A 428,274-nucleotide genomic window follows, 5' to 3' on the forward strand; every position below is an offset into this window, starting at 1 on the left:
CCGGTTGTAGTCGCTTCTACCATCCTGTTTGAGTTGATCGGGCCCTTACTGGTACGACGGGTACTACGTTGAGTGGAGGCCTAGAATTAAAAGAAGCCATCCACCAACTGGACACCAGCAACAATCATTTCGCCAGGCTTTTTGACACCAGCTTGTAGGCCACAGCAGGCGTTTTTATCGGCATCCTAATCAGCCGAAAGTGCTCTCAAAAAAGCTACCAGATCGTCGCGTTCTGCGCTCGTCAGGCGCAGCGGTCGGATATCAGTATCTGCCATCGGATCGCCGAATCCACCGTCGTTATAGGCAGAGACCACTGCCTCCAATGAACCCAGGCTGCCATTGTGCATATAGGGCGCGGTCGAGACCAGCTCTCGCAAAGAGGGCACTTTGAACAGTTGGAAATCCCTATCCCGCCCGCTGACTTCGGCGCGACCCGGATCGCTGTCCGTGGTCAGGCCGTTATGGCGGAAGGTTTCATCGGTGAAATTGTCACCTGCGTGACAGCCAGCGCAACGTGCCTTGTTCTGGAACAGATCCAGGCCACGCTTCTCAGCGGGATTAAGAGCCGAGGCATTACCGGCCAGGAACGAATCGACCCGGGTTCGAGGCGCAAACTGAACCGCCTGGAAGCTAGCCAAAGCCTGGGCAATGGTATCGGCGGACGGTGCCTGGCCAAACACCTGCTGAAAGCGACTGTTGTAGCTGCTGTTTGCGCGTAGGCGCTGCACCGCTTCGGTCATCGGCAGATTCATCTCATGCGAGGCCTGAATCGGTGTCAAGGCCTGTACATCCAGCGTTTCATCCAGGCCGCTCCAGCCCTGCATCGATGAGAACAAGCGGTTCAGAAGCATCGGGGTATTGCGCACACCGGCATCGGTGGGCTCATTGCCTTGCGCTATTGGTAAACCGTCGGTAAAGGCTTGCGTCGGATTATGACAGGTGGCACAGGAGGTCGTGCGCTGCCTGGAGAGGATGACATCGTTGAACAGTTCTTCACCCAGGTCGGCTGCCGCTGAGCTGAAGTTATCTACGCCGGTGACATTGAAGCGCAGGTCGGACAGGTGCGAGGGGATGCTATTCATCAACGCGCTGTTTGCCGCCTTGTTGGTTCGAACATTCGCATAGTGCCCGATTTCATAAGCCGTTCGGGCGACATTGGAGACCTTCACTTCGTCCAGGATCAACAGGGCATTCGAGCTCTCAGGTCCGACTCGGAGCGATCCGCTGGTTCTCACCGAGCCGAAATTGGATGTACTGCGGCTGGCGACCATGCGGCCATCGACATACAGTTGCATCTGGCTGGAAGCCGAGTCCACCGTCAAGGCGACATGCGTCCAGCTATTCGTGGCGATGCTGCTACCGTTCAGCGACAGACGGGTATTCGCGGTATCGGTAACCGTCGCCGACAAGGTGCTGCCATTGAGCAGGGATATCTCAATACCACCGTTCAGGTTGAATAAGCGAACGGTACCGGAACCGTTCATCTTTCTGACCCAGAAATCGACGGTAAAGCCCTTGTCCAGCGTGTCCCAGCCTCTATTTTTAGCCACCTCGACATACTGACCGTTGCCGAAGTAGATCGCTTGCCCAAAGCGTCCTACAATTTCATCCCGATTGTTGTATTCCAGCGGGAATTTTGCACCGACCAGGGTTCCATTATTGAAATTGCCGGAGGTGTCGGGGGTACGCGTTCTCTGATAGCCGCCATCCCGGTCAATCTGTTCGTTCATGCCAAAATACAGCACGAAGTTGCCATCCAGATAGTCATCGAAACCTACTTCAGTGTAATCCCGGGAATTGGAGCCAAAAACGGGATAGCTGGGCCCTCTGACCGAGTAAGGTATTTTCAGATCATCGACATCTTTGTACGGTGTCCACATGGTGGTGAAGGCACCCGGGGATGAGACGAACAAACGGTTCCGGACGTGACGATAAGGATTGATCGGCCCGTCAATGTGCCGGAAGACCCCGCCAGTCCAGCGCCCAACGACCGTGGTGGCGGTGCGCCGTGCGTTCACGCCTTCCCTGGAGGCCTGATAGAACAACTCAGAACCATCATGACTGATCCAGGGGTAAGCACCCTTAACCAGGTCATTGCGCCTGTATTCGTTGCCGGCTGCATCGAGCAATGGGCTTTCTGCGATAGGGAAGCGTGTGCGGAATGGCATGCCGCCGACTGTCTGGTTACGGTCATCCCAGTACATGTTCGCGATGGAGTTCGGGGTTCGCCAGCTAGCTGTCGCGTTAGCTACCGGGTTCCAGCTATAGACCAGGTTATCGATTCGACCTGGATCTTCCGGATGCCCCTGACAGACTATCAACATGCCATCCAGTGTGACTGAAGGCTCGATGCACATGAACTGGGCACCACTTTGCAGTCTGAGACTTCTGAAAGAACTCGTGAGTTCGGCGCTGCTCACCTGGGCATCTCGCGTATTGGCATTGCTGACGATGAATGTAGCTGTGCGGTAGCCCATGTTGCGAGAATGGCCATCCCGCTGAATGGTGTGGTAGACGATCGCCTTATAGGTACTGTAACTGCCTGATGTCGAAAAACGGCCTGCTGCGTCTGAGGGATATGGGTTTTCTCCGCTGACGGCACTGTCGGGCACGATGGCGAGCCAGTTAAGGTTTCCGCCAGGCGCATCGCTTTCGAGCTCGAGCGTGACTCTGTTACCAAAGGCATTTTGCCGCGTAAAATCTATCGAGCCATCACTGTTACGCTCAATCCGTTCCGGACGAAAGGCCTGGGCGTACCAACCACCAGTTCGCTTGGCGACAAAGACACGGCCATCCCATGTTTCTGAATGACCATTACCTTCAAACGGGGTGTTGATGACTCTTGGAAATGCACGACTGCGTGAATCGTTCAGCGAATATAAGGCTGCATTGGGCGAAGAAAATTTACCGGTGCTCTGCGCCTCATTGACCGGGTTCGGATTGTCGTTACCGTCATCGTCAGAAGGCGACACCGTAATCGCCCTGCTGGCCGTGGCCGCTGCGTTACCGGCTCATCAGACACGTTATAACGTAATGTGTAAGTACCGGGTGTTCCTGTATTGACGGAACCGGAGACAGCTATTCGGCTGCTGATATCGCCATCGACATCATCGGTCGCCGTCGCGCCGGGATCGCGATAAGCCATGCCCTGGCTGACCATTTCATTACTGGCGCCATTCAGCCTGATCACTGGGCGCGTAGTATCCTGACCTACTGTTTCAATCGCCTGCCAAACCACCGAGCCTGTTGAAGTCAACAGGACTACATTGCCTTCGTTCAATACCTCCAACCTGACCGCTCCGGAATCATTGGTGCCACTCGACCAGACCGACGAACCGGCGCTGTTGCGCAACACCAGGTTACCATCGCCCTGCATACGGGCACGGATGGCACCTGAACCGTTGGTGCTTGTCGCCCAGAGGGCCCGACCGGAATCGGTATAAAGCACCAGGTTACCATCCCCCTGCATCGCCAGATAATGACTGCCGTCCGCTGAGGTCAGACGATCGTTAGTTCTCAGCTCCCGATCCGATTCCAGCGTACCACTGGCTCGCGCTATGACTTGTACCGTTCTTGAAACAGTAGCCGCCGCATTACCGGCTGCATCCTGCACGTTGTATTGCAGGGCGTAATTGCCCGCTACAGATGTATTGACCGAACCGCTCACCACAATGCTGGTACTGATGTTGCCATCAACATTATCTGAAGCGCTGGCACCGGGATCGGTAAACGTGCCGCCCTGGTTGAGGCTGATCGTGGCATCGCCGTTCAGCGTAATCACCGGCCTGATCGTATCAGTTGGCGGTGCTTGCACAGTCCCAGTGGACCAGACTGATGCACCACGACTATTGCGCATGACCAGGTTGCCGTCACCTTGCATGACGAGACGGACCCCGCCCGAGCTGGCGGTACTACTGGACCACACCGCCCGACCACGTCGGTCACGCATGACCAGATTGCCATCCGGCTGCATTCTTACCCGAACGCCACCCTTGCCATTGCTGCCAGATGACCACAGTGAATTTCGCGTCGACCAATCCCTCAACACCAGGTTCCCGTCACCTTGCAGATACAAACGATAGATCCCGTTATCGGATTCCAGGTATTGGTCCAGCGTCAATTCCTGATTCACGGTCAGGGTGCTGGCAGCCTGCAGCCACTGACTTGACAGCAGCATCAGAAAAGCACAGAGCCACAATGGCAGGCGAGGTCGGTTTTTCATGAGGATGGTCCTAAGGTATTTCTAATTTTTGTAGAGATAGGTTGCTATTGCCAGCCACCAACCCTCTTGGTCATAGGCACGCAGGCCTCCCCACCTTGGCTTAGAAAGAGGCCTCATCGCATGAACTTTTTGATAATCATCTTTGAGACAGGAACCAGTTCACGTTACTGTTTCTGTCTGTATCACAGCGTGGGGAAATAGCGGCGACAATCCGTAGCCTGGCGAAGTCCGGCCCAGCTCAACTCTGTCGATAGAATTGCTTGATGGCCGCCAGCAACTGATCTACGGCCGCACGGTCCACATCGAGATGCGTCACGAAGCGTATCGGGTCGCCTGCAGTGATCAAGATGCCTTGCGCTGCCAGCGCCTTTTTAAGCTCAGCCGCCCGACCGCTTCGACAGCGGGCATAGACAATATTGGTCTGGGTAAGAGAGGGGTCGATCTCCAGTGCTGGAACTTCGGCGAGGCCAGCGGCCAGATAGGCTGCATTGGCATGATCCTCATGGAGGCGAAACGGACCCTGCTCCAGTGCGATACGTGCCGCTGCTGCCAGCACGCCTGCCTGGCGCATGGCGCCGCCCAGCATCTTCCGGAGCCGGATGGCCCGGCCGATAAATGCTGCATCACCTAGCAGTAAGGATCCGACCGGCGCCCCGAGGCCTTTGGAAAGGCACACGCTGACAGAGTCGTAACAGCCGGTGATGGCAGTGACGTCACAACCGGAGGCCACGGCAGCGTTGAAAATGCGTGCACCATCGAGATGCAGGCGCAACTGATAATCGTCACAAAATGCTCGCGCCCGATTCTGATAGTCCAAGGACAGCACCTTGCCGCCTATCGTGTTCTCCAGCGACAGCAGACGAGTCATCGCAAAGTGAAAGTCATCCGCCTTGATCGCTTTCCTGGCCTTCTCCAGGTCGATCGAGCCGTCCGCCTCGTTTTCGATCGGCTGCGGCTGAACGCTCCCCAGCACAGCAGCGCCACCACCCTCATAGCGATAATTATGGGCTGACTGACCACAGAGATATTCTTCGCCCCGGCCGCAATGGCTCATGATGGCGAGGAGGTTGGCTTGCGTGCCGGTAGGCGTGAACAGTGCGGCCTCAAAGCCCAGACGATCAGCCGCGTAGGCCTGCAGACTATTGACCGTGGGATCATCGCCATACACATCATCGCCGACCTCGGCATTGGCCATGGCCTTTCGCATTTCGGGAGAGGGGCGGGTGACGGTATCACTGCGGAAGTCCAGCATCAGCCCTTGAACCCCTTGGCTACGAGATAGACTTCACGGGATCTCGATCGTGAGGAGTCAGGCTTGCGTATGACCACCTTCTCGAAGAGGCCACGTACGGCCTTGATATAGTCATCGTAACCCTCGCCATGAAACACCTTGGCTACGAAGCTGCCCTTGGGCTTGAGCACCTGGCTGGCCATATCCAGCGCCAGCTCCAGCAGATACATCGACGCTGCCTGGTCTGCCACGGCCACGCCACTGATGTTGGGTGACATATCGGAGATGACCACGTCCGCGAGGTTGCCATTCAGGGTGGCCATGATCTGGTCGAACACCATCTGCTCGGTGAAATCTCCCTGAATGAACTCCACGCCAGCGATGGCGTCCATAGGCAGGATGTCTGACGCCACCACGCGTCCGTTATGGCCGACCAGTTTGGCGGATACCTGCGACCATCCTCCAGGCGCCGAGCCCAGATCGAGCACCAATGCGTTGGGGTGGATCAGGCGGTCCTTGTCGTTGATCTCCAGCAGTTTATAGCTGGCACGGGAGCGGTAGCCGTCCAGCTGCGCCTGTTTCACAAAGGGATCGTTGACGTGCTCATCGAGCCAGCGTTTGCTGCTTTTGGAACGGGCCATGGGTTTATCATCTGTTCACTGCGGAAAACGCTGCATTGTACGCGGCTGCCAGCCTTGCCGCAAAAGCAGTTGCGCCGTCTGCGCCTGACAAGTTCCCGCCACGACAGTACAATGGGCGCACTTTCGAACAGCAAGCTGCCAGGCCTTTGCCGGGCAGCCAGGACATATCATGATTCGTGTTACCGAACTGGCCTTACCCCTCGATCATCCCGATGAAGCGCTGCGCGCCGCAATTCTGCAGCGCTTGCACCTGCGCGAGTCTGAACTGCGGGATTTCACCGTCTTCAAGAGAAGCTACGACGCCCGCAAGAAAAACAGTGAGATCAAGTTCGTTTACATCATTGATCTGGCGGTCCATGACGAAGCGGCGGTATTGGCGCGGTTTGCTGATGACGGCCATGTTCGGCCTGCACCAGACACGGCCTACTACCCCGTTGCGGAAGCGCCTGCTGGTTTGTCAGAGCGTCCGATAGTCGTCGGCTTGGGCCCTTGCGGTCTGTTTGCAGCGCTGCTGCTGGCTCAGATGGGTTTCCGGCCGATTGTGCTTGAACGAGGCAAGGATGTGCGACGCCGCACCAAGGACACCTGGGCGCTGTGGCGTCATAAACAGCTGTCGCCGGAATCCAATGTGCAGTTTGGTGAAGGCGGTGCCGGCCTGTTTTCGGATGGCAAACTGTACAGCCAGATCAAGGACCCGAAGTTCTACGGTCGCAAGGTCATGGCCGAATTCGTGAAGGCTGGCGCGCCTGAAGAAATTCTGTTCGTCAGCAAGCCCCACATCGGTACGTTTCGCCTGACTGGCGTGGTGTCCCGTTTGCGGGAAGAGATTATCAGTCTCGGTGGCGAAATTCGCTTTGAGCACAAGGTGACCAATCTGCTGCGGGAAGAAGGGCAGGTCCGGGGCGTGGAACTGGCCAGTGGCGAACAGTTGATGAGCCGCCATGTGGTCATGGCCCTGGGTCACAGCGCTCGGGACAGCTTCCGAATGTTGCATCGGCGGGGCGTTTTTCTTGAAGCCAAACCCTTTGCTATCGGCTTCAGGATCGAGCATCCACAAGGCCTTATCGACCACGCCCGACTTGGCAAGTATGCGGGCCATCCTGCGCTGGGTGCAGCGGATTACAAGTTGGTGCATCACGCCAGAAACGGTCGCGCTGTGTACAGCTTCTGCATGTGCCCGGGTGGGACGGTGGTAGCCGCAACTTCAGAGCCGGGGCGGGTGGTCACTAACGGTATGAGTCAGTATTCGCGCAACGAACGGAACGCCAATTCTGGCATTGTGGTCAACATCGAGCCTGAGCAGGACTTCCCGGGCGATGCACTGGCAGGCGTGGAGCTGCAGGAAGCCCTGGAAGCCAGGGCTTACGTGCTGGGAGGCAGCGACTATTGTGCGCCCGCCCAGCTAGTGGGGGACTTTATCGCGAGAAGGCCATCCACAAGACTTGGCGAGGTGGAGCCGTCCTACCAGCCAGGCGTTCTCCTCGGCGATCTTGCGCCTTCGCTGCCGGATTACGCGATCGAAGCCATTCGTGAGGCACTGCCAGCTTTTGGACGGCAGATTCGGGGCTTCGACCGGGCCGATGCGCTGCTGACAGGCGTTGAAACCCGCACATCTTCGCCAGTCCGTATCACCCGTGATCGCGAAAGCCTGCAAAGCCTGAATACTCGAGGGCTGTATCCTGCCGGTGAAGGCGCAGGGTACGCCGGCGGCATCCTCTCAGCCGGCGTGGATGGCATCAAGGTGGCCGAAGCTGTGGCGAAAGCGATGCTGGCGGACCTTGAGACGGCCCCAGAGGTCAGACCCAATGTCCAGGCCGGAACCAGACTGTGAAACTGGACGACGTCAGGAAGCTTCACCAGAAGAAATATCGCCAGTCCCTCGGGCACTTCCTGGTGGAAGGTGAGCACCTGGTGCTGGAGCTGGAAAAGGCTGCAGTAGCTAGCACTCACTGGCAGCAGGCTGAACTGTTCGTCACCAGTGCGTATCAGGATTGGCCCAGCCCCTGGCCTCGGCACCTGATCAGCGACAAACAGATGGCTCAACTGGCGGATACCAAATCGCCGCAAGGTATACTTGCGGTCGCGCCTTTACCATCTGCCGCTAACAGACAAACACGAGTGAGGGAGAAGGCCATTTACCTGCACGAAGTGCAGGACCCCGGCAACCTGGGCACCATCCTGCGAACCTTGGCCTGGTTCGGCGGCCTTCGCTGCCTGCTCAGCCCAGGCAGTGTCGACCCATACAATCCGAAAGTAGTGCGCTCGAGCATGGGTGCCATTTTTCATGTGCCATTGGAAACGGATGTCACGCTGGAAACGCTGGGCAGTCGCTACCCCCAAGTGGCCTGTCTGGATATTGGCGGTGATGCCATCACCAGCGTGGCGTTCCAGAATCATGATTGCTATCTGTTCGGCAACGAAGCCCGGGGGGTCCCTTCCGAGGCGCTGGCCAGACTCAGTGCCCAGCGATACACAATTCCCGGTGCCGCTGCGGTGGAGTCCTTGAACCTGGCGTCTGCGGTCAACATGGCGGTGTATGAGTTGAATCGCAGTGTGGCTCAGTAAGACTGGACGCTCATTCGCAATCTTCAAGCCAGGGCTTCGGGTTCATGCTACCAATATCGTTGCATTGGTTCATCATCATGATGGCAAGACCACTTAGGACGACCGCGGCACCAACCGCAGCCTTTTCCTCCCAATTCGCGCTCCGCTCCAGCCGGCGCCGAAGTTGTTCTTTTGCGCGCATTTGCATATTGGCCAGACGCCGTCCCGTCTCGTCGTCACGGGTCAGTAACTGAATTCCGTCATCGAGAAAGAGCAGGGACGCCGTCATGATCGACTCCTTGTTCCTGACGGCGACGAGCTTCATCGACGCCGGCAGGTTTGAGCACTGCGTCATTCGAACGCCCATGATGCCGCGAATAAGGGACGCCAACCTGTCCCCCTTGTCGGCCCGTTGACTCAAGGCGGCATAGCTGAGCGGTGACTCAGCTGACAGCTTGGGGTCATAAAACTCGTCCAGTTCGATCATGACACCGAGGGCAACAGGACGGGTGGGACCGATGTCAAAGCGGATCTCTGGTTCCTGCGTGCACATGCGGCCGATCAGACGAGGGGAGGTAGTGTTGAAGACGACCGGATATTCATTTTCTACCGGCGGTTCCGAAAAGCGGCCACAGCTTCTGTTGTGATCGACATAGGTCGGTGGTTCTATCACCACGCCATACATTTTCCTATCGATGTGGGGTGTTGCTTCCAGGGCCGCTCGCATTCGGCCTATCATCGTCTCAGCGTTTTCGGCGCCGCGCATTTCGGCAATTTCGAAGGTTCGCATCAACTCACGATAGTCTCCGACGACGACTTCGTTGTGCTGATAATAGGTTTGCCCGATGCCTCTCTTATGCTTGCCAACGACGCAGACATCGGATTCCGCAGGCTCGGCCAAAACCGGTGCCGAAGCAGTCGTGATGGTCATCAATGCGAGATATGCGATTACGCGGGGGCGCCCAGAGAACGATATCATCGCGAAGTCTCCTGTATCGTATACATCGAAGAGGTACATGGTCGAAAGACAGACTCCTCAATTTGCACCCCATCTGCAAGCTTCATTTTACAGATGATGCGACACCAACCGAGATATTGCTGCCATGCTTGATCAGGCTCACATCGTTGTATTTTTAGTGACTGTGATCACCACGGTACTGACGGTGATGTTGCACTACGAAGCTTTCATTCTGTTTGGTCGCATAGTCGGACAATCCAAGCTTTCACATCGACGCCGCATGCTGTTACTAATATTCGGCCTGCTCCTGGTTCACATTGTCGCCATCTGGGGCTTCGGAATCAGCGCCTGGTGGCTCGTAGAGATCAACCATGCCGGCGAGCTCACCGGCTACGATGGACTCTCATTTCTCGATTTCATATTCATGTCGGCGGTGACCTACACGACACTTGGCTACGGCGATATGATTCCGCTGGGGCCCATTCGTTTCCTCTATGGCACACAAGCACTGGTTGGTCTCGTTCTCATCACCTGGTCGGCGTCGTACGCATTCCTTGAAATGCAGAGAAACTGGAATAAGCGTGGTTGATGAGCTTGAAAACACCGGCCTCGGGCTCCCTCCATTTTGTGACACGTTTCTCCATCCCGCCCCTGCGGAGCACTGATCGCACCCAAGGCATTGACACTTTCTGACAGATCGGTAATGTAGAAGTACGCATTCAATCTGAGCCTGTGAAAGGCTTGCCCATGTTGTACCGGGTTACCCGTGCCAGGCTTGGCCAAGGGAGAGTACAATGAGTGACCCACGGTATCGAAATCTTCTGGTTGGTGTGATGGGCACCATCCTCGTTGGATGTGGAGGCGGTTCATCGTCATCTGGCTCATCGAGTGAGGATAGTAACGCCTCACAGGCTACCCTGTCTGGACGCGCCGCTGTGGGAGCGCCAATTGTCGCGGCTTCGGTAGTGGCCCGGTGTGCTGACGGGAGCGGCTTCACCAATGACGTGGGTACTGACGGCAGTGGGCGCTTCGAAGGGCAGGTCGCGAGTGCGGCCTTACCTTGTGCGCTTCGCGTGAATGGCAGCACTGCTGAGACGACACTCCATAGTTATGCTGTAGTCGGCGGTAACGTCAACATCACCCCTCTGACCGATCTCATCATTGCCGTCGCGACCTCAGCCAGTCCATCAACATGGTACGACCAGAGTGGTCAACTGCCGGATGCAGCAACGCTTGCGTCGGCCCAAGCCAGTTTCCTGAATGCGCTCCGCTCCGAAGGGTACGGCTTGCCCGGTGAAGATTTCGATCCTTTTCGAACGCCATTCTCGATAGGGGACAATGCTGACCAGCTGCTGGACAATCTGATGGCCGCTGTCAGCATCATGGCGAACGTCGAGAACTACGCCGCATTCGTCGACCTCTTGAGCAGCGGTAACCTGGCCTCGATTCCACAGGCCCCGGGTGCGTCTGCTGATGCCGGTACTGATGACGGTGATACCGGCGACGGTGGAGGTAACGGAAACGTCGACCAAACCGGGAACGCAACTGCGTCGGCCTGTATGGGCAGCCTCCTTGACCAGGAAGGCAATATCCTCGAATTGCAGCAGCGCCAGTATGATCCAGTCAGCGGAAACCAGATTGGCAACGTGATTGATCGCCAGGAAGTCGGCGGACTGGTTGATTTCAGAGGGGACACTGCGCGCGTCCTCGTCACTGAAACGAGGTCGGACTACCTTGGTGGTCAGCCGCTTACCCTGTACGGACGCCGATATTTGAGGCTTGATCAAACTGCAGCGCTCGTAAGCGTATATGGTACGGAGTCGTTAGATAGCTTTAATGGAGCCTCCACCGACACTTTTTGGTATGAGCCTTCCACTGTCAGTCGTTTCGACCTGGCGCAAGGTGAAAGCTACCAGCAGCTGTATACCAGCTATGTGGCTTCCGGTGGTGGCCAGCCCGTCGTTCAAAGCGACAATGATCTAACGACAACCTACGCCGGCAGAGAGACGGTTACCGTGCCTGCTGGCACCTTCGACACCTGCAAGTTCTACTATGAGGACAGCGGCAGTCACGGTGGTTGGGCGGCGATTGCGTGGGTGAGCGTCGGTAACGGCATTCCGGTCCAGGGTGGCGGAGTAGGCAGCGATGGTGCTGAATTTATTACCGAAAGACTGCAATCGTTCAGCCTCAACGGCGTGCAGCAGGCGCCCTGAGCTGACGCCAGAGTATCTGGTGGCCTGGTGTTGGCCTTGATACCTTCATTTGTCGTGACTCAGCGCGAGGCTTCATGATCCAATATCTTCGATTTGGCCGATCCGCCCGCCTTGCAACAGCATTGCTGATGTTATGCACTGTCAATCAGCAAGCCGCTGCGCAGGTTGGCGAAGACGGCTGGATCATGTTTGCCGCCCCAGCGCCATATCGCGCTCAAGTCTCATATATCGAAGATGGTGAAACACTGTACGCGTTTACCTGCAAAGTTGGCGCCCAGCGTGAGGTGCAACATTGGCTTGGAGGCAATGAAAGGGAGATACAGACCGGAGTCTATTTTACCGGGCAAAACAGCAAGCTCACATTCAGTTCGATAGACCACTCGCTCAGCCCAAAAATCAATTTCCGTATGTTCCGGGACGACGATATGGTAGAGGTCATATCAGGCCAGGGCGAGATCAAAGTCTCACCGTTCACCATGTCGGAATTCACGACTGCCTATCTGGGTTTTTACAAAAGTTGCCAACGAGGGTATTCCAGCGGAGCAGCTCCGGCCTACAATTGCAGGGTATTCCTGAACCGGGAAGAACGCACCGTTTGCAAGTCTGCCGATCTCGGCAGAGTTCAACGCGCCACAATCGAACGTTACGAACTTGTTTCCCGAGGGCTGCCTTCGATCGAGGAAAAAGTCGAGGTCTGGCAGCGTTATGCGGCGCATATGGACGACCTGGCCGCCTGCAGTAATGATCGAACCGGAAAATGTTATGCCGCCAGCTATCAGAAGTTTCTGGCGGAACTGAATAAATACGAAGTCGACACGGCAGGTCCTGCAGCAGGGCTCGAAGCCTCGCTTCCGGATGCTGAACTGGAAGCAGAATTATCGCGTCACGGATTTTCATCTGCTCGGGGACAAGGAAGGATAGATGAGTTGCACTTCGTTGAGGCGGCAATCGGCGATCGGGAATTTTTCGTTGTGCTTCACGACGTGCCAGTCGATCAAGACATCAATCCGGTCGATGAGAGATTGCTGCGGGCGGCTGCAATCCTTGCCGATGAACTGACGCCACCCCCTCATGTCACGCTCTACCACATTGTGAAGAATCACCCGGTTCCCGCGACTATAACGAACAGACCGGATGAGCCGGGGATTGCCCTGAGTAAATTGATCGTTGCTTGGAAAAAGCCAGACGTCGACACAATCGTCACCGACTTCGCCTTCGCATTTCCGCCAACGTCGGTCCAGGCCGTCTTGACAGCGGCCGGAGTGCGGGCCGTGGAAGTTCAGGACTACGAGACGAGGGTGAATGAGGCGCTTGCTCAGGTCGATCAGACGCTTGAGGCTTCGGTAATCGCCGAGGAGCGGGAAAAAGCGATGCTTGCAAGCAGGCAAGGGCTGGTTTATCGAAACCGGGCTTTCTGGTCCGACATTGCTCAGGCTCAAGCACGTAAGGTATTCGAGGGGGAGCAGGTGCCTCCAATTGTAGGCTTGCGGTTCCTCGCGGGCTGGCTGGCGGCGAACGCGGCATCCTGTTCGGCTTCAGGAGAGACTGCAAGCGAAGTGGACTGGCCGGATGGTCCAGCGCTTCATCAGCTGCTTGCGGGGCAGCCCGAAGCTAAGCTGTTTCCAGAAAAGCCAGTTCTGCTCGTCAGTGAACATTACGTCGATCTATTTTCGGCGGCGGCTGAACCCGCGTTGTTGAACAATGACATCCTGGCTCGGTCGAAGCAGTCCCCAGCGCTCATAGAGCGGATGGCTGGGCCGGAAAAAGCTGCTGCGCGGCTTATGCGGCGGGCAGGGTGTGATAGTGCTACGAGCAGACAATTCGAAATGAATCTGGTTCGTCTGTTACGGGGTGATCCGAGCCTGCAAAGCAGCGGGACGCGCATCGAGCAGGCAGAGAGGGAAAGCGATGCACCACCACACTAGAGTCGTCGATCTGCATCGGTTGATCTGCGGTATATTTGCCGCCTGTGCCATATTCTTTGCCGCCAGCACTGGTGCACAGGAATGGCCAGCACCACCACCGGTCAACGGAACCTTCGATGCCGGTCACATGGCGAAAGCGAAGTCTCTGGAAACCGCTCTGTCCTGCCATCGTGACAATATTTATTGCTCGGATGCGCTGGTTCAGGACTTTAAACAGAGGCTTCTTGAATCGGCAGCGGCAGCGCTCAACCGAATGCCAGACGTCGAAGGGCGACGTGACATCGCGCCGAGCAGTCTCAACCTCTTTCATCAGAATCTTCTTGCATGTAACAGGGAGGCGGTCGTCGAATGCTCGAGCCGAGCGGACAAGGTTCAGGACAAGTACGATGTTTTGACGACTTTTCCTGCTGGAAGCGTCCAGGGCGACTCGTGTCAACCGGCCGTGGAAAAAGCCTGCACAATTAGTTTGTTAACTGAGCGTATCGAAGCGTGGAATAAGCGCAATACCGAAGAAGATAGCAATCCGGTCCTGGCAAGCAATGATCCTGGTTTTGACTGCAAGCGGAGACTGTCGGCTGCCATGCAGACCGTTTGCCGCGATGCCGAACTCAGCGCACTTCATCGCGAGATGCTCGAGCGATTGAATTCGCTGCCAAAGAAGTTTGATCGTAACAAGCTTTCGCGTGAACGAGCAGAAGTGCTCACAGATCACTACTGGCATACCGCGAGCTACCGTTGTCAGGACGACAAGACCTGCATTCGCGCGAAAATTGAAGAGCGTATTCAGGATATTGCGAACATCGCGTCCGAGATGGGTGTTATCACTGAGAAGATAGTCGCCCACGAAGGCGAGCTTGAGACTGAACGCCGGCTTGAGGCGCTCGCGTCCCACAGGGCGCAGCTGTCCGAGTTTATGGGAGGGATTGTCGCAGATGCAACGATGCCATCGGGTTCATCCCTCCGTACCCACGAGAATGTTCGCGAGTTTGAGCGCGCGATCAGGATAGCTGACATCGAGCAGGGCCTCAGTGAACTTGCCTCGCGAGAAGGGCGTGTATACCGCGGCTTGTGGTTCTGGAGCCAATTTCGCAATCCGAGCGCGATGCGATCGGTGTTCCGTGGCAATCGCAGCGTTCCGTTTACTGCCGAGGAAGGCGCAATCTACTTCCACAATTCATATGCACTCGAGCGCGGCAATGTTGATCAGATGGGCATGCTGACAGCCTGGGTCCGGGTTTACGCTTCAATGTGCAGCCATCTTCTGCCAACGCCCCCGGATGAGCTTCGGATCCAGACTTTCACAACTTCGGGGCCCCTAATCAACCGTACAACAAACCTCACAAGCACGGATGTCCTCAAGTTTCAGGCCGGTCTGATGCGGCCCTACAGCGAATCTCGCAAAGCGCTGGAGGCGAAACAGCTGGCAGCTGCTCAGAACAATCTCTGGGGCAGAGCCTTCGAAATCATGTCAGGCGGGCTTGGCGCAGTGTCTGCCGAAGCTCGCTCGCAGCTTGGGCCATATATTTATGCGCAGGACGATTTCATTCGTTTTCTGGATGCCGTCGGCTGTGACAGCCCCACAGCACGACAGATGTCACAGGGCATTTCTATGCTCGCACGTGGTGGATCGCTCCCGTCTGAAACCACTGAAGCCGCTATTGCGGGCGCGGAGTGGGTGAGCGATGTGCCGCAGGCCGCTGGAGAATTTCGCCACCATAGTGAAATCTGCTGGGACTACGAGATAGGGGGCCACAATGCTTGTGGTTGTCTTGTGGACGTTGCCGGTGAACGGCTCGGGGAAAAGGATGGTCTGTCTGCAAGTGTTGCCTATCCCGATGTCCATAAGGCATTCATGACAGCTCCGGAGGCCAGTCAGAAAATATGTCGAGATCCAATTGGTGCCATTAGTGGTGGCCTGTTATCAACACATCGTTAGGCGAAGTGCTGCATCTTGACCTCTCCATCAAGGGCGACTGATTGGATCAACAATGAAGCGAGCCTTACTTACCCTGTTGCTGGTCTTCTCTGTTTCGGCTGGTGCAGCAGAAACATGTTTCTATCCGAGCAAGCAGGATGACGGGAGCTATGACCATTTTGACGCTTGTGGCCTGATCGAGGGTGATCAGATAAAGCTGGCAAAGGCTCATGCCGAGAATGTTCTTTTTAACGAGCATGGGCTGGCCTGCGTGATCATGTCACCTGCAGATACTTTTTACATCCACGACAGCGGACGCTCTCAGCGAGTGTATTTTTACGACAATGGTTGTGACTATTTCAAGGAGGGGCTGGCGCGAGGCCTTGTCGACGGAGAGATGGTGTTTATTAATCCTGCACTGGACACTGTGTTGGCCCCAGGTTTTGAACTGATTTCACATTTCAACTACGGGCACTCTGTCGTCTGTAATGGCCCATTTGAAGAGGAAAAACACGGCGAGCATACTTTTCTCACAGGGGGAAAATGTGGCCTCATTGATAAACAGGGTGATCTGGTAGTTGAAGCCCGATACAAGATAGAAGATCGAGATGTGTTTCAGACCTACCTCAATACCCATAATCATTGCCCGCCGCCTCCGGTGACCTCAGAGAATTCGGCGCTGTGTCATGCGAAGCGCCATGTCTCGAACATGGACTACCAGACGGGCGAATGGAAGCGACATACCATTTCTGACCAGGGCGAAATCTGGATAATCACGTTCGTCGAAGTGGATGAGCCCGATGAAGAGCTCACCTTGATCTTGCAGTCGGCCAGTGCTCAGTGGGACTCCCTGATCAAGGAGTCACATGATGAAGCGCTGCAGCGCACAAAATATTAATCAGCTATATATCTGCCACCAGGGCAATGACATGAAATTCAGATATCAAATAGGTAAAATCCTCTCGCGGAACGAACCGTATTTCATCGATCGTTAACACTCAAGTTTTCTGATGGATCTACTTTCAACTGACAAGAAGTCGCTACTATGAACCCACTTCAAAATACTCTCCTGACAATCGGAATACTGCTGTCCTCAACCGTGGCATCCGCAGTCGAATTAGCGAAATATCCCAAAGCCTATACTGCCAATCCTGGCATTACGGTCATCGTTGCGCCGACACAGGATGGACAACAGGCCCTGGTGCAGATGTCTGGGCTGAACAGCGAAAGAGACGACGTCATGTTTCTGACTGACATAGAATCAATTGGAAACAGTAGTGAGGGGTACAGGACAGAGTTTGATGGTCGCCGGATCAATCTGATCATAAAGAATCAGGGGTGGGGCGGTGAGTACCTTGCTATTTTTCCTGGTGGCGAGAAGACCATTCTGTACTTCGATGAAGACAAGACCGAGCCACTGAAGCCCGAGCATCTTCTGGCTATCTACAATCAACAGAAAGCGGATGGTGTTCAGGAAAAACTAGCCAAATTTGATCGTGAAAAGCATGTGAATCTCGCGGTCGAGGGCCTGAAAGAGGCCGATGCCGAAGCGGCGGCAGCATGTGACAGCAACATTCAGACGAATGTCATCTGGGATAGCGTCAGTGACGATCTTTTGAAGAGTGTGAGTATAAACGGCTACTGCAGAACGGTCGTTTCGGAGCTCTCCAGTTTGTGCGCTGAGTCGAGTGACATCAAAGCATTGGCGGCCCAGTTGGAAACGGTAAACTGCCGCTTCGGTGATAGTCTGAAAATCGACCACGACAAGAGTGAGGTGGATTTTGTGACGGCGAAGGATGAGCCTAATCAGCAGGAATTCGTGAAATCCTATTTCCGCAACCTGTAGGTCAGCAAGGCATTCTTTCTGGTGGCGCTTCCCTGATAGTCCGCAGCCCGCCCGGTCGTCCTTCAAAACCACGCTAGCCCGTGTATTTATCTCGCAATGACGTCTTTCGCAAAGATTACATTATGGTCGTTGTTCTTGTAATCGAAGCTGCGCGGGCTCGCTTCAGGATTGAATCGACTTCAAGCGACCCAGCGCTACCGTTGGGCTCAGGCCCAGGTTTGATGGTGGCGCGGTCATTGCATTATCTCACTACTCCTGACGGCCCAAAAAAGCCGCGACTGCCATCAGCAGTTGTCGGCGTTATGGAGGTATTCAATGAAGATTCTAAGAACAGTCGCTATCGCAAGCTTTGCAGGCATCATGCTGGCAGCAGCGGGTTGTGCTGAAGAGAGTGATAACGAGGTAGACATTGTGACGCCGGAGCAGGCGGAGCCATTGGAGGAACGTACTTCGCCTGATCCGAGACTCAATACTCAGGAACTGGACGATGCGAAGAAGCGTGACAGTGTTGTCGAACCGGATCCCGATGAGGATTCAGATGCAGTCGAAATTCCTCAGCCAGCCATCGAGTACGAAGAGTACGATGAAAACCAGTAAGACCGGCGGCAACCAGGTAGAAGCCGAAGCGTAGAGGATCCGCTTCGCTTATCTCTGGTTCAGCACGAATGGCTTAGCTTGTCCTACTTGGCGAACAGCTGGCTCATATCCGCGAAGGCCTTGAACTCCAGTGCATTGCCACAAGGATCCAGCAGGAACATCGTCGCCTGCTCCCCCGGTTCGCCCTTGAAGCGGATATAGGGCTCGATCACGAACTGCGTGTCGCGTATCCGCAGACGATCTGCCAGCGCTTCCCATTCGCCCCATTCCAGTACGATGCCGAAATGTGGTACGGGTACGTCATGACCATCCACCGCGTTAGTACGCGCGTTCTCCTGAGACGGGGTCTTCGGGTGTTCATGGATGACGAGCTGGTGGCCATAGAAGTCGAAATCGACCCAGTGATCGCTGGAACGACCCTCGGCCAGGCCGAAGGTCTCACCGTAGAATTGCCGTGCTGCCGCCAGGTCGTGCACCGGAATGGCGAGATGGAAGGGGGAAAGCGCCATGACTCTATCTCCTGAGGATCGGTCGATAACTGAAGTTTATTCACGAAGACTGTAGCTGGGCTCTCACTGAAAAGGAATCATTTGGGGCCGCCCAGCAATAAGGTCGATAGTAGCTTAACGATCGTAAGATCAAAGAACGATGTCGTATCACCAAGAGGCTACACGCAATATGTTCGTTGATGAACCAACGCTGGATCTATTTCTAAGGGGAGTTTTGCTGACCGTCCTCACGCTGTGCTGGGTGGTCTTGCTGGTGCGGATCAACGGGCTCAGGTCGTTCTCGAAGATGACGAATTTCGATTTCGTGATGACCATCGCTGTTGGCTCTCTGCTTGCGGGTGCAGCCCAATCGACGAGTTGGGGCGGCTATGCTCAGGCGGTGGCCGCCATGGCTGCGCTGTTTGCGACACAATATTCAGTCGCTCGCCTGCGTCAACGATTCGATCCCTTCGAAACCCTTGTGCAGAACACACCTGTACTGCTCATGAGAGATGGCAAGATCATCGACAAGGCTCTGATGGAGACGCGCGTGGCCAAAAGTGATCTGATTGCCAAGCTTCGGGAAGCGAATGTTCTCGATATGTCAAAGGTCCGAGCGGTGGTGCTTGAAACTACAGGAGATATATCGGTACTCCACGGTGATGAATTGTCGGAGTCTCTCCTGCAAGGCACAAGGACTGTGACACGTTCTTGACATCGGCAAAATGACTAGATGCGTGCAGCTAGCCATCGCGATACTGCGATGGCGTCACCCCGAACCGCTTTCGGAATGCCCGACTGAAATGGCTGTGATCACCAAACCCACACAGTAGCGCAATCACTGTAATTTTCTGTCCGGACTGACGCAGCAAATCACGTGCGCGTATGAGTCGCTGCTCGAGCACATATTGATAGGGTGCACAGCCAATACTTGCCCTGAACAGGCGAGCAAAGTGAAAAGGGCTCATATTCACCCAGTCTGCCATCCGTTCAAGCGTCAGATTTTCAGGCAAGGCAGCATCGATATGCGCCTGCAACAATCGAACTTGCTGTCGGCTCAGCTTACCGCTGACATCCGGAGCAGGCATATTGACAGCAGAATGGCGACTGACCATCTGTACCATCAGCCAATGTGTCAAATGGTCGGCTGCCATGCTGTCTTCGGCGGTATCCCACCCACTTATGTCGAGCAGACGACCGCTCTGGGCGATCAGCTGGTCTTCAAACTGATAACGTTCGTTCAATTGAACACTGTTGGGCTCGCGATCCCAGACCTTCGCCCTGCACCGTTGCAGGTCCAGATCAGTGAAGTACAGGTGCACGAACTCGAAATCTTCCTGAATTCGCCACTGTGATTGACTGCCGGCTGGAAACAGGCAGATCGCTCCGGGGAAGCCATGGCTCACCGCCTGCCCTTTGACCTGTCGAGACGTGCGTTCGCCGCCGCGCGTATAAATGCTCATCGCGTGGTGTCGGGGCCGTTCGTACTGCGCCTCGCCCTGATGATTCTGCCAGTGCACCAGTGCCCGCCCACATTGCAGTTCGAGCGATCGCCGTGGTGCCGCGCCGGCAGCCTTGAGTGCATCGATGATGTCTCGGGCCTGAGTTGGCGTCTGAGCGGATGAATCTGAAGAGCTGAGTTCGGTCATGCGTATCTCCGGAGCATGGCAAGAATCATCCATGCTTCCGCAGGATCTGACAAGTCCCAGCAAGCGCAGCACACTATGCTGAGCCTTCCATCAACAATTGCGACCGGAATGTACGCTATGCCAATTGGAATACACTACTGCCTGACTGTGTTGATCTGGGGCCTGACCTGGACGGCGATTCGTCTGCAGGTGGAATCTGCGCCCGTAGACCTGTCGGTGCTCTATCGGTTCGTCATGGCTTCGTTGGTAGCGCTCGGCGGGCTTGCGTTACTGCGCCGTTTGCCAAGGATGTCATGGCGCCAGCATCGCCTGTTGATCCTTCAGGGAATGACGCTCTACAGTGTCAACTTCCTGCTGATTTACCGAGCAGCTGAAACCATGACAACGGGCCTGCTGGCGGTCGTGTTTTCCCTCGCAGCCCTGTTCAACGCCTTCAATGGCTGGTGGATCATGGGCCAGCGGCCCAGCCTGCGCATTTATCCAGCTGTGGCACTCGGCGTCACGGGGGTGGCTTTGCTGTTCTGGCACGACCTGACGCTCGGTAATGCCACTGTTGCCGCTATTCTCTTCGCTGCAGGCGGCACCTTCTGGTTTTCGCTCGGAAACCTCATCAGCCTGAAGGTGCGTAATGCCGATATCCCGCTGTTCGCTGGCAATGCCTGGGCCATGGCCTATGGCGCTGTCGCACTCGGCATCTGGTGCCTGATTCAGGGTGTGCCCTGGCATCCGCCTCAGTCAGAAGTGTTCTGGGGTGCCACAGTATTCCTGGCGATTCCGGGATCGATCATTGGGTTTTACAGCTACATCACCGTGATCAGGACTCTTGGCGCAGACAAGGCCGGATATGCGACCGTGCTGTTTCCAATCGTCGCACTGTCGGTCTCGACCTGGCTGGAGGGTTTCGAGTGGACGATCACAGCTGTGATCGGTGCGCTGCTGGCACTGCTTGGCAATTATGTGCTGTTTCGCAAAGCCGCAGTACCCGTGGCGCCGAAGCCCCTGTATGGTAGCGACTGACCGCAAAGCAGAGACCACGATAGTGAGGCCAGGTGGGTACTTTTAAAAATTGGAGAACAACTTCGTTGCTCGCTGGCGCGATGATGGTCGGACCGCTGTTGGCCAGCGCCAATGACACCTGCCTTGACGCAGCCAGGACTGAATTGGAAAGGGCTTACTGCAGAGTCGTGAAAGGTGGAGAAGGCGCGGGCCTGCCATCCTTCGAAGATTTCCGGCGCAACGATGTCCTGGTGCAGGCCCTGTTGTTGAAACGCCCTGCAGAGCGTCTTGGGCTGACCTTACCCGGCCGCAGCAGCACGCCGTCTGTGCCGCCCGGATCAGTCACGGCACCACCGCCGATGCCGGCTCTGCCAAAACCACCGCCCCTGGCCCCTGCGTCCGCGAGCATGTCATCGACCAGCCGAGCGACCAGTCCAGCGACCAGCCCTGCCGCCAATGCCGGGATGGATGAATGCCGCCTCACCGGGCAAGGTGACGTCATCACCTGTGCGAACAGCCGCTACGTACTCGCAGCCAACAAGCAGAACAGCGCCCTGGTTCGAGGCGTGCTCGAAGATGCCAATCGGCTCGACCTGCCATCCTACCGTGGCCCCCGCAGCGACAACGACGCGGTCATTCGTTATCTCAGCGACGTCTATGCCATCTACGTCCAGAAGATGCTAGGCATCGGACTCGGCGCGGCTACCCTGAGCTTCACCGAGTTCCACCACGCCTTCCATACGACAGAGTCTGCTGGTGTTGATTTCGCCAGGCGCTCTGAGGAAACCTTTCAGCTTCTCAAGGCGGACCGCAAGACCATGGCGGTGCAAACGCGCCTGCATGACAAACTTCCTGACAGTATCGACGCCTGCATGGATATCAGCAGCGAGATCATCGTGTGTGACGACGTCGGCACGAACTGGGTTTTTATACGTTCACCTAACGAGATTCGGTAGGGCCCGCCCTGTCGACTTCGCCCTCGCAGGATGCCCTCTGGTCCGCCGCCTGTTTTATGCGTAGGATGGCGGCCTCCAACGCATTGTTTCAAGGAAAGAAATATGCATCTGCTCGCGAAAAAGCGTGTAAAAATCAATCGCCCCACTTCCGTTGTTTTTGACTACGTAACCGACATGGAGCAGTTCCCCGAATGGTTTCCCGAGATCAGGGAAGTCAGATCCGGTAATGAGCTCGCTCATGGACAGATTGGCAAGACTTATTTCGAAACCGTCAAGATGCCGTTTGGCAACACCCGCGAGATCCGCTTGATTGTGCGGGATTCAATAGCTGATCGTCTGTTCGTGACGGAGGCCCACTTTCCTCCCATCCTCCCACGTATGGAAGTCATCTTTCATGAGCTCAGTGAAGAGCAGTGCGCTATCGACTGGCAAATGTTCAGTAGAAGCAGGTCATTTGTCATTTGGCTATGCCTGCTGCCGTTGTTGCGGCGAGTGATGACTCGGCGTGCCGCTAGAGCCATGGTGCAGCTCAAGGCAGCATTGGAAGCCGAACGGCCACATTTGCAGATTTTTGACGAAACAGGCTGAACGCTCCAGCAGTGTGGTTGGGCATTTACAAAGCCGGCATCGCGGCCCATATTGAGGACAGGCTGGTGCTTTCGTTGCCAGCCATGGCTTCCAAGGTGTCATTGGCTTCATGTCTACTCGATTGTGTTGTTGCCTGATCTTTTGCCTGGTGCTGCCGACCAAGGGCTGGCAGAGGAGCCACTCGTACTTCAGGCTGCTTATGTCGAGTTTCCTCCGCTGACGTTTACCGACAATGATCCGGCCACCACGGTCTACGCGGCACCGGGTCATCATGAAGGTCTTCGAATGTTGACGATGGGGCGGGGCAGTTATCTTCTCGATTATGAAGAGCCCATGGCCGAAACCCTCAAACTTTTCCCTGACCTGACAGTTGAATCCTCGCCATTGATGAAATCCCGTCTCACCTACGTGGTGTCCCGCAAGACGCCTCAGGCAGCCGAAGTCATTCGCCGCCTGGATTCAGCCTATGCCAAAAAACTTGATGCAGGCTTTGTGCTTGACCCGCCACAGTGAATAGGCTGAACTGATGCTTTCCTGGTGGCCACGGGTTTCGTACGATCCAGGTATGCTGAAAAGACAAGGAACGATGAGATGTATATATCCATGAGCCGGGGGTTTCCTCTCTTCGCCGCAGTACTGGTGATTGGCGCCTGCACGGTCACATCGGAGCAACCGACCGCTGAAGCCGAAATGATAGAGGGCTTTCTCGCCGGCTCAGCAGTTCGTTATGCCGTACAGGACTATGCCATCGAACACGGTAGCCTCCCTGCCTCTAACGCGGATCTTGGCCTGCCTGAGCCTGAGGCGTATGCCCGCGGTGCCCTCGCCGCGGTCGCGGTGGGCGATCGTGGCCGTATCACACTGACGTTCAACGATAGGTCAGGCGTCGATGGTGGCACCATCCAGCTGGTGCCCATTGCCAGCGATGCCCTGTACGGCATGCAGTGGGATTGCCGAACGGCCAGCTACGAGGGCATACAGTCGTGGGCGCCAGCGTGTCGATATGCGCCTGCTGAGCAATGATGACGGAAGAGAACAGCATAAAAAAGCCCGGCAACAGTTCGAGACCATTCACCGGGCAAAGCCTCCGCTAGAAGGAGAAGTCACGAGAGGCGCTAGCGCGTGGCCGGTCGGAGAACCCCCGCCTCGCACTCGTCAGTAAAACCAGCTTCCCAGCTGGCGTGCAGAACCTCGTTGATATAGGGATTGGTGGCAGTTCGGTTCTTCGAACCCGTGATGCGACCATTCTGGTAAGCCTGTTCGACATCATCATTTTCCGAAGCCTCCGGAATGCGTGTTTGTATGCGGTGTACGAACAACCTGGCATCCTCACCGATGAGATAGAGGCAGGGCACGATCAGCAGTGTAATCACAGTGGCAAACAGCACGCCGAATGCCAGTGAGATGGCCATCGGGATCAGGAAACGTGCCTGTGAACTATTTTCCAGTATCAATGGAGCAACGCCGATAAACGTGGTCAGCGAGGTCAGTACGATCGACCGAAATCGACTGCAAACGGCCTTGATGATTGTGTCCCTGATGCGCTCACCGGCCTTCGCAAGGTCGTTGACGGCGCTGATCAACACCAGATTGTCATTTACCACGACCCCACTGACGGCGATGATGCCGACGATCGACCACAGGGTCAGTTCATAGCCGAGTGCGGCATGGCCGAGGAAAGCGCCCACCAGACCAAATGGAATGGCCAGGAGGATGAGGATCGGCTGCCAGTAGGTACCGAAGGCGATGGTGAGTAGACAGAACATGCCTATCAGCGCAAGCAGGTAGCTCAGCCCCAGGTAGTCGATGAACTCGGCTATGGCCTTGGGTTTGCCAGCGACCGCCCAGCTGGCGCCGGGGTATTGCTGTGTCAGATCACCGAGCCAATTCGCCTGCAGATGCGCCATGACCTGGCCGGGTGAGGTGAGGTTGTCATCCACGAGCGCAGTGAGGGTAGCTGTGCGCCGCCGATCGTAGTGGCTGATCAGCGCAGGCGTCTGCACTTCCTTCAGGGTGGCCAGAGCAGACAGGGGTGCTGTGCTCCCATCCGACAGGGTGATCGGCAGTTGCTCCAGATGCCAGAGACTGTTGCTCTCTGCTCCAGGCAGGCGAAGAATCACAGGCACTTCATGCTCATCTTCCGGCAGGCGGTCCACAATAACACCACGAAAGGCGGCAGCCACTTGCTGGCCGAGCGTTTGTTCGGTCAGTCCATAGTGTCTCGCTGCGGGCGTTGCGCTGACCTGAATCTGGGTGAAGCGCGCATTCATGCTGTTACCAATCTCGTGCAGGCCGTCGAGTTGTTCAAGCTGTGTTTGCAGCTCGCGTCCCATGATCTCCAGGATATCAAGGTCAGGGTGATAGAGGTTGATATAGATATCCGGCTTGATCTCGGTGAGGCTGGCGTGAAAGCGCACTGACAGTGCGTCTGGAATACCTTGATGCAACGAGCGCCAGCGGTAGGCGACTTCGTCGGCCGTAATGGGCCGTTCGCCCGGAGCCAGCGCGAGGCTGACACGAGCCCTGCGGTGGGCATCAGGATCACTGGCGGTAGAGACCTTGCGGCGGTGGCCCTGTTCCGCCAGGACGTCGACGATGAGTGGCTCGTCGAACTTGATCATCATCTGCTCTGCGAGCGTTTGCCCGGAGTGCTGCAAGGCCTGCACAGTGTCGGCTACGCGCTGGGTACTGGTACCCTCCGGGAAGACGACGTCAGCCATGACACGATCACCCTCGACACGGGAGAACATGACCAGGGTCAGCCAGCCGCTGTGCACCAGGGCAAGGCTGAGCAGAATGAGGCCCGCTGCCGCGGCTACCAGCGTATAGCGCCAGTGCAGGGTGAACTCGAGAACGGGCACGAAGAAGCGCGTCATGAGTCGGTCGAAGCGCGCATTCATCCGCTCGCTGAGACGGTCGAGCCGGCCCGGGGTCTTCGCTTCACTATTGTTCAGATGGGCCGGCAGTATCCACAACGATTCGATCAGCGACAACATCAAAATGCCGATGGCTACGATGGGAATAACGCGCATCAGCTCACCTTCGGGGCCGGGTAAGAACAGCAAGGGCGTGAAGGCGAGCGCTGTGGTGAGCACAGCGAAGACAACCGGCTTGGCCACCTTTTTCGTTCCGCGTGCAATGGCCTGGCTGCTATGGCCAGTTCTAGTGATCTCATCATGCACACTTTCACCCACGACGATGGCGTCGTCGACCACAATGCCCAGCACGAGAATGAAGGCAAAGAGCGATATCGTGTTGAACGACTCACCCAGCACAGGCAACAGGATGCAGGCCCCGAGCATCGAGACGGGTATACCCACTGCGACCCAGATCGACATTCGCAGCCCGAGAAACAGGGTCAGAATCAGTACCAGTACCAGCAGGGCCTGTGCGGCGTTGCGCCAAAGTAGCTCAGAGCGGCCGCGATATTCTTCGGCGTCGTCCTGCCACAGCATGAGCCGCATGCCGTGCGGAAGCGGCGTTTCAGCCATGAACGCCCGGACAGCATCCGCCACGTCCAGAACGTTCTGATTGCCGATGCGATACACATCCAGTGCTGCCGCAGGCTGCCCGTTCAGCCAGGCGCCCATGGTGTTCTGGGAAAAGCCATCGGAGATGGTAGCTACTTCTTCGAGTCGCAAGGCGTCACCAGCGCCACCCTGGCGCACCAGAACCTGACGGTAGTCATCGGCCATTGCGGGCTCTTCGCCAGCCTGTATCAATGCGTCGGACTGTGGCGTTCGGAGCAGGCCGCCGGTTACGCGCTCTACATCATTGCTGATGGTGGTGGCCAACTCGTTGAACGACAGGCCATAGCGGTAGAGATCCGATCTCGAGACTTCGACCGCCACTTCGCGCGCCGGCAGACCTTCAATTTCGACCTGTGAAATTTCGGGGTAGTCGAGCATGCGACGGCGCATTTCCCGAGCAGCGGTATACAGGTCGCGCGGTGAGAGATCACCCGTGAGCAACACCTGTGAAACACGATTGCGAAAAATCAGTTCCTCGACCAGCGGTGTGCTGGCATCTTCCGGAAGATCATTCAGGGCAGCGACACGCGAAGCGATCTGGTCCCGGACATCCCGGGTCACATAACCTTCGAGCACGTCAACGGTAATGGCGCAACGGCCTTCCCGCGCATCGCTCATCAGGTCAGTGATGCCATCGATACCATAAATGACGTTTTCTATGGGCGTACACAGCAGTTGCTCTACCGTCTGCGGTGAAGCGCCCGGCAGCAATGAGACAACGCCGATCCGTTCAAGCGGAACGTTAGGCAGGGTTTCCTGTCGCGTTTGTGGAATAGCGAGCAATCCGCCCAGGACCAACATCAGTGCCAGCAGGTTGGAGACACGAGGATTGTTGATGAACCAGTCGATACTGTCTTTCACAGCGAGGCTTCCGCGCGGGCCGTGAGCGCATCGTCAGCTTCAACAAGGGCTTCTTCTGGCACCGAGCGTGCAGGTGTGCCGTCGAGGAGATGGCTGTGGCCTCTTCTAACGACCTGTTCACCGACATTCAGTCCCTTGGTAACATAGACGTGCTGTTCGTCACGGTGCAGCCATTCTACCGCTCTTCGCGTCAATACCTGCTCACTGCCGATCACCCAGACATGGCTGTCGCCGACCAGCGCCGACCGCGGCAGCGCGACCAGATCCTCGATATGACGGCCACTGATCAGCACATCGACGTAGACACCTGGCTCAAGCGGTGCATCGTCGCCATCCAGCTTCACTTCAGCAATCAGCCAGGTCATGCGGTTTGCGTTCAGTCCACCTTCACGGCGAGTGATCGTGCCGTCCCAGGTCAGTTGACGACCGCCGAAGCTGCCACTCAGTCGCACAGGAATCTTCAGGGGAACAGCCTGCAGTTGCAGTGGAAGTGAGAGCAGTTGTAGGCCCTCGTCCTGAATGGGCAAGCGCACGACCATTTCGTCGGCGCTGAACAGAGTACCGAGGGCTTCGCCCGCTCGCAGGTACTGTCCTTGTGCCAGCGATATATCAGCGAGGCGTCCCGAGAAAGGTGCTGTCAGCGTTGCCTGTTCGAGGCGCCGTTCGGCGATGCGCAGCGCCGAGCGTGCAGAGCGCACCCGACTTTCGGCCTCGGCGAGCTGCGGCTTGCGCAGGGCGAAATCGTTGGCTTTGCTGGCGGCGAGACGTCTGGCTACGACCGCGGTGGCACGCACTTCTTCGAGATGCAGCTTTGCGGCATCAAGCTGGTGTTTCTGTTGCGCGATCTCCAGCGAGAAAGGTTCCGGGTCCAGCTGTAACAGTGGCGTGCCTGCTTCGACCCAGCGGCCACTTTCAAACTCCGCTGCGACGGATATGACGCGTCCGCCAGTTTCGACGGAGAGCGAAACCTGTCGACTGGCTGCAGCGATGCCCTGGCTATGCAGGTCGAGCCGCAAGTCTTGCGGTTCGACAACGACGGTACTGAATTCCGGCACCTGTTTGAGCAGAGGCTGTTCGTCTGCCTCTGGCGAATATCGATACAGAACGGTCAATATCATGGTCACGATCAATACGACCGGGATCCAGCCACGAGCAGGTGAGAGGTACTTCATCATGAACTCACTTGGTCTCAGAGCCTTGCGGCATCAACATAGGGCGTTAATCGACCGTTCAGGCCGAGCCTCGGGTCACCACTGTGCGCCAGTATGAAGTGCTGGCTACGGATAGTTTCCCGGCGGAACTTTTCAAGTACGGGCCTCAAGGCATCCTGTTCGAAAAGACCACAGACCAGGGCGTCGTAGTGACGTCCCATACTGGCGTGGATGGTGTCCAAGAGCGCTTTAAAAATGGTTGGATCGTTGTCTTTTACAAGCATGCTGTGCAGGGTCAGATAGACCAGTTGGCCGCCGGGCTGCGGCAGGCGTGGGCCTCCGCGAAGCTGGTTTTGCAGGTTGTACAGATGGCGCAGGGTCTGCAGGCCATGGGTATAGGCAAGAACCAGGGTCTGCTTGAAGGCTTTTTGATCCCAGGTGCCGATGATGCCGACCAGCGACTCTCCATCGAAGGCCAGCCAGTAGTCCTGTGGTCGAAGCGCGCGAAAGTAGGGTTCAGACCTGGCCAGCTGTTCGAATTGATAGCACGGGAAGAATTGCTTTTTCGGACCCTCGTCATCCCAGAAGGCCTGCATGACTCCCAGGTCCTCTACCTTGGCCTGGCGGATGTTGAGGCCGGTGTTGGGTTTTCGCGCCAGCCTCGAGCCGAATAGCAGGCTGGTTTCAATCATGCCATAAGGTAAAAAGCGCGGAAGCCCAGGACGATGTTTCGCGACAGCTTTCAGGTAGGGTTCGTTATCTGCCAGTATGACCGCCTGCAGCCAGCCGTTCTGGTAATCTGACTCAGGAATCTGTCGATAAAGATCGAACAGTACGTGGCCGCCGCGGTAGGTAGGCTCTACCCTGAGATCATGGGCATAACGAACGTAGCGAGGGCGGCCGTTGACATGGAGTCTGCGTTGTCCAATATTGCCAACCCCGACTATACGCCCGCTATCATGCTCTTCGGCCACGAATACGTCAGGCTGCTCACAGCTCACATGAGCGCTATGAAAGTAGCAAGGGCTACGCTCGAAGTTCAGCGTGATCTTGCCGGCTTGCGGTGTACGCCGAAACAGTTCAAGAATGGCCTGGCTATCCTCCAGCTGGGCCGATCTCACCTGATAGCTCATGATATGGCGCTCAACGCAGGGCTCGCGACAGCGACGGGCGGATCCAATGGTAGTCGGCCGGTCCAGTGTCGTAAAGCCTCAACCTTGATATTGCCCTCTATCATGCCACGCCGGCTGCAGGCTTCGAGAAAATGGCGGCGCGCCTCGGGGTGACAGATGCAGCGGACAGGGCCGAGCTGATTCAGATTTCTCGCCACCAGATAATGAAAGTGCTCAAGCAGACCGGCTTCGAGTTGTTGACCGAGTGACTTTTCATGGCGTTTGCGCCAGTAGCTGCTGATCGCCACATCGGCTTCAACCATTAGCACATAGGCCGGTCGCCCGGATTTGCAGCCCTCATCAGCAGCCAACAGGGCAACCGGCTGCAGTCCGGATGGCCAGTCGAGCCCGTCCAGCAGCCTCTGGGCCAGAATCGTACTGATTTTTTCGCCGGCTATATCGGCGCCATCGTTGCGACCGAGGAAGCGCAAGGCTGGCAGCTGCCCCTGATGCCCGGTCACTTTCAGCACATCGTTCATGCGGTAGCGCAACAGTCCACTGCCGGTCGACAGAATGGGGGTGACTTCCTGGCCAGCTTCTAGCGCCCAGGGTGGGAGCACCTGCTTGCTGGCGATATCTTCGAATTCATACACATGGGAGCCAGCAGCCAGAACGAAATCATCCTTGTATGGAATGGTGACCACGCCCTCTGTCGACCAGAGACCCTTGCCCTGAAAATCGGCTTGTGGCAGCAGCGTCTGTAATCGCTGTGCCCAGGGGGCGGAGGCTGCCGTGTCCCACGCGCTGATCAGCGAAAGACGTGGCCACAGATTGACGAAGAAGGCTGCGGATAGTTCGCCATCCCAGTTGAGTAGAAGATCGGCTGCGGCCTCTGATTCAGGGCAGGGTAGGTAGCCGAGACTGCCCTGATGTGAGCACCAGTGACCGTAGACCAGAACGGCTGCGACCTCCTTGCGCCAGAGTGACAGCTTTTCCAGCAAGCCCAATGCGAATGTCGGGCTCCAGATCGACATGGCTGTCAGGTCACTTCTCGCTGCCAGATAGGTCACTGTTGCGAAGAGAGAGTCATCAGAGCTTGGCGCCAGCGAGATCGCATCCGGAACGGCCTGAGTACTGCTGACTAACCAGCGCTTGCCAAAAGACAACAGTTTCATGTCATCGTTGATATGACCCGTCGTATGGGCCCGCATCTCGGTCGGCACCCAGGACAGCGACCAATAGTGGGCGCCTGTGCGTATGCCGGGATATCGATGATACATGTCACTGATCCAGGGACAGATGGCGGCATCGAGCTCCTTCAGGAACCTGCGTGTATACGGAATCCACTTGACTGCCGAAGTCGATCCACTTGTCGGCTGGTAGCGTGCCACTGGTGAGTCGATGAGTCTGTTTTCAGGCTGTTCCCGCTGAGCTGCGATGGGCTCAGCCCAGTCACTGTAATTCGTCATCGGTACATTATTGGCGAAATCCTCCCACGAAGTTCGAGCGGATAAGCCATGCTGTCTCGCGAAGGCAGTCCCGTCGATCGCCCCCATGAGAGAAGCCAGTTTTTCCCGCTGCAAGGACTGCAGGCTCGCACTGCTGCGATCGTATGCAAATCTGCCAGGCTGAACGCTGGCACGAATAAGCCCATGTGCAAGGCCAGACAGACGTCTCATTGCAGCGCGCCTGCCGAGCCCGGGTTGTTGTTAGTCACACCGGCTATATTGCGGGTCCTGCCCGATGGGAGCTTCGTCCCCTCCGATTTCGCTGCGGCGCTGGTGAGAGGTTTGCGAAACGCCTTGAGTGCAAACGAGCTGAGCGTTCTGGCACAGACGACCCCAACGCAGGGCAGCTCAGTACCGACGCTCCACGTCGGGTTGCGGGTCTCGAAATAACGAATCTTCGGAAACTGCTTGCGCAGGTCATCGGATATGCCAGCGACTTCGTCACGCAGACGCTGAGCACTGTCGCCGAACTGTAACAGCCCTAGCGGATCGCGACTGCCGGGAAAGAGTTGCTCGCAATAGAGCTGCACCACCTGATCCAGTTCATTGTGCCGATTGTCCGGATTCGGATAGTAGCGCTTGAAGTTATTCGCCAGCAGCAGGTAAGTCTTGTATCCCTTGGAAATCAGTAGCCAGAAAACGGGGCGGCGAGGTGAGCGTAATTTTTCCCACAGCAAATAACGCGCGAAACAGGTTTGAAGTGCACGGCTGCCCCAATACTCGCGTTCGATGATCGTGTCGCCACTGAAGATACCCTTACCCTGAAGTCCGCCGACGGTCATCTCCATACTGACAATTGTGGAAAAACCGACGACTCTATCATCATCTCTTGATCGGACCAGAATGGCGCCACTCTTTCGACTGATATCTTTCAGGAAAGTGTCCAGATCAGTGTTGTCATAATAGCGTCGAAAAACGCCATACATCTGCTGAATGTCAGCGATGCTGATTTTTTTCAGAGCATGGTAGCGAGCGTAAATTCCCGTTGAACTGGCGTTGTTCATAAGAAGTTCCCTTGATCAGTTCAGTCATTTTTATAGGTTTGGTCCTCTGACGATGATCGCCAGGACGCACTCAAAAATTGACCTGTTCACTTTGCGTGCTGATCGGGAGTATATGGATAAGGCGGGCCCAATCTATAATCAATGTGTACAACTGTGCACTAGATCTCCTATTTTCCTTTTCGGAAAAAAATTTCTTTGTCAAAATAGGCAAATCCTTGAAAGTGGTAGGGTTAGAGGCCGTTTTAGTTGCTGAAAGCCCGCGCAAGCCTCTGAAAAAAAGCTCAAACGATCAGTTCTTTCAAGTTTTCATACGCTTCTGGGCGATAATGACAACAGCATTCTGGCCCGAATAATTTATCTTATAGGGGTAATATTTGATCTGATTAGGCCGAAGGTTGAACGCCGTTTGCACTGAATCAATGTGCACATATGTACACTGAAAATAAGAAAAGGAGTATGCGACGTGGGAATCAGCCAGTCTTTCGCCACGGCCAGGGACTATCCATCACGTTCACTGGGGTATGGGGAGCAACTCTGGCTGAAGTTCAGTGAGCTCACCTCAAACAACTTTGTGATGGTCGCTCAGTTAGATGGATCGATGGACGTGCAGCGATTGTGTTCCGCGATGGAGCGCGTCGTTTTGACTTTCCCGATATTGCGGGCCCGGGTGTCGACGAATGCTAACGCGCCGCAACTGATCTTCAGTCGTGTTCCGCGGGTCCCCTTGTCCATTGTGCCAGGCAGCGCCGATACTGACTGGGCCAGGCTTGCAGAACGGGAACTCAATAATAGAATCCCATTTGACGCAGATCTGTTGTGGCGGGCGACCCTTTTGCAGGACGCTCGAAAGACCGTACTGATACTGACATTCAATCATGCGGTCAGCGACGGGCACTCGGCGTATGTCATCATCAGGGAATTGCTGCAGTGCTATGTCGACCCCTCAGCCGCAGGGTCCGCAATGCCGCCTCCAGCAGCCTATGACGATCTGTTGCCGCCAGGCCAGACCTGGCGAATGCTTACCCGGTGTATGCCAGAGTTCATAACGACTGTTCTGCGGCCGGGATCACCTGCACTTGGCGCACCACGCAACGTCTTCGCTCAGGCCGATGCATCTGTTAGCTCGCGTTTTATCGAGCTGTCGCTTGATCCACACACGAGCGCAGGTGTCGTCCGTCGTTGCAAGCATGAGGGAGTTGGGATGCATGCCCTGCTGAGCAGCGCACTGCTGCAGGCGACCCACTGTGCATTGGGAGGCGAAGGTACAAAGGAGATTGTCCTGAGCGCCGCCGTCAATGTTCGTCCTCGACTTCAACAGGTCTCACCACGTGATGTCGGCTATTTCGCTACTGGTATCGAGGGTCGATACAGCCTCACGGGTAACGATGATATCTGGCGGCTGGCCGAGCGGGTAGCTGAGGATGTGAACGCGCAGTTCACCACCGAAAGGATAGCGTTCAGCCTGCAGTTACGCCGCCTTATCCTCGCCTGGAAAAAGGATCCGCAGGCACTGGTGGATGCACTTGCAAAGCGATCCCGAGCGAGTATTCACCTGACCAACCTCGGACGGCCAGCGCTACCGCAGCACTACGGCGATCTCAATCTGCGAGCCTGTTTTCCCATACCGAGTGTGCATTTCCTCAATAAGCCTGTCCTGTGTCTGGCGAGCGTCTTCTACGCCGACCGTCTCAGACTCGTGTTCAGTTATGTCGACCCGTTGACCGATCCCGGTTTCGTCGACTGCGTCATGTCTCAACTCAGGCTGCGTCTCTGTGAGATCGCAGAATAATCAGAAGATGGAGTGTATCCAGGAGGCCAAAGTGTCAACAGTAATTAACAGTCTCGACCAGCTCGACATCGATGAGCGGCATGACTTCATAACGATCTTTAGACCTAGGCAAGCCTGTGACATGGCTAGCTTGCTGACAATCCTTCAGGAGAACCGTGAGCTGCTGCGGGACAAGATCGCGAGACGTGGCGTCTTGCTATTCCGGGGGTTCGCACCGGCTCACACAGATGACCTGTATGATTTGGTCACGAAGGGCATGGCACTTGACCCATGGAACGCCTTCAATCTCAAGAATACACCTGGCTTCGCTACCAGTTGGCTACGAAAGTATATGGAAGGTTTACTGGGCGGAGGTGACTATCGTCGCTATCTGGACAAGGATGCGGTCCAGCTGGGGCCGGTCGAATCTGCCGTACAGGGCCCTCATGTCGAAGGCGGTATTCGCTCTCAGCGATCACGCTATATCGCCCTGTGTTGTTTCGAGCCTTCGCCGAGCCGTGCTGAAACAGGCATGGTGGATCTGCATCAGGTGTATACGAATCTGCCACTGGCCGTACAGAAAAAGTATAGCGGCGCCTGGAATCGTTTTTACTACATTTCCCGCCGAAAGGTACATGCGCTGGATCGGGTCTTGCTCAAGCAAAGCCCTTTCGAACTGATTGAACGCGTCGATGGTAGAGCCCATCTCGCCTTGCCCCCATGTCCGGCCGTCTGTGCTGTGCCGGAAACCGGCGCGCTTTGCATCCAGCCCTGGGCTTTTGCCCGCAACACCAATGGCGCTGTTCATGCGGCGGCGGTCGCTGCATTCCCAGGGCGCGGTGATATCCGTCCGGACTCAACAGCCGAAGGCATGGATTTGACCTGGGAGCTCTGCGATGAGCGCGGCAATTCGATAGAGTGGACGCCTGAAGAGCAGACTCGACTATTTCACGACATCTTTGCCCGTGCTCATCTGATGGCCTGGCAAAAGGGCGATATCGCCTTCGTCGACAATATCCGTATAGGGCACTGGCGCATGAACGGAGAGCAGGGAGAGCGTAAGCTGGTGCAGATACAGGCCACCGCCTTTGATGCCGACCTGCATCACCCGGCCTATCTCAAGCGGACTGGTGTGCTCGCCCGGGTCTGACGCCCGAAAGCGGACCACAAATTCGTCAGGTAACGTACAATGAGGCCTTGGTGAGCATCAGGGCGAGACAGCAATGGCGATTCAATGGTATCCGGGGCATATGCACAAGGCCCAGAAAGAGATGAAGCAGATCCTGCCACAGGTAGATCTGCTCATCGAAATACTGGATGCGCGCATTCCGTTCTCCAGTGAAAATCCAGCCATTGCAAGACTCCGCGGCGACAAACCCTGCATCAAGGTGCTGAGCAAGTCGGACCTCGCCGACCCTGCTGCTACTGAGGCCTGGCAGGCTTCTCTCGAGCAGGCGCGTGGCGTGAAGACTTCTGCGACCACTACTGAAGAGCCGGGTCGTATCAAGGGGCTGACCGATCTCTGTAAACGAATGGTGCCCGAGAAGGCCGCAGGCGTACAGAATATTACCGCCATGGTCGTCGGCATTCCCAATGTCGGCAAGTCTACCATCATCAATACGCTGGCAGGTCGCACGGTAGCCAAGACCGGGAATGAGCCTGCGGTGACCAAAGGGCAGCAGCGCATTAACCTGGGCAATGGCGTCATGCTGCTGGATACGCCTGGCATACTGTGGCCCAAGATCGACAATCCGAACAGCAGCTATCGCCTGGCGGCCACCGGCGCCATCAAGAATACGGCGATGGAGTATGATGATGTAGCCTTCTTCGTGGCGGAGTACCTGATAAAAGCCTATCCCGAGCTGATCCGCGAACGCTTTCAGCTCGAGACAATGCCGACGTCCGACGTCGAATTCCTGGAGATGGCGGCTGCGCGCCGGGGCGCCTTACGCACCGGTGGCCGGGTCGATTTCCACAAGATTTCCGAAGTGCTCATCAATGAGTTGCGAGCCGGGAAACTTGGCCGTATCACGCTGGAGACGCCGGCTATGATAGCAGCCGAAGATGTCATCATTGCAGACACCCTGGCGCAGAAAGCTGCGGACAATGCGGAGCGCAAACGCCGCTTCAAGCAGGGCAGTCGCGATGCACCGTCGTGATCACCCTCGCATATTTGTGGTCTGAGCCTTACACTTGGTCTCTGATGACCGCTTCCTGTCAGCGCCGTTCTGAAGTTGACTCGCACCTGTACGGCCAGTTCCAATGATGAAGCCCGACGATTACCGCCTGTTATTTGATTCGACACCTTATCCCTATCTGGTCATGGCGCCGGATCTGACGGTGATCGGTGCCAATGCTGCCTATCTCAAATCAGTGGGGCGAACAAAAGCGGATATTGTCGGTCGCTATGTCTTCGATGCCTTTCCAGTCAATCCAAACGATCCCGAGTCGACCAACGTTCAGGAGGTGAAATCGTCGCTCGAAATGGCGATTGCCACCAAGCGTCCACATTCCACGCCTTGTCTGCGCTATGCGGTATCCACTGACACCCCTGCAGGGCCAGGTTTCGTAGAGCGTTTCTGGAGAGCAGTACACACCCCGTCGGTTGATGAAAAGGGCGAAGTCGTCTTCGTGACCCAGAGCTCGATCGATGTGACCGATCTCTATACCCGAGACGGTCTGGCGCGTGACCCTTCTGACATGCCAGGGCCACGCCCGGAGGATGAAAGCGAAGTCTTCAGCCGCGCGCAAATGCATGAAGCGCTGGCCAGCATTCTCAAGGACGAGCGAGGACACTTGCGGAACCTGTTCAACCAGGCGCCTGGCTTCGTGGCGGTACTCACCGGCCCGGACCATGTCTTCAACATGGTCAACGAAGCCTATTACCAGCTTGTCGGGCACCGGGACATTATCGGCAAGCCGCTCAGGAAGGCGCTGCCGGAAGTGCTTGGTCAAGGCTATGAAGAGCTGCTGAATCAGGTGTACCAGACCGGGGAGCAATGGCAGGGGCGCGGCATGCGCGTCAATCTTCAGCGTGAGGTGGATGGTCCGATCGTCGAATGCTTCATCGATCTGTCGTACCAGCCCTACCATGGCGTTGATGGCAGCATCATTGGCATATTTGCGCAGGGCTACGACGTCACCGATGCCTTTGAAGCACAGGCCGCACGGCGGGAAAGTGAAGAACGGCTCAAAGACGGCATGCTGGCGGCGAAGATGGTGGTCTGGGATTGGGATATTGAATCCAGGAAAATGGTCTTTTCAGACAATGTAGAAGAGGTGCTGGGTCGCACGGCAGATTCGCTCGATGACCTCTACAGTTCGGTCCACCCGGACGACCGCGCGAAGATGAGGCTGGTGCATGAGCGAGCCTTTGCCGAACGGTCGGGTTACCGTGAAGTGATCAGGTTTACCCGCCCTGATAGTGCCCGACAGATCTGGATCGATGTTCGTGGCAAAGTACGATGTGACGAGTCAGGCAAACCTTTCGCAGTCCGTGGCGTGACCCTGGATATTACAGAGCGCGTGAATGCCGAAGAGGAGTTGCGCGAAGCAGATCGACGCAAGGATGAGTTTCTGGCCATGCTAGCCCACGAATTACGCAATCCGCTCGCGCCTATCAGCTCTGCCGCGCAGCTCATGAAGATGGTCAAGCTCGATGAGACCCGTCTGCAACAGACCAGCGACATCATTACCCGTCAGATCGGGCATATGACCGGCCTGGTTGATGACCTGATTGACGTGTCCCGGGTGACCCGTGGTCTGGTCACGACTGAAAAGCAGGCGCTGGACATGAAGCGCATCATTTCCGATGCTGTCGAGCAGATCAGCCCCATGATCGAAAGCAAGCAGCATCACCTGATATTGGACCTGGCGGCAAAGCCGGCCCGCGTGCTGGGCGATCAGAAGCGGCTCGTTCAAGTCATCACCAATATCCTTAGCAATGCTGCGAAATACACGCCCACAGGTGGAAACATTACCCTGCAGATGGAGGTTGAGTCAGAGCATGTGGCTGTGATCATCACGGATGATGGTATCGGTATCAGGCCAGACCTGCTGCCGCGGGTTTTCGAGCTGTTTACTCAGGCTGAGCGGACTTCCGATCGCTCGCTGGGTGGACTGGGTGTCGGCCTGGCGCTCGTACGTAGCCTGGTGGATCTGCATGGTGGCCGGGTCCTGGCCAGTAGTGATGGTTATGGAAAGGGCAGCAAGTTCGTGGTGTGTCTGCCCCGTCTGGACAAGGAAAATCCTGCATGTGATTTACCGCCCCTCGGCGAGACCGAAGACAGTGCGGGACGGTCGCTGAGGGTAATGGTCGTAGACGATAACGCCGATGCGGCAGAAATGCTGGCGATGTTTCTCGAGGCTTCAGGCCACGAAGTGCATACCGAGCATAGTGCGCGAGCGGTGTTGAACAGCATCGACCGGCAGGTGCCTGATGTGTTCCTGCTGGATATCGGCCTGCCAGAGATGGACGGGAACGAACTCGCACGCCAGCTGAGGCAGCGCCAGGACACGGCAAAGGCCGTTCTCATTGCCGTCACTGGTTATGGCCAGGCACAGGACAGGGAAAAAACCAGAGCAGCTGGCTTTGACTATCACTTCGTCAAACCGGTCAACACGCTGGAGCTTCTGGAAGTCCTCGCTACGATTCCTACCTGCTAGACAGAGGGGACCCTGGCGGCTGGTCTACGGCGATCAACTGCCGCTCGTTCCTGCCGAAAGTCGTTCCAGTTCGCAGGCGATAGGCTGTGCCTACACCAGCACACACCGTTGCGATTCCAGAATAGTCTGGTGCCTGCTCCGTCAGCTTCACACAGTCATCGAGCCTGACCGTCCCATTGGTGTACTCGGTGCGCCCCAGTACCGTATACGCCACCTTGATGGCGCTGTTGACTACAGGCTGTTGCGAATCGGCCTTGCCGCAGGGACGTTCGTGGGCAAAATCCGTGACGCTGGCAATGCGTTGCAGCTGATCACCCTTGTGCGCCACTTCAGGAAATACCGAAAGCCATTGATAACGTGTTTTGTGTCTGGAGACACACTCACCCAAGGCGTCATACCTGGTGACTTCCTCCAGCGTGATATGGCCGCTGTCTGATTCGAGTGTTTCATAGCTGGTGACTGCACCATTCGACTGAATTTCCCGGGTCAGGGAGGGCTCGCTGGTATCAATGATCGTGATGGCATCCCCGGTGTCGGCAATATACTGATGTTTCAACACGAAGCCTTCGCTGGCATATATGTCGAAGCGTGAAAAGTCGATAGGGTCGGGGTCAGCATCTCTACTGCTGCCGACGTCGGTCGAGTCCTTTGCGAGAACCACTGGTCCATGAGTGCTGAGTGTGAGCAAAGCCGCGATCACGATCACGCTGACTATTCGGCCGGGTTGATGAAGAACACTTGAAACAGCTTGCATCGAGGGCACCATCTTATTCATCGCGCGCGGAAGACACTTCAAGCATGGCATCACTGCGCGCGAGCGCGATAAGTGTGAGGCCACAGGCCTGTGCCCGATCGACAGCCAGCGACGTCGCTGTCGATACCGTGACCAGCAAGGAACAACCGGCTATGACGGTCTTTTCGACCAGCTCATAGCTGCAGCGTGAAGTGAGCAGGAAGAACCCTTCCGCTGGCGATTGTCCGGCACTTGCCAGTGCCCCGATCAACTTGTCGAGCGCATTATGTCGGCCCACATCCTCCCGTAATAGCTGTATATGCCCATCCCGGTCGTAGAAAGCGGCGGCATGGGTGCCGCCTGTTGCGGCGTTAAGTGGCTGATGCTTGCGCAGGCTCGCCAAAGCAGAGAACAGAGCTGTGTCGCTGACCGACGGCGCTTTCTGCACTCGGGGTAGTGGCCGGTGAACCTGAGCCAGGCTCTGCAGCCCACAAAGCCCGCAGCTGCCTTCCGCCGTTCGCAGTCGTATACGCCTGATAACGCTAGCAGCGCATTTCTCTTCCAGCCAGAGCTTCACGAGCCAGCCATGTTCGGTTTCTCTGAGGTTGAGTTCGAGGATGTCACTCGACGTATGCACGAGTTGTTCAGACAGCACAAACCCTAGCGCAAAATCTGCCAGATCGACGGGTGATCCCATCATGACGGCGTAGCTACGGCCATTGATCTCGAAGGCGATGGCGGCTTCTTCCGGAAGGGCACGGTGTGCAGCCGTACGTTCATCCAGGCCAATCCTGACGACTTCGGTGACAAGAGACCCGCCGAGTGCTTTGGCTGGAATAGCTTCGGCAGGCTGGTCGTTGCTGGCAGGCACTGATGTCATGGTGTGATTCTGCTCCTGAAATCATTTTCAGACTGATGAGGACTATACGCCGACGTCATGGTGGCTGCTTACTCGCCAGTCAATCCTGACCTGACGACCTGCGTCGGAGTCTCCGACGGTACTCGCCAGGCGTACTACCAGTCCAGCCCCTGAAGGCCCGATTGAACGCGCTTTGTTCAGAATAGCCCAACAGCAACGCAATCTCTGCTGACGCCAGACGCGAGTCAGCCAGGTACAGGCGTGCAAGCCTGAGCCGTACATCTGCCAGTACATTTCGATACCTGAGCCCATGTCTGGCGAGCTCGCGGTAGAAGGATCGCAGTGAATAATCCATCTGGTCTGCAAGCCTGGCAGCATTTGGCTCGCCTTCATGCAGTGCGTCTGCGACTAACTGCTGCAGCCGACTCAGAAAAGCATCCGGTTTTGGCTGCTGCACGAGCATCGCCGCCGCCTGCTGGTCCAGCAGATCTCGCAAATGTGGGTCACTGCTTGCAATCCTCATGGCAAGCAGGCTCGACGGAGTTTCCAGTCCGATGGCGGCCGCATCGAAGCGAACAGGGCAGCCGAGCAACACTTCATATACGGCGGCCTGTGCCGGTGCAGGGTGTGGAAACTCGACGAGCGTCGGTGGAATGGTCTGGCCGATCAGCGCCTGGTAAAGGTTGAGGAAGACCGCAACACCGAACTCGGTCGCGAGTGCCGTCAACGGCGTCTGCTCATATCCCCATTGAAAATGTATCCGTTCACCTTGCTGCTGGACCTGTATTCGCAGGTCCGTGGCCAGCAGGCTCTGAAATCGCCGGTAGCGCATCAGGGCCTGGCCAAGACTGCTACAGGAGCTTGCCAGATAGCCGACGACACCAAAGTGCTCAGGTTCGGCGCATCGGCCAATCCGGAGCCCGAGGGCCGGTACGGGGTGCAGGTGCTGTATTCGTTCGAGCTGTTGCGTGAACAGATCTGCAGGCATGCGCTGACTGATGGAAAATGAATCGAGGACTTCGAGTACATCCGCAGCGTCGAGGTGGTTCCTGTAGATGTACCTGCGCAATACATCAGCCAGCGCGCACGATACCAGGGCTTGTTCAATCATGGTCGATCTCGTCTTATCCTGGCACAAAATGTCAAACACAGGTGGCTGTTGTCAAGCTTCCTCAGAGGGTGAGCGCTAAGCTGCGGGCTCTTTCCGGTCCGGAGTCATCACATGACCTATGTCGTCACGCAGTCCTGCTCAGACAGTCAACTCACCAACTGTGTGGATGTCTGTCCGGTCGATGCCTTTCGTGAAGGACCGGAAATGCTGTACATCGATCCCGATGTCTGTATCGATTGCAATGCCTGCCTCAGCGAATGCCCCGTGCGCGCGATCTATCCCGAGCAGGCTGTACCCGAGGCGATGCTGGATGATATTCAGCTCAATGCCATTGAGTCCAAACGCTATCCGGTCATCAGAGAAAGTCGAGAACCCGAGCCGGGCGTACGCGTATCAGATCCCGTCGTGGCGAGCAGCGTCGAGGCTGCTCCTGGCACTGGGCAGTCCAGCGGCAAGAGACGCTTTGCCGTTGTCGGCGCAGGGCCTTCCGGTTTTTATGCCACTGAGGAAATCCTGAACAGATCGCGGATGCCGAAGTCGACATTTTCGATCGACTGCCCACGCCATTCGGGCTGGTGCGCTACGGGGTGGCCCCGGATCACCCGAAGATCAAATCCATCGCCAATAACTTCGACAGCATTGCACGATCTGCTAGGGTTCGTTTTTTCGGTAATGTCGAGGTAGGCCGTGATATCAGCCGCAGTGACCTGCTCGATCATTATGACAGTGTGCTTTACGCGACAGGCGGATCCGTCAGCCGCAAGCTTGCTCTGCCCGGGTCCGATCTGAGCAATATTTTCGGCGCCTCCGAATTTGTCGGCTGGTATAACGGCCACCCTGATGACAGGCAGCTGCAGGTTGATCTCTCCGGCACCACGGCTGTCGTCGTGGGCGTTGGTAACGTCGCGCTCGATGTCGCACGTATCCTCACCATGCCCATCGAGGAGCTCGAACGAACTGATATTGCTGATAACGCCCTCGAGGCATTGCGCAGCAGCCAGATTCGTGAAGTCTGTCTGGTGGCACGCCGCGGTCCTGTGCAGGCTGCATTTACTCCAAAGGAGCTGCGTCAGCTGCTCGGGCTGAGTAATGTCCGCATCGAGGTCGACCCGGCAGATCTCGAACTCGATGCAGCCAGTGAGGCGGAACTGGCAAAGCCGCTCAACACTGAAACCCGTGAAAATCTGAGCCTCTTGAGAGAAGTTCAGACGAAGCCTCAGATCGGCGACCGCAGCATTCGATTCATCTTCAGCCACTCTCCAACTGCCTTTGCGGGTAGCGCCAATGTCAGCACCATGACGGCCGTAGTGAATAAGCTTGCCACCAACGACAGCGGTGCCATTAGCGCTCAGGCCACGGACGAATGGCGTGAGATTCCTGCCAGTCTGGTCATCAATGCCACAGGCTACCAAGGCCTGCCGGTCGATGGGTTGGGCTTCGATGAGCAGCGCAGCGTCATTGCCAATGCCGAAGGGCGAGTCATCTCCAGCGAAGGTCAGCCAGTGGCTCGCGAATACGTGGCTGGCTGGATCAAGCGTGGCGCCAGCGGCGTGGTTGGCAGCAATCGGCAATGCGCCGTTGAGTCGGTGAAGCATCTTGTCGCCGATCTCGGCCCGGCACCCCTGCGCGCTGACGATGATATTCTCGCTCAACTGAACAGCCGCAAAGTGAAATTTGTCAGCTATGACGACTGGCTGCTGCTGGATCAGCATGAGATCGAGCAGGGCGGGCGCGAGGGACGGCCTCGACGAAAGGAAACCGAGGTGTCTGCGATGCTCGAAATCATTCGAAGCAGGAAGGCAGATGCCAGCCCTACCACAGGCTCACCAATGGTGTCGTCGAACGAGGCAAGGCAAGGCGCAGTGGTAAACACCTCCGCTGCTCGAACAGACGTTAAAACCCATTTCAGAACCTGCTCGTTGTGCGAAGCCATGTGCGGCATCAAAATCGAGTATGAAGGCGAGAAAATACTGTCGATCGCCGGCGACCCTGAAGATCCTCACAGTCAAGGTCACATCTGTCCTAAAGGCTATGCCCTGCAGGATCTGCACACCGACCCTGATCGCCTGAAAACCCCGATGAAGCGCATTGGGCATCAGTGGATCCCGATACCCTGGGACGAAGCCCTCGACGAGGTCGCTGAACGTCTCGTCGGCATTCAGGCTGAACACGGTAATGACGCCGTCGCCGCCTACTGGGGTAACCCAACCGCCCACAATCTGGGCATCATGCTCACCCTCGAGAAATTCAGAGCTACCTTGCGATCGCGAAATCTGTTTTCGGCCTCAAGTCTTGACCAGATACCGCACCAGCTGGTGTCCTACTTCATGTACGGCCACAGCCAGCTGTTCACCATTCCTGATATCGATCGAACCGATTATATGCTGATGCTTGGGGCTAACCCTGCCGCATCGAACGGTAGCCTGATGTCCGCCGGGGATGTGCTCGGTCGACTTCAGGGCATTACCGAGCGCGGCGGCAAGATCGTGTTGATCGACCCACGCCGCACCGAAACAGCCATGTATACCAGCGAGCATCAGTTTATCCAGCCGGGCTCTGATGCGCTATTCCTGCTGGGTCTGATTCAGGTGATCCTGGCCAAGGGGCTGAGCAAGCCCGGCAGGCTGATTGACCTGGTCAAGGGCTGGGATGAGCTGACGGTGCTCATGGATCGGATTCCGCTCGACCGCATCGCCAGCGAAACCGGTATCCCTGCAGACGTGATCGAGCGCATTGCGACTGAATTCGCAGCAGCTGAACGTGCCGTCTGCTACGGCCGGATGGGTGTGTCGACACAGGCCTTTGGCGCCATGAACCACTGGCTTATCCAGCTTCTGAACATACTGACCGGGAATGTCGACCGTGAGGGCGGCATGATGTTCACCACCCCCGCCTTCGATCTGGCAAAGATGTCCGGACGCGGTGGTTTTGACCGCTATCAGAGCCGTGTACGCGGTCGTGCGGAGTTTGGCCGCGAGTTTCCAACCGCGATTCTGGCAGAAGAAATGCTGACGCCGGGAAGTGGGCAAGTCCGGGCCTTCGTCAGCATCGCCGGGAATCCGGTCCTTTCTTCCCCCAATGGTCGACAGCTCGAGGAGGCTTTGTCTGGGCTCGACTACATGGTAGCGGTCGATTTCTATCTGAATGAAACCACGCGCCACGCAGATATCATTCTGCCACCAACTGGCCCGCTCGAGCACGAGCAATACGATATTGTTTTCAACCTGCTTGCGGTCCGTAACGTGGCGAAATACTCAGAGGCGCTGTTTCCACACAAGCCAGGTACACGATCAGATCTGGACATATTCACGGGACTGATCAAGCGCATGCAAGCGTTGAAAATGAAGCGTAAATCACTCGTCAAGCGTCTGAAGCATATGGCTACCGAGCAGGTGACTGATCTTCTGACCCCGCAGCGTGTATTGGATCTGGCGCTGCGTACAGGTCCCTATGGCAAGGGGCTCAGTCCGCTGCGTCAGCTTAATCCCTTCAGCAAAGGGCTCGATCTGGCGACCTTGAAGAAGCATCCGCACGGCCTCGATCTGGGGCCGCTTCAACAGTGCCTGCCCCAGCGACTGTTTACTGCGGACAAGCGCATACAGTTGATGCCGCCGCGTCTGGTGACGGATCTGGACCGCTTGTGCGAGCGCTACAGTGAAAAGCGTCCGAACGCAGGGCTTCTGTTGATTGGCCGACGTGATCTGCGAACCAACAATTCATGGATGCACAACAGTTATCGGCTGGTGAAAGGCAAGGATCGTTGTGCGCTATTCATGCATCCCGAGGATGCCCGTGCCCAGCAGCTGGAGGATCGCGATCAGGTGAGGGTGATGTCATCGCGTGGCGAGCTGATTGCAATTGTGCGGACCACAGAGGATATCAAGCCTGGCGTGGTCAGCCTGCCTCACGGATGGGGCCACCATCGGGAAGGCATACGTCTGAGGACAGCCCAGGCGCACCCCGGCGTGAGTATCAACGATATCACTGATGAGCGCGTGCTGGATGAGCTCTCAGGCAACGCCGTGCTGAACGGCGTCCCCGTTCAGCTCGAACGCCTGGCTGCTGTATGAATCGTGTTTCATGCCAGCAAGGCCAGGCCTCCGAGCGTACCAGGCCACCATCGCTCTAATCCTCTGCACCGTGCAGCCAGCCTACAATCCTGCCGTGCTCATCGCGTTCAAATTTTCTTGAGCGATACGCCGGCGTCCGTACCAGTTTTCTCATGCCGATGACACTTCTTGTGGGGATGTCTTCGAGTAGCTGATTGATCAACCATACCGGAATGTCGCCAGACGGATCGAAATGCTGCTCGGAACGGAACAGCGTACTGGCGTCGGACAGTGGCTCCAGATGGTAAAAGCCATGAGCGGCAGTTACCCGGATATTGTTCGTCGAGGGCCACTCGCTGGCCTGATTGACCAGCCTTATCATGAAACCGCCAGATTTCGTCTCTTCTATCCTGAATGTCAGCACCAGGTCCCGGTCCGTGACCGGCCAGGGCATGTTGCTGATCTGGTAGGCGGTAAAATCATAGAACCCTGCCGAGTCGACGAGTTCGGCCCAGGTACAGTTGTAAATCCATTTTGGGTACTGCTCAACATCGGCAAATACCGCCATCACAGCAGTGATTGGCGCATCGATAATGGCTTCGATACGCACCGCCTTGATGGCAGAGTCCGGATAGTCGAAGGTCTCTACAAGAATGTCTTCACCGGGTTCTGATGCGCCTAGCGCGATGACACCTGCGCCCATCATCCCGAGCGCAAGTGCGGCTTTTCGCAAGTTGGAAGTGGAATTGCGGTAACTCGTCATTGGCGGCCATCCGGATTGGCGTATGCATTAATGTCTGCGTGGAGTATGGCGAAGGCTCGTTCGATCGATATTGATTGATATCAAGAGGCACCGCGTGCTGATCCGCAAAATCTGCTTTGATGTTCTACACTTGGGTGAAATTGTCATGTCTCTCAGCCAGGGGCGTGGCGCCTCTGCTTATTCCAGCATGCTCCAGGGAGTTGATCTGTGAGAGACATAACAATAAGAAACTGCATCCTGATAAGCTTCACGGCAACCCAGTTACTGATGGTGACCATGGGGCGGTCGAGCTGAGTAAGCTTCAAGCTCAAAGTGAGCAGACACTGATCCCTGCTGATCTGGAAATGCAAAGCCTGAGCAACATCGACGGCCTGACCGGCGTGAATGAGCGGGCCTGCCTTTCAATATTGATGGTACATATCTATGAGTTCAACCCGTTCAATGATTCCTAAGGTCATCTCAAGAGTGACCGAGGGCTGTGTGCGGTGACGGAGACTACTCGCCAGGTCCGCCAGCGACCCGCTGATCTAGCGGCGGGCATCGCTGGTGCAAAACGAAACGGCAGAAATAGCGTGGCCGAGGCTCAGTAATGGTCAAGGCTTTTCTCAAGTCACCCCTGGGGCGTCTCGCCATACTCTTCTTGCTGCTGACTACACTAGCGCTAGTCATTGCCAGCCATTACAAATGGCAGCACCTGCAGCAGGATCTTCGCAAGGAACTTGCGAACGTTCACAAGATGATGGAGAGCTCAGCCGCTGACCGGTTTCATCAACAGGAGGCCATGTTCGAAATAGTCGGGCAGCGCCTGTTGGATATGGACGCCGTCAACAATGTGCCGGCTGCCCTAACGCTGATGAACGGGGTGATCGAGAACAATCCGGTCTTCGTGGCGTACAAGCTCATTCGGCCTGACGGACGGGTGATCGGGACTTCGGAGAACCTCGCCAGTGTGCAGCATTCGAATCTGCTGAAGACGCCCCATGCAGCGGAGACCTTTCGTACCGCACTCGACTCAAACCGGCTCACGCTAGGGAGGACCTGGTTCAGTGAAGCGCTGGATCTATGGGTGTTTCCAGTGCGCTATGCTGTTCGTGATAGCCAGGGGACCGTCAAAATGGTCATCTCCGCAGCGATAGCCCTCGACGGCGAATACAATCCCTGGACGGTCAAGACCTTGAGGCTTGGTATCGACGTATTCGTCACGATACGTGAACCTTCGAGTCAGCGTTTCTATCCGCTTTACTACGAACCGTTTTCCTCGTTCGGCGCCAGCAAGCAGCAGGCCTATGCCAATCCGCTCCCCAAATCCTTCGTTCAGACTGTCATTTCGAAGGTGGAAGAGGCCACGGGCCAACCATTCAGCGAATTGCTCCAACGTGATTTCTCGGCCAGTTTTCTGAGCGATGCTCCGAATCTTGCGCCAGCAATGGCTGTGAGTGGCTACGATAAGGATCATCAGTACTTTCTTGGCATAAGGGAGACCATACCGAATCTCAGGAAGGATTTTGGTGACTGGCTGTTTCTGGTTCTGATCGTTTATCTGTTCGTCAACGCGCTGGTCGCGGTCACGTTCTATCGCATGTTTCTCGTCGAGGAGCGGCATAAGGCGAAGCTGCGTCACCAGGCTATGCATGACTCACTGACTGACCTGCCAAACCGTTATTATCTCAAGACGCACTATTCCAGCTGGGTTGAAAGTACCGGTGGCGACTATGCCTTGTTTTTTCTTGACCTCGATAACTTCAAGTTCATCAACGATCATTTCGGCCACTCCGTGGGCGATCTGGTGCTGCTCGAAGTCGCACAGCGACTCAAAGTGTTCTGCACGCCGGGCATGCTGCTGATCCGCCAGGGCGGCGATGAGTTTCTGCTGCTGATGCCGTGTAGGGACAAGGCGGGCTGCATGCTGACCGTCGATCAACTGACTCACCGCCTCAATGAAGTCATGGTGGTCGATAATCTCAAGATTTCTGTTACCGGTAGTATCGGCATCACCTTTTGCAGCCAGGCTGGGGAGGCGCTCGATGCACTGATGGTCAAGGCAGACATTGCCATGTACCAGGCCAAGAAACTTCGAAACAGTCATGCTGTCTTTTCAGAGGATCTGCAGAAAAAAAGCGACGAACGGGCGGTGATGGAGTCCGAGCTTCGGGGCGCCATCGACAATGGCGAACTGTACATGGTGTATCAGCCCCAGGTGGAGGCTGTTACCGGCAAGGTTAGTGGTGTAGAAGCGCTTCTGCGCTGGAACAACCCTCTGCTGGGTCTGGTCCCGCCAGACCGTTTCATTCCGGTAGCTGAGGACTGCGGGCTCATCAACCCCATAGGGAACCTTGTAGTCGATACGGCACTGAAGGAGATTGCGGGGATTCACGGCGACTACGAAAGGCTCCGGCTTTCGATCAATGTCTCGGTGCAGCAGCTGGTGCATGGCGGTTTCCGCGACTACATCAAGCAGAAGTGCGCCGACTATGACCTGCCCAACTCACTGATCAAGATCGAGATTACAGAGAGCCTGTTCATCGAAGATTTCTGGCAGATCGAAAATCTGCTCAAGCTCCTCAGCGGCGACGGGTTCAGCATCTCTCTGGATGACTTCGGCACAGGCTATTCGTCACTCAGCGTGCTCAGGAAGCTGCCGATCAATGAGGTCAAGATAGACAAGAGTTTCGTTCAGGACATCCTGAGTGATCCGCATGATCGGGCGCTCATCAAGAGCATCATCAGCATCGGCCAGAGTCTCGAGATTCCGACACTGGCGGAAGGCGTGGAGGATATCGATCAGGCGCTGCTCCTGCGGCAATACGGCTGCAACCTGTTTCAGGGCTATCTCTTCGCCAAACCAATGAAGCTGGAGGACCTGAAGATTTATCTCCAGGGCTTCGAGCCTTACCCCTTCGATGCAGTCAGGTGAAGCGCTTGCTGCTAGCAGTCTGCAGCTTCACCCGATTGCCGGGCAGAAGCTCGATCAGTCTCATCCAGGCGGTCTGACTCAGCGCCCCGGACTGCTGCGCACTCTCAGTCCGGGGTATACCGCGAAGTTATCGAAGCGGGAATACACTGTTCTCGGTGGTGCCCACGACCAGTCATTGCCGCCGAAGAAAGTGCTGAGCAGGAAATTGGTGATCTCCGTCCGGCTACCGCCAACCTCACGCAATTGCACATTCTGATGAGAGGCTGCCTTGCGACCATCGATGTACAGATCGATCAGACCGTTGGCCTGCCATGGATCATTCACTTTTACGTGCAGGGAGATCGCATGGTAGCGCCCGGTCTCGAACTGGCGCGATGAATAGTAGTCATCGCCACAGGGGTTGGCGCGGTTCTGGTGGTAGGAGTAGATGACAGGCTCGCCATCCCTGCGCCACATCACCCGCGCACTCCAGCCATTGTCCACGATAGGCTTGCAGCCTGAGGTCGGGTTGTCCGGTCCCAGGCCCGGCAGCTTGCCGCCCTTGACGAAGCCAAAGCCGCTTTCGAACATCACATCGTAGTTGAGGGTGTACTCCCGTGCCGGGGGCAGGCTTTGCCTGCCTACGATGCGGGGGCTGCCAGCACTCGATCTGACGTAGGTCATGCGCACGCACTTGCTGCCATCGACACCGCAGCCGTTGCGAACTTCAGTATAGGGTTCATTGAGCCAACGGCTACCGGCGGATAGGCCATCAAAGTTTTCGTTCCAGACTGGCTTCGCCGCAGCGGTAGTCCGTGTCGAGCGAAAGGCGAAGCGCTGGCTGTCGCCACCCCACCATGTCCACTGCTTTACGTTGCCACCGTCAGCGGTGGAGCTCGCACCTACCTCGACGACTTTTCCGCTATGCATGGGGCGGATGCGATAGTATCCATCGCTCTGCCGTTCAATGTGGAAACGCTGGTTGGCGCCGCTGCTGCAGCTCCACTGCTGCATCATCGCTCCGTTTGCCTTTGATACGCCGGTGACGTCGAGACACTTGCCAGAATGTATCGCTTGGACCCGATAGCCGCCATCCATTGCCGTTACGCGCCATTTCTGGTTGTCGCCAGCGTGGCATCGCCATTGATGGACCTTTGCGCCGTTGCTGCCGGACACGCCAGCGACGTCCACGCACTTGTTACTGTGCTTCGCCGCAATCTGATAGGTGCCGTTGGCAATGGCATGGGCGGCCAATGGCAGGGAAGTGCCCAGGAGAAGGGCGCATACGCTGAGTAAACGATTGGACAAGGTCATAGGTGGGCCTGTGCGGTATGGTTTGGCGCCATCCTAGTGTCGGGCCAGTCCTAAAACATCGGCTATCAGGCTCATATTTAAAGTGAATTCACCGGAGTGTGATTCAGGTCGGGTTCACAATGCCAACAACATGAGAAAAGCGCTGTGCCACTGGCGCAGTGTGTCCGTCCCTCTACTACATCGGCCGCACTGTCCCGGGCGCCGGCCCAATCAAGGAGTGATTATGTTGTCCCTATACCACCGAACGATATCTTTTCTGGCCCTTCTGATGCTGTCAGCAGGCCTTCACGCTGACGAAGTCCTGCCCATCAACTGGAATGACGAGCAGCTCGACTGGCACAGTTACGAAGCCGGCGTAGACGAAATCCGCCGCACTGGCAGCGTCGGGATGCTGGTGCTATACGCTGACTGGTGTCCGACCTGCAAGGCCTATGGCAAATTATTCGGTGAAGAAGCGGTAGTCAACAGCCTGGTAGGGGTGGTACTTATCCGGGCAAATGTCGATACCGAAATCGGCTTGAGCAGTCGTTACGATATCGATGGCGACTATGTTCCCCGAACCTTCGCGCTGGATAGCAAGGCGAGGATCATCGAGGCGCTTGACCCGAGTACTGAACAGTTTTGGTACTTCCTCCCGGTATCGAAACCGGACTATGTGGTGAGCTTTGCGGAAAAGCTGAAAGGCCTCAAAGGCGACCCGTCAAGTGTGGAACTGACTGCGCTCGAGTAAGGGCGCAAGCTAAACGGGATGACTGGCCTGATGGTCAGAAGCTGAACGGTCATGCTATGTTTGGCTGAACAAAAGCAAGATGCAAGCCGACAGGCGGAGGTCTCATCCGTGCAGCCATTTCAGTTCAGCACCACACCGACCATTATCAGCGAGCCTGGCGCAGCCGGGCGGCTGGCTGCCTTATGCAGTGACTATCAGGCTTCGTCGGTTTTTCTGGTCACCGATGCAGGTATCCTCAAGGCAGGTCTGCTCTCACAGGTTCAGCCAGGCTTCGACGAAGCGACCTTGAAGCTCACCGTCTTTAGCGAGGTGGAGGCCGATCCTTCAGAGCAGACTGTGCTGGCCGCTATCGATCAGGCCCGTAGCGCTGGCGCTGATGTCGTCATAGGTTTCGGCGGTGGCAGCTCGATGGACGTGGCCAAGCTGGTGGCTTTACTGGCCTCGCCGGATTGTCAGCAGTCGCTGCCGGATACGTATGGCGTAGGCCAGGCAAAAGGCAAACGCCTGCCCCTTATACAGGTGCCCACCACTGCAGGCACCGGATCGGAAGTGACGCCGATCGCCATCGTCACGACTGGTGAGACCACCAAATCCGGAATCGTCTCGCCACTGTTGCTGCCCGATGTGGCCGTGCTCGATGCTCAACTCACACTTGGTCTGCCCGCGCACGTCACGGCAGCCACCGGCGTCGATGCGATGGTCCACGCCATCGAAGCCTATACCAGCAAGATCAGAAAGAATCCGCTCTCCGACATGCTCGCGAAAGAGGCTCTGCGCCTGCTGGCGGGGAGTATCAGAACAGCGGTCAGCGATGGTGGAAATATCGAGGCCAGGCAACGCATGCTGCTTGGTGCGACCCTGGCAGGCCAGGCCTTTGCCAATGCGCCCGTCGCGGCGGTACATGCGCTGGCCTATCCGCTCGGAGGACATTTTCATATTCCACATGGGCTGAGCAATTCGCTCGTCTTGCCGCACGTACTGCGATACAACAGCGATTTCGCTGAAGCCCATTATGGTGAGCTCGCGCCAATCGTTCTTCAGCGCCAGCTGGAAGGCCATGGTAGCGATTTGGCTGAACAGCTGGTCACTGGGCTCGAGCAACTTATTCGCGAGCTCGGGCTGCCTACTACACTGAGGGAGCTCGATATCCCTGAAGATTTCCTTCCGCGACTCGCTGCTGATGCGATGCTGCAGCAGCGCCTACTGGTCAACAATCCACGGGAAATGACCGAGGCCGATGCGCTGACCATTTACCAGAGTGCCTATTGAGCCATGACGGACCGTCCCCTTAGCCGAAGCGACTATGTCGAGTTTCACAGCATCACGACCCGCTGGATGGACAACGACATCTACGGCCACGTCAATAACGTGACTTACTATTCCTATTTCGACACAGCAGTGAATCATTACCTGATCAAGACTGGTGGCTTGAACATAAAGACTGGATCGGTGATCGCCTACGTCGTCGATTCGAGATGCAGTTACCTCAAGAGCATTGCCTATCCTGACGAGCTTGAAGTCGGCCTGCGGGTCAATCGTCTGGGCAACAGCTCGGTCGAGTATGGACTGGCCATCTTTCGCAGGGGCGAGACTGAAGCCTGCGCGTCCGGGAGTTTTGTCCATGTCTTCGTAAACCGGGCTGAAGAAAAGTCGGTGCCCATACCGGAAGGAATACGAGTAGCCTTGCAGCGTCTGAAAAGTGACTGACTGAATGCGGCACTGATTGACAGTGATGCCTGACTCGCCCTATCATTTCGGAATACAGCGAAATGAGGTGTTATGCCGCTCTCTCCAGCGTTATACAGATTCTTGCAGGCTCTGGCAAACGAAAACCGACAGCGCATCATGCTGCTGTTTACCGAGCAGCCTGTACTGACGGTCGGCGAGGTTGCCGATCGCACCGGTCTTGGCATGTCCACCGTGTCGGAGCATCTCAAGCAACTCAGGGAAGCCGGTCTGCTGGTATCGACCAAGTTGGGCAAGGAGGTCCAGTATCGGACTGATGTGAGCCGAATTCAGGCGACACTCAAAGATCTCAATAGCTTCCTGGGGAAGTGCTGTTAGATATTTTTTTGATAATACATTTCGTAAATTCGCGAAATAACGGAGTATAAGCATGCTGGATGTCATTGTCATTGGTGCTGGCCAGGCTGGACTGGCCACCGCATATGCGCTCAGGTCGGCTGGCCTGAGTTTTGAGATGCTGGAAGCTGCCGCTGAGCCCGGTGGTGCCTGGTCCAATTATTATGACAGCCTGAAGCTGTTCTCTCCGGCCCGATATTCATCGCTACCGGGTATGCAGTTTCCGGGGGACCCAGCGCGTTATCCTGCTCGCGATGAGGTCGTTGAGTATCTGCGCACTTATGCGCGTCATTTCTCTTTTCCTGTGGTCTGTAACGTTCGCGTGAAGGCTGTCGAGGCTATTGAGGGTGGGTTTCAGCTTATGGATGAGCAAGATCGGCGATGGCTGTGCCGGGCTCTGGTGGTGGCGACCGGTAGTTTCGCCCAACCGCATCGGCCCTGGTTCGAAGGCAACGAGAACTTCGCCGGCCAGGTATTACACGCCGCTGACTATCGCAAGACCTCTGATGTGCAAGGCAGGCGAATCGCTGTCGTCGGGGCGGGAAATTCGGCTGTTCAGATCGCTTAAGAACTGGCAGCTCATCGAGAAGTCATTCTGGTATCACGTAAGCCACCCGTCTTCCTGCAGCAGAGACCAATGGGGATGGATCTTCACTTCTGGCTACGTTTTTCTGGTGTTGACCGCGCACCTCTCGGTGCCTGGTTCGGCTGGAAGTTCAGTGAAGCAGTCCTGGATCAGGGGCAATATCAGGCTGCGATCAGGGATGGACGAATTGGCTGGAGACCCATGTTTGATCGGCTCAGCGAAGACGGTATGCATTGGGGCGAGGCCAGGGAGGCCGTCGACGCCCTGGTACTGGCGACAGGCTATCGGCAGGCGCCAGCCTTTCTCGCTTCGCTGGAGCGCGATGGTCGCTCCGCAGTGGCTTCGCAGAGAGGCGGTATCTCTCGAAGCTTTCCGGGGCTGTATTTCGTCGGAGTGCCGTGGCAGCGTTCTCACGCCTCAGCGACGCTTCGCGGGGTCGGGGCAGACGCAGCCCATGTCGTCAGCCGGATAAGGCGACACTTGTCATGAGCGATGCCGTCATGATCTGGCCCGCCATGAACACAGTGCTCATCATGTTCGCGATGGGACTGGCCCGTTCTGATACTTCAGGCAGCGTTGCCGTGTTGAGCTGGCCCATGGCGCGGGTGGTGCTTGGCTATAACGTGGTCATTCCATGGGGTGTACTGCTAGTGGTGGCTGCGCGCGACCTGTTTTCGCGTTCAGTAGTTGCCGGCATGGCGCTCTGTATTGTATCCGCGGGGGGCAGCTCTACCGGTGCCTCCGTGCTTGCGGCCAGGGCGCCAGCGTCTTCTGCAGCGAAGCTTATCCTGGTGCTTGGCATCGTCAGTCTTTTGATGATCCTCGCCTTGTCCCTGGCGCGAATCGAGTATGCCGAAGCCCCATCAACCGCATTCGTGAGCCTGTATCTACTGTTGCTCATGGCGATGCCACTGGCGGCGGGGCGGTATATTCGGCAGCGCTATCCTCAGACTAGCGGGTCCCTCTCCAGCGTAAGCGGGCGTCTGGCGAGTGTTTCGATAATTGCTTTGATCGTGATGCTCGCTATTGATCATGGCAGGCTCATTATTCTGGGACCGGTTGAGCCGCTGATGGCAGCTGCAGTGCTGGTTCTCAGTTTCACTGTCCCGGCAGGGTTCGAGCAGCAAGGCGCATGGCGACGCGTCGCACTGCTGGTGACCCTGACGCGGAATCTCGCCTTGGCCTTGTCGCTGGCTGCTCTGCTACCAGACCGGGCTGAGATTCTGCCTACGGTGTTGGCCTTCGGCCTGATGATGTATATCGCAACCGGCGTCATGCTCCTGTATTGGCGCAGCTCAGGCAGTTCAAGAGTTCGCCTTGGGGCAGCTTACAAATTATGCTGCTATCCTCGGGAGTAGACAATGGAGGAGGTTGTTGCCAGGTCTCACGACGTGACAGCAGCCGTTGAAAGAACGGCTTCCGATGCGTCCGCGATGGCAGAGATTGCCCAGGATCTCGAAACTGCGGTGGCTCGCTTTCAGCTTTGAATCGATCTAGGCCGGGTTGGTATCACCCGATCTCCTGCCAGGTCACCACCCGGTTGCGTCCTTGATCCTTGGCCTCATACAGAGCCTGATCGGCGTTGGCAAAGAATTTGGAACTCTCGCTGGGGCTCGTTGGCGTCATGGTATGAACCCCAACGCTGACAGTGACGTGCAGTGTTTTTGAAGACACGCGGAAGTCGGATTGTGAAATCTGCTCCCTGATCTTCTCGGCGACTTTCACTGCGCCATCGAGCGGCGTGTCTGGTAGTAACACCACAAACTCCTCACCACCATATCGTGCGGCAAGATCCTGCGGCCTGGTTACGATTTCCCTGAGACAGGCCGCCATCATCTTTATGCAGTCATCGCCGACCAGATGGCCGTGATCGTCGTTGAAATGTTTGAAGTGATCGATATCGATGATCAGCAGCGACAGTGGTCTACCGTAGCGGAAGGCTTCAACGAAGCTGGTTCTGAATGCGCGATCGAAGTAGCCACGATTCTTCAACAGCGTCAGGGTATCTGTTGCGCTGATTTCGAGCAGACGCTGGTTCAGTTCTGCGAGCTGGCTGGTGCGTTCCTGCACACGGGTTTCGAGCAGGTTGTTGGCTTCGACCTGAATATCGAAGGCCTGTTTTTGCGCGCGAAACAGGGCGTGTTTATCCTTGTTCAGCCGATCGGCGAGCGCTATGGAGAACAGAATGATGGCGAAAGCGGAGCCGACCTGGGTGGCGTTTTCGGTGAACAGATTCTGAGGCAGTACGGTGAACTTGCTCAAGGCCAGAATGATACCGCTGAAGAGCATGAAGGCCCAGGCTGCCGTATATAGCCTGGCGGAGGGATCACCTGCCCACCAGCGGATTACGCCAGTACCGAACAGTATCACGCAGCAAATGAAGGCCAGCACGATGGTGGGGGCGACAAGCACGCGATAGGGCACAATCACGGACAGACAGACCAGCAGGGTCGACAGCACGATCATCACCACGGCAGCTCGATAGGCGATTGGATGGCGCTGTTGAGTTATAGACAGGAAATTCAGGGTGAAGAGGCATCCAAAGGCGAGGGTACCATTCAGAAAGAATATGATGGACTGGTCATTCCACCAGGTGCCGCCAGGCCAGAGGTACTGGAACGCGAGGCCGTGAAGACTCGCCAGAAACAAGGGCATGCAGGCGATATAGCCGATATAGTATAAAAATCTTCGTTCAGAAACAGCAAGATACACGAATAAGTTATAGAGAAACATCACGAGTGCAATGCCGTAATACATACCCTCGAACAACAGGCGCGATTGATCCGCTACGTCGAAGGCCGTCTGTGACCAGAGCGTGAGTGGCACCTGCAGGGCGCTCGTGGACTGCACGCGCAAATAGATGTCGTGTTGGCTATGGGGGCCAAGCCTGACTGGGAACAGGAAATTTCGGTGATGAAGCGGACGCTCGACGAAATGCAGCTTGTCGCCGGTGCGGTAGTCAGCGACCAGTTCACCGTCGCTGATCTGATAGAGCTCCACATGGTCGAGCACTGGATAGCTGAGCTCGAGCAGCATGTCACGGCTGACGTCGTCCGGGTTTCGAATCGATGTGCGTATCCAATAGGGCGTTTCGACATAGCCAAAGCTGAGACCGCTCTGACCGTTGAAGGTCCACTGCTCAGGCGCCAGCTTCAGCACGTCTTCAATTGTCGCTGTGTCTGTGTCTGCTTTCCAGAAATAGGTGTGATGGCCAAGCTGCAGCCGCTGTACCGAAGGCTCGAGTAGAACCTCACTGGCCAACGCGCTGGACATGGTCTGGAAAAGAAGCAGGAATGTTATCAGTGCTCGATATTTCACTCGGACTACCAGAGGACATACCCTGAAAGTATGGGTGAATTCCGGCAGGTCGCAAGTCGGCAGACCTGGCCGCTGGTAAAGGGGCCACGACGTGTTCACCCGAACCGGATTGCAGTGACGCCGGCTCGGATTTAGCAACCGCCTGATGCGGATCATAGTCTGAAGGGCTTGACGACATGCGCTCGAAGGGTTTCTTGCCTGTGGTAATGCAAGCTACTGGGCGATAGCATACCAATCCTCATCATTGACCGACCGTATGGGCGGAGATGAGGACTTAATCTAATATTTCCAATGCTGATGCAAGGACAACCCTATGCAATGGACCGTTTACCTTTCAGGCGAGATCCATACGGACTGGCGACAACAACTCATGAATGGCTGTGAAGCCCGAAATCTTCCGGTGAGTTTTACGTCGGCGGTGACGGATCATGAGGCCAGTGATAGCGCCGGCGATGTGCTCGGCAAGGCCGAGAATCAGTTTTGGCGCGACCACCGCTCTGCCAAAGTAAATGCGATCAGAATCCGGACCTTGATATCCAACTGCGACCTTGCCGTCGTGCGTTTTGGAGAGCAGTACAAGCAGTGGAACGCTGCCTTCGATGCTGGCTTCTGCGCCGCACTCGACGTCCCTTACATCACCCTCCATGACGAGAGCATCGTGCACCCACTGAAAGAAGTCGATGCTGCCGCGATGGCCTGGGCGACTACGCCCGAGCAGGTTGTCGAGATCCTCGAATACGTAACCAGTCAGCAGTGAGCTTCATGCGATCGTCAAGGGTGGATGCTTCCGCAGGGTCAGAGGCCCTCGGTACTGAGTGGTGTTTATTGCAGAACCAGTTCGATAGCTACGAGAAGTATTCGCTGCTGCTGAAGATGGGCAATATTGCCCTAGTCGCTCTGGCACTGATGGTTGGCGCGCCGGGCCTCTTTTTGCTGGCGCTCGTCATCATTGTCTGGCTGCAGGATGCTATCTGGAAAACCTTCCAGGCCAGAATCGAAGTTCGACTCTTGCAGATTGAAGTCAGTGCGGCAGACAGAGCGGCGGAACCAGCGGCCGACAGCCCCGGCAGAGTGCCCTTCCAGTTCAATAGCGAATACAACAGGACACGGGGAGATACGGCCAGCCTCATGGCGGAGTATGCTCGTCAGGCACTTCGGCCCACGGTAGCCTTTCCTCACGTCGTATTGGCAGTGCTGTATTGTCTCTATCTTTTTTCAAGCCTTATCTGAAGTATCACCTGCGAGCTGTAAATGTTGACTCTCGATGAATTGACCACCTTCTTCAACGCGGAATTCCCCCACGTTACCTGCACTGTAGAATCTGTCGGCAATATGGGGGCAGTCATCCGGCAGCGGGTCACCCCGACCGAGCTGAGACCAGGCGGGACTGTCGCCGGGCCTGTGTTGATGAGCATGGCGGACATTGCCCTGTACGCGGCCATTCTTGGTGAAATTGGTCTGGTGCCGCTTGCCGTGACCACAAGCCTGAACATCAATTTTCTACGCCGCCCGTCACCAGACGCCGATGTCATTGCCGAGTGCCGCCTCATTAAGCTGGGGAAAACGCTGGCCGTTGGCGAGGTGAGCCTTTATTCGGAAGGCATTGATGCACCGGTGGCTCATGCCGTTGGTACCTATTCAATACCACCACGCTAGTCGTTATCTTTTAGAAGGGAATTGGCTTGTGAGACTTGCCATGATTCATGAAGGCAGGGTATATCCTGCTTCTTGACAGTTCGCACGACTGGCAGCAGGCAGTGCTGCCTGACCATGACTAAGGAGGGTTTTATGCATTACATGATGTTTTACAATCTCGCACCTGACTACCTCGAGCGAAGAGACGAATTCCGTCAGGCTCACCTGGCCCATGCCTGGGCGGCTCAGGCTCGCGGGGAGCTTATACTGGCTGGTGCGCTGGCGGATCCGGCTGACGCAGCCATGCTGCTGTTCAAGTGCGACACCCCTGAAGTGCCGAAGCAGTTTGCGCTGGCTGATCCTTATCTCGAGCATGGCTTGGTGACTGGTTTTGAAGTGCGATTGTGGGCCACAGTCGTGGGTGAAGGGGCTACAACGCCCTTGAAGACTTCATAGTAAATAGCTGAATTGCCGTAGTTTATTGCAATGCTACCGAGCTGGACTATCGTAGGTGGGCAAAATCTGAAATCCATCGGAGCCCCCGGAGTCTTGTATAGTGCGTCAGTCGGTGAGTGCATTGGTATTTCTGTTCGGACTCGCCCTTTGGAAGGGCGGCTTCGTTCAGCCCACGTATGCAGACATTCTAGAGTCGGAAGCCTCTCAACATCGAGTTCAACTGTTCATCGAGTTATCGAGGCTTGGCTAGTTAGCCAGATACCTGGCTATTCAGGACAGGGGAGGGGATCACCATGATAATCGCCGAAACGGACCGTTTGCTCATCAGGGAATTCGTTTTTGACGATGCAGAGCGGCTGGCACCCATATTGGGTGACCCTGCGGTGATGGAGTACTCGATCAACGGGCCTTTGAGCGCCGAAGCGACCACGAGGTTCATCAATGCCTGCACGGAGTCTTACAGCCAGCACGGATTCGGCCAGTGGGCTCTGGTCGATCTCGACACCCAGGCCCTGATCGGCTTCTGTGGCCTGAGTTGCGTGACCATCAATCAGCGCCAGGACGTGGAAATCGGCTATCGCCTGGCGCGATCGGTGTGGGGCAGAGGACTGGCATCGGAAGCTGCCTCTGAAGTGCTGACCTATGGTTTTGGGAAGAAGGCGCTGTCATCCATCATCGCCATCATTGCGCCAGCCCATACGGCCTCCATCCGCGTGGCAGAGAAGGCAGGCTTCTCGGACTTTGAGACGACACGATACCGTGGTTGGGATGTGCGGATGTACCGGCAGCGGCGCTGATTGTTTTGGATTGAAACTACTATACCAGACCCGACGGGCCCTGTCTGGCTCGTAGCGTCGGCAGCTACCGCGATCCAGATAGACAATCAAAGCCGGCCAAGTCCTTCCACGCTCTATCGCTATCTCACTACTATACCAGACCGGTTAAGCTTCTCAGATCAGACGTAATGCCAACACCTTCGTGCCGCCACTTCCAATGCGCAAAACGGTTATAAAACCACGAGGCAGATCTCAAGTTCTCTAACGATATGATGGGCGCTTTATGTGAACCAGTTCCACTTTATGTGCCAAATCGTGAAAGTAGCAGGGGCGGGGGTCTGTTAGCTTTGATGCTGATCGTCGATGTACCAAAAACCAACTACAACTACGACAGGTTACTCTCATGATGAATACCGTTATGGACCGTTTTACGGTCGCCGCAAGTGCGCTTCTTTTTTCGGCCAGCGCCTGGAGTTTTACGCCGACCCCAGACCCCGATCCAGATCCCAACCCGAATCCCGAACCCTGCCAGGTGGACTGCGATTTCACGCGTGGCCCTGATCCGACCTCAAGCTATCTCGAAGCGAGTAGTGGGCCGTACAGTGTTCGCACTATCGATGTATCACGATCGGTGAACGGCTTCGGTGGTGGCACGATCCACTACCCAAGCAATACCACCGGAAAGATGGGCGCCATTGCCATCGTGCCTGGTTTTGCGGCTCCTGAATCATCCATCGCCTGGTGGGGGCCGCGTCTTGCCTCACACGGCTTCGTCGTGATCACCATTGCCACCAATTCCAGCTTTGATCAGCCGGCAAGTCGCGCTACCCAGTTGGGCAGTGCGCTCGATTATGTGATCAGTCAGAGCAACAGTAGCACTAGCGCCATCTCGGGCATGGTTGATAGCACCCGAGTCGGTGCGATGGGCTGGTCAATGGGTGGGGGCGGAGCACTGCGGCTGGCGTCAGGCGCCAGACTCAGCGCTGCCATTCCGCTCGCGCCCTGGCACTCGGGCAGTAATCCCTTTGATCAGATCGAAACACCGACCATGATCATTGCCTGTGAAAATGATTCGACGGCGCCAGTCGGCTCCCATGCCTCACCGTTCTACAACAGGATTCCAGCCAGCACTGATAAGGCCTTTCTCGAGATCAACAACGGCAGTCACTCCTGTGCTAATGGTGGTGGCAGCAATGGCGGCTTGCTAGGTAAGTATGGTGTATCATGGATGAAGCGATTCATCGACAAGGATACCCGTTATCAGCAGTTCCTTTGTGGCCCCAACCACGCAGGCAACAGTGCAATTTCCGAGTATCGTGATACCTGTACCTACTAAGCGGATGCCTTAGAGCAAGACATGGATTCAAGCCCGGGAAGTGCCAAGCTGTATATCTGGAGTAATCAGCTTCTCTTCCTTGGGGCTACCTGCATTGCCTATCGCTCGCATTCGGTAGTGTCTGACAAACTGCTCGTCAGTCTCGAAGGCGACATGATCATCACCCAGGTAAATGGCCAGAACCTGCTAACCCGCAGTGTGCTGCTGAGAGCCGGGACAAGCTTTGCGAGTCTCAATCTCGACACCAGTGCCGCAGTGGTGGCCATCTACTATCTTCCAGCGCTGAGTCAGGACCATGCCGCTCTCGAAAGCGTCATGACTCGTGTTTCAGACTGCCTGCATTACGGTCATCCCCAGGAAGCGGAGCTGATCAAGCGGCTATTGCACATCCGCGAGGCAGGACTTCCACCAGGTGAAGCTCAACTCATGCTTCGTGAATACCTTATGCCGCCAGAACTTGAAGGCATTATATTCCGTGAATATGATCCGCGAATCGTTTCGGTTATACAGAGAATCAGGGAAACGGTTTCCGAAAACCTGAGCGTGCAGATGTTTGCTGCTGAAGTGCATCTGTCAGCTTCCCGTCTCGAAAAACTGTTCAAGGAACAGATCGGCGTTCCAATAACACGTTATCGGCTTCGTTACCGGGTTTTCGTGGGTGTCATTCACCTGGCGCTCGGTGAGTCGATCACCAGTGCCGCGCTCGCAGCAGGATTCGCGAGCTCAGCGCATTTTTCCAAATCGTATAGTGCCATTCATGGTATTGCGCCGTCCGCCCGATTTCTGAAGCCTCCCATGCTGGAGGTATTGTTGGCTGATGAGATATTCGGCGCAGGCGTGCCTGTCGTGAATGAATCCGCGCCCGCACGCGCCGTTTGAGGATGGTCTCATGCCAGCAAAACAGACAAGCCCGCTACTGATTTCTCTTCTCCTGATCGGTGCAGCTTTGATAGCGGTTGCCGCGGTGGTATATCTTGATGCCGATTCAGGCTCGAATGAAGGCTCAGCTACATCAGTGGCAGACACGGTCGGCTCGCAGAAAGTCGATCAGGATCAACCGCAAACCGATACCATAGCCGCTGTGTGGCGATGGGAGTCGGACCAGCGCAAGGAGACTTCGGGCATGTCGTCCGAGCGCAAGACGCCGTCAACCGCGATGCCGTTCACACCCGAATCCGTCTTTGAGGCACTTCAGGCTGTAAAGCTCGACGACAATGGTGATGTCATTACTGATCATGATGCGCTTCTGGCGCTGGAAGCGACGCTGCGCGATGGCGACGTGAGCCTGACCGCCAGTCAGATTGATGCCTTGCAGGGGCTTATTCGGGAGCGTCTGCCTGGAAAGGCCGGAGAGCAGACTGCCCGTATCGTGGGAGATTACGCCGAGCTTCTCAAGGCCGAAGCCGAATTCAACGAGCTGTATGGGAGTGAGAATGGCGCCTACGTCGTCGATGCCGAAGCTCAGAGTGTAGATGACCATGAGATGCAGTATCAGGAGCTGCAGGCCCTGCGCGAGCTCTATCTCGGCAGCGAAGTCGCTGAGTCGCTGTTTGCCACGACTGATGCCAATGCCCGCTACATGTTCGACAGTCAGCGTATCGAGCAGGATCCGGCTCTTTCAACCGAGGAAAAGCTGCAAAGGGCGGCCGAGCTCGAGCGTCAGCATCTCGAGCAGACTACAGGGATCCGGGATTGGAACGAGCGCTACAACAGCTTCATGGCAGACAAGCAGCGGGTGGTCAGCGCCGCACTGAGCGAAGATGAAAAGCGCAGGCAGATTGCTGCGTTGATGCGGCAGCATTTCGACAGCCGTGAACTCGAGAAAGTGAGTCATCTGCCACTTGGCGATGTCTCTGATATCAACTAGGGGCTGGCCTGCTTGATATTGACGCCACCAAGGCGAGGACTTGCTGCGCTCGCCATTGTCTTCACGCTCGCCGTGCTGGCGCTCTATCTGGCGCAAACAGGTCGGCAGGATCAACTGAGATATGACCTCAACTGGCAACAGCCTGAGCCAACACCGGGAAAGCGCCCGATCTCGCCAAATAGCTGGTCTTTCGACTTCAGACCGCTTGGCGATATTCTGCAAACAGCCAGGCTGGATGGTGAAGGTCGGTTGATTGTTGATGCTGATCTGGCCGATCTGCTCGAAACAGCCACCAATACACTGCCTGATCACCTCGATAGCGACAATCTCGAGCGTGCGGGGCTACTTGTCCGGAAAAACTTCCCCGGCAAGTCGGGTGAACGACTTTCGCACCTCGTAGAGGGTTATTACCGGTATGGACACATGTCGAGAGAAGGGCGGCAGCGCTTCGAAGCCCTGAGTGCCAGAGCTGCGCTCGCAGAGCAGACGGCGTTACAGCATCAACACTTCGATGAGAGTGATGTCCGGGCGCTGTTTGGCAGGAAGATGCTGTTGCAATCCTATCTCCTGAGTCGGCGGGACATTAACGAAGATGCTGCCCTGAGCACACAGGAAAAACAGGCCCGCCTGGCTGAGCTCAACGCCAGCTTCAGCCAGATATTGCCGGACAGGCAGTGAGCGAGCTGCTGACTCGTCCACCGTCACTGCCCGCGGGTGTACTTGCCCTGTCGTCGGGTATCCTGCTGGCGCTACCGCTGCTGTATCCCACGCTATTCTTCCTTATGTGGTTCGCATTCGTTCCGCTACTGCTGGTTATCGGACGCTCGACCCTGCTGCAGTGCTACGTCTTTGGCATGCTGGCCGGCCTTGTATTCAGCATGGGCGTGTCCTATTGGATCATCGATTTTATCATGCTGTCGAAAGGGTATGGTGTCTTCCAAAGCCTCGCCTGGGCCTGTCTGTTCTGGCTGTATGGCGCACAGCTACCAGCGTTCATCATGCTGTTGTTTGGCTGGTTGAGGCAGCGCACGCGGCTGCATGATCTCCTGCTGTTTCCTGTGGTTGCCGCTACACTGTGTGCAGTGTTCCCCATGCTGTTTCCTGTCCGCCTTGGCGAAAGTCAGAGTGGCTTCATCATCGCATTGCAGGCCACAGCGCTGGTCGGCGTCAGCGGGCTCGACTTCATTATTGCCATCGTCAACTGCATGCTGTTTCGATGCCTGATTCGCGAACACCGGTCCTGGCTCATGCTGCCAGCTGCTGCGCTAGTGCTGCTGTGGTTCGCTTACGGCTGGCACGCAATGCTGAAGTGGGATGATGTGCTGGCCCAGCAGCAGACGGTCCGTTTCGGGCTGGTACAGCCGAATGAAAAGCCGACATTGGAGGCTCCGCCAATCTATGCTGGCTATAGTCGAGCCTTTCCCCCCGAGCTCGAAATGACTCAGCGCCTTGCGGCTGCAGGTGCCGACATCGTGGTGTGGCCCGAAGCACGTCACAAGGGCTATTTCGATATGGCAGCTGTTCAGGCTGCATTTGCTGACACCGTCGATGAGCTGGACGTCAAGCTGGTATTTCAGGATATCGAGACTCGCCCAAGCGTTGATGAGCAGGCAGTTTCTGTGCAATTCAATACTGCGGTCATGATTGATGCCCAGGGCGAAGAAGTTGGGCGATACCGGAAAGTGATGCGAATTCCCTTCGGTGAATATGTACCACTGGTCAGCAATGTGCCGTTTGTGAAAGCACAGGCCGAGCAGTTTCTGGGCGCCTTTCTCAATGAGATAGCGGCAGGGGATGCCCATGAGGTGTTCACAGATGACGAGGTGCAGTTAGTCCCCTTGATCTGTTATGAAACGGTCTTCCCGGCTTTCGCTGCCAAAGCCGTAGCTACAGCCGGGGAAGGGCCAGGGGGGCTCCTGCTTGCGCTGTCGAGTAATGGCTGGTTCGGAGCCACACATCAGCCTTATCAACATGTTCATAGTGCCATTTTGCGTGCGGTCGAAAACAGGCTGCCTATGGTGCATGTCGTCAATAACGGGCCTTCAGTCGTGGTGCTGCCAAACGGGCGTGTACTGTTCAAGTCGCCATCACAGCAAGCTGGCGGCTGGCTGGTCGATGTGCCCATAGCCGAACAATTCGAGCCAGCACCATTTACTCTTTATCCTAACGTCTTTACTGGCGGCCTGCTGACTTGTCTGTTCCTGTTCATGCTGGTCGCCACCTTCTTGCCCCTACTTTCGGACAGGTTTGCGGGCAGGCAGGCAGAAATTCGTTACAGGCAGTGAGATTCATCACTATCGTGACGAATTGTTAATGGTACACTCGCGCCGTTATTCGATATGGCTGGAAGGATCCTATGAAAAAATTGTGCTTTTTGGTTCTGGCGATAGTGGTCTATCAGCACTGGGATACCGTTCAGGAACTGCTGCGGCCACCTCCGGCCATGGCAGCCGATCCCGGTGAAGTCATTCTGTACGCGACATCCTGGTGTAGCTATTGCGCCCAAACCCGACATCTGCTGGATCGGGAAGGTGTCGAGTATCTCGAGTACGACATCGAAACTTCGGCCGAAGGTCTTGAAAAATTCAAAGCGCTCGGCGGACGTGGCGTGCCTGTACTGCAGGTTGATAATAGCGTCGTGTATGGCTATAGCGAACGCAAGATGAAGGCTCTGCTGTTCCAGTAGTCTGCCATGCGCTGTGGTCAGCGTTCTCGGCTGACGGGGCGTTCAGATCGTCGAGTATTTCTCGGCGCCATAGCAGACGATATCGGTTGGGGTGAGCCAGTGCGAAGCTGATGACCGTCTCGGCGAATACCATTATGCGCTCACCATGGTCGTGATGGAGGCTCTATGAACAACACCCTTGTGCTTGGGGGTATCCGGTCGGGCAAAACAGCGCTCGCCGAACGTCTCGCCGCTGACAGTGGTCAGGCCGTCGTGTATGTGGCCACTGCCAGTGCAGGTGATGCGGAAATGTCAGCCCGTATCGCGCAACATCGCGCCGAGCGGCCGGAGGCCTGGGGCCTGAGTGAAACGCCGATTACCTTGTCTCGCACGATTGGCGAGCAGGCAGGCTTGGTCGAGCCGCCGTGCCTCCTCATTGACTGCATGAGTCTCTGGCTCAGCAACCTGATGTTCGCTGGCGATGAGGTGTTCCGCGCTGAGCGGGCCGGTTTTCTTGAAGCCCTGCAAGACTATCCTTCGAATATCATCATCGTGAGTAACGAAGTTGGTCTGGGCACTATCGGGATGGAGCCGCTGACCCGACGTTTCTGCGATGAGCTTGGATGGCTCAATCAGGCGCTGGCCAGTCAGTGCGATCACGTGCTGATGTCCATTGCAGGCTTGCCACTCAAGCTGAAATAGCAAACCTACGGAGTGCCCTGGGCTGGCTTCCTCGCCCGAAATCGCTATCATGCGCAGACTCTGGGGGCCAGGTGGCGACAATGTTGAGCGGTTTCATTATTTCAGTACTGGTGTGTCTGACAGCGGTAGCGCTGGACCACTGGCTGGGCGAGCCGCGCCGTTTCCATCCGCTTGTCGGCTTTGGCAGCGCGGCGAACTGGCTCGAACGGCGCCTCAACCCGGCATCGCACGCTGAGCCGAAGGCCTTACGCCAGCCGCTGCTGATGGGCGTCCTTGCCGTGGCTACCCTGCTTGCGCCGCTCATGCTGGTGGCCGTGTTGGCCGTACTTTTGTTACCCGCTCACATTCTCGTTATGACTGACGTTATCGTGCTCTGGCTGACATTGTCTTTGCGTGGTCTCCGCGAACATGCCATGGCGGTTGCCGAACCGCTTGAGGCAGGCAATCTACCTGTTGCGCGTCAGCAACTCGCTCGCATCGTCAGTCGACAGACCGATAGTCTTGACGAGTCAGCCGTTGCGAGTGCGGCGACCGAATCAGTACTTGAAAACGGGGCAGACGCCGTATTCGCGAGCCTGTTCTGGTTTCTCGTGGCGGGCATTCCAGGTGTCGTGCTGCACCGGGCAGTCAATACGCTCGATGCCATGTGGGGCTATCGCAACGAACGCTTCCTCCTCTATGGCCGCTGTGCTGCTCGTCTGGACGACGGCCTGAACTGGATACCAGCGCGACTGACGGCGCTGACTTATGCTGTTCTCGGCAACACAGCGACTGCGCTCACCGCCTGGCGTGAGCAGGCGCCAGCCTGGGACAGTCTTAATGCCGGACCAGTCATGGCGGCTGGCGCAGGTGCCCTGGGCGTGTCGCTCGGCGGTCCAGCACCATACGCCACTGGGCTGAAGCAGCGTCCGGTGCTCGGCAAAGGACCGCGGCCCGATGCCGGAACTGTGCTCGCCGCGATCAGATTGCTTGAACGAGGTGTCGCGCTGTGGCTAATCACGCTGGCAGTCGCTGCGCTCATGGCTTACCTGCAATCAGGTGGCGCCTGAATGAGTGAACGACCAGTTCACGGTGGACGGCTCAACACCGCCGCACGGCAGTGGGGTATTCCGCTCGACGAGTGGCTGGATCTGTCGACCGGCATCAATCCGGTGAGCTGGCCGGTGCCACCTCTACCGCTCGCATTATGGCAGCGCCTACCAGAGGATGATGACGGCTTGCGTGATGTGATTCGACGCTGGGCGTCTCTGCCAGATGACGCCGATAGTCTGCCGGTAGCAGGCAGTCAGGCGGCCATTCAGGCCTTGCCTCGCTTGCGAAGGCCTTGCAGGGTCGGTATCCCGGTACCCGGCTATGAGGAGCATGCGCATTGCTGGGCTGCGGTCGGGCATGAAGTCGTGCCCTTTACCACCAATACACTAGAGCAACAGCTGGACCAGCTGGATGTCGTCATCTGGATACAACCGAACAATCCAACTGGAGAGGTGGTACCGCCGCAGCGTCTGCTGCATTGGCATAAACATCTTGCAGAACTCGGTGGCTGGCTCATAGTTGATGAAGCTTTTGTGAGTAGTCATGCGTCCCAATCGCTGGCTGCTCATACCCATTTGCCAGGTCTGATCATCCTCCGCTCGCTCGGGAAATTTTTTGGTCTGGCTGGAGTTCGGGCTGGCGCTGTGCTTGCTCGGCCGGAACTCTGCCAGCAGCTCGATCAGCTGCTGGGGCCCTGGTGCCTGAGCGGGCCCACCCGCTACATCATGGCGCGCGCCCTGGAAGACGAGCGCTGGCAGGTGCAGACGGATCAGGCATTGCAGCTCGCCAGCGCCCGCTTGCACGACTTGCTTGGCAGCCATGGATTGCCGCCAGCTGGTGGCACTTCACTTTTCCGATATATTCGTCACGAGCAGGCTGCGCCCATCGCAAATGCCTTGGCTCGCCTGGGCATACTCGTGCGTCTGTTCGAAGCGCCGCTGGCACTGCGCTTCGGCCTGCCTGCCACCGAGTCGCAGTGGCAGCGGCTTGCGATGGGACTTATACACCCTGAGGTGCGCAAACTCAGCCAGGTTTTTCAGCGTCAAACTTGACGCATACACGGTTTGCGCAGGCGCGCTGGTGTACTGTAGCCGCTGCATCAATTCAGCAGTTTTCACAGGGAGCGCGCATGAATATCATCATCGCTGATGATCACGGACTGTTTCGCACCGGTTTGATGGCAGCCCTCGAGGATGTCTATCCTCAGGCGCGATTATATGAGGCCGCGAGCGGGCAGCAGGTCTGGCAGCAGCTGGAACATGAACCGGAAATCGATCTGCTGCTGCTGGATCTTCAGCTACCCGATGTTGCAGGTCTCGATCTTCTGGGCCAGTTGCAGCAGCGCTATCCACTAGTGCCGGTCGCCATCCTCTCTGGGGATGACCGGCCCGAGACGATGCGACGTGCCTTGGCTCATGAGATTCAGGGGTACATCTGCAAGGCAGGGCCAACCGTCGTCGTCATTCGTGCCATTCAGCTCATTCTCGCTGGCGGCAGCTATTTTCCTCACAGTCTCCTGGCGGCCCGTGGCGACGCCGATTCTACGATACCAATCGGCACCGCCGGTCCAGCAGCCAGCTTGAGTCGTCGACAGGTCGAGGTGTTGAGACTGTTGGCGGAGGGGCTACGGAACAAGGAAATCTGCAGCCGGCTCAGTCTCTCGATGGGCACTATCAAGACGCACTGCAACAGCATTTATCGCGACCTGAACGTTCGCAACCGCACTGAAGCGGCCCGTGTGGCGCAGGATATGAGCCTGGTTTAAACCGGAACAGAAGTCCGCTGCTTGAGCACGTAATTGCAGGCAGCCCTGAGGCGTGGAGGCGATACCGGCTTGTGCAATACGACGAGACCGCTGGAGGCGAATCGCTTGAGCAGGTCTGGCCGGGTATCACCGGTAATGAGGATGGCGGGAATGTCCTGGCCATGACCTTGCTGAATCGTCTTGATGAGTCCAATACCAGCGCCATGACCGTGGAGGTGGTAATCACAGATGATGAGGTCGACGCCGCCAGCGCTGATCTCCTGGGCTTGTCTGGCGCCCGAGGCCAATAGCACCACGTTGCTCCAGCTTTCGAGTAATGCACCAAGTCCGCGCAGGATCTGCGGGTCGTCATCGACCACGAGCACCCTCATATCAGAGATTCGCTGTCCATTGAGTCGGGGCAGGGGCGGGGGCTCGCTACGCGCAGCTGCCGCAGGCACTTCTATCGAAAAGCAGCTCCCCCGACCGCAGTTGGATCGCAACCGAATCGGATGTTCCAGCAACTGGCAGACGCGTTTGACGATCGACAGTCCGATGCCGGTCCCGGGCTCGCTGCCAAAGCTTCTGAATTCCTCGAAGATCTCTTCTCCCATTTCGGCTTCAAAGCCTACGCCAGTGTCGAACACCTGAAGTTGCAACCTCGAGCCCTGTTTGCGTGCAGCCAGGAGTACACCACCGTCCACAGTATTCTTGATGGCATTCGTCACGAGGTTGAGCAGGACGCGCTGCAATAATTTTGCATCTGAATCTACCCAGTAGCCCCCTGATCTCACTCGAATCTCCAGCCCTCGTTCAGCCGCCTGAGTCTGGCAGACGCTGGCTACGGATCGCATCAGTAGGCCGATATCGACAGGCTGACGATCGACCTTCAGTACGCCAGCCTCGAGCTGGGAGATATCCAGCAAGGTATTCATCCACTCCTGCAGACTGTTGGCGGAGACCAGAGTGTTGCAATAGAGCTTCTGACCTTCAGGCCCATGCACATGCTTTTTCATTGCGCCAAGCAGAAACTGAAGTGCCTGCAATGGCTGTCTGAGGTCATGGCTTGCGGCAGCAATGAATCGGGATTTTTCTGCGTTCGCCTGATGCGCGGCCCGCCAGGCCAGTCGCGAGTCATCCGCGCGTTTCTGCGCCAGCTCGCACTGTCGTGCGAGGCGAATGTTGACGTCCTCGAGCTCGGTGGTGCGCGCTGCGACGCGCGCTTCCAGTGCTTCCTGATGCAGGCGCAACTGTTGTTCGGCTGCCTTGCGCTGTCTCAGACTCGTGGCGAAGCCGGCCAGGAGCCGGTTCAATGCATAGCTCAGCAGGCCAAGCTCGTTTCTGCGATTCACCCCTTTGCCGACACCCTCGATGGTCTCTGGTGCATCGGTGCTGACGGCGCCAACCTGCTGCGCGAGTGCTACTATAGGGCGTGCTAGCGTGAGATAGAACAAGAGCCAGAGCACCAGTGCCAGCAGACAGTTACGCAGGAAGCCCGCGGTGAGTGTGACTACAGCACGCGACACGAAATTTTGCGCCAGCACGGTGCTATCCATGACAACGTTGAGTTCACCGATGGGCGCTTCGTCAGGATAATATCTGAGTGGTACGCGATATTCCTCCATATCACCGAACAGCCAGCGCGCAATGGTGCCGTCGCCACGAGGCTGCGAGGCACGCTCCTTGGAGAGTAGCATCACACCGAAGGCATCCCTCAGCTCGACACTGAATACCGGCTGATATTCAAGCAATCCTTCGACGACATTTACCGCCAGATCCGCGTCTATATCGAAGATTGCCCGAGCAGCTTGCCGCTGCATGATCGCCACCGCCTGGACCACGGTGGTTTCGACCTGTGTGCGCTCGCGATAATAGTCAGTCAGCAGTTGAGCGCCACTCATCAGTGCACCGAGACCAAAGGCCACGAACATGGCATAGCGTGCCTGCTGCCAGGCCAGGCGATCGCGGGCCGCCAGTCTGAGCCAATGCTTCACTGAACGCTGGCCTCAGGTAGTTCGAGGATATTGTCGATGCTGAAATCGTATCTGCGCAGCTGACGGTTCCTGACCTTTGACAGACGCCGAATGTCGACTGAATGAAGATCGGCATCCATGCGTTGCTGCAGAATCGAGGCGCTGCTGCGATCGGCGATAGCCATTGGTGTGAGATAGCGTGAACCAGGGTCGCGGTTGAAATCGAGTCCATTGAAATGATCGTGCAGCAGCACCATGGCAATGAGGCTTTCGAGCAGATGACCGCCGACTGACAGTGTGAGCTGTCCGTTAGCGACCGCTTCGAGGGCTTCATCGGTCCAGTCGATGCCACCGATGATGTCTGCCACGTTCGCCCCGCCAATCGCCCGTGCCGCATCCCTTGCACCGAGGGCCAGGCTATCAGATGCTGCCCAGACCACCTTCGTTCCCGGATGTCTGCGAAGTAGAACCAGCGCCTTCCCTCTGCCATCCTCCCTCAACCAGGTTCTGGAGTTCACCAGGGCCTTGAGCCTGGCGTGCTCATATTCACCTAGCGCCAGGGACAAACCCTGGGCTCTCAGCTCGGCAGCGGTTCCGTTTATGGAGCCGTTGATACCGACGACTTCCACTGCGCTCTGAGGATCTTACCGCTGCGCCACATCAAGCAGTCCGTCAGCCAACAGATAGCCGGCCTGGCGGTCGTCGGAGACTAGATGACCAATCCAGTGGCGGAATTTCTCTCGCGGCTCACCGAATAGCCGTCGCTCATCCTCATGAATATCGCTCAGAATGATCATGCTTTTGACGCCGGCCTTTTCGGCCTGTTTCAATATGCGGTGCCCCGTATCCCGCATATTGAGGAAAACGAGATAGTCTGGCCGTTCGCTGCCCTCCAGGACCTGAGTCGCCGCGTTCACGTAGGAAAATCGACTGGTGATATCTTCCTGGCTCTGATAAGACACCACAAGCTTCATGCCCAGCTGGTCGGCACCATGGCGCATGAGGCGGGTGACTTTTTTCCAGAAGATGTTGTCGGGAGTGGCCGGATTGAGAAAGGCGATGGTGGCCTGCGGCGTCTCTGCCAGCGCTGCCGATCCGCCAGCGAGCATCAAGCTGAGCGCCATGACGACATACATGAGGCTTTGATCGTAAGACCGAAGCCGAAGATCGACAATTGGAGCGCTGAGCTCCCTGATCATATGCAATCCGAACAAGGCAATGCCTCCCTGCCACTTGTCGAATGGGTCGAGCAAGCGCTTGTTGTTTGGGCGCATTGTATGGCTGATGGACGAGCAGTACCGTGACCTCTTCCATGAGGTGAAAAAAAGGAAGCGCTGGAAGCGCCCCCTGCGACGTGGCAATACCAAGGTGTGAGCAGGCGACCTGAGGCGAACTACTGAGTGAGACCCTGCCGCATGGGTGTACCGAGATAAGGAGAAGTCTATGGCAGGGGGATAGTCCGGACTATCAGGCAGGGGGTTGAAAATTCGGCCTTGGTTCATCCCTTTGGCCGATATGAGCGCGCGATGATCAGCTGAACGCTCATATTTGGATTGACCCCACATGAACTCGTTGTTAGCCTTGCCGCACTTTCAGGTGTCCTCATGCAATGCGTATGAGGGTGAAACGGGAAGCTGGTGCCTCTGTCGATTCGACAGATTAGTCCAGCGCTGCCCCCGCAACGGTAATTGAGTTAACCCTGATCAAATGCACCACTGTACCGCAGGTATGGGAAGGTGATCAGTGGAGGACGTTCGCGTCTGCTCAAGAGCCCGGAGACCGGCCTGTCAGCAAGGCATCCTGCTGTCTACCCAAAGGGAAGACTCAGCGATGTCATCACCATGCGTTGCGGTGGGCAATGGTCTGGTGGGTGCAATCGAGCCCGCTGCTCAGTTCGCAACAAGCCCGCCATACTTGCCACCGTAGCTTTAGACACCATCGTGCGGGCGTGCACGATTTAGCTGGGTAAGTATTGTCCATGTCGAAGTTTTCCAGATTTCCTGTCCTCGCCTTTTCAGGCATTTCTTTCTGTTCCCTCTCTGCAACAGCCACTGCCGAATCTTCCCCTGCGCAAGGCACTGAAGGGCTGAGACTCGAGCCTATGGTGGTCACCGCCAATCTATCAAACCAGACGGTGGGCGAAAGTCTGTCGTCAGTGACCGTTATCGATGAAGATGAAATAGCGCGTCAGCAGCCTCTCGGTTTCTCCGGTCTGCTGCGTGGTCAGCCAGGGGTCGATGTGGCAGGCAATGGCAGTTTCGGAAAGTCGACCAGTGTCTTCACTCGTGGCACTGGCAGCGAATCTACCGTGCTTCTGCTCGATGGTGTTCGCGTACGCTCAGCAACCGCTGGAGGCGCGCCCTGGGCGTTCATCCCACCTGAAATGCTTGAACGGGTCGAAATCGTTCGCGGCTCTCGCAGTACGCTCTATGGTGCCGATGCGGTTGGCGGGGTGGTGCAGGCCTTCACTCATTCAGCGAGCGGAGCACCGGAAGGTTGGGTGAATCTCGGCGCTGGGGACTATGACACGACGAAACTCGGCGCGGGCTTGGCGGGGGAATACGGGCGTACACACTTCAGCCTGGCCGCCAATCAGTTCCGGACTGACGGTGTGGCACTCGCAGAAGGCGGGGATCACAAAGGTTATGAGAATAACTCCGGTATCGCAAGACTGGGGCATGTTCTGGAGAACGGTTACGGTGCCAACCTTCTGCTATTTAGAGCAGAAGGCGAGTCGGCATTCGATGGCGGGGAAACGGAATTTGCCGTTCAGACGGCTGCGCTCACACTGGATGCGCCACTCACCGATACCTGGCTCAGTCGACTTCAGCTGGCGCAGTCGCTCGACGACAGCGATAACCAGCTTGATGATGAAGCACCGACGACCTTCGATACCGAGACGAAGAGCGCGCGCTGGGAGAATCATATCGATGTCGGCGCTCATCAGATGATCGTCGGCGGCGAGTTCCTCGTGGATGAGGTCGAGAGTACGACAGACTACGCAGAAAGCAGTCGCGATAACGCTGCAATATTCGGCATGGTACTGCTGGACTTCGGTGCACCAGAGATCCAGCTCAGTTTGAGAACAGACGATAACGAGGCGTACGGCCGCCACAATACTGGTGCGCTGGCGCTCGGTTATGCGCTCGATGAGGCTCACCGTTTACGAGCAAGCTATCGCACCTCATTCAGGGCTCCAACCTTCAATGATCTGTATTTTCCGGATTTCGGCAATGCCATGCTCGAGCCCGAAACCGCTGATGCTTATGAAGTTGGCGCCAGTGGCCATTACGACTCCTGGTTCTGGGACGTCGCAGTGTATCAAAACGACGTCGAGAACCTGATTGCCTTCGTGTCACAGGGCGGCGTGTTCGCACCCTACAATGTCGACGAAGCACGGATACGTGGCCTGGAACTCAGCGCCGGCGCTGAGCTCGGTGACTGGACCGTAAAGGCGGCCGCCTCGTTCATGGATCCACGTAATCTCGCCACCGATAACCGCATTCGGCGCCGAAGCGGCAAACAGTTGCGGCTCGATGTCGATCGTGACATCGCCGCCGCCTATGTCGGCGCGACTGTGAAAGCCCAGGGCTATCGCTATGACGACGCGGACAATGAAGACCGCATACCGGGCTTTGCCACACTGGATCTCAGAGCCGGCTGGGCCTTCACCCAGGATTGGACTGCACGTGTCACCGTCGAAAACGTGCTGGACAAGACGTACGCTACGGCAAGACGCTTTGGCGGTCTCGATTACATCAATGCGGGGCGTATGGCGCTGCTGACGGTACAATACGATTTCCACTAAGGCGAACGCTGGTGACCACCTGGTCGCCGTCCCTCTTAAACCCCGGAGCCTGGTTATGTCGACATCTTTCAGCTTGGCTCTGGCAGGACTTGTCGGGCTTCTGCCGACCTTGGCGGTGCCGTCGGTGCTGGCAGCAGAGCGCTGCGCCGTCGACGATATGGACCGCAAGGTCTGTATCGAAGCGCCTGCGGCTCGCATTGCGACGCTGTCGCCTGGCGCTACCGAGCTGGTCTATGCCGCCGGTGCGGGGGAAAAGGTGGTCGCGGTGGTCTCGCATAGTGACTATCCGCCTGCTGCGAAGCAGGTTCAGTCAGTGGGGAGTCATACCAGGCTCGATCTCGAGGCACTCGTCGCCTTGAAGCCGGACCTGCTGATTGGCTGGACTACGGGCAACCCGAGTGAGCAGGTGGACAAGCTTGAAGCACTTGGGCTAACCCTGTTCTTCATCGAGCCCAGAGATTTCGAAGGCGTAGCCACGGCTATAGAACGTCTCGCACTGCTCTTTGGTACGGCGTCCGAGGGAGACGCAGTAGCCGCACATTTCCGCGAGGGAATTGCTGAGCTGGCCAGGCGTTACAAGGATGTTGCGCCCGTCGAGGTGTTTTACCAGGTGTGGGATGAGCCGCTGATGACCGTGAATGATGAGCACCTGATCGGCAAAGTACTGACGCTCTGTGGTGGCCGGAATGTGTTCGGCGGTCTCGATCGGCTCGTACCCAGGATCGATATCGAAGCGGTACTCGCCAGCAATCCCGAAGTGATTATCGCCGGTGGCATGGGCGAGGAAAATCCTCAATGGCTGACGCCCTGGGGGACCTACGAACATCTGAAAGCCGTGAAACAGGACAACCTGTTCTTCGTACCACCATCGCTCATCCAGCGGCCGACCCCGAGACTGCTTGAGGGCAGTCAGGTGGTCTGTGAAAAGTTGGAGCAAGCGCGTGCCCGTCGTTGAGCCATGCCCATGCGCAGGATGATTCTCCCGCTGGCTATCCTGGCGATATTGTCGGTACTCGCACTGCTGTTATCGGTATTGGTAGGCAGCTCGTCATTGCCGCTAGCGGATATTCAGGCTGCGATATTTGAAGACGGGGATGCACTGGCGAAAACGCTGGTGCTGGAGTTACGCCTGCCCCGATCGCTCGCTGCCTTTGCGACAGGTGGATTACTGGCGGTAGCCGGCGCATTGATGCAGGTGCTACTACGAAATCCATTGGCCGACCCCTATGTGCTGGGTATATCCGGGGGAGCTGCAGTTGGTGCGCTTCTCGCCATGATCGGTGGTATGGGGGGCTTCATCGTGTCCGGATCCGCCTTTGCCGGCGCACTGTTGTCGACGATGCTGGTCTTCGGATTGGCTCACGGTAGCGGCAGCTGGACGCCATCGCGCCTTTTACTGACAGGCGTGGTCGTGGCCGCAGGCTGGGGGGCTGTGATCACGCTGATGCTGGCGCTGAGCCCCGCGAGCCGACTCCCGGGCATGTTGTACTGGCTGATGGGCGATCTCTCGTACGCCAGAACACCCTGGTATGCGCTTGCAATCCTGCTAGCCACCTGTGTTTGCGTTATTCCCCTCGGCCGCAGCCTCAATGTCCTGGCGCGAGGCCCCTTGCAGGCAGCGGCGCTTGGCGTAGCTGTCAGGCCAATGGAGTGGGGCATCTATGTGGCCGCGAGTCTGCTCACTGCGGTGGCCGTCACGACAGCAGGCAGCATCGGATTTGTCGGTCTGGTCGTGCCACATATGCTTCGGTTGATGCTGGGCAATGATCAGCGTCTGATTCTTCCTGCCTGCGCGTTGGCCGGCGGCATCCTTCTGACGCTGGCAGACACACTCGCACGCACAGTCATTGCGCCAGAGCAGTTGCCGGTTGGCGTGATTACAGCGCTGCTCGGCGTACCTGCCTTTCTGATCCTCCTGCACAGGAGCCGATGATGAGTCGCCTGTCAGTCGAAAATCTGATCATTGATATTCCGGGCCGCTCCGATGGCAGGGCCTTGAGCTTCGAGGTCGAGTCCGGACAGATCTGGGGCGTCCTTGGTCCCAATGGTGCTGGGAAAACCACGCTTCTGCACACCTTGGCCGGACTGAGAACCCCGCGTTCGGGCCAGGTGCTATTGGGTAAAGAGCCACTGGCAGCCCTTGGCCGTCGTGCTGTCGCCCGCAAGCTCGGACTGGTGTTTCAGGAGCGTCATGACGATTTTCCGGCCACTGTGCTGGAGACTGCGCTCATTGGTCGGCATCCCTATCTGTCGCCCTGGCAGATGGAGCAGGCGGAGGATGTTCGTCTGGCGGCCGCAGCGCTGACTCGGCTCGATGTGGATCATCTGCAGCATCGTCTGCTACACACCCTGTCTGGCGGCGAGCGTCAACGAGTAGCTATCGCGACCGTGCTGACGCAGGCACCGGGTATCTGGCTGGCCGACGAGCCAACCAACCATCTCGACCTGCATCACCAGACTGAAACCATGGCCCTGCTGGCCGAAGAGGCGGAGTGTGGCCGAGCGATCGTGCTGTGCCTGCACGACCTGAATCTGGCTGCTCGCTGGTGCGATCATATTCTGTTGCTGTACCCGGACGGAGAAGCCTGCTGGGGCCCGGCCGACAGTATTCTGGTGACGGGGGCGCTCGAACGTCTCTATGGTCAGCGTCTGGCCAGTGCCGAAATCAATGGGTCACAGGTCTTCATGCCGGTGAGTGACCGTCCTGAGAGGAAAAGATCTTGAGCGATGAGCGTACAGGCACGTCAAACAATATAGCCGGCGAGGCTGCGGCAGCACTGATCACCGCGCCGGGCTCGGGTCAAGGCAAGTCAATGATCACCGCGGCACTTGCCCGGCTGCATCGCAATGCGGGCCGAAAGGTGAGGGTATTCAAACATGGGCCTGACTACCTCGACCCCATGGTGCTGGCGCTGGCCTCCGGACAGCCAGTCTACCAGTTGCACCCCTGGATGACAGGGGAGGCAGAGTGTCGCTGGCGTCTGGCAGAAGCGGCACGCGATGCCGATATCATCCTGGTCGAAGGGTCCATGGGGCTCTTTGATGGCGATCCATCGAGTGCCGATCTGGCGGTACTGGCAGGCATTCCCGCGATTCCAGTCATAGATGCCCGAGGCATGGCCCAAACCTTTGGTGCCGTCGCACTTGGACTCGCCAGCTTTCGTAGTGATGTTCCGGTTCATGAAGTCATCGCCAATCGTGTCGGCAGTGCTCGCCATGCTGCCATGCTCGAAGAGAGCCTGTCTCAAGGCATCAGTCTGCTGGGCGCAGTGCCGCGAAGTGACGCGATGTCGATACCCGATCGGCATCTCGGACTGGTGCAGGCGAGTGAGCTGGCCGACCTTGATGCGAAGCTCGATGCCGCAGCTGCGGTGCTGGCTGAAGCTGGACTCGACCGCTTGCCGGCTCAGGTGAGTCTGACAGCGGAAGCACCCGCAGTGGCACCCCGACTTTTGGAAGGTGTCCGCATTGCCATAGCCCGCGACGCAGCTTTTGCCTTTATATATCCAGCCAACCTGGATTTGTTGAGGGCAATGGGCGCCGAACTGCACTTTTTTTCGCCACTGATCGACCGGGTACTGCCGATAGTTGATGCCCTTTGGCTGCCAGGCGGTTATCCAGAGCTACACGGGACGACGCTGGCTGCTAACAAGGACATGCTGGCGGCCATCAGGACATTTCATTCAGACGGCAGAGCCATCCTCGCTGAATGCGGCGGATTGATGTATTGCACGCAGGTCCTGGTAGACAAGAGCAGTCGTCGGCACGAACTACTGGGATTGATGCCAGGTGAAGCACGAATGGCCGACAAACTGACGGCCCTCGGGCTCCAGAGCGTGAAGCTCAACGGCCATGAACTCCGTGGCCACACCTATCATCATTCCGTACTAGACACGCCCAGCCAGCCGCTGGCGCATGCCTGCAAGCTGGCTGGTGCCGAAGCAGAGCCGGTATTCCGGATAGGCGGGCTCACAGCCAGTTATTTCCACGGCTACTTTCCCTCAGCACCAGAACTGGTGGCCGCTATCTTTCGCGGTCAGCCGCTCAACACTCAAACAGGAGAAACAGGACATGCGTGAAGACGCCAAAACCCCGGAACGCCATGCGCGTCGCATGGCTGCCAAACAGAAAATCATGCAGGCGCGCATCGATAATGCGCAGAAAGAGCAGGGTGTCCTGCTCGTGCTGACTGGGCCAGGCAAGGGCAAGAGTAGCTCTGGCTTCGGAATGGTGGCGCGAGCCCTTGGGCACGGCATGAAGGTCGGCGTCGTTCAGTTCATCAAAGGTGCCTTCAGCACAGGAGAGCAGGCCTTCTTCAAGAATCTTCCCAATGTGGACTATCACGTCATGGGTCAGGGCTACACCTGGGATACCCAGGATCGCGAAAAAGACGTCAAGGCCGCGACCGAAGCGTGGGCCATCGTGGCGAAAATGCTCGCTGACGACAGCTACGACATGATACTGCTCGATGAACTGAATATCGCGCTGCGCTACGAATATCTGGATCTCGATTCGGTGCTCGATGACCTCCAGGCCAGGCCATCGAAGCAGCACGTCATTGTCACTGGTCGCAACGCGCCGCAACAGTTGATCGACCTCGCCGACACCGTGACCGAGATGAAGGTGGTCAAACACGCCTTCAAGGACCAGGGCATCAAGGCCCAGAAAGGCCTGGAGCTCTAGCGCCGCGAACATGACGACATTGATGATACAGGGCACCACCTCGGATGCCGGCAAGACCACAGTGGTCGCTGCACTATGCCGGTGGCTGGCACGACAGGGCGTCGCCGTAGCACCATTCAAGCCGCAAAACATGGCGTTAAATAGTGCAGTGACCGTGGATGGTGGAGAGATCGGTCGGTCCACCGCGCTGCAGGCACTGGCTTGCGGCATCGAGCCACACAGCGACATGAATCCTGTCCTGCTGAAACCGCAGAGCGATTGCGGCGCCCAGGTCATACTGCGCGGCAAGGTCTACGGCAATATGGATGCGATCGATTATCATGCCTACAAAGCCGAGGCCATGCAGTCTGTGATCGAGGCCTGGCAGGCCTTGAGCAGTCGGTACGATGTCATTATCGCTGAAGGCGCAGGCAGTCCTGCAGAAATCAATCTGCGTGCCAACGACATTGCCAATATGGGCTTTGCAGAAGCCGTCGACTGCCCCGTATTGCTGGTGGGCGATATCGACCGCGGTGGGGTGTTCGCGCAGCTCGTCGGCACGCTCGAGCTCTTGTCCGAAACGGAAAGGCTGCGAACGAAGGGGTTCATCATCAACCGTTTCCGCGGTGATATCTCGCTACTCGAACCTGGCCTCGACTGGCTCACCGAACGAACCGCCAAGCCAGTATTCGGCGTGCTGCCATACCTGCACGGACTGATCATCGATGCCGAGGATAGCGTCGGTACCAGTGGTAGCAGTGAGCGGGGTGCGCTGAAAGTTGTTGTGCCGGTGCTGCCACGCATCAGCAACCACAACGATTTCGATCCTTTGCGGCTGCACCCGGGCGTTGATCTCATCTTCGTGGGTCCTGACCAGCCCATCCCGTCGGCAGACGTGATTGTACTGCCTGGCAGCAAGAGCACCTGCCACGATCTGGTCTGGCTGAAGCAGCAAGGCTGGCCGAAAGTCATTGCACGACATTTGCGATACGGCGGCCGGGTGTTCGGCATTTGCGGTGGGTTCCAGATGCTCGGCACGTCTGTCGAGGATCCAGACGGGCTCGAGGGTGAAGCAGGTCTGGTCGAGGGCCTGGGTCTGCTGGCCATGGCCACACGAATGGTGGCGGGAAAGCAGCTGAGAACGGTTCAGGGCACTCTGCGGCTTGGCGGTAGCGAAACAGCTGTCAGCGGCTATGAAATGCATAACGGTGTGTCCAGCGGCGTAGCGCTCGAATGCCCCTTCGCCATGATCAGCAATGGTCCGGATGGCGCCATTAGCCAGGATGCACAGGTCATGGGGACTTACATGCACGGCGTGTTCGATGAACCCGAAGCGTGCGCCGCGATCCTTCAGGCGCTTGGGCTCGGCAGTCAACAGGTCTCGGTCGATTATCATACTCATCGGCAGCGCCAGCTTGATCGTCTTGCCGATGCGGTTGAAGCCAGCCTCGACGTCAATCAATTACGGAGCTTACTGAATCTTGTCTGAATTCAAACGACTCACCATGCGGGCCTGTCGAGGCCTGATGCTCATGCTCGGCTTGTTGATGTCCGGTATTGCCACAGCACAAACGCTGTTCGGCATCGTGTCCGAGCGGTCGGCGCCCTCACTGGCTTCAGGTGCGGATGAATTCGCCAAGGCGCATCCGGGCCATCGACTCATCTTGCGCACAACGAGCCAGTTGGCTGAGCTGACCGATACAGAGCTGGGTGAGCTCATGGACAAAGCAGACGCAATCTTGCTGGCGGCTGTATTTGGCGAGGATATTGTCCCAAGGCTGTCGCGCCTCCTCGATGCGCGCGACAACCATAAAATGCTGCTCGCCGTTCACTCGGACCGTCGTCTCGTCGAGCGTTCGATTATCGATGGTGTGACTGTCTTTTCAGGGCTCGATCCAGATGATATCGAGTTGCTGCATGGCGGGCCAGGGCCTGAGAACGATCCTGTGGACCACAGAGCCGGACTGTCCAGCAAGTTTCCCCGGCAGGCTCGATGGCTTGAAGGGCAGGCCTACTGGGAGGGCCGGGGCAGCGATAACCTGGCGGCACTGCTAGGCTGGCTGCTGACACTCGAATCACCAGATCCCCGTCCCCTGGCGCAATTGCGGATCTATCAACACGGCAATATAGTAAATACGCCGGTGCTCGCAGATGAAAAACCTCTGATCGCTGTACTCGATCTGGACTCTGGCGATGAAGCCGGGAACAGGGCACTGCACGACCAGTTGTGTAAGGCCATCGAGCAGCGGGGTCTGCAGTGTATGGGGCTGCTGGCTCGCTGGGGTGTTGCCAGCCGCGACGCGCTGGAGAGCCTGTCAGCTTTTCCGCAGCTGGCGGGTATCGTCAGCCTGCAGGACTTTGTCATCGGTGGCGGTGGGGAGCGCGAGGCAGCCATTGCCGCGCTTGAAGCGCTGGACGTCCCGCTGTACAAGGGCATCCGCCTGGCCGAGCGAACGGTTGACCAATGGCGGATCTCGGAAGATGGTATGCCCTGGGAATCCGTCAACTACCAACTGGCCATGCCTGAGCTGCAAGGCGCGTCCCAGCCCCTATTGCTATCCGCCGCAGGTCAGCCACAACTCCATCAGGCAAGCGGCCTGCGGCTCCAGATCAGTGAGCCGATCGCTGAGCAGATTACACATCTGGCCGAGCGGGTCGAGCGTTGGCGTCGGCTGCAAAAGTTGCCGAACTCGGAAAAGCGTCTGGCGGTGATCTATTACAATCATCCGCCCGGCCGACACAATATCGGCGCAGACAATCTGGATGTACCCGCGTCGCTTTGGGATCTCCTCCATAGCCTGAAAAATGAAGGGTATGACACTGGCAGTCTGCCTGAATCCCCTGAGGCACTGCTATCGCTGATACAGGCACGCGGCATCAATCTACCCGAAAACCGTCAGGCCATGAAGGCGCTGTCGGGAAAGGTCGAAAGCCTCGATATCGACGCCTACAGGCAGTATTTCAATACGCTCCCGCCTGCGGTGCAGCACGAAATGACACACGGCCCCCTCGGCTATCTTCAGGTCCAACTGCGGAGGGCTGAACAGATGGGTGAAGTCGAACTAGGCCGTCGCTTGATGGATCGTACACTCGGTGATCTTCATCATCTGCTCGAGGGCACCGATCATTCGGCAAGACCCAGAGCACTTGATCTGCTCGATCAACTGAAGGTGCTTGACGCCGCCTTGCTGGAAGGCAAATCCAGCGACTGGTCTGCGGCGCGGGAGCTCGTGGAAGCTCTCTCAGCGCTGGGCATCGAAGGTATCAGGGGCTGGGGTGAACCACCGGGCAGGAGCATGACGATAGAGGACCGTATGCTCTTCCCAGGCCTGCGCTTCGGCAAGATCTTCATAGGTCCGCAACCGCCACGTGGCTGGGAGCTGAATGAGGAACTGTTACATGCCAATACCACCATCCCGCCAACCCACCAATATCTTGGTTTCTACCATTGGCTGCGTAACGAGTTCAGCGCCGATGCGATCGTGCATCTCGGCCGACATTCGACGTTTGAGTTCTTACCACGGCGACGCGCGGCCATGGGCGCAGACGATTACCCGACACTCATCGCAGGCGATGTGCCCGGCATCTATCCCTATATCGTCGACGGCGTAGGTGAGGGTATTCAGGCCAAGCGTCGTGGCCTGGCGGTGATGGTAGATCATCTCACGCCGCCGTTGAAGACAACGCCGCTCTACGACGAGTTGCTTGAACTGAGGCAGCTGGTGGAAAGCTGGGAGTCTGCGACAGCGGGGAGTAGTTCCACCCTGGCCACTCGTGCCATGTCTCGAATACGTCAAACGGTGGAAGCACTCGAGTTGCAGGATGAACTCATCGGCACCATCGCAGAAGAACATGGCATCGACGGACTCACCTACGACAACGTCGATGAGGCGATGCTGGTGCACGAAATAGGCCATTACCTGACCGATCTGCAGGAGGCGTTCATGCCGCATGGCCTGCACGTCTTTGGACGGGACTGGTCAGCGGCATCTATAGACCTGATGCTTGAATCGATGGGCGACAGTGCTGCTCGCGAGGCCCTGACCACGTCGCCGAAAGCCGAGCGCACAGCGCTATTGTCGGCGCTGAATGGTCGCTTCGTGAAGCCGGGCAAGGGCAACGATCCCATTCGCTCGCCTGAATCGCTTCCGACAGGCCGCAACTTCCATGCCCTCGATGGCGGCGTTATGCCGACCAGACTCGCCTATGGCCTGGGCCTTGAGCTGGCAGTCACTGCTCGTGCTGACGACAGCTCGGATGGCCGATCTGCAGTGGTACTCTGGGCGTCGGATACCGTTCGCGACGAGGGTGCCATGGTGGCTTTCGGGATGGGTTTGCTTGGTATCAGGCCAGTCTGGAACAGCCGTGGGATCGTGTCCGGTCTGGAACGAGTCGATGTCGATCATGACAACCCACGGCGCGACGTGCTTTTTACCACCTCAGGCTTGTTTCGTGATCTATACCCGAACCTGCTCGTCTGGCTCGACCGTGCCGTGCTGCTCGCGCTCGACGGGGCCAGTCAGACCATCCGCTCCGAGCATCCTGACCTGGCGGAAGCTCTGGAAGGTGCGCTCGCGCCACTAGGCGAATTCCGCAAACCAGGCCTGGAGTCCCTCGCTGCTAACGAGGTCGCCAGGAATTGGGTCTCGGAGGCGCGCCAGTCGTTAGAGGCCGACTTGAGCCCCAAGGCCGCGGGACGCGCTGCCAGCCTGCGCCTGTTTGGCGATGCACCAGGTGCCTATGGCGCGGGCGTCAACCGCCTGGTCGAACGGTCCGGGGCGTGGTCCGAACGCAGCGAAGTCGCCGCCGCCTACCTGCAGCGAATGGGACATGCCTACGGTATCGATCAATCTGGAACAGCCCAGCATGCCAGCTTCCGCCAGAGCCTCAGCAAGGTTCGCCAGACCTACCTCGGCCGCGCCAGCAACCTGTATGGTCTGATGGATAATAACGACGCTTTCGATTATCTCGGCGGGCTCAGTCTCGCAGTGGAAACGATCAGTGGGACAGCGCCAGACGGCAGGGTCATTGAACATGCCGACGCCGATAACGCGTCTATTGAACGCCTCGATGTCGCACTCTTGCAGGAACTTCGCGGGCGCTATCTCAATCCGGCCTGGATAAAACCACTCATGACACATGATTATGCCGGTGCGCGCACGATGGGCAGCGAGTTCCTGGAGTATCTCTGGGGGTGGCAGGTGACCAATCCCGACATCATCGAGAGCTGGGTCTGGGATGAGGTCAAGGCTGTCTACCTCGATGATTCGCATCAGTTGGGTCTCGATGACTTTCTTGAGCAAGGACACAATGTTCACGTCAAGGCCAATATGGAGGCGCTCATGCTGGTGGCGGCGCACAAGGGCTTCTGGCAGGCCGACGATGGCACGCTCGATCAACTTGCTGAACAGTTCGCACAACACGTTGTCGCCAACGGGCTGCCAGGCAGCGGGCATACCCGACCGGACCATCCAATGCTCGACTGGATAGAGCCAAGGCTCGACGAAACCTTGAAACAGCAACTGCGCGAGGTGAGGGCGGCAGCCAGACAGCCCCAACCCGTTTCAGAACGACAGCCTGTGAGCATTACCGAAATCAAGGTCGCCGATTCGCCGTCAGACGCTGCCGAAGCAAAAGACCAGTCTTCAGGCGAGGAGCCTGCCGATTTGCCAGCGCCAACTGAGCCTCTCAGAGTCTGGATACTGGCCATCATGCTGTTGCTTCTGTTGATGGGCGGCATTTACCACGGTACGCGCGTTCGCGCTACTGGAGCCATCACGCAGCGGAGTAGACATGAGCATTGATATCCTGAGCCAGATCACTCATCTGTTCGTCGCCTGGCTGCTGGCGCCAGTGCTATTACTATTGATTGCCGCAGTGGCGCTAGCCATCTGGGAAGCAGGCATCGGACTTGGTGAGCGCTGGTGGACACTGCCGCGCCTGCAACGGGTAGGCAGTGCTGAAGCCGTCGCCGCGCTCGGCCGGCGCAGAATCGAGCGCGCCGATCTGCTCGCCCGTGTTGGCCCAATGCTGGGCCTGATGGGCACGCTCATTCCCCTCGGGCCTGGGCTCGCCGCGCTGGGACGTGGTGAGCTGGAAGTGTTGGCAGAAGCGGTCACCGTCGCCTTCGATACCACAGTCATGGGCCTGCTCATCGGTATCGTTGGTTTCATACTCGCCCGGCTTCGCAGACGCTGGTACGACCAGGCGCTCGATATCCTTGAAATGAACGATCGAGCGGTGACATGACGGGGCGCCAGCGCAATCTGCTCAGAAGCCGCTTCGATGGCGAAAGCGAAGAGCCGCTCGGCCCCCTGGCCAATCTCGTCGACATCATGCTGGTGTTTGCCTGCGGGCTGATCGCCGCGCTTTTTGCCAGCAGCGATCAATTGCAGGCCCATCTCGAACAGCGTACCCAGATCGTCCAGCAAGGTCGCGAATTGCCAACGCTACCTGAAAGCCTGGGCGAAGCCGGAAGGGGTTTCGAACCCATGGGGCAGGTGTATCGGGACCCAAAGACAGGCAAACTCATTCTGATCGGCGAAGAGGCCACAGCACCATGACCCAGGACGTCAATACACCCTTCGACGAAGCTGAAATGCGAGGGCTCTATCGTGCGATTCGCGAGCGCCGCGACGTGCGCTCACAATTCCTGCCAGACCCGATACCGGCCGAGGTGCTGGCGCGCCTGCTACTGGCCGCGCATCATGCCCCCTCCGTCGGCTTCATGCAGCCCTGGGATTTTATCGTCATTGACAGTTTGACCACTCGCCGTTCGGTACTGGACATTTTCGATCGTGAGAATGAGAAGGCTGCGCAGAATTACAGTGATGCGCGCGCTACGAAATATCGTTCTCTGAAACTTCAGGGCATTCTCGAGAGCCCCATCAATCTCTGCATCACCTGCGACCGTAGTCGTGGCGGTACACATGTGCTGGGTCGACATTCGATCGTCGACACTGATCTCTTCAGCACCTGTCTCGCCGTGCAGAACCTGTGGCTGGCGGCCCGGGCCGAAGGAATTGGTGTTGGCTGGGTCAGTATCCTCGACCAACAGCAATTGTCCGATACACTCAAGCTACCGCCTGAAGTGTATCCACTGGCGTATCTCTGCGTCGGCTATGTCAGCGAGTTTCTCGACCAGCCAGAATTGCAGGCGAAAGGTTGGCGAGAACGTCTGCCGCTCGATCGCCTGGTCCACGCCAACACCTGGGGCGCGTCGATCGAAGATGAATCACTGAATACCGCTATCAGAAACTGCTCAGCCGAGGTCAAAGCTTGATCTGCGTGATTTAACCGTTTTCCTGGTAGATGTTAACATCGAAAGCCGTACACGTTTTCTCAGGCGTCTCATAGACCATGCCAACACACGCAATCGCTCCAGTGTATGAAATTCAACGCATCAGCGCCGTGCCGACCATCCTCGAGGCTGTGGCCGGTATGACCGGTCTGCGCTTCGTCTGCGTGGCTCATGTGACCAGTGATGCGTGGACAGCCTGCGCAGTACTGGACCGGCTTGATTTCGGTGTGAAAGTTGGTGAGGGGCTCGACGTGACGACCACACTGTGTCGCGAGGTGCGCAATACACAGCAGCCAGTCGTGATCGATCGCGTCGCAGACGACGATGTCTATTGCCAGCATCACACGCCAAAAATCTACGGCTTTCAAAGCTACATCTCGATTCCGATATTTCGTCCAAACGGTGACTATTTCGGAACGCTCTGTGGGCTGGATCCGCTGCCTGCAAAACTCTCCAGCACAGAAGTCGTGGCCGGCATGCAGGCCTTCGCGAGGCTGATTTCGATGCAGCTGGCGAACGAAAGCTCGATGATGGAAACAGAAATGGCATTGCTCGATGAGCGCGAAACGTCTGAATTGCGTGAACAGTTTATCGCAGTTCTGGGGCATGATCTGCGTACTCCGCTCAGCTCGATCCTGACTGGCCTCGAAATACTGACACTCAGGAACGCCGACGCCGCTACGGTGCCCCTGTTACAGCGTATTGAACGCAGCGCACGCCGGATCTCGACGCTGATTGATGACGTCGTCGACTTCACACGCGGCCGCATGGGCGGAGGTATTGCCTTGCAGATGCGCTGCGACCCGGCGCTGGATCAGACGCTGGAGCAGGTGATTTCAGAGCTGCGGGGTATGTATCCAGAGCGTGAAATCAGGGTTGAACTCGATAGGGATATCAATCTTCAATGCGATTCAGCACGCCTTGGTCAGCTGCTGTCAAACCTGCTCAAGAACGCACTTGTCCATGGCGATCCTGCGCTGCCGGTATCTGTCGTAGCCAGGAAAGTTGGGGGAGATTTCAGCATCCAGGTGTGTAACGGTGGTGAGCCTGTTCCCGAAGCAGTGCTGGAAAAGCTGTTCAAGCCGTTCTGGCGACCAGAGATCAAGCGTGAAGGCCTCGGTCTGGGACTCTTCATTGTGGCCGAGATCGCCCGCTCCCATGGTGGCGGTATCAAAGTCGATTCCACTGATGACAACACCTGCTTTACATTTTCAATGAGGGATCCAGGTTTTTCCGGGGAACCTGTGGGTGAGGTCAGTTTTGGGGGCGGCCATGCTTAGCGCAGTTGACTGTCCTTGCTGCCGCGCCGGTTGAAGCTGCTGCTTCCACCGTTCTTGCCATCATCGGCCGTCTGACAAGCCACGCATTTGCGCACGCCTGGCAGTGCCTTGCGGCGGGCTTCAGCAATCGCCTCTCCGCATTCTTCACAATGACTCAGGCTGTCGCCCCGCGTCAGTCTGCTCCGTGCCTGTTCCACCGCGTCCTCGACGCTCGCATCGATTTGATCCTGTACCGCGCCATCTCGCGCCCAACCCCCAGCCATGTCCGAATTCCTCGCAAGAATGATGTGCCATACAACTTGATACGAGCGAACCATGTGCATGGGGCAGACGATGTTATGACGCTGCTGTTCAATGCTATTATGACCACACCAGCAGTGCTACAGACAGGTGAACCATGGCCAGTACGACACCAGGCAAGAACAATACGGACCGCGTCCTCGAAGAGCAACGCAGGTACATCGCCCAGCGGGAAAAAGGCTATCGTGAGCAGGCACTCAAGCTGTATCCATGGGTATGTGGCCGCTGTACCCGCGAATTTTCCGGCAAAAACCTGCGCGAGTTGACTGTGCATCACGTCAACCACAACCACGATGACAACCCCACCGACGGCAGTAACTGGGAACTGCTCTGCCTGTACTGTCATGATGAAGAGCACAGCAAGTTCGAAGCGTTCGTGCGCTACGGCGGCAGTTCCGAAAACAAGCACGAAGCGGCGACTTTCAACCCTTTTGCAGGGTTGAAAGAGGCGATGGACAAGAAAAAGTAGTCAAGCTGACAGGGCCCAGGCACTCAGACCATATTCATACGACAGGCATAGGCGGTCGCTGTTGCACGATTGTTCACCTCGAGCTTGCGGTAAATGTTCTGAACGTGTGTCCGCACTGTCGTAATGGAAAGATTAAGCCGATCGGCAATACTTTGATTTTTCAAACCCTCTGCCAGTAGACAGAGCACCTGTTTTTCCCGTGATGTGAGCCCTTCCGCCAGATCGCCGCTATCGCGCGCGAAGCTTTCAGCCTCCTCGCCGCCATTGCGCCATGCCAGAAGTCTGTTGAGCTTACTTCGAAGCGTTAATGGCAATGAATCGCGCAATAGTGGGCGCCATAACAGAAAGGGATCCGCCAGCACGCCCAGCAAGGACTCTGCCTCGAGATGTCTTGCCACCCGAGCGAACAATGTCTGACTTTCAGTATCACGATGACTGCGATGCAGACATACGGCTCGTAGCACATCTACCTCGAGCGACCTCAGCCACTGCCCGGTTCGCATGAGATGTGACTGAAACTGATCGAGATATGGGAAAACAGTGGCTTGTTTGCACTGGTGGAGATGGCTTTTAATTCGCCAGAGCAGGGCGGTTTGGGCCTGCAGCCCCAGATGCGCCAGATTCAGTTGATTAGCCGGTGGCAACGTGATCTGCGCAGCGTCCGTGCTGCCTTGCAACAGTGCCAGCGCTTCATGCATGGTCGCTGCTGAAGCAAACCAGTACGAGCGCGGTGTCGCACTGCTTTGCACAGTAGCGAGCTCATGCAGTCCCTGCTGCGCGAGATAGCTGTCGCCCTGCATCATTAGCAGGTCGGCGCGTATGGTCACCAGTAGATTGTTCTTCAGTACGTCCTGTCTGACGCGCGGTTGTTTCTGCAGGTCTTCGATGCGAGCCTGCACCGAAGGCATATGGCCTTTCATGCGCTCGAGCAACAGTGTCAACATGTCGAGCCAGTCATAGGCGCTGGCTAGCGTGACCTTGTTGGCGATCAGCCTTGCCCTGAGTTCCTCCAGGAAGGCCTCAGCTTGCCGGCACCGGCACGACAGCATGAGCATCCAGAAATTGAAGATGGAAAATGTCAGGTGCAGGGCCCACGACTTCAGGCCAGCGCTCTGGTCGAGACCGCTGACTACGATCGGCATGAGCTTTGCCATTTCACCCGCCTGGGCAAGCCCAAAAGCTTCCTGGAGGAGGGCTACTGGACTGGTCTGTATGGCCTGGCCAGCCTGGCTTGCCCACTCCCTGCACAGCATGACACCCTGTTGCGTCAACTCCGAATAGAGCTGGATTTCAGCGATGAAACGACTCCAGCGCTCCTCGCTCATGCTGGCCATCAGCACCTCAGGGCGCTCATGCCGAAGCAGATCGACGACGCGTTGGAAATAGCGTTTGATCTCGAGATCGCTGCCTTGATAAATCGCACACCGTATGGCGCAGATCAATATGATGGGGTGACGGATTTCCTGGGCTTCGTCCAGTTGGCTGATCCAGCGACGCAGGTCATAGACGTGCAGACGTGCAGTCAGCCCATCAGCATTCGCCAGCAACAGAGACTCAAGTGTCGTCCAGTCCTTTAAGTGGAGATAGGCTTCGATGGCGATGGACTGACAATCATTGTCCAGCAGCCATTCAGCGCAGAGATGCACGATATCGCTCGCGGGTGAAAAGGCCTCCGCGTCAAGTATAAGCACTGCGGGCGACTCTGGATTAAGCACGAGGAAATCGCTGTCGACCCGGCTGACCAGGCCTGCAGTCTGAAGTTCAGCAAGCACATGGACTAGACCGAGTCCTTCTTTTGTAAACAGCTCGAGAGGCAGGGCTCCGAGAGCAGACAGGAGCCATAAGACCGTTTTTCTGTCCTCACTGAGTCGCTGACCGGCTAGATCGAGCCAGCGCGCCACAAACTTCCGCAAGCGCTCTTCGCTATGTGGTGCCGTTGATGCCGGCTCGACAGGCGACGCCAGCAAGTCAGTAACGAGCGCAGGCCAGCCAGCCGATAGGGTATACAACTGTTCGCTGGTATTACCCAGGCGACAGGCCTCAGGTAACAGCTCGAAAAGGTCTGAAATTTCCTCGACCGAGAATGCGAGATCATTGAATCCATAGTGATAATGGAAAGCAGGACCAAGACGCTCTGCTGCAGAATCCTGAAAAAGTGTAGTCAACACGATCAACTTCTGGGCTGGACCCGCACACTGAGGTCGCCTCTGCCAGGCGTCTGCGAGCGCTCGCCAGGCGGCCTCAGTCTGTTGCTGTCTTCCCAGATCGATGATCAGACAGTGAGTGTCCAGGCCCTTTAAAACTGGCTTTTCCCCAGCCTTCTGCCATGTCGACAACAGATAATCATGACCACGCGAACGAAGCCATTGTAAGACCGCACGGCGTTTACCACAGCCTGGCGGTGCATGAAGTACCACCGCGGCCTGGGCGTCCAGCATTTTGAACAGGGCGTCATACCGCCTGATCAGACTGAAGTGGGGGTAGGCAGGTTGGCGTCCCCCGTTATTGTTCGAAGCATCCTTCATACAGTGTGTTCTGTGAACATTGCGAATTATTTCATGCCGCTACTTTTAAGCTGAAGCGCCGAAAAAAGGTACAGGTGTATACAGCAATTGTGAGTCGTGCCCCGGAAAAAATGTGAGGCGAGTCTCGCTTTGGCCTTGAATCACAAAGGCTTCTGCAAAAAGTCATCCGTTCATAGGATGTGACCACATTCGCGCTCGCTCTAGTGTGTCGCATCACTCGTTTGGGTGATGTCGAAGGATGTCGCGCAAAATCGATGTGAAACAGGATGCCCGCTCTCAAAGACAGGACCATAACAATGAAAGAGATTTTCAAACGCCGGCTGATGCAGGCCGCCGTCGCCAGTACGATCATGATAGCGCCCTATGCCACCCAGGCCTCGCTCTGGGAAAAGGATGCCGCAGAAGAGCCGACTGATACGCCAATCGTCCGCTGGTGGGACGATGGCCTTGCAGGCACCTTGTACCTGCTTCAAAGCGTCATTCACCTGAACGAGAACAACATTATCGATAGCAATGGTACCTACCCGGATAACGTTGCTTGTGACGCGGACACAGCCGGCGCACGCACAACCGAGGGTCACTGTAACGACCTGAATCAAACCCGCATGGGCAGTCAAGGCGTTCGCTTTGGTCGAAACGTGCCGCTTGAAGCAGCCTATGCGGATGAAGCGATGCTGATGGAGCCTAATCCGCGAACGATCAGCCGCGAACTGATGACGCGAGACGGCATCAAGGAGGTCGACTTCCTCAGCTACTGGGCCGCCGCCTGGATTCAATTCATGACGCATGACTGGTTCTCGCACAAGGACGCCGCCGGTGCGCCTCATGAGCTGCCTCTGGATGCCGATGATCCACTCGCCGGTGAACTCGGCTCGAGTATGGCTATCGCAAAAACTGAAGTAGATCCGACCTGGACCCCCTATGAAAACACGCCAAAAGCCTATACAAACCGGCTGACGCACTGGTGGGATGGTTCGCAGCTCTATGGCAGCGATCAGGCCGTCCAGGACAGCCTGAGAACCTTCGAAGGTGGCAGGCTCATCATCGAAGACAGCGGTCGTCTCGCAGTCAATCCCGACACAGGCCTGCCCGTTACCGGCTTCAATGACAACTGGTGGCTCGGTCTGCAGATGTTCCACGAGCTCTTCGTAAAGGAGCACAACGCCATTGCCGACATGCTGGCAGCGAAATACCCCTCATGGACCGATCAGCAGCTGTTTAACAAGGCCCGCCTGATCAACGCAGCCGTCATGGCAAAAATACATACAGTCGACTGGACGCCAGCCATTCTCAACACGACCAACACCAAACTTGCCCTCAATCTCGACTGGGCCGTTGCAGTCGGTGGTGACAAGAACCTTCGAGATACACCCTATAGCTTAACGGAAGAATTCGTGGCGGTGTATCGTATGCATCCGCTTATTCGCGATTCGGTTGAGATGGTCGACTATCAGTCCGGTACTGTCATCAAGGAGATCAGTACAACTGATCAGGCTTTCCAGAAAGCCCCTGGCGTTCTCGACGCCCTGGGTAACGAGAATGTCTATTACTCATTCGGCATGACCCATCCCGGCCAGCTGACACCACATAACTATCCAAAATTCCTGCAGGAATTGCGCATGCCGGACGGCCGTGTGATGGACATGGCAGCACTGGATATTTTGCGTGACCGTGAGCGTGGTGTGCCACGATACAACGAGTTCAGACGACAGCTGGATATGCCACCCATCAATGATTTTACCGACCTCACGCCGGACAAGGCGCTGGCCGAGAAGATGCGGGCGGTCTACAACAACGATGTCGAGCTGATCGATACTGTCGTGGGACAGTTGGCCGAAGGATATCGTCCTGAGGGCTTTGGCTTCAGTGACACGACTTTCAGGATCTTCACCGTCATGGCACCCAGACGCTTTCAGGCAGACCGCTTTTACACCACCGACTTCAACTCACGGGTGTACACGAGGGAAGGGATGGCCTGGATAAAGGACGCCAACTTCAAGAGCGTCATCCTTCGCCACGAGCCTGAGCTCGAGAAGAAGATGACACTGGTCGGTAACCCCTTCTTTCCCTGGGACACCGACAGCTGTGACTGGCGCCTGCAGGACAAGCTGAAATGTGACTATCAAAGGCTGAAACTGAGATTCGGACGCAACTGATCTGACTCGCGGACACTGGCACAGGAGTCACCCCGAGCCAGTGTCCGGCTTACCGCATGCCCGCCTGAGCAAGACTGCTGCATTTACTGGATTTTTATTTCGCCACGATGCTGTTTGTACAAATCGCGCACCCATTGCAGTGCTGTACTGTCGCGCCAGGCTTCAATCGCATCACCCATGGTCGACTTGTATTGCGGCTCTCGATATACCGGGTGCTCATCAGGGCAGGCCAGCGGCGCCAATAGTGAGGCGGCTGTAATATCCGCGACGGTAAAGCGGTCGCCAGCCAGGAAGGCATGTCCCTCATCCAGTCGCTGTTCCAGCCATGTTATTTCGTCCCCAATTCGTTTGCGCGCTCGCGCAATACCCGCCTCGTTGATCTTGAGCTGTCGTTTGAACGACCATTTAATGGCCGGATATGTATGGCGAATCACAAAGGCCTGTGCCTTGCTGGCATGGTCTGTCCAGAGCTTGATGATGTAGTCATCGCCCTCACCGAAACCGGCGGCGTAGAGAAACCGGGCGACATCACGTCCTATCTTGTTGAAGCGCGCTTCGACCGCCTGGACTTCATCGTGTATGTCAGGCGGAATGAGGTCCAGTGGTCCATGATGTTCTTCAAGCCAGCCAAGAATGCGGGCGCTGTCCTGTATGGAGGCTTCCGGCGTCACCAGAATGGGTACAGTCGTCTGTTTACGACCGCCCATTTTGAGGGCGGGCACGATATGGAACAGCGGCGTCATGCAGACTTCACGATAGGGCAGTGTCAGGTGGTCCAGGCTCCAGCGAATCTTTTCACTGTAATGGGACATGGCGAAGGTATAGAGGGTGTAATCTGCTTCTGGCATTGCATTCATCTCTGGAGGTTGTCAGCAGAGATTAACGCCTGAAGGGTCCTTAGCGCCATCCGTGGCGCCACTATCAATCAATCAATTAGCCAGTGAATCAGCCAGTAAATCAGCTATTGGCGTCTTTCTTCTGCTTCTTGGCGACTTTCTTTTCCTTGGCGGTCATAGCAGGCTTCTTTTTGGTTTCCTTGACGCTTTTCTGCTCTTTACTCATTCCGATACCCTCTTATTAGCAACCCACAGGCAACAGCGCCTCTTCTTCTTAGTGTAGCTGACATCAGTCTACGCCAGTTGTGTTTCATGCAGGCATTTTTCGCTCAGGCAGCCATCGCTGTGAAAGCGCATGGGACGGAAGCCGAACTGCAGGTCGATTTGCGGGAGTTCTCTGATGCGCACATCGAGCGCGAGGTCTACCTTGTTGTCAGTCTTGACCTTGCTATCGGTATTCAACCGACTATCGGAACTGATGGCACTGTTTGTCTCAAGCCGGATGAGCGGCAGTTCGTCTACCGATAGATTGAAATTGAGATCAGGCAGTTCCGTCACGCCGACGCTGATGGCAGGCAGATTGGTAATGGCGATGCTGAGAGGCGGGATCCCGAAATTGACACCGCCGCCCAAGGTGATGGTATCGATTTCCTTTATTCTTATATTATCAAGGGGGACGTCAACGCTCATGGCGGACTCCACATCATCAGTCAGAATCAGTTACGATCAGCTGATACAGCAGAACTCCGTAGTGGGCGACGGCTGATGAGCCTGAGGCGGAGTTTTCAGTGTCGGCGTACAGGCAAACACCGCAGATGGGGACAACAAGCAGTCATCTCTTGCCTGCAATAATCTTGCGCTCCTTCGATGGGGGTATCAAGGTGATTTTTAAGCATTTTGCAGCAGTATTATTACCAGAACCTGGGAAAACCGGACATCATGACCAAAGAGCAGCCTAACAATCCGCTTCATGGCATCACGCTAGAGCACATCGTGACCCAGCTGGCTGGCCATTTCGGCTGGCCTGGTCTGGCCGAGCGAATCAACATCAACTGCTTCAAATCCGACCCTTCAGTAAAGTCGAGCCTGAAATTTCTGCGCCGCACGCCGTGGGCAAGAGAAAAGGTCGAGCAGCTGTATGTGAGCACCTTCTCGAAGATTTGACAATCTTTGACAGTTCAATTATTGAACAGGCGTTACAGTCCGTTTACATTGGATTACAATTCGTAAAGGTAGTCGCCTTTGTGAACATGTAGCCAACCCGAGGGACTGTTTTATGACAAGCGCTTGCCGGATATTCTCCGTCGCTGTAGGCATTCTCAGTGTCATCTCCCTGCCGAGCCAGGCGGCTCTGGTCGATATTCAGAGGGAAGGTGGCGTCGCCTACTTCACCTATACGGCTCCGGACAAAGTCGTTCGTTACGACATGGCCGCTGAAGCCTTCCTGCCGGACATCGAACTATCAGGCATTCCCCGGGCGATTGCGGTCGAAAAACAGCGTCTGGTCATCGGCTATCACGACAACGCCGATACCATAGACCTCGACACACTCAAGAGTAGCTTCCTCACCCAGACCGACGGCGAGCTCCGCGAAATCGAAATCGTGAATGGCGTGGCGTATTTCAATCTGGGCGAAAAGGGTTTGCTCAGCGTCGGACTGGATCCTAATACCGCTGCTACTGGTGCGCTGCTGTCTGCAAAGGGTAGCGCCATCATCGGATCGGACCTGCAGTCCGCCGTCTTCATGCGAGCCACTGGCGGCAGCCCTTCAGACATCGGCAAGATCCGTGTGACCGATGCCGGTACTGTCATCAGTTCCATAGAGAGCTTCTATCAGCAAGAACTGCCGGAAGCGACTTCGCTCTTCCTCTTCCCAGAGCAGGACAGGCTTATCGACAGTTCCGGTGTGCTGTATTACACGCACGACCTGAGCTTTGCCGGCCAGATCAGCGGTACGGCGGATGACGTTGTCTTCGTCGACAAGGACCTGATCGTTCTGCGGGCAGACCAGCTTGTTCGCTACGACAGCGCCCTGCAGGAAGTCAGCAGTCTCGAGCTGGAAGATGCCCCGGCTTCGATAGGGCATGCTGCGAATTCAGTGTTCGCCTTCTATGATGAGGCCGATACGATTCGTGTTGAAAAGCTGGCACTGTCTTCGTTGGCAGATGCGAAGACAGCCGCACTGAAACAGGTACCGGATTTCGAACCTGAACTCGTGGAATTCGATGAGACGACAGGCATTGTCTATCTGATCGACCAGGAGAGTCAGGGCCTCTATCTCTGGTCGGCGGACTCCGAGTCCTATACCGCCATTCACACACTCGACACCATGCCGACATGGGCAACGTTTTCAGCAGCGCACCAGCGTCTGTACCTCGGTTACGACACTGGCAGTATCAGCTTCGTAGACCTGCGCAGCGCGCACTTCGATGAGCAGGCCTTTGCCCACTTGCCGTCGGCAGTGCTTGGCCTCAAGGCAGCGGGCGATTTCGTCTTCGCTGCAGATCGCTCCGGGTCCTGGAACCGTCATTACAGCTTCTCCGACCGCGGTAGGCTGATCGACTCACAGGATTGGCAGGACGTCGGCCATCAATATGTCTGGAATCCGGTCACCGAGCGTATCTATCACCTTGGCAGCTATTCGGACGAACTCAAGTGGATAGCGCTGTCCCAGCAGACCGGCAAATTTGGCTCGAGCAGCAGAACCTTCCAGTATTCCGACGCCCCGGCATTGCCCCTGCGACTCGACCCCGCTGGCCAGGCGCTGATTGCGGGCGATGGCAGGATCTATGACCTGTCATCGGCCGAAGTGTCGGCTTCGGTGAGCACGCCGATTTCTGATGCGGTCTGGATGGGGAAGACACTGTTTACGCTCAGTGTCAGCAGCGAAGGGTCGAGCATTCATAGCCTGAACGCCGACTTCACGCCCGTCCATAGACATGCATTGGCAGGCAAGGCATCCAGGCTTTTTGGCTATGCCGGCAAGCTCCTTGTGTTGCTGCATTCGGACAATGGCGCGACCTTCGTCAGTGTTGAAGACAGCGCTTCAGAAGACGCTACGGTCAAGACGGCAAGCGAGCGCACCCCAGCGCTGTATTCGGCGGGGCATTCTCTGGTAATCTGACCGGCTCACCACATATCAAAGAGGTCGCGTCAGCACATGAAGAATCCAGATCGAACACTGAAACAGAACTCGGGCCAGGGGCGCGAGCAGACTGCATCAGTCACTTCAGACTGGACGCCTTCGAGCTGGCGCGACAAGCCAGTCCTGCAGCACCCGACCTACAATGACCCTGAAGCACTGAAAACAGCGGAAGCGGCCTTGCGCAAGCAGCCGCCGCTTGTGTTTGCGCAGGAGATCAGGGATCTCAAGGCCCAGCTGGCGAACGTCGCTGAAGGCAGGGCTTTCCTGCTTCAGGGCGGTGACTGCGCCGAAAGCTTCAGGGATTTCACCACCCAGGGCATCCGCGATACCTTCAAGGTGTTCCTGCAGATGGCCATCGTGCTGACCTATGCAGGCAAATTGCCAGTCGTGAAAGTGGGGCGCCTTGCCGGCCAGTTTGCCAAGCCGCGTTCCGCCGATATGGAAGATATCGACGGGCAGAGCCTGCCGAGCTACCGCGGCGACATTATCAATGCAGCCGAGTTCACTGCCGAGGCCAGGATTCCAGAGCCGATGCGCATGCTCGACGCCTATCATCAGTCCACAGCCACGCTGAACCTCCTGCGCGCCTTCGCGAACGGCGGCTTTGCCGATCTGCATGAAGTCAGTCGCTGGAATCTAACCTTTCTTGAAAACAATCCGCTGCGTGAACGCTACGAGCAGGTCGCCCACAATATCCGTGATGCACTGGCTTTCATGGAAGTGGTAGGGATCAACAGCCAGAATACGCCCTCACTGCACCGCACCGACTTCTATACCTCTCATGAAGCACTGTTGCTGCATTATGAAGAGGCGCTGACGCGACAGGATTCGCTCACCGGGCGTATGTATGACTGCTCTGCGCACATGGTATGGATCGGTGAACGCACTCGTCAGCTGGACCATGCGCATGTCGAGTTTTTCAGAGGTATTGAGAACCCGATTGGCGTGAAGATTGGGCCCAGCATTACCCCGGATGAACTGCTGGCGCTGATCGAAGCGCTGAACTCCGCCAATGAGGCCGGACGGCTGACGCTGATCAGTCGAATGGGGGCAGACAAGGTTCGTGAGCGTTTGCCTGCCCTGGTCGAAGCGGTTCAGGCAGCTGGCTACAAGGTGGTCTGGTCCTGCGATCCCATGCATGGCAATACCGAGAAGACGGGCAATGGTTTCAAGACCCGCTCCTTCGACAATATTCTCAGCGAGATCCGTAGTTTCTTCACCGTAGTGACGGAAGCTGGCGCATGGCCGGGCGGTATTCACCTGGAGATGACCGGACTGCACGTGACGGAGTGCGTTGGTGGTGCCTATGCCTTGTCAGAGACTGACCTGCAGCAACGCTACATGACGCAGTGCGATCCGAGGCTCAATGCGGATCAGGTGCTCGAGCTGGCCTTCTGCGTAGCCGGATTTTTTGCAGAAGATGCCCTGCCAGTCTGAACCCTGACGATGCCTTTGGCGTAACTAGACTGGGATTGGTGCATATGGATATGTGCGCCGCTCGTCAGTCGTTTATACCCGAGGCATCTTCGTTATGGAAAACCTGGCTCTCAGCAGTCTGGACGCATTACTGCTCGCCAGAATTCAGTTCGGCTTTACCATCGCTTTCCACATCATCTTTCCTGCCTTCTCCATAGGGCTTGCCAGCTATCTGGCGGTACTCAACGGGCTCTATCTCAAGACCGGCAAGCGCATTTATATTCAGACTTTCCGCTTCTGGCTGAAGATCTTTGCGGTCGTATTCGGTATGGGTGTCGTCTCCGGCATCGTCATGAGCTATCAGTTCGGCACCAATTGGAGCGTCTTTTCCGACAAGACCGGACCAGTGCTGGGCCCGCTGATGGGTTATGAAGTGCTGACCGCGTTCTTCCTGGAAGCAGGCTTTCTTGGCGTCATGCTGTTCGGCGAGAAGCGGGTGGGGCCAAGGCTGCATTTCGCCGCCACGCTCATCGTCGCGATCGGCACCCTGATTTCTGCATTCTGGATACTGTCTGTAAACAGCTGGATGCACACGCCGACCGGCTACGGCATGAACGAGCAGGGGCAGTTCATCCCGGAAGACTGGCTGGCCATCGTGTTCAATCCCAGCTTCCCCTATCGCTTCGTCCATACCGTAACGGCAGCCTATCTGACCACAGCCTTCGTCGTCGGTGGTGTCGCTGCCTGGCACTTGCTGAAGGACAAGCGCAACAGACCTGCGCGGCTGATGTTTTCGATGGCCATGTGGATGGCCTTGCTGGTGGCGCCAGCTCAGTTGATCATCGGTGACCTGCACGGGCTCAATACCTTGGAGCACCAGCCAGCCAAAGTCGCGGCGATGGAAGGCACCTTCGAAAAGTATGAAAATGGGGCCCCGCTGCTGCTGTTCGGTATACCGGACATGGAGGCAGAGACCACACATTACGCTATTGGCATTCCCTATCTGGGCAGCCTCATTCTCACCCATAGCCTCACTGGAGAAGTGCCCAGCCTGCTCGACTTTCCGAAAGACGAGCGACCCAATGCCAGCGTCATTTTCTGGACCTTCAGGGTCATGGTCGGTATCGGCATGCTGATGATTGCTGTCGGTCTGGCGGCCTTCGTTCTACGCCTGCGAAAGCAGCTATTTGACCATCGCTGGTTGCTGAGGCTGTCGGTGTGGATCGCACCGACGGGTTTCATCGCAGTCATCGCCGGGTGGATCACTACGGAAGTGGGCCGTCAGCCATATACGGTCTATGGGCTACTGAAAACCGCTGATTCGGTCTCACCGATCGATGCGCCGGGCGTGGCCGCTTCACTGCTGGCTTTTATCATCGTCTACTTCGCGGTCTTCGGGGCTGGGACGTTCTACATCATCAGGAAGATGAAGCATCGTCCGAGCCTGCATGAAAAGGGTGTCGATCGAGGCTCGCCGGACAGGGCCGCAGGCGTTACACCAGCCGCGAGCATGAGGCCGGAGACGGTCATTGACAAGGCAAGCGACAAGCGTAAGCCAAGGGAGTAGAGAGCAATGGACCTGGCATTGATATGGGCCGGTATTCTGGCCTTTGCGGTCGGAATGTATGTCATTCTGGATGGCTTCGATCTCGGCGTCGGCATCCTGTTTCCGTTTGCATCAGCAGACGAAAAGGATGTGATGATCAACACCATCGCGCCGGTATGGGACGGTAACGAAACCTGGCTGGTGCTTGGCGGTGGCGGGCTGTTTGCTGTCTTTCCTCTGGCCTACGCGATCATCATGCCTGCGCTGTATATGCCGCTGATCATCATGTTGCTGGCGCTGGTATTTCGCGGTGTTGCCTTCGAGTTCCGCTTCAAGACCAAACGGGGGCGCTTCGTCTGGGACTGGAGTTTTTTTGCGGGCTCACTGGTGGCCGCACTCATGCAGGGGCTGATGCTTGGTGCCGTTTTGCAGGGCATCAAAGTCGACGGCAGGGCTTACGCCGGTGGCTGGTTCGACTGGCTCACGCCCTTCAGTATTTTCTGCGCCTTTGCCCTTGCCGTTGGCTATGTCGCGCTCGGCTCAACCTGGCTGATACTCAAGACCTCGGGGCCGCTACAGGACTGGCAGTACCGAGTGGCACGCATATCAGTGTTTCTGCTGCTGGCCTGCATCGGTTTCGTGAGTGTGTACCTGCCATGGGCTTTTGAATCCATACAGCTGCGATGGTTCAGCTTTCCGAACACCATCGTGTTCATACTGCTGCCGATATTCGCGGCCTATACCGCCTGGCGGCTGCTCAAGGCACTGACGCTGCGCTCGGAGCGACTGCCGTACTTCGCGACCATCGCACTATTCATATTGTCCGGCATCGGCTTCGGGATCAGCATCTTTCCATATATGGTGCCGCAGAGCGTGACCATCTGGCAGGCTGCCGCACCCGATGACAGCCTGTTGTTTCTGCTGGTGGGCAGCGCCGTACTGATTCCGATGATTCTGGCCTACACCGCCTATTCATACTGGGTTTTCAGAGGCAAGATGGACAAGGCCAACCTGTATCATGCCGATCATGTTTGAGCGCCGGGGAAGACTATTCTGGTTCGTCGTGCTCTGGGGTGGCGGGGTCGTCACCCTGCTGGGCATCAGCTGGCTGATTCGGCTCGGGATGGGCCTGTAAGCATTCGCACACTGTCCGCTTCGGCCTCTGCAGTCTCCTCGATCACCTTGATCGGACGCCATTGAGTGATGAGCAGGAAGGCCTGCGGTACGAAGAAGAACGAGATGATGGTGGACAGGATGACGCCACCAGCAATCACTGTGGCGAAGGGTGGCCAGAAGCCACCATCCGACAGCAGCAGCGGCAGAAAGCCTCCGAAGGTCGTGATGGTGGTCGAGCTGATGTGCCGCGTGGTTTCCATCACGCCGCGGGCGACTGCGGCTCGATCGCCATGGCAGGCTGAGCGATCCAGACGCAGGGTGGAAATGATGATGATCGCTGCATTGATCGCCACCCCGACAGTACCAATAATCGCGATGATGGTGATGAAACCGAAGGGGTAGCCGGCCAGCGTAAGGCTTAGCATACCCAGCCCTGCAGCCTGCACGGCCACGATGACCACGACAAGCGACAGCCTGAAGCTCGAAAACGTCAGCACGATAGTGGCGAGCATGAGCACGGACAATGGCAGCACCTTGGCCATCAGGTCGCCGACACTATCGCTTCTCGCCTCGGCATCGCCGCCCCATTCCAGAGCATAGCCTGGCGGAATATCCAGACCCTGTGCATCGACCAGTGCATCGAAGTGTTTTACGGCTGTCGATGGCAGTGTACCAGCCTGGACATAGCCCTTGATCGAGTTCACGCGCTCGCCGTTAAAGCGTTCGATGCGGCTGGCCGATGGTTCTAGCGTGAGGTCACCAAGCGCCGACACCGGCGTTGCCCGGAAGGTCGGGTCCGACTGCCGGGCATTGGTCTGGGACTGCGCAGGATTGAGCGATGGCAGGATGCTCAGGGACGACAGCTCTTCGAAATCGGCGCGGGCCCCATTGTTCAGCTGCACCCGAATGGGCAGTTGTTCAGCGCCTTCCACGATGCTGCCGCCTGAAACGCCGCTTAATTCATCGTTAAGCGTGGCAGCAATATCGGTCAGGGATAGTTGAGCCTGCCGGGCAGCGTCTTCGTCTGCATTCAACCAGAGCTTTGGTTCACCACCGCTGAGACTGGCGAAGGTATGGGTAATCTCTGGCACCTGCGAAAACAGGCGACGCGCGTCTTCGCCAATAGCCTGCAACGTTTGCATGTCGGGGCCTAGCACGCGAAGTTCAATAGGCGCCTGAGTCGGCGGGCCCTGCAATATTTGTCTGACGATTACCTGTGCGTTCGGCAGTGCTCGGCCAAGATCATGTTGTATCCGCTGCATCTGCGCTTCGACGCCCGCGAGTGATGTGGTTTCGATCATGGCTTCAGCGAAATTGGACTGACCATCCTGATTCTGCAGAAGATTGTAATAGAAGGCCGGTACCGAGCTGCCCGCAAACCAGTCGACACTGACGATATCCTGCTGTTCGAGCAGATAGTCGTTGGCCTGTTCGATGGCGTCGACGGTCTGGTTGATCGGTGATTGGGGTGCGAGACGCATCTGGATGTGGAACTGGTTGCGATCGGCATTGGGAAAGAATTGTTGCGGCAGGGTCTGGATGCAGATGATGCCGATCAAGGGCAGGACCATTGACCCAATGATCGACACCACCGGTGCCCGAAGGCTGGCATCGAGCAGGCGACTGAAGGCCGCGCCCAGCCCGGGCAGACTCACACCTGTCACCAGAAAGGGGGCTTCGTGTTCCCGGCCAATGTAGGGCTGAACCTTCGACGGCAGGAAGAATCCGCTGAGCGCTGCACCGATGGAAATGGCCAGCAGATACGAGACGATGAGCGCTATGATCACGGACCAGGCGAGGGGACCAACAAATTCGCCAGCGCCGCCGGGCATGGACGCAATGGGCATGAAAGCGATGATGGTGGTGAGTGTCGAGCTGAGCAGCGGTATCCACAGCCGTCGTATGGAAATACGCACTGCAGCCAGCGGCGTCAGTCCGTCGAGTAGTCGTCGCCGGATCGCATCGGTCATGACGATAGCCGCGTCAACCAGGAGTCCCAACGCCACGATGAGTCCGGTAATCGACATCTGATGAATCGGGATACCGAAAATATTGAGGACGAAGAGCGCGCTCAATGCCGTGAGGGGAATGGCTGCTGTGACGATGAGTGAACTGCGCCAGCCCAGGGTGAAGAACAGCACTGAACACACCAGCACGATGCCGAGCAGGATGTTGTCAGTCAGTATGCCGAAGCGTTCACTGGCGTAGGCGTTCTGATCGAAAATGACCTGTAGCTCGATGCCGGCGGGCAGATCCCGGCGAAACTCGTCCAGCGCAGTTCGCGTACGCTCAGTCCAATCGCCGATTCGGGCAGGTGTCATCATGCGTGAGGCCACCACCACGCCGGGCTCGCCCCTCACGATGGCCAGACTGTCTGGTGGCTGCTTCAGCTGGCGGCGTACGGTGGCGATGTCAGCGACTCGAACAATCGCGCCGCTGCTGTCCTCATGCACTGGCACTTCTGCCAGGCGGGACAATGTATCCAGCTCACCACGCACCTCGAGCAGGTATTCACTATCGCTGCCGCGAAAGACGCCGGCGGCAATCTTGGCGTCAGAGGCCGCGATGGTGCGCGCGATATCGCGCTTGTTGAGGCCCATCGATTCGGTGACCGCCGCGTTGGCTTCGACAACGACTTCTTCTTCGGGCGCGCCATACAGTTCGACCAGTTCGGTGCCCGAGACCTTGCGCAGACGGTCCTGCAACTCCTGTGCAAGGCGCTTGACGATCAGCAGGTTTGGCTCGCTGGCGGCATCCCAGGTGAGGGCGGCCATGAGCGTATAAGCATACCCTCTATCGTCATTGAACAGTGGCGCTGAGGCCCCAGCGGGGAGAAAGGGCGTGACCTCATCCAGGGCGTCGCGAATATCAGCAAAAGGTGGACCGTTGTCGGTGACGGCATCCAACAGCTGAACTGACACACTCGACAGGCCGGCGCTGGAAACAGACCGGATCTTGTCGACCTGGGCGATCTCGCGCAGCTTGTTCTCGATCTTTTCCGTGACCAGGCGCTCGACACGCTCCGCGCTCGCCCCGGGATAGCTCGTCAGCACCAGGACGTTACGCTTGAGAACCTTCGGGTCTTCTTCCTGCGGCATGGTCATCACCGCACTCAGACCCGACACCAGGATGAGGATGATGGTCAGTATCAGCAGCCGGGTATTGGTAAAGAACGCTGTCACTGCACACGCTCTTCGGGCTGCGCTGCTTCAGGCAGGGTCGTATTGCTCACGACACTCACCAGCTGCCCGGGTACAAAGCGCATTGTCGAATCGGCCACTACCAGATCACCGTCTTCAAGCGTACCTCGCACGTAGATCTGTCGAGACTGCACGGCCAGAATCTCGACATCCTTTCGCACCAGTTCATGTACCTGCGGCATCGACTCGTCGGTGGTCTGTTCGCCAGCCGGGACGGCCACATAGACCGACCATAAGCCGCGCAAGCCTTCATTGAGGGCATGGGCTGGCACCCAGATGCCGGTCTGTCGCTGAATTTCGTCAAGCTCGAGTCGCACCAGATCGCTCGGCACGAAGCCAGGGTCATTTTCGATCTGCAGTATTGCGGTGAGCGTTCGGGTGCCGGTGTTGACGTCTGACACCAGCGCTGTAACGACGCCTTCAGCTTCCAGGCCGCCAGCGGTCAGCTTGAAACGCTCGCCTTCACTCACGCGTTTGCGGGCATTCACGGGGACGCCGATGCGGGCTTCGAGGGCGCCACTCTGGTTGAGCCGCAGCACTGGCTGGCCCGCCTGAACGACTGAGCCCTGATCGACGAAGCGCTGCAGAATCTGTCCGGCGAAAGGTGCATAAAGGGTGCTGTCTTCGAGATCCCGCTCGGCCACGCGAATGTTCGACTCTATGGCCACGATTCGGGAACGAAGGCCATCCCGCTGGGCCTTGCGGTCATCGAGGTCCTGCTGATTGGCAAAGCCCTTGCCTATAAGGTCCTGCACCCGCCGAAGACTGGACTCGGCCTGTTGCAAGGCTGAATCTGCCTCGTTGCGCTGAGCTTTCAGCTGCGTCAGGTTTTCCTCGGCACGCGCGGTATCCAGCCGTGCCAGTGCTGCCCCAGCCTTGACCTGGCTGCCTTCGTTCACCAGAAGTTCCACAAGCTCGCCGGAGAGCTGGAAGCCAAGGTCTGAGACCTGCCCGGTAGCGATGCGTCCGGCATATTTATGTGTGGCGACGAAACTGTCCTGTTCATGAACCCGAACGACATTGACTGGCAGTGGCTTGGGCGACTGCCGCACCTCTTCTGAGCGTACAGCGTAAAGTGAGCCGCCAAAAAAAACGCCGGCCGCTAACATCATCAGCAGGACCAGCGTTCTGGATCCATAACGGTCCAGCGCCGATGGCTTTTGCACTTCAGGGAACTTGTCCATGCTCGATCCTTAAATGTATCAGCAGCTGTCTGGCGTCTCTAGCTTGAGATAGCGGATGCTCGCACACATTTGCTGAATCCCACAACGGATAAATTGTTCGATGTCGCAGGGTTTGTGGCCGAGATCATGAAACATGTGAACTGAGCGGTCGATCATCAGCATGGTCAGCCCATGCGACATCGACCAGGCGTACACAGCCTGACGTTCTACGCTTTCAGGCTCAATATAGCCGCGCTCGGCACAGCGCTGCATGGTATCGGCGAGCACGCTCCAGCCGGCATGCCTGGCCTTCTCGAAACACGCCGTGGTCTCGGCGACCAGCGTAGGGCCGAACATGAGGCGATACAGGGCAGGGTTGGCGTAGCCAAATTGTACATAGGCCACACCGCCATTTTCGAGCTGTTGCAGCGGGTCGTCGCCTGCGCTGCGAACGGCCGTCTGTGTAGCCTGCTGGAGCCGGTAGAAGCCTCGGCCTGCTACGGCCTGCAGTAGATTGATCTTGTTATCGAAGTGACAGTAGGCCGCCATCGGGCTTGCGCCGACGTGCGCAGCCAGTCCACGCATCGAGAACTCGAAATCGCCTTGGCACTCTATGAGTTTCTCTGCCGCGATGATGAGCCGCTCGGCTAGACTGCCGCGCTCCGGAACCGAGTTTTCATCAATGGATCGACTCATGCGGAGGGTTCTGGCCTGACGGATTCATCGAGAGTGCTGTCTTCTGCGACAGCGAGCCCCATGCGTTTTGCGCGCGCTTCCCAGTTCCGTCTTGCGAGCAGCTGAAGATCGGCCACGTCATCACTTTCATCCATGATCTCGAGGCCGAGCAGTGTCTCGATGATGTCTTCCATGGTCACTATTCCACTGACCGAACCATAACTGTCAACCACCAGCGCGATATGGCTGCGTTCGCCAACCAGTTTCTGAAAAAGGTCCGGCAGCGGGGTGTCACGTGTCGTCACGAAGATGTCACGTTTGAGCGACTCAAGCGGTCTGTCGCCCCCTTCGTTCACGATGGTTTCCAGCACCTCATCTTTCAACACCATGCCAGTGATGTTCTCGAGGTCATTCTTGTAAATTGGCACGCGGGAGAATCGCAGGCCAGGGTTCGCATCATGAAATTCGCCGACTGCCTGGTCTGCATTGGCTACTTTCATAACTGCTCGGGGCGTCATGATGTCCTTCGTCAGTATTTCGGAGAAGCGCAGCAGATTGTGAATGACCGTGCTTTCATTTTTCTCGAACACGCCATGGCGGTCAGCCATTTCAGTCATGGCGCTGAAGTCGTCCCGGGAGATGACACTGACATGAGCATCCTTGCCAATGAGCCGTGTTGTGAGGCGGAGAAACCAGAGGATGCCGGTCCACTTCAACGGGAAGATGAAGGCCTGAAGTACTCTGGTCGCTGGTCCAGCCAATGGTTTCCAGTAAGTGGCGCCTATCGTCTTGGGAATGATCTCCGAGACGATGAGAATGAGCGCCGTCATCACCGCCGATACGATACCCACGACATTGTCGCCGCTTCCGAAGGCTGCCTCGGCGCTTGCGCCCACGCCGATGGCGCCAACGGTATGAGCCACCGTGTTCAGTGTGAGAATCGCAATGAGTGGCGTATCGATGTTGGTCTTGAACGATTCCAGAGTCTCGGCCCAGGCGCGTTTTTCCTTCTTCTTCATATCGACGAAGGTGGGCGTGGCACTGAGCAGCACAGACTCGAGGATCGAGCACAGGAATGAGACAACGATAGACAATATGGCGAATAGCAGCAGTTGGACCATGGGGAAGAGCATTCCTTGGAAGATGCACTCAGTGTAACGAAGAAAGCAGGGCGCGTCATTGCAACTGGCTGGTGAGCGCACTGCTGGCAGAAAGCGGTGGCGCTCTGCTATCTTACGCGGTCTGCTGAAACGGTTCTTTCACCTCGGGAATTCTTAAATGACATCATCTGTGCTGGCCTGGCTTCTCGTGTTCTTCGTGGTCAATTTTGGCCTCGCGTTTCTGCTCGCCATGAACGTTTCTCGTATCCGTATTCGAAAGAATATCTCCAACGGTCATGGCAATGATCTCGAACTCAAGAAGGCTATACGTGCGCATGCCAATGCGCTTGAACATACCGTACCCTTCGGTCTCCTCCTGCTGGTAGCCGCGCTGAGTGGTAGCGGCAGCGCGACGATCGCCGTGTTGACCATCGCGTTTTCTCTGGCTCGCTTCAGCCATGCCTATGGCATGCTGACAGTAGGCTTTCAGGCGCGACGAATAGGGGCAGCCGTCACCTATCTGTTCGAGATCGCGGTATTACTGGTGCTGTGTGTCAACGCCGCCAGTCTCTAGACCTCATTGCCATCAATCTGATTTCGAGCGCCAATGTTTGCCTTTTTTGAACGACTGATTCCGGCTTTCCCACCCGACGAGCCCACCCAGCCACCTGGCACGCTCTTCGCCTTCTGCAGGCACTACACGCGTGGTGCAGAGAAATACCTGCTACTGATGTCGCTGCTGACGGCCATGATCGCTGTGCTCGAGGCCACGTTGTTTGCCGCGCTTGGCCAGCTGGTGGACTGGCTGATCAATCGCAATCCGGAAACGCTGCTGCAGGAGGAAGGCCCGAAGCTCTTCCTTTTCGGTTTCCTGTTGCTGGTGGTGATGCCCGTCCTTCTGCTGCTGCATTCCACGGTGATTCACCAGACCCTCCTCGGCAACTATCCGATGGCGATTCGCTGGAATGCGCACCGCTATCTCCTGCGTCAGAGCATGAGCTTCTACCAGGACGATTTTGCTGGCCGTATTGCGACCAAGGTGATGCAGACCTCACTAGCCATTCGCGAAACGGTGATGAAGCTGCTCGATGTCATGGTGTATGTGACGGTGTATTTCATCAGTATGACCGTGGTGATCGCCCAGGCCGACCTCGTCCTCGCCTTACCCCTCATCATCTGGCTGGCGGTCTACATTGGGCTGCAGGCCTATTTCCTGCCGAAACTGCGACGAGTGAGCACCGAACAGGCTGAGGCGCGTTCGATGATGACGGGGCGGCTGGTCGACAGCTATACCAATATCGCGACCGTGAAACTGTTTTCCCATACGCAGCGGGAAAGTGATTACGCTCGCGAAAGCATGGGCAGCTTTCTTGATACCGTTCATCGGCAGATGCGCCTGGCGACGGGCATCAGCGTCAGCATTCAGGCCAGCAATTACGTACTGGCCTTCGCGATTTCGGCGCTCTCCATTGCGCTGTGGATGTCTGCCACCGTTACCGTGGGCGCCATCGCGGTCGCCATCAGTCTGGTTCTGCGCCTCAACGGCATGTCGCAGTGGATCATGTGGGAGGTCAGTGCCCTGTTCGAAAATATCGGCACCGCGACCGACGGCATGGATACGCTGGCCGTGCCCCAGAGCATCCAGGACGACCCTGATGCTTCGATCCTGCAGGTGAGCAAAGGCGCCATCAGCTTTGATCAGGTGAGCTTCCATTATGGGCAGGCGAGCGGCGTGATCGACCACTTCGATCTCGAGATCAGCGCTGGTGAAAAGGTTGGTCTGGTGGGGCGCTCAGGCGCTGGCAAGTCCACCTTGGTCAATCTGCTGATGCGCTTTTACGACATACAGTCCGGTGTCATTCGTATCGATGGCCAGGATATTCGGAGCGTGACCCAGGAGAGTCTACGCGCGCATATCGGCATGGTGACGCAGGATACTTCGTTGCTGCATCGGTCTATTCGCGAAAACCTGATGTATGGTCGTCCGGGAGCTACCGAAGCAGAAATGTTCGAGGCGGCCAGGAAAGCTGAAGCGCACGATTTCATCTGTGATCTCACAGACAACGAAGGTCGCACGGGCTATGACGCCGTTGTCGGTGAGCGTGGGGTGAAGCTGTCTGGCGGTCAGCGCCAGCGTATCGCCATCGCGAGAGTTCTGTTGAAGGATGCGCCACTATTGATCCTCGATGAAGCGACCTCTGCGCTCGACTCTGAAATTGAAGCGGCCATCCAGAGCAGTCTTGCGACCTTGATGGCCGACAAGACAGTGATTGCCATAGCTCACAGACTGTCGACCATCGCCGCGATGGACAGGCTGGTAGTTATCGACAATGGTCGCATCGTCGAGACGGGGCGACATGACGAACTCATCGGGACAGGGGGAATCTATGCCCAGCTGTGGGCGCATCAGACCGGTGGCTTCATTGGCTGTGCGACAGAGCCCGAGGTGGCCCTGCAAGGCACGACCGCCACGTCACGGTAGTGTCAGATGAAAGCGCCGGAGCATTGCGAGTTGTGCAATCGGGTGGTGGATCTGACCTTCCATCATCTGATTCCTCGCAAGGTACACCGCCGCGCCCACTTTCAGAAACGCTACGACCGTGAGCAGCTCAATAGTGGGATCTGGGTCTGTCGACTGTGTCATCGGGGCTTGCATCGCCTGTACGATGAGATGACACTGGCACGCGAGTTCAGTACGCTGGAGCGCATTCGTGCCGATGAGGCCATTGCTCGACATATCGCATGGTGCGCCAAACAGAAGGCGCGTCGACATTGATCTGGGGCCAGGCCGGTTTCGGACACCCATGAAAGAGTCAGTACCATCAAGTCATTCCACCCGATGATTCGCCTGCTAGCACTGGCTCTTCTCTGCCTGCAGACATTTACCGTGATTGCCGGCGGCCGCGTCACGCTGGCCCTGTCGACTGAGCCGCCTTCACTGAACAGCATGGCGGCACAGGATGAGTACGCTTCCTTCCTGCTACGGCATCTGAAGGAGGGCCTGACCACCTATGGGGTCGATGGCGAGCTGGCACCGGGCGTTGCCGAGCGTTGGGAGCTCGAGCCCACCCGAGCTGTATTTCACCTCCGCCGCGACGCCCGCTGGCATGATGGTCAGATCGTCACGGCGCATGACTTCGTCTATGCCTGGCGTCGGATCGTCGACCCGGCCGTTCCTTCACCCTACGCTTATTTGCTCTATCCGATCCTCAACGCTGAAGCCATCGTCAATGGTGAGCAGGCAGCCGAGACGCTCGGTGTCAGAGCGCTCGATGATTTCACCATTGAAGTGATTCTGGAACGTCCTTGCGCCTACTTTCTCGCGCTCACCGCCTATATGACCTATCTGCCGGTACGCGAAGACTATGTGAAGCGCTTTGGCGACGCCTACGCAGCCGATGCCGACAAGCAGGCCTACAACGGTCCATTTACGCTCGCCAGCTGGGTTCACGGTGCCCGCCTGCAGCTACTTCGTAACCCTGCTTACTGGAACAAGGAAGCGGTCGAGCTCGACGCGATCGACATAGATCACATCACCTCTGACCCGCTGGCCGTGATGAATCTGTTTGCTGACGGCGGTATCGCTCTCGCCAACATTGGCGTCGACAACCTCGATCTTGCCCCGCTGAAGCAGTTCAAGGTGGGGAGCCTGTTCTTCCTGCGCTTCAATTTCGCTCCCGGTCGTATGACCTCGGATCCGGATCTGCGCAAGGCCATTTCACTGGTCTACAGCCCCCGAACGCTGGTCGACAAGATCATTGCCATTCCTGGTTTTGAAACCGCGGGCAGCATCTTCCCTGAGTTTGTCAGTAGCCTCGGTATTCGGATCCAGGAACGCTATCCGCAGCCGCCCGTGAGCATGGATATCGAGAAGGCGAGGGCGCATCTGGCGAGATTCATGCAGCGGCATGGCCTTGAAGAACCGCCAGCCATCCACTTGCTCACCTCAGACAGCCCTGGCGCGGCCAAGCAGGCAGAGTTCCTGCAGAATCGATTGCAGCTCGCGCTCGGACTCGATGTCAGAATCGACAAGCAGATTTTCAAGCAGCGTATTGCTCGTGAAGCGCAGGGTCTGTTCGACATTACCATGGCGGGCTGGGGGCCTGACTATGATGATGCGATGACCTTTGCCGATCTCTTCGCTTCTTGGAATCCCAACAATCGAGGCGGTTTTTCGAGTGCTGAATATGATGCGCTGGTGGCCAAGGCTCAGACTACACTCGATCCTGACGAGCGGGCTGCACTGTTCAACGACATGCAGATCCTGCTACGTGAAGAGACGGCCTTGCTGCCGCTCTACGAAAATGCGCTGGTGTATCTGCAGGATCCAGCGCTGACCGGTGTCGTTCGTCTGCGCTTCGGTGGCGACCCCTTGCTCACCTATGCGCGCAAGCTCTCGGTCGCCGAGCAGGCCAGGGCCCTGCCATGATGCGCTATCTGCTCAACCGCATCCTGTACGCGATCGTCACAATCTGGTTCGTCGCCACGGCCACCTTCTTCGCCATGCACTTCGTGCCGGGTGATCCCCTCAGCAATGAAAAGGTCATTCCGGAAAAGATCTACGCGACGCTGCAAGCCTATTATGGCCTCGACAAGCCGCTGGGTGAGCAGTATCTGATTTATATGCAGCGGCTGCTGCAAGGTGATTTCGGCGTCTCCTTTACCCAGCAGAACCGGTCGGTGAATGACATCATCGCCGAGCACTTCAGCGTGTCCGCGATACTCGGCCTGCTGGCGCTCATTTTCGCCTTGTTCGGCGCACTGATTTTTGGCTCCGTAGCCAGCATCTGGCGGCGCCGCTGGCCTGATACCGCCACTGTTCTCGGCGTTATGGTGGCAGTGTCGGTGCCAAGCTTCGTGTTTGCCGCACTCGCGCAGCTCTTCATCGTCGAGATGAATCAGTTCACCGGTTGGCAGGTGCTACCAGTCGCTGGCTGGGGGTCGATTTCGCATATCTGGGCACCTGCGCTCATGCTTGGCCTGGGCACCATGGCCTTCCTGACCCGCCTCCTGAGGGGCAGCCTGATCGACACGGCGGACCAGCCCTACGTGCTCGCTGCGCAGGCGAGGGGGCTGCCACCCTGGCGCTGCTTTCTGCGATACCAGCTTCGCAATGCGCTACTCCCCACGCTCAGTGTGATGGGGCCGACCATCGCCGGCATTACCACTGGCGGCTTCGTAGTCGAGCAGGTCTTCGCCATTCCCGGGCTCGGCCGCTACTTCGTTCAAGCCGTCGCACAGCTGGATTACACCGTGATCATGGGGACCACCGTGTTCTACGGCGCCTTCCTGGTCATCGTCGTGCTGGCCTTCGATCTCCTTTATGCCTGGGCTGACCCGCGCATTCGAATCAGCCGGGACATGACCTGATGGCCAACGCAGCAGATCATCGTTACTGGGCTACGGTCTGGCGCCGGCTCAAAGCCGACCGCAAGGCGATTGCCTGCCTGGTCATGCTTGTCGGCCTCATACTGGCTGTCGTAGCTGGCCCGTCGCTGTGGTCGATCAATCCTGAAGCGCAATTTCTCAACCAGATCGCCTCTTCACCTATTGGCAGCCGCACAGCGATCGTTGTTGACGCCAATGAACTGTGGACAGGGCCGGACAAAACACCTGAGGCGGGCGCATCGACAGCCAGATTGAGCGTGATCGAGGCGAACACTGAGTTTGTCCGGCTCAGCTGGCGGCAGGATACCAGCGCCAAGGGCTATCAGCTCTACCGATGGTCCGAAGGCATGAATGCAGCCTCACTCGGCATGCCGGTGGCGGTGCTCGAAGCCGGCGACAGCTGGTATGAGGATCGGCTGAATCTCAGGCCAGAGCGTTATGAATACACATTGCTGGCAGTGGACGAGCTTGGCACCGAGCGCTATCGCCAGCAGATCCGGGTCACACCTGTGCTGGCGATGAGCGAATTCGATGCCGAGCTGGCCAGTATTGCAGAGGGCGAGACGACCATCGAACTGCCCGCCCACCCCCTTGGTACCGATCATCTTGGACGGGACATGCTGGCCCGCCTACTGGAAGGTGGGCAGGTGTCGCTGTTCATCGGCATCTTCGCGCCTTTGATGTATATGCTGTTTGGTCTGGCTTACGGTGCCACCTCGGCCCTCATCGGTGGCCGGGTCGATGCTATCATGATGAGTATCGTGGATTTCGTGATTGCGCTGCCCTTTCTGCTGTTCATGATTCTGTTTCGCGTTGCCCTGGGCACCGAGCCGGGCGAAAGTGGCATTGCTGCGCTCGTTATCGCCCTGATCGCGCTCGGCTGGCCTTCGCCAGCCAGACTCGTTCGCGGTGAGATCCTGCGCCTGCGGGAGATGCCCTATATCGAAGCGGCCCGCCTGATGGGCGCAGGGCAGCGCTACCTCATCCTCCGCCACCTCATTCCCAACGTCATGGGCAGCGTACTGGTCAGCTTTACCTTCGCCATTCCATCGGCCATTTTTACCGAAGCTTTCCTCTCCTTCATCGGCATGGGCGTCGTGCCGCCTGCGCCAAGCTGGGGCTCGATGTGCAACGATGGTATCTCACGCCTCCTGACCAATCCGCACATGATGCTGTTTCCCGCGCTGGCCATCAGTATCACCGTCCTCCTGTTCAATCTGCTTGGGGACGCCTTACGAGACGCCATGGCCATTCGCAGGGGAGCTGATTAATGGCGGCATTACTCGATGTTCGTGATCTCAGAGTCGCCATTCAGGCTGAGCGTGGTGCCGTGTATCCGGTGCAGGGCGCCAGCTTCAGTGTCGATCGTGAAGAGACGCTGTGTATCGTCGGCGAATCCGGCTGTGGCAAGTCCGTATCGATGCTGGCGGTGCTTGGCCTGCTTGGCCGTGCGCAGGTGGACGCCGAGCAGCTCAGTTTTGCGCCGACGAAGGAGGCCGTCATTGATCTGGGCAGCTGCAGCCAGCGAGAACTGAGGCGTTTACGCGGACGTCAGATCGGACTGATTTTTCAGGACGCAGCCGCGGCCTTCAATCCCGTGCTGCCGGTGGGCGATCAGCTCGCAGAACCGCTGCGCGTGCACCTTGGCATGAGCCGGCGCGATGCCAGACGGCGCGCAGTACAGTGGCTGGAGCGCGTCGGCATCATCGAGCCGGAAAAGCGTGCGAAACAGTATCCACATGAGTTTTCCGGCGGCATGCTGCAGCGGGCAATGATCGCCATGGCGCTGATCTGCGAGCCCTCGCTGGTCATCGCCGACGAGCCAACGACTGCGCTCGATGTGAGTGTGCAGGCTGAAATCCTGGATCTGCTGAACGATCTGAAACGCACGCAGCACATAGGGCTGATCATGATCACCCACGACCTGGGTGTGGTGGCTGAAATCGCTGACTCCGTGACTGTGATGTATGCCGGTCAAAGCATCGAACGCGCCAGCAAGCAGAGCTTCTTCCAGAATCTCAAGCACCCATACAGTCAGGCCTTGCTGGCCTGCACGCCGAACTGGAAGCAGGGGCGGGCGAGTATCGAGCCCATTCCCGGGGCGCCGCCAGCGCTCGACCATATCCAGACAGGCTGCCCATTCAGGTTTCGCTGTCCACATGCCTGGCAGCGTTGCGAGCAGTTGCCACCAGCCTTTGATGACGGCGGGCACATGGCCAGATGCTGGTTATTGGATAGCGACGTCGATGGGCCAGAACACAGGAGTAGGCCTCTATGAGCGACCAGCGGCCCACACTGATTGAAGTCAGGCATCTGCGAAAAATATTCGGCAAGACGCTGGCCGTCGATGACGTGAGTTTCGACATCTACCCGGCGGAAATTCTGGCGTTGGTAGGTGAGAGTGGCTCCGGCAAGACGACAGTAGGTCGCATGATCAGCGGCCTCGAAGACAAAAGTGGCGGAACGGTGAGCCTTCGCGGGTCAGCCAGTTCGTCCACCGAGAATGCGCCAACGGCCATGGAAAGACTGCCAGATCGCTACCGCAAGCAGGATTTCAGACGTTACGGACAGCGCATCCAGATGATCTTCCAGGATCCGCTGAGCTCTCTGAATCCCTTTTTCAACGCTGGAGAAGTGATCAGTGAAGCGCTGCGCTTCGCCGGACAGAAGCCCACCCTCGAGACGCAGCTCCACTGGCTCAACGAAGCTGGTCTGCAGCCGGATCACCTCCACCGCCTGCCTCACGAACTCTCGGGCGGCCAACGCCAGCGGCTCTGTATCGCGCGTGCCCTGTGCATGCGGCCGGAAGTCATCGTCAGTGACGAATCGGTATCAGCCCTCGACGTGTCGGTGCAGGCGCAGATCCTGGCACTGCTGCTGCGATTGCAGGATACGCATGCCCTCACACTCATCTTCATTACCCATGACCTCAATGTCGTTCGACAGATTGCCTCGCGTGTTCTGGTCATGAGGCGCGGTCAGATCGTTGAAAGTGGTCAGGCCGATCAGGTCTTCGACGCCCCCCAGCACGAGTATACCAAAGCGCTCCTCGCCGCCTGTCCAATTCCACAGATCTGATAGCGAAGGGCTAACACCGCTCCGAGGGGGTATTGAACTCGGCCGCCAGAGCGGGCAGACTGCTGGTTACTACGTAGTCAAAAAAGACAGTCAACAATAATTACAACAAACTGAAGCCTCATACGGGCAGGGTATAACATGACCTCGACTGAAGACGATGTGACAAGACCCCGGCCGCGAATCGACCGCACGGTTTGCATGCGTCGAACCACTATTATCTGCACGCTGATCTTCTCAGGCTTGCTGCTGACGAACCTGGTGGGTTGCTCTGACGATGATGACGACGACTCGCGTGCGAATCAGGCACAGCTATTTCCACAGGATGGCTTGTTGAAGGCCAGCATTCGCAGGACCACGAACGGTGTTCCACATATCAGGGCTGACAATCTGGCCTCAGCGGCCTTCGGCTCTGGCTATGCTCAGGCGCAGGACAATGTCTGTCTGCTGGCTGAGAATTTCGTCAAGGCTCGTAGCGAGCGAGCGCTCTATTTCGGTCCCGGCCCTGACAACGCCAATATCATTTCAGACTTTAGCTATAAGGCTCAGGACATCAGATCCGGCGCTGAAGCAGAGTTCGAACAGCTAACGCCTGAGAGCAGGGCGCTGACTGAAGGCTTCACTGCTGGCTACAACCGCTATGTGCGGGAGACGGACCCGTCCACGCTGCCGGAGGCCTGCCGTAACCAGCCCTGGGTCAAGCCAATAACACCGATCGATCTGTATGCGCATTATCGTATCGTCGGGCAGTATGCCAGTGGCGCAGTATTTGCGACGGGCGCTGTGTTTGTTGCCACACCACCAGGCGTGTCCGCGGAGCCACGTATCATAGCCGATACTTCGACACCGGGTTCGAGCACGGCAGTGAGACTGATGCCAGCTTACGAAGTGGCGCCGGCCGCCGCCAGAGCCGTTCGTGAACAGGGCGCCGATCTTGACACCGGTCTGGCCAGTAACGCCTGGGGAATCGGTAGCGAGATGAGCGAGCAGGGCAAAGGCGCCTTGCTGGCCAATCCCCATTTCCCTTATACCGGTTCGCGCAGGTTGTATCAGGTCCATATGACCGTGCCGGGCTATCTCGATATGAATGGTGCTGGCCTGATGGGCACGGCTATTCCTCTCATCAACTTCAATCAGAATCTTGCCTGGTCACACACGGTGACTACCAGCAGTCAGTTCACACTCTATACGCTCAGCCTCAAACCTGGTGATCCAATGACCTACATCAAGGATGGCCAGGAAAAACCGATCACCAGTAAAACTTTCCGGATACAGGTCAACAACGGCACGGCCGTACCGACCGAACTCGAACACACCATGTATTTTTCCGAATACGGGCCGATGGTGGCCGCCGACCTGGTGACCGATGGCGGGCTGCCCGCCTGGGGCTCGTCCAATCTCGCCTATACCTATCGCGACGCCAATGCCCAAACGACCAAGCTGCTCGACAGTTGGCTACAGATGAGTCAGGCCAGCGACCTGGATTCGTTCAAGGCTGTATTTCGCGAATGCGGATCAACGTTCTGGACCAACACGATTTACGCTGATGACCAGGGCAATGCCTTCTACATCGACAGCAGTTCCACGCCGAACCTTTCAGCAGCGGCCAAAGATGCGCTGAATGCGAAGCGGGCTGCGAGCCCGATCTTTGCCAGCCTCTTCAATAACGGCCTGATCCTGCTGGATGGTAGCAATTCGCGCGATGACTGGGTCGAAGGCCAGTGCAGGGGACTGGTTCCATTCGAGGACAAGCCCATGCTGCAGCGCCAGGATTTCGTGCAGAACTCCAATGACAGCTATTGGGCGACCAATCCCGCGCAGTTTCTGACCGGCTACTCACCACTGTTTGGGCCGGAGCAGGTGCCACTGAACGCACGTACACGCATCGGTCTCAAGATGCTGCAGAACCCGCTCGATCCAGGCTTCGCAGCAGCCCCACCAGCTGGCCAGGACGGCAAGTTCAGTAGTACCGACCTGATTGAGGTCATCTATAATAATCGCTCCTTTTATGCGGAGCTGTTACTCCCGGAATTACTGGAACGTTGTGCGCTCATCGGCAGCATGCCGGTCGATACGTCCACTGAAGAAACACCTGGGACAAGCCGGGCTGTCGATAGCGCCTGTGCGGTGCTGGCTGGCTGGGACGGTGTCTATGATAGCGCCAGCGTCGGGGCGCACGTCTTCAGGGTGTTCATCGGTCAATACAGAAATGCCCTGCCTGCTGACTTTACAACGGCTTTCAATACGGCTGATCCCGTGGGTACGCCTGCCGATCCGTCGGCAGAGGCCAGGGGTACGTCAGATGATCTGATGCTGATATCACTGGCCAGAGGTCTTGATTCATTGGACTCGGCCAGCATCGCTTACAACGTTCCCCTGGGCAGCGTGCAGTACTATCAGCCCAGTGGCGGCGTGCCGCCAGGGGGCACAGCGCAGGACCTCCTGCAGTCGTTCCCCTGGCACGGTGGCGATGGTGGTGTCGATGGCGTCTTCAACGCTATCGGTGTTGTCGATTCAGCAGTGGCGGAAGACACCCGCTTCCCAAGAGTCTCTCCCCCGGTCATCGACGACACTGCAGGGCTGGCGAAAAGCCCTGGCGTCGGCTGGCGCATCGCGCGCGGCACCAGCTGGCATTTCGGTCTCGAATTCACCGATACCGGGCCGGAGGCCTACGGTCTGCTGAGCTATGCCCAGTCGACCGACCCAGCCTCACCCTGGTTCAACGATCAGTCGCTGCGATATTCCGAGAAAGACTATCGCAAGCTGCTGTTCACCGAGGCAGACATCCAGGCCAACCTGATTCCGGAAGCCTCTGTTGAACTGACCGAGCCGCTCAATCGCTTATGAAGCAGGCGGTCTCGGTCGTTGAGGCCGATCTTGTGAAGGCCTACAAATCGGAGGTGGCCGGGGTTCAGCTATTCAAAGGCTTATTGTGGCTGCAGAGCACAGAGCACCAGCAGCTCTGCTCTCTGCTCATCCTGCTCGAACAACAGACTCAGGCTGGTCTGCTCGATTTGCTGCAGCGGCGGCAAATCAGGGCAGGATCGCTGTTGTTCAGCAAGGTCGGCGGCTTCAGCTATGGCTTCGCACTGGCCTGCCTACCCTGGAAGCTCAGCCTTCGGGTGTTGATGCATAGCGCTGACCCTTATCTTCATCTGTTTCGCCGATTACAGGCTCAGTCGGCCCCCGAGGATCATGAATTTCTGACGTATCTCGTCGCCCATGAAGAGGCGCTGCTCTCCTTCCTGCAACAGGAAATCAACGGCGATAGTGAGCCTGCAGTGCGGCAGATTCGCGGCATGATGCGAAAATCAGTTGACCCCCAGCCCGCAAAAATATCGTAGTATTACTGATTCAAGCGGTATCCTTTCCCGGATTCGCCTCAAAAGCCCACTGACTCACAGAGATATCATATGAGCTATCTGATTGTTCTCATTCTGGCTGTGGCCGGTTTACTTATTGTCATGCGCAAGGAAGCGGGTGCAAAGGCTGCCATCGGCGTTCTGCTCGCCACTGGCATCATTGGACTTCTTCTTGATACCGAGATTCTCGGCGCCTTGCTCCTGCTGGCTGCAGCTGGCACGGCCTTCGCCGGACTGCCCGGCCTGCGTCAGCAATGGCTGACCCCAAAGCTGTTCGACTATTTCAAGAAAGTGTCTCCCAAGGTGTCCGAGACTGAACGTACAGCGCTCGATGCTGGCACTGTCGGCTGGGACGGCGCGCTGTTTTCCGGTAACCCTGATTGGAATCAGTTGCTGAAAAACCGTAGCGAGGCCATCCCGGCTGAAGAACAGGCCTTCATCGATCATCAGTGTTCAGTGGCGGTCAGCATGTGCAATAGCTGGGATGTCGCTGTGGAGCGCGCCGATCTTCCAGCCGATCTTTGGGAATACCTGAAGAAGGAAAAGTTCTTTGGCATGATCATCCCCAAGGAGTATGGCGGCCTGGGACTCTCCACCAAGGCACAGTCGCTCGTACTGCAGAAGCTTGCCGTGAACGAAATGCTCATGACCACCGTCGGCGTGCCGAACTCGCTCGGCCCAGGCGAGCTACTGCTGAAATACGGCTCTGACGAACAGAAACAGCATTATCTGCCCCGCCTGGCCGATGGCCGGGAAATTCCATGCTTTGGTCTGACTGGGCCTCGGGCCGGCTCTGACGCCACTTCGCTGCCGGATACCGGTGTTGTCTGCATGGGTGAGTTTGAAGGCAAGGAAGTGCTCGGCCTGAAACTCAATTTCGAGAAGCGCTGGATCACCCTGGCTCCGATCGCCACGGTGGTCGGCCTGGCCTTCAGACTGTTCGATCCGGACCACCTGCTGGGTGAAGAGGAAGATCGCGGTATTACCTGCGCCCTCGTACCCCGGGGTACCAAAGGCATGGATATTGGCCGACGTCACTGGCCAGTTGGCAGTCCGTTCCTGAACGGCCCAATCTTCGGCAAGGACGTGTTCATTCCGATGGACTGGATCATCGGCGGTACCGACATGATCGGGCAGGGCTGGCGCATGCTGGTCGAATGCCTGTCGGTCGGCCGTTGTGTCACGCTGCCTTCGGGCGCGAGTGGCGCTGGACGCTACATGCTCGGCACGGCAGGTGGTTTCACCCGCATCCGTAGACAGTTCAATGTGCCGGTTGCCGAGATGGAAGGTGTGCAGGCACCCCTGGCCCGCATTGCCAGCAAGGCCTATATCGCTCAGGCGAGCGTGCTGCAGACGGCCAATATGGTCGACAACGGCGAGAAGCCATCAGTGCCGTCGGCCATTCTCAAATATCACCTGACCGAGTATCAGCGTCAGATGGCCCATGATGCCATGGACGTGCATGGTGGAAAGGCGGTAACCAAGGGGCCACGAAACTACCTCGCCATCCCCGCAGATGCCACAGCAGTATCGATTACCGTTGAAGGTGCGAACATCCTGACCCGCAGCCTGATGATCTTTGGCCAGGGCGCGATTCGCTGCCATCCTTACGTGTTGGACGAGCTCGCTGCCCGCGATGCAAATGACTCGGAAGCCTTCGACAAGGCCTTCTTCGGTCATGCCGGTCTGATTTTTGGTAACTTCGCCCGCTCGCTGACCAAGGGTGTGGGCATCGCCAGCAAGGACACACCCTTCGATGAAGCTGCTGCGCCTTACGCGATGGCGGTCAGTCGAATCAGTGCCGGCTTCGGCCTCTGCGCCGATGCAGCCATGGCGAGCCTGGGATCCGACCTGAAAAAGCGCGAGCTGATCTCGGCGCGTCTGGGTGATGTGTTGTCTTCATTGTATCTGACGTCGATGGTGCTGAAGAACTGGCATGAGGGCACTGCTGTCGAGGGCGAAAGAGCGCTGCTCGACTTCAGCTGTCAGACTCTGCTGTTCAACGCTGAAGAAGCGCTCGATGGCTTCTTCGCCAACCTGCCTTCCCGGGCACTGGCCGCTGTGTTGCGGCTGGTCGTGTTCCCGGCTGGCCGTCGCTTCAAGCTGCCCTCGGATCAGCTGACGCACAGCATCGCCCGTGCTATCAGTACCGATACAGCCCTGCGCGCGAAACTGACTACCAATACCTGGAATACCTGGGAGGAAGGTCAGCAAGACAACCCGCTGTATCGCTACAACGAGCTGCTGAAGAACTACAAGCGCGCCGAGGGCATCTACCACACCGTGAACAAGGCCTATGCCAAGGGTGAATTGCCAGCCTCTGCGCTGCACCCTGAGCAGCGGGTCGAAGCGGCGGTGGAGCGTCAGTTGATCTCGGGTGAGGATGCCGAGTTCATGCGTGACTATGAAGCTGAAGTGCTCGATATGCTGACCGTCGATGACTTTGCCTTTGACGCCCTTGCATTCGACAAGTCGACCGTGATCTATCATCGTGACGACCTCAAATCGGCTGACAATATTGCGAGTGCACCAGGCAAGAAAGGCAGCAAGACCAAGAGGACGGGTTCGAACAAGACATTGCCCGTTGAAGATACGGCAGAGTCCGACACCGGCGGAGAGCATGACAACCCCAAGAGTGAGCAGTCGGAAGAAGATCAGCGCTCGGAGCCTGCCCTGAAATGAGTCGGCGCTCGGCAGGCGCCGCTGCGGTGATGGTCATGCAGGTGCAGCTGTAAATGCAGTGGGTTCTCTTCTGGTTCGGTGTGGCGCTGCTTGTCGTGTTGGCGGCACGCTACTGGCTGCTGCGCAAGGAGAGCAAGCCACGTGCCAGCGAGGCCTTCGATGGCGTCGTCTACCAGGTGGGTGCGGCGGCCATCGTCGAGCGGCACTGTGAGGCGCCGGCCGCCACGGTGATCTGCATGCATGGCTTTGTCGAGAACCTCACCTACTTCACTGGCTTCTATGACCAGCCGGATGTTCAGCTGATTGCAGTAAACAGCTGTGCCTATCATCTCCCCATCGAAAAGCCGCATTTCGTGCAGGCGGCCTGGATTGACACGCCGATGGCGCCAGAGGGCAGCATCGAATACGATGCCGAGGTGCTGAACCTGGCACTGGAGCATTTGCCGAAGTCTCAAAGAGTCCGAGTGCATGGGCATTCCAGAGGTGGGGCTGTGGTACTCGAGGCAGCCCGGCAGCGACCGGACCTGTTCCATTCGGTAGAAGTGATACTGGAAGCGCCGGTACTGCCTCAGGCCAGGCCGGTGTCTGCCATATCACCTGCAGCCATGTGGTTTATGGGTTTCCTGGTGCCGCTCTGGCGGCGCAAGCCCATCTCCCGGCACAACCGGGGTGCCTGGGGCCCACTCGACGATGAACGCAAGCGCGCCTTTATCGAAGGACTGCCATTCAATTCCCGTCGCACCGATGTCATGGTAGCCAATCTGCGCTCCATGCTGCTGTGGATGGAACAGAATGACGCGGAAATCTTTGGCTGTCTTACCCATGGCATCATCATTGTGCCAGGCAAGGATCGAGTGCTCGATGTCGAGTCGATGACCGAGAGTGCACAATCGGCTGCCAGGTATGGCGTGTCCATTATCGAGGTTGACCAGTGCAGCCACTTTGTCCTGCTCGACCGTCCCGATGTCTTTCCTGCCTTTTCCGCCAAGGCGAGTGCCTGATCGTTTCAGGCTCATATCCGTATTTATGTATTTTCACACTGATATTCATACTACAATTGCTCCTAAAACATAATAATAAGGAGCAGTGTCAATGTCGTCCTGGGCGGAGTATTTCGGTGTCAACTTCATGCCTCACGGCCACTGCTACCTGTGGCGAGACGACCTGCTGCTCCTGCATACCATCTCTGATAGTCTGATTGTTATTTCCTACTACAGTATTCCCATAGCACTATGGGTGCTGGTCAAGAAGCGCAAGGATCTCGCCTTCGACTGGATGTTCATCCTCTTCGCCACATTTATCCTGGCCTGTGGCACGACCCACCTCATCGAGATCTGGAATACCTGGAATGGCAACTACTATCTGGAGGGGCTTGCCAAGGCAGTCACCGCTGCAGCCTCCGTCATTACCGCGGTATTGCTCTGGCCGCTGATTCCGAAACTGCTGGAGCTGCCAAGTCCAGCCGCACTGCGAACTTCGAACGATCTGCTCAGGCAGGAAATCAACCGCCGCGAGGACACCGAACTGGCGCTGCGCCGTTCAGGCGAAGAGCTCGAGGCCCGGGTGGCCGAACGTACCCGCCAACTGGAAATAGCCAAACAGGCACTGGAGGAAGAAGTTCGGGAGCGCCGCGCCGCAGAGGAACGCTTTCGTGGCCTGTTCCAGGCCAGCCCCAATGGCGTCATGCTGATCGATGAACATGACACCATACAGCTGGCCAACCTCCAGGCCGGCACGATTTTCGGTTACCACACCGAGGACCTCAAAGGCATGCGCATGCAGCAGCTCATTCCCTCAGGTTACGATGGCGTGCACGCCCTCGTGCTGCAGGAACGGCTCACCAACGCAGATGCCAATGGCGCGGTCGTGAAAACGCTTGGCGTGGAAGAAGGTCTGATCGGTATCCGCCAGGACGCGAAGCGCGTGCCGCTCGAGATCGATCTCAGTCCCTTGGACACGGATGTCGAAGTCAGTGTGATCGCGTCCGTGGTGGATATCACCGGTCGACAGCGGCTGGAAGAAAGCGTCCGCCAGCGTAATCATGATCTGCAGAACATGAACTATGAGCTGCAGCACTTTGCCTTTATTGCCTCTCACGACCTCCGCGAACCCCTGCGGAAGGTGCTCTCCTTTGGGCGGCTGCTGGTTACCGGTCGTTATGGCAGCCTTGATGAGAAAGGCCAGGAGTTTACAGGCTACATGCTCGAGGCTGCTGAACGCATGCAGGCCTTGCTTGACAGCCTCCTGACCTATAGCCGGGTGACCTCGAAGGCCAGACCGTTCGAAGAGGTGGAACTCAACGAAGTCATCGCTGATGTGCGTGACGATCTGCAACTGGCGATCGTTGAATCACGCGCCGACATACAATGTTCTATACTCACTTCGATAGATGGCGATCAGACCCAGCTTCGTCAGCTGTTTCAGAATCTGATCAGTAACAGCCTCAAGTATCGCAGGCCTGATGTGGCGCCGGTCATCAAGATTGAAGGCGCGGTGGATCGGGAACATTACCTTATCAGAGTCTCTGATAATGGCATTGGCATCGACGCTGTCTACCGAGAGCAGATTTTTGATGTCTTCAAACGACTGCACAACCGGGATGAGTATGAAGGTACCGGCATGGGGCTGGCCATCTGTCGAAAGATCGTCGAACGGCACCGCGGGGAAATACATGTTATCGATCAGGTAGAGCAGGGCACCTGCTTTGAAGTACGACTGCCAGTGGAACAGCGGAGTGATTCAGTGTGAGGCGAATAGACAGTAGCGGACCGGTCAGTATCCTGCTGGCCGACGACGATGCGCAGGATCGAATACTCACTGAGGAAGCCCTCAGGTTAAGCGGCTTCCCCAATCCGATGCATCATGTCGAGAATGGCGAGCAGTTGATGCGTTATCTCCGGCGTGAAGGCGAGTACGCCGATGTCGAGCAGTTTCCCTGGCCCGGCATCATCCTCCTGGACCTCAACATGCCGCGCAAGGATGGCATCAGCTGCCTGCGCGAAATCCGTCGAGATCCTGCGCTCAGCACCATACCGATCGTGATTCTCAGCACCTCGAGCCAGGCTGAGGAAATAGAGCGTAGCTATGATCTTGGCGCCAACTCCTATATCTGTAAACCTGCTGACTTCGAAGTGCTGGTCGACCGAATCAGGCATTTCGCGGGATACTGGTTCGATACGGTAAATCTTCCTCTTGGCCGCTGACAGCATCAGCGTGCTCGTCGTTGACGACGACTTTCAGGATTTCATTCTGGTGAATGAAGCCCTGCACGCGTCGAACAACTCGAATTTCAGGGTCGAACATTCCAGCTCGTTCGAAGCGGCCCGCGAGCTGATTCTTCAGGATCTGTTCGACGTCTACCTCGTCGACTACGTGCTAGACAAGGGCGACGGAGCAGAGCTGATCAATGCAGCCGTCGAAGCCAGAATCGACAAGCCCATGATCGTGCTGACCGGTGCCAATACCCTGGAGATGGACCAGCGCATGATCGGCATAGGCGCCGCCGATTTCCTGCCCAAAAGCGAGCTGACACCAACTCTGCTCGAGCGCATTATTCGCCATGCCATAGACCGGAAGCGCAGCCAGCTCGAGATGGCCCGCCTGGCCATCCAGGATCCGCTTACCGGACTGGGTAATCGGGCGATGCTGGAAGATAATCTCGACCGCGCGATGGCCAGAGCCGAGCGCAATAAGACCGGTCTCGCCGTGCTCTTCCTGGATCTGAATCGATTCAAGGACATCAATGACAGCCTGGGCCACCATGTGGGCGACAAGTTGCTGCAGACCATTGCGCGGCGTCTCGACAAGCTTACCCGTGATGGCGACGTCGTCGCCAGGATGGGCGGCGATGAGTTCGTCGTTCTACTCGAACACCTGGGCGCACCGGAAGATGCCGCCGTTGTGGCCGTGGTGCTGCTCGACGCGATCAGCGTACCGATCAAGGCAGCTGGCACATCGCTGGTCGTATCCGCCAGCATCGGCATTGCCACATACCCGGAAAATGCCTCATCCCGAATCGAGCTGATGCAACACGCAGATATGGCCTTGTATGAGGCTAAAAAAGCTGGCGGTGAGAGCAGTTTCCAGTTCTTCTCTCAGGCCATTCAAAGTCGCTTGCAGGAAAGCGTCGATATCGAGCATCAACTGCGTCGAGGCATGGCCGCGCAGCGCATGCGCCTGCTCTACCAGCCTCAGTTCAGGTTCAGTGATCGCAAGATCGTTGGTGCCGAAGCTCTGCTGCGGCTGGAGCTCGACGATGGCAGCCTGCTCGGCCCCGACAAGTTCATTCCAGTGGCGGAAAAGACCGGGCTCATCATTGAACTGGGTCAATGGGTCCTGCAGACCGCCTGTACACAAATCAAGGCCTGGAGCTGTCCGACCATGTCGGCGCTGTCCGTCGCCGTGAATATCTCACCTCGCCAATTGAAAGTGGCGAACTTTCTGGATGATCTCGAGCGTCGTCTGGAGTTAAGCGAGATCGACCCCAAGCGGCTCGAACTCGAACTCACCGAAGCCAATTTCATCGATACCGGCGGCGAGAGCATTGCCTTGCTGAACGCCATCACACAGCTTGGACTTCATATCGCCATCGATGACTTCGGCACTGGATATTCGTCGCTGAGGTATCTCAAGCATTTACCTGTCCAGCAACTGAAGATAGACAAGAGTTTCGTCTGTGGGGCTGGAAACCAGGTAGCGGACCCTGTCATTGTCAGAGCCATTATCACGATGGCGCACTCGCTCGGGCTCGAGGTAGTGGCTGAAGGGGTCGAGACCGTTGAACAGTTCGAGTTTCTGCGTGCCCTGGGCTGCGATTACGGACAGGGCTTTCTGATTGGCAGGCCCATGTCAGCAGAGGCCCTGTTCGAAGCCGTCCGCGAAAGCCTGCCCGTCTTGTAAGCTTATGATCACTCTGGTCGCGGCAGGGTAAACACTTCAGCAAGCGAAGCATATTGTCCGCCGCCAAGACGGCACAAAGGATCGGCCTTCAGGGCATCGATCAGCGGGCGACCCTTGGCATCCTCAGTCATGACGGCATCATCCACAAACATCCGTTTCACTTCGCAGAGCACCAGCATCTGAGGGCTCGTGCCCACCTCGATCGTCTGTAGATATTCACAGGCGAAGGCGATTGGAGATCCCTTCACCCTCGGCAGATGAAAACCATCGAAATCAGTCAGTTCCAGGCCTGCCCGGCCTAGCTCAGACTCACCATAAGGTAGGGTGCGAGACGTTTCAGTGACCGCCGCCATCTGCGCGACGGACGCAATATTGATCACGCAACTCCTGCGTTCGCTGACGTTGACGTAGCTGTCCTTGAAAGCCTCTTCGCTTTTTCGGCCCGCCGAGAAGATGACAGTGGGCGGGGCGCTGGATACCGCCGTGAAGTAGGAAAAAGGTGCCAGGTTGAAGGGGTCCTGAGCATCTTTAGCGTTCACCGAGAGCACCCAGGCGATTGGGCGCGGAATCACGCTCTGAGTCATCCATTGATAGACGCGGGCACTGCTGAGATCAGAAAAATCGACAATCATGTGGTCAGGTCCAGATATGGAGGGAACACGAAATACGTTGGCGCTTACGGAGTCAGTCTACAGCGGCAGGGCGCGTTCGATAAAGGTCGATAAGGGCAGCGGCTTCGAGCCACTCATCTGACGAAACTGCACCATGGCCAGTTCGGCGGTGCTGAGCGCATCATGCAGCGCGTTGTGCGCAGGATAGACTGGCAGACCATAGCGTTGGCGACATTCGCTCAATAGGAGGGCATCATGGTGTAATGGCTGGCCAGTCCGTTCCAGACGGCGCTGCTCGAGCTTCATAGTGTCGATGTGGGGGGTGTCCAGCGGTAGCAGGCCAGTGCGCTCCAGTGCTGCCGCGAGGAAGCGAAGGTCCAGGAAGGCGTGATGAAACAGCAGTACTCGGTCACTGGCTGCGGCCTGTAGTTCGACCAGTGCTGTCGCGAGCGTGGCGCCGCCAGTCCGCTCAGTGTCTGTGATGCCGTGGATGGTTGCGCTATTGCCCACGCCATGGCTCGACTCTATGAGCCAGTGTTTCGCAGTCGACAGGCAGACTTCGCCATCTTCAATGCCCACCGCACCAATACTCATGATAGCCCCGACCTCAGGATCGAGTGAATTCATCTCCAGATCGACGGCCAATAGAGAGTACTCGGTCCATGGCCGGCCAAAGCTCGAGTGGGGGCCACCGAACAGACGCTTCAGTAAACCCATCGCTATACCAGCCCTCGGGTGAAGCGTTGCTCCAGGCCGCGCTGTGCCCGATCAACCAGGCGGAAGACAGCCTTGAGGTGGTTACGCTGCAGGCTGCTGAGCTTTTCCGGATCCAGTAGGTTGTCGGGCTGCTGTCCGGTCTCGAGTTGCTCCAGCTGATTGCGAAGGCGCAGGTGCGAGATGAACTCGAAGGCATCCAGTAAATTGTTGGCATCATCCTGGTTGAGCACACCAGCGGCCGCACAGGCTCGCAGACGACTCGTCGTGGATGTTTCAGGCAGGGCAGCACTCAAGGCGTAGACACGGGCCATATCGGTGATCAGGCACAGCCCAAGGTGCTTGAGGTCGAGTGTGGCCTCATTCTTGCCACTTCGAGTGACCGCGAACTGCTTGAAGAAGCCCAGCGGCGTCTTGCGTGACAGGGCGTTTTTCGTCATCAGTGCCAGGAAGATATCGCGCTGTTTCGCCATCGACAGCACCTGGGACTGCAGTCGTGTGGCGAGGTGGGTATCACCGGCAATGCCGCGAATGTCGAAGAAAATACTGCTGTGCATCAGCGCTTTCGAGCTTGGCTGGTCAATCCAGCCCTCAAAGGCCTGCACCCACTCATCGAAGTTCAGACACCACTTCGGATTCTTCGCCATGATATCGCCGAGGCAGAGCGGGAAGCCGCAGCTATCGAGCCCTTCACAAACGAAGGTCGCCAGCTTGAGAAAGTAAGCCTTGGTCGCGGCAGCATCCTCTTCTTCAGGAAGCAGGTAGATGATCGCATTGTCCTGGTCAGACCCCGCATGCTGCTCCAGGCGGGCCTGTGAGCCGAAGCTGAGCCAGCAGAAGTCCGTAGGGGCATCCCCCAGGTCGTGCTGCGCCAGCGTGATCAGGCGACGCGTGAGGGCGTCGTTGATGCCGGTAAAGATCTGGGCGATGTTCTCAGCCGTCAGATCGGCGCGGATAAGCTCGAACAACATGCGCTGGGTCTGCGAGGCATGGGCTACGAGTTCCTTCACCGTTGCGCTCTTGGCGATCTTGCTCACCAGGTACAGCGGGTCGGTATTTCGAACCCGTAACAGATCCGAGGCACTCATCACGCCAACCGGCCGCTCACCATCAAGCACTGGCAAATGGTGAACGTTGTGCTGCAGCATCAGCAAACCAGCCTCATGCACGAACATGTCCTGAGTGGCCGCGACTGGCTGGCAGGTCATGATGCTGCTGATGGGCTCGGCTGCATCGCCTGAAACAGCCAGTACGCGGGCCCTCAGGTCGCGATCGGTCACGATACCGACCAGACGCTCGCCCTCAGTCACCAGCACGGACGACACCCGGTGCTCCGTCATGAGAATCGCCGCATCCTTGATGGCCGCGTGCGCTTCGATGGCGACCAGGCGGCGGGTCATCACCTCGGAGATGCGCTGCACTGCTCTATAGGCGCTGTCGTCATGGCGAAGCCGGAAGCGTGCGGCCAGCGCCTGCGTGAAGTAACGTTCGAAGGCCGGATGCCGGTGGCGCAGGGCATGAAAAGTGCTCGCTGGCACCGCATACACGAGGATGTCTTCGGTGGCGATAATCTGGTTGCCGGAGATCTCGCCGGTCAGGAGGTAGGGAAATCCGAAGCTTGCGCCAGGCCCCAGTCGGTCGATAAGCTTGCCGTCGCTGGATGTCAGCTCGATAGCGCCCTTGCGAATGACATAGAGCCGCGGCTTGTCCGGATCCAGAAAGTCGCCATGGTCACCTGAGGTGCGGTAGAGAATCTGCACCGCATGCGCCAGCTCCCTGATTGATTCTGGCGGTAATTCGGAAAACGGATGATGTGAAGCGATAAAGGCTTCTATGGGACCAAGATCTATAGTCATCCCGCATTTTTGACTGCTTTACGGTTTAACGTTAGTAGACAAAGGTCGAATGGCTGATGGCAATGCCGATGGCAGCGACCGCCCAGCCAAGCAAAGCGCCGACAATGACGTCGGTGGGGTAGTGGAGGCCGAGCACGACACGCGACAGCGCGATCAGCACCGTGAAGGGCACCACGACCAGGGCGAAGATCGGACAGAAATGAATGACCATCACGCTGAAGCATACCGCGTGCATGGTATGACCAGACGGGAAGCTATAGCGGTCGAGCGGGGCCGTGCCGCAGAGGATATCTGGCGAATTGAGAAAGGGGCGGGTTCTGATGAGCGAGCTTTTCAGGGTTTTGTAGATGAGGGTGCAGACGAGGCCGGTGAGGGCCATGGAAGCGCTGACTTGAAGTCCTGTGACGCCGTAGAAGACCGGTAGGAGCAGCAGGAGGGTGAACCAGGCCGCGCCGTCGCCGAGGCGGCTGATGACGGAGAAGAACTGCCGCGGTAGGAGTTTGTGACAGTAGCCGTTTAGGCGGAGGCAGGTGGTGAGTTCTAGTTGGTCGAATTTCTGAAAGAGGAGGGCGTTTTTGCGGATGTCCATTAGCTGGATGCCTGTAATGCTATACGGCGGCAATAGGACGGAGACAACTGGCGAATATGGCGTCTCTCGTAGATCCTCAGTGTATCGACTAGCATTATGCTGCTGCGCTCCAACTTTTATATCTTTGTACTTACAGGATGCAGCAGCCAGATGACGTTTTTGTTGCACTTGCATTAAGCTTCGTTGAAACAGCTTTCTGCAACCACGACAACGATTATTGTGATACCCTTGCGCGCCTCAAAAAGAGGTGAAATGTTAAACGGTGAGACCTCCCGCAGCGTCCGGAGAAGCCCCACATAACTTGGATTGGGCTTTTCCACCACGTGAGCTTTTTGGCAAATCATGCCATTCCCATCCTATGAGCAAACGGTAGCGATCACTGCGACAGCAAGTGGAGACTGTTCCCTTTAGCTTGGGTCGGAAGGCTACTGACGAGAGAGCCATGGCCTATTATCAATCGGCTCTGGTTTCGATTCCAAATGATTTTAGAGACACTTAAGGCAAATTTATGGCAGATGTATCTATTCTTCCGGTTCTCCTGGCAGGCGGCAGCGGCACGCGCCTTTGGCCGTTATCCCGGACTCTGATGCCAAAACAGTATATTCGTCTTACAGGCTCTCAAACCATGCTGCAGCAAACTTTGCAGCGTACCACTGGGCTGAATGCCAGAGCCCCGGTCGTGGTGTGCAATGAAGAACATCGCTTCATTGTGGCCGAACAGGCGCGGCAGGGAAATATTGACCTGGACAGGATCATGCTGGAGCCATTCGGCCGGAATACGGCACCAGCGATCGCCTTGGTGGCAATGCAGCAGCGCGCCCGTGGAGAAGACCCCCTACTGCTGGTTTTGCCGTCTGACCATCTCATCGCAGATGAAGAGCGCTTTGTGACTTTGATTCGGCAAGGCGCCGAAGTTGCTGCAGAAGGCCAACTCGTGACCTTCGGCATCGTTCCAACCTCGCCAGAGACCGGTTTTGGTTATATCGATGCCGGGGAGTCTCTAGGTGCCGATAAGTACGCCTTCCACGTGAGCCGGTTTGTGGAGAAACCTGACCAAACAACCGCCGAAAAGTTCCTGGCTGCTGGTAATTTTTACTGGAATAGTGGCATGTTTATCTTTCGGGCGTCGGTATACCTTGAAGAGCTCCAAAATGCGCGCCCTGACATTTACGAAGCCTGCGAGAACGCCGCTCAGGCCATTGAAGCGGATGCCTATTTCGATAGGGTGCCTGCCGATGTTTTCCAGGCTTGCCCAGATGAATCCATCGACTACGCGGTAATGGAGAAAACTGATAAAGCTGTCGTTGTGCCATTTGATGCCGGATGGAATGATTTAGGCTCCTGGTCAGCCTTGTGGGAGGTGGAAGACAAAGACAGCGACGAGAACGTGTGCATAGGCGACGTGATCACCTCCTCGTCCAGCAATTCGTACATTCGTGGTGAAAGCCGAATGGTTGCAGCCATCGGCATTGATAACATGGTGGTTGTGGAAACCAAAGATGCCGTTCTGGTGGCTCACAAGGACTGCGTTCAAGACGTGAAGAAAATTGTTCAGGAAATCAAAGCCAGTAATCGCTCCGAGCACCATACTCACGCGAAAGTGTATCGCCCTTGGGGCGATTATGAATCCATCGATGAGGGACACCGGTTCCAGGTGAAGCGCATCACCGTCAAGCCAGGCGAAAAGCTTTCACTACAGATGCACTATCACCGCGCTGAACACTGGATTGTGGTCAAAGGGACTGCCATTGTGGAGCGCAACGGTGAAGAAGAACTGCTCACTGAAAACCAGTCTACCTACATCCCCATTGGCGTGACTCACCGTTTAACCAATCCAGGCAAAATGCCGCTCGAGTTGGTTGAGGTGCAATCCGGTGCCTATGTGGGGGAAGACGACATCGTTCGCTTTGAGGATACCTATGGGCGCGCTTAACGCACTCTGGGCTTACCGGGGGTTTATTCTCGGTAGCGTCAAGAGAGAGTTCCAGACGAAATACCTGAATTCTCTGTTGGGCGTGGCTTGGACCGTTATTCAGCCTCTCTCGATGATTCTGGTTTATACACTCATTTTTTCCCAGATCATGCAGGCGAAGTTGCCTGGGGTTGAGAGCAGTTTCGGCTACAGCATCTACCTCTGTTCGGGGATTTTAACATGGGGGCTTTTTATTGAGATAGCCGGGCGAAGTCAGAACGTATTCCTCGAGCATGGAAACTTGCTGAAAAAACTCAGCTTCCCGCGATTATGCTTGCCAGTAACTGTGGTGGCCACCGCGCTACTGAACTTCAGCATTATCTTCGGTTTGTTCACATTATTCCTGGTTTTTACGGGCACCTTTCCTGGTTTAGTCTATTTGGCAATCCTACCGGTGCTTGTGGTTCAGCTCATTTTCGCTATTGGTTTGGGAATTACAGTAGGCGTTCTAAACGTTTTCTTTCGAGATATCGGCCAAGCCTTCAGCGTGATTCTTCAGTTCTGGTTCTGGTTAACCCCCATCGTCTATCCAGCCACAATCCTCCCTGTTAAGGCTCAGGAGCTCTTTGTCTATAATCCGATGACAGGATTGATGAGCGCCTACCAGACTATTCTCGTCCGTGGAGAACTGCCAGATTGGCAGGCTCTAATACCCATTCTGGCGTTGGGTATATTCTTCTGCCTTGCAGGCATGCGCCTGTTTCGCAAGCACGCCGGTGAAATGGTGGATGAACTCTGATGGGGCAAATTACTGTTAAAGATCTCGGAAAAGCCTACAAGAGATATCCCAGTCGCTGGTCCCGGTTGGCAGAGTGGGTGCTGCCAGGAGATAAAACTAGGCATGAGCTGACTTGGGTGCTTCAGAACATTAACTTTACCGTCAGCCCTGGTGAGGCGTTAGGTATCGTGGGGATGAATGGAGCCGGGAAGAGCACGCTGCTTAAAATGATAACCGGCACCACTATGCCAACCACTGGGTCCGTGGAAATGTCCGGACGAGTGGCTGCGCTCTTAGAGCTAGGCATGGGATTTCATCCGGATTTCACGGGGCGCCAAAATGTTTATATGGCCGGGCAGCTTCTTGGGCTTACCCTCGAAAATATCGCCAGCTTGATGCCTGAAATAGAGGCTTTCGCAGAAATTGGCGATTATATTGATCAGCCGGCGCGCATGTACTCAAGCGGCATGCAGATGCGCTTGGCCTTCAGTGTAGCCACTGCAAGGCGGCCAGATATTCTCATCGTGGATGAAGCACTTTCGGTGGGGGATGCCTATTTCCAGCACAAGAGTTTTGATCGGATTCGAAAATACCGAGAGCAAGGCACGACCCTTTTGTTGGTCTCGCATGACAAGGGCGCTATTCAGGCAATTTGTGATCGTGCAATCCTTCTCAACTCAGGAAAGCTGGCTATGGAAGGGAGTCCCGAGTCGGTTATGGATTTTTATAACGCGATGTTGGCTGATAAAGAAAATCACAAGGTCGAGCAGAAGGTTCAAGAAGACGGTAGGGTCCAAACAGTCTCTGGTTCAGGGGAGGCTACATTGGTTTCTGTAAACCTTTTGAATCGCGATGGGCAACCCCTTGAAGTAGGTTCAGTAGGCCAAACTGTGCGGTTACGCTTAGCAATTCGTTGTGTAAAACCGATCAATGAGCTTGTGGTCGGTTACTTGGTTAAAGACCGCTTGGGCCAGTCAGTCTTTGGTACTAATACTTTTCATCATAAACACGTACTCCAAAACCTCTCGGAAGGACAAGATATAACGATCGAGTTTTCGTTCGATCTAAATTTAGGGGAAGGTAGTTACTCGGTATCGATTGCGTTACATGGGGACGATACCCATGTGGCTCGCAATTATGAATGGCGAGACCATGCCCTGGTATTTTCAGTGCTCAACTCGTCGGTCAATACCTTTGTCGGTGTTGCGTGGCTTCCCCCTCAAATTCGGTGGTGGTAATGACGGAAGACTTTTATCGCGCTTTCGAGGAAAAACACAGAGGCTCAAGAGACCTGATCAAAAGTCGTTTAACGGTTTATCAACCATTTGTTGAGCCTCTATTGAAAATAGCGTCGGAAGCAAAAGCCGTAGATCTTGGGTGTGGAAGGGGGGAATGGCTTGAGTATGTCTCCTCATTAGGCTTTTCCGCTACCGGCGTCGATCTTGATGAGGGCATGCTTTCTGCTTGTCAGGAACTGGGACTGGAGGCCATGAAAGGGGACCTTCTCCAGTATATAGAGTCTTTGGAGAGCGAGTCTGCGATGTTGCTTTCTGCTTTTCACGTAGTAGAGCATATTGCTTTTGATGATTTACGGTTGTTGGTGAGAGAGGCCTTACGGGTGCTGAGGCCTGGCGGACTCCTGATTATTGAAACGCCAAACACAGAAAACATCATTGTAGGTACCAGTTCGTTTTACTTGGACCCTACGCATCGCAATCCTATTCCTTCGCAGTTACTTTCTTTTGTCGCTGAGCACACTGGGTTTCATCGTGTCAAAACGCTTCTACTGCAAGAGCAGAAAGGGCTACCGCCGAGAACAGATGTAGGTTTGCTGGACGTTTTGTCCGGGGTCAGCCCCGATTACGCTGTCGTCGCGCAGAAATCTGGAGATGTAGCCGAACTGGCGTCATTTGATGAAGTTTTTGAAAGAGCTTATGGTGTCGGCCTGAATCAACTCGCTACTCGGTTTGATGAGCGGCTTGCCTTCACATCGCATCAAATTGGACTAATGCAGAAGGAACTAAATCAGACTAAAGATGAAGCGTTTCAGGCGCAGAGCGAGGCTAGAGCATCGGCAGAATCGATGAATGTTGAGTTGCGAGCATCTTTAAAAACCTTAGAAATTCAGATAAAAAAAGAAACAGATGAGAATTTTCGAACCAGGGAAAAAGATCTGGAAGCTCGTTTAATAGATCAAATGATTGCGGTAAACGCGTTGAAAGCGAGCACATCATGGAAAGTTACCGCGCCCCTCCGTGCTGCTGGTAGAGTGAGGAAAAAACTTCAAGGCTTGAACACCGGAGGGAGGCTTGATCTCTTAATTAGGCATTCTGCTTTGTACGTCTCGCGGAGGCCCGTATTGAAGCGTATTGTTCTGTCCATTCTCACTCGGCTACCTTTCCTGAAAAGACGTCTCACATTACTGAGGCAGCAACGAGCGTCCTCCAACTTTGTTCTTGATCGCAATACACCGAACGAAATAGCAAATCTAAATCCCCATGCGCGAAGAGTCTACTTGGATTTGAAAAGTGCGCTCGAAAAAGTCCAAGGGGAGAATCAGTAATGCGAATTGTAATCGACATGCAAGGCGCTCAGACGGAGAGCCGGTATCGCGGCATTGGTCGATACACGATGGCTTTCGCGCATGCTGTAGTACGGCACAGTTCCAACCACGAGATATTTCTCGCGTTAAACGGTCTTTTTCCAGAGACCATAGAGCCCATTCGAGCATCTTTCGAGGGATTGTTACCTCAGAAGAATGTTCGTGTTTGGGACGCTCCGGGACCCGTTAATGAGGAAAGCCCAGACAATGCCGCTCGTCGGGAGGTAACAGAGCTGCTACGAGAGGCTTTTCTAGCAAGTCTGAGGCCGGACATTGTCCACATCACAAGTCTTTTTGAAGGATTCGTAGACGATGCCGTCACAAGTTTAGGGCGATTTGATAAGTCCACGCCAGTTAGCGTCTCACTTTATGACTTAATTCCTTTCCTAAATCCAGATCAATACCTTCTTCCAAATCAGATTTACGGTAAGTTCTACTCTAGGAAAATCGATTACTTGAAACAGGCAGACCTTTGCTTGGCAATCTCGGAGTTTGCTTGCAATGAGGCTGCTATAGCGCTCCCTGAAGTGGCAGGTAAGTCGCGAAATGTGTCAACTGCGGTAACCAACGAATTTGCTGAAAAAGTTATATGCGAAGACGCAATCAATGCTGTTCTCAATAAATTCTGCCTGAACCACGAGTTCATACTTTACACAGGCGGGGCTGATGAGCGGAAGAATTTGGTTCGTCTTATTATGGCGTACTCACAGTTGTCCGTATTTCAGCGTAAGAATCACCAACTTGTTTTCGCTGGCCGCATAGCACAATGTGACATTGATAACTTGAAGTTAGTTGCAAAAAAGGCAGGCGTACCAAAAACCTCCCTAATATTTACAGGCTATATTACGGATGAAGAGCTGGTGATCCTGTATAAAACTTGCGCACTTTTCGTTTTTCCTTCGTGGCACGAAGGTTTTGGCTTGCCAGCATTGGAAGCAATGGCATGTGGTGCCCCCGTAATTGCCGCTAACACCTCAAGCCTTCCCGAAGTTGTCGGCTTGCCCGAAGCTCTGTTCGATCCGTTCGATGCTCTCGCAATTGCTAGCAAGATGTCTGAGGTGCTCGACGGTGGCGCATTTCGAACACGGTTGATTAAACATGGGTTGAAGCAGGCTCAACAGTTTTCCTGGGATACGACGGCGAAACTTGCGTTAAATGCTTGGGAAGAGCTAATTATTAAAAACGCAATGCTTAGGAAAGACTGCGTCGTGAAGGGCAAGCCCAAACTAGCATTTGTCTCACCTTTACCGCCGGAACGAACCGGTATTGCTGACTATAGCGCTGCTTTGATTCCAGAATTGTCGCGGTACTATGATCTTACTCTGGTTGTTGATCAAGTCGAGGTCGATCCTCTACTTTGTCAGTATGGTGAAGTCAAGGATCTCGATTGGTTTCGTCGGCATGGGGCCGAGTATGACTATGTGATTTATCAGTTCGGCAACTCTCCTTTTCATAAACATATGTTATCTACGATGGTTGAAATTCCCGGCGTCGTAGTTCTTCATGACTTCTTTCTGAGCGGGCTGATGGCATGGTGCGAGGAGGTCAACTTCGCAAGTTACGCTTGGAGAAAAGAATTAATTAACAGCCACGGTTTATACGCAGCTGCCGAGAGCTTCAAAAGTCGAGATGATGCCAAGCTTCGTTGGCCAGTAAATGGCCATGTGCTCCAGCATGCACTTGGCGTCATCGTCCATTCAGACTTTTCAATCAAGTTGGCTGCTCAGTTTTATAACAGTGATCTAAGTGATAGTTGGTTGAAAATTCCACTTGTGAGAGGGCTCACTTCTTACGACCCGACATTTAACAGGCCGGTCGACGAATTAGGTTACACCGAACATGATTTTTTGATCTGCAGTTTTGGATTCCTCGATACAGCCAAACTTAATGATTTGCTCATCAAAGCGTTTGTTGAATCTGAATTATCCAAAAAGGATACGTGTCACCTTGTTTTCGTTGGCGAGAACCACGGAGGTGATTATGGTGATTCTATTCTGCGTCTCATAAAGAAAAGCGGGTTGGGTGAACGTATAAAGATAACTGGTTATGTGTCCTCTGACGTGTTTAATCAGTATTTAAGCCGCGCAGACGTCGCCGTTCAATTGAGAACTAATAGCCGAGGCGAATCCTCGGCAGCCGTTTTGGACTGCATGAACCATGGTATTCCGATTATCGTGAACGCGAATGGTTCTTTAGCAGAATTAGACTCAGCGGCCGTCTGCATGCTAGATGACGAATTCGAAAATGAAGACTTGGTATCAGCTCTGGAAATGTTGTGGAAGCAACCAGAGAAACGCCGAACCTTGGGCGCGCTCGCCAGAGAAATAATCGTCACTGAACATAGTCCTTCGGCTTGTGCGGGGCGCTATGTTAAAGCTATTGAAGGTTTATCCAGAAATAGAGGGCCCACTTCGCAGGCAGTAGTGAACTTGATAGCCAGAGTGATAGAGCCTCATTCCTTAGAGGCTGAGCTGATCCCGCTGGCTAACGCGATAGCTCAAAATCATCCGCTACCAAAATTGAACGACAGAATCTTCCTGGACGTCACGGCGACTTGTTTGCAGGATCTGAAATCGGGTATCGAGCGAGTCGCACGCGCGTTGATGGTATCTTTACTAACCTCAGTAACAAGGCACCAAATTGTTCCAGTTTATCTATCCTGCGACTATGGTCGATGGTCATATCGAACAGCGTGCCGATATACGATGGAATTGCTACAGTGTCCATCAGATGGTTTTGATGATGAAGTCTGCGATCCCGGGTCAGGCGACATAGTCCTTACGCTTGATATTTCTGGTAGTAAACTCGTCGATGCTGCTTGCCAAGGCTTTTTCAGAAGTCTGCAAAATCGGGGGGTGTCGGTTCGCGCGGTAGTATTTGATTTATTGCCAATATCAATGCCGACGGTATTTCCCCCCGGCGCTGATATCCAGCATAGAGTCTGGCTAGAAGCGCTTATGGATTTCAATGGGGCGATTTGTATATCTCAAACGGTGGCCGGCGAACTGCGAGATTGGGCTGGACAAAATTATTCGGAAACTCAAGCTAGACGCCAATTTTCAGTGGATTCATTCCATCTTGGGGCGGATGTTTTAAGCTCAGCACCTACAAAAGGCTTACCGGCCAAGTCCAAGACCGTGCTTAACGATATTTCCTCCAAGCACAGCTTTCTCCTCGTTGGAACGATCGAGCCTCGGAAAGGCTACGCCGAAACACTCATGGCCTTTGACAAGCTTTGGGAGCAAGGGCATCAAGTCAATCTCGTTATTGTTGGCAAGGAAGGCTGGTGTGGGCTGCCGGATGATCAGCGCCGAGACATCCCTGAAACTGTTAGAAGATTAAGCACTCATCCCGAGCTAGATAAGCGACTTTTTTGGTTGAGTGGCATTAGTGATGAATACCTGGAAAAGGTCTACGCAGCTAGTACTGCACTGATAGCAGCTTCCTATGGAGAAGGGTTCGGTCTTCCCCTAGTTGAAGCGGCTCAACATAAAATGCCAATCATCGCCCGGGATATTCCAGTCTTCCGCGAGGTGGCCGGTAAGCATGCATTCTATTTCGGCGGCGATAAAGGACTGACAACGCTGTCCGAAGCTATCAAGGAGTGGTTAAAATTATATACTGCAGGTGAGCACCCCACTTCAGTGGACATGCCCTGGACGACTTGGAAAGAATCAGCTCAGCAAATTTTAGATCTCGTGACATCTGACGGTAATTCTGCAAGATCAATTAAGAAGGAAACGTTGTGAAAAAAGCAATTATCACCGGCATCACTGGCCAAGATGGCGCCTATCTCGCCGAACTTCTGCTGGAGAAAGGCTATATCGTTTACGGCGCATTTCGCCGGACCGCCTCCGTAAACTTCTGGCGGATTGAGGAGCTTGGCATTCATGAGCACTCGAACCTTCATCTTGTTGAATACGACTTGACTGATCTCTCATCGAACATCCGCCTACTCCAACAAACCGAAGCGACAGAAGTTTATAACTTGGCGGCTCAAAGTTTTGTTGGCGTGTCGTTTGATCAGCCAATTACCACGGGTGAGATTACCGGGATGGGGCCAGTCAATCTACTCGAAGCCATTCGTATCGTAAACCCGAAGATCCGTTTCTATCAGGCCTCTACATCAGAAATGTTCGGTAAGGTCCAGGCCATACCTCAGAAAGAAGATACGCCTTTCTACCCGCGTAGTCCCTACGGAGTCGCCAAACTGTACGCGCACTGGATGACGATTAACTACCGCGAATCGTACGACATTTTTGGTGCCAGCGGCATTCTGTTTAACCATGAATCGCCGCTACGTGGGCAGGAATTTGTCACTCGAAAAATCACCAATTCCATCGCGCGAATCAAATTAGGTAAGCAGAGTATTCTTGAGCTGGGCAACATGGACGCGAAACGCGACTGGGGCTATGCCAAAGATTATGTTAAGGGTATGTGGCGAATGCTACAGGTAGATGAGCCGGACACCTATGTACTTGCTACCAACCGTACTGAAACAGTTCGGGATTTTGTCACTCTGGCCTGTAAAGCTGCTGAAATTCAGGTTGAATGGCAAGGCGAGGGCGAGGCGGAGAAAGCTGTCGATACCTCCACCGGCAGAACACTAGTAGCAGTGAACCCACGTTTTTATCGCCCGGCTGAGGTGGAGCTATTGATTGGTGACCCAGCAAAGGCGCGTGAGAAGCTAGGCTGGGAGCCAAAAACCACTTTGGAAGAGCTCTGTCAGATGATGGTGGAGGCAGATCTTCGCCGAAATAAGATTGGGTTTTCGTTTTGATGAACAAGCGTGTATTGATAACAGGAAGTGAGGGTTTTACTGGTCACTACCTGGTGAAGGAGCTGGAGTCTGCTGGCTATGAGGTGATCGGCCTCGGCAGCCATGCTTCAACCTCGCCTGGTCATGTCCAGGCAGACCTTATTGACTCCGCTTCCCTTAAAGCTGCGCTTGCGAAGATTCAGCCTGATGTAGTGGTTCACTTGGCCGCATTAGCATTCGTGGGGCACGGCGACCCAAACCAATTCTACCAGGTAAACCTGATTGGCACCCGGAACCTGCTTGAAGCTGTGTCGGCTTCCGGTAAGATCCCTGAAAGCGTTCTACTCGCCAGCAGTGCGAACGTTTACGGCAATCAGGCGGAAGGTATACTGAATGAGGGTACGCCACCTGCACCGGCTAACGATTATGCCGTCAGCAAACTTGCCATGGAATACATGGCGCGGACTTGGCTGTCAAAGTTACCAATTATCTTTGCTCGACCGTTCAATTACACAGGCGTGGGGCAGACTGAAAATTTTCTTTTGCCCAAAATCGTTTCTCACTTCAAGCGTAAGGCTGGCTCGATTGAACTCGGCAACCTTGACGTATCGCGGGATTTTAGCGATGTGCGTGCGGTTGTTCAGGCCTATCGAAAGCTCATCGAGAAGCAGCCAATCGGTGAAACCTTCAATGTAGCCTCAGGTAAAACTCACTCTCTTAGGGAGGTATTGCTGCTGTGCCAGGACGTCACGGGGCATGAAATCGATGTTCAAGTGAACCCTGCTTTCGTGAGAGCAAACGAAGTCAAAACTCTTTGTGGCGACACCACAAAGCTTCGGCACTGTATCGGTGACTGGGATACACCGGAGCTGGAAGAGACCCTTCGCTGGATGCTGAATTAATGGTCAATAGTTGAACCGATCCGGCTTGGGTAGTAGGAGTATCTTTATAGCTTCTCAATTAATAAATCAGCTGCATGCGGTAAGCTTCATTCTGCCGAACTAGCGTATGCACTTCACACCTAGCTTTACTGCGGATGTTATAGCGTCGTTCAACATGAGAAATAGCAGTAGTCAAACGCCCTGCTAAGGGTACTCACATGGCTGGTACTGCAAGGATGGAATCGATAGCTCGCGAAGTTCCTTGGGCGAGGCGTCTGTCCCGGATAAATGAACAGGACACCCGAGGCTTAAAAGGAAGATTGCTCTGTTTGATGAGATTCAAGCGCAAAGGGTATAAGTCAATTTAATTTTTTTAGCGGCAAGCGGAAAATAAACTAGATTAGTGCCAGGATGCTGATTTTGATATCAGCATTGTAATTGCAAGAGATAATCTTGGCAGATGGGATAGATGGGATAGATGGGAAGCTTCAGATGTACAACCATAGAATAACACGCAACATAAGTTTTATATTGTTTATATTTTTTGCGTTTACTCTTTGCTCTTTTGGATATTACTCAGCTCGTACATTAGACGGCAATGCTGATAATCACATTCTTGCGGGTGAAATGTTTGGAACGCCCGCTGAGTTGAAAGAGAGAGGCGTGGAATCGCTCTACAAAGGCCCTGGCCAGACTGGCTGGGATGGCCAGTTCTATTACTATATGGCGAATGATATCTTTGCGTTGAAGGATACGGCCGAGCATATTGATGCGCCATCATATCGGTATCAACGCATAGGGATGTCGTTATATGCGGCGGCGTTTGCTAAATTGATTGGTATGGACTGGGTTTCACCTAAAATATATTTGCTTAGCTATTTCCTGTTGGTTATAGCCGCCACATTGGCTGGAGCCTACGTGTTTATTAACGTGGGAGTACATCCAACGCTTATACTGCTATGGTCTTTAAGCGTAGGAACTCAAATTACGCTATTTAATGCATTGCCGGATGCTGCTGCTGATGCCTTTCTAATACTGGCCCTTGCGGCTTTGGTCAAAAAACGCTACGTCCTTTCAGCAATCCCGTTTGCATTTTCGGCACTGTCACGCGAGGTTTATGTTCTCTTTCCATCATTTATACTACTCTTTCTTTTATTGGACTTATTTAAGGAGAGGCAAAGCGCGGAAAAGAGGTCTCTTTACTATTTTGTTGGACAGTTAGCAGCTTGGCGGAGCTGGTATTTCCTCGCGCTACCCGGTTTAGTGGCAATTAGCTGGCATATTTATGTGGTGCGACATTTTGAGATCTCGCCATCAGATCAGGCGCATGGGATTCTAGGCACTCCCCTGGCAGCATGGTTTGATTACCTTTCGTCTGGCCTAGATGGCGCTCATAAACTAGTAGGAGCCGGTCTTCATTCTCACGCTGAAGTAGCGTCACTGCTTTTATTTTTGCTTGTGCTAGCCACGGCGTTTTGGGTGGCCATTTCTGTATTTCGGAGCAAGAAAGGAGCGTCACCGCCAGCAATCCGCGGTGTGGCAATGACGGTCATCTGTTTTGTGCTTTTATATGCGAGCTTTGGCCCTACGGTAATGATGCATTATACAGGTTACTTCAAAGCTATTGCCGTTCTTTTCTTTGCGGTTCCACTTCTTATGGCTTACGGCAACATAAAGTTTCGCATCAGGATTGGCATTTTTGTTCTGTTGTTTTTAGCCCTGAGCATAACCACAGTATATAATATGCATGCGAGGATTCTCCCGTTCTCGTCGTTCCTCGATAAATACACCCGTCTTTCGCAAGTGGTAGAAGACCGACGCGTCGAGTGTTTTGAAAACTACATTTCTGAAGTGAGTGTCAAACAGGTCAGGATTAAACTGGCTGGTCTGCTTGATCGTTTCTTTGGTGTTGACGATTTGATCCTTGTCGAGCTCGAAGTCACCAACACGGGCGAGAACACCTATCTCTCAAGTAAAAATTTTGGAAGCGTACATGTCAGCTACCATTGGGTCGACGCCGATGGCAAGGTGGTGGCTGATGGTGCTCGCTCGGCGATACTCGAAGAAGTCCTCCCAGGGCAAAAATTTTCCAGCACTATAGTTGCGCCCGTCCCAGAGGATGTCGTTGATATCTTTCTCATGCCAAGCTTGGTGCAGGAGGGATGTAGCTGGTTTTATCTAGCCAATCCAGATTCGCGGACAAGTCCAATTATTGCCATAACGCCTTGATCCTTGCTCAATCGATCACATCGAGAAAATATTGCTAATGATCCCTAGACTCGGATTTACGTCCACTGTGAAAGAAGTAATTTCTTCTGTTGGCCCTCTCGTCTTTTTCATTATTCTCCTTGTGAAGCTATTGCTTCTTGGTTTCTTTTCGTCTGGCTATCAGGATGCGCTTTTTACACCCTTCGTCAATTGGTTTATCCACGAAGAGACCAGTCCATGGGAGGCTGTTCATAACGGATGGTTGGCTGCAGAGTTCCCGTATCCTCCATTGATGCTATATATATTGGCCCCTTTCTACAGTATTAATCAGCTGCTCGGCATTGAAAGTGTATTTTGGTCCAATCTGGTTCGGGGGCTGCCGCTCATTATCGCTGATCTGGCGATACTGCTAGCCCTTACAAAACTAGCGCAAGTAAATACTCGGCGACTTTCATTTTTCTATCTCTGCTCCCCAATCATATTATTCTCAACCTTCGTTCACCATCAGTTAGACGTTATACCGATCGCACTCGTTTTACTTTCGCTCTGCTTTTTTGTGCGGCACCATCTCATTTTTGCAGGTGTTATTTTTGGCTTGGCGCTTGCCACTAAACATCACGTCGTTGCGTTACTACCCCTCTTGGCTATTTATATGTACCAGCGTAGGTTGTATGCCTTCATTCCAAAATTCGTCGGCGTTACTCTGTCTATCTTTGCTCTCTTGCTTATGCCGCATATTTTTGATGAAAGCTTTCGCTTGATAGTTTTTATGAATGATAAACAGAAGTCGCTTTTTGATACCGTCTATGCCATTGGAGGAGTGAATATATATCTACCAGTTTTCATTGCTCTCATTACTTATGTGGTTTTTTTATCCTATCGCAAGGTGAATCAGGATCTATTACTTTCTTTCTCCGTTCTCTTATTTACGTCAATGATATTTTTTATCTCGCCGTCCCCTGGATGGTATGTCTGGATTGCGCCGCTGCTATATCTTTTGGTAGTAAAGTCAAACCAGAAGGTAGGAGAAGGCATTCTTCTCGCATTGAATATCGTTTATCTTCTATATTTTGTTTTGGCCCATGAGTTTGAATATGCTCCAGTTAAGCTCCTAGGAGAAGAGCTTGCTCTTCCACTGAGCGAAGGCGAATTGGTGGGCGGGCTATTCTTCACTGGACTAGAAGCTATGCTTCTATGTTGTGCGTTTTTCGTCTACAGGGTATCGATTCGAACCAACTCGATCTACAAGAAGAATAAGCCATTCCTTATCGGTGTGGGCGGGGATAGTAGTGCCGGCAAGACAACGTGCAAAATGCTTATGTATAAGTTGTTGAGGGAAAATATACTGCAGATCGAAGGTGATGGGGACCATAAGTGGGAGCGCGGCCACTCCAGCTGGCAGACCTATACTCACCTGAATCCAAAAGCCAATTTTTTACATCGCCAAGCCGAGAACTTGTATGCGCTAAAAAATTGGGAGGCGATCAGTCGTGTTGATTACGATCACAGCAACGGTAGTTTCACAAACCAGTTTCTACATAAGCCTAAAGATTTCATTCTGATTTCTGGGTTGCATACTTTCTATCTCCCAATTTCGCGCGCTATTGTTGATTTGAAGATTTATCTTGAGCCTGACGAGGGTCTTCGGAGGCACTGGAAGGTTAGCCGGGACACCGTAAAGAGAGGCTACTCTGTCGAAAAGGTGATAGAACAGATTGAGCATAGGATGCACGATGCGCGGAAATTTATTCATCCACAAAAGCAATATGCGGACCTCGTCTTCTCCTTCTTTCCTCTCCGCGACATTCAAGGTTTAGAGCCAGGCGCAGCTGTTGAGCAGGGCTTGAGAATTTACCTGGAGGCAAGCGTTTATATCGAAAATCTGTTTGATGCTTTAAAGGTAGATGTTGAGTGGGATTACTCCGAGGATATGCAGTCGCAAATCCTGGTCGTCAGAGAAGAGCCGCTCCACGTCGATTTCCAGTCATTGGCTGTTCAAATGGTATCGAGCCTCGATGAGCTAGTTTACGAGCCTGAATTTGAGTCGGGGTATAATGGGCTGATTCAGATTGTAATGTTATTGTGTATCAGTCAAAAGATGAAGAGCGAAAGATAACTTATGCCTATCAAAGGAATATTGCTGGATCTCGATGATACGCTTTACGAGTATGAGCCTACTCATCGCCAAGCCTTAGATGTTGTTTTTGATGACATAGAAAAAGATATTAATGAAAGCCGCTCTTCTATAAATGCTGCATTCGATCTCGCCAAAGGCCGTGTAAAATCCATCCTGCCAGCAGTAGCATCTGGGCATAGTAGAATCCTCTACTTTCAATTGATGTTTGAAAAAATGGGCTTTGATGCTATACCTCGTGCTCTAAATGCAAATGATAAATACTGGTCGGCCTTCCTTGAAAATATACGGTTGACGGAAGACGCTGAACGCTTTTTCAAGCGTATTCAAGGCATTCCAATTTGTTTATTGACTGACCTTACGGCCGAAATCCAGTACAGGAAGATCCTGAGGCTTAGGCTGGAGCCCAATATTTCATTTATAGTCTCCAGTGAGGAAACAGGGGTAGAGAAGCCGCATCCGTTCATGTTCCAGACAGGTCTGGTGAAGTTAGGCTTGGCCCGCGACGAAGTCATAATGATCGGAGACAGTCTCAAAAAGGATATTCTGGGGGCCTCATTTCTTGGCATCAGAAGCTACTGGCTTAATCGAGGCGCATCTGTCGCGCTAAAGCTTCCAGCATACAGTCAAGAAATTCGTTCATTAGACGAGGTGGTGCTTTAATGGAACAGTTTGTCTGGGCCTCTCGGTATCTCGGGAGCCGCTTCGATTTGGTTCAGGCCGGAGGAGGTAATACCTCGGTGAAGAGCGAAGCCACTCTAGTAGTTAAGGCTTCGGGGCTGAGTATTGGCGATATCAGCCATGATACAGGCTACGCGACGCTGTCTCTGGAGGTCTTGCGTCAGAAACTGTTTGCGCTGTTGGCAAGCAACTGGAGAGGAAAGACAAAACAGGAGCTTGAAGCGATAGGTAAAGACCTTCTAGAAGAGGCTTCTCGTGGGGAAGGCCGACCCTCTATAGAGACGTTCCTACACGCCGTGTTCAAAAAATATACGCTGCATACTCACCCAGTTGCGGTGAATAGTTTTGTTGGTAGCGAATCCGGTTTTCAGCGGCTTAAGGAATTATATCCATCAGCCTATTTTGCAGATTATGCAACACCGGGCGTCGAGTTGCTGTTGACGATGGGTGAGGTTGTCAGGAAAACAGAGACGACCGAAGGTCCGGTGGTCGTGTTTTTAAAAAATCATGGGTTGTTAGTGTCTTCAAATAACGCTTCAGAAGCTGTCGCGCTAACAGACAGTATTTCTTCTGATCTGGCGTCTTTAGCAGGCCTGTCATTTGCTGAGTTTCGAAAGGCAGGAGATCTGTTCAGCTTGCTATACCAACACTTCGGCATTTTAGATCCTACCTGCGCGGTGATGGATCCTCAGTTGAATGAAGCTATCCTGGCCCATGCTGCTCGTCCGCTCGTGCATTTCTGTCCAGATGTTTTTATCTACATGGGCTACGCCGTTTTTCCCTTGGATCAAGGAGTGGACGGCTTAATAGAATACCAGAGAACTTTTGGTGCTCTTCCCTCGATTTTCGTGAGTGACGGTCTTACGCTTATTCGAGCAAAGAGTTACAAGAAGCTCAAAGAAACTGAGGACATGCTGCGCTTTTACGTAATGGTCAACAGCGCTCAGCTCCAGCACCAGGTAAGTGGCTTGGATCGCGATGAAATTGCCTATCTCGGAAACTGGGATGCGGAAAAGTTTCGGCAAGGTGTGTAGTCCACACTCTGCACATGTTTTATGAATAGGTAGTCGGACGGCCATCTGATGCTAGCGGTTATGACCAATGTCGACAATTCGTCCGCCGATGAGAGATCCTGTGAATGCCGTCAAGGTGACTTAATTCGCTGCACTCATACATTGAACTGAAAACAAAATCCATGTTGATGTCGGGATGGCTTGTACTGTGAAAATGCCACTCAACTCACACCTCGACTACTTTTATAAATTATAAAACCTAAGGAAATAGGATGCAGATAATAGTTCCCATGTCAGGTGTGGGTCAGCGCTTCGTTGACGCTGGTTATCAACAGCCAAAGCCATTAATTGTTATCGATGGTATGCCGATAATAGAACACGTTATAAATCTTTTTCCTGGGGAAGATGATTTTCTATTTATTTGCAATGAAGAGCATATCGCAAACACGAACATGCGAGAAGTCCTTGCTCGGATAGCACCGAAGGGGAAAGTCATCACTATACCCAAGCACAAGCTAGGTCCTGTCTATGCGGTTCAGCAAGCATTTGATCATATTGATGACGGCGAAGTAATAGTTAACTACTGCGACTTTGGTACATATTGGGATTACTCGGATTTCCTTAAGCATACGAGAGACCGCAATGCTGATGGAGCAGTACCGTCCTACAAGGGCTTTCATCCTCACATGCTCGGCAGCACTAACTATGCTTTCATACGCGATGAAAATCAATGGATGTTGGAAATCCAGGAAAAAAAGCCTTTTACGAACAACAGGATGCAGGAATACGCGTCCAATGGTACCTATTATTTTAAGTCTGGCTCCATCATGAAAAGGTTTTTTGACGAGACCTTAAATTCTGGCGACGACCTGAATGGTGAGTTTTACGTATCGGTTGTCTTCAATCACCTGCTTAAAGCAGGGCTTAAAGTTTCAATATATGAAATTCAGCATATGTTGCAATGGGGCACCCCGAAAGACGTGGAAGAGTTTTTAAGTTGGTCTAGTTACTTCAGAACTAATCAGGAGTTCTTGGCTCGCCCACTTGAACCAAAGGTGGATACCCTCATTCTGCCAATGGCGGGCCTTGGAAGTCGTTTTGTTAATGAGGGTTATGAGCTCCCAAAACCGCTGATTGAGGTTAACGGAAAGCCTATGGTCTTTAACGCGATCCAGTCAGCGCCTGGAGCTAGAGAGCAGTTTGCAGCGATTCTACAGAAGCATGAAGACGAGTTTGCCTTGGTTGGCACCTTGCAGAATGAATTTCCTGATCTTAAACCGTTACTTATAGAGAATTTGACTGATGGACAGGCGTCCACATGCAAGCTCTTGGTTGAGGCTACTGAAGATGGAAAATCGATTTTTATAGGCGCCTGTGACAATGGTATGATCTGGGACGAAAGTCAATTTGATGCCGAGTTGGAACAGGGTACAGATGTTTTGGTGTGGGCATTTCGAAATCACCCTCATGCTAACGAACACCCAGCCCACTATGGCTGGATTGATGCGGAGCAGAATAGAGTAAAAGGTGTCAGCGTCAAGGCGGCGATTTCTGATACTCCGTCCGACGATTACGGTGTTGTTGGCGCCTTTTATTTTGCAGATGTATCCGTGTTTCGTGAAGCGTACGACAGGATGTCTGCTGCTGACGATCGAGTGAACGGCGAGCTCTACGTTGATACGCTAATAAACTATGTAGACACGGAGCGCTACACTGTGAAGATAATGCCTGTCAGCCATTTTGTTTGCTGGGGAACCCCGAGCGACTACGAAACCTTCAGATATTGGCAAAGCTATTTTCATAAGTCGGTGTCGCATCCATACAGTATAACTAACGACCCCACAATTCCTTACGCTAAAAAGAAAGGGCTGATTCTTGAATACTCCCAGTTTCGCCAAGAAAATAGATAGCGCCGAGAATAGGGAACTCGCTCGTTTCCTGATCGTCGGAGGTGCTTCTGTTGCAACCGACTTGCTCGGGTACTTTCTGCTGTCTCTTTACATTGACTACAATGTTGCAAAAGGCATCTCTTTTTGCTTGGGAAGTATAGTGGCTTACGTCCTAAACAATATTTGGACGTTCAAGGTTACTAAATTTACCCATGTCAATGTCATGAAGTTTTCTCTTCTTTACATTACAACCTTCCTTTTCAACGTTGCTATTAACGCTCTCGTATTTCTTGCCTTCGAGATAAAGTTTCTGGCTTTCCTTTTCGCGACTGGCGTCAGTGCCGTCCTAAACTACGTCGGACTAAAGTATTGGGTATTCAAGAAATGAAGAAATTGTCTATCGTGGTCCCTTGCTATAATGAATCCAGGAATATTCCTCTCATCCTAGAAAGGTTTGAAAAAGTTGTTGCTGACGACAGCGTCGAGGTCCTGCTTGTTAATAACGGATCTACTGATGGAAGTGCCGAGGTGATGAATGAGCTTCTTCCAAATTATCCCTTCGCTCGCGTGGTCTCTGTCGAGGTTAACCAAGGCTATGGATACGGAATATTGCAAGGCCTGGCTGCAGCTAACGGTGAGAGCTTAGCTTGGACACATGCTGATATGCAGACAGACCCTTTTGACGTCATCAAGGCGTGGAAAATAATGCAATCTGAGCCTGATACTTCAAAGACTTACGTGAAAGGGGTAAGGCGAGGAAGAGCCTTTTTTGATGAATTTTTTACTATAGGCATGAGTGGGTTTGAAAGTATCCTTTTACGGGCAAGGCTGTGGGACATCAATGCGCAGCCTAATGTGTTCCACCGGACGTTCTATGAGACTTGGCAGGACCCCCCTTCGGATTTTTCGCTAGATTTGTTCGTTTATTATGAAGCAGTGCGGCGCGGCCTGACCATACGGAGGTTTGAAGTTTTCTTCCCTGGCAGAATTCATGGTGAGTCTAGCTGGAACACTGGTCTTAGGTCCAAGTGGAAGTTTATTAGGCGCACAATAGATTTCTCTCTTGCCATGAGAAAGAATTTAAATCATAGAGGGTGATGAAGTGGTTGAGTTTATTGCACATCGCATTAATCAGCGTGCTGAGTTAGCTAATGTGAGCAAGAATTTCGGAGTTGAACTTGACCTCCGTGATTGCGAAAAGATGCTCCATTTGTCGCATGATCCCTTTACTATCGGTGAGTCGTTTGACGAGTATGCTAGGGCCTATGATCATGGCACGATGATTCTGAATATCAAGAGTGAACGCATAGAGCTTAGAGCGATTGAGTTGATCAAACGCCACAAAATTCAAAAGTACTTTTTCCTGGACAGTTCTTTCCCGATGCTAAAGTTGCTAAGTGATCTAGGGGAAAATAATCTCGCAGTCCGCTTCTCCGAATACGAGGGTATGGACACTTTACGGGCAATGCGAGGCCGAGCTAGATGGGTGTGGGTTGACTGTTTTTCCAGACTTCCGCTTACGGACATTATTTATCAGGAGCTTAAAGACTTGAACTACAATATCTGTATCGTCTCTCCTGAGCTTCAGGGCCAGGATGAAAAACTGGAAGACTATGCCGCGTACATGAGGCAGGAAAAAATTGTTCCTGACGCTATCTGCTCGAAAGTATATAACTTCGAGCGCTGGAAAAAGTTTTTCGAGTTTCCAGCGTTCGGTTAACAGCCAATCTTTCGCCGCTTTTGCATTGTAAGCCTTGATGCCCGCTTTTCTCTGACGCTCTGCCCTGAAACCTAACCCAGTGAAACTGTCTTGTTTGATGTAGTAGGTCGACTTCCGTAAAGAGTTTTGAGAAAGTTGGTGGCTTCCTCCAGGTCGGGATCTGCCCACTCGTCAGACTCAGCTGCTGTCGAATAAACCGGATCACCCGCCACTGGCACTAGCCGATAGCTGACGCCATGAAACTGTGGGTGGTCCTTAAAATCGTCAGCTCCACTGTATTTCGTTGCGACAACCGGCTTTCCTAAGGCAAGCGCCTCCGCGATAACAAGCCCATACCCTTCAGAGCGGTGCAGCGAAATGAATACATCTGAACTGCTGAGCAGTTTGAACTGATCTTTAGGCGTAAGCGACTCATTGATATGAATCAATCTTGGATCCTGAGCGCAGAGGCGTGAGAATTCCTCCAATTCAGTTCGTTCCAGATTTCTTGTCTTCACGAGCAAACTTACGTCGTCAATGTCGGGGAATGCTCGTTGAAAAACCTCGACTGCACCAAAAGGATTTTTCCTGCTCAGTGAAGATCTTCCGTCAGCAGTAGTGAGGAAGACATAGCTATCTAGCGGAATGTCGAATTGAGGTCGATCCAGAGTGACAGATTGGCAGGGAGGGTAATCCACTTTATGCGGGACTACTCTGACTGGAATGGAGCTGTCTTGCTCCAGAGCATTAGCAACGAAGGTGCTCGGCACCCATACTTCAGATAGCCAACGCTGCTCATAAAACCAGGAGCTCGGAGCTCTGGCGAGTTCATAATGCCAGAATCCTACGACGCTCCATTTTCTGTTTATAAATAGCCCTAAGTGCCAGAGAGCCCTGCGTGTTTCTGGGGCATTCACGTGCACAATCAGGGTGCCAGTCTTGGTGGTTGGCATTTGCTGCAATGGGTGAGGTGACTCGATGTCGATCTGGTTGAACGCTGCGCTAAGGTCCACACAAATAGGCTTATATCCATCTCTCACTAAAGCAGCCGCATGCAGCTGGGCCGATCGGCCTATACCGCTTGCTGTGCGGAAAAAACCAGCCACTACTAGAGGTCCGTCACTCAAATTGACGGGAGGAGCTGCCGGCTTGGCCAATAGAAGGCCGGTAAGCAGATCGAATAATTTGAATTTCAGAGATCTCAACATGCAAAAGCGTTCCGGAGGGCCAAAGTTAGCGAAAAGGATGTTTTACAAATTCTGAGAGGCATCAGCACACGAAGATAGTAGCCACCCGCCGTGCGAAACCATGCTTTCGATATCGTCCAGAAGAGAATGCCAGTTTTCGTTTCATTGCGGACCCAGTGCGGAGGGAAGCATACGAAGCAACTAACTGAAATGCTTCGGTGGCCGGGTTAAGGGTTGCCGCCAATGCATCTGCCTGAGTAAAGGTCCGAAACAGATCTGCTTTCATCTTCTGAAAATCCTTGGCCTTAGAGAACCAATGTCCAACACTAAATTCTTTGGCGCCAATTTGATTTTCAGAATGCTGCCTGTATTGAACAAGCGGTGCAGATATAGTTTTGACTCTTCCATGTGCGATCGCGACCAAAGCCAACCACCAGTCATGCACAACAGCATCCTGAGGACATGGAAACGCTTTTTTCAAAAGCGGCCAATTGAAGAGAGTTGTGCATCCCGTTACGAAGTTTTGGGTAAGCGCTACATTTAGCGCCTTCATTGCAGCTGGTTCGATGCGTTGAAACGACCAGAAAGATGCGCTGATCTCGAGGAGGTTCTGATCAACCACTTGCAGGTCTGAATGCACCAGTACTGGCACTCCCTCTCCTGCCACATCTTCTTCCAGGCGCAATTCCTGAAGCGAGTGCTCAAGCCTTGCAGGCAACCAGACATCATCCTGGTCGCACAGAGCTACGTAGTTTGCCGTAGCATGCTGTGCCATCACATTGAGACTCTTTTTGACGCCCAGGCGTCCTTCAGCATCTCGAACGAGGAAAACTTTCTCGGGATGGGTGACGGCGAACGATTCCAGTATTGCTGGCGTGCAATCTGTTGAGCAGTCGTCACGAATAATAAGCCTCCAGTCGCGAAAGCTTTGAGCGAGCAGACTTTCCAGTAAGCACTCGAGATAGCGCTCGCCGTTGTAGGTAGGAAGCAGAATGTCGATCTGAGGCTTCAGCTCACGGGTCATTTTCATGGTATCCGTATGGCTCATAAAGCTAATCCAAAAGTTTCTGCTGTGGGCATAAGGGCTGAAGGTTTACGCGCTGTATCAACCGGTTCGAATCCTATCATTCGTGCCCCGTGGGCGGGCGAGGCGCGATAGCTGAACACTGGCAGATCTGTTCCGCCTAGAAGCTCCTGGGGCTTTGTGAAAGCGGTAGCTATAGGCGATTTGCGGCAGTATATAGCAAGGGGAGCTCATCCTGAAGGCAGTGTCAGCAGGAGCGAGCGTCTGCGACTTCAATATGGATACGCAGAGCTGGAGGTCACTAAAGCCACAATGAGTTTCAAACCAAAACAACCCCCCAAGCCACCCCAATCATCACCAACCCCACAAACTGCGCCGCACTCCCCATATCCTTCGCATTTTTCGCCAACACATGAATATCGAGCGATGTCCGATCCACCGCATTCTCAATCGCAGTATTCAGCAACTCGATCGCCAGCGACAACAGGGGCACCAGCATCAATATAGCCCGCTCAGCCTTCGACACATCCAGACTCAGTGCGATCGGCTGCAGCACCAGGTTGATATACACCAACTGACGAAACGCGGCTTCGGTCAGGAAGGCAGTCTTCAAGCCCATCATTGAGTAGCGTGTGGAGTTCAGGATTCGTGCGAGTCCTTTTCCACCTTTCAAGGCAGCGGCATTCTTGGCTTCTTCATACTTCATGGTTGAGGCGGACCACCGAACTGCGGGACAAGCCGCGCATATTAGCAGCATCGGAAGACCAGAGCAGCTCCCGGAAGTCCTGAAGGCCAGGAAGAAGCAACCAATCAGCGCCTGAGCACTACGAAACCAGGCTACTCCTGCTTTGCCTTGCCCATCACACGCTTCCCAACAGCGGACGTCATCCCATGCACGAATATCGATAGAATCACCGCAACGATGCAAATCCGCCAGATCGACTCGATGTTGTCGAAGTCGCTCTGACTCTGCGCGTAGGCCACGTAAAAGAACGTCCCGAAGCCCCGTATCCCCATCATCGCAATCAAGCCACGGTCGATGCGGCTCCCCTGAGTCGGCAGCAGGCAAATATAGGCGAGCACCGGCCTGACCACAAATATCAGCAGCAGCGCGACACCCAGCTCGGCCATCGACAGACTATTCAGCATTCCCGAAACAGCGACGGAACCGAGCCACAGCAGCAAAAGCGCCAGCAACACCTTCTCGATCTGGTCTGAAAACCAGTGCGGCATGGCCGCATAACTTTCATGCTTGGTGCCTCGAACAAAGGCGCGCGCGGCCCTCGCGGATACGAATACCGCCAGAAAGCCGTAGCCGCCGATGAGCTCAGTCAGGCCGTAGGTGAGAAAGGTGGAGGCCATCAGCACGAGGCCCTGGTTCTCTCCTCCAGCTGCGGCATCGCCAAATCGGCTGAACACGAACCTGGACACGAGGTGCCCGAGCGCCCAGCCGGCAGCGATACCCATGAGCACGCGGTAAAGCAGGTCGAGCCAGACCCAGGTCCAGAGTTCCTCAGTCTTGATATCGGCGTAGCTGGCGAGCGACATCCCGGCCAGCACCACGGCAAGGTGGACGAAGGGGAAGGCGAGGCCATCATTGAGCCCGGCCTCGGTAGTCAATGACAGCCGCACGTCGTCTTCTTCGCCTTTCAACGGACCTGAGACCTGCACCGCGCGCGCGAGCACCGGATCAGTCGGGGCCAGCGCGGCTGCGAGCAGTACGGAGCCGGCAATCGACAGGCCGACCATGGACTGCCCCAGATAAGCGATCACGATGATACTCAGCGGCATGACCAGAACGAGCAGGACCCAGGTATGCTGCCATTCGCGCTTGCCGGCCTCGCGATCAACGGCAAGACCGGCGCCGGCGAGGGCGATAATCACGATGAGTTCAGTCAGATACTCGATAGTGTCGCGGTAGAGCACGGATTCGAGCGGATCGATAACGGGTAGAGCTACCGGCGACAGCGCGAGCAGGGCACCCGCAATCAGGAACAGTATCGGGGCAGTCACGAACATCGACTTACCGTACAGCGGCACGAAGGTAAAGCCGGCGAACACCAGACCGGTGACAATATAGAATACATCGTGCAGTTCAATCGTCATCGGTCACCGCTGCGGTTGGCTTTAGTTCAGGCGTTCCCCTTATACGCGCAATCGCAGCGGCGCTATCACGCCTATATTACAGTTCATATGAGCGCCTTCAGATCACTGCCAGTTCAGCCGGTGGCGTGAAACGAACTGCGCGGCGTCCCGGCCAAAATTACCACGATATCCCTCTTCCACACGAATGCGCTCTCCGATGCCATACAGACGGTACTGCGCTTCCATGGCCAGTCCGTAATTTGGCAGATGCACCAGGTCAACTGCTCGGCTGAGATACTCCGACAGCGTGACCCTGTGGTCGATGAAGCGCCCGACATACAGCAACTCCATAAAGGGCGAACTGCTGTTGACACCGGTCGGCGCGTGTCCGTAGATAAGACGCTGCTCGTCATTGAGCAGGCTGCGCTGATAACGATCGGCAACCGCCGGCTCCAGGAAGTTGCTGGCAAACCAGTCCGGCGAAAAAGAGGTTTGCGCATCGCGGGTGATGACCCCCCGAATGCTGGATGAATGTCGTCTCACGGGAGACATATCCGACGGGCTGGCGATTTCGCGGACGGCGGCATGGACCGCAACGCCGGCACCGAGGGAAGTGGCCACTATGAAGATGTCGTCAGGATCGATGTTGAGTAGGCCAGCATGATGGCGAGCAAACTGCACGGCGTAACTGAGGTCAGCCACCGAGGTGGGTGTTCGATCGCTTTTGAGCTGTTTCAATGGGTGCCTGAAATCAAGCGCTGCTACCACGACGCCTGAGCCAGACTCGGCCACGCCCAGAAGATTTTTGAGCAGCGACTGACTGCGCGTCCGGAGAGACTCCTTGTTCGATCCGGCTGAATGCGCGTAAATAACGAGCGTGCTGGCGGCTGCCGCGGGATCGACCCGACCATCAGCATTGGAATAATAAAGATCCATCCTCAGCCCATCCGCCTCGCCATCACCACGTTCTGGCACCCAACTGACATCGGGGTCACCATAGTAGATATTCGAGTAGACCCCGCAGACCGGACTGCAGTCTGCGATGGCCTGGTAATGATCATCCAGGTCGCCGGCCGCAAAGGGCTCGGGCACATCGACGCCCGCTGGCGGCTGGCCGCCTGTCACCTCTGCAAAGCCACAGGCTGCAGACGCTGTATTCTCATCGACGCAGAAGCGCAGCAAGCGTTGTTCGCCGTCGGCAAGACCGCCAGGATAGGTGATTTTCAGGGGGCCGGATTGCGGGCTCGACGTCGTCCGCCTTCCACGCAGCTTGTTATCGATGTAGAACAGCTGATCTGACATCGTCGGGGTAAGAATGGCGTAATTAACGTCGAAAGGGGTCTGAACGGGCAGGTGATTGGCAACGCCAATCGGACCAATCTCGAGTGCCTGCTGGGGCATCAGGGGAGAGGCCTGGACAAGCAGACTGAAGCTGAACGAGCTGAGCAGCAAGCCACTCATTGCAGTACGACAGGCAGAACGAACGGACAAAGCAGGGGCAGGCATAGGACACTCCCTCCAAGGCAAAAGGGACTTCTCTACAGCTGCATTGATAGTAAGTGATTGACAGAGAATCGGCTAGCAGATTTCGCTCATCACCTCTGCAGCGCGGCCGTAAGGCATGCTTCTCCCTACACCCGCACTGCAGCGGTGCTATGACAAGGCTGGGCTTACTTGAGGTTCATGCAGTTCGCATAGTAAGTCACAGTGGCCGGCCAGTCGCTGAAGATACCGATGACGCCGACATCCTTGGCGAGTACATGGATGAGATCCATAACATCACCATCGTTGTTGATGGCCTCAGCGATGCTGGCAAAGTAGAAGCCACCGCCATTCGCCAATGGGCCCGAGCGCTCCAGTGACCAGGTAATGATGTCCAGACCGGCTGCACGGGCCTGACGCGCATATTCAGACGGCACGATGTGACCCTCGGCATCCAGCGTGACCAGAATCGGCGTGGGCGGTGCCACGATGCGCACACCAGAGGCTCTGAGTTCAGACATCGTCGGTGACCAGGTGCTCGCATCCATGGGATTGAAGGCGGGATCTGAATATCGACCGTCCAGATAAACGCCCTGCTGGCCGAAGGCGGGATAGTTCTCGACCCAGAACAGCACATCATCCAGATCGAATGACTGTGGCCATACCTTGTTCGGGTCGATACCAGCAGCCTTGTAGTCTTCGATCATCTGGCTGGCGTAGTCGGCCTGGGTATAGTCACCTTCGTACGGCATCTCCACTTCCGGTGCCTTGAGCTCAGGCGTGAACTTGACCTTGAGCGACTTCATCAGCTCGATGCTTTCGCGATGCGTCAACAGGGTGCCGTTCTGGTCGTAGAGATCGGTCTGATAATCCGGCGTGCCGGCCATGTAGCCTTCGACCGTAGTGGCCTGACGATTGGCCCCATCCATCTTGCCTTTCAGCGTTCGAAACTCGGCGAGCGTGATGTCGCTGGTGCAGCACTTTGCAGTGGCGGGTGTGCCAGCGACCGGGTCAGCAGGCGAAAAGGGCGTGCTGCACTTGGCCGCCAGTTCTGGCTTGGCCAGGATGTCCGTTGTGGTGTGGAGGTCACACTGAGAGTGACGACAGACGAGCTCACGATCCTTGGTGAAGGTGACATCACACTCGACGATGCCAGCGCCCATGACGGCGGCGGCTTCATATGACTCCTTGGTGTGCTCGGGGAATTGCAAGGGCGCGCCGCGGTGACCGATAGAGAAATCAGTGCTGTAGAATGGGCCATCGGAACACTGTTGCAGGCGCTGTTTCAGCCGGCTCTCATCCATGTCTTCAACGAGGTAGAACGGTCGGGGCCCCAGATGCGCCTCGTTTCTGTTCCTGCCTCTGTTGTCGCGATACTTTTCAAGCAGTGAGCCAAGCTTCTCTCTGAGCTTGTCTTTGATTTCCTCACTGCCGCGCGCATCGGGTTCGAGATCGGCGTCCGATGCCGCGTGAGTATTATTCCCGGCCAGCAGCCCAATGGCCACGATGCCAAGAACCGCAAAATTTTGACGAGTTATCATATGAAGGTCCTGCGATATAGTTATTAGGCGGCGGCTACTGCCCATACGCTGCCACGGCAGGTCTACGCTAGCTGAGTCATGTTTCAGTTTAGCTGCAGAAACGGGTCAATTTTATCATAGTCGTCATCATCTGGCCTTTGCAGGCAGCGCAGGCGTAACATGGGCATTATCGACCACAAAGGGGAGATCAGGATGCTTGAACAGGAAAAGATCGTGGCCTGTATCGATGGCGCCACCCTGAGCGAAGCAGTCTGCGACTATGCTGCGTGGATAGCACGCACGGTCAATGCACCGCTCAAGCTGCTGCACAGTGTCGAGCATCGCACCATTCCTGCGGTAGCGGATATCACCGGCGCGCTGGGGCTTGGAGCCTCTGAAGATCTGCTGGCAGAACTGACAGAGGTTGAAGAAAACCGCAGCCGCTTGCTGATCCAGAAAGGCCAGCTGATGCTCGATGCGGCGAAAGCCCGGGCGAGCGAGGCTGGGGTAGAGCATGTGGATATTCTGCAACGGCACGGCAGTCTGGCGGAGTCGCTGGTGGATCTCGAGGCTGAAATCCGTGTGCTGGTCATCGGCATTCGCGGTGAGGATCATGAGTCGCCCCCAGGGCCAGGTAGCGCAGGCCCCATCCGACGGAATGCTTCGGGTACGGGCACACAGCTGGAGTCACTGGTGCGTGCGCTGCATAAGCCCATCCTGGTCGTCAACCGTGGCTTCAGTGTGCCGAAGAAGATCATGCTCGCCTATGACGGCAGCGAGGCTGCCATAAAGGGCCTGCACATGGTCGCGGGCAGCCCTCTGTTCAAACAGATTCCGTGCCATCTGGTGCATGTGGTCGACAGCGGCTCAGGAACAGATGAGTTGCTCGAATCAGCAGCGCGCGAACTCAGCGAAGCCGGCATCGAGGTGACTCGTGCACAACTGACCGGCCCGATCGAAGATGCGCTGTCGACCTATCAGGCGAAAGAGGATATCGACCTCACGGTCATGGGCGCGTTCAGCCATGGTCGCCTGCGCAAATTCCTGCTCGGCAGCTTTACCTCCAATATGCTCGAGCGTACGCAACGACCGCTTCTGCTCTTGCGCTGATCTGCGGTCCTGAGTGCGCCAAAACCCGTTCCACTAGCGAACGATCGCGACCGATTTGATTTGCGCCCAAACCAGTTGGCTCTTTTCCAGGCCCAGTTGCTGCGCCGATCGGCGGGTAATTCTGGCAAGGAGATGCGAAGCGCCCAGCTCCAGTTTAACCAGGCAGAGCGCTGCCTGACTGGAATCGGGAGTAATGGCGCTCACCCGAGCCTGCAGGCTATTCAGAATGCTGCTGTCACGCTGCGGCGTCAGGGCGATGCTGACGTCCCCGGCATGCACATGCAGTCTCACCATCGCCCCAAGCTCATCGCCACTATCCCTGATCCACAGCATGCCGCCGTCGAAAATGACTCGTGTCAGATGCCATTCGCTGTCACGTTCGGCCACCCGACCTTCCAGTACCACCCCCCGTTGGTCACCTGGCGTCAGTGGCAGATCGATACGGCTGAATGATTCGACGAGAGGGCCATTGGCGACCACACGACCAGCGTCAAGCATCAGCAGATGATCAGCCAGTCGCGCCACTTCATCACGCGAGTGACTGACATAGAGCATGGGAACGGCCAGCTCGTGCCGCAGCCGCTCCAGGTAGGGCAGGATCTCCTGCTTTCTCGCCTCATCCAGAGAGGCGAGCGGCTCATCCATCAACAGCAGCCTTGGCCGGATCAACAAGGCCCGCGCGATCGCCACTCGCTGTCGCTCGCCACCAGATAGTTGCGCTGGTCGCTGCTTCAGCAGGGGCGAGAGGCCAAGCAGGCTGACGGCTTCGGCCAGATCGATACCGCTCACGCCAGAATCCGCGCGCTTGATCGCGTAGGCGAGGTTACCTTCGACACTGAGGTGGGTAAACAGGCTGGCCTCCTGAAATACATAGCCCAGTGGACGGCGATGGGTCGGCCAGTATCGTTCGCCGTTCTGCCAGACCTGGTCGTTCACACTCACTCGACCATTGCTCACGCGCTGAAGGCCGGCTATGCAACGCAAGAGTGTCGTCTTGCCAGATCCAGAAGCTCCGAAGATGGCACTGATGCCCCTGCCAGGCAAAGCTGCCTCTACATCGAGTGAGAAGCTGGTGCCGGGCAGGGCCAGGCTGAAGCTGAATTTGATTGAGTCCTCGGCCATACCCTAACGCCCGTACCGCATGGCGCCAGCCTGGCGACCAGCACGCGTGCCATAGACCAGCAGCAACACCACGAAGGAAAACAGCATCATGCCGCCAGCCAGCCAGTGTGCCCGTGCATAGTCCATGGCTTCGACGTGATCATAGATCTGTACTGACATTACCCTGGTCTCACCAGGAATATTGCCACCGATCATCAGCACCACACCAAACTCGCCTATGGTATGGGCGAAGCCGAGTACGGCCGCCGTGACAAAGCCTGGGGCGGCCAATGGCAGCACGACAGTCATGAATCGGTCGACCGGGCCTGCCCGCAGTGTCGCAGCGGCTTCGAGCGGTCGGTCGCCAATCGCTTCAATGGCGTTCTGGATTGGCTGCACCACGAAGGGCATTGAATAGAGCAGGGAGGCGATGACCAGTCCTTCGAAGGTGAAGGCCAGGGTGCCCAGGCCAAGGGCGCCCGTGACCTGTCCCAGGGGGCCGCTGGGCGCCATGGCCAGCAGTAGATAGAACCCGAGTACCGTCGGGGGTAGTACCAGCGGCAGGGCGACTATGGCCGCGACTGGACCGCGCAGCCACGATCGACTTCTGGCCAGCCACCAGGCGATGGGTGTGCCGAGCAACAGCAAGAGTACGGTGACGACGGTCGCCAGCTTGAGTGTGAGCCAGAGGGTCTGAAGATCATCGCTGGTCAGGGGCATGCTCAGTGTGTGGCCTTGTGAAGGGCTGTCTGCTGTACGTAGCCATAAGACCTGATAATCTTTAGAGCGGCCGGTGTCCTGATGAAATCGAGCAGGGCTCTGGCAGCAGGATTATCAGCGCCGTTCCTGAGCAGGAGGGCGTCCTGTCGAATCGGCGTGTACAGATGTTGAGGCACCAGCCAGGCGGAGCCGCCACTCAGTTGGCCGTTTCGCATCACCTGAGCGGCAGCGACGAAGCCGAGCTCAGCATTGGCTGTACTGACGAAGTGATAGGTCTGCGCGATGTTTTCGCCCATGATCAGCCTGGGCTTTAGCGCATCGAAGCGGCCAAGCGCCTGCAACACTTCGACGGCGGCCGCGCCGTAGGGGGCGAGGCGAGGGTTGGCGATGGCCAGTTTCTCGAAGCCCCTGCTCTTCAGGATGTCGCCGGCATCATCGACGACGCTGTCAGTCGGAGACCACAACACCAGCTGCCCGACAGCATAGGTGAAGCGGGTGCCGGGCACGCCGAGGCCTCCCTGTTCGAGCTGTTTCGGCACACGCTGATCAGCCGACAACAGTACTTCGAATGGCGCCCCATGACTGATTTGAGCATACAGCTTGCCGGACGAACCGAGCGAGAGCTGCACCTCATGGCCGCTGTCAGCTTCGAAAGCCTCGATGATGTGCGCCATAGGTCCGGCAAAATTGGAAGCCACCGCGAGGGAAACGGTTTCGGCTGCTATAGTTTGGGGCAGTATGAGCAGTCCGACGACGGCCGCGCTTGCGCAGAGGGTTTTCAGCAGTTTCAATACGGGCACCTGACCTGTGGTAGCGCCTCATACTCCGTCATAAGACGAAAGCTGGCAAGCCCGTGAAGGCCGCTGGCTTGCCGGAAATAACTCATTTCATTCAGCCTGAAAAGGAGTTCTGATGTTCATCTTGCGTAGTCTCGTGCTGTTCGGTTTGCTGCTGCTGAGCTGGCCAGCGCTGGCCATGGCGGAAGGCGCCCCGCCGAGCCTGTATGCCACCACCGAGTTCAAGGCCATTCTCTGCCTGGTGATCTTCGTGATTGCCTATCTCTTCGTCATGGCTGAAGAGTTCATGCACATGCGCAAGTCCAAGCCGGTCATTCTGGCCGCTGGCCTCATCTGGGTGCTCGTAGCCAGTGTTGCCCAGGACTATGGCGTCAGCAGTGATCAGATGCGGCTCATGGTATTCCATAACCTGTCGGAGTATGCCGCGCTGTTTCTCTTCCTGCTGGTGGCCATGACCTATATCAACGCCATGGAAGAACGCGACGTCTTTGATTTTCTTCGTGCCTACCTCACCAGGAAGGGTTTGTCTTATCGGCAGCTATTCTGGGTCACTGGTGGGCTCGCCTTTTGCATTTCACCCTTTGCCGACAACCTCACCACGGCGCTTCTCATGGGGGCCGTCATCATGGCCGTGGGTAACAAGCAGCCGCGTTTCGTGGCGATTGCCATGGTCAACGTGGTCATCGCGGCGAATGCGGGCGGCGCATTCAGCCCCTTTGGTGACATCACCACCTTGATGGTGTGGCAGGCGGACAAACTCGAGTTCGTGGAATTCTTCGCACTGTTTCTACCCTCGGCGGTCAACTTCCTGGTGCCCGCGATCATCATGAATTTCTTCCTCCCGCATGGCACCCCAGAGGGACATGCCGCTGAAGTACCCATGAAACGGGGTGGCAAGCGAATCTGCGTCCTCTTTCTAGGCACTATTGCCTTGGCTGTAAGCTTCGAGCAGTTTTTTCACCTGCCACCATTTATGGGCATGATGACCGGTCTTTCGATACTCATGATTTTCGCTTACTACCTGAGAACGACCGGACCCAAGCGTCGTGATGACGTGCACTTCGATATTTTCGGCCCGATTGCACGCTCAGAATGGGACACGCTGCTTTTTTTCTTTGGTGTCATTTTCTGCGTCGGCGGCCTGGCTTATCTGGGGTACCTGGAGCTGATGTCACAGGCGATGTACGAGAACTGGGGCCCAACGACCGCCAATATCGTCGCTGGTACCATTTCGGCAGTCATCGACAATATTCCGGTGATGTTCGCGATTATCAGTATGAACCCGACAATGGGCGATTCGCAGTGGCTCCTGATCACGCTGACAGCGGGGGTCGGCGGAAGCTTATTATCAATCGGCTCGGCCGCCGGCGTGGCCTTGATGGGACAGTCGAAAGGCAAGTATACCTTCCTCAGTCACCTTCGCTGGACCTGGGCCATTGCACTCGGCTATGTCGCGTCAATCGCCACCCACTTGTGGGTCAACGGGGTATAGCGGCTACTCGCGGTCGAGCGCCAGCTTGCCGCCAGCGACCACTTGCCTGAGCGACAGTGGATTTCCATCCAGTGCCGACATCATGAGGAAGTCCGCATCGTAGCCCACCTCGATGCGGGCGGTGCGATTGCCGAGACCTACTGCTGCCGCTGGATACTCGCTCACCAGTTTCCAGGCTTTATCCAGCGGCAGAAGCCCCATGCGAGCTATCAGGAACGGTGCATGGAAAAGGCTGGCATAGTGATAGTCGCTGCACAGGGCATCGATCTGGCCATGGCGCAGTGCTTCCTCGACATCCAGACCGCCGACATGTGAGCCTCCTCTCACCAGGTTCGGGGCACCCAACAATACCTTGATGCCTTCGCTGCGCAGGCGACTGGCCAGCGTGAGCGACATCGGAAATTCAGCAATACTGACGCCACGCGCCAGGGCTTGTTCGAGGTCCCGGTCATCACGGTCATCATGGCTAGCCAGACGAATGCCGTGCTCGACCGCACAGGCGCTCAGCTCGCTGACTTGTGCCAGGCCTGTCTCACGCTCTGCCTGAAGCGCTGCTATGAAGTCACGGCTTTCGCTGTCGCTCATGCTGACCCTGCGCGCCAGTCCCTGCAGATAGCGCTGAATCTTGGCCTCGTTGTCTGCCGGTGGCAGGTGGTCGTTCAGTGAGAGCAGATCGATACGACCCTCGATGAGCCAGCCCATCAATTCTTCATGCAGGGCTGTGTTGACCAGTTCGTGGCGAATATGAATATAGCCGTGGCAGCGCATGCGCGGTCGCAATGATTCGACGGCTTCGATGAGCGTCCGAACCGTGTCACGTGAACGTGGTCCAGGCTCGAAGCCATCAGTAATGCTGTAGAAAAAGCTCGTGATACCAGCGCCGATAAGGCCGTGATCATTGGCGCCCAGCGCCAGTTCAAGCGGAAACTGTGTGCCCGCCCGAGGGGTGATGTGTCGCTCGAAGGCGTCGCCGTGGATATCGACGATACCCGGCATCAGGTATTCCAGCCCCTCAGGCGAATCGGACAGTTGCATCGGCCCAGGCTCAAGATCAAGTTTGGTGATCCGCCCGTCGGCGTAGTCCAGCTGTCGGCACAGGCGCCAGCCGTCTGGTGCCAACACCAGGCAATGCCTGAGCGTGCCTGCGCATTCGCTGGAAGAGTGTTCGTGGCTCGTGGTCATCGAGGTATCAGACATTCTGTTTCCTTAACATTCGTAAGCCGTTGCGCGCCGCGTTGCTGAGTTTTTCGACAGCGATGACGAGCACGAAGATCATGAGAATAATGGTGGCCGCCTGGTCATAGCGGAACATCTCCATCGACACGGCGAGTTCAGCACCGATGCCACCCGCCCCGACGAGACCGAGCACCACGGATGACCGCACCGCTTTTTCCAGCGCAAACAGCCCCGAGGCCGTCATGCCAGGTAGGGCGTCTGGTAGCGTGGCCACCACGATTCTGTCGATGGGATGGACACCAATAGCGGCGAGGGCATCACTTGGCCCAGGATCTGTTTCTTCGATGGCCTCAGCGAAAAAACGTCCGCAGAAGCCTATGGTGTCGATCATTAACGTCAGTGTTCCGGCAAAAGGTCCAAGGCCGACCGAAGCGACGAAGAACAGCGCCCAGGCGAGATCCGGCACAGTACGGAAAAAACTGATCATCCCTTTTACCGAACTGGCAATGAGGGGGTGAGGGGAGGTGTTATGGGCAGCCAGCAGTGCTAGCGGGAAGCTGATGAGGACGCCTATCACCGTACCGACAAAAGCCATCTGGAAGGTCACCAGAATGGAGTCGAGCATTGGGAGCATGCGGTCGGTGGCCGGCGGCACCATTTCGCCCGCGATCACCGCCATATTTGGCAGGCCTTCCCAGAGTTCAGTAAACGAGAAGCCAGCCCGAATCAGCGACCAGGAGAAGAAGCCCAATGCCAGCAGAAAAGCCACAGCCGAGATGATGCCCGAGCTTCCGTAGCGGTTATCAACAGCCAGCGGATCAGCTCGCGACACGATATTTCTCCAGCGTGAAGAAATCCTGAAGCTCGTTCAGACACAGCGAGGACGAAGCCCGGTCGAGCTGCAGGGTGCCACCACTGAGGCCGAGCACACGGTCGGCGTAGTCAGTCGCATGACGCAGCTCATGAGAGACGAACAACAGCGTGATGCCGGACTTGGTGCTCAAGTCCCTGAGCAGGCCCATGAGGGCCTCGGAAGCCTGCGGATCAAGGCTCGCGGTCGGTTCATCAGCAATCAGCAGCGCAGGGGACTGCATCAGCGCCCGGGCGATGGCCACGCGCTGGGACTGGCCACCAGACAGCCGGCCGACAGGTCGCTGGGCTACTTCACTGAGCCCGACCAGTTCGAGGCAGTGCATGGCCTGTTCGCAGGTCTGTCGGCCTGCGAGGTGCCTGGTCCAGCCGCGCGGGCCCGGACGGCCTGCCAGGCTGCCATGCAGCACATTCGATAAGGCCGACAGGCCGGAGATGAGCTGGTGTTTCTGGAACACGAAACCAATCCGGCTGCGAAAGCGGCGCAGGTCCCGGGCGGTCATCGTGGTCAGGCATTGGTCGTTGAAGAAAACACTGCCGGAATCAGGGTCCAGCAGCCGTACGCAGCATTTCAGCAATGTGCTCTTGCCAGCGCCATTTGGACCGATGATCGCGACGGACTCACCAGTGCCGATGCTGAATGAGACATCGCTGAAGATATTGGGAGTATTAGTATCGTAGCGCTTGCACAGCGCCTCGACCTTGACAGCCGCGCTGGTGCGCGACTGTCTCGAACTGCTGCAGAACGCGTCTGCAGGCAGCGTCCGGGTAAGCGGTAACATTATTCGCCTATGAACTCTGAATACTCAGGGTAACCAGCGGTCTTGTACATGGCGCGAACATAGTTGTAATCGCTGTCTTTTACGGCGGTGAGAAACTGCATGCCCTTGTATTTCTGATTGTCTTCACCGGCCAGCATGGCCTTCACGAGTTCCTCCGAATGGTCGATAAAGACCGAGCGGATCTTGTCGATCACGGACTGCTCGACGTGCGAGCCGGCCATCAGGACATCATTGGGTAGATCAGGACCTCTGGCAATGACACGAAAAGCACCGGGCTGCAGCCCACCTTTTTCAAGCTCATCGTCTCTGAAGGAGAGGAAGTTGATGTGGTTCATGCCGACCGCCGCGACATCGCCTTTCTTGAGCGCTTCCCAGGCCACGTTCATGTTGGTGTGGATGATCTCGACATCCTTGGCAGGATCAAGACCGTTGTCGGCAATGGCCTGAACTGGCCCAAGGTGCTTGGAAGTCGATCCGACGCTACCAAAGGCCACTTTCCTGTCCTTGAGATCCATGACAGAGCGCGTATCGCCATCAGTCCTGGTGATGATGACTGCGAAATAGTCTGGTCTGGAAAAGCCTACCACCAGTTTCGCATCGGTCCGCTTCTGCATGACGACATATTCGGCCGGGCCGGTCAGCACGAAGTCGACTTTCTTGAAGCGCAGGGCTTCGACAGCCGCAGTACGATTGGTGACCGGGAGGAATTCGATGTCATAGCCTGACCGGTCGCCAAGCACCTCGACGAATTTACCAAATTCGCGTTGAAGTTCTTCCAGGCCAACGAGATCGGTCACGGCGATCTGTATGGTCTTGGCCATCGTGAAGGTACTCATGAAACAGAGCGCGACGAACGCGCAGATTGTTCCAAACTGCTTGTGGAGTGTCATGATGAGAGCTGCCTGTTCTTGGTGTGTGTGAGAAGAGCCGGCTCACTGTAAGGCAGCTATGTGACGGTGGGGTTGCACCCATGTGACAGGGGGATGAACAGGAGATGACAGCCCGCTCCGGGCCGTCCTTTATTGACTGTTGCTGGCGACCGGCGCTGGGAGATAACGATCGAAGGCTGTCGTGACGACCGAGACCGGAATCGCCAGGCCGAAACCTTCGGCCACTGCAGTTTGAGCAAACTTGAGTGTATTGACGCCAATGACTTCACCAGCCTGATTGAGCAGAGGACCCCCACTATTGCCCGGTAGAATTCTCGCATCGGTCACCAGATAGTCTTTTTGCCTTCGGGTGATGATGCCGGAGGTGACCGAGTCGCGCATGCCCAAGGGGCTGCCGACTGCGAACACCGGGTTGCCTTGCTGAGCGGCTGCGTCGTTTCCAGTGGGCAGCGATGGCGTGCGATAGCCGTCCACTTTCAACAAGGCCAGGTCGTGCTCGCTGCTGACAAGGATGAGATTGGCCTGAAGCTGCGTATCGTCCTTGAGATAGATCTTGAAGCGCTTCGCTGCCCCAGCCAGGCTGCTGTTGAAGTTGTAATCCGCCATCTCACGACGGTGCTGCTCGGCCACTTCATCGTAACTGGACTGGTAGCTGTCAAGTTGACGACGCCTGGCGTCGTACTGCCGTTGGTGGGCTAGATAGTCATCGAGTGCGAGTTGCTTCGATGAGCTTTCGCTACGTCTGTCGATGTCAGACTTGTAATCGCGGATTTTCTTCTCGTAGATGCGCAGTTCGGCACGTTCAGCTTCGAGTTCGCGCCTGCGTTCGGCCAGGATCTTTTCATTTTCTACCTGCGCCGCCCTGATCTTTTCGCTATTGCCGTCAGCTTCGGGTCGAACTACGTGACGATTGGTAATGATATAGCCGGTGTCGGACACGAAAAAGCCACTGCCCTGGCCAAGCACACTTTCCACACCCACTACTGCCAGCGTGACTTTTTCGATCGTGGTGGAAGGCTTGTAACGCGCAGTCAATTTTGCCTGCAGGTCATGGTCCTCATCGACCGACGCCGGCTCTGCTGATTCTGCCCTGGGGTCCTGACTGCCGCCTACCGTTGTGACGGGCGCCTTGGTGTCCGGCGCCTTGTCACTGAACTGCCAGCGTCCGGAAGCATCTTTCCACTTATAGATTTCGGCCTGCACGAGGCTAATTGATAATGCGCAGCTGATACAGCCGATCACACCCAGCTTGCAGTACTCTTTCAATCGTCTCATGACCGTACTCGTCCCATTCGATTAGCCGCAATGATTCGAGTATAGACAAGTCTGCCGAGCCTGCCGGGCGTGGCTCGCGCTCAGTTTACGAGTGGGAGCAGACCATCGAACATCGAGCTCGAGGGATAGTCTTCGAACAGTTCGGTAATGGCTTCATCGACCTGCGCCTGCGAGAGCTCTTCGATATCCACCCCGGTAATGTCACTGACAGAAGAGGCTTTCCAGATGATATCGCCGCTGGCGCGATCCAAGATATTGACAAGTATCGACCCTTCATTGATCGGTTCCATGAGTGGGCGGGTGATTACCCCGTCTCCAGTTGGAATCTGCTCGAGCCTCGGCCCCTGTGTACGCTCTACGGCGGTGGTATAGCGAACGAGCAGGTCCGCCGACTCTTGAGCAGCCGGTGTCAGCCCCTTGGCCATCAACTCCTGCTGGATTGCGCTGTCGATCAGGGAGGTAAGACCGAGAATCTGGTGCTGCTGACGAACGAATTCGACATGGAAGCTCTCATAGCTCGCGAAGTCCACGCGTTCGTCGTAGCTCATCTGCACGTTGCGGCGGGATGCGCTCTGGCAGGCCGCCAGTGTGAAGGTCAACAGGGCGATAGTGACGATAAAGACTGATCTGTGCAGGGGCATCGGCATTCGCTCCAGATAATTCGTCAGGGGACGAAGGTGAGGTTGGGCGACATTTTGAGAACAGCTTCCGTCCGGTTGGACACCCCGAGTTTACTGTAGATATTCTTCAGGTGCCATTTGGTCGTGGTGAGACTCGTGCCTGTTTGGCGACTGATGTCCGCGTTGGCGAGGCCGCGTAGCAGACAATTGAATATTTCGAGCTCCCGATTCGTCAGTAGCGACCTGGGGTCGGTGGGCGTAGGTGCTGACGCTTGCGCCTGTTCAATGATGCTCTGGAAGCGCTCGAGATAAGCTTCAGGCGGTCTGAGTAAACCGCTCTGGCAGGCGTCCCGGAACAATTCGGATAGCCCCGGTGCTTCATCGAAGATACCGCGGGAAACGCTGTATAGGTCAAAGCGGCTCAGCAGGGCCTTCAGTGCTTTCATCCTGTCAGCACCTGACTGGTCTCTGGCCTTCAGCACCAGCAGATTCGCCTCGCTCACAAGCGCTCTGTTGCGGATGCCCGCGCGGTTGAGCTCACTGATCAACGAATCGAGAAGAGCCCCAGCCTCGGCGAATTGTCCTTGATGAGTAAGCCAGTAAACGGCGGCGAGCCCATAGCGCTCACGGCATTCGCTATAGTCAGGTACCTTGTCCGCGGCCTGCCGAACCACCTCCGCAAGATTAAACTGTTCGGCCAGGGCGGCAATGCGGGGCTCATCACAGAGGTCGACAGCCTGACGCATCGACTCATGCGCGACCTGACTGACGAAGCGTTCGTAATTGCCAAGCTTGAGAATATTCGAGAGCTTGTCGAGCAGGCGCCTGGCGCTGACAAACTCGCCAAAATGATGCTGCAGTCTCGAGAGCGTGAGATAGACCGTTGCAATGACTTCAGTAGCCGAAGCGGCGTTCACCAGCGGCAGCAGCTCTTCACACAGTAGTCGCGCTTCATCCAGGCGGTTCTGCTCATATAGGATGACCAGCTTGCCGGTCGCCCATAAGGTCCAGCTCGGGGTTAGCCGGGGCGTATCTTCAAAGGGTGCCTCGACGCATTGCATGGCTTCGAGCAGGCAGTTGTTCTGCCGGTGTGAGAGGGCAATGATGAGCCCGGCGTAGCTGGCCAGAAAGTGGTGGCCAAGTTTCTGCAATACCGTACGCGCCTGCGTGGCCAGCTGCAGCGCGAGGTCGAGCCGCGCGTGCTGCAGGTGGTAGTAGGCAATCATGGCCAGCGAGAATGCGCGAATATCACGGTGGCCGCTGCTCTGCAGCAAAAGCTCGAGATCGGCATCCTGGAAGAAGTCAGTATCATGCTGGAACAGCTGCAGATGCAGCTCGAGGAAGGTGCAGGTGTAGGCATCGGCATAACGTCCGGAAGTGGGTGGCTCCAGATTCAGCTTCAACTCATCGAGGTAGTATCGCGCGTGGTGGAAACGACGCGAGAGCGTCAGCCCGCAGATGAGTGGTGCCGCCAGGTCGTAATTGCCGTGAATGAGTTCCTCCGGCAGCTGATCAGACCATTTGAGTATTCTGCCGAAATGACCGTAGCGGATCCACTCGTCAAAGCAGCGTTCGAGGGTGCTGGTGAACAAGGCCTGGTCCCCACTGCGCTCCGCATGTCGTAAGGCCTGGTCCTCATCCTCGTGGGCGAGAAAATACCGCGCGGCTCGGCGGTGCAGGTCTTCGATGAGATCTGGCTGCTCGATCTTCAAGCGGTTCTGGAGAAAGTCGTGCAGCAGCGCATGATAGCGAAACCACCCCGGCCGACCTTCCACAGGCAGCATGAACAGCTCCCGGGCGGCGACGTCCTCGAGCAGGAGCGCTGAGCCGCTTCGCTGCAGGACTTCATCGCAAATGGCGCCATCGAAGTATTCAAAGATCGAGCTCTGCAGAAACAACTGCCGGAGACTGTCCGGCAGGCCCTTGAGCACAACATGCCCGAAGTATTCGACCACTTCAGCCTGGTTGCCTGAAAACCCCTGGAGCGCCTGCTGTCCGGACTCCAGAGCAGCCAGGAGCGCGATCTTCACGCCCGTGAGCCAGCCCTCCGTCATGGCCAGCACGTGATCGGCATTCTCGGCAGAGAGCGCTTGACCACCGAGACCAATATTCAGGTGATGAACCTCTTCGATGGTCACCTTGAGATCGTGACTGTCAATAACGAGCAATTTATCGGCTAGTTTGATGCGCGTCAGCGGGAAGGTGGGGTAGTTTCGCGTCGCCAGCACCACATGTAACCTGGCTGGAGGGTGTTCGAGCATGGTGGTGAACACCTCGATGATACTGGGCGCTGCAATGTGCTGAAAATCGTCCAGCACCAGATGCAGTCCGCCATCAATACGATCAAAGGCGTCTGCCATCGACTCGGCGATGCTGCTGCCTGAGGGCCTGAACTCCTTCAGGAAGGGGTCATACCAGGTGATGTCGAAACCGGGCATGACCCCCCGCAGGGCTTCGGCCAGTCGGCGAAAGAATCTCGGAGGATCGTTATCCCGTTCGTCCAGCGCCAGCCTGACGATGCGCCGAGTGGGATACAGTGCCTCCCAGTGATGCAGCAAGGTCGACTTGCCAGAACCGGCTGGTGCTATCAGTAAAGTCAATGGAAACTGTTCGCTATGGTCGAGCAGTGTAATCAGTGGCTGGCGCAGGATGCGCGCCACCCCATACCCCCGTTCAATGCTACTCACTGAATGCTGTGTCCTTTCATGAAGATACCTCTCGTGGCCAGGCTCTGACGTTAGCCCGTTCGACTGAATGCAGCTTACTCAGGAGGCGCCACAGGCGATTGTGACAGAGTTATCAGTTCCACAGCTTACCCTACCCAAGTAGGGGATTGCTTTTCCTGTTTCACTGCTAGAGTCGCCAGCGCTGTACCTCACAGGACACACATAGCAATGGAGAACAAGAAATGGCGATAACACCCTGGGTCACCTGGCCGGCCCTCACCAGTTTTGGCAGTATTGGCGTCATGGGCGCGCTGCTTGTCCTCAGCTCGGAGAGGACTGATCTGCTCGAGAACAACATGTTCGACATGGAGCAGTGGGCGAAGCACAACGCAAACCTGGTCTGCGACGACAGGAGCCTGATGGCTCGAACCGTCGACGGTACCTGTAACATTCTGGAAAATCCGGCAGAGGGCTCGGTGTACCGGCGGTTCGGTCGCAACGTGGATCCGGCTTCGGTCTGGGCTGAAAACAACGCCGATACCTTGCTGACGCCCAACCCGCGAGAAGTCAGTAATGTGCTGATGGCGAGGGGCGATGAATTCAAACCGGCCACATCGCTCAACTTCATTGCTGCGGCCTGGATCCAGTTCATGGTGCATGACTGGTTCGACCACGGTCCGCAAAGTGATGCAGATCCAATGCGCATTCCATTACCAGCGGGCGACAGTCTCGGGACGGGTGAGATGGTGGTCAAGCGCACGATGCCAGACCCGACCCGCACCGGGGACGACGCTGATCTGCCACCTACCTTCCAGAACGTCAATACCCACTGGTGGGATGGATCACAACTTTACGGCAGCGACCAGGCGACCAATGACAGTGTTCGCGCTTTCGAAGGCGGCCGTCTCAAAGTGACCGATGAACAAACCCTGCCGACCGAATTCATGAGTGGCAAGCCGGTGACCGGTTTCAACGAGAACTGGTGGGTGGGTCTATCGATGCTGCATCGCCTGTTCACCCTTGAGCATAACGCGATCGCCGACCGTCTCGCGGAAGCCTACCCGGATGCCAGCGATGAGTGGCTGTACGATCGCGCCCGCTTGGTCAACGCAGCGCTGATGGCCAAGATTCATACCGTCGAATGGACGCCGGCAATCCTCGCCAACCCTGTACTGGAAAGGGCGATGTATGCCAATTGGTGGGGGCTTGGTGGCGACCGCGACAAGCGTGACAAGTATCAGAACGATCTCGACAACCTGAACCAGAACTTCAACCAGCTGGGCAACCTGTTCAGACTGATTGGCCTCAATTCTAATCTGGGGCAGGGCGATGCCGGCTTCCTCGACCATGCCCTTGGCGGTCTCGTGGGCTCGCGGACACCGAGCGACTATGACGTGCCGTATACCCTGACCGAAGAGTTTGTGGCCGTGTACCGCATGCACCCATTGCTGCGTGATAGCATCGATGTCTACGATATCGGCTCCAATATTGTCGACCAGAAGATCCCCCTGCCTGAGACCCGCGATGGCGATGCTGAAGACCTGCTCGACGACGTAGGCGCCGACCGTATGTGGTACTCCTTTGGTATCACCAACCCGGGTTCGCTGACACTGAAGAATTATCCTGATTTCATGCGGAATCTCGACGTGCCTGTGCGCGGCAGGCTGGACATGGCTACCATCGATATACTTCGTGATCGTGAGCGCGGTGTTCCCCGATATAACGAGTTCCGTCGCCAGATCGGCCTCAAGCCCATCACAAAATTTGAGGATCTGACTGATGATCCGGAAACGCTGGCCGAACTCAAGCAGCTCTACAACAACGATATCGAGCAGATCGATACCCTGGTTGGTCAACTGGCCGAAGAAACCCGGCCGGATGGCTTTGGCTTTGGTGAAACCGCGTTCCAGATCTTCATCCTCAACGCCTCGCGTCGTCTAATGACGGACCGCTTCTTTACCAGCGACTATCGAGCCGAAGTGTATACCCAGGAAGGTATCGACTGGGTCGAGGAAAACACCATGGTCGACATCATCAAGCGTCACTACCCGAACCTGTCTGGCAGCCTTGTCGGCATGGACAACGCGTTCAAGCCCTGGGGCCTCAACATGCCTGCCGAGTATGAGTCGTGGGATGCCGATGCCAAGGCGCAGCATCTCTGGACCAATGGCGTCATGCGCACCGCCTACGATGCAAACGAGTTACCTGAGATTCCGCCAGTCAATATCGGTGGACTGATCGATTCCATCCTCTGGACCAAGGTCAATCGCGTAGGCGACGTCGCGCCAGCGGGCTATGAGAAGCCACTTCACCCACGCGCTGCTGTGGCACGAGTGAAGTTCGTACCTGAAGCTGGCAGTCAGTATACCGGGCTGTTCGAAGGTGCCGATGAAGGCCTGCTGAGACTGTCGCTGACTGGTGATCCTGCGGATCGCGGCTATGCGCCGGGCCTGGCTCTGAAGCTGTTCGCTGATGGCAAACCTTCAGAAAACATTTCTGCGCTGTACACGCTGTCCGGGCAGGGCGACAACTACGACTTCTTTGCAAACGAGATGTCGAATTATGTGTCACCTGAAGCCAATGAGTCACTTGGCTCCACGATCCTGTTTTCCCTCGTGAGCACCAAGCCGACGCTGCTGATGGCCAACGCAATGGCTGAAACCCGTCAGGATGGTAGTCCCGTTGCTGCACCCAAGTCACCAACGCAACTCTACTTCGTGCCCGGTCAGGAGCTCAACGGGATGTTCTCATCAGAGCCACACGATTTCCGTGAGGATCTGATGGCACTGCCTGAGGGTGTAAAGGTCTACGACGTCTATGCCACCACCAAGTCGATCAGAAGCTCGATCTTCCCGTCACTGAACCGTCGCTATGCCAGGGAGCGTCGTGAGAGTGCGACCAAGATTGGGGAGCTGGTCATGAACTCCGCATTCGTAGCATCGGCCTTCGGTGATTCTGGCATCTTCTTCAAGCACCAGCGTTACGAAGACCGATAGGAGGGGACTTCCCGACGACCTGGGGCGACACCGGACGCCCTCGGCCTTTCTTTCCGATGCAGTCCAGGGGCTGCATCGGCTTTTTTTTGCCCAGAATACACTCGACCGAATATTGGTTCTCACGTTCTGGAAGATTGAAGATTGGACAGGAAATGATCAACCTATTGGCGAAAATGCCGGTTCACAGCTACGGTTGTAAGATGTTTTCCAGATATCTTTAACCATGTTTGCTTGTTCGGTCGTTGCTGTCCAGCGGCGCCTCATGGCTTGTCTGTGGCTCCTTCTTTTGCTGGCGCCCCAAATACTGGCTAGCGATGCCCTCATACCGGACCTGGTAGATGGAAGCGCGGAGCATACTCCGACGCTCTATTATATCGAGGATGAAGGTGGACGGCTGTCGTTCGACAGCCTCACCAGCGGAGAGGGGGCCTGGCAGGAGACGGGAATAGGCACTGCGAACTTTGGCTATTCCAGCGCCGTATTCTGGTTTCGGGTCGACTTTGTCAACACCACCAATAAGCCGCTGGACAAGCTGCTTGATGTCCATGCACCCTTTATAGACCATATCGAGTATCAACTTCTTCGGAATGGCGAGCCGGTGCAGTCTGGCGTCACAGGTGATCTATATCCGTTCTCCCAACGAATAGTTGCGCATCCGAATTTTCTGTTTCCAGTGACGCTCGAGCCTGCCGAAATCTATACCTATATGTTTCGGGTAAAGGAATCGGGTCCTATGGAGTTCCCGATCACGCTCTGGAACGAGCGGGCCTTCCACCTGCATGATGTCATCGCCGCACAGCTGAACTCGATTTACTACGGCATTCTCATTTTCCTGATCCTGTTCAACTCGATGATCTATTACGCCCTGCGGGAAAAGACCTACCTGTATTATGTGCTCTTCGTGGCCACCTTGTTGCTGTTGCAGTCCACCTTGCATGGTCGGACCTTTGAGTACTTCTGGCCGGATTCGCCGGCAATGCAGTACTGGCTCATACAGATCAACATTCCGGCATCAGTTTTGTTCGGCTGCCTCTTCGCGCAGAATTTCCTGCGTGTCGACAAGCACAGTCCGCTGTTGAATCTCGGATACCGCCTCGCCATCGCTGCCAGCATCCTATGCCTGGCCATGTTGCCCTTTTTGAGGCCTGAGACATCGCTGATGACCTCAGCCTACCTCACTATTCCAGTATCTGTGATGCTGCTGTTGACCGGCCCTGTGCTGTGGTGGCGCGGTGTGCGGGAGGCCAGATTCTTCACCTTTGCCTGGGTGGGCCTGTCGATCGGCATTCTCTCGACCATGCTTTACAAGATTGGCTTTCTGAGCGAGTCGTTTCTGACGACCTACGGCGTACAGATTGGTTCGGCGCTGGAAGCCATGCTGCTGTCGATCGCCATTGTCGATCGCATCTATCGCGAACGGAACGATAGGGTGGCTGCTCACCGAAGAAGTATCAGGGATGCTGAAGAGCGTCTCAGCGCTGAACATCAGCTGGTACTGCAGGCCACCCATAACGTGGTTACGGGCCTGCCAAATCGCGTATTGTTCGAAAAGAGGATTCGCGAGCTGATTACGGCAGACGCCTCGCAGCCCTTCATGGTTTGTCTGATACATCTCAGCCGCTTCCACGAGATAGACAAGACCCTTGGTCACGATAATGCTGACCGGCTGTTGTGCCAGATAGCGACAAGACTCAGCACTTTCTGTGTTTCGCTTCAGGACAGCATTACCCTCGAGTCTCGCCAGGGGTCGCAGGTTTGCCTTGCCAGTACCGAAGGCGTCACCATGGGGCTGCTGCTAAAAAACATTGCGGTAACCGAGGATGGGGCGCTGGATGCCAGGCTGCTGCAGCTGGATGCCGAAGTCCGTCAGAGCGTGCAATTCGATCACCTGACGCTGGATCCCGGCGCCAAGATCGGTATCGTGCGCTTCCCTGCAGATGCCAAGGAACTAGAGGATGTGATGCGCAAGGCCCATATCGCGCTCGATATGGCAGGGCAGGCGCAGGACAATCTCGCCTTCTACGACGAAAGCTTCGATGTATATAACGAACGTCGTCTGACACTCATGGCTGAGCTCGACAAGGCGATCAGTCACGACGGCCTCGACCTGCACTTCCAACCGCAGCTGGACTTGAAACGGAACCGGATTATCGGGGTCGAGACGCTGGTGCGCTGGAAGCATCCTGAATATGGCTTCATACCGCCGGACGAATTTGTAACGCTGGCAGAGCGCACCGGCATCATCACACCACTGACGCGATGGGTCATTCGCAACACGCTAAAAGCGCACTCGGAGCTGACTGCGGGCGGCTTTCCCCTGCAGTTCTCGATCAATATTTCTGCGGTGAACCTGAAGGAGCCCGACTTCGCCCAGCAGGTGGCATTCATGCTCGAAGAGTTTGGCGTCCGACCGCAGGACATCATGCTGGAATTGACTGAAACGGCGATGATGGACAATCCGATACGGGCCAGTGAGGAGCTTTTCCGTTTGAAGAAGATCGGCGTGCTGTTGTCCATCGATGACTTCGGGACCGGGTATTCTTCACTGTCCTACATCAAGAAGCTGCCTATCGATGAGATCAAGATCGACAAATCGCTCGTGTTCGATCTGACCAGCAGCACCGATGATCAGGTCATCGTCAAGACGACCCTCGAGATGGCACAGAACCTCGGCTACAGGGTCGTTGCCGAGGGCGTGGAGAACCAGGAAATGCTGGATATCCTCATCGATCTGGACTGCGACCTCATCCAGGGGTATTTCCTGGCCAGGCCAATGCCATTACCGGCGCTGCTGGACTGGCTGTCCGAGCGAGGGCTGCAGGGCTCGTTGCCTGGCGCGGATCGCACGGCAAGGTCTATATCACCCTGGAATAACGCTTGATGAGCTGGTCGGCCTGCAGGTATTGATCGAAGACCATGCAGATGTTGCGGATGAGGAGACGGCCTTTTGGTGTCACCACCAGCCATTCATCGTCGAGCGTCAACAGGCCTTCACGTTCGTACTCGCGCAGAACGGGCAGCTCGCGCGCAAAATAGTGGTGAAAGTCCACCAGGTAGGCAATCTGCAAGGCCTCGAGTGAGACTTCGAACTGACACATCAGATTCTGAATGAGCGAACGCCGCAGCAGATCGTCGGCGCTGAGCTGAATCCCCCTCAGGACCGGCAATTCGTCGCGATCGAGCCGATCATAATACTCGGCCAGGTCCTTGACGTTCTGACTATAGCAGGGGCCGACCTTGCCAATAGCTGAAATGCCCATGGCCACGAGATCGCAGTCAGCGTGGGTCGAATAGCCCTGAAAGTTGCGCTGCAAACGACCCTGCTGCTGGGCGATGGTCAGTTCGTCATCCGCCTTGGCAAAGTGGTCCATACCGATATAGACGTAGCCAGCCCTGGTCAGCATCGAAATGGCGAGTTTCAGCAAGGCCAGCCGGGTCTCCCTGCTCGGCAGATCGTCTTCCTGAATCCGTCGCTGTGGTTTGAACATTGCGGGCATATGCGCATAGTTGTAGATCGACAGGCGGTCGGGGCTCAGTTCAATGACCTGATTCAGCGTTTTAGTGAAGCCTTCGAGGGTCTGATGGGGCAAGCCGTAGATGAGATCGATATTGACTGATCTGGCGCCATGCTCCCGTGCCGATTCGATGACCAACCGCGTCTGTTCCAGCGACTGGATGCGATTGACGGCCTTTTGTACCTTTGAATTGAAATCCTGAATACCCACACTGATACGGTTGAAACCAATACGCCCCAGTACAGCCATCGTTCCGGCATCGACCTTGCGTGGGTCGATCTCGATACTGATTTCCGCGTCCTCCAACAGGCGGAACTGCGACCTTGTGGCCGCCATCAATCGCTCCATCTGATCGGCAGGCAGGAAGGTTGGCGTACCGCCGCCCCAGTGCAGCTGGCTGACGGCCGGATGCTCGCCAAACAGTGCCCGTTGCAGCGCCATTTCCCTGATGAGATAGTCGACGTACTTCACCGACAGCGAGCGGTCTTTGGTGACGATCTTGTTGCAGGCGCAGAAATAGCACAGCGTGTTGCAGAATGGCAGATGGAAATAGAGCGATAATGGACGAACGCGACCGGCCAGACTGCTTTGTTCAGCCCAGGCCGCATAGGTCCCGGCATCGAAGGCTTCGACAAAGCGATCGGCTGTGGGATATGAGGTATAACGCGGCCCATTGCGGTCGAGCCGTCCAATGAGGTCGGTGTCGACCTCGATATTCAGGTCGCTCTGCGGTCTGTTCATCATGGGGGCTCACCAGGGTGTATAGTGGCTACTCTAGCGGAGCAGCGCGCCTCCAGATTTGATGTGGATCAAATGCAACTTAATCTATGATAATCTCTTCCCCCCAGACACTTAACAGTCAGATCAACAGGCACAGAGGTCTCATGTCTGAAGCAGTCGTCAAGGATAATCAAAAGCCCGTTCTTCATGCGCTCAAGCTGGCCTGTTCCAATTGCAGTCTGGCAGAACTTTGCCTGCCCTTTGGATTGCCCGATGCCGACCTCAGCCAGCTGGACCTGTTGATCGATCAGCGTCGCAGCGTCAGGCGAGGCGAGCATCTCTATCAGGCTGGCACCCATTTCGAGTCCCTTTACGCCATTCGTCGCGGTTTCTTCAAGACTCACGCGCTGACGGAAGACGGTCGTGAACAGGTGACGGGGTTTCACATGACCGGCGAAATCATGGGCGTCGACGCCATCAGTACCGATATTCATGCCTGTCATGCCACGGCCCTGGAAGACAGTGAGGTGTGTGAAATTCCTTTCACTCGTCTAGAAAACCTGATACGCGAGATTCCTGCGCTACAGCGACAGTTCCACCGCATCATGAGCCGCGAAATCGTTCGTGATCAGAGTGTGATGATGCTGTTGGGCAATATGCGTGCTGAAGAACGTGTAGCAGCCTTCCTGCTGAATCTGTCGCAACGGAATGCTGCGCGCGGCTATTCAGCCTCCGGCTTTCATTTGCGGATGACTCGTGAGGAGATAGGCAGTTTCATGGGGCTCAAGCTGGAGACGGTCAGCCGTACTTTTTCAAAGCTGCAGGACGAAGGCTATATCACAGTCGACAAGAAACGTGTCGATATCATCGATATGGAAAGGTTGAAAGCACTGCTGTCGCATTGTTCTCCGCGTAACGTGCTCTGAGTCCAGAACGACTTCCATCTAAAACATGTATTCCATTTGACTCATATCAAGAAAGCCGCAGCCGATTGACGCTATCTTCTGCTCATGAGTTCTGTCCAGGTCGGCAGAGCCGGGATTCTTCCCTGATCAGAGGTAGACGTTATGAAAAAGAACATTCTTCGCTCAGCCATTGCCGTCATCCTTCTCGGTGCCGTGATCGGCAACCCTGTCATGGCAGCCGACACCTCAGGCGCACATAACGGTCACGGCCAGGCGGTCACCTATCGTCCAGATGTGAAGTTTACCCTTCGCACGGACATTGCAGACGGCAGACTGGTCTTCATCGGTGTCGGCGGCAATATTGACGGCCAGATCAACCCCGACCTGACAGTGGCAGAAGGTGCAGTCGTCCAGATCAACCTGGTCAACGGCGATGGCGCTACTCACGATATTGCACTGCCTGACTTCAAAGTCGATTCAGACAATATTTCAGCCAAGGGCTCGAGCACAGCGGTAGTGTTCCGTGCCGACAAGAACGGCGAATTCAAGTACATCTGCACGCTGCCGGGTCACGTCCAGGCCGGCATGATCGGCAAGATCATCGTCGGCGGCGCCAAGGCTGCGAAGCAGGAGCCGAAAGGCATCGATGTATCCATGGATCCAACACAGGTTGGCAAGCCTGTGGGCAAGCGTGGACCGCAGTCTGTGACTGTCGACCTCGAGACCACCGAAGTGCTCGGCCAGCTGGATGACGGCACCACTTATCGTTACTGGACCTTTAACGACAAGGTCCCAGGCCCTTTCATTCGGGTGCGGGTTGGCGATACAGTGACCGTCAACATGGCGAACAAGGCCGACAGCAGCCATATCCACTCCGTCGACTTCCACGCAACGACTGGCCCTGGCGGTGGGGCAGCAGTCACCCAGGCGGCTCCTGGACAAACCAAGAGCTTCGACTTCAAGGCGCTCAACCCCGGGCTTTACGTCTACCATTGTGCCACGCCGATGGTGGCACAACATATTTCAAACGGCATGTACGGCATGATATTGGTCGAGCCTGAAGGTGGCCTGCACCCGGTCGATCGCGAGTTTTATGTGATGCAGGGTGAGCTCTACACTGCTCAGAAACATGGCACACAGGGTGAGCATGAGTTTTCACTCGAGAAGCTGCTGGATGAGCGCCCTGAGCACCTGACCTTCAACGGCACTATGGGCGCACTGTCCAAGACTCACAGAATGGAGGCCAAGGTTGGTGAAAAGGTTCGCATTTACTTTGGCGTAGGTGGTCCGAATCTGACCTCGAGCTTCCACGTGATCGGTGAGATTTTCGACAGCGTCTACAACCAGGGCGACCTGACTTCTCCGCCGCTGAAAAACATTCAGACCACTACAGTCGCACCGGGTGGCGCCACAATGGTCGAGTTCGGGACAGAGGTGCCAGGCAAGTACATCCTGGTTGACCACGCGCTGTCCAGACTCGAGAAAGGGCTTGTAGGCATACTCCATGTGGTTGGCGAGGAGAACCATGAGATCTTCAAGGCGCACGGGGACATTGACCCAAACTCTGGTCACTGATACCAACGTCTGATCACGCTTTCCAGCCCGCGTAATGCGGGTTTTTTTATGCGCTATGCCAAGTGTACGGACCGTCCTGAAACGGAACGGTTTGGATCAGGCGGCATTGGTGAATCAGACTGTCTGCTCAAACTGGGCGTAAACAACTCTCATGCCGACCAGGCGCCTAGCCGACGGTCGTGGTGATATAAACAATGTATCGAAGCAAGAGGCTTGAAAATGCAGATGTCGCTGGAGCAAACACTCGATAGTGTGCGTGAGAAAGATCCCCATCAGCCTGAATTTCATCAGGCTGTCGAGGAAGTCCTGTCAACGCTGTGGCCCTTCATCGAGAAGTGCAAGGACTATCAGAAGCAGGGGCTGATCGAGCGCTTCGTCGAACCAGAACGCATCATTCAATTCCGTGTGCCGTGGGTGGATGACGCTGGCAAGGTTCACGTCAACCGCGGCTATCGGGTGCAGATGAACAGTGCCATCGGCCCGTATAAGGGTGGCTTGAGATTTCATCCTTCGGTCAATCTCAGTGTTTTGAAATTTCTCGCGTTCGAGCAGGTTCTGAAAAACTCACTGACAACGCTGCCACTTGGCGGCGGGAAGGGTGGGGCGGACTTCGATCCGAAGGGCAAGAGCGACAATGAGGTGATGCGCTTCTGTCAGGCCTTCATGACCGAGCTCTACCGGCATATAGGGCCGGAAACAGATGTTCCAGCTGGTGACATTGGTGTGGGCGGCAGGGAAGTGGGATACATGTACGGCATGTACCGAAAACTGCGGAACGAAGTCACTGGCACTTTCACCGGCAAAGGACTGAGCTATGGCGGCAGCATCCTCCGACCGGAAGCTACTGGCTACGGTCTGATCTATTTTGTCGAGGCTATGCTGAAAACGAAAAACAAGGAAATAGCTGGCCAGAAACTCGCCATTTCAGGGTCCGGAAACGTCGCCCAGTTCACCGCTCACAAAGCTATCGAACTTGACGCGCTGGTGGTGACCATGTCCGACTCAGATGGCGTCGTTCACAACCCGGATGGCTTCACCATGGAACAATGGCAGTATCTGATGGAGCTGAAGAACGAGCGGCGTGGTCGCATCAGTGAGCTGGCGAAAAAGTTCAATCTCAAGTTCGAAGAAGGTGCGAAGCCCTGGCAATATCGCTGCGATATTGCCTTGCCTTGCGCCACCCAGAACGAGCTCGATGTAGACGACGCAAAAACGCTGCTCGATAACGGCTGTTTCTGCATCAGTGAAGGGGCCAATATGCCATTGACGCTGGAGGCCATCCATACGGTGCAGGAAGCGCGGATTCTTTACGCACCTGGCAAGGCCTCCAACGCTGGTGGCGTAGCAGTCAGCGGCCTCGAGATGGCGCAGAATTCGATGCGACAGCACTGGTCGGAAGCTGAAGTAGACAACAGGCTGCACACCATCATGTCCTGTATCCACAAGGCTTGCGTGTCCTATGGCAAGGAGGACGAAGGCGAGTATACCGACTACGTGACTGGTGCCAATATCGCTGGCTTCGTCAAGGTTGCGGATGCCATGCTGGCGCAGGGCGTCGTTTGAGACGTATAAGATTCAATGGAGACTGAACGCGATAGCTCAGGGCGCAAAATAAGTCCGGCCGCTGAGCTGAATGCAGTTGTAGCATGGTCAGCTGTGTATTAAATTGAAAACATAGATTTGAGATGAATTATAAAGTCAAAGTAGGAGTACAGTAATGCGAAGATCATTCAGCACTGTAGTTGTGGCAGGTTTTACCGTTCTAGCAGGTCTGGCTTCCGTATCCGCACAGGCTGCCGATGCAGAGGCTGGAAAGGCCAAGGCAGCGGTGTGTGCCGCCTGTCATGGTCAGGACGGCATCGCTACCATTCCGATGTATCCCAACCTTGCAGGACAGAACGCCGCCTATATCATCAGTGCCCTGACTGCTTACAAGAACAAGACCCGCACCGGTGGTCAGGCCGTCGTCATGCACGGTCAGGCCGCTGGCCTGAGCGAGGCCGACATGGCCAATCTTGCAGCCTATTACGCCAGCCTCAAACCAGGTGGCAAGTAAACCACGCTCCGTGATCAGATCAATGTCGACAGCATCAGGACAATGATGCTTCCCATAGTCAGGTAGGCATGGAGACTTCACCTGGCAGCCACATGTACGGTGGCCGCCAGGCACATGCTTTCCAACATCCAGGCTGAAAGCAACAGAGACGTATTTCTCGTCAGCGACCAGATCCACGCGTCGTGCTAGAGTTCAGTTTTGATTCTGGATGTCCCGAATGACCCCGACCAACACACCCGCTGACGAAATCCATCGTCTGGCAATTCTCGATAGTTATGGAATTCTCGACACACCCGTGGAGAAGTCATTCGATGATGTGGTCAGGTTATTGAGTCAGTTGCTCAATGTGCCAATTGCCGCAGTCAACCTCATCGCGGAGGGGCGGCAGTGGTTCAAGTCTGAGCTTGGACTGGGCACCCGCGAGATGCCACTCGACGATTCGATATGCAAATTTGCCATACTTCAACCTGGGCAAATGATCATTCCGGATACCAAGAGCGACGTGCGTTTCGAGTGCAACCCTCTTGTGGTGGGCGACCCCGGCCTACGATTCTATGCTGGCGCCCGGCTGGAGACGTCTGAGGGTGTCGCGCTGGGCACGCTCTGTGCGCTTGATGTGAAGCCCAGGCCGGCAGGGCTTACAGAGCAGGAACAGTTCATTCTCGACACGCTGGCGCAACAGATCATGAGTCAGATCGAGCTCAGAAAAGCCGTCATGGAGCAGCAACTGCTTTTTGGTCGGCAAATGGAGATTCAGCAGGAGCTTCAGGTCGAGCGCGACCAGAGTCGCCGGCTTCTGGAAGGCATGGACGAAGGCTTCGTCTTACTCGATAACGAATTTCGAATACGTCAGATCAATGCAGGCGCTTTAAGATTCGAGGCATTTACTGCAGAGGACATCCTGGGAAAGACGCACTGGGAAGCATGGCCAGGATCCGAAGCACTGCCGCTGGCGGAACATTATCGGCGCGCCATGAAAGACCGGCTGGCTGAAAGCTTTGAACAGCATCATGCCTTCGCTGACGGACGAAGTTGCTGGCTTGATGTGCGCGCTTATCCAGCTATCGATGGGCTTGCGATCTTTTATAGGGATATCACGCAGCGGAAAGAGGCCGAAAGCCGATGGCGCCAGACAGCGGATCGGCTGGAGTTTACCCTTAAAGCTGCCGAAATTGGTGATTGGGATCTCGATCTTGTCAATGACACTTCGTATCGTTCCTCGCGTCACGATCAGTGTTTTGGGTATTCGACGCCCATAGAACACTGGAGCATGAAGTCTTTTATCGAGCATGTTCACCCTGATGATCGAAACGAGGTGCTCAGCCGGTTTCAGTCATCGTTGGCGACGCAGACAGATTGGCAATTCGAATGTCGCGTGATATGGCCGGACGACAGTCTTCATTGGATTGCTGTTCACGGGAGTGTATATGGCTCCAATATCAAGCCCGAACGTATGAGTGGTATCGTTATCGACGTCACTGAGCAGAAGCGAACCGAGGAGGACCTGCGCCAGGCAGATCAGAAGAAGGATGAGTTTCTGGCTATGCTCGCCCATGAGCTCCGTAACCCGCTTGCACCAATCACTTCGGCTGCGGCCGTTCTGTCTGGAGCGAATATCGATACGCTGACGGTGCGGCGAACCAGTGCCATCATCGCACGTCAGGCGAAACACATGACGAGCCTCATCGATGATTTGCTGGATGTCTCACGGGTGACTCGTGGCAACGTCGAGATCGAGAAAACGGAGACTGATCTAAAGGACGTCATTACTGACGCTCTGGAGCAGGTACGCCCCTTGATCGAAAAGCATCGACATCAATTAAGCGTTCAGCTGGCACCGGCCACTGCGACAGTGATCGGAGATCGCAAGCGCCTCGTCCAGATTACGACAAACCTGCTTAACAATGCTGCGAAATACACGCCAGATGGTGGCGAGATCAGGCTGGTACTGGCCACCACCGCAGAGACTGTCGAGCTGTCAGTTATCGACAATGGCATTGGCATGAGTGCAGAACTCATCTGCAGTGCGTTCGAACTGTTTTCGCAAGGGCATAGAGGACTTGATCGTAGTCAGGGTGGGTTGGGTATTGGCCTTGCGCTCGTTCGTAGCTTGTTGGCGCTGCACGGCGGGTCCATTGTCGGGTCCAGTGACGGCCCCGGGCAAGGCAGCACATTCAAAGTCGAATTGCCACGAGCTTGCCAGACAGGTACATCGGACCGGCAAATGGCTCATCATGACATGCGGCAGAGCCAGTCTTTGCGTATTGCCATCGTTGACGACAATGAGGATGCTGCTACAACGCTGGCACTCTTGCTGGAAACCCTCGGACATCAGGTGCTGACGACTTACACTGCTCGCGAAGCACTCGATAGCCTGGACGCTTTTTTACCTGATGTCTGTTTACTGGATATCGGCCTGCCCGATATGGATGGTTACAGTCTCGCTCGCTCGCTGCGTGTCGCACCCGCCACCACTAGCGCTGTGTTGATCGCGGTGACGGGCTACGCTCAGCAGAAGGATCGTCAGGAAGCATTTGCGGCAGGGTTTGACGATCTTTTCGCAAAGCCAGTGGATCTGCCTGCACTCAATCTATATCTGGCGCAGATTGCAAACCACAGGCTCCGCACTCTGTAACGCTTCAGACCCGTCTGTTCTTGCCGGTAGCAGCCCGCTCCTTCATGTCAGACTGTATGTACACCCGATCGGTCGTGCCCATGCTGGCATGACCGAGATCATCGGCCATGTGCTTGAGCGGGCGGGTAGCAATATCCTGTGATGCACCTGTATGGCGAAGCCAGTGGGTTGTGGCATGGCGCAATTCCTTGGCATCGTTCTTGAAGCCATCGCTGACCATCTTGGCATAAGCGATATCGAAAGCATCCTGCACGAGTCTTGAAATTTGTCGACTGGTCAGGCCACCGCCGTTACGTGAGTTGAGCAGCGGCTCCTTGTCACCGGGGGCAGGGGGTTCTGGCATGTTGCGATACTCCCGGTAGCGCTGGATATAGGTCCACATCGCTTCCGAGACTGAAATGTCGCGTATCTTTCGGCCCTTGCCGAAGGCCTTGAACCACCAGTTGCCCTCATGGTCACGCCAGATATGTTCCCAGACAGGCACCCACTGCGTACGGTCTGATAGCTCAGAGATTCTTAGGTAGAGTGACTTCAGGCAGGCGATGATGAAGATCGTGCGCTCGAGCTCAGGCTGCTCCACCGCCGCTGCGCAGGTCGTTTCCAACACATAATCCCATTGCAGCGCCGACAAACGCTTGACCTGCTTCATCTGTGCATCCTTGATCAGATAGGGCGATGCCTTGCGAATGCCAGGTATCGGGTTTCCCAGGATCATGTCTTCCTGCACCATGTGATCGTAGAACACACTGATGGCGGAATAGGCGAGGGCGCTGCCACTATGGCTTGGCTTGTAACCCTTCTTCTCTTCAGCTGTAGTCTCGCGCGCAACGAAGGGCCGCCAGGCCGGGTTCACCGTATATTGATCAAGGTTGCTGTCGTAAATGAAGCGCTTCATTGTTGCAGTACCAATCCAGTGAAGCGGCGGCGAATGCAAAAAATCGAAGTAGTTTTCGATGTCCGAACGCTTGAGGTTCGACACTGGCCGTTCAGCGACGAGCCAGCTCCACAACAGAAAACGCTCAACTTCATTTCTGAAACTGGTGAAGGTTTTCTCGCTCTTGCGCGAGTAACTCTTGAGGAAACGCTGCGCTCCGATAAAGTCGTCCTTCACCCCCGGCATGGCTTCGATGAGCTTTTTGAGCATGGTCAGGCTGCCAGGATATTGCTCGAGCATGGTCAATCCCATCGGCAACTTGACGAATACGCGATGCGTATCGAACAGCGGCTTGGCGGTAAAGCTCGGTTCTGACATTCGGTCTCACTGTAATTGGATGGCTGCGGAGGGGGCAGGCAGACTCATTGTAGACGAATGCAGCACCCATGTGGCACTGCCGCGAACGATCCAACGGAGGCGCACTTGTACCACGCCAGGCTTCTGCGAAATATCTGGCCCCTGACAATGAGCATCTACGGCAACAACCTCAGTAATACGCTGCCAGGCGATCCGCGACAGAAAAGACTACAGTTCGTGTATAACTAACAATCAAAGACTGGCTCGAGGGACTTTTCGATGCCTCCCCCTGTAGCCGTGGTCGGTCTTGCTGATTAACCCGGGTCGTTAGCCTCTAGCAGCACAATCGCTTCAGTGACCAACAGCTCAGATGAAAAGGAGAGGGCATTTGCAGCTTCACGAGTTTATTACGAAGTCTATGGAAGCTATTTTGGTGGAGTGGGAGCAGTTTACCAAAACACTACCCCCTGGCCGACATATGAGCGTTATTGAGTTGCGTGATCACGCCGAGGAGATACTAGAGGCTATCGCACAGGACATGTCCGAGCATCAAAGTGATGAGGATCAGGAGAGCAAGTCGAAAGGCTCGGAAAAAAACGCCGCTTTTGAACCCTCTGCTCAAAAGCACGTCAGTACACGACTCGTGGAAGGTTTCGATTTTGATCAGATCGTCGCTGAATACCGGGCGCTGCGCGCCAGCGTCATCCGCCTATGGACGGATCAAATGCAAAGCGCGAGTATGGAAACACTGTATCAGCTCACTCGATTCAACGAAGCTTTGGACCAGTCGCTGACTTATGTCATCAAAGCCTATTCAGAGCAGACTGAAGAATCCCGCCAGGCTTTCGTCAAAGAGTTGCGCGAAAGCGATGAGCGCCATCGTTCCCTGGCAGACCTCTCTCCGGACGCGCTGTTTGTCAGTCTCGAAGGGCGCTATGTGTATGCAAACCCTGCCGCGGCTCATCTCCTTGGCGCCGAAGAGCCGCGAGATATCGTGGGACTGTCGCCTTTCGAACAGCTTGACCAGGATGACCGTCCGCTGCTGCAAGTACAGATGCAAAAAGTCCAGCAGGACAGTAGCGCCAGTGACCGGGTGCAATATTGCTGGAAGCGGCTCGATGACACACCGGTCGCAGTGGAGGTATCCGCGGGCCCCGTGAACTGGGGTGGGCAAGCCGCAGTACAGCTCATCGCGCGCGATATTGGACAGCGAAAACGGGATGAAAAAGCGCTTCAGGATGTGGCGAAGCACAAGGATGAGTTTCTGGCCACACTGGCCCACGAACTGCGCAACCCTCTGGCGCCTATACAGAGCGGCATAGACGCGCTCCGGCTGGCGAGCGATGGGCAGTCCACAGCTAGAACCCTGGACATCATGCAGCGACAAATGGGGCATATTATTCGCCTGGTTGATGATTTGCTGAATGTATCCCGGCTCAACCAGGGCAAGGTGAATCTGTGCCTGAAGGAAATGGACCTGGCTACAGCCGTACACAATGCCCTGGAAGCCAATCACTCTATCCTCTATGCAGAGAACAGGCAGGTATCTGTCAGTCTATCGACAGAGCCTTTGATCGTGATGGCCGACCCTGTTCGACTTACCCAGATCATTGGCAACCTCTTGAGCAACGCGAGCAAATTTACCCTCGCAGATGGTCGCATTCAGATTTCAACATTCAGAACCGGGCAGCAGGCAAGAATCTGCGTGCGCGATAACGGTGTCGGAATTGCGCCCGACAATATCAATAAAGTCTTCCAGATGTTCATGCAGATCGATGAAGCTCGCATCGGCGGCATGGGGATTGGTTTGGCATTAGTACGCAACCTGGTGAATCTGCACGGTGGCACGGTTGAAGCGCACAGCAAGGGACTGGGGGAGGGGAGCGAGTTCATCGTTTCCCTCCCACTACTCCAAGGTCAGGCGGAAAACATACCACTGGACAGTGAAAGCCCTTCAAAGCCCACTGACCATAAGCGCGTATTCATCGTAGACGACAACAAGGATGCCGCGGCCACGCTCGCAGAACTTATGACATTTCTGGGCGTCCAGGTGCGAACGACTTCGGATGGCAAAAGCGCGCTAGAGCTCATGGATCAATTCCAGCCAGACCTGATACTGCTGGACATCGGCATGCCCGAAATGGATGGTTGTGAAGTGGCGAGGCGGATTCGGGCCAGGGAATATGGGTGGACTATACGCATAGTCGCTGTAACCGGTTGGGGCCGAGAAGCAGATCGCCAACGTACACTCGAGGCAGGGTTCAATGATCACCTGGTGAAGCCCGTCTCCCTGAAAGATCTTGAGAAGATGATGGCAGCCTTGTGAGATGCTGACATACTCAGCTGCCTGCACCGATCCGTCGGACTCTGTTTGGCTCGCTTGCGAGCTTGCCGCACCCTCAGGCCGGGAAACGGTCCCGCGTGCCATTGGCAAAGCGAACTAACATCAACATGAGTGGCACTTCGACCAGCACGCCAACCACTGTGGCCAGCGCTGCTCCGGATTGCAGGCCGAACAGGGCAATTGCTGCGGCTACGGCCAGTTCGAAAAAGTTGCTGGCCCCGATCATGGCACCGGGCGCAGCGATACAGTGGCGAACGTTCCATAATCTGGCCCAGCCATAGGCGATACAGAAAATCAGCACGGTCTGGATGATCAGAGGCACCGCAATCAGGGCAATATGCAGCGGGTTAGCCAGAATGACCTCCCCCTGAAAAGCGAAGAGCAGCACCAGGGTCACAATCAGCGCCGCTGGCGTGACCGGTCGCAGACGCTTCATGAACACGCCGTCAAACCATACCTTTCCAAGTCGGGCGATCAGTGTGCGCCTGGTCAGATAGCCAGCTGCCAGGGGGATCACGATATACAGCACTACGGACAGAATCACCGTATCCCATGGCACCTGAATATCGGAAATGCCGAGCAGAAACACCACGATCGGCGCAAAGGCAAACAGCATGATCAAGTCGTTTACCGATACCTGAACCAGTGTATAAGCGGCATCGCCCCTGGTGAGGTAGCTCCAGACAAACACCATGGCGGTACAGGGCGCAGCCCCCAGCAGAATGGCACCAGCCAGATATTCGCTGGCGAGTTGCGGCGGAATCAGCGACTCGAACACTACCATGAAAAAGAACCAGGCGATGGCGAACATGGTGAAGGGCTTGATCAGCCAGTTCACGATAGTGGTGATCGCCAGGCCTTTCGGTTCCTTTCGGACATCGAGTACGGCACCGAAGTCGATCTGCGCCATCATGGGAAAGATCATCGCCCAGATCAGAATCGCGATGGGGATCGACACCTGGGCGTATTCGAAGCGTGACAGGGCTTCGGGCACAGCGGGCGCCAGTTGACCCAGCGCAACGCCGATAACGATGGCCATTGCCACCCAGACTGACAGGTAGCGCTCGAACAGGCCCATGCCGCCGGAGGCATCCTCCACGGGGTTGTAGTCGGTCTTGGTGGTCATCTGTGTCCTCTCAGATTGATCGTTGGTTTCTGCGTTGATCCAGGTCAATGCATGAGATGTCATGATGGTCTAGAACAGACCAGGCTCCGGTCATGGGAAAGTACAGTATGAAATACATTATTGTCATTTCGCTCATATTAATTCTTGGACTGCTGGCGTTAGGGCTACTGACAGTGCTGGATCGAAGCGCTGATCGTGCTGAATGGAAGCGGCTGACGGTCGCTACGCAGCCGAGGCCGTAGTCTGGTCGCCAGCGGCCCTGTTGCCTGGACCAGGTATCACATGGGCAGCCGTGGACGACGACACCGCCCACGTGACCATCCGCCACGGCGACCTCAGCCAGGCGGTAGACGTTAGGGTCGATAAAGAGGGCAAACCTGTCGCTGCATCGTTCCAGCGCTGGAGCAACGCAAACCCCGACAAGGTCCATCGCTTGCAGCCTTTTGGCGCCGTCATGTCAGACTTCCGCGAAGTCGCTGGCTATCGCTTGCCGTTTCATGTGGAGGCGGGCAACATGTTTGGCACCGATGACTATTTCCCTTTCTTCATAGCCAATGTGACGGCGATCCGCTTTCCAAAGACAGGAGGAACTGGCCCGTGAAGCAACATGCTGACTGAAATTCCATCCTGGGGAGAGATGCTTCGTGTGCTGGTCGAACTGGCAGGCACGCTGGCTTTTGCCTTGTCAGGCCTCCTGAAAGCGGCCCGCAAACGACTGGATCCTGTTGGCGTCTGCGTTGTGTCGTTTCTCGCTGCGTTCGGCGGCGGCACCTTGCGGGATCTTCTGCTGGATCGCCGTCCGTTTTTCTGGGTCGAGCACGTCGAGCTTCTGTGGGCCATGTTGGCACTGTGCGTCCTGGCCATGCTCTTCATGCGTCAGCACCATCTGGAGGTGACCGAAAAGGCCATCCAGTGGCCCGATGCGCTGGGGCTGGGCCTGTTCGCGGCCACGGGTGTTCACCTCGCGCTCAATGACCAGATGCCGATGCTGGTCGCGGTCCTGATGGGTATAGCCACGGGCGTATTCGGGGGCGTGCTACGCGACATGGTCTGCAATGAGACACCAACCGCCTTCAGTGACCATCAACCCTACGCTGTCTGCGCTTTCGCCGGCGGCTGGCTATATGTCGGCCTCTGGTGGCTGGGCGCTCCGGACTGGACTGCGCTGCTGGCCTGCGTCGTCGTGACGGCGGGCCTGCGCATTCTGGCCATATGGCGTAAATGGAGCCTACCTGCCTGGCGAGTCTGATTCCGATCTGCTGCCAGCTTATTTAAACGCATATAATATAACAGTATATGCTTATCTCTTTAAAATATATTAGCAAAGACTTATATTGAGAGGAAGCCTTTACAGGAGTTTCAGTATGCCAGTGCCATCGATCAAGACCTTCTTCGACGAACCGACCAACACCTTCAGCTATGTCGTGAGCGACCCTTCGACCAAAGCCTGTGCCATTCTCGATTCAGTGCTCGATTTCGATTATGCCGGCGGACGGACCGACACACGCTCAGCAGAGGCCATCATCGCCTGGATTCAGCTGGAAAAGCTCAAGGTCGAGTGGATTCTGGAAACCCATGTTCATGCAGACCACCTTTCCGCGGCGCCGTATCTCCAGGAGCGCCTCGGCGGCAAAACAGCGATTGGCGAAAATATCACTGTCGTGCAGGGGATCTTCGGCGAGGCTTTCAACGCCGGTACCGAATTTCAGCGTGATGGCAGCCAGTTCGATCATCTGTTCCATGATGGCGATCGCTTTCAGATCGGCGAGCTGCAGGGCTCGGTTCTCCATACACCAGGGCATACGCCAGCCTGCCTGACCTATCTCATTGGCGATGCAGCCTTCGTAGGCGACACCCTGTTCATGCCGGACTATGGCACTGCTCGATGTGATTTTCCTGGCGGTGATGCCCGCACGCTCTACCACTCTGTCAGGCGCGTGCTGTCGCTCCCGCCAGAGACCCGCCTGTTCATGTGCCATGACTACAAGGCGCCCGGGCGGGATCATTATCTGAACGAGACGAGCGTTGCCGAAGAGCGCGCCAACAATGTTCACGTACATGACGGCGTGAGCGAAGAGGATTTTGTCAGGATGCGAAGTGAGCGTGACGCTACGCTCGACATGCCGCGGCTGATACTGCCGTCCGTGCAGATCAATATGCGGGCCGGTCATATGCCACCGCCCGAGGAGAACGGAACTAGCTATCTCAAGGTTCCACTCAATCTGCTCTGATCGACAAATCCGGGAGAGCGTGTTGGTTATTCGCAGCAAAGTAGGGCGGGGCAGTCGATTGATGCAAGCCATGAAGAAGTACTTGCCGATCCTGTCTTGGGCGCCTCAGTACAACAAGGGCATGCTGGCCAGCGACCTGACGGCAGCTGTCATCGTGACCATCATGCTCATCCCGCAGTCTCTGGCCTATGCATTGCTGGCGGGTCTGCCAGCAGAGGTGGGTCTTTATGCCAGCATACTGCCGCTCATCGCCTATGCAGTCTTCGGCACGAGCCGGACCCTGGCTGTAGGCCCCGTTGCAGTTGTTTCGCTGATGACAGCTGCAGCGGCGGGGGCGGTCGCTACCCAGGGCACCGAGCTCTACCTGAGCGCAGCCATCACGCTGGCCTTTCTGTCTGGCTTGATGCTGACACTGATGGGCATCTTGAAGCTTGGTTTTCTGGCAAACTTTCTCAGCCACCCCGTTATTTCAGGGTTTATCAGTGCTTCCGGTTTGATCATTGCTGCCAGCCAGGTCGGCCAGGTGCTCGGCATCCCAATGTCCGGCCATAACCTGCTTGAGCTGGGGCGCAGCTTTATCGATCAGATCTCAAAGATTCACTGGATCACCGTCGCCATCGGCTGCAGTGCATTGCTGTTCCTGCACTGGGTGCGACGTGACCTGAAGGCCATGCTGATCAGGCTCGGTCTATCCACAGGCACCGCTGACCTGGTGGCGAAAGCAGGCCCCGTCTTTGCGGTAATCGCGACGACGGTGGTGACCTGGGGCTTCGATTTGCAACAGCAGGGGGTCAGCGTCGTGGGCGCACTGCCTGGCGGTCTGCCGTCGCTGATGCTCCCCGAGTTCGACCTCGGACTGTGGCAACAACTCTGGGTGCCAGCGCTATTGATTAGCATTGTCGGATTCGTCGAATCGGTATCCGTAGCGCAGACGCTCGCAGCCAAACGCCGGCAGCGCATTACGCCTAATCAGGAACTCATTGGCCTCGGCACCGCCAATCTGGGCTCGACATTCTCAGGCGGCTTTCCGGTAACAGGTGGATTCTCCCGCTCCGTGGTCAACTTTGATGCCGGCGCGGAAACTCCTGCGGCAGGGGCCTACACGGCTGTCGGCATCGCGCTGGTCACGCTTTTTCTGACGCCGCTCATCATGTACCTACCAAAGGCGACCCTTGCAGCGACCATCATCGTAGCCGTGCTGTCACTGGTTGATCTGGGTGCACTGAAGCGCACCTGGCACTATTCGCGCAGTGACTTCTATGCTTTGCTGGCAACGCTGATCACCACGCTGGCCAGCGGTGTCGAGCTTGGCATTCTTGTTGGGGTAGGGCTGTCACTCGCACTCTTCATTTATGACACCAGCCGGCCTCACAGTGCCCTTGTCGGCCTGGTACCCGGTACCGAGCACTTCCGTAATATTCAGCGTTTCAAGGTGGTCACAGACCCACGCGTCGCGGTCTTGCGCATCGACGAAAGCCTCTACTTTGCAAATGCCCGCTTCCTCGAGGACACTATATATGATCTCGTCGCCGAGGCTCCCCAATTGACCGACCTCATCCTGATGTGTCCAGCTGTCAACCATATCGACGCATCAGCACTGGAGAGCCTTGAAGCTATCAATGCTCGTCTGTTCGACGCCGGGGTCACGCTGCATTTAGCAGAAGTGAAGGGACCAGTGATGGACCAGCTTGGAAGAAGTCAGTTTCCAGCTCAGCTGTCAGGCAGGGTTTTTCTGACCACTTTTGCTGCCTGGCATGAACTGACAAGCCACAGTTTGCACCAATGAAAATGTCCGGGATATCCATTGAGCAGATGCGCACGAATGCGGGGGCTGCCGAAGCGTTATTGAAATCGCTGGCCAACGCCAATCGGCTGATGATCCTCTGCAACCTGGTGGACACAGAGCGCAGCGTGGGTGACCTCGAACAACTTGTCGGGCTGTCTCAGTCTTCGCTGTCGCAACACCTTGCCAAGTTGAAACAGCAAGGAATTCTGACCAACCGAAAGTGTGGTACCACCGTCTATTATTCATTGAAAAACAAGGAAGCCATAAAAGTACTGGAGCTTCTGTATTCGATTTACTGCAGTTGAGCAATGCTTGATGTTTACGGACTGAGGGCCGCAAGAAAATTCGTGTTTGCGGCCTCCTTCTCGTGGAGGCCGGGCGTCGTTCAGGCAAGGGCGGGCTCCCGATCGTCCAGGGATGCCGAAATACAGTGCTGTCTGCCCGTATACTGGTGTTCCTGGATTTTTTTGAACAGCGGTGGGAGGGTATCTAGTGGTCCTGTGCGGTGTTGTATTGTGTTAGGGCGGGTGTTGAAGACGTTGATAAGCGCTTAAAAGGTATTGCAGCAGCCATTCGAGACAAATCAAACCAGGAACTCATTCAGATATCCAGCGACTTCTTCGGGCTTTTCTTCCTGCAGAAAATGGCCTGCGACCACTTTTTCTACTCGAATATCTTCGAAGCATTCCTCGATATGGTTCAGGTATTCCGGGATGATCACCTTGTCCTCTTTGCCATAGATATACAGGGCTGGCATGGTCCAGCGGTGCGCAGATAATGTGGCCCAGCGTTTGGAATCGTCAGAAAATGTTCGATAATAATTTGCACCTGTACCCGGTGTTCCGGGAATGCGGTATGCACGCACGTATTCGGCGATGGCGTCCTCAGGGATCGATGTCTCCACGCCTTTGACAAAAGTGCGAATCCACACGTCCTCCTTGTCTGGAATCATGGCTTCAGCCAATCCTGGTATTTGCTGGAAGTGCTGATACCAGTAGGCCTCGCTGCTACCGGATCGGACCTTTTCGATCACTTCCTTGTTCCCCTTCAGATTGTTGATGATGGCGATGTTCATGATCACCATCTTCTGCACACGCCTGGGAGCCGCCAAAGCAATTTCCTGCGCCACGATACCACCCCAGTCATGACCCAATAGCTGGAACTCGCTGATGTCGAGCTTGTCCAGCATGCTGGTGACATCCTGAGCGAGCGCCTGCTTGAGATAATGACGTTGACCGTCGGTGCGTTCGCTGTCTCCCAGCCCTCTCAAATCGGGCGCTATGACGCGCAGACCAGCCTTCAGATGCCTGCCGACATACTCCCAGCAATATGAGCTTTCTGGCCAGCCATGGAGCATCACTACGGGCGCACCATCCGGTTGTCCGCCTTCCCGATAGCTGAAGGTACCGCGTGGCGTGAACAAGGTTTTAGGTTCGCTGAGAAACATGACAGGACTCCTGACTGATATCGGTTATTAGGCTGCAGTGGTATCTCGTGAAGCTGAGATACGTGAGATCGTCGGGTATGTGTCACGTCGCTATTTCCAGCTCAAGGTGATACGGCTTTGTTGTGCGGAACAACTGGCTAAAAGGAATGCAGGCTGAGTCGCGAACGTCTTCGTACCCACGACACCACGCATTTCCCTGTGGTGAGACAGCGGTAATATCTGAATGTGTCAAGGAGGCCGAATATGGCAGTGACCATCTGCCATATACCGTCGCATTTGCACATTTGACTTCAAAGGCGACCTCACGCAAGCACAGTTTTCTCCCGCAGTTCTATTGAAGCATATCTATGACAGTGCCACGGATTTCGCCATTTTTACGGTAGATGTCGATGGGATAGTCAGCAGCTGGAACAGTGGCGCTGAGACTATTTTCGGCTTTTCTGAGTTGGAAATGATAGGCGCAGATTCATGTGTGATATTCACGCCAGAGGACAGGGCTAACGGAGAACTGGCGTTCGAAATGAATACCGCTGCAGCCACCGGAAGAGCGGCCGATTACCGCTGGCATTTGCGTAAGAACGGCGAGAGGTTTTGGGCTGACGGCGTTCTGACGCCAATCCGCGACGATGTCAATGAAGTTATTGGCTACCTGAAAATACTCAGGGACATCACGGACAAAAAGCTGGCGCAGGAAGAACTCAAACGATTAAGTGCCACCGATGCGTTGAGTGGATTGTACAACCGTGCCTCGTTTGACGTCAGGACTCAAGAGATGATTTCGCTCTGCGAGCGTGGTGGGCATACGCTACACCTGTTGCTCATTGATCTTGATCGTTTCAAGGAGGTCAACGACACACTTGGGCACCAGGCGGGCGACGAACTGCTTCTGGAGGTCGCCTCCCGGCTGAAGAACGCAAGCCGCGAAAGCGACTTTATTGCACGCCTGGGCGGCGACGAATTTGGGATTTTGCAGCTGGGTATACGTGATCCATCCTTGGGCGGCTCCCTGGCGGCGAAAATCGTACATGCACTGGCGCAACCGTTCGGTATCGGCGAAACGGTCGTTGAAATCAGCGCGAGCATCGGCATAGCATCAAGCCCAGACGATAGCGCAGAGGCCAGCGGTCTAATGAGAAAGGCTGATATCGCTCTCTATAAAGCAAAATCTGCTGGTCGTAATGGCTACCAACATTTTACAGATGAGTTGGATCGCATAGCGCACAAACGGAATCAGGACAGCAATGCGTTGCGGGCGGCTGTCGCCGCTAAACAGCTCTCGCTAGTCTACCAGCCGATAATTAGCTGTTACACCGGGCAAGCCACGGCCATGGAGGCGTTGGTCCGATTTCCAGGTCGCCACCTGTCCGACTACTCCGTAGATTACATGATTGATCTGGCGCAAGAGCTCGGTTTGATATTCGATATCGGAGTATGGGTATTCGCGGAGGCTAGCAAGCAATTGATGCGATGGAAAAGTCTGGGCATCTCTGACTTGAAAATATGCATCAACACTTGCGCAAAGGAACTACTCCATAATCAGTATTTGACGTCCATTAGTGACGCCCTGGTTGTCAGCGGGATCGAGGCGGGGGACATCGACATCGAATTGACGGAGCGAGATGCGATTGATCTGGAAGGCAATGGGGTGCTGGAGGCGTTGGTCACCGCTGGCTTTCGTTTATCGCTCGATGATTTTGGCGTCGGCTTTTCCTCGCTGAGCTATTTAAGAACGCTTCCGGTGACGACACTCAAGCTCGACAAAAGTTTTCTGGACGGCGTGCCGTTACAAGTAAGCGCCAATGCGGTGGCCAAATCAGTGATCACACTGGCCAAGGAACTGAATCTGCTCGTGATCGCCGAGGGCGTCGAGGATAAAGTTCAAGCACAATTTTTAAATGCTCTACGCTGCGATGCCTTTCAAGGTTTTTTGTTCTCGCCAGGTATGCCAGAGTCGCTCGCAACAGAGTGGCTAATGGCAAATCGCAACAGCCATCCAAGTCATGAAGCGGTTTCACCTGCCCAGTAATATCGTTTGGCATACGCCAGAGAAAATCAATCAGGAGCTGGGAGCTGGTGCCGCAGACGGTATAGCCTGTAAGCTCGAAGACTTGCGTGGTGTAAAGCCAAATGTGGCTGGACAGCAGGAGACGCCAGGAACGGGACGATAACTTACACGCTGCTTGAGGGACATCCGAAAACACATGGTAGTACGGCAGATGGGGTGCGGCATACGGATTCTCAATGTCCACTAATGTTAATTAGTGGACACGGAATATATACCTTTAATGAGGCGGGTTTCAGTGCCGAAATCGTCAACGCGATTCGTGCGACCATATCGCCAAGCGCCCGGACGCGTTCAGATGCGCCAGAAACGTCTTGCCCAGCGCCACCATGATTTCGCGCGAATCCTCAGCGACTGGAATGAACCTCATTGGAGATATCAGACCCAACCGTGGATGACGCCAGCAAAGCAGCGCTTCAACACCTAACAGCCGGTGATCGCTCTTGAGGTCCATCTGCGGCTGGAGGTACAGCGCGAACTAATGGCTCGTCAGTGCGCGGCGCAGATCCATTTGCAGATTGCGGCGCTCCAGTGCTCTGTCATTCATTTCAGAGGTCAAAAATTGCACAGCAGTGCGGCCACTGGGCCTAAGGTCAGCCTGCGCACTGAGGCTTCGAAGTGGCGACCAAAAATCTTCAATGTATACTGAATGTTACTCAAGCACATAGGCACCGTACACTTGATCCCAGCAGTAAAACCGGCAGGAGGGGTGACATTCTGGCGCTGCCGTCTATGCTCTACTAAACCAGTTTAAAGGTCCACGTCGTCGGGTACGTCATGTCAGGAATCATGATTCGGTATTGCTGCCTCCTGCTGCTTCTAGTGACACACTTTGCGGCGGCCAACACCGTGATACTCGAAGACGGGCAAAAGATCCAGCTCGGCCAGCAGATTGAGTATCTTAAAGACGCTGATGGAATGCTCAGCATCGACCAGGTCAGAGCCCTGGATGATGCTCAGTGGCAAACCTCCGAACAGGACATTCTCAACTTCGGCTACACGAGCGCGACGTACTGGCTTCGCTTCAGCTTGAGCCACGCCGGCAGTGCAGCCGAACGCCACCTGTTGGAAATTGCCTATCCGGTTCTCGACCAGATCGATACCTTCATTTATCGCGATGGCGTCCTGCAGAATCATTTTGAGATGGGCGACCGCCTGCCCTTTCACGCTCGACCGATAGAGCATCCCCACTTCGTCATTCCTCTGGCTCTGCCACCGCACCAGGACACCGAGATCTACCTCAGGGTGCAAAGCAGCTCCTCGGTGCAGGTTCCCATGGCAATCTGGCACGGCGATGCGCTATTGGAGCACAGCTACGTAGAAGCCCTTGGACGCGCCCTCTTCTATGGCGCCATGCTGGTCATGGCGATCTACAACCTGCTTATTTTCGTTAGCGTGAGGGAAACCAGCTATCTCTGGTATGTGTTGCATGTTACCGCCACGCTTTTCTTGCTGGCCAGCATGCAGGGCGTGACGTTCCAGCTGCTCTGGCCTGAATCGACGGTCTGGAACGATAGGGTGCTGCTCGTTGCGCTCAGCGGCATGCTGAGCTTCCCATGCATGTTCGTCCGCAGCTTTCTGAAAATCCCCCAATCGCGTCCGAAGCTGGCCAGAGTGCTGCTAGTGCTGGGGGGGCTTGGCCTGGTAACGACCGCAGGGGCCTTTGTGCTGCCATACAGAATCATGATCGTAGGCATGCTGCTTTGCATAATCGTCGTCATCATGTGCTGTTTATGGGCTGGTATCGTGCGCTGGCGGGACGGCTTCCACGCAGCGAAATTCTATCTCTCTGCATGGATCTTCCTGCTCATGGGCGGCATTCTGGTGATCTCTAACAAGATGGGCATGCTACCAAGAAACTGGCTTACCGAAAATGCGGCGCAACTTGGTGCCGGGGCGGAAATCGTCCTGCTGTCATTCGCGCTGGCCTATCGCATGAATCATGAGCGACAGATGCGAAACCAGGCGCAGAAGGAATCCGCTGATGCGCAACGACGCCTGCTCGAACATCAGATGCAGGCGAACGAAGAACTGGACCGTATCGTACGCGAGCGGACAGAAGCGCTTGAACAGGCCAATGCCCAGCTGACGAAGATCAGTTCCACCGATGCGCTCACCGGTGTAATGAACCGACGAGCGCTGGATAGCCTGTTCGAACTCGAGTACAAGCGAGCCTATCGTGACAAGAGTCCGATCGCCATCATCATGATCGACCTCGATCACTTCAAGCAGATCAATGATACACATGGCCATCATGTCGGTGATCTGTGCCTGGCCCGGGCTGCCGAGATCATTCGAAGCTGTATCAGGCGGCCGCCTGACAATTGTGCGCGTTGGGGCGGCGAAGAGTTCGTGGTCCTGTTACCGAACACCGACCTCGATGGCGCCGTGACTGTGGCTGAAACGATCATCGCCAAATTCGCAGAATCCCGGGTCTGCCACGATGAACTCAGTCTGAAGATGGCGGCCAGCATGGGTGCCGCCAGCCACGTTCCCCAAGACGCTGCCGGACGGGAAGATCTGCTCAAGCAGGCAGACGAACTGCTTTACGTCGCAAAAGCCAATGGGCGTAATCGAGTCGAGTTCGACAACCCGCGCAAACGCACCGCAAATAACTAGAAGCCGAATTGCGCTACACACTCTCCGAGGTTTTAAGAATTTCGTCCTGACGGTGGTCAGGGATGATCGAAGCAGCGTAATGATGAATGCCGCTATGAGCTGCCGGTCATTTTGCTCGTGACAGTCGCTCTCCGGCATAGCTGCTTGGCATTGGCAGATAGGTGACGCGGTCGGAGAACGGAATTGACGAATACCAATGAGCAGACAGATCGATCCGCCCCCAGGCAATCAGGAAGACTGCCGGTCTGGATCGGCGTGGGCAGAGCCTCCGCCGGGGCAATCATCTTCAGTCTACCGATGATGATGACGATGGAAATGTGGTGGATTGGCTTTCACATCGAACCCTTCAGACTCATCGCACTCATCCTGTTATCACTCCCGCTCTACGTCGGCATTTCGTCGATGATCGGCTTCAGGGAAGAGAAGCACCTCTGGGATAATATCATCGATGTGCTTGTGGCCTATGCGCTTGCGTTCTGTGCCTCGGCCCTGGTGCTGCTGGCTTTTAGAGTCATCACCTCCGAAACTGCACCCGATGAAGTGTTCTCGATGATTCTGCTGCAGGCGGTGCCTGGCAGCCTGGGTGCCCTGCTCGCGAGAAGCCAGTTGAGTACTGGTCAGAAGGACCAGGACAGCCAGGAAGAAAAGTACACGGGTGAGTTGATCATTCTGATTACCGGCGCCCTATTCCTGGCTTTCAATGTGGCCCCCACGGAAGAGATGGTGCTGATTTCGTACCTCATGACGCCCTGGCATTCGATCGCGCTGGTCATATTTACAGTGCTGGTCATGCATATGTTCACAGTCGGCAGTGAGAGCCTGGCAAAGTCAGGCTCTGGAGCCTGGTCTGCCCATCGCAGACTATTCATTCGTTTCACAGCTATTGGCTATGTGCTCGCCTTTGCGGTCAGCGTTTTCATGCTCTGGGTGTTCGGCCGCTCGGAAAATGACAGCCTGCAGCATTTCATCAGTACAGCGGTTGTCCTGAGCTTTCCAGCTGGCGTAGGCGCAGCTGCTTCCCGCCTGATCATCTGAGACCATCCGATGGAGTTACAAACGCAATCGCATCAACCTTCCCCTACGCCAACCTGGGAAAAAATTGTGGGGCTGGCGGGGCTCGCTGTGCTCTGCGCGGGCCTCGCTTACCTGGTATGGGACGCCTTCACCGAGAAAACATCTCCCCCACAGATTGCTTTCAGCATACAGGACATCCAGGCTCTGGACTCGAGCCATCTTGTTCGTATCGAAGTCGCCAATACGGGCCACGACAGTGTTGCTGCACTGCAGATCGAGGGGGAACTGGAGACGGCAAGCGGTGAACCTGAGACCAGTACTGCGGAGGTCGATTACGTGCCCTCGCAGTCGAAGCGATATGTCGGCCTGTTCTTTCAGAACCCGCCGCAACGCGAAGCCTTGAGCATTCGAGCGCTCGGCTATCAGGAGCCTTAGCCAGGCAGCGCCTTACGCTGCAGCGAACGGAGGAACTGGAGCTTGCCAATGAGCAGTTGAAGAAACTCAGCCATACCGATGGCCTTACGGGCCTGTGGAACCGGCAGCGTGTAATGTTTCAGCGCAATTTGCGAGCCGCCATTGATACGGACCGCTGCTTCCTGAATAGGCATGCCAGGGCACGCAATGTTGCCGCGAGCTAAGGAAACGCTCGTGCCGTTTGCTGCAGCCTTTGAATGATCTGGTTCGATCGCTCGACTACCTGATCATTGACGTCATCGGGATAGGCGCAGCCACAGCCAGCATCTCCTCGGGAATGGATAGTTCGAATTCGACATTGCCGGTTGGGACTCCGGACGATAACGATAGATGTAGCCGCGCGCTTCAACCTCGCGACCTAGCGAACCGTATGGCTGCCTTGATAGCTCAGACAACGACCGAAGTTCTCCCAGCTTGGCTCATGGTTTGGGCTCAGCAGGAATGAGTCCCCCGACGACACATTGCGCGGACTGTCCCAGCCAAGGCAGTTCGCTGACTGATCTACTGCCACCTGATAACCGAAGCGGTTATCGCTGAACACATTGTCGATAAATCGATTATCCCTGCTGATACTGCCTTCCCAGCACTGCACCGCTTCGTGATCCTGAATTGAGCAGGTCAGAAAGATGCCGGCAAGATGATTATCCTCGATCTCGTTGTCACGTATCTCGTTGTGTTCGGCATCGGCCAGGTACACGCCGTGGGAACCATTTCCGGCAATGATATTGTTGCGAAAGACCGAGGCGGTCATGTATTCGACAGTGATCCCGGCGGCGACATTATCCCGGATGGTGTTGCCCACCAGGCTGGTCGGCCCGGCCCTGTTGAGTGAGATGCCGTCCCACTGCGCATCGCTGATATGACTGTTGGCGAGCAGAATGTCACTGCTGTTGTATTCTGTCAGCACACAGGCGCTGCGACAGTGTCTGACATCGAGATCCTGCAATGTGATGTTCGCACCGCGCCGTACGATGAGTGCACTGTTGCTGAGATATGGCAACGACGGGAAGAATTCGGTGGTGGACTCCCGGCTGCCGCGAATGGCGAGCGCTTCGATTCGAACGTTGCTGATGGTCCGGTCAGGCTCTTGATGGTGCGCATCGCCGATCACGAGCACTGGGCTTGATACACCCGCCTTCATTCGCAGGAAAGTCTTCTCCTTGCCCTCGCCTCGCAGCGTCACCTGGCTTCGGCGGATTTCAACCATCCCGTCGAGGTGATAATCGCCAGCTCCGAGACACAGCGTCTGATGATCGCCCTGCTCGGGCAAATTCCTGAACACTGCTGCGAGATCATCGTCCGGGGTGAGCTGACGTGTACAGGGAGGCGTGGCGGCGGCTGAAGCGAATTGAGAGAACATCAGCAACCCATTGATCAACCCGCTGAACAGCGCCAACTGCATACCTGACATCCTGAACTCCTTGCCCTATTCCGGAAATGACAAAGGCGTACAGTACCGGCCTGGCTTGACGGAAGCATCTGACATCTGGTCTATAGGGTGAAGGACATTGGCCACCCCAAAAACAGAAAAGCCCAGACATTGTCCGGGCTTTCTGCATTCAGCAGTAGTTTTGCAAACAGCTACTGACAGTCGACAGCGCTGATCGAAGCCGCGCACATCGCCAGCCGCGTTAGTGAGCAGCTTGCCGAAGTCGTTGGCGGCCATGGCTTGCGTGTAGGTCTTGTAGCCTGAACCGTGATCGTTGAAGTTGATGTTCTGCTCGACGCGGCAGCTGTTCGCTGCGCTGGCCGGCATCGACAGCGCCGTGAGCAGGCCGCAGCCGACCGACACCAGTACGGTCTTCCTGATAAAGGGCATCATTGTTGTTAATCCTCGATGTCGTTGAAGGTGGTCGACCCGGGCATGTGAAGCCACGGTCGCCATCGGGCCATGACATTGGTCCCAGAGCGTCACGATTGTATGAGCTGAACACATGGGGAGTACCTCGCACTTTTGGGCGAGGTAGGCATATTTGGCGGCAGCTTGTGAGGGAGTTGGCATACCGGAACAGTTGGCATTGGGTCGCATCACTGGCAACATCAGTCGATGAAAAATCAGAAACAGGCGCTACTCTTCGGCGCAGCGACCGTCATGCTGTGGTCAACCGTCGCTACAGCCTTCAAGCTTTCGCTCGGTGAATTAAGTCCTCTGCAGCTCATGCTGATTGCCTGCACCACCTCGGTGGTCGTGCTCGCCTGCATACTCACTCTACAGCGGCGTTGGGCGGCAGTGTTCAACCTCTCTGCCAGGCAATATCTGGTGTCGGTGCTCATGGGCCTGCTCAACCCGGTGCTGTACTACCTGGTGCTCTTTGAAGCATTCGACCGCTTGCCAGCCCAGGAAGCACAGCCGCTCAATTACACCTGGGCCCTGACGCTCACCTACCTCTCAGTGCCTCTGCTCGGGCAGAAGCTCAGCCGAAGCGATCTGCTGGCAGGTCTTGTCTGCTATAGCGGCGTTGTGGTCATCGCGACACGCGGGGATGTGCTCGGACTGAAGTTCTCTGATCCTGTCGGCGTAGCTATGGCGCTGGCCAGCACGATCATCTGGGCAATGTACTGGATCATCAGCACGCGTGATACCCGAGACCCGCTGGCGGGACTGTTCCTCAACTTCCTGTTCGGCCTGCCCTTCATCGCCGTACTCTGTTTCACAACTTCAGGCCTGCCAGATACTATAGGCACCGGCGTGCTGGCAGCGGTCTACATCGGCGTATTTGAGATGGGCATCGCCTTCGTGCTTTGGAGTCAGGCCATGAAACGTGCCGAGAACACCTCTCAAGTCAGCAATCTCATCTTCATCTCACCCTTTCTGTCGCTGGTGTTTATCCATTTCATTTTGGGAGAAATCATCCTGCCTTCGACCTATGTCGGCCTGGTGCTGATTATCGTCGGACTGTGGTGGCAGCAGCATGCCCAGTTCCGCTTTTACCGGCGATAATGTGACTGATTTCCCAGTTCGGCTTGTCCGGCGCTATACCCTGTTTGGGTGACACAACACCACGTGCGTGATGCACGATCCAGACAAGAAGAAGGAAAAGCCCAATGTTTTCAATACCTCAAAAATCGGAGAAGCGAAACTTTTGTCGAGTGCTCACGCTGTCGGCAAGCCTGCTCTTCAGCACTGTCGCCTTCCAGGTAGCAGTAGCTGCGGATACGCGTCCGGTCATCTTCGTTGGCAATAACTGGGAAGGTACCATCGACGTCATCGATACCGAGACCTATACCCCAATAGGCAGGATCAATGCCGTACCAGACAAGCGCAAGCGCCTGACCGAACTCTTTTTCAACCCGATCCGTCTGATCGGGTTCCAGACAGTGCGCAATCTGATCGGCGAAGGTAATGACCAGCTGGTGGATGACATGTACAGCAGCCTGGATGGTCGTCTGCTCGTCGTTTCCCGGCCCAGTTTTGCTGACGTCGTCGCTATCGACACTGCCACTGGCAAGATCGCCTGGCGCTTCCAGGTCGAAGGCTTCCGCTCCGATCACATGGCCCTATCACCGGATGGAACGGAGGTCGCGGTGTCAGCCTCAACCGGAAAAGTCGTCCACATTCTTGATGTCGAGACCGGCACTGAAAGAGGTCGCTTTCCGTCTGGCAACTCTCCACATGAAAACGTCTACTCGAAGGATGGCAAACTGATTTACCACGCCAGTATTGGCAACGTGTTCACGCCGCTGGACTCAAGCTTCTGGGATTCCACCAAGGGTGACCGCGTATTCCAGATCGTGGATGCGAATACACTTGAAATCGTCAAGAAGTTCGACATGGCCGAAAAACTGGCCGCGGCGGGCTATCCGGGCTTGAGCCCTGCCGTGCGGCCAATGGCCCATACCGATGACGAGCGTTATTTCTATTTCCAGCTGTCGTTCCTGCACGGCTTCGTTGAATACGACATGGTCGAGGATCGAATTACCAGGCTGGCTGAGCTGCCCAACCTCATTCCGGATGTGCCACGTCGCGATTACGTCAATGACTCAGCGCATCACGGTATCGCATTGAGTGGCGATGACAGCACCCTGTGTGTAGCCGGCACGATGAGTGATTATGTCGCGATCGTCTCACGGGAGACCTTCGAGCATAAGCTGCTGACCGATCTGGGTGAAAAGCCATATTGGGTGACTACCGATGCCTCCGGCGAACACTGCTATATCTCATGGAGCGGCACCGATCAGATGTCAGTGATTTCTTATGCGACTGGCGAGGAAGTGGCCCGCGTGGATGTCGGCGATCATCCACAGCGGATCCGTGAAGGCTATGTCCCAGTAAACTGGGCACAGTAGAGGGTCTAGCCGAAGGCGAAGTGCGCCTTGTCCATGCCCAGCACCGAGCTCGTCGGTGCTGTGGCGCTGATATAGTGCGCGCCGGCGCGTGGCAGAAGCCGCTCGAAATAGAACTCCGCAGTCTGAATTTTCGCCCTGTAGAACTCGTCTGATTCTCGCCCTTTGCCCGTTCGCAGCAGTTCACTGGCCTTGTCTGCCTGCAGCGCCCAGAAGTAAGCCATCATGACGAAGCCCGAGTACATGAGATAGTCGACCGAAGCTGAACCCACGGCTTCACGATCCTTTGTCGCGCGCAGCATGATACGGGTGGTGAGCACGTTCCACTGCACGCTGCGCTTGAGCAGCGCTCTGGCCATCATGCCGATCGCATCACGACGCAGCGCCCTGCCCTTTGAAAAGTTCACCATAGTCAGAGTGAAATCACGCACACACTTGCCTTTGGACGCCAACAACACCTTGCGGCCAAGCAGGTCCAGGGCCTGAATACCAGTGGTCCCTTCATACAGTGTGGAGATTCTGGCATCACGGGCAATCTGCTCCATACCATGCTCGTGAATATAGCCATGACCGCCATACACCTGCATACCAAGATTGGCGGCTTCGAGCCCCATTTCCGTCAGGAAACCCTTGAGAATTGGGGTATAAAAGCCCAGACAGCTATCCTGCTCTTTCTGTTTGCGCTCATCGCCGTCCAGCACGGCATTGACGAGGAAGTCAGCGATTTTGGCGACGCTATAAATCATGGCCCGGCCGCCTTCAGCAATCGCCTTTTGCGTCAACAACATCCGGCGAACATCCGGATGCCAGATCAGGGCATCGGCCTTGAAATCCGGATCCTTCTTGCCCGACAGTGCCCGCATGGATCGTCGCTCACTGGCATACTGAAGTGCGCGCTGGAAAGAAGCCTCTGCGTGGCAGACGCCCTGAATGGCTGTGCCGATTCGGGCGGTGTTCATGAAAGTGAACATGGCTTCGAGGCCCTTATTCTCGGCGCCAATCATGAAGGCAGTGGCACCATCGAAGTTGAGCACCGCTGTAGCAGAGGCACGAATACCCATCTTACGTTCAATAGAGCCGCACGTTACAGCGTTACGTTTTCCAGGTGCGCCATCGGATGACACCAGATACTTGGGCACGATGAAGAGCGAAATACCTCGCGTACCAGACGGGGCCCCAGCTACTCGCGCGAGCACAACGTGAATGATGTTGTCGGTCAGGTCATGCTCGCCTGCAGATATGAAAATCTTGGTGCCGGTGATGCGGTAGGTGCCATCACTGTCCACCTCAGCCTTCGACTGAATCTGACCGAGATCGGTGCCGCACTGAGGTTCAGTCAGGCACATCGTCCCCGTCCATTCGCCAGAGACCAGCGATGGCAGGTACATGGCTTTCTGTTCTACACTCCCGAACTGCACGATGGTATTGATACAGCCCACACTGAGGCCTGGATACATGGCAAACGACCAATTGGCCGTTCCCATCATCTCGGATTTGAACGCACTGATGGAGGCCGGCAGGCCCTGGCCACCGTAGGCCTCTGGAAACGACAGACCCTGCCAGCCACCTTCGACGAACTGCTGGTAGGCAGCCTTGAAGCCGGAGGGCGTAGTCACTTCACCATTTTCGAAGCGGCAGCCTTCGCGGTCTCCCGACAGATTCAGTGGTGCAAGGACCTGCTCACAGAGCACGGCTGCGCCTTCGAGTATGGCTTCAACTGTATCCGGCGTAGCTTCAGCGCCGTTTGGGAGAGCAGCATAATGCGCGGGGTAGTCGAGCACTTCGTTGATGAGAAAGCGCATGTCTCGCAAGGGTGCCTTATAATCCATCATCTATTCAATCCTGCTGTTCGTGAATGCAGCGCAGACAGACCTAACGAGGATTATGATGGCCAGCAGTGCTGCGTACACGAATGGTTGGGGGAGCTATCACATCTGGCTGATAGCCGGTCTGAATATTGATGATTGGCGTCGGAGGGTCAATGTCATAATTGCCGGATTGTCTGGCAGTTCCTTGTCATTTTTGCCCGGGAGGCTTCCCTGATGTTCTTAATTCTTCGATTAGTGAACCAGTTCCTGCTGAGTCTTTCCGCACGACGGCAAACACCCCATGGGCTTCAAGGATGATGGCTTCCACCAGATCGAGTGATCCTACCCCCTCACGAAGGGCTACGGCGTGAAGCTCTGTTTCCGTAAGGCGCTGCTTATTCATTTCGTCCTCCAGGAAGCGCCCCTGGTAGAACAGCAATGACGGCGGCGCGGTGACATAATTCGAAAAGCGCGTCGAGCGTCGCTGTAGCATGGTGATGGCGTACTGAAGAAAAATCAGCAGCGCAAAGGTAGTAATGGCTTCAGTGAGCACGACTTGCCGCGCAGTGAGAATGCGCCCGAAGGAGGCACCGATCGCCACCGTGATAATAAAATCAAAAGTATTCAGCTGCGCCAGGGTGCGTTTTGCAGAGACACGCAGCAACACTATCAGGGACACATAGGCCAGCGATCCGACCACCACGATTCGGATGATTGGCTCTACGCCATTATAAAAAAACGCTGCATCACTCATAGGCACCCTCCATCCAGCGCCAGCCGTCGTTGCGAACAAGGCCAAGCAGTTTTTTTCGCCGCTCGGCATCTGCGTTCAGCTTCGTCAAAAATGTGTCCCGATTGCCCACGGGGATGCCTCGCGACCTGAGCTTATCGAGATCCGGTGGCACAGGGGGACTGTCGGCCGTTTTGATGAAGGCTGAAGGGAGTGTCGTCATAAAGCTGTCGATGGCGGACTGGGCGCTACGAAGAAGGACTATATTCGGACGTTGTTCCGGCGCAATGCCATGCTGAAAGATCAACAGCGCTTCATCCAGCACCGCTATTGCCAACGGCGGTGATTTCTGTGCGTGCGCTGCATGGTAGTACTGCAGTACCGGATACGCGCGATATTGCTCCCCCAGCGCAGACAGTTGGGAGGCGAGCGAATTGAGCACAAGATCGAGATCACGAAAATCATGTCCATTCCAGCAGTTCTGCACGAATTCTGCGGGTGTTCGTCCCAGACCCAGCACCTGAGTGGCGAAGGCACGCTTCTGTACCGCCGCGGACACGACGTTCAGCAGATAGGTTACCGACAGCGTAACCAGAAGCATGCCACTTGCCGTACATAGGCCCGTTATGACCTGCCATTTATCAGCTGCAGGAATGATGTCACCATTACCCATGGTGAACATGGAATAGGCCACAAAATAAATGCGATCGGTCCAATCTGAATAGATGCTGTCATTCTTGTTCCAGAGCGCCTGATCATCTGCGGAGAACACAAGCACCCATCCCATCCAGATCATCAATACCCAGAGAACAACTGCCGTGGTAACAATCACAGGGCCAAAGAGGCTCAAGGTGTGGTGCTTGTCCCTGCCCGTGGTCTTCAGGCAGAAGCGCCAAATGAGGGTAGTCACTCTTGCAGTAACAGGGCCACCGCTACCGTCGATCCACAGTGTTGTCCAGAGCGCATCAACTACTGCCACAACCAGCAGCGTCAGACCGATGATGAGATAAATCCATTCCATTTGCATAGCTGTCCCGAATCCAGAGTCCTGACTTTAGGAAATTGAAAGCTGCTGGCAGGGGTACGAGCATTCCGCGGACTTGGTTGACCCAGCCACAGCATCGCGGATAAATGGAATAGTTCGTCGCAGACATCCGCCCGAAACTCTGAGCCGTACGGTCTAATGCAATGCAAGCACCAAGGCATGAACAGGAGCGGCACAATGACAGGACTCACGTGGCAAAAAATTATGCCTGTACTGATAACAGTATTGATGGTGACCAGTACTGTTGTTGTCGGTGGGTGTAGCAGTATCGATGTTACCCGCGCCCATGACCCTGACGCCCAATTTCGCGCCATGTCCTCCTGGACCTGGCTATCCTCGAATACCCAGAAGGCTGACCAGCGCACTGAAAACGAAGATCGTTTCGACGATACCCACGTTCGCGACGCCATCAGATCTGAACTGATCTCCAAGGGCTATCCGCAGACGCAGCAGACGCCGGATTTCCATGTCACCTATCATGAGGGGCTCGATTTCGATGTGGGAGTCACGACCTTTCGCGAGCAATACGGTTATGGTTATCGAGCGTGGTGGAGTGGCTTTGGACGATCGGGTGCCATGACTGAAAAGACATCGTTCATGACCCGTACGCTGGAACGGGTACTCACCATCGACCTTCTGACACCGGGGCCCGACAAGGAACTGATGTGGCGCGGCATAGCTCGTTTTGAATATGAAGCAGAAGCCGATGCCACTGCGCGTGCTCACAGGATACGCAGTGCTGTGGCGAAGATTCTCGAGACTTTTCCGCCTGAAAACCATGATTGATACCGTTGCGCCCAGTCAGGACCATAATGTATGAAGGATACAGAGATGAAGGAGCCCGCTAACGAGGTCAGTACCGATCCTTTTATATACCGGACCTGGAAGGCAGCCTTCATTTTCGCTGCAACGATCATTATCCTCGCCGTTCTCTGGTACGGCTACGAAGTGTTGCTCATCCTGTTCGCAGGTTTGCTGCTGTCGCTCTTCTATCTGATTCCGACAAAGTGGCTGAGCAGACATACACCGCTTGGGCATCGCTCGGCACTGGCGGTGGTGATCGTCGTCCTCCTGGGTCTGTTCGCGGCATTCGGATTTTCCTTCGCCTCAAGCGTCACGCAGCAGTTCGAGCAGCTATCTGAGATCGTACCGAGCAGTATTGCCGAGTTGAGGCAACAGCTCTCGGATTTACCGCTGGCCGACCAGGTGATCAATGAGGTGCAGGAACAGCAGGACAACGCTTCGAGCAGTCAGATAGGTGAATGGTTTTCACGAATTTCTGGAGTGTTTTCAACCACATTCGGGTCGCTCATTAACTTTGTCATTATCTTCTTCATAGGGCTTTTCGTCGCTTTCGAACCTCAGACCTACCGACGCATGCTGATCAGGCTGTTTCCCAAACGTCGTCGAGACTACATCGCTGATGTCCTCAATGCACTGGTCGACAAACTAAGCTGGTGGATGCTGGGACGAATCGCTTCGATGGCACTGGTCGGCCTGCTCATCGGGCTAGGTCTCTGGGCCCTGGGCATGCCGATGGCACTCTCTCTGGGACTGCTAGCTGCCTTGCTCGAATTCATTCCAAACTTCGGCCCCATGTTAGCGGCCATCCCTGCCCTACTGGTGGCTTACACCCAAGGTGAGCCTCAACTCGTGCTCCATGTAGCCATCCTCTATTTTGTCATTCAGGGCATGGAAGGTTACGTCATCACACCCCTGATACAGAGACAGGCTATCGAGATACCGCCCGCCGTTCTGGTCGCGATTCAGGTCAGCCTCGGCCTGTATGCGGGCGTATTGGGCCTTCTCCTGGCGGCACCCATGGCGGCCGTGCTCCTCGTATTGGTGAACAAGGTATACGTGAGCGACTACCTGGGCGATAGTAGTGGCGAGCGAAAGCTCAGCGGCAAATCCGACGAGGAAGATGGCGCCTCGAATACCTGAACACTCAGGATCGCGTTGTCTCCTGAATGGTCAGTAGTCCTCTCAGGTGGGTAACCTGGCTGCCGTCAGCACGTACTTCGAACCTCGAGCTGCGGTCGTCACGAGTCGCCCATAGTGCCGCCTTTGCCGGCAAAAACAGGGGCGACTTGAATTCCACACTTGCCCGAACCTCATCGGTTGGGCCAGAAGGCAACAGTTCAGCGAGTGCCCTGGCCTTGGTCCACATGCCATGCGCGATCGCGCGTTTGAAGCCAAACAGTTTTGCTGAAACGGCACTGAGGTGGATAGGATTGAGATCGCCAGAGACCAGGCCATAGCGGCGACCTGTGTTTCCTGGCGCCTTGAAGGTACTGAGCATGGCCAAAGGATCATCTGGAGCATTCAGATGCGTGTAAGGCTTCCCCTGTGGCTCGGCCACCCCAATCCGAAGCAGGCTCTGGGTAGACGACCAGACCTCTTCAGTGCCACGCAATATGCGCGACTCGAGCGTGAACACCTGCCCTTTTCTATGAGCTAGCAATTCACCGGTACGGAGTTCGACAGTGACCGTATCGCCAGCGTGGAGCGCGCGGCGCTGTCTGATATCACTGGCCAGATGCACGGTGCCCAAACCGGACCACGGCGACGCTTCAGACGCCATGTATTCAAGCGCCAGGGGAAAGGTCAACAGCTGAGGATAGGTCAGGGGAACGCCCTGATCTGCGCTGAACCCGCAAAGGTCTGCATACCGGGTAAGATGATCGCCGTCTATCGTTACTTCACGATCGACATAGCTGGCCGATGGGAGTGTCTGCACCTTGCCGGGTTTCTTGCGAATCGTACCCAGCACGCGGGCGTAGCGACCCAATGACTCGAGATCAACTGTATTCATGGTGCATCCTTTCCTGAGCGTCTTCTTGTTGGTCGGAATGGTCAACTTTCTCACAAGGCATCGTCGCTTGCCAGTAGACCTTAGCCGAGCAGTATTCAGCAGAGTTTTACGAAACTTTTACGCAGCATCTGCTTTCGTCACTAGTACGTTTACAGGGTCTGCCTCTACGCTGTGTCACAGCAGATCTTGACGGAATAACGAATGGGTACGCATCTGGAATCAGGGTTCAGGTCGAACCGGCCTCATAGCTGGTACAATTACTTCGCCGCAACGGCCATCATGACAGTCGCCATGCTGGCAGCGCTGACCATCGACCAGCTGCTGCCCCGGACGAATGTGTTGCCTGTACTGCTTGTCGGCGTCCTCATAGCTGCCGTTCGAACGAGTTTTGGTGCCTCCCTCTGGAGCTCGCTGCTCGGGCTGTTAATCTACAACTATTTCTTCACCGAGCCCTACCACACCTTCGTCATTGCACACCGAGATGATCTGGTGACGGTCGCATTCTTCGTTCTGCTGTCGAGCGTTACCGGCAATCTCGCTACCCGCTTGCGCCTGCAGATGCTGGCACTGCGTGAAAGCAAGGCACGGATCGAAGACCTGCTGGGTCTGAGCCGTGACATCGCTGGCGCGGCGGGTGAACTGGACATCATGCAGGCTGCTGCCAGATTTTTGCATCCTCGAATGAACGCGATGATTTACTGCCTGCAGTCAAACGAAGCGGGCCACCTCCATCAGGCGCTGACTTACCCTCAGCAAGCGCCCCCACTTGATGAGCAGACCCTGCGACGAGCCAATGCAGTCTCGACAGCGAGCAAGCTGGATGCCAGCACTCAACAAGAGGCTGTGCCCGGCTTGCAGCTCTATCGACTAGCCAGTGCCGAAGGCGAAATTCTCGCCGTGATCGTGTTTCGGCAGGATGTCACTTCCCACGACTTGACCTGGAGCGAGGCTCAGATCAGGGGCTATTGCCAGCTGATCTCACAGGCCCTGGAGAGAGCACGCCTGTCTTCAAGGCTCGAAACGGCTCGCCTGGATGCTGAAACAGAACGGCTCCGCTCCGCATTGCTATCTTCAGTTTCTCACGACCTGAAAACGCCGTTAGCGACGATGATCGGTTCGACCTCGAGTCTGCTGCAATATCACGACCGGCTGACGCCGGAAGATCGGCAGGCACTGCTTGAAGGCACCTTGCAGGAAGCCGAAAGGCTGCACCGATATATCGATAACCTCCTCGACATGACTCGCCTTGGCTACGGGACCCTCAAGCTGGAACGCGACTGGGTCACGTTGAACGATATCGTCGGCTCGGCCACTCATCGCTTACAATCCGTGCTGTCGAAATTCGAGCTCATTGTGACGATGGCAGACGACATTCCCCTGCTCTTCGTGCATGCGGCGCTCATTGAACAGGCCATCGTCAACATTCTCGAAAATGCCGCACGCTTTGCGCCGGAAGGCTCGACACTGACGATCGAAGCTTCAATTCAAGAGCAGACACTCAGCCTTGACATCACGGACGAAGGTCCGGGCATTCCCGAGGCTGAGCGGAAGCTTGTGTTCAACACCTTCTACAGTGCAGCCAAGGGTGACAGACAGAAAGGAACCGGACTCGGCCTCGCCATCTGTCACGGCATGATCGGAGCCCACGGCGGTCGCGTGGAGGCTCTCGACGGCAGACATGGCATTGGTACCACCTTTCGCATCAGCCTGCCTTTGCACAACCAGCCACTCTTACCGGATGACAGTGATGAATAAGACGCCCAACTCGCTGCAGCCAAAAATTCTGGTCATAGACGACGAACCACAGATCCTGAGATTTCTGCGAATCAGCCTCCGCTCCGAAGGCTACGACGTGATCGATGCAATGGACGGCGGTGAGGGACTACGCCTTGCGGCGCTGGAAAGCCCGGACGTCATCGTGCTCGACCTTGGTCTTCCAGACATGGACGGCCTGTGTGTACTTCAGGAGCTCCGTCAGTGGAGCGCCACGCCAGTGCTCGTGCTGTCGGTCAGATCGAGTGAGCAGGAAAAGGTCAAGGCCCTCGATCTCGGCGCAAATGATTATGTGACCAAGCCCTTCGGCATCAAGGAATTCATGGCGCGACTTCGGGTACTGATCAGAGATAAGGCACAAGGCCAGCACAAACAGCCCCGGCAGCTGTTTTCCTCCGCCGGGCTGATCATCGATTTCGTCAAGCGAATCGTGACCCTGGAGGGTGAGCCAGTTCACCTGTCGCGTAAGGAATACGCCTTGCTTGGCCTGCTAGCCCAGCATGCAGATCACGTTGTCACCCAGCAATATCTGCTCAACGAAATCTGGGGACCTACCCACAGCGAGGACAGCCACTATCTCCGCATCTTTATTGCCCGCCTGCGCCAGAAACTCGGGGACGACCCGACTCAGCCCCGGTTTATTCAGACCGAACAGGGCGTGGGCTACCGCCTGGTATCCGAGGCGTGAGATTATTTGTACCTTATTTCAGGGTGGCCGCAGTCGCCCTGCTCATATTATCTGCACTGATGCTGGCGCCCATGGGCCTGACCCTGGTCGGTTACGGCGGCGCACATGAGACGTATCTTCTGCCGCTGGCGGCCTCGCTGGCCGCAGGTCTGATATTCAAGCGGCTTGGCCATCCGGCGCCTGCCCATATTAACCAGCGCCAGCTATTTCTGATCACAGCCGGCACCTGGCTGACCGTTCCGACGTTCGGTATGTTGCCCTTCATGTTTATGGACAATCCGCTGTCGCTGGTCGATGCCGCCTTCGAAACAGTGTCTGGAATGACCACGACAGGGTCGACTGTCATGACCGGCCTCGAGCAAACGCCAAAGGATATCCTGCTGTGGCGATCCGTACTTCAATGGTATGGCGGGATTGGCATTATCGGCATGACGATCGCGGTGCTGCCTTCGCTGAAATCTGGCGGTATGAAGCTGTTTCGGACGGAGTCTTCCGACTGGTCAGAAAAGGAAATTCCGCAGATGAAAGACCTGCTCAAAGGCATCATCGGCGCTTATTTCGGATTAAGCATACTGTGTGCACTGGCCTACTGGCTGGCTGGTATGGATGCATTCAACGCGATCAATCACATGATGACCACCGTTTCCACGGGCGGCTACTCGACGTCAGATGCATCTTTCGGGCAATTTCCGAGTCACCTGATCACTTGGTTGGCCATACTCTTCATGTTCGCGGGCGCAGTGCCGTTTGTATTGTATATCAGATTCTGGCGCAAACAGTCTTCACGCATTTTGAGCGATATTCAGGTCAAGGGTCTGCTTTTTGTGCTCGCTTCAGCGGCAGGATTTCTCACGATCGACCTCGTTCTGACTACTGAGATGACGATATTCGAAGCGCTGACTGCGAGCGCCTTCAACGTCATGTCCGTCGTCACGACAACTGGCTACGCCAACGCAAATTACGGCCTCTGGGGACCAGCCGCCGTAGCCATTTTCTTCTTTCTCACTTTCGTAGGTGGCTGCTCGGGCTCGACCTCCGGCGGCATCAAGATATTCCGCTTTCAGTTGTTCTTCATCATGCTGCAAAGGCAGTTCAAGCAGGCCATCCACCCGAATGCCGTACTGGTCAGCAAGTACGGTACCAGGCTGGTGACCGAAGAGATCCTTCAGTCGACCATTGCATTCGTTTTCCTCCTCATCACCACGCTTGTGGTACTGACACTGCTATTGTCACTGACCGGACTCGATTTCATCACCAGTATCACTGGCGCATCGACTGCACTTATGAACGTTGGCCCGGGTCTCGGTGAAATGATTGGACCAGCAGGGAACTTTCAGGGAGTATCGGACGCCGCCAAATCCATACTGATGGCAGGCATGATTCTGGGCCGTCTCGAATTTACGGCAATCATGATCATTTTTACCCGCGTATTCTGGAGAGGCTGAGAAGTCCGGGACACTTCAACTGGGCAACTTGGCAGATATGCCAGTATCGGTTAGTTTCGTTATCAGACCTCAATGCACTCGCCATCGGTAAATAAGAAGATCATGCCCAAACCCATGCCTGAATCGCATACGCAGGACAGCACAGCCAAGCAGCTGCTGCATTTTACCCACCGTGTGGTCGTCAACTTTCTGCGAAATCACGGCATCCTGCTGGCAGGCGGTGTCGGTTACAACGTGCTGCTGTCTGCTGTGCCCCTCTTGGCGGTACTGGGGGTACTGCTGACCACCATTGTCGATGAACAGCAGCTGTTCGAAGTGATGGCGGTGCAGGCAGCGCATTTCTCACCTGCACATGCTGGCCTGCTACTGGAGGCCGTTCAGGAATTCATGGAATCGCGAGACATCATCGGTATTGTCAGCTTTCCGGTCCTGCTGTTTTTCAGTTCGTTCGCTTTTCGCATGCTTGAAGATTCAATTGCCATCATCTTTCACGAGGCAGACAATCCGCGCCGAAAAGCATGGATCTCCGCAATTCTCCCCTACGTCTTCATCACCGTACTGGGACTCGGACTGCTGACGCTTACGGTACTCTTCACCATGGTGAACGCGGTCTACGACGAGCCAGGACTGTTTCTTTACATTATCAGTTTCGTCGGCGTATTCATCCTCTTCAGTGCTATCTACAAATTCCTGCCCATTGTGAAGATCTCGCCCCGCAGAGCTATCATTGGTGGCCTCGTCGCGGCGGTGTTATGGGAGGGCACCCGGCTGCTGCTGATGTATTACTTTATCAACGTTTCCCTGGTTGGCGTTGTATACGGTTCTCTGGCGACGATCATTATCATTCTGATCAGCCTGGAAATCGGCTCCATCATTCTTCTGCTCGGCGCCCAGGTCATCGCCGAGCTGGAGCGCAGCCATCGCGCCGGCCTGCCCTGGCATACAGCGCCAGGTGGTGACGCGGAGTTGCACGCCCGCCCGGTCAATATCTGAGAGAAGCCCATGTTTTTCTATACTGGTTTGCGCGGAAATATTAGAGGTATTCGTGGTGACGGTTGACGGGGCATTTGTTGGGAAAGCTAAACCGGTCTGGTATAGTAGTGCGTTATTTTCGACTGCGAATATCTGAGTGTAGATTGCTCTCGGATCTGGTATAGAATACTTTAAAATAGTTTGTGACATTTCACACGAGAGACCCTGGCTCCATGACTGAACAAACGTCGACAGTGCCCCAGGCGCTGACCATGCAGCTTTATGAATCCTATCAGTACCTGGCAGAAGCCTGTCTCCTGCTCGAAAACGCCGTTCGTGGCGATCGTGAGCAGTACCCTGTATACGTGCCCACTTTTGGAGTCAGTGAAGAGGATCATGCCTCGCAGGCCGCTCGCGATGCAGCCCTTGCCTCGATGACCCAGCTCTATGTGCTGGACGAAGAGGAAGCCATGGTCGGCGCAGGCATTCTCTGTGCCTCGTCCGATACGGTCGACGCTGCAGAGACGCTGAATAAGGCGAAGCTCGCCTTCAAGGCAGCAGTGATGGCGGTCCGAAGTTATGGCAGTTCCAAGGGTTCCCCCGTCGACCGGGTTACAAAGTTGATCAATGACGAAGTACTGGAGAAAGGCTATCGGAATGAGGCCCTGAAAACCGCCTTGGGCACGGCAGGCATCAGCGCCCTGGATCTGAAACGATGTTATGCCCAAATTCGGATCATGCCCCCTCACCTGGATGTCTTTAGCTGGACCTGGGCAACAAACCATTCACGTATCAAGAAAATCACGGTAGAAGACGCCATCGAGATGGCCAGAAACCTGCCTGACTCACATCGCGCTGCGGCCGTGACGGCCGAGGCCCTGCTCGGCCAGTGCAAAGCTGGCGAAACCCTGGTAAAGCGCGTGCGCTTGCGCAACCAGCTCAGGGCGAACTATGCCTATCGCGAAGACGACAGGGTCATCCGCAAGGCCTGCCCTGTATCTGGCGTCGTCATCGCCCAGCAAAAGATCATGCCGCGTAAGTTGTGGCGTGAAGATCCTGCCACACTCGACCAGGAAAACCCACGCCTGCCCCGGGTGTCAGGCATTGAGCAGGCACCATTCATCCAGGTGCTGGACCTTTACCGCTACGCTAAATCCGATTGAAAGGAAAAAGCCGGGGAATTACCCCGGCCTCATGGCCACCCAGGCTACTGACCCAGATTTTCTTCACCAGTATTTGGCTGCTCCACCCCTTCCGGCTGCGTCATGACATCACCGGGAACGGTCACGCCTTCCTGCTCGACTTCAACCTGTTGCTCAGAGGTCTGTCCTTCCATGGTCGACTCGCCGACTGCAGGCATGTCATCTTGTTGCTCACAGCCTGACAAGGCTGCCAGCCCAAACACCAGGGCGCCGGTCGTAAAAATTCCTGTCCTTCTCATAGTCTTGCTCCTTTGTCCATTGTGAAACTGCTCTGTACGCCTTCGCGGGTACGCGACAAGTGTCTGATCAGTTCTCCCGGCAGACGTCAGCGAGCCACAATCATCGGGTCTGGTATAGTATTGTACATAAAACAGAACCGGATCAAGGTCGAGCGATCCCAACTGGACGCCCGACCTCGAACTCAGCCGGCTATTACTGATTCAGCGTCAGCTTCCAGCCGGTCAGCGTACCGACGTCACGGGTGTAGACGTCCTGCACAGTCAGCGTCCATGCGCCACTGAGCCCGTTGAACTGACTGGCGCTGACTGAGGCGGTATAGGTCCGGCTGCCTCGACTGTTATCGCGATTGCTGCTGTTTTTTACCACCACGGAGCGACCACCCTTGGCTAGCGTCAATCGAATGTCACCCTGGTAGGTATGATCGATCGTCACTGAGACCGTCGCGCTACTGGCTGCAGGCGCCTCTTCTGGAATAGCGATCTGACTGCTGATCGTACCGCGGTCGGGAATAGCCTGTGGGTTTGTGCTGGCATATTCATACTGACCATTGTCGCCACCACCAGACCCCTCCCCCACTTCAAGGAAAGCTGCGGAAACGGCACCCCAGTTACCTGCAGCATCACGGGCCCGAACGAAGACTGTATGCTTGCCTTCGGTGAGTCCACTGGTATCGATACTGCCAGTCAGCTGTTCAGTCCGCTCATCGAACCCGCCATCGCTCGTCGCTAGCGCAACAGGTTCGGCGCCGGCCTCCCAGGGTGGCACGTCGATATAGTATTCCGCCTGCGCGATGGTCTGCACGGGCTCGCTGCCGTTGCGGTTACTAAAACGCGTATCGGTCACACTTGCAGTCAGCGTTGCCGCGGTGGCATCGGCAGAAATACCCAGACTGGTGACATCCGGCCCAGCAGGCGTGACATAGGGGGTACGAACGACCTTCGCGGCGTAAATGAGCGCGCGCAGGTTGTCTGGTTTGATCTTGCCGTCATACACCGAACAGCTCTGGAAGAAGTCCGTTCCCAGTTCGAAGGTGTAGGCGGCCACACCAAGCTCGCCGTAGCTCACGCCATCGCTGGTGCCGTCTGTGGGATACAGACCGATTGACTGCTGCGGTGTATAGCCATTGAACCACGCAAACTTCCGACCCAGTGTCTGCAGGGCCCTGCCGTTCGGAGCGGCGCTATTGGTATCACCCCAGGGCCATAGCACCAACTCGCTGTAACTGTGGATATCCAGGTGGATGCCACTGGTGTCAGTCGGCGCAGCGTCATTCCGTCCTGAGCCGCGTCGGTCTGGAAATATGCTGCGAACATAATTCTCGATGGCCTGGGTTTCAGGCTCCGAGCCCGGACGGGGACCACGGTAAGTATCATTGCACTGGCTACCGCTTGAGCCGTTGGCGCTGTTCCACCCGAAAGTGAAATTGCGGTTCAGGTCCGCGCCGCGCTTGTTGCTGCTCGCGCCGCAGTAGTTCTGGTTTGCATTCTTGCGCCAGAGCAGGCCGGTCTCGGCCTTTTTGCGACCATCTGGATTGGTCTGCAGCATCAAATGCACTTCATGATGATCCAGAATCCAGGTGAGATCTGCGTCTGTGCCGTAGCCATTGAGCAATGTGCGTGCGAAGTCGAGCGTCAAGGGGGCGGTGGTAAACTCCCGAGCATGGATGGCGCTGTTGATGAACAGGATCGGCTTTTCACCCCCGGTATTTCTGTTGGTCAACTTCAGCACCCTGATGTCATGACCACCCAGCCCCTGGTTCTTCTCCCATGAGTTTCCGACATCGATCCAGCTTGCCAGCGCCGGATACGTCGTCACCAGATCAGCAGCGACTGCGAAAGTTTCTTCGACAGTCTCATAGCATTCAAAACCCGGTATACCCCGGAGCATGACATCCTGGGCCATGGCAGGATCACTGCCACTGACCGCGGATGACCGCAGTTCCTGTCTGAGCCGAGTCATCTCCTGCATGGTCGACAACACCTCACTTCGCTTCGCGAGCCACTCGGTAGCTGGCTCGAAAGTGAAACCGAAGCGACGCAACTTGTCCTGCTCGGACTCACTGAGTTCCATGATGAGGTAGCCGCCATCATAGTGTGACGCCAGCAGGTTGGCGTGGAACGATATGGCCGCCTTGCGGGCCAGTTTGAGGTTGGGAAAGTGAACCTTGTATACCGTGTCAGCCGCCGCCTGTTCCTGAGCGGCGAGATGATTCAGATCATCGTGGGCTGCCACCTCTAGCGGCAATACGGCACCAGCAGTCAGGGCCATGATGATGTAGCTGAGAGGGCGTAATCGAACCTGTGTCATTATAGTAGTCTCTTGTGAAGGCTTTGCTCCTGAACAGAGCATGCGGATGAACCCCTTTTGGGGCAGGACCGCCATCGGCACTCTGAAAGCCTTCATAGGAGAAACTGCAGCATTCTTCTAACTGTCGAAAGGCTGGTTCAGCTGCTGGTTCGCCTCGATGAGGCAGCAGCCGTCAGCGACATCGCCGCTGGCTCAGGCGAACGAGAATCAGGATCAGCTTTCGCAGCCAGGCGACTGAAGATTCTATTAATTTTCGTTCATCCGAAGTGTATTATTAGCGTCACACAGCGCCGAAAACAACAAAAAACCGAGCCAGGACCAATTGATGCCGAACACCTCACACTTTCATGTGATCTGCACATTATCACTCTCCTCCAGCATGCTTCTGGCCGCATCATTGCAGCTGTTCACCGCCAGCCCGAACGCGTGGTCGACCGAGGCCTGTGGCAGTGATCAGATTCAGGCTATCGCGACAGAATTCCGGAAAATTCGCACGGTGGCCGGTCACTTCAACGGCGCTGATTGGCACCCTGAAGTCGATGCCTATGATGGCCGCAAGCATCAGCTCATGCAGGTCCTGGCCGAACGCGCACCCGAAGAAGGTCTCGGTGGCGAGTGTCTGGCCCTGCTGTTGGGGGAGCCGGATGAACTCACGCGGGTCGATACTCCGACCGGAGCAAGTATGCTCAGTCAGATCGAATGGGAAAACATCGGAAGCACGTCTGGCGAAGAGCTACTGACCTATGATTGGCGCGGTCGACACGACCGCCTGGTGTTTCTGATCAGGGACGCTCGAACCCTAGCCGCTGGTTGGCTGCTGAGCTACGAATAAAGACAGCAAGTCCGACAGTTCTTCGACAGTCCCGTAAGCTTTCTGGCTCATGAAATCGCGTCCAGACACATTGTAGAATCAGTTCTCCAGAGTTTTAATGTTGTGATGCAATTCACTGAATCTGCGAGGAACTGAGAAATGTCGGCATTGGGCGTCGTAAAGGAACTGATCCAGACCTCCCTACCAGGGGCCAGAATTGACAAGGACATCGCTTTCAGCAAAGACGTCGAAGGCTGCGCGTTCGCGTTGCACATCAGCCACAGCCGTTATGAGTTCGTGGCGGTGATGGATAGAAACAGGGAGTGTTGGCTGCTCGGCCTGGAAAATGATTACTTCGATTGTGAATTCCAGTATGACACTTTAAGCGCCGAGACCTTCTCTGACCATTTGCGCTCAGCCGCTGCCAGAACGGAAAGTATGCCTGCATAAGGCCTGACAGTAGTTTACAAGGTGTCCAGCAGGTCTAGCAGACTTCGGCTATCCACCGGCTTCACCAGATGCTCGATAAAGCCCGCCATCCTGCTGCGCTGCTTGTCCTGGGTCTGCCCATAACCTGACAGCGCAATGAGCGTGCAGCGTTCATTGACATCCAGCTGGCGTATGTGGATAGCCAGGTCGTAGCCATCCATGCGTGGGAGCGCAATATCGAGGATGGCGACGTCGAAGGTCTGTCTGGAAAAAATATCGAGTGCCTCAACGGGGTCGTACGCCACCGTCACCTGATGGCCATGCATTCCCAACAGATCAGCAAAGACGTCTACAGCATCCCTGTTGTCATCCACTACCAGGATATGTTGCAGCCTCGTAGACGATGGGACTGCATTCGCAGCAGCCGGAACTTTTTCGACATGCGCTGGTGGCTCCAATGGCAGCCGCACAGTAAAGGTGCTGCCTTTCCCCTCACCAGCACTATCAGCATGCACCTCGCCCCTGTGCAGCTGCACCAGATTCTTCACCAGCGCCAGACCAATGCCCAGGCCGCCCTCGGCCCTGTCGGTACTGCGTCGACCCTGAACAAACAGTTCGAAAATTTCCGGAAGGAGGGCCTCTGAGATACCAGCGCCATTATCTGTCACTGTGATAACAAGCTCGCTGTCCGTTGAACTCGCCGACAGCGCTACACGCCCACCCTCATGGGTATATCGCGCGGCATTGGTGAGCAGGTTGGCTACGACCTGCGCCATTCTCGCGGAGTCACCATGCCAGTGGATGCTGGGAACATCGAAGCTGAGATGCTGATGCTTGCGCTCGAAAAGATCAGCTGCCATGTCCACAGCCTTGAGTAGCATCTCACGCAAATCCACGGTTTCCGGTCTGAGCTCAACCTTGCCTCGGGTAATCTTGGAGATATCCAGCAAATCATCGACCAGCCTGACCATATGCTCGACCTGACGCTGAATGACGACCTGCTCCTGCACGATGGCCGGATATTTCAGCTTCATGAGTTCAAGTGCTGTCACGATAGGCGTCAGTGGATTGCGTAGTTCATGGCCCAGCATCGCCAGAAACTCATCCTTGCTGCGAGCAGCGAGCTGCAGCTCTTCATTCAGCCGCTCGGTCTCCTGTCTTGCCAATACCTGCTCGGTAATATCGACCACGATCACCATCACACCATAGATCCGGCCGATGGATCGCCGTAATGGCGCGAGGTTGTAGGTGTAGAAGCGATCCTGAATTCGCCCATCGAGATTCAGGCGTACAGGCATTTCGCTAGAGATTTCGGCTTTGCCGGTCTCATAGACCTTGCAAAATGCGGTGCGAACAGGACTACCGATCAGTTCCGGAAAGACGTCGTCAAAGGCCCTACCGACAATGTCCTGTCGACCGACAATATCACAATAGGCCCTGTTGGCCAGCTGGAACGTCAGGTCGTCCCCGACCAGCACTGCCGTACCGACCGGTGTGTTCAGCAGCAGCAGATCATGATCGGCAGCTGCCAGTTCATGGGCACGCCTGTTGACCGCCTCGATCATCGCTGAACCGATGATGACTGAACATTTTTCGAGAAATCGTCGATAATGCTCGTCGAACGGAATCTGCGGATTGAGCCCGAACGTGAGCGTCAGATCGTAGTGAAGACCCAGTTCCCGAGTCCGCAGACTTATGAGAGGCAGACCATCCTGTGGGTGCTCGCCATCATCGAAGGCTACGAAACGGATATCCGATGAGGAGGGAGTATGGTCTGAGTGAACCGCTTCCATGATATCAACTTCAGTGTTACAGGCAGCGAGTCCCTCCGCCAGACTATTAAGATCCTGCTGGCGACGCTCCTCGAACATGCGCTGCGAGGTTTCATTGCACAGCACCAAGACACCTGCGACAGCGTCATGTTCATCAAAGACCGGGGTACAGGTGTAAGTCCAGAACACATCCTCGAGCTGGCCATTGCGCCTCACAGGAATGAGTCTGTTTTCGAAAAGACTGGCGGCACCACTCGACATCACTGACTCGATCTCTGGCCGAAAGACGGACCAGTTTTCGGCCCAGCACCGTGTACCGCTCTGCCCAAGGGCAGCAGAATGCTTGTCGTCCCCGAAGCTGGGAAGACAGGCATCATTATAGATCTGGATGAGCTCGGGACCCCACCAGAGAAACATCGGCTGTCTGGAATTCAGTACGATCGCCGCTGCCGTTTTAAGACTGGCCGACCAGCGGGAGAGTGGCCCCAGCGAGGTAGATGACCAGTCGAAGGCGGCGACGAGGTCGCGCATGACCGTGCCTGAGCCAACAAACCGCGGAATGTACACATGAGAGACAGCCGAGGCGTCGGCAATTCGCGATCTGGAACTCGGCATACATCTTTACTACATCGCGACGGGCAAGGACCGAGTATGCGATCAAAAAATCATCAGCACCATATACTGCCTTTACAAAGACGCAGACACTGTGAATTGCTCGCAGGAATGGCTACATGGCACACTGGACGACAGTCAGTTGAGGAGTGAAGTGTGGCAAGTGATCTACATGAGGAACGCCTGGCAGGGGTGGTGCAGGCATTGCTGGCCAGCGGAGCTACCCGCATTCTCGATCTTGGCTGCGGTAGCGGCGAACTGCTATCAGCACTGCGCAGTCATGCTCAGTTCACCCAACTATTGGGCATTGATATCGACGAGCATCAACTGGCTGAGGCGCGCGCGGTGTTGGGACTCGACCTTCTGGCACCAGACGAGCGTCTGCATGTTCGCTACGGCTCTTTCGAAGAGGCCGATCGCCGACTCAGAGGTTTCGATGCCGCGGTCATGCTTGAAACCATTGAACACATCGAACCGTCACGACTCTCAAAAGTTGAGCACATGGTGTTTCGAGGACTGCAGCTGTCTACCGTCCTGATCACGACGCCGAACCAGGAATACAATGTCGTCCATGGCATGGCCCCCGGCGAGCGCCGCCATCCTGGTCATCGCTTCGAATGGACCCGCGCCCAGTTTTCGGCGTGGGCAAGCGGGGTGGCCGAGCGCAACGATTATCTGCTTGAGTTTTCAGCTCTGGGGCCGCCCCACCCCGTCTACGGCAGCTCGACGCAAATGGCACTATTCAGGCGCCGTTGAGCGGCGCCCGGGACCGCATTCAGAGCGCTACGCCTACACTGTCCAAGCAGTACATATTGTGATAGACTTCGCCGCAAAGATTCCCCATGGATTAACATCCGTTAATATTTAGCCCAGGACCGACTTTTGAAGATCACGCCACCTTAGCGCGCAAGCCCTCCCCGTCGTTCTAATATCAATGTCAGTTCGAGCCAGTCGAATCCCGGTATTCAGTACCCGGTAGACGCCCTGACGCTTGTCAAAACGTCAGTCTTTGTCGCTGTCTCGATTACTCAGTATCTTGTCCGGTAACCCCATGTCGCAAACTGTTTCTTCCGGCTTTGTCCGCAACTTCCTGGGCAATGCACCTGTGTGGTACAAGCAGGTCATCGTTCTCTTTCTGCTCGTGAATCCGCTTGTTTTCTGGTGGCTAGGACCGGTAGTTGCCGGCTGGCTTCTGGTAGCGGAATTCATCTTCACCCTGGCCATGGCCCTGAAGTGTTACCCACTGTTGCCTGGCGGACTGCTTGCCGTCGAGGCCTTGCTGATTGGCCTGGCGACGCCAGAGGCCGTATACGCGGAGGTCGTGGTCAACCTGCCGGTCATACTGCTGCTGATGTTCATGGTGGCAGGCATCTACTTCATGAAGGAGCTTCTGCTACTGACCTTCACCCAGCTTCTGCTGGGGATCAAGTCGAAGTCGTCCCTCTCATTGCTATTCTGCGCTGCCGCCGCTTTACTGTCGGCTTTTCTGGATGCCCTGACTGTGACGGCAGTCATCATCAGCGTGGCCGTTGGCTTTTATTCGGTCTATCACAAGGTAGCCTCGGGTCGCGGTTATCAGGAAAGCCAGCACAACACCCAGAGTGACGAGCACGTTATCGAGTTGCACCGGGAGGACCTTGTGAATTTCCGAGCCTTTCTGCGTAGCCTGTTGATGCACGGCGCAATCGGCACAGCCCTCGGTGGCGTCGCGACCATGGTCGGCGAACCGCAAAATCTGCTCATCGCCAAGGTCGTGGGTTGGGATTTCGCTTCGTTCTTCCAGCGCATGGCCCCCATCAGCATGCCCGTGCTGCTCGCAGGTCTCATGACCTGCGTGCTACTGGAGAAATTGCGCTGGTTCGGTTATGGCGTTCGTTTGCCAAAGCCGGTTCGCAGGGTGCTTGAGGAGTTCGCCGAAGAGGAGCGGAAAAAACGGACGAAATCTGATCAAGCTGCTCTTTGGGTTCAGGGTATCGCTGCGATCATCCTGGTCATCGGCCTGGCTTTCCACCTCGCGGAGGTTGGCCTGATCGGGCTACTGGTCATCATTCTGATCACCTCATTCACTGGTGTGACGGATGAACATCAGATTGGCAAGGCCTTCCAGGAATCCCTGCCTTTTACCTCTCTCCTGATTGTATTCTTCGCAGTAGTGGCAGTCATTCACCAGCAGCACCTGTTCAAGCCTATCATCGACTTTGTGCTGGCGCTGCCTGAAGCCCAACAGCCGGGAATGTTCTTCATCGCCAACGGTGTGCTATCGATGATCAGCGACAACGTCTTCGTCGCCACTGTCTATATCAGCGAGATTCAACAGGCCTTCAACGCGGGCAGCATTAGCCGTGAACACTTCGAAAAGCTGGCGATTGCCATCAATACGGGGACCAATCTGCCAAGTGTCGCTACGCCCAATGGACAGGCGGCCTTCCTGTTCCTGCTGACCTCCGCCATTGCTCCACTGGTACGCCTGTCTTACGGGCGCATGGTAGTGATGGCGTTTCCTTACACCGTGGTGATGAGCGGCATAGGCCTGCTGGCGGTGACCAACTTTCTCTAGGTGAGCGTTAGGCCGCGACATCACGCGTCAGCGGCCTGATCATACTCCAATCGACTGGATAGATTTATGACCAACAGCATCAAAGCCGACTGGTTTTCCAACATCAGAGGTGATCTTCTCGCGGGACTCGTCGTAGCCCTCGCGCTGATCCCCGAAGCCATTGCCTTCTCCATCATCGCTGGCGTAGATCCGAAGGTCGGTCTGTACGCGTCATTCTGTATCGCCGTCGTCATCGCCTTTGTTGGGGGTCGCCCCGGGATGATTTCAGCAGCTACAGGGGCCATGGCCCTCCTCATGGTGACACTGGTCAAAGAGCACGGGCTCGAATACCTCCTGGCAGCCACCCTGCTTACAGGTGTACTGCAGATCATTGCCGGCTACCTGAAACTTGGTTTGCTCATGCGCTTCGTATCGAGGTCGGTCGTGACCGGCTTCGTCAATGCGCTGGCCATCCTGATATTCATGGCGCAGTTGCCTGAGCTCACCGGTGTAACCTGGCACGTCTACGCCATGACGGCCGCGGGCCTGGGCATCATCTACCTGTTCCCATTGATCCCGGTCATAGGCCGGTTGATACCGTCCCCATTGATTTGCATTGTGGTGCTGACAGCCTTTGCCATGGTCTACAACATGGACATCCGCACGGTTGGCGACATGGGACAATTGCCAGACACCCTGCCGATCTTCCTCTGGCCAGATGTGCCGCTGAACCTCGACACGCTGATGATCATTCTGCCATATGCGGTGGGACTCACCGTTGTTGGTCTGCTGGAATCCATGATGACGGCGACCATCGTCGATGACCTGACCGATACCACAAGCGACCGAAATCGCGAGTGCAAAGGTCAGGGTATTGCCAATATCGGTGCTGGACTCCTTGGCGGCATGGCGGGCTGTGCGATGATCGGTCAGTCCATCATCAATATCAAATCCGGTGGTCGCACACGCCTGTCGACACTGTCCGCCGGTCTGTTTCTGCTCGTCATGGTACTGGTTCTGGATGCCTGGCTGGTGCAAATCCCGATGGCTGCCCTGGTAGCTGTCATGATCATGGTGTCGATCGGCACTTTCAGCTGGGATTCAATCCGAAATCTCCGTGAGCATCCGCTCTCCACCAACATCGTCATGGTCGTGACCGTCATCGTGGTCGTCGCCACCCATAACCTGGCCTTCGGCGTCTTGGCCGGGGTACTGCTGGCGGCGTTGTTCTTCGCGAACAAGATCGGCCACTATATGGCTGTTGCCTCCGACTTCGATGAGGCCACTGACACTCGGACCTACCGGGTCGTAGGTCAGGTCTTTTTCAGCTCATCGGAGAAGTTTGTAGCCAGCTTCGATTTCAAGGAGGCTGTCGATAACGTGGTGATAGATCTCTGCGGCGCGCACTTCTGGGATATCACGGCAGTGGCTGCCCTCGACAAGGTCGTGGTCAAGTTCAGGCGTGAAGGTGCTGATGTCGTCGTCGTCGGGCTCAACGAGGCGAGTTCGACGATAGTTGACCGCTTCGGTGTTCATGACAAGCCGGATGCTGTAGACAAGTTGATGGGACACTAACCATGACACAGAACAGTGAAAGCGAGGGTGAAATGCAGCAAGTCATAGCCTGTATCGACGGCTCCAGTGCAGTGCCGGCCATCTGTGAATACGCAGCCTGGGCAAGTTTGCGTGCGCAGGCGCCGGTCATGCTACTGCACGTACTCGATGAGGACAGCTATCCAGTCGAGCCGGATCTGGCTGGAAATATAGGTCTCGGTAGCCGCGAACACCTGCTCAAGGAGCTCGCTGAGCTGGATCAGAGGCGCAGCAAACTGGCGCTCGAGCATGGCCACCACATGCTCGATGAGGCGGAGGCACGGGTGCAGGCCGCCGGTGTCAGTGACACTCACAAGCGCCAGCGGCATGGCGACCTCACCGAATCGGTACTGGCCCTCGAAGAGCAGACGCTGTTGCTGGTAATGGGTCTGCACGGTGAGAGCAGCACGGGCAGGGACATGCACATCGGTAGCCAGCTGGAGACCGTCATTCGCAATGTGCATCGGCCAGTATTATTGGTGCCGGACCAGTTTGAAGCACCTGACAGTGCGATGCTGGCTTTCGATGGCAGCGCCACTGCGTTCAAGGGCGTAGAGTTGCTGGCTAACAATCCGGTGGTGTTCAAGAATATGCCGCTCCATATCGTCATGATTGGCGCTGATACCGCTGAACACTGGGCGCAGCTGGACAAGGCCAAGGAGATGCTCGCGCCGCTTGGTGGCGAAACACACCTGGCAATTCGCGAAGGCGATGTCGAGCAGACCCTGCACGCCTATCAGGCCGAGCATGACATCGACGTGCTGTTGATTGGCGCCTACGGCCATTCCAGAATCAGGCAGTTTCTGGTCGGCAGCACCACGACGTCGATGCTGAAGACGGCGAAGAAGCCTCTGCTGGTTCTTCGCTAAACCGGCGACTGCAAAACCTTTGAATGGTCGGTATGGGACTACTTGAGGCTTCTGTTTGATTTACAACAATACTTATGAGTATTGGCAGTTGTAACATCAGCAGATACCAACAGGGAGCCGACCATGACCTATCGCACACTTTTTGCACCGCACCAGCTCGAGAGCGGTGTGCAGGCACTGCAACCCATCATTCATGCTGCCGCGGATCTCGGCGCCCATCTCAAGGTCGTGGTGGTTGGTACGCTGATGCGTTTCACGCCCTCGGCAGGCTGGACCAGTCTCGATGGTTACTGGGGCGAGCACTACAGCGATACCGTCAAGCGTTGTGAGGAACGGGTCGAAGCTGTGCGGGCGGAACTTGGAGCGGCCGGCGCGCCTGGTGATGTCAGCTATGAATGCCTCGAACTCGGTGAGCTCGACAGCGTACTGATTCGTCACGCCCTGCTCGCCGATGCCAGCGTGTTTTCTGCTGCCAGCATTCAGGCGCATGAAACCATCGCCTCCGCATTCAATGGCTTGTTGCTCAGCGCAGGTCAACCTGTGCTCGTGCTGGGTGAGGAGGCGCGTTCGCTGAAATCGATCAAGCGTGTCATCGTGGCCTGGACGCAGAAGCGTGAATCCGCGCGGGCATTGCGAGATGCCCTTCCCCTGCTCTCTGCTGCGGAAGACGTCCGCCTGGTATCAGTGGATCTGTTCGATGAGGATGGCGCTCCCAAGGCTGGTGAGGGTATCGCCCTCTATTTGTCCCGCCACGGTATCAATGCAGAAACCGATAATCTTGAAACCGACGGCCTCTCGGTATCCGAGACATTGAAAGCCTATGCGGACACCATCGATGCGGATCTTATCGTGATGGGGGCCTACGGCCACTCACGCCTGCGAGAGTGGCTGCTGGGCGGCACGACGCGAGAGATGCTCAAGGGCTGTCGCAAGCCGATACTCATGTCCCACTAGCGACGCAGGCACCTTACCATGGCTGAAATTCTCTGCATCGCCCTGAACCCGACGATTGATATTTCCTGCACTGCCGAGCGTGTTCAACCGACACACAAGATCCGCACAAGCAGCCAGGTGCGTTCGCCCGGCGGTGGTGGCGTCAATGTGGCGCGCGTCATTTCAAGGCTTGGCGGGGAGGCTGAACTGCTCTACTGCAGCGGCGGCGCTACCGGCAAGCTGCTTGATGACAGCCTGCAGGACTTGCCCTTCGACCTGCTACCCGTCCAGATAGATGAGCCTACCAGAATCGCCTTCATGGTGGCGGAGCAGCAGTCAGGCTTCGAGTATCGCTTCGTACCAGATGGCCCGTCAGTCAACTCGGAAGATCTTGCCAGTATTCGCAGCGCTGTTGCCGGATTTTCCGGGCGATACATTGTGGCCAGCGGCAGTCTTCCGCCGGGGGCACCGGTGGATACCTATGCGGTCATGGCCCGGGAAGCGTGCCGCAAGGGACAGCGTCTGGTTCTCGATACCTCTGGCGAGGCTTTGAAACACACACTTGACCATGCCGCGGTCTATCTGGCCAAGCCAAGCCTTCGCGAGCTGGAAAGTTATATCGGCCACTCACTGAACGAAGCTGGGGCTCGAGCTGCGGCCATGACGCTTGTCGAGCGTGGAGCAGCTACTTACGTGGCCGTCTCGATGGGCGCCCAGGGGGCCTTTCTAGCAAGCGCAGATGGTGTTCTGCGGATGTCGGCACCAAGAGTAGTGGTACGTTCCGCCGTCGGTGCAGGCGATAGTTTCGTCGCCGCCATGGTGACCAGTTTCGCCGCCGGTCACGACGTGAAGGCTGCATTTCTTCGCGGCATGGCCGCTGGCGCTGCCGCCGTTATGACAGAAGGAACAGAGCTCTGTCGTCCCGAGGACATCGACGAGATTTACCAGCATCTGAAACCGGCGCCGCAGTGATGCTTGATATGGATCAATAACGAAACTTTACATAGGAAGATACTACCTGCAGTTGGCAACTACAGGAGATCCTTATGACCAGCAGTTCCAGATTGAACCTCAGCGCGTTGATTGCCTTGGTGGTCGGCTCCATGATCGGGGGCGGCATTTTCTCGCTGCCTCAGAATGTAGCCTCCAGCGCCGGTCCTGGCGCAATGCTCATCGGCTGGATCATTACCGGCATTGGCATGCTCACCCTCGCCTTCGTATTCCAGACGCTGGCCAACCGCAAACCGGAACTCGACGCCGGAATCTATGCCTATGCCAAAGCGGGCTTCGGCAACTTCATGGGCTTCTCGTCGGCCTGGGGCTACTGGATCAGTGCCTGGATAGGCAACGTCAGTTACTTCGTGCTGCTGTTCAGCACGCTCGGACTGTTCTTTCCCATCTTCGGTGAAGGCAATACCGTCACCGCCATTCTCTGTGCTTCTATTCTACTATGGGCCATTCATTTTCTCGTCCTGAAAGGGCTCCGCGAGGCCGCCTTCGTCAACCTGATCACGACGATTGCCAAGGTTGTCCCGCTCGTTCTGTTTATTGTCGTCGCCGCCTTCGCTTTCAGCGCCGATGTATTTACCAACGATTTCTGGGGTAAGGCCGGCCTTGAACTCGGCAGCGTGATGGATCAGGCCCGGAACATGATGCTGGTGACGGTCTGGGTCTTCATCGGTATTGAAGGCGCCAGCATCTACTCTGCTCGTGCGGCCAAGCGTTCCGATGTCGGTCGCGCTACAGTGGCAGGCTTTCTCGGGGTACTACTGTTACTGGTGCTCGTGAACGTTTTGTCCATGGGCATCATGAGCCAGCCAGAATTGGCCGCCTTGAAAAACCCCTCCATGGCCGGCGTGCTCGAGCATGTGATGGGTCCCTGGGGCGCTATCATCATCAGTGTAGGCCTGGTCATTTCGCTGCTCGGTGGCCTGTTGGCCTGGACCCTGCTCTGCGCCGAAATTCTTTTCGCCGGCGCGCGTGACAACACCATGCCGCGCTTCCTGAAAAAGGAGAACGATCGCAAGGTGCCCGTGAATGCACTCTGGGTGTCCAACGCACTCATTCAGCTGTTCCTCATTCTGACACTGTTCAACGAAGCCACCTATCTCAACCTGCTCTATCTGGCGACCTCCATGATACTGCTGCCCTACTTCTGGTCTGCAGCCTATGCCTGGCTGGTGAGCTGGCGTGGCGAGAGTTACAGCCTTGAGCCTCGCGAGCGGAACAAGGACCTCGTCATTGCCGGCATTGCCGTGCTGTACAGTGCCTGGCTCGTGTATGCCGGAGGCATCCAGTACGTGCTGCTGTCCGCACTGCTCTACGCACCGGGTGCCATCTTCTTCGCCAAGGCAAGACGGGAGCAGGATCTACCAGTGTTCAGCCCGGCAGAGAAATTCATTTTCGCGGTCGTGCTCGCAGGCGCGGCCATTGCCGCTTTCGGCATGTACCAGGGCTGGCTGACGCTGTAGTTACACTGGCCGCCTGAACGACCTATATGGAGAAGAAGATGACGAAGCCGAGCTATGGTGTACATTCTGAAGCTGGCAAGTTGCGCAAGGTGCTCGTCTGCTCGCCGGGACTCGCGCATCAGCGCCTCACCCCGAGCAACTGTGACCAGCTGCTGTTCGACGACGTGCTCTGGGTCAACCAGGCCAAGCGCGATCATTTCGATTTCGTGACCAAGATGCGCGAGCACGGCGTGGAGGTGCTGGAGTTGCACAACCTGCTCACAGACGTGCTGAAGACCGACGATGGTCGCGCCTGGATACTCGACCGCAAGATCACGGCTAACACCGTAGGCATTGGCTTGCAGAATGAAGTGAGGTCCTGGCTCGATGGCCTGCCAGCCAGGCAACTGGCGGAATTTCTGATTGGAGGCGTGTCTGGGTTCGACCTGCCTGATCAGGGCAGCGAACTGCCCAGCCTGTTCCGCGACTACCTGGGCGCAGATGCCTTCGTGCTGCCGCCCCTGCCCAATACCATATTCACCAGGGATACCAGCGCCTGGATCTACGGCGGTGTGACCCTGAATCCCATGCACTGGCCTGCCCGTCGACAGGAAACCCTGCTGACCGCAGCCATCTACCGTTTCCATCCAGAATTTGCAGACGCCGGATTTCCGATATGGTTTGGTGATCCCGACACTGACCACGGCATGGCCACGCTCGAGGGTGGCGACATCATGCCAATCGGCAAGCGGACTGTTCTGGTCGGTATGGGCGAGCGCTCCTCACGACAGGCCATTGGCCAACTGGCGCAGTCCCTCTTCAAGGCCGGGGCGGCCGACCGGGTGATTGTCGCCGGACTACCTGCCAGTCGATCAGCCATGCACCTCGACACCGTCTTCAGCTTCTGCGATCGAGACGTCGTGACCATATTCCCAGAGGTCGTTGAGGGCATCGTGGCTTTCAGTCTCCGGCCAGACGATAGCAAGCCCGGCAGTGTCGATCTGAGGCGTGAAAAAGCCCCGTTCGTAGACGTCGTGGCCGAAGCGCTCGGCCTCCCTGCCCTGCGCACAATTCAGACCGGAGGGAACAGTTTCGAAGCCCAGCGCGAGCAGTGGGACGATGGCAATAACGTCGTTGCCCTGGAACCGGGGATTGTCATTGGCTATGACCGCAATACTCACACCAACACGCTACTGCGCAAGGCCGGTATCGAAGTCATCACCATCGATGCCAGCGAGCTCGGCCGTGGTCGCGGTGGCGGTCACTGCATGACCTGTCCGCTCGTTCGTGAACCAATCGACTACTAAGCCACGACTGCAACCGAGACACACACCATGGCCTTCAATCTACACAATCGCAATCTCTTGAGCCTCGAGCATCACAGCCAGCGTGAGCTGCGCTATCTGCTCGATCTTTCCCGCGATCTCAAACGCGCTCGTTATTCGGGTACCGAGCAGAAGCACCTGCAGGGCAAGAACATTGCGCTCATCTTCGAGAAGGCGTCGACGAGAACACGCTGCGCCTTCGAGGTCGCGGCTTTTCAGCAAGGCGCCAATATCACTTATATCGACCCTGGATCGAGCCACATCGGGCACAAGGAAACGATGAAGGATACCGCGCGTGTGCTGGGTCGCATGTACGACGCCATCGAGTACCGAGGCTTCAGTCAGCACCTCGTGGAGGAACTGGCGAGATACGCTGGCGTGCCGGTGTTCAACGGGCTCACAGACGAATTCCACCCTACCCAGATGCTCGCCGACGTGATGACCATGCTCGAGCACAGCGACAAGCCACTGCATGAGATTCGCTTCGCCTACCTTGGCGATGCCCGAAACAATATGGGCAACTCATTGCTCCTGGTGGCCGCTAAACTGGGCATGGACATCAGAATCGGCGCGCCCCGAAGCCTTTGGCCCAGTGACGCTCATCGCGAACTGTGCGACGCCTTTGCCAGCGAGTCTGGTGCGCGCATCACACTGACTGAAGACCCTGTCGCTGCAGTACAGGGTGTCGATTTCATCCATACCGATGTCTGGGTCTCGATGGGCGAGCCAGTGGAAGCCTGGGATCAGCGGATCGACCTGCTCAAGCCCTATCAGGTCAATGCACAGCTCATGGCCGCCGCAGACAACCCGCGAGTTCGCTTCATGCATTGTCTGCCCGCCTTCCACAACACTGAGACAACACTTGGCCGCGACGTGGCCGAGCGCTATCCGGAACTGGCCAATGGCATCGAAGTGACTGAGGACGTTTTCGAGTCTCCTGCCTGTATCGCCTTCGAGCAGGCCGAAAACCGCATGCATACCATCAAGGCCGTGCTGGTGTCCGCACTGGCCGATATCTGAGGCAATAGAATGAGAATAGTCGTAGCACTCGGCGGCAATGCCCTCATGCAACGAGGACAACCGATGACGGCGGCCCATCAACGTGAGAACATTCGCACGGCCGTCAAGCAGCTGGCGTCGATAGTCGAAGGTAATGAGCTGGTGATCTGTCACGGTAATGGCCCACAGGTGGGGCTGCTGGCACTTCAGGCGGCGGCTGACAAGGCTCACGAACCGTTTCCGCTCGATATACTGGGCGCACAGACGGACGGTATGATCGGCTATATGATTGAGCAGGAGCTAGGCAACCTGTTGCCTGGCGGTGCGCCGCTGGCAACCTTGCTGACCCAGGTCGAAGTCGCGGCGGACGACCCCGCCTTCGACCATCCAACAAAACCGATAGGGCCACTGTACGAACAGGATGAGGCCGAGCAGCTGATGCAGGAAAAAGGATGGGCCATGGCGCCGGATGGCGAGTCATTTCGGCGTGTGGTGGCGAGTCCCGAGCCGCTTCGAATATTCGAAAGACGCCCGATTGAATGGCTGCTGGAAAAAGGCAGTATCGTTATCTGTGCTGGCGGCGGCGGCATCCCAACCTGCCGCGACGATAACGGTTTTTTGCGCGGCGTAGAAGCTGTTATCGACAAGGATCGATGTTCGGCCGTATTGGCTGCTGAATTGCAGTGCGACTGCCTGATCATTGCTACCGACGTCGATGCTGTCTACCTCGACTGGGGCACTGACAGTTCGAGACCAATCCGGAGTGTCCATCCTGATGATCTGGACGCCGCAGCCTTTCCCGCTGGATCGATGGGACCAAAGGTCGAGGCGGCCTGCGATTTTGCCAGAAAAACTGGCAAGACCGCCGTCATTGGAGCGCTCAAGGATATCGCAGCCATGCTGTCGGGCTCGGCAGGCACCGCCGTCAGCCTGACGCACGAAAAACAGAGCTGAGCGCGACCTTCAGTGGGCGGTATAACCGCCGTCGATCACTAGTTCTGAACCAGTGACAAACTTCGACTCGTCTGACGCGAGATAGACGATGCCCCAGGCGATGTCATCCGGCTCGCCGATATGACCCAGGGGGTGCAGCGCATTGAGCTGCTGCCGGCCCGCCTCGACATCACCCTGATCACCCAGATGCTTTTCGACGAGCGGCGTCCAGATAAAGCCAGGATGTACCGAATTGACACGGATCCTGTCGGCCGCGTACAGCAGTGCATCCGTTTTCGTCATCAGCCGGACTGCGCCCTTGGACGCATGATACGGCGGTAGATCCGGCGCACTGACCAGGCCATAGATCGATGACAGGTTGATGATACTGCCACCGCCAGCCTCACGGAGATGACGAATCGCGTGCTTGGTACAGAAGAACACACCTTTGACGTTCACTGCCTGAACGTGGTCCCACTCTTCTTCAGTGATCTCGTGTGTCGGCTTGTTGACACCGGCGATACCGGCATTACTGACCACGGCATCGAGTCCGCCAAAGCTGGCCGCCACTTCGTCGAATACGTCAGATACCGTGCTTTCGCTCGTGACATCACAATGCCAGTATCGAGCTTTACCACCTTCGGCATTGACCGCCTGAGCCAGTGCCTCGCCTTCTTCATCGACGCAGTCGAGTATGGCCACGGCAGCGCCTTCCTGCGCCATACGAATAACAGCAGCTCGCCCGATGCCGAGTGCACCCCCTGTGACGATGACTTTTTTCTCCTGCAGCCTGTTCATTGTTTTTTCCCTGTCTATCGTTGCTGACCCCTGCCAAGCAAGGGAGCCTTCAGTTATACGCCCGCTGCAAGCCGCTGATCTTGATCGACATCAATGTTTGGCCTTGAATCTGAGCAGGCTTTTTTCAAGCTCGACCAACACGAAGAGTATGAGTGCAAGCGCCCCGGCGCGGAGCCAGTCGATCACCGCGAGTGGTTTCGTGTCGAACAGGTGTTGAAACGGCGGGGCGTAGGTGAAAAGCAGCTGCAGCGCGAGCAGTGCGGCGATGGCGTACCAGACATAGGCATTTGCTGTCAGCGACCGCCACTTCAAGGCAGGTGCATCGATGACCCGTGTACTGAGCAAATACATGATTTCGCAAAGCACGAGGGTATTGACCGCGATCGTCCGCGACAGCTCCAGACTGAAGTCAGCGTCAAGATACCAGAGATGCAGTCCGAAACTGGCTGCTACCATCAGCACCGACACGAAAAGGCTGCGCCATACCAGAAAACTGGTGAGCAGCGGCGCATTCGGAGCACGGGGCTGCCGCTTCATGATGCCAGGTTCTGCTGGCTCGAAAGCCAGGGCAAGTGCCAGCGTAACCGCCGTGACCATGTTGACCCAGAGTATCTGCACCGGTGTGATGGGCATCATGATACCCATGGCCACGGCCGCCAGTATGCTCAGGGCTTGCCCACCGCTCACCGGCAGAACGAAGAGTACGGCCTTGCGAAAGTTGTCGTAAACAATACGACCTTCTTCTACGGCATGGACAATCGAAGCAAAGTTGTCATCGGCCAATACGACCCGGGCAGCCTGTTTCGCAGCTTCGGTGCCCTTGAGGCCCATGGCGATGCCGACATCCGCCCGCTTGAGTGCTGGGGCGTCATTGACACCATCGCCGGTCATAGCGACGATCCTGTCCTGAGCCTGCAGCGCGGTGACGAGGCGCAGCTTGTGTTCCGGCGAGGTTCTGGCAAATATATCTGTTTCGGCCAGCAGGGATGACAGGGCACCATCGTCCAGAGTTTCGAGCATGGCGCCCGTAACTGGTTCAGTGCCGGTGCCAATGTTCATGCTGCGCCCGATGGCAGCTGCCGTGCCCGCATGGTCGCCGGTAATCATCTTGACGCGAATACCCGCGGCCTGGGCGGACGCCACTGCCCTGACGGCATCAGGGCGTGGTGGATCTACCATCCCCAGCAACCCAACCAGAGCCAGCCCTGTTGACAGATCCTCGATATCGAGTTGTCCCTTGGCGGGTCGCGGGTCAGTAGTCGCCAGCGCGAGCACGCGCTTGCCATCCGAAGCGAGGCCATGGGCCTGCGCGGTCCAGAATTCACGATCCAGCGGCTGGACTCCCGACTCAGTGCGTTCGCTGTCGCACAGTTCCATCAGCCGCTCGGGTGCACCTTTAACGCAGACGAAGGCCTTACCATGATGATCGTGATTCAGCGTTGCCATATAGCGATTTTCTGATTCGAAGGGAATGGCATCGGCTCGTGGATGCTCGTGCAGTTCATGGGCGGTTTCAAGTCCGCTTTTCATGGCGAAGGATAACAAGGCCCCCTCAGTCGGGTCGCCAGCCAGTGTCCAACGCCCGTCTTCTGCGCGATGCAAAGCCGCGTCGTTACACAGCAGCGCAGCCTGCGCCAGTTGCTTGAGTACGGGCTGATTTGCGGCCTCCACCCGCTGGCCAGTCAGCAGCACATCACCGACGGGCTCGTAGCCTACGCCTTCGATGACGAAGTGCGCATCACGTGACACGGCGTCAGTGACCGTCATCTCGTTCCGGGTCAAAGTGCCAGTCTTGTCGGTGCAGATGACGCTGACAGCGCCAAGTGTTTCGACCGCCGGCAACTGACGGATAATCGCCTTGCGTCGCGCCATCCGCTGCACACCAATCGCCAGGGTGATCGCGAGGATGGCCGGCAGGCCTTCAGGAATGGCAGCCACTGCCAGCCCCACTGCGACCAAAAACATTTCGGCTGCGGTATAGTCCTGAAACAGCCATCCGTATAGAAAAGTGACAATGGCCAGCACTACAGTTGCCACGGCGATCTGTCGTGCAAACTGTTCAACCTTCTTCAGCAGCGGCGTCGCCAGGGGCTCTACCTTGTCAAGCATGCCGCTGATACGACCTATTTCGCTAGCCGGCCCCGTCGACACCACCAGGCCCGACGCAGCGCCTGCTGTAACCAGCGTTCCGGAATAGACCATGCAGAAGCGCTCAGCCAGAGGCGCCGCTTCTACGACGGGATCTACCGATTTCAAGACCGTTTGGGATTCACCTGTAAGGATGGACTCGTCGACAGAGAGTTCGCGAGTTCGTAACAGTCGCAGATCAGCCGGCACACGATCACCAGGCTGCAGCATCACGACATCACCCGGTACCAGCGCTTCGGCAGGTACAGTCTGGGTGCGTCCATCACGTTGCACGATCGCTTCATGAGAGAGCAGCTGACGGATGGCATTCAGCGCTTTCTCCGCCTTACCTTCCTGAATGACACCGATAAGCGCCTGAATGATGACGACGCCCAGAATAACGACAGTATCGACCCATTCACCGAGCACGGTGGTAATGACCGCCGCTACAAGGAGTACATAAATAAGTGCATTCTGAAACTGACGGAGAACACGAACCGTGAGGCTAGTGCCTGCGACCTCATCCAGCCTGTTTGGCCCGATCGAGGCTAGACGCGTTTCAGCTTCAGCCGTGCCAAGACCTGATTCGTGGGCACTGAGTGCCTCATAGGCGTAAGTCTGATCGTGACAGTGCCAAGGCTGTCGAGCCGCATCCACATCGATTTCCCGCACTGACTTTCTCCCGAATGATACTCAGGCATTGTCTCATGCAGGCCATGGTGCGCTTTGCTCTAAATCAAGTGGAGCGTCAATGCTCGTCATTGAGTGTCTTTCGGGCATACCGACTCGCCAGGTAAGGTACCGCCCTGAGGTAATGAATGAAGCCCTGAGGATTGATGGCTTGCCCGTCTCGGAAGGGATGGAAAAACACCTTCTCCGTGTCGGTCTTTGCGGCTTGGCGGATATGTATGGTGGCAAGTATCAGCCAGTCGGCTGCCGCGTTCGGTTTTGAAATCTGCAGCTCGAAGCAGGCGTTCCCGCTGTCGACAGCATTGACGATTCGCTCGTAGCGGTCACCACCTTCAGCGCCTGTGCTCCGGGGAATAATGCGAAGCTGCAAGTCACGCTGGCCATCTACCTCGAATGGCGAGAGTCCATAGTAGATGTTGTTGAGGAAGCTCGAGCGATCTGTCATGAGGCTGTCGGGCACCAAGGACCAGGGGCTGCGCGCAGTGACCATTAGAAGATCCTGCAGCCCCGCGTCAGTATCGCCCGACTGGCCTTTGAACCTGATGGTGAAGCCGAGTACATCAGGCAAAAAGCGTCGGTTTCGACGCCAGCCCCCTGCGGACAGTCTGATGAGGGCGTTACCAGCCAGGCGTCGAGCCAGGCCTGAAAATTCACCGGCATCCGCTCCAGGCACTACGCTGGCTTCGAAGAACACGCCTTTCGGATGGAACACGCGATCTTTTCTCAATGCACTGCCAATCCCGAATACCGGGGAGATCAGGACGCCTGTCCAGAAGCCCAGGCGTTCCGAGATCGAATGCGGTGTTGGGAGCAGCTCACGCCTGATGTGCCGACGTCCAATATCCATGATGTGTGCCTCCTGGCGATTGATATAGCCCGACGCCCTCAATCAGTGATGAGCGCATAGCCACTGAGCTGATAATCGGCCAGCACTGAAACAGCAGCCGCAGCAATATTGACCGGCTCGACGACCTTTTCAGTGCTGATGTTCTGATGCGCAAGGGCCTGCCCGCAGACGAGGATCTCGACATTCGCTTCTTTCAGTCTTGTGATGAGGTCAAGGCTTGGATTGATCCGGCCATAGAGCGTGTGATAGGTGTTGTCTTCAAACGCAGCGGCTGTGGCCTCGTCATGAAGCACCACCACCAACTTGAGATTTTCCTCAGGCACCTTCGCCAAGGCGGCCAGATTCAGGAACCTGGCGACACGCTCAAGACCCGGCAGCACCTGGCCCGGCTGATCGCCGGACTCAGCCACATCGAATACGATCGAATAGACTGTATCCGGGCGGATTGGGACAGCCGCGCCCTCGAAAGGCTTGACCTTGCCATAGCCTTCTATTCTCGGGCTACTCCACTGCCCTGGTTCCGGTTTGGTTTCCGCCTCTGCCAGTGCGGGACCAACGCCAATACAAATCGATACTACCACTAGAAAAAGCCAATACGACTTCATACCTGTCTCCACTTTCACTACCACCGATATCTTCCCTGTATTGCGGATATCTACGTTGGCGCAAAAGATAGCGATCGCATGTAGCGCACTTAACCCGCCACAAAAACTGCCGCGAAGCCGCCTCCGGGCGTACGAAAATTCGTGGTCTGACCCTGGTACAGTCTTGCAGCGAGCAGTTGTAGCGCTCCGGCATACGCATAGGCCCGGATATCGAGCTTCAGCGCAGTAGACTGCCCGTCAACCTGCAATGTCCGTTCACTGGGGGCGACACGAGCCTGTGCGACATAATCACCTCGTCTGATCTCGTCCCAGACCCGCCGGGTAAGCTTGTCGCCGCGGTAGGCCGCCTTGCTGCCATACCCGGCTGCGGGTTTGAAAAACAGTGACTTTCGTCGCTGCCACAGGTCTTCAGCATTGCTTCCCCCTACCGGTACAGTTAGCGGCACGCCAGCTTGAAGTGTGTCGATACAGGAGGGGTCGATGCCCCAGGAGGCCAGTGTAATCGAATCTGACAGGACGGTCAGATTACGTTTGTCGGCGTAAAGCGCGTGCGCACGTGGATGAGGGGTAAAGAGCGCGGCATCACTCAGCCAGGCAGCCCTGAGCACTGCATGCTGCGGTTCCACCAGGGCAAAATCAGTCAGCCGGTTGTACACCAGATCAACTGGCAGGGACTGGTATGACAGTCGACCCTGGTCTAAAACCAGCTCAGAGGGATCAGCTATGACAGCATCGATACCATGCCTTTTGAACAGGCGCTTCGCCAACTCAAACTCGGGATACAGGTATTGCTCAGATGGCGCCTCATCAACGATGGCAATACGGACCAGCGGGTCGCCATGCTCGCGCTGCAACCCCCACTCCGCTTCAAACATGGCGACAAAAGCTGCGTCCAGGGCCTGACCGTGTCTGGGCACTGGATCCGTCGCACCGCAACAAGCTTGCTGGGCCCTCAGCAGGGCAGCATTGAGAAAGCCGCCGCCAGCATTGGTGTTGATTTCGATGAGCTGAGGTCCCTGCTCGCCCATATGAAAATCAAAGCCCATGAAGACACCGCGTGCGGCTGAGTAGTGACTGGCGGTCTCCGGTGCCCATTGCATGACTGTGTCACGATACGGCGGACACTTGACGACCTGCTCGACCGCAGCAATGACCTCACGCATGCGATCGACCTGCGCCTGAGTCACAAATACAGCCGTGCTGGAAAACAGATGGGGACGCTCGCTCAGAATATCGGCATGCAGATCGGCGTCTGCTCGATCATCAACAAGCGCTGTTTCCAGCCGCGATCGGTCTACTGTTCGGCAAAGACAGTTTCGGTTCAGCTGTTCCGCAGCGGATGCCTTTGTCATGATGCAGGCTTCAGTCGAAAAACAGCTTGAAGACGTAAGCCCCAGCGGCCATGGCAAGCACGAATCCGACTACAGGCAGCAGACCAGTGGCGAGGGCTGTGAGCGCAGGTCCCGGACAGAGCCCGGCAATACCCCAGCCAACACCAAAAATGGCAGAGCCAGTCAATAGGCGGGTATCGATATCAGCCTTGGTAGGCAGGTAGAAACGCTTGTCCAGCAAAGGGTGCGGCCGTTTGAGGATGAATCGGAACGCCGGCATGGTCACCATGAGCGCGCCGCCCATGACAAAGGCTAGCGTCGGGTCCCAATCGCCTGCAAGGTCGAGAAAATTCAGTACTTTCGCAGGATTCACCATTTGCGAAATGATGAGGCCCAGCGCAAAGATGATGCCTGCGACAAGAGACAGCGCCAGTAGCGCGGGATGTCTGGAATGTTTCATTTCAGTGTCCTATATCAGATGACGCATAACGAAGGTGGTCAGAATGGCTGTGCCCATGAAAGTGAGGGTGGCCACGATCGAGCGCCTGGACAGCCGACCAATTCCGCAGACGCCATGGCCACTGGTGCAACCTCCACCAAGTCGTGCACCGAAGCCCACGAGAAAGCCGGCTACGATCATGATCGGCCAGCTGACTTGCAGATCCACCGGTAAGGGCTCGTCCGAGAACAGGCGCCAGGCCAGCGCGCCAATGACAAGGCCGGCAATGAACATGGCTCGCCAGGCTGTGTCTCCCCTGACTGGTGCCAGCAGGCCACCAAAAATGCCGCTGATGCCGGCAATGCGTCCAGCGCCAAGCAGCATCAGCACGCTCGACAAGCCAATGAGTAGCCCACCTGCCAGGCCCGTAAATGGTGTGAACTCGGTCATGCGGTCATACCTCCTGAAGATTCGTCATCGGCAGCCAGGCCGGCGATGATAGGACATTCTGGTCGCTGATCTCCCTTGCAGCTATCCGCAAGGGCCTTGATTTCAGATCTCATGTCAGACAAGGCTCGAATTTTTTCGTCAAGTGCAGCCATATGAGCCAGAGCGAGCGCCTTCACGTCTGCGCTGGCGCGCGAGCCATCCTGCCAGAGCGACAGCAGATGGCGAATATCATCCAGTGAGAAGCCCAGCGATCGAGCATGTTTGACGAATCGCAGGATATGCAGGTCGGCCTCTGAATAGAGGCGGTAGCCGGCCTCGTTGCGCTGGCTCTCTCTGATGAGCCCGATAGACTCATAGTGCCTGAGCATTTTTGCGGTAATACCGCTGGCTTTCGCCGCCTGTCCGATATTCATCTGTCACCTCCCGGAGGATTTGCTGGGTCCCGGGCTTCCGCCTCTTCCCTCGCCGGCTTCCAGCGTTTCAGCAACAGCGCATTGCTCACCACGCTGACACTACTGAAGGCCATGGCAGCTCCAGCAACAACTGGACTGAGGAAGCCAAAGGCGGCCAGCGGGATGCCCACGACGTTATACACGAAAGCCCAGAACAGATTCTGCCTGATTTTCGAATAGGTACGCCTGGAAATGTCGATCGCCTCAGCTACTAACGCTGGCTCGCCCCGCATGAGCGTGATGCCCGCTGCGTGCATGGCCACATCGGTACCGGTCGACATCGCAATTCCAATATCTGCCGCCGCCAGGGCGGGCGCGTCGTTGATACCATCGCCTACCATCGCAACAGTCGCGCCACTCTGTTTGAGCCTTGCAATCGCATCGGCCTTATCAGCAGGCAGAACCTCAGCAAAGACTTCATCGATGGCCAGCACCTGGCTAATGGCCTCGGCGCTGCCCCTGTTATCACCGGTCAACATCACTGTCCGGATACCTAGATCGTGCAAGTGCCTGATCGCCTGCCTTGCCGAAGGTTTGACCTCATCGCCGAAACAGAGCAATCCTAGCAGCGTTGCCGCCTTGTCCGTGTCATCTCTGGCGGCCAGCCATGAGACGGTTCTACCCTGACGCTGCTGATCTTCGGCTGTTTCACTGAGCGCAGAGAAATCCACACCAAGTTCGTTCATGACACGGGTATTGCCAAGCGTCAGTAGTCTGCCCTCCACACGGGCCTCGATACCACGGCCCGGCAAGGCGCTTACCTGATCTGCCGAAGACGCTTGTACACCCTCGGCACCGGCCGCCTCGAGCACCGCCTGCGCTAGCGGATGCTCGCTCCCCGCCTGCACGGCCGCAGCGAGCCGGAGCAGCGCACGGCGATCATTGTCAACGGCCGTGGCCAGCATCAGCCTGGGTTTGCCAACGGTCAGGGTGCCCGTCTTGTCGAAGGCCACCGTAGAAATGCGATGCGCATGCTCGAGCGCAATGGCGTCCTTGATGAGTATGCCATGTTGTGCCGCCACTCCAGTGCCGGCCATGATGGCTGTCGGTGTTGCCAGGCCTAGCGCACAGGGACAGGCAATAACGAGCACTGCGACGGCATTGAGGATGGCGGTCTGGACGTCGCCGCCGAAAACCCGCCAGGCGATGAAAGTCACAAGCGCGATCAGCAGGACGACTGGCACGAACACGGCGCTGACCTTGTCGACCAGTCGTTGGATGGGCGCCTTCGCTGCCTGGGCGTCTTCGACCAGGCGAATGATTCTCGCCAGGGCCGTTTCCGTGCCGACTGCGGTCGTGTCGATCAATAACAACCCCTCGGCATTGATCGCGCCGCCTGTCACAGTATCCCCAGCCTGCTTCGTCACTGGCAGGCTTTCACCCGTCAACATGGCTTCGTCGACGTGCGAATCACCTTCCAGGATCTTTCCATCCACAGGAATGCGCTCACCCGGACGGACCACGACATGATCGCCCACCGAAATGTCCTCGATTGGCACCTCGGTGTCACCCTCAGCGCTCCGCACCCGCGCGGTATCTGGCCGCAGCGCCTGCAGAGCCCTGATGGCCTCCGTGGTTTGGCGCTTTGCTCGGCCCTCAAGCCATTTCCCGAGCAAGACCAGGGTAATGATCACCGCCGATGCTTCAAAATAGTATGGCGCGCCTGCTTCACCTGCGTGACGTACAAGCTCGAAAATACTGAGGCCGTAGGCTGCACTGGTGCCAATGGCCACCAGCAGATCCATGTTACCCGTACGGGCCTTGACGGCATGCCAGCCGGCTCTGTAGAAGGGCGCGCCCAACCAGAACTGCACTGGCGTCGCCAGCAGCAGCTGGACCCAGCCAGGCAACATCCAGTGAACCCCGAAAGGCTCGAGTAACATGGGGATGATGAGCGGCAGAGACAGCAGCGCGGCGATGATGACGGCCCGCCGCTCATGGTCAGCTGGCGAGCCCGAGTGAGCCTGCGGGTTCGACACCCGTTCTGAGGTGCTGGCAGGGGCCTGCGCGCCATAACCGGCACGTCTGACGACTTGTACCAGTTCGCTCAGACTTGCCTCACCTTCCAGTACCGTAGTGCGGGCACTTTCGGTCGCGAGATTGACAGCGGCAGCCACTGAGCCTTCGAGGCCGAGCAGCGCCTTCTCTACCCGGCCTACGCAGGAGGCGCAGCTCAATCCACTGATATCGAGATCGATAGTCTCTGTCGGCACCTGGTAGCCCGCCAGTCTGACCGCTTCTGCCATGTCTGCTACAGACAGCACCGATACCGCTGTCACCTGAGCAGAGTCGACTGCCAGGTTGACGCTGACTTCCTTGACGCCGTCGAGTTGACGCAGCGCTTTTTCGACACGTCCTGCGCAGGACGAGCAGGTCATGCCGCGGATGGGCAGACGCAAGGTTCGAAGATTTCCCTGACCGGGCGGCGCAAGGTCGGCCTGATTCATATTGTATCTCCACAGATCGGGATAGTAAGCACCCAGTCTGCAGCCTCCCATCATGGGAAGGTCAAGCATTTTTTTCCTACATCAGTACGCTATAAGCCAGCCTGCCGGGCAATTGTCTCGGCCGTGGGTGCCGCTGGCAGTTCGATGGCGGCCTTCAGGCCTTCGACCACCATCCGTGAACCAAACTTGCTGAGGTGGCTGCCATCGGAATACACGAGCTGTCGATCAGCTGTCACGTTGGTACAGGTGTTCTGATCGCACAGCGCATCGAAGGGATCGTAGAACTCGAAGGCTCCTGTACTGACCGATAGTGTGCGAAGTTTTCGGTTGAAGGCCTGTAACCTGGCCAGCTTTGGATGCTGCCTCGCGGTAGCGACGTAGCTTTCCGGATCGCGCTGCGGAAACAGATCGAGCTGCGGTCGGGTAAAGGCGTCGATAAGGTCCACATCAACACCAGTCGTTGGCACATTGCCGATGACCACAAGCTGCGAAGCACCTATGAGGCGCTTCAGGGCAAGAATGCCATCGAAGAGCGCGTTCTCAGCCAGCTTTTCATTGAGCCTTGCGCCCTGTGCATCGAGCCGGTCCGCTTGCTGAAGCTGCCACAGCCATGAATGCGAAACGATCACCAGAGGTGGTCGTGGGGCTTTGCCAATGTAAGCCAGGGCGCGATCGAGCGAAGCAGGACACATCCCGTCCCAGTCGCGCCCTGCCGTCGTTCGGGTAAAGGACGGCAGGTGAAGACAACTGATGCCTGCGGCCATGTAGAGCCCGATCTTGGATGGCTCTGCGATACCCGCCTGCAAGCCTTCAGCATAGTGTCGGGCATGGCTGTCGCCTATCACGACAATATCCGGGGTCATGCCTTCGCTGACCGGTCCATAGAAGGGATAGGTGTGCCCGCCATATCCCTCCCTGCCGAACCTGAGGTGCAAATCCGCCTCTGGCTCGCCGGGATGAACGGACGCAGCTGTCTGAAAATCGAGTTGGTATATGGGTGTGACCCGCCAGCCCCAACCACCGGAATACATCATGTGCAAACCCGTGACAGCAAACAGGGTAACGACCAGGCTTACGCCGGAGAGCAACATGCGAGGTCGCTGAAGCAAGGATGAATAACGTGCGGGTTTCTCGACCTGCATATGGAGGATGTGCGCCAGCACGAAGGACACGGCGATCAGGCCGGTCTGGTCGAGCAGGTCCAGGTCGGCGCCGGGATGCAGGTAACGCCAGAAGGCAATCAAGGGCCAATGCACGAGATACAGCGAATAGCTGACCAACCCGACATACACGGCCGCAGGATTGGTCAACACTAGCGCCAGTCGGCTTCGCCCACCCGAATGAATGACCAGTGCCGTACCGATACAGGGCAGCAGCGCGTACCAGGAAGGAAACAGCATGTGCTCATCGAAGCTCAACAGGCTGAAGACAATCAAAGCGAGGCCGATGAGCGCCAGCGCATCATCGACCAGCTGTCTCGGTGGCCGGGCTGACGCAATGAAGACCAGCAGCGCGCCGATAGCAAATTCATAGACCCGGAACGGCAACAGAAAGTAGGTGCTGGTCTTGCCATCGTTGATGTATTCCGCGAGCGCCGGCGATATGGCGCGCACAAGGTAGACCGAGCCATCTGAGAACTTTGCGTTCAGATACAGACCGCAGGCAATCAGGGCCAGCAGTATCAGCGGCAGGTAGCGTCGGGTTCTTGCGTGCAACAGGAGCACGAGCGTGAGTGGCCACAGCAGATAGAATTGCTCTTCGACGCTCAGGCTCCAGGTATGCAACAGAGGCTTGAGTTGCGCGGCGCTGGCGAAATAGTCAGCCTCTGCCAGATAGTAAAAGTTGGAGACGCTGAACAGCGCAGAGGCCAGCTCAGCACCATAACTGTAAAGGTGCGCTGGCGAATAGATGACGGCCGCAATGACTGTGGTGATCGCGAGGACCACCAGCAGGGCTGGCAAGAGCCTGCGGATTCGGCGAACGTAAAAACGCCCAAAGCGAAAGGTTCCGCTGGTCTGAACCTCGTTCACGATCATGCGGGTGATGAGGAAACCGCTGATGACGAAGAACACATCGACGCCAACATAGCCACCGGCGAGAAACGCCACATCGACATGCGCCAGCAGGACGCTCAACACCGCGAGCGCACGCAGTCCATCGATGTGGGGGAAATATGAACCGGCGGACTCCCGCGCGCTTGACTCTGACACCGTATCATCCTTGTCTATGGCGTGAACCACGCGATGGTACGACTTCAGGCATCACAAGCAGTGATGCAGTACTCAAAATCGACAACAGCCTAGGTGTAAACCGAGGGTAAGGCAGGAAATAACGGAAAAGCATGCCCCGCGGGCGTGTTGACGATGTGGTGCACACCCTGCTGCAGCGTGCTGATGCTGCCATGTATTACGCCAAGCAGTCCGGCAAACGTCAGGTCAGGGTCTGGCCGATACCTGGCGACGATGAGTAGCGGATTGAGGAATCTGTTCACTGATACAGCGGGCAATCCGTGTGTAGAGTTCGTAGAACTGCTCATCGGTCCACCCCGAGCCACTCAGTAACAGCCCACTGTCGACGTAGTCCGGCGTCCTGAAGCGGGCGTAGAAACCGATCACGTCGAGGTGATCGGCTATGGCGAATGCCAGCAACTCTTCGTCGACCTGTGGCTCGTCAAACATCACGAGCTGCCGCGCGGTATTGACGATACCATCATTCACGCAGAGATCGACCGTCCTCGGCCGCACCGACTGATCACTGATACACCGGCCATCCCGCAGGGCCTGGCGCAGGGCCTCAACGGCCCGTTGCCCCGGGGCTGCTGGCATCGGGCAATCAATCTCCTCGCCGGCCGTCGCCTCGTACAGCGTGCGAAACAGCGGTTCCGGCTGATAGGGTGGCTCCCCAATCCTGATCCCGGCAGCCGTGACGACCGAAGCCAGGCGGACCTCGAGAGCCGGATCCCTGTTACTGCCCTGTCGAAGCGCAATCATTTCAACCGGGCGCAGATTGTCGAGCAGGTCCAGATCGGCCAGCACGCCGATGACATAGCGGCCAGCTTCCCCGATATCGGTGATGACCTCACTGAAAGCGTTCTTGGCAAACTGATCCCTCACAAAGGACCTGGCGGCGCGGCTGAGCAAACGACCCAATGCAGCGATTCGTTTCACGCTTCGAAAAGGCTGCCTGAGGGGCGACTCCCGCACGACGCGGACGAATGGCGCCAGGGTGAGACAGGTGCCCCATTGCGGCGCAGCCATCGGAATCACGGTGCGCAGACGTTGGCGAATACCAGTGGGATCCAGTTGTTCCCAGGCCACGCCCGTGAGCGGCTTGTCGTTGAGCAGCAGTGCCGCATCCACGCCCCCGGTACTGTGACCAATGAGATGAATCCGTTCGGCGCGGCCGAACCGTGCCTCGAACTCACTGATATTTTTCAACAGCTCTGCCTGACGCACCGCAAGCTGCGAGCTCGGCCTCGTGTTCAGCGCGACCACGGGCACGGCGCCGCCAAGAATGGTCTGCAGGGCTGCCCGCAGGGCGGCAAGCACACGGGCATCGAAATAGCTGAAGTTATTGAAGCGCTCGAAGCCAAGAAAACCTGGCGCGAGAAAGACGATGTCGTTCAATGGTAAGTGTCCTGAGCTGATGACCAGGACAGACAATACCGACGAAATCGCTCGAAATACAAGTAGATAACTGGTGTCGAATACAAGGTCAGCAACTGACTCACCGCCAGACCGCCCATGATGGTGATGCCGAGCGGCTGGCGTAACTCGGCGCCTTCCCCATAACCGATGGCCAGCGGAATGGCGCCGAGCAGACCCGCGAGGTTGGTCATCAATATGGGCCGAAACCGCAGACGGGCAGCTTCGCGAATGGCTACTGCAGGCGCTTCATTCCAGAGTCGCTGGCGCTGAAGCGCAAAATCAATCATGAGAATGGCATTTTTCATCACGATGCCGATGAGGAGAAACAGGCCCAGCAACGCAATCAGACTGAACTGGAGGCTCCACACATTCAGGGCGAGCAGTGCCCCAATACCCGCAGACGGCAAGGTCGAGAGGATAGTGAGCGGGTGCAGCAGACTTTCATACAGCACTCCGAGCACCAGATAGACCGCCACCAGCACCCAGAGAATGAGCCAGGGCTCGCGCAGATGATCGCTGGCATCATTGCCGCTGCCGGGCGCGACGTGAACCTGAGTTGGCAGCATGATACGGTCCAGCATCTGTTCTATTGCCAGCTCTGCTTCTTCAGCACTGACCTCTGGTGCCAGCTCATAGCCGACTCGCTTTGTCAGGAACTGGCCAGAATGCTCGACCCTGTCGTCGCTACGGCCGTATGACCAGCTGGCGAAGGCTGAAAGTGGTACTTGTTGCCCATCATCAGTCAGCACATGCAACTGCTCCAGCACACTGGGGTCGGCCGTCTGCTCCGGTGCGAGTTCCATCACGACACGGTACTGATTGAGGGGCTCATACAAGGTCGCCACCTGGCGCTGTGAAAAGGAATTGTTCAGTAACGACGCCACGGCACTGACATCGACGCCACGCTGTCGGGCAGCCTGACGATCGATATTCAGCGTCACCTGAAGGTTATCCTCTTCACCGATCGAGTCGACGTCGACGAGCTCCGGCAGCGCCTTCATGGCCTCGGCCGCCCGCCGGCTCCATTCGTCGAGCGCTGCGATCGAATCGGACCTCAGTACCAGATCGTGCGAACTTCGGCCAAAAGGCGACGACAGGCGGATATCCTGGTCGACACGCAGCGACATCCGCGCGCCCGGCACGCTCGGTGCATTCTGTCGCAGTCGATCAACGATCTCCCGAGCTGATGCCTTGCGTTGGTCGAAGGGCTTGAGCCTGACAATCAGGCTGGCATTGGTGGCGCCGCCGCCCCCACTGGTACCCGTTACCTCTTCGACAGCCGGATCATCAAGAAGATAGTCGCGATAGATCGCGATCTTGGGTTGCATCAACTGAAACGAGGCGCCATCGTCCCCCCAGACATTACCGGAGACCTGCCCGGTATCCTGCTCGGGCAAGGTTATCTTTGGTATGGTGGCATAGAGATAGACGTTGCATATGATCACGCCTGTGAAGACCAGCAGAACGAGCCGGCCATGGCGCAGTGCCCAGTCGAGACTACGGCTGTAGCCAGCCTGCCAGGCATCGAGCAGGCCCTTCCTCGCCCGCTGCAGGCGCACGCCCGTTTCATGTTCAGATCTGCGCAGCCAGTTTGCACAAAGGCTTGGCGTCAAGGTAAGCGAGACCACTAGCGAGATCACGATCGCAGCCGCCAGCGTGAGCGAAAACTCCCTGAACAGGCGCTCGACGATGCCGCCGACGAAGAGAATGGATATGAACACGATAATCAACGCAAGATTCATCGCCAGCAAGGTAAAGCCGACTTCCTGACTGCCGAGTCTGGCAGCCTCCATCGGCGTATAGCCCGCGTCTATATGTCGCCGGATATTTTCCAGCACGACAATCGCGTCATCGACGACCAGCCCGCAGGCCACGACGAGCGCCATCAGCGACAGGTTGTTCAGCGAAAAGCCGAAAAAATACGTCGCCACGAAAGTGCCCACGAGCGAGACTGGGATCGCTAATGCAGGAATCAAGGCGCTGCGCCAGGTGCCGAGAAAAAACCATATGACCAGAATGACCAGCCCTACCGCGATCGCCAAGGCTCGTTGAGCTTCCACGATGGTCGCCCGAATGAGCGGTGAGCGGTCGATGACGACAGACAGATCGCTATCTGGCGGCATTAACGAGCGAAGACGCGGCAGGCTCTCATGGATACCATCTATGGTGTCGACGATGTTGGCGCCTCCCTGGCGGCCAACGAGCAGGATGACGGCCGGCTCGCCATTATGGAAGCCGCTCCTGAAGCGGTCTTCTACTGACTCGGACACCCTGGCCACATCGCCCAGTCGCACCAGCGCACCACTGTCGTGCCGTATCACCAGCTGGCGAAAATCAGCAGCAGTGCGCAGAGGATCGTTTGTCTGTACCTGCCAGCGAAACCTGTCGTCTTCCAGAACACCGAGCGGGCGCAAGGGATTCGCCTGCATGATGGCTGTGCGCACTTCATCGAGGGTGAGGCCCATGTGCAGCAGCGTGCCTGCATGGAGCTGCACCCTGATAGCCGGCAGCGAAGAGCCTATCACACTGACCTCCCCTACTCCGGGCACCTGGCCGATATGCTGGGCGAGCAGGCTCGAGGCGGTGTCATAGAGCTGACTTGTCGACAAGGTTGAAGAGCTGAGGGCGAAAGCCATGATGGGAGCCTGTGCAGGGTCGATCTTTCGATAGCCAGGATTGCCACGCATACCGGCGGGGAGCTCGCCACGCACGGCGTTGATGGCAGCCTGAACATCTCGGGCGGCCGCCTCGATGCCTTTACCCATACTGAAATGCAGCACCACCTGGGTCGAGCCCTGCGTACTGGACGACCATAGCCCCGACAGACCAGATATACTGCCGAAAGCGCGCTCCATCGGAGCTGCCACAGTGCCAGCCATGCTTTCAGGACTGGCTCCAGGCAGGCTCGCGGTCACGATGATGGTCGGGTAATCGACCGGCGGCAGGGGCGCTACCGGAAGCTGCCGCCAGGCCAGCAGACCCAGGAGGACGAGCGCCGCAGCGAGCAGCGAGGTGCCGATTGGCCTGCGAATGAAGGGCGCCGAAAGATTCATCGCAGCCGGTCAAAGAAAAGATAGACGACCGGGGTTGTGAAGAGCGTCAGCACCTGACTCACCAGCAGGCCGCCGACCATGACCAGACCGAGGGGCTGGCGAAGCTCAGCCCCCGACCCGCTGGCCAGCATGAGGGGCAAGGCCCCAAAAAGCGCAGCCAGTGTCGTCATCAGAATCGGCCGGAAGCGCATCAGTGCCGCGCGCTTGATGGCAACGGTCGAGGAAAGTCCATGCCTGCGCTGTGCATCGAGCGCAAAGCCGACCATCATGATGCCGTTCTTCTTCACCAGTCCTATCAGCAGCACCATACCGATGGCGCCGACCATGTCGAGCGAGCGGTCGGTCAGCAGGAGTGCAAGCAGCGCACCCATGGTGGCAGAGGGCAAGGTCGAGAGTATGGTAATGGGATGAACCAGGCTTTCGTACAATACGCCCAGCACGATATACATCATCGCCACGGCGGCCAGCACAAGCCATAGCGTATCCGCAAGCGAGGCGCGAAAAGCTTCCGCAGCGCCCTGAAAACTCAGCTCGATGCTCGGCGGCAGGTCGAGCTGACTGTCCACCCTATCGATGGCCGTCAAGGCTTCGCCAAGCGAGAAGCCGGGAGCCAGGTTGAACGACAGTGTCGCGGCCGGGAACTGTCCCTGATGATTGACCAGCAGAGCGGCAGAGCGCTGCTCGACGGTTGCCAGACTGGCCAGTGGCACGGCTTCGCCGGCGGCACTCATCACATAGAGCTGGTTCAGTGCCTCCGGCCCCCTGCCCAGTGCCGGATCTGCCTCGAGAATAACGCGGTATTGGTTGGCCTGCGTGAAAAGCGTAGCGATCTGGCGCTGCCCGAAGGCATCCTGCAGTGTATCTGCCACTGCGGATATGCCCACACCTAGGCGGGCTGCTGCCTCCCGGTTGATATTGATGTAGGCCTGCCGGCCCTGTTGCTGAAGATCATTGGCGACATCGATGAGCTCTGGTCGTTGCTCTAGCGCCGTCATCATCCTGGGCACCCATTGCGCAAGCTCTTCCGTCGAGAGGGCGGTCAGGGTGAAACGGTACTGGGTACGACTGACCTGATCTTCGATAGCAAGTTCCTGCACTGGCTGGAACCAGGCTTCAATGCCATCGACAGCAGCGGCGGCCTGTCTCAACCTCGCAATAACTTCGAATACCGAAGCATGACGCTCATCGTGAGGCGGCAGATTGATGAACATCCGACCGCTGTTGAGTGTGTGGTTGGTCCCATCAATGCCGATAAAGGAGGACAGGCTTTCGACATCTGGATCTTTCAGCAGGGCCCTGGCGAGCAATTGTTGCTTTTCGGCCATGGCTGCGAACGAGGTTGACTGCCCCGCCTCCGTGACCACCTGAATGACACCGTTGTCCTGTATTGGAAAGAAATCCTTGTCCACCGCAATGTACAGCATGACTGTCATGACGATGGTGCCAAGCATGACGACCATGGTTGTTTTCTGATGGGCCAGCACCCAGTCCAGCGCGGCTGCATAACGCACTATTATGCGGCTCATAAGCCCTTTTCGCTCATTGATGTCCACTGCTGGCGCCTGGAGCATTCTTGCACACATCATTGGCGTCAGGGTCAGCGACACCAGGAGGGACAGCGCGATAGCTACCGCCAGCGTCACTGCGAACTCGTGAAACATTCGACCGACGACATCACCCATGAATAGCAGCGGAATGAGTACAGCAATGAGGGACACCGTAAGCGAGACGAGGGTGAAGCCGATTTCCTTTGCGCCCTTCAAGGCCGCCTCGGTTGGTGTTGCGCCTGCTTCACGGTGGCGGGCGATATTCTCCAGCATCACGATCGCATCATCGACCACGAAACCCGTGGCGATGGTCAGGGCCATCAGGCTGAGATTATTGATAGAAAAACCGGCGACATACATGAACGCGAATGTGCCGACCAGCGACAGTGGAACTGCGATACTCGGAATGATGGTAGCTGGTACGCTGTGGAGAAACGCGAAAGTCACCAGCACGACGAGTGCGATGGCAAGCAGTAACTCTTTCTGCACATCACGAATCGAGGCGCGAATACTGTCCGTACGATCGGTGAGTACGACGACATCAACGGCTGCGGGCAGGGTCGATGACAGACGTGGCAGCAAGGTGCGTATCCGCTCAGCGACATCGATCACATTGGCGCCTGGCTGCTTCTGAATGTTCAGCAGAACCGCCGGCTGCCTATTGGCCCAGGCCGCCAGAAAACGATTCTCGGCACCGTCGACGATGGTGGCAACATCGCCAAGGCGGAGGGGTGCGTCGTCCTGCCAGGCAAGGATGAGCTTCTGATAGTCTTCGACCGAACGTATCTGATCGTTGGCGTCCAGAAGCGTGCTGCGCATGGGGCCGTCGAAACTGCCCTTGGGCTGACTGACGTTGGTGGCGGCCACCGCTTCACGGATATCCACCAGCCCGAGACCGTAAGCGGCGGCGGCCGCCGGGTTCACCTGAATCCGCAAGGCTGGCCTCTGGCCACCAGCCAGCGTCACCAGCCCGACGCCCTGCACCTGCGCCAGTTTCTGCGCCATGCGGGTATCGACCAGATCGTGAACTTCCGGCAGTGGCAGGCTGTTCGAGGTGACGGCCAGTGTCATGATTGGCGCATCGGCGGGATTGACTTTCCGGTAGACTGGAGGGCCTGGAAGGTCCGTCGGCAGCAGGCTATCGGCAACATTCAGCGCTGCCTGCACCTCCTGCTCCGCGAGTCCTAGATTCACCTGTAGCGCGAATTGCAAGGTAATGACCGAGGCGCCACCGGAACTGGTGGAGCTCATTTGCCTGAGTCCGGGAATCTGCCCGAGACTGCGCTCAAGAGGCGCAGTGACCGTGCGTGAAGTCACATCGGGTCCGGCGCCGGGATAAAAAGTGAAGACCTGTATGATGGGGTATTCGACCTGAGGCAATGCCGACACGGGCAGCTGCCGCCAGGCCATGATGCCCGCCACCAGGAGGGCAAGCATGAGCAGCGAAGTGGCGACCGGCCGGAGAATGAAGGGCCGGGACATCTCAGACATGAGCGGCGCTGCTACCCATCCACTGAGACCTCACGCCCATCCCGCAGACGATCCAGGCCGTCTGTCACCACGAGATCACCTTCGACAAGTCCACTGACCACTGCAAGGCGACCTTCTACCTGTTCACCGGCCACGATGTCGCGCAGAAATGCACGGCCTTCTTCAACGACATAGACATAACTGCCACGGGCACCATATTGCACGGCATCGGCCGGGATGATCAGGGTCTCTTCGGTGCTGCCGAGCCCGACGCGTACGTTTACGAATTGATTTGGAAACAGGGACTCATATTCATTGTCGAAGGCCGCCTTCACCTTGAGCGTTCCGGTAGCGGCATCGATCTGGTTATCCAGGGCCAGGATTCGCCCCACGGCCAGCACGTCCTGCGCTTGCCTGTCTAGGGCCTCTACAGGCAAGGTGTCCTGACCAAGCAGCGCCTGGCGCAGCCCCAGCAACTCCGTCTCCGGTATCGAAAAAACGACCGCAATAGGGCTTGTCTGGGCAATCGTCACCAGTCCATCTGCTGCACTGGCCGATATCAGATTACCAGCGTCAATCTGTCGCAAGCCAAGGCGGCCGGAAATCGGCGCCCTGATATCGGTCCAGGAGCGCTGCAGACGGGCATCGTCGACCTGAGCCTGTAGCGACTTTGCTGCCGCTTCCAGCTCCCGCAATACAGCCGTCTGACTATCGAACTGCTGCTTTGGGATCGCATTTTTTCTCAGGAGATCCTGATACAGGCGCAGATTTGCCCTCGCGTTTTCCAGTTGGGCCTGGTTTTGCTGAAACTGCCCAAGGGCCTGCTGTAAGCGCGATTCGTAGACATCGGGCTCGATGCGGGCGAGTAATTGCCCCCGTACCACCTCTCGCCCCTCCTCGAAGAGGATCTCATCGAGAATGCCATCGACGCGACTGCGCACGACAACGGTGTTGAGCGGAGTGACCGTGCCTATGGCGCTGACCTGGATATCGAGCCGACCCTGCTCAGCCGGCGCTACCCGCACGGAAGAGATCTTGTTTGGGTTCCGCAGCGGCATCTCTCCCACCGTTGACGCGCGGTTCAGCTGATACCAAGCGGCGGCCGCAGCCAGCCCTGCGATCAGTACCGGCAGTAGCCAGCGCCAGGAACCTGAGCCTCTGCGGACGTCATCCATCACGACCCGCCTTGTGCATCATCATCTGATTCACCTGTTGCAGTGCCGAGCGCAGAGAGGCCAGATCATAGGGTTTGGCCAGCACGATCGGTACCGGCTCGAGGCCCTCGCATTCCTCCGTCCCCTGCCCCGAGGCTACCACGACCTGCATGTCCGGGCTGGACAGTCGCGCACGCTTGATCAATGCGGCACCTGACATACCAGGCAGATTGAGATCGGTCAGCAACACCTCGAAGCGCTGCTGGGCAAGATGCTCGAGGGCCGCCTCGGCACTGTCCGCCGCCTTGACCTCATGGCCGAGATGGGACAGAAGCTCGCCTACGGCGTCACGAGTACCGTCATCATCTTCTACCAGCAGAATATGCAGGGGGCCCGGGTCCCGAAGTGGCTCGGATTGTCGGGCGTCAAGCATCTGACGCACCTTTCCCGCCAGATCCTCGCGTCGGTATGGCTTGCTGAGCAACTCCACGCCACGGTCGAGCCTGCCGCCATGAACGATCGCATTCTGGGTGTAGCCAGATGTGTAGAGTACCCTGATATCCGGATGCAGCGCGCGCGCCTTCTTCACCAGATCCGTGCTGCTGACAGGTCCGGGCATAACGACATCGGTGAACAGCATTTCAACACCCATGCCGCTTTTCAGGACACTGAGGGCGCTACGACCATCCTCAGCCTGAAGCACGCGATAGCCGAGTTTCTGCAGCATCGAGACAGCGGTATTACGGACTGCGGGGTCGTCCTCGGCTACGAGTATGGTCTCGCTGCCGCCCACCACAGGTCCGCCCGAAGACATCGGTGCTTCTATCTCGGCTTCGTAGCTTCGCGGCAGATAGATCTTGAAAGTGGTGCCCTTGCCAGGCTCGCTATAGATGCGGATATGCCCCCCACTCTGCTTGGTGAATCCATAAGCCATGCTCAAGCCAAGCCCGGTGCCCTTGCCATCCTGCTTGGTGGTGTAGAAAGGATCGAAGGCGCGTTCGAGCACGTCGGGCGTCATACCTGTGCCCGTGTCTGAGACCGCCAGCTGGACATATTGCCCAGCCGGCAGATCAGGCTGACTCAGAACGTAATGCTCGTCAAGATAGGTATTCGCCAGCTCGAGGGTAAGGCTACCGCCCTCGGGCATGGCGTCACGAGCATTGATCGCGAGATTCAGAATTACATTCTCGAGCTGATGTGGATCGGCGAGCGTATTCCAGAGGCCAGCGGCTTCAATGACATCGATTTCAATAGCTTCACCAAGTGCCTGGCGCAGCAGCCCTCCCATGTTCCTGAGTATTCTGTTCAGATTCAGGGGCACTGGCCGCAGGGGCTGACGACGGGCAAATGCCAGCAGTTGAGACGACAGATTACTCCCACGATCGACGGCATCGACAGCGGTCTTCAAGTATTGCAAGGTCTGCGAGGGCAATCTTTCGGCCTCGACCTCAAGCTGGAGCAGCTGAAGACTACCAGTGATGATCTGCAGAACGTTGTTGAAGTCGTGGGCGATGCCGCCCGTCAGCTGACCGATGGCTTCGAGCTTCTGACTTTTCTGCAGCGCCAGCTGACTGGTCTGCAGGGCCTTCGTGCGCTCCTGCACCAGTTTTTCCAGATTTTTCTGATGCAGGTTCAGTTTGTCACGCGTGAGTTTGTGGTCAGTGACGTCCGATCCCTGCCAGAACAGGCCCGTCGTTCTGCCAGCGTCATCGCTAATGGGTTGAAACACGAAATCGACAAAACGTGTTTCCAGAGCAGCACCGGGGCGCCGTTGCAGCCTCACGGCAATGCCAGAGCCCACATAAGGAATTCCGGACTGGTAAACATGATCAAGCAGGACCAGCAGTTGCTGACCTTGCATCTCAGGCAGGGCTTCGACGGCAGGCAAACCAAGCACTTCCCGCTGGCCGATGATTTGCTGGTAGGCGTCGTTCACAAGATCGAAGACGTGGTTTGCCCCGGTGGTCACAGCGATGAAGCCCGGCGCCTGCTTGAACAGGGTTCGCAGATATTGCCGTTCACTGCTGAGCCACCGGTTTTCCTCAACATGGGCTGCGCGCTCGGCCTCGAGCCGCTGCTGCCGCTCGGTGACATCACGGACGATGATCAGATAGCCAGCAAAGCGGCCTAGCTCATCGTGAACTGGCGAGCAGACGCTTTCAGTCGTCTTCATTGAGTCAGCGATCCGGCAGCTGGCCTCTACTGCCACGGTATCGTCGTCATCCCGGACATCCTGAAGGCTTGACTCCAAGGCCGAGGACCAGCATGGCAGGTCGGCAGCAGCGCGTCCGACGGCTTCCTCTTGACTCACCCTGAACAATCGTTCAGCGCCGCTGCTCCAGTACAGGACCCGCTGCAGCGGGTCCAGAGCGACCACCGCATCTCGGGAGTGGGTCAGAAAACTTGTCAGGTAATAATCTGAAATAGCAACGCGAGGTTCCTGCTGCGATGGGCCGCTGTGGTATCGCCGCAACTGGCTGTTGGCCCTGCTCAGGCTGCGTTGCAAATTCTGACGCTGACGACATTGCGCTGCAACACCAGCGAGCAATTCTGGCAACCCTGGCCGCTTCACATCCAGCATCGACCAGTGCAGGCCCGACAGGGGCAAGTGCCCCAGACGTCCTTTCTGGTCCTGCCGCTCCTGCCACGGCAGCAGGAAAATATGGCCCTTGAAAGCAAGTCCCTGCAAAATTCGGATGAGTGCAGCTTCGTTGCGAACAAGATCGCCTACCACGACAAGCGGCGGTATCGTATCGACTTCGTTCTGTTGCACGAAAAAGCTTTCGAACTCTGCTTCGACCAGACGAGTCAGGCCAAAGCCGGCGAGCGGATCCTGACGTGACCGTTCATCGACGGCCGCGGCGAGCGCTTCGTCCAGCGGCTCATCCACCGCCACCATGACCAGCAGCTGAGTGGGCTCCGTCTGCGTCATAACAGCGGCATGTCCAGCAAGGCGCGCCCTGTCCACAGTTTGAGCATATCAGTCGTCGGCGACATGACATGACTGGCGCGGGCATCCCTCAGCATCTGTGTCAGGCGACTATTTTCCCGATAGGCTGAACCACCGCAGAGCGTCATCGCTTCGTTGGTAATGGCCACAGCCGTCTCGGCCGCATCGACCTTGCTCGCCAAGATGAACGGCAAGGCTGCGGGATCGCCCAGATCACCTTTTCGCGCGGCTTCCCGAATGAACGATCGGGTTCGCTCCACACTGATCCACATCGTGGCCAGCCTTGACTGCAGGATGTCATGATCGGCCAGCGCTGTGCCAGAGTGGGCATGTCGACGCGCTTTCAAATGCTCCCGGGCTTCGTTGAGCGCGGCTTCGGCGATGCCCAGATAGGTGCCTGCCATTGCCATGAGGAAGTATGGTGCGACTACTTCAAAGACGTACCACACCTGATCGCCGGGCTCGCCAAGCAGATTGGTGGTTGGCACCCTCGCATTGTCAAGCGCCATGGCACGCGAGGAATTGCCCCGCATACCAAAGCCCTGCCAATCGCCAGACCATGTGAGGCCCGGAGTGTCTGCATCGACAATGAGGCAGCTGAAGTCACCGGAGTGGTGTTCGCTGCTGCCGTCCAGAACCGACAGCACGTAGGAATCGGCATGACCACCGTTGGTCACGAACTGTTTCTGTCCATTGACCTCGAGATGCGAGTCACAAGGTGTCATGAGCGTTGCGGGCAGATAGAAGTGGGCGCCGCTTCCCGCTTCCGATAGCGCCAGCGTGGTAATGTGTTCACCCTGGGCTATTTTTCTCAGGTAGTCAGTACGTTGCAGATCTGTTGCCTTGGCAGCAATGACAGCCGACCCGACGCAATGCATGCCGAAGCAGAGGGCTGAGGATGGGCAGGCCTGGGCAATCGTCTCAGTGAGCACGCTAAGGGCCAGCAGACCTTGCTCGTGCCCACCTAGTGCCTGCGGAACATGCAAACCGAGCAGTCCAGCTTTGCTTAACGCGGCCATACTATGAGCTGGCCAGGTACACGCCCGATCCACCTCCTCCGCTCTAGGCGCAATATCGCTGGCCGTCAAACTGACTACGGTCGCCTGCAGCTTCGCAAGTCGGCTGCTGACAGGCCTTGCAGCCTGAACCTTGGTCATGTCTTCACTTTTCATGTGTCGGGACCTGTCTGTCCAGGTAAACGAACAGAATTATGAGTATTTGAGGCCCCGCTGCAAGGCAGGATTTGGCCTGGCATACTTTACTTCGCCAAGCCAACAACCGGACCCGCCTGTCAGCCGATTTGACCGTTGGCCTGCGGACCTCACAAGCGTAGTGCCGATCCTGGCTGTTCGCTAGCAGCCGCGGTCTTTACGGGGCAGCTCTCAGCAGGCGAGCATGCCCTATTATGCGCCGAACATGGCGATCGGTCATTGCTTGTCAACGTGAGAAATCTATAGAATGATGACTCCCACTTGACTCCGCCATAGGGCGGCTGGTATCCGCCTGAAAGGACAAGGTTTCCCCATCGAAGTGACCCTCTCTCGCCGAACCCGGATCATGAGCTGCTGCCTCACGCTCTGCGCCTGTCTGCTCGGGCTCCTGCCGTCGCTGGTGCTCGCCGAAAGCATCCGCGTCGGCGTGCCGAAAAACTTTCCACCGCATTATCAGATTACGGACGCGGGCGCCGAACCGGACGGCTTTGCCATTGAGCTGTTCAATGTCATCGCTGCAAAGGCTGGTCTCACTCCGGACTACATAATTTTCGAATCTATCCAAAACGTCCAGGAGGCCTTGCGCACTGGCGAGATCGACGTGATACCCAACCTGGGCATTACGCCAGAGCGTGAAAGCTATGCGCTTTTCACGGCCCCCATAGAAACAGCGGCTGTCAGACTGTTCAAGCGCAGCGACGATGACTCCATCGAAACTGTCGAAGACATGGCCGAGCGCTCGGTTGCGGTGATACAGAGCAACATTGGCTTCGACATCATCAGGCAGTATGGACCCGCCCGAACCATCGTCTACTCGACGCTACGTGAGGCGCTACTGGCTGTACTCGCCGGTGAAGTCGACGCCCTGGTCTATCCTGCGCCGGTTGTCGAAAGCCTGCTTCGCGAGAGCGGCCTCGAGAATCGCATTCAGCCCGTAGGGCGCACCCTGGTCGAGGTGAGACGCGCCGTGGCCATACGGGCGGATCGACCAGATCTTTTCCTCCGGCTGAATGAAGCTGTGAAGGAAGTGGTCGCCAGCGAGACCTATGCCACGATTTATCGCAAGTGGTATGGCACACCAAAGCCATTCTGGACCGTACCGCGCATATTCCTCGCCGTCGGCGTGTTTCTCGGGATTTTCAGCGCCTTACTCTTCATCTGGCGGGCACGCGCACTAGCCGCGATGGACAAGGCGCTGGCCAGCATTCAGGAGCAGCAGCTGCGGGCGCAGTCCACTGAGTTCGCTGCCAAACTGCAGGTCTTCTTCGAGCAGAACCTTTATTTCGCCGGCATCATGGATCTTGATGGCACCCTGACCGAAATCAATCGCACCGCGCTCGAGTCCAGCGGCTACAGTCGCAAGGAAGTGTTGGGGAGACTGTTCTGGGAGACGCCATGGTGGCGAGGATCCAGCCAGGTACAGGCTTTGATACGAGCTGGCGCCGAGGCTGCGGCCATGGGCGAGCCAATGCGGGTGGAACTCTCTTACTGGCTGGCAGATGGCAGCGAGCGAATTACCGACTTCGCACTGACACCTATCAGGAACGACATCAACGAGATCATTTTTCTTGCCGCAACAGCGAGCGATATCACCGCCCGGAAGCAAACGGAAAAAGCGCTGGAGGCGGCAAGGCGAGCTGCCGAACAGGCCAATCAGGCCAAGAGCGAGTTTCTGGCCAACATGAGTCACGAAATTCGCACGCCGATGAGCGCAATCCTTGGCTACGCAGACATTCTTGGCTCGCATCTCGACGATCCCGATGATCTGGTCAGCATAGAGACCATCCGCCGGAATGGCCGCTACCTGCTCGAACTGATCAACGACGTGCTTGACCTGTCGAAGATCGAAGCTGGCAAGCTGGAGGTCAATCCGGAGCCGAGTTCGCCCGCTGCGGTGGTCAGCGAAGTGTTTTCTCTCATGGAGGTCCGGGCCGGAGAAAAAGGTCTCGATTTCGAAGTGCTCATGCCGAAGCAGCTGCCCGAATTCATCAACACCGATCCGGTTCGTCTTCGACAGATTCTCATCAACCTGACCGCCAATGCCATCAAGTTCACTGAGAAAGGTTCGGTCGAACTTGCGGTGAGCTTCGATGACACCAGCACACCGCCCATCATCAGCTTCGCGATCAGTGATACTGGCGTCGGCATTCCAGAGCCTCAGATGGACGCCATATTCCAGGCCTTTCAACAGGGCGACAATACCATGACCAGGCGTTTCGGTGGCACGGGCCTGGGTCTGACCATCTCTCGCCAGCTGGCTGCCCTGCTGAATGGTTCGTTATCGGTGGACAGCAGCGTAGGCGTTGGCAGCACGTTCACCTTGAGGCTGACCATAGACGAAGCCTGCAAGTTACGACTCGTCGAACCAGAGCTGTCTTCGGCGGGCTCCAGAGCGACACTGGTGGATCAGCCCGACTCGCTCACCGGTGTGCATATTCTGGTCGTGGATGATCGTGATGATATCCGCCTGCTGGTACAACGGCTCATCGAGCGTGCCGGAGGCACCACACGCGCGGCGCCAAATGGCCTGGCGGCGCTAGCGAGTGTAGAGCTGAGCAAGACGCTCGGTCCGGCCTTCGATGCCGTCATCATGGATATGCAGATGCCGATCATGGACGGTTTCGAGGCCACCAGGCAGCTGCGCGACGATGGCTTCGATCGGCCGATCATCGCCCTCACCGCCGGAGCCATGCTCGGCGAGCGCGAAAAATGCCTGGAAGCGGGCTGCAGCAGCTATCTCAGCAAGCCTGTCGATGAGCACAGGCTCATTCAACTCATCCTCGAAGCTCGAGCACAGGTGGCCGTGGTGGAACGCGCGGCCATGAGCGAGCAGTCCGGCTACCGTGTTCTGCTCGTGGATGACAATCCTGACTCCAGTAAGGCACTCGCCCAGTTGCTGGGTTTCAGACAGTATCAGGTCGACCTTGCGCCTGACGGCACCTCTGCCATCACCCAGGCCCTGACCAACAAGCCTCACGCCATCGTACTCGATCTCGGTCTGCCCGATATCAGCGGCGTAGAAGTGCTGGAGCGTCTCCGCGCCGAACCCTCGCTTCAGAACAGCCTTTTTATTGCGCTGACTGGGCGGGATCCTTCAGAGCTGGGTTCAGTCGTTGAGCGTTTCGATCATTTTCTGCTGAAACCCGTTACTGCCGACGACCTGATCACTCTGCTGGAAGGTCACGATCTTACGAGCTGACGCACTGGGAGGCGTGGCCGATCAGAACAGAAGCCGGTACAGCTGTGCCAAGGACATCAATATGCACATGGTGATGACCATGCGGCGGATATATCGCAGGGGAATCGTCAGCATCATGTGGCTCGCGGTATAGGCGCCCAGCACCTGTCCGGCAATCATCGCCGCGCCAATCGCCCAGACCACCTGCCCGCCAGCAGAGAACAACACGAGCGCCACCACGTTCGTCGTGAAATTCAAGGGCTTTGCCCGCACCGTCGCCGTCCGCAGCGTATGCCCCCGGAAGACCACACCGCTGGCCGCAAAGAAGGAGCCAGTACCTGGTCCTATGGCGCCATCATACAGTCCAATGGCCGGAATGACCGTACTGCCATACCAGGGCTGAGTCAGTCTGGCGTGAGTTTCGAGTACGCCAAGTGCTGGCGACAACAGGAAGTAGAGAGCCACCCCAAGCAACAGCACAGGCACGAACCAGCGCAGCCAGTCCGTGGCCACATTCTGAACGATCACGGCCCCTATACCCGCGCCAACGCCTGCTGCAAGCAACAAAGGCCAGAACTCCCTGAGGTTCAGCTGTTTTCGCCACAGCAGGGCAAGCGTTGCCGTCAAGGTGCCGGCAAAGGACTGACTCTTGTTTGTTGCAAGCGCACTGACTGGCGGAATGCCCACCAGAATCAGCGCAGGCAGCGTCAGCAAACCGCCGCCGCCAGCCAGTGTATCGACCCATCCGGCAAGGGCGGCCACACAGAACAGACCAAGCAGCATGGCTATTGACCAATCGACACTACTGACGCTCTCTACAGGCATGAATGAATGTTCTCAAGATGGATGATGGACTGGCTTAACAGTCTTATGGACTTCAGGCTGCGTAATAGTAGCTGATCAAACGCACAGGACTTCACTCACACACAGGAGTAATGAATGAACATGCAGATCACGGCCGATGACGGCCATCGTTTCGACGCCTATGCGGTCGCACCTGACACTCGGAGCCGCCGTCCGGCGCTGATCCTCCTGCAGGAGATCTTCGGCGTCAATCACGAAATGCGTCGGCTGACCGAAAAATATGCCCAGCTCGGCTACCATGCCGTTTGTCCAGACCTCTTCTCCAGACTCGAGCCGAATATCCAGCTCACCGACAACACCGATGAAGAGTGGCAACAGGCCTTTGACTACATGAACCGCTTCGACATTGACCGGGGCATCAAGGATGTTCAGGCCTGTATCAGTCAGGTTCGCGAACTTCCCGGTTGCAATGGCCGCGTGGGCGCCGTTGGTTTCTGTCTCGGCGGCAAGCTGGCCTACCTTACGGCCAGCAGGACAGATATCGATGCCTCTACCGGCTATTACGGCGTAGCCCTCGAAACCCTGTTGGACGAGCGCGAGAACATCAAGTCTCCGCTGATGCTGCACTTTGCGGAGCTGGATGGGTTTTCTTCCCGAGACGCGCGCGAGAAGGTCTTCGCCTCACTGGCCACCCGCTCCCATATCGATTTGCATCTCTACAAAGGCGTTGACCATGCCTTTGCCCGCCACGGTGGCCAGAATTACGACGCCCAGCAGGCTGAGATCGCCAATGAGCGAACGGCTGTTTTCCTTGATCGAGCGCTTGTCTGACAGGCACAAAAAAGGCTGCCCTGATGGCAGCCTTTCGTTTCACCAACTGATCATGCCGCTTCGGTATGTCGACCTTCACAGAATTCTTCGATCATCTTGCGATTGAACGCAGGTATATCGTCCGGCTTCCGGCTGGTCACAATGCCGTTATCGACAACGACTTCCTCATTCACCCAGTTTGCGCCAGCGTTCTTCAGATCTGTCTGAATGCTCGGGAATGAGGTCAGCGTCCGACCCTTGACGACGCCAGCTTCGACCAACATCCATGGGCCATGACAAATGGCAGCGACAGGCTTCACGCTGTCTTCGTTGAAAAAACCCTGAACGAACTTCACTGCATCCTTGTTGGCGCGAAGTGCGTCTGGATTGAACAGGCCACCTGGTAGCACCAGGGCATGGTAATCTTTGGACGACACATCGGTGACTACCTTGTCTACGTTGATGGAATCGCCCCAGTTGTCCGAGTCCCAGCCCTTGATACTGCCGCTGTCCAACGACACGACGTCGACGCTGGCACCGGCGTCTAGCAGCGCTTGACGAGGCTTGAACAACTCGCTTTGTTCAAAGCCATCGGCTGCCAATATAGCCACTTTCTTTCCTTCGAGTCTGTTTGAGTCAGTCATGGAATGCTCCTTGTAATTCGTTGACTTGTTTGCACGCCAATAAGGGAGCAGAGGTCGTGCCAGAGTGACCGGTAAGGGCTGCCGTCGCGGCACAAATCACGGCCGGGCCGCTCACGACGGGACCTGCAGCCCCATTAAGATCATGTCATGCGCCGCCAACCAGGCTTGAGCCTTCATATCGAACAGCTGGCACACGGTGGTAATTACAAAGTAAATGAAGCGCTTACAGAAAAAGAGCGGCCGAAGCCGCTCTGATTGTCATGATTCAGGCACAGATCAGGCAGCGTTGATCATGATCGCCTTGATATTGACGAACTCACGGATGCCAAAGCCACCGTGCTCTCGACCATATCCGCTGTCTTTCACACCGCCGAACGGCAACTGCGGCTTGGCGAGGTTGTAACCATTGATATTGATCATGCCGGTATCGAAATGATTGCGAGCCAGTTCAATGGCGCGGTCCTCGTTTTTAGAGAACAGGCCACCGCCGAGGCCATAGCGCGAATCGTTGGCGATACGCATAGCGTCTTCATCGTCCTTGGCCTTGATCAACGAGGCCACCGGGCCGAATATTTCTCCGTCATAGGCCGGCATGCCCGGCTTCACGTTCTCAAGCACGGTATTGGGATAGAAGAAGCCTTTGCCGTCCGGCACCTTGCCCCCAACGGCGCACGTTGCGCCGTTGGCGAGCGACTTATCGACCTGCTCCTGAATCGTATCGCGAAGATCCTCGCGCGCAATCGGCCCAAGCTGCGTGTCCTTGTCGGTAGGGTCACCAACCTTTATCGCGGCCATCTGCTTGACGAACTTATCTCTGAACTCATCATAGATGGCAGCACTGGCGACGAAGCGCTTACCCGCTACGCAGGTTTCGCCATTGTTGACGATGCGAGCCTGCACACAAGCCTCGACGGCGAGATCGATATCGGCGTCTGAGAGCACGACGTATGCATCATTGCTGCCGAGCTCGAGCACCGTTTTCTTTACCACCTTGCCTGCCGCCTCGGCGATCTTCTTGCCGGTGTCGTCGCTACCCGTAAAGGTCACACCGCGCACTTTCGGGTGATCGATCAGTTTGCTCGCACCCTTGCCGTCGAGTATCAGAGACTGATACACATTTTTGGGCAGGCCTGCATCCAGATACAGTTTCTCGATTTCCTGCGCCATACCAAACACGTTCGAGGCATGCTTGAGCACTGTGGTATTCCCGGCCATGATGTTCGAAGCGCTATATCTGATGACCTGATACATGGGGAAGTTCCAGGGCTGAATGCCCAGTATCACACCGATGGGGCGATAGGAGACCAGCGCACGGCCGCCTTCAAGTTCGCGGCTCTCGTCCTTCAGCTGCTCAAGCCCCTGCTTTGCCGTATAGCGACAGATGGCAGCACAGAGCTCACACTCCTGGTAACCCTGCGAAATCGGCTTGCCCATCTCCCGGGTCATGAGTTGCGAGAGTGCTTCCTGCCGCTCTTCAATCAGATCGGCCAGCCTGTTCAGAATCTTGCCGCGATTTTCCGGCTTTTCCAGGCGCCAGGTCTTGAACGCCTCGTCTGCACGATCGACGGCGGCTGATGCCTCGGCATCCGTAAGTATCTGATAGTCGGCAATCTTTTCGCCGGTACTGGGATTTATAGTGGTGGATGTCCCGCTCATGATGATCTCCATGCTGGTGATAGGATGTCATCAATGGCTTACGCTCATGCCCCACCCGCAGATGAAGTATGGCGGAGATGTCATCTTTCGGGCAGATCGCTGAGCGCACGTTCAAGATTGGCTACGGTGCCGTCGATATCATTCCATTTCTCAAGGCCAAACAGACCAACTCTAAAAGTACTAAAATCGGCCGATTCGCCAATCATGAGAGGAACGCCTGCTGCCGTTTGCAGCCCTCGAGCCCTGAACCAGGCGCCGCTACGGAACTCTGGGTCGCCCGTATAACTGACGACCACACCGGGGGCCGCGTAGTCAGATGCACTGACGCTCTTGAAACCAAATTCGGCGAACAATGCACGCACGCGACGTCCCAATTCAACCTGGGCCGCTTTCAGGTGGGCGAAACCAGTTCCTTGGGTTTCGAGCATGTTGTCTCGGAATTTCGCCAGGGCATCGGTGGGCATGGTGGCATGGTAGGCATGTCCGCCAGCCTCATAGGCCTGCATGATTTGCCGCCACTTACCCAGATCATTGGCAAAACTGGTACTTTTCGTCTGTGCCAGCTTTTCAGAGCCGAGTTCGCTGAACATCACGATGGCACTGCATGGCGATGAGCTCCAACCTTTTTGTGGCGCACTGATCAGTACATCCACATGACAGGCTTTCATATCTACCCAGAGTGCACCGGATGCGACACAGTCCAGCACGAAGAGTCCACCATATTCATGCACCGCCTCGCCGATCTGGGCAAGGTAGTCGTCAGGCAGCAGCATTCCTGAAGCGGTTTCCACGTGAGGTGCAAACACTACAGCTGGCTGCTCGTCCCTGATCGTGCGAACCACATCGTCGATCGCAGGCGGCGCGTAGGCAGGCTGGTCGCTGTGATCTACTGGCCGCGCATTCATGACGATGGTGTCTTCAGGGATGGAACCGGCTTCGAGAATCTGTGACCAGCGATAGCTGAACCAGCCATTCCGGATCACGAGGCAGGTTGCCCCACTGGCAAACTGTCTGGCGACAGCCTCCATACCATAGGTGCCGCCCCCAGGCACGATAGCGACCGCATCGGCGTTATAGACCTCACGCATGACACTCGAGATGTCCCTCATGACCCCCTGGAAAGCGGCTGACATGTGGTTGAGTGCCCGATCTGTGAAGACGACTGAAAACTCTAGAAGACCCTCAGGGTCTACGGCTGGATACTGAACTGACACGGTGCTGCCTCGGCTTTGGGTGTTATCGATGTTGTCATAGAAGACCACCTCTGCAGTGTACGTGACAAGCAGTTTCAGAGTTGTGACCAAACGCATGCCTGCTTGCGCAAAAACACTCGTCCGGCCGTCAAAAACGGCACACGAATGCTAAACTGGATCAAGACCGGTTGATGGCACCGAGTTACCGCTGAGGAATACCCATTCATGAGCATTGAAAAATTCATTGTACTTGCATTGATCGGCGGCCTGCTGATCTACATCATTTCGATGTACAACCAGTTGGTCAGCCTGCGGAATCGCTTCAGGAATGCCTTTTCGCAGATCGACGTCCAGCTTCAGCGTCGACACGATCTCATTCCCAACCTCGTGGAAGCTGCACGCGCCTACCTTGGTCACGAGCGCGCCACCCTGGAGCAGGTCATGACGGCACGCAACAATGCTACTACGGCCACTGCAGCGGCTGCGAAAAACCCGGGCCAGGGCGAGGCCATCGACAAGCTCAGCGCTGCCGAAACCATGCTCGACAAGGCCATGGGTCGCTTCTATGCCGTTGCAGAAGCCTATCCGGATCTGAAGGCCGACGGCACCATTTCCCAGCTGATGGAGGAGCTGTCCAGCACCGAAAACAGGGTCGGCTTCGCACGTCAGGCCTACAACGATGCCGTGATGGTGTATCACACCTACCGTGAACAGTTTCCGAGCAATCTAGTCGCAGGCTTTTGCGGCTTCACACCAACCCGGCCCTTCACCACTGAAGATCCTGCGGCCCGGCAGGGCGTCAAGGTAAATCTAGGCACGTCCTGAAGTGGATTTTTTTCAGCGCCAGGCTGATGCCCGCCGGTTGAGCTTTCAGCTCTGCGTCTATTTCGTGCTCGCCGTCGTTGGCATACTCGCGGCGGTTAACGTCCTGCCCTTTCTCGCGTTCAATCGCTGGTTGAAGGCTGAGCCGCAATCGTTTGCAGTCTGGATGACCGCTGAAGGCCTTTACATCAGCCTCTTCACCCTCGCCACATTTCTGTACGGCAGTTGGACGCGCGCGCAGACCATAGAGCGCGGAGGCGAACATTTGGCCGCAGCTGCTGGCGGGCAGCTGGTCGAACGAGCCTCGCAGGCGCCCGAGGTACAACGTTTCGTCCACGTGGTCGAAGAAATGAGCATAGCCTCTGGAGTGCCTCCGCCACAGATGTACATCATGCCTCGAGAAGCGGGCCTGAATGCCTTCGTGGCTGGGTTGAGCCGGGATGACGCGGTGCTGGTGGTGACCCGAGGCCTTATCGACGGCCTGTCCCGGGATGAGTTGCAGTCGGTGGTGGCCCACGAGTTCAGTCACATTGCCCATGAAGACATGAGGCTGAACAGCCGGATCATCATCATGCTCGGTGGCATCATGATGATTGGCAGCACCGGCAGGCGCATGATCTCCTCCGAACGCAGACAACGCTGGTACAGTCGGGGCGCCCAGAGCGATGTGCGCCTTTTTCCGATTGGTCTGCTGCTCTGGGTAGCGGGGTCGATCGGCACCCTGTCCGGTCGCGTCATTCAGGCTGCCATCTGCCGACAGCGTGAGTATCTTGCCGATGCTGCGTCTGTGCAATATACACGGCAGCCGGGCAGCCTGGCGTCAGCGCTGCACAAGCTCATGACGGCAGAGGACGGCACAGGTCTGCGTCATGCCGCCATGGCAGGGGAATTGAATCACATGTGCATTGGCGAAAGCCTGTCGAGCCACCGCTGGTTCGCCTCGCACCCACCATTGACAGCAAGGATTTCAGCGGTTGACGCGAGCTTTATGCGCAGCGTGCGGATTCGCCGGAATCAGCAGTCGCTCGAACAGCGGCGAGCTGCCAGGAACAGACATGCGGACCTTTCATCAGACGCGGGCAGCACGGCGCCTGCCGCGACGACGACCCAGGCGGTGTCCGCAAGGGTTGGTCATTGGGGCGAAGTAGAAATGGCCTGGGCCATCGCGGTGCGCCTGGGGCTTGTGGAGCAATTTGGTTCGGCGCTCGACAGGGTGGACGCTGCCGCACCGCTCCTGGTCGAACTGCTAGGCTCAGGGTTTCGCGACCTGGAGGCCCAGGGACCAGGCAAGGCGGCAAGACTGCCGCTGCTCGAATGGTTGACCGGCACATTGAAGCAAATGCCTGATGCGGACCGTGAGAGGCTACTTGGACAGGTCAGTGAGGCAGCTGGGCAGGCGCCTGTGCGCGGGCTTACCAATGTCTGCTTCGTGATGTATCTCAATCATCACCTCTGTCCAAAGCGACACGGCCTCAAGCGTAAACGCGTTAAACGTTACGACACGGTGGCTCACGAGCTGGCGGTGCTGTTATCGCTATTCAGCAGGCTGGGTTGCAGCGCCGCAGCGTCAGTGAAGGATAATCCTGCTGACGAGCCAGCAGCTCGGTTATTTGCGGTGATCGCCTTGCAGTGGTTTCCCTTGTTGACCCTCGAGTTCAGGTCTCGAAGTACCGCTGCAGAGCTGGAACTGGCCTTACAGCGGCTTGCTCAACTGCCACCGCTGCTCAAGCCCGCGCTTATCGACGCCTGCGCCATGGCGGTACGCCATGATGATCGCATAGACGTCGGAGAGTACGAGCTACTGCGTATCAGCTGTGAACTACTCGGCTGCCCACTGCCACCCCAGATGAGCGCGGACTACACGCCGCGTGTCGAACGCCCGCCGCTGCAATTCGACAAGTCGTTCTTGAATTGAACTCACGTCCAGCGCTGAACCAGATTCTCTGGCATGCCGTATCATCCCGCTGGAACACAGCCCGAGAGATAACAATAAATGTTCGACCGCCAGGTGAGCGCCAGCGCCACAGTTTCCGATCAGCGCACGGAGCATATTTCAGGTCATACTGAACGTTTTCGGAAGGTACGAAAGGCCACCCTTGGCCTTGTCAAAGACCTGTCCAGCGAAGACATGAGCCTTCAGTCCATGGAAGATGCCAGTCCGTCCAAGTGGCATCTCGCTCACACGACCTGGTTTTTCGAAGAGCTTATCCTCAAGCCCTTTGCCAGCAACTATTCCTGCTTCAACGATCACTTCAACTATCTCTTCAACTCCTATTATGAGGCCATAGGCGACAGGCACCCGCGACCACTGCGTGGAATGCTGAGCCGGCCATCGAGTGATGACGTGATCGACTATCGTCATCATGTGGATGCAGCCATGACGCAGCTGCTCAGTGGTATCGACTCTGCTGATTCCGCCGAGACGTCGCAGCAAGTGCTGGCCCGTACTGAACTTGGCTGCCATCATGAAATGCAGCATCAGGAGCTCCTGCTCACTGATCAGCTGCATGCCTTCAGCCAGCATCCACTGCTCCCCCGGTGGGCACCTGAACTTCCCTTATCGAAGCCACACTCTGGTACTACTGCGTCTGCTATGCGTTGGGTCGGACATGCTGGCGGCATCCTGTCCTTCGGGGCCGACACAGCCAACGAATCAGCGACACCTGCGCGCGCGAAGGGGTTTGCCTATGACTGTGAGGGGCCGAGACATCAGCGCCTGCTGGAACCCTTCAAAATCGCGAGCAGACCGGTCACCAATCAAGAGTGGCTCGAGTTCATGGCTGATGACGGCTATCGAAACCCCGAGTTCTGGCTTTCAGACGGATGGGCCGCAGTCAAATCAGCGGACTGGAACGCCCCGCTCCATTGGCGCCAGGACGGAAATCGGTGGCTGCGTTTCACGCCCCATGGTGTGCGTGAGCTCGACCCACTCGAACACGTCTGTCATATCAGCTATTTCGAAGCGGACGCCTTTGCCCGCTGGGCAGGCGCGCGCCTACCAGATGAATTTGAATGGGAAGCAGTCGCCGCTGACCAGCCCTTGGAGGGACGCTTCCAGGAGAGCGGAATCTGGCTCCCTGAACGGTCGGAACATGATGCCGGCTCAGGCATCGAGTCGCTGTTCGGCAGTGTCTGGGAGTGGACCCGCAGTGCCTTTGCGGCCTATCCCCGTTTCAGACCCCTCGATGGCGCCCTCGCCGAGTACAACGGCAAATTCATGTGTGGCCAATTCGTTCTTCGCGGTGGGGCTTTCACCAGCCCCATTGACCTTATTCGCCCGACCTACCGGAATTTCTTCTATCCACATCAGCGCTGGCAGGCCACTGGTCTGAGGCTGGCCAAGGACGATTGAGCATGACACAAGCGGTATTGGACAGTGCAGTAACTGGCATCAGCGATGACCCCGCTACTGCCGAACTCCTGGCAGATGTGCTCGATGGCTTGAGCCAGCCACAGAAACGTCTTCCCAGTAAATACTTTTATGACCGCAAGGGCTCGGAGCTGTTCGAACAGATCTGCGAGCTACCCGAATATTATCCTACCCGCACTGAACTGGGCATGCTTGACGGCGTAGCCGCCGAGCTGTCGACACTGCTGCCGGATGTGACTGAAATCGTCGAGTTTGGCAGCGGCAACTGCACCAAAGTTGAAAAGCTGCTGAAGCATATGCCGGCAGTTCGACGCTATTTGCCGATCGACGTGTCCGAGACCTTCCTGCTCCACCACTGTGAACGACTCGACGCGCGTTTTCCCCGTCTTGATGTCGTACCAGTGGTTGGCGACTTCACCAGCACAGTCGATCTCGCGCCGGCAGAACAGCACAAACTTGAACCAAAGCGCCTGGGTTTCTTCCCCGGCTCGACGATCGGCAACCTGACCCACGACGAGGCCATCGCCTTTCTCCGCACGGCAGCAGATACGCTCGGTAGCGGCAACTATCTGCTCATTGGTGTGGATACACTGAAGTCACCGAGGGTGCTGATCCCGGCCTATGATGATTCGCAGGGCATCACTGCCGCCTTCAATCTGAACATACTCGAGCGCCTTGAGCGCGAGCTTGGCGCCGAAGTGGACATTACGCAGTTCGCTCATGAAGCACGCTTCAATGAGTCTGAGGGGCGAATAGAGATGCACCTCGTCAGTAAATCGGTGCAGTCTATTCGTCTCGCCCAGCATACCTTCGAGTTTGAACAGGGCGAGTCGATTCACACCGAAAACTCTCACAAGTACACCGACGAAGGCTTTTGCAAGCTAGCGGGGAGTGCAGGCTGGCGTTGTGAGACCAGCTGGCTGGATGAAAAGTCCCTGTTCAGCATGCATCTGCTTCAGGCCGTCTGATGCCGACCTGATCGTGCCGATGGTTCTCTAGAAATTGACAGTGGCACTGGCCCCGGCGGATACCAGAACATTGACCGGCGGCGTGAATGTGAGGTTTTCGTCGATCAGGAGATCATCGATATCACAAGTATAGGCGGCCGTGTACTCGCCGCCGGGTAAAAAGGCTGCCATGTAACTGAAAGTGCCATCACCATCGCCATCCGAGACGGGCACTGCCACCAGCGCGCCGCCAGAATTGGCGTTATAATCATTGACCACTACATTTGCTCGTTCAAATATGTAAATCACGCCGCCGAACAGTTGAGGATTGTCGCAGTGTGCCCTCACCAACTCGGTGTCGACCAGTCCACCGATGGCGCCGGCCTGAGCGTTATCGACAAGACGCAGCGTTGGTCGCAAAATATAGTCGCCAGTGCCCGACCCGGTACCAGTCAGCGTAACTGACTTCCGCAAATCAAAGTCGATGGTAAAGTCGCTCTGGCCATTGGCCAATATGGAAAAACCACCCACCAGCTTCAGGCCGGTCTGAGCGCCTGACGGGACTGTCAGATTGTATTGCCCCCCAAGGTTATCTTTGACAAACAGGCTACCGGTCTCTTCGCTCAGATCCAGTCGCAGCCATGAGTATTTACCAGCAGGCAACTCGATAGCCTCGACCAGCGATATGGTGTCACCGTTCTGCAGCGTCAACAGATCCAGCCGTCGCGGCTCTGGAAAGACGATGTCATGTCGCTGCCCGTCAGCCGACTGGAATGCGAGGCCGGTAAAGGTGAGAAAAACAGAGAGGAGGTTGTCGACTGGAGCATCGGTCAGGCTGAGTGACAGGGTGCCCGTAACGTCCGAGCGAGCATCACTGCCATTATTGCACCCTGCTATCATGGCGCTCAGGAGGGCCAGGCCGACGATATTCGAAGTCTTCCGTTTCATGCTTCGCTCCACCGAATGGTAGCCGGATCCGGTATCGACCAGTCAGCTGTGATCGATTCTACAACTGCGCCTGCAAGAGCACCGTCACGAAACGTTACCGTTCGTTGTGATCGGGTGACCTGTCAAAGTCAGTCTCCCGCAGACTCGCCATCAGATCAGCAAACAGGGCTGAACCCGCCATCACTTCCGCCAGACTACCTTCAGCGTCCACTCTGCCGTCCTTGAGCACGATGATATGGTCGGCATACGGCACCACGGCGAGGCGGTGAGCCACGATGAGTACCGTGGCTTCGCCGCGCAGTCCCACCAAGGTCTTGAGAATGGCTGCCTCGGTCAGGGCATCGAGCGCAGAAGTCGGTTCGTCCAGCAGCACCAGGGACGGTTTCGCATACAATGCACGAGCGATGGCCAGCCGCTGCTTCTGGCCCATCGACAATCTGACCGCGGCGCCCTCGCCTACCGGCGTCCGATCGCCTTCGGGTAGCCTGTCCAGTACTTCCTGCAGCTGGCTCTGTTCATAGGCCCGCTGCAGGCTTGGCTCATCCAGTGGTCTGCCGAACAATACATTGTCGCGCAGACTTTCAGAGCGGATCAGCACATCCTGGTCTACCAGCGCAGAGCGGGCGCGCAAGCTGGCGGCATCGATCGCCGCGTGGCTGGTATCGTTCCAGAATACCTGTCCACGGCCTGGGTTGATATTATTCAGGCAGACATCGATAAAAGTACTCTTGCCGCTGCCCGTAGGGCCCACCATCACCGTCAGTTTACCGCCTGGCAGACGGCAGGTGACATCCTGTAACGCTGCGGCCGGTCTGACAGCGCCTTCTGAAGCAGGATGATGGTAGGTCACCGATTCGAAGCGAATGTCCGGTGGACCCGCCTCGAGCGGTTTCAGACGTCTGGCCGATACCGGCTGGTCCGGCAATGACAACAGATAGCTGATGCGGCTGGCAGCTGCACTGGTCTCGACCCAGCGCATGCCAGCCTCGATCATCGAGGCAGAAGACAGCCCTAGCAGACCGAAGAAATACAGCAGTGACAGCTTGCGTGAACCTGCCGTTGTCGAGGTCGCCTGCATGGCCTCGACACTGCGGTCGGTAAAGATCAGGAAGATGCCCACGAAAGCCACAAGCGAGACCACGGTCAATACATTCGTCAGCAGCCGCTTGCGAAGAATGTTCAGGAGGCTCTGCAACACCGAGCTGTTCGCCGTATTGAAACGGTAGCTGTCCGATGGCGCAGCATCGTAGGCGCGAATGATGCGCATGGTAGACAGTGTTTCCAACAGATAGTTACTCAGCTCGCCACGTCGGTTTTCCGCAGCGAGGGAGGTCTGCCGCAGACGCGAACGACGCACCAGCAGTGTGATGACCAGGGCAAAGACCACAGCCAGGAAGAGGCCCAGCTGCCAGTCGAGAAACAGCACGCTGACGAAGGCGGCCACGAAGAGAAAGGCGTTACGCATCAATATCGAGGCATTGCTTGTGAGAAAGGCATGACAGGTGGCCAGGTCGCCAGACATTCTCTGTTGCACATCGCCACCATGCAGACGGTCGATCTGCTCGGTCGGCAAGCGATGCAACTTGGCGTGAATGGCTGCTCGCACATCCGCCGCAATGCGTTCGCCTACCGAGGTGACAGCAAAATACCGCAGCAGCACGATCGCGTAGACCGCAGCGCCAATCATTATGACCGGTCTGGTCGGGAAGCCGTCGTGGGAAGCGGCGAGCAAGAGACCAATCGCCACCATGGCCAGACCAGTCAGAATCCAGGTCAACAGAATGGCGAGCAGCCAATACCGGTATGGCCGGAAAAAATCCAGCAGTGCAGCGCCGGGCCGCAGTGTAGCTTCAGAATGCATGGGACCTCAAACTCAGGGGACGGCAATGAATGATGGCTGTGCAATAGCATTGAGATCTGCTGACGATAAAGCACCAGCTTTCACCGGACTTACTTCGACTTAGTCATACACATCTGTGCAAGGCCGACTATAGTAGTTCAATATAAGTGAGGGGCCAGCCTAAAGAGATACTTACGCGGAACTCATGATATTTTACGGCAGCTACCGTCCCTATAGTCAGCTTGAGCAGTCCAATGGCGATGTCCACTCTACCAGATCCCAGCGGTCACCGGCGCCGTCCGGCCACACACCTGCGACAAAGCGGGAAGATCGCTACCAGCGCGATCGTTGTCATTGCCTTTTTGCTATGTGCGACGCTGACGGGGCTGCTGTACTTCCAGGAGAAGGGAGACGCCGAGCAGTATGCCGAGCTGCAATTTCAGCGCCGGGTCGAACTGCGCACGGTACTGATCGAAAAGGGCATGATGTCCTACGAAAAGCTACTTTTGGGCGGAGTGGGCCTTTTTGCTGCCGACGCTTACATCAGCGTCGATGACTGGCGTCGCTACGTTGAAACAGCACGACTGGAGAAAAATTATCCCGGCGCTCAAGGCCTCGGATATGCCCCCTACATACCGACCGATGAACGGGGGCGCTTCGAGCGCAATCAACGCAACGCTGGCGACGATGATTTCGTTATCTGGCCGGAGACTGACCAGCCCTTTTCAGCGCCAATCATGCTCCTGGAACCGTCTAACCTTCGCAATACGCGGGCCATAGGCTACGACATGTACGCCGAAACCACGCGGCGCCGGGCAATGAACCGCGCCCGCGAGCTGGGCCGCCCCATCATGTCTGACACAGTGACGCTGGTCCAGGAGACCATGGTCGATACTCAGTTGGGCTTTCTTGTCTATGCGCCGGTCTATTCCGACACTGAAGGCAGAGCCTTCGACGGCGCTGGTTTCACCAAGCCAATGCGCAAGAATCAGCTCCGCGGCTTTGTGTTCAGTCCTTTTCGAATGAACGATCTCATCTGGGGCATCATGGGTGAAGACAATTTTCGCCTGCTGCGCCTGCAGATTTTTGATGGCCAAAGCGATCAGGGCAAGCTGATCTTCGACAGTCTCGACTCTACCCCTGGCGATGATATCGCTCAGGACGCCGCACAGACCGGGTTGCCGGAGGCTGTGACTGAGGAGCCTAGCTACGTCCATGCATCGCGCTTCCGTTTTGCCCGAAACAATTGGACCCTGAAGTTTTCATCCCTGCCTTCGTTCGAGTCGTCGGTAGTGATCACACGACCGAGGTTTATCCTCGTCGGTGGCCTGTTCATTTCTGCGCTCGTGGCCATTATCCTGGCTTACTGGTTCGCATTGCGCCAGCGTGCCACCACCCTGGCTATCGTCAATGCTTCACTGCAGTCTGCGCTGATCAGGCAGGCACAGGCCGAGAAGGAACTGAACCGCTTCTTCAATCTGGCGCCTGACGTGCTCTGCATTCTCGATAGCTCTGGTCTGTTTCTCAGAATCAACGCGGCGACCCGACTTATTTTTGGCTGCGATCCGGTTGCGCTGCTGAATAAGCCGTTTTCCAATGTGCTGCATTCAACTGAGCATGAATCTCTCAGCACCCTTCTGGACAAACTGCGCGACAAGCAGGACACACCGCTGACCGAGGAGTTCCGCACGCACGGACCCAATGGCAGTGAACTCATTCTCGAATGGGCCTTTATCGCCGTGCCGGAGCACAATCAGATCTACGTGGCTGGTCGAGATGTCACGGCGCGTCAGGCCGCACTCGTGGCCAAACGTCAGTTGATTGCCGCCATGGAAAGCACTTCGGACATCATCTTTTTCTGTGATGAGACCGGCTATATCAGCTACCTGAACTACCGGGGCCGAGCACTGATCACACCGGCGACCATCGACGCCTTCACCGCTGATGTCTTTGCCTCCGACGCCTTACCGGACATGGATTTCAATATCTATGATTTCACCCCGCCCTGGGCGGTGAGCGTGCTCAACTCCGAAGCCTTTCCCTACGCCACAGCTCATGGCGGCTGGCGAGGTGACATCTCCATATTGATACAGGGGGGCCGTGAAGTACCGGTCGCTCTCGTGCTAGAAGCCCATTACAGCCCGGATGGCAGTGTCGAATTCTTTGCCGGTAATATGAGAGACATCAGCCGCCGCAAAGCCATCCAGGCCGATCTGGAACGCAAGGCCTATCACGACGAGTTGACCGGGCTTATCAACCGGCAGGGCTTCAACGAACGGCTCGAGCGGACTATCGCCGACGCCCAGGAACACAACGTCCAAAGCGCCCTGCTTTTCATCGACCTCGACCATTTCAAGATCGTCAATGACAGCTGCGGCCATGCAGCAGGCGACGAGGTGCTCATTCAGTTGTCCCGGCTGTTCAGCCAGCAGATTCGGGATCGCGACACACTTGCCAGACTTGGCGGCGACGAGTTCACCGTCATCCTGGAGCATTGCCAGGTCAAGGACGCGCTTCAGGTGGCCCAGGGCATTGTGCAGGCCGCCAGTGATTTCCGCTATTTCAGCCAGGGTCAGAGCTTCCGCTTCGGCACCAGTGTCGGTCTCGTGCCGATTGACCGGAAAAACGGCAACGCCAAGCAGATCATGACGGCGGCTGACGAAGCCGCCTACAAGGCCAAGTCCAATGGCCGGAGCCAGGTTGTCGTCTATGAGGGGGGCGACAGGGAGGGTGAGCAGCTCCAGGTCAACACCAACTGGAAGCAGCGCCTGCAACTGGCCTTGCGACATGACCGCTTCACCCTGCTCTATCAGCCTATCGTGGCTGTTGACGCGGCTTCTTCCGGGATTCGGCTTCGCGAAGTACTGATCAGACTGAACGATGAAAGCGAGCTGATTTCTCCGGCAGCATTTCTGCCCGCTGCTGAGCGCTTCGGTCTCATTTCAGCAATAGATTACTGGGTTATCGAGACCGTAGTGTCAAAGCTTCAGCAGCAGGATCCTGAGCAGCGCAATGGCGAAATCTATGCTATCAATCTCTCCGCCCAGAGCCTGGGCGAAGCGAATTTCGCAGATCGCGTCATTGCACTCGTGGCGGAACGCGGTGTGGATTCAAGCGCCCTGTGTTTCGAGCTCGCTGAAAATACGGTCCTGCAAAACCCTGATACCAGCCGTCAGTTCATCCAGCGAATGAAAAGCTTTGGTCTCCAGATTACCCTGCAGCATTTCGGCATGAGCATCAGCGAGTTCGCCAACCTGCAGCAGCTCGGCGTGGACTTCCTGAAAATCGACAGCTGGTTCATCGAGAAGATGCTCAGGAGTCCGCTGGACGAGCAAAGCGTGCGCTTTGTCAACGATGTGGGCCATACCATGGGCCTCAAGACCATTGCTGGCGCCGTTAGTGACAAGGCCATCGAGACACGCCTGCGAGAACTGGGCGTCGATTTCCTGCAGGGCTATCAAATGGGTGAGCCAGGCCCGGACGAGATCTAGCGACTCGTGCTCACTGGCTTGTTCAATCAGAAATCCCGTATAGTCATCTCAAGTGTTTACAACAACAAAACCGAGGTGACCAATGCTCTCACTGTCCGTGCTCATCGACGAAGCTGCACGGAGTTTTCCTGACAAGACCGCCATCGTCTGTGGCGATACCCGCCTCACTTTCAGGGAACTCCAGTCCAGATGCCATCAATTGGCCAACGGTCTTATTGCCGCAGGCCTTCGCCCTGGTGATCGGGTGGCCCTGAGCTGTCCAAACGTACCCTGGTTTCCCCTGGCCTATTTTGCCATCATCAAAGCCGGCTGCACCGTTGTCCCGCTCAATATTCTGCTCAATGCAGATGAAGTGGCCTATCATCTCGAAGACAGTGCTGCCAAAGCCTATATCGCCTTCGAAGGCAGTGAGGATGTGCCTATCGGCCGCACCGCGGTTGATGCTTTCAGGAAGGCTCAGGACTGCAAACACCTTTGGCTGATCGAAAGCGGCCAGACACTTGTCAGCGATGCCATTGGCTCTGATGGCATTGCCAGTCATACCAGCTTGATGGAGGCATCGAATGAGCTGCCGCATGTCGATAGCGAGGCCACCGATACGGTGGTCATCCTGTACACCTCAGGCACGACCGGCAAACCCAAGGGTGCCGAGCTCACCCATGCCAATATCCTGCTGAATGCCATCATGTTCGGTCGTCTGAGTGAAGCCGTAGCGGACGACAGACAGCTGATCACCCTACCCCTGTTCCATACCTTCGGTCAGACCGTGCAGATGTGTGGCAGCCTGCTGAACGGCAACACGATGGTACTTGTTCCGCGCTTCGATCCAAAGGCTGTAGTCGATCTCATGATTGCCGAGAAGATCACGGTCTTCTGCGGAGTACCGACCATGTACTGGGCACTGCTCAACGGCGTCGACATCACGCCTGAGCAGGTCGAGAAGATTCGCGGGCACCTCAGACTCTGCGGCAGTGGTGGTTCATCCCTGCCGCTCGAAGTGCTCAAGGGCTTTGAGGAGAAATTCGATGTACCGATACTTGAGGGCTACGGCCTGTCGGAGACTTCGCCGGTAGCCTGCTTCAACCTCCTCAGCCATCCTCGCAAGCCCGGCTCCGTTGGCCTGCCTATCTGGGGCGTGGAGGTGAAGATACTCAATGACGCTAACGAGGCCATGCCAGTGAATGAGCACGGTGAAATCTGCATTCGTGGCCACAATGTCATGAAGGGGTATCTGAACAAGCCAGACGCCACAGCGAAGGCTCTGAAAAATGGCTGGTTTCATACCGGGGACGTTGGCTATATCGATGAGGAGGGCTATATCTTCATCGTCGACCGCTTGAAGGACATGATCATCCGCGGAGGCTATAACGTTTATCCAAGAGAAATTGAAGAGGTCCTGTTAACACATCCTGCCATCTCACTGGCTGCCGTCATCGGCGTACCTGACACCCAGTATGGTGAAGAGGTGAAAGCCTGTGTGATTCTCAAGGACGGCCAGACCGCATCGACCGAAGAGCTGGTCGCCTGGTCGAAGGCGCATATGGCAGGCCACAAGTACCCTCGCCAGTTCGATATTCGTGACACCCTGCCAATGACCGCCACGGGTAAAATTCTAAAGCGGAAACTACTTGCCGAACTCGAGAGCTGATGAAATTGCAGGCATGAAAAAACCGCCAGCTGGCGGTTTTTTTGTCCTGAACGCCGGGAGTACTCTCCACGGCGAACAGTCGGTGGCGCTTAGGCGTTTGCCTTCCGCTCCTTGGCTTCAGCAATGACCTGCTCTGCAACGTTGTTCGGGCATGGCAGATAATGCGCGAATTCCATTGAGAACTGACCACGGCCAGAGGTCATTGTGCGCAGGTGTCCGATATAACCGAACATCTCGCTCAAAGGCACCTCAGACTTGATACGCACACCAGTGGCACCTGGCTCCTGCGCCTTGATCATGCCACGACGTCTGTTCAGGTCACCGATGACGTCACCGACGTGATCTTCTGGCGTGAACACGTCAACCTTCATGATTGGCTCCAGCAGTTGTGGGCCAGCCTTCGGCATGGTCTGACGGAAGGCTGCCTTGGCAGCAATTTCAAACGCCAGCGCTGAGGAGTCAACCGCGTGGTACGCACCGTCAAGCAGGATGACCTTGACGTCCAGGACCGGATAGCCGGCCAGAGGACCTTCGCCCATCATCATCTTGAAGCCTTTCTCGACCGCAGGGATGAATTCCTTCGGAACGTTACCGCCCACAACCTTGGACTCAAACACATAGCCTGTGTTCTGCTCGCCCGGCTCGATGATGTAGTCGATCTTACCGAACTGGCCTGAACCACCAGACTGCTTCTTGTGCGTGTAGCTGTCTTCGGTACGCTTGTTGATCGTTTCACGGTAGGCCACCTGAGGCTTACCAACGACAAGCTCTACACCGTAGGTCCGCTTGAGGATGTCGACCTTGATATCCAGGTGAAGCTCGCCCATGCCCTTGAGGATGGTTTCGCCGCTGTCTTCGTCAGTCTCGACCTGGAAGGTCGGATCTTCTGCGACCATCTTGCCGATGGCAATACCCATCTTCTCTGAACCGCCCTTGTCCTTCGGTGCAACAGCGATAGAGATAACCGGCTCCGGGAACACCATTGGCTCGAGCGTGGCAGGATTCTTCGGGTCGCACAGGGTGTGACCGGTCTGCACGTTCTTCATACCAACGATCGCGATGATGTCGCCAGCCTGTGCTGAATCGATCTCTTCACGGGTATTGGCATGCATTTCAACCATACGCCCAACGCGCTCAGTCTTGCCTGTAAAGGCATTCATGATCGTATCGCCTTTGTTGATCTTGCCAGAGTAGATACGAACGAAGGTCAGGGCGCCGAAGCGGTCATCCATGATCTTGAACGCCAATGCGCGAAGTGGTTTGTCAGCATCAACGATGGCGAACTTGCCAGTCTCTTCACCAAGCTCATCCACTTCTGGCTGCGGCTCGACTTCGGTCGGGCTTGGCAGGAAGTCGATAACACCGTCAAGAACCAGCTGCATGCCCTTGTTCTTGAAAGCGGAACCACAGAATGTCGGGAAGAAGTCCAGCTTGATAGTACCCTTGCGAATACAGCGCTTGAGTTCGTCTTCGGTTGGCTCTGTACCGTCGAGATAGCTTTCCATCAGCGCATCGTCCTGCTCAACAGCAGTTTCAACGAGCTTTTCACGCCATTCGGCAGCTTGAGCCTTCATGTCTTCAGGAATGTCTGTAATCTCGAAATTCTCTGGCATGCCGGTGTTATCCCAGACATACGCCTTCATATCCAGAAGATTGACAACGCCTACAAAGTTTTCCTCACGGCCGATTGGCAGGGTAATCGGCAGCGGACGGGCACCGAGAACCTCTTCGATCTGCTTGACGACGCGGAAAAAATCGGCTCCGAGACGGTCGAGCTTATTGACGAAGATAACGCGAGCCACTTCAGACTCGTTCGCATAGCGCCAGTTGGTTTCTGACTGTGGCTCAACACCGCCAGAACCACAGAAGACACCGATACCGCCATCGAGAACTTTCAGCGAGCGATAAACCTCTACCGTGAAGTCGACGTGACCAGGTGTATCGATCACGTTCAGCCGGTGACCATCCCAGTAACAGGTCGTTGCAGCAGACTGGATCGTAATACCACGCTCCTGCTCCTGCTCCATGAAGTCAGTCGTCGCTGCGCCGTCGTGCACCTCGCCCGTCTTGTGAATACGACCAGTGAGCTTGAGAATTCGTTCAGTGGTAGTCGTTTTGCCTGCATCGACGTGTGCAAAGATGCCGATGTTTCTGTACTTGGATAGATCAACCATTAGCGTGCTCTTCTGTATAGTATTTGGACGAGGACGTTTTCGAGGGCCGGTATTGTAAACTAGACTGGGTCAAGTTCCAATGTCTTCAGGCTGGCCGGCCGAATTCGTTTCAATAGCTCCGGATCATCGACCAGCGATCCTCCGAAGGACGGGATAATTTCCCTGAGCCTGTTTTGCCAGGCTTCAGTCGCCATCCGCTTTGGAAAGCAGCGTTCGAGAACATCTATGATAGTCTGAGTTGCGATGGACGCGCCAGGCGATGCGCCCAACAATGCGGCCAGCGAACCATCTGCTGATGCCACAACTTCAGTTCCAAACTCGAGTTTGCCACCGTCTACCGGATCTTTCTTGATAATCTGCACCCGCTGCCCGGCCTCTGCCAGGTGCCAGTCATCGTCGCGGGCCTCTGGAAAGAAGTTTCGCAGGGTGTTGACACGGGACTTCTGCGATTGGAAGACTTCACCCACCAGATAGCGGGTGAGATCAAAATTATCCATGCCAGCGTGCATCATCGCCTTGATGTTGTCCCGCTTCATCGAGGAGAAGAGGTCGAATATCGAGCCTTTTTCCTTTGTAAATCGCATGGTGAAGCCTGCAAATGGTCCGAAGAGCAGTGCTGACTTGCCATCGATAATACGGGTGTCGAGATGCGGCACAGACATCGGTGGCGCTCCGACAGCTGCCTTGCCGTAGACCTTGGCGTAGTGCTGCTTCACGATCTCTGGCTTGGTACAGACCAGCCACTGTCCGCTGACTGGGAAGCCGCCATAGCCTTCGGCTTCGGTGATATCCGATTTCTGCAACAGCGGCAATGCGCCGCCTCCAGCGCCGATGAATACGAACTTGGCTCGAATCTCACGCGCCATGTTCTTGCGATGATCGTCGACCATGACCGCCCAGTGATCTTTCCTGCGGGTGATGTCCTTGACCGAGTGGCTCAGCAGCAGCGAGAAATTATCATGCGCCTTGAGGTGCTTCGCCATGCCACGCGTCAGTGAACCGAAATCGACATCTGCGCCATAGGGCACTCGGGTCGCCGCGACGCGCTGCATGGGATCACGGTTATTCATTACCAGCGGCATCCACTCGCGAAGCGTTCTCGGGTCATCCGAATATTCCATGTCCGCGAACAGATGATGTCCGCTCATGATCTCGTAACGCTTGCGCAAAAATGCTACGTCCTTGTCGCCCCAGACAAAGCTCAGGTGTGGCGCACGGTTAATGAAGGAGCTCGGACGCGGCAGGATGTCCTGCTTCACCATGTAGGACCAGAACTGCTGGGAGACCTCGAAGGCGGCATTGATGTTGACGGCCTTCTTGATATCAATCGAGCCATCTCTCGCCTGTGGCGTGTAATTCAGCTCGCAATAGGCGGCGTGACCGGTACCGGCGTTGTTCCAGCCATCAGTACTTTCATGAGCGACATGATCGAGACGCTCCACCATGGTTATTTTCAGATTGGGATCGAGCAATTTGAGCATCATGCCCATCGTGGTGCTCATGACACCTGCCCCAATCAGCAATACATCAACCGTATTTGCCGTCATTCAGTCACTGCCTCCGATAAAACAGTCTTGTAGCCATGGTCTGGTTGACCGGGCCCAGTTTTGATGGCGCGTATCCTATCACACAAAAATCGTCTAGATGAGGTGAACTTTCACTCAGACCGCGCTTCGAACATCTTCTCCCACCCTGGGGGTGAAAAACCCGTGCTCGCCCTGCCCTTCTGAACCAGCACAGGCCGCTTGATCATCGTCTGGTGCTCTGCCATCAGGGCTACCAGCGCAGTCTGCGCAGCGGAATCCTCCGGACTGGCGATGGCGGTCTCGACTACACCCCGAGCCGCTTCATCCAGCGCTCGCCAGCTGCTGCTTCCCCGATTGACGAAGGCGGCGGCACCGATCTGGTCGATGAGCGATGCCAGCTCGGCGCTGGACAATGGCTGCTGTCGAACATCGCGGAAATCATAGTCTACAGATCGACCCTCCAACCAGCGTCGGGCCTTTTTTACACTGTCGCAGTTGGGTATGCCCATGATGATCGGGCCCCGTGCTGATGATGCCATTGATCTATCCTTTACTGAGAGGCGCTCAGGGTACCGCGTGCATCGCTTCGGTGCACCAGGTATGGCGACCAGGCGCTGTCCGGCGAGGATCGCCACACCTGCTCATGCAACCACAACATCGACTCCCGATCCTGCAGCAGTGAGGTCACTTCACTCCGAGTCATTGCGCCAGCCCCGTGCAACAGGCAGCGGCGTCGAAGCGTAGCCAGCACCGTCGCCTTGATGCCACCGCGATGATGATGCCCCAACAGACGATGAACGTGATTGATTTCCGGGTCGATGACCGCCTGAACGAACCGACCACCCCTCACCGGCCGCAGCTTGGACGGTGTGACCTTGGGCAGAATTCGCTCCAATTCCTCCCTGTCGGCTTCCTCGGGGGTGTGGAAGAAGCCATGCCGGTGCAGAATACCACCAAGCCTGACCTGGCTACTGAGTACCGAGGTCGGTGCAGCCAGTATCAATGGAATTGCGACTGGCAGCGACCACCAGAAAAAGGCGGTGTCCAGCCAGTAGGCAAAGGCGGCCCAGGCGATGGCCAGCAATGAACCCGGTGCCTGATGCACGATCGCATCGCGCCAGCGAAGCTCATCCGAGCGGTTCTGACCGGCCCACGAAAGCTTGAGGTTGAACAGACCCTCGATGACCGAACGGGTGTGGCTCAGCATCCGCACAGGTGCCAGCAGAACGCTGAGAATGATCTCGCCAAGCACACTCTTGAAAGCGGAACGCAGACCACCGAAACGTTTGACCTCTCCCTGCAGTATGGCGTCGAGCAAGGCCAGCAGCTTTGGTGCGAACAGCAGACCGGCAATCAGTGCCAGCAGCCATACTGCCTGGTCCGGCTCCCAACGGGGCCAGAGCGGATAAGGGCTGTAAGCGTCTGGAAAATAATCAATTGGCAACAGATAGAGTCTCGCGGCAGCGATCGTGGTCAGGACCAGGAAGCTGAACCAGATTGGAGACGTGACATACGACATGATGCCGTTGAGGAAGGCGAGCCGATGGGCGAGTTTCAAGCGTCGCGCGCCGAGCATGATCCAGATATGCTGCAGGTTGCCTTTCGCCCAGCGCTTATCCCGCGTCAGCTCGTCGACCAGCGATGGGGGTGACTCCTCATAGGAGTGGGTCAGTTCTGGCTCAAGCCAGACCTCATACCCTGCGCGCCCCATATAGGCGGCCTCGACAAAGTCGTGACTGGTAATCGGCCCCTTGAACAGGCCAAAGCCACGCAGCTTTTTCAGACCACAATGCTGCATGAAGGCATCGACGCGAATAATGGCGTTATGCCCCCAGAATACAGCCTCGCCAAGCTGCAAACCCGCCAGGCCGCTGGTAAAGATCGGCCCGTACAGGCGATTGGCAAACTGCTGCGCCCTGGCAAAAACGCTTCGCGCGTTAATCAGTGAAGGCGCAGTCTGCAGAATGCCGACTCTGGGATTCAGCTGCATGAGCTGCACCATTTTCGTCAAAGTTTCTCCGGCCATGAGTGAATCGGCGTCGAGCACGACGGCATAGCGATAATTCTTGCCCCAGCGTCTGAAGAAATCGGCGACGTTGCCACTCTTGTAGTTCTGGTTCAGCGGCCTGCGTCTGTAGAACAGCTTGCCGCCAGCATTCAGCGACTGGGTGAGGTCGTACCAGGCCGCCTGCTCCGCAAGCCAGACCTCTGGATCTCGGCTATCGGAAAGGATATAGAAGTCGAAATATTCGAGTGCTCCCGTAGACTCGATAGACTTGTAGACGGCAGCGAGGCCACCGAGCGAGCGATCCACCGGTTCATTGTAGATGGGCATCAGCACGGCCGTTTTGGCAAAGGCGGCCTGCGAGCGCTGCCCTTCAGTCGAGGATCCCATGAGCGAATGCGGATCGCCACCGCGCAGTCTCAGAAGAAAACCAAAGACGCCCAACCAGAACCCTATGGATATCCAACAGAACAGAATGGCGAAGACGACAATGATAGCGATTTCCAGGCCATCGTCACCGCGATATGGGAGGAGATTTTTCAAGAGCACAGCTGCAAAAACTGTCTGAATAACCACTAATGACGTCAGCACGAGACGTCGCAGCGCCACGACTATTGTCCAGCGTCGTTCGTGAGAGGCCTTGGCAGAATCAGTCATAACCAATGCTGCCGCGATTCAAGGGGGGCGTGGGCTCTGCTGCGGGCGGCAGCTGATGACTGAACCGGCTGTCGAGCTCATCGATGAGCAGCGCCATCATTTCGGCACTGGAGGCCGCTTCGAGCGACCGCGCCACGATGCCGAGCACCTGCTGTCTCAGCTCGAGATTGAAATCAACCCGACGCGATTTGAGATAGGAAATCGCGACACTCAGCGCATACTCACTGATTTCGAGGGACACAGGGTGGTGCCCCCGGCGCTCGTCACTGGCGGCGCCGGTCACATCCTGATTGGCGTTCACTGCGCAAGGCTCACTGCTTGCCGAGGATAGTGTTATTCCACGGCAGGCGATAAGTCCAGGTCTCGGTCAGTGCAGCGCCGTCAGCTTCACGCTTCAGATAGGCTCGCAGGTTGAGCGCCTGATTGACTGCGGGCTTCGCCAGTATCGACAAGCGCCACTGCTGAGTCGCCTGGTTGTACTGCACATAATGTTCGATCACTTCGGTGCCACCAAACCCGGACACCTGACTCAATACCTTGGCATCTGAAGGAAGTTCCGAGAGCGACCCGCCTTCGAAGTCTACAATGAATCGATAAGCCCCTTCACTGTCGCCACCACCAATACGATTGCCGTCACCCACGAAAGTATGGCGGGCCTGTCCGGTATTGACGTCCTCGATATCATCAAAACCGACGATGACGTCGTAGGAAAAGCTGAATTCAGAGCCTGCCTTGACCGCCTGGCCGGGTTTCCAGAACGCCACGATATTATCATTCGTCTCATTACTGGTAGGCAGTTGCGTCAGGACAATCGACCCCTTGCCCCAGCCCTCCACGGGTCGCACCATCATGCTAGGACGCTTTTCATAATGCGCCTCCATGTCACGGAACTCATCGAAATCGTCTGCACGCTGAATCAGCCCGAATGCGCCGACATTGTCGGTGGCAAAATAGTCCATCTCCAGCCCCACCGGGTTCAGCAGGGGGCGCCAGAGCCATTCACCGCTCAACCTGTCCTGAATCAGCAGACCGTCAGAATCATGAACTTCGGGTCTCCACTCACCAGTAGGCCGAGTCATGTTCTCGCCATAGAAATACATGCTTGTCAGCGGCGCGACGCCCAGGAGCTCGATATCGGTGCGCGGGAACAGTACATTCTGCACCCGAATGATTGTTCGTTCCCCAGGCGTAATCACAAACTTGTAGGCGCCAGCGATGCTCGGTCCATCGAGCAGTGCATACACCGTCATCGACTCGGCATCGGCGGCAGGCGGCTCCATCCAGAACTCTGTAAATGATGGGAACTCTTCGCCTCGCGGTAGCCCTGTGTTGACAGCGATTCCCCGCGCCGATATCCCCCAGGCATTCCCTGTAGCCACAGCCCGAAAATAGCTGGCACCGGCGAATACCATGAACTGATCCTGCAGGTCGGCCTTATTGATTGGATGCGTCAGCTTGAAGCCGGCATAGCCGAGATCGTGAGGCACCTTCCTTTCAAGCTCCGGATCGCTGAAGTTGAACCATTCGCGCTGAAAGGACAGCGGCTTTTGTTCACCGTTTTCAACGATGTTGATCTTGACGCTATGCTGGTAGAACAGGCCCGGTGGAATAAACATCACTTGAAAAGGCAGCGACCGATCCTTCCACAGACTTTTTTCAGGGTTGAATCGGATATTCTGATAATCCTGATAGCCGAGATCCTGCATGAATTCAGGAATCTCCTCAGGCGCCTTGTAAGAAGCTTTCGCAGCCTTTTCAGCCTTGCCGATCACTTTTGCGAACAGTGGATCAGCCGCGTAGCTTGCACGTCCTTCACTTCGGCCATTGCCATCAGCTGCGACAGGCAGGCGCTGAGCTGGTGAAGCCTGATCTGAGACCACACTCGCCTTCTCGGACTTCTCTGCTGCGACTACGCTCGGGAGATAGTGGATGCTGCTGTAAACGGCCAGCCCGATGGCGGCCGAACTCATGAGGGGCAGTACTGCTTTCTTCAACAAACCCTGGTGCATCTTGAGTCCTTTTAGGATGGCTTGATTCTTCTTCCGTCTGAACTATCGAATTTGGTTCAGTTGCCAGTATTACGATCTCGCCCTCTCCACAGATTGCTGGAGCACACAGTTTATATGCTACAAGCATGCCAGCGGAAGTCCGCCTCGGCGATCCGCGCGGTGCCGAGTCGAACACTATGGTCAGGCGGTGCTGTGAACGCTTACACTGGCGGGAAAGGGAGTACGAAATCCAGAGCGGGACAGCTGCCTGGCTAACAAGAATTCGACAGGAGAGAACCAGCAATGCAAGGCGACCAGAAACTGATCCAGAGCCTCAACGGCATTCTGACTTACGAACTCACGTCCATCAATCAGTACTTCCTCCACGCCAGGATGTTCCGCCATCTAGGTCTCGAGGCCCTGAACGGCAAAAGTTATAGCAAATCGATCGAAGACATGAAACAGGCCGATCGGCTGATCGAACGTATACTCTTCCTGCAAGGGCTGCCTAACCTGCAGAAGCTCGGCAAGCTCAGCATAGGCGAACACCCTGAGGAAATGCTGCGGGCAGATCTCGGCTTTGCTGTGGCCCAGCTGCCCTTGCTTCGCGATGGCATCAGTCTCTGCGAAGTCAGTAGAGACTTCGTCAGCCGCGACCTGCTTGAAGGCATTCTGCACTACGAAGAGGAACACATCGACTGGATTGAAACGCAGCTATCGCTGGTCAGCACCATCGGCATCGAGCGCTATCTGCAATCACAGATGTCTTCAGACTGATAACAAGGACACTTCGTCATGAAAGGTAACGTCAACATCATTTCTGCGCTTAACAGGCTTCTGGCCAACGAACTCAGCGCCATTGATCAGTACTTCATACATGCCGAGCTGTATCTGGACATGGGGCTGAACAAGCTGCACGAGCATAGCACCCACGAATCCGCCCACGAGAAATTGCACGCGACCGAGCTCATTCAGCGCATCCTCTTTCTCGAAGGACAGCCGGACCTGGAGACTCGCGATACCCTCCTCGTGGGCAGTACGGTCGAAGAAATGCTGCATAACGACCTTACGGTTGAATACAAGGTTGCCGACATGCTTCGAGAGACCATGGCGCTTTGCGAGCGTGAACAGGATTTCGGGACTCGAAGAATGCTGGGCGTTCTGCTGGAGGATACGGAAATGGATCACGCGTACTTTCTTGAGCGTCAGTTAAGCCTGATCAAGTTGATAGGTGTGGAAAATTACATGCAGTCACAGATGGCTGCACAGGCTTAACACGAAGCTAATTGACAACAATTCTCATTATCACTACATTACGTACATAGCTTGAGGAGATCAGTTATGTACGTGTGTGTTTGTGCTGGTGTGACCGATAGAATGATTGAAGCTGCCGTCCGGGATGGCACCAGGCGAATGAAGGATATTGTCGAGACCTTTCAACTCGGCAAAACCTGCGCCACCTGTGTCGAAATGGCCCAGGACATCATGCAACAGTCGATCAACAACCTCGATCTCGCTTACGACCTCATGAGCCAGGAACCGGCGCAGTTGCCTGCGTATGAAAACAATCTCCAAATGAGCGCCTGAGAGGCGCTCGACGAGACTCCGCCTATTCTGCTACGGATGACGGCCCCGCTGCCAGCGCTGCCCAGATCAGACTCAACCACGCCACCATCAGGCACATACCGCCAGCCGGCGTTATCTTCAATACCGACTTCGCGTCCATGATGAAGGCAGCATAGATACTGCCTGAAAACATCAGGGTTCCCAGCACGAACAGCCCACCTGAAAGCCCCAGCCTGAACACCAGCATCGGATTCAGTGGCGTGAGCATGGCCAGAGCCAATGCCAGCAGCGTCACAGCATGCACCTGATGGTAGCGCACCGCTGTCATCACGGAGCGAAAGGCCTCGTCGTCAATCCGGACTTTCAGACCATGTTCGGCATAAGCTCCCATCGCGATCGCCGTGCAGCCGAGCACAGCTGCCAGTATCAGTAAAAGCATGGGCTTCAGAGCTCCAGATCCTTGTCGGTAATAGCCCCTTCGGACGCCGACGACACTGTATGAGCAAACTTGGCCAGCACGCCACGGGTGTACTTAGGCTTGGGCTTGCGCCAGGCCTGCCTGCGGGCTTCGAGTTCGGTCTCACTGACATCCATATTGAGCGTGTGGGATTCAGCATCGATGGTGATGGTATCGCCATTCTTCACCAGGGCAATTGGGCCACCGACACAGGCTTCAGGCGAAATATGACCCACGACGAAGCCATGTGTTCCGCCGGAAAAGCGGCCATCGGTGATCAGCGCAACGTCATTGCCAAGTCCCTGCCCCATGATGGCACCGGTATGACTCAGCATTTCCTGCATGCCTGGCCCACCCTTCGGGCCTTCATAGCGAATGACGATCACCTCTCCCTTCTTCACCTTGCCATCGAGAATGCCCTTGAGTGCCTTTTCGCCCGAATCGAATACTCTTGCCTTGCCGGAAAACCGGAGTCCTTCCTTCCCTGAAATCTTGGCCACCGCGCCTTCTGGAGCAAGCGAGCCTTCGAGCATCACCAGATGGCTGTCTTTCTTGATCGGCTTGTCGAGGCTATAGATGATCTTTTGACCTTTTGGATAATCCTTGACGTTTTTCAGGTTCTCCGCCAGCGTTTTACCCGTTACAGTGAGGCAGTCGCCATGGAGAAGGCCAGCCTTGAGCAGGCGCTTCATCAGCGGTTGAATGCCGCCGATCTCGATGAGATCAGACATCATATATGCCCCGCTCGGGCGGAGGTCTGCCACAACAGGGACCTTCTTGCCGATTCGGCTAAAATCCTTGAGGGTCAGTTTCACACCTATCGAGTGCGCCATGGCCAGCAGGTGCAGCACAACGTTGGTGGACCCGCCCAGCGCTATGCTGACGGTGATGGCATTTTCGAAGGCTGCCTTGGTCATGATGTCCTTCGGCGTAATCTGCTTCTTGATCAGCTGCACCACGGCTTCGCCGGCCCTGCGACAATCGTCCGCTTTCTCATCGGAAATCGCTGCCTGGGCGGAGCTATTCGGCAGACTCATTCCCAGCGCCTCGATGGCTGAAGCCATCGAGTTGGCGGTATACATGCCGCCGCAGGAGCCTGGACCGGGAATCGCTTTCGATTCGATCTCATGCAGCTCTTTTGCGTCGATACGGTTTGAGCTGTAAGCGCCAACGGCTTCGAACACTGACACGATATCGATATTTTTGCCGTCATGGACGCCTGGCAAAATCGTGCCCCCGTAGACGAAAACCGATGGCCGGTTGAGTCTCGCCATGGCCATGAGACAACCGGGCATATTCTTGTCACAACCGCCTATGGTCACCAGACCATCGTAGCCCTGGCAGGCGATGACGGTTTCGATCGAGTCTGCAATGACCTCGCGGGAGACAAGGCTGTACTTCATACCCTCGGTACCCATCGAGATACCGTCTGAAATGGTGATGGTATTGAAGATGACGCTTTTGCCGCCAGCCATGTCAGCACCTTCGCCAGCGAAATCCGCGAGCTTGTTGATGTGCATGTTGCAGGGCGTCACCATGCTCCAGGTCGATGCGATACCCACGACAGGCTTGCTGAAATCATCTTCGCTGAAACCGACGGGGCGTAACATGGCGCGGCTGGCAGCGCGCGATACACCATCGACAATCGACGATGAATGGCGGCGGTTTTCGGTGGAAGGGTTATCCTGGCTGCGGGTTTTATTGGTCATGGCACTCGTCTTCTGGCTGAAACAGCCCGCTAGCTTAGAACCCAGACCGGATCGAAGCAAGCCTCAGCCGCCGCGAAGGCGGCATACTTCACTTGGCAGCGGGCAAACTGGCATGTATGGCGCGTAGAACAGCGCCAGGATCTCGAGCCTGGGTGATTGGCCGGCCTATGACGAGGTAGTCACTGCCAGCAGCACGCGCCTCTTCCGGGCTCGCCACGCGCTTCTGATCATCCGGCTTTGATTGAACAGGTTGATCTGGCGCTGCCACGGGCCGGATGCCCGGCGTTATGGTCAGGCAACTGTCACCATAGGCGGCCTTCAGGCCGGCGACTTCGTGCACTGAACAGACCACGCCATCCAGCTCTGCCGCCATGGCCAATCCAGCAAGGCGCTTGGTGACATCTGCGATCGAAGGTCCGAAGCCGAGCTCGCCGAAAGCTTCTTCACTGAAGCTGGTGAGCACCGTCACCGCAATCAGCAGCGGCGGGTTCTCGAATTCGGCGAGTGCCTCGCGACTGGCACGCATCATTTCACTGCCGCCGGAAGCGTGCACATTTACCATCCAGACGCCCAGTCGGGCAGCTTCACGCACGGCCGCGGCGCAAGTATTGGGTATATCGTGGAACTTGAGATCGAGGAAGATATCGAAGCCGCGCTGACGCAGCTGCCCAATCAGGGCCGGGCCGCAGGCGGTGAACAATTCCTTGCCGATCTTCAGCCGACACAGCGAAGGGTCGAGATGTTGAATAAGGCTGGTCACGAGATCCCTATGGGGCGTATCGAGCGCCACGATGATCCGGGGTTCGGTACTGCTAGGTGCAAGACTCATCTCGCTGTGTTCCTTTTGAATTGAGGGATTTTACTCAGGTCCAGAGTAAAGGCTTCACGGCTGCCCACTGCCGACAGCTCGGGCACTGCCAGTGCAGCGTATGCCCTGCGAAACCACAGTTCTCGCAGCGGTAGGTCGGCTCCTGGTGGAGGATGTTCTCCATGACGCCCTTGACCACCCTGATCCATCGCTTCGGCTCCGGGTCAGCTACAGGGATCAGCAGCTCTATGAGCACCTTGAGGCCCGCCAGGCTGGGGAACTCGTCCAGCTTGCTTTGCAGATACTCAGTAGCCTCGCGGGTGCTCTCGAGCTGCGCGATCACTTCGGCGCTCTTGATCAGGACTTTTGAACTGGGTTGACGCTCCCAGACATAATCCAGAATCCTGCGAAATTTTTCCCGCTGATCCAGCTGGGTGCAGCACTCCTGTGCCAGATCGAGCGACTCGACGACGTAGCTCGCATCCTGATGTTCAATCTGCTTGAGTACATTCAACGCCGCCTGATAGTTGCTGGTCTCGACCTCGACGCGGGCCAGCAGCAGACTGGCGCGCGCACAGGTCTTGTCGATGGACAGCGCTTCCTTGGCGAGATCGCGGGCGTTGGTCCGTTTGGACCTGCGCAGCTCCGCTTCAGCGAGCTCACAGCAATATTGTGCCGCACGTCGATTGATGCGCTTGTTCTTGCGGCTTCCAAGGGTCAGCGCCTTTTCACGGGCTACCAGCCAGTCACGCTCGCGCTCATAGATTTCCAGCAGCCCAAGCAGGCTCCGCTCATGCCAGTCATCATCCTTTAACAGGCCTGTGAGCACTGACTCTGCGCGATCGTAGAGCCCTGCAGCCATATAGTCCTGCGAGAGTTCGAAGGTTACCTGAGAGGCCAGCTTGTCCTGAATGATGGACTCACCCAGTAACTTCTGGTGAATCAGTGTCGAGCGCTCCAGGTCGCCCTGCTTGCGATAATAATTGGCAATGGCTAAATACAGCGGCGCACTGCGCTCGGTGATTTCGAGCTGCTCGACGAAGGAGTCGACGGTAGGCGAATCGAAGGCTTCGAACAGATAGCTCAGCGCCAGAGGGTGCTCGCCTCCGCTGTCGGAACTACCTGAATGCTCTTCACTGAACGCCAGCCGCTGATGGTGACCGATGACCCAGCCAAGACCAACAGCAACCGCTATGAGCAACCAGAGCGCAAACATGTCCATAAGCTTACTGCCCCGGAAACCGTCGCTGTCTCAGGCTGTATGAGCCGAGGTCGGCTGCTCCATACGCGCCAGCGCCTGTTGACGCTCCTCTGCCAGACGACGCGCCTCAGCTTCCGAGCTCTTGTGGCGCTTGACGTCAGACCAGTGCGCCATTTTTTCCCTGAACAGACTGAGAGACATCACAATCATGCCGATAATGACGCCGCAAAACAGGGAGGCGAACATAATGACCGAAGCGTTGATGGGTGGCGTCTTGTAGACAATCAGATCGAGAGAAAGCGAATCAGTATTCGCCAGAAACAACATGATGCCAATAACAATGGCAGCTATGACGAGCAAGATTATTACGAGACGTTTCAGAATCAGCACTGCAGACACTCCTGGGACCATCGAGGTTTTACGCACGATGGTAACATAAGGTATTGCCAGCGGTAATCGATTCGGATCAATAACCTGCCTTCAGGCCTGCATTCACCTCATCCCGGAGCTCTTTACCCGGCTTGAAGTGTGGCACGTACTTTGAAGGTAGACTGACTGGCTCACCCGTCTTTGGATTACGGCCAGTTCGCGGCGCACGGAAGTGCAACGAAAAGCTACCGAAGCCACGAATTTCTATTCGTTGCCCCTGCGACAGCGTATTCGACATCAGCTCAATGATGGTTTTGACTGCAAGCTCTACATCCTTCACAGACAGCTGAGGCTGTTTGGAAGCAATAATTTCGACAAGTTCGGATTTGGTCATGGTTGCCCCGCTCTAAAACCATGAAAAAATTGTAGTCAAATACTGAAAAAAACACAAAAAAAACGGGCATATAGCCCGTTTTTTTGATATTTGCGGCTGCGCTGTTCCCAGCGCAGCTGTCAATCAGCTTTTCTGATCGAGCTGCTGCTGGATCAAATCACCAATTGTAGTCGGCCCCTGTGCTTCGGACTGACGGTCACGAACATCACGGATAGCCTGCTTCTCTTCGTCGACATCCTTCGACTTCACACTCAGGTTGATGACGCGATTCTTGCGGTCAACACTGATGATCTTCGCTTCGATGGCGTCGCCTTCGTTCAGCACGTTACGAGCATCTTCCACCTTGTCACGGCTGATCTCGCTAGCCTTGAGGATGGCTTCGACTTCGTCAGTCAGTGCAACAGTGGCGCCCTTCGCATCAACAGCAATGATCTTGCCGTTCACGATGGTGCCCTTGTCGTTCAGCTGAACGAACTCGGAGAATGGATCGCTCTCTAGCTGCTTGATACCGAGTGAGATACGCTCGCGCTCTGGATCAACAGAGAGGATGACTGTCTCCAGCTCATCGCCCTTCTTGTAGTTACGAACGGCTTCTTCGCCAGTTTCGTTCCACGAGATGTCCGAGAGGTGAACCAGACCATCAATACCGCCGTCGAGACCGATGAAGATACCGAAGTCAGTGATTGACTTGATCTTGCCGCTGATCTTGTCGCCCTTGTTGAACTGGCCTGAGAACTCTTCCCATGGGTTCGGATGACACTGCTTGATACCAAGGGAAATTCGACGACGCTCTTCATCAATGTCGAGAACCATGACCTGAACTTCATCACCAAGCTGAACGACCTTGCTCGGGTGGATGTTCTTGTTGGTCCAATCCATTTCTGAAACGTGAACCAGGCCTTCAACACCTTCTTCCAGCTCTGCGAAGCAACCGTAGTCAGTCAGGTTGGTCACCTTGGCAGTCACCTTGGTGCCCTCTGGGTAACGGCTCTTGATGTCGACCCATGGATCTTCACCAAGCTGCTTCAAACCGAGTGATACGCGATTGCGCTCACGGTCGAACTTGAGGACCTTGACGTTGATCTCGTCGCCAACATTGACGATCTCGGACGGATGCTTGATTCGACGCCATGCCATGTCAGTGATGTGCAGCAGGCCATCTACGCCGCCCAGGTCAACGAACGCACCGTAGTCAGTAAGGTTCTTGACGATACCCTTGACTTCCATGCCTTCCTGAAGCTGCTGAAGCAGTGCTTCACGCTCAGCGGAGTTCTCGGCTTCAAGTACGGCACGACGGGAAACGACAACGTTGTTGCGCTTCTGATCGAGCTTGATGACCTTGAATTCAAGTTCCTTGTTCTCGAGGTGAGCTGTGTCACGGATAGGACGCACATCCACGAGTGAACCGGGCAGGAACGCACGAATGCTGTTCACTTCAACGGTAAAGCCACCTTTGACCTTGCCATTGATGATGCCCTTGACGACAGCCTGATCTTCAAAGGCCTTGTCGAGTTCAGTCCAGGCTTCGGCACGCTTCGCTTTCTCTCGTGAAAGCCTTGTCTCACCAAATCCATCTTCGACAGCATCCAGTGCGACGTCGACCTGATCACCAATGGCCAGATGCAGTTCGCCGGCGTCGTTGTAAAACTGCTCAACGGGGATGATGCCTTCGGACTTCAGACCAGCATGTACGGTAACCCAGTCGGAGTCGATATCTACCACGGTTCCCTTGACGATGGAACCTGGCTTCATATCGATTTCTTTTAAGCTTTCCTCAAAAAGATCTGCGAAGCTTTCGCTCATTCTAATACCTGTAAGGTTGTGCGCCCTGCCAGCCGACGCGTCAGTTCAATGTATCAGCTGCTGCAATGCTGGCGCGCAACGACCGACTATGGTTTTTGGTTAAGTGTCTTTTCTACGATTTCAGCAACGTAATCAAGAACTTGAAGAGCGGGCAATTCACTGGTGTCGATGACAAGAGCGTCTTCGGCCGGTAGCAAAGGTGCTTCCGCCCGCTGGGTGTCCCGCTCATCACGCTTCTGTATCTCGCGTAAAAGGTGCGGCAGTCTAACAATTTCTCCCTGCTGCTTCAACTGCTGGTAGCGTCGCTGTGCACGAACTTCGGCCGACGCCGTCACGTAGAACTTGAACTGCGCATTCGGAAATACCACAGTTCCCATATCCCTGCCGTCAGCGACGAGACCCGGCGCCTCCTGAAAGGCGCGTTGCCGCTGCAGCAGCGCCAGCCGTACTTCAGGATACACGGCGATGGTGGATGCCATGGCGCCGCAAGCCTCGGTGCGGATTTCAGAGGTAATGTCCTGCTGCCCGAGAATCACTCGCAGCGGCTGCCCCTGGTCGCCAGCGAGGAATGAGACATCCAGGGTAGTGGCAATGTTTGCCACTGCGGCTGCATGGCCGAGATCTACGCCCTGCTTGCTCGCAGACAGGGCTGTAATACGATAGAGCGCGCCCGAGTCGAGAACCCGCCAGTTCAGGCGACGGGCCAGACTGACTGCCAGCGTGCCCTTCCCCGACCCCGAAGGTCCGTCGATCGTGACAACGGGAGCGGTCGGATTACCAACGGGCAGGTTGGAAGCCCGCTCGCTGGCTGCTTGCTGGTCAGGCGCCTGAATCATAACTCTGCATCCGTGATGTCGATCTGCATGCCGATGTTGGCCGCAATGCCCGGAAAGTCCGGAAACGAAGTCGCAACGTTGGCACATCGATGAATGGTAACCGGTCCGCCGGCCCGGATGGCGGCGACACTGAAAGCCATCGCAATGCGGTGATCGCCATGACTGTCCACTGAGCCTGACTGGAAAACCGGATCTGAAGTAGCACCTCGACCCTCGATTTCGATGCCATCAGACGTTACCTTACTGGCGAAGCCCAGCTCGAGCAGACCATCGGCCATCACCTGGATACGATCACTTTCCTTCACCCGCAGCTCTTCCGCACCAGTCAGCACTGTCTTGCCTTCAGCGCAGCAGGCAGCGATGAAGAGCACCGGGAATTCGTCGATAGCCAGCGGCACGAGTGCAGGCGGTATGTTGATGCCCTTGAGCCGCGAACTACGTACGCGGATGTCGGCCACCGGCTCGCCACCCACGGTCGCTTCATTGGAGACCTGGAGATCCGCGCCCATGAGCCGGAGGATCTCGATGATGCCGGTCCGGGTCGGGTTGACGCCGACATGCTTGAGGGTGACATCGGCATCGGCAGCGATAGAGGCAGCCACCATGAAGAACGCTGCTGACGAAATGTCGGCCGGGACATCAATGTGACAGGCTGTCAGCTTCTGTCCACCACGCAGCCTGCAAACCGGACCTTCGGTCAGAACTTCGCAACCAAAGCCGCGCAGCATCCGCTCGGTATGGTCCCGGATTGGTGCGGGTTCATGCACTGATGTTTCACCGTCTGCATAGAGACCGGCCAGCAGAACGGCTGATTTGACCTGCGCGCTGGCGACAGGCAAATCGTAGTGGATTGCGTTAATGGGACGTTTACCGCTGATCTTCAGTGGCGGTCGGCCATCGTTCTCGCTCTCTACCAGGGCGTTCATTTCTCCCAGGGGGTCGATGACGCGCTTCATCGGGCGCTTGGACAGCGATTCGTCGCCAGTCAACACACTATCGAACTGCTGGGCAGCCAAAAGTCCGGATAGCAGGCGCATCGAAGTCCCGGAATTGCCGAGATACAAAGGGCCAGGGGCAGCCTTGAGGCCGTGCAAGCCGACGCCGTGGACTTTTACCGAGCCGGCTTCCGGACCTTCGATCACGACGCCCATATCGCGGAATGCCTGAATGGTGGCGAGCGCATCCTCACCTTCCAGAAAGCCTTCGACTGTAGTGAGGCCCTCGGCGAGTGCGCCAAGCATGATGGAGCGATGCGAGATCGACTTGTCGCCAGGTACCCGGATGGCACCGCTCAGCTGTGTTGCCGGACCGGCAACGAATTTCAGTTCTCTACTTGTCATTTTCTGCCTGTAAGGTTTGTTGGCCAGCATGGTGCCGAAATGGTCTCTGGCAGCCTTGGCTCGTGTGAATACACCGAGCAATTGTTCACTGTCACCCGATTCGATCGCAGTCCTCAGACGCTGCAGATCCTTGCTGAACAGTTCGAGACTTTCCAGTACCGCTGTCTTGTTCTCGAGAAAAATGTCGTGCCACATTACCGGATCGCTACCCGCTATGCGGGTAAAATCGCGGAAACCGCCTGCGGCATAGCGGAAAATATCCAGGCTATCGTCCTGAACGGCCAGCGTATCGACCAGCGAAAATGCAATGAGATGCGGCAAATGACTGGTACTCGCCAGCACACGATCATGATGCTCGACCGTCATCTCCAGCACATCAGCGCCGAGAAGGGTCCACAGCGCTGAAATCTGGGCCACAGCGTCGACATCGGTATTCTCGAGCGGCGTGAGAATTACCTTGTGGTTGACGAACAGGTCTGCACGCCCCGCAAATACACCGCTCTTCTCCGAACCGGCTATCGGATGGCCGAGCACGACACTTGCCGGCATTCCGCCGAGCGCTGCTTCAAAACAGGCCCGCACTGAAGCCTTGACACTACCGACGTCGCTCACAATCTTGCCCGCGAAGGGCTGCTCACCAAGCTCAATACAGGCCCGCAATACCTGGCCCATAGCCTTCACCGGGACAGCAAGCATAATGATGTCTGCCTCCTGCACCAGCTCTGGCACAGAAGGCGCACAACGCTCGACCAGGCCGAGTTCGACTGCCTGAGCCCGTGCCTGCGGATCAGCATCGAAACCAATGATACTGCCGAAGCGCGAGGCGCCGCGGAAACCAGCGGCCCCAAGGCAAACCGAGCCGCCAATCAGACCGAGGCCGACGACACCAAGCGTCAGCTTGCGCCAGTCCTGAGAACTTCTGCCAGTCACGAAATCAGGCCTGCGACTTCAGAATGTCGCCAAGCACACTGAGAAAGCGCTCGTTTTCGCTGTCCAGGCCAACGCTGACCCTGAGGTATTCAGGCATATCGTAACCAGCCAGCGGTCGAACGATAACGCCTTCACGGAGCAGCGCGTCATAAATGGCGCCCGCCTTCGGGCCAGCATGAAAAGTCACGAAATTCGCCTCGGTCGGCAAGCATGCCAGGTCAAGCGTCTTGAGTCCCGCCTGCAGTTGCTTGAGCCCAAGCGCGTTGAGCTCAACCACATCCCGCACATAGTTTGGGTCGTCGAGCACTGCCAGGGCGGTGGCCAGGGCCACGCTGTTGACGTTAAAGGGCTGACGAACCCGGTTGAGAATTTCGGCGACCTGTGGGCTGGACACGGAATAGCCCAGTCGCAATCCAGCCATGCCAAATGCTTTGGAGAACGTTCGCGTAACGACCAGGTTGGGAAACCGGGTCAGCAGCCCGATACCTGACTGATGGCCTGCAAATTCGAAATAGGCCTCATCGAGCACGACCAGGCAGTGCAGCGGCGCCATCTCCATGAAATGGAGGAAGTCATCATCGCTGAAACCAGTGCCCGTAGGATTATTAGGATTCGCGAGATAGATCAGCCGGGTATGCGGCGTGATGGCTTCCTGAATCGCCATAAGATCGTGGGCATAGTCCCTGGCAGGCACTACGACGGCCGTGGCGCCCACGGTGGCAGCTGCGATCGGATACACCGCGAAGGCATATTGCGAAAACAGGACCTCACGGCCAGGGCCGGCAAAGGCCTGGGCCAGTATCAACAGTACATCGTTGGAGCCGTTACCCAGCGTGATCATGTCTGGCGTGACGCCCAGCCTGTCCGCAAGCTTGCGCTTGAGGTCGAATCCGCTGCCGTCCGGATAGCGCATGATGTCACGCAGGGCTGCGGCTGACCGCTCCCAGACAGCATCCGACAATCTCAGGGGCGTCTCGTTGCTCGCAAGCTTGATGATCTTTTCCAGACCCAGCTCTCGCCTGAGCGTTTCCTCCGGCTTGCCGGGCACGTAGGGCTGAAGCTGTTGAATGGCTTCATTGACCAGTTCGTTCGGATCGAATTGCATACCAATTCCTGTCTTGTCAGAGCACGCCGTTTGGATAGCTGCCGATGAATTTGAATGTACTGGTCAGTGTCTTCAGTGCCTCGAACAACTGCTTCACCCTCTCCTCACCAAAGTGGCCAGGAAAATCGATCACGAAGAACTGCTCACCAGCCGGTTCACTGCTCTCCACGAGCGCACTGCTGCCCTGCTTCGCTTCAAGGCGAAGTATCGAAATACCCAAGGCATCGAAAGGCGCCAGCAAGTGATAGAGACCACCCGGCTTATCGGCGATACCAGCAATGACGCTACTGCGATCGTCACCACTCGCAGGCACGGCGCCACGCCCGATAACGATGAAGCGCTGCGACTTGGCTGCTGCTTTCGCCTGTGCAGCGCCTCTCTGCGGATCAGGCTCGTCGGCTCTCGCAGTGAGAAATTTCACTTCACCGCAGATCTGCACGTCATGCTGCAGGAACAGACTGACATAATTTTCAGTAATCGCTTCCGCGCTGGCCGTGAGTGATAAATCAAGGCCGGCTAGCAGGCTACCGAAAGGCAGCACCGCATAATCAATGTTGCCCGATTCGACATCAGCGAACAGTGAAGCGGCTACCGTTCGCTGACCAGGCACGATGGACTGACCGAAGTGCTTGAGCGCTGCCAGATGAGCAAGGCTACCGGGGTACCCCAGCGCTTCGACTCTCAAAGGCTTTTCCAGCGCCAGGCAGGCTGACATGACCTCCCGAAACAGCCTGGCAACATCGGCGTCAGGCAAGGGGCCTGCATTCTGCTTCATGATGTTGCGCAGGACCTGAGCCTCGCGTTCCGGACGGTAGAAGCTTACCGAGCCCTGAGACTGTTCATCGAGCGTGCTCGATTTGACTGCAGCGACCTGGGCAGCCAATGCCGCTCTCTGATTGATGAGCGTCAGTAGTTGCAGATCAACCTCATCGATCTGCTGACGCAGGCTGTCGAGCCCCGGAAGTGGCGCCGCCATTCAGCTCTCTGCAAACTTGGTCAGAACATCGATCAGGGCGTCGACGCCGGCTTCAGGCATGGCATTGTATAGACTTGCCCGCATGCCCCCTACTGAACGATGACCCTTCAGATTGAGCAGCCCATGCTCTTCAGCGAACTTGAGAAAAGCGGCATTTCGCGACTCATCCTTCAATACGAAAGGGACATTCATCCACGAGCGGGCTTCAGGGTGAATCGGGTTGTGATAGACATCACTCGCGTCAAGGTAGTTATAGAGTCGCGCTGACTTGCGGCTGTTCACTTCGCCCATCGCCGTCAGACCACCCGCTTCGATCAGCCAGTCAAAAATCAGCCAGGCCAGATACCAGCCAAAAGTCGGCGGAGTATTGAGCATTGAGTCGTTCTCGTCGAAAAGACGATAATTCATCGTGGGCGGCAAGGCGGAATGCGGTGTCGCGTCCAGAAGATCACGTCGAACGATCACGAGCGTCAGACCCGCCGGGCCAATGTTTTTCTGCGCACCGGCGTAAATCAGGGCGAACTTCGACACGTCAATCGGGCGGGACAGGATCGTTGACGACATGTCAGCTATCAGCGGAATGTCACCGACATCCGGAATATGTGGAAATTCAACGCCACCAATCGTTTCATTCGGCGTGTAATGAACGTAGGCAAGCTTTTCATCCAGAGCCCAGGATTCGGGCAAACGGGTATAGTTCGAGTCCTTTGAACTCGCGACTAAGCGAGCATCGACGTATCGACCGGCTTCATCCAGCGCCTTTCGCGACCAGATGCCCGTGTCTACATAGCCGGCCTGCTTGCCCTCGCAAAGTCCAAAGAAATTCATCGGGACACCCGAGAACTGCTGAGTCGCCCCGCCCTGCATGAAGAGAACAGCATAATCGTCGGGGATAGACATGAGCTGGCGAAGGCTCTGCTCGGCCTTTTTGGCCACTGCGGTGAACTCGGGACTACGATGGCTGATCTCCATGATCGAGACGCCCATCTTTTGCCAGTCGAGCAACTCCGCCTGCGCCTTGCTGAGAACTGCAGTCGGCAGTGTCGCCGGACCGCTACAGAAGTTATAAGTCTGACTACGCATCGTCATGCGCTCCTTCGCCACTCGAATCTTCGTCTCCAGCATCTTCACTGCTGGCCGGTGCATCCCCGTCAACCTGATCGTCTGCGGCCGCTGCGGCCGCATGTTCGGTAGCCGCTTCCACATCTGGATCATCGGCGTCGATAATATCGGCATCGATGGCTTCCGACAGCGCTTCCTCGATTTCTGCGATGGCTTCGATTTCCTTGAGCTGCTCACCTGAAGTCAGGCGGATCAGGGTCACGCCCTGAGTATTTCGACTCACGATGGATACGCCGCTAGCGGGGGTCCGAACGAGCGTACCCTGATCGGTAATCAGCATGAGCTGAGCATTCTCATCGACCTGTATGGCACCGATAAGATCACCATTGCGCTCGGAACACTGCATTCCGATAACGCCCTGACCGCCTCGTCCGTAAACCGGAAAGTCCGTGACAGGGGTGCGTTTGCCGTAACCATTTCGACTGGCGGTCAGCACGAAGTGGTCGTCCTGCGGGATTATCAGGCCGACGACGACAGCATTGTTCAATAGTCTGATACCGCGAACACCACGCGCCGTTCGACCCATGGGTCGCACATCGCCTTCCTTGAAACGGATGACCTTGCCTGAACTGCTGAACAGCATGACGTCCTGCTCGCCGTCTGTAATGGCTGCACCGATAAGGGTATCACCATCATCCAAAGCCAATGCAATCAGACCATTAGAGCGAGGTCTTGAGAAGTTTTCGAGGCTCGTTTTCTTGATGGTACCCTGCCGCGTCGCCAGCACTACATAGTGGTCTGCGGTGTATTCACGCACGGGCAGCATTGTCGTGACCCGCTCATTTTCGCCAAGTGGCAGCAAGTTCACGATGGGGCGGCCTTTCGCTGTCCGGCTGGCCTGTGGGATTTCGTAGGTCTTCAACCAGTACAGCTTGCCCATATTGGTGAAGCACAGGATGGTGCTATGCGAGTGCGCCACGAGCAGCTTTTCAATGAAGTCTTCATCCTTCATCGAAGTGGCCGCCTTGCCACGTCCGCCACGACGCTGCGCTTCATAAGCTGCCAGAGGCTGGGTCTTCGCATAGCCACTGTGAGATAGCGTCACCACCATGTTTTCTTCTGGAATCAGGTCTTCGATATTGATGTCTGCGCTGCTGGCAGTAATTTCGGTCCGACGCTCATCACCGTACTCATCACGAACAGCTTCAAGTTCCTCACGAATGACTTCCATCAGGCGTTCGGGGTTGTGCAGCACTTCAAGCAACTCGCCGATCAGATTGATCAGCTCCTGATACTCATCGAAAATCTTGCCGGTTTCGAGGCCAGTCAACTTTTGCAGACGCAGGTCGAGAATCGACTGAGCCTGGATTTCGGACAGGTAGTACTTGCCATCGACGAAGCCGAGGTGATCTGGCAATGTCTCGGGGCGACAGGCATCTGAGCCCGCACGCTCGAGCATCGCCGACACAGTTCCAGGCTCCCAGCCACGCTCGACCAGTTTTTGCTTGGCCTCTGCGCCACTGGGCGAGGCCTTGATCAGCGCAATCACTTCATCAATATTCGCGAGGGCAACCGCCTGGCCTTCCAGGATATGGCCTCGCTCACGCGCTTTACGCAAGTCGTAGATCGTGCGGCGGGTGACGACTTCCCGACGATGCCGAACAAAGACTTCTATACAGTCTTTCAGGTTCAGCAACTTCGGCTCGTTATTGACCAGCGCCACCATGTTTATGCCGAAGACCACCTGCATCTGTGTCTGTGCATACAGATGGTTGAGCATGACATCGGTATTCTCGCCACGACGCAGCTCGATGATCACCCGCATGCCTTCCTTGTTCGACTCGTCACGCAGCGCAGTGATGCCTTCGAGCTTCTTTTCTTTCACCAGCTCGGCAATCTTTTCGACCAGACGTGCCTTGTTGACCTGGTAAGGCAGTTCGGTGACGACAATGGTTTCCTTATCGGTGCGCTCGTCGACTTCGATTTCGTGCTTTGAACGGATATAGATGCGGCCACGACCGGTATGGTAAGCCTCATAAATACCGCCGCGACCGTTGATGCTCGCAGCAGTCGGGAAATCGGGGCCAGGAATATGCTCGATCAGTTCGTCAATCGTGATCTGATCATTGTCGATATAGGCCAGGCAGCCGGAGACGACTTCTCGCAGGTTGTGCGGCGGGATATTTGTCGCCATGCCGACGGCAATTCCTGAACTGCCGTTGACCAGCAGGTTCGGCACGCGGGACGGCAGGACCACGGGAATCTGCTCCGAGCCGTCGTAGTTCGGTGCGAAATCGACCGTCTCCTTCTCGAGATCCGCCAGCAGCTCATGAGCGATTTTCGCCATGCGGATTTCGGTATATCGCATGGCTGCCGCGTTATCGCCGTCGACCGAACCAAAGTTGCCCTGCCCGTCTACCAGGGTGTAGCGCAGGGAAAAAGGCTGGGCCATGCGAACGATGGTGTCGTACACCGCAGAGTCACCGTGGGGGTGATACTTACCGATAACATCACCGACGACACGTGCCGACTTCTTATAGGATGAGTTCCAGTTGTTCTTGAGTTCACTCATCGCGAACAGCACGCGACGGTGAACAGGCTTGAGCCCATCCTTGGCATCTGGAAGCGCCCGACCGATGATGACGCTCATGGCGTAATCGAGGTAGGACTGCTTCAGCTCGTCTTCAATATTGACGGGAAGTATTTCTCTGGCAAGTTCAGCCATGATTGTTATGGAATCCCAGTTTGTGAGTACGAATGAAAGGCAGAAGGGCCGCGGCGATCTGCGCCGGCCGACAGTGAAAGCCGCCGTCTTTTTAGCCGGCCAATACTAGCACAAAGCCGGTATCGATCGTAGGCTCATCAATGCCCTCAGTGATGGAACACAATGGTCTTGTTTTCGTGGATAATTACCCGCTCTTCGAGGTGATAGCGAAGGCCCCTGGCCAGCACCGCTTTTTCAACGTCCCTGCCGAGTCGAACCAGGTCAGCGATAGTATGGCTGTGGCTAACCCGGATGACGTCCTGATCGATGATCGGGCCTTCATCAAGCAGGTCCGTCACATAGTGACAGGTGGCACCGATGAGCTTTACACCGCGCTGGTAGGCCTGATGATAAGGCTTTGCGCCTGCAAAAGATGGCAGAAAGCTGTGATGAATATTGATGACCCTGCCCTCGAAGGCCTGACACAGCTCAGGCGGCAGGATCTGCATGTACCTGGCTAGTACGGTCACGTCGGGCTGAAGTTCGGCCATCAAGTCATTCAGCTTGGCAAAATCAGCCTGTTTCGTTTCCTTTCGCACCGGAAGATAGTGGAAAGGAATGTCATACCACTCGACCATGCGCCTGAGATCTTCGTGGTTGGAACAGACGCCGATGATTTCGGCCGGCAATTCGCCGTCATGCGCCCTGTGCAAGAGATCTGCAAGACAGTGCGACTCCTTGCTCGCCATCAGCATCACACGCTTGGGCACGCCGGAGTCTTCGACACGCCACTGCATGTCGAACTCATTGGCAATGGGCTGAAACGCCTGGACAAAGCCTTTTATATCAAACGGTAAGGAGCTTGCCTTAATCTCGTTTCTCATGAAGAACCAGCCAATCGAGGGGTCCGAATGGTGGCTCGCTTCGGTAATCCAACCATTGTAGTTGGCGAGAAAATTACTGACCTTGGCCACAAGCCCGACCCGGTCAGGACAAGCGATAACCAGACGAAACACCCGATCGTCGGCGGCGCTGGCAAAGGTATTGGTGACCGTCATGCTCAGCGAACCTCGATAACTTGTTCTTCGATACGTCGCTTCCACTCGGCGGGACCCAGGATATGGGCCGACTGCCCTTCAGAATCCACTGCAACAGTCACCGGCATATCCTTGATTTCAAACTCGTATATCGCTTCCATCCCAAGCTCCGGGAAAGCCACGACCTCAGCGCCACTAATCGCCTTCGAGACGAGATAAGCCGCGCCACCGACCGCCATCAGGTACACCGCCTTGTGCTTGCGGATGGACTCGATGGCCAGCGGGCCGCGCTCGGCCTTGCCGATCATGCCGATCAAGCCGGTTTCGGACAGCATCTGCTCGGTGAACTTATCCATACGCGTGGCTGTAGTTGGACCGGCAGGCCCAACCACCTCGTCGCGCACCGGATCGACTGGACCGACGTAATAAATGAAGCGACCCTTGAGGTCGACAGGCAGCTTTTCGCCCCTGGACAGCATATCGGTCATTTTCTTGTGCGCAGCATCGCGTCCCGTCAGCATCTTGCCCGACAGCAGTACCGTCTCACCGACCTTCCATTCACGGATATCTTCGGCGGTGACAGTATTGAGGTTGGCGCGTCGCACGTCGGAGCCGACGTCCCAGGTAATAGCCGGCCAGTCATCAAGATTTGGCGGTGTCTGCAGTGCAGGACCTGAGCCATCGAGCGTGAAATGCGCATGACGCGTAGCTGCGCAATTTGGTATGAGGGCAACCGGCTTGTTGGCAGCGTGAGTCGGGTAATCCATCACCTTCACATCCAGCACAGTGGTGAGACCACCAAGCCCCTGCGCACCGATCCCGAGCCTGTTGACCTTGTCGAAAAGCTCGAGGCGCAACTCTTCGGCACGATTACTGGCGCCGCGTGCCTGAAGCTGCTGGATATCGATTGATTCGAAGAGTGATTCCTTCGCCAGTTGCATGGCCTTTTCAGCGGTACCGCCGATGCCAATGCCGAGCATCCCGGGCGGACACCAGCCAGCGCCCATCTTCGGCACCTGTTCCAGCACCCAGTCGACGATGGAGTCGGAGGGGTTCAGCATCGCAAACTTGGACTTGGCTTCGGACCCACCACCTTTTGCAGCCACCTTGACGTCTACTGTGTTGCCTGAGACGAGACGGGTGTGAATCACGGCCGGCGTGTTGTCCTTGGTGTTTCTTCGAGCGCCATCGGGATCAGCCAGAATGGAGGCGCGCAGTATATTGTCTGGCTGCATGTAGGCACGCCGCACACCTTCGTTGATCATGTCTTCGAGTGGCAACTCAGCGTCCCACTGCACGTCCATGCCGACTTCGACGATAACGGTGACGATTCCGGTATCCTGGCAGATTGGACGGCGACCCTCGGCGCACATACGCGAGTTGATCAGGATCTGCGCGAGCGAATCCTTGGCGGCCTTCGACTCTTCACGCTCATAAGCGGCGTGAACAGCTTCGATGAAATCCTTGGGATGGTAGTAGGAGATGAACTGCAGTGCGTCCTGCACACTATCTATCAGATCCGCCTGGCGAATGATGGTCGGCATTAACTGTCTCCGGAGAAAGCAAGCCGCGTATTCTAGACCAATCCAGGACTTTAGTTAAACTGCATTTAACGCGAGGCAGATCGTGAACCAGGCTTGGCAGACCGCTGAGCCTACGCAAATTGTCATCAACTTAACAAATGTGGAACTCGCTGACGCTAGTGTTTGGCATCACGTCAGAAATTAGCCTATGCTCAGATGACATTCGTGCCAAGCGCACCGTTGTATTTCAGTACTTTGCTCAGGTGCTTTCAAAAGTGCCAATAACACTAATAAAAGGACAGGTTGACCGTATGCTGAAACGTACCTTATTAAGCCTCGCAATTGGCTCCACAGTTTTCCTCGCCGGCTGCGGTGACAACGGTGACAGCAGAAACGCTGGCGCGATTAGCCCGAAAGGCGGCCCTTTCATCGAAGAATCTGAAGGCCGTTCGTATCCCCTCTTCAACCCTGCAAGATCTCTGGTACCTGTTCCAAGTGACATCCAGCTCGACCAGGTGGCTGGTGATGGCACCTTCGGCGACGCGCCTGCTGGTTCTACCAACCCTGTGCAGATTGCCCTGGGCAAGATGAGCGGCGCCTCTCTTATCGCGCCTATCGACATCGCCTTCGAAGGCGGCATCAATGAGGACTCGGTCAGTGCCAATCTTCTGGTACCTGCCGGCGGTAGCCTGGCACCCAACCCGGGCCAGAACGTATTTCTGATCGAGCTCGCCTATCCAAGCGGCGACCCGATTCAGGGGCTGAGTGCTCAAGAGACACCGACCATACCTTTCGCTGCCCTGTTACAGGCGGCTGGGTCTAACTCCAACGCAGCTGCTGCCGTGCAGGCTGAAGCAGTAACGCCGTCTTACGTGGCAAAAGTGCTTGACCTCGAAGGCACTACTGTTCTGCGTATTCAGCCAACCAAGCCACTGAAGCCCAAGACCCGTTATCTCGTGGTCGTGACTGACTCGATCCTGGACGAGGATGGACAGCCAATCGTGCAGGATCCGGCCTATCGCAACATTACTGATCCAACGCAGGAGCTGCCAAGTGCTGCGCTCGCAGGCGTCCGGACTATTGTCAATGGCTTCTGGGAACAGGTTGGCGGCGCCTATCTGGCCGGTGCCACCAATGGCACGCGCTCGGCGCTTGGACTGCCACTGCTTAGCGCAGACAATATTGCTATCAGCTTTTCGTTCACCACGACAGCTGATGAAAAAGTCACCGAGTACCTGGCCAATCCTGGGGAATGGTTCGTCGATCAGCTGACCACGTCGGTCCGTCTGACTGCTTCCATGCAGGTCGGCTCTACACAGACTGATGTAAATGGCGACGGTGCGGTAGATTATTTCGACCGCACCTTGGCGGCAAATGCGGCGATTGAAGACATCACTGCGAGTGATATCAGTCCGGCGTTAGCCACGACGTGCACAGGAACTGGTCCTGCTGTACTGAGTTGCATCGGAGCCACTTTAGCCGCAGCACCGCCAAACCTGGGCGGCTTCCGCGGCGTGATCGAAGCGATTGCACCGCGTCCTGTCGTGGCCTCTACCGCTCCGGCAACGCCTGTCGCTCTGACTTCCGCGCCAATAGGTCAGTTATTGCAAACTTCCGCGGCTGCGCCCGGTTATGTCGACCGCACGCCAGTCATTTCTCAGGGCACCATTACCCTGCCTTACTTCCTCGGAATTCCTGAAGCCGGCAGTGACGGTAGTGTCATCCAATCCTCGATCTTTGTGGCTGACGGCACGCTCGCCAGTGCCATGAACTCTGCGCTTGGTCTGCCGCTGCCTCAGGGCGCTACTGCCGAAAGAGCTGCGAAGTCGGATGCAGTCAATTACCTGTTCCCATTCCCGAAAAAGCAGGGGGATCTGGAGACGCCTTATATTGCCATCTATCCGTTTGACAGAAGTGTGTGCCCAGCCCAGCTGCCAGTCGTCATTTATCAGCACGGTATTACTGCTGACAGAAGCGCAGGCATGGCTATTGGTTCTCTGCTCGCGGACAAGTGTTTTGCAACGCTGGCTATCGACCTTCCACTTCACGGCGTAGCGCCCTACTCCACAGCGAAGCAGCGCGATCTGGCGATCACCTTGCTGGCTGGAGGCGGACTGATCGCTGATGCCACTGCGCTCACCCCTACAGAGGAGGCCACTGTCGACGCTGCCATTGCTGGTGTTCTGACTTTCAATACCGTCAAGGCCGGCTTAGGTCAGGACTTCGGTAGAGAGGCTACGGAAGCAGAGGTCAACGGCACTATTGCCACCGTTCTCGGCGGTGGCACTTCTACGAACGCTCAACTCAATGCTGCCATCCCACAGCTGACCAGCGTTGAACGAACCCTCGCCAACGCTGGCAGCGTAGTCCCCGGGCTGGCACCGTACACGGTCGATGATGTCCGTAAGGAACGCCACTTCGAGTTCACGTCAAATGCCAGTGCTCAGGCGATTCCAATGAACTACAATCCTGATGCGGCCGTGGGATCATCGGGCAGCCTCTATATCAATCCAACGGGCTTCGTGAATGAACGTGACAAGAATCGTCAGGCCACTATCGATCTCCTCAACATGCGCGCATCGTTGACCAATTTCGAGACAGCGACTGGTCTGGCGCTGGATGAATCCAATGTGTTCTTCGTTGGCCACTCCCTGGGCACGGTTGCTGGAACAGTGTTTACTGCTGTGGCCAACAGTGTACCGCCGCTGCCTGGCACGCCAGCGCAGCCAGGTGGTTTCCCACTGGATATCAAGGCCACTGCACTGCTGACACCTGCCTCTGGTCTGGCAAGAATGATCGAGAACTCTCCATCGTTCGCGCCACCAATCGTTGGTGGATTGGCAGCTGCAGGCGTGGCACAGGGCTCGCTCAACTTCGAGACTTTCCTGCGTGTCCTGCAGGCGTCTCAGGATCCAACCGACCCAGTCAACTTTGCTGACAACCTGAAGAAAGGGCCGACCTTTGCTCAAATAGCGGCTGCCAGTGCTGCCGCTGCCAGCGCGACCAACCCGCTCTATGACACGAACTCGAACTTCCAGACCTCCGCTGAGGATGTCACGGTGCTCGACGTTGAACTGACCGGACGGGCTGACGCAAACGGTAACGCACAGGTCGGCACCGAGTTCATCAGTGATCAGACCACGCCGATTGAAACTGCGGTCACTCAGTTGACGACACAGTTCGGCACTGCCTTGCCTGACCTGCTGTCAGGCAACAGCAAGTTTGCTGCGCTCATGGGTGCTCAGAACGTGTTGACCAGTGCGAGCACTGCCAACCACATGATCTCAAGGATTGATCGTGGCTCACATTCGATGTTCGTCCTCCCGCGCACACCGGCGCAGAATCAGGGCTTTGGTGCAGGCGTTACCTCAACCATCGCCTTGTTCTCAGAGTTTGCCTTCGCGCAGGCAGGCGCGGTCGGTGCCACGCTGACGCCGGCAGTTCAGGTCTCCGAGGAAGAGTTCCAGAGCGAGCCACGCAACGGTCGTCAGCTGAATCCCTAAGCTGCGCTACCCCGCAAGCCGGTAGCAATACCGGCAGGCACAAAAAAGCCCGCATCTGCGGGCTTTTCTTCGTCTGGAGAAAAATTACTGGTTGCTGCGACCCTTATCCGCCGCAATCCTCAGACGAAGCGCATTCAGCTTGATGAAGCCCTCAGCGTCATACTGGTTGTAGATACCACCATCATCTTCGAAGGTCGCGATGCGATCGTCAAACAGGCTATCTGTTTCTGAACGACGGCCAGTCACCGTAACGTTGCCCTTGTACAGCTTCACGCGAACCTCACCGTTGACGTGCTTCTGCGTTTCGTCGATCAACTTCTGCAGGGCGACGCGCTCCGGTGACCACCAGTAGCCGTTGTAAATCATCTCGGCATACTTCGGCATGATGCTGTCTTTCAGGTGAGCCACTTCCTTGTCCAGGGTGATCGATTCAATAGCGCGGTGCGCCCGCATCATGATCGTGCCGCCTGGGGTTTCGTAGCAACCACGTGACTTCATGCCGATGTATCGGTTCTCGACGATATCGAGCCGGCCTACACCGTGCTGGCCGCCGATGCGGTTCAACTCTGCAACGACCTTATGTGGTTCGAGCGCCTTACCGTCGATAGCAACGATATCGCCTTCCTTATAGGTCAGGGTGATGGACTCAGCGGTATCAGGAGCATTTTCCGGTGACACGGTCCAGCGCCACATCTCTTCCTCAGGCTCGGCCCATGGATCTTCCAGTATGCCGCCCTCATATGAGATGTGCAGCAGGTTGGCGTCCATAGAGTACGGCGACTTGCCCTTCTTCTTTTCGACGAGGATGTTGTGCTCGTCGCAATAGGCCAGCAGCTTTTCCCGGCTGTTGAGATCCCATTCACGCCATGGCGCGATAACCTGTACACCTGGCTTGAGCGCATATGCGCCGAGTTCAAAGCGGATCTGATCATTACCCTTGCCTGTGGCACCATGCGAAATGGCGTCTGCGCCGGTTTCATTGGCAATTTCAACCAGGCGACGGGCAATCAGTGGACGGGCAATAGAGGTGCCGAGCAGATATTCGCCTTCGTAGATGGCGTTGGCGCGGAACATGGGATAGATGAAGTCGCGGGCGAACTCAGCCTGCAGGTCGTCGATGTAGATTTCCTTGATGCCAAGTGCTTCGGCCTTGGTGCGCGCAGGCGCCACTTCTTCACCCTGACCGATATCGGCCGTGAAGGTCACGACCTCGCAGTCGTACTCTGTTTGCAGCCATTTGGCGATAACGGAGGTGTCGAGACCGCCTGAGTAGGCCAGCACGACCTTGTTGACTTTCTTGACTGGTGGAGTGGCTTCTTCTTCATAGCGTTGTTCTGTCATACGCGGTCTTCACCTCCTCGATGCATGGCCTGGGGAAACAGTTGAAGCGCGTAGTGTATAGTTTTTTCAGAAGTCTTGAAAATCGTCAGCAATCGCCGGTTTGGCTGTCGCTGGTCGAGCGGCAGCTGTCGTGTTCTCGAGGCGATCATTTTCCTGTTCAAAATCATCGATATTGCCGGGCTGATCACCACGATCCAGGCGTACGGTGGTTCGCCTGTTGCGGGCCTTGTTCGGTTTGTTGTCGTTCTTTGCCACAGGATAGCGTTCGCCGTGATAGCGGGTATTGATCTTTTCATTCGGCAGTCCGAGCTGCTCGAGATAGGCCGTGACCGCCTCTGCCCGGTCTTTGGAGAGCCGTCTGTTAGAGATCCGGCGACCCGAGCCATCGGCATGACCATCGACATATACGGCCGTCACACTGGGGTCCGCCAGGGCATAGTCCACTGCTCGCTTGAGCGCAGCCTTGCCTTTTTCGGACAGCACAGACTCGTTGACATCGAAGTACACAGCCGTCTTTTCGACCTGGCGGAAGTTGTTGGGCAGCAGCCCTGCCACGCACTCATTGTACTGATCGTACCAGTTGGCAAACTGAACACTGTTTACTTCTACCCGCACGCTCTCATCATTGTATTTGGCTCTGCGAGTAAAGGTCGGCTGCATACCTTTGAGCAGCGAGTCCATCAGCTGGCTCGACAGCGAAAGATTCAGCGTCACCGGGCGCTTCGCGTCCTTTACCGGTACATATCCAAGATCACGAACACCTGATCCCGGCCGCCAGCTGGGTGCCTCGATGACCAGGGCGGCTTCACCTGCGCGCATGGGATTGCGATCGGCGTCCAGATAGAATTGTAGATCCTCACCGGCTTCGTGATAGAACACGGCGCGGCCAAAACGTGGTATCGGATGCGTCAGTGCACACTCGAAGATGGAGCTGGCGAGATACCACTGGCTCCGCTCCATACCGGAGGTATAGGTGGTTGTGGCGGACACTGTCGAAGCCGACAGCCAAATGAGGCCGACCATGGCGGCAAAGCCAGGACGAAAGAAGCGGCCCAGCCGGAAAACTCTTGCCACGGCAAACCATGTGTTCTGATATGATGCGATATCAATCATTCCTGCAAACTGCCTTTTCGACTCTATTCATATATGACAGATCTCATCCGCATACGCCGTCCAGATGACTGGCACCTGCATCTCCGGGATGGCCCTGCACTCGCTGATACCGTGGCCGCTACGGCCGCACAGTTCCACCGCGCCATCGTCATGCCCAACCTGGTACCGCCTGTGACCACCGGTGATCAGGCTGATGCCTACAAGGCCCGAATCATGGCAGCAGCTCAGGCTGCGCCGGGTTCTCCTGCAGACTCAGCAAGAAGCGCGCCAGCGTCACTATTCACGCCATTGATGACGCTTTACCTCACAGACACGAGTCAGCCTGAACTCGTTCGGGCTGCATTCGAGAGCGGTCAAGCCGTCGCCTGCAAGCTCTACCCTGCGGGCGCCACCACGAACTCGGACTCGGGCGTGACCGGACTGGAGCGCATTGCAGACGTCCTCGCTGTGATGCAGGACATCGGCATGCCCTTGCTCATTCACGGTGAAGTTACTGATGCGAACATCGATATATTCGATCGTGAACAGGTCTTCATCGAGCGGACTCTGCGACCGCTATGTCAGCGCTATCCTCAGCTGAGGGTGGTGCTCGAACATATCACCACTTCAGATGCGGTCGACTTCGTCAGATCGGCGGGCCCTCATGTGGCCGCCACCATCACTGCGCATCATCTGCACTGTAACCGCAACCACATGCTGGCTGGCGGTATACGACCGCATTACTTTTGCCTGCCTATTCTGAAGCGCAGCTCGCATCAGATGGCACTCAGGGAAGCCGCCACCTCGGGTAGTCCCAAATTCTTTCTCGGGACCGATTCAGCCCCCCATGCAGTTGGTGCCAAAGAGTCGGCCTGCGGTTGCGCGGGCTGCTATACCGCGCCGCTGGCCATGCAACTCTATGCCACCGTATTCGACGAAATGAATGCACTGGACAGGCTCGAAGGCTTTGCCAGTCGCTTTGGCGCCGACTTCTACGGTCTGCCGGTGAATGAAGACTTCATCACACTGCAACGCAGGCCCTGGACCATTCCTGATGCCATGGCGCTCGGCGCCGCCGAGATCCGTCCCCTTCTCGCCGGGCAGACGCTTGAGTGGACCTTCGAAACAGACTCTATGGAAGATAGTAATGAGTGAGACCAGACACAAGGAGCGCAGCCCGCTGGCACGACGCTTCAGAGGCTTTCTGCCCGTCGTTATCGATGTGGAGTGTGGTGGTTTCAACAAGGATACCGATGCGCTGCTGGAAATTGCCGCAGCCATTATCGACATGGACGACGATGGTCAGATCTATACCGAGCAGACGCTGCAGTTCAATATCGAGCCATTTCCTGGCAGCAACCTTGACCCTGCTGCCCTCGCCTTTACAGGCATCGATCCACACAATCCGCTGCGCAATGCGGTGTCTGAAGACGAAGCGCTGAAAGCGCTGTTTTCGCCGATCCGCAAGGCCGTCAAGCGGCATGGCTGTAACCGCGCCATCATGGTCGCGCATAATGCGACTTTCGATCACGGTTTTCTCTTTGCCGCTGCCGAGCGCGTCGGCAACAAGCGTAATCCATTCCATCCGTTTTCGACTTTCGATACCGTGACACTCGCGGGTCTGGCCTACGGCCACACGGTGTTGGCCAAGGCCTGCCAGCTTGGCGGCATTCCCTTCGAAAGCAGCGAGGCGCATTCGGCCCTGTACGATACCGAGAAGACGGCAGAACTGTTCTGCGGTATCGTCAACCGCTGGAAAGCGATGGGCGGCTGGCAGGAAGACTTCCTCTAGCGCCTGGTCCAGCCTTTAATACGTCCCGCGATTGATCAGACACAAAAAACCCGGCAAATGCCGGGTTTTTCTTTTGACACGACAAGCTTTTTTACAGCGCTTCGGCATTCTCTGTCAGGTAGGATGCAACGCCTTCCGGTGATGCATTCATACCCTTATCGCCTTTCTTCCAGTTGGCTGGGCAGACTTCGCCGTTCTCTTCGTGGAATTCGATCGCATCAAAAATACGCAGAATCTCTTCCATGTTTCGGCCAATCGGCAGGTCGTTGATGATCTGCGAACGCACGATGCCATTCTTGTCAATCATGAAGGCGCCGCGGAAGGCGACGCCGCCTGACGACTCAACATCATAAGCCTTGCAGATATCATGATTCATATCGGCGGCCATGGTGTACTTTACTTCACCGATACCACCTTTATCGATAGCCGTCTTGCGCCAGGCGTTGTGAGTAAAATGCGAATCGATAGAGACTGAAATGACTTCGATGCCGCGCTCCTTGAACTGCGCCATGCGCTTGTCCAGCGCGATCAGCTCGGAGGGGCAGACGAAGGTAAAATCCAGAGGATAGAAGAAGATCAGGGCGTACTTGCCCTTGGTCGCTTCCGACAATTTGAAATTATCGACGATTTCACCGTTGCCAAGTACGGCTGGCACGTCAAAGTCAGGGGCTGGTTTTCCAACGAGTACGCTCATAATTATTCCTTTTGAGTGGGTGTGGAGAACGCCTGTGAGTACGCACGACAGCGCGCCTTCTCTCACAGGTGGGTGCAAAGTAGAGTGACATGCGGTAGTGACGGTCATGTTGCGACGGCCGCTACCGCAGACTGGTTTACCAGTGAATGCCGCGCATCAAAGCTGCGAAGGCCACCTGCTCGGTAGAGACCTTTGGCTTCTGATCGGTCTGACCAGTCGCTGCAGCAGAATCCGGGAACATTCTGAAGCCAGTGTTCATGATGATCTCGCCGAACTTGGGCATGACCGCATGAATGACCTGAGCGGTGACACCAAGACGGGTCGCGATACGCTTTGGCTTGTAGATGATGGCATCAGCCACGAGCTGCCCGGCTTCGGCAGTCGACAATGTCGGTACCGAGTCGTAGATCTTGGTCGGGCTGATCATCGGCGTACGCACCAATGGCATGTTGATGGTCGTGAACTTGATGTTCTGGTCGCTGAACTCGGAAGCTGCACAGCGCGAGAAGGCATCCAGCGCAGCCTTCGACGACACGTAAGCCGAGAAGCGCGGCGCGTTGGTCAGTACACCAATGGAAGAAATATTGATGATGTGACCGTTGCGGCGCTCGAGCATGCCAGGCATGAAGCCCATGATCAGTCGCAGTGAGCCGAAGTAGTTCAGCTGCATGGTGCGCTCGAAATCGTGGAAGCGATCGAAGGCGAACTGGATCGAACGACGGATCGAACGACCGGCGTTGTTGATCAGTATATCGACATGGCCGTGATCCTTGAGCACTTCAGCGACGAAGCGATCACACTCGCTCATATCGGCAGCATCCAGCTGGTAGGCGTGGATATTGCCGCCACGCTTCTCGAGCTGCGCCTTTGTGGCATCCAGGTTTTCCTTGGTGCGCGCGGCTATGACAACGACTGCACCAGCGTCAGCGAGCAGTTCAGCGGTCGCCAGGCCGATGCCCGATGTTGCGCCAGTCACGACACAGACCTTGCCCTTTACTGCACCCATCAAAGTACGGTCCTTGAACAGGTCGGGGTCGAGATTACGCTCCCAGTAATCCCAGATGGCCGGGGCATAGCTTTCGAGTCTCGGCACTTCGATACCAGAGCCTTTCAGTACACGCTCGGTTTCGCGGCTGTCGAACTTGGTTGGGTAGTTGATGAACTCCATGACGCTCGATGGAATACCGAGGTCGTTCAGCACCGCATTCTTCATGCGCTGTATCGGTGGCAGCTTCTTCACGCCCTGGCGGATGATCGGCGGTATGAAGCCGAACATGCGGCTGTCGATACGCATAGCCATTGTCGGCGCATGGCCGGCCTTGGCAAAGATATTCAACACTTCGCCAGCCTTGTTGGGATCTGGATCGGTGAGGTGGAAACACTTGCCGTCTTCACCTTTGGCGTGGGCGATGTAATCGAGTGCATCGACCACGAAGTCGACGGGCACGATGTTCAGACGGCCGCCTTCGATGCCAATCGTAGGCACCCATTGCGGCAGGAAGTTGCGCACTTTCTGAATCAGTCTGAAGAGATAATAGGGGCCATCGATCTTGTCGATTTCACCTGTCTTCGAATGACCGACCACCATACCCGGACGGTAGATTCTGAACGGCACGTCACACTCTTCACGGACGACCTTTTCGGACTCGTGCTTCGTGCGCATGTAAGGGTTTTCAAGCTTTTCGGCTTCCTTGAACATGTCTTCGCGGAAGATGCCGCGGTACAGTCCCGCTACCGCGATGGAGCTGATGTGGTGAAAACAGCCTGCCGTCACGGCTTCAGCGAAGTTGACGGCATTTCGCGTGCCGTCGACATTTGCTGCTTCCTGGGTCTCTGCATCAGCCATCATGTCGTAGACAGCGGCGAGGTGGAACACGTGATCGATCTTGCCAGTGAGACTGGCGAGGTCCTTCTTGGCGACACCAAGGTTCTTCTTGGTGAGGTCACCCTTTATGGCAATGAGATTCTTGTCTGTTGCATTCCATCGCTCACGAAGTTGTTTGACCTTATCCATCGAACCGGAACGGGTCAGCACATACACTGTGCCGCCCCGCGCCAATAACTTCGGCACTAGAAAGCTGCCGATGAATCCGGTACCGCCGGTCAAAAAGTAATTCATGATATGTTTCCTTCTTATGATAGCTCTGAGCAGTTCGGGCAAAAAAGCGGAGCAGAAAGTATGGCAGAGAACTTGCGCTGCCGCGCCTACTCATATTGATTAAGATGTATTAAAACATAATTAGTTTTGCCGCTGATATACTCCGGCGCAGCCATGCCGGTATTTTCCGTAAGGTTCGCTTCGCAACTCTCCAGACAACAAGGTAGCTGCTTCACATCATGCCTAAATTTGCAAAATCCTCTCCGGCCCTTCGTCCCCGGGCCAAGACTTTTAGTCCGCTTTTAACTATATTGCCTGTAAGCATTTTTACCATGCTGCTCCTCAGTGCCTGTTCGGCGCTGCCCGGCGGGTCGACACAGGCCGGCGACGGAGCCGCTTCGGATTCAACTCACGAGCAGCGGACTGACATGATTGAAAAAAGCCCGAACGACTCGAGAGATTATCGCAGCTTGAGCCTGCCGAATGGCCTGCAGGTTCTGCTGATCTCGGACCCCACCACCGACAAGGCCGCCGCGGCAATGGACGTGCATGTGGGCAGCGAGAATGACCCGGTCGACAGACAGGGCCTTGCACACTTCCTTGAGCACATGCTTTTTCTGGGTACCGAAAAATATCCAGATGCGGACGCTTATCAGAAGTACATCAATCAGCACGGCGGCTCGCACAACGCCAGCACCAGCCTGAGCCACACCAATTATTTCTTCGATATCGACAAGCAGTTTCTTGCACCGGCGCTCGATCGCTTTTCGCAGCAGTTTACCGCGCCGTTGTTTACCGCCGAATATGTCGAGCGTGAAAAGAACGCAGTCAATTCTGAGTACAGCGCAAAGCTCAAGGATGATGGACGTCGCTTCTTCGGCGTCTTGAAGGAGACGATCAACCAGGCGCACCCAATGTCTAAATTCGCGGTGGGCTCTCTTAATACACTTGAAGATCGTGACGGTTCTACGATCCGTGACGAGTTGCTGAAATTCTATGCAGAACATTATCGCGCCGACCAGATGCGGCTCGTCGTCCTTGGCACCGAGCCGCTCGACGAACTGGAAGCGATGGTCAAGCCGCTATTCGAACCGGTACCGGCTAAACCCTCTCTTGAGCACCTCGAAGCTTCAAGCGAGCCTGGTCTTTCACCCGATACGCGACCGCTCGATGTCCCGGACGAGCGAGCCCTAGAGCAGCGCTTCCTGACAGATACCGAGACTCCTGCGCTGGTGCGCATAGAACCCTTTCGCGAGCGACGGTCTCTCACACTGTTATTCGACGTGCCATCTACGCTGCCGCACTACCAGACCAAGCCACTCTACTATCTGACTTACCTGATAGGACATGAGGGTGAAGGTAGCCTGCTCTCTGCACTCAAGGCCCGACAGCTGGCTGAAGGCCTCTCGGCGGGCATCTTCATCAACGCTGATCAGCGGGCGCTGTTGAGCATCTCGGTGAATCTCACCAAGCAGGGTGTCGACGAGCATGACGCCGTCATTGCGGGTATTTTCGAATACGTCGAGCTGATTCGTGAAAAAGGTATTGAAGCGTGGCGCTTCCAGGAACAGCAGCGAATGATGGAGCTGGCCTTCAAGTTTCAGGAGAAGTCAGCACCGATTCATCTGGTCAGTTCACTCGCTGGCCGTCTGCATGATTTCGATCCAGCCATCGTGCTGTCTGCGCCCTACACGCTCGACAAGTTCGACGCTGAACTCATCCGCGAATATGCCGAGCAGATCGTGCCGGAGAACATGCTGGCATTGCTGACGGCACCAGATCAGCAGGGACTCGACAAGCTTGAACAGTGGTATCAGGTGCCCTATTCGGTGCACCAGCTCACGGCTACCGATCTTGCCCTCTATAATAGTGGCACTAGCGAGGACAAGGCAGCGAGTACTGACGAAATACTCGCCGTCAGTGACCTTCTAGCCTTGCCTGGGCGCAACAGTTTCATACCAGACAGACTTGATCTGCTGGCAGACGCTGACTCGGAAAAGCCGAAGCGGCTGATCGAGCGTCCCGGCATGGACACCTGGTATGCCAAGGATACGAGCTTTGGCTCGCCCAAGGCCAGCTTGTACGTATCCCTGCAGTCGCCGGTGGCGAACGCATCGGTTCGAGACCTCGTGATGACCGAAATGCTGGTCAGCCTGACTGAGGACAAGCTCAACGAATATACCTACGAAGCCTACGTCGCCGGGCTCGATTTCAAGCTTTACAAGCATGTCCGCGGCCTAACCTTGCGTATCGACGGATATAGCGACAAGCAATATGTACTGGTGGAAAAGGTGCTCAGTACGCTGGCGGGCCTGAAAATCGATCCGGTGAGATTCAGTCAGATCAAGAAGGAAATTCTCCGCAGCCTGAGAAACGCCGAGCAGAGCAAGCCTTTTGAACGCATTGCCACCCGATCACGACGCACGCTGTTACAACCGGCCTGGGACGAGAAGGAACAGGCCGCGGCACTTGAGGCCGTGTCGGCAGAAGACATGAAGCCCTTTGCTGATCGTTTCCTCAGTGAACTGCATGCAACGATCCTGGCGCACGGTAACGTGACCAGAGACCAGGCCATTGCCGCGTCTGAAGTCGTTCAGAACATCCTTCTGGAAGATGCCACACCGGTTTCGGTGGAAAAGAGCAGGATAGTCGATATCACCGATGCGCGATATCACGCCCGCGAACAGACGCAACACCCCGACTGGGCTTATCTCTATTACGTACAGGGCCCCTCGCGCAGCTACCAGCATCGCGCGCAGTTCGGCCTGCTGGCGCAGATGATGAGCACGCCTTACTACAACAGGGTGCGCACAAAAAAGCAGATGGGGTACGTCGTCTTCGCCACGCCTTTCACACTGCTTGAAGTGCCGGGTCTGGCGTTTATTGTGCAGTCGCCCAGTCATCGGCCGGTGGAAATTCACGCCGAAACCACCGCCTTTCTTGACGAGTTTGCCGACAACCTCGATAGCATGAGCGAAAAGGATTTCGAGCAGCATAAGGCCGCTCTCGTGACCAGGCTGCTTGAGAAGGACAAGACACTGGAGCAACGCTCCGACCGGTACTGGACCGAAATCGATATTGGCAATGAAGACTTCGATACCACGAAGCAGATCGCCGAGACGGTCAGTGCGTTAAACAAGGCCGACGTGCTGGCGTACTACCAGACTCATTTCGTGGAGTCGCCAGAAGGACTGCTGTTTTATGCCGAGCCTGAAGCTTCGACAGCGCCAGAAGCCGCTGCCCTCGATTCAGCAGGGGCTGAGTTGCCGTGGCCGCCAAAGGACATGACAGCGCTGCCAGCGAAACAAGCGTTCGTCGAGCAGAATGCCCTTTTCAATACTGGCGAGTAGTCTCAATTGAGTCGGAGTTCAATACTCCGGCTCAATATCGTCCACCAGCGCTTCGCCATAGATCTTGAGCTCTTCGAGAATTTCGATTTTATCCGGATCCGCCTTGTGCTGCATGGCGAGCGCTTCCAGTGCCTGGAAATAGGTCTCTAGTGTGAGCGTACGGTTGTCGGCGCCATGGTGCAGTCGCTGCACCCGGTAGTTCGACCAGCGCGCGTGCTCCGATTCACTCAGTAGTTCAGGAAAATTGCGAGCCTTGAAGCGGAGACAGAGATCAGGCAGCCGTTCATCGGCAAACCTGAGTGCATCCAGATCGATGCTGGCCATGCTGGCGGGTTCCTGACCAGTGGCGAGGGCAAACAGGCCACCTCGGAAGGCGTCAAGCATCTGCCGGTCGTTGGCACTGAGAAAGCCACCGCTGTACAGGCTACTCTCGGCTTCAGGGCTTCGCGTCTGCGTCCTTTCCTGCTGAAATAGTTCGGCAATTTTGCCCTCTACAAGCGCCCTGTTGGCCTGCAGCACCTTCATTCGACGGCGCATGGCGTCGAGTTGCGGCAGCAGTTCAGCTACCCGCGCCTCCGGCAGGCTCTTGAGAATCGACACCGGAGCGAGCATCGGCACACGATTGCATTTCAGTTGCACGAGGCCCGGGCGCTTTCCGTTTGCACCCAGCTGAGCCTCCGGCATATACATCAACTCCAACAAACGTTCGCTGCTCTCTGCCAGGAGCGTATCAGGCTCAGCATTGAGGTCGAAGCAAATGATGCAGGCTTTCTGTTGGGGATGAATGGCGAGCGGAACCAGCAAGGCAGTACAACTACGCTCGGCGCCATACTCGGCGCCAAAATGAAGAAATGCCGTGGTAAAACACGGCGTCAGCTGCGCCTGGACAAAGTGTTTGTCGCGCAACTTGAGCGCCCACTCGAACAGTTTCGGCTGCGCTGACTTCAGCAGGCGTGCGAGGGCAAGTGTGGCATTCACATCGGCCAGTGCGTCATGGGCGCCGGTATGTTCGATACCGTTGGCGGCGGTAAGGTGTTCGAGCCGGAAGCTGGTCCTCCCCTGATCGTTTTGCGGCCAGTGGATGCCTTCGGGCCTGAGCGCTTTCGCCATCCTGACGACATTGATCAGGTCAAAGCGACTGTTGCCGTTCTGCCACTCCCGAGCGTAGGGATCGAACAGATTGCGCCAGGCTGAAAATCGGGTGACTTCATCATCAAAAGCCAGGCTGTTGTAGCCAACGACGCAAGTTTCAGGCACCGACATGATCTCCAGTACGCGCTGCATGAATGCCGCCTCAGGTTCACCTTCAGCCAGCGCCCGTTGCGGTGTGATACCTGTAATCAGACAGGCTTCAGGCGCGGGCAGGTAGTCATCCGCCGGCTGTGAGAACCAGACCACTGGCTTCTCGATCAAGTTCAGATGGCTGTCGGTACGAACGGCCGCAAATTGACACGGCCGATCGCGGGTCGGATCGGCACCGAAGGTTTCGTAGTCGTGCCAGAGAAAGGTGTCCTGTTGAGTCAAGATAAGGCCCTGGTTGGGTAAAGCGCCGGACGCGCTCGAAAATGTGGCATGCAATCTGCTTCACTTCGCTGAAGAGCTCAATTAGAGCTAAAACTGGCAGGCTTTTGCCACGACCCACCTGGCGTCGATAGGCCTGCACAGCGCAAGCGGACAAGAGACAGCATGTATGGGACTGATACAGACATTACTAAGCGAAGGCTACCGCGCTTATCAGGACAAGAAAAGCCCTGCCAGCACAGCAGCGGCTGGTGGCCCCTCAGCGCAGGCGGCTAATGCGGCCAAGGCAGGTGGCGGAGCAACTGTGGTCGAAGGCTTGCAGCGCAGCGACGACAGCAGCCGCAGCACTGTGCCGGGCCGTTATCTTCGGGTAACCCTGCAACAGGCAGGCGCAGATATTGCGCCTGAAACCTTTGCCATCCAGAATCTGCTGCGGCAGAAACTGTCGGAACATGGCATTCCTGGCAATACCCCCATTGCGCTGGAACGCCATGAAGACGGCAAATTTGCGCTGCTGGGTCCCTTACCGGACGCATTGAAAACCCGCATTGCCGACGAATTCAACCAGTCTTCAGAATTGAAGCAGGTATTCGTGAAACTGAGCACGCATACCCCGACCTTCGAATATCTGCGTAACAACCTGCGGCTACAAAGTGCCTATGGCTCGGAAAACCCGGTATTCAGCAGTCTGCTGAGCGAACAGAGCACACATAACTCACTTCCCGACCTGACCACGCGGCTGGATCAATTGCGTCGCTTGCAGGCTAAGGAAGCCACCTCCCGCCCAGTGGCTCAGCCAGATGCGAAAGACCCCGGTGCGGCTGTTGATCTCGCCAGCGAACAGGCTTTGATGCGTCAGCGCTTCGCCGTCAGCATCAACGCCTAACGTTTTATAAGGCGGCAAACCGCCTCATAGATTGAGGTGGGTAACGTCGCCTGCTCCCTGCCGGATGACCTCCGGCACTTCATCGAGCAGACTCACGACTGTAGTCGACTCAAAGCCACAGAACCCACCGTCGATAATGAGATCGACCTGATGCTCAAGTGTCGCCCGAATATCGTAGGGATCCGTTTGTGGTGCCGTCTCGCCAGGCAGAATCAGCGTTGAACTCATGATGGGCTCCCCGAGTTCTTCGAGGATGCTGCTGGCGATCGCATTATCGGGAATGCGGATGCCGATCTGTCGCCGCTTGGGGTGCAGGAGACGGCGTGGCACCTCGCTGGTCGCTGACAGCAGAAAGGTAAATGGCCCAGGCGTCGCCCGCTTGATGAGCCGGTACTGCTGGTTATCCACCTTGGCGTACAGCGCAATTTCTGAAAGATCCTTACAGACCAGCGTAAAGTTGTGCTTGTCATCGAGGCGACGAATAGTACGAATCCGCTCGCTGGCCTGCTTGTCTCCAATAGCGCAACCAAGCGCATAGCCGGAGTCAGTCGGATAGACGATAACACCGCCGGATCTGAGAATGTCGACAACCTGCTTCACCAGCCGATGCTGCGGGTTCTCCGGATGAATCTGAAAGAACTGGCTCATCAGTTCAATCCTGCCGCACGTCGGGGTTGGCACCAGCTTTACCGCCCATGCAATCAGGAGACTCGGGAACACCCTGCTCTTCAGCCCACTCTTCCGGAGTGAAGGTATGCAGGGCCAGCGCGTGCACTCCGCCTGGCGCCATGAATTCTTTCAATTCGCCATAGACCAGCTGATGCCGTTTCACTGCGTTCAGATCGCCAAAGCGCTCACTGACCAGTGTCAGCCTGAAATGCGTTTCACTGCCAGGCGGAACGTTGTGCTTGTAGCTTTCATTGATCAGCTCGGCGTGTGCCGGACTGAAACGGTCGGTGACCCGGCCGTGTATTGCCTGCTCGGTATTCATTGCTGCTCTCCAGAGTCAGAACGATAAACAAGGGTGACGCTGCCGACTGACTACTGCAACACCATGCAAAATTGGAGTTTTATGCCAGACTTATTGCACAAGCAGCCCGCAGACCGATCAGTATCAAATGAGCATTATACTACTCGAAGACGATCAAGGCATCGCTGATAATGTTCGCGCCACGCTGGCGACGAACGGGATCAGCTGTCAGCATTTCTCCGATGGCGAGCGTTTCCTCTATGCAGCGCTGAACCGTACATGGGATCTTGCCATCATGGACTGGCAGCTGCCCGGTCGTAGCGGTATCGAGGTGCTGAAGGATCTTCGCGGTAGACAGCGCTGGCCCATGCCGGTCCTGTTCCTGACCCAGCGGGACGACGAGAGCGACATTGTGATGGCCCTCGACGCTGGCGCCGATGACTACATGATCAAGCCCCCACGCAAAGGCGAGCTCTGCGCCAGAGTTCGCGCCTTGTGCCGTCGCGGAAGCCATGTGCAGGACGACACTCGAGACCAGAGCAGCCATTTCGGTTGCTACAGTCTGAATGTCGAAGCCGGCACAGTCTCTTTCAAGGGTCAGACGCCGCCACTCACCGATATGGACTTCAAGCTGGCCCGCTTCATGTTCGAGAACTGCAACCGACTACTGACCCGGGAGTATCTGCTCGAACAGATCTGGGGCCTCAGAGGCGGCCTGAAAACTCGTACCGTCGATACTCATATCAGCAAATTGCGCCGCCTACTCCAGCTTTATCCGGAAAACGGTTTTCGGGTCAAAACCGTGTATCAGCGTGGCTACAGGCTGGAGTCGGTAGACAGCTCCACGCCAGCAGACGCCAACTTGCCTGCCGACAACCCAGTCTCGTGATCACAACCCGCTTCAGATGTCGGCGACCGCCAGTACGGGTCCTGTGTGGCATGCTTCTGCTGCTAGGCAGCTGGCTCGTAGTTATTGCCCCCACTGCCGGTGCTGGCGAAGCACCAGATCACGCCATTGGGACAGTTGAAGGCGGAGACTGGTTGTATCCGATGACGCCGTCAGAGAGCCTGGAAATGGTCGGCAAGCGCTATCTTCAGGCACCATTTGCCTGGGTGGACCTGGTCAGACACAACGCCCTGGGCGATGCGTTTGCCATTCCACCAGGCGCCACTATCCGCATTCCGCTCGAATGGCTCAGACACAGCCCCCGCCCCGCCACTCTCGCTGACACCGAAGGCACAGTCTGGGTCTATCGCCGGGGTGAAACTCGCCGAGAAGCCGCGCGCTCGGGCCATCTTTTGAACGTCGGCGATCGCATCAAGGTCGAGAAGGCACCGCGAGGGTGCGCTTTGAAGACGGCTCACGCCTCAAGCTGGGACGAGAGGCGGACATCGAGTTCAACCAGCTCCGATTTTTTGGTGACTCCGGCATGGTGGATACACGTCTGAGGCTACGCAAGGGGCGTGTCAAATCCGAGGTGCGTGACCGGGTCGGCCCCGACGGTCGGTATGAAATCCAGACACGTGAAGTCACGGCTGCAGTCCGAGGCACCGTGTTCGTGCTTGAGCAAACGGTGAACAGTAGTCGCCTGGAGGTCCATGATGGCGCTGTTGCCCTGAAAAGGCTGGACAATGAGACCAGGATATCGGCAGGAGATGGCGCAACTGTGACCACCACCGAAGGTGTGGTGGAAAAGGTGTTGCCGCGTATTGAGGGGATGAGCATCAGTCGCACCGGCACGTCAGCTGAAGCGCCTGTTTTTGCCGCCTGGGCAGAAGATCCTGGACATGGTTTCATCCGCTATCGCATCGCTCGAAAAGGGCTGGCGGATAATAGCCATAGCTATCAATTGCTCGACACCGGTCTGAGCGACTCGAACCGACTGCGTCTGCCGGCTTCCGCCGAGGGCGTCTATCAGCTCACGCTCCAGGTCGTTGACCAACAGGGATTCAATGGTGTGCCTCAGCAATTCGAATTCAGGGTGGACAGCAAGGCACCGCAGCAGTTCGAGCTCAAATTGTCCGGCGGAGCGCCTGGCAAACGCATCTTATAAGCCGTCACGAGCAAGATGCCCCTGACCACTCACCCCAAGAGCTTTACACCAGTTCGACGCATGCTCATCGAGCCCGTGCTGCTTGGCCTTGCGCTCGTCGCTCTATACGCCGTGCTGTCCCTGACAGCTGTGTTCGAAAAGCTTGACCTGTTTGCGCTGGACCTGGCACTTGCCAACGCACCGCCACTCACCATGCAGCAGAGCGAGCTCGTGACGATAGACGAACGAAGTATTCGTGCCATTGGTCCATGGCCATGGCCCCGCCAGATTCACGCCCAACTGGTCGACACACTCACGGCGGCGGGAGCGGAGGTCATCGTATTCGACATCCTGTTCAGCGAACCCCGAGAAGGCGATGCCAGACTGGAGACAGCGTTTCAGTCTCACGGCCGTATAGTTCTGCCGATGCATACCGACGGTGATTATGGCGTCCTGCCACTGGTCCCGCTTCGCCAGTCGAGTACTCGAATCGGGCTGACGGAAGTGGCACTCGATATCGACGGCATCGCCAGACGAAGCCCCCGCACCCGCAGTTTCAAGGCTGCCGAGCTCGTGAATATGGACCTCGACTCCAGTGCGGCAGAGGCCAGTTGGTATACCTTCGACTCTCTGGCAGAAGCTGCCTGGCGGCTAAGAGCCGGACATTCGACCTCAAGTCTGGAACGCCGCCGGACGGAGCACGCCAGCGATCAGATACTGCCCCGACTGGGGCGCAGCGCCGAGCGATCCTGGTCGTATGTCGATGTCCTCACACCCATGAGCCTGCCCGACCTTCGGGGGCGAACGGTCTTCGTGGGGTCAAGCAGTCCCGGCCTCGGGGACACGCTGTCGATCGCCGACACCGATCGCAGCCGCAGCGTTCCTGGTGTTGTCTTTCATCGCGGCACTTTCGAAGCCATAGCACAACAAAGACTCATCTCGCCGGCTGACAAGCGGCTCGAGTACCTGACTGCCCTCGCAGCCATTGCCATTGTCGTCACGGCCCTGGTCCTGTTGCCAGCCAGTCTGGGCCTGATCCTGGTGCTTCTGAGCACAGCGTTGGTGATGACGCTGTCGCTGGTCACCCTGAGTGCGCTACAGATGTGGCTGGCGCCATCTGCCATCGTCGCCGTTCTGTTGACGGCCTACCCCATATGGAGCTGGCGTCGTCTCACCAGAACTTCTCGCTATCTTCGGCATGAGATTTTGCGCCTGTCGATTCAGCCCCAGCTTTATGAGATGACCGGGCGACGCGGCCAGGACAATGGTCGCTGGATCAGTGAAGTCTGTCAGTTTTTCCAGCCACTGCACTATTCGGTCGTTGATACAGCAGAGTTGTCTGATCAAACGCTTGAGACCGAAGATGAGCCGCTTGTCGATACCGACCCAGATCTTGTAGAACTCAGTTTTGAACTGGCACCGCTCTTCCCCGACGACGCCCGCGTGCGGGGACCACTGCCTCGCGTTCATATGCAGTTTTCCGGCGAAAGGCGTGACGAGCTACCTGAGATGCAGCAACATCTCGAGGCCATGCTGGGCACCGCAAGAGCGTCCGCGAGCCTAGCTGACAACAGCAGCTGGCAACTGGGCAGCAGTGAGCGGCAAATTCGTACCATTCGTAGCGCGATCGACAACTTGGGACAATTGAACAGCTTTGCGCGAACCATTATCAATGAGGTATCAGACGGGATCGTAGTCGTGGGCCCGACCGGCTGCATCGTCCTACTGAACAAGCGCGCCAGGCAGATTCTGGGCAAGCGCGTTCGCCATGGTGATGCGCTCAGCGACCATCTGCCCGAGTCGCGACTGGTGAGCCGTGCTGACTGGGCAGACAGCCTGCGTCAGGCTATCCTGACTCAAACTGTTCACAAGCGTGAAGTCACTGCGGCCAACCTGGCCTATATCGTGTCCATTTCGCCGTTTCGACCTGACGCAAAGACGGCCACAGGCGCGGTGGTCAGTCTGACCGATATCTTTCCCATTCACGAGGCACAGAAAGACAGGCTCGAAGCCATCAATTTCGTGTCGCACGATATTCGCTCTCCACTGGCCTCACAGTTGGCCACCTTCGATGCACTGGACAGCTTGATCAGCAGCATCGACAGCAGTCAACACGCGGCTGAACTCGTGGAGTCCAGGGAGAGAATCAGCGATGCCAGGCGGCTGGCTCAAAAAAGCCTGGCCATGGCGGAGGAATTCATTCAGCTCGCCAAGCTCGAGTCACTGGTGATTGTCGAGCGCAGTGAGGTGTCGCTACAGGACCTCATGGATAATGCCGCTGACGCTGTCTATGCTCTGGCCGAGAAGCATCAGGTCAGACTGCAACGTAGCAGCAGGGACGAGGAAGAGCTCTGGGTGTATTGCGCACCTGCCCTGATAGAGCGGGCGCTGGTGAACCTGCTGACCAACGCCATCAAACACAGCGCTGTCGGCGCCGTCGTCGTGCTCGACTGCTTCCGTACAGCACAGGATTTCTGTCTGCAGATCACCGATCAGGGTGAAGGCATCGCCGAGGAGGAGCTGAGCCATCTGTTCGAGGCCTTTACCCGCACGCAGGCTTCAGAACGCGAAATGATACCAGGCACAGGTCTGGGGCTGCGAATGGTCCAGGTCATCGTACAGAAGCATGGTGGTCATGTCAGTGTACAGTCCAGCCTGGGGTCAGGCTGCCGTTTCACCATCTGCCTGTCAGCTGCTACCAACTCGCTGCTGTAGACGCTTGATCAGCTCGGCCATCGAGGCACTGATCTTTTCTACCGACGCCGGCTCATGGGCAAGCGTAAGCCACTCTGAACTGGCATCGACGGGATCGGTGATCCAGCACTTTCGGCTGCGCGCCTCACAGTTATAGCCAACGTAGGGATCGACACCGCTGACATCGACTGACTTCGAACTGTGCTGAGCCGCCCCTGCCTTGCGATAATCATCAGTACGCACGACCAGCTCGCGAGCTTCATTGACATCCAGCTGATACACCAGACCCTGTGGCTTGTCGAGATCGACGATGCGGTCTTCGGTGAAGGCGTGAGTCCGCAATAGCGCGTTCAGGTGCTGCAGCAGTGCACTGACTGCATCATTGGTCAGATACAGTTGCTTGAGACTCTCGATCTGCCGCTCGGACTCGCGCTCGATGGCGTTGACAGGGGTTTCTTCCGGACTCCTGAGCTCTGGTGTCGCCTGGGCACCCGGTATGATGAACAGCAAGGCAGCGATCAACGCAGTAGCCCGGGGCACGGGACGTATTTGACTCAGGGTCAACATGGCTTATTCCTCAACATCTTGATAAAGGGTTCATGACCGTCACAGTTTACCAGTGGGAGGGCAGCCATATCCATGATCTGCTTCATGCCATGGCCCAGCTGCAGCCTTGCGGGATAATATTTATGATCGCACGCCCGGCCGCTCTATACTGGCCCGATGCTCGATCAACACAACAAGGATAAGGACTAGCCATGAAAGCACTCAGCCCGGTAGACCAGATGTTCCTCTGGCTGGAGAAACGAACACAGCCAATGCACGTGGGGGGCTTGATGATATTCTCCTTTCCAGAGGGCGCAGGCCCGGGCTACATCACCCGGCTTGCCGAGGAGATGCGCAGTTACCGGGAGCCAGAGCCGCCATTCAACTTGAGACTCAGGCTGCGATTCGGACAGTATTACTGGGAAGAGGATCAGCATTTCGACCTCGATCACCACTTCCAGCATGAAGCGCTTCCCAAGCCTGGCCGTATACGTGAACTGCTGTCGTTGGTATCCGCCAACCATGGCACGCTGATGGACCGTGAGCGTCCCCTGTGGGAAAGCCACTTGATCGAAGGCGTTCGTGGCAAGCGCTTTGCCTTCTACCACAAGGCCCATCACAGTATGGTCGATGGCATAGCAGCCATGAGGATGATGTTGCGCTCGCAGGACTATGATCCGAACACGCGCGGCAAGCCACCTATCTGGGCGATAAGCCCAAAGCTTTCCCAGCGCAGCGAAACGCTGACCAGCGGTGATGTCGTTCAGAGCATCATTCATCTCGCGGGCGATGCAGGCAAGCAGATCGCGACAGTTCCCAAGCTGGCGAAGGAACTGACACGAACGCTGATGCAGGCACGCAAGCATGAGGACATGGTGTCACTCTTCCAGGCCCCCAGTTCAATCCTGAATCAGCGCATAACCGGCTCTCGACGTTTTGCGGCTCAGTCAGTACAGATCAGCAGGATCAAGGCGATTGCGAAGCGTAATCACGCGACGCTGAATGATGTGCTGGTGGCCGTATGCGGCAGTGCCCTGCGTCACTATCTCCTGAACCAGAATGCCTTGCCGGACAGGCCGCTGATTGCCATGGTACCGATGTCCATTCGTCAGGACGATAGCGAAAGCGGCAATCAGATTGCCATGATACTGGCGAACCTCGGCACGGACATCGCGGACCCAATCGATCGCTTACAGCGAGTGAAAGGCTCCATCGACGAGGCCAAGAGTCGGTTCAAGATGATGACGCCTGAGGAGATGCTGAACTATACCGCCCTCACCCTGGCACCCTCCGGGCTGAATATCCTCACAGGACTGGCGCCACAGTGGCAGGCTTTCAACGTCGTCATTTCCAACGTCCCGGGCCCTGAAAAGCCCATGTACTGGAATGGTGCGATGCTCGAAGGCATCTACCCCGTTTCCATACCCGTCGATCATGTGGCGCTGAATATCACCATGCTCAGCTACCGGGATCAGATCGAGTTCGGGTTCACGGCCTGCCGCCGAACATTGCCTTCGATGCAGCGACTGCTGGACTATCTCGAAGCTGGTGTGACTGAGCTTGAAGGGCCCGCAGCGCGACAACGCCGAGGGCGGGTCTGAGCAGCCGGCTCAGCGCTGAAATTCGTAGATCGACCCCAGGTTCAGCAGGCCAGTCAATTCATCCAGGGCAGCCTGACTTTCTCCAAGCAAGGCAGGATCGGCCAGATCCTGCGGGGTCAGTCGATCCCGGTAATGCCGCTTGACCCAATCACTCAGTGTCTTGTGTCGCTCGTGGTCAATAAAACAGGCAGGATTGGCTGCAGCCTGTTCCTCTGGCGTCAGCACGACCCGAAGGCGCAGGCAGGCCGGGCCACCCCCATTGAGCATGCTCTGGGTCAGATCGGCATACAGCACTTCCCTGATCGGCTGCGATTGGTCGTCGACCAGGTCCTCGAGGTATTGACGAACTCGTGGATTTCGCTCGCACTCGACAGGCACCAGCAGGAGCATGGCACCATCGTGGCGCGACAGTAGTTGAGAATTAAACAGATACGAGGCCACTGCGTCGGCCACCGACACTGTCTCCGAAGCTACGCGTATCGGCGTAAAGGCTGGCCCGTCTGGAGCACTTTGCTCGTAAGCGCTGGTCAGTTCGCCAAGACAGCGTTGCTCATCATGGAAGGCTGCTTCATGGTAGAACAGCACATTCGCGTTACCCACGGCTATGACGTCGTTGTGAAACACCCCCGCATCGATGACAGCGGGACTCTGGAGGGCAAACACACATTGACCCGCTGAGAGGCCATGCTGACGGGCAATGGCCTGTGAGGCTTCCAGCGTCTGCCTTGCATGAAAGCGCGCGGGCCTTGGCGAATGCGTGTCGAAGCCTTCACGCCCATAGACGAAGAAGTGCACGCCGGGCTTGCCGTACTGAGCACACAGCCGGGTATGATTTGCGGCGCCTTCATCACCAAATTGAGCGACAGCGGGCAGTGCCTCGTGATGTGCGAAAAAACTATCGTCCCTGAAGGTGGCCGCCAGTGCTCTTCCACTCGTGAGGTGTTCAAACGAACGGTGGAATTTGGCGTTGAGATTGGCAGGCGTAAAGTGCACCCGCCCGTCCCTGCTGTCAGCGGACGGCGTCACTGTTGCCGCATTGGCTGTCCACATCGAAGAGGCCGAAGACAGACTACCGAGCAGATAAGGAGCTTGCGCCTGGATATCCTTCAGTACCTGCGCATCCGTACCGGAAAAACCGAGCCGTCGAGCCACACTGAGGGCCGGTCTGAAATGTGGCGGCAAGACGCCCTGAACAAAACCAAGCTCGGCCAGTCTGAGCATCTTGTCCAGGCCCTGGAGCGCCGCATCTCGTGGATTCGACACTGCCTGCCTGTTGGAGGTGGATGCCACATTTCCCAGAGACAGCCCGCTATAACTATGCGTTGGTCCAACCAGACCATCAAAGTTGGCTTCTGTCGCGCTATCGTTACCTGACTGCATGGAACTCCTGCTGAGCATTGGGATTGACTGGTCCGTGTAGTAGCCCGTGCTAACCCGCGCCGGGCAGCACGAGGCCGACCGGTGCTGATGCCGGAAGTCGCGCCTGCTCGTCGACCAGCGAAGCAACGGGGTAGGCACAGTAGTCGGCCGCATAGTACGCGCTCGGCCGATGATTGCCGCTCGCGCCAACACCGCCAAATGGCGCGCCACTGCTGGCCCCCGTCAGTGGTTTGTTCCAATTGAAGATACCGACGTGGCTGGCGTCGAAGGCAGCCTCATAGCGCGTCCGATCATTGGTAATGATGCCGCCAGCAAGGCCAAATTCCGTTGCATTGGCGAGTTGCAAGGCCTCATCGAAATGCTCGTAGCGTTGAACTTGCAACAGCGGACCGAAGACCTCGCGATCAGGCAAATCCTTGATGTCGGTCACGTCGACAATGCCAGGGCTGAGAAAGGCCTTGTCATCATGAATATGAGTGCTTTCCAGCAATAATGTTCCACCCAGGCTGACAAGCTCAGCCTGTGCCGCAAGCACCTGGTCGGCCGCCCTTTCACTGATCAGTCTCCCCATGAACGGTTGCGGCTCCTGATCGTAGGCACCAATAGAGATACCCTCGGTAGCCTTTATGAGCGCCTGAAGGAAACGGTCGCCCTCCGGGCCTTTTTCGACGATCAGCCGTCTGCTGCAGGTACAGCGTTGTCCGGCACTCAGAAAAGCTGACTGCAAGGTCATCATCACCGCTGCCGCCTCAGGAAACGGCGAAGCGAGTATAAGGGCATTGTTGCCACCCATCTCAAGCGCCAGTATCTTGCCCGGGTGGGCACCGTACTGTTCATGAATAATGGCGCCAGTGCTGCTGCTACCGGTAAATAGTAGACCGTTGATGCCATGGTGTGCGGCCAGTGCCTTGCCGATGTCCGGCCCACCATGAACGATATTGAGTATGCCATCAGGCAGACCGGCTGCGATCCAGCCACGATGCATGAAGTCGCCGAATCGGGGCGTGAGCTCACTGGGCTTGAAGACGACCGTATTGCCAGCCAGCAAGGCTGGCACGATATGGCCATTCGGCAGGTGGCCAGGAAAATTATAGGGGCCGAAGACAGCCAGCACACCATGGGGCCTGTGTCTCAATACCGACGTACCGGCTGGCGTGTCAGTCGATTTTTCAGGGCAGCGTTCATGGTAGGCTCGGATGGAAATATCCACCTTGCCTATCATGGCCTGCACTTCGGTCCGGGATTCCCACAATGGCTTCCCGGTCTCACGGCCAATGGCGTGAGCCGCCTCCTCTATATTATCGCCGAGCCAATTGGCAAAGCGCCGGCAGATATCGGCGCGGGCATCGAAGCTCTGACCTGCCCAGGCCTTCAGCGCCTCTTTTGCCCTGAGAACTGCCGAATCGACCTGCTGTCCTGCCTGAGCCCCATCCGGAGCACTCGTGTCATCTGCCTGGCTAGTCATCTACTTGCTCCAAATGAGTATTTCGATCGAGCTGAATACCGTGTCGACTATTGAGCACTGGCTTGAGCCTCGTCATCAACAAGGGCATATCCAGCCAGTGAAGTGATATCGACGCAGCTGCAGCCTGAAGCTCTGCAGACAACAGCATATCAAACAGACCGTCGTGCGCCGCCTTGTCACCCTCAGCGCCAGTCATGGCGTCCAGCGTGGCGAGATCGGTCAGGCGCACCCTGAAATCTGCCATGGCAAATGGAAGGTCCAGTGCACGGATCGCCGAAGGATCGGGCGCTACCATGACAGCCGTCTCGGCAGCGTCGGTAGCTGGCAACTCCAGGTAGGGGCGAACCGTCGCCAATTCCCGCAAGGTGGCCACCTGCGTTCTTTCGACCGCAGCGATGCTGGCGAGTTCGACCTCTACACAGGGTCCGCCATCGAAAATATCGATCATGTTGTTCTTGCGGAAGCCTTCGGCTTCGAGCATGCGCAACGCCGGCAGCGTATCCCGATGCACCTGTGCAATACAGTCACGGGCCGCTTCATTGAGAAACACCGTATATATCGGGTGTCTGGGCATGAGTTCGGCGATGAAAGCCTTGTTACCGGTGCCGCTCAGATAGTCGGCCTGCGGAAATTCGAAATGAAAGAAATGCTCGCCGAGCGCTTCCCAGAACGGCGAGTGACCGTCATCGTCTGACTGTCCTCTCATCTCTGCGAAAACACGACTATCGAATTGCTCTGCGTAGGCCGCCAGAAACAGAAAACGGCATTTTGAGAGAAAGCTGCCATAGGGCCTGCGCCTGGCCGACTTGCGGCAATCCGGGTGCAGTAGCAGCGAGCAGATTTCCGTGGCACCAGTCATGTCATTGCTGAGGTGCAGGGTCTGCATGCGTTTGTGCAAATGCATTTCCTTCGACGCCGTAACGGTCTGGGAAACGCGATAGTTGTACCAGACTTCGTCCAGTCCAACACTCGCCTTCACGCCGCAGACGCCGAGCATGTGTTGCTTATCGGCATCCTGCAGCGCGAAGAGATAATCAGCGTCCGCATGACTGCGCTTGCCGGCGAACGAATCAACCGATGTCGCGATCCGCTGCAGCAGACGGGCACGATCGGATGGTAGCGAAGTCACGCCTATTCCCGCAGCGGTAGCCAGTTCAACCATCTCGTCGAGGTCGTCCATCTGTATCGGGCGTATCAGCATACGAGACGCTCCACAACGCTCACGCGATCGAGGGAAGTATCAACTGAGCTCATAAGCAGCCTGACCAGGTTTTATGCGGGAATAGAAGATAGTGTCATTTTCTGCCAGACCAAGTGCATCTGCGTCCTGCTTGCGAATGCGCTGCACGTCGCCAAGACCCTCCGTCATATGCACCAGCGCGGCTCGAAAGTTTGTGAGGTCACCATTCATGGCAATGAACGCAGCGCCCATTGCAGCACCCCCAGAACCGGAACGCGAGGCCCCGGCACTCAGTCTGACCTGCTTGGAAACGACCTGCTGCCCCTTGACCAGCCTTTCAGTCGGCGCTTCCAGCACCGGCCCCGCGTCGAAAATATCAACATACTGGCTCAACTCGAAGCCCTGACTCTGCAGGAAGCGCATGTTTGCGGCGGCCTGCTCATGCGGCAGGCCAATGACCGCCCTGGCCTCTTCATGCAATAACGGCAAATACAGCGGCGTAGCTGGCATCAGTTCTGCAATGAAGGTCTTGCCGAGTGTCGCGACATGTTGATCCGCTTCCATGAAGTCAATATCGAAGAAGTGACGCCCGACATTCTCCCAGAATGGTGAAGTACCGGGATATCGACCATCATTTACTGCAACACCCTGAATTTCGACAATACAACGTCTCTGGAAACGATGACGACAGTGATACATGTATAACAGTCGCGCCCTCGACAGAAGGTCGCGGTATTCGGATAGGCGCATCCGGGTGGCCAGCGTGAAAGACGAGAGCAGCGTCGCGTTGCTGAGATCATGAGCCAGACTCAGAATCTGCACCGGGTTATAGACACCATGGGCCTTGGACGCATGAATAATCTCATCGAGCCGATAGTTGTAGAAAGGTACTTCGGCTCCGGCTACCGTACTGAGGCCGGCCGTACCCAGCACTTCATGGTGATCTTCATCGTAAAGCACGAAAATGAATCGCTCGGTACCTTCAAGCTCGCCGTTGTGACGGAAGCTTTGCACCGACTGTTCGATCCGTCGACCAAGCCAGTCCCGATCGGTAGGCAAGGAGGAAATGGGCGCTTCACTCTCAAAAATCAGCTTCTCGATACCGGGCTGATCTCCAGCCTGCACCGGCCGCACGACGATCATCAGGCTGCTCCGGCGTCTGCATCCATTGTCGCAATGGTCTTTTCTATCGCTGCGGCAAAGCGGGCCATGCCTTCATCGATATCGGCCTCGGGGATAATGAGGCTTGGCGCAAAGCGCATGACGCTGGTGCCAGCTACGAGCACCATGACACCGGCTTCCAGTCCCGCCTGCATGAAATCCCGGGCCTTGCCTTCGAAACGATCCTGCAATTGCGCGCCCAGCAGCAGGCCCATACCTCGGACCTCCTTGAAAATATCGAAGCGCTTGTTGATGTCCTCCAGCGCGGCCCGGAACTGATCGCTCCGTTTGGTCACGCCCTTCAATACCTCAGGCCGCGTGACGATCTCGATCACTTTCGACGCGACAGCACAAGCCAGTGGATTGCCGCCATAAGTGCTGCCGTGGGTACCGACCTTGAAACTGCCAGCCACTTTGTCAGTACACAGCATCGCCGCGACGGGAAATCCGCCGCCGAGCCCTTTGGCCGTGCTGAGAATGTCAGGCGTAACACCATAGTGTTCGTAGGCGTAGAGGAACCCGCTGCGACCGACCCCCGACTGCACTTCATCGAAAATCAGCAGGGCGTCGTGTTTATCGCATAGCTCGCGAGCCTTGCGCAGGAATGTTGCGCAGGCAGGTGTAACGCCGCCTTCGCCCTGGATGGGCTCCACCACAAAGGCGCAGGTCTGCGGGCCGATAGCCGCTTCGAGTGCGCTGCAGCTGTTGAATGGCACATGACTGATACCACCTGGCACAGGCTCGAAGCCTTCACGATATTTCATCTGTCCACCGACGCTGACGGTAAACAGCGTTCTGCCGTGAAAACTACTGTCGCAGGCCACTATCTCATGCTTGCCTTCGCCAAATATATCCCAGGCGTAGCGTCTTGCCAGCTTGAAAGCGGCTTCGTTGGCCTCTGCGCCACTATTGGCGAACAGCACCTTATCAGCGAAGGTCAGTTCGGTCAGCTGTTTGGCCAGTCGCAGAGCCGGCTCGTTGGCCAGTACATTGCTGAGGTGCCAGAGCTTGCCGCCTTGCTCTTTCAGCACGGCAACGAGCTCAGGGTGGGCGTGCCCGAGGGAAGTGACCGCAATGCCACCTGCAAAGTCGATGAACTCACGATCGGCCTGGTCCCAGACGCGAGAACCTTCGCCGCGCACCGGAATGATAGAACCCGGAGAATAGTTGGGGACCATGTAGGCATCAAAATCGGATCGCTGAGGCGCGACAGGCTTGTTCATTTCGGCTTTTCCCGTTGACTGGACATGTGTCTATTGTGTGCCGTAGCCGTAGGAAATGCCAGCCGCCTTGAGCACTAAAAACGCATGATCGACAGATTCGCCAGCGCTTCAAAGCCAAGCACTACTGAAGCCGTCAGCATTCCCGCTCGTGCCGCGCCGCCAAGCCCCGCCGACACGACGTCGGAGCCAGTCAGGTACAGATTCGCGACAGGGGTTTGCGGATGCAGCACGCTTTCGCGGAATCGTTCCGGCGTATGCGCCAGACCGAACATCTCACCCTGGATATTGTTGAGAAAATGGCGGGTCGACAAGGGCGTGGAGAGCTCTGAGAAGTCGAGCGCATTTTCAAGATCCGGCCTGATTTTGAGCAGCTGACTCAGTAGTCTGTCGGTAAATACACTCTTGAGCTGGTCATAACCATCGCCTCGCCTGTTCCAGCTGGTGTCCGCCCAGTTATCGAACCACTCGCAGCGGGCTGGCACGAGCACCTGGGCGGTGGACCGTCCCGGATAGCGCTCGGCCCAGGTCGATTCGCGGGAAGACGGAAAGGTAATATAGGTCAAAGGCAGGGGCGCACCGGGGTCCTTGTCAAAGGCGGTGAAACTATCGTCGTGACGAGGGCCAGGACTCAGCCAATAGGTCTGTTGATCAAGGGCCAATGCCTGCGCATCGCCCTTGAGACCGAGGAACAATGCGAGATGGCCGGTAGACAGTCTGAGATGACCAAGGCGGCTGAACAGGCTGCGCTGCAGGAACTCTGAGCGCGGCAGCAACTGCAGGGTGGGCAGCAACCCTGCGCCGCTGATGATGACAGGGGCTCGAATATGCTCACTCGAATTCACGACCACGCCCACAGCCTTGTTGCCGTTCATGGTGATGGCACTGACCTTGGCATAGGTGAACACATCGCCACCAGCCGCTTCAATGGTGGGAATGATGCTGTCAGCAATCGCCCAGCCTCCGCCTGCGGGATAGGCACGCCCCGTGAAGAAGTGGCTGACCGCCAATGCGTGCATCAGGAAGGCGGACTGCGCAGGCGGCAGGCCATAGTTTCCCCATCGGCTCGTCAGCAGGCTGACGAGCATCTGGTTGCCGGTCAGCGACGACATGACTTCAGCTGTGGTTTTCCAGGCGAAAGCCGGCAGCCCAATGCGCCGCCATAATTCTGCCACGGTGGCCAATGGGCGCCGCAGCGCCTGCCACGCGTATAGCTGTCGGGTACGCCCACCCAGGTCATCGACCATCGCTATATAGCGATCGATAGCCTTGTGTTCGAGGGGAAAGTAGCCTTTCAACGCTGCACGCAAGGCCTCCCGACCTGGCGGCAGCGTGTAGCGCTGGTCGTTGATGTGGATCTGATCGTCACTATTTGGTAGCGATGTCCACTGCAGACGGCCTGAACTGACCGTATCGAAAAGCCTGCGCAGCTGATCGCTGCTTCGCAGCACGCCACCAGTGGCATTGATACCGATGTCCCACTCATAACCCGCGCGCTCGAAGGTCTGGGTCAGGCCGCCGGTGGTATAGTGTTGCTCGAGCACACACACCCGTCGATTGCGAAGCGCAAGCAGCGCAGCACTGACCAGCGAGCCAATACCCGACCCGATGACGATGACATCATACTGGCTGTCAGCCGCCCCTGGCCTGAACCGCTTGCCTGTTCGCTTCAACCGATACCATCTCCCGACAACTGTCTTGACGACACGGACTGCATCAGCGCACCCGTCTTAACAGTACGAGACCGAAGATGGCACTGACGATGATAGGCGCCAGTGTAGCAATAATGGGATTGAAGCCAAACACCAGGCTCGCAGGACCGAGGAGATCCTGCGCGTATTTGAACAACAGCCCCACGATGATGCCACAAAATACCCGGAAGCCCATGGTGACCGAGCGCAGCGGACCGAAGATGAAGGATATCGCGATCAGCACCAGTACGGCCGTGGCCGCTGGCTGCAGCACTTTCTTCCAGAACGCCATGGCATACTCGCTCGCATCCAGTGCCTGGGCGCGCAGATAGGTCATATAGGTATAGAGTCCCTCGATCGAGAGATATTCAGGCTTGACGATCAACACCTTCAGAACGTCCGGCGTCAGATCGGTCTCCCAGGGCACACTCTCGGCGTAGCGACTGTTGGTGCGGCTACCTTCAAAGGTGGTCGTGCTGACTTCGAGCAGACGCCAGTCACCGCCATCGTACTCCGCACGCCTGGCAAAACTCGCGCTTTGCAGACGATTATTGACATCGAGTTCGAACAGGCTGACACCATAGAGCGTGCCATCGACCTGCACGGCATTGAAGTGCATGTACGACTCACCTTCCCTGTGCCAGACCCCACTACTCGAGGCGAGGTTGTCCGACGCGCCCTGCTGTACAGCCTTCTGAGTCTGGGCCCGCTGCTCTGTGTAGGGGGCCACGTACTCGCCAATCAACAGACCGACCACGACCACTACCAACGCCGGCTTCATGGCCATCCAGATCAGACGGGCGATCGACACACCCGCCGCTCGCATGACAGTCAGCTCCGAACTGTTAGCCAGGGTCCCGAGACCGACCAGGCTGCCAATGAACGCGGCGAGCGGCAGATAGTCGTAGATGCGCCGCGGCACCGTGAGCATCATGAATTCGAGTGCCTGGGGAAACTGATAGCTGTTTTTCAGGTCATCCGTTTCAGCGATAAAGGCAAATACCAGGTCCAGCGCCAGTACGATGAACAGGACCACCATCATCGCCCCAGCCACCGTAGAGGTGACGTAACGGTTCAGAAGCTGGCCGTTTGACAAGATCATTCTCCACCTCCGGCCTGAGGCGGAAATTGCGCGTAGGCTGGCGGGAGCGTCTTCTTCTTGCCGAACAAGCGCTGGAGCAGCTTAGGGCCGAAGATCATGAACAGGGCAATCACGAAGAAAACGACATGGACCACCCACAGGCCGAGCCATTCCGGCAGCCGCTCTTTTTCCAGCTGCTTCCGCGCCACGATAAGCAGGCCCAGATAGGCCAGGTACACCAGCATGGCAGGCAGCAAATGAAAGAAGCGACCCTGACGCGGATTTACCCTGGACATGGCAATGGCAATGAGCGCAACGATGGGCACTAATAGCGGCAGAGAGATACGCCATTGCAGTAGTGCCTCATGCTGAGGCGTGGCAGAACGCCACAGGCCCGCCGTCGGCAGGCCTTCGATCTGTTTCCGCCTGCGGCCCTCGATGGAGTCGGTCAATTTCAGACCATAGTCCTGGTAGGTCACAACAGAATAATCGTTGCGTCCGGGCTGGCCGTCGTAGCGGGCACCGTCATCCAGAATGATGTACCGCGTGCCCGTGTCAGGCATGATCTCCTGTCGACCACGCTCGGCGACGAGCACGGCAATAGTGCCATCGGTCTCATCACGCTCGGCGATGAACACAGATTGCATTTCGGTCTTGTCTGCAGACAGCGATTCGGTATAAGTCACCCGATTGCCATCTCTCAGACTCTGAAAACGACCCGGCACCAGCAGCTCGAACTCAGTGACCTTGCTCTGCTCATAGAAGATGCGTTCGACATGCTTCACCCCCCAGGGACTCACATACAGGCTTAGGGCAGCCACAATTGCCATGACGATGGAAGCGGGAATCATGGTGATGAGGATGAGCTGTTGCGGACTCATGCCGCAGGCGCTGAGCACGGTCATCTCACTTTCCATGTACATCCTGCCGTAGGCCAGCAGTATGCCGAGAAAGAAGGCGAGCGGCAGGATGAGCTCGAGGAAGCCTGGCAGACGATAGCCCATAACGGCAAACAGCACGTCTGGCGAAAAGCGGCCCGACGCGACGTCTGCGAGGTACCTGATGAAACGCCCGCTCATGAAGATCAGCAGTAGGATCAGCGTCACGGCAGCCATACTGGTCAGCAACTGGCGCGAAATATAGCGCGCAATGATGAAATGACTCATTCAGCCGAGGGTCTTTGAAACTGGGCGTGCGGCGGTTCGATCGGGAACATGAAGTATGGCGTACGACACTAAACGCGGGCTCCGGCCTCTGGTTATTTCGCTATCGAGCGGCCTATACTACCCGTCTTGTAGTCAGGCGACCAGAACTGAACTCAAACAACTCCAGAACAAAGGCTTCAATAGTGATCAAGCACAGCATTGTCGAAACAGCGTTCGAAAAAAAGTCAGAATGTCTTCTTGTCGCCCTCTTCGCAGAGCCGTCGGCAGCCTCCAGCAAAGAAGGTAAATCCAGTTCAGGCACGCAGAGTGGCAAAGCCAGTCCGCGACGGGCTGCCGAAGACAGCAACAGCTCGAAGGCCGCGCCTCTGTCCGGCGTTGCAGCTGAGCTGGACAGTCAGCTCAATGGGCTCCTGAGCGACCTGGCCTCCTCCGGTGAGGCCAGCCCGGAGCCCGGCTCGACCTGTCTGGTCAGAACAGCAGGTGTACAGAGTAGCGGCGATGGTGAAATACCTGCCCGGATCATCCTCGTTGGTGTCGGTGCGCCGTCCGACATAAGCGTGCAGACGTTCATCAAGATTGCTCAGGGCGCGGCCAGTGCTGCCCTGGCCTGCAAGGCGACAGACATCACTGATGCCTGGACAGCTGCCGTCGTCGACCAATTGAGTGATCACTCGCCATCGGACAATCAGACCCTGAGCCTGAATCACGGTGACAGCACCCGAATTGAGCCGGCCGACTGTTTTGCCCAGGCCTTGCTGGCCTACGACGCTGCGGTCTACCGCTTCAATGAATTCAAGACCACCTCAGCTGAAAAGCTGCCAAAACTGAAAAAGGTGGTATTCGTCAGCCCCGACAACGACGAACTCAGTGGGCAGGCGCTGCGCAAGTCACTCAAGACTGCGGCAGCCCTGGCTGCTGGCATGACCGTGACGAAAAATCTCGGCAATGCGCCAGGAAACGTTTGCACGCCTCGATACCTGGCTGATCAGGCCGAAGCGCTGGCACGTGATTACAAGCACATCGAGTGTGAAATACTCGACGAAAAAGCCATCAGGAAACTGAACATGGGTGCCTTCCTCTCGGTGTCGAAAGGCAGCGACGAGCCACCGCGCATCATCGCCATGCGCTATATGGGCGCGAAGTCCGGTGACGAAGCACACGTGCTCGTCGGCAAGGGCATCACCTTCGATACCGGTGGCATCAGCATCAAGCCTGGCCTCGGCATGGATGAAATGAAGTACGACATGTGCGGTGCTGCCTCAGTCATGGGGGTCATGAAAGCGCTCGCAGAACTTCAGCCAGCCATCAACGTCGTCGGCGTTATCGCAGCCGCCGAAAACATGCCGAGTGCCCGAGCCAGTAAGCCTGGCGACATCGTGACCACCATGTCAGGCCAGACGGTCGAAATTCTCAATACGGATGCCGAGGGTCGCCTGGTATTGTGCGACACGCTGACCTGGATCAAGAAATTCAAACCGGCAAGTGTCGTGGATATCGCCACGCTCACTGGCGCCTGCATTGTCGCGCTCGGACATGAGACCTCGGCCTTGTTGTCAAAAGATGACGAGCTGGCTCAGGCATTGCTGGCGGCCGGACAGCGCAGTGGCGATCGCAGCTGGCGCCTGCCGCTGTGGGATGTATATCAACCACAGATCGACAGTCCATTTGCCGACATTCAGAACATTGGCTCGAAAGGCGCAGGCACAATCACCGCGGCCTGCTTCCTGTCGCGATTTACCAAGGACTACCGCTGGGCGCACCTCGACGTGGCCGGCACCGCCTGGGTAACTGGTGCCAAGAAAGCGGCCACCGGGCGCCCTGTTCCGCAGCTGCTGAACTACCTGCTCGCCCAGGCATAGAGACGGTTTGTTGACTACTGCAGAGGCTGCCGTAGCCCCTAGAGAAGCTGACTTTTTCGTGCTCGGCGACGAAGTCAGATGGGCCCAGTTCCTCTATCGCTTCGTCTGCCAGCGCCAGCAGTTCAATGACCCATTTCTGGGCTTGTGCACCAGCACGACCCTCGAGCATCTGGATCGGATTTTCGACAGAACACAGCCAGAAGTGTTCGTTGAATACATGATACTGCCTGAGGCTACGGAGGACCTGGCGAACACAGTTGCGCTTGAGCAGTGCCGGCTGGTGTTCGCTGCACCGGCCCAGGCGGCCCGCCGCCCTGACCTGCTCAGCCGAAAGATCCTGCTCCTGCCAGGCATACTGCAGCAATTGCTGGAAGACCCGGTATTGATGAACACTGTCGCCAGCGCCTGTGAACGGCTGACTTTCATCGTCGAGCCTGGCGAGTCCGGCCGAGAAATGGCCCGGGCCTGCTATCGCCTGCTGAGGGCGCGCGACTTCAAGCTTAATTATCACGACATACGGAATTGAAGCAGTTTACCCATGAATGAGAACCGCAGCACCGACAACGACAACGCCGCTTCGGCGATGGACACCACCTACCAGCCGCAGAATATTGAGCAGTCCTGGTACCAGCGCTGGGAAGCTGCCGGCTCCTTCCAGCCAGAGGGCGATGGCGATCCTTTCGCCATCATGATTCCGCCGCCGAACGTGACCGGGCGCTTGCACATGGGTCATGGCTTCAACAACACCATCATGGATACCATGATTCGCTACCATCGCATGTGTGGCGACCCTACCCTATGGCAGCCGGGCACCGATCATGCTGGCATAGCCACACAGATGATCGTGGAGCGGCAACTCGCAGCCGAAGGCATCACTCGCCAGGAACTCGGGCGTGAGGCCTTTCTGGACAAGGTCTGGGAATGGAAAGCGAAATCCGGTGGCTTCATCACCAGCCAGATCCGACGCCTCGGCTCATCAGTCGACTGGTCGCGCGAACGCTTTACCATGGACGAGGACCTGTCGGCTGCAGTACTTGAGGCCTTCGTCCGTTTGCATGAAGATGGCCTCATTTATCGCGGCAAACGACTCGTCAACTGGGACATTCAGCTGCAGACGGCCGTATCCGACCTGGAAGTCGAGAACGTCGATCAGGATGGCCATATCTGGCATTTCCGCTATCCACTCGCTGGCGACGCGACCACAAAAGACGGCAAGTCCTGGCTAGTAGTGGCCACGACACGTCCGGAGACCCTCCTGGGCGATGCCGCAGTAGCCGTGCATCCAGACGATGAACGTTATAGCGACCTGGTTGGACAGTCAGTTCGGCTACCACTGACCGATCGGCTCATCCCCATCGTCGCAGACGAACACGCGGATCCTGAAAAAGGCACAGGTTGTGTGAAGATCACGCCTGCGCACGACTTCAACGATTATGAAGTAGGCAAGCGCCAAACGCTGACACTCATCAATATATTCGACAGTCACGCCAGAATACTGTCGCGCGCCCAGGCCTTCGACATTGCCGGGCAGCCACTGCCGAACGCCGATCTCGACATGCCTGCAGGGCTGGTCGGGCTGGATCGCTTCGAAGCGCGCAGGGCCGTTGTCCTCGAGATGGAACAACTGGGTCTGCTCGAGACCATCGAGAAGCATGCGAACAAGATCCCCAAGGGTGATCGTTCAGGCGTAGTCATCGAGCCCTGGCTGACTGATCAGTGGTACGTCAAGGCCTCTGCCATGGCCGAACAGGCCATGGGGGTGGTGGAACGGGGCGAAATTCAGTTCGTACCGAAGCAATACGAGAACATGTACTTCGCCTGGATGCGCGACCTTCAGGACTGGTGTATCAGCCGTCAGTTGTGGTGGGGCCACCGGATTCCGGCCTGGTACGACGACAATGGGCAACATTACGTTGGCCGTAGTGAAGCCGAGGTGCGTGCACAGCATGGGCTTGGTGACAGACCATTGCGCCAGGACGAAGACGTACTCGATACCTGGTTCAGCTCGGGCCTGTGGACCTTTTCCACACTGGGCTGGCCAAAGAAGACGCCAGAGCTCGAAATGTTTCACCCGTCGAGTGTGCTGGTGACCGGTTTCGACATCATTTTCTTCTGGGTTGCCCGGATGATCATGCTCAGCACACAGTTGTTGAAGAATGATGACGGCACTCCGCAGGTGCCCTTCAAGACTGTTTACGTCCATGGCCTGGTCCGCGATGGCGAAGGCCAGAAGATGTCCAAGTCCAAGGGTAATGTGCTGGACCCGCTAGATATCATTGACGGCATCTCGCTCGAAGATCTGGTGGCCAAGCGCACCGAGGGTCTCATGCAACCGAAGCTGGCTGAGAAAATTACCAAACAGACCCGCAAGGAATTTCCCGAGGGTATAGCAGCCTACGGCACAGACGCCCTGCGTTTCTGCTTCTGCTCGCTCGCCAGCACAGGCCGCGACATCAATTTCGACATGAAACGCGTGGAAGGCTATCGCAACTTCTGCAACAAGATCTGGAACGCCACACGCTTCGTGCTCATGAATGTCGAAGGTCATTCCTGCGGGCAGCATGGCGAAACGGAATTTGAACTTGGACTGGCTGAACGCTGGATTATTTCCCGGTTACAGCGGGCCGAGCAGGAATGCCACAGGCAGATTGGGCAGTATCGATTCGATCTGCTGGCCCAATGCCTCTACGAATTCTTCTGGAACGAATACTGTGACTGGTACCTGGAGCTGGCGAAAGTCAGCCTGAATGACGATAGCCTCAGCGAGGCCCGCAAGCTGGGTACTCGGCGCACACTGGTGCGCGTTCTGGAGACCGGTTTGCGCCTCATGCACCCCGTCATGCCATTCATTACCGAATCGATCTGGCAGCAGGTTGCGCCGCTGGCCGGCAAGCCAACAGACACCGAGACACTCACCACGATCATGCGCCAGCCCTACCCACGCGCCGATGACTCTAAAATCGATAGTGCCGCCGAAGCGGGCATCGAGTTCCTCAAGCAGCTGACCGTCGCTGTCCGAAATATACGCGGTGAGATGAACATATCCCCTGCACGCAGCTTGAAGGTGCTCTATGCCAGCCCTGGCGAATCACAACAGACCCTGCTCGATCTCGTAACGCCACTCTGGATGGCTATGGCCAAACTTGAATCAGTGGAGGCCTTTGCCGGCAGTGAACGGCCCTTCTCCGCAACACAGCTCGTTGGACAGCTCGAGATCCTGATTCCTCTTGAAGGCATCATTGACATGGCTGCTGAGCAACGCCGTCTGAGCAAAGAGCTCGAGCGGCTGGAGCAGGAAAGAAAACGCCTTCAGGGCAAGCTTGGCAATCCGGCCTTTGCGGACAAGGCGCCCGCAGAAGTGGTGGCGAAGGAACAGGCGAAGCTTGATGATGTCAATCTTCGTTTTGCGGCTATCCAGGCACAGCTTCAACGCATGGCGTAACGAGCAGACTGATGAAGCCGAACCTGCCGGTCCCGGACCCAACGGTCTCCCATTGCTTTGTGATCGTCGGCCTCGGTGCCATTGGCACACTGTTCGCTGCCCACCTGTCTCAAAGCCACGACTGCTGCGCCCTGATGCTATCCAGTGGTTCTGGCTCGGATCGCAATGCCAACCCTGGTATCGCCAGCCGACGACTGATTCAGCGCGACAGCGCCATACTGCTAGAGATGCCGATTTTCAGAACGCTGAACGAGCTGACGCGCAGCCTCAAGCCTTGCGGAAGGCGGCACTACTGGGTACTGCTCACCTGCAAGGCCCCAGTCGCTAAGCGGCTGCTCCCTTCTCTGTTGGCGCAGCTCAGGACACTGATACTGGAGGACGAGACCTGCGAGGCGACCCTGGTCATCATGCAGAATGGACTCCAGACCCATACCCTGGCCAAAACCTCGTTTGCGAACGTGTTTCCCAAGACAGCGCGTGCCCGGGTCAGCCTGCTGGCAGCCAGTACAACTGAGGCTGCTCGGCGGGAAGGGAGCGAACACACGACCGTTCACCACTCGGCCACTGGAGACACCGCAATTGGTCACCTTGATGAATCGCGCCCGCCTGCGACAGCTACTGATGCTGGGGGTCTGAGTGGACTGTTGAATGCCTGCGGTCTGAACGCGAGACCAGTGGGTACGATAGAGGGCATACTCTGGAATAAGTTGGCACTCAACGCGATAGTCAATCCACTGACGGCCCTGTTGCGCTGCACCAACGGCGAGCTCCCAGTCCAGTCCGATTATCGGCGGCTGGCACCACGCCTGGCCAGCGAGGTGCTTGGCGCCTGGCAACATTGGGCCGGACAGGTTGACGCCGGATCAACTGCGGCTTTGCCGGATTCGGTGGCCGCTTTGCTGGAACGGGTCGAAGAAATCTGCGAGCGAACCGCCGCGAACAGGTCTTCGATGTTACAGGACGTACTGGCGGGTCGATCCACTGAAATTGACGCCATCAATGGCTATATCATCGAATACTGCGAGCATCATGCACTGCCTTGCGAGGCCAACCGCGAGCTTGTCAGCGAGGTCAGGGCCCTGACCGAATGCTTGATCAACACCAGCAACTGAAGGATAAACGATATGGGCAACCGATTGAGCAAGATCTACACGCGCACTGGCGACGACGGCACGACTGGCTTGGGCAATGGCGACAGGATAGGGAAAGAGTCGGTACGGGTAGAAGCGATGGGCAGCGTCGATGAGACCAATTCGGCGATCGGTATGGTGGTCTGCGAGCTGGAGCAGGATGATATGCTCAGACCTGTACTGCTCAGGGTGCAGAATGATCTTTTCGACCTTGGTGGAGAACTGTGCCTGCCGGGAGAGCAACTGATTCAGATGTCGCACGTGACTTATCTCGAAGAACAGATCGATGTGCTCAACGAGCAGCTCCCACCCTTGAAGAATTTCATTTTACCCGGCGGAAATCGTGCGGCCGCAGCCTGTCATGTGGCCAGAAGCTCGGCGAGAAAGAGTGAACGAACTCTGGTGATACTGGCACGTGACGAGGCTATCAAGGCGCCACTGAAACAGTACATCAATCGACTGTCAGACCTGCTGTTCGTGGTGGCCCGGGTACTGGCGCGACGTGACCCGTCCATTGGCGCTGAAGGTGAAATCCTCTGGCAGGCGCCGCAGCGCAGCTGATATCTCGGGACGAAGAAGTGCTGGCGAAGGCCTACTCGTCTTCGCCAGTACTTCTTCGTCCGATCGTGTCAGATCTTGAAGGTAGCCAGGTGGGACTTGAGCGACTCTGTCAGGCGCGTGAGTTCTTCGCTCGACGCCAGGGTATCATTCACGTTGCTGGCACTGGTGGTGCCCAGATCACTGATGAGATTGATGTTACCGTCGATGGTCTTGGCCACGGCACTCTGTTCTTCGGCGGCCTGTGCGATCTGCTGACTCATGTCTACGATCGTCGCTACCGAACCAACGATCTTCTGTAGAGCCTCGGACACCAGCTCCGACTGCTTGACCGTTTCGTCGGTCACTTTATGACTGCCCTGCATCGATTTGACAGCGTTCTTCACGCCGGACTGCAGCTGATCGATCATCGCCTCGATCTCTTCCGTAGAGCGCTGTGTGCGTTGCGAGAGGGTTCGCACCTCATCTGCAACAACGGCAAAGCCCCTGCCCTGATCGCCCGCTCTGGCGGCTTCTATGGCCGCATTCAGGGCCAGCAGGTTGGTCTGCTCGGCTATGGCCTTGATCTCGACCAACACCTGCGAAATATTCTGGGAATCCTTCTCCAGACGATTGATGATACTCACCGAATCGGAGATTTCGGTTGCGAGCTTTCTGATAGTGATCAGCGTGCGATCGACAACCAGCTTACCCTGTTGCGCTTCATTATCGGCCTGGTGAGCGGCATCGCTTGCTGACTGCGAACTTACAGCCACCTCGGATACGGCTTCGACCATCTGATGCATCGACTCACTAATCGCCTGCGTCTCTTCCATCTGCTGCTTGCTGGCGGTGTTGCTGTCTACAGCCAACAGGTTTACCCGAGACGCCTGACCACCAACCTCTTCGGTATTTTGCGCCAGCAGGGTCATCAGAGAATGCACTCGGGAAGTCATGTTATTGAATTCGACTGACAGATTTCCGAGCTCGTCTTTGTTGGGGCTGTTCAAATGCACGGTGAGATCGCCTCCTGCTACACGCCGGGCGGCCTTTCCGAAATGCTCTACTGTCGTCTTGACCGACACGAAAAAGCCCATGTAGAGATAAACTATAACGAGCAGTAGGGCCAGCAACACACCAAACAGGGTGTACAGCGTGGTCTGACTTTCAGCAAGACGTACCTGCAAAATATCTTCGATGGTTTCGTAGAGGGCTTCATCAAGCTCGAACAATCGATCGAGATAAGGCGTCAAGGACGCATCCAGGTCCTGCCAGGTGCCTTCCAGCACCATAGGCGTCACAATTTCACTGTCGATGAGTTCGGCGACCGAGGTCAGTGTGGCCTGAACTTCGCTGAAATCGCCGTCATAGTTCGCCTTCAGCAAGGGCGCCGTCAAACTGATCGACTCTACCTCGCTGGCAAATTGCCGGCCTGAAAGAAAGATCTGGTCGATCACCGAATTGGCGAAGTCGCTGACGTCATAGCCAACTGTGCCCTCCACGAGCGCGTAATAGCTGACCACCCGGCCTTTGGAGACAAGCATCGTTGCGGGGATGAGCTGTTTTTCGGCAAAGCCGTCGAGTATCTGAATCTGTGTTGCGGGATCGAAGGAAATCAGTGAGGCCTGCTTGATCAGCGACAGCAGATGACGCGACTGCCGGATGATGCCTTCATAATAATCCGACTGTTGCCCGATCGAGGTGAAGCCCTTGTTCTCGGACTTGATGCCGAGCCAGGTGGCTTCGAGCGCATCCACCCCTTCTGCCACCACACCTTCCACGTCAAAAGCATAGGACTGTTGCTGCAAATGCTCGAGCGCAGCCTCGAGCTGCCGTTGCTTTTCCTTGGCAGGCGCGGCGATGTCCGACTCGCTGCGCAGCGTCGCCGAAGTCTGGAAATCGCGAAAATCCAGCGCTGCTCTCAGCATCTGTCTCGCATCAGCCACGGCATCCACGCCCTGCAGCTCACGCTCTACCGCATCGAGGTCTGCGAGAATCTGACTGACCAGCGCATAGACCAGTATGGCAATTGGAATGACGAACAGAATACTGATGAGCGAAAACTTGTACACAAGTTTCAGCTGGTTCATCAGGACGATTGCCGGCCAGAGAAAGGATTTCAAAGGGATCATACTCCACAGCGACATGATCGATAACACGGTCTTGAGCGTCGCTCAATACACTTTGCGTTCCACTTACAAATTAGTTTAAGAACGTGGAATATCAACCTTCTATTGTTGCTTTTTGTAGTCGCTGCCAGTCGAAGAAAGGCCCTGGATCAGTTTTCCGGCCGGGTGCTATGTCGCTGTGGCCCAGAATGAGATCAGACTGAATCGCCGAGTATTGCCGCCTGAGAGCCAGAACAAGTGAATTGAGGTTCACATATTGCTCGTCGGTAAACGGGCCATGATCACAGCCCTCGAGCTCGATACCGACAGAAAAATGATTGAAGGCAGTGCGCTCTCCATACGATGACACACCGGCATGCCAGGCCATATCGTCAGTGGAGACAAACTGCAAAACCCTGCCATCCCTGCGAATCAGGAAGTGGGCAGAAACAGTCAGGTGGGCAATTTCCCGAAAATAGGGATGAGCGTCAGGGTCGAGCCGATTCTGAAAGAAGTCGACTATGGCAGTAGAGCCGTATTCGCCCGGCGGCAGGCTGATGTTATGAATGATGACTGATTCGACCTGCTGCATCGGCGGCCGCCGGCCGCAATTCGGCGACGGCAACTTTTCGGCAGCGTCGAGCCAGCCATCGATGAAACGCCAGCATTTGTCAGTGTTTGGTGTCATTCCTCAGACTGCCGATTACGGCCTCCAGTGCTCGGTCGAACAGGAGACTATCATCAAGCAAGGTCACGCTACCATCATTGAGCTCGGCGGCCAGTGCTTCACGCGAGCGTTCGAGTACCTTGACGCCCATTCGATTGACAAAGATGTACTTGCCAGTGGTCTGTAATACAGCCGCCAGTTTACACCGCAGTTTCGAGGCATTGGCGTCAGCAGGATTGCTGTATTCGATCCAGAGCCCAATTCGCATGTTGCGGACCAGTGCCAGACTACCGGCCAGGGCCTGCGATTGAACTTCGTCACGAACCGAAGGTTTTGCTGCTGTTGTACCGGCATCCGAAACATTGTCTGGCACATCAGCTGTGAGTCCGTTGGTCTGATCTGTTGTTCCGGCAGTGTCTTCGGCCTGAACCTGCTCCTGCGTAGCTTCAGACACTGTGGATGGTGAAGCAGAGGGATTTTCGACAATGCCAGAAGTCGCTGACGCAGTCGATGCAGTGGCAGCGCTGGAGCCAGCGGCAGAAGGCGTCTGCCCTTTGGCAGCTGCAGGTGCGGCGCCATCCGCACCGTGCTGTTCAACGGCCTGTCTGAGCAGGTGATCGCGATAGTCGCCCAGGTGCGGCTCGAGATCGAAAGGCTTGTAACCGGTCTGCTGCAAGCCAGCCTTGAGCTCGGCGACCACCGCATCGACTGCGCCTTCGTAGGCTGCAGATTCGTTGTTCGAAGCCAGAATGGCTCGCACATCCTCAGGCACTTCGTAGCAGCCCAGGTCGAGCTCGCAGAGTCGCTCAGTCAGCGCGATGGCCGAGCGCCAGCTATTCGATTGTGCGCCCTGCTTCAAAGCGAGCAACACCATATAGTTGCACCAGCCATCACGGATCACTTCGACAGTCGGCGCCGTAAGGGCGTCGTTACGAAGGGCAAATTCAAGGGCCTCTTCTACCTGCGACCGGGCGTGCTCAGCGCGGGCCTTGCCAGCTTCAGCATCGCGGGTGCGCTGCTCGAGCAACTGCCTGCGTCGCTTGTCTGAATCACGGAACAGGATGAAATCTTCCAGCACCTCATCGAAGATAGCTGGCTGATCCACAAAATCGTTCAGCAATCGGGCGACGATTTCTTCCAGCTTCGCCAGGAATGGGTCCTGCTCCAGGCCGGTATCTTCAATCCAGCCCATGGAAGCCGTTGCCAATGTATTCAGCAGACGGCGGGCACTGTGCTCCGCGTCGGCAAAGAAGCTCTTGTCGAGCAGTGCCACCTTGAGCACCGGAATCTGCAGGCGACCGATAAGCGCCTTGACCGGCGCCTGAAGCTGCTTGTCACTCAGGATATATTCGAACAGCATCGTCACCAGGTTCATGATGTCCTGGTCGAAAGAGGCGATATTAGAGTCTTTCTTGTCTTCACTCTTCTTGAGCATGCTTTGCAGCAGAGCGTCGAAGCTGAGCAGACCATGGCTGTTAACATGGTCACCAACAAGTTGCGTCTGCTGTTGCTGGGCTTCAGTGAGCAGACCAACCAGCGCACGATGGTCGAGTTCAACCTGACCGGCGCCACCGGCGACGCCCCCGGCACCTGCAGCGTCTGCACCATAATAGCTGCCAGCGCCAGTGTTGATGCCTTCGTTATCGTGATCGAAGCCGGATTCAGTATGGAGACTGAAGCGACGCTGGCCCTGACGGCTCAGGTTGCGTATCAGGTTCAGCGCCTCGGCAGGCAATGCGGAATAGTTCAGATGGCTACTGGCCTGATTGGTCAGTACCGGAACAGGCGAACCTGGCTCCATGGCATGGCCATCATAGAGCACAGGAACGTCACCTGAGTGACCAGCCGGGCCATTGCCGCCAGGCGCATAGCCTTGGCCACCAGCCGCTGGGGCATAGCCGCCACCGTTCGCATAGCCGCCAGGCGCATAGCCATGACCGTGACCGCCAGCTGGCGCAAAACCGCCTGAAGGCGTTGCATACATAGATCCACCTGCTGGTGCAGGCCCGGCAGCTGGAGCACGGCCACCGCCATGCCTGCCGTTACCGGGAGGCTGCTGTGGGGTGTGCTGACGACGTGACTGGTGTGACTGACTCTGCACATCAGGCAGGACGCCCTGCTCGGCCAGATAGCGGTTGGCCGCATCGAACAGGGGCTTGAGAAGATTCAGCACCAGCTTTTCAAACAGCTTGAGTGCAATCAGTTTCGGCTCAATGCCGACTTCGAGCACGCTCAGGCCGCTTTGAAAACTGCGAAGAATCTGCTGGGGCCCAAGGGGATTGTTCGCTTCTTCGATGTCGATGCGCGCATATAACGCATCCATTCGCAGCGTCAGATGCTCGAGTTCGCGTTGCATGGCACTCTGAACCCTGGCCACCATGGATTCTGCAGCCACACGCTCTTCAAGCTCGTCGTTATGCAATAAAGACAGCGAATCGACGCGGATTTCGTCATTGTCGAGACTATCGCGTACATTCTTGGCATGAAAGCCGGCTTTGAATTCATCGTCGAAGCGCGAAATAATGGCGTCTTTCTTCAGGCGAATTTCACGCATGGCATCGAAATAAGCCTGTTGGGCCGTATTGTTGTCAGCTTTGTCTGCCAGTGCGAACAGGCTGTCATCGAGTTTGGCCATCACTTTTTGCAGTGACTGACCAAGGTGCTGCGCGCTGCGGTCACGCAGTTTCAATAGCGGCGGCGGCAGGCGCGCATCAGCAGCCAGTCGTGCCGCACTGCGGACCTCACCAAGCTGAACAATCTTTGATTGCGGTGCCATTTGGACTCCATGCACGGTCAGCCATCATTCGACCGTGGATTCGTGTTTGACTATGACAGAGTATAGAATCAGCTTTCAGTAGACACTGTCAGCTTTTGTTACACCATTGTTAGCGCTTTGTATTGTCGTGACCCAGTTCGCACAGCCAGAGGCGAGGAGAGATTGATGCCGAACGATGAAGGGGCTATGGGCAATACGACCGCTGGCCGTCAGGGCAAGCTCATGCTGGTCATCGCCTGGATCATCGGCATTGGCCTGTTAGCGAGCGTCTTCGATGTCTGGGAGTCGAAGCAGCTGAACCCCAATCAGTCCGTCAGCGTCATGCATGAACCGGGGCAACCGGCACAGCTGGTGTTGCAAATGAACCGCTGGGGCCACTATGTGGTCAATGGCAGCATCGAGGACAGACCCGCCGAATTTCTGCTGGATACTGGCGCCACGCGTGTCACTGTTCCTGAAAGTGTAGCAGAGCGGGCCGGCCTCTCCCGCATGGGCCGTTCCCTCGCCCGTACTGCCAATGGCACGGTCACGGTATACGACACCGTCATAGACAGGCTCGAATTTGGCGGTATGGTGCTGCGAAACGTCAAAGCCACGATCAACCCTGCCATGTCAGATGACGATGCCGTACTATTGGGCATGAGCGCGCTGCGACAATTCGATCTGCGCCAGAGCCTTGATACGCTGACACTGTCAAAACCACTGCCGCCCGAGTGACAGTGGCGCCGGCAACCTGAGACGAGACCGACAGACATGCCCATGAAGAACGCCGCCATCCGAGCCGACCAAGACGAAGCCGGACTATCCAGTCCACAGTGGGCACTGGTAGAGGCCAATGTGAGAGCTGCATTGGCAGAAGATCTTTCGCCGCCAGAGCGGGCGGCGGCGCTCTACTTCACGCCGGGCGATGACGTCACGGCGCGCCTGATTCCCGGCGCGGCACAGGCTTCGGCCGCGGTGATTACCCGGGAAGCCGGCATACTTTGCGGCAAGCCCTGGGTAGATGAATGCTTTCGTCAGGTGGACCCGGAGGTCGAATTGCGATGGCTGGCCGCAGACGGGGACGCCATCGAGCCTGGCCAGACCCTGTTTGAAATGAGGGGCCTGGCCAGGGCCTTGCTGACCGCAGAGCGGACCGCCCTCAATTTTCTTCAGACCCTCAGCGGCGTCGCTACGGCCACAGCGAGCTATGTGCAGGCCATGGGCGACAGCCAATGCCAGCTGCTCGATACCCGCAAGACCATCCCCGGATTACGTTACGCCGAAAAATATGCAGTACGGTGTGGTGGTGGCTTCAACCATCGTCTCGGGCTGTGGGACGCCTTTCTCGTCAAGGAAAATCATATAGCTGCCTGCGGGGGCATCAGCCAGGCCATCGCCACCGCACGCTCGATTGCGCCGGGCAAACCGATCGAGGTGGAGATCGAGCAGCTGCAACAGCTGCAGGAAGCTATCGATGCTGGCGCCAACGTCGTCATGCTGGACAATTTCAGTCATGATGCCATGCGCGAGGCGGTCACTCAGGCACAGGGCCGGGTGAAGCTGGAAGCGTCCGGAAATATAGAGCTCGACACCCTCGCCTCGGTGGCTGCTACTGGTGTGGATTTCATATCCTCAGGCGCACTCACCAAACATGTTCGCGCGCTCGATCTGTCCATGCGCTTCAGCGGCACGTCAATATAGAGCGTTTGTCAGCAGAATTCACTGCATCGAATCGGTTAATATCGAGAGCCCCATCAGAACACTAGCTGTAAGTCCTATGTCGTCAGTTCCGGTCTATCTGCGTAGCCTACTCGCCGTTCTGTTGCTTGTTTTCATCATCATCAGCGCACCACCAGGTATCGCAGCGCTGTTTGCACTATTCAGGGAGCTCGGCGTGGCCATCAGCCAGGGCGCTCCTCATTATGGCAAGGCCCTCCTCTTTCTGCTGGCTGCGGCTCACGTCGGCTGTCTGGCCGCCAGCATGACTGCCTGCTTCCGGCTCCTGAATGCGCCAGGCAATCACTGGTCGATCAAGGGCCCGATACTGCTGCTGGTCACCGCTATGGTATGGCTGGTACTCCTGCTGCTCGTGCCACTGTCGGCTTATCTGGACACGGCGGGCTGGCAGGCCTCCGGAGTCGCCGCGACCGGCCTGCTACTGCATGCTATCGGGGCTGCCTCCGCTCACCTGATGGCGAGCGCCTGCTGTCTGCTGGGAGCGCAACAGGCCTCCATGGCAAAAATGAACGCTCAGCTCGCAGAAAACGATTCGGCCCTGGCGACGCGCAACCAGGTTCTGCAGGATGAGATTTTCGTCCGTGAAGAGGCGGAGCGCGCCTTCCGCAAGTCCTATCAGCGCTATCGCACCCTGGTGCAAACCGCTGGCAGTCCCATTATCGCCATCGATGCCGAGTTCCGGATTCAGGAATGGAATACCGCCGCCGAACAGCTTTTCGGCATTCCCAGAGATCAGGTCATGGGCGCTCATTATATCGAGCGCTGCGTACCACGGGCGTTTCAGAAGCAGACCCAGTGGAAGGTTCGCCAGGTGCTCGAGACCGGTATCAATGTGGAGCACCTGGAAAACGAAATGCTTGGCGGCGATGGCGCCGTCAAAGTCGTCTACTGGAGCATCAGCAGTGTCGGTGGCGAACTTGAAAATAGCGTGATTATCGTGGGCCAGGACATCACCAGTATCCGCGAGACCCAGGACAAGCTGCATTATCTCGCGCATTACGATGCTCTCACTGGCGCTGCGAACCGCCGCCTGTTCGAAGACCGCTGTACGCAGGCCATAAGGCAGATGCAGCGCACCTCAGGTAGCCTCTGTCTACTCGCCTTGGACATCGACCATTTCAAGCAGATCAATGATACGCTTGGTCACGATGTCGGCGACCGGCTGCTGCAAACAATCTTCAGTCGGATGCAGGAAAACCTGAGACAGGAAGACACCGTAGCGCGTCTCGGTGGTGACGAATTTGCGATCTTGCTGACCAACGTTCGCAGCCGGAAAGGCTGTGAGCGTGTCGCTCGAACCCTGCTTGAGGCAGTGACCCGCCCTATTTCGCTGCCCGGCCGCGAGATCGTCGTGACCACCAGCATCGGCATGACCCTTGCGCCCGACGACGGCAACAGCTACCAGACCTTGTTGAAAAATGCTGATATGGCGCTGTATCAGAGCAAGGAATCAGGACGCAACACCATCAGTTTCTTCAATGAGCACATGCAGCAGCGGCTCATGACCAGGCTGACAATGGAGCAGTCGCTGCGGGAGGCCGTTGCCGAGAAGCGCTTCGAACTGCTGTTTCAGCCGCAGTTCGAACTCAACACCTTCGAACTCATCGGCATCGAGTCGCTACTGCGCTGGCGCACGCCGGACGGCACCTTGGCCACGCCGGACATGTTCCTCGAGGCTGCTGAAGGATCAGGGCTGTTACAACAGATGAGTGAATGGATCCTGCGCAACAGTGTGGCCGCCATGCTGGAACTCGAAGCTGCTACAGGTCGCAGGAAGACGCTGTCGGTGAATCTCTCCAGTCGCCAGTTCCTGGCGCCTGAGCTGCCCGAACAGATCGTCACCGTTATCAAGCAGACGGGCGTCGACCCGTCGAGCATCTATCTAGAAATCAATGAACAGTCGCTGGTGAATCACGCCGAGCGCTCCGAGAAACAATTGCAACGTCTCAGGCAGCTGGGCGTGTGCATAGCGCTCGACAGTTTCGGGTCTGGTCTGACCTCGTTCTCGGTCCTCCATCGCTGGCCGATAGACGCCATCAAGATCGACCGCAAGCTGCTCGATGGTGTGCCCGAAGATGCCAACCAGAGTGCGCTATTGGAAACGCTTTGCGCAGTGTCGCGGCAGATGGACAAGACGGTGATGATCGAGGGCATCGAAACCGAAAGCCAGCTTATCTTCCTGCGCCGCCTGGGTATTCACTATGCCCAGGGACACCTCTTTGACGAGCCCCTGGCCATCGAGACTTTGCTTCACAAGCTCAGAACTACCAGCTGGCTCAATCCGGAGCGATTTGCGCGTCAGATTGGCCTGCCGCTGGATAGCTGATCAGTGCTTGAGACGATTGGTTTCCAGGAAGTCATGGAGCGCTACGAACTGTAGCGTGAGCGGATGCTTCGGCGCCATGTGGATCAGCGGCAGATTCTGCTGATGCGACTCCTTCATCTTTACCGAGCTGTTCAGTTCCACGCCCAACACGGGAAAGCCCTCTGCCTTCAGCTCATCGATGATGCGTCTCGGTAGTGATGCCCGTGGCTGTACCTGGTTAGCGATGACGCCCTCAACCTGGAGGTCCGGATTATGATCAGCCTTGAGCTCTTCAATTTCGCCATGAATGGTGTACAGGGCCTGGCGCGAGAAATCATCGCAGTCGAAAGGAATCAGCACTGATTGCGCGGCGATGAGCGCTGAACGGGTATAGAAGTTGAGCGCAGGCGCTGTATCGACGTAAATGACCTCGTAGGTCTCGGCCAGTGTGCTGAGCGCCTCTCGCAGCTTGTAGATCTTGTGTTTGGCTTCGAGCTTGCGCTCGAGAAAATCCAGTTCTGGACTGGATGGCAGCACGAACAACTTGTCGAAGCGAGTAGTATGAACAAAGTCTTCAGTTTTCTTGGCGAAAATGTTGAACGCCACGGCCTGCTCAAAGAAATCAGCCGCCGTTTCCGTGAGTTCCGCCGCGGGGCGGCCCATCAGGTAATGCGTTGAATTACCCTGCGGATCGAGATCCACCAGCAAGGTCTTCAGCCCCCTTGAAGCGGCGATGGCAGCTAGGTTACAGCTGATGCTGGATTTCCCGACGCCACCCTTCTGGTTGAATATCACCCTTATCATCTGGACATTTCTCCCTGTCATCATCTAGTTGTTTTTTTGAATTCATCAGGCCGGCGTCTTACCAGCCGAGCACCTTGCGTACGAAGGGCAAGGTCAATGATCGCTTATAGGTCCAGGCTGCGCGATCGATCTGCTCGAGCGCAGCATCGACACTATGCATGTCTCTGGGCAGACGCAGCAAGAGATACTGAGGCAGCGCGGCATCGAATTCGAGCCCCCGCTCCTTCAGCTTGAAAGTCATGAGCCAGAGCAGTTCGGTATCGTCTGGTCTCGGCAGGCGGATAACCTGCATGGCATTGAGTCGCGAGGCCAGATCCCTGAGCCTGATATCCAGCGCGCGAGGAGACTGCCTGGCGGCCAGCACCAGATGCTTTTCGGCGTCACGATAGCGATTGACGAGATGAAACAGATGCTCCTCATAGTCCTCCAGGCCGGCCACGAGATCGACGTTGTCCAGGCACAGTAGCCCGAAGCCGTCGAGATCATCCAGCATCCTGGCATTGCCAGCCTGTTTCAGCTCCGCCAGATCGAGACAGGCAGCGTCACTGGCGGGCAAGGAAGCAACGCTGGCGTAAAGCAGCCAGGACTTGCCACTGGCAGGCTCACCATGAAGAAACACGGCAGAGCCAGCCCCTGACCACTGACGTTCCAGCATCGCCTGAACCGGTTTTTTCGAGTCGACCGCATTGGCGAAGCTCGCCTGAGTGCCAAGAGCCAGCCCCAAGGTGAGCTGGGAAGACAGGTCGGGAGCCGCCACTGGCGCGGTCACCCCTGGCCTTTCATGCGACTGCGCTCAAAGATGAAACGACCACCCCATAGCATCACGTAGTGAAGACCACTGGCTACTGTGACGGCGGCAGCGATCCAGTGCGAGACACTGACAATGTCATCGAGGCGCTGGGAATCGCTGAAGAGCCTGGCAATGTCATGACTGAAGGGCAGCTCGGGATACTGAACGCCGAAGCTGGGCGCAAGCTGCTGATGAGCAGCCACGACAACCAAAACGAGCAAGAGAAAAAGGATCTGTGTGAAGGTGGTCAGTTTGCCAAGCCAGCTCGGCTGGATTTCATACTGTCCAACGATGTAGTGGTAGGCCAGCGCGCCACTGACGAGGATGATATCGCGGCCATAGACAATGATCGTGAGCCACCAGTGAACGACACCGTTCAATGACAGCATGGCAAATGTGACGACCATGAGCAGCTTGTCGGCCAGCGGGTCCGCAATAGCGCCGAATCGCGAACCCCAGTCGTAGCGGCGAGCCAGGAAGCCGTCGATGCCATCGGACAGGCCTGCGGCGAGGAATAGCAGCAGCGCAAACCCGTAATCCTGCTGCAAAAGCAGCCAGGCTATGGGCGCCACCAGAACGATACGGAGTACAGTAATCGCGTTAGGCAGCCAGCTAAGTTTGTCGAGCGGCGAACGGCGCGTCGCACGGGATCTGGATTTGACGCTTGAAGACACTACGTTTTGCTTCTTATGCTTTATTTGAGGCTGGACGAGACCACCGAGTTTACGTGAATCGCCCAAGGCTGGCGATAGCTGATGAAAATAAGCCCGAAAAAGCGTAAGGTAGCGCGCATTTAGCCTCGCAGGAAACAGCAGCATGAGTTCGGACCACGGCAAGCACCCCAAGGATACGTCATCGGCAGGCGGGCAGGACTCGCTGAGCTATGCCAGTGCGGGCGTCGATATACAGGCTGGCAATGCGCTGGTCGAGCGTATCAAGTCGACCGCAGCGCGCACCCGACGGCCGGAAGTTCTCGCCGGACTGGGTGGCTTCGGCGCGCTTTTCGAGTTGCCGACAGGCTACCGTGAGCCTGTTCTGGTGTCCGGCACCGATGGTGTCGGTACCAAACTGCGTCTGGCGATGCAGATGGGCCGCCATGACACCATTGGCATCGATCTCGTCGCCATGTGCGTCAACGACCTCATCGTGCAGGGCGCCGAACCGCTGTTCTTCCTCGACTACTACGCCTGTGGCAAGCTCAGCGTCGATATGGCAAAGGCTGTTGTAGACGGCATTGGCGAAGGCTGTGTGCAGGCAGGGTGCTCACTGATCGGTGGTGAAACTGCTGAAATGCCCGGCATGTACGAAGGCGATGATTACGATCTTGCTGGTTTCTGCGTGGGTATCGTCGAGAAAAGCAGAATCATCGACGGCTCGCTCGTCCAGGAAGGCGATGCCATTATCGCCCTCGCCTCTTCGGGCCCACACTCCAATGGTTACTCGCTGATCAGGAAGATTCTTGAACGAGAACAGGCCGATCTTGATCGACCACTTGCAGAGTTTCTTGACGAGGCTGGTATCGACGCTGGCGACAATACCGCTGCCGTAGCGCGCTCGCTGGGCGACGCCTTACTCGAACCGACACGCATCTACGTGCGTCAGGTCCTGGAACTGCTACAGACCGTGCCAGTGCATGCCATCAGTCACATCACCGGCGGCGGGCTGGTCGAGAACATTCCCCGTGTGCTACCCGATGGCTTGAGCGCCCGCCTCGACCTCAATACCTATGAACTGCCACCGGTCTTCCATTGGCTTCAGCGCAAGGGCAAGGTCGACTGGCGGGAAATGTATACCGCATTTAACTGTGGTATCGGACTGGTACTGTGTATACCGGCGGCTCAGGCTGAAGCGGCTATCGCCCACTTCAACGCCTGCGGCGAACAGGCCTGGCAGCTAGGTACCATCGTCGGCCGACCCGCCGGTAGTCAGCAAGAGGCGGTCGAACTGATCGGTTTATGAGCACATCTTTTCGCCTTGTCGTATTGATCTCCGGCAATGGCAGCAATCTGCAAGCCATACTCGATGCTATCGATACTGGCCGGCTGAAAGCACGCCTTGCCGCTGTCATCAGCAACCGGGCGGATGCCTATGGTCTGCAACGTGCAGCGGCTGCGGGCGTTCCAGCCGAGGTGCTGGCTCATGGCGACTTTGCTGACCGCGAAGCCTTCGATGCTGCGCTGGCAGCGCGCATAGAGAGCCACGAGCCCGACATCATCGTTGCGGCCGGATTCATGCGTATTTTTTCCGCCGGCTTTGTCGACAGATTCGCAGGGCGCATCATCAACGTCCACCCCTCCCTCTTGCCGGCCTATACTGGCCTTCGTACGCATCAGCGGGTACTCGACGACCTTGGCAACGGTGGTGCGGCCCTGCATGGTTGCAGCGTGCACTTCGTCACCGGCGACCTTGATGGTGGCCCCTGTATTGCCCAGGCCACGGTGCCCGTGCTACAGAGTGACACCGCAGACAGTCTTGCCCAGCGGGTTCATGTACAGGAGCATCAGCTCCTGCCCCAGGTACTGGTGTGGCTCAGCGAGGGTCGCGTCGGGTATGATCGGGACATCGCAATGCCAGACCGCCTTACGCTTGATGGACAGCTATTGCCCCCCTGCGGACTGCGTATCGACAATGTATTCAGGAACGAGGTTGACAGTCATGATGCCCAGGATTGATGATTTTTCCCAGACAGGCCGAGAGCGCCGATGGTCATGTCGGCTAGGATCCGCACTGCTCACGCTGGCGGCTCTGCAATTCACCGCGCTCCCGATTCAGGCTGAAGAGGCGGCCCAGGCCACAGAGGCTGCCAGGCCGGCAGTGGAGCTCGTGCCTATCACAGCGAAATACAGTGCATCCTACAAGAAAGGGGTGCCTATCAAAGGTAGTGCAGTACGCTCGCTTGAGCGGCTCGAAGACGGTGTGTGGGACTACAGGTTCAATGTCGAAAGCTGGGTAGTCGATATCACCGAACGGACCAAGCTACGCTGGGAAAACAATCAGGTCGTGCCACTGCGCTATGAATATGAACGCAGCGGCTGGGTCGCTGGTCGAGAGCGAAGTTACGAGTTCGACTATGAGGCGGACAAGGTGCATGTCAATCGCGATGGCGACAAACTCGATGCGCCACTGACCAAGGATCTGCTCGACAAGCTCGGTTATCAGCTACAGCTCAGAATGGATCTCGCCAGCGGGCTGTCCGAAATGAGCTACGACGTCGCCCATCGCTCGGGCTCACGCAAAATGGAATTTGCCGTCATTGGCGAGGAAACGATCACTGCCAACGGCAGTCAGGTCCCGTCTGTGATCGTTGAACGGGTGCGTGATGAGGATGATGGTCGTATGACCAAACTCTGGTTCGCCAAGAACCTGAACTACGTGCTCGTAAAAATGGAACAGAAAGAGCCTGACGGCGAAGAGTACGAGATCCTGCTCGAAGAGGCGGTGGTCGACGGCAAGAAAATCAGCCTCGACCTGTAAGGCCTCCGTCAGGACCTCAGAGACCGAACCTCCTCAGCAATGATGGCGATGCCGCGCGCCGTAGCCTCGTCATCCTGCGAATAGGTCAGCCGCAGACACTGCTCGGCATGCGTCCATGGCTCTGCCAGTCCCGGGAAAAAATAGTGACCCGGTACGACCAGCACACCCTTTATCTTCAGACGTTCATAAAGCTCGTGTGCGCTCACGCTCAGCTCTGGTAGCCAGAGCCAGAGGAACATCGCGCCCTCTGGATCGTGAATCATGTAATTGAGCCCCTCAAACGACTGCTTGAAGGCGGCGAGCGCGAGATCGCGCTTGCTGCGATAGAACGGCTCGATGATCTCGGCGCCGAAATCCAGCAAGCTGTCATCGGCCAGCCATGGCTCTGCAATGGCTGCTCCAGCACTGCCGGGCGCGAGTCCGGTCACGGCCGTTACGCTCGCCAGGGCATCGATGACAGCCTCATCGGCAATGACGATGCCGGTGCGCAGGGCCGGAAGCCCAAGCTTGGAGAGGCTCAGACAAAGAATGGTGTTGTCGTTCCAGTGTGGCTCAACTGGCGTATACAGCTGACCGGGAAATGGCAGGCCGTAGGCGCCATCGATGATTAGCGGGATATCGTGACGTCTCGCCAGTGCATCCAAGCGCGCCAGCTCCTCATCGGTCACCACATTGCCCGAAGGATTGGTTGGGCGTGAGAGGCAAATGGCACCAATGGCAGGGTCACACCAGGTGTCGTTGATCGGCAAGCTGTCGAAATCGATACGATATTTGAAGCGGTGCGGTGCGTGCTGGTCGATTAGCGGTCGTACGCTAACGAACATGTCATCACCGACACCGACGTCGGCGTAGCCGATATATTCCGGCGTCATCGGCAGCAGGATCTTGCGGGCAGCTGTCTCGTTCTCGGATTCAGGGCTCAGCGCATCAAAGCCGCCTGCCAGCATATTGAACAGGGCAAAGAAGGCAGACTGGCTGCCGTTGGTGAGCGCAATGTTTCGTTCGGAGAGCGGCCAGTCGTAGCGGCGCTTCAGCACGGCCGCCATTTCCCGACGAAAGCTGATGCTACCGTGGGGACCGTCGTAGATGCCGGCGAAGCGGACACTGGCCTCGTCGGAGGACGCGATTTCGAGTAGACGCTTCTGTACCGCAGCCGTAATCTGCGGAATCATGCCCGGGTTGCCGCCCCCCATCATGATGAGATCGCCTGAGGCCATGGCGCTGCCGAGATCGGTCATCAGGCGATTGATACCGCTGCCACTGCCGAGGCGTCTTGAGAAACTTGAAAAAACCCGTGCCATAATGCGTCCTCTGGAATGGGAATGGGGCCGCAGGGCGCCAGTGAGCGCGCTGGTTATTCGCTCTCGAGACTCACGCCGATGCTACTGACACCGCCATTGTGGGCGAGGGTCTGAATGCGCTTGAGATGGCCTATCAGCTTTTCAGTCGGCACATCCAGCAGCAGTCTTACCTCAGTCTGAAAGCCAAGTTCCGCCTGCAGCACCTCATGCTGATCGAGATAGGCCACGAGCGCCTCATCATCGGCCAACAACTCAGCAGGCGTGCCTTCAAACCTGACCGCTTCGGTCTCCAGCTCTATACGCGCATCCTCATCGCCTTCCAGCTGCAGCTGCAGATAATTGATCACGCTGTTGATGGTGTCCTGGGCACAGCTGACTGGCCCCACGAAGTCTGGCAGATCATCGGTGAGGTCATGAAATCGCTGCGCCTCCGCAAGACTGATCCAGGCTTCCATGGTGAGCTCGAGCTGACTGCTCGCGAGCACCGCGCCGTAGCTATCCTGCGCTGACCAGGCCTGTAGTTGCTGATCGAGCCGCTCGAGATACAGCCTGATATCATCTGGACCCGCTTCCGGCTGACGCGCCTTTGCCGATGACTTGCCACTGGGCTTGGCAGCGCTTGTCCGCTCGGCACCGAGGGTCTTTTCGAAAGCCTGTTGAAGCGCTGGCCAGAGACCTTCGGTAAACGCAGATACGGCCCGAATGCTGCGCTGATCGCCAAGCAATTCGGCAAACAGCTGACTATGCGGCAGCGCGCGCTGCGCTAAAGCCGCAGTGAAGGCGCTGGCACGAAGCCCCCGCAAACCCTTGATTTTCTGCAGGTGACGGTCGGACTGCATCAGGTTTTCGGCAGCGTGACGCCACGCTGCCCCTGATACTTGCCGCCGCGATCACGATAGCTGACGTTACAGGTTTCGTCGGACTGGAAGAAGAGCATCTGCGCGACACCTTCGTTGGCATAGATTTTCGCAGGCAGATTGGTCGTGTTCGAGAATTCCAGCGTGACATGGCCTTCCCACTCCGGCTCGAGCGGCGTGACGTTGACGATGATGCCGCAGCGGGCATAGGTCGACTTGCCCAGACAGATCGTCAGCACATCGCGTGGAATCCTGAAGTATTCGATGGTGCGTGCCAGGGCAAAAGAATTGGGCGGGATGATGCAGTAGTCGCCAGTGAAGTCCACGAAACTCTTTTCGTCGAAGGCCTTCGGATCCACGGTAACCGAGTGGACATTGGTGAAGATCTTGAACTCGGTACTGCAACGAACATCGTAGCCATAGCTCGAGACGCCATAGGAGATGACGCGGGCAGACGGGTCATCGAGCCGAGGCGCGCCATCAGGACCGGGACTGTAGCGCACCTGCGCTGACTCGAAGGGCTCGATCATGCCGTGGCTCTGTGCCATGGTCGTGATCCACTTGTCGGATTTAATGCTCATCGTTGGGTCTCAACCTCTTGTATACATGATCCACGGCGTGACTGTGATCCTGATCAGTTCTGGGCGATAAGCCCGGGTGCGGCATTCTTGGCATGCGCGCATCGAATTGCAAGCCGGGCGGACACATTTCGCGCCATGTCCCGGTAGATCAGCCCGACCTCGGATTCCGGCTCCGCGTAGACCGTCGGTCGCCCCTGGTCTGTCTGTTCACGAATGGTCAGGTGCAATGGTATCTGGCCAAGCAAAGGCAGGCCATATTCTTCTGCCATGCGTGCCCCGCCCTCGCTCCCGAACAGGTGCTCGCGGTGGCCGCAGTTACTGCAGATATGCACGCTCATGTTTTCAATCACGCCCAGCACCGGCACGTCGACTTTTTCGAACATACTCACAGCCTTGCGTGCGTCCAGCAGGGCAATGTCCTGAGGCGTCGTGACAATAACAGCTGCAGACAATGGCACCTTCTGTGACAAGGTCAGTTGTATGTCTCCAGTGCCAGGCGGCAGATCCACAATCAGGTAGTCCAGCGCCTGCCAATGCGTCTGGGTGATCAACTGCAGCAACGCTCCGCTGACCATCGGCCCACGCCAGACCATTGGCGTCTTCTCGTTGACGAGAAAAGCCATCGACATCAGCTGTATTGGCGCTGTGCCCGCATCCGCGAATACTTCAATGGGCTGGAAAAAGCGCGTGCCGTCAAAATCGACGATGTCGGGACGAACGCCGTCGGCGACGCCGCACATCATGCCCATACTGGGACCATAGATATCAGCGTCGACAATGCCAACTCGCGCACCCTCGGCCTGTAGCGCCAGCGCCAGATTGACGCTGCTGGTGGACTTGCCCACACCGCCCTTGCCTGACGCGACGGCAATGATGTTGTGCACGCCTGCCAGAGCGGCGCTCTGACCAGTTCCGCTTGCAGGCGCCCTATCGGCACCCCTGGGCTGAATCAGTGGCGCATGGCCTGTCTGCGGACCACCCTTTGGTGAGCGATCGGCAACCGGCAAGGCCTCGATTGTCTGGGAAAAATTCAGGTCAGGGACCTCGCTGTCAGGCAGGCTGACCGTCAACAAGGTACGCATGGCCTCATAATGGCCACTGCAGGCATAGGGCAAATCGATGCCCAGCGCCTTGCCCTGAGCTTCGAGTCTGGCAAAGGCTGTCATCGGCAGGGCCATATAGGGATCGATATAATTCGAGAAGGCTTCCGCCAGGCCTGGGCCATATTCGCTCAGCACCGCTTCATTACGCTGTGTTCGCCTGTCGTCGACCGGCCAGGCGGTCTGCTGCTGACTGATCGCTTCGGCCTGATCGCTTTCATTGCTACTCATCTTCAACCGCTCCATCCGCTGTCCGGGACCGATATTCCGCATCATCCCGCTACCCTGAGGGGCCTTGGCCCCGGCTGGCTCCAGCATACCATTACGCGCTATCATACGTGCACCCGGCACAGCGCCGACTTTTACCTTCATTCTCCCAGTTCAGAACGGAACCGATGCCAAATCCTGCAGTCTCTTCAGTACCGGCGGGCACAGCCGGCCAGCGCCGCATTCTCGTGACCAGCGCCTTACCCTACGCTAACGGGCCCATTCACCTCGGCCATCTGCTGGAGTATATCCAGACTGATATCTGGGTTCGTTTCCAGCGCTTACGTGGCCACCAGTGCACCTACGTATGTGCAGACGACGCCCACGGCACGGCCATCATGCTCAAGGCGAAACAGCAGGGCGTCAGTTCGGAAACGCTTATTCAGCAGGTTCAGGCTGATCACGAGGCCGCCTTCAAGGGCTTCAATATCGGTTTCGATAATTATCATACGACGCATTCGGAAGAAAACAGGGTGCTGAGTGAGTCGGTCTACCTTGCCTGCAAGAAGGCCGGGGCCATCGTTGCCCGCGACGTCGTGCAGGCTTATGACACCGAAAAGGGCATGTTCCTGTCGGATCGTTTCATCAAAGGGACCTGTCCGCGCTGCAAGACGCCCGACCAGTATGGCGACAACTGTGAGAAGTGCTCCGCGACCTACGCTGCCACCGACCTGATCGACCCGGTGTCGGTACTCTCCGGGACGACCCCTGTGCAGAAGAGCTCCAAGCACCTCTTCTTCGACCTGCCGGCCTTCAGTGACTTTCTGAAACAATGGACCCGCAGCGGCACGCTGCAGCCACAGGTAGCCAACAAGCTCGCCGAATGGCTGGATGCCGGCCTGCAGGCCTGGGATATTTCCCGCGATGCGCCCTACTTCGGCTTCAGGATTCCTGAAGAAGAGGAGGAGAAATACTTCTACGTCTGGCTGGATGCCCCGATCGGCTACATGGCGAGCTTCAAGCATCTCTGTGATCGCCGCAGCGATCTTAACTTCGATGAATACTGGCGCCCGGGGAGTGATACCGAGGTGTATCACTTCATTGGCAAGGACATCATCAACTTCCACGCCCTGTTCTGGCCAGCCATGCTGTCCTGCGCAGGTTATCGTATGCCGAACGGCGTGTTTGCCCATGGCTTCGTGACGGTAGACGGCATGAAGATGTCGAAGTCTCGTGGAACTTTCATCGAAGCGAGCACCTATCTCGAGCATCTCGACCCTGAATATCTACGTTATTATTTCGCGGCCAAACTGGGTGCTGAAGTCGACGACATGGATCTCAACCTCGAGGACTTCACGGCCCGCGTGAACAGCGATCTCGTCGGCAAGCTGGTGAACATTGCGAGCCGCTGTGCTGGTTTCGTCAAGAAATACGGTGGAAGGCTTTCGCCAGAGCTGGAAAATCCAGAACTGTTCGAGCAGTTCGCCGGCGCCTCAGAGACCATCGCAGGCTATTACGATGCGCGCCAGTACGGTCGTGCTGTTCGGGAAATCATGGCGCTCGCCGACAGGGCCAACCAGTACATTGCCGAAAAGGCACCGTGGCAGATGGCCAAGGAAGCCGACCGGGAACAGGAAACGCTGGCCGTCTGCAGCCAGGGCATCAACATGTTCAAGGTGCTCATGGGCTGGCTGAAGCCGGTGCTACCGCTGATGGCCGAGCGTGCTGAAGCATTTTTGAATACCACGCTGACCTGGACAGGCAAACCGGAGCCTCTGCTCGATCATGAAGTCGCAGCTTTCAAGCCGCTGATTCAGCGTGTCGAGCCTGCAGCCATGGCTGGCCTGGTCAAACCACTCGACTCAGGTACTGAGGCGTCGGCCGGAAAAGCGTCGGATGGGAAGGCCTCCAAGCCGAAAGACGGCAAAAAAGCTGGCGCGCAGAGCGATCAGACAGCGGCTGCGGTCCCATCAGCTGGAGACGGCAACACTATCTCTATCGATACGTTCATGCAGACTGACCTGCGGGTCGCCAGAATCGAGCAGGCAGAACTGGTCGAGGGGGCTGACAAGCTGCTGAAGATCGAAGTGTCGCTCGGCGACTTCGGCCCCAACCGCTTCGTATTCGCGGGTATTCGTTCAGCTTATCAGCCAGATGATCTGAAGGGTCGTCTGGCCGTGCTGGTCGCCAATCTTGCCCCCCGCAAGATGAAGTTCGGTATCTCCGAAGGCATGCTGTTGGCCGCTGGTGACAGTACCGGCATCTTCCTGCTGGCGCCCGATTCGGGGGCTGCGCCAGGTATGCAGGTTCGCTGACGCGAGCTGATGGATAGCTTCGCGCTCATTCTGCTCGGCACTGTACTGGTCAACAATTTCGTACTGGTACAGTTCCTTGGGCTGTGCCCCTTCATGGGGGTCAGCAACCGTATCGAGACCGCGATAGGGCTATCGATTGCAACGACTTTTGTATTGACGCTCGCATCTGTGTGCAGCTATCTCATCGAGCACTGGCTGCTGCAACCGCTGGTCATTCCCTTTCTGCGAACCATCGCCTTTATTTTTGCGATTGCTGTCGTTGTTCAGGGTACCGAAGCGCTGCTCCGGCGATCCAGCCCTCTGCTCTATCAACTGCTTGGCCTGTATCTGCCGCTCATAACGACAAATTGTGCGGTGCTTGGTGTCGCACTGTTGAACGTCAACGCCGCGCACAGTTTTGCCGAATCACTGTTGTATGGCTTTGGCGCCGCCATCGGCTTTTCGCTGGTACTGATCCTGTTCGCGGCCATTCGCACCCGGCTGGAACTTGCCGACGTGCCTGGACCATTCCAGGGCAGCGCCATCGGCCTGATCACCGCAGGCATCATGTCGCTGGCCTTCATGGGTTTTACCGGCATGATCAGGTATTGACGATGCTGCTCATCATGCTCTCCGCAAGCGCTGCTCTCGGTGCACTCGGCCTCGGTTGCGGCCTGGTGCTGCGTCATTTGAACCGTCAATCTGAGACCGCAGATGATCCCGGGCAGGCGCTGGTTGAAAAAATCAACGCCTGCCTCCCGCAAACCCAGTGCGGCCAGTGCGGACATCCTGGCTGTCGCCCCTATGCGGCCGCTATCGCCGATGGCGAGGCCATCAATCGCTGCCCACCCGGCGGTGAGGACACCATTATCGTACTCGCTGATCTGCTTGGCCGTGACCCGCTGCCGATGGATACCGAACGTGGCGACCACAAGCCCCCGTCGCTCGCGGTCATTCGCGAGGATGAATGCATTGGCTGCACCAAGTGCATCATTGCCTGCCCGGTCGATGCCATTATCGGGGCATCGAAATATATGCATACCGTGATCGCCAGCGAATGCACCGGCTGTGAGTTATGCGTGGAGCCCTGTCCCGTCGACTGCATCGATATGATACTGGTGGACGACAAGCCAACGGTGCTCACAAGCTGATGCCGACCGATGAACTGATCTTTCCGATGACCCAAAGGCCTGGCGCACGGCTGAGCCCCCAGGTGCAGGCGGGCGAAGTCGTCAGCCAGGGGCAGGTCATTGCGCTGGCTGAGACCAGTATTAGCGGTCTTGTCGACCCCGCAGGCGGACCGTCTCCTGCCGCCACCTTGCACAGCCCTGTCGCTGGGAAGGTGACTGCCTTTCGTGAGCATGGCGTTCTCCTTGGTGGCGAGCTGGTGCAGCTGAGCTGCCTGTTTATCAGACCAACAATCGAATCCGGTCGAACGATCGATCTCGTCACAGCGATAGCAGCCTCCACCTCAGCTCAACGCCAGGCGGCAGTCAAAAGAGTGAGCACGGCGCTGCCCGAACGCATGAATGCGCTGTCTACGACTGCTGGACGCCAGGCGGCGTTCGACGCCATCGCCCAGGACTCGGGCATTACCGGTCTGGGTGGCGGCGGATTTCCACTTCATGCCAAGTTGACGGCCTCTGTCAATCGGGTGGTGATCAACGCTGCAGAATGTGAGCCCTTCGCCGATGCCGACAATGCCCTCATGCAGAGCGCGCCCTGTGAGGTCATTGCTGGAGCCTGGCTGGCCTGCACACTCCTCGGACTGAATGAGATCAGCCTGGCCATCAAGAGCACCCTCTCGACGGCGCAGCAGCAACTCGGCATGGCTGAGGGGGCCCTACGCTCGATGCTCGGTGGCCAGCTCGAACTGCCGCGGCTGAAGATGCTGGAGATCCCGGCGGAATATCCAGCAGGCGCAGAGCAGCAAGTCATCAAGCGAGCATTCGGCATCGAAGTACCGGCTGGGCAGCGAGCCAGCCAGGCCGGGGTAGCTTGTATCAATGTATCGACCCTGGCAGCGCTGGGCCGTTTTATTCTGTGGGGGGAGTCTCTGACGCGGCGTATCGTGACCGTCGCTGGCCGGGCGGTCTCGAGACCTGGGAATTACGAAGTGCCCATAGGGTTAGCGGCAGACGTGTTGCTGGAAGCAGCTGGTGTCGAACATGACAGGCTCGCCGGACTGGTTCACGGTGGCGGCATGATGGGCACCCCGCTGGCAACCGCGCAGCTGCCGCTGGGGAAGTCGAGCTACTGCCTGATTGCTGCCGACGGCCAGGACAGCGGGCTGGCGGTTGAACACGCCATCAGGCAGCGCAAAGGCCTGGCAGTCGATACTTCTCCGTGCATTCGCTGCGGCTTCTGCGAGCCCGTCTGCCCGGTAGGGCTGCTGCCACAACAACTGCACTTTGCAGCCATTGCCAAAGACAGCGACTGGCTGCAATCGCATCATCTGTCCGCCTGTATCGAGTGTGGTGCCTGCGAAGCCGTGTGCCCAAGCCAGCTGCCACTCGTTGCCGAATACCGCGAAGCAAAGACGAGCGAAACCCTGAACAGGCTGGCACGTCAGAAGTCCGAGTATGCACGCCTGCGCTTCGAACAGCGTACAGAACGTCTGCGCATCGAGGCACTTGAGCGCGATGCCCGTCGAGCGGCCAGAAAAGCAGCGCTCGGCAGCAGAAATCCGAGGGCCTGACAGCTGTTCTCAGGCTGTGTCTTCCTGAGCCGAGGCGAAATGCACTATACTGCTGGCCATTTTTAGACATTCGTTCACAGCAAAAGGCGTGCAGATACTCATATGAAAACTTTAGGCGAATTCATCGTTGAACATCAGCATGACTTTCCGCATGCCACTGGTGAGTTGTCCTCACTGCTCAGCGCCATCCGGCTGGCGGCCAAGGTCTGTCATCGCGAGATCAACAAGGCTGGTCTCGTCGACATCACCGGCGCTGCTGGCGACGTCAACATTCAGGGTGAAGCGCAGCAGAAGCTGGACGTCTACGCCAACAACAAATTCAAGGCCGCACTGGAAGCCCGGGGCGAAGTCTGTGGCATAGCCTCGGAAGAGGAAGACAACTTCGTCATCTTCGAAAGCGACCTGAGTCGTGATGGCAAGTATGTCGTGTTGATGGATCCACTCGATGGCTCGTCGAATATTGATGTCAACGTTTCGGTCGGTACGATCTTCTCGATCTACAAGCGGATTTCCGAGCGCGGTCAACCAGCTCAGCTGGAAGACTTCCTGCAGCCGGGTCACAAGCAGGTGGCTGCGGGCTATGTCGTCTATGGCTCATCCACGATGCTTGTGTTCACGACTGGCAATGGCGTCAATGGCTTTACCTACGACCCTTCCCTTGGCGTATTCTGCCTTTCGCACCAGAAAATCAAGACGCCGGCCGATGGTCAGATCTACTCCATCAACGAAGGCAATTACCACAAGTTCCCTCAGTCAGTGAAGCAATACCTGAAGTACTGTCAGGAGCCTGACGACGCCACCAACCGCCCCTACACGGCACGTTATATTGGCTCGCTCGTATCTGACTTTCACCGCAACCTGCTCAAGGGCGGTATCTATCTGTACCCGTCCACGGCAAGTAATCCTGAAGGCAAACTGCGTTTGCTCTACGAATGTAATCCACTCGCATTCCTGGCGGAACAGGCTGGCGGCATCGCCTCCGACGGCCGTGGCCGGATCATGGACATCGAGCCGACCTCCCTGCACCAGCGCACCCCCTACTTCATCGGTTCATCAAACATGGTGAAGCGGGTTGAGGCCCTCGTCGCCGAACTCGATCAGGCCTGAGTCAGCGGCAGTGTCCGGCAGGTTTGAAATCGCGTAGGCATGCGGCCAGTGCAACGCTGGCCCTCAGTGTTCTGCTTCACGTCGGCCTGTTCTGGTATGCAGGCACTCAGATTCGACATGAGCCTGATCGGCCTGTTCCGACGCCCGTCTCGCGCGTTGAAATACAGCTTCATGCGCCAGCGCCTGAGGCCGACGCGGTTTCGGAGCCTAAGGTCTCAGAGCCAGAAGTAATCGCTCCGGTAGAACATCCAGCACCGTCCCCTGAGCCGCAAATTACGCACGCGCCGAGGGATGACGGTGAACGCTCTGCGCCAGCGCAGACCAGTCCTATTCCGGTCGAAAAGCCGACTGCCCAATATCCGGACGCCGAGCAGTCACGGCAAGCTCCGAAGCAGCCAAAGGCTTCATCGCCGGAAGAAGCCCTCGCTGAGGCCGCAAAAGATACCCCGAGTCCACCTGAGCCACCCCAGTCGCAGCCGGAAGTCAGCCTACGAGATGAAAATGATGCTGCGTTCCCTGACGCCTTTAACGGGCGACTCGTGCCACTCGATGACCGAACCCTGGCTGACGCCAGCCTCGTCAGCAATGTCGGGGGTAGTAGCCGCAATGCCCGCATCGCTGATGAGGGCTTCATGGTCAACCTTTATCTGCGGCGGATGACGGAGCAGGTATACGCAGCTTGGGACGACTGGTCAGCCTGGCAGCGAAAGAACCGGCAGCAGCGGGCCATGACCGGTACCATAAGCTTTCAGGTATCGCTCAATGGCCGCCTGCAATCTGCACACATCAGCAGAAGTAGCGGGAGTGCCGACTTCGATCGGTCGGCGCTTGAGGCAATCAAGGCTGTCCATCGCTTTGCGGTGCCGGAAGACCCGGCAGTGACAGCGCGTTACTATCGCAAATTGCGTTTTCATTTCAGTACGGAAAGCCGTGAGATCGGAGCCATACTGAACGCTGGCGAATCAGCCGGCTGAAGTTTTCCTGGCCCGGGCGAGCGAACACGGCCAGCCCGGGCCAGGTGAACTCAGAAGCTACCCGCCGCCGAATTCGCACCGATATCGACACGGTTATTTGCTCCACCCTGCCATTGAAGCTGTTGGGCGGGATCAGTCTCACTGCGCTTGAGACATTTCCATTCGATCGAGGTCTGCGCAGGCAGGTCGACGGTGGCCGTCCACCGCGGATATGCCGTCGGCTCCAGCTTGACCGCTGCGGCCGGGCTCCAGCTACCTAGTTCGCTCACACTCCCTACGGCATACACGCTCTGCCCGAATACAGTCTGTCCGCCATCACAGCTCAGCTCGACGGCGGCCAGGCCATTGCCCGGATCGGGGTCTGGCCCAGTGTTCGGACCACCAATCAATGACTGTTGATGAATGGCGATGGCATCCCGCCCGTTCACAGCGATGGCAGCATAGCCACTGCCATCTACTACGATAGTGGGGCCGGAGCAGAGGCCATTGTCATAGTCCCCATGCATGACGTCGCAGTATTCGCCGGAAGGCATGCCGGTTTGCACGACCGTGTTCCACGCGTCGGTGCGGTTGTTGAGCGCAACATAGCCCAGGCCACCACGCCCGAAGGCCAGCCGGTTTGGACCATCGGTAGTCACATCACTGGTAAACCAGTTCGATGCAGTCACCTCACGGAACTTCACCATGTTGCCCGTACCGCCCCAGCGATGTTCACACACCCAGTCACCGTCGCTGCAGCTATTACCAGAGTGCACACCCGACACCGGCGGCCCCTGATTTTCGTCGTTAAAATAATAGCTCGACATCAGTCGGGCGTAGCCGTAGGGATAGGCCAACATGAAAGTGTTGGCGAGATAATACATACCCTGCGGATCCTTGTAGCTGAGCGTGTATTCCGGATGCTGGCGCTGGTCATCGTGGTTGGCCACAAAGCTCAGGGCCTGACTGCTGTCGACTCGGCCAGACCAGCGGCTGAAGTCGATCAGGTTGGCGATGGTGCCATTGCGAAAGTTATAAGCCAGATCCCGCTCCATGGCGAATTCGGTAACATCGGCAATCGATACATAGTCTTCAGGCTGAATGGCTTCGCCCTGGGCCCGAATCACTTCGAGGAAGACGTAGGGGTCGCCATTCAGGCTGTTCACGATGGCTGCGACGTCTCCTGGTGGAATGTGCTTGGCGGCGTCAATGCGGAAGCCCTTCACCCCGATGTTGGTCAGATCGTTGAAATAATCCACGATCTTTCCTCTCACGTAAGCATTTTCGGTACGCAGGTCCTTGAGCCCTACCAGGTCGCAGTTCCACACCTCGTCTGCATTTCGATAGTTGATGCCGGTGCAGTTGCGCTCATGGAAATCGTTAGGACCGTAGGGGACGTCGGGGAAATTCAGTCGCCCTGCCGCCATGTGGTTGATCACCATATCGACTACGATGTCGACGTCGACTGCCCGACAACGTTGCACCATGTCGATGAACTCACTACGGTTGCCACTGCGGCTTTCGAGTCGGTAACTGAGCGGCTGATAACGAGTCCACCATTGCGGGCCAGGGATATGCGCCTGCGGCGGACTGACCTGAACGGCCGTGAAACCCTTCGGGCCGAGATAGGTTTCGCACTCACGGGCAATATCAGCCCAGCGCCATTCGAACAGATGCACCATGACATTGGCGGACGCCATTGAAGGGAGCAAGAGGGTGCAGGCGAGTGCGCCGGCGAGAACGGATTTTTGACAAGACCTGGGTGCGGCAGACACCGCCAGGCGTGGTAAAGTAAGCATAAGCTCTCCGGTTTTTGTTGTATTTGTCTGGTACTGCTCATTGTTTGACCATTTTGGCCAGCAATCGACACTAACAGCGGTTTACCCAAGGCAAATCCTCCTCTTGCAGGAAACACAGGGCGTAGAGGCCAAGCCTAGGCCCAATGCCCTGTACCGGTGACACTGACAGCTTGCGGCGAATCGGTGATGTCGCAGTCATGATATTCATACCTGATCCAAGGACCCAACTATTCCAATGCGCCTGATTTCCTGGAACGTAAACGGCATTCGTGCCGTCATGAAGAAGAATTTCGAACAGCAACTCGTCGATATGGCGCCCGACATTCTCTGCCTGCAAGAGACCAAGGCACAGGATGAACAGGTCGTGGAGGCACTCAGTACTATTGAAGGCTTTCACATCTATACCAATTCAGCGGAAAAGAAGGGTTACAGCGGTACCGCAATACTGACTCGAACCAAGCCGCTGGCAGTCGAATACGATATGGGTATCGAAGAGCACGACAACGAGGGTCGGGTCATCGCCGCTGAGTATGAAGACTTCATACTCATTACCGTGTACACCCCGAATTCAGGCAGCGAGCTCAAGCGGCTGGGCTACCGGACCAGCTGGGATGCCGATTTTCTGGCTTACATCCGCCAACTGGAAACGCGTAAGCCTATTCTGGTCTGCGGCGACCTTAACGTGGCACACCAGCCTATCGATCTTGCCCGGCCCCAGGCGAACTACAACAAGGCCGCCGGCTATATGCAGGAGGAGATTGATGGCTTCGTCAATCTCATGGGCGCCGGATTAAAGGACACCTTCCGCGAATTGTATCCCGACACCGTAAAATACACCTGGTGGAGCTACCGGGCTGGCGCAAGGGCACGAAATGTCGGCTGGAGGATTGACTATTTCCTCAGCTCGCCATCCCTCTTGCCGCGCGTATCCGAAGCCTTCATCTATAATGAAATTGATGGCTCCGACCACTGCCCGGTTGGCGTCGAGCTGACGGCCTGACAGGCCGACTTGTGCGTTCAGGTTCCCAGGGGTGACCTCATACGATGTCTGAGATTGATTTTCGAGCAGTATTCACGGCGATGCCAGGCCATCACTGCCTATTGAAGCCTGGCCCAGAGGGGCTCGAAATTCTGGCCTGCAGCGATCAGCTTCAGGTTCTCAACGCGTTTGCAGGCCAGAATCCTGTCGGCAAACGACTGGCAGATTTCTTCGATGATGCCGATACGGTAGAAGATCTTCAGCTCGGTCACGCCAAGCCTGCCGATACCGCATTCTCGCATGAGCAGGACTTGTGTCTGTCCAGCAGGGAAACCGGCCGTCTCTTGAATGCGTTCAGCTGCATCATTCCCGATGCCACTGGCGAGATGCAGTACATACTGCTGCGCCTGGTCGAGCACCCTGAAACAGCGCCGAGCCAGACCGCAGGGCTGACTGTTGAGCAGGAACGAATGCTGCTCGCTTCTGTGATCGATCGAACGACTGACTTCGTCGGTATTGCGGACTTCAATGCCCGCGGTGTGCTCATCAACCGCAGTGGTCGCGAACTTCTCGGTATTGCCCAGGATTTCGACGTCTCCGAACTCACGCTCTTCGACATCTTCGTATCCGGAGAGCACGATCTCATCAAGAACGAAGCGATTCCATCGCTGATGTGCGATGGCTACTACAACCGCGACATGACCTTTCAACACCTGGGCAGCGGTGAAAACGTGCCGATCGAACTGTTTGCCTTTCGGATCGATGCTCCCGTGACGGGAGAACCGCTCTATCTGGCGACCATCAGCCGCGACCGTCGTGAACGCCTCAAGATCGATGAAGCCGCGCAAAACGATTACCGTACCCGGCTCTTCGATGCAGCGCTGTCGAACCTGACCAACCACGTCTACGTCCTGAATATTGACGGCACCTTCCGCTACATCAATCTCGCACTGCTCAAGGCGCTTGGCACCACTTTCGATCACGCCGTCGGCAAAACCTTCCGACAGCTGGACTATCCGGCGACGCTCGCCAACCGGCTGATGCGGCAGGTCAAGCAGGTCATTGATACCAGAAAGCCACTCGTCGACAGAACCACCTTCAGAACAGCGACCTCTGGAACCAGGCTCTTTGAGTATACCTGGGTGCCCGTGTTCGCTGCCGACGGGCGCGTCGAAGCCATTGCCGGATCGAGCTATGACATCACCGCCCAGGCGCAGATTGAAGAACAGCTCGAAGGCGCGACCAAGGCCTCAGAGCGGGCCAACCTCGCGAAGAGCGAGTTTCTCGCCAACATGAGTCATGAAATTCGCACGCCAATGACAGCGATATTGGGTTTTGCCGACATTCTGGCCAGTCATCTCAGCGACCCGGATGACTTATCTGCAGTCGAAACCATTCGTCGCAATGGACGGCATTTGCTCGATATTATCAACGACATCCTCGACCTTTCGCGCATAGAGGCCGGACGCCTGACTGTGCGAAATGAACCCGTGGCCATCGATGCGCTCATCGATGATGTGCACAAGTTGATGTCGGTCAGCGCCAGCAAGAAGCGGCTAGCACTCAACGTCAAATACCCCAAACTGCTCCCAGCCATCATTTCCACCGATGAAAAACGTGTACGGCAGATTCTGATCAACCTGATCGGCAATGCGGTGAAGTTTACCGAAACAGGCAACGTGTCGCTCAGGGTGGTGCTTGAACAGGGTGAGCACCCAGCGCTTATTTTTGAAGTCTCCGACACGGGCATCGGCCTCAGTCCGCACTTCATGAACAGCGTGTTCGAGCCATTCAGCCAGGCCGACACATCGCATAGCCGAAGCTATGAAGGCTCAGGGCTGGGCCTGCCGATCAGCCAGCGTCTGGCCAATCTGCTCGGTGGCGTCATTACGGGGGAGAGCCGTCCCGGCCGGGGCAGCACGTTCAGGTTCCGACTGCCCATCGAACGTGCGGCCATGGCCGACCTCAAGGCCCCACACCGAAGCAGGAAGACGATCAAGCCGGCAGCTGAAATTGCGGAGCTGCGCTGCAGGGTGCTCGTCGTCGATGACCGTCACGACATCCGTTTTCTGGCACAGCACGTGCTGGAAGAAGCCGGCGCCCGCGTCTCCACTGCCTCGGATGGTCTGGAGGCGTTGTCGGTCGTACAACAGGCGAGCCTCGAGCGGCTCGACTTCGACATTATCATCATGGATATGCAAATGCCGATCATGGACGGCTACGAGTCTGTCAGCCGCCTGAGAACGCTAGGCTATCAGAAACCAATTCTGGCGCTGACTGCAGCTGCCATGCAATCGGACAAGGATCGCTGCATCGCAGCCGGGTGCACCGATTATCTGAGTAAACCAGTCGAGTCCCAGCATCTGGTCGCCATGGTGGCTTTTCATACTGGTGCGGGTCCCGCCCCCGAGTTGCTGGCCCATGCTCCCGAACTTGAGCCATCAAATAAGTATGTGGCGGCGGTAACGGCCAGCGCCGAGGCGCCAGAGGAAAAGCCAAGGGTGCTGCTGGTGGAAGACAGCGCAGACGCACGCGAAGCCACAGCCATGCTGTTGCGGGCAGCCGGGTTCACCGTCATGGAAGCAGAGAATGGCCTCAGCGCCGTCAAGCAGGCTGCCGCTGAATCGCCGGACGTGGTACTGCTCGATCTCGGGCTGCCTGATATCGACGGCTACGAGGTCGCCGCCCGACTCTCCAGCGACGATTCCCCGTTCAAAGGGCGCATCATCGCCATGTCCGGCCGCATCGAAGACCCGGAACAGAGCAGACATTCAGGCATTGACCACCACCTCCTGAAGCCAGTGAGTTGGCACGAACTCCGTGATCTGCTCACCAGATAAGCCTTAGCGTCGCCCTCGCGTGGCGTGGAAATGATGCACCGGGCCATGACCGGAACCCACCTGCAGCTGGTCGGCTGCGGCGATGGCGGCATGCAGGTAGTCTCGGGCAGCCTCGACTGCTTGCGCCAGATCATCTCCAAGTGCAAGTCGAGCGGCAATGGCGGCCGAGAGCGTGCAGCCTGTGCCATGGGTATTGTTGGTCATGATTCGTTCTGACTGATATGCAAGAACCCTGGGGCCCTCGACCAGCACATCCATGACCGGCATCACCACATCCGTACCCAGCGCCTGCGAATACTCTGTAAGGTGCCCGCCTTTCAGCAAGACCGGCACCCCGATCGCTTCGGCAAGCGCTCGTGCCATGACGCCGAGCTGCTCAGCCAGCTGCGACTCCGTGGCTGCAGCTCTGAGCTGCGCCTCCAGACGCTCCGCCTGCAACGGATCAGCGGCCGCCAGCAGCGTCAGTGCCTCAGGCAGGTTCGGCGTGACCAGGGTGGCGAGTGGCAGCAGTCGTTCCACCAAGGCGGTAACGGCATCTCTCGCCAGTAACATATCGCCACTTTTAGCCACCATGACCGGGTCGATAATCAGCGGTATACGCCGATGCTCGCCCAGGAATCCTGCGAGCGCATCGGCGACCGTCAGCACCACGCTCGCTCGTCCAAGCATGCCGGTCTTGACGGCTCGAACGTCGAGATCATCGAACACCGCTTCCAGCTGAGCCCGTATATGCGCCTCTGGCAGGTCATGGATATCGGTGACCGCGCGGGTATTCTGGGCGGTAGTGGCCGTCAGCACAGAGGCGCCATAAACCCCGAGCGCCGAAAAGGTTTTCAGGTCCGCCTGTATGCCAGCGCCGCCACCGCTATCGGATCCAGCGATCGTTAACGCTATCGGCATGGCAGACTGGCCGCTTTCGGCAGTGAATTTAACGACCGGGGCTTTTACACTCGAACTGTCTATTCCTGCAGACAATGCGTACTCCTTTTAATCGAAACTTTGGAAATCACTATATGGCACCACATGAAGTGAAGCTCTTCAGCAAGGATGCACTGGGCACGGATGACTGTACAGGTCTGCTCGAGCGACTGGCTGACGAGCACATCAGTGCCGACGAATTATTCAAGGCGGCGCACGAGCGGCTGCAGCTCGCCCGGGCACTGAATGCTGACATCTGTGCGGTTCCCCTGCAGACTGATCTGGCCAGGGATGCCCTGCCCTTCGCCATCAAGGACAACACCAATATTGCTGGCCTGCCCACGACTCATGGCAGCCTTGCATTCAGCGGCGGACCGGCCAGGCGCGACGCGCCTATCGTCGAAGAATTCGCAGTAGCCGGCTTTCGCCCTATCGCCAAGACTACGCTTCCCGAATTCGGCCTCACGGCCACAACCGAATACAGCCGTGCCGGTCGCCATGATAACCTTGGGCGGAGCCATACCGCGAACCCCTGGCACACTGACCATATTGCTGGCGGCTCATCCGGAGGTAGCGCTGCACTGGTCGCGGCTGGGGTTGTCCCTGCCGCCCACGCCAACGATGGCGGCGGCTCGATCAGGATTCCGGCCGCCTGCTGCGGACTCATTGGTCTGAAGCCTTCACACGGCCGCCTGACGCTGCCCTTCCTCGCCAAGAACCTGCCCTTGCAGATCGTGACAGAGGGCGTACTGACACGGTCGGTTAGAGACACTGCACTCATTTTTGCGGCACTCGAGCAGAAAAGGTCGATGTCAGCAGTGCTCGCCAGCGCAGAACCTGGTAAACGCCGGAGCCAGCACGACGACGGGCACGGACTCAGACCCATCGGGCATGTGTTTGGGCACGGCGGCAAACGTCTGCGCATTGCCATGTTCACCCGTCGGCCCGACGACGAATTAGCCGACGAGGCCTGTGTCGACAGCGTTCAGAACATCGCAAAGGTCTGTCGCGAACTCGGCCATCGAGTCAGTCATATCGACAATCCCGCAACGGCAGCCTTTGGTCATGACTTCCTGCTGTACTGGTCCATGCTGGCCGCTTCGGTAAGGCTCGCCGGCACCGCTCCCGCCCGACGCCTGAGCGCGCATCGCAACCCGCTTCAGATGCCCGATTTCACCGCCAGCCGGCTGGAGCCCATGACCAACGCACTGGCCATGCACTTCATGCGGCGCTTCTGGCGCCTACCAGGCAGCATGCGAGCCCTGCGCCGGTTTTCTGCCAGCTACCGCAACCTGTTTTCCGATTACGACCTGCTGCTTTGCCCGACCCTGGGGCAGGTCGTGCCGAAGGCCGGTCACCTGGCGCCGGATCTGCCATGGAGCACACTCGAAAGCCGCCTGCGAAAGTTTGCCTGCTTTACTCCGGCCGACAATATCGCTGGCACCCCCGCTATTTCCCTGCCAGTAGCGCAGGATGAGAACGGCTTGCCAGTTGGCGTGCAGTTCTCGGCCGACATCGGCCATGAAGAAGACCTGCTTTCGCTGGCACTGGAACTCGATGCCAGCGGCGCCCTTCTCGACAACACACCCACCCTGGCGTCTGCGCCACCACAGAGGGACAATCGTGCACATCTTTCCTGAAACACTGCCACTTGAAGCTGATGCGAACGACAGTCAGTGGCGACCGCAGCTCGAGCTCGCCTGGGCCGCCGCTCGCGCTGCCGGTGAGCTGATTACCGATGCCCGTGAAAATGACGATCTCAGCTTCGACCGGAAAGACCATATGGAGCTGGTCACTTCTGCCGACATCGCGGCAGATGAACTCATCGTCAAGATGATTCTCGGTCGCTTCAGCGACCACGTCATTCTCAGCGAAGAAACGCATAACGATCTCGCGACCATCACTGACCTTGACGCGCCTACATGGATCATCGACCCGATCGACGGCACGGTGAATTATGCCTACGGCCACTTCCAGAGTGCTGTGTCCATAGGCTTCGCGGAGGGTGGCCGACTGCGCGCGGCCGTCGTTTATGCCCCCTTTCTGCGGGAAGTCTTCTACGCCTGCGAAAAGGGCGGCGCCTACCTGCTTCGGCGGGGTCTCGACAATGAGCTGGTACATCAGCGCATTGCGGTCAGCGAGCAGACCGAACTGTCGAGGTCGCTCATCGCTACCGGCTTCCCTTACGATCAGCGCAACATTGGTCCCATGATGCGCCGCCTTTCAGCGGTCGCTATCCAGTGTGGCGGGCTGCGCCGCCTTGGCTCTGCGGCACTGGATATATGTTGGGTCGCTTGCGGACGGTTCGATGCCTACTACGAGTCGATCAAGCCCTGGGATTACGCCGCCGGACTGCTGATCCTGACCGAAGCTGGCGGTCGCAGCGGTTTTCATTCCCCACCGCCTGAGGGACGCTGCGAGCTGCTGCACGGCGACGACAGACTCGTCAGCACCCCGGCGCTCTTCGACGAGCTGAAAGCGCTGTTGGAGCAAGCCTGACAAGGAGGAAGTCGCGAGCGATCATCCGGCTAGCGCCAGTAGCTCCGAAATTCTGAGGAGAAGACCGGGTACACGGCGTCGGAACTGCCGTATAGTAGACATAGGCCGGTGTAGATTTATTTTTCAGGCACCGACCCTCAAACCGTTTCATCAAGCTGGACGAGTAGAGTTCAAGGAGAACTGACCATGGATACGCTCAAAGTCGAAGACTGCATGTCGCTGCAGTACATTTCCTTCAAGGCCGCCATGCCGGTGATCGAAGCCGCCAACCTGTTGTGCGAAAACGAGTTGCTCGGTGGTCCGGTGGTTGACGATAGCGGTCGACTGATCGGGTGGATTTCCGAGCAGGATTGTCTCAACGCGGTGAACCAGCTCTACTATTTCGATGAGCAGAGCGCCACCGTTGCTGACGTGATGCGAACCGATGTGCTCACCGTCAAACGAGATCTGTCGCTGAACGACCTGGCGACCCAGATGTGCGCGCACAAACCGAAAATCTACCCGGTAGTGGATGATCACGGCAAAGTGCTTGGCGTAATCTCGCGTCGACGCATTCTCAAGAAGATGTGTCATCAGATCGTTCACAAGAAAAAAGTACCCGCCCAGCAGACCGCCTGACGGGTACCCCGATCAGAACGGCATTGGATACCGACGGTAAACGTCGGCGATGTCATCTAGCGCCGATTTGCTCAGTGTCACATCAGCAGAGGCGATGTTGGATTTCAGCTGGGTCATGCTCGTAGCGCCGATGATGTTGGCCGTCACGAAGGGGCGACTGGTCACGAAGGCCAGCGCCATCTGACACACGTCGAGACCATGACGATCAGCTACCCCGATGTAATGCTCCACGGCTTCGTGTGCCTGGGGCCTGTCCCTCGGCACCGAGTCGAGCAGGCTCCAGCGGCTGCCCTCAGGTCGCTTGCCATTCCGGTACTTGCCAGACAGCATGCCAGAAGCCAGCGGTGACCAGGCGAGAAGCCCGCAATCTTCTGTCATGCTTATTTCCACGAGATCAGGCTCGAACAGACGGCAAAGGAGGCTATATTCGTTCTGGATCGATACCATTCGCGGCAGGTCATGAGTATCAGCGAGCTGAAGATATTGCATCATGCCCCAGGCCGTCTCGTTGCTGAGACCGACATGGCGGATGCGACCCGCCTTCACTTCCTCCCCGAGCGTCTCCAGCACTTCAACAAGATTCGCGGTCACCTGAGCCCGGTCGAAATCCGGCTGGAAATTCCATTGCTTGCCGAAATGGTAAGCGCCCCGGTTTGGCCAATGCAGCTGATAGAGGTCGATATAATCAGTCTGCAAACGTCGCAGGCTGTCATCCAGTGCCGCTTTGATATTCGGACGATCGATGCTTGCGCTCTTGCCTCGAATCCAGGACGGACCGGGCCCGGCTATCTTGCTCGCAAGGATGATGTCCTGCCGACGCCCTGACTGCTTGAGCCAGGTGCCTATGATTTCCTCCGTACGGCCATAGGTCTCGGCTCGGGGCGGCACGGCATACATTTCGGCGGTATCCAGGAAATTGATGCCCTGCGAGAGTGCGTAGTCGATCTGTTCATGGCCTTCGGACTCAGTATTCTGTTCGCCCCAGGTCATCGTCCCAAGACACAGTGCGCTGACTTCGATGTCGGTTCGCCCCAGACGTCGATATTCCATTTCTTTTCCTCACACATTTTGTTTACTGCTGACTTTTATACGGGCTTATACGAGCTCTGACCATAAAATATCAACCGCAAGCACAGCGCTGATGACCCGTTCATCGAATAATGCTAGGATTGACATTCGATGATACGTGGTATGGGAGAGTGTTCTGCAAGTGCGCAATCGTGCAGCTGCAGGAACGCCGAAGGCGCAACCGGCTCGGAATCGCTCAGGCAAAGTGGACCATGGCAACGGCATCGGCTCTGGAGAGTGTCACGTTCAGTTGAAGACACACCGAAGGGGTAGGTCTGCGCCCCGCAGACTAAACTCTCAGGTCCCCGGACAGAGGAGCCCAGTCAGGACGCCAGGCGCGCCTGCTTTCATTTTCCTTAAGTGAATCCGGAGCCTCTCTCATATGTATGATTCAATTGTTCTCGGCGCAGGTATTGTTGGCGTCAATACGGCGTACTGGCTTGCCCGCAAGGGTCAGAAGACGCTCGTCGTCGATCGTCAACCCGGCCCGGCCCTGGAGACCTCCTTTGCCAATGGTGGACAGATCTCTGTGTCCCATGCTGAGCCCTGGGCTAATCCTTCTGCACCCCTCAAGGTAATGCAGTGGCTCCTCAAGCCAGATGCGCCCCTGCTGTTCCGTCCACGTATGGATCCGCATCAGTGGCAGTGGCTGGTGAGCTGGCTCTATGAATGCCTACCAGCACGTAGCCGCAAGAACACGGTAGACATCGTCAAGTTGGCAACCTTTTCGCGCGACATGTTGCAGGAAGTTCGTGCCAGGCACGACCTGCAGTATGAGCAGAAGACACAGGGCATCCTGCACTTCTATCGTGATCAGAAGGAGTATGACAGCGCCATTCCCGTTGCTGATCTGATGCGCGAATACGGGTGTAACCGTCGTGTCGTCAACAAGGATGAAGTGCTCGCGATCGAGCCGACCCTCAGGCACATCAGTAATGACATAGTTGGCGCGACCTATACGGCTGAAGATGAGTCTGGCAACGCCCAGCTTTATACCACTTTGCTGGCTGAGGTGGCGGCCGGCATGGGCACCGAATTCGCTTATAGCTCTGAAATCATGCGGCTTGAAAAGTTCAAGGACGGCAATGGCGAAAGCGTTCGAGTCGTCATTCGTCGCCAGGGCAAGGAAGAGGTGCTCGAAGCTCGAAATGTCGTGGTCTGCATGGGCAGCTTTTCGCCTCAGCTACTACGGCCGCTGGGCATCAACCTCAATATCTACCCAGCGAAAGGCTACTCCATCACCGTACCGCTCGAGAATCCGGATGAAGCGACCACGACAAGCCTGACGGATGATCAGTTCAAGCTGGTGTACAGCCGGCTTGGCAACAAACTGCGCGTTGCTGGCACGGCTGAACTGTCCGGTTATGATCAGAATGTCGTCAAGCATCGCTGTGAAGCCATCGTCAATAATGTACGCAAGGTATTCCCCCTGGCGGGTGGTTACGAGCAAGCACAGTTTTGGGCTGGTCTGCGTCCTACCACACCGTCCAACATGCCCTACCTTGGCCAGACGCGATATAAGAATCTGTGGCTGAACACGGGTCACGGTACCCTCGGGTGGACCATGGGCTGTGGCAGCGGCAAGGTGGTTGCGGACCTCATCAGTGAAGGCCGGAGCGATTATGCTGACTTCAAGGTGGACGGCCTGTCCATGGCCTGAAGTGCTGAGGGGTCGGTTCGTGCCCCTCACGCTCTGGCTATGGCTGCTGACAGGTGCGCCGGCTCTCGCTGCTGAAGAGGCGCGCCGTCAGCTTGTCTGTTCCAGCACTGTCTACCAGCCTTATGTGATTCAGGACGAACAGGGCATCCGTGGCATCGATGTCGATGTCGTGCGGGAAATCGGCCGACGCCTGAATATCGATATCGATATCAGGCTGTCGCCGTGGACCCGACTTGAGAAAGAGCTCGCCGCAGGTGAGCAGGATTGCGTGTTCTCTTACTTCCACACCCCCGAGCGCGAGGCATTCGCCCATTTCACCGGCGTGCCTATGCATATCACCGAATACACCGTATTCGTGAAGTCTGAAGCTGGCATGAATACCAACGGTCTCTCCCTGCTCTATGGTAAACGCATCGGCGTCAACCGCGGCTTCAAAACCACAGATGCTTTCGAAGCAGCGCGAGAAGCCGGCCATATCGACGTCGAGCTTGTGACCGAAGATACGCAGAGCTTCCGAATGCTGATGCTGGGCAGGGTCAACGGCGTCCTGACCAATGCAGATGTCGGTCGCTACATCACTGCGCAACTCGAACTCGAGGATGTGGTTGCACTGCAGCCGCCACTAGCCACGGAAGCGGCTTACCTGGTGCTGCGGCGTGCACCGGAGCTGGAAGATCTCGTTGAGCAGTTCAACTGGGCGTTATTTGAGATACTTCGAGATGGGACGTATCGCGAGATTCAGGAGCGGTATGGCTCACGGTAGTGCAGAACTGATCACTTAAGAAGGTGGCTAGCTGGTCATTTGTTCTTATCTGACTATTACAGCGCTTACCCCGATAGCGCCAAAATTCGCTCATATAACCCGCCGACAAAGACACTCTTCATCGGCGGGCAATATCAAAACAGCAAAGCCAGACGAGCGCCCTACTTCACCCGACGCAAATCAAAAGTGTGCGGATACTCCATCGACGGCTCCACCGGCGTCAAATCGACACCACTCACATCCGAACGATGCGGCACTGAACCTCGCAGCATCGAACCGGAAGGCGTCGTCGAATAAGTCTGTATCCGATTATCGGTCGGGTCGGCATTATTCGAGAAGCCGGCAAATCCGCCCATACCACCGTAGTTGTGATTGAGCGCGCTCTGCGTGTGGCCGATGTTTTCAAAGCGGTTATGCCGCCTGGATTCAGCTTCCACCGCATTGATCGGCATCGCATCGTAGCTCAGGCCGCCCTGATGCACGACGTGATAGGTGCAGCCGCCGATACTCCTGCGATTCCAGGTATCGATGATATCGAACACCAGAGGCGCATGAATGCCGATGGTCGGATGCAGGGCCGAGAACGGTGCCCAGGCACGATAACGAATGCCAGCGACATACTCGCCGTGGCGTCCGGTGTTATGCAGTGGCACGCGCTTGCCGTTACAGGTCAGTGCGTAACGGGCGTCAACAAAGTTCGTCAGACGGACCTGCAGACGCTCGACCGATGAGTCCACATAACGCGCGGTCCCCATGCTTGAGACCTCTTCACCAAGGACGTGCCATGGCTCGATGGCCCAGCGCAATTCAACGCTCATGTCATCGATCTGATGGCGACCATAGTGCGGGAAGCGGAACTCTTCAAACGGCAGCAACCACTGCAGCTCGAAGGGATAGCCGTGGTCATTCAGCTCCTGCACCACGTCCTTGATATCAGCCCAGACATAGTGCGGCAGCATGAACTTGTCGTGCAGCTCAGTGCCCCAGCGGACCAGCTTCTGCTTGTAGGGCTCGTTCCAGAACCGTGCCAGCATCGAGCGAATAAAGACGCCCTGGACCAGTGACATTCGCTCGTGTGGCGGCATTTCAAAGCCACGTAGTTCAACGATACCCTGCCGGCCGCTCGCGGTGCCCGGCGCATAGAGCTTATCGATACAGAACTCGGTTCTGTGCGTGTTACCGGTCACGTCGATCAGCAGGTTACGCAGGATGCGGTCCACCAGCCAGGGCTGCGGCACGTCACCTTCAGGCATCTGCTGGAAGGCGATCTCGAGCTCATACAGGTTCTCGTCCCTACCCTCGTCCACACGCGGTGACTGCGAGGTTGGTCCGATGAACATGCCCGAGAACAGATAGGACAGGCCCGGATGATTCTGCCAATAATTGACAAAACTCCGGAGCAGATCCGGCCGTCGCAGGAAGGGACTGTGATCAGGCGTCGAGCCGCCGAGCGTCATGTGGTTACCACCACCAGTACCTGTGTGGCGACCATCGATCATGAACTTCTCAGCGGAGAGACGGCACTGTCTGGCCTCTTCATAAACGGTCTCGGTGATCTCGACCTGCTCGCGCCAGGAGTGCGACGGCTGAACGTTCACTTCGATGACACCAGGATCCGGCGTGACCAGCAGCTTGTTGATGCGGGGATCACGCGGCGGCTCGTAGCCTTCGATGATGATCTTCTGATCGCATTCTTCGGCGGCATGCTCGATGGCCGCCAGCAGCGCAAGGTAATGCTCGAGATGCGTCATCGGTGGCATAAACAGATAGAGCTTGCTACCGCGACGTTCTACGCCAAGCGCTGTTCTGATCACCTCATTTTTCGAAACACTGGCGCTACCGGCTTTCACCTTACGGGTGGCCTTGTCGAGCTTCTCTGCCGACTGCAGAGGCGCGCGGTTATCAAAAGGATCTCGCTCATAAGGCAGCATCTCGGACGGATGCGTCGCCAGCGGCAGCGAATTCAATGGCAGTCGCAGACCCATTGGGGAGTCACCCGGGAGCAGTGACAGTCGCTCACCCCGTAATGGCCACAGCGAAGTCTGCCAGTGCGGCTTGGACTTGGCCTCGGCCAGCGGATTGAAGTCTGCCGGGTCCCAGCGCAGCGGAATCACATAGCCGACTACAGACGACAGACCCTGCCCAAGAATTCGCGCCAGGCGTCTGCGCTCGAGATCATCGCCAAGGTCCGCCTTCATGAGGTCGAGGTTGGCCGGCAGCGCCTGCTCCTGCATGAGGTGATAGGTGATGTCCTCGTAAGCGGGAATGGCATACTCAGGTTTGATGCCAAGCTGCCTGGCCACTTCGAGCGCAAACTTGTCGAGCGCTTCGTCGCTCAGTTTCTCGGACTTTTCTTTTGACTTTGCCTTCTTCTTTCTCGAATCGGCATCCGAGATCAGACCTTCAGGCTCATCGAACAATTCCTTGTTGTTCCAGATCGGTTCACCGTCGGTTCGCCAGAAGCTGCCGAGTGCCCAGCGTGGAATCTCTTCGCCGGGATACCACTTGCCCTGGCCGTAATGCAGCATGCCAGTTGGTCCGAAACGATCATGCAGACGCAGCAGTAGCTTGTGCGCAAGTTTGAGCTTGTCGTCACCGAGTGCGCCAGTGTTCCACTGCTCCGACTCCATATCGTCTATCGACACAAAAGTCGGCTCACCGCCCATGGTCAGGCGAACATCCTGTCGTTGTAACTGTTCGTCGAGCTTGTCACCAAGATCAAGCACACGCTGCCATTCGGCTTCGGTGTAAGGCATGGTGACGCGGGGATCTTCCTTGATCCGCTCGACGACGTTGGAAAAACTGAATTCGACCTTGCCCTTGCTGGTCGCGCCTTCTACAGGTGCTGCAGAACCAGGCTCAGGTGTACAGGCCAGTGGAATATGACCTTCACTGGTGAGCAGACCGGAAGTCGGATCGAGACCGACCCAGCCAGCACCAGGAATATAGACTTCGCACCAGGCATGGAGATCGGTAAAATCCTCAGCAGGCCCAGACGGGCCATCAAGACTCTTCTGATCAGACTTCAGCTGGACCAGGTAACCGGACACAAAACGTGCCGCCAAGCCCAGGTGTCTGAGAATATTGACTAGCAGCCATGATGTGTCACGGCACGAGCCCTTGCGCAGTTTCAAGGTCTGCTCTGGTGTTTGAACGCCTGGCTCGAGACGAATACCGTAGCCGATGTCCTGCTGCAGGCGCTGGTTGAGATTGACGATGAAATCGTTGATGGATGTTGGCTCCATCGACACTTCAGCCAGCCATGCCTTGAGCAAGGGCCCCTTGCGTGTTTTCTTCAGGTAAGGCGCCAGCTCGCGTACCTGAACCGGCTTGTACTTGAACGGGAATTCCTTGGCGTAGTCTTCGACGAAGAAGTCGAAGGGGTTGACCACCTTCATGTCGGCGATCACTTCGACCTGAATATCGAGCGAAGTAGTCGGCTTCTGAAATACCAGTCGGGCGAGGAAATTGCCGAATGGATCTTGCTGCCAGTTGATGAAATGTTCTTCTGGCGACACCTTGAGTGAATAACTATGAATCGGTGTGCGGGAATGCACTGCGGGCCGCAGTCTCAGCACATGTGGAAAAAGCGTTACCGGACGATCGAAATCGTAGGTCATCCGGTGTTTGAGCGCGACACGAATCGTCATAGATAGCAATCCAGGGCTTAAAAACCCAGTGTCTCACACTCAGCGATGCTTACAACCCCCAAGCGGCGCCATAGCGGGCTTTCAGTCCAATGAGTCGTGTCATCGCGTCGATTCATTACCTGGAATTACTGTGAAGCCGCACTCTGTTGAGCTGTTTTTCGTGCGATAGCTTCGACTGCGGCCACCCGAGGCAGCTCGGCCTCGTCGAAAGTCCGAGCCTGCAGCGCTTCTATAGTGGCACTTGCATCGGCTTCTGACACGCCGTCAGCCAGCAGCGCTGCCTTTTGATCGAGATAACTTTGCATGCGCTGCTCGAAAACCGCTTCGTTCGCCAGATGATTTACCACGCTTTCGGTAGCCTCCGGGTCGAACTGATCTGGATATCGCTGAGCCAGAATGGATTTGATGTCTTCCGGTGACCTGCCCTGCTCGAACAATTCAACAGTGGCATCAGACAGCGCGACCTGTTTGCGCGCCTGTGCTTCGGCTTCGATCATCTGCGCAGGGAGGATGCGCTCGGCTTCCTTCAAGGCTGCTTCGCGGGCCGGCGGCGTTAGCGAGTCGTCGGCGTTGAGCTTCATGGCCGTCAGCGCGTATTCGCCGTAGGCTTCTTCAAGACTGAAAAAGGCATCGACCTCCTGTGGACCAAAATATTGCCTGCGCAGGGCCTTGAGCTGCTCGAAGGTCTGCTCCATGGTCTGGGCGTAATAGTCATAGGTCTGCTGCACGTTTGACTGGTCCTGGGCCACCATGGGCTGCCCCATCATGTCTGCCATGGCATGTTGATAGTCAATGTAGTTCTGCAGCATCATCCGAGCCTGGGCTGCAGCTTCAGGTGGCAAACGCTGGTCGATCTGCTGATGCAGCATGGCCAGCACCTCATCGACACTGCGCTCACCGACGGCACTGAGGAAGTAATCAAAGAAGTCCTTCACATCGATGGAGACCTTGAGATAACCCTGATCATCGGCTTCGAGCTTGCCATCGATATCAGTGCCAGCAAGCGAGGGGGCAAAGGACCCGCCGTCCCAGCTGGCCGGCTCAGGCTCAGCCGTGGCCACAGCAGCCAGCGGAGGCGTCTGCGCGGGATCAGGTGTGGGCACGGTGGCCTCAACAGGGCCTGACTGCGCCAGCACCTCTGCCCCCGTTTCGTCAGACGGCTGGTCGCGATCGAGCAGACCGAGCGCGCCTGCCGCGATCAGCAAGGCGATGGTCAGCACGAATATGAGGGCGATGATCAGCAGCGTGCGGGGAGTCGAAGTCGTATCGTGGGATGGGGCGTCGGGTCGTCGATTTCGCATCGCATTGCCTCTTGTTCAGTACTGGTTATTGTTATGATGCTCAGGATTGCCACAATAGTCTCGGCACTCAACTACCCATACGGGTGAGCCGGGACTGCAAGGCCTTGATATGCACCATTGCGGACGGGACCGCACGAAAAAACGTGATGGCTATCACATGAGGTCATAACGCTCGCAAAATGTAGGCTAAAGCTTACATGAAATGTAAGCAGATACTGACATCCAGGCCCCTCGTAAATGCGTAAGCTGGGGCCTGTTAGCCGGTCATGGTGACCGGTCCAGTCGCCAAGGATGGTGAATCATGAAGGCCCTGACCTCCCGCTATGGCATTCTATGCCTGCTGTTTATCGTACTCATGGTACTTAACCTGAATAGCATAGTGCGCGCAGACACTGCACAGGGCTTGCGAGCCGCCAGTCAGGCCACCGTGCTCACTGCCGAAGCGCTCAGGACCAATGCCGCTCCACTCGTCGTCAGCAAGACAATGTCGTCCGGCATCGCACCGGTTCTCACGGGTGGCCAGCAGAAAAATGTAGAGGCCACAGATGACGTACCCATTGCCATCAACCAGCTGGATGCGGCAGGATTGGCAAAGGCCATGAAGGGTATCGGTCCGAAAAAGGCCGAGGCCATCGTAGAATTCAGGACGGTAAATGGCCCATTCATGGATGTCGAAGAACTGCTCAATGTGAGTGGCATAGGCGAGCGGATACTGCAGATGAATGCTGGACGCCTGCAACTCTGATACGAGCTGGTTTACCTGCGACCGGCTCTTCGTGCCATCCCGGTGAAATCATCTACACTGTAGGATGGAACTCAGCTATATAGCCGGTGTGAATGATCAATAGCTCCCTTTTCAGTGGCGTTGAAACAGCCCACGCAGCCCCGCAGCCCACTGTTGACAGTAACGCGGATATTGCAGCGTCCAGACAATCGGGCCCGCCATGAGCTTGCGTCTGCCTGCCATGCTGTCTTCGAAATCGCCCCTGACCATGAAGATGATCCTCTGGATCACCGTGTGCAGTACGCTTTTCGCGCTCGTGGCTATCGGCATTCAGGTGCTGACCGACTATCGCCGCGAAGTGGCCGAAATCAACAGTCGTCTCAAGCTCATCGAAGCCTCCTATCAAAAGCCTCTTGCGCGCAGCCTCTGGTCCCTGGATGACAAACTGCTGGAAGTGCAGCTCAGGGGCATACTCGCTCTCGAAGATATCGTCCGTCTCGAATTGCTGACCTTTCCCGACGAAGAGCGCAGTTTTGGCGAGGTTGCCAGTGGTTCGAATATTATTTCCCACCAGTTCAAACTCAGCTACGAAACAGATGAAGTCTATGAGCTTGGCGTGCTCAGGGTCTTTGCCACCCTCGATGGTATTCGGGCCAGACTCGGCGACCGCTTGCTGGTCATCATAGGGATACAGACACTGAAGACTTTTGGCCTGTGTCTACTGATCTTTCTCATATTCAGGGGCCTGGTCACCAAACATCTGAGCAGGATGGCGCACTACGCGCGAAGCCTGAATCTGGACAGCATGTCGGTGCCACTGGTGCTGGACCGGGGGGCTCAGAATCCCCGCACCAAGGACGAACTCCAGCAGGTGACTGACGCCATCAACGACATGCGTGAGCGGCTTCTGAAAGATCTGGAACAACGCAAGCACGACAGTGCCGAAATCCGAAAACTTTCTCTGGCCATCGAACAAAGCCCCTCCTCCGTGCTGATCTGTAACGATCGCTGGCAGATTCGTTTTGCCAACAACAAGTTCATCAACATGACCGGCAAGCGCGTCGTCGATGTGCTCAACAAGCATCCCAAGGAAATTACCCTGCTCAGTGGCGATGGTCGCGAGAACGATAGCCTCTGGGAAAATATTCAGACCCAGGTCGAACGTGCCGGCATCTGGCAAGGCGAGCTTCGTAACACCAAGCAGGGTGGCGAGCGTTTCTGGGAACAGGTCGTCATCACGCCTATTCGCGACGAAGACGGCGCCATTTCGCAGTTCCTGATCCTTGGTGAAGATATCAGCCTGCGCAAGCGCTACGAAGAACAATTGCTGCGTCAGGCCAATTACGACATGCTGACCAGTCTTCCCAACCGCATGCTGGCTATCGACCGACTGAAACTTGCGCTCGCCCAGGCAAAGCGCAGCGCGAACCATATAGGCGTGCTCTTCATCGATCTGGACAATTTCAAGCACGTCAATGACACGCTGGGGCATGATGCCGGTGATCGGCTGCTCATCGAAGTGGCGCAGCGAATCGCTCACGTGGTCCGGGACTCCAGCACGCTGTCGCGTCTCGGCGGCGACGAATTTCTCGCCATTCTGCCCGAACTGGATACCGCCGACCTTGCGAGCGACATCGCCCAGCGCGTACTCGATGCATTGACCGCCCCGATCATTCTCGGCAATCAGGAATTTTTCGTCACGGCCAGTATCGGTATTGCCGTGTATCCGGATGATGGCGATACCAGCAGCACGCTGATGCAGCAGGCGGATTCCGCCATGTACAAGGCCAAGCGCCAGGGCAAGAGCGCGTTCTACCGCTACACTGCTGACCTCAACGTGCATACGCGAGAGCGCTTGCGCACTGAAACACTGCTGCGCAAGGCGGTCGAACGTAACGAACTCGTGCTGCACTATCAGCCCATCGTCGATACCAAGACCTGTCAGATCGTCGGGGCGGAAGCGCTGTTGCGCTGGAACAGCCCTGAACTCGGCTTCGTCGTGCCCGACAAGTTCATTCCTTTGGCGGAAGAAACCGGGCTCATCATCCCCATTGGCGAATGGGTGCTGCAGCAGGCCTGTCATCAGACAAGAAAATGGCAAAAGCGCTATGGCGAGAACTTCTGGATTGCCATCAATGTTTCACCACGACAGTTCAAGGATTTCTCCTTCGTTGAGCAGGTACGGGATATACTAAGCCAGAGTGGCCTGGCAGGTACTTCACTCGAACTCGAAATCACCGAACGCTTGCTGCTGGACAATACGCTTGAAACCAACCGCATTTTGCATGGGCTCGACGAACAGGGCATCAAACTGTCTGTCGATGACTTTGGCACAGGATATTCGGCCTTGAGTTACCTCAAGAGCTACCCCTTCGATACCCTGAAAATCGACCGTTCCTTCGTCAATGACGTATTGAAGGAAGAAGAAGACGCCGCGCTGGTGACAGCCATCATCACCATGGCGCACAGCCTCGGCCTGCTGGTCATCGCCGAAGGTGTCGAGGAGATGGGTCAGCATGAGTTTCTTTCAAAACGCGACTGCGACTTTGCCCAAGGCTATTATTTCAGCAAGCCAGTTGCTGTTGATGCGTTCGAGGTACTGCTCAAGCAGTCCCAACACAGGAGTGTAATTGGTGGCTGAAGCGAACGAGCTCATCCTCGTAGTGAATTCGGGGAGCTCTTCAATCAAACTGGCCCTGTACGACATCACAAACGACGAAGAACTTGTCAGCGCGCTCGGTGAGGCCCTTGCAGGCCCAACAGCCAGGCTCACCGCGAAAGGCGCCTTCCGCGCCAGCATGGACTTGCCCAACGGCGATCATGGCGCTGTGCTCAGCGCCTTCATGGATATGTTGCGGGACAATAATTTTGATCTCGCGAACATTGCGGTTATCGGCCACCGGGTCGTTCATGGGGGCGAACATTTTTCCGACTCGGCGCTGATCGATGATGATGTCCTGGCGCAGATCGAGGCCTGTGAGCCCCTTGCGCCGCTGCACAATCCGGCAAATCTGACAGGTATCCGTCAACTGGCAGCCTTGCTACCCGACCGTCCTCAGGTCGCCGTCTTCGATACCGCCTTCCACCAGACTTTGCCTGAAAAGGCTTTCCGCTATGCCATCCCTGCCCGCCTCTATAGCGAGTCAGCACTGCGACGCTACGGCTTTCACGGCACCAGTCACCGCTTCGTTGCTGGCAAGGCCGCAGCCTGGCTGGAACGCGATCTTGCCGAGACCAATCTCATATCTGCACACCTCGGCAATGGCTGCTCGGTATGCGCCGTAGCCGGTGGCCTGTCGGTCGATACCAGCATGGGGCTGACTCCGCTGGAAGGCGTACCCATGGGCACCAGGAGTGGCAGCATTGACCCAGGCCTCATGCTTCACCTTCTTCAGCGCATGAGCATGAATCCGGCGGAGCTGGATCAGATGCTGAATCGGCAGAGCGGCCTCCTCGGGTTATCTGGCCTGAGCAATGATATGCGAACCCTGACCGGTGCTGCCGAAGAAGGCTATACCGAAGCAAAACTTGCCATCGACGTATTCTGCTATCAGGTAGCGAAAACGATCGCCAGTTACTGGGCTGTGTCCAAGGGCCCACACGCCATCATTCTGACAGGCGGTATTGGTGAACACGCAAAGGGTGTCCGCGCACAGATCATCGGTGAACTCAGCGCCTTCGGGCTCACACTCGATGGCGCGGCCAATGACCAGGCGATACCAGGCGATACCGGTGTACTCTGCATCGGCCAATCGGACAACACCCGCGTACTGGCTATCAGTACCAACGAAGAGCTGATGATCGCGCAGGACGCCAGAAGGCTTCTCGACGCTGCCAAGGGCGTCTGAGCCGGTCTCATCCGAATTCACGTGGTGTGATCGTAGCACCGACCACCGTCAAAATAGGGATATTGCAGTCCATGGCCAAAGTATTTTTCATTGCACCAGTGACCCAACACGTCGGTCTGACCTCGGTCTGTCTCGGCATGCTTCGCGCTTTCGACAGCATCGGTGTCAGAGTCGGCTTCTTCAAACCCTTTTCTCAGGATAACCTGCGGCCCCAGGGCAAGCGACGTCGCTCTGATATCGACGGCGATCAGAGCGCCAGCACCGATCCCGATGATGAGATGGCTGGTAGCGTTGACCGTTCGCTTATTTTCTCGCGACAGAACCTGGGCCTGACCGTTCCCGAGCCCATGCCGCTTCGACACGCCATCAGCTTGACGAGCCGTCAGCAGACAGCGTCACTCATGGAGGAAATGCTCGCGCTGTATCATAAGATGCCTGATGAGCTCGACGTCGTCGTGGTCGAGGGTCTGGTCACCGCACCGGGGGATGATTATTCCGCGCGCATTAATGTGGAAGTCGCTCGCAATCTCGATGCGGACGTCATTCTGGTTGGCACGCCTGACGGACGCTCGGCATCTGAACTCAAGGAATATCTGCATCTGGCAGCGAGACTGTTCGCGGATCCGTCCGACCCCGACGTCATCGGCTGCATTCTCAATCGGGTGCCTGTGCCTGAGCCCACCGAAACCGGTGACGATGATGTGCTCATATCTGAAGAGATCGAGGACACATTCAGCGAGCGCTTCCACCTCATTGCCCAGATTCCTCACAATGAACAACTGCTGGCACCTCGAGTCTCCGATCTCGCTGACGCACTGCCTGCCAGCTGGCTCAATGAAGGTCAGGCGCGGCAACGCCGCCTGACGGCGGTATCAGTCTGCGCTCGCACTTTGCCCAACCTGGTCGGGGGCCTTCGCCCAGGGCGCCTCATCGTCACGCCCGGAGACCGGGAAGATGTGCTGGTCGCCGCCGCCTTTGCCTCTGTCTCCGGCGTTCCCCTGGCAGGCCTGCTGCTCACCAGCGGCCTGCGCCCGAGCGATGCCACGCTGTCACTGTGCAAGCCAGCTTTCGATGCCGGTCTGCCCGTGCTCTGCACTGACATCGACACCTACGCCGCGGCGCAGGTGCTGGCGAACATGAACAAGGAAGTGCCCATAGATGATAATGATCGTATCGAGGCCGTGGTCTCCGCCGTCGCGCAGCACATCGATGTCGAATGGTTGCGAGGACGCATTGACCTGCCTCGAAAGCTCAGGCTATCCCCTGCGGCCTTCCGCTATCAGCTGACCAGACGAGCCCGCGAAGCTGGCAAAACCATCGTGCTGCCTGAGGGTAACGAGCCAAGGACCATCAAGGCTGCCGCCATGTGCGAAGAAAGAGGCATCGCCCACTGCATTTTGCTCGGCAACAAGGATGAAATCCTCAATGTCGCCAACGCTCAGGGCGTTGACCTGTCGAAAGGCGTAGAGATTCTTGATCCCGAGGACGTTCGAGGCCAATACGTCGGACCGATGGTGGAACAACGCAAACACAAGGGTCTGACCTCGCAGATGGCAGAAGCGCAGCTCGAAGACAACGTAGTACTGGGCACCATGATGCTGGTACTGGACGAGGTCGATGGCTTGGTGTCAGGCGCCGTGCACACCACAGCCAATACCGTTCGCCCTGCCCTCCAGCTCATCAAGGCCAGGGCAGATTGCAAGATCGTGTCATCGGTGTTTTTCATGTGCCTGCCTGAGCAGGTCGTGGTCTATGGCGACTGTGCCATCAATCCAGACCCGAACAGTGAAGAGCTTGCAGACATAGCCATACAGTGTGCTGAGTCTGCTGAGTTATTCGGGATCGAGCCCGCGGTCGCCATGCTGAGCTACAGCACTGGCACTTCGGGAACCGGATCGGACGTGGACAAGGTAAAGAAGGCAACGGAGTTGGCGCGCAAGATGCGTCCCGACCTGCTGCTTGATGGTCCGCTGCAGTACGACGCTGCCGCTGTCGCCAGCGTTGCAAAGAAGAAAGCTCCAGACAGCAAGGTAGCGGGTCAGGCTACAGTATTTGTCTTCCCCGACCTGAATACTGGCAATACCACCTATAAGGCGGTACAGCGAAGCGCCAATGTCGTCAGCGTTGGCCCAATGCTCCAGGGTCTGAAAAAGCCGGTGAACGACCTCAGTCGCGGCGCGCTGGTAGACGATATTGTGTTCACCATAGCGCTGACAGCTGTGCAGGCGACGCGCTCCGAGAAAGGCAGCAGCTGATCCCTGCAGGCTAGCTGGTCAGACAACGAACTCAGAAAATGCGGTTGGAACGCCTGTTCGGCTTCTTGTTCAGGCTTTTCACATGCTTCATCAGGCGCTTTTTCTTCTGCTGCTGCTTGATGTTCAGGTTATTGGCGCGTCCGGCGAAGGGGTTCTCACCTGACTTGAACTCAAAGCGGATGGGCGTACCTTCGACCTTTAACACTGTGCGGAAGGTATTTTCAAGATAGCGTCTATAGCTCTTCGGCAGAGAATCCGTCTGGTTGCCGTGCACGACGACGACCGGCGGATTTGACCCACCCTGGTGGGCATAGCGCAGTTTGATCCTGCGACCGCTGACCATCGGCGGCGCGTGAGATAGCACCGCATCTTCGAGCAGCTTGGTGAGCATCGGTGTCGGCCATTTCACCATCGCGCTCTTGTAACAGCGCTCGATGGTGGGATACAGCTCGCCCACCCCGGTACCGTGAAGCGCCGAGATGAAGTGACTCTTGGCATACGTAATGAAGTCGAGCCGTCGGTCCAGTGCAGAACGAATAGACTCTTTCTTTTCCTGCGACAGCCCATCCCACTTGTTGACTGCAATCACGATGGCCCGTCCGGCGTCCATCGCAAAACCGAGCAGGTGCAGGTCCTGATCCACCAGGCCTTCCTGCGCGTCGACAACCAGCACGATGACGTGAGCATCTTTCACGGCCTGCAATGTTTTCACGATGGAAAACTTCTCGACCGACTCGTCGATGTTCTTGCGCCGGCGAACGCCTGCGGTATCGATGATGGTGTAAGGCTTGCCGTGACGCTCGTAGGGAATGTAAATCGAATCACGTGTCGTACCGGGCTGATCGTAGACGATAACCCGCTCTTCACCGAGCATTCTGTTGACGAGCGTGGACTTGCCAACATTCGGCCGCCCGATGATGCCAATTCGAATACCAGGCTGATCCTCAGCACGTTCAGGATCGACAGCCTCGACACCGATCAGCGCTTCTTCCATGAGTGAGCGCATGCCGCGGTTCTGGCTCGCGGCCGTCTGCACGATTCGAGAGAATCCAAGCTTGTAAAACTCAGCCGTTGCGCCGTCCGGCTCGCGTCCGTCGACCTTGTTGACGACGAGGATCACCGTCTTGTCACGGATGCGCAGTTCCTTGGCAATATGTTCGTCTGCCGGCGTCAGGCCATCCTGCGCATCGACCACGAACAGTACGATGCTGGCTTCCTTCATGGCGGTATAGGCCTGTTGGGCCATTTGCGCATCGATACCGGCTTCGAGACCGGAGATACCGCCAGTATCGACCAGAATGTAGTGCCGCCCCTCGTGCTCGCCCTCACCGTATTTACGATCCCGGGTGAGTCCGGACAAATCGGCAACCAGCGCATCACGCGTTCGCGTCAGGCGGTTGAACAGTGTCGATTTGCCCACATTAGGGCGGCCGACCAGTGCAATAACGGGTTTACTCATCGAATGTCCAGGCGCTCAATTCGCCGTCACTACCATAGAAATAGATGGCATCAGCGCTCGCAATGGGTGCGGCTATGATGGCGTCGTCAGCAGGTCGAAAACGGGCTACCGTCCTCCCTTCTGCCAGTTCCAGTACATGTACATAGCCTTCGAGATCACCAAAAAATACGTGATCCCTGAACATAACCGGTGTCGACAACTCACGGTAGGCATACTCACTGGTGCGCCAGCGTTCCGTCTTGCTGCTGGCATCCCAGGCCACGACATCACCATTTTCCGCTGTCAGCACCAGCAGTCTGTCACCAAGCGTGGGGCGGGCAAAACTCGAGGCCTTCTCAAGCCAGTCGACGCGACCTCGGATGGCGCTCAGCTGAGCCACATTACCCTGATAGGCCACGGCATAAACATTGCCATCGGCGACTTCCGTGCCACCATCGATATCGATGAGACGGTCGAGCTCGGTCTTGCCCCGCGGCTCGGCCACGATCTGGCTCCAGGCCGGAATTCCGCTTCTCGGATCGAGTGCGACCACAGAGCCATTGGCGAACGCAGCGAGTAGCAGCTCAACGCGGTCATCGTAATTCAACGGTGATGTACCGCGTACAGTGAGCGCAGGCTCCTGCTCACGGTAATCCCAGCGCTTCTGTCCATTGGCGACATCGTAGGCACTGACAAGCCCATCGATCGTCTGCACGAACACCAGCCCCCGAGCGACGAGAGGAGCAGACAGTACCTCGCTACCAGTCGAGATCTGCCACAGCTCAGTGCCGTCGGTGGCAGAAACGGCGATGAGGTTGCCGTCTGCTGTGGTGACGAACACCCTACTACTGTCACCTCCGACGCCACCACTAATGGCCTCATCGATCGAACGTTCCCACAGTATCTCTCCACTACTGCGCTCGATGGCCTGCAACTCACCATCACGCGATACTGCCGTGATCTGATCGTCCAACACCAGAGGCGCCAGACTGACCGCTTCATCGTCATAGCCGTCACCGATGCCGACGCTCCAGACCTGGCTCAGACTGACCTGGGGCGTGACCGGTTTGAGCTCAACCGGTTCCGGCCGAACATCCTCGTCGCCACAGCCCGAGACAATCAGGCCAGCGAGCAGGATCACCAGCAAAACACCAGACTGACGGCCCGGCCAAGCCACGCTCAGACCTCGTAGCGTCAGCCGGCAATGCCTTGATAGACGATACATCATTCGTTTGGCGCACCGAGATCGGCAATCTTGGTATCCAACCAAGCGAGCGCCTGGGCGGCTGCTTGCTGTTGCTCGTCAGGCTGATCGGGCGCCTCACCTTCAGCCCGCACGATAAGTGGCTGTTCTACCACCGGTGGCTTCGCAGCGAGAGCATCCCGGGCATTTCTGTAAGCCTCGAGCGCCGCGCCAGGCTTTTCAGTCATTTTATAGATATCACCCCTAAGCTCTTGAAAATACGAATAGAAGACGTCGTCACGAGGCACCTCAAGACGTGCGATGGCTGCCTCATAGTTTTCCTGGGCCATTTCCACCCTGGCCAGTCTGGCCTGGATGATGCGTTTAAGGGATTCAGACTCGGTCTGCTCCAGCGCACTGACGAGCTGCTTATGCGCTTCGTCCAACTGACTGGCACTGAAATGACTTTGCGACAGGTAGAGATCAGCCAGCAGCTCATAGCCCCGGATGCCAGTCGCCTCTTTCAGCTCTTTGGCCAGAAAACGTGCTGTATCCGCGTCGTCCGCTTCAGCATCTGCCGACGCTTCGCCATCCGCCTGAGGCTGTTGGGCCTTCAGGAAGGCACTTTGCTGGTCGGCCGCAGCCGCCTCAACGAGCTGCTGATACTTCAATGAAGATTCAGCTTTCTCTTGCAACTGATTGTTCTGCCAAGCCTTGAAGCCAAAAATAGCCGCTATAGCAAGAATGACACCTACGATAAGCGAGGTGCCGTTGGCCCGCCACCATTGCTTCAGCGCATCAAGTTGTTCGTCGTCACTTCTATCAACCATGATTGAGATCTGCCTGTTCTTTCATTGTTTGAAGCCTTTGCAGCAACTCTGCCTGAGACAGGAGAAGCTGGCCTGGCGCACTTTCACCGGTATTCGTGTCGAGACCAAGACTGGCGGCGATCGCAGTGTCAGCCTGCATGATCTTGCAACTGACCTGCTGGGCAGCGAGTTCCTTTTCACCGATCAGCACGCTCAGTTGCGCGCCACTGCGGTCGGCCTTCTTCATTCGCGATTTGATCGAACCACCGCCGCAATGCAGCATGACCTTCAACGCAGGGGCTGCTGTACGAATCTTTTCAGCTAGCGCCTGGGCAGCGGCGTCTTCCCCGTCTCCCAGACCCATGACATAGAGACTACGCAGGCCATTCGACTGCCTATCCGCACTGCCGCGCGCTTCGAGCGCCTCGAGCATCAACACGAGTCGCTCACAGCCCATGGCAAATCCAACGCCAGGCGTTGCTTTGCCACCAAGCTGTTCTACCAGACCATCGTAGCGCCCGCCAGCACACACTGTACCCTGGGCGCCGAGTTCACTGGTTATCCACTCGAACACGGTCTTGCCGTAATAATCCAGCCCACGGACGAGTCGAGGATTCACAACATAGGCAATGCCGAGCGCATCGAGCCGCGCGCAAAGGCCATCAAAATGCTGCTTCGAATCCTCATCGATGAAGTCGTGCAGACTGGGTGCATTATCCAGGATCCGCTGCGTCTCGGCACTCTTTGAGTCGAGGATACGCAAGGGGTTCGTCAGCAGTCGCCGCTGACTATCTTCATCCAGTGCGTCACGCTTGTCTTCGAGATAGGCGACGAGCGCTGACCGAAAGCCCTGCCTCGCTTCGGAACTACCGATGGTATTGATTTCGAGTCGTACACTTGATCGAAGGCCAAGATGCTCCCATAGCCTTGCCGTCAGCGCAATGAGCTCGGCATCGATGTCAGGTCCCGGCAGGCCGAAACACTCGACACCGATCTGATGAAACTGTCGATACCGACCTTTCTGCGGACGCTCATGCCGAAAAGCTGGCCCAGCATACCAGAGACGCGGGGTCTGGTTATAGAGCAGCCCATGCTGCTCTCCAGCCCTCACCACGCCCGCTGTCAGCTCGGGGCGCAGTGTCAGACTCTCGCCATTTCGGTCGTCGAAGGTATACATTTCCTTTTCGACAATATCCGTCGCTTCACCGATGGAACGCTTGAACAGCGCTGTTGATTCCACGATGGGTAATCTGATCTCTTCGAGCCCATAACTGGAGAAGAGCGAGCGGCAGGCACTTTCAAGACGCTGCCAATATGGAGTTGAACTCGGCAGGATATCGTTCATCCCGCGTACTGCCTGTAGTTTTGACACTTGAAGAAAATTCCTGTTAGAAATGGCGTCGAGTCGCCCTGCCTCCGAAGCCGGTGCAGAACCGAAAGGCATGAAGCATCAGGCCTTGACGATCAACGCATCCAGTGCGGCCTGCCTGGTCTTGACCTGTGCCCGGATGACCTGCTCGAAGTGGTCGACGAGGCCGACATTATCGGCTTTATGATCAGGCTTGCCACCCAGATAAATAAGATTGTTTGGCGAACCGCCGGTCAGACCGACATCGGCTTCACGCGCTTCACCCGGGCCGTTGACGACACAGCCGATTACCGCCACATCAATTGGTGTCTGCACGTCCTCCAGACGCATCTCCAGCTCGTTCATGGTCTTGATCACGTCGAAGTTCTGCCGGCTGCAACTTGGACAGGCGATGAAGTTCACGCCCTTGCTTCTCAGCCGGAGGCTCTTGAGAATATCGAAACCGACCTTGATTTCCTGCACCGGGTCAGCCGCTAGAGACACCCTGATCGTATCTCCGATGCCATCCATGAGTAGCATGCCCAGACCAATCGCAGATTTCACTGCGCCTGAGCGGAAACCGCCAGCTTCGGTGATACCAAGGTGCAGCGGCTGTTCGATCTGCTTCGCGATCAATCGATAGGCACCTACCGCCATGAATACATCGGACGCTTTCAGACTGATCTTGTACTGATCGAAATTATGACGATCGAGGATATCGATGTGTCGCATAGCGGACTCAACCAGAGCGGCAGGCGTGGGTTCGCCATACTTTTTCTGCAAGTCCTTTTCCAGCGATCCGGCGTTGACGCCGATCCTGATGGGTATGCCGTTGTCACGGGCCGCGGAAATGACCGCGGCCACCCTGTCTTCCCGGCCAATATTGCCAGGGTTGATCCTGAGACAATCTACGCCGTATTCGGCGACCTTGAGGGCAATCTTGTAATCGAAATGAATATCGGCGACTAGCGGGATAGTCACCTGTCGGCGTATCTCCCTGAAGGCTTCGGCGGCATCCATCGACGGCACCGAGACGCGAACGATGTCGGCGCCGGCATCCTGCAGGCTCTTGATCTGCCCTACCGTCGCCTGCACATCGCAGGTCTCGGTGTTGGTCATACTCTGCACGGCAATGGGGGCATCGCCGCCCACAGGCACGTTGCCAACCATGATCTGCTTGCTCTTGCGACGTACTATCGGGCTTTCCTGGTGCATGCTGCTGTCAGAGTCCTGTCTGTTCCGGTAAAGTTCGTGCGAACCCGCCTATTGCAGCGTTTCGCTGGTGATGGTGAATTCGACGCGGTTATTGCGCACTCGATAGCGGCTGAAGTCAAGCGGCTGTCCGTTCACAGAAATCTGCGTAGCGCCTACGGCACCAACAATGACTTCCATCGGCAGTGGCCCACTGAAAGTCAGCGACTGCCCCTCACGATAAAGACCGACCGTGCGCTCATCGTTGGCTGCCCGTATATCAAACCAGCAATCGCCGGTGAACACCACTGTCACGCGAGCGTCAGTCATACCAGCGCCAGGCGTGCCCATTCCGGCAGACTCTGCCGAGGGTGCAATGGCTGCTGCCCGACCGGTCGCGGCTTCGCCAACACCGCGGCCGTCCTGAACAGACTCCACTGGCACTGATTCCGCCGTCTGCTCAATGCCAGGTTCTGACACTGCGTCCGCTTCGGGCGTAGTATACAGCCCTCGACGCATGGAACTAAAATCTTCTGTCGCTTCCTCTGGAATTTCTTCCTCTACGACCGGATCGAGCGCCTCGTCCTCGAAGGTCTGGCTCATGCCGTCAACAGAGCCTGGCGCCTCATCGATCTCCGGTTGGCGCGGCGTATCAGTCACTGGCAGGTCCCCTTCTACAGGCGTATCCGTGTCATAGGGTCCAGTGGTCGCCGAGGGCACCGCAATAGGGTCTGGCCTCACCAGCAGGAAGGCGACCAGCGCCACCAGAGCCAGCGCGAACAGGCCCGCAAGGATGGCCATTGAATTACTTTTCGGCCGCGGCTCATGTGGCAAGGGCTTGGTAGCATGATCATGAACGTCATCACGAATTTGCAGCTCCGCTTCGAGTGCCTGACTCAGCGCGTCCTCATCGAGGCCCACGATGCGGGCATAAGCGCGCACATAGCCCTTGAGGAAGACCACACCAGGCAGCACGGTGTACTCACCAGACTCGATGGCGGTGACATACCGGGTGACGACGTGGAGTCTTTCCGCTGTCTCCCTGACGCTCAGGCCTTCGCGCTCACGCGCGGCTGCAAGCTTCTGACCTACCGGGATCGAAGCGGAGCGCTGCTCTCTGGGAGGCGGCGTTGCTGAAGGAGAGCTGGCGTCGTCAGACTCTCGACTGGCTGACATTGAGGGTTCCTGCATGTTTAAAACCGGCTAGAGGGCAAGAACTGCCCGGAAGATTGAATGGTACTTCAGCTGTTTTCGCGAGCAAGTTCGCGCTGGTTTTCCGGAGAATTCGGATACAGATTCCTGAGCACGAGCTTCAATGAAGATACAGTATCATCATCGCCACTACGTCTGGCAAGGTCGATCCCCAGCTCAAGACTCGCTGGCGTATGCAGCAGTACACCTGCCCTCACACTTTCACGAAAATTTTCATAGTATTTATTGGCTTGCTGATAGTCCTGCAGGCTGGCAAAAAGCTCTGCGAGCTTAAGATACAGCGAAGGCTGATCCCGGTTGAGCGTCAGCGACCTGCGATAGGCCGCGATACTCTCCTCGATACGACCCTGCTGGAACTTGATCAGACCGATGTTTTCGAACACCTGCGACCGGCCGGGATAGCGAATATCCTTGGCAGCCGTTTCGAACTCGGCCAGCGCCGAGTCCAGCTTCCTCTGCTTGTAGTATAGAGACGCGAGATAGGTGCGGCCCCTGGTAAAATCATTGTCGGCCGACAGGGCATCCTTGTAATGCTGTTCGGCCAGCGCGAACTCCTCCTGAGTCTGATAAATCAGACCCATTACGGCGAGCCCCTCGGCATAATCCGGCCGCAACTCCAGGGCACGCTTGGTCCGTGCGGTCGCCAGCTCCAGGTTGCCTTCCTGCAGATAGGTAATACCGAGTGCCACATACTGCTCTGCCGCCTTGTCTGTGGACTTGTTGGCCGTGTAGGGGCCAGTGGTCGTTGTGACACAGGCTGAAGTCATCAAGCTGCAAAAAATAATGATCAGCGCCGTAAGACGACGCTTCGAAAGCGGATGACCTGAGAGAAAATCTGTCACTACGTGAATACCTGCCAATGATAGGAAAGGGGTCAGGACGCCGTTCGAACGCCGGTAGTGAAGATTATAGTTCAATTAAAACATCTGGTTGAGAAAACAGGTGCTTTCAGCTCATGATCAGCAGAGCATGCTGCCCTGCTGATCGATTACAGACCAGTTGCCTGATCGTGCTGCATTTTCCAGCGTTCCTGACGACGGGTTCTATCTTCGACCTGACCAACCAGTTGCCCACAGGCGGCGTCGATGTCGTCTCCGCGAGTGGTTCTGATCGTGGCGATATGACCAGCTTCCTGAAGAATTTTAGAAAAGCGCATGGCGGCATTTCTGGAGGGCCGCTCATAGCCGCTGTTGGGAAATGGATTGAAGGGTATCAAGTTGATCTTTACCGGCAAATCCGCAAGCACAGCTGCAAGCTGTACCGCCTGCTCCGGTGAATCATTGACATCCTTCATCAGGGTGTATTCCACCGTGATCTTGCGCTTGTCCGGCAATTTGTCGAGATAGCGCCGACAGGCAGCAAGCAGGACCGCTATTGGATATTTGCGGTTGAGCGGCACGAGCACATCGCGCAACTCATCTGTCGGCGCATGGAGTGATATGGCGAGGGAGACATCGGTATCGTCACCGAGCTGATCGATCGCAGGGACCACGCCTGAGGTACTGATGGTCAGGCGTCGCTTGCCGATGCCGAAACCCAGATCATCCATCATGAGCTTCGAAGCGTTCAGCACAGGACCGTAATTCAGCAATGGCTCACCCATGCCCATGAACACGACGTTGGTGACGTAGCGCTCGCTGGATACATCCCGGCTTCCGAAACTGTGCGCCGCGATCCACATCTGGCCAATGATCTCGGCCGCGGTGAGGTTGCGGTTGAAACCCTGCTTGCCGGTAGAGCAAAAGCTGCAATCTACCGCACAGCCGATCTGGGAAGACACACACAGCGTGCCTCGACCGCCATCCGGAATATAGACAGTCTCGATGGAACTGCCGCCAGGCATGCGCATGACCCACTTTCGCGTGCCATCGGTAGAGTAGTTCTGTACTACGATCTCGGGAACGATGATGCAGGCGACCGCTTCGAGCTTGGCCCGCAGGGCCTTGCTCATGTCGGTCATCTGTTCGAAGTCGCTGACACCACGATGGTACAGCCATTTCATCAACTGCTGGGCGCGGAAAGGCTTTTCGCCCATGTCCGCGAAGAATTCAACCAGGGCTTCACGCGAAAGCCCCAGGAGATTCAGTTTCCCGGCGTCGACAGATGGCAGCTCAGGACTGTCCTGGCTATCCAGACTACTGGCTATCAGCGAATTCAAATCATTGGCTCCCCAGTAAAATCAGTCCCGTGGGCAGATTTCACTGTCGTTGAAGAAATAGGCAATTTCACGCTCGGCAGACTGCGCGGAATCTGAACCATGAACAGCGTTGGCGTCGATGGACTCTGCAAAATCAGCGCGAATGGTGCCCTTATCGGCTTCCTTCGGGTTGGTAGCACCCATCAGGTCACGGTGCTTCTTGACTGCATTTTCACCTTCCAGAACCTGGACGATGACAGGACCAGAGGTCATGAATGCTACCAGATCAGGGAAAAAGCCACGCTCTTTGTGTTCTGCGTAGAAACCTTCTGCCTGCTCCTGTGAAAGGTGCTGCATCTTGGCGGCGACGATGCGCAGGCCATTTTTTTCAAAGCGGCTATAGATGTCGCCGATAACATTCTTGGCAACGGCGTCTGGCTTGATGATGGAAAGAGTGCGTTCGACTGACATGAATAGATAGCTCCACTAAGGGTGAGATAGACAAGGAAACGTCGGCTTGACACGGGCCGGAATCGGCCTCCAGACAAGCGGCTTGAAGAATCGGTGCAAAGTATACGCGGCTTGCCGCTCAAATCATACTGCAGATGCGGCTGGTCGCATGCGGGACACCACCTCGGTAATACGCTCCGCAGCCCGCTTCACTTCGTCGTCAGTAGTCATGCGGCCCAGCGAAATCCTGACAGAGGCCGCGGCCTCGGCCTCACTCAGTCCTATTGCACGAAGCACGTAGGAGGCGGACAGGCTGGCCGAATTACAAGCCGAGCCACTGGCCAGCGCAATAGCCGGCATCGCCAGCATCAGGGCCTCGGCATCGAGCGTGGCGAATCTCACGTTGAGGATGCCGGGCCAGCAGGCATCAAGAGCGCCCGCCTCAGGATCCTCTGCGCCGTTGATAGTAAATCCATTCAGCTGCGACAACGCTGCCAGTAGCACCTTTCGCTGTCGTTCGAGCTTCAGCCGATCTGAAGCCATCGCCTCGCCAGCCAGTCTCGCTGCTTCACCAAAGCCCACGATCTGATGGGTGGCCAGGGTGCCGGAGCGCAGGCCGCCCTCGTGACCGCCACCGTGAATCATCGGATCAAGCCGCGATTTCACGCTGCGCCGCACATAGAGCGCACCAATCCCCTTCGGGCCGTAGATCTTGTGAGCACAACAGGATAGCAGGTCGACGGCCAGTGACTTCATCGACAGCGGCAGTTTGCCAGCGCTTTGGGCAGCGTCGACGTGAAAAAGCGCAGAATGCGGAGCCACCTCTTCGGCGAGGGCCGCAATATCATTGATACTGCCCAGCTCGTTGTTCATGTGCATGATGCTGACCAGCACGGTATCGTCACGCAAAGCCGCCCTCACCTGCTCCGCTGAAATGTGGCCGCTGGCGTCGGGTGTCAGCCAGCTCACCTCGACTTTCAGTGCCGAGTCAGCGTACTCACGCTCAAGTGCCTTGCAGGTATCGATGACGGCCTTGTGCTCAATGACCGAAGTGATGAGATGAACGGTACCCGAGGCCGAAGGGTTCTCCTTCCGGCGGACGCGAATAGCATGACGTACCACACCCTGTATGGCGAGGTTGTCGGCCTCGGTAGCTCCCGAGGTCCACACCAGCTCGATCGGGCTGCAGTCGATCAGCTGTGCCAGTTCGATGCGCGCGGCCTCGACCAGTTGTTCGGCTTGCCAGCCCGGGCGATGCGAGCGGGAAGCTGGGTTGGCGAAAGTCCCATCGAGCGTGAGACAGCTCATCATGCGCTCGGCCACAGCCTTGTCGACTGGCGTGGTGGCGGCGTAATCCAGGTAGATGACCGGACTCAAGACTCAACCCCATTCTTCTGCTTGTGGCCAGGCGCTGCGGAATTGTCATCACAGCAAGGCTTGCTCTTGCCCTCCGGTTCATCATCGATACAGGCCAGATCGGACTCCTGCAACTTGGCCAGCTCACCGTTGTTGAACTGCGCGTCAAGTTTCCGGAGCGAGCGGCACATACCATTGACCCGCTCATCGACCTTGCCGATATGATCGAGTACAACCTTGAACGATTTCACGATAGGATCAGGCAGTTCGCCACCAGCGCCACCCATGCCATAGGCATCGAAACCCATCTTTGCTGCCATGGCCGCACTGCGATCAGCCGCGGTATCGGTGCGTTTGACGATCCGGCCAGGCACACCCACCACCGTCGAGTCTGGAGGTACGGCCTTGGTGACTACCGAATTTGAGCCGACTTTGGAATTGGCCCCTACGGTGAAGGGACCGAGAATCTTTGCGCCTGCACCTACCACGACACCATTTTCAAGCGTCGGATGGCGTTTACCGGCATCCCAACTGGTGCCGCCTAGCGTCACGCCCTGATACAGCGTGACATCGTCACCCACCTCAGCGGTCTCGCCAATGACGACACCCATGCCGTGGTCGATGAAGAAGCGACGTCCGATTTTCGCACCCGGATGTATTTCGATACCGGTGAGCCAGCGCGCAATCTGCGAAAGGAATCTGGCGAACCACTTGAAACCACGCAGCCATAACCAATGGTTGACCCTATGCATGAGCAAGGCGTGAAGGCCGGGATAGCAGGTCAGCACTTCGAAGGCGTTACGGGCCGCCGGATCCCGGTGAAATACTGAGCGGACGTCTTCTCTGAGTTGCGCAATCATGTACAGGTTCCAGTCGTTTAGGGCAGCTTGCGCTGCAGAGCCTTGAGCAGCCCCCGCAGCAAATTGGTTTCTTCCCGCTGCACGGGTGCTCGCCTGAAGAGTCGCCTGATGTGGGTGCCGAACTGTCGTGGTTCGGCAGGGTCGAGGAAACCCGCAGACACTGCGAGTTCGGTCAGTGCGCCTACTACGGCCTCGACGTCGGCGCTGGATGCCAGCGGCGCCTCGGCGTCAGCCTCTAAAGGCCGCCTACCCGGCTGCCAGCGCAACATCATTTGATACAGTTCATACGCCATGATTTGGGCGGCCATGGCAATATTCAAGACCGGGTACTCAGGATTCGCAGGAATCATGATGTGACGATTGCACAACTGTAGCTCTTCGTTGGTCAGCCCACTGTCTTCACGACCGAAAACCACGGCTATGCTACGGGGACCAGACGATGGCGCCGATTCGAGCTCGTCGATGAAAGCCCGTGGACTCTGCACTGGCCATGGCATGCTCCGACTGCGAGCGCTGGTGCCAGCCACCCAGTCGCAGTCAGCTACGGCTTCCGCCAGCGAATCGGCGAGGATCGCCTGTTGGAGCAGGGCAGCCCCGCCTGCCGCCCGGGCGACCGCGACCTCAGACAACACCGCCTCACGCCCACCGTCGGGCCGAACCAGCACGAGCTGGGTGAGAGCCATATTTTTCATCAGCCGCACGACCGCACCAATATTGCCTGGATGACTGGTACGGACGAGAACGAGCCGGATCTGGGGCGACATACTGGGCCCTGTCGTTATGGGCGCTACGGAATCTGCGGACACGAGGCTACTGATTTCAATGATGGCTGATCGTCTAGTGTATCAGATTCCGCTTCGCTCAAGCCCCCTACACAGCGTCGGCTTCCCACTTTTCAAGTATTTTGTCCAGCGTGATGGGGAAGCTCCGAATGCGGACGCCCGTCGCATCGAACACCGCGTTGGCTATCGCCGCGCCAGCGCCACAAATACCCAGTTCGCCGATACCTTTCGAGCCCAGCGGGTTCGATCTGAAGTCGGGCTGGATACGAAAATGACAATCGATGTCCGGTACGTCCCGGTTGACAGGGATGTGGTACTCCGCAAGATCCCGGTTCATGAATGCGCCATATCGCTCATCCAGCATCAGCGACTCTCTCAGAGCGTACGACAGCCCCCAGACGACGCCACCCTTGACCTGCGAGGCCGCCGTCTTGCTGTTGAGGATGGTGCCAGCCGATACCACAGTCGTTATGCGCTCGACAGTCACCTCCGCGGTATCCTGGTCAACGCTGACTTCGACGAAGTGGGCGCCCCAGGACGACTGCGCATAATTGTCATGGTCCTCGCCAGGTTCCACTTGACCCTTGACGCATAGCGTATCGAGATCGGCAGATTCGAGCAGCGCCTGCAGACTGAAGTCTTCGTTGTCGACAAGAATCCGCCCTTTGCTCAGCTGGGCAGAATCGATGGCGCCTTTCGACATGCTGGAGCACAGCGGTGCTTCGCTGAGCAGTTTGATGAGCTCACGTTTCAGGTTGTGGCAAGCTGCCTGCACAGCCGAGCCAGTGCTTCCCGCGCCGAACGATCCACCAGACCCACTGGAGGTCGGAAAAGCGCTGCGGCCAAGCTTAACCGTCACGTCCTCGACAGCTATTCCCAACTCTGCCGCGGCGATCTGCGCGAGAATCGTGTAGCTGCCAGTGCCGATATCAGTCATATCGGTCCGAATCACGATAGCCCCGGTGCGGTCCAGTTCAAGCTCCGCGGCCGATTTGACCAACATATTGATGCGCACTGCCGAGGCCAGACCAAAGCCCCTGAGCTTTCGAGCTTCTGGCCCGACCTTGCTGCGCTGGGCCCAGCCGAAACGCTCCGCCCCTTCGCGCAGACAGCCCGCCAGATCGTGACTGGAAAAGGGCAGACCACTGGTCGGATGTTTGTCAGGCATATTGTTCAGCCGAAAATCAAGGGGATCGATTCCGCAAACCAGGGCCGCCTCGTCAATGGCAGACTCAAAGGCGAGTGTACCTATGGCATCGCCCGGCGCTCTGGTCGAATCCAGCACGGGCATATTCACCGGCAGCACCCGGTGCCGGCTTCTGATTCCAGCGGCGCTGTAAGTCGTGCGGGCGCAAGCACCAGTAGCCTCGGCAAAGGGGTATCCATGGGCCGCAGGCATGACACTGTCATGACCTATGGCCACCAGCCTGCCAGCGGCATCCATGCCGAGCCTTATATGCTGAACTGAACTGCCACGATGCGGCGCATTGCTGAACACATTACGGCGCGTTTGCACCACGCGCACCGGCTGCTTCAGCATCAATGAGGCCAGACAAGCCAGCACGGCATCATTATGAATACCCAGCTTGGAACCAAACCCACCGCCAATGTAAGGGCTGTTGACCTCGACCTTGGATGGATCCAGCTTGAGCGTATTGGCCAGCCCCTCTACCGCACTGCCGATCACCTGCAGCGAACAGTACACGGTCAGCTTGTCGCCGTCGTAGCTGGCGATCGTCGCGTGCGGCTCCATGGCGGCAGACACCTGATTCGGCGTGTGATAACACACGTCAACCTGATGCACTGCATGTTGCCATTGCGACTCGAAATCGCCGTTGGCCGCATCCGGCTCGAGCCCTCCATCCAGGCTTTCCGGCGTCTGCAACTCCGGGTGTGTCCATAGCTCATCAAAACTGCTATCGCCAACACTGACCGCCACACGAACATCAGTCTCGTCGATGTCCACCCGAATGCAGTTGGCAGCATGTCTCGCCTGCTCAAGCGTCTCGGCGACCACGAGCGCAACGGGATAACCATGGTAGCGTATGCCCCTGCCCTGCATCACGGCGTGACTCTGTCCGAAGCGACCCGCATCAGCTGGCTCGCCGTACAACAACTGCTCGGGGATGTTTTCATGCGTGAGAATATGCACCACACCGTCGCACCGTTCCGCTTCACTGCAATCGATACGGCTGATGAGGCCGGAGGGTACCTTGGCCTCGACGATCCAGCCCTCCAGGGGCCTCTGACCGAGACTATGTTCAGCAGCATATCGGGCTCGACCCTGGACTTTGGCGGGGCCATCCACCCGGTCGACACCCAGGCCTATTCCGGGTGAAATATCTTCATGCTGCGAGCTTATACCCTTGATAGTGGGATGATTCGGTGTCGTCATGTCAGCTTCCCTGCTCAATATCATTGGCTTTGTTTGCCGAGCGTCTACACGCCGACTCAGCATCTCGAAGTACAGCCAGCAGCGTTCGCCTGGCCAGCGGGATCTTGAAATCATTACCACCATACGACCGTGCCATGTCGAGCTCAGCGTTCACAGCTGATTCAAATAATGCTTCGCTGGCCACCTCGCCTTTCATTGCAGCTTCAGCCTTTCTGGCTCGCCAGGGCTTGTGAGCCACGCCACCGAGCGCCAGCCTGATATCAGCGATGCGATCGCCCTCCATGCGGAGTACGCAGGCCACAGACACCAGCGCAAAGGCATACGAACTGCGGTCGCGCACCTTGCGATAGATCTGAGTACCACCCGGAGAGGACGGCAACTCGACATGCGTGATCCATTCACCGGAACGTAATTCGCTTTCGATATCAGGGCGATCGCCTGGCGCCTTGTAAAACTCGTCAAGCCCGAGGCGTCTCGAATCTCCAGCCGAGTTTAATGTAATCACTTCGGCATCGAGCGCCATCATGGCCACCGCCATATCCGAAGGATGCGTCGCGATACAGCTGTCAGACGCGCCGAAAATAGCATGGATGCGCGTGAAGCCACCTACCGCTGAGCACCCCTCGCCGGGATTGCGCTTGTTACAGGGACGAGCCGTGTCATAAAAATAATAACAGCGCGTACGTTGCAACAGATTGCCCGCGGTCGTGGCCCGGTTACGCAACTGCACCGTTGCTCCTGACAACAGCGCCTGAGAAAGTACCGACCAATCAGCGCGAACTCGTCGGTCAGACGCCAGTGCAGTATTGGTCACCAGCGCACCGATTCGCAGGCCAGCCTGCGTCTGGTCGATGTCGTTATATTCAAGCCGGGAAATATCAAGAAGACGTGCAGGCTGTTCGATTTCGTGCTTCATGAGATCAACCAGGTTGGTGCCACCAGCCAGGTAACGATCAGAGGCGCCAGGTTCCAGCTCGGCCAGCGCGTCCGCACTATCCGCGCTTTCATAGGTAAAAGGTTTCATTTTCCAGCAAGCTCCTCGATGGCCGATACGATGTTGGGGTAGGCGCCACAACGACAGAGATTTCCGCTCATGCGCTCACTGATTTCCTCTCGCGACCAAACAACCGTATCCCCTTGGGTGACCACACTCGGCTCTTGTCTAGCCATTTCGTCCAGCATGGCGACAGCCGAACACAACTGGCCCGGGGTGCAATACCCACATTGAAACCCGTCGTGACGTACGAAGGCCTGCTGAACTGGATGCAGCTCACCGTCCTTCGAAAGGCCTTCTACCGTGGTTACCTGCTGATCGGCGCACTGGCAGGCGAGAACGAGGCAGGCATTGACACGCCGGCCATCTAGCAAAACCGTACAGGCTCCGCACTGCCCGTGATCGCATCCTTTCTTGGTACCGGTCAGACCTATTTCGAAACGGACAAGGTCGAGCAGTGTCACCCTGGGATCGTCGGGTAGTTGGCGGGATTCACCGTTGAGCGTGAGTGATGGCATAGGTTCTCCGTGAACACTGATTGATGGCCGCATGAATCGCGCCTGATGAGAGAGCTGTACGATGGAAAGGGCGCCATCGACCTTCCCCAGGCGCTTATCTGCTCTCGGATATGAGAAACCACAGTATGTAAATCGAACGCCTACTGTCGCTCGCGCGCCTTGCTTGGTATCATGCTCGACCGTCGCCGGCTTCTGCCGCGTGACCACCGCTCTTTTACATGCCCAGCTCAGTGCCCTGAGTACGCCCCGAATCAATTCGAGAAGCCATATGCAGCCAGCCGTCAATATTGTTGTCAGAACCTTGCGAAATACACGCGAGCATCTCATCGATCTCGTCAACAGGGAGTCGCTGACGTTCAGTGACCAACAAGAGGTGAGCGAGCTGATCAGGCGAGTGAACGAAAGCTTCCATCAGGATGTCAGTCGCGCCATCGAGCGTGCCTATCCCCGTCATACTGTCATAGCGGCAGGCGGTTCCGCCTCGGACTCGAAGCTTGGCAGTGCCGGGAAAGCTGGCAAGTTCGGCAAAGCAAAAGATGCCTCGAAAGACGAACGCAAGCCGAATGAAGCTGAGCAATTGGCAGCACTGACCTGGGAGCTCATGCCAGTGCACAACCCGATCTCGATGGTAAGAGGCTGGAGTGACTGGGGACTGAGCCTGGTAGCGAAACGTGGCGATGACATCGAACATGCCATCTATTTCGAACCAATCACTGGTGTTGAGTATACCGCCAGCCGCGGCAAGAGCGCTTCGAAAGACGACCGCCGCATTCGCATATCACCACAGGTCGACTTGAGCCTGAGCCTGTTGACTGGCAACCCAGTGGATAACATTACTGTCGAGAAATCCGAAGCAGATGGTGACAATGCCGGGGAAGCGGAAAAACAGGACTACACATCCAACCTGAAGGCACTGACAACACTGGCCTTCGGTTTTCGGCCAGGCTTCAACGCGCCACTCGCGCTGCTCCAGGCCGCTTCAAACCAGGTGGATGCTGCGGTGCTGTCCCGTGTGGACATGAGTGAGTGTGCCGCCGCCGCCTTCATCGCACAGGAAGCCGGCGCCTTGTTGACCCGCTTCGACGGCACGCCCATCAATAGCCGGACGAACCCGCGATCCACAGCCGGTTCAGCTGCCAAAGCCACGCTGATCTGCGCCAATGCAAAACTGACCAAGACCTTGCTCGGACAGCTCAACAGCAGCCAGCGCTGAACACGCTGGCCTGAAGGGCCGGACTCAGACCTAGGGTCTGTAGTCCGGCGAGTCCTGATCCACGCCTTCCTTAAGCGGTATCATCATATCGTCCTTGCTCACCTTGGTCGCCAGCAGCAGGCTACTCGCGACGTAGATCGAGGAATAGGTACCGATCACGATACCGATAATGAGTGCCGTCGCAAAGCCCTGCAGTGCCTCTCCACCGAAGATGTACAGCGCCGACAGCACGAGTAAGGTCGTCAAACCGGTCACTATAGTCCGCGACAGGGTCTGGGTCAGCGATATATCGATGATCTCGCGAGAAGACTCGATACGGAAAGCCCTGAAATTTTCCCTGATCCGGTCATATACCACGATGGTATCGTTCAGTGAGTAACCGATGACTGCCAGCACGGCCGCCAGTACGTTCAGATCGAAGTCCCATTGAAACAGGGCGAAAGCACCGATCGTTATGATGACATCATGGATGAGCGCAACAACAGCCCCTATGGAGAATTTGAAGACGAAGCGGAAGGAGATGTAGACCATGATGGTGGCCAGAGCCAGCAGCAGGCCGAGCCCCCCCTGCTCCTTCAGCTCCTCACCAACCTGCGCACCGACGAACTCCGAGCGCTTCAGCTCAATATTACCCATGCCTTCGACGCTTGACAGATCAGTGACGATCTTGGTTCCCAGGTTCTGGTCGAAGTCCTGCTGCAGGCGCACCAGAATGCTTGTATCGGTACCAAACTGCTGTACTACAAAGCTCTCATAGCCCTTCTCTTCCAGCGCTTCTCGAACCTCGGCGACGCGTGGCGCCTGCTCGTACTCCAGCTCCACGAGGCTTCCGCCGGTGAAGTCGAGACCGAGATTGAGTCCTCGAACCGCTAGTGCGCCAATACTGATGATAATCAACAGCGCCGAAAAGATAAGTGCTGCCTTCGAAAGACCCATGAAGGGAATGACGCGCTCTTCGAAAACTGGCGGATCACCCGCCGCAGAGTTGTTCATGTCTGATGAAAGATCCCTGTTAGCCATTATGAACGACTCCCTGTTGCCGGAGCTGAGGTCACTTCAGGCGGTGTGATCGATTTGCGGCTACCAATCTGAATAGTGTCCAGACGCTTGCCACCGTAGACGAGGTTCGTCATCGCTCTGGTCAGCATGATTGCCGTGAACATGGAGGTCGCAATACCAATTGAGAGCGTGATGGCAAAGCCCTTGATAGGCCCTGTACCCACTGCGAACAGAATGACCGCTGCGATAAGTGTGGTGATGTTACCGTCGAAGATAGACACGAAAGCGCGATCGTAGCCAGCATGAATGGCTGCCTGAACAGGCATCCCCTTTCTCAGTTCTTCCCTGATACGCTCGTAAATCAGCACGTTGGCGTCAACAGCCATACCGACCGTCAGTACGATACCGGCAATACCTGGCAAAGTCAGGGTCGCGGAGAACATGGACATGATGGCTATCAGAATGAAAACGTTGGCCAACAGGGCAAGATTGGCGAAGAGTCCGAAGACCCTGTAGACCGCCACCATGAAGATGAGCACCAGCACGAAGCCCAGCAGCATCGACTTCAGACCTGCCTCGATATTCTGCGCACCAAGGCTTGGTCCGATTGTTCGCTCTTCGACAAAGTACATCGGCGCCGCGAGTGCACCAGAGCGTAGCAGCAGAGCCAGTTCACTGGCCTCAGCAGGCGAATCGAGACCAGTGATGCGGAATTCGTTCCCGAGTGGTGACTGAATGGTCGCCAGACTGATCAGGCCTTTTTCGGTGTAACGCTCTCGCTCCTGGACGACTTCGCCGTTGCGCTCGATATTGTTGGTGCGCTCCTTGTCCTCGACGAAAAGCACTGCCATACGTCGCTGAACAGCATTTCTGGTCACTCGCAGCATCTTGCTGCCACCAGGGCCGTCGAGCTTGATGTTGACCTGTGGCTGGCCGGTCTCGTCAAAACTCTGATTGGCATTAGTGACACTACTACCAGTGATAATGACATCACGTTCGACGATGGCACTGCGGTTTTCTGAGCGGAAGTCGAACTTCTGTGTATTGATCGCGGCTTCATCTGGCTTGGCTTCAAGGCGGAATTCCAGCGTAGCCGTCGCACCGATGACCCGCTTGGCAAGCGCAGTATCCTGTACACCCGGCAACTGGACGACAATCCGCCCCCTGCCCTGGCGCTGAACCAGAGGCTCGGCAACACCAAGCTCGTTGACCCGGTTTCTCAGGGTGCTGAGGTTCTGATTGATGGCATATTCTTCAATCGACCGAATCTCACTATCGAGAACGGTCAGTTTTAGATCGAAACTGTCACCATTGTCGACGGCCTCGGCCAGAAATGTACCGAACTCTCTCCGTGTGAAGTTGAGTGCTTCATCTCTGGTATCTTCGTCACGAAAACGAACCATGATAGTCGTGGGATTGCTGATATCGAGTTCGCGATAGCGCAGCTTTTCCTCGCGGAACCGGGTCTTGAGCTCGCTCTGGTAGACTTCAATATTGGTCTGCAGCGCCTTGTCGAGGTCGACTTCCATCAGGAAGTGAACGCCACCACGAAGGTCAAGACCGAGCTTCATTGGCTCAGCGCCAAGGCCTTTCAGCCAGTCTGGCGTCGACGGCAGAAGGTTGAGGGCGACAACGTACTCATCACCCATCTGGCGCTCGACCACCGAGCGGGCCGACAGCTGACTCTCGTTCGAATCGAATCGCAGGCGAATGGTGTTATCCACCACCTCCGGTGCAAAAAAGTCGATGCCGGCCTGCTCAAGCGCTTCTGTCGTGCGCTTCAGATCAGCCTCTCCCAGCTCCCTGGAGCTGCTTTCGCCACTGACCTGAATAGCAAACTCGTCAGGATAGAGGTTTGGCAGCGCGTAGATCACGCCGAAGAGGACAACCAGTATGATTAAAATATTCTTCCAAAGCGGAAAGCGATTGAGCATCTAGCCCGACTCCTGTCAGATATCTTTCAGCGTGCCCTTGGGCAGAACTGCGGAAACAGCAACTTTCTGAACCTTGATTTCGACGCCGTCAGACACTTCGATAGCGATGAAGTCGTCCTTGATGCGAACGATCCGGCCCATGATGCCACCATTGACGATGACTTCGTCACCCTTGCCCAGACCACCTACCAGCTCGCGATGCTCTTTCGCACGCTTGCTCTGCGGGCGCCACACCAGGAAGTAGAAGATGAGCACGAAACCGCCAAGGAACAGAATCTGCATCAGGGCACCAGGGCCTTGTGGCGGACCGGCTGGCGCCGCAGCGGCACCAGCGGATGCGGCCAGCAGGGAAACCGTAGCGAGGCAGGAAGCAATACGCCGTGTGCCCTGTACCGATGAGAATCGTGAAGAAAGACCTGTGTAACCCGTGAACGAACCCATGAACGACTCCTGAAGAGCTGGTAATGAAAAGATGATAAACCGCTGTCAGTCCGGCAATCCGGCGGCCAGACGTGCGTAAAAGCTGGAAACGAAGGCCGACAATGTACCTGCTTCGATTGCGCCGCGCAAACCATCCATCAAGCGTTGGTAGTGCCGCAGGTTATGGATGGTATTGAGCTGGCTGCCGAGAATCTCGCCGCAACGGTCGAGATGATGCAGATAGGCTCTGCTGAAATGCTGACAGGTGTGGCAATCACAGTTGGGATCAAGCGGGCGGTCGTCACTGCGGTAGCGGCTGTTGCGAATCTTCACCACACCAGCATCTGTGAACAGATGGCCATTGCGGGCATTCCTGGTAGGCATGACGCAGTCGAACATATCGACGCCGCGACAGACCGCTTCAACGATGTCTTCTGGCTTGCCTACGCCCATAAGGTAGCGCGGCTTGTCCGATGGAAGCTGCGATGGCAGATAGTCGAGCACTGCAAGCATCTCATCCTTGGGCTCCCCAACCGACAGCCCTCCGATGGCATACCCATCAAAGCCAATCTCTTCGAGACCGGCCAGAGATTGCGCACGGAGGTCTGCATACATGCCGCCCTGCACGATGCCGAACAAAGCGCTCGCATGGTCACCATGGGCCTGACGTGAGCGTGCCGCCCAGCGGAGGCTCAGCTGCATCGACTGCTCAGCTTCCTCAGGCGTCGCCGGGTATGGTGTGCATTCGTCGAAGATCATGACGATGTCTGCGCCCAGATCATGCTGAATACTGATAGACGTTTCCGGGTCGAGAAAAACCTGACTGCCGTCGAGCGGCGACTGAAAGGCGACCCCTGCTTCCGTGATTTTCCGAAGCTTGCCCAGGCTGAAGACCTGAAAGCCACCTGAATCGGTCAGAATCGGCTTCGGCCATTGCATGAACTCGTGCAATGATCCGAAACGTTTCACCACCTCGGTACCCGGCCGAAGCCAGAGATGAAAGGTGTTGCCAAGGATGATGTCCGCGCCAGTCTCCAGGATGTCTCTTGGCAGCATGCCTTTGACTGTGCCATAGGTGCCGACCGGCATGAACGCTGGCGTCTGGATATCGCCTCGGGGAAACGACACTACGCCGCGTCGCGCCGTGTGCCCGCGTGGACTCTCACAGCTTGCCGAGACTTCAAACTTCATTGCACAAGCCATGGCCTGCAGACTCCCTGATGTAGGTGGTGGACGATATCAGTACAGCAACATGGCATCGCCATAGCTGAAGAAGCGGTAGCGCTCCTGAATGGCTTCCGCATACGCTGCCATGATGGCTTCACGACCAGCCAGTGCAGACACCAGCATTAACAGTGTCGACCTCGGCAAATGGAAATTGGTCAGGAGCGCATCGATCACTTTGAACTCGAAGCCCGGGTGGATGAAGATATCCGTATCGCCGCAGCCCGCCACGAGATCGCCACTACCGGCGGCAGCGCTTTCCAGTGCGCGCACGACGGTAGTACCGACTGCAATGACGCGTCCGCCCCGCTCACGCGTCGCGCGAATGGCATCGACAACCGCTGCAGGCACATCATAGAGCTCGGTATGCATCACATGCCCTGCGATGTTTTCGACCCGCACTGGCTGAAAGGTTCCGGCGCCCACATGCAGCGTCGTATAGGCCGTTTCGATGCCCCTCTCCCTCAGTGTGGTCAGCATGGCCTCGTCAAAGTGCAGCCCGGCGGTCGGTGCGGCGATCGCCCCTGGCTTGCTGGCGTAGACGGTCTGATATCGGTGCAGATCTTCCGGCGACTGCGCCGTTCGCTCGATATAGGGCGGCAATGGCACGATACCGTACTCACCCAACACGCCATCGATATCGACATGAGGGGCCGAAGGGCTGCGCTGCAAGCGCAAGGCGAACAGATCGCCTTCGCGACCGGTCACCTCGAAAACCGGAGTACCGGCATCGTCTGCCTGGGCGGATTGTCCGGCCTTGCACAGTATGATTCGGGCGCCTGGCTTGGGTGCCTTGCTCGCCCGCACATGGGCCAGGCAGTGCACATCGTCAAGCATTCGCTCCAGCAGAATTTCCACGGCACCGCCAGTTGCCTTGTGACCAAACAGCCGTGCTGGAATGACTTTGGTATTATTGAAGACGAGCAGGTCACCTGGCTGAAGGTAGGCAGGCAGGTTTTCAAAGCGATCATGCCTGATGCCGCTGGCACCTTCGCTCATGCGCATCGTGAGGAGCCTGCTGGCTGAGCGTCGCTCAAGCGGATGCTGAGCAATGAGCGCCTCTGGCAACTCGAAATCGTAATCACTGGTGGAGGAAGTCATGGACACCGTTGCTGGGGAGTTGCGCCGCCGAGCGACCTTTATTGGCGCGCATTGTAGGCGCCGCAGCACACGTGGGCAAGCGTCGGGATTCGACCGAACAAGCCCGAGCAAACGCTTGCAAAGCCTTTATTTGATCACTATGCGTTGACCAGAGACGAAAAGAACGTATAATTTTGCAGCTCGTTAACGACTGGCTTCGCCTGTCGTGACAGGCCGGGATGGCGGAACTGGTAGACGCGCACGACTCAAACTCGTGTTCCTAACGGAGTGAGAGTTCGATTCTCTCTCTCGGCACCACTGACACATAAAAAAGCCCCTTCAATGAAAGTAATGCCGATCAGATAAGCACT

General features: G+C 56.6%; 345 protein-coding genes, 1 tRNA gene and 2 riboswitches (1 of these 348 only partly in view). Of the genes, 188 read left to right on the forward strand and 158 right to left on the reverse strand.

Annotated elements, in window-relative coordinates; genetic code table 11:
* A protein-coding gene (locus ABD735_RS06965) for a cation:proton antiporter (RefSeq protein ID WP_344804709.1) crosses the window boundary here: on the forward strand, positions 1-72 show its 3' portion. 1,128 nt of this gene lie to the left of the window's left edge; 72 of the gene's 1,200 nt are visible here — the last part of the coding sequence; its start codon lies off the left edge, out of view; its stop codon occupies positions 70-72.
* A gap of 113 nt (positions 73-185) precedes the next feature.
* Here the strand turns inward: ABD735_RS06965 and ABD735_RS06970 are convergent, their stop codons facing one another.
* The 4 genes from ABD735_RS06970 to rlmE all read right to left on the reverse strand — a co-directional run bounded on the left by ABD735_RS06970 (position 186) and on the right by rlmE (position 6,094).
* Positions 186-2,972: a cytochrome c peroxidase gene (locus tag ABD735_RS06970; protein ID WP_344804711.1), complete on the reverse strand. Its 2,787-nt coding sequence runs from the start codon at positions 2,970-2,972 to the stop codon at positions 186-188.
* A complete protein-coding gene (locus tag ABD735_RS06975) occupies positions 2,870-4,222 on the reverse strand; it encodes an immunoglobulin-like domain-containing protein (protein WP_344804713.1) in 1,353 nt (450 codons plus the stop codon). The genes ABD735_RS06970 and ABD735_RS06975 overlap by 103 nt, the downstream gene beginning before the upstream one ends.
* Before the next feature lie 238 nt (positions 4,223-4,460).
* Complete coding sequence (gene ltaE, locus ABD735_RS06980) at positions 4,461-5,474, reverse strand: low-specificity L-threonine aldolase (RefSeq protein ID WP_344804715.1); 1,014 nt, start codon at positions 5,472-5,474, stop codon at positions 4,461-4,463.
* Entirely contained in the window at positions 5,474-6,094 is a 621-nt protein-coding gene (gene rlmE, locus ABD735_RS06985; RefSeq protein ID WP_344804717.1) for a 23S rRNA (uridine(2552)-2'-O)-methyltransferase RlmE, read from the reverse strand. The genes ltaE and rlmE overlap by 1 nt, the downstream gene beginning before the upstream one ends.
* Positions 6,095-6,263: 169 nt before the next feature.
* Between rlmE and ABD735_RS06990 the strand changes: the two genes are divergently transcribed.
* Together ABD735_RS06990 and ABD735_RS06995 are read left to right on the forward strand one after the other, a co-directional pair.
* Positions 6,264-7,925: an NAD(P)/FAD-dependent oxidoreductase gene (locus tag ABD735_RS06990; RefSeq protein ID WP_344804719.1), complete on the forward strand. Its 1,662-nt coding sequence runs from the start codon at positions 6,264-6,266 to the stop codon at positions 7,923-7,925.
* Positions 7,922-8,659 (forward strand): TrmH family RNA methyltransferase, encoded by a 738-nt coding sequence (locus tag ABD735_RS06995; protein ID WP_344804721.1) that lies wholly within the window; start codon positions 7,922-7,924, stop codon positions 8,657-8,659. The genes ABD735_RS06990 and ABD735_RS06995 overlap by 4 nt, the downstream gene beginning before the upstream one ends.
* A 10-nt stretch (positions 8,660-8,669) precedes the next feature.
* On the opposite strand, the gene ABD735_RS07000 is transcribed toward ABD735_RS06995, so the two are convergent.
* Entirely contained in the window at positions 8,670-9,617 is a 948-nt protein-coding gene (locus ABD735_RS07000; RefSeq protein WP_344804723.1) for a hypothetical protein, read from the reverse strand.
* A 124-nt stretch (positions 9,618-9,741) separates the two neighbouring features.
* Between ABD735_RS07000 and ABD735_RS07005 the strand changes: the two genes are divergently transcribed.
* The 7 genes from ABD735_RS07005 to ABD735_RS07035 all read left to right on the forward strand — a co-directional run bounded on the left by ABD735_RS07005 (position 9,742) and on the right by ABD735_RS07035 (position 18,092).
* Positions 9,742-10,185, forward strand: a complete 444-nt coding sequence (locus ABD735_RS07005) for an ion channel (protein WP_344804725.1) — start codon at positions 9,742-9,744, stop codon at positions 10,183-10,185.
* 205 nt (positions 10,186-10,390) lie between these two features.
* Positions 10,391-11,809, forward strand: coding sequence for a hypothetical protein (locus ABD735_RS07010; RefSeq protein ID WP_344804727.1), 1,419 nt, complete (start codon positions 10,391-10,393; stop codon positions 11,807-11,809).
* 128 nt (positions 11,810-11,937) lie between these two features.
* The gene (locus ABD735_RS07015) at positions 11,938-13,734 is read left to right on the forward strand and encodes a hypothetical protein (RefSeq protein ID WP_344804729.1); all 1,797 of its coding nucleotides are present in this window, start codon (positions 11,938-11,940) and stop codon (positions 13,732-13,734) included.
* Positions 13,718-15,670: a lysozyme inhibitor LprI family protein gene (locus ABD735_RS07020; RefSeq protein ID WP_344804731.1), complete on the forward strand. Its 1,953-nt coding sequence runs from the start codon at positions 13,718-13,720 to the stop codon at positions 15,668-15,670. Before ABD735_RS07015 ends, ABD735_RS07020 begins: the two co-directional genes overlap by 17 nt.
* 52 nt (positions 15,671-15,722) lie before the next feature.
* Entirely contained in the window at positions 15,723-16,547 is an 825-nt protein-coding gene (locus ABD735_RS07025) for a hypothetical protein (RefSeq protein ID WP_344804733.1), read from the forward strand.
* Positions 16,548-16,694: 147 nt separating this feature from the next.
* Complete coding sequence (locus ABD735_RS07030; RefSeq protein WP_344804735.1) at positions 16,695-17,495, forward strand: hypothetical protein; 801 nt, start codon at positions 16,695-16,697, stop codon at positions 17,493-17,495.
* A 315-nt stretch (positions 17,496-17,810) separates the two neighbouring features.
* Positions 17,811-18,092, forward strand: a complete 282-nt coding sequence (locus ABD735_RS07035) for a hypothetical protein (protein ID WP_344804737.1) — start codon at positions 17,811-17,813, stop codon at positions 18,090-18,092.
* A gap of 83 nt (positions 18,093-18,175) precedes the next feature.
* Here the strand turns inward: ABD735_RS07035 and ABD735_RS07040 are convergent, their stop codons facing one another.
* A complete protein-coding gene (locus ABD735_RS07040) occupies positions 18,176-18,601 on the reverse strand; it encodes a VOC family protein (RefSeq protein ID WP_344804739.1) in 426 nt (141 codons plus the stop codon).
* A gap of 139 nt (positions 18,602-18,740) precedes the next feature.
* Between ABD735_RS07040 and ABD735_RS07045 the strand changes: the two genes are divergently transcribed.
* Entirely contained in the window at positions 18,741-19,295 is a 555-nt protein-coding gene (locus tag ABD735_RS07045; RefSeq protein WP_344804741.1) for a DUF421 domain-containing protein, read from the forward strand.
* Positions 19,296-19,323: 28 nt separating this feature from the next.
* On the opposite strand, the gene ABD735_RS07050 is transcribed toward ABD735_RS07045, so the two are convergent.
* Positions 19,324-20,229 carry a helix-turn-helix domain-containing protein gene (locus tag ABD735_RS07050; protein ID WP_344804743.1) on the reverse strand — a complete coding sequence of 302 codons (906 nt, stop codon included), beginning with the start codon at positions 20,227-20,229 and terminating at the stop codon, positions 19,324-19,326.
* A gap of 117 nt (positions 20,230-20,346) precedes the next feature.
* Here ABD735_RS07050 and ABD735_RS07055 point away from each other — a divergent pair, with 117 nt between their 5' ends.
* The 5 genes from ABD735_RS07055 (at position 20,347) to ABD735_RS07075 (ending at position 23,792) form a co-directional block, all read left to right on the forward strand.
* Entirely contained in the window at positions 20,347-21,246 is a 900-nt protein-coding gene (locus tag ABD735_RS07055; protein ID WP_344804745.1) for a DMT family transporter, read from the forward strand.
* Between the two features lie 65 nt (positions 21,247-21,311).
* The gene (locus ABD735_RS07060; RefSeq protein WP_344804747.1) at positions 21,312-22,181 is read left to right on the forward strand and encodes a hypothetical protein; all 870 of its coding nucleotides are present in this window, start codon (positions 21,312-21,314) and stop codon (positions 22,179-22,181) included.
* Between the two features lie 102 nt (positions 22,182-22,283).
* A complete protein-coding gene (locus tag ABD735_RS07065; RefSeq protein WP_344804749.1) occupies positions 22,284-22,769 on the forward strand; it encodes an SRPBCC family protein in 486 nt (161 codons plus the stop codon).
* 129 nt (positions 22,770-22,898) lie between these two features.
* Positions 22,899-23,282 (forward strand): hypothetical protein, encoded by a 384-nt coding sequence (locus ABD735_RS07070; RefSeq protein ID WP_344804751.1) that lies wholly within the window; start codon positions 22,899-22,901, stop codon positions 23,280-23,282.
* Positions 23,283-23,360: 78 nt separating this feature from the next.
* Positions 23,361-23,792: a pilin gene (locus tag ABD735_RS07075; RefSeq protein WP_344804753.1), complete on the forward strand. Its 432-nt coding sequence runs from the start codon at positions 23,361-23,363 to the stop codon at positions 23,790-23,792.
* 92 nt (positions 23,793-23,884) lie between these two features.
* Here the strand turns inward: ABD735_RS07075 and ABD735_RS07080 are convergent, their stop codons facing one another.
* Genes ABD735_RS07080 through ABD735_RS07100 form a run of 5 tightly spaced genes read right to left on the reverse strand, consistent with a single transcriptional unit; the run spans position 23,885 to position 31,935 of the window.
* Positions 23,885-27,160 (reverse strand): efflux RND transporter permease subunit, encoded by a 3,276-nt coding sequence (locus ABD735_RS07080; protein WP_344804755.1) that lies wholly within the window; start codon positions 27,158-27,160, stop codon positions 23,885-23,887.
* Positions 27,157-28,335 carry an efflux RND transporter periplasmic adaptor subunit gene (locus tag ABD735_RS07085; protein WP_344804757.1) on the reverse strand — a complete coding sequence of 393 codons (1,179 nt, stop codon included), beginning with the start codon at positions 28,333-28,335 and terminating at the stop codon, positions 27,157-27,159. Before ABD735_RS07085 ends, ABD735_RS07080 begins: the two co-directional genes overlap by 4 nt.
* A 14-nt stretch (positions 28,336-28,349) precedes the next feature.
* Positions 28,350-29,444 carry a GNAT family N-acetyltransferase gene (locus ABD735_RS07090; protein WP_344804759.1) on the reverse strand — a complete coding sequence of 365 codons (1,095 nt, stop codon included), beginning with the start codon at positions 29,442-29,444 and terminating at the stop codon, positions 28,350-28,352.
* Positions 29,441-31,102: a GH3 family acyl-acid amido synthetase gene (locus ABD735_RS07095; RefSeq protein WP_344804761.1), complete on the reverse strand. Its 1,662-nt coding sequence runs from the start codon at positions 31,100-31,102 to the stop codon at positions 29,441-29,443. The genes ABD735_RS07090 and ABD735_RS07095 overlap by 4 nt, the downstream gene beginning before the upstream one ends.
* The gene (locus tag ABD735_RS07100) at positions 31,099-31,935 is read right to left on the reverse strand and encodes a hypothetical protein (RefSeq protein ID WP_344804763.1); all 837 of its coding nucleotides are present in this window, start codon (positions 31,933-31,935) and stop codon (positions 31,099-31,101) included. The genes ABD735_RS07095 and ABD735_RS07100 overlap by 4 nt, the downstream gene beginning before the upstream one ends.
* A gap of 463 nt (positions 31,936-32,398) precedes the next feature.
* Here ABD735_RS07100 and ABD735_RS07105 point away from each other — a divergent pair, with 463 nt between their 5' ends.
* From ABD735_RS07105 to ABD735_RS07120, 4 genes are all read left to right on the forward strand, one after another.
* Positions 32,399-33,724 carry a condensation domain-containing protein gene (locus ABD735_RS07105; protein ID WP_344804765.1) on the forward strand — a complete coding sequence of 442 codons (1,326 nt, stop codon included), beginning with the start codon at positions 32,399-32,401 and terminating at the stop codon, positions 33,722-33,724.
* 31 nt (positions 33,725-33,755) lie between these two features.
* Positions 33,756-34,853 (forward strand): TauD/TfdA family dioxygenase, encoded by a 1,098-nt coding sequence (locus tag ABD735_RS07110; protein ID WP_344804767.1) that lies wholly within the window; start codon positions 33,756-33,758, stop codon positions 34,851-34,853.
* Between the two features lie 73 nt (positions 34,854-34,926).
* Positions 34,927-35,862 carry a ribosome biogenesis GTPase YlqF gene (gene ylqF / locus ABD735_RS07115; protein WP_344804769.1) on the forward strand — a complete coding sequence of 312 codons (936 nt, stop codon included), beginning with the start codon at positions 34,927-34,929 and terminating at the stop codon, positions 35,860-35,862.
* Positions 35,863-35,965: 103 nt separating this feature from the next.
* The gene (locus ABD735_RS07120; protein ID WP_344804771.1) at positions 35,966-38,368 is read left to right on the forward strand and encodes a hybrid sensor histidine kinase/response regulator; all 2,403 of its coding nucleotides are present in this window, start codon (positions 35,966-35,968) and stop codon (positions 38,366-38,368) included.
* Here ABD735_RS07120 and ABD735_RS07125 read toward each other — a convergent pair.
* The 3 genes from ABD735_RS07125 to ABD735_RS07135 all read right to left on the reverse strand — a co-directional run bounded on the left by ABD735_RS07125 (position 38,358) and on the right by ABD735_RS07135 (position 41,071).
* Positions 38,358-39,122, reverse strand: a complete 765-nt coding sequence (locus ABD735_RS07125) for a hypothetical protein (protein WP_344804773.1) — start codon at positions 39,120-39,122, stop codon at positions 38,358-38,360. The two genes, ABD735_RS07120 and ABD735_RS07125, sit on opposite strands and share 11 nt — an antisense overlap.
* Positions 39,123-39,135: 13 nt before the next feature.
* Complete coding sequence (fdhD, locus tag ABD735_RS07130; protein ID WP_344804775.1) at positions 39,136-39,981, reverse strand: formate dehydrogenase accessory sulfurtransferase FdhD; 846 nt, start codon at positions 39,979-39,981, stop codon at positions 39,136-39,138.
* A gap of 79 nt (positions 39,982-40,060) precedes the next feature.
* On the reverse strand, positions 40,061-41,071 hold the full coding sequence (locus ABD735_RS07135) for an AraC family transcriptional regulator (RefSeq protein WP_344804777.1): 1,011 nt from the start codon (positions 41,069-41,071) through the stop codon (positions 40,061-40,063).
* A 111-nt stretch (positions 41,072-41,182) separates the two neighbouring features.
* Between ABD735_RS07135 and ABD735_RS07140 the strand changes: the two genes are divergently transcribed.
* Both ABD735_RS07140 and ABD735_RS07145 read left to right on the forward strand, forming a co-directional pair.
* Entirely contained in the window at positions 41,183-41,755 is a 573-nt protein-coding gene (locus ABD735_RS07140) for a 4Fe-4S dicluster domain-containing protein (RefSeq protein ID WP_344804779.1), read from the forward strand.
* The gene (locus ABD735_RS07145; RefSeq protein WP_344804781.1) at positions 41,659-45,141 is read left to right on the forward strand and encodes a molybdopterin-dependent oxidoreductase; all 3,483 of its coding nucleotides are present in this window, start codon (positions 41,659-41,661) and stop codon (positions 45,139-45,141) included. The genes ABD735_RS07140 and ABD735_RS07145 overlap by 97 nt, the downstream gene beginning before the upstream one ends.
* Positions 45,142-45,196: 55 nt before the next feature.
* Here ABD735_RS07145 and ABD735_RS07150 read toward each other — a convergent pair whose 3' ends face one another.
* On the reverse strand, positions 45,197-45,883 hold the full coding sequence (locus ABD735_RS07150) for an START domain-containing protein (RefSeq protein WP_344804783.1): 687 nt from the start codon (positions 45,881-45,883) through the stop codon (positions 45,197-45,199).
* A gap of 164 nt (positions 45,884-46,047) precedes the next feature.
* On the opposite strand from ABD735_RS07150, the gene ABD735_RS07155 reads away from it, so the two are divergent.
* Both ABD735_RS07155 and ABD735_RS07160 read left to right on the forward strand, forming a co-directional pair.
* The gene (locus tag ABD735_RS07155; protein WP_344804785.1) at positions 46,048-46,335 is read left to right on the forward strand and encodes a hypothetical protein; all 288 of its coding nucleotides are present in this window, start codon (positions 46,048-46,050) and stop codon (positions 46,333-46,335) included.
* A 137-nt stretch (positions 46,336-46,472) separates the two neighbouring features.
* The gene (locus ABD735_RS07160) at positions 46,473-48,797 is read left to right on the forward strand and encodes a bifunctional diguanylate cyclase/phosphodiesterase (protein WP_344804787.1); all 2,325 of its coding nucleotides are present in this window, start codon (positions 46,473-46,475) and stop codon (positions 48,795-48,797) included.
* A 78-nt stretch (positions 48,798-48,875) separates the two neighbouring features.
* On the opposite strand, the gene ABD735_RS07165 is transcribed toward ABD735_RS07160, so the two are convergent.
* Positions 48,876-50,090 (reverse strand): RICIN domain-containing protein, encoded by a 1,215-nt coding sequence (locus ABD735_RS07165; RefSeq protein WP_344804789.1) that lies wholly within the window; start codon positions 50,088-50,090, stop codon positions 48,876-48,878.
* Between the two features lie 223 nt (positions 50,091-50,313).
* Here ABD735_RS07165 and ABD735_RS07170 point away from each other — a divergent pair, with 223 nt between their 5' ends.
* From ABD735_RS07170 to ABD735_RS07205, 8 genes are all read left to right on the forward strand, one after another.
* Positions 50,314-50,820, forward strand: a complete 507-nt coding sequence (locus ABD735_RS07170; protein ID WP_344804791.1) for a thioredoxin family protein — start codon at positions 50,314-50,316, stop codon at positions 50,818-50,820.
* A gap of 108 nt (positions 50,821-50,928) precedes the next feature.
* Entirely contained in the window at positions 50,929-52,089 is a 1,161-nt protein-coding gene (locus ABD735_RS07175) for an iron-containing alcohol dehydrogenase (protein WP_344804793.1), read from the forward strand.
* A 3-nt stretch (positions 52,090-52,092) separates the two neighbouring features.
* The gene (locus tag ABD735_RS07180; protein ID WP_344804795.1) at positions 52,093-52,527 is read left to right on the forward strand and encodes an acyl-CoA thioesterase; all 435 of its coding nucleotides are present in this window, start codon (positions 52,093-52,095) and stop codon (positions 52,525-52,527) included.
* 72 nt (positions 52,528-52,599) lie between these two features.
* Complete coding sequence (locus ABD735_RS07185; RefSeq protein WP_344804797.1) at positions 52,600-52,884, forward strand: ArsR/SmtB family transcription factor; 285 nt, start codon at positions 52,600-52,602, stop codon at positions 52,882-52,884.
* A 52-nt stretch (positions 52,885-52,936) separates the two neighbouring features.
* Positions 52,937-53,470, forward strand: coding sequence for a flavin-containing monooxygenase (locus tag ABD735_RS07190; RefSeq protein WP_344804799.1), 534 nt, complete (start codon positions 52,937-52,939; stop codon positions 53,468-53,470).
* Positions 53,471-53,539: 69 nt separating this feature from the next.
* Positions 53,540-53,977, forward strand: coding sequence for an NAD(P)/FAD-dependent oxidoreductase (locus ABD735_RS07195; protein ID WP_344804801.1), 438 nt, complete (start codon positions 53,540-53,542; stop codon positions 53,975-53,977).
* A complete protein-coding gene (locus ABD735_RS07200) occupies positions 53,974-54,846 on the forward strand; it encodes a hypothetical protein (RefSeq protein ID WP_344804803.1) in 873 nt (290 codons plus the stop codon). Before ABD735_RS07195 ends, ABD735_RS07200 begins: the two co-directional genes overlap by 4 nt.
* 3 nt (positions 54,847-54,849) lie before the next feature.
* A complete protein-coding gene (locus ABD735_RS07205; RefSeq protein ID WP_344804805.1) occupies positions 54,850-54,975 on the forward strand; it encodes a hypothetical protein in 126 nt (41 codons plus the stop codon).
* A 22-nt stretch (positions 54,976-54,997) separates the two neighbouring features.
* Here the strand turns inward: ABD735_RS07205 and ABD735_RS07210 are convergent, their stop codons facing one another.
* The gene (locus ABD735_RS07210) at positions 54,998-56,806 is read right to left on the reverse strand and encodes a sensor domain-containing diguanylate cyclase (protein ID WP_344804807.1); all 1,809 of its coding nucleotides are present in this window, start codon (positions 56,804-56,806) and stop codon (positions 54,998-55,000) included.
* A 313-nt stretch (positions 56,807-57,119) separates the two neighbouring features.
* Between ABD735_RS07210 and ABD735_RS07215 the strand changes: the two genes are divergently transcribed.
* From ABD735_RS07215 to ABD735_RS07285, 15 genes are all read left to right on the forward strand, one after another.
* Complete coding sequence (locus ABD735_RS07215; protein WP_344804809.1) at positions 57,120-57,563, forward strand: YtoQ family protein; 444 nt, start codon at positions 57,120-57,122, stop codon at positions 57,561-57,563.
* Between the two features lie 5 nt (positions 57,564-57,568).
* The gene (locus ABD735_RS07220; protein WP_344804811.1) at positions 57,569-58,036 is read left to right on the forward strand and encodes a hypothetical protein; all 468 of its coding nucleotides are present in this window, start codon (positions 57,569-57,571) and stop codon (positions 58,034-58,036) included.
* Positions 58,037-58,057: 21 nt separating this feature from the next.
* Positions 58,058-58,462 carry a PaaI family thioesterase gene (locus ABD735_RS07225; RefSeq protein ID WP_344804813.1) on the forward strand — a complete coding sequence of 135 codons (405 nt, stop codon included), beginning with the start codon at positions 58,058-58,060 and terminating at the stop codon, positions 58,460-58,462.
* A 132-nt stretch (positions 58,463-58,594) separates the two neighbouring features.
* Positions 58,595-58,897 carry a YciI-like protein gene (locus ABD735_RS07230; protein ID WP_344804815.1) on the forward strand — a complete coding sequence of 101 codons (303 nt, stop codon included), beginning with the start codon at positions 58,595-58,597 and terminating at the stop codon, positions 58,895-58,897.
* A 293-nt stretch (positions 58,898-59,190) separates the two neighbouring features.
* Positions 59,191-59,694: a GNAT family N-acetyltransferase gene (locus tag ABD735_RS07235; protein ID WP_344804817.1), complete on the forward strand. Its 504-nt coding sequence runs from the start codon at positions 59,191-59,193 to the stop codon at positions 59,692-59,694.
* A gap of 382 nt (positions 59,695-60,076) precedes the next feature.
* Entirely contained in the window at positions 60,077-61,009 is a 933-nt protein-coding gene (locus tag ABD735_RS07240) for an alpha/beta hydrolase family protein (RefSeq protein ID WP_344804818.1), read from the forward strand.
* Positions 61,010-61,030: 21 nt separating this feature from the next.
* Positions 61,031-61,888: a helix-turn-helix domain-containing protein gene (locus tag ABD735_RS07245; protein WP_344804820.1), complete on the forward strand. Its 858-nt coding sequence runs from the start codon at positions 61,031-61,033 to the stop codon at positions 61,886-61,888.
* 10 nt (positions 61,889-61,898) lie between these two features.
* Positions 61,899-62,876, forward strand: a complete 978-nt coding sequence (locus ABD735_RS07250) for a lipase secretion chaperone (RefSeq protein WP_344804822.1) — start codon at positions 61,899-61,901, stop codon at positions 62,874-62,876.
* Between the two features lie 18 nt (positions 62,877-62,894).
* On the forward strand, positions 62,895-63,554 hold the full coding sequence (locus ABD735_RS07255; RefSeq protein ID WP_344804824.1) for a lipase secretion chaperone: 660 nt from the start codon (positions 62,895-62,897) through the stop codon (positions 63,552-63,554).
* Entirely contained in the window at positions 63,551-65,161 is a 1,611-nt protein-coding gene (lnt, locus tag ABD735_RS07260) for an apolipoprotein N-acyltransferase (protein WP_344804826.1), read from the forward strand. Before ABD735_RS07255 ends, lnt begins: the two co-directional genes overlap by 4 nt.
* Positions 65,162-65,232: 71 nt before the next feature.
* Positions 65,233-65,562: a glutaredoxin family protein gene (locus ABD735_RS07265; RefSeq protein WP_344804828.1), complete on the forward strand. Its 330-nt coding sequence runs from the start codon at positions 65,233-65,235 to the stop codon at positions 65,560-65,562.
* A gap of 165 nt (positions 65,563-65,727) precedes the next feature.
* Complete coding sequence (gene cobU, locus ABD735_RS07270) at positions 65,728-66,243, forward strand: bifunctional adenosylcobinamide kinase/adenosylcobinamide-phosphate guanylyltransferase (protein WP_344804830.1); 516 nt, start codon at positions 65,728-65,730, stop codon at positions 66,241-66,243.
* A gap of 80 nt (positions 66,244-66,323) precedes the next feature.
* On the forward strand, positions 66,324-67,292 hold the full coding sequence (gene cbiB, locus ABD735_RS07275) for an adenosylcobinamide-phosphate synthase CbiB (protein ID WP_344804832.1): 969 nt from the start codon (positions 66,324-66,326) through the stop codon (positions 67,290-67,292).
* Positions 67,293-68,327, forward strand: a complete 1,035-nt coding sequence (cobD, locus tag ABD735_RS07280; protein WP_344804834.1) for a threonine-phosphate decarboxylase CobD — start codon at positions 67,293-67,295, stop codon at positions 68,325-68,327.
* A 77-nt stretch (positions 68,328-68,404) separates the two neighbouring features.
* Positions 68,405-69,040: a response regulator gene (locus tag ABD735_RS07285; RefSeq protein ID WP_344804836.1), complete on the forward strand. Its 636-nt coding sequence runs from the start codon at positions 68,405-68,407 to the stop codon at positions 69,038-69,040.
* Here the strand turns inward: ABD735_RS07285 and ABD735_RS07290 are convergent.
* Genes ABD735_RS07290 through ABD735_RS07300 form a run of 3 tightly spaced genes read right to left on the reverse strand, consistent with a single transcriptional unit; the run spans position 69,037 to position 72,266 of the window.
* On the reverse strand, positions 69,037-71,013 hold the full coding sequence (locus tag ABD735_RS07290) for an ATP-binding response regulator (RefSeq protein WP_344804838.1): 1,977 nt from the start codon (positions 71,011-71,013) through the stop codon (positions 69,037-69,039). The two genes, ABD735_RS07285 and ABD735_RS07290, sit on opposite strands and share 4 nt — an antisense overlap.
* The gene (locus tag ABD735_RS07295; RefSeq protein ID WP_344804840.1) at positions 71,010-71,621 is read right to left on the reverse strand and encodes a substrate-binding domain-containing protein; all 612 of its coding nucleotides are present in this window, start codon (positions 71,619-71,621) and stop codon (positions 71,010-71,012) included. Before ABD735_RS07295 ends, ABD735_RS07290 begins: the two co-directional genes overlap by 4 nt.
* Positions 71,622-71,636: 15 nt before the next feature.
* On the reverse strand, positions 71,637-72,266 hold the full coding sequence (locus tag ABD735_RS07300; protein ID WP_344804843.1) for a type 1 periplasmic-binding domain-containing protein: 630 nt from the start codon (positions 72,264-72,266) through the stop codon (positions 71,637-71,639).
* A 303-nt stretch (positions 72,267-72,569) separates the two neighbouring features.
* A riboswitch (cobalamin riboswitch) is annotated at positions 72,570-72,794 on the forward strand.
* A 176-nt stretch (positions 72,795-72,970) separates the two neighbouring features.
* On the opposite strand from ABD735_RS07300, the gene ABD735_RS07305 reads away from it, so the two are divergent.
* From ABD735_RS07305 to ABD735_RS07360, 12 genes are all read left to right on the forward strand, one after another.
* Positions 72,971-74,800 (forward strand): TonB-dependent receptor plug domain-containing protein, encoded by a 1,830-nt coding sequence (locus ABD735_RS07305; protein WP_344804845.1) that lies wholly within the window; start codon positions 72,971-72,973, stop codon positions 74,798-74,800.
* Between the two features lie 55 nt (positions 74,801-74,855).
* Positions 74,856-75,755 carry a cobalamin-binding protein gene (locus tag ABD735_RS07310; protein WP_344804847.1) on the forward strand — a complete coding sequence of 300 codons (900 nt, stop codon included), beginning with the start codon at positions 74,856-74,858 and terminating at the stop codon, positions 75,753-75,755.
* Between the two features lie 18 nt (positions 75,756-75,773).
* The gene (locus ABD735_RS07315) at positions 75,774-76,733 is read left to right on the forward strand and encodes a FecCD family ABC transporter permease (RefSeq protein WP_425548591.1); all 960 of its coding nucleotides are present in this window, start codon (positions 75,774-75,776) and stop codon (positions 76,731-76,733) included.
* Positions 76,733-77,524, forward strand: coding sequence for an ABC transporter ATP-binding protein (locus ABD735_RS07320; RefSeq protein ID WP_344804851.1), 792 nt, complete (start codon positions 76,733-76,735; stop codon positions 77,522-77,524). The genes ABD735_RS07315 and ABD735_RS07320 overlap by 1 nt, the downstream gene beginning before the upstream one ends.
* Entirely contained in the window at positions 77,521-78,879 is a 1,359-nt protein-coding gene (locus ABD735_RS07325; RefSeq protein ID WP_344804853.1) for a cobyrinic acid a,c-diamide synthase CobB, read from the forward strand. The genes ABD735_RS07320 and ABD735_RS07325 overlap by 4 nt, the downstream gene beginning before the upstream one ends.
* The gene (cobO, locus tag ABD735_RS07330) at positions 78,872-79,483 is read left to right on the forward strand and encodes a cob(I)yrinic acid a,c-diamide adenosyltransferase (RefSeq protein ID WP_344804855.1); all 612 of its coding nucleotides are present in this window, start codon (positions 78,872-78,874) and stop codon (positions 79,481-79,483) included. Before ABD735_RS07325 ends, cobO begins: the two co-directional genes overlap by 8 nt.
* A gap of 10 nt (positions 79,484-79,493) precedes the next feature.
* On the forward strand, positions 79,494-80,951 hold the full coding sequence (locus ABD735_RS07335) for a cobyric acid synthase (protein ID WP_344804857.1): 1,458 nt from the start codon (positions 79,494-79,496) through the stop codon (positions 80,949-80,951).
* Positions 80,944-85,266 (forward strand): cobaltochelatase subunit CobN, encoded by a 4,323-nt coding sequence (locus tag ABD735_RS07340; protein ID WP_344804859.1) that lies wholly within the window; start codon positions 80,944-80,946, stop codon positions 85,264-85,266. The genes ABD735_RS07335 and ABD735_RS07340 overlap by 8 nt, the downstream gene beginning before the upstream one ends.
* The gene (locus ABD735_RS07345) at positions 85,256-85,711 is read left to right on the forward strand and encodes a MotA/TolQ/ExbB proton channel family protein (RefSeq protein ID WP_344804862.1); all 456 of its coding nucleotides are present in this window, start codon (positions 85,256-85,258) and stop codon (positions 85,709-85,711) included. Before ABD735_RS07340 ends, ABD735_RS07345 begins: the two co-directional genes overlap by 11 nt.
* Entirely contained in the window at positions 85,708-86,025 is a 318-nt protein-coding gene (locus ABD735_RS07350; protein WP_344804864.1) for a DUF2149 domain-containing protein, read from the forward strand. Before ABD735_RS07345 ends, ABD735_RS07350 begins: the two co-directional genes overlap by 4 nt.
* A complete protein-coding gene (bluB, locus tag ABD735_RS07355) occupies positions 86,022-86,744 on the forward strand; it encodes a 5,6-dimethylbenzimidazole synthase (protein ID WP_344804866.1) in 723 nt (240 codons plus the stop codon). The genes ABD735_RS07350 and bluB overlap by 4 nt, the downstream gene beginning before the upstream one ends.
* A 77-nt stretch (positions 86,745-86,821) precedes the next feature.
* Positions 86,822-88,042, forward strand: coding sequence for a GAF domain-containing sensor histidine kinase (locus tag ABD735_RS07360; RefSeq protein WP_344804868.1), 1,221 nt, complete (start codon positions 86,822-86,824; stop codon positions 88,040-88,042).
* Here the strand turns inward: ABD735_RS07360 and ABD735_RS07365 are convergent.
* Positions 88,039-88,305, reverse strand: a complete 267-nt coding sequence (locus tag ABD735_RS07365) for a DksA/TraR family C4-type zinc finger protein (RefSeq protein ID WP_344804870.1) — start codon at positions 88,303-88,305, stop codon at positions 88,039-88,041. The genes ABD735_RS07360 and ABD735_RS07365 overlap by 4 nt on opposite strands.
* Positions 88,306-88,439: 134 nt before the next feature.
* Between ABD735_RS07365 and ABD735_RS07370 the strand changes: the two genes are divergently transcribed.
* Positions 88,440-88,811, forward strand: a complete 372-nt coding sequence (locus ABD735_RS07370; protein ID WP_344804872.1) for a YajD family HNH nuclease — start codon at positions 88,440-88,442, stop codon at positions 88,809-88,811.
* A gap of 23 nt (positions 88,812-88,834) precedes the next feature.
* Here the strand turns inward: ABD735_RS07370 and ABD735_RS07375 are convergent, their stop codons facing one another.
* On the reverse strand, positions 88,835-91,336 hold the full coding sequence (locus tag ABD735_RS07375; protein ID WP_344804874.1) for a helix-turn-helix transcriptional regulator: 2,502 nt from the start codon (positions 91,334-91,336) through the stop codon (positions 88,835-88,837).
* 296 nt (positions 91,337-91,632) lie between these two features.
* Between ABD735_RS07375 and ABD735_RS07380 the strand changes: the two genes are divergently transcribed.
* Positions 91,633-93,492, forward strand: a complete 1,860-nt coding sequence (locus ABD735_RS07380; RefSeq protein WP_344804876.1) for a peroxidase family protein — start codon at positions 91,633-91,635, stop codon at positions 93,490-93,492.
* Between the two features lie 83 nt (positions 93,493-93,575).
* Here the strand turns inward: ABD735_RS07380 and ABD735_RS07385 are convergent, their stop codons facing one another.
* Positions 93,576-94,340 carry a glutathione S-transferase family protein gene (locus tag ABD735_RS07385; RefSeq protein WP_344804878.1) on the reverse strand — a complete coding sequence of 255 codons (765 nt, stop codon included), beginning with the start codon at positions 94,338-94,340 and terminating at the stop codon, positions 93,576-93,578.
* Positions 94,341-94,622: 282 nt separating this feature from the next.
* Positions 94,623-95,018, reverse strand: a complete 396-nt coding sequence (locus ABD735_RS07390; protein WP_344804880.1) for a hypothetical protein — start codon at positions 95,016-95,018, stop codon at positions 94,623-94,625.
* 249 nt (positions 95,019-95,267) lie between these two features.
* Here ABD735_RS07390 and ABD735_RS07395 point away from each other — a divergent pair, with 249 nt between their 5' ends.
* From ABD735_RS07395 to cydB, 5 genes are all read left to right on the forward strand, one after another.
* Entirely contained in the window at positions 95,268-95,492 is a 225-nt protein-coding gene (locus ABD735_RS07395; RefSeq protein WP_344804884.1) for a VF530 family protein, read from the forward strand.
* Positions 95,493-95,604: 112 nt separating this feature from the next.
* Positions 95,605-97,452, forward strand: coding sequence for a hypothetical protein (locus tag ABD735_RS07400; RefSeq protein ID WP_344804886.1), 1,848 nt, complete (start codon positions 95,605-95,607; stop codon positions 97,450-97,452).
* A 36-nt stretch (positions 97,453-97,488) separates the two neighbouring features.
* Positions 97,489-98,910 carry a class II 3-deoxy-7-phosphoheptulonate synthase gene (locus tag ABD735_RS07405; protein ID WP_344804888.1) on the forward strand — a complete coding sequence of 474 codons (1,422 nt, stop codon included), beginning with the start codon at positions 97,489-97,491 and terminating at the stop codon, positions 98,908-98,910.
* A gap of 94 nt (positions 98,911-99,004) precedes the next feature.
* Entirely contained in the window at positions 99,005-100,456 is a 1,452-nt protein-coding gene (locus ABD735_RS07410; RefSeq protein ID WP_344804890.1) for a cytochrome ubiquinol oxidase subunit I, read from the forward strand.
* A 6-nt stretch (positions 100,457-100,462) separates the two neighbouring features.
* Positions 100,463-101,470, forward strand: coding sequence for a cytochrome d ubiquinol oxidase subunit II (cydB, locus tag ABD735_RS07415; RefSeq protein WP_344804892.1), 1,008 nt, complete (start codon positions 100,463-100,465; stop codon positions 101,468-101,470).
* A 65-nt stretch (positions 101,471-101,535) separates the two neighbouring features.
* Here cydB and ABD735_RS07420 read toward each other — a convergent pair whose 3' ends face one another.
* From ABD735_RS07420 to ABD735_RS07435, 4 genes are read right to left on the reverse strand one after another with little or no spacing between them, the layout of a single operon-like run.
* Positions 101,536-104,733: an efflux RND transporter permease subunit gene (locus tag ABD735_RS07420; RefSeq protein ID WP_344804894.1), complete on the reverse strand. Its 3,198-nt coding sequence runs from the start codon at positions 104,731-104,733 to the stop codon at positions 101,536-101,538.
* Complete coding sequence (locus tag ABD735_RS07425; RefSeq protein WP_344804896.1) at positions 104,730-105,935, reverse strand: efflux RND transporter periplasmic adaptor subunit; 1,206 nt, start codon at positions 105,933-105,935, stop codon at positions 104,730-104,732. Before ABD735_RS07425 ends, ABD735_RS07420 begins: the two co-directional genes overlap by 4 nt.
* A gap of 18 nt (positions 105,936-105,953) precedes the next feature.
* Complete coding sequence (locus tag ABD735_RS07430) at positions 105,954-106,610, reverse strand: TetR/AcrR family transcriptional regulator (RefSeq protein WP_344804898.1); 657 nt, start codon at positions 106,608-106,610, stop codon at positions 105,954-105,956.
* A complete protein-coding gene (locus tag ABD735_RS07435; protein WP_344804900.1) occupies positions 106,607-107,710 on the reverse strand; it encodes a CNNM domain-containing protein in 1,104 nt (367 codons plus the stop codon). The genes ABD735_RS07430 and ABD735_RS07435 overlap by 4 nt, the downstream gene beginning before the upstream one ends.
* 157 nt (positions 107,711-107,867) lie before the next feature.
* Between ABD735_RS07435 and ABD735_RS07440 the strand changes: the two genes are divergently transcribed.
* The 15 genes from ABD735_RS07440 (at position 107,868) to ABD735_RS07510 (ending at position 127,095) form a co-directional block, all read left to right on the forward strand.
* Positions 107,868-108,263 (forward strand): MAPEG family protein, encoded by a 396-nt coding sequence (locus ABD735_RS07440; protein WP_344804902.1) that lies wholly within the window; start codon positions 107,868-107,870, stop codon positions 108,261-108,263.
* Positions 108,264-108,296: 33 nt separating this feature from the next.
* Positions 108,297-110,171 (forward strand): ABC transporter ATP-binding protein, encoded by a 1,875-nt coding sequence (locus ABD735_RS07445; protein WP_344804904.1) that lies wholly within the window; start codon positions 108,297-108,299, stop codon positions 110,169-110,171.
* A gap of 6 nt (positions 110,172-110,177) precedes the next feature.
* A complete protein-coding gene (locus ABD735_RS07450) occupies positions 110,178-110,465 on the forward strand; it encodes a hypothetical protein (RefSeq protein ID WP_344804907.1) in 288 nt (95 codons plus the stop codon).
* Positions 110,466-110,528: 63 nt separating this feature from the next.
* The gene (locus ABD735_RS07455; protein ID WP_344804909.1) at positions 110,529-112,118 is read left to right on the forward strand and encodes a peptide ABC transporter substrate-binding protein; all 1,590 of its coding nucleotides are present in this window, start codon (positions 110,529-110,531) and stop codon (positions 112,116-112,118) included.
* Positions 112,115-113,059: an ABC transporter permease gene (locus tag ABD735_RS07460; RefSeq protein ID WP_344804912.1), complete on the forward strand. Its 945-nt coding sequence runs from the start codon at positions 112,115-112,117 to the stop codon at positions 113,057-113,059. Before ABD735_RS07455 ends, ABD735_RS07460 begins: the two co-directional genes overlap by 4 nt.
* Positions 113,059-114,348, forward strand: a complete 1,290-nt coding sequence (locus ABD735_RS07465; protein ID WP_344804914.1) for an ABC transporter permease — start codon at positions 113,059-113,061, stop codon at positions 114,346-114,348. Before ABD735_RS07460 ends, ABD735_RS07465 begins: the two co-directional genes overlap by 1 nt.
* Positions 114,348-115,355, forward strand: coding sequence for an ABC transporter ATP-binding protein (locus ABD735_RS07470; RefSeq protein WP_344804917.1), 1,008 nt, complete (start codon positions 114,348-114,350; stop codon positions 115,353-115,355). Before ABD735_RS07465 ends, ABD735_RS07470 begins: the two co-directional genes overlap by 1 nt.
* The gene (locus tag ABD735_RS07475; protein ID WP_344804919.1) at positions 115,352-116,155 is read left to right on the forward strand and encodes an ABC transporter ATP-binding protein; all 804 of its coding nucleotides are present in this window, start codon (positions 115,352-115,354) and stop codon (positions 116,153-116,155) included. The genes ABD735_RS07470 and ABD735_RS07475 overlap by 4 nt, the downstream gene beginning before the upstream one ends.
* A 138-nt stretch (positions 116,156-116,293) precedes the next feature.
* Positions 116,294-118,999 carry a penicillin acylase family protein gene (locus tag ABD735_RS07480; RefSeq protein WP_344804921.1) on the forward strand — a complete coding sequence of 902 codons (2,706 nt, stop codon included), beginning with the start codon at positions 116,294-116,296 and terminating at the stop codon, positions 118,997-118,999.
* Complete coding sequence (locus tag ABD735_RS07485; RefSeq protein WP_344804923.1) at positions 118,996-119,496, forward strand: hypothetical protein; 501 nt, start codon at positions 118,996-118,998, stop codon at positions 119,494-119,496. The genes ABD735_RS07480 and ABD735_RS07485 overlap by 4 nt, the downstream gene beginning before the upstream one ends.
* A gap of 69 nt (positions 119,497-119,565) precedes the next feature.
* Positions 119,566-122,196: an acyl-CoA dehydrogenase gene (locus tag ABD735_RS07490; RefSeq protein WP_344804925.1), complete on the forward strand. Its 2,631-nt coding sequence runs from the start codon at positions 119,566-119,568 to the stop codon at positions 122,194-122,196.
* A gap of 53 nt (positions 122,197-122,249) precedes the next feature.
* Positions 122,250-123,197, forward strand: coding sequence for an alpha/beta fold hydrolase (locus tag ABD735_RS07495; RefSeq protein WP_344804927.1), 948 nt, complete (start codon positions 122,250-122,252; stop codon positions 123,195-123,197).
* A 91-nt stretch (positions 123,198-123,288) separates the two neighbouring features.
* Positions 123,289-124,944, forward strand: a complete 1,656-nt coding sequence (locus ABD735_RS07500) for a sensor histidine kinase (RefSeq protein WP_344804929.1) — start codon at positions 123,289-123,291, stop codon at positions 124,942-124,944.
* A complete protein-coding gene (locus ABD735_RS07505; protein ID WP_344804931.1) occupies positions 124,941-125,399 on the forward strand; it encodes a response regulator in 459 nt (152 codons plus the stop codon). Before ABD735_RS07500 ends, ABD735_RS07505 begins: the two co-directional genes overlap by 4 nt.
* On the forward strand, positions 125,389-127,095 hold the full coding sequence (locus tag ABD735_RS07510; RefSeq protein WP_344804933.1) for an EAL domain-containing protein: 1,707 nt from the start codon (positions 125,389-125,391) through the stop codon (positions 127,093-127,095). The genes ABD735_RS07505 and ABD735_RS07510 overlap by 11 nt, the downstream gene beginning before the upstream one ends.
* An 8-nt stretch (positions 127,096-127,103) precedes the next feature.
* Here ABD735_RS07510 and ABD735_RS07515 read toward each other — a convergent pair whose 3' ends face one another.
* Genes ABD735_RS07515 through ABD735_RS07530 form a run of 4 tightly spaced genes read right to left on the reverse strand, consistent with a single transcriptional unit; the run spans position 127,104 to position 130,865 of the window.
* Positions 127,104-127,727 carry a flavin reductase family protein gene (locus ABD735_RS07515; RefSeq protein ID WP_344804935.1) on the reverse strand — a complete coding sequence of 208 codons (624 nt, stop codon included), beginning with the start codon at positions 127,725-127,727 and terminating at the stop codon, positions 127,104-127,106.
* Between the two features lie 57 nt (positions 127,728-127,784).
* Positions 127,785-128,423 (reverse strand): 3'-5' exonuclease, encoded by a 639-nt coding sequence (locus ABD735_RS07520; protein WP_344804937.1) that lies wholly within the window; start codon positions 128,421-128,423, stop codon positions 127,785-127,787.
* Between the two features lie 2 nt (positions 128,424-128,425).
* Positions 128,426-130,276: a putative nucleotidyltransferase substrate binding domain-containing protein gene (locus ABD735_RS07525; RefSeq protein ID WP_344804939.1), complete on the reverse strand. Its 1,851-nt coding sequence runs from the start codon at positions 130,274-130,276 to the stop codon at positions 128,426-128,428.
* 31 nt (positions 130,277-130,307) lie between these two features.
* Positions 130,308-130,865 (reverse strand): phosphatase PAP2 family protein, encoded by a 558-nt coding sequence (locus ABD735_RS07530; RefSeq protein WP_344804941.1) that lies wholly within the window; start codon positions 130,863-130,865, stop codon positions 130,308-130,310.
* A 508-nt stretch (positions 130,866-131,373) separates the two neighbouring features.
* On the opposite strand from ABD735_RS07530, the gene ABD735_RS07535 reads away from it, so the two are divergent.
* The 15 genes from ABD735_RS07535 (at position 131,374) to ABD735_RS07600 (ending at position 151,442) form a co-directional block, all read left to right on the forward strand.
* Complete coding sequence (locus ABD735_RS07535; RefSeq protein ID WP_344804943.1) at positions 131,374-132,798, forward strand: mannose-1-phosphate guanylyltransferase/mannose-6-phosphate isomerase; 1,425 nt, start codon at positions 131,374-131,376, stop codon at positions 132,796-132,798.
* Positions 132,785-133,576 (forward strand): ABC transporter permease, encoded by a 792-nt coding sequence (locus tag ABD735_RS07540; RefSeq protein WP_344804945.1) that lies wholly within the window; start codon positions 132,785-132,787, stop codon positions 133,574-133,576. Before ABD735_RS07535 ends, ABD735_RS07540 begins: the two co-directional genes overlap by 14 nt.
* Positions 133,576-134,793 carry an ABC transporter ATP-binding protein gene (locus ABD735_RS07545; RefSeq protein ID WP_344804947.1) on the forward strand — a complete coding sequence of 406 codons (1,218 nt, stop codon included), beginning with the start codon at positions 133,576-133,578 and terminating at the stop codon, positions 134,791-134,793. Before ABD735_RS07540 ends, ABD735_RS07545 begins: the two co-directional genes overlap by 1 nt.
* The gene (locus ABD735_RS07550) at positions 134,793-136,118 is read left to right on the forward strand and encodes a class I SAM-dependent methyltransferase (RefSeq protein WP_344804949.1); all 1,326 of its coding nucleotides are present in this window, start codon (positions 134,793-134,795) and stop codon (positions 136,116-136,118) included. The genes ABD735_RS07545 and ABD735_RS07550 overlap by 1 nt, the downstream gene beginning before the upstream one ends.
* Complete coding sequence (locus tag ABD735_RS07555) at positions 136,118-139,906, forward strand: glycosyltransferase (RefSeq protein WP_344804951.1); 3,789 nt, start codon at positions 136,118-136,120, stop codon at positions 139,904-139,906. The genes ABD735_RS07550 and ABD735_RS07555 overlap by 1 nt, the downstream gene beginning before the upstream one ends.
* Positions 139,903-140,937 (forward strand): GDP-mannose 4,6-dehydratase, encoded by a 1,035-nt coding sequence (gmd, locus tag ABD735_RS07560; RefSeq protein WP_344804953.1) that lies wholly within the window; start codon positions 139,903-139,905, stop codon positions 140,935-140,937. Before ABD735_RS07555 ends, gmd begins: the two co-directional genes overlap by 4 nt.
* Complete coding sequence (locus ABD735_RS07565; RefSeq protein ID WP_344804956.1) at positions 140,937-141,818, forward strand: GDP-mannose 4,6-dehydratase; 882 nt, start codon at positions 140,937-140,939, stop codon at positions 141,816-141,818. Before gmd ends, ABD735_RS07565 begins: the two co-directional genes overlap by 1 nt.
* 432 nt (positions 141,819-142,250) lie before the next feature.
* Complete coding sequence (locus ABD735_RS07570) at positions 142,251-144,026, forward strand: hypothetical protein (RefSeq protein ID WP_344804958.1); 1,776 nt, start codon at positions 142,251-142,253, stop codon at positions 144,024-144,026.
* Between the two features lie 67 nt (positions 144,027-144,093).
* Complete coding sequence (locus tag ABD735_RS07575) at positions 144,094-146,121, forward strand: MptA/MptB family glycosyltransferase (RefSeq protein WP_344804960.1); 2,028 nt, start codon at positions 144,094-144,096, stop codon at positions 146,119-146,121.
* Between the two features lie 3 nt (positions 146,122-146,124).
* A complete protein-coding gene (locus ABD735_RS07580; protein WP_344804962.1) occupies positions 146,125-146,802 on the forward strand; it encodes an HAD family hydrolase in 678 nt (225 codons plus the stop codon).
* Complete coding sequence (locus tag ABD735_RS07585; RefSeq protein ID WP_344804964.1) at positions 146,802-147,854, forward strand: class II aldolase/adducin family protein; 1,053 nt, start codon at positions 146,802-146,804, stop codon at positions 147,852-147,854. Before ABD735_RS07580 ends, ABD735_RS07585 begins: the two co-directional genes overlap by 1 nt.
* A gap of 251 nt (positions 147,855-148,105) precedes the next feature.
* Positions 148,106-149,743: an NTP transferase domain-containing protein gene (locus tag ABD735_RS07590; protein WP_344804966.1), complete on the forward strand. Its 1,638-nt coding sequence runs from the start codon at positions 148,106-148,108 to the stop codon at positions 149,741-149,743.
* A 61-nt stretch (positions 149,744-149,804) separates the two neighbouring features.
* Positions 149,805-150,110: a GtrA family protein gene (locus ABD735_RS20140; protein ID WP_425548592.1), complete on the forward strand. Its 306-nt coding sequence runs from the start codon at positions 149,805-149,807 to the stop codon at positions 150,108-150,110.
* Positions 150,092-150,820, forward strand: coding sequence for a glycosyltransferase family 2 protein (locus ABD735_RS07595; RefSeq protein WP_344804968.1), 729 nt, complete (start codon positions 150,092-150,094; stop codon positions 150,818-150,820). The genes ABD735_RS20140 and ABD735_RS07595 overlap by 19 nt, the downstream gene beginning before the upstream one ends.
* A gap of 4 nt (positions 150,821-150,824) precedes the next feature.
* Positions 150,825-151,442 (forward strand): PI-PLC domain-containing protein, encoded by a 618-nt coding sequence (locus tag ABD735_RS07600; RefSeq protein WP_344804970.1) that lies wholly within the window; start codon positions 150,825-150,827, stop codon positions 151,440-151,442.
* A gap of 71 nt (positions 151,443-151,513) precedes the next feature.
* On the opposite strand, the gene ABD735_RS07605 is transcribed toward ABD735_RS07600, so the two are convergent.
* From ABD735_RS07605 to ABD735_RS07630, 6 genes are all read right to left on the reverse strand, one after another.
* Complete coding sequence (locus tag ABD735_RS07605) at positions 151,514-152,629, reverse strand: glycosyltransferase family 4 protein (protein WP_344804972.1); 1,116 nt, start codon at positions 152,627-152,629, stop codon at positions 151,514-151,516.
* 61 nt (positions 152,630-152,690) lie between these two features.
* Entirely contained in the window at positions 152,691-153,656 is a 966-nt protein-coding gene (locus ABD735_RS07610) for a glycosyltransferase family 2 protein (protein WP_344804974.1), read from the reverse strand.
* A 295-nt stretch (positions 153,657-153,951) separates the two neighbouring features.
* Positions 153,952-154,338 carry a diacylglycerol kinase gene (locus tag ABD735_RS07615; RefSeq protein WP_344804975.1) on the reverse strand — a complete coding sequence of 129 codons (387 nt, stop codon included), beginning with the start codon at positions 154,336-154,338 and terminating at the stop codon, positions 153,952-153,954.
* Between the two features lie 131 nt (positions 154,339-154,469).
* Positions 154,470-155,738 carry a cation:proton antiporter gene (locus tag ABD735_RS07620; protein ID WP_344804976.1) on the reverse strand — a complete coding sequence of 423 codons (1,269 nt, stop codon included), beginning with the start codon at positions 155,736-155,738 and terminating at the stop codon, positions 154,470-154,472.
* Between the two features lie 102 nt (positions 155,739-155,840).
* Entirely contained in the window at positions 155,841-157,223 is a 1,383-nt protein-coding gene (locus ABD735_RS07625) for an alpha/beta hydrolase (protein WP_344804978.1), read from the reverse strand.
* Between the two features lie 164 nt (positions 157,224-157,387).
* Complete coding sequence (locus ABD735_RS07630; RefSeq protein WP_344804980.1) at positions 157,388-158,740, reverse strand: glycerophosphodiester phosphodiesterase family protein; 1,353 nt, start codon at positions 158,738-158,740, stop codon at positions 157,388-157,390.
* Between the two features lie 192 nt (positions 158,741-158,932).
* Between ABD735_RS07630 and ABD735_RS07635 the strand changes: the two genes are divergently transcribed.
* The gene (locus ABD735_RS07635) at positions 158,933-159,829 is read left to right on the forward strand and encodes a universal stress protein (protein WP_344804982.1); all 897 of its coding nucleotides are present in this window, start codon (positions 158,933-158,935) and stop codon (positions 159,827-159,829) included.
* A gap of 33 nt (positions 159,830-159,862) precedes the next feature.
* Here ABD735_RS07635 and modC read toward each other — a convergent pair whose 3' ends face one another.
* The 3 genes from modC to modA are packed head-to-tail and all read right to left on the reverse strand — an operon-like array spanning position 159,863 to position 162,441.
* Complete coding sequence (gene modC, locus ABD735_RS07640) at positions 159,863-160,951, reverse strand: molybdenum ABC transporter ATP-binding protein (RefSeq protein WP_344804984.1); 1,089 nt, start codon at positions 160,949-160,951, stop codon at positions 159,863-159,865.
* A 3-nt stretch (positions 160,952-160,954) separates the two neighbouring features.
* Entirely contained in the window at positions 160,955-161,650 is a 696-nt protein-coding gene (gene modB / locus ABD735_RS07645) for a molybdate ABC transporter permease subunit (RefSeq protein ID WP_344804986.1), read from the reverse strand.
* 2 nt (positions 161,651-161,652) lie between these two features.
* On the reverse strand, positions 161,653-162,441 hold the full coding sequence (gene modA, locus ABD735_RS07650) for a molybdate ABC transporter substrate-binding protein (RefSeq protein ID WP_344804988.1): 789 nt from the start codon (positions 162,439-162,441) through the stop codon (positions 161,653-161,655).
* Positions 162,442-162,562: 121 nt separating this feature from the next.
* Between modA and nhaD the strand changes: the two genes are divergently transcribed.
* On the forward strand, positions 162,563-163,939 hold the full coding sequence (gene nhaD, locus ABD735_RS07655; protein ID WP_425548582.1) for a sodium:proton antiporter NhaD: 1,377 nt from the start codon (positions 162,563-162,565) through the stop codon (positions 163,937-163,939).
* A gap of 3 nt (positions 163,940-163,942) precedes the next feature.
* Here nhaD and ABD735_RS07660 read toward each other — a convergent pair whose 3' ends face one another.
* The 7 genes from ABD735_RS07660 to ABD735_RS07690 form a co-directional block, all read right to left on the reverse strand.
* Entirely contained in the window at positions 163,943-165,136 is a 1,194-nt protein-coding gene (locus ABD735_RS07660; protein WP_344804990.1) for an alpha-D-ribose 1-methylphosphonate 5-triphosphate diphosphatase, read from the reverse strand.
* The gene (gene phnE, locus ABD735_RS07665) at positions 165,129-165,947 is read right to left on the reverse strand and encodes a phosphonate ABC transporter, permease protein PhnE (RefSeq protein WP_344804992.1); all 819 of its coding nucleotides are present in this window, start codon (positions 165,945-165,947) and stop codon (positions 165,129-165,131) included. Before phnE ends, ABD735_RS07660 begins: the two co-directional genes overlap by 8 nt.
* The gene (locus ABD735_RS07670; protein WP_344804994.1) at positions 165,934-166,767 is read right to left on the reverse strand and encodes a phosphonate ABC transporter ATP-binding protein; all 834 of its coding nucleotides are present in this window, start codon (positions 166,765-166,767) and stop codon (positions 165,934-165,936) included. Before ABD735_RS07670 ends, phnE begins: the two co-directional genes overlap by 14 nt.
* Positions 166,767-167,657, reverse strand: coding sequence for a phosphate/phosphite/phosphonate ABC transporter substrate-binding protein (locus tag ABD735_RS07675; RefSeq protein ID WP_344804996.1), 891 nt, complete (start codon positions 167,655-167,657; stop codon positions 166,767-166,769). The genes ABD735_RS07670 and ABD735_RS07675 overlap by 1 nt, the downstream gene beginning before the upstream one ends.
* Positions 167,658-167,786: 129 nt before the next feature.
* The gene (locus tag ABD735_RS07680; RefSeq protein ID WP_344804998.1) at positions 167,787-168,932 is read right to left on the reverse strand and encodes a trypsin-like peptidase domain-containing protein; all 1,146 of its coding nucleotides are present in this window, start codon (positions 168,930-168,932) and stop codon (positions 167,787-167,789) included.
* A gap of 80 nt (positions 168,933-169,012) precedes the next feature.
* Positions 169,013-169,573, reverse strand: coding sequence for a DUF4136 domain-containing protein (locus ABD735_RS07685; protein ID WP_344805000.1), 561 nt, complete (start codon positions 169,571-169,573; stop codon positions 169,013-169,015).
* Between the two features lie 23 nt (positions 169,574-169,596).
* Positions 169,597-172,239: a winged helix-turn-helix domain-containing protein gene (locus tag ABD735_RS07690; RefSeq protein ID WP_344805002.1), complete on the reverse strand. Its 2,643-nt coding sequence runs from the start codon at positions 172,237-172,239 to the stop codon at positions 169,597-169,599.
* 221 nt (positions 172,240-172,460) lie between these two features.
* Between ABD735_RS07690 and ABD735_RS07695 the strand changes: the two genes are divergently transcribed.
* Positions 172,461-175,214, forward strand: a complete 2,754-nt coding sequence (locus ABD735_RS07695; protein ID WP_344805004.1) for a peroxidase family protein — start codon at positions 172,461-172,463, stop codon at positions 175,212-175,214.
* Between the two features lie 262 nt (positions 175,215-175,476).
* On the forward strand, positions 175,477-178,095 hold the full coding sequence (locus tag ABD735_RS07700; protein ID WP_344805006.1) for an EAL domain-containing protein: 2,619 nt from the start codon (positions 175,477-175,479) through the stop codon (positions 178,093-178,095).
* Here ABD735_RS07700 and hemN read toward each other — a convergent pair.
* Entirely contained in the window at positions 178,070-179,473 is a 1,404-nt protein-coding gene (gene hemN, locus ABD735_RS07705) for an oxygen-independent coproporphyrinogen III oxidase (protein ID WP_344805008.1), read from the reverse strand. The genes ABD735_RS07700 and hemN overlap by 26 nt on opposite strands.
* 140 nt (positions 179,474-179,613) lie before the next feature.
* Between hemN and fnr the strand changes: the two genes are divergently transcribed.
* The 5 genes from fnr to ABD735_RS07730 all read left to right on the forward strand — a co-directional run bounded on the left by fnr (position 179,614) and on the right by ABD735_RS07730 (position 186,620).
* Entirely contained in the window at positions 179,614-180,375 is a 762-nt protein-coding gene (gene fnr, locus ABD735_RS07710; protein WP_344805010.1) for a fumarate/nitrate reduction transcriptional regulator Fnr, read from the forward strand.
* A 141-nt stretch (positions 180,376-180,516) separates the two neighbouring features.
* Entirely contained in the window at positions 180,517-181,929 is a 1,413-nt protein-coding gene (gene nirK, locus ABD735_RS07715; RefSeq protein ID WP_344805012.1) for a copper-containing nitrite reductase, read from the forward strand.
* A 219-nt stretch (positions 181,930-182,148) separates the two neighbouring features.
* Positions 182,149-183,492, forward strand: a complete 1,344-nt coding sequence (gdhA, locus tag ABD735_RS07720; protein WP_425548583.1) for an NADP-specific glutamate dehydrogenase — start codon at positions 182,149-182,151, stop codon at positions 183,490-183,492.
* Between the two features lie 154 nt (positions 183,493-183,646).
* Positions 183,647-183,985 (forward strand): c-type cytochrome, encoded by a 339-nt coding sequence (locus ABD735_RS07725; RefSeq protein ID WP_344805014.1) that lies wholly within the window; start codon positions 183,647-183,649, stop codon positions 183,983-183,985.
* Between the two features lie 217 nt (positions 183,986-184,202).
* A complete protein-coding gene (locus ABD735_RS07730) occupies positions 184,203-186,620 on the forward strand; it encodes an ATP-binding protein (RefSeq protein ID WP_344805016.1) in 2,418 nt (805 codons plus the stop codon).
* Between the two features lie 4 nt (positions 186,621-186,624).
* Here the strand turns inward: ABD735_RS07730 and ABD735_RS07735 are convergent, their stop codons facing one another.
* Positions 186,625-187,872, reverse strand: coding sequence for a tyrosine-type recombinase/integrase (locus ABD735_RS07735; RefSeq protein WP_344805018.1), 1,248 nt, complete (start codon positions 187,870-187,872; stop codon positions 186,625-186,627).
* Between the two features lie 397 nt (positions 187,873-188,269).
* On the opposite strand from ABD735_RS07735, the gene ABD735_RS07740 reads away from it, so the two are divergent.
* Positions 188,270-190,177, forward strand: coding sequence for a response regulator (locus tag ABD735_RS07740; protein ID WP_486303632.1), 1,908 nt, complete (start codon positions 188,270-188,272; stop codon positions 190,175-190,177).
* Positions 190,178-190,250: 73 nt separating this feature from the next.
* On the opposite strand, the gene arsB is transcribed toward ABD735_RS07740, so the two are convergent.
* Positions 190,251-191,321 carry an ACR3 family arsenite efflux transporter gene (gene arsB / locus ABD735_RS07745; protein ID WP_344805022.1) on the reverse strand — a complete coding sequence of 357 codons (1,071 nt, stop codon included), beginning with the start codon at positions 191,319-191,321 and terminating at the stop codon, positions 190,251-190,253.
* Between the two features lie 202 nt (positions 191,322-191,523).
* Between arsB and ABD735_RS07750 the strand changes: the two genes are divergently transcribed.
* The 5 genes from ABD735_RS07750 (at position 191,524) to ABD735_RS07770 (ending at position 195,643) form a co-directional block, all read left to right on the forward strand.
* Complete coding sequence (locus ABD735_RS07750) at positions 191,524-191,922, forward strand: DUF6544 family protein (protein WP_344805024.1); 399 nt, start codon at positions 191,524-191,526, stop codon at positions 191,920-191,922.
* A gap of 6 nt (positions 191,923-191,928) precedes the next feature.
* Entirely contained in the window at positions 191,929-192,570 is a 642-nt protein-coding gene (locus ABD735_RS07755) for a trimeric intracellular cation channel family protein (RefSeq protein ID WP_344805026.1), read from the forward strand.
* 115 nt (positions 192,571-192,685) lie between these two features.
* Entirely contained in the window at positions 192,686-193,552 is an 867-nt protein-coding gene (locus ABD735_RS07760; protein ID WP_344805028.1) for an MBL fold metallo-hydrolase, read from the forward strand.
* A 70-nt stretch (positions 193,553-193,622) separates the two neighbouring features.
* Entirely contained in the window at positions 193,623-195,338 is a 1,716-nt protein-coding gene (locus tag ABD735_RS07765; protein ID WP_344805030.1) for a SulP family inorganic anion transporter, read from the forward strand.
* A gap of 26 nt (positions 195,339-195,364) precedes the next feature.
* Positions 195,365-195,643, forward strand: coding sequence for an ArsR/SmtB family transcription factor (locus ABD735_RS07770; protein WP_344805032.1), 279 nt, complete (start codon positions 195,365-195,367; stop codon positions 195,641-195,643).
* A 278-nt stretch (positions 195,644-195,921) separates the two neighbouring features.
* On the opposite strand, the gene ABD735_RS07775 is transcribed toward ABD735_RS07770, so the two are convergent.
* A complete protein-coding gene (locus ABD735_RS07775) occupies positions 195,922-196,785 on the reverse strand; it encodes an alpha/beta fold hydrolase (RefSeq protein ID WP_344805034.1) in 864 nt (287 codons plus the stop codon).
* A 334-nt stretch (positions 196,786-197,119) separates the two neighbouring features.
* Between ABD735_RS07775 and ABD735_RS07780 the strand changes: the two genes are divergently transcribed.
* Entirely contained in the window at positions 197,120-198,811 is a 1,692-nt protein-coding gene (locus tag ABD735_RS07780; protein ID WP_344805035.1) for a putative bifunctional diguanylate cyclase/phosphodiesterase, read from the forward strand.
* A 286-nt stretch (positions 198,812-199,097) separates the two neighbouring features.
* Here the strand turns inward: ABD735_RS07780 and ABD735_RS20145 are convergent, their stop codons facing one another.
* Complete coding sequence (locus ABD735_RS20145; RefSeq protein WP_425548593.1) at positions 199,098-199,319, reverse strand: EAL domain-containing protein; 222 nt, start codon at positions 199,317-199,319, stop codon at positions 199,098-199,100.
* 305 nt (positions 199,320-199,624) lie between these two features.
* Between ABD735_RS20145 and ABD735_RS07785 the strand changes: the two genes are divergently transcribed.
* The 3 genes from ABD735_RS07785 (at position 199,625) to ABD735_RS07795 (ending at position 202,915) form a co-directional block, all read left to right on the forward strand.
* A complete protein-coding gene (locus ABD735_RS07785; protein WP_344805037.1) occupies positions 199,625-201,466 on the forward strand; it encodes a sensor domain-containing diguanylate cyclase in 1,842 nt (613 codons plus the stop codon).
* 183 nt (positions 201,467-201,649) lie between these two features.
* Positions 201,650-202,501: a TIGR02587 family membrane protein gene (locus ABD735_RS07790; RefSeq protein WP_344805039.1), complete on the forward strand. Its 852-nt coding sequence runs from the start codon at positions 201,650-201,652 to the stop codon at positions 202,499-202,501.
* Positions 202,502-202,510: 9 nt separating this feature from the next.
* Positions 202,511-202,915 (forward strand): hypothetical protein, encoded by a 405-nt coding sequence (locus ABD735_RS07795; RefSeq protein ID WP_344805041.1) that lies wholly within the window; start codon positions 202,511-202,513, stop codon positions 202,913-202,915.
* Here the strand turns inward: ABD735_RS07795 and ABD735_RS07800 are convergent.
* From ABD735_RS07800 to ABD735_RS07810, 3 genes are all read right to left on the reverse strand, one after another.
* On the reverse strand, positions 202,912-203,088 hold the full coding sequence (locus ABD735_RS07800) for a hypothetical protein (RefSeq protein WP_344805043.1): 177 nt from the start codon (positions 203,086-203,088) through the stop codon (positions 202,912-202,914). The genes ABD735_RS07795 and ABD735_RS07800 overlap by 4 nt on opposite strands.
* Before the next feature lie 224 nt (positions 203,089-203,312).
* Positions 203,313-204,365, reverse strand: coding sequence for a right-handed parallel beta-helix repeat-containing protein (locus ABD735_RS07805; RefSeq protein WP_344805045.1), 1,053 nt, complete (start codon positions 204,363-204,365; stop codon positions 203,313-203,315).
* A 15-nt stretch (positions 204,366-204,380) separates the two neighbouring features.
* Positions 204,381-204,776 (reverse strand): hypothetical protein, encoded by a 396-nt coding sequence (locus tag ABD735_RS07810; RefSeq protein WP_344805047.1) that lies wholly within the window; start codon positions 204,774-204,776, stop codon positions 204,381-204,383.
* Positions 204,777-205,001: 225 nt separating this feature from the next.
* On the opposite strand from ABD735_RS07810, the gene ABD735_RS07815 reads away from it, so the two are divergent.
* Together ABD735_RS07815 and ABD735_RS07820 are read left to right on the forward strand one after the other, a co-directional pair.
* A complete protein-coding gene (locus tag ABD735_RS07815; RefSeq protein ID WP_344805049.1) occupies positions 205,002-205,895 on the forward strand; it encodes a DMT family transporter in 894 nt (297 codons plus the stop codon).
* Positions 205,896-205,999: 104 nt separating this feature from the next.
* A complete protein-coding gene (locus tag ABD735_RS07820) occupies positions 206,000-207,241 on the forward strand; it encodes a YncE family protein (RefSeq protein ID WP_344805051.1) in 1,242 nt (413 codons plus the stop codon).
* Positions 207,242-207,246: 5 nt separating this feature from the next.
* Here ABD735_RS07820 and ABD735_RS07825 read toward each other — a convergent pair whose 3' ends face one another.
* The 3 genes from ABD735_RS07825 to ABD735_RS07835 all read right to left on the reverse strand — a co-directional run bounded on the left by ABD735_RS07825 (position 207,247) and on the right by ABD735_RS07835 (position 210,797).
* The gene (locus ABD735_RS07825) at positions 207,247-209,070 is read right to left on the reverse strand and encodes an acyl-CoA dehydrogenase C-terminal domain-containing protein (RefSeq protein ID WP_344805053.1); all 1,824 of its coding nucleotides are present in this window, start codon (positions 209,068-209,070) and stop codon (positions 207,247-207,249) included.
* A gap of 184 nt (positions 209,071-209,254) precedes the next feature.
* On the reverse strand, positions 209,255-209,800 hold the full coding sequence (locus ABD735_RS07830) for a DUF421 domain-containing protein (protein ID WP_344805055.1): 546 nt from the start codon (positions 209,798-209,800) through the stop codon (positions 209,255-209,257).
* Positions 209,793-210,797 (reverse strand): ion channel, encoded by a 1,005-nt coding sequence (locus ABD735_RS07835; RefSeq protein WP_344805057.1) that lies wholly within the window; start codon positions 210,795-210,797, stop codon positions 209,793-209,795. Before ABD735_RS07835 ends, ABD735_RS07830 begins: the two co-directional genes overlap by 8 nt.
* 201 nt (positions 210,798-210,998) lie before the next feature.
* On the opposite strand from ABD735_RS07835, the gene ABD735_RS07840 reads away from it, so the two are divergent.
* On the forward strand, positions 210,999-211,607 hold the full coding sequence (locus ABD735_RS07840) for a DUF4136 domain-containing protein (RefSeq protein ID WP_344805059.1): 609 nt from the start codon (positions 210,999-211,001) through the stop codon (positions 211,605-211,607).
* 30 nt (positions 211,608-211,637) lie between these two features.
* A complete protein-coding gene (locus tag ABD735_RS07845; protein WP_344805061.1) occupies positions 211,638-212,765 on the forward strand; it encodes an AI-2E family transporter in 1,128 nt (375 codons plus the stop codon).
* A gap of 4 nt (positions 212,766-212,769) precedes the next feature.
* Here ABD735_RS07845 and ABD735_RS07850 read toward each other — a convergent pair whose 3' ends face one another.
* A complete protein-coding gene (locus ABD735_RS07850; protein WP_344805063.1) occupies positions 212,770-213,636 on the reverse strand; it encodes a MaoC/PaaZ C-terminal domain-containing protein in 867 nt (288 codons plus the stop codon).
* 201 nt (positions 213,637-213,837) lie between these two features.
* On the opposite strand from ABD735_RS07850, the gene ABD735_RS07855 reads away from it, so the two are divergent.
* The 5 genes from ABD735_RS07855 (at position 213,838) to ABD735_RS07875 (ending at position 219,677) form a co-directional block, all read left to right on the forward strand.
* Positions 213,838-215,391: a sensor histidine kinase gene (locus tag ABD735_RS07855; RefSeq protein ID WP_344805065.1), complete on the forward strand. Its 1,554-nt coding sequence runs from the start codon at positions 213,838-213,840 to the stop codon at positions 215,389-215,391.
* A complete protein-coding gene (locus tag ABD735_RS07860; protein WP_344805067.1) occupies positions 215,384-216,097 on the forward strand; it encodes a response regulator in 714 nt (237 codons plus the stop codon). Before ABD735_RS07855 ends, ABD735_RS07860 begins: the two co-directional genes overlap by 8 nt.
* Positions 216,094-217,542, forward strand: coding sequence for a TrkH family potassium uptake protein (locus tag ABD735_RS07865; RefSeq protein ID WP_344805069.1), 1,449 nt, complete (start codon positions 216,094-216,096; stop codon positions 217,540-217,542). The genes ABD735_RS07860 and ABD735_RS07865 overlap by 4 nt, the downstream gene beginning before the upstream one ends.
* A gap of 102 nt (positions 217,543-217,644) precedes the next feature.
* Positions 217,645-218,535, forward strand: a complete 891-nt coding sequence (locus ABD735_RS07870; protein ID WP_425548584.1) for a YihY/virulence factor BrkB family protein — start codon at positions 217,645-217,647, stop codon at positions 218,533-218,535.
* A gap of 212 nt (positions 218,536-218,747) precedes the next feature.
* Positions 218,748-219,677, forward strand: a complete 930-nt coding sequence (locus ABD735_RS07875) for a hypothetical protein (RefSeq protein ID WP_344805071.1) — start codon at positions 218,748-218,750, stop codon at positions 219,675-219,677.
* 44 nt (positions 219,678-219,721) lie between these two features.
* On the opposite strand, the gene ABD735_RS07880 is transcribed toward ABD735_RS07875, so the two are convergent.
* Positions 219,722-219,955: a hypothetical protein gene (locus ABD735_RS07880; protein WP_344805073.1), complete on the reverse strand. Its 234-nt coding sequence runs from the start codon at positions 219,953-219,955 to the stop codon at positions 219,722-219,724.
* A 193-nt stretch (positions 219,956-220,148) separates the two neighbouring features.
* Entirely contained in the window at positions 220,149-222,263 is a 2,115-nt protein-coding gene (locus tag ABD735_RS07885; RefSeq protein ID WP_344805075.1) for a M14 family zinc carboxypeptidase, read from the reverse strand.
* A gap of 325 nt (positions 222,264-222,588) precedes the next feature.
* Here ABD735_RS07885 and ABD735_RS07890 point away from each other — a divergent pair, with 325 nt between their 5' ends.
* Entirely contained in the window at positions 222,589-223,095 is a 507-nt protein-coding gene (locus ABD735_RS07890; RefSeq protein ID WP_344805077.1) for a hypothetical protein, read from the forward strand.
* A gap of 138 nt (positions 223,096-223,233) precedes the next feature.
* A complete protein-coding gene (locus ABD735_RS07895; RefSeq protein WP_344805079.1) occupies positions 223,234-223,524 on the forward strand; it encodes a hypothetical protein in 291 nt (96 codons plus the stop codon).
* A 14-nt stretch (positions 223,525-223,538) separates the two neighbouring features.
* Here the strand turns inward: ABD735_RS07895 and ABD735_RS07900 are convergent, their stop codons facing one another.
* On the reverse strand, positions 223,539-225,890 hold the full coding sequence (locus ABD735_RS07900; RefSeq protein WP_344805081.1) for a hybrid sensor histidine kinase/response regulator: 2,352 nt from the start codon (positions 225,888-225,890) through the stop codon (positions 223,539-223,541).
* Positions 225,891-226,043: 153 nt separating this feature from the next.
* On the opposite strand from ABD735_RS07900, the gene ABD735_RS07905 reads away from it, so the two are divergent.
* The 10 genes from ABD735_RS07905 to arcC all read left to right on the forward strand — a co-directional run bounded on the left by ABD735_RS07905 (position 226,044) and on the right by arcC (position 237,546).
* A complete protein-coding gene (locus tag ABD735_RS07905) occupies positions 226,044-226,643 on the forward strand; it encodes a methyltransferase domain-containing protein (RefSeq protein WP_344805083.1) in 600 nt (199 codons plus the stop codon).
* A 295-nt stretch (positions 226,644-226,938) separates the two neighbouring features.
* Complete coding sequence (nhaB, locus tag ABD735_RS07910; protein WP_344805085.1) at positions 226,939-228,444, forward strand: sodium/proton antiporter NhaB; 1,506 nt, start codon at positions 226,939-226,941, stop codon at positions 228,442-228,444.
* 66 nt (positions 228,445-228,510) lie between these two features.
* On the forward strand, positions 228,511-229,998 hold the full coding sequence (locus tag ABD735_RS07915) for a SulP family inorganic anion transporter (protein ID WP_344805087.1): 1,488 nt from the start codon (positions 228,511-228,513) through the stop codon (positions 229,996-229,998).
* 2 nt (positions 229,999-230,000) lie between these two features.
* Positions 230,001-230,885: a universal stress protein gene (locus ABD735_RS07920; RefSeq protein WP_425548585.1), complete on the forward strand. Its 885-nt coding sequence runs from the start codon at positions 230,001-230,003 to the stop codon at positions 230,883-230,885.
* Between the two features lie 123 nt (positions 230,886-231,008).
* Positions 231,009-231,839, forward strand: coding sequence for a universal stress protein (locus ABD735_RS07925; RefSeq protein WP_344805089.1), 831 nt, complete (start codon positions 231,009-231,011; stop codon positions 231,837-231,839).
* A gap of 18 nt (positions 231,840-231,857) precedes the next feature.
* Entirely contained in the window at positions 231,858-232,790 is a 933-nt protein-coding gene (locus ABD735_RS07930) for a 1-phosphofructokinase family hexose kinase (protein WP_344805091.1), read from the forward strand.
* Between the two features lie 74 nt (positions 232,791-232,864).
* Positions 232,865-234,289 (forward strand): arginine-ornithine antiporter, encoded by a 1,425-nt coding sequence (gene arcD / locus ABD735_RS07935; RefSeq protein ID WP_344805093.1) that lies wholly within the window; start codon positions 232,865-232,867, stop codon positions 234,287-234,289.
* A 38-nt stretch (positions 234,290-234,327) separates the two neighbouring features.
* A complete protein-coding gene (gene arcA / locus ABD735_RS07940; RefSeq protein WP_344805095.1) occupies positions 234,328-235,575 on the forward strand; it encodes an arginine deiminase in 1,248 nt (415 codons plus the stop codon).
* A 27-nt stretch (positions 235,576-235,602) separates the two neighbouring features.
* Positions 235,603-236,613 (forward strand): ornithine carbamoyltransferase, encoded by a 1,011-nt coding sequence (locus ABD735_RS07945; RefSeq protein WP_344805097.1) that lies wholly within the window; start codon positions 235,603-235,605, stop codon positions 236,611-236,613.
* Positions 236,614-236,622: 9 nt separating this feature from the next.
* Positions 236,623-237,546, forward strand: a complete 924-nt coding sequence (arcC, locus tag ABD735_RS07950; RefSeq protein WP_344805099.1) for a carbamate kinase — start codon at positions 236,623-236,625, stop codon at positions 237,544-237,546.
* A 9-nt stretch (positions 237,547-237,555) separates the two neighbouring features.
* On the opposite strand, the gene ABD735_RS07955 is transcribed toward arcC, so the two are convergent.
* The 10 genes from ABD735_RS07955 to ABD735_RS08000 all read right to left on the reverse strand — a co-directional run bounded on the left by ABD735_RS07955 (position 237,556) and on the right by ABD735_RS08000 (position 249,921).
* Positions 237,556-238,323, reverse strand: a complete 768-nt coding sequence (locus tag ABD735_RS07955) for an SDR family NAD(P)-dependent oxidoreductase (RefSeq protein WP_344805101.1) — start codon at positions 238,321-238,323, stop codon at positions 237,556-237,558.
* Between the two features lie 90 nt (positions 238,324-238,413).
* The gene (locus tag ABD735_RS07960) at positions 238,414-241,122 is read right to left on the reverse strand and encodes a cation-transporting P-type ATPase (RefSeq protein WP_344805103.1); all 2,709 of its coding nucleotides are present in this window, start codon (positions 241,120-241,122) and stop codon (positions 238,414-238,416) included.
* A 76-nt stretch (positions 241,123-241,198) separates the two neighbouring features.
* Entirely contained in the window at positions 241,199-241,987 is a 789-nt protein-coding gene (locus ABD735_RS07965) for a hypothetical protein (RefSeq protein WP_344805105.1), read from the reverse strand.
* Positions 241,988-242,025: 38 nt separating this feature from the next.
* Positions 242,026-242,592, reverse strand: a complete 567-nt coding sequence (locus ABD735_RS07970) for a DsrE family protein (RefSeq protein ID WP_344805107.1) — start codon at positions 242,590-242,592, stop codon at positions 242,026-242,028.
* A gap of 89 nt (positions 242,593-242,681) precedes the next feature.
* On the reverse strand, positions 242,682-243,944 hold the full coding sequence (locus ABD735_RS07975; RefSeq protein WP_344805109.1) for a hypothetical protein: 1,263 nt from the start codon (positions 243,942-243,944) through the stop codon (positions 242,682-242,684).
* Positions 243,945-243,954: 10 nt separating this feature from the next.
* On the reverse strand, positions 243,955-244,383 hold the full coding sequence (locus ABD735_RS07980; protein WP_344805111.1) for a DUF6691 family protein: 429 nt from the start codon (positions 244,381-244,383) through the stop codon (positions 243,955-243,957).
* A 9-nt stretch (positions 244,384-244,392) separates the two neighbouring features.
* Positions 244,393-244,812 (reverse strand): YeeE/YedE family protein, encoded by a 420-nt coding sequence (locus ABD735_RS07985; RefSeq protein ID WP_344805113.1) that lies wholly within the window; start codon positions 244,810-244,812, stop codon positions 244,393-244,395.
* Positions 244,809-245,225, reverse strand: a complete 417-nt coding sequence (cueR, locus tag ABD735_RS07990) for a Cu(I)-responsive transcriptional regulator (RefSeq protein ID WP_344805115.1) — start codon at positions 245,223-245,225, stop codon at positions 244,809-244,811. Before cueR ends, ABD735_RS07985 begins: the two co-directional genes overlap by 4 nt.
* Complete coding sequence (locus tag ABD735_RS07995; protein ID WP_344805117.1) at positions 245,222-247,711, reverse strand: heavy metal translocating P-type ATPase; 2,490 nt, start codon at positions 247,709-247,711, stop codon at positions 245,222-245,224. Before ABD735_RS07995 ends, cueR begins: the two co-directional genes overlap by 4 nt.
* 89 nt (positions 247,712-247,800) lie before the next feature.
* Positions 247,801-249,921: an acyltransferase family protein gene (locus ABD735_RS08000; protein WP_344805119.1), complete on the reverse strand. Its 2,121-nt coding sequence runs from the start codon at positions 249,919-249,921 to the stop codon at positions 247,801-247,803.
* Positions 249,922-250,052: 131 nt separating this feature from the next.
* Here ABD735_RS08000 and ABD735_RS08005 point away from each other — a divergent pair, with 131 nt between their 5' ends.
* Complete coding sequence (locus tag ABD735_RS08005; RefSeq protein WP_344805121.1) at positions 250,053-250,181, forward strand: hypothetical protein; 129 nt, start codon at positions 250,053-250,055, stop codon at positions 250,179-250,181.
* On the opposite strand, the gene ABD735_RS08010 is transcribed toward ABD735_RS08005, so the two are convergent.
* Genes ABD735_RS08010 through ABD735_RS08035 form a run of 6 tightly spaced genes read right to left on the reverse strand, consistent with a single transcriptional unit; the run spans position 250,147 to position 262,704 of the window.
* Positions 250,147-251,337, reverse strand: coding sequence for a lipase family protein (locus ABD735_RS08010; protein ID WP_344805123.1), 1,191 nt, complete (start codon positions 251,335-251,337; stop codon positions 250,147-250,149). The genes ABD735_RS08005 and ABD735_RS08010 overlap by 35 nt on opposite strands.
* Positions 251,334-254,411: an efflux RND transporter permease subunit gene (locus tag ABD735_RS08015; protein WP_344805125.1), complete on the reverse strand. Its 3,078-nt coding sequence runs from the start codon at positions 254,409-254,411 to the stop codon at positions 251,334-251,336. Before ABD735_RS08015 ends, ABD735_RS08010 begins: the two co-directional genes overlap by 4 nt.
* A complete protein-coding gene (locus ABD735_RS08020) occupies positions 254,408-257,449 on the reverse strand; it encodes a multidrug efflux RND transporter permease subunit (protein ID WP_344805127.1) in 3,042 nt (1,013 codons plus the stop codon). Before ABD735_RS08020 ends, ABD735_RS08015 begins: the two co-directional genes overlap by 4 nt.
* Positions 257,450-257,460: 11 nt before the next feature.
* Complete coding sequence (locus ABD735_RS08025; RefSeq protein WP_344805129.1) at positions 257,461-258,603, reverse strand: efflux RND transporter periplasmic adaptor subunit; 1,143 nt, start codon at positions 258,601-258,603, stop codon at positions 257,461-257,463.
* Entirely contained in the window at positions 258,596-261,514 is a 2,919-nt protein-coding gene (locus ABD735_RS08030) for a response regulator (RefSeq protein ID WP_344805131.1), read from the reverse strand. The genes ABD735_RS08025 and ABD735_RS08030 overlap by 8 nt, the downstream gene beginning before the upstream one ends.
* On the reverse strand, positions 261,511-262,704 hold the full coding sequence (locus ABD735_RS08035; protein WP_344805133.1) for an acyl-CoA dehydrogenase family protein: 1,194 nt from the start codon (positions 262,702-262,704) through the stop codon (positions 261,511-261,513). Before ABD735_RS08035 ends, ABD735_RS08030 begins: the two co-directional genes overlap by 4 nt.
* Before the next feature lie 358 nt (positions 262,705-263,062).
* On the opposite strand from ABD735_RS08035, the gene ABD735_RS08040 reads away from it, so the two are divergent.
* Positions 263,063-265,942 (forward strand): response regulator, encoded by a 2,880-nt coding sequence (locus ABD735_RS08040; RefSeq protein WP_344805135.1) that lies wholly within the window; start codon positions 263,063-263,065, stop codon positions 265,940-265,942.
* 21 nt (positions 265,943-265,963) lie between these two features.
* Here the strand turns inward: ABD735_RS08040 and ABD735_RS08045 are convergent, their stop codons facing one another.
* Positions 265,964-266,746 (reverse strand): TSUP family transporter, encoded by a 783-nt coding sequence (locus tag ABD735_RS08045; RefSeq protein ID WP_344805137.1) that lies wholly within the window; start codon positions 266,744-266,746, stop codon positions 265,964-265,966.
* 114 nt (positions 266,747-266,860) lie between these two features.
* Between ABD735_RS08045 and ABD735_RS08050 the strand changes: the two genes are divergently transcribed.
* The gene (locus ABD735_RS08050) at positions 266,861-267,556 is read left to right on the forward strand and encodes a dienelactone hydrolase family protein (RefSeq protein WP_344805139.1); all 696 of its coding nucleotides are present in this window, start codon (positions 266,861-266,863) and stop codon (positions 267,554-267,556) included.
* 50 nt (positions 267,557-267,606) lie between these two features.
* Here ABD735_RS08050 and ABD735_RS08055 read toward each other — a convergent pair whose 3' ends face one another.
* The 3 genes from ABD735_RS08055 to ABD735_RS08065 all read right to left on the reverse strand — a co-directional run bounded on the left by ABD735_RS08055 (position 267,607) and on the right by ABD735_RS08065 (position 271,145).
* On the reverse strand, positions 267,607-268,179 hold the full coding sequence (locus tag ABD735_RS08055) for a type 1 glutamine amidotransferase domain-containing protein (RefSeq protein ID WP_344805141.1): 573 nt from the start codon (positions 268,177-268,179) through the stop codon (positions 267,607-267,609).
* Between the two features lie 276 nt (positions 268,180-268,455).
* Positions 268,456-269,835 (reverse strand): NAD-dependent succinate-semialdehyde dehydrogenase, encoded by a 1,380-nt coding sequence (locus ABD735_RS08060; RefSeq protein WP_344805143.1) that lies wholly within the window; start codon positions 269,833-269,835, stop codon positions 268,456-268,458.
* A gap of 80 nt (positions 269,836-269,915) precedes the next feature.
* Entirely contained in the window at positions 269,916-271,145 is a 1,230-nt protein-coding gene (locus ABD735_RS08065) for an aminotransferase class V-fold PLP-dependent enzyme (protein ID WP_344805145.1), read from the reverse strand.
* A 108-nt stretch (positions 271,146-271,253) separates the two neighbouring features.
* Here ABD735_RS08065 and ABD735_RS08070 point away from each other — a divergent pair, with 108 nt between their 5' ends.
* The 4 genes from ABD735_RS08070 to egtD all read left to right on the forward strand — a co-directional run bounded on the left by ABD735_RS08070 (position 271,254) and on the right by egtD (position 276,188).
* Complete coding sequence (locus tag ABD735_RS08070) at positions 271,254-271,853, forward strand: LemA family protein (protein ID WP_344805147.1); 600 nt, start codon at positions 271,254-271,256, stop codon at positions 271,851-271,853.
* Between the two features lies 1 nt (position 271,854).
* Entirely contained in the window at positions 271,855-273,765 is a 1,911-nt protein-coding gene (locus ABD735_RS08075) for a M48 family metalloprotease (RefSeq protein ID WP_344805149.1), read from the forward strand.
* Positions 273,766-273,843: 78 nt separating this feature from the next.
* On the forward strand, positions 273,844-275,202 hold the full coding sequence (gene egtB, locus ABD735_RS08080; RefSeq protein ID WP_344805151.1) for an ergothioneine biosynthesis protein EgtB: 1,359 nt from the start codon (positions 273,844-273,846) through the stop codon (positions 275,200-275,202).
* Between the two features lie 2 nt (positions 275,203-275,204).
* The gene (gene egtD, locus ABD735_RS08085) at positions 275,205-276,188 is read left to right on the forward strand and encodes an L-histidine N(alpha)-methyltransferase (RefSeq protein ID WP_344805153.1); all 984 of its coding nucleotides are present in this window, start codon (positions 275,205-275,207) and stop codon (positions 276,186-276,188) included.
* Positions 276,189-276,215: 27 nt separating this feature from the next.
* Here egtD and ABD735_RS08090 read toward each other — a convergent pair whose 3' ends face one another.
* Together ABD735_RS08090 and ABD735_RS08095 are read right to left on the reverse strand one after the other, a co-directional pair.
* Positions 276,216-277,115: a DUF4382 domain-containing protein gene (locus tag ABD735_RS08090; protein WP_344805155.1), complete on the reverse strand. Its 900-nt coding sequence runs from the start codon at positions 277,113-277,115 to the stop codon at positions 276,216-276,218.
* 94 nt (positions 277,116-277,209) lie between these two features.
* Positions 277,210-278,976: an ABC transporter ATP-binding protein gene (locus ABD735_RS08095; protein WP_344805158.1), complete on the reverse strand. Its 1,767-nt coding sequence runs from the start codon at positions 278,974-278,976 to the stop codon at positions 277,210-277,212.
* 233 nt (positions 278,977-279,209) lie between these two features.
* Here ABD735_RS08095 and ABD735_RS08100 point away from each other — a divergent pair, with 233 nt between their 5' ends.
* Both ABD735_RS08100 and ABD735_RS08105 read left to right on the forward strand, forming a co-directional pair.
* A complete protein-coding gene (locus tag ABD735_RS08100; RefSeq protein WP_344805160.1) occupies positions 279,210-282,446 on the forward strand; it encodes a bifunctional diguanylate cyclase/phosphodiesterase in 3,237 nt (1,078 codons plus the stop codon).
* 82 nt (positions 282,447-282,528) lie between these two features.
* Positions 282,529-284,094 (forward strand): long-chain-fatty-acid--CoA ligase, encoded by a 1,566-nt coding sequence (locus ABD735_RS08105; protein ID WP_344805162.1) that lies wholly within the window; start codon positions 282,529-282,531, stop codon positions 284,092-284,094.
* A gap of 89 nt (positions 284,095-284,183) precedes the next feature.
* On the opposite strand, the gene fusA is transcribed toward ABD735_RS08105, so the two are convergent.
* The 6 genes from fusA to ABD735_RS08135 form a co-directional block, all read right to left on the reverse strand.
* Positions 284,184-286,268 carry an elongation factor G gene (fusA, locus tag ABD735_RS08110; RefSeq protein WP_344805164.1) on the reverse strand — a complete coding sequence of 695 codons (2,085 nt, stop codon included), beginning with the start codon at positions 286,266-286,268 and terminating at the stop codon, positions 284,184-284,186.
* 59 nt (positions 286,269-286,327) lie between these two features.
* On the reverse strand, positions 286,328-287,815 hold the full coding sequence (mqo, locus tag ABD735_RS08115) for a malate dehydrogenase (quinone) (protein ID WP_344805166.1): 1,488 nt from the start codon (positions 287,813-287,815) through the stop codon (positions 286,328-286,330).
* 110 nt (positions 287,816-287,925) lie between these two features.
* The gene (locus ABD735_RS08120; RefSeq protein ID WP_344805168.1) at positions 287,926-288,333 is read right to left on the reverse strand and encodes an ArsC/Spx/MgsR family protein; all 408 of its coding nucleotides are present in this window, start codon (positions 288,331-288,333) and stop codon (positions 287,926-287,928) included.
* Between the two features lie 11 nt (positions 288,334-288,344).
* Positions 288,345-290,456, reverse strand: a complete 2,112-nt coding sequence (mdoH, locus tag ABD735_RS08125) for a glucans biosynthesis glucosyltransferase MdoH (RefSeq protein WP_344805170.1) — start codon at positions 290,454-290,456, stop codon at positions 288,345-288,347.
* Positions 290,449-290,757: a hypothetical protein gene (locus ABD735_RS08130; RefSeq protein ID WP_344805172.1), complete on the reverse strand. Its 309-nt coding sequence runs from the start codon at positions 290,755-290,757 to the stop codon at positions 290,449-290,451. Before ABD735_RS08130 ends, mdoH begins: the two co-directional genes overlap by 8 nt.
* A 10-nt stretch (positions 290,758-290,767) precedes the next feature.
* Positions 290,768-292,465, reverse strand: a complete 1,698-nt coding sequence (locus ABD735_RS08135) for a glucan biosynthesis protein G (RefSeq protein ID WP_344805174.1) — start codon at positions 292,463-292,465, stop codon at positions 290,768-290,770.
* Positions 292,466-292,747: 282 nt separating this feature from the next.
* Here ABD735_RS08135 and bfr (ABD735_RS08140) point away from each other — a divergent pair, with 282 nt between their 5' ends.
* From bfr (ABD735_RS08140) to ABD735_RS08150, 3 genes are all read left to right on the forward strand, one after another.
* Positions 292,748-293,221 (forward strand): bacterioferritin, encoded by a 474-nt coding sequence (gene bfr, locus ABD735_RS08140; RefSeq protein WP_344805176.1) that lies wholly within the window; start codon positions 292,748-292,750, stop codon positions 293,219-293,221.
* 18 nt (positions 293,222-293,239) lie between these two features.
* Positions 293,240-293,719, forward strand: coding sequence for a bacterioferritin (gene bfr / locus ABD735_RS08145; protein WP_344805178.1), 480 nt, complete (start codon positions 293,240-293,242; stop codon positions 293,717-293,719).
* A 66-nt stretch (positions 293,720-293,785) separates the two neighbouring features.
* Positions 293,786-294,031: a (2Fe-2S)-binding protein gene (locus ABD735_RS08150; RefSeq protein WP_344805180.1), complete on the forward strand. Its 246-nt coding sequence runs from the start codon at positions 293,786-293,788 to the stop codon at positions 294,029-294,031.
* Positions 294,032-294,053: 22 nt separating this feature from the next.
* Here the strand turns inward: ABD735_RS08150 and ABD735_RS08155 are convergent, their stop codons facing one another.
* From ABD735_RS08155 to ABD735_RS08225, 15 genes are all read right to left on the reverse strand, one after another.
* The gene (locus ABD735_RS08155) at positions 294,054-294,449 is read right to left on the reverse strand and encodes a DUF423 domain-containing protein (RefSeq protein WP_344805181.1); all 396 of its coding nucleotides are present in this window, start codon (positions 294,447-294,449) and stop codon (positions 294,054-294,056) included.
* Positions 294,450-294,454: 5 nt separating this feature from the next.
* Positions 294,455-296,176, reverse strand: coding sequence for a dihydroxy-acid dehydratase (ilvD, locus tag ABD735_RS08160; RefSeq protein WP_344805183.1), 1,722 nt, complete (start codon positions 296,174-296,176; stop codon positions 294,455-294,457).
* Between the two features lie 88 nt (positions 296,177-296,264).
* Positions 296,265-297,005, reverse strand: coding sequence for an orotidine-5'-phosphate decarboxylase (gene pyrF, locus ABD735_RS08165; protein ID WP_344805185.1), 741 nt, complete (start codon positions 297,003-297,005; stop codon positions 296,265-296,267).
* A gap of 34 nt (positions 297,006-297,039) precedes the next feature.
* Positions 297,040-298,206, reverse strand: coding sequence for a tetratricopeptide repeat protein (locus tag ABD735_RS08170; protein WP_344805187.1), 1,167 nt, complete (start codon positions 298,204-298,206; stop codon positions 297,040-297,042).
* 30 nt (positions 298,207-298,236) lie between these two features.
* The gene (locus ABD735_RS08175) at positions 298,237-298,575 is read right to left on the reverse strand and encodes a hypothetical protein (protein WP_344805189.1); all 339 of its coding nucleotides are present in this window, start codon (positions 298,573-298,575) and stop codon (positions 298,237-298,239) included.
* A 76-nt stretch (positions 298,576-298,651) separates the two neighbouring features.
* On the reverse strand, positions 298,652-298,948 hold the full coding sequence (locus ABD735_RS08180; protein ID WP_344805191.1) for an integration host factor subunit beta: 297 nt from the start codon (positions 298,946-298,948) through the stop codon (positions 298,652-298,654).
* A gap of 123 nt (positions 298,949-299,071) precedes the next feature.
* Entirely contained in the window at positions 299,072-300,751 is a 1,680-nt protein-coding gene (rpsA, locus tag ABD735_RS08185; protein ID WP_344805193.1) for a 30S ribosomal protein S1, read from the reverse strand.
* 86 nt (positions 300,752-300,837) lie between these two features.
* Complete coding sequence (gene cmk, locus ABD735_RS08190; protein ID WP_344805195.1) at positions 300,838-301,587, reverse strand: (d)CMP kinase; 750 nt, start codon at positions 301,585-301,587, stop codon at positions 300,838-300,840.
* The gene (locus ABD735_RS08195; RefSeq protein ID WP_344805197.1) at positions 301,584-303,857 is read right to left on the reverse strand and encodes a bifunctional prephenate dehydrogenase/3-phosphoshikimate 1-carboxyvinyltransferase; all 2,274 of its coding nucleotides are present in this window, start codon (positions 303,855-303,857) and stop codon (positions 301,584-301,586) included. The genes cmk and ABD735_RS08195 overlap by 4 nt, the downstream gene beginning before the upstream one ends.
* A gap of 4 nt (positions 303,858-303,861) precedes the next feature.
* The gene (gene hisC / locus ABD735_RS08200) at positions 303,862-304,962 is read right to left on the reverse strand and encodes a histidinol-phosphate transaminase (RefSeq protein WP_344805199.1); all 1,101 of its coding nucleotides are present in this window, start codon (positions 304,960-304,962) and stop codon (positions 303,862-303,864) included.
* 16 nt (positions 304,963-304,978) lie between these two features.
* A complete protein-coding gene (pheA, locus tag ABD735_RS08205) occupies positions 304,979-305,938 on the reverse strand; it encodes a chorismate mutase (RefSeq protein ID WP_344805201.1) in 960 nt (319 codons plus the stop codon).
* Entirely contained in the window at positions 305,939-307,063 is a 1,125-nt protein-coding gene (serC, locus tag ABD735_RS08210) for a 3-phosphoserine/phosphohydroxythreonine transaminase (RefSeq protein ID WP_344805203.1), read from the reverse strand. It lies immediately after the preceding gene.
* Positions 307,014-309,725, reverse strand: a complete 2,712-nt coding sequence (gene gyrA / locus ABD735_RS08215) for a DNA gyrase subunit A (RefSeq protein WP_344805205.1) — start codon at positions 309,723-309,725, stop codon at positions 307,014-307,016. The genes serC and gyrA overlap by 50 nt, the downstream gene beginning before the upstream one ends.
* 146 nt (positions 309,726-309,871) lie before the next feature.
* Entirely contained in the window at positions 309,872-310,762 is an 891-nt protein-coding gene (purU, locus tag ABD735_RS08220; RefSeq protein WP_344805207.1) for a formyltetrahydrofolate deformylase, read from the reverse strand.
* A 2-nt stretch (positions 310,763-310,764) separates the two neighbouring features.
* Complete coding sequence (locus ABD735_RS08225) at positions 310,765-312,285, reverse strand: fumarate hydratase (protein ID WP_344805209.1); 1,521 nt, start codon at positions 312,283-312,285, stop codon at positions 310,765-310,767.
* Positions 312,286-312,575: 290 nt separating this feature from the next.
* On the opposite strand from ABD735_RS08225, the gene ABD735_RS08230 reads away from it, so the two are divergent.
* On the forward strand, positions 312,576-315,767 hold the full coding sequence (locus ABD735_RS08230) for a hypothetical protein (RefSeq protein ID WP_344805211.1): 3,192 nt from the start codon (positions 312,576-312,578) through the stop codon (positions 315,765-315,767).
* 84 nt (positions 315,768-315,851) lie between these two features.
* On the opposite strand, the gene ABD735_RS08235 is transcribed toward ABD735_RS08230, so the two are convergent.
* Positions 315,852-317,108 (reverse strand): argininosuccinate synthase, encoded by a 1,257-nt coding sequence (locus ABD735_RS08235; RefSeq protein ID WP_344805213.1) that lies wholly within the window; start codon positions 317,106-317,108, stop codon positions 315,852-315,854.
* Between the two features lie 66 nt (positions 317,109-317,174).
* Positions 317,175-318,221: a flagellar protein MotY gene (locus ABD735_RS08240; protein WP_344805215.1), complete on the reverse strand. Its 1,047-nt coding sequence runs from the start codon at positions 318,219-318,221 to the stop codon at positions 317,175-317,177.
* A 33-nt stretch (positions 318,222-318,254) separates the two neighbouring features.
* Between ABD735_RS08240 and pyrC the strand changes: the two genes are divergently transcribed.
* Both pyrC and rnt read left to right on the forward strand, forming a co-directional pair.
* Positions 318,255-319,355, forward strand: coding sequence for a dihydroorotase (gene pyrC, locus ABD735_RS08245; RefSeq protein ID WP_344805217.1), 1,101 nt, complete (start codon positions 318,255-318,257; stop codon positions 319,353-319,355).
* Complete coding sequence (gene rnt, locus ABD735_RS08250) at positions 319,348-319,992, forward strand: ribonuclease T (protein WP_344805219.1); 645 nt, start codon at positions 319,348-319,350, stop codon at positions 319,990-319,992. The genes pyrC and rnt overlap by 8 nt, the downstream gene beginning before the upstream one ends.
* 91 nt (positions 319,993-320,083) lie before the next feature.
* Here rnt and ABD735_RS08255 read toward each other — a convergent pair whose 3' ends face one another.
* Complete coding sequence (locus tag ABD735_RS08255) at positions 320,084-320,686, reverse strand: peroxiredoxin (protein WP_344805221.1); 603 nt, start codon at positions 320,684-320,686, stop codon at positions 320,084-320,086.
* Positions 320,687-320,822: 136 nt separating this feature from the next.
* Positions 320,823-322,805: an SDR family oxidoreductase gene (locus ABD735_RS08260; RefSeq protein ID WP_344805223.1), complete on the reverse strand. Its 1,983-nt coding sequence runs from the start codon at positions 322,803-322,805 to the stop codon at positions 320,823-320,825.
* A gap of 311 nt (positions 322,806-323,116) precedes the next feature.
* Here ABD735_RS08260 and ABD735_RS08265 point away from each other — a divergent pair, with 311 nt between their 5' ends.
* On the forward strand, positions 323,117-326,134 hold the full coding sequence (locus tag ABD735_RS08265) for an insulinase family protein (RefSeq protein WP_344805225.1): 3,018 nt from the start codon (positions 323,117-323,119) through the stop codon (positions 326,132-326,134).
* Between the two features lie 18 nt (positions 326,135-326,152).
* On the opposite strand, the gene sbcB is transcribed toward ABD735_RS08265, so the two are convergent.
* On the reverse strand, positions 326,153-327,658 hold the full coding sequence (gene sbcB, locus ABD735_RS08270; protein ID WP_344805227.1) for an exodeoxyribonuclease I: 1,506 nt from the start codon (positions 327,656-327,658) through the stop codon (positions 326,153-326,155).
* A gap of 166 nt (positions 327,659-327,824) precedes the next feature.
* On the opposite strand from sbcB, the gene ABD735_RS08275 reads away from it, so the two are divergent.
* Positions 327,825-328,541, forward strand: a complete 717-nt coding sequence (locus ABD735_RS08275; RefSeq protein WP_344805229.1) for a hypothetical protein — start codon at positions 327,825-327,827, stop codon at positions 328,539-328,541.
* 24 nt (positions 328,542-328,565) lie between these two features.
* Here ABD735_RS08275 and ABD735_RS08280 read toward each other — a convergent pair whose 3' ends face one another.
* Positions 328,566-329,189, reverse strand: a complete 624-nt coding sequence (locus ABD735_RS08280; RefSeq protein ID WP_344805231.1) for an L-threonylcarbamoyladenylate synthase — start codon at positions 329,187-329,189, stop codon at positions 328,566-328,568.
* Positions 329,190-329,193: 4 nt separating this feature from the next.
* Positions 329,194-329,532 (reverse strand): BolA family protein, encoded by a 339-nt coding sequence (locus ABD735_RS08285; protein WP_344805233.1) that lies wholly within the window; start codon positions 329,530-329,532, stop codon positions 329,194-329,196.
* A gap of 127 nt (positions 329,533-329,659) precedes the next feature.
* On the opposite strand from ABD735_RS08285, the gene ABD735_RS08290 reads away from it, so the two are divergent.
* From ABD735_RS08290 to ABD735_RS08305, 4 genes are read left to right on the forward strand one after another with little or no spacing between them, the layout of a single operon-like run.
* Positions 329,660-330,400 (forward strand): response regulator transcription factor, encoded by a 741-nt coding sequence (locus tag ABD735_RS08290; RefSeq protein ID WP_344805235.1) that lies wholly within the window; start codon positions 329,660-329,662, stop codon positions 330,398-330,400.
* 50 nt (positions 330,401-330,450) lie between these two features.
* Entirely contained in the window at positions 330,451-330,960 is a 510-nt protein-coding gene (locus ABD735_RS08295) for a hypothetical protein (protein ID WP_344805237.1), read from the forward strand.
* Positions 330,855-331,565 (forward strand): FecR family protein, encoded by a 711-nt coding sequence (locus ABD735_RS08300; RefSeq protein WP_344805239.1) that lies wholly within the window; start codon positions 330,855-330,857, stop codon positions 331,563-331,565. Before ABD735_RS08295 ends, ABD735_RS08300 begins: the two co-directional genes overlap by 106 nt.
* Before the next feature lie 15 nt (positions 331,566-331,580).
* A complete protein-coding gene (locus ABD735_RS08305) occupies positions 331,581-334,259 on the forward strand; it encodes a CHASE2 domain-containing protein (protein ID WP_344805241.1) in 2,679 nt (892 codons plus the stop codon).
* On the opposite strand, the gene ABD735_RS08310 is transcribed toward ABD735_RS08305, so the two are convergent.
* Positions 334,233-334,805 carry a hypothetical protein gene (locus tag ABD735_RS08310; RefSeq protein ID WP_344805243.1) on the reverse strand — a complete coding sequence of 191 codons (573 nt, stop codon included), beginning with the start codon at positions 334,803-334,805 and terminating at the stop codon, positions 334,233-334,235. The genes ABD735_RS08305 and ABD735_RS08310 overlap by 27 nt on opposite strands.
* A gap of 191 nt (positions 334,806-334,996) precedes the next feature.
* Between ABD735_RS08310 and ABD735_RS08315 the strand changes: the two genes are divergently transcribed.
* Complete coding sequence (locus ABD735_RS08315; RefSeq protein WP_344805245.1) at positions 334,997-336,385, forward strand: WS/DGAT/MGAT family O-acyltransferase; 1,389 nt, start codon at positions 334,997-334,999, stop codon at positions 336,383-336,385.
* Between the two features lie 9 nt (positions 336,386-336,394).
* Here the strand turns inward: ABD735_RS08315 and astB are convergent, their stop codons facing one another.
* From astB to lptF, 8 genes are all read right to left on the reverse strand, one after another.
* The gene (astB, locus tag ABD735_RS08320) at positions 336,395-337,765 is read right to left on the reverse strand and encodes an N-succinylarginine dihydrolase (RefSeq protein ID WP_344805247.1); all 1,371 of its coding nucleotides are present in this window, start codon (positions 337,763-337,765) and stop codon (positions 336,395-336,397) included.
* 49 nt (positions 337,766-337,814) lie between these two features.
* On the reverse strand, positions 337,815-339,230 hold the full coding sequence (gene astD / locus ABD735_RS08325) for a succinylglutamate-semialdehyde dehydrogenase (protein WP_344805249.1): 1,416 nt from the start codon (positions 339,228-339,230) through the stop codon (positions 337,815-337,817).
* The gene (locus ABD735_RS08330; RefSeq protein WP_344805250.1) at positions 339,223-340,431 is read right to left on the reverse strand and encodes an arginine N-succinyltransferase; all 1,209 of its coding nucleotides are present in this window, start codon (positions 340,429-340,431) and stop codon (positions 339,223-339,225) included. Before ABD735_RS08330 ends, astD begins: the two co-directional genes overlap by 8 nt.
* Positions 340,432-340,470: 39 nt before the next feature.
* Positions 340,471-341,553: an arginine N-succinyltransferase gene (locus ABD735_RS08335; RefSeq protein ID WP_344805252.1), complete on the reverse strand. Its 1,083-nt coding sequence runs from the start codon at positions 341,551-341,553 to the stop codon at positions 340,471-340,473.
* Positions 341,553-342,794 carry an aspartate aminotransferase family protein gene (locus tag ABD735_RS08340; RefSeq protein ID WP_344805254.1) on the reverse strand — a complete coding sequence of 414 codons (1,242 nt, stop codon included), beginning with the start codon at positions 342,792-342,794 and terminating at the stop codon, positions 341,553-341,555. Before ABD735_RS08340 ends, ABD735_RS08335 begins: the two co-directional genes overlap by 1 nt.
* A 74-nt stretch (positions 342,795-342,868) precedes the next feature.
* Positions 342,869-344,464, reverse strand: a complete 1,596-nt coding sequence (locus tag ABD735_RS08345) for a phytoene desaturase family protein (RefSeq protein ID WP_344805256.1) — start codon at positions 344,462-344,464, stop codon at positions 342,869-342,871.
* Between the two features lie 43 nt (positions 344,465-344,507).
* Positions 344,508-345,584: an LPS export ABC transporter permease LptG gene (lptG, locus tag ABD735_RS08350; RefSeq protein ID WP_344805258.1), complete on the reverse strand. Its 1,077-nt coding sequence runs from the start codon at positions 345,582-345,584 to the stop codon at positions 344,508-344,510.
* Positions 345,581-346,729, reverse strand: coding sequence for an LPS export ABC transporter permease LptF (gene lptF / locus ABD735_RS08355; RefSeq protein WP_344805260.1), 1,149 nt, complete (start codon positions 346,727-346,729; stop codon positions 345,581-345,583). Before lptF ends, lptG begins: the two co-directional genes overlap by 4 nt.
* Before the next feature lie 182 nt (positions 346,730-346,911).
* On the opposite strand from lptF, the gene ABD735_RS08360 reads away from it, so the two are divergent.
* Genes ABD735_RS08360 through ABD735_RS08380 form a run of 5 tightly spaced genes read left to right on the forward strand, consistent with a single transcriptional unit; the run spans position 346,912 to position 353,721 of the window.
* Positions 346,912-348,588: a leucyl aminopeptidase gene (locus ABD735_RS08360; RefSeq protein ID WP_344805262.1), complete on the forward strand. Its 1,677-nt coding sequence runs from the start codon at positions 346,912-346,914 to the stop codon at positions 348,586-348,588.
* A 7-nt stretch (positions 348,589-348,595) separates the two neighbouring features.
* Complete coding sequence (locus ABD735_RS08365; protein ID WP_344805264.1) at positions 348,596-349,114, forward strand: DNA polymerase III subunit chi; 519 nt, start codon at positions 348,596-348,598, stop codon at positions 349,112-349,114.
* Between the two features lie 57 nt (positions 349,115-349,171).
* Positions 349,172-352,030 (forward strand): valine--tRNA ligase, encoded by a 2,859-nt coding sequence (locus ABD735_RS08370; RefSeq protein WP_344805394.1) that lies wholly within the window; start codon positions 349,172-349,174, stop codon positions 352,028-352,030.
* Between the two features lie 11 nt (positions 352,031-352,041).
* Positions 352,042-353,142, forward strand: coding sequence for a ketopantoate reductase family protein (locus ABD735_RS08375; protein WP_344805266.1), 1,101 nt, complete (start codon positions 352,042-352,044; stop codon positions 353,140-353,142).
* A gap of 12 nt (positions 353,143-353,154) precedes the next feature.
* On the forward strand, positions 353,155-353,721 hold the full coding sequence (locus ABD735_RS08380) for a cob(I)yrinic acid a,c-diamide adenosyltransferase (protein ID WP_344805268.1): 567 nt from the start codon (positions 353,155-353,157) through the stop codon (positions 353,719-353,721).
* 68 nt (positions 353,722-353,789) lie between these two features.
* Here ABD735_RS08380 and ABD735_RS08385 read toward each other — a convergent pair whose 3' ends face one another.
* The 3 genes from ABD735_RS08385 to ABD735_RS08395 form a co-directional block, all read right to left on the reverse strand.
* Entirely contained in the window at positions 353,790-355,787 is a 1,998-nt protein-coding gene (locus ABD735_RS08385) for a methyl-accepting chemotaxis protein (protein WP_344805270.1), read from the reverse strand.
* Positions 355,788-355,920: 133 nt separating this feature from the next.
* Positions 355,921-356,493: a 1,6-anhydro-N-acetylmuramyl-L-alanine amidase AmpD gene (gene ampD / locus ABD735_RS08390; protein ID WP_344805272.1), complete on the reverse strand. Its 573-nt coding sequence runs from the start codon at positions 356,491-356,493 to the stop codon at positions 355,921-355,923.
* Positions 356,477-359,248, reverse strand: coding sequence for a DUF1631 domain-containing protein (locus ABD735_RS08395; RefSeq protein ID WP_344805274.1), 2,772 nt, complete (start codon positions 359,246-359,248; stop codon positions 356,477-356,479). The genes ampD and ABD735_RS08395 overlap by 17 nt, the downstream gene beginning before the upstream one ends.
* A 165-nt stretch (positions 359,249-359,413) precedes the next feature.
* Between ABD735_RS08395 and ABD735_RS08400 the strand changes: the two genes are divergently transcribed.
* From ABD735_RS08400 to ABD735_RS08410, 3 genes are all read left to right on the forward strand, one after another.
* Entirely contained in the window at positions 359,414-359,965 is a 552-nt protein-coding gene (locus ABD735_RS08400; protein ID WP_344805276.1) for a retropepsin-like aspartic protease family protein, read from the forward strand.
* Between the two features lie 42 nt (positions 359,966-360,007).
* Positions 360,008-360,931 (forward strand): carboxylating nicotinate-nucleotide diphosphorylase, encoded by a 924-nt coding sequence (gene nadC / locus ABD735_RS08405; protein WP_344805278.1) that lies wholly within the window; start codon positions 360,008-360,010, stop codon positions 360,929-360,931.
* Positions 360,932-361,007: 76 nt separating this feature from the next.
* Complete coding sequence (locus ABD735_RS08410) at positions 361,008-363,293, forward strand: putative bifunctional diguanylate cyclase/phosphodiesterase (protein WP_344805280.1); 2,286 nt, start codon at positions 361,008-361,010, stop codon at positions 363,291-363,293.
* Here the strand turns inward: ABD735_RS08410 and ABD735_RS08415 are convergent, their stop codons facing one another.
* Genes ABD735_RS08415 through ABD735_RS08425 form a run of 3 tightly spaced genes read right to left on the reverse strand, consistent with a single transcriptional unit; the run spans position 363,294 to position 365,540 of the window.
* Entirely contained in the window at positions 363,294-364,076 is a 783-nt protein-coding gene (locus ABD735_RS08415; protein ID WP_344805282.1) for a ParA family protein, read from the reverse strand. It lies immediately after the preceding gene.
* A gap of 58 nt (positions 364,077-364,134) precedes the next feature.
* Positions 364,135-364,833 carry an HdaA/DnaA family protein gene (locus tag ABD735_RS08420; RefSeq protein ID WP_344805284.1) on the reverse strand — a complete coding sequence of 233 codons (699 nt, stop codon included), beginning with the start codon at positions 364,831-364,833 and terminating at the stop codon, positions 364,135-364,137.
* A gap of 8 nt (positions 364,834-364,841) precedes the next feature.
* Complete coding sequence (locus ABD735_RS08425) at positions 364,842-365,540, reverse strand: CDP-alcohol phosphatidyltransferase family protein (protein ID WP_344805286.1); 699 nt, start codon at positions 365,538-365,540, stop codon at positions 364,842-364,844.
* A 142-nt stretch (positions 365,541-365,682) separates the two neighbouring features.
* On the opposite strand from ABD735_RS08425, the gene purM reads away from it, so the two are divergent.
* From purM to ABD735_RS08440, 3 genes are read left to right on the forward strand one after another with little or no spacing between them, the layout of a single operon-like run.
* A complete protein-coding gene (gene purM / locus ABD735_RS08430) occupies positions 365,683-366,825 on the forward strand; it encodes a phosphoribosylformylglycinamidine cyclo-ligase (RefSeq protein WP_344805289.1) in 1,143 nt (380 codons plus the stop codon).
* Positions 366,822-367,538, forward strand: a complete 717-nt coding sequence (purN, locus tag ABD735_RS08435) for a phosphoribosylglycinamide formyltransferase (RefSeq protein WP_344805291.1) — start codon at positions 366,822-366,824, stop codon at positions 367,536-367,538. Before purM ends, purN begins: the two co-directional genes overlap by 4 nt.
* A complete protein-coding gene (locus ABD735_RS08440) occupies positions 367,522-368,340 on the forward strand; it encodes a DUF3108 domain-containing protein (protein ID WP_344805293.1) in 819 nt (272 codons plus the stop codon). The genes purN and ABD735_RS08440 overlap by 17 nt, the downstream gene beginning before the upstream one ends.
* An 8-nt stretch (positions 368,341-368,348) precedes the next feature.
* Here ABD735_RS08440 and ABD735_RS08445 read toward each other — a convergent pair whose 3' ends face one another.
* Genes ABD735_RS08445 through apbC form a run of 4 tightly spaced genes read right to left on the reverse strand, consistent with a single transcriptional unit; the run spans position 368,349 to position 372,515 of the window.
* A complete protein-coding gene (locus tag ABD735_RS08445) occupies positions 368,349-369,641 on the reverse strand; it encodes a valine--pyruvate transaminase (RefSeq protein ID WP_344805295.1) in 1,293 nt (430 codons plus the stop codon).
* A gap of 53 nt (positions 369,642-369,694) precedes the next feature.
* A complete protein-coding gene (locus ABD735_RS08450) occupies positions 369,695-370,480 on the reverse strand; it encodes a DUF416 family protein (RefSeq protein ID WP_344805297.1) in 786 nt (261 codons plus the stop codon).
* Complete coding sequence (dcd, locus tag ABD735_RS08455) at positions 370,480-371,079, reverse strand: dCTP deaminase (protein WP_344805299.1); 600 nt, start codon at positions 371,077-371,079, stop codon at positions 370,480-370,482. Before dcd ends, ABD735_RS08450 begins: the two co-directional genes overlap by 1 nt.
* Positions 371,080-371,132: 53 nt before the next feature.
* On the reverse strand, positions 371,133-372,515 hold the full coding sequence (apbC, locus tag ABD735_RS08460) for an iron-sulfur cluster carrier protein ApbC (protein ID WP_344805301.1): 1,383 nt from the start codon (positions 372,513-372,515) through the stop codon (positions 371,133-371,135).
* 59 nt (positions 372,516-372,574) lie between these two features.
* Here apbC and metG point away from each other — a divergent pair, with 59 nt between their 5' ends.
* The 6 genes from metG (at position 372,575) to ABD735_RS08490 (ending at position 379,459) form a co-directional block, all read left to right on the forward strand.
* Positions 372,575-374,701: a methionine--tRNA ligase gene (gene metG / locus ABD735_RS08465; protein ID WP_344805303.1), complete on the forward strand. Its 2,127-nt coding sequence runs from the start codon at positions 372,575-372,577 to the stop codon at positions 374,699-374,701.
* A 9-nt stretch (positions 374,702-374,710) separates the two neighbouring features.
* Positions 374,711-375,292: an electron transport complex subunit RsxA gene (gene rsxA, locus ABD735_RS08470; RefSeq protein ID WP_344805305.1), complete on the forward strand. Its 582-nt coding sequence runs from the start codon at positions 374,711-374,713 to the stop codon at positions 375,290-375,292.
* A 2-nt stretch (positions 375,293-375,294) separates the two neighbouring features.
* On the forward strand, positions 375,295-375,831 hold the full coding sequence (rsxB, locus tag ABD735_RS08475; protein WP_425548586.1) for an electron transport complex subunit RsxB: 537 nt from the start codon (positions 375,295-375,297) through the stop codon (positions 375,829-375,831).
* The gene (locus ABD735_RS08480; protein ID WP_344805307.1) at positions 375,831-377,378 is read left to right on the forward strand and encodes an RnfABCDGE type electron transport complex subunit C; all 1,548 of its coding nucleotides are present in this window, start codon (positions 375,831-375,833) and stop codon (positions 377,376-377,378) included. The genes rsxB and ABD735_RS08480 overlap by 1 nt, the downstream gene beginning before the upstream one ends.
* Positions 377,379-377,480: 102 nt before the next feature.
* Positions 377,481-378,485, forward strand: coding sequence for a class 1 fructose-bisphosphatase (fbp, locus tag ABD735_RS08485; RefSeq protein WP_344805309.1), 1,005 nt, complete (start codon positions 377,481-377,483; stop codon positions 378,483-378,485).
* 23 nt (positions 378,486-378,508) lie between these two features.
* Complete coding sequence (locus ABD735_RS08490) at positions 378,509-379,459, forward strand: energy transducer TonB family protein (RefSeq protein WP_344805310.1); 951 nt, start codon at positions 378,509-378,511, stop codon at positions 379,457-379,459.
* A 50-nt stretch (positions 379,460-379,509) separates the two neighbouring features.
* Here the strand turns inward: ABD735_RS08490 and ABD735_RS08495 are convergent, their stop codons facing one another.
* Positions 379,510-381,237, reverse strand: a complete 1,728-nt coding sequence (locus ABD735_RS08495; RefSeq protein ID WP_344805312.1) for a carbohydrate-binding module family 20 domain-containing protein — start codon at positions 381,235-381,237, stop codon at positions 379,510-379,512.
* Between the two features lie 235 nt (positions 381,238-381,472).
* On the opposite strand from ABD735_RS08495, the gene ABD735_RS08500 reads away from it, so the two are divergent.
* A complete protein-coding gene (locus ABD735_RS08500) occupies positions 381,473-382,237 on the forward strand; it encodes an exodeoxyribonuclease III (RefSeq protein WP_344805314.1) in 765 nt (254 codons plus the stop codon).
* 44 nt (positions 382,238-382,281) lie between these two features.
* On the forward strand, positions 382,282-385,056 hold the full coding sequence (locus ABD735_RS08505; protein WP_344805316.1) for a response regulator: 2,775 nt from the start codon (positions 382,282-382,284) through the stop codon (positions 385,054-385,056).
* A gap of 3 nt (positions 385,057-385,059) precedes the next feature.
* Here the strand turns inward: ABD735_RS08505 and thiD are convergent, their stop codons facing one another.
* Positions 385,060-386,031, reverse strand: coding sequence for a bifunctional hydroxymethylpyrimidine kinase/phosphomethylpyrimidine kinase (gene thiD, locus ABD735_RS08510; RefSeq protein ID WP_344805318.1), 972 nt, complete (start codon positions 386,029-386,031; stop codon positions 385,060-385,062).
* A gap of 38 nt (positions 386,032-386,069) precedes the next feature.
* Here thiD and ABD735_RS08515 point away from each other — a divergent pair, with 38 nt between their 5' ends.
* From ABD735_RS08515 to ABD735_RS08525, 3 genes are all read left to right on the forward strand, one after another.
* Positions 386,070-387,614: an amidase gene (locus ABD735_RS08515; protein WP_344805320.1), complete on the forward strand. Its 1,545-nt coding sequence runs from the start codon at positions 386,070-386,072 to the stop codon at positions 387,612-387,614.
* Positions 387,598-388,473: an inositol monophosphatase family protein gene (locus ABD735_RS08520; protein WP_344805322.1), complete on the forward strand. Its 876-nt coding sequence runs from the start codon at positions 387,598-387,600 to the stop codon at positions 388,471-388,473. The genes ABD735_RS08515 and ABD735_RS08520 overlap by 17 nt, the downstream gene beginning before the upstream one ends.
* 186 nt (positions 388,474-388,659) lie before the next feature.
* Positions 388,660-389,091, forward strand: a complete 432-nt coding sequence (locus ABD735_RS08525) for a CBS domain-containing protein (RefSeq protein ID WP_344805324.1) — start codon at positions 388,660-388,662, stop codon at positions 389,089-389,091.
* Positions 389,092-389,103: 12 nt separating this feature from the next.
* On the opposite strand, the gene ABD735_RS08530 is transcribed toward ABD735_RS08525, so the two are convergent.
* Positions 389,104-390,141, reverse strand: a complete 1,038-nt coding sequence (locus ABD735_RS08530; protein ID WP_344805326.1) for an aldo/keto reductase — start codon at positions 390,139-390,141, stop codon at positions 389,104-389,106.
* Between the two features lie 238 nt (positions 390,142-390,379).
* Positions 390,380-390,482, forward strand: a riboswitch (glycine riboswitch).
* A gap of 59 nt (positions 390,483-390,541) precedes the next feature.
* Here ABD735_RS08530 and ABD735_RS08535 point away from each other — a divergent pair.
* Together ABD735_RS08535 and ABD735_RS08540 are read left to right on the forward strand one after the other, a co-directional pair.
* The gene (locus ABD735_RS08535) at positions 390,542-391,819 is read left to right on the forward strand and encodes a D-amino acid dehydrogenase (RefSeq protein ID WP_344805328.1); all 1,278 of its coding nucleotides are present in this window, start codon (positions 390,542-390,544) and stop codon (positions 391,817-391,819) included.
* Positions 391,782-392,582 carry a substrate-binding periplasmic protein gene (locus ABD735_RS08540; RefSeq protein WP_344805330.1) on the forward strand — a complete coding sequence of 267 codons (801 nt, stop codon included), beginning with the start codon at positions 391,782-391,784 and terminating at the stop codon, positions 392,580-392,582. The genes ABD735_RS08535 and ABD735_RS08540 overlap by 38 nt, the downstream gene beginning before the upstream one ends.
* 161 nt (positions 392,583-392,743) lie before the next feature.
* Here ABD735_RS08540 and ABD735_RS08545 read toward each other — a convergent pair whose 3' ends face one another.
* Together ABD735_RS08545 and ABD735_RS08550 are read right to left on the reverse strand one after the other, a co-directional pair.
* Entirely contained in the window at positions 392,744-396,232 is a 3,489-nt protein-coding gene (locus ABD735_RS08545) for a transglutaminase family protein (protein WP_344805332.1), read from the reverse strand.
* A 125-nt stretch (positions 396,233-396,357) separates the two neighbouring features.
* Complete coding sequence (locus ABD735_RS08550; RefSeq protein WP_344805334.1) at positions 396,358-397,533, reverse strand: lipase secretion chaperone; 1,176 nt, start codon at positions 397,531-397,533, stop codon at positions 396,358-396,360.
* Between the two features lie 301 nt (positions 397,534-397,834).
* Here ABD735_RS08550 and ABD735_RS08555 point away from each other — a divergent pair, with 301 nt between their 5' ends.
* The 4 genes from ABD735_RS08555 to pta all read left to right on the forward strand — a co-directional run bounded on the left by ABD735_RS08555 (position 397,835) and on the right by pta (position 404,360).
* Entirely contained in the window at positions 397,835-398,278 is a 444-nt protein-coding gene (locus ABD735_RS08555; protein WP_344805336.1) for a ComEA family DNA-binding protein, read from the forward strand.
* 199 nt (positions 398,279-398,477) lie between these two features.
* Positions 398,478-400,898, forward strand: a complete 2,421-nt coding sequence (locus ABD735_RS08560; protein WP_344805338.1) for a bifunctional diguanylate cyclase/phosphodiesterase — start codon at positions 398,478-398,480, stop codon at positions 400,896-400,898.
* Positions 400,891-402,105, forward strand: a complete 1,215-nt coding sequence (locus ABD735_RS08565; protein WP_344805340.1) for an acetate/propionate family kinase — start codon at positions 400,891-400,893, stop codon at positions 402,103-402,105. The genes ABD735_RS08560 and ABD735_RS08565 overlap by 8 nt, the downstream gene beginning before the upstream one ends.
* Before the next feature lie 71 nt (positions 402,106-402,176).
* On the forward strand, positions 402,177-404,360 hold the full coding sequence (gene pta, locus ABD735_RS08570) for a phosphate acetyltransferase (RefSeq protein WP_344805342.1): 2,184 nt from the start codon (positions 402,177-402,179) through the stop codon (positions 404,358-404,360).
* A 31-nt stretch (positions 404,361-404,391) separates the two neighbouring features.
* Here the strand turns inward: pta and der are convergent, their stop codons facing one another.
* The 15 genes from der to ABD735_RS08645 form a co-directional block, all read right to left on the reverse strand.
* On the reverse strand, positions 404,392-405,819 hold the full coding sequence (der, locus tag ABD735_RS08575) for a ribosome biogenesis GTPase Der (protein WP_344805344.1): 1,428 nt from the start codon (positions 405,817-405,819) through the stop codon (positions 404,392-404,394).
* A complete protein-coding gene (gene bamB / locus ABD735_RS08580; RefSeq protein WP_344805346.1) occupies positions 405,812-407,026 on the reverse strand; it encodes an outer membrane protein assembly factor BamB in 1,215 nt (404 codons plus the stop codon). The genes der and bamB overlap by 8 nt, the downstream gene beginning before the upstream one ends.
* A complete protein-coding gene (locus tag ABD735_RS08585; RefSeq protein ID WP_344805348.1) occupies positions 407,023-407,811 on the reverse strand; it encodes a YfgM family protein in 789 nt (262 codons plus the stop codon). The genes bamB and ABD735_RS08585 overlap by 4 nt, the downstream gene beginning before the upstream one ends.
* Positions 407,804-409,162, reverse strand: a complete 1,359-nt coding sequence (gene hisS, locus ABD735_RS08590) for a histidine--tRNA ligase (RefSeq protein ID WP_344805350.1) — start codon at positions 409,160-409,162, stop codon at positions 407,804-407,806. Before hisS ends, ABD735_RS08585 begins: the two co-directional genes overlap by 8 nt.
* A 78-nt stretch (positions 409,163-409,240) precedes the next feature.
* Positions 409,241-410,353 carry a flavodoxin-dependent (E)-4-hydroxy-3-methylbut-2-enyl-diphosphate synthase gene (gene ispG / locus ABD735_RS08595; protein ID WP_344805352.1) on the reverse strand — a complete coding sequence of 371 codons (1,113 nt, stop codon included), beginning with the start codon at positions 410,351-410,353 and terminating at the stop codon, positions 409,241-409,243.
* 48 nt (positions 410,354-410,401) lie between these two features.
* Positions 410,402-411,505, reverse strand: a complete 1,104-nt coding sequence (locus ABD735_RS08600) for a RodZ domain-containing protein (RefSeq protein WP_344805353.1) — start codon at positions 411,503-411,505, stop codon at positions 410,402-410,404.
* 65 nt (positions 411,506-411,570) lie between these two features.
* Positions 411,571-412,383 (reverse strand): tetratricopeptide repeat protein, encoded by an 813-nt coding sequence (locus tag ABD735_RS08605; RefSeq protein WP_344805355.1) that lies wholly within the window; start codon positions 412,381-412,383, stop codon positions 411,571-411,573.
* Between the two features lie 146 nt (positions 412,384-412,529).
* Entirely contained in the window at positions 412,530-413,690 is a 1,161-nt protein-coding gene (rlmN, locus tag ABD735_RS08610) for a dual-specificity RNA methyltransferase RlmN (RefSeq protein WP_344805398.1), read from the reverse strand.
* Between the two features lie 30 nt (positions 413,691-413,720).
* The gene (ndk, locus tag ABD735_RS08615) at positions 413,721-414,149 is read right to left on the reverse strand and encodes a nucleoside-diphosphate kinase (RefSeq protein ID WP_344805357.1); all 429 of its coding nucleotides are present in this window, start codon (positions 414,147-414,149) and stop codon (positions 413,721-413,723) included.
* 123 nt (positions 414,150-414,272) lie between these two features.
* Positions 414,273-415,505 carry an aminotransferase class V-fold PLP-dependent enzyme gene (locus ABD735_RS08620; RefSeq protein WP_344805359.1) on the reverse strand — a complete coding sequence of 411 codons (1,233 nt, stop codon included), beginning with the start codon at positions 415,503-415,505 and terminating at the stop codon, positions 414,273-414,275.
* On the reverse strand, positions 415,502-416,344 hold the full coding sequence (gene cysE, locus ABD735_RS08625) for a serine O-acetyltransferase (protein WP_344805361.1): 843 nt from the start codon (positions 416,342-416,344) through the stop codon (positions 415,502-415,504). Before cysE ends, ABD735_RS08620 begins: the two co-directional genes overlap by 4 nt.
* A 17-nt stretch (positions 416,345-416,361) precedes the next feature.
* Complete coding sequence (locus ABD735_RS08630; RefSeq protein WP_344805363.1) at positions 416,362-417,108, reverse strand: RNA methyltransferase; 747 nt, start codon at positions 417,106-417,108, stop codon at positions 416,362-416,364.
* 106 nt (positions 417,109-417,214) lie between these two features.
* Complete coding sequence (locus ABD735_RS08635; protein ID WP_344805365.1) at positions 417,215-419,521, reverse strand: xanthine dehydrogenase family protein molybdopterin-binding subunit; 2,307 nt, start codon at positions 419,519-419,521, stop codon at positions 417,215-417,217.
* Between the two features lies 1 nt (position 419,522).
* Positions 419,523-420,545: an FAD binding domain-containing protein gene (locus ABD735_RS08640; RefSeq protein ID WP_344805367.1), complete on the reverse strand. Its 1,023-nt coding sequence runs from the start codon at positions 420,543-420,545 to the stop codon at positions 419,523-419,525.
* Entirely contained in the window at positions 420,542-421,033 is a 492-nt protein-coding gene (locus ABD735_RS08645; protein ID WP_344805368.1) for a (2Fe-2S)-binding protein, read from the reverse strand. The genes ABD735_RS08640 and ABD735_RS08645 overlap by 4 nt, the downstream gene beginning before the upstream one ends.
* A gap of 268 nt (positions 421,034-421,301) precedes the next feature.
* Between ABD735_RS08645 and ABD735_RS08650 the strand changes: the two genes are divergently transcribed.
* Positions 421,302-422,246 (forward strand): inositol monophosphatase family protein, encoded by a 945-nt coding sequence (locus ABD735_RS08650; RefSeq protein WP_344805370.1) that lies wholly within the window; start codon positions 421,302-421,304, stop codon positions 422,244-422,246.
* 30 nt (positions 422,247-422,276) lie between these two features.
* Here the strand turns inward: ABD735_RS08650 and secF are convergent, their stop codons facing one another.
* From secF to queA, 5 genes are read right to left on the reverse strand one after another with little or no spacing between them, the layout of a single operon-like run.
* Positions 422,277-423,239 (reverse strand): protein translocase subunit SecF, encoded by a 963-nt coding sequence (secF, locus tag ABD735_RS08655; RefSeq protein WP_425548594.1) that lies wholly within the window; start codon positions 423,237-423,239, stop codon positions 422,277-422,279.
* A 26-nt stretch (positions 423,240-423,265) separates the two neighbouring features.
* Entirely contained in the window at positions 423,266-425,179 is a 1,914-nt protein-coding gene (gene secD / locus ABD735_RS08660; RefSeq protein ID WP_344805374.1) for a protein translocase subunit SecD, read from the reverse strand.
* A 15-nt stretch (positions 425,180-425,194) separates the two neighbouring features.
* Positions 425,195-425,620 carry a preprotein translocase subunit YajC gene (gene yajC / locus ABD735_RS20150; RefSeq protein ID WP_425548587.1) on the reverse strand — a complete coding sequence of 142 codons (426 nt, stop codon included), beginning with the start codon at positions 425,618-425,620 and terminating at the stop codon, positions 425,195-425,197.
* 45 nt (positions 425,621-425,665) lie between these two features.
* Complete coding sequence (tgt, locus tag ABD735_RS08670; RefSeq protein WP_425548588.1) at positions 425,666-426,802, reverse strand: tRNA guanosine(34) transglycosylase Tgt; 1,137 nt, start codon at positions 426,800-426,802, stop codon at positions 425,666-425,668.
* 36 nt (positions 426,803-426,838) lie between these two features.
* Complete coding sequence (gene queA / locus ABD735_RS08675; RefSeq protein WP_344805376.1) at positions 426,839-427,924, reverse strand: tRNA preQ1(34) S-adenosylmethionine ribosyltransferase-isomerase QueA; 1,086 nt, start codon at positions 427,922-427,924, stop codon at positions 426,839-426,841.
* Positions 427,925-428,136: 212 nt separating this feature from the next.
* On the opposite strand from queA, the gene ABD735_RS08680 reads away from it, so the two are divergent.
* Positions 428,137-428,221: transfer RNA gene (locus ABD735_RS08680), tRNA-Leu, on the forward strand.
* Positions 428,222-428,274 lie beyond the last annotated feature (53 nt).

It is taken from the genome of Allohahella marinimesophila, from assembly GCF_039538005.1.
Taxonomy (GTDB): Bacteria; Pseudomonadota; Gammaproteobacteria; order Pseudomonadales; family Oleiphilaceae; genus Allohahella; species Allohahella marinimesophila.

What these genes read in the sequence shown, in the direction of transcription:
- ABD735_RS06975 (WP_344804713.1), bottom strand. Translation starts at nt 4,222, where the DNA reads ATGAAAAACCGACCTCGCCTGCCATTGTGGCTCTGTGCTTTTCTGATG.
- ltaE (WP_344804715.1), bottom strand. Translation starts at nt 5,474, where the DNA reads ATGCTGGACTTCCGCAGTGATACCGTCACCCGCCCCTCTCCCGAAATG.
- rlmE (WP_344804717.1), bottom strand. Translation starts at nt 6,094, where the DNA reads ATGGCCCGTTCCAAAAGCAGCAAACGCTGGCTCGATGAGCACGTCAAC.
- ABD735_RS06990 (WP_344804719.1), top strand. Translation starts at nt 6,264, where the DNA reads ATGATTCGTGTTACCGAACTGGCCTTACCCCTCGATCATCCCGATGAA.
- ABD735_RS07000 (WP_344804723.1), bottom strand. Translation starts at nt 9,617, where the DNA reads ATGATATCGTTCTCTGGGCGCCCCCGCGTAATCGCATATCTCGCATTG.
- ABD735_RS07005 (WP_344804725.1), top strand. Translation starts at nt 9,742, where the DNA reads ATGCTTGATCAGGCTCACATCGTTGTATTTTTAGTGACTGTGATCACC.
- ABD735_RS07010 (WP_344804727.1), top strand. Translation starts at nt 10,391, where the DNA reads ATGAGTGACCCACGGTATCGAAATCTTCTGGTTGGTGTGATGGGCACC.
- ABD735_RS07015 (WP_344804729.1), top strand. Translation starts at nt 11,938, where the DNA reads ATGTTATGCACTGTCAATCAGCAAGCCGCTGCGCAGGTTGGCGAAGAC.
- ABD735_RS07020 (WP_344804731.1), top strand. Translation starts at nt 13,718, where the DNA reads ATGCACCACCACACTAGAGTCGTCGATCTGCATCGGTTGATCTGCGGT.
- ABD735_RS07025 (WP_344804733.1), top strand. Translation starts at nt 15,723, where the DNA reads ATGAAGCGAGCCTTACTTACCCTGTTGCTGGTCTTCTCTGTTTCGGCT.
- ABD735_RS07030 (WP_344804735.1), top strand. Translation starts at nt 16,695, where the DNA reads ATGAACCCACTTCAAAATACTCTCCTGACAATCGGAATACTGCTGTCC.
- ABD735_RS07035 (WP_344804737.1), top strand. Translation starts at nt 17,811, where the DNA reads ATGAAGATTCTAAGAACAGTCGCTATCGCAAGCTTTGCAGGCATCATG.
- ABD735_RS07040 (WP_344804739.1), bottom strand. Translation starts at nt 18,601, where the DNA reads ATGGCGCTTTCCCCCTTCCATCTCGCCATTCCGGTGCACGACCTGGCG.
- ABD735_RS07045 (WP_344804741.1), top strand. Translation starts at nt 18,741, where the DNA reads ATGTCGTATCACCAAGAGGCTACACGCAATATGTTCGTTGATGAACCA.
- ABD735_RS07050 (WP_344804743.1), bottom strand. Translation starts at nt 20,229, where the DNA reads ATGACCGAACTCAGCTCTTCAGATTCATCCGCTCAGACGCCAACTCAG.
- ABD735_RS07055 (WP_344804745.1), top strand. Translation starts at nt 20,347, where the DNA reads ATGCCAATTGGAATACACTACTGCCTGACTGTGTTGATCTGGGGCCTG.
- ABD735_RS07065 (WP_344804749.1), top strand. Translation starts at nt 22,284, where the DNA reads ATGCATCTGCTCGCGAAAAAGCGTGTAAAAATCAATCGCCCCACTTCC.
- ABD735_RS07075 (WP_344804753.1), top strand. Translation starts at nt 23,361, where the DNA reads ATGTATATATCCATGAGCCGGGGGTTTCCTCTCTTCGCCGCAGTACTG.
- ABD735_RS07085 (WP_344804757.1), bottom strand. Translation starts at nt 28,335, where the DNA reads ATGATGAAGTACCTCTCACCTGCTCGTGGCTGGATCCCGGTCGTATTG.
- ABD735_RS07090 (WP_344804759.1), bottom strand. Translation starts at nt 29,444, where the DNA reads ATGAGCTATCAGGTGAGATCGGCCCAGCTGGAGGATAGCCAGGCCATT.
- ABD735_RS07095 (WP_344804761.1), bottom strand. Translation starts at nt 31,102, where the DNA reads ATGAGACGTCTGTCTGGCCTTGCACATGGGCTTATTCGTGCCAGCGTT.
- ABD735_RS07100 (WP_344804763.1), bottom strand. Translation starts at nt 31,935, where the DNA reads ATGAACAACGCCAGTTCAACGGGAATTTACGCTCGCTACCATGCTCTG.
- ylqF (WP_344804769.1), top strand. Translation starts at nt 34,927, where the DNA reads ATGGCGATTCAATGGTATCCGGGGCATATGCACAAGGCCCAGAAAGAG.
- ABD735_RS07120 (WP_344804771.1), top strand. Translation starts at nt 35,966, where the DNA reads ATGATGAAGCCCGACGATTACCGCCTGTTATTTGATTCGACACCTTAT.
- ABD735_RS07125 (WP_344804773.1), bottom strand. Translation starts at nt 39,122, where the DNA reads ATGCAAGCTGTTTCAAGTGTTCTTCATCAACCCGGCCGAATAGTCAGC.
- fdhD (WP_344804775.1), bottom strand. Translation starts at nt 39,981, where the DNA reads ATGACATCAGTGCCTGCCAGCAACGACCAGCCTGCCGAAGCTATTCCA.
- ABD735_RS07135 (WP_344804777.1), bottom strand. Translation starts at nt 41,071, where the DNA reads ATGATTGAACAAGCCCTGGTATCGTGCGCGCTGGCTGATGTATTGCGC.
- ABD735_RS07140 (WP_344804779.1), top strand. Translation starts at nt 41,183, where the DNA reads ATGACCTATGTCGTCACGCAGTCCTGCTCAGACAGTCAACTCACCAAC.
- ABD735_RS07150 (WP_344804783.1), bottom strand. Translation starts at nt 45,883, where the DNA reads ATGACGAGTTACCGCAATTCCACTTCCAACTTGCGAAAAGCCGCACTT.
- ABD735_RS07160 (WP_344804787.1), top strand. Translation starts at nt 46,473, where the DNA reads ATGGTCAAGGCTTTTCTCAAGTCACCCCTGGGGCGTCTCGCCATACTC.
- ABD735_RS07165 (WP_344804789.1), bottom strand. Translation starts at nt 50,090, where the DNA reads ATGACCTTGTCCAATCGTTTACTCAGCGTATGCGCCCTTCTCCTGGGC.
- ABD735_RS07170 (WP_344804791.1), top strand. Translation starts at nt 50,314, where the DNA reads ATGTTGTCCCTATACCACCGAACGATATCTTTTCTGGCCCTTCTGATG.
- ABD735_RS07180 (WP_344804795.1), top strand. Translation starts at nt 52,093, where the DNA reads ATGACGGACCGTCCCCTTAGCCGAAGCGACTATGTCGAGTTTCACAGC.
- ABD735_RS07185 (WP_344804797.1), top strand. Translation starts at nt 52,600, where the DNA reads ATGCCGCTCTCTCCAGCGTTATACAGATTCTTGCAGGCTCTGGCAAAC.
- ABD735_RS07190 (WP_344804799.1), top strand. Translation starts at nt 52,937, where the DNA reads ATGCTGGATGTCATTGTCATTGGTGCTGGCCAGGCTGGACTGGCCACC.
- ABD735_RS07195 (WP_344804801.1), top strand. Translation starts at nt 53,540, where the DNA reads ATGGGGATGGATCTTCACTTCTGGCTACGTTTTTCTGGTGTTGACCGC.
- ABD735_RS07200 (WP_344804803.1), top strand. Translation starts at nt 53,974, where the DNA reads ATGAGCGATGCCGTCATGATCTGGCCCGCCATGAACACAGTGCTCATC.
- ABD735_RS07205 (WP_344804805.1), top strand. Translation starts at nt 54,850, where the DNA reads ATGGAGGAGGTTGTTGCCAGGTCTCACGACGTGACAGCAGCCGTTGAA.
- ABD735_RS07215 (WP_344804809.1), top strand. Translation starts at nt 57,120, where the DNA reads ATGCAATGGACCGTTTACCTTTCAGGCGAGATCCATACGGACTGGCGA.
- ABD735_RS07220 (WP_344804811.1), top strand. Translation starts at nt 57,569, where the DNA reads ATGCGATCGTCAAGGGTGGATGCTTCCGCAGGGTCAGAGGCCCTCGGT.
- ABD735_RS07225 (WP_344804813.1), top strand. Translation starts at nt 58,058, where the DNA reads ATGTTGACTCTCGATGAATTGACCACCTTCTTCAACGCGGAATTCCCC.
- ABD735_RS07230 (WP_344804815.1), top strand. Translation starts at nt 58,595, where the DNA reads ATGCATTACATGATGTTTTACAATCTCGCACCTGACTACCTCGAGCGA.
- ABD735_RS07235 (WP_344804817.1), top strand. Translation starts at nt 59,191, where the DNA reads ATGATAATCGCCGAAACGGACCGTTTGCTCATCAGGGAATTCGTTTTT.
- ABD735_RS07240 (WP_344804818.1), top strand. Translation starts at nt 60,077, where the DNA reads ATGATGAATACCGTTATGGACCGTTTTACGGTCGCCGCAAGTGCGCTT.
- ABD735_RS07245 (WP_344804820.1), top strand. Translation starts at nt 61,031, where the DNA reads ATGGATTCAAGCCCGGGAAGTGCCAAGCTGTATATCTGGAGTAATCAG.
- ABD735_RS07250 (WP_344804822.1), top strand. Translation starts at nt 61,899, where the DNA reads ATGCCAGCAAAACAGACAAGCCCGCTACTGATTTCTCTTCTCCTGATC.
- ABD735_RS07265 (WP_344804828.1), top strand. Translation starts at nt 65,233, where the DNA reads ATGAAAAAATTGTGCTTTTTGGTTCTGGCGATAGTGGTCTATCAGCAC.
- cobU (WP_344804830.1), top strand. Translation starts at nt 65,728, where the DNA reads ATGAACAACACCCTTGTGCTTGGGGGTATCCGGTCGGGCAAAACAGCG.
- cbiB (WP_344804832.1), top strand. Translation starts at nt 66,324, where the DNA reads ATGTTGAGCGGTTTCATTATTTCAGTACTGGTGTGTCTGACAGCGGTA.
- cobD (WP_344804834.1), top strand. Translation starts at nt 67,293, where the DNA reads ATGAGTGAACGACCAGTTCACGGTGGACGGCTCAACACCGCCGCACGG.
- ABD735_RS07285 (WP_344804836.1), top strand. Translation starts at nt 68,405, where the DNA reads ATGAATATCATCATCGCTGATGATCACGGACTGTTTCGCACCGGTTTG.
- ABD735_RS07300 (WP_344804843.1), bottom strand. Translation starts at nt 72,266, where the DNA reads ATGCGCCCAAACAACAAGCGCTTGCTCGACCCATTCGACAAGTGGCAG.
- ABD735_RS07305 (WP_344804845.1), top strand. Translation starts at nt 72,971, where the DNA reads ATGTCGAAGTTTTCCAGATTTCCTGTCCTCGCCTTTTCAGGCATTTCT.
- ABD735_RS07310 (WP_344804847.1), top strand. Translation starts at nt 74,856, where the DNA reads ATGTCGACATCTTTCAGCTTGGCTCTGGCAGGACTTGTCGGGCTTCTG.
- ABD735_RS07315 (WP_425548591.1), top strand. Translation starts at nt 75,774, where the DNA reads ATGATTCTCCCGCTGGCTATCCTGGCGATATTGTCGGTACTCGCACTG.
- ABD735_RS07320 (WP_344804851.1), top strand. Translation starts at nt 76,733, where the DNA reads ATGAGTCGCCTGTCAGTCGAAAATCTGATCATTGATATTCCGGGCCGC.
- cobO (WP_344804855.1), top strand. Translation starts at nt 78,872, where the DNA reads ATGCGTGAAGACGCCAAAACCCCGGAACGCCATGCGCGTCGCATGGCT.
- ABD735_RS07335 (WP_344804857.1), top strand. Translation starts at nt 79,494, where the DNA reads ATGACGACATTGATGATACAGGGCACCACCTCGGATGCCGGCAAGACC.
- ABD735_RS07345 (WP_344804862.1), top strand. Translation starts at nt 85,256, where the DNA reads ATGAGCATTGATATCCTGAGCCAGATCACTCATCTGTTCGTCGCCTGG.
- ABD735_RS07350 (WP_344804864.1), top strand. Translation starts at nt 85,708, where the DNA reads ATGACGGGGCGCCAGCGCAATCTGCTCAGAAGCCGCTTCGATGGCGAA.
- bluB (WP_344804866.1), top strand. Translation starts at nt 86,022, where the DNA reads ATGACCCAGGACGTCAATACACCCTTCGACGAAGCTGAAATGCGAGGG.
- ABD735_RS07360 (WP_344804868.1), top strand. Translation starts at nt 86,822, where the DNA reads ATGCCAACACACGCAATCGCTCCAGTGTATGAAATTCAACGCATCAGC.
- ABD735_RS07365 (WP_344804870.1), bottom strand. Translation starts at nt 88,305, where the DNA reads ATGGCTGGGGGTTGGGCGCGAGATGGCGCGGTACAGGATCAAATCGAT.
- ABD735_RS07370 (WP_344804872.1), top strand. Translation starts at nt 88,440, where the DNA reads ATGGCCAGTACGACACCAGGCAAGAACAATACGGACCGCGTCCTCGAA.
- ABD735_RS07375 (WP_344804874.1), bottom strand. Translation starts at nt 91,336, where the DNA reads ATGAAGGATGCTTCGAACAATAACGGGGGACGCCAACCTGCCTACCCC.
- ABD735_RS07380 (WP_344804876.1), top strand. Translation starts at nt 91,633, where the DNA reads ATGAAAGAGATTTTCAAACGCCGGCTGATGCAGGCCGCCGTCGCCAGT.
- ABD735_RS07385 (WP_344804878.1), bottom strand. Translation starts at nt 94,340, where the DNA reads ATGCCAGAAGCAGATTACACCCTCTATACCTTCGCCATGTCCCATTAC.
- ABD735_RS07390 (WP_344804880.1), bottom strand. Translation starts at nt 95,018, where the DNA reads ATGAGCGTTGACGTCCCCCTTGATAATATAAGAATAAAGGAAATCGAT.
- ABD735_RS07395 (WP_344804884.1), top strand. Translation starts at nt 95,268, where the DNA reads ATGACCAAAGAGCAGCCTAACAATCCGCTTCATGGCATCACGCTAGAG.
- ABD735_RS07400 (WP_344804886.1), top strand. Translation starts at nt 95,605, where the DNA reads ATGACAAGCGCTTGCCGGATATTCTCCGTCGCTGTAGGCATTCTCAGT.
- ABD735_RS07405 (WP_344804888.1), top strand. Translation starts at nt 97,489, where the DNA reads ATGAAGAATCCAGATCGAACACTGAAACAGAACTCGGGCCAGGGGCGC.
- ABD735_RS07410 (WP_344804890.1), top strand. Translation starts at nt 99,005, where the DNA reads ATGGAAAACCTGGCTCTCAGCAGTCTGGACGCATTACTGCTCGCCAGA.
- cydB (WP_344804892.1), top strand. Translation starts at nt 100,463, where the DNA reads ATGGACCTGGCATTGATATGGGCCGGTATTCTGGCCTTTGCGGTCGGA.
- ABD735_RS07425 (WP_344804896.1), bottom strand. Translation starts at nt 105,935, where the DNA reads ATGGACAAGTTCCCTGAAGTGCAAAAGCCATCGGCGCTGGACCGTTAT.
- ABD735_RS07430 (WP_344804898.1), bottom strand. Translation starts at nt 106,610, where the DNA reads ATGAGTCGATCCATTGATGAAAACTCGGTTCCGGAGCGCGGCAGTCTA.
- ABD735_RS07435 (WP_344804900.1), bottom strand. Translation starts at nt 107,710, where the DNA reads ATGGTCCAACTGCTGCTATTCGCCATATTGTCTATCGTTGTCTCATTC.
- ABD735_RS07440 (WP_344804902.1), top strand. Translation starts at nt 107,868, where the DNA reads ATGACATCATCTGTGCTGGCCTGGCTTCTCGTGTTCTTCGTGGTCAAT.
- ABD735_RS07445 (WP_344804904.1), top strand. Translation starts at nt 108,297, where the DNA reads ATGTTTGCCTTTTTTGAACGACTGATTCCGGCTTTCCCACCCGACGAG.
- ABD735_RS07450 (WP_344804907.1), top strand. Translation starts at nt 110,178, where the DNA reads ATGAAAGCGCCGGAGCATTGCGAGTTGTGCAATCGGGTGGTGGATCTG.
- ABD735_RS07455 (WP_344804909.1), top strand. Translation starts at nt 110,529, where the DNA reads ATGATTCGCCTGCTAGCACTGGCTCTTCTCTGCCTGCAGACATTTACC.
- ABD735_RS07460 (WP_344804912.1), top strand. Translation starts at nt 112,115, where the DNA reads ATGATGCGCTATCTGCTCAACCGCATCCTGTACGCGATCGTCACAATC.
- ABD735_RS07465 (WP_344804914.1), top strand. Translation starts at nt 113,059, where the DNA reads ATGGCCAACGCAGCAGATCATCGTTACTGGGCTACGGTCTGGCGCCGG.
- ABD735_RS07470 (WP_344804917.1), top strand. Translation starts at nt 114,348, where the DNA reads ATGGCGGCATTACTCGATGTTCGTGATCTCAGAGTCGCCATTCAGGCT.
- ABD735_RS07475 (WP_344804919.1), top strand. Translation starts at nt 115,352, where the DNA reads ATGAGCGACCAGCGGCCCACACTGATTGAAGTCAGGCATCTGCGAAAA.
- ABD735_RS07480 (WP_344804921.1), top strand. Translation starts at nt 116,294, where the DNA reads ATGACCTCGACTGAAGACGATGTGACAAGACCCCGGCCGCGAATCGAC.
- ABD735_RS07485 (WP_344804923.1), top strand. Translation starts at nt 118,996, where the DNA reads ATGAAGCAGGCGGTCTCGGTCGTTGAGGCCGATCTTGTGAAGGCCTAC.
- ABD735_RS07490 (WP_344804925.1), top strand. Translation starts at nt 119,566, where the DNA reads ATGAGCTATCTGATTGTTCTCATTCTGGCTGTGGCCGGTTTACTTATT.
- ABD735_RS07495 (WP_344804927.1), top strand. Translation starts at nt 122,250, where the DNA reads ATGCAGTGGGTTCTCTTCTGGTTCGGTGTGGCGCTGCTTGTCGTGTTG.
- ABD735_RS07500 (WP_344804929.1), top strand. Translation starts at nt 123,289, where the DNA reads ATGTCGTCCTGGGCGGAGTATTTCGGTGTCAACTTCATGCCTCACGGC.
- ABD735_RS07515 (WP_344804935.1), bottom strand. Translation starts at nt 127,727, where the DNA reads ATGATTGTCGATTTTTCTGATCTCAGCAGTGCCCGCGTCTATCAATGG.
- ABD735_RS07520 (WP_344804937.1), bottom strand. Translation starts at nt 128,423, where the DNA reads ATGGGTTTACTGAAGCGTCTGTTCGGTGGCCCCCACTCGAGCTTTGGC.
- ABD735_RS07525 (WP_344804939.1), bottom strand. Translation starts at nt 130,276, where the DNA reads ATGACTATAGATCTTGGTCCCATAGAAGCCTTTATCGCTTCACATCAT.
- ABD735_RS07530 (WP_344804941.1), bottom strand. Translation starts at nt 130,865, where the DNA reads ATGGACATCCGCAAAAACGCCCTCCTCTTTCAGAAATTCGACCAACTA.
- ABD735_RS07535 (WP_344804943.1), top strand. Translation starts at nt 131,374, where the DNA reads ATGGCAGATGTATCTATTCTTCCGGTTCTCCTGGCAGGCGGCAGCGGC.
- ABD735_RS07540 (WP_344804945.1), top strand. Translation starts at nt 132,785, where the DNA reads ATGGGCGCGCTTAACGCACTCTGGGCTTACCGGGGGTTTATTCTCGGT.
- ABD735_RS07545 (WP_344804947.1), top strand. Translation starts at nt 133,576, where the DNA reads ATGGGGCAAATTACTGTTAAAGATCTCGGAAAAGCCTACAAGAGATAT.
- ABD735_RS07550 (WP_344804949.1), top strand. Translation starts at nt 134,793, where the DNA reads ATGACGGAAGACTTTTATCGCGCTTTCGAGGAAAAACACAGAGGCTCA.
- ABD735_RS07555 (WP_344804951.1), top strand. Translation starts at nt 136,118, where the DNA reads ATGCGAATTGTAATCGACATGCAAGGCGCTCAGACGGAGAGCCGGTAT.
- ABD735_RS07565 (WP_344804956.1), top strand. Translation starts at nt 140,937, where the DNA reads ATGAACAAGCGTGTATTGATAACAGGAAGTGAGGGTTTTACTGGTCAC.
- ABD735_RS07580 (WP_344804962.1), top strand. Translation starts at nt 146,125, where the DNA reads ATGCCTATCAAAGGAATATTGCTGGATCTCGATGATACGCTTTACGAG.
- ABD735_RS07585 (WP_344804964.1), top strand. Translation starts at nt 146,802, where the DNA reads ATGGAACAGTTTGTCTGGGCCTCTCGGTATCTCGGGAGCCGCTTCGAT.
- ABD735_RS07590 (WP_344804966.1), top strand. Translation starts at nt 148,106, where the DNA reads ATGCAGATAATAGTTCCCATGTCAGGTGTGGGTCAGCGCTTCGTTGAC.
- ABD735_RS07605 (WP_344804972.1), bottom strand. Translation starts at nt 152,629, where the DNA reads ATGTTGAGATCTCTGAAATTCAAATTATTCGATCTGCTTACCGGCCTT.
- ABD735_RS07610 (WP_344804974.1), bottom strand. Translation starts at nt 153,656, where the DNA reads ATGAGCCATACGGATACCATGAAAATGACCCGTGAGCTGAAGCCTCAG.
- ABD735_RS07615 (WP_344804975.1), bottom strand. Translation starts at nt 154,338, where the DNA reads ATGAAGTATGAAGAAGCCAAGAATGCCGCTGCCTTGAAAGGTGGAAAA.
- ABD735_RS07620 (WP_344804976.1), bottom strand. Translation starts at nt 155,738, where the DNA reads ATGACGATTGAACTGCACGATGTATTCTATATTGTCACCGGTCTGGTG.
- ABD735_RS07625 (WP_344804978.1), bottom strand. Translation starts at nt 157,223, where the DNA reads ATGCCTGCCCCTGCTTTGTCCGTTCGTTCTGCCTGTCGTACTGCAATG.
- ABD735_RS07630 (WP_344804980.1), bottom strand. Translation starts at nt 158,740, where the DNA reads ATGATAACTCGTCAAAATTTTGCGGTTCTTGGCATCGTGGCCATTGGG.
- ABD735_RS07635 (WP_344804982.1), top strand. Translation starts at nt 158,933, where the DNA reads ATGCTTGAACAGGAAAAGATCGTGGCCTGTATCGATGGCGCCACCCTG.
- modC (WP_344804984.1), bottom strand. Translation starts at nt 160,951, where the DNA reads ATGGCCGAGGACTCAATCAAATTCAGCTTCAGCCTGGCCCTGCCCGGC.
- modB (WP_344804986.1), bottom strand. Translation starts at nt 161,650, where the DNA reads ATGCCCCTGACCAGCGATGATCTTCAGACCCTCTGGCTCACACTCAAG.
- nhaD (WP_425548582.1), top strand. Translation starts at nt 162,563, where the DNA reads ATGTTCATCTTGCGTAGTCTCGTGCTGTTCGGTTTGCTGCTGCTGAGC.
- ABD735_RS07660 (WP_344804990.1), bottom strand. Translation starts at nt 165,136, where the DNA reads ATGTCTGATACCTCGATGACCACGAGCCACGAACACTCTTCCAGCGAA.
- ABD735_RS07670 (WP_344804994.1), bottom strand. Translation starts at nt 166,767, where the DNA reads ATGTTACCGCTTACCCGGACGCTGCCTGCAGACGCGTTCTGCAGCAGT.
- ABD735_RS07675 (WP_344804996.1), bottom strand. Translation starts at nt 167,657, where the DNA reads ATGACACTCCACAAGCAGTTTGGAACAATCTGCGCGTTCGTCGCGCTC.
- ABD735_RS07680 (WP_344804998.1), bottom strand. Translation starts at nt 168,932, where the DNA reads ATGAGACGATTGAAAGAGTACTGCAAGCTGGGTGTGATCGGCTGTATC.
- ABD735_RS07685 (WP_344805000.1), bottom strand. Translation starts at nt 169,573, where the DNA reads ATGCCCCTGCACAGATCAGTCTTTATCGTCACTATCGCCCTGTTGACC.
- ABD735_RS07695 (WP_344805004.1), top strand. Translation starts at nt 172,461, where the DNA reads ATGGCGATAACACCCTGGGTCACCTGGCCGGCCCTCACCAGTTTTGGC.
- ABD735_RS07700 (WP_344805006.1), top strand. Translation starts at nt 175,477, where the DNA reads ATGGCTTGTCTGTGGCTCCTTCTTTTGCTGGCGCCCCAAATACTGGCT.
- hemN (WP_344805008.1), bottom strand. Translation starts at nt 179,473, where the DNA reads ATGATGAACAGACCGCAGAGCGACCTGAATATCGAGGTCGACACCGAC.
- fnr (WP_344805010.1), top strand. Translation starts at nt 179,614, where the DNA reads ATGTCTGAAGCAGTCGTCAAGGATAATCAAAAGCCCGTTCTTCATGCG.
- nirK (WP_344805012.1), top strand. Translation starts at nt 180,517, where the DNA reads ATGAAAAAGAACATTCTTCGCTCAGCCATTGCCGTCATCCTTCTCGGT.
- gdhA (WP_425548583.1), top strand. Translation starts at nt 182,149, where the DNA reads ATGCAGATGTCGCTGGAGCAAACACTCGATAGTGTGCGTGAGAAAGAT.
- ABD735_RS07725 (WP_344805014.1), top strand. Translation starts at nt 183,647, where the DNA reads ATGCGAAGATCATTCAGCACTGTAGTTGTGGCAGGTTTTACCGTTCTA.
- ABD735_RS07730 (WP_344805016.1), top strand. Translation starts at nt 184,203, where the DNA reads ATGACCCCGACCAACACACCCGCTGACGAAATCCATCGTCTGGCAATT.
- ABD735_RS07735 (WP_344805018.1), bottom strand. Translation starts at nt 187,872, where the DNA reads ATGTCAGAACCGAGCTTTACCGCCAAGCCGCTGTTCGATACGCATCGC.
- ABD735_RS07740 (WP_486303632.1), top strand. Translation starts at nt 188,270, where the DNA reads ATGGAAGCTATTTTGGTGGAGTGGGAGCAGTTTACCAAAACACTACCC.
- arsB (WP_344805022.1), bottom strand. Translation starts at nt 191,321, where the DNA reads ATGACCACCAAGACCGACTACAACCCCGTGGAGGATGCCTCCGGCGGC.
- ABD735_RS07750 (WP_344805024.1), top strand. Translation starts at nt 191,524, where the DNA reads ATGGAAGCGGCTGACGGTCGCTACGCAGCCGAGGCCGTAGTCTGGTCG.
- ABD735_RS07755 (WP_344805026.1), top strand. Translation starts at nt 191,929, where the DNA reads ATGCTGACTGAAATTCCATCCTGGGGAGAGATGCTTCGTGTGCTGGTC.
- ABD735_RS07760 (WP_344805028.1), top strand. Translation starts at nt 192,686, where the DNA reads ATGCCAGTGCCATCGATCAAGACCTTCTTCGACGAACCGACCAACACC.
- ABD735_RS07765 (WP_344805030.1), top strand. Translation starts at nt 193,623, where the DNA reads ATGAAGAAGTACTTGCCGATCCTGTCTTGGGCGCCTCAGTACAACAAG.
- ABD735_RS07770 (WP_344805032.1), top strand. Translation starts at nt 195,365, where the DNA reads ATGCGCACGAATGCGGGGGCTGCCGAAGCGTTATTGAAATCGCTGGCC.
- ABD735_RS07775 (WP_344805034.1), bottom strand. Translation starts at nt 196,785, where the DNA reads ATGTTTCTCAGCGAACCTAAAACCTTGTTCACGCCACGCGGTACCTTC.
- ABD735_RS07785 (WP_344805037.1), top strand. Translation starts at nt 199,625, where the DNA reads ATGTCAGGAATCATGATTCGGTATTGCTGCCTCCTGCTGCTTCTAGTG.
- ABD735_RS07795 (WP_344805041.1), top strand. Translation starts at nt 202,511, where the DNA reads ATGGAGTTACAAACGCAATCGCATCAACCTTCCCCTACGCCAACCTGG.
- ABD735_RS07800 (WP_344805043.1), bottom strand. Translation starts at nt 203,088, where the DNA reads ATGCCTATTCAGGAAGCAGCGGTCCGTATCAATGGCGGCTCGCAAATT.
- ABD735_RS07805 (WP_344805045.1), bottom strand. Translation starts at nt 204,365, where the DNA reads ATGTCAGGTATGCAGTTGGCGCTGTTCAGCGGGTTGATCAATGGGTTG.
- ABD735_RS07810 (WP_344805047.1), bottom strand. Translation starts at nt 204,776, where the DNA reads ATGATGCCCTTTATCAGGAAGACCGTACTGGTGTCGGTCGGCTGCGGC.
- ABD735_RS07815 (WP_344805049.1), top strand. Translation starts at nt 205,002, where the DNA reads ATGAAAAATCAGAAACAGGCGCTACTCTTCGGCGCAGCGACCGTCATG.
- ABD735_RS07820 (WP_344805051.1), top strand. Translation starts at nt 206,000, where the DNA reads ATGTTTTCAATACCTCAAAAATCGGAGAAGCGAAACTTTTGTCGAGTG.
- ABD735_RS07825 (WP_344805053.1), bottom strand. Translation starts at nt 209,070, where the DNA reads ATGATGGATTATAAGGCACCCTTGCGAGACATGCGCTTTCTCATCAAC.
- ABD735_RS07830 (WP_344805055.1), bottom strand. Translation starts at nt 209,800, where the DNA reads ATGAGTGATGCAGCGTTTTTTTATAATGGCGTAGAGCCAATCATCCGA.
- ABD735_RS07835 (WP_344805057.1), bottom strand. Translation starts at nt 210,797, where the DNA reads ATGGAATGGATTTATCTCATCATCGGTCTGACGCTGCTGGTTGTGGCA.
- ABD735_RS07840 (WP_344805059.1), top strand. Translation starts at nt 210,999, where the DNA reads ATGACAGGACTCACGTGGCAAAAAATTATGCCTGTACTGATAACAGTA.
- ABD735_RS07845 (WP_344805061.1), top strand. Translation starts at nt 211,638, where the DNA reads ATGAAGGATACAGAGATGAAGGAGCCCGCTAACGAGGTCAGTACCGAT.
- ABD735_RS07850 (WP_344805063.1), bottom strand. Translation starts at nt 213,636, where the DNA reads ATGAATACAGTTGATCTCGAGTCATTGGGTCGCTACGCCCGCGTGCTG.
- ABD735_RS07855 (WP_344805065.1), top strand. Translation starts at nt 213,838, where the DNA reads ATGGGTACGCATCTGGAATCAGGGTTCAGGTCGAACCGGCCTCATAGC.
- ABD735_RS07860 (WP_344805067.1), top strand. Translation starts at nt 215,384, where the DNA reads ATGAATAAGACGCCCAACTCGCTGCAGCCAAAAATTCTGGTCATAGAC.
- ABD735_RS07870 (WP_425548584.1), top strand. Translation starts at nt 217,645, where the DNA reads ATGCCCAAACCCATGCCTGAATCGCATACGCAGGACAGCACAGCCAAG.
- ABD735_RS07875 (WP_344805071.1), top strand. Translation starts at nt 218,748, where the DNA reads ATGACTGAACAAACGTCGACAGTGCCCCAGGCGCTGACCATGCAGCTT.
- ABD735_RS07880 (WP_344805073.1), bottom strand. Translation starts at nt 219,955, where the DNA reads ATGAGAAGGACAGGAATTTTTACGACCGGCGCCCTGGTGTTTGGGCTG.
- ABD735_RS07885 (WP_344805075.1), bottom strand. Translation starts at nt 222,263, where the DNA reads ATGACACAGGTTCGATTACGCCCTCTCAGCTACATCATCATGGCCCTG.
- ABD735_RS07890 (WP_344805077.1), top strand. Translation starts at nt 222,589, where the DNA reads ATGCCGAACACCTCACACTTTCATGTGATCTGCACATTATCACTCTCC.
- ABD735_RS07895 (WP_344805079.1), top strand. Translation starts at nt 223,234, where the DNA reads ATGTCGGCATTGGGCGTCGTAAAGGAACTGATCCAGACCTCCCTACCA.
- ABD735_RS07900 (WP_344805081.1), bottom strand. Translation starts at nt 225,890, where the DNA reads ATGCCGAGTTCCAGATCGCGAATTGCCGACGCCTCGGCTGTCTCTCAT.
- nhaB (WP_344805085.1), top strand. Translation starts at nt 226,939, where the DNA reads ATGTCGCAAACTGTTTCTTCCGGCTTTGTCCGCAACTTCCTGGGCAAT.
- ABD735_RS07915 (WP_344805087.1), top strand. Translation starts at nt 228,511, where the DNA reads ATGACCAACAGCATCAAAGCCGACTGGTTTTCCAACATCAGAGGTGAT.
- ABD735_RS07920 (WP_425548585.1), top strand. Translation starts at nt 230,001, where the DNA reads ATGACACAGAACAGTGAAAGCGAGGGTGAAATGCAGCAAGTCATAGCC.
- ABD735_RS07925 (WP_344805089.1), top strand. Translation starts at nt 231,009, where the DNA reads ATGACCTATCGCACACTTTTTGCACCGCACCAGCTCGAGAGCGGTGTG.
- ABD735_RS07930 (WP_344805091.1), top strand. Translation starts at nt 231,858, where the DNA reads ATGGCTGAAATTCTCTGCATCGCCCTGAACCCGACGATTGATATTTCC.
- arcD (WP_344805093.1), top strand. Translation starts at nt 232,865, where the DNA reads ATGACCAGCAGTTCCAGATTGAACCTCAGCGCGTTGATTGCCTTGGTG.
- arcA (WP_344805095.1), top strand. Translation starts at nt 234,328, where the DNA reads ATGACGAAGCCGAGCTATGGTGTACATTCTGAAGCTGGCAAGTTGCGC.
- ABD735_RS07945 (WP_344805097.1), top strand. Translation starts at nt 235,603, where the DNA reads ATGGCCTTCAATCTACACAATCGCAATCTCTTGAGCCTCGAGCATCAC.
- arcC (WP_344805099.1), top strand. Translation starts at nt 236,623, where the DNA reads ATGAGAATAGTCGTAGCACTCGGCGGCAATGCCCTCATGCAACGAGGA.
- ABD735_RS07955 (WP_344805101.1), bottom strand. Translation starts at nt 238,323, where the DNA reads ATGAACAGGCTGCAGGAGAAAAAAGTCATCGTCACAGGGGGTGCACTC.
- ABD735_RS07965 (WP_344805105.1), bottom strand. Translation starts at nt 241,987, where the DNA reads ATGGATATTGGACGTCGGCACATCAGGCGTGAGCTGCTCCCAACACCG.
- ABD735_RS07970 (WP_344805107.1), bottom strand. Translation starts at nt 242,592, where the DNA reads ATGAAGTCGTATTGGCTTTTTCTAGTGGTAGTATCGATTTGTATTGGC.
- ABD735_RS07975 (WP_344805109.1), bottom strand. Translation starts at nt 243,944, where the DNA reads ATGACAAAGGCATCCGCTGCGGAACAGCTGAACCGAAACTGTCTTTGC.
- ABD735_RS07980 (WP_344805111.1), bottom strand. Translation starts at nt 244,383, where the DNA reads ATGAAACATTCCAGACATCCCGCGCTACTGGCGCTGTCTCTTGTCGCA.
- ABD735_RS07985 (WP_344805113.1), bottom strand. Translation starts at nt 244,812, where the DNA reads ATGACCGAGTTCACACCATTTACGGGCCTGGCAGGTGGGCTACTCATT.
- cueR (WP_344805115.1), bottom strand. Translation starts at nt 245,225, where the DNA reads ATGAATATCGGACAGGCGGCGAAAGCCAGCGGTATTACCGCAAAAATG.
- ABD735_RS07995 (WP_344805117.1), bottom strand. Translation starts at nt 247,711, where the DNA reads ATGAATCAGGCCGACCTTGCGCCGCCCGGTCAGGGAAATCTTCGAACC.
- ABD735_RS08005 (WP_344805121.1), top strand. Translation starts at nt 250,053, where the DNA reads ATGCCCCGCGGGCGTGTTGACGATGTGGTGCACACCCTGCTGCAGCGT.
- ABD735_RS08015 (WP_344805125.1), bottom strand. Translation starts at nt 254,411, where the DNA reads ATGAATCTTTCGGCGCCCTTCATTCGCAGGCCAATCGGCACCTCGCTG.
- ABD735_RS08020 (WP_344805127.1), bottom strand. Translation starts at nt 257,449, where the DNA reads ATGTCTGAGATGTCCCGGCCCTTCATTCTCCGGCCGGTCGCCACTTCG.
- ABD735_RS08025 (WP_344805129.1), bottom strand. Translation starts at nt 258,603, where the DNA reads ATGGATGACGTCCGCAGAGGCTCAGGTTCCTGGCGCTGGCTACTGCCG.
- ABD735_RS08030 (WP_344805131.1), bottom strand. Translation starts at nt 261,514, where the DNA reads ATGACGCAGACGGAGCCCACTCAGCTGCTGGTCATGGTGGCGGTGGAT.
- ABD735_RS08035 (WP_344805133.1), bottom strand. Translation starts at nt 262,704, where the DNA reads ATGAAAAGTGAAGACATGACCAAGGTTCAGGCTGCAAGGCCTGTCAGC.
- ABD735_RS08045 (WP_344805137.1), bottom strand. Translation starts at nt 266,746, where the DNA reads ATGCCTGTAGAGAGCGTCAGTAGTGTCGATTGGTCAATAGCCATGCTG.
- ABD735_RS08050 (WP_344805139.1), top strand. Translation starts at nt 266,861, where the DNA reads ATGAACATGCAGATCACGGCCGATGACGGCCATCGTTTCGACGCCTAT.
- ABD735_RS08055 (WP_344805141.1), bottom strand. Translation starts at nt 268,179, where the DNA reads ATGACTGACTCAAACAGACTCGAAGGAAAGAAAGTGGCTATATTGGCA.
- ABD735_RS08060 (WP_344805143.1), bottom strand. Translation starts at nt 269,835, where the DNA reads ATGAGCGGGACATCCACCACTATAAATCCCAGTACCGGCGAAAAGATT.
- ABD735_RS08065 (WP_344805145.1), bottom strand. Translation starts at nt 271,145, where the DNA reads ATGCGTTTGGTCACAACTCTGAAACTGCTTGTCACGTACACTGCAGAG.
- ABD735_RS08070 (WP_344805147.1), top strand. Translation starts at nt 271,254, where the DNA reads ATGAGCATTGAAAAATTCATTGTACTTGCATTGATCGGCGGCCTGCTG.
- egtB (WP_344805151.1), top strand. Translation starts at nt 273,844, where the DNA reads ATGTTCGACCGCCAGGTGAGCGCCAGCGCCACAGTTTCCGATCAGCGC.
- egtD (WP_344805153.1), top strand. Translation starts at nt 275,205, where the DNA reads ATGACACAAGCGGTATTGGACAGTGCAGTAACTGGCATCAGCGATGAC.
- ABD735_RS08090 (WP_344805155.1), bottom strand. Translation starts at nt 277,115, where the DNA reads ATGAAACGGAAGACTTCGAATATCGTCGGCCTGGCCCTCCTGAGCGCC.
- ABD735_RS08095 (WP_344805158.1), bottom strand. Translation starts at nt 278,976, where the DNA reads ATGCATTCTGAAGCTACACTGCGGCCCGGCGCTGCACTGCTGGATTTT.
- ABD735_RS08100 (WP_344805160.1), top strand. Translation starts at nt 279,210, where the DNA reads ATGGCGATGTCCACTCTACCAGATCCCAGCGGTCACCGGCGCCGTCCG.
- ABD735_RS08105 (WP_344805162.1), top strand. Translation starts at nt 282,529, where the DNA reads ATGCTCTCACTGTCCGTGCTCATCGACGAAGCTGCACGGAGTTTTCCT.
- fusA (WP_344805164.1), bottom strand. Translation starts at nt 286,268, where the DNA reads ATGGTTGATCTATCCAAGTACAGAAACATCGGCATCTTTGCACACGTC.
- mqo (WP_344805166.1), bottom strand. Translation starts at nt 287,815, where the DNA reads ATGACGGCAAATACGGTTGATGTATTGCTGATTGGGGCAGGTGTCATG.
- ABD735_RS08120 (WP_344805168.1), bottom strand. Translation starts at nt 288,333, where the DNA reads ATGGCATCATCAGCACGGGGCCCGATCATCATGGGCATACCCAACTGC.
- mdoH (WP_344805170.1), bottom strand. Translation starts at nt 290,456, where the DNA reads ATGACTGATTCTGCCAAGGCCTCTCACGAACGACGCTGGACAATAGTC.
- ABD735_RS08135 (WP_344805174.1), bottom strand. Translation starts at nt 292,465, where the DNA reads ATGCACCAGGGTTTGTTGAAGAAAGCAGTACTGCCCCTCATGAGTTCG.
- bfr (WP_344805176.1), top strand. Translation starts at nt 292,748, where the DNA reads ATGCAAGGCGACCAGAAACTGATCCAGAGCCTCAACGGCATTCTGACT.
- bfr (WP_344805178.1), top strand. Translation starts at nt 293,240, where the DNA reads ATGAAAGGTAACGTCAACATCATTTCTGCGCTTAACAGGCTTCTGGCC.
- ABD735_RS08150 (WP_344805180.1), top strand. Translation starts at nt 293,786, where the DNA reads ATGTACGTGTGTGTTTGTGCTGGTGTGACCGATAGAATGATTGAAGCT.
- ABD735_RS08155 (WP_344805181.1), bottom strand. Translation starts at nt 294,449, where the DNA reads ATGCTTTTACTGATACTGGCAGCTGTGCTCGGCTGCACGGCGATCGCG.
- ilvD (WP_344805183.1), bottom strand. Translation starts at nt 296,176, where the DNA reads ATGACCAATAAAACCCGCAGCCAGGATAACCCTTCCACCGAAAACCGC.
- pyrF (WP_344805185.1), bottom strand. Translation starts at nt 297,005, where the DNA reads ATGAGTCTTGCACCTAGCAGTACCGAACCCCGGATCATCGTGGCGCTC.
- ABD735_RS08170 (WP_344805187.1), bottom strand. Translation starts at nt 298,206, where the DNA reads ATGGACATGTTTGCGCTCTGGTTGCTCATAGCGGTTGCTGTTGGTCTT.
- ABD735_RS08180 (WP_344805191.1), bottom strand. Translation starts at nt 298,948, where the DNA reads ATGACCAAATCCGAACTTGTCGAAATTATTGCTTCCAAACAGCCTCAG.
- rpsA (WP_344805193.1), bottom strand. Translation starts at nt 300,751, where the DNA reads ATGAGCGAAAGCTTCGCAGATCTTTTTGAGGAAAGCTTAAAAGAAATC.
- cmk (WP_344805195.1), bottom strand. Translation starts at nt 301,587, where the DNA reads ATGATTCAGGCGCCTGACCAGCAAGCAGCCAGCGAGCGGGCTTCCAAC.
- hisC (WP_344805199.1), bottom strand. Translation starts at nt 304,962, where the DNA reads ATGCAATTCGATCCGAACGAACTGGTCAATGAAGCCATTCAACAGCTT.
- pheA (WP_344805201.1), bottom strand. Translation starts at nt 305,938, where the DNA reads ATGGCGGCGCCACTTCCGGGGCTCGACAGCCTGCGTCAGCAGATCGAT.
- serC (WP_344805203.1), bottom strand. Translation starts at nt 307,063, where the DNA reads ATGCTGGAGACGAAGATTCGAGTGGCGAAGGAGCGCATGACGATGCGT.
- gyrA (WP_344805205.1), bottom strand. Translation starts at nt 309,725, where the DNA reads ATGGCTGAACTTGCCAGAGAAATACTTCCCGTCAATATTGAAGACGAG.
- purU (WP_344805207.1), bottom strand. Translation starts at nt 310,762, where the DNA reads ATGACGGTCACCAATACCTTTGCCAGCGCCGCCGACGATCGGGTGTTT.
- ABD735_RS08225 (WP_344805209.1), bottom strand. Translation starts at nt 312,285, where the DNA reads ATGCCGACCATCATTCGCCAGGCGGATCTGATAGATAGTGTGCAGGAC.
- ABD735_RS08230 (WP_344805211.1), top strand. Translation starts at nt 312,576, where the DNA reads ATGCTGAAACGTACCTTATTAAGCCTCGCAATTGGCTCCACAGTTTTC.
- ABD735_RS08235 (WP_344805213.1), bottom strand. Translation starts at nt 317,108, where the DNA reads ATGACAGAACAACGCTATGAAGAAGAAGCCACTCCACCAGTCAAGAAA.
- ABD735_RS08240 (WP_344805215.1), bottom strand. Translation starts at nt 318,221, where the DNA reads ATGATTGATATCGCATCATATCAGAACACATGGTTTGCCGTGGCAAGA.
- pyrC (WP_344805217.1), top strand. Translation starts at nt 318,255, where the DNA reads ATGACAGATCTCATCCGCATACGCCGTCCAGATGACTGGCACCTGCAT.
- rnt (WP_344805219.1), top strand. Translation starts at nt 319,348, where the DNA reads ATGAGTGAGACCAGACACAAGGAGCGCAGCCCGCTGGCACGACGCTTC.
- ABD735_RS08255 (WP_344805221.1), bottom strand. Translation starts at nt 320,686, where the DNA reads ATGAGCGTACTCGTTGGAAAACCAGCCCCTGACTTTGACGTGCCAGCC.
- ABD735_RS08260 (WP_344805223.1), bottom strand. Translation starts at nt 322,805, where the DNA reads ATGAATTACTTTTTGACCGGCGGTACCGGATTCATCGGCAGCTTTCTA.
- ABD735_RS08265 (WP_344805225.1), top strand. Translation starts at nt 323,117, where the DNA reads ATGCTGCTCCTCAGTGCCTGTTCGGCGCTGCCCGGCGGGTCGACACAG.
- ABD735_RS08275 (WP_344805229.1), top strand. Translation starts at nt 327,825, where the DNA reads ATGGGACTGATACAGACATTACTAAGCGAAGGCTACCGCGCTTATCAG.
- ABD735_RS08280 (WP_344805231.1), bottom strand. Translation starts at nt 329,189, where the DNA reads ATGAGCCAGTTCTTTCAGATTCATCCGGAGAACCCGCAGCATCGGCTG.
- ABD735_RS08285 (WP_344805233.1), bottom strand. Translation starts at nt 329,532, where the DNA reads ATGAATACCGAGCAGGCAATACACGGCCGGGTCACCGACCGTTTCAGT.
- ABD735_RS08290 (WP_344805235.1), top strand. Translation starts at nt 329,660, where the DNA reads ATGAGCATTATACTACTCGAAGACGATCAAGGCATCGCTGATAATGTT.
- ABD735_RS08295 (WP_344805237.1), top strand. Translation starts at nt 330,451, where the DNA reads ATGCTTCTGCTGCTAGGCAGCTGGCTCGTAGTTATTGCCCCCACTGCC.
- ABD735_RS08305 (WP_344805241.1), top strand. Translation starts at nt 331,581, where the DNA reads ATGCCCCTGACCACTCACCCCAAGAGCTTTACACCAGTTCGACGCATG.
- ABD735_RS08310 (WP_344805243.1), bottom strand. Translation starts at nt 334,805, where the DNA reads ATGTTGACCCTGAGTCAAATACGTCCCGTGCCCCGGGCTACTGCGTTG.
- ABD735_RS08315 (WP_344805245.1), top strand. Translation starts at nt 334,997, where the DNA reads ATGAAAGCACTCAGCCCGGTAGACCAGATGTTCCTCTGGCTGGAGAAA.
- astB (WP_344805247.1), bottom strand. Translation starts at nt 337,765, where the DNA reads ATGCAGTCAGGTAACGATAGCGCGACAGAAGCCAACTTTGATGGTCTG.
- astD (WP_344805249.1), bottom strand. Translation starts at nt 339,230, where the DNA reads ATGACTAGCCAGGCAGATGACACGAGTGCTCCGGATGGGGCTCAGGCA.
- ABD735_RS08330 (WP_344805250.1), bottom strand. Translation starts at nt 340,431, where the DNA reads ATGCTGATACGCCCGATACAGATGGACGACCTCGACGAGATGGTTGAA.
- ABD735_RS08335 (WP_344805252.1), bottom strand. Translation starts at nt 341,553, where the DNA reads ATGATCGTCGTGCGGCCGGTGCAGGCTGGAGATCAGCCCGGTATCGAG.
- ABD735_RS08340 (WP_344805254.1), bottom strand. Translation starts at nt 342,794, where the DNA reads ATGAACAAGCCTGTCGCGCCTCAGCGATCCGATTTTGATGCCTACATG.
- lptG (WP_344805258.1), bottom strand. Translation starts at nt 345,584, where the DNA reads ATGATCTTGTCAAACGGCCAGCTTCTGAACCGTTACGTCACCTCTACG.
- lptF (WP_344805260.1), bottom strand. Translation starts at nt 346,729, where the DNA reads ATGAGTCATTTCATCATTGCGCGCTATATTTCGCGCCAGTTGCTGACC.
- ABD735_RS08370 (WP_344805394.1), top strand. Translation starts at nt 349,172, where the DNA reads ATGGACACCACCTACCAGCCGCAGAATATTGAGCAGTCCTGGTACCAG.
- ABD735_RS08375 (WP_344805266.1), top strand. Translation starts at nt 352,042, where the DNA reads ATGAAGCCGAACCTGCCGGTCCCGGACCCAACGGTCTCCCATTGCTTT.
- ABD735_RS08380 (WP_344805268.1), top strand. Translation starts at nt 353,155, where the DNA reads ATGGGCAACCGATTGAGCAAGATCTACACGCGCACTGGCGACGACGGC.
- ABD735_RS08385 (WP_344805270.1), bottom strand. Translation starts at nt 355,787, where the DNA reads ATGAACCAGCTGAAACTTGTGTACAAGTTTTCGCTCATCAGTATTCTG.
- ampD (WP_344805272.1), bottom strand. Translation starts at nt 356,493, where the DNA reads ATGACACCAAACACTGACAAATGCTGGCGTTTCATCGATGGCTGGCTC.
- ABD735_RS08395 (WP_344805274.1), bottom strand. Translation starts at nt 359,248, where the DNA reads ATGGCACCGCAATCAAAGATTGTTCAGCTTGGTGAGGTCCGCAGTGCG.
- ABD735_RS08400 (WP_344805276.1), top strand. Translation starts at nt 359,414, where the DNA reads ATGCCGAACGATGAAGGGGCTATGGGCAATACGACCGCTGGCCGTCAG.
- nadC (WP_344805278.1), top strand. Translation starts at nt 360,008, where the DNA reads ATGAAGAACGCCGCCATCCGAGCCGACCAAGACGAAGCCGGACTATCC.
- ABD735_RS08410 (WP_344805280.1), top strand. Translation starts at nt 361,008, where the DNA reads ATGTCGTCAGTTCCGGTCTATCTGCGTAGCCTACTCGCCGTTCTGTTG.
- ABD735_RS08415 (WP_344805282.1), bottom strand. Translation starts at nt 364,076, where the DNA reads ATGATAAGGGTGATATTCAACCAGAAGGGTGGCGTCGGGAAATCCAGC.
- purM (WP_344805289.1), top strand. Translation starts at nt 365,683, where the DNA reads ATGAGTTCGGACCACGGCAAGCACCCCAAGGATACGTCATCGGCAGGC.
- purN (WP_344805291.1), top strand. Translation starts at nt 366,822, where the DNA reads ATGAGCACATCTTTTCGCCTTGTCGTATTGATCTCCGGCAATGGCAGC.
- ABD735_RS08440 (WP_344805293.1), top strand. Translation starts at nt 367,522, where the DNA reads ATGATGCCCAGGATTGATGATTTTTCCCAGACAGGCCGAGAGCGCCGA.
- ABD735_RS08445 (WP_344805295.1), bottom strand. Translation starts at nt 369,641, where the DNA reads ATGGCACGGGTTTTTTCAAGTTTCTCAAGACGCCTCGGCAGTGGCAGC.
- ABD735_RS08450 (WP_344805297.1), bottom strand. Translation starts at nt 370,480, where the DNA reads ATGCAGTCCGACCGTCACCTGCAGAAAATCAAGGGTTTGCGGGGGCTT.
- dcd (WP_344805299.1), bottom strand. Translation starts at nt 371,079, where the DNA reads ATGAGCATTAAATCCGACAAGTGGATCACGACCATGGCACAGAGCCAC.
- apbC (WP_344805301.1), bottom strand. Translation starts at nt 372,515, where the DNA reads ATGATAGCGCGTAATGGTATGCTGGAGCCAGCCGGGGCCAAGGCCCCT.
- metG (WP_344805303.1), top strand. Translation starts at nt 372,575, where the DNA reads ATGCCAAATCCTGCAGTCTCTTCAGTACCGGCGGGCACAGCCGGCCAG.
- rsxA (WP_344805305.1), top strand. Translation starts at nt 374,711, where the DNA reads ATGGATAGCTTCGCGCTCATTCTGCTCGGCACTGTACTGGTCAACAAT.
- rsxB (WP_425548586.1), top strand. Translation starts at nt 375,295, where the DNA reads ATGCTGCTCATCATGCTCTCCGCAAGCGCTGCTCTCGGTGCACTCGGC.
- ABD735_RS08480 (WP_344805307.1), top strand. Translation starts at nt 375,831, where the DNA reads ATGCCGACCGATGAACTGATCTTTCCGATGACCCAAAGGCCTGGCGCA.
- fbp (WP_344805309.1), top strand. Translation starts at nt 377,481, where the DNA reads ATGAAAACTTTAGGCGAATTCATCGTTGAACATCAGCATGACTTTCCG.
- ABD735_RS08495 (WP_344805312.1), bottom strand. Translation starts at nt 381,237, where the DNA reads ATGCTTACTTTACCACGCCTGGCGGTGTCTGCCGCACCCAGGTCTTGT.
- ABD735_RS08500 (WP_344805314.1), top strand. Translation starts at nt 381,473, where the DNA reads ATGCGCCTGATTTCCTGGAACGTAAACGGCATTCGTGCCGTCATGAAG.
- ABD735_RS08505 (WP_344805316.1), top strand. Translation starts at nt 382,282, where the DNA reads ATGTCTGAGATTGATTTTCGAGCAGTATTCACGGCGATGCCAGGCCAT.
- ABD735_RS08515 (WP_344805320.1), top strand. Translation starts at nt 386,070, where the DNA reads ATGGCACCACATGAAGTGAAGCTCTTCAGCAAGGATGCACTGGGCACG.
- ABD735_RS08525 (WP_344805324.1), top strand. Translation starts at nt 388,660, where the DNA reads ATGGATACGCTCAAAGTCGAAGACTGCATGTCGCTGCAGTACATTTCC.
- ABD735_RS08530 (WP_344805326.1), bottom strand. Translation starts at nt 390,141, where the DNA reads ATGGAATATCGACGTCTGGGGCGAACCGACATCGAAGTCAGCGCACTG.
- ABD735_RS08535 (WP_344805328.1), top strand. Translation starts at nt 390,542, where the DNA reads ATGTATGATTCAATTGTTCTCGGCGCAGGTATTGTTGGCGTCAATACG.
- ABD735_RS08540 (WP_344805330.1), top strand. Translation starts at nt 391,782, where the DNA reads ATGCTGACTTCAAGGTGGACGGCCTGTCCATGGCCTGAAGTGCTGAGG.
- ABD735_RS08545 (WP_344805332.1), bottom strand. Translation starts at nt 396,232, where the DNA reads ATGACGATTCGTGTCGCGCTCAAACACCGGATGACCTACGATTTCGAT.
- ABD735_RS08550 (WP_344805334.1), bottom strand. Translation starts at nt 397,533, where the DNA reads ATGCGAAATCGACGACCCGACGCCCCATCCCACGATACGACTTCGACT.
- ABD735_RS08555 (WP_344805336.1), top strand. Translation starts at nt 397,835, where the DNA reads ATGAAGGCCCTGACCTCCCGCTATGGCATTCTATGCCTGCTGTTTATC.
- ABD735_RS08560 (WP_344805338.1), top strand. Translation starts at nt 398,478, where the DNA reads ATGAGCTTGCGTCTGCCTGCCATGCTGTCTTCGAAATCGCCCCTGACC.
- pta (WP_344805342.1), top strand. Translation starts at nt 402,177, where the DNA reads ATGGCCAAAGTATTTTTCATTGCACCAGTGACCCAACACGTCGGTCTG.
- der (WP_344805344.1), bottom strand. Translation starts at nt 405,819, where the DNA reads ATGAGTAAACCCGTTATTGCACTGGTCGGCCGCCCTAATGTGGGCAAA.
- bamB (WP_344805346.1), bottom strand. Translation starts at nt 407,026, where the DNA reads ATGATGTATCGTCTATCAAGGCATTGCCGGCTGACGCTACGAGGTCTG.
- ABD735_RS08585 (WP_344805348.1), bottom strand. Translation starts at nt 407,811, where the DNA reads ATGGTTGATAGAAGTGACGACGAACAACTTGATGCGCTGAAGCAATGG.
- ispG (WP_344805352.1), bottom strand. Translation starts at nt 410,353, where the DNA reads ATGCACCAGGAAAGCCCGATAGTACGTCGCAAGAGCAAGCAGATCATG.
- ABD735_RS08600 (WP_344805353.1), bottom strand. Translation starts at nt 411,505, where the DNA reads ATGTCAGCCAGTCGAGAGTCTGACGACGCCAGCTCTCCTTCAGCAACG.
- ndk (WP_344805357.1), bottom strand. Translation starts at nt 414,149, where the DNA reads ATGTCAGTCGAACGCACTCTTTCCATCATCAAGCCAGACGCCGTTGCC.
- cysE (WP_344805361.1), bottom strand. Translation starts at nt 416,344, where the DNA reads ATGATTGCGCAACTCAGAGAAGACGTCCGCTCAGTATTTCACCGGGAT.
- ABD735_RS08630 (WP_344805363.1), bottom strand. Translation starts at nt 417,108, where the DNA reads ATGTCGCCCCAGATCCGGCTCGTTCTCGTCCGTACCAGTCATCCAGGC.
- ABD735_RS08635 (WP_344805365.1), bottom strand. Translation starts at nt 419,521, where the DNA reads ATGACGACACCGAATCATCCCACTATCAAGGGTATAAGCTCGCAGCAT.
- ABD735_RS08640 (WP_344805367.1), bottom strand. Translation starts at nt 420,545, where the DNA reads ATGAAACCTTTTACCTATGAAAGCGCGGATAGTGCGGACGCGCTGGCC.
- ABD735_RS08645 (WP_344805368.1), bottom strand. Translation starts at nt 421,033, where the DNA reads ATGCCATCACTCACGCTCAACGGTGAATCCCGCCAACTACCCGACGAT.
- ABD735_RS08650 (WP_344805370.1), top strand. Translation starts at nt 421,302, where the DNA reads ATGCAGCCAGCCGTCAATATTGTTGTCAGAACCTTGCGAAATACACGC.
- secF (WP_425548594.1), bottom strand. Translation starts at nt 423,239, where the DNA reads ATGAACAACTCTGCGGCGGGTGATCCGCCAGTTTTCGAAGAGCGCGTC.
- secD (WP_344805374.1), bottom strand. Translation starts at nt 425,179, where the DNA reads ATGCTCAATCGCTTTCCGCTTTGGAAGAATATTTTAATCATACTGGTT.
- yajC (WP_425548587.1), bottom strand. Translation starts at nt 425,620, where the DNA reads ATGGGTTCGTTCACGGGTTACACAGGTCTTTCTTCACGATTCTCATCG.
- tgt (WP_425548588.1), bottom strand. Translation starts at nt 426,802, where the DNA reads ATGGCTTGTGCAATGAAGTTTGAAGTCTCGGCAAGCTGTGAGAGTCCA.
- queA (WP_344805376.1), bottom strand. Translation starts at nt 427,924, where the DNA reads ATGACTTCCTCCACCAGTGATTACGATTTCGAGTTGCCAGAGGCGCTC.